The sequence below is a fragment of the Bacillus sp. Marseille-P3661 genome (assembly GCF_900240995.1).
Taxonomy (GTDB): Bacteria; Bacillota; Bacilli; order Bacillales; family Bacillaceae_J; genus OESV01.
This window is the reverse complement of sequence record NZ_LT965953.1, coordinates 519,044-980,416: the sequence shown is the minus strand read 5'-3', so window position 1 is coordinate 980,416 and position 461,373 is coordinate 519,044. Positions and strand designations below refer to the sequence as shown.

Annotated in this window: 419 protein-coding genes, 8 tRNA genes, 3 rRNA genes, 1 other RNA gene, 2 pseudogenes, 6 riboswitches and 9 other annotated features (2 of these 448 only partly in view); of the genes and pseudogenes, 83 read left to right on the top strand and 350 right to left on the bottom strand. The window is 36.0% G+C overall.

Annotation, left to right across the window (positions count from 1 at the left end; genetic code table 11):
* The 3 genes from C1724_RS04495 to C1724_RS04485 form a co-directional block, all read right to left on the bottom strand.
* Window positions 1-320: the beginning of a DNA internalization-related competence protein ComEC/Rec2 gene (locus tag C1724_RS04495; protein WP_102345529.1), read on the bottom strand. Its footprint begins 2,002 nt before the window's first position; only the first 320 of its 2,322 coding nucleotides appear in the window; it begins with the start codon at window positions 318-320; its stop codon lies off the left edge, out of view.
* A 21-nt stretch (window positions 321-341) separates the two neighbouring features.
* The gene (locus C1724_RS04490) at window positions 342-911 is read right to left on the bottom strand and encodes a ComE operon protein 2 (protein ID WP_102345528.1); all 570 of its coding nucleotides are present in this window, start codon (window positions 909-911) and stop codon (window positions 342-344) included.
* A gap of 63 nt (window positions 912-974) precedes the next feature.
* Window positions 975-1,652 (bottom strand): helix-hairpin-helix domain-containing protein, encoded by a 678-nt coding sequence (locus C1724_RS04485; RefSeq protein WP_102345527.1) that lies wholly within the window; start codon window positions 1,650-1,652, stop codon window positions 975-977.
* Window positions 1,653-1,754: 102 nt separating this feature from the next.
* Between C1724_RS04485 and comER the strand changes: the two genes are divergently transcribed.
* Window positions 1,755-2,582, top strand: coding sequence for a late competence protein ComER (comER, locus tag C1724_RS04480; RefSeq protein ID WP_102345526.1), 828 nt, complete (start codon window positions 1,755-1,757; stop codon window positions 2,580-2,582).
* A 77-nt stretch (window positions 2,583-2,659) separates the two neighbouring features.
* On the opposite strand, the gene C1724_RS04475 is transcribed toward comER, so the two are convergent.
* The 8 genes from C1724_RS04475 to C1724_RS04440 all read right to left on the bottom strand — a co-directional run bounded on the left by C1724_RS04475 (window position 2,660) and on the right by C1724_RS04440 (window position 7,795).
* A complete protein-coding gene (locus C1724_RS04475) occupies window positions 2,660-3,406 on the bottom strand; it encodes a class I SAM-dependent DNA methyltransferase (protein WP_102345525.1) in 747 nt (248 codons plus the stop codon).
* 39 nt (window positions 3,407-3,445) lie between these two features.
* Window positions 3,446-3,799: a ribosome silencing factor gene (rsfS, locus tag C1724_RS04470; RefSeq protein WP_102345524.1), complete on the bottom strand. Its 354-nt coding sequence runs from the start codon at window positions 3,797-3,799 to the stop codon at window positions 3,446-3,448.
* A gap of 4 nt (window positions 3,800-3,803) precedes the next feature.
* Complete coding sequence (gene yqeK / locus C1724_RS04465; RefSeq protein ID WP_102345523.1) at window positions 3,804-4,376, bottom strand: bis(5'-nucleosyl)-tetraphosphatase (symmetrical) YqeK; 573 nt, start codon at window positions 4,374-4,376, stop codon at window positions 3,804-3,806.
* Window positions 4,363-4,929 carry a nicotinate-nucleotide adenylyltransferase gene (locus tag C1724_RS04460; protein WP_102345522.1) on the bottom strand — a complete coding sequence of 189 codons (567 nt, stop codon included), beginning with the start codon at window positions 4,927-4,929 and terminating at the stop codon, window positions 4,363-4,365. The genes yqeK and C1724_RS04460 overlap by 14 nt, the downstream gene beginning before the upstream one ends.
* Before the next feature lie 21 nt (window positions 4,930-4,950).
* The gene (gene yhbY / locus C1724_RS04455; protein WP_102345521.1) at window positions 4,951-5,241 is read right to left on the bottom strand and encodes a ribosome assembly RNA-binding protein YhbY; all 291 of its coding nucleotides are present in this window, start codon (window positions 5,239-5,241) and stop codon (window positions 4,951-4,953) included.
* Window positions 5,235-6,074, bottom strand: a complete 840-nt coding sequence (aroE, locus tag C1724_RS04450; protein ID WP_102345520.1) for a shikimate dehydrogenase — start codon at window positions 6,072-6,074, stop codon at window positions 5,235-5,237. The genes yhbY and aroE overlap by 7 nt, the downstream gene beginning before the upstream one ends.
* Window positions 6,075-6,169: 95 nt before the next feature.
* Complete coding sequence (gene yqeH / locus C1724_RS04445; protein WP_102345519.1) at window positions 6,170-7,276, bottom strand: ribosome biogenesis GTPase YqeH; 1,107 nt, start codon at window positions 7,274-7,276, stop codon at window positions 6,170-6,172.
* A 3-nt stretch (window positions 7,277-7,279) separates the two neighbouring features.
* The gene (locus C1724_RS04440) at window positions 7,280-7,795 is read right to left on the bottom strand and encodes a YqeG family HAD IIIA-type phosphatase (RefSeq protein WP_102345518.1); all 516 of its coding nucleotides are present in this window, start codon (window positions 7,793-7,795) and stop codon (window positions 7,280-7,282) included.
* Window positions 7,796-8,219: 424 nt separating this feature from the next.
* Here C1724_RS04440 and C1724_RS04435 point away from each other — a divergent pair, with 424 nt between their 5' ends.
* Window positions 8,220-8,360 (top strand): sporulation histidine kinase inhibitor Sda, encoded by a 141-nt coding sequence (locus C1724_RS04435; RefSeq protein WP_102345517.1) that lies wholly within the window; start codon window positions 8,220-8,222, stop codon window positions 8,358-8,360.
* 84 nt (window positions 8,361-8,444) lie between these two features.
* Here C1724_RS04435 and C1724_RS04430 read toward each other — a convergent pair whose 3' ends face one another.
* The 8 genes from C1724_RS04430 to C1724_RS04395 form a co-directional block, all read right to left on the bottom strand.
* Window positions 8,445-9,770: an ArsB/NhaD family transporter gene (locus C1724_RS04430; protein WP_102345516.1), complete on the bottom strand. Its 1,326-nt coding sequence runs from the start codon at window positions 9,768-9,770 to the stop codon at window positions 8,445-8,447.
* A 235-nt stretch (window positions 9,771-10,005) separates the two neighbouring features.
* Window positions 10,006-10,365 carry a monovalent cation/H(+) antiporter subunit G gene (gene mnhG, locus C1724_RS04425; protein WP_102346730.1) on the bottom strand — a complete coding sequence of 120 codons (360 nt, stop codon included), beginning with the start codon at window positions 10,363-10,365 and terminating at the stop codon, window positions 10,006-10,008.
* Entirely contained in the window at window positions 10,346-10,630 is a 285-nt protein-coding gene (locus C1724_RS04420; RefSeq protein WP_102345515.1) for a Na(+)/H(+) antiporter subunit F1, read from the bottom strand. Before C1724_RS04420 ends, mnhG begins: the two co-directional genes overlap by 20 nt.
* A complete protein-coding gene (locus C1724_RS04415) occupies window positions 10,630-11,106 on the bottom strand; it encodes a Na+/H+ antiporter subunit E (RefSeq protein WP_102345514.1) in 477 nt (158 codons plus the stop codon). Before C1724_RS04415 ends, C1724_RS04420 begins: the two co-directional genes overlap by 1 nt.
* A gap of 7 nt (window positions 11,107-11,113) precedes the next feature.
* Window positions 11,114-12,595 (bottom strand): Na+/H+ antiporter subunit D, encoded by a 1,482-nt coding sequence (locus tag C1724_RS04410; protein WP_102345513.1) that lies wholly within the window; start codon window positions 12,593-12,595, stop codon window positions 11,114-11,116.
* Complete coding sequence (locus C1724_RS04405) at window positions 12,588-12,929, bottom strand: Na(+)/H(+) antiporter subunit C (protein WP_102345512.1); 342 nt, start codon at window positions 12,927-12,929, stop codon at window positions 12,588-12,590. Before C1724_RS04405 ends, C1724_RS04410 begins: the two co-directional genes overlap by 8 nt.
* Window positions 12,929-13,351: a Na(+)/H(+) antiporter subunit B gene (locus tag C1724_RS04400; protein WP_102345511.1), complete on the bottom strand. Its 423-nt coding sequence runs from the start codon at window positions 13,349-13,351 to the stop codon at window positions 12,929-12,931. The genes C1724_RS04405 and C1724_RS04400 overlap by 1 nt, the downstream gene beginning before the upstream one ends.
* Complete coding sequence (locus C1724_RS04395) at window positions 13,348-15,750, bottom strand: Na+/H+ antiporter subunit A (protein ID WP_102345510.1); 2,403 nt, start codon at window positions 15,748-15,750, stop codon at window positions 13,348-13,350. The genes C1724_RS04400 and C1724_RS04395 overlap by 4 nt, the downstream gene beginning before the upstream one ends.
* A gap of 214 nt (window positions 15,751-15,964) precedes the next feature.
* On the opposite strand from C1724_RS04395, the gene C1724_RS04390 reads away from it, so the two are divergent.
* Window positions 15,965-16,216, top strand: a complete 252-nt coding sequence (locus C1724_RS04390; protein ID WP_102345509.1) for a hypothetical protein — start codon at window positions 15,965-15,967, stop codon at window positions 16,214-16,216.
* A 62-nt stretch (window positions 16,217-16,278) separates the two neighbouring features.
* Here the strand turns inward: C1724_RS04390 and C1724_RS04385 are convergent, their stop codons facing one another.
* Window positions 16,279-17,067, bottom strand: coding sequence for a phosphatidylserine decarboxylase (locus tag C1724_RS04385; protein WP_102346729.1), 789 nt, complete (start codon window positions 17,065-17,067; stop codon window positions 16,279-16,281).
* Window positions 17,068-17,234: 167 nt separating this feature from the next.
* Here C1724_RS04385 and pssA point away from each other — a divergent pair, with 167 nt between their 5' ends.
* Window positions 17,235-17,774, top strand: coding sequence for a CDP-diacylglycerol--serine O-phosphatidyltransferase (gene pssA / locus C1724_RS04380; RefSeq protein WP_102346728.1), 540 nt, complete (start codon window positions 17,235-17,237; stop codon window positions 17,772-17,774).
* 121 nt (window positions 17,775-17,895) lie between these two features.
* Here pssA and C1724_RS25430 read toward each other — a convergent pair whose 3' ends face one another.
* The 3 genes from C1724_RS25430 to sigK form a co-directional block, all read right to left on the bottom strand.
* Window positions 17,896-18,048 (bottom strand): hypothetical protein, encoded by a 153-nt coding sequence (locus C1724_RS25430; RefSeq protein WP_180994239.1) that lies wholly within the window; start codon window positions 18,046-18,048, stop codon window positions 17,896-17,898.
* A 99-nt stretch (window positions 18,049-18,147) separates the two neighbouring features.
* On the bottom strand, window positions 18,148-19,017 hold the full coding sequence (locus C1724_RS04375; protein WP_102345508.1) for a NapH/MauN family ferredoxin-type protein: 870 nt from the start codon (window positions 19,015-19,017) through the stop codon (window positions 18,148-18,150).
* A 156-nt stretch (window positions 19,018-19,173) separates the two neighbouring features.
* Window positions 19,174-19,884, bottom strand: a complete 711-nt coding sequence (sigK, locus tag C1724_RS04370) for an RNA polymerase sporulation sigma factor SigK (protein WP_102345507.1) — start codon at window positions 19,882-19,884, stop codon at window positions 19,174-19,176.
* Between the two features lie 349 nt (window positions 19,885-20,233).
* On the opposite strand from sigK, the gene C1724_RS04365 reads away from it, so the two are divergent.
* Window positions 20,234-21,253, top strand: a complete 1,020-nt coding sequence (locus C1724_RS04365) for a metal ABC transporter solute-binding protein, Zn/Mn family (RefSeq protein WP_102345506.1) — start codon at window positions 20,234-20,236, stop codon at window positions 21,251-21,253.
* 154 nt (window positions 21,254-21,407) lie between these two features.
* Here the strand turns inward: C1724_RS04365 and C1724_RS04360 are convergent, their stop codons facing one another.
* A complete protein-coding gene (locus C1724_RS04360; protein ID WP_102345505.1) occupies window positions 21,408-21,707 on the bottom strand; it encodes a DUF2325 domain-containing protein in 300 nt (99 codons plus the stop codon).
* Window positions 21,708-21,937: 230 nt separating this feature from the next.
* On the opposite strand from C1724_RS04360, the gene C1724_RS04355 reads away from it, so the two are divergent.
* Both C1724_RS04355 and C1724_RS04350 read left to right on the top strand, forming a co-directional pair.
* Window positions 21,938-22,537, top strand: a complete 600-nt coding sequence (locus C1724_RS04355; protein ID WP_102345504.1) for an IMEF encapsulin system ferritin-like cargo protein — start codon at window positions 21,938-21,940, stop codon at window positions 22,535-22,537.
* A 13-nt stretch (window positions 22,538-22,550) separates the two neighbouring features.
* Window positions 22,551-23,399, top strand: coding sequence for a family 1 encapsulin nanocompartment shell protein (locus C1724_RS04350; protein WP_102345503.1), 849 nt, complete (start codon window positions 22,551-22,553; stop codon window positions 23,397-23,399).
* A gap of 93 nt (window positions 23,400-23,492) precedes the next feature.
* On the opposite strand, the gene C1724_RS04345 is transcribed toward C1724_RS04350, so the two are convergent.
* The gene (locus tag C1724_RS04345; RefSeq protein WP_102345502.1) at window positions 23,493-23,957 is read right to left on the bottom strand and encodes a hypothetical protein; all 465 of its coding nucleotides are present in this window, start codon (window positions 23,955-23,957) and stop codon (window positions 23,493-23,495) included.
* Between the two features lie 120 nt (window positions 23,958-24,077).
* Window positions 24,078-24,476 (bottom strand): 2Fe-2S iron-sulfur cluster-binding protein, encoded by a 399-nt coding sequence (locus tag C1724_RS04340; RefSeq protein ID WP_180994116.1) that lies wholly within the window; start codon window positions 24,474-24,476, stop codon window positions 24,078-24,080.
* A 151-nt stretch (window positions 24,477-24,627) separates the two neighbouring features.
* Here C1724_RS04340 and C1724_RS04335 point away from each other — a divergent pair, with 151 nt between their 5' ends.
* Window positions 24,628-24,783, top strand: coding sequence for a DUF1540 domain-containing protein (locus C1724_RS04335; RefSeq protein WP_102345500.1), 156 nt, complete (start codon window positions 24,628-24,630; stop codon window positions 24,781-24,783).
* A gap of 90 nt (window positions 24,784-24,873) precedes the next feature.
* Here C1724_RS04335 and C1724_RS04330 read toward each other — a convergent pair whose 3' ends face one another.
* Genes C1724_RS04330 through C1724_RS04315 form a run of 4 tightly spaced genes read right to left on the bottom strand, consistent with a single transcriptional unit; the run spans window position 24,874 to window position 28,545 of the window.
* Window positions 24,874-25,659 carry an IucA/IucC family C-terminal-domain containing protein gene (locus C1724_RS04330; protein WP_180994115.1) on the bottom strand — a complete coding sequence of 262 codons (786 nt, stop codon included), beginning with the start codon at window positions 25,657-25,659 and terminating at the stop codon, window positions 24,874-24,876.
* On the bottom strand, window positions 25,631-26,476 hold the full coding sequence (locus tag C1724_RS04325) for an ABC transporter ATP-binding protein (protein ID WP_102345498.1): 846 nt from the start codon (window positions 26,474-26,476) through the stop codon (window positions 25,631-25,633). The genes C1724_RS04330 and C1724_RS04325 overlap by 29 nt, the downstream gene beginning before the upstream one ends.
* 12 nt (window positions 26,477-26,488) lie before the next feature.
* Complete coding sequence (locus C1724_RS04320; protein ID WP_102345497.1) at window positions 26,489-27,544, bottom strand: FecCD family ABC transporter permease; 1,056 nt, start codon at window positions 27,542-27,544, stop codon at window positions 26,489-26,491.
* Entirely contained in the window at window positions 27,541-28,545 is a 1,005-nt protein-coding gene (locus C1724_RS04315) for a FecCD family ABC transporter permease (protein WP_102345496.1), read from the bottom strand. Before C1724_RS04315 ends, C1724_RS04320 begins: the two co-directional genes overlap by 4 nt.
* 254 nt (window positions 28,546-28,799) lie before the next feature.
* Between C1724_RS04315 and C1724_RS04310 the strand changes: the two genes are divergently transcribed.
* Entirely contained in the window at window positions 28,800-29,786 is a 987-nt protein-coding gene (locus tag C1724_RS04310; protein ID WP_102345495.1) for an ABC transporter substrate-binding protein, read from the top strand.
* A gap of 44 nt (window positions 29,787-29,830) precedes the next feature.
* Here C1724_RS04310 and C1724_RS04305 read toward each other — a convergent pair whose 3' ends face one another.
* A complete protein-coding gene (locus tag C1724_RS04305; RefSeq protein WP_102345494.1) occupies window positions 29,831-30,277 on the bottom strand; it encodes a Dps family protein in 447 nt (148 codons plus the stop codon).
* A 290-nt stretch (window positions 30,278-30,567) separates the two neighbouring features.
* Between C1724_RS04305 and C1724_RS04300 the strand changes: the two genes are divergently transcribed.
* Complete coding sequence (locus C1724_RS04300; protein ID WP_102345493.1) at window positions 30,568-31,287, top strand: thermonuclease family protein; 720 nt, start codon at window positions 30,568-30,570, stop codon at window positions 31,285-31,287.
* 1,264 nt (window positions 31,288-32,551) lie between these two features.
* Here the strand turns inward: C1724_RS04300 and C1724_RS04295 are convergent.
* From C1724_RS04295 to mtnN, 16 genes are all read right to left on the bottom strand, one after another.
* Window positions 32,552-32,890, bottom strand: a complete 339-nt coding sequence (locus tag C1724_RS04295; RefSeq protein ID WP_102345492.1) for a hypothetical protein — start codon at window positions 32,888-32,890, stop codon at window positions 32,552-32,554.
* A 16-nt stretch (window positions 32,891-32,906) separates the two neighbouring features.
* The gene (locus C1724_RS04290; protein WP_102345491.1) at window positions 32,907-33,422 is read right to left on the bottom strand and encodes a TlpA family protein disulfide reductase; all 516 of its coding nucleotides are present in this window, start codon (window positions 33,420-33,422) and stop codon (window positions 32,907-32,909) included.
* A 69-nt stretch (window positions 33,423-33,491) separates the two neighbouring features.
* On the bottom strand, window positions 33,492-33,626 hold the full coding sequence (locus tag C1724_RS04285) for a CcmD family protein (protein WP_102345490.1): 135 nt from the start codon (window positions 33,624-33,626) through the stop codon (window positions 33,492-33,494).
* Between the two features lie 22 nt (window positions 33,627-33,648).
* Window positions 33,649-34,392, bottom strand: a complete 744-nt coding sequence (locus C1724_RS04280; RefSeq protein ID WP_102345489.1) for a cytochrome c biogenesis protein — start codon at window positions 34,390-34,392, stop codon at window positions 33,649-33,651.
* Between the two features lie 3 nt (window positions 34,393-34,395).
* Entirely contained in the window at window positions 34,396-35,079 is a 684-nt protein-coding gene (locus C1724_RS04275) for a heme exporter protein CcmB (protein WP_102345488.1), read from the bottom strand.
* A 2-nt stretch (window positions 35,080-35,081) separates the two neighbouring features.
* Window positions 35,082-35,777, bottom strand: coding sequence for a heme ABC exporter ATP-binding protein CcmA (ccmA, locus tag C1724_RS04270; protein WP_102345487.1), 696 nt, complete (start codon window positions 35,775-35,777; stop codon window positions 35,082-35,084).
* Between the two features lie 18 nt (window positions 35,778-35,795).
* A complete protein-coding gene (locus tag C1724_RS04265; RefSeq protein ID WP_102345486.1) occupies window positions 35,796-36,194 on the bottom strand; it encodes a hypothetical protein in 399 nt (132 codons plus the stop codon).
* Window positions 36,194-36,577 carry a hypothetical protein gene (locus C1724_RS04260; protein WP_102345485.1) on the bottom strand — a complete coding sequence of 128 codons (384 nt, stop codon included), beginning with the start codon at window positions 36,575-36,577 and terminating at the stop codon, window positions 36,194-36,196. Before C1724_RS04260 ends, C1724_RS04265 begins: the two co-directional genes overlap by 1 nt.
* A gap of 11 nt (window positions 36,578-36,588) precedes the next feature.
* Window positions 36,589-37,065, bottom strand: coding sequence for a cytochrome c-type biogenesis protein CcmH (locus C1724_RS04255; protein ID WP_102345484.1), 477 nt, complete (start codon window positions 37,063-37,065; stop codon window positions 36,589-36,591).
* Between the two features lie 22 nt (window positions 37,066-37,087).
* Complete coding sequence (locus C1724_RS04250; protein WP_102345483.1) at window positions 37,088-39,070, bottom strand: heme lyase CcmF/NrfE family subunit; 1,983 nt, start codon at window positions 39,068-39,070, stop codon at window positions 37,088-37,090.
* Window positions 39,071-39,104: 34 nt separating this feature from the next.
* Window positions 39,105-39,548 carry a cytochrome c maturation protein CcmE gene (locus tag C1724_RS04245; RefSeq protein ID WP_102345482.1) on the bottom strand — a complete coding sequence of 148 codons (444 nt, stop codon included), beginning with the start codon at window positions 39,546-39,548 and terminating at the stop codon, window positions 39,105-39,107.
* A gap of 11 nt (window positions 39,549-39,559) precedes the next feature.
* Entirely contained in the window at window positions 39,560-40,489 is a 930-nt protein-coding gene (locus C1724_RS04240) for a hypothetical protein (RefSeq protein ID WP_102345481.1), read from the bottom strand.
* 379 nt (window positions 40,490-40,868) lie between these two features.
* Window positions 40,869-42,293, bottom strand: coding sequence for an ammonia-forming cytochrome c nitrite reductase subunit c552 (locus tag C1724_RS04235; RefSeq protein WP_102345480.1), 1,425 nt, complete (start codon window positions 42,291-42,293; stop codon window positions 40,869-40,871).
* Complete coding sequence (locus tag C1724_RS04230) at window positions 42,286-42,810, bottom strand: NapC/NirT family cytochrome c (RefSeq protein ID WP_102345479.1); 525 nt, start codon at window positions 42,808-42,810, stop codon at window positions 42,286-42,288. The genes C1724_RS04235 and C1724_RS04230 overlap by 8 nt, the downstream gene beginning before the upstream one ends.
* A gap of 1,520 nt (window positions 42,811-44,330) precedes the next feature.
* Complete coding sequence (locus C1724_RS04225) at window positions 44,331-44,567, bottom strand: YrhC family protein (RefSeq protein WP_180994114.1); 237 nt, start codon at window positions 44,565-44,567, stop codon at window positions 44,331-44,333.
* A 98-nt stretch (window positions 44,568-44,665) separates the two neighbouring features.
* Window positions 44,666-45,370 carry a 5'-methylthioadenosine/S-adenosylhomocysteine nucleosidase gene (gene mtnN, locus C1724_RS04220; RefSeq protein WP_102345477.1) on the bottom strand — a complete coding sequence of 235 codons (705 nt, stop codon included), beginning with the start codon at window positions 45,368-45,370 and terminating at the stop codon, window positions 44,666-44,668.
* A gap of 188 nt (window positions 45,371-45,558) precedes the next feature.
* On the opposite strand from mtnN, the gene C1724_RS04215 reads away from it, so the two are divergent.
* Entirely contained in the window at window positions 45,559-45,771 is a 213-nt protein-coding gene (locus tag C1724_RS04215; protein WP_102345476.1) for a YrzA family protein, read from the top strand.
* Window positions 45,772-45,872: 101 nt separating this feature from the next.
* Here the strand turns inward: C1724_RS04215 and C1724_RS04210 are convergent, their stop codons facing one another.
* From C1724_RS04210 to C1724_RS04105, 22 genes are all read right to left on the bottom strand, one after another.
* Window positions 45,873-46,598: a YrrS family protein gene (locus C1724_RS04210; protein WP_102345475.1), complete on the bottom strand. Its 726-nt coding sequence runs from the start codon at window positions 46,596-46,598 to the stop codon at window positions 45,873-45,875.
* Between the two features lie 140 nt (window positions 46,599-46,738).
* A complete protein-coding gene (locus C1724_RS04205; protein WP_102345474.1) occupies window positions 46,739-48,517 on the bottom strand; it encodes a peptidoglycan D,D-transpeptidase FtsI family protein in 1,779 nt (592 codons plus the stop codon).
* Window positions 48,518-48,579: 62 nt separating this feature from the next.
* A complete protein-coding gene (gene greA, locus C1724_RS04200) occupies window positions 48,580-49,068 on the bottom strand; it encodes a transcription elongation factor GreA (protein ID WP_102345473.1) in 489 nt (162 codons plus the stop codon).
* Between the two features lie 102 nt (window positions 49,069-49,170).
* A complete protein-coding gene (gene udk, locus C1724_RS04195; protein WP_102346727.1) occupies window positions 49,171-49,812 on the bottom strand; it encodes a uridine kinase in 642 nt (213 codons plus the stop codon).
* Window positions 49,813-49,835: 23 nt separating this feature from the next.
* Entirely contained in the window at window positions 49,836-51,116 is a 1,281-nt protein-coding gene (locus C1724_RS04190; RefSeq protein WP_102345472.1) for a peptidase U32 family protein, read from the bottom strand.
* A 36-nt stretch (window positions 51,117-51,152) separates the two neighbouring features.
* Window positions 51,153-52,082: a peptidase U32 family protein gene (locus C1724_RS04185; RefSeq protein WP_102345471.1), complete on the bottom strand. Its 930-nt coding sequence runs from the start codon at window positions 52,080-52,082 to the stop codon at window positions 51,153-51,155.
* A gap of 4 nt (window positions 52,083-52,086) precedes the next feature.
* Window positions 52,087-52,734, bottom strand: coding sequence for an O-methyltransferase (locus C1724_RS04180; RefSeq protein ID WP_102345470.1), 648 nt, complete (start codon window positions 52,732-52,734; stop codon window positions 52,087-52,089).
* Between the two features lie 96 nt (window positions 52,735-52,830).
* Window positions 52,831-53,979, bottom strand: a complete 1,149-nt coding sequence (gene mltG, locus C1724_RS04175) for an endolytic transglycosylase MltG (RefSeq protein ID WP_374703420.1) — start codon at window positions 53,977-53,979, stop codon at window positions 52,831-52,833.
* Between the two features lie 349 nt (window positions 53,980-54,328).
* Window positions 54,329-54,628, bottom strand: coding sequence for a DUF1292 domain-containing protein (locus tag C1724_RS04170; protein ID WP_102345468.1), 300 nt, complete (start codon window positions 54,626-54,628; stop codon window positions 54,329-54,331).
* 14 nt (window positions 54,629-54,642) lie between these two features.
* Entirely contained in the window at window positions 54,643-55,059 is a 417-nt protein-coding gene (ruvX, locus tag C1724_RS04165; protein WP_102345467.1) for a Holliday junction resolvase RuvX, read from the bottom strand.
* A complete protein-coding gene (locus C1724_RS04160; RefSeq protein ID WP_102345466.1) occupies window positions 55,059-55,331 on the bottom strand; it encodes an IreB family regulatory phosphoprotein in 273 nt (90 codons plus the stop codon). The genes ruvX and C1724_RS04160 overlap by 1 nt, the downstream gene beginning before the upstream one ends.
* A gap of 106 nt (window positions 55,332-55,437) precedes the next feature.
* Window positions 55,438-58,074 (bottom strand): alanine--tRNA ligase, encoded by a 2,637-nt coding sequence (alaS, locus tag C1724_RS04155; RefSeq protein ID WP_102345465.1) that lies wholly within the window; start codon window positions 58,072-58,074, stop codon window positions 55,438-55,440.
* Between the two features lie 141 nt (window positions 58,075-58,215).
* Window positions 58,216-58,470 (bottom strand) — a binding site (T-box leader).
* A gap of 66 nt (window positions 58,471-58,536) precedes the next feature.
* Window positions 58,537-59,613, bottom strand: coding sequence for an AI-2E family transporter (locus C1724_RS04150; RefSeq protein ID WP_102345464.1), 1,077 nt, complete (start codon window positions 59,611-59,613; stop codon window positions 58,537-58,539).
* A gap of 294 nt (window positions 59,614-59,907) precedes the next feature.
* Window positions 59,908-60,042, bottom strand: coding sequence for a YrzQ family protein (locus C1724_RS04145; protein WP_102345463.1), 135 nt, complete (start codon window positions 60,040-60,042; stop codon window positions 59,908-59,910).
* A 24-nt stretch (window positions 60,043-60,066) separates the two neighbouring features.
* A complete protein-coding gene (locus C1724_RS04140) occupies window positions 60,067-60,255 on the bottom strand; it encodes a hypothetical protein (protein WP_102345462.1) in 189 nt (62 codons plus the stop codon).
* 33 nt (window positions 60,256-60,288) lie between these two features.
* The gene (locus tag C1724_RS04135) at window positions 60,289-60,780 is read right to left on the bottom strand and encodes a PRC-barrel domain-containing protein (RefSeq protein WP_102345461.1); all 492 of its coding nucleotides are present in this window, start codon (window positions 60,778-60,780) and stop codon (window positions 60,289-60,291) included.
* Between the two features lie 76 nt (window positions 60,781-60,856).
* Window positions 60,857-63,220, bottom strand: a complete 2,364-nt coding sequence (recD2, locus tag C1724_RS04130; protein WP_102345460.1) for an SF1B family DNA helicase RecD2 — start codon at window positions 63,218-63,220, stop codon at window positions 60,857-60,859.
* Window positions 63,221-63,502: 282 nt separating this feature from the next.
* On the bottom strand, window positions 63,503-64,174 hold the full coding sequence (locus C1724_RS04125; protein WP_102345459.1) for a tetratricopeptide repeat protein: 672 nt from the start codon (window positions 64,172-64,174) through the stop codon (window positions 63,503-63,505).
* A 93-nt stretch (window positions 64,175-64,267) separates the two neighbouring features.
* Window positions 64,268-65,386: a tRNA 2-thiouridine(34) synthase MnmA gene (mnmA, locus tag C1724_RS04120; RefSeq protein WP_142386517.1), complete on the bottom strand. Its 1,119-nt coding sequence runs from the start codon at window positions 65,384-65,386 to the stop codon at window positions 64,268-64,270.
* Between the two features lie 20 nt (window positions 65,387-65,406).
* Window positions 65,407-66,558: a cysteine desulfurase family protein gene (locus C1724_RS04115; RefSeq protein WP_102345458.1), complete on the bottom strand. Its 1,152-nt coding sequence runs from the start codon at window positions 66,556-66,558 to the stop codon at window positions 65,407-65,409.
* Between the two features lie 15 nt (window positions 66,559-66,573).
* Window positions 66,574-66,990, bottom strand: coding sequence for a cysteine metabolism transcriptional regulator CymR (cymR, locus tag C1724_RS04110; RefSeq protein ID WP_102345457.1), 417 nt, complete (start codon window positions 66,988-66,990; stop codon window positions 66,574-66,576).
* Between the two features lie 131 nt (window positions 66,991-67,121).
* Window positions 67,122-67,793, bottom strand: coding sequence for a YczE/YyaS/YitT family protein (locus C1724_RS04105; protein WP_102345456.1), 672 nt, complete (start codon window positions 67,791-67,793; stop codon window positions 67,122-67,124).
* Window positions 67,794-68,009: 216 nt separating this feature from the next.
* Between C1724_RS04105 and C1724_RS04100 the strand changes: the two genes are divergently transcribed.
* Together C1724_RS04100 and C1724_RS04095 are read left to right on the top strand one after the other, a co-directional pair.
* On the top strand, window positions 68,010-69,308 hold the full coding sequence (locus C1724_RS04100; protein ID WP_102345455.1) for a replication-associated recombination protein A: 1,299 nt from the start codon (window positions 68,010-68,012) through the stop codon (window positions 69,306-69,308).
* A 154-nt stretch (window positions 69,309-69,462) separates the two neighbouring features.
* Window positions 69,463-70,131 (top strand): RsfA family transcriptional regulator, encoded by a 669-nt coding sequence (locus C1724_RS04095; protein WP_102345454.1) that lies wholly within the window; start codon window positions 69,463-69,465, stop codon window positions 70,129-70,131.
* A 40-nt stretch (window positions 70,132-70,171) separates the two neighbouring features.
* Here C1724_RS04095 and C1724_RS04090 read toward each other — a convergent pair whose 3' ends face one another.
* On the bottom strand, window positions 70,172-70,936 hold the full coding sequence (locus C1724_RS04090; RefSeq protein ID WP_102345453.1) for a tRNA threonylcarbamoyladenosine dehydratase: 765 nt from the start codon (window positions 70,934-70,936) through the stop codon (window positions 70,172-70,174).
* A 270-nt stretch (window positions 70,937-71,206) separates the two neighbouring features.
* Here C1724_RS04090 and C1724_RS04085 point away from each other — a divergent pair, with 270 nt between their 5' ends.
* Entirely contained in the window at window positions 71,207-72,289 is a 1,083-nt protein-coding gene (locus tag C1724_RS04085) for a type II asparaginase (protein ID WP_102345452.1), read from the top strand.
* Between the two features lie 209 nt (window positions 72,290-72,498).
* Here C1724_RS04085 and ssrS read toward each other — a convergent pair.
* From ssrS to C1724_RS04065, 4 genes are all read right to left on the bottom strand, one after another.
* Window positions 72,499-72,701, bottom strand: a non-coding RNA gene (gene ssrS, locus C1724_RS04080) — 6S RNA.
* Window positions 72,702-72,749: 48 nt separating this feature from the next.
* The gene (gene aspS / locus C1724_RS04075) at window positions 72,750-74,519 is read right to left on the bottom strand and encodes an aspartate--tRNA ligase (RefSeq protein WP_102345451.1); all 1,770 of its coding nucleotides are present in this window, start codon (window positions 74,517-74,519) and stop codon (window positions 72,750-72,752) included.
* Window positions 74,520-74,540: 21 nt separating this feature from the next.
* Window positions 74,541-75,809 (bottom strand): histidine--tRNA ligase, encoded by a 1,269-nt coding sequence (hisS, locus tag C1724_RS04070; protein WP_102345450.1) that lies wholly within the window; start codon window positions 75,807-75,809, stop codon window positions 74,541-74,543.
* Between the two features lie 132 nt (window positions 75,810-75,941).
* Window positions 75,942-76,235: a binding site (T-box leader), on the bottom strand.
* A gap of 67 nt (window positions 76,236-76,302) precedes the next feature.
* Complete coding sequence (locus C1724_RS04065; protein WP_102345449.1) at window positions 76,303-76,479, bottom strand: RNA polymerase subunit sigma-70; 177 nt, start codon at window positions 76,477-76,479, stop codon at window positions 76,303-76,305.
* A gap of 270 nt (window positions 76,480-76,749) precedes the next feature.
* Between C1724_RS04065 and C1724_RS04060 the strand changes: the two genes are divergently transcribed.
* Window positions 76,750-78,531: an SH3 domain-containing protein gene (locus tag C1724_RS04060; protein WP_102345448.1), complete on the top strand. Its 1,782-nt coding sequence runs from the start codon at window positions 76,750-76,752 to the stop codon at window positions 78,529-78,531.
* Between the two features lie 1,435 nt (window positions 78,532-79,966).
* On the opposite strand, the gene dtd is transcribed toward C1724_RS04060, so the two are convergent.
* The 8 genes from dtd to C1724_RS04020 form a co-directional block, all read right to left on the bottom strand.
* A complete protein-coding gene (gene dtd / locus C1724_RS04055; RefSeq protein WP_102345447.1) occupies window positions 79,967-80,407 on the bottom strand; it encodes a D-aminoacyl-tRNA deacylase in 441 nt (146 codons plus the stop codon).
* Window positions 80,408-80,532: 125 nt separating this feature from the next.
* Window positions 80,533-82,731, bottom strand: a complete 2,199-nt coding sequence (locus C1724_RS04050; protein ID WP_102345446.1) for a RelA/SpoT family protein — start codon at window positions 82,729-82,731, stop codon at window positions 80,533-80,535.
* A 367-nt stretch (window positions 82,732-83,098) separates the two neighbouring features.
* Window positions 83,099-83,611 carry an adenine phosphoribosyltransferase gene (locus tag C1724_RS04045; protein WP_102345445.1) on the bottom strand — a complete coding sequence of 171 codons (513 nt, stop codon included), beginning with the start codon at window positions 83,609-83,611 and terminating at the stop codon, window positions 83,099-83,101.
* Window positions 83,611-85,971 carry a single-stranded-DNA-specific exonuclease RecJ gene (gene recJ, locus C1724_RS04040; RefSeq protein ID WP_102345444.1) on the bottom strand — a complete coding sequence of 787 codons (2,361 nt, stop codon included), beginning with the start codon at window positions 85,969-85,971 and terminating at the stop codon, window positions 83,611-83,613. Before recJ ends, C1724_RS04045 begins: the two co-directional genes overlap by 1 nt.
* 75 nt (window positions 85,972-86,046) lie before the next feature.
* Entirely contained in the window at window positions 86,047-86,421 is a 375-nt protein-coding gene (locus tag C1724_RS04035; protein ID WP_102345443.1) for a LapA family protein, read from the bottom strand.
* Between the two features lie 20 nt (window positions 86,422-86,441).
* Window positions 86,442-87,335, bottom strand: coding sequence for a cation diffusion facilitator family transporter (locus C1724_RS04030; RefSeq protein ID WP_102345442.1), 894 nt, complete (start codon window positions 87,333-87,335; stop codon window positions 86,442-86,444).
* A gap of 250 nt (window positions 87,336-87,585) precedes the next feature.
* Window positions 87,586-89,850, bottom strand: a complete 2,265-nt coding sequence (secDF, locus tag C1724_RS04025) for a protein translocase subunit SecDF (RefSeq protein WP_102345441.1) — start codon at window positions 89,848-89,850, stop codon at window positions 87,586-87,588.
* Between the two features lie 465 nt (window positions 89,851-90,315).
* Window positions 90,316-90,594, bottom strand: a complete 279-nt coding sequence (locus C1724_RS04020) for a post-transcriptional regulator (RefSeq protein ID WP_102345440.1) — start codon at window positions 90,592-90,594, stop codon at window positions 90,316-90,318.
* Between the two features lie 117 nt (window positions 90,595-90,711).
* Here C1724_RS04020 and spoVB point away from each other — a divergent pair, with 117 nt between their 5' ends.
* Window positions 90,712-92,301 carry a stage V sporulation protein B gene (gene spoVB, locus C1724_RS04015; protein WP_102345439.1) on the top strand — a complete coding sequence of 530 codons (1,590 nt, stop codon included), beginning with the start codon at window positions 90,712-90,714 and terminating at the stop codon, window positions 92,299-92,301.
* Between the two features lie 71 nt (window positions 92,302-92,372).
* On the opposite strand, the gene C1724_RS04010 is transcribed toward spoVB, so the two are convergent.
* Window positions 92,373-93,029: a DUF421 domain-containing protein gene (locus tag C1724_RS04010; protein WP_102345438.1), complete on the bottom strand. Its 657-nt coding sequence runs from the start codon at window positions 93,027-93,029 to the stop codon at window positions 92,373-92,375.
* A 167-nt stretch (window positions 93,030-93,196) separates the two neighbouring features.
* Here C1724_RS04010 and C1724_RS04005 point away from each other — a divergent pair, with 167 nt between their 5' ends.
* Window positions 93,197-93,577, top strand: a complete 381-nt coding sequence (locus tag C1724_RS04005) for a TIGR04086 family membrane protein (RefSeq protein WP_102345437.1) — start codon at window positions 93,197-93,199, stop codon at window positions 93,575-93,577.
* A gap of 56 nt (window positions 93,578-93,633) precedes the next feature.
* Here the strand turns inward: C1724_RS04005 and yajC are convergent, their stop codons facing one another.
* From yajC to nadB, 13 genes are all read right to left on the bottom strand, one after another.
* Window positions 93,634-93,897 carry a preprotein translocase subunit YajC gene (gene yajC, locus C1724_RS04000; RefSeq protein ID WP_102345436.1) on the bottom strand — a complete coding sequence of 88 codons (264 nt, stop codon included), beginning with the start codon at window positions 93,895-93,897 and terminating at the stop codon, window positions 93,634-93,636.
* A 151-nt stretch (window positions 93,898-94,048) separates the two neighbouring features.
* Entirely contained in the window at window positions 94,049-95,188 is a 1,140-nt protein-coding gene (tgt, locus tag C1724_RS03995; RefSeq protein WP_102345435.1) for a tRNA guanosine(34) transglycosylase Tgt, read from the bottom strand.
* Between the two features lie 14 nt (window positions 95,189-95,202).
* Window positions 95,203-96,231: a tRNA preQ1(34) S-adenosylmethionine ribosyltransferase-isomerase QueA gene (gene queA, locus C1724_RS03990; RefSeq protein WP_102345434.1), complete on the bottom strand. Its 1,029-nt coding sequence runs from the start codon at window positions 96,229-96,231 to the stop codon at window positions 95,203-95,205.
* A 20-nt stretch (window positions 96,232-96,251) separates the two neighbouring features.
* Complete coding sequence (locus C1724_RS03985) at window positions 96,252-96,443, bottom strand: DUF2905 domain-containing protein (protein WP_102345433.1); 192 nt, start codon at window positions 96,441-96,443, stop codon at window positions 96,252-96,254.
* 1 nt (window position 96,444) lies between these two features.
* Window positions 96,445-97,446: a Holliday junction branch migration DNA helicase RuvB gene (ruvB, locus tag C1724_RS03980; RefSeq protein WP_102345432.1), complete on the bottom strand. Its 1,002-nt coding sequence runs from the start codon at window positions 97,444-97,446 to the stop codon at window positions 96,445-96,447.
* 16 nt (window positions 97,447-97,462) lie between these two features.
* Window positions 97,463-98,077: a Holliday junction branch migration protein RuvA gene (gene ruvA / locus C1724_RS03975; RefSeq protein WP_102345431.1), complete on the bottom strand. Its 615-nt coding sequence runs from the start codon at window positions 98,075-98,077 to the stop codon at window positions 97,463-97,465.
* 160 nt (window positions 98,078-98,237) lie between these two features.
* A complete protein-coding gene (locus C1724_RS03970; protein WP_102345430.1) occupies window positions 98,238-98,810 on the bottom strand; it encodes an intercompartmental signaling factor BofC in 573 nt (190 codons plus the stop codon).
* 283 nt (window positions 98,811-99,093) lie between these two features.
* Entirely contained in the window at window positions 99,094-99,744 is a 651-nt protein-coding gene (locus C1724_RS03965) for a YhcN/YlaJ family sporulation lipoprotein (protein ID WP_102345429.1), read from the bottom strand.
* A gap of 185 nt (window positions 99,745-99,929) precedes the next feature.
* The gene (locus C1724_RS03960) at window positions 99,930-100,877 is read right to left on the bottom strand and encodes a TRM11 family SAM-dependent methyltransferase (RefSeq protein WP_102345428.1); all 948 of its coding nucleotides are present in this window, start codon (window positions 100,875-100,877) and stop codon (window positions 99,930-99,932) included.
* 274 nt (window positions 100,878-101,151) lie between these two features.
* Complete coding sequence (safA, locus tag C1724_RS25425; protein WP_180994113.1) at window positions 101,152-102,813, bottom strand: SafA/ExsA family spore coat assembly protein; 1,662 nt, start codon at window positions 102,811-102,813, stop codon at window positions 101,152-101,154.
* Window positions 102,814-103,028: 215 nt separating this feature from the next.
* Window positions 103,029-104,138, bottom strand: coding sequence for a quinolinate synthase NadA (gene nadA, locus C1724_RS03950; protein WP_102345427.1), 1,110 nt, complete (start codon window positions 104,136-104,138; stop codon window positions 103,029-103,031).
* The gene (nadC, locus tag C1724_RS03945; protein ID WP_102345426.1) at window positions 104,138-104,980 is read right to left on the bottom strand and encodes a carboxylating nicotinate-nucleotide diphosphorylase; all 843 of its coding nucleotides are present in this window, start codon (window positions 104,978-104,980) and stop codon (window positions 104,138-104,140) included. Before nadC ends, nadA begins: the two co-directional genes overlap by 1 nt.
* Before the next feature lie 30 nt (window positions 104,981-105,010).
* On the bottom strand, window positions 105,011-106,564 hold the full coding sequence (gene nadB / locus C1724_RS03940) for an L-aspartate oxidase (RefSeq protein ID WP_102345425.1): 1,554 nt from the start codon (window positions 106,562-106,564) through the stop codon (window positions 105,011-105,013).
* A gap of 189 nt (window positions 106,565-106,753) precedes the next feature.
* Here nadB and C1724_RS03935 point away from each other — a divergent pair, with 189 nt between their 5' ends.
* Entirely contained in the window at window positions 106,754-107,893 is a 1,140-nt protein-coding gene (locus C1724_RS03935; protein ID WP_102345424.1) for an IscS subfamily cysteine desulfurase, read from the top strand.
* Between the two features lie 12 nt (window positions 107,894-107,905).
* On the top strand, window positions 107,906-108,439 hold the full coding sequence (locus C1724_RS03930; protein WP_102345423.1) for a transcription repressor NadR: 534 nt from the start codon (window positions 107,906-107,908) through the stop codon (window positions 108,437-108,439).
* 758 nt (window positions 108,440-109,197) lie between these two features.
* Here C1724_RS03930 and pheA read toward each other — a convergent pair.
* The 32 genes from pheA to C1724_RS03770 form a co-directional block, all read right to left on the bottom strand.
* Entirely contained in the window at window positions 109,198-110,076 is an 879-nt protein-coding gene (gene pheA / locus C1724_RS03925) for a prephenate dehydratase (protein WP_102345422.1), read from the bottom strand.
* A 22-nt stretch (window positions 110,077-110,098) separates the two neighbouring features.
* On the bottom strand, window positions 110,099-110,560 hold the full coding sequence (locus C1724_RS03920; protein ID WP_102345421.1) for an ACT domain-containing protein: 462 nt from the start codon (window positions 110,558-110,560) through the stop codon (window positions 110,099-110,101).
* A 128-nt stretch (window positions 110,561-110,688) separates the two neighbouring features.
* Entirely contained in the window at window positions 110,689-111,969 is a 1,281-nt protein-coding gene (obgE, locus tag C1724_RS03915) for a GTPase ObgE (protein WP_102345420.1), read from the bottom strand.
* 34 nt (window positions 111,970-112,003) lie between these two features.
* Window positions 112,004-112,543 (bottom strand): sporulation initiation phosphotransferase B, encoded by a 540-nt coding sequence (locus C1724_RS03910; protein ID WP_102345419.1) that lies wholly within the window; start codon window positions 112,541-112,543, stop codon window positions 112,004-112,006.
* A gap of 209 nt (window positions 112,544-112,752) precedes the next feature.
* Window positions 112,753-113,037, bottom strand: coding sequence for a 50S ribosomal protein L27 (rpmA, locus tag C1724_RS03905; RefSeq protein WP_102345418.1), 285 nt, complete (start codon window positions 113,035-113,037; stop codon window positions 112,753-112,755).
* A gap of 25 nt (window positions 113,038-113,062) precedes the next feature.
* Window positions 113,063-113,395, bottom strand: coding sequence for a ribosomal-processing cysteine protease Prp (locus C1724_RS03900; RefSeq protein WP_102345417.1), 333 nt, complete (start codon window positions 113,393-113,395; stop codon window positions 113,063-113,065).
* Between the two features lie 15 nt (window positions 113,396-113,410).
* A complete protein-coding gene (gene rplU, locus C1724_RS03895; protein WP_102345416.1) occupies window positions 113,411-113,719 on the bottom strand; it encodes a 50S ribosomal protein L21 in 309 nt (102 codons plus the stop codon).
* 13 nt (window positions 113,720-113,732) lie between these two features.
* Window positions 113,733-113,824, bottom strand: a sequence feature (ribosomal protein L21 leader region).
* A 173-nt stretch (window positions 113,825-113,997) separates the two neighbouring features.
* Window positions 113,998-115,476 carry an Rne/Rng family ribonuclease gene (locus C1724_RS03890; RefSeq protein ID WP_102345415.1) on the bottom strand — a complete coding sequence of 493 codons (1,479 nt, stop codon included), beginning with the start codon at window positions 115,474-115,476 and terminating at the stop codon, window positions 113,998-114,000.
* A 91-nt stretch (window positions 115,477-115,567) separates the two neighbouring features.
* On the bottom strand, window positions 115,568-116,422 hold the full coding sequence (locus tag C1724_RS03885; RefSeq protein WP_102345414.1) for a M50 family metallopeptidase: 855 nt from the start codon (window positions 116,420-116,422) through the stop codon (window positions 115,568-115,570).
* Window positions 116,415-117,227: a M23 family metallopeptidase gene (locus C1724_RS03880; RefSeq protein WP_102345413.1), complete on the bottom strand. Its 813-nt coding sequence runs from the start codon at window positions 117,225-117,227 to the stop codon at window positions 116,415-116,417. The genes C1724_RS03885 and C1724_RS03880 overlap by 8 nt, the downstream gene beginning before the upstream one ends.
* Window positions 117,228-117,301: 74 nt before the next feature.
* On the bottom strand, window positions 117,302-118,591 hold the full coding sequence (locus C1724_RS03875; RefSeq protein WP_102345412.1) for an O-antigen ligase family protein: 1,290 nt from the start codon (window positions 118,589-118,591) through the stop codon (window positions 117,302-117,304).
* Window positions 118,592-118,811: 220 nt separating this feature from the next.
* Window positions 118,812-119,609: a septum site-determining protein MinD gene (gene minD / locus C1724_RS03870; RefSeq protein ID WP_102345411.1), complete on the bottom strand. Its 798-nt coding sequence runs from the start codon at window positions 119,607-119,609 to the stop codon at window positions 118,812-118,814.
* Window position 119,610: 1 nt separating this feature from the next.
* Entirely contained in the window at window positions 119,611-120,291 is a 681-nt protein-coding gene (gene minC / locus C1724_RS03865) for a septum site-determining protein MinC (RefSeq protein WP_102345410.1), read from the bottom strand.
* Window positions 120,292-120,348: 57 nt separating this feature from the next.
* Window positions 120,349-120,873 carry a rod shape-determining protein MreD gene (gene mreD / locus C1724_RS03860; RefSeq protein ID WP_102345409.1) on the bottom strand — a complete coding sequence of 175 codons (525 nt, stop codon included), beginning with the start codon at window positions 120,871-120,873 and terminating at the stop codon, window positions 120,349-120,351.
* Window positions 120,874-121,752: a rod shape-determining protein MreC gene (gene mreC, locus C1724_RS03855; RefSeq protein ID WP_102345408.1), complete on the bottom strand. Its 879-nt coding sequence runs from the start codon at window positions 121,750-121,752 to the stop codon at window positions 120,874-120,876. It lies immediately after the preceding gene.
* Window positions 121,753-121,769: 17 nt separating this feature from the next.
* Window positions 121,770-122,810, bottom strand: a complete 1,041-nt coding sequence (locus C1724_RS03850; protein WP_102345407.1) for a rod shape-determining protein — start codon at window positions 122,808-122,810, stop codon at window positions 121,770-121,772.
* A 290-nt stretch (window positions 122,811-123,100) separates the two neighbouring features.
* The gene (radC, locus tag C1724_RS03845; protein WP_374703419.1) at window positions 123,101-123,799 is read right to left on the bottom strand and encodes a RadC family protein; all 699 of its coding nucleotides are present in this window, start codon (window positions 123,797-123,799) and stop codon (window positions 123,101-123,103) included.
* A gap of 37 nt (window positions 123,800-123,836) precedes the next feature.
* Window positions 123,837-124,400, bottom strand: a complete 564-nt coding sequence (locus C1724_RS03840; RefSeq protein ID WP_102345405.1) for a Maf family protein — start codon at window positions 124,398-124,400, stop codon at window positions 123,837-123,839.
* Window positions 124,401-124,676: 276 nt separating this feature from the next.
* The gene (locus C1724_RS03835) at window positions 124,677-125,801 is read right to left on the bottom strand and encodes a hypothetical protein (RefSeq protein ID WP_102345404.1); all 1,125 of its coding nucleotides are present in this window, start codon (window positions 125,799-125,801) and stop codon (window positions 124,677-124,679) included.
* Between the two features lie 104 nt (window positions 125,802-125,905).
* Window positions 125,906-126,994, bottom strand: coding sequence for a LysM peptidoglycan-binding domain-containing protein (locus C1724_RS03830; RefSeq protein ID WP_102345403.1), 1,089 nt, complete (start codon window positions 126,992-126,994; stop codon window positions 125,906-125,908).
* Complete coding sequence (locus C1724_RS03825) at window positions 126,994-127,605, bottom strand: hypothetical protein (protein WP_102345402.1); 612 nt, start codon at window positions 127,603-127,605, stop codon at window positions 126,994-126,996. Before C1724_RS03825 ends, C1724_RS03830 begins: the two co-directional genes overlap by 1 nt.
* Entirely contained in the window at window positions 127,605-128,591 is a 987-nt protein-coding gene (pilM, locus tag C1724_RS03820; protein WP_102345401.1) for a type IV pilus biogenesis protein PilM, read from the bottom strand. Before pilM (C1724_RS03820) ends, C1724_RS03825 begins: the two co-directional genes overlap by 1 nt.
* A gap of 25 nt (window positions 128,592-128,616) precedes the next feature.
* Window positions 128,617-129,375 carry a prepilin peptidase gene (locus C1724_RS03815; RefSeq protein WP_102345400.1) on the bottom strand — a complete coding sequence of 253 codons (759 nt, stop codon included), beginning with the start codon at window positions 129,373-129,375 and terminating at the stop codon, window positions 128,617-128,619.
* Between the two features lie 15 nt (window positions 129,376-129,390).
* Window positions 129,391-129,942: a hypothetical protein gene (locus C1724_RS03810; RefSeq protein ID WP_102345399.1), complete on the bottom strand. Its 552-nt coding sequence runs from the start codon at window positions 129,940-129,942 to the stop codon at window positions 129,391-129,393.
* A gap of 73 nt (window positions 129,943-130,015) precedes the next feature.
* A complete protein-coding gene (locus tag C1724_RS03805) occupies window positions 130,016-130,468 on the bottom strand; it encodes a type II secretion system protein (RefSeq protein WP_258000273.1) in 453 nt (150 codons plus the stop codon).
* A 122-nt stretch (window positions 130,469-130,590) separates the two neighbouring features.
* Window positions 130,591-130,674, bottom strand: a riboswitch (cyclic di-GMP riboswitch).
* Between the two features lie 83 nt (window positions 130,675-130,757).
* A complete protein-coding gene (locus tag C1724_RS03800; protein WP_102345398.1) occupies window positions 130,758-131,966 on the bottom strand; it encodes a type II secretion system F family protein in 1,209 nt (402 codons plus the stop codon).
* A 1-nt stretch (window position 131,967) separates the two neighbouring features.
* A complete protein-coding gene (locus tag C1724_RS03795; protein ID WP_102345397.1) occupies window positions 131,968-133,008 on the bottom strand; it encodes a type IV pilus twitching motility protein PilT in 1,041 nt (346 codons plus the stop codon).
* A 15-nt stretch (window positions 133,009-133,023) separates the two neighbouring features.
* Entirely contained in the window at window positions 133,024-134,664 is a 1,641-nt protein-coding gene (locus C1724_RS03790; protein WP_374703418.1) for a GspE/PulE family protein, read from the bottom strand.
* 24 nt (window positions 134,665-134,688) lie between these two features.
* Entirely contained in the window at window positions 134,689-135,966 is a 1,278-nt protein-coding gene (locus C1724_RS03785) for a hypothetical protein (RefSeq protein ID WP_180994112.1), read from the bottom strand.
* 117 nt (window positions 135,967-136,083) lie between these two features.
* Entirely contained in the window at window positions 136,084-137,451 is a 1,368-nt protein-coding gene (locus C1724_RS03780; protein ID WP_102345394.1) for a VanW family protein, read from the bottom strand.
* A gap of 14 nt (window positions 137,452-137,465) precedes the next feature.
* The gene (locus C1724_RS03775) at window positions 137,466-138,323 is read right to left on the bottom strand and encodes a PRC-barrel domain-containing protein (protein WP_102345393.1); all 858 of its coding nucleotides are present in this window, start codon (window positions 138,321-138,323) and stop codon (window positions 137,466-137,468) included.
* A gap of 90 nt (window positions 138,324-138,413) precedes the next feature.
* A complete protein-coding gene (locus tag C1724_RS03770) occupies window positions 138,414-140,741 on the bottom strand; it encodes a hypothetical protein (RefSeq protein ID WP_180994111.1) in 2,328 nt (775 codons plus the stop codon).
* A 136-nt stretch (window positions 140,742-140,877) separates the two neighbouring features.
* On the opposite strand from C1724_RS03770, the gene C1724_RS25420 reads away from it, so the two are divergent.
* From C1724_RS25420 to C1724_RS03755, 3 genes are read left to right on the top strand one after another with little or no spacing between them, the layout of a single operon-like run.
* The gene (locus C1724_RS25420; protein WP_180994110.1) at window positions 140,878-141,354 is read left to right on the top strand and encodes a type IV pilus modification PilV family protein; all 477 of its coding nucleotides are present in this window, start codon (window positions 140,878-140,880) and stop codon (window positions 141,352-141,354) included.
* Between the two features lie 28 nt (window positions 141,355-141,382).
* Window positions 141,383-141,838, top strand: a complete 456-nt coding sequence (locus tag C1724_RS03760; RefSeq protein WP_102345390.1) for a PulJ/GspJ family protein — start codon at window positions 141,383-141,385, stop codon at window positions 141,836-141,838.
* A gap of 11 nt (window positions 141,839-141,849) precedes the next feature.
* A complete protein-coding gene (locus C1724_RS03755; protein ID WP_102345389.1) occupies window positions 141,850-143,253 on the top strand; it encodes a pilus assembly PilX N-terminal domain-containing protein in 1,404 nt (467 codons plus the stop codon).
* Between the two features lie 58 nt (window positions 143,254-143,311).
* Here C1724_RS03755 and C1724_RS03750 read toward each other — a convergent pair whose 3' ends face one another.
* Window positions 143,312-144,610 carry a bifunctional folylpolyglutamate synthase/dihydrofolate synthase gene (locus C1724_RS03750; RefSeq protein WP_102345388.1) on the bottom strand — a complete coding sequence of 433 codons (1,299 nt, stop codon included), beginning with the start codon at window positions 144,608-144,610 and terminating at the stop codon, window positions 143,312-143,314.
* A gap of 117 nt (window positions 144,611-144,727) precedes the next feature.
* On the opposite strand from C1724_RS03750, the gene C1724_RS03745 reads away from it, so the two are divergent.
* The 4 genes from C1724_RS03745 to C1724_RS03730 all read left to right on the top strand — a co-directional run bounded on the left by C1724_RS03745 (window position 144,728) and on the right by C1724_RS03730 (window position 149,075).
* Window positions 144,728-146,581 carry a hypothetical protein gene (locus tag C1724_RS03745; protein WP_102345387.1) on the top strand — a complete coding sequence of 618 codons (1,854 nt, stop codon included), beginning with the start codon at window positions 144,728-144,730 and terminating at the stop codon, window positions 146,579-146,581.
* A 12-nt stretch (window positions 146,582-146,593) separates the two neighbouring features.
* Entirely contained in the window at window positions 146,594-147,259 is a 666-nt protein-coding gene (locus C1724_RS03740) for a hypothetical protein (protein ID WP_102345386.1), read from the top strand.
* On the top strand, window positions 147,252-148,151 hold the full coding sequence (locus C1724_RS03735; protein ID WP_102345385.1) for an ATP-grasp domain-containing protein: 900 nt from the start codon (window positions 147,252-147,254) through the stop codon (window positions 148,149-148,151). Before C1724_RS03740 ends, C1724_RS03735 begins: the two co-directional genes overlap by 8 nt.
* 66 nt (window positions 148,152-148,217) lie before the next feature.
* Window positions 148,218-149,075 carry an ATP-grasp domain-containing protein gene (locus tag C1724_RS03730; protein WP_102345384.1) on the top strand — a complete coding sequence of 286 codons (858 nt, stop codon included), beginning with the start codon at window positions 148,218-148,220 and terminating at the stop codon, window positions 149,073-149,075.
* A gap of 450 nt (window positions 149,076-149,525) precedes the next feature.
* Here the strand turns inward: C1724_RS03730 and C1724_RS03720 are convergent, their stop codons facing one another.
* From C1724_RS03720 to hemA, 9 genes are all read right to left on the bottom strand, one after another.
* On the bottom strand, window positions 149,526-152,171 hold the full coding sequence (locus C1724_RS03720) for a valine--tRNA ligase (protein WP_102345382.1): 2,646 nt from the start codon (window positions 152,169-152,171) through the stop codon (window positions 149,526-149,528).
* A gap of 51 nt (window positions 152,172-152,222) precedes the next feature.
* Window positions 152,223-152,571, bottom strand: a binding site (T-box leader).
* A gap of 406 nt (window positions 152,572-152,977) precedes the next feature.
* On the bottom strand, window positions 152,978-154,003 hold the full coding sequence (ysxE, locus tag C1724_RS03705) for a spore coat protein YsxE (RefSeq protein ID WP_102345379.1): 1,026 nt from the start codon (window positions 154,001-154,003) through the stop codon (window positions 152,978-152,980).
* Window positions 154,004-154,120: 117 nt separating this feature from the next.
* Window positions 154,121-155,398: a stage VI sporulation protein D gene (gene spoVID / locus C1724_RS03700; RefSeq protein ID WP_102345378.1), complete on the bottom strand. Its 1,278-nt coding sequence runs from the start codon at window positions 155,396-155,398 to the stop codon at window positions 154,121-154,123.
* A gap of 275 nt (window positions 155,399-155,673) precedes the next feature.
* On the bottom strand, window positions 155,674-156,966 hold the full coding sequence (gene hemL, locus C1724_RS03695) for a glutamate-1-semialdehyde 2,1-aminomutase (RefSeq protein ID WP_102345377.1): 1,293 nt from the start codon (window positions 156,964-156,966) through the stop codon (window positions 155,674-155,676).
* Window positions 156,967-156,990: 24 nt separating this feature from the next.
* Window positions 156,991-157,971 (bottom strand): porphobilinogen synthase, encoded by a 981-nt coding sequence (hemB, locus tag C1724_RS03690; RefSeq protein WP_102345376.1) that lies wholly within the window; start codon window positions 157,969-157,971, stop codon window positions 156,991-156,993.
* Window position 157,972: 1 nt separating this feature from the next.
* The gene (locus C1724_RS03685) at window positions 157,973-158,767 is read right to left on the bottom strand and encodes a uroporphyrinogen-III synthase (protein WP_102345375.1); all 795 of its coding nucleotides are present in this window, start codon (window positions 158,765-158,767) and stop codon (window positions 157,973-157,975) included.
* Window positions 158,767-159,705: a hydroxymethylbilane synthase gene (hemC, locus tag C1724_RS03680; RefSeq protein WP_102345374.1), complete on the bottom strand. Its 939-nt coding sequence runs from the start codon at window positions 159,703-159,705 to the stop codon at window positions 158,767-158,769. The genes C1724_RS03685 and hemC overlap by 1 nt, the downstream gene beginning before the upstream one ends.
* 54 nt (window positions 159,706-159,759) lie before the next feature.
* The gene (locus C1724_RS03675; RefSeq protein ID WP_102345373.1) at window positions 159,760-160,590 is read right to left on the bottom strand and encodes a cytochrome c biogenesis protein; all 831 of its coding nucleotides are present in this window, start codon (window positions 160,588-160,590) and stop codon (window positions 159,760-159,762) included.
* 29 nt (window positions 160,591-160,619) lie between these two features.
* Window positions 160,620-161,981, bottom strand: coding sequence for a glutamyl-tRNA reductase (gene hemA / locus C1724_RS03670; protein WP_102345372.1), 1,362 nt, complete (start codon window positions 161,979-161,981; stop codon window positions 160,620-160,622).
* Between the two features lie 267 nt (window positions 161,982-162,248).
* Here hemA and C1724_RS03665 point away from each other — a divergent pair, with 267 nt between their 5' ends.
* The gene (locus C1724_RS03665) at window positions 162,249-162,734 is read left to right on the top strand and encodes a LiaI-LiaF-like domain-containing protein (protein WP_102345371.1); all 486 of its coding nucleotides are present in this window, start codon (window positions 162,249-162,251) and stop codon (window positions 162,732-162,734) included.
* Between the two features lie 174 nt (window positions 162,735-162,908).
* On the opposite strand, the gene yihA is transcribed toward C1724_RS03665, so the two are convergent.
* The 21 genes from yihA to gerE all read right to left on the bottom strand — a co-directional run bounded on the left by yihA (window position 162,909) and on the right by gerE (window position 188,371).
* Complete coding sequence (gene yihA, locus C1724_RS03660) at window positions 162,909-163,490, bottom strand: ribosome biogenesis GTP-binding protein YihA/YsxC (RefSeq protein ID WP_102345370.1); 582 nt, start codon at window positions 163,488-163,490, stop codon at window positions 162,909-162,911.
* A complete protein-coding gene (gene lon / locus C1724_RS03655; RefSeq protein WP_102345369.1) occupies window positions 163,487-165,811 on the bottom strand; it encodes an endopeptidase La in 2,325 nt (774 codons plus the stop codon). The genes yihA and lon overlap by 4 nt, the downstream gene beginning before the upstream one ends.
* 405 nt (window positions 165,812-166,216) lie before the next feature.
* Window positions 166,217-167,917 (bottom strand): ATP-dependent protease LonB, encoded by a 1,701-nt coding sequence (gene lonB / locus C1724_RS03650; protein WP_102345368.1) that lies wholly within the window; start codon window positions 167,915-167,917, stop codon window positions 166,217-166,219.
* Between the two features lie 179 nt (window positions 167,918-168,096).
* Entirely contained in the window at window positions 168,097-169,377 is a 1,281-nt protein-coding gene (clpX, locus tag C1724_RS03645; protein WP_102345367.1) for an ATP-dependent protease ATP-binding subunit ClpX, read from the bottom strand.
* A 480-nt stretch (window positions 169,378-169,857) separates the two neighbouring features.
* A complete protein-coding gene (tig, locus tag C1724_RS03640) occupies window positions 169,858-171,144 on the bottom strand; it encodes a trigger factor (protein WP_102345366.1) in 1,287 nt (428 codons plus the stop codon).
* Window positions 171,145-171,320: 176 nt separating this feature from the next.
* Complete coding sequence (locus tag C1724_RS03635) at window positions 171,321-172,346, bottom strand: tetratricopeptide repeat protein (protein WP_102345365.1); 1,026 nt, start codon at window positions 172,344-172,346, stop codon at window positions 171,321-171,323.
* Between the two features lie 1,676 nt (window positions 172,347-174,022).
* Complete coding sequence (leuD, locus tag C1724_RS03630) at window positions 174,023-174,613, bottom strand: 3-isopropylmalate dehydratase small subunit (protein ID WP_102345364.1); 591 nt, start codon at window positions 174,611-174,613, stop codon at window positions 174,023-174,025.
* A gap of 26 nt (window positions 174,614-174,639) precedes the next feature.
* Window positions 174,640-176,061, bottom strand: coding sequence for a 3-isopropylmalate dehydratase large subunit (leuC, locus tag C1724_RS03625; protein WP_102345363.1), 1,422 nt, complete (start codon window positions 176,059-176,061; stop codon window positions 174,640-174,642).
* Window positions 176,062-176,139: 78 nt separating this feature from the next.
* The gene (leuB, locus tag C1724_RS03620) at window positions 176,140-177,252 is read right to left on the bottom strand and encodes a 3-isopropylmalate dehydrogenase (protein WP_102345362.1); all 1,113 of its coding nucleotides are present in this window, start codon (window positions 177,250-177,252) and stop codon (window positions 176,140-176,142) included.
* 156 nt (window positions 177,253-177,408) lie between these two features.
* Window positions 177,409-178,953, bottom strand: coding sequence for a 2-isopropylmalate synthase (locus C1724_RS03615; RefSeq protein ID WP_102345361.1), 1,545 nt, complete (start codon window positions 178,951-178,953; stop codon window positions 177,409-177,411).
* The gene (ilvC, locus tag C1724_RS03610; protein ID WP_102345360.1) at window positions 178,940-179,965 is read right to left on the bottom strand and encodes a ketol-acid reductoisomerase; all 1,026 of its coding nucleotides are present in this window, start codon (window positions 179,963-179,965) and stop codon (window positions 178,940-178,942) included. Before ilvC ends, C1724_RS03615 begins: the two co-directional genes overlap by 14 nt.
* Before the next feature lie 61 nt (window positions 179,966-180,026).
* Complete coding sequence (gene ilvN, locus C1724_RS03605; RefSeq protein WP_102345359.1) at window positions 180,027-180,551, bottom strand: acetolactate synthase small subunit; 525 nt, start codon at window positions 180,549-180,551, stop codon at window positions 180,027-180,029.
* Window positions 180,548-182,269 (bottom strand): acetolactate synthase large subunit, encoded by a 1,722-nt coding sequence (gene ilvB, locus C1724_RS03600; RefSeq protein ID WP_102345358.1) that lies wholly within the window; start codon window positions 182,267-182,269, stop codon window positions 180,548-180,550. Before ilvB ends, ilvN begins: the two co-directional genes overlap by 4 nt.
* A 171-nt stretch (window positions 182,270-182,440) precedes the next feature.
* Window positions 182,441-182,721: a binding site (T-box leader), on the bottom strand.
* A 550-nt stretch (window positions 182,722-183,271) separates the two neighbouring features.
* Window positions 183,272-183,345 (bottom strand) — tRNA-Arg (locus C1724_RS03595).
* Window positions 183,346-183,379: 34 nt separating this feature from the next.
* A tRNA-Gly gene (locus tag C1724_RS03590) sits at window positions 183,380-183,453 on the bottom strand.
* Between the two features lie 150 nt (window positions 183,454-183,603).
* Window positions 183,604-184,122, bottom strand: coding sequence for a metallophosphoesterase family protein (locus tag C1724_RS03585; protein ID WP_102345357.1), 519 nt, complete (start codon window positions 184,120-184,122; stop codon window positions 183,604-183,606).
* A complete protein-coding gene (locus tag C1724_RS03580; RefSeq protein WP_102345356.1) occupies window positions 184,100-184,735 on the bottom strand; it encodes an XTP/dITP diphosphatase in 636 nt (211 codons plus the stop codon). Before C1724_RS03580 ends, C1724_RS03585 begins: the two co-directional genes overlap by 23 nt.
* A gap of 16 nt (window positions 184,736-184,751) precedes the next feature.
* Window positions 184,752-185,504, bottom strand: coding sequence for a ribonuclease PH (gene rph, locus C1724_RS03575; protein ID WP_102345355.1), 753 nt, complete (start codon window positions 185,502-185,504; stop codon window positions 184,752-184,754).
* Window positions 185,505-185,645: 141 nt separating this feature from the next.
* Window positions 185,646-186,731, bottom strand: coding sequence for a GerMN domain-containing protein (locus C1724_RS03570; protein ID WP_102345354.1), 1,086 nt, complete (start codon window positions 186,729-186,731; stop codon window positions 185,646-185,648).
* A 173-nt stretch (window positions 186,732-186,904) separates the two neighbouring features.
* The gene (gene racE, locus C1724_RS03565; RefSeq protein ID WP_102345353.1) at window positions 186,905-187,702 is read right to left on the bottom strand and encodes a glutamate racemase; all 798 of its coding nucleotides are present in this window, start codon (window positions 187,700-187,702) and stop codon (window positions 186,905-186,907) included.
* A 444-nt stretch (window positions 187,703-188,146) separates the two neighbouring features.
* The gene (gerE, locus tag C1724_RS03560) at window positions 188,147-188,371 is read right to left on the bottom strand and encodes a spore germination transcription factor GerE (protein WP_102345352.1); all 225 of its coding nucleotides are present in this window, start codon (window positions 188,369-188,371) and stop codon (window positions 188,147-188,149) included.
* A gap of 375 nt (window positions 188,372-188,746) precedes the next feature.
* Here gerE and C1724_RS03555 point away from each other — a divergent pair, with 375 nt between their 5' ends.
* Window positions 188,747-189,937 carry a helix-turn-helix transcriptional regulator gene (locus C1724_RS03555; protein WP_102345351.1) on the top strand — a complete coding sequence of 397 codons (1,191 nt, stop codon included), beginning with the start codon at window positions 188,747-188,749 and terminating at the stop codon, window positions 189,935-189,937.
* 241 nt (window positions 189,938-190,178) lie between these two features.
* On the opposite strand, the gene sdhB is transcribed toward C1724_RS03555, so the two are convergent.
* The 3 genes from sdhB to C1724_RS03540 all read right to left on the bottom strand — a co-directional run bounded on the left by sdhB (window position 190,179) and on the right by C1724_RS03540 (window position 193,392).
* Window positions 190,179-190,934, bottom strand: a complete 756-nt coding sequence (sdhB, locus tag C1724_RS03550; protein WP_102345350.1) for a succinate dehydrogenase iron-sulfur subunit — start codon at window positions 190,932-190,934, stop codon at window positions 190,179-190,181.
* Window position 190,935: 1 nt separating this feature from the next.
* Window positions 190,936-192,702 carry a succinate dehydrogenase flavoprotein subunit gene (gene sdhA / locus C1724_RS03545; protein WP_102345349.1) on the bottom strand — a complete coding sequence of 589 codons (1,767 nt, stop codon included), beginning with the start codon at window positions 192,700-192,702 and terminating at the stop codon, window positions 190,936-190,938.
* A gap of 78 nt (window positions 192,703-192,780) precedes the next feature.
* A complete protein-coding gene (locus C1724_RS03540) occupies window positions 192,781-193,392 on the bottom strand; it encodes a succinate dehydrogenase cytochrome b558 subunit (RefSeq protein ID WP_102345348.1) in 612 nt (203 codons plus the stop codon).
* A gap of 314 nt (window positions 193,393-193,706) precedes the next feature.
* Between C1724_RS03540 and C1724_RS03535 the strand changes: the two genes are divergently transcribed.
* Both C1724_RS03535 and bioB read left to right on the top strand, forming a co-directional pair.
* Entirely contained in the window at window positions 193,707-194,144 is a 438-nt protein-coding gene (locus tag C1724_RS03535) for a YslB family protein (RefSeq protein WP_258000272.1), read from the top strand.
* An 87-nt stretch (window positions 194,145-194,231) separates the two neighbouring features.
* The gene (gene bioB, locus C1724_RS03530) at window positions 194,232-195,224 is read left to right on the top strand and encodes a biotin synthase BioB (RefSeq protein WP_102345347.1); all 993 of its coding nucleotides are present in this window, start codon (window positions 194,232-194,234) and stop codon (window positions 195,222-195,224) included.
* A 35-nt stretch (window positions 195,225-195,259) separates the two neighbouring features.
* Here the strand turns inward: bioB and uvrC are convergent, their stop codons facing one another.
* From uvrC to zapA, 12 genes are all read right to left on the bottom strand, one after another.
* Window positions 195,260-197,053, bottom strand: coding sequence for an excinuclease ABC subunit UvrC (gene uvrC / locus C1724_RS03525; RefSeq protein ID WP_102345346.1), 1,794 nt, complete (start codon window positions 197,051-197,053; stop codon window positions 195,260-195,262).
* 204 nt (window positions 197,054-197,257) lie between these two features.
* Window positions 197,258-197,569, bottom strand: coding sequence for a thioredoxin (trxA, locus tag C1724_RS03520; RefSeq protein WP_102345345.1), 312 nt, complete (start codon window positions 197,567-197,569; stop codon window positions 197,258-197,260).
* 221 nt (window positions 197,570-197,790) lie between these two features.
* The gene (locus C1724_RS03515) at window positions 197,791-198,768 is read right to left on the bottom strand and encodes an electron transfer flavoprotein subunit alpha/FixB family protein (RefSeq protein ID WP_102345344.1); all 978 of its coding nucleotides are present in this window, start codon (window positions 198,766-198,768) and stop codon (window positions 197,791-197,793) included.
* Window positions 198,769-198,783: 15 nt separating this feature from the next.
* Window positions 198,784-199,557, bottom strand: coding sequence for an electron transfer flavoprotein subunit beta/FixA family protein (locus C1724_RS03510; protein ID WP_102345343.1), 774 nt, complete (start codon window positions 199,555-199,557; stop codon window positions 198,784-198,786).
* Window positions 199,558-199,631: 74 nt separating this feature from the next.
* Window positions 199,632-200,405 (bottom strand): enoyl-CoA hydratase, encoded by a 774-nt coding sequence (locus C1724_RS03505; RefSeq protein ID WP_102345342.1) that lies wholly within the window; start codon window positions 200,403-200,405, stop codon window positions 199,632-199,634.
* 56 nt (window positions 200,406-200,461) lie between these two features.
* A complete protein-coding gene (locus C1724_RS03500) occupies window positions 200,462-201,049 on the bottom strand; it encodes a TetR/AcrR family transcriptional regulator (RefSeq protein ID WP_102345341.1) in 588 nt (195 codons plus the stop codon).
* A 155-nt stretch (window positions 201,050-201,204) separates the two neighbouring features.
* Window positions 201,205-202,893 carry an AMP-binding protein gene (locus C1724_RS03495; protein WP_102345340.1) on the bottom strand — a complete coding sequence of 563 codons (1,689 nt, stop codon included), beginning with the start codon at window positions 202,891-202,893 and terminating at the stop codon, window positions 201,205-201,207.
* A gap of 382 nt (window positions 202,894-203,275) precedes the next feature.
* The gene (locus C1724_RS03490) at window positions 203,276-203,686 is read right to left on the bottom strand and encodes a DUF350 domain-containing protein (protein WP_102345339.1); all 411 of its coding nucleotides are present in this window, start codon (window positions 203,684-203,686) and stop codon (window positions 203,276-203,278) included.
* An 80-nt stretch (window positions 203,687-203,766) separates the two neighbouring features.
* On the bottom strand, window positions 203,767-206,124 hold the full coding sequence (locus tag C1724_RS03485) for an endonuclease MutS2 (RefSeq protein WP_102345338.1): 2,358 nt from the start codon (window positions 206,122-206,124) through the stop codon (window positions 203,767-203,769).
* A gap of 35 nt (window positions 206,125-206,159) precedes the next feature.
* Entirely contained in the window at window positions 206,160-207,878 is a 1,719-nt protein-coding gene (gene polX, locus C1724_RS03480; protein ID WP_102345337.1) for a DNA polymerase/3'-5' exonuclease PolX, read from the bottom strand.
* 117 nt (window positions 207,879-207,995) lie between these two features.
* Window positions 207,996-208,535 carry a CvpA family protein gene (locus C1724_RS03475; protein ID WP_102345336.1) on the bottom strand — a complete coding sequence of 180 codons (540 nt, stop codon included), beginning with the start codon at window positions 208,533-208,535 and terminating at the stop codon, window positions 207,996-207,998.
* Window positions 208,528-208,824: a cell division protein ZapA gene (gene zapA / locus C1724_RS03470; protein ID WP_102345335.1), complete on the bottom strand. Its 297-nt coding sequence runs from the start codon at window positions 208,822-208,824 to the stop codon at window positions 208,528-208,530. The genes C1724_RS03475 and zapA overlap by 8 nt, the downstream gene beginning before the upstream one ends.
* 147 nt (window positions 208,825-208,971) lie before the next feature.
* Here zapA and rnhC point away from each other — a divergent pair, with 147 nt between their 5' ends.
* The 3 genes from rnhC to ptsP all read left to right on the top strand — a co-directional run bounded on the left by rnhC (window position 208,972) and on the right by ptsP (window position 212,141).
* Complete coding sequence (gene rnhC, locus C1724_RS03465) at window positions 208,972-209,916, top strand: ribonuclease HIII (RefSeq protein WP_102345334.1); 945 nt, start codon at window positions 208,972-208,974, stop codon at window positions 209,914-209,916.
* 245 nt (window positions 209,917-210,161) lie between these two features.
* Window positions 210,162-210,428 (top strand): phosphocarrier protein HPr, encoded by a 267-nt coding sequence (locus C1724_RS03460; protein ID WP_102345333.1) that lies wholly within the window; start codon window positions 210,162-210,164, stop codon window positions 210,426-210,428.
* On the top strand, window positions 210,429-212,141 hold the full coding sequence (gene ptsP / locus C1724_RS03455; protein WP_102345332.1) for a phosphoenolpyruvate--protein phosphotransferase: 1,713 nt from the start codon (window positions 210,429-210,431) through the stop codon (window positions 212,139-212,141).
* A gap of 269 nt (window positions 212,142-212,410) precedes the next feature.
* Here ptsP and pheT read toward each other — a convergent pair whose 3' ends face one another.
* The 3 genes from pheT to C1724_RS03440 form a co-directional block, all read right to left on the bottom strand.
* Window positions 212,411-214,837, bottom strand: coding sequence for a phenylalanine--tRNA ligase subunit beta (gene pheT, locus C1724_RS03450; RefSeq protein WP_102345331.1), 2,427 nt, complete (start codon window positions 214,835-214,837; stop codon window positions 212,411-212,413).
* Window positions 214,838-214,853: 16 nt separating this feature from the next.
* Window positions 214,854-215,885, bottom strand: a complete 1,032-nt coding sequence (pheS, locus tag C1724_RS03445) for a phenylalanine--tRNA ligase subunit alpha (protein WP_102345330.1) — start codon at window positions 215,883-215,885, stop codon at window positions 214,854-214,856.
* 86 nt (window positions 215,886-215,971) lie between these two features.
* Window positions 215,972-216,223: a binding site (T-box leader), on the bottom strand.
* 83 nt (window positions 216,224-216,306) lie between these two features.
* Complete coding sequence (locus tag C1724_RS03440) at window positions 216,307-217,065, bottom strand: TrmH family RNA methyltransferase (RefSeq protein WP_180994109.1); 759 nt, start codon at window positions 217,063-217,065, stop codon at window positions 216,307-216,309.
* 124 nt (window positions 217,066-217,189) lie between these two features.
* Between C1724_RS03440 and sspI the strand changes: the two genes are divergently transcribed.
* Complete coding sequence (sspI, locus tag C1724_RS03435; protein WP_102345329.1) at window positions 217,190-217,402, top strand: small acid-soluble spore protein SspI; 213 nt, start codon at window positions 217,190-217,192, stop codon at window positions 217,400-217,402.
* A 139-nt stretch (window positions 217,403-217,541) separates the two neighbouring features.
* Here sspI and C1724_RS03430 read toward each other — a convergent pair whose 3' ends face one another.
* Together C1724_RS03430 and C1724_RS03425 are read right to left on the bottom strand one after the other, a co-directional pair.
* Window positions 217,542-218,630 (bottom strand): M42 family metallopeptidase, encoded by a 1,089-nt coding sequence (locus tag C1724_RS03430; RefSeq protein WP_102346722.1) that lies wholly within the window; start codon window positions 218,628-218,630, stop codon window positions 217,542-217,544.
* Between the two features lie 114 nt (window positions 218,631-218,744).
* Window positions 218,745-219,233, bottom strand: a complete 489-nt coding sequence (locus C1724_RS03425; RefSeq protein ID WP_102346721.1) for a dUTP diphosphatase — start codon at window positions 219,231-219,233, stop codon at window positions 218,745-218,747.
* 198 nt (window positions 219,234-219,431) lie between these two features.
* Here C1724_RS03425 and C1724_RS03420 point away from each other — a divergent pair, with 198 nt between their 5' ends.
* Window positions 219,432-219,830: a sigma-w pathway protein ysdB gene (locus C1724_RS03420; RefSeq protein ID WP_102345328.1), complete on the top strand. Its 399-nt coding sequence runs from the start codon at window positions 219,432-219,434 to the stop codon at window positions 219,828-219,830.
* Between the two features lie 66 nt (window positions 219,831-219,896).
* Here the strand turns inward: C1724_RS03420 and C1724_RS03415 are convergent, their stop codons facing one another.
* From C1724_RS03415 to C1724_RS03310, 22 genes are all read right to left on the bottom strand, one after another.
* Complete coding sequence (locus tag C1724_RS03415; RefSeq protein ID WP_102345327.1) at window positions 219,897-220,166, bottom strand: DUF1294 domain-containing protein; 270 nt, start codon at window positions 220,164-220,166, stop codon at window positions 219,897-219,899.
* A 259-nt stretch (window positions 220,167-220,425) separates the two neighbouring features.
* A complete protein-coding gene (gene rplT, locus C1724_RS03410; RefSeq protein ID WP_102345326.1) occupies window positions 220,426-220,782 on the bottom strand; it encodes a 50S ribosomal protein L20 in 357 nt (118 codons plus the stop codon).
* 40 nt (window positions 220,783-220,822) lie between these two features.
* Window positions 220,823-221,020, bottom strand: a complete 198-nt coding sequence (rpmI, locus tag C1724_RS03405) for a 50S ribosomal protein L35 (RefSeq protein WP_017756071.1) — start codon at window positions 221,018-221,020, stop codon at window positions 220,823-220,825.
* Window positions 221,021-221,060: 40 nt separating this feature from the next.
* On the bottom strand, window positions 221,061-221,582 hold the full coding sequence (gene infC, locus C1724_RS03400; protein ID WP_142386542.1) for a translation initiation factor IF-3: 522 nt from the start codon (window positions 221,580-221,582) through the stop codon (window positions 221,061-221,063).
* Window positions 221,583-221,647: 65 nt separating this feature from the next.
* Window positions 221,648-221,775 (bottom strand) — a sequence feature (ribosomal protein L20 leader region).
* A 175-nt stretch (window positions 221,776-221,950) separates the two neighbouring features.
* On the bottom strand, window positions 221,951-223,897 hold the full coding sequence (gene thrS, locus C1724_RS03395) for a threonine--tRNA ligase (RefSeq protein WP_102345325.1): 1,947 nt from the start codon (window positions 223,895-223,897) through the stop codon (window positions 221,951-221,953).
* Window positions 223,898-224,336: 439 nt separating this feature from the next.
* Window positions 224,337-225,212 (bottom strand): putative sporulation protein YtxC, encoded by an 876-nt coding sequence (gene ytxC / locus C1724_RS03390; protein WP_102345324.1) that lies wholly within the window; start codon window positions 225,210-225,212, stop codon window positions 224,337-224,339.
* A gap of 272 nt (window positions 225,213-225,484) precedes the next feature.
* Complete coding sequence (locus tag C1724_RS03385) at window positions 225,485-226,321, bottom strand: ATP-binding protein (protein ID WP_102345323.1); 837 nt, start codon at window positions 226,319-226,321, stop codon at window positions 225,485-225,487.
* 3 nt (window positions 226,322-226,324) lie between these two features.
* Window positions 226,325-227,764, bottom strand: coding sequence for a replication initiation and membrane attachment family protein (locus tag C1724_RS03380; RefSeq protein ID WP_102345322.1), 1,440 nt, complete (start codon window positions 227,762-227,764; stop codon window positions 226,325-226,327).
* 137 nt (window positions 227,765-227,901) lie between these two features.
* Window positions 227,902-228,357, bottom strand: a complete 456-nt coding sequence (nrdR, locus tag C1724_RS03375) for a transcriptional regulator NrdR (protein WP_102345321.1) — start codon at window positions 228,355-228,357, stop codon at window positions 227,902-227,904.
* A gap of 448 nt (window positions 228,358-228,805) precedes the next feature.
* Window positions 228,806-229,189, bottom strand: coding sequence for an adenosylmethionine decarboxylase (gene speD / locus C1724_RS03370; RefSeq protein WP_102345320.1), 384 nt, complete (start codon window positions 229,187-229,189; stop codon window positions 228,806-228,808).
* Window positions 229,190-229,513: 324 nt separating this feature from the next.
* Window positions 229,514-230,545: a glyceraldehyde-3-phosphate dehydrogenase gene (locus C1724_RS03365; protein ID WP_102345319.1), complete on the bottom strand. Its 1,032-nt coding sequence runs from the start codon at window positions 230,543-230,545 to the stop codon at window positions 229,514-229,516.
* A gap of 139 nt (window positions 230,546-230,684) precedes the next feature.
* Complete coding sequence (gene coaE, locus C1724_RS03360) at window positions 230,685-231,284, bottom strand: dephospho-CoA kinase (RefSeq protein ID WP_102345318.1); 600 nt, start codon at window positions 231,282-231,284, stop codon at window positions 230,685-230,687.
* A gap of 11 nt (window positions 231,285-231,295) precedes the next feature.
* Window positions 231,296-232,120, bottom strand: coding sequence for a DNA-formamidopyrimidine glycosylase (mutM, locus tag C1724_RS03355; protein WP_102345317.1), 825 nt, complete (start codon window positions 232,118-232,120; stop codon window positions 231,296-231,298).
* Between the two features lie 9 nt (window positions 232,121-232,129).
* Window positions 232,130-234,769 (bottom strand): DNA polymerase I, encoded by a 2,640-nt coding sequence (polA, locus tag C1724_RS03350; protein ID WP_102345316.1) that lies wholly within the window; start codon window positions 234,767-234,769, stop codon window positions 232,130-232,132.
* 328 nt (window positions 234,770-235,097) lie between these two features.
* Window positions 235,098-236,033 carry a protease modulator HflC gene (gene hflC / locus C1724_RS03345; RefSeq protein ID WP_102345315.1) on the bottom strand — a complete coding sequence of 312 codons (936 nt, stop codon included), beginning with the start codon at window positions 236,031-236,033 and terminating at the stop codon, window positions 235,098-235,100.
* Entirely contained in the window at window positions 236,026-237,006 is a 981-nt protein-coding gene (hflK, locus tag C1724_RS03340) for an FtsH protease activity modulator HflK (protein ID WP_102345314.1), read from the bottom strand. The genes hflC and hflK overlap by 8 nt, the downstream gene beginning before the upstream one ends.
* A gap of 323 nt (window positions 237,007-237,329) precedes the next feature.
* Window positions 237,330-239,096 carry a two-component system histidine kinase PnpS gene (gene pnpS / locus C1724_RS03335; protein ID WP_102345313.1) on the bottom strand — a complete coding sequence of 589 codons (1,767 nt, stop codon included), beginning with the start codon at window positions 239,094-239,096 and terminating at the stop codon, window positions 237,330-237,332.
* Window positions 239,089-239,805 carry a response regulator transcription factor gene (locus C1724_RS03330; RefSeq protein WP_102345312.1) on the bottom strand — a complete coding sequence of 239 codons (717 nt, stop codon included), beginning with the start codon at window positions 239,803-239,805 and terminating at the stop codon, window positions 239,089-239,091. Before C1724_RS03330 ends, pnpS begins: the two co-directional genes overlap by 8 nt.
* Window positions 239,806-240,005: 200 nt before the next feature.
* Window positions 240,006-240,944, bottom strand: a complete 939-nt coding sequence (gene mdh / locus C1724_RS03325; RefSeq protein ID WP_102345311.1) for a malate dehydrogenase — start codon at window positions 240,942-240,944, stop codon at window positions 240,006-240,008.
* Window positions 240,945-241,113: 169 nt separating this feature from the next.
* Window positions 241,114-242,382, bottom strand: a complete 1,269-nt coding sequence (icd, locus tag C1724_RS03320) for an NADP-dependent isocitrate dehydrogenase (protein WP_102345310.1) — start codon at window positions 242,380-242,382, stop codon at window positions 241,114-241,116.
* Between the two features lie 118 nt (window positions 242,383-242,500).
* On the bottom strand, window positions 242,501-243,616 hold the full coding sequence (gene citZ, locus C1724_RS03315; RefSeq protein ID WP_102345309.1) for a citrate synthase: 1,116 nt from the start codon (window positions 243,614-243,616) through the stop codon (window positions 242,501-242,503).
* Window positions 243,617-243,826: 210 nt separating this feature from the next.
* Window positions 243,827-244,288, bottom strand: a complete 462-nt coding sequence (locus tag C1724_RS03310) for a DUF441 domain-containing protein (protein ID WP_102345308.1) — start codon at window positions 244,286-244,288, stop codon at window positions 243,827-243,829.
* A gap of 264 nt (window positions 244,289-244,552) precedes the next feature.
* Between C1724_RS03310 and ytvI the strand changes: the two genes are divergently transcribed.
* A complete protein-coding gene (gene ytvI / locus C1724_RS03305) occupies window positions 244,553-245,671 on the top strand; it encodes a sporulation integral membrane protein YtvI (protein ID WP_102345307.1) in 1,119 nt (372 codons plus the stop codon).
* 37 nt (window positions 245,672-245,708) lie between these two features.
* On the opposite strand, the gene C1724_RS03300 is transcribed toward ytvI, so the two are convergent.
* The 7 genes from C1724_RS03300 to dnaE all read right to left on the bottom strand — a co-directional run bounded on the left by C1724_RS03300 (window position 245,709) and on the right by dnaE (window position 256,012).
* The gene (locus C1724_RS03300) at window positions 245,709-246,098 is read right to left on the bottom strand and encodes an FxsA family protein (RefSeq protein ID WP_102345306.1); all 390 of its coding nucleotides are present in this window, start codon (window positions 246,096-246,098) and stop codon (window positions 245,709-245,711) included.
* Between the two features lie 293 nt (window positions 246,099-246,391).
* Complete coding sequence (gene pyk / locus C1724_RS03295; RefSeq protein ID WP_102345305.1) at window positions 246,392-248,146, bottom strand: pyruvate kinase; 1,755 nt, start codon at window positions 248,144-248,146, stop codon at window positions 246,392-246,394.
* A 31-nt stretch (window positions 248,147-248,177) separates the two neighbouring features.
* Window positions 248,178-249,137 (bottom strand): 6-phosphofructokinase, encoded by a 960-nt coding sequence (gene pfkA / locus C1724_RS03290; RefSeq protein WP_102345304.1) that lies wholly within the window; start codon window positions 249,135-249,137, stop codon window positions 248,178-248,180.
* A gap of 142 nt (window positions 249,138-249,279) precedes the next feature.
* Complete coding sequence (accA, locus tag C1724_RS03285) at window positions 249,280-250,257, bottom strand: acetyl-CoA carboxylase carboxyl transferase subunit alpha (protein WP_102345303.1); 978 nt, start codon at window positions 250,255-250,257, stop codon at window positions 249,280-249,282.
* Complete coding sequence (gene accD / locus C1724_RS03280; protein WP_102346719.1) at window positions 250,257-251,114, bottom strand: acetyl-CoA carboxylase, carboxyltransferase subunit beta; 858 nt, start codon at window positions 251,112-251,114, stop codon at window positions 250,257-250,259. The genes accA and accD overlap by 1 nt, the downstream gene beginning before the upstream one ends.
* Before the next feature lie 105 nt (window positions 251,115-251,219).
* Window positions 251,220-252,458: an NAD(P)-dependent malic enzyme gene (locus tag C1724_RS03275; protein WP_258000271.1), complete on the bottom strand. Its 1,239-nt coding sequence runs from the start codon at window positions 252,456-252,458 to the stop codon at window positions 251,220-251,222.
* 218 nt (window positions 252,459-252,676) lie between these two features.
* Window positions 252,677-256,012, bottom strand: coding sequence for a DNA polymerase III subunit alpha (dnaE, locus tag C1724_RS03270; RefSeq protein ID WP_102345301.1), 3,336 nt, complete (start codon window positions 256,010-256,012; stop codon window positions 252,677-252,679).
* 266 nt (window positions 256,013-256,278) lie between these two features.
* Here dnaE and C1724_RS03265 point away from each other — a divergent pair, with 266 nt between their 5' ends.
* The 3 genes from C1724_RS03265 (at window position 256,279) to C1724_RS03255 (ending at window position 257,418) form a co-directional block, all read left to right on the top strand.
* Window positions 256,279-256,617, top strand: coding sequence for a YtrH family sporulation protein (locus C1724_RS03265; RefSeq protein ID WP_102345300.1), 339 nt, complete (start codon window positions 256,279-256,281; stop codon window positions 256,615-256,617).
* Window positions 256,614-257,117: a sporulation membrane protein YtrI gene (gene ytrI, locus C1724_RS03260; RefSeq protein WP_102345299.1), complete on the top strand. Its 504-nt coding sequence runs from the start codon at window positions 256,614-256,616 to the stop codon at window positions 257,115-257,117. The genes C1724_RS03265 and ytrI overlap by 4 nt, the downstream gene beginning before the upstream one ends.
* Before the next feature lie 103 nt (window positions 257,118-257,220).
* Complete coding sequence (locus tag C1724_RS03255; RefSeq protein ID WP_102345298.1) at window positions 257,221-257,418, top strand: hypothetical protein; 198 nt, start codon at window positions 257,221-257,223, stop codon at window positions 257,416-257,418.
* 59 nt (window positions 257,419-257,477) lie between these two features.
* Here C1724_RS03255 and C1724_RS03250 read toward each other — a convergent pair whose 3' ends face one another.
* Window positions 257,478-258,425: a DHH family phosphoesterase gene (locus tag C1724_RS03250; protein WP_102345297.1), complete on the bottom strand. Its 948-nt coding sequence runs from the start codon at window positions 258,423-258,425 to the stop codon at window positions 257,478-257,480.
* A gap of 286 nt (window positions 258,426-258,711) precedes the next feature.
* On the opposite strand from C1724_RS03250, the gene C1724_RS03245 reads away from it, so the two are divergent.
* A complete protein-coding gene (locus C1724_RS03245; protein ID WP_102345296.1) occupies window positions 258,712-259,017 on the top strand; it encodes a YtpI family protein in 306 nt (101 codons plus the stop codon).
* Between the two features lie 121 nt (window positions 259,018-259,138).
* Here the strand turns inward: C1724_RS03245 and C1724_RS03240 are convergent, their stop codons facing one another.
* Both C1724_RS03240 and C1724_RS03235 read right to left on the bottom strand, forming a co-directional pair.
* Window positions 259,139-260,455 carry a DRTGG domain-containing protein gene (locus C1724_RS03240; protein WP_102346718.1) on the bottom strand — a complete coding sequence of 439 codons (1,317 nt, stop codon included), beginning with the start codon at window positions 260,453-260,455 and terminating at the stop codon, window positions 259,139-259,141.
* Between the two features lie 190 nt (window positions 260,456-260,645).
* Window positions 260,646-261,335 (bottom strand): metal-dependent hydrolase, encoded by a 690-nt coding sequence (locus tag C1724_RS03235; protein ID WP_102345295.1) that lies wholly within the window; start codon window positions 261,333-261,335, stop codon window positions 260,646-260,648.
* A gap of 225 nt (window positions 261,336-261,560) precedes the next feature.
* Here C1724_RS03235 and C1724_RS03230 point away from each other — a divergent pair, with 225 nt between their 5' ends.
* Window positions 261,561-262,661 carry a M24 family metallopeptidase gene (locus tag C1724_RS03230; protein ID WP_102345294.1) on the top strand — a complete coding sequence of 367 codons (1,101 nt, stop codon included), beginning with the start codon at window positions 261,561-261,563 and terminating at the stop codon, window positions 262,659-262,661.
* Between the two features lie 146 nt (window positions 262,662-262,807).
* Here C1724_RS03230 and ald read toward each other — a convergent pair whose 3' ends face one another.
* The 3 genes from ald to C1724_RS25415 form a co-directional block, all read right to left on the bottom strand.
* A complete protein-coding gene (ald, locus tag C1724_RS03225) occupies window positions 262,808-263,926 on the bottom strand; it encodes an alanine dehydrogenase (RefSeq protein WP_102345293.1) in 1,119 nt (372 codons plus the stop codon).
* Between the two features lie 207 nt (window positions 263,927-264,133).
* On the bottom strand, window positions 264,134-264,499 hold the full coding sequence (locus C1724_RS03220; protein ID WP_102345292.1) for a hypothetical protein: 366 nt from the start codon (window positions 264,497-264,499) through the stop codon (window positions 264,134-264,136).
* A 105-nt stretch (window positions 264,500-264,604) separates the two neighbouring features.
* On the bottom strand, window positions 264,605-264,745 hold the full coding sequence (locus tag C1724_RS25415; RefSeq protein WP_180994108.1) for a hypothetical protein: 141 nt from the start codon (window positions 264,743-264,745) through the stop codon (window positions 264,605-264,607).
* A 117-nt stretch (window positions 264,746-264,862) separates the two neighbouring features.
* Here C1724_RS25415 and C1724_RS03215 point away from each other — a divergent pair, with 117 nt between their 5' ends.
* Window positions 264,863-265,315, top strand: coding sequence for a universal stress protein (locus C1724_RS03215; protein ID WP_102345291.1), 453 nt, complete (start codon window positions 264,863-264,865; stop codon window positions 265,313-265,315).
* Between the two features lie 319 nt (window positions 265,316-265,634).
* Here the strand turns inward: C1724_RS03215 and C1724_RS03210 are convergent, their stop codons facing one another.
* The 3 genes from C1724_RS03210 to C1724_RS03200 all read right to left on the bottom strand — a co-directional run bounded on the left by C1724_RS03210 (window position 265,635) and on the right by C1724_RS03200 (window position 269,961).
* Complete coding sequence (locus tag C1724_RS03210; RefSeq protein WP_102345290.1) at window positions 265,635-267,095, bottom strand: sensor domain-containing diguanylate cyclase; 1,461 nt, start codon at window positions 267,093-267,095, stop codon at window positions 265,635-265,637.
* Between the two features lie 281 nt (window positions 267,096-267,376).
* A complete protein-coding gene (argH, locus tag C1724_RS03205; RefSeq protein WP_258000270.1) occupies window positions 267,377-268,756 on the bottom strand; it encodes an argininosuccinate lyase in 1,380 nt (459 codons plus the stop codon).
* On the bottom strand, window positions 268,753-269,961 hold the full coding sequence (locus tag C1724_RS03200) for an argininosuccinate synthase (RefSeq protein WP_102345288.1): 1,209 nt from the start codon (window positions 269,959-269,961) through the stop codon (window positions 268,753-268,755). The genes argH and C1724_RS03200 overlap by 4 nt, the downstream gene beginning before the upstream one ends.
* 262 nt (window positions 269,962-270,223) lie before the next feature.
* Here C1724_RS03200 and C1724_RS03195 point away from each other — a divergent pair, with 262 nt between their 5' ends.
* Window positions 270,224-270,538, top strand: a complete 315-nt coding sequence (locus C1724_RS03195) for a hypothetical protein (RefSeq protein WP_102345287.1) — start codon at window positions 270,224-270,226, stop codon at window positions 270,536-270,538.
* A 206-nt stretch (window positions 270,539-270,744) separates the two neighbouring features.
* Here C1724_RS03195 and C1724_RS03190 read toward each other — a convergent pair whose 3' ends face one another.
* The 9 genes from C1724_RS03190 to sppA all read right to left on the bottom strand — a co-directional run bounded on the left by C1724_RS03190 (window position 270,745) and on the right by sppA (window position 278,424).
* Window positions 270,745-271,257 carry a MogA/MoaB family molybdenum cofactor biosynthesis protein gene (locus C1724_RS03190; RefSeq protein ID WP_102345286.1) on the bottom strand — a complete coding sequence of 171 codons (513 nt, stop codon included), beginning with the start codon at window positions 271,255-271,257 and terminating at the stop codon, window positions 270,745-270,747.
* 8 nt (window positions 271,258-271,265) lie between these two features.
* Window positions 271,266-272,117 carry an EcsC family protein gene (locus tag C1724_RS03185; RefSeq protein ID WP_102345285.1) on the bottom strand — a complete coding sequence of 284 codons (852 nt, stop codon included), beginning with the start codon at window positions 272,115-272,117 and terminating at the stop codon, window positions 271,266-271,268.
* A gap of 299 nt (window positions 272,118-272,416) precedes the next feature.
* A complete protein-coding gene (locus tag C1724_RS03175) occupies window positions 272,417-273,604 on the bottom strand; it encodes an acetate kinase (RefSeq protein WP_102345283.1) in 1,188 nt (395 codons plus the stop codon).
* Window positions 273,605-273,772: 168 nt separating this feature from the next.
* Window positions 273,773-274,744 (bottom strand): class I SAM-dependent methyltransferase, encoded by a 972-nt coding sequence (locus C1724_RS03170; protein ID WP_102346717.1) that lies wholly within the window; start codon window positions 274,742-274,744, stop codon window positions 273,773-273,775.
* A 183-nt stretch (window positions 274,745-274,927) separates the two neighbouring features.
* Window positions 274,928-275,428, bottom strand: a complete 501-nt coding sequence (gene tpx, locus C1724_RS03165) for a thiol peroxidase (RefSeq protein WP_102345282.1) — start codon at window positions 275,426-275,428, stop codon at window positions 274,928-274,930.
* A gap of 149 nt (window positions 275,429-275,577) precedes the next feature.
* On the bottom strand, window positions 275,578-276,096 hold the full coding sequence (ytfJ, locus tag C1724_RS03160) for a GerW family sporulation protein (RefSeq protein WP_258000269.1): 519 nt from the start codon (window positions 276,094-276,096) through the stop codon (window positions 275,578-275,580).
* Entirely contained in the window at window positions 276,032-276,751 is a 720-nt protein-coding gene (locus C1724_RS03155) for a DUF2953 domain-containing protein (RefSeq protein ID WP_102345281.1), read from the bottom strand. The genes ytfJ and C1724_RS03155 overlap by 65 nt, the downstream gene beginning before the upstream one ends.
* A gap of 89 nt (window positions 276,752-276,840) precedes the next feature.
* Complete coding sequence (locus tag C1724_RS03150) at window positions 276,841-277,398, bottom strand: RDD family protein (RefSeq protein ID WP_258000268.1); 558 nt, start codon at window positions 277,396-277,398, stop codon at window positions 276,841-276,843.
* Window positions 277,399-277,413: 15 nt separating this feature from the next.
* Window positions 277,414-278,424 carry a signal peptide peptidase SppA gene (sppA, locus tag C1724_RS03145; RefSeq protein WP_102345280.1) on the bottom strand — a complete coding sequence of 337 codons (1,011 nt, stop codon included), beginning with the start codon at window positions 278,422-278,424 and terminating at the stop codon, window positions 277,414-277,416.
* A 249-nt stretch (window positions 278,425-278,673) separates the two neighbouring features.
* Between sppA and C1724_RS03140 the strand changes: the two genes are divergently transcribed.
* Window positions 278,674-279,474 (top strand): NAD kinase, encoded by an 801-nt coding sequence (locus tag C1724_RS03140; RefSeq protein ID WP_102345279.1) that lies wholly within the window; start codon window positions 278,674-278,676, stop codon window positions 279,472-279,474.
* Between the two features lie 46 nt (window positions 279,475-279,520).
* Here the strand turns inward: C1724_RS03140 and C1724_RS03135 are convergent, their stop codons facing one another.
* The 5 genes from C1724_RS03135 to C1724_RS03115 form a co-directional block, all read right to left on the bottom strand.
* Window positions 279,521-281,128: an amidohydrolase gene (locus tag C1724_RS03135; RefSeq protein WP_308410486.1), complete on the bottom strand. Its 1,608-nt coding sequence runs from the start codon at window positions 281,126-281,128 to the stop codon at window positions 279,521-279,523.
* 1,144 nt (window positions 281,129-282,272) lie between these two features.
* On the bottom strand, window positions 282,273-283,847 hold the full coding sequence (gene mbcS, locus C1724_RS03130) for an acyl-CoA synthetase MbcS (protein WP_102345277.1): 1,575 nt from the start codon (window positions 283,845-283,847) through the stop codon (window positions 282,273-282,275).
* 321 nt (window positions 283,848-284,168) lie between these two features.
* On the bottom strand, window positions 284,169-284,378 hold the full coding sequence (locus tag C1724_RS03125; RefSeq protein WP_102345276.1) for an alpha/beta-type small acid-soluble spore protein: 210 nt from the start codon (window positions 284,376-284,378) through the stop codon (window positions 284,169-284,171).
* Between the two features lie 96 nt (window positions 284,379-284,474).
* Window positions 284,475-285,692 (bottom strand): tRNA uracil 4-sulfurtransferase ThiI, encoded by a 1,218-nt coding sequence (thiI, locus tag C1724_RS03120; RefSeq protein ID WP_102345275.1) that lies wholly within the window; start codon window positions 285,690-285,692, stop codon window positions 284,475-284,477.
* 5 nt (window positions 285,693-285,697) lie between these two features.
* Entirely contained in the window at window positions 285,698-286,840 is a 1,143-nt protein-coding gene (locus C1724_RS03115; protein WP_102345274.1) for a cysteine desulfurase family protein, read from the bottom strand.
* Window positions 286,841-287,059: 219 nt separating this feature from the next.
* Here C1724_RS03115 and brnQ point away from each other — a divergent pair, with 219 nt between their 5' ends.
* A complete protein-coding gene (gene brnQ / locus C1724_RS03110) occupies window positions 287,060-288,403 on the top strand; it encodes a branched-chain amino acid transport system II carrier protein (RefSeq protein WP_102345273.1) in 1,344 nt (447 codons plus the stop codon).
* 150 nt (window positions 288,404-288,553) lie between these two features.
* Here brnQ and C1724_RS03105 read toward each other — a convergent pair whose 3' ends face one another.
* On the bottom strand, window positions 288,554-288,880 hold the full coding sequence (locus C1724_RS03105; protein ID WP_102345272.1) for a hypothetical protein: 327 nt from the start codon (window positions 288,878-288,880) through the stop codon (window positions 288,554-288,556).
* Window positions 288,881-288,906: 26 nt separating this feature from the next.
* The gene (gene ezrA / locus C1724_RS03100; RefSeq protein ID WP_102345271.1) at window positions 288,907-290,592 is read right to left on the bottom strand and encodes a septation ring formation regulator EzrA; all 1,686 of its coding nucleotides are present in this window, start codon (window positions 290,590-290,592) and stop codon (window positions 288,907-288,909) included.
* A gap of 240 nt (window positions 290,593-290,832) precedes the next feature.
* Between ezrA and hisJ the strand changes: the two genes are divergently transcribed.
* Window positions 290,833-291,651 carry a histidinol-phosphatase HisJ gene (gene hisJ / locus C1724_RS03095; RefSeq protein WP_102345270.1) on the top strand — a complete coding sequence of 273 codons (819 nt, stop codon included), beginning with the start codon at window positions 290,833-290,835 and terminating at the stop codon, window positions 291,649-291,651.
* Here the strand turns inward: hisJ and refZ are convergent.
* The 3 genes from refZ to C1724_RS03080 all read right to left on the bottom strand — a co-directional run bounded on the left by refZ (window position 291,644) and on the right by C1724_RS03080 (window position 295,266).
* On the bottom strand, window positions 291,644-292,297 hold the full coding sequence (refZ, locus tag C1724_RS03090) for a forespore capture DNA-binding protein RefZ (RefSeq protein ID WP_142386541.1): 654 nt from the start codon (window positions 292,295-292,297) through the stop codon (window positions 291,644-291,646). The two genes, hisJ and refZ, sit on opposite strands and share 8 nt — an antisense overlap.
* A 286-nt stretch (window positions 292,298-292,583) precedes the next feature.
* A complete protein-coding gene (locus C1724_RS03085; RefSeq protein WP_102345268.1) occupies window positions 292,584-294,488 on the bottom strand; it encodes a sensor domain-containing diguanylate cyclase in 1,905 nt (634 codons plus the stop codon).
* A gap of 190 nt (window positions 294,489-294,678) precedes the next feature.
* On the bottom strand, window positions 294,679-295,266 hold the full coding sequence (locus tag C1724_RS03080; protein ID WP_142386516.1) for a hypothetical protein: 588 nt from the start codon (window positions 295,264-295,266) through the stop codon (window positions 294,679-294,681).
* 339 nt (window positions 295,267-295,605) lie between these two features.
* On the opposite strand from C1724_RS03080, the gene rpsD reads away from it, so the two are divergent.
* Window positions 295,606-296,208, top strand: a complete 603-nt coding sequence (gene rpsD / locus C1724_RS03075) for a 30S ribosomal protein S4 (RefSeq protein ID WP_102345266.1) — start codon at window positions 295,606-295,608, stop codon at window positions 296,206-296,208.
* 160 nt (window positions 296,209-296,368) lie between these two features.
* Here rpsD and tyrS read toward each other — a convergent pair whose 3' ends face one another.
* Entirely contained in the window at window positions 296,369-297,625 is a 1,257-nt protein-coding gene (tyrS, locus tag C1724_RS03070; RefSeq protein WP_102345265.1) for a tyrosine--tRNA ligase, read from the bottom strand.
* Window positions 297,626-297,702: 77 nt separating this feature from the next.
* Window positions 297,703-297,960 (bottom strand) — a binding site (T-box leader).
* Between the two features lie 133 nt (window positions 297,961-298,093).
* Here tyrS and C1724_RS03065 point away from each other — a divergent pair.
* A complete protein-coding gene (locus C1724_RS03065; protein ID WP_102345264.1) occupies window positions 298,094-300,988 on the top strand; it encodes a transglycosylase domain-containing protein in 2,895 nt (964 codons plus the stop codon).
* Window positions 300,989-301,097: 109 nt separating this feature from the next.
* Here the strand turns inward: C1724_RS03065 and acsA are convergent, their stop codons facing one another.
* The gene (gene acsA, locus C1724_RS03060) at window positions 301,098-302,816 is read right to left on the bottom strand and encodes an acetate--CoA ligase (protein ID WP_102345263.1); all 1,719 of its coding nucleotides are present in this window, start codon (window positions 302,814-302,816) and stop codon (window positions 301,098-301,100) included.
* A 182-nt stretch (window positions 302,817-302,998) separates the two neighbouring features.
* On the opposite strand from acsA, the gene C1724_RS03055 reads away from it, so the two are divergent.
* Genes C1724_RS03055 through C1724_RS03045 form a run of 3 tightly spaced genes read left to right on the top strand, consistent with a single transcriptional unit; the run spans window position 302,999 to window position 305,462 of the window.
* Window positions 302,999-303,631 (top strand): GNAT family N-acetyltransferase, encoded by a 633-nt coding sequence (locus C1724_RS03055; protein WP_102345262.1) that lies wholly within the window; start codon window positions 302,999-303,001, stop codon window positions 303,629-303,631.
* Between the two features lie 17 nt (window positions 303,632-303,648).
* The gene (locus C1724_RS03050; RefSeq protein WP_102345261.1) at window positions 303,649-304,296 is read left to right on the top strand and encodes an acetoin utilization AcuB family protein; all 648 of its coding nucleotides are present in this window, start codon (window positions 303,649-303,651) and stop codon (window positions 304,294-304,296) included.
* Window positions 304,293-305,462, top strand: coding sequence for an acetoin utilization protein AcuC (locus C1724_RS03045; RefSeq protein ID WP_102345260.1), 1,170 nt, complete (start codon window positions 304,293-304,295; stop codon window positions 305,460-305,462). The genes C1724_RS03050 and C1724_RS03045 overlap by 4 nt, the downstream gene beginning before the upstream one ends.
* Before the next feature lie 107 nt (window positions 305,463-305,569).
* Here C1724_RS03045 and motS read toward each other — a convergent pair whose 3' ends face one another.
* The 4 genes from motS to C1724_RS03025 all read right to left on the bottom strand — a co-directional run bounded on the left by motS (window position 305,570) and on the right by C1724_RS03025 (window position 309,541).
* The gene (gene motS, locus C1724_RS03040) at window positions 305,570-306,340 is read right to left on the bottom strand and encodes a flagellar motor protein MotS (protein WP_102345259.1); all 771 of its coding nucleotides are present in this window, start codon (window positions 306,338-306,340) and stop codon (window positions 305,570-305,572) included.
* Window positions 306,330-307,139, bottom strand: a complete 810-nt coding sequence (gene motP / locus C1724_RS03035; protein WP_102345258.1) for a flagellar motor protein MotP — start codon at window positions 307,137-307,139, stop codon at window positions 306,330-306,332. The genes motS and motP overlap by 11 nt, the downstream gene beginning before the upstream one ends.
* Window positions 307,140-307,185: 46 nt before the next feature.
* Window positions 307,186-308,187 carry a catabolite control protein A gene (gene ccpA, locus C1724_RS03030; RefSeq protein WP_102345257.1) on the bottom strand — a complete coding sequence of 334 codons (1,002 nt, stop codon included), beginning with the start codon at window positions 308,185-308,187 and terminating at the stop codon, window positions 307,186-307,188.
* A 277-nt stretch (window positions 308,188-308,464) separates the two neighbouring features.
* Entirely contained in the window at window positions 308,465-309,541 is a 1,077-nt protein-coding gene (locus C1724_RS03025) for a bifunctional 3-deoxy-7-phosphoheptulonate synthase/chorismate mutase (protein WP_102345256.1), read from the bottom strand.
* 223 nt (window positions 309,542-309,764) lie between these two features.
* Between C1724_RS03025 and pilM (C1724_RS03020) the strand changes: the two genes are divergently transcribed.
* Window positions 309,765-311,912 carry a cell division protein FtsA gene (gene pilM / locus C1724_RS03020; protein WP_102345255.1) on the top strand — a complete coding sequence of 716 codons (2,148 nt, stop codon included), beginning with the start codon at window positions 309,765-309,767 and terminating at the stop codon, window positions 311,910-311,912.
* 99 nt (window positions 311,913-312,011) lie between these two features.
* Here the strand turns inward: pilM (C1724_RS03020) and ytxJ are convergent, their stop codons facing one another.
* Genes ytxJ through C1724_RS03005 form a run of 3 tightly spaced genes read right to left on the bottom strand, consistent with a single transcriptional unit; the run spans window position 312,012 to window position 313,171 of the window.
* Window positions 312,012-312,347, bottom strand: coding sequence for a bacillithiol system redox-active protein YtxJ (gene ytxJ / locus C1724_RS03015; protein WP_102345254.1), 336 nt, complete (start codon window positions 312,345-312,347; stop codon window positions 312,012-312,014).
* Between the two features lie 10 nt (window positions 312,348-312,357).
* Complete coding sequence (locus tag C1724_RS03010) at window positions 312,358-312,735, bottom strand: YtxH domain-containing protein (RefSeq protein WP_102345253.1); 378 nt, start codon at window positions 312,733-312,735, stop codon at window positions 312,358-312,360.
* Window positions 312,728-313,171, bottom strand: coding sequence for a DUF948 domain-containing protein (locus tag C1724_RS03005; RefSeq protein ID WP_102345252.1), 444 nt, complete (start codon window positions 313,169-313,171; stop codon window positions 312,728-312,730). The genes C1724_RS03010 and C1724_RS03005 overlap by 8 nt, the downstream gene beginning before the upstream one ends.
* 242 nt (window positions 313,172-313,413) lie before the next feature.
* Here C1724_RS03005 and C1724_RS03000 point away from each other — a divergent pair, with 242 nt between their 5' ends.
* Window positions 313,414-314,529, top strand: coding sequence for an aminopeptidase (locus C1724_RS03000; protein ID WP_102345251.1), 1,116 nt, complete (start codon window positions 313,414-313,416; stop codon window positions 314,527-314,529).
* 97 nt (window positions 314,530-314,626) lie between these two features.
* On the opposite strand, the gene murC is transcribed toward C1724_RS03000, so the two are convergent.
* From murC to C1724_RS02945, 11 genes and pseudogenes are all read right to left on the bottom strand, one after another.
* Entirely contained in the window at window positions 314,627-315,934 is a 1,308-nt protein-coding gene (gene murC, locus C1724_RS02995; RefSeq protein ID WP_102345250.1) for a UDP-N-acetylmuramate--L-alanine ligase, read from the bottom strand.
* A 280-nt stretch (window positions 315,935-316,214) separates the two neighbouring features.
* A pseudogene (locus tag C1724_RS25970) lies at window positions 316,215-316,402 on the bottom strand (hypothetical protein); the annotation flags it as partial.
* 514 nt (window positions 316,403-316,916) lie between these two features.
* The gene (locus C1724_RS02985) at window positions 316,917-318,863 is read right to left on the bottom strand and encodes a TRAP transporter permease (protein WP_102345249.1); all 1,947 of its coding nucleotides are present in this window, start codon (window positions 318,861-318,863) and stop codon (window positions 316,917-316,919) included.
* 157 nt (window positions 318,864-319,020) lie between these two features.
* A complete protein-coding gene (locus C1724_RS02980) occupies window positions 319,021-320,079 on the bottom strand; it encodes a TAXI family TRAP transporter solute-binding subunit (RefSeq protein WP_102345248.1) in 1,059 nt (352 codons plus the stop codon).
* Between the two features lie 327 nt (window positions 320,080-320,406).
* Entirely contained in the window at window positions 320,407-323,829 is a 3,423-nt protein-coding gene (locus C1724_RS26250) for a DNA translocase FtsK (RefSeq protein WP_308410485.1), read from the bottom strand.
* A 182-nt stretch (window positions 323,830-324,011) separates the two neighbouring features.
* Window positions 324,012-324,812, bottom strand: a complete 801-nt coding sequence (locus C1724_RS02970) for a DUF1444 domain-containing protein (protein WP_374703417.1) — start codon at window positions 324,810-324,812, stop codon at window positions 324,012-324,014.
* A 40-nt stretch (window positions 324,813-324,852) separates the two neighbouring features.
* On the bottom strand, window positions 324,853-325,167 hold the full coding sequence (locus C1724_RS02965; protein WP_102345247.1) for a thioredoxin family protein: 315 nt from the start codon (window positions 325,165-325,167) through the stop codon (window positions 324,853-324,855).
* Window positions 325,168-325,179: 12 nt separating this feature from the next.
* Window positions 325,180-326,199 (bottom strand): PTS transporter subunit IIC, encoded by a 1,020-nt coding sequence (locus tag C1724_RS02960; protein WP_102345246.1) that lies wholly within the window; start codon window positions 326,197-326,199, stop codon window positions 325,180-325,182.
* Window positions 326,200-326,464: 265 nt separating this feature from the next.
* Entirely contained in the window at window positions 326,465-326,980 is a 516-nt protein-coding gene (locus C1724_RS02955; RefSeq protein WP_102345245.1) for a hypothetical protein, read from the bottom strand.
* Between the two features lie 15 nt (window positions 326,981-326,995).
* Window positions 326,996-327,523, bottom strand: coding sequence for a DUF84 family protein (locus C1724_RS02950; protein WP_102345244.1), 528 nt, complete (start codon window positions 327,521-327,523; stop codon window positions 326,996-326,998).
* 18 nt (window positions 327,524-327,541) lie between these two features.
* Window positions 327,542-328,615 carry a M42 family metallopeptidase gene (locus C1724_RS02945; protein WP_102345243.1) on the bottom strand — a complete coding sequence of 358 codons (1,074 nt, stop codon included), beginning with the start codon at window positions 328,613-328,615 and terminating at the stop codon, window positions 327,542-327,544.
* A 264-nt stretch (window positions 328,616-328,879) separates the two neighbouring features.
* Between C1724_RS02945 and C1724_RS02940 the strand changes: the two genes are divergently transcribed.
* The gene (locus C1724_RS02940) at window positions 328,880-329,188 is read left to right on the top strand and encodes a PepSY domain-containing protein (protein ID WP_102345242.1); all 309 of its coding nucleotides are present in this window, start codon (window positions 328,880-328,882) and stop codon (window positions 329,186-329,188) included.
* A gap of 166 nt (window positions 329,189-329,354) precedes the next feature.
* Here C1724_RS02940 and C1724_RS02935 read toward each other — a convergent pair whose 3' ends face one another.
* Both C1724_RS02935 and trmB read right to left on the bottom strand, forming a co-directional pair.
* Window positions 329,355-330,203 (bottom strand): YtnP family quorum-quenching lactonase, encoded by an 849-nt coding sequence (locus tag C1724_RS02935; protein ID WP_102345241.1) that lies wholly within the window; start codon window positions 330,201-330,203, stop codon window positions 329,355-329,357.
* Between the two features lie 175 nt (window positions 330,204-330,378).
* Window positions 330,379-331,023 carry a tRNA (guanosine(46)-N7)-methyltransferase TrmB gene (trmB, locus tag C1724_RS02930; RefSeq protein WP_102345240.1) on the bottom strand — a complete coding sequence of 215 codons (645 nt, stop codon included), beginning with the start codon at window positions 331,021-331,023 and terminating at the stop codon, window positions 330,379-330,381.
* Between the two features lie 225 nt (window positions 331,024-331,248).
* On the opposite strand from trmB, the gene C1724_RS02925 reads away from it, so the two are divergent.
* Window positions 331,249-331,533, top strand: coding sequence for a YtzH-like family protein (locus C1724_RS02925; RefSeq protein ID WP_102345239.1), 285 nt, complete (start codon window positions 331,249-331,251; stop codon window positions 331,531-331,533).
* A 20-nt stretch (window positions 331,534-331,553) separates the two neighbouring features.
* Here the strand turns inward: C1724_RS02925 and C1724_RS02920 are convergent, their stop codons facing one another.
* The 7 genes from C1724_RS02920 to C1724_RS02890 all read right to left on the bottom strand — a co-directional run bounded on the left by C1724_RS02920 (window position 331,554) and on the right by C1724_RS02890 (window position 339,782).
* On the bottom strand, window positions 331,554-332,339 hold the full coding sequence (locus C1724_RS02920) for a phosphotransferase family protein (protein WP_374703416.1): 786 nt from the start codon (window positions 332,337-332,339) through the stop codon (window positions 331,554-331,556).
* Window positions 332,340-332,451: 112 nt separating this feature from the next.
* Window positions 332,452-334,602: a type I pullulanase gene (gene pulA / locus C1724_RS02915; protein WP_102345238.1), complete on the bottom strand. Its 2,151-nt coding sequence runs from the start codon at window positions 334,600-334,602 to the stop codon at window positions 332,452-332,454.
* A 294-nt stretch (window positions 334,603-334,896) separates the two neighbouring features.
* Window positions 334,897-335,901, bottom strand: coding sequence for a nuclease-related domain-containing protein (locus tag C1724_RS02910; RefSeq protein WP_102345237.1), 1,005 nt, complete (start codon window positions 335,899-335,901; stop codon window positions 334,897-334,899).
* Window positions 335,902-335,954: 53 nt separating this feature from the next.
* Complete coding sequence (locus tag C1724_RS02905) at window positions 335,955-336,641, bottom strand: LrgB family protein (protein WP_102345236.1); 687 nt, start codon at window positions 336,639-336,641, stop codon at window positions 335,955-335,957.
* A complete protein-coding gene (locus tag C1724_RS02900; protein WP_102345235.1) occupies window positions 336,638-337,039 on the bottom strand; it encodes a CidA/LrgA family protein in 402 nt (133 codons plus the stop codon). Before C1724_RS02900 ends, C1724_RS02905 begins: the two co-directional genes overlap by 4 nt.
* 229 nt (window positions 337,040-337,268) lie before the next feature.
* Window positions 337,269-338,708: a dipeptidase PepV gene (pepV, locus tag C1724_RS02895; RefSeq protein WP_102345234.1), complete on the bottom strand. Its 1,440-nt coding sequence runs from the start codon at window positions 338,706-338,708 to the stop codon at window positions 337,269-337,271.
* Between the two features lie 60 nt (window positions 338,709-338,768).
* Window positions 338,769-339,782 (bottom strand): potassium channel family protein, encoded by a 1,014-nt coding sequence (locus tag C1724_RS02890; RefSeq protein WP_102345233.1) that lies wholly within the window; start codon window positions 339,780-339,782, stop codon window positions 338,769-338,771.
* A gap of 428 nt (window positions 339,783-340,210) precedes the next feature.
* On the opposite strand from C1724_RS02890, the gene C1724_RS02885 reads away from it, so the two are divergent.
* Window positions 340,211-340,408, top strand: coding sequence for a DeoR family transcriptional regulator (locus tag C1724_RS02885; protein ID WP_374703438.1), 198 nt, complete (start codon window positions 340,211-340,213; stop codon window positions 340,406-340,408).
* 83 nt (window positions 340,409-340,491) lie between these two features.
* On the opposite strand, the gene C1724_RS02880 is transcribed toward C1724_RS02885, so the two are convergent.
* Window positions 340,492-341,208: a pseudouridine synthase gene (locus C1724_RS02880; protein ID WP_102345231.1), complete on the bottom strand. Its 717-nt coding sequence runs from the start codon at window positions 341,206-341,208 to the stop codon at window positions 340,492-340,494.
* Between the two features lie 114 nt (window positions 341,209-341,322).
* Between C1724_RS02880 and C1724_RS02875 the strand changes: the two genes are divergently transcribed.
* Complete coding sequence (locus C1724_RS02875) at window positions 341,323-341,595, top strand: hypothetical protein (RefSeq protein ID WP_374703415.1); 273 nt, start codon at window positions 341,323-341,325, stop codon at window positions 341,593-341,595.
* An 18-nt stretch (window positions 341,596-341,613) separates the two neighbouring features.
* On the opposite strand, the gene C1724_RS02870 is transcribed toward C1724_RS02875, so the two are convergent.
* Complete coding sequence (locus C1724_RS02870; protein ID WP_102345230.1) at window positions 341,614-343,257, bottom strand: putative polysaccharide biosynthesis protein; 1,644 nt, start codon at window positions 343,255-343,257, stop codon at window positions 341,614-341,616.
* 97 nt (window positions 343,258-343,354) lie between these two features.
* Between C1724_RS02870 and C1724_RS02865 the strand changes: the two genes are divergently transcribed.
* A complete protein-coding gene (locus C1724_RS02865) occupies window positions 343,355-344,638 on the top strand; it encodes an NAD(P)/FAD-dependent oxidoreductase (protein ID WP_102345229.1) in 1,284 nt (427 codons plus the stop codon).
* A gap of 31 nt (window positions 344,639-344,669) precedes the next feature.
* On the opposite strand, the gene C1724_RS02860 is transcribed toward C1724_RS02865, so the two are convergent.
* The 4 genes from C1724_RS02860 to C1724_RS02845 form a co-directional block, all read right to left on the bottom strand.
* The gene (locus C1724_RS02860) at window positions 344,670-344,852 is read right to left on the bottom strand and encodes a sporulation protein Cse60 (RefSeq protein WP_102345228.1); all 183 of its coding nucleotides are present in this window, start codon (window positions 344,850-344,852) and stop codon (window positions 344,670-344,672) included.
* Between the two features lie 278 nt (window positions 344,853-345,130).
* On the bottom strand, window positions 345,131-347,545 hold the full coding sequence (gene leuS, locus C1724_RS02855) for a leucine--tRNA ligase (protein WP_102345227.1): 2,415 nt from the start codon (window positions 347,543-347,545) through the stop codon (window positions 345,131-345,133).
* Window positions 347,546-347,699: 154 nt separating this feature from the next.
* Window positions 347,700-347,945 (bottom strand) — a binding site (T-box leader).
* A gap of 171 nt (window positions 347,946-348,116) precedes the next feature.
* On the bottom strand, window positions 348,117-348,845 hold the full coding sequence (locus C1724_RS02850) for an amino acid ABC transporter ATP-binding protein (RefSeq protein ID WP_102345226.1): 729 nt from the start codon (window positions 348,843-348,845) through the stop codon (window positions 348,117-348,119).
* Window positions 348,846-349,148: 303 nt separating this feature from the next.
* On the bottom strand, window positions 349,149-349,424 hold the full coding sequence (locus tag C1724_RS02845; protein ID WP_102345225.1) for a DUF2524 family protein: 276 nt from the start codon (window positions 349,422-349,424) through the stop codon (window positions 349,149-349,151).
* A 367-nt stretch (window positions 349,425-349,791) separates the two neighbouring features.
* Between C1724_RS02845 and C1724_RS02840 the strand changes: the two genes are divergently transcribed.
* On the top strand, window positions 349,792-350,754 hold the full coding sequence (locus tag C1724_RS02840; protein ID WP_180994232.1) for a TIGR01212 family radical SAM protein: 963 nt from the start codon (window positions 349,792-349,794) through the stop codon (window positions 350,752-350,754).
* Window positions 350,751-351,323 (top strand): class I SAM-dependent methyltransferase, encoded by a 573-nt coding sequence (locus tag C1724_RS02835; protein WP_102345223.1) that lies wholly within the window; start codon window positions 350,751-350,753, stop codon window positions 351,321-351,323. The genes C1724_RS02840 and C1724_RS02835 overlap by 4 nt, the downstream gene beginning before the upstream one ends.
* 163 nt (window positions 351,324-351,486) lie before the next feature.
* On the opposite strand, the gene C1724_RS02830 is transcribed toward C1724_RS02835, so the two are convergent.
* On the bottom strand, window positions 351,487-352,551 hold the full coding sequence (locus C1724_RS02830; protein ID WP_180994107.1) for a tetraprenyl-beta-curcumene synthase family protein: 1,065 nt from the start codon (window positions 352,549-352,551) through the stop codon (window positions 351,487-351,489).
* 68 nt (window positions 352,552-352,619) lie between these two features.
* Window positions 352,620-353,444 carry an alpha/beta hydrolase gene (locus C1724_RS02825; RefSeq protein WP_102345222.1) on the bottom strand — a complete coding sequence of 275 codons (825 nt, stop codon included), beginning with the start codon at window positions 353,442-353,444 and terminating at the stop codon, window positions 352,620-352,622.
* A 139-nt stretch (window positions 353,445-353,583) separates the two neighbouring features.
* Here C1724_RS02825 and C1724_RS02820 point away from each other — a divergent pair, with 139 nt between their 5' ends.
* Window positions 353,584-354,099 (top strand): gamma carbonic anhydrase, encoded by a 516-nt coding sequence (locus C1724_RS02820; protein WP_102345221.1) that lies wholly within the window; start codon window positions 353,584-353,586, stop codon window positions 354,097-354,099.
* A gap of 191 nt (window positions 354,100-354,290) precedes the next feature.
* On the opposite strand, the gene C1724_RS02815 is transcribed toward C1724_RS02820, so the two are convergent.
* From C1724_RS02815 to metK, 4 genes are all read right to left on the bottom strand, one after another.
* A complete protein-coding gene (locus tag C1724_RS02815; RefSeq protein WP_102345220.1) occupies window positions 354,291-355,730 on the bottom strand; it encodes a DEAD/DEAH box helicase in 1,440 nt (479 codons plus the stop codon).
* 520 nt (window positions 355,731-356,250) lie between these two features.
* Window positions 356,251-356,451 (bottom strand): cold-shock protein, encoded by a 201-nt coding sequence (locus C1724_RS02810; protein ID WP_102345219.1) that lies wholly within the window; start codon window positions 356,449-356,451, stop codon window positions 356,251-356,253.
* Window positions 356,452-356,675: 224 nt separating this feature from the next.
* Entirely contained in the window at window positions 356,676-356,882 is a 207-nt protein-coding gene (locus tag C1724_RS02805; protein ID WP_102345218.1) for a cold-shock protein, read from the bottom strand.
* 245 nt (window positions 356,883-357,127) lie between these two features.
* The gene (metK, locus tag C1724_RS02800) at window positions 357,128-358,324 is read right to left on the bottom strand and encodes a methionine adenosyltransferase (RefSeq protein ID WP_102345217.1); all 1,197 of its coding nucleotides are present in this window, start codon (window positions 358,322-358,324) and stop codon (window positions 357,128-357,130) included.
* Window positions 358,325-358,591: 267 nt separating this feature from the next.
* A riboswitch (SAM riboswitch) is annotated at window positions 358,592-358,756 on the bottom strand.
* Window positions 358,757-359,113: 357 nt separating this feature from the next.
* Between metK and pckA the strand changes: the two genes are divergently transcribed.
* Window positions 359,114-360,700: a phosphoenolpyruvate carboxykinase (ATP) gene (pckA, locus tag C1724_RS02795; RefSeq protein WP_102345216.1), complete on the top strand. Its 1,587-nt coding sequence runs from the start codon at window positions 359,114-359,116 to the stop codon at window positions 360,698-360,700.
* A gap of 51 nt (window positions 360,701-360,751) precedes the next feature.
* Here pckA and C1724_RS02790 read toward each other — a convergent pair whose 3' ends face one another.
* The gene (locus tag C1724_RS02790; protein WP_102345215.1) at window positions 360,752-361,549 is read right to left on the bottom strand and encodes an alpha/beta hydrolase family protein; all 798 of its coding nucleotides are present in this window, start codon (window positions 361,547-361,549) and stop codon (window positions 360,752-360,754) included.
* 130 nt (window positions 361,550-361,679) lie between these two features.
* On the opposite strand from C1724_RS02790, the gene C1724_RS02785 reads away from it, so the two are divergent.
* From C1724_RS02785 to C1724_RS02775, 3 genes are read left to right on the top strand one after another with little or no spacing between them, the layout of a single operon-like run.
* Entirely contained in the window at window positions 361,680-362,672 is a 993-nt protein-coding gene (locus C1724_RS02785) for an ABC transporter substrate-binding protein (protein ID WP_102345214.1), read from the top strand.
* A gap of 18 nt (window positions 362,673-362,690) precedes the next feature.
* Window positions 362,691-363,467, top strand: coding sequence for an ABC transporter ATP-binding protein (locus C1724_RS02780; RefSeq protein ID WP_102345213.1), 777 nt, complete (start codon window positions 362,691-362,693; stop codon window positions 363,465-363,467).
* Window positions 363,448-364,260: an ABC transporter permease gene (locus C1724_RS02775; RefSeq protein ID WP_102345212.1), complete on the top strand. Its 813-nt coding sequence runs from the start codon at window positions 363,448-363,450 to the stop codon at window positions 364,258-364,260. The genes C1724_RS02780 and C1724_RS02775 overlap by 20 nt, the downstream gene beginning before the upstream one ends.
* 565 nt (window positions 364,261-364,825) lie before the next feature.
* Here the strand turns inward: C1724_RS02775 and C1724_RS02765 are convergent.
* Window positions 364,826-365,947: pseudogene (locus C1724_RS02765) on the bottom strand (sulfite reductase subunit alpha); the annotation flags it as partial.
* 303 nt (window positions 365,948-366,250) lie between these two features.
* Here C1724_RS02765 and C1724_RS26305 point away from each other — a divergent pair.
* A complete protein-coding gene (locus C1724_RS26305) occupies window positions 366,251-366,328 on the top strand; it encodes a DUF3896 family protein (protein WP_142386540.1) in 78 nt (25 codons plus the stop codon).
* Window positions 366,329-366,394: 66 nt separating this feature from the next.
* Here the strand turns inward: C1724_RS26305 and ytkD are convergent, their stop codons facing one another.
* Together ytkD and C1724_RS02755 are read right to left on the bottom strand one after the other, a co-directional pair.
* Window positions 366,395-366,865: an RNA deprotection pyrophosphohydrolase gene (gene ytkD, locus C1724_RS02760; RefSeq protein WP_102345209.1), complete on the bottom strand. Its 471-nt coding sequence runs from the start codon at window positions 366,863-366,865 to the stop codon at window positions 366,395-366,397.
* Between the two features lie 129 nt (window positions 366,866-366,994).
* Window positions 366,995-367,306, bottom strand: a complete 312-nt coding sequence (locus tag C1724_RS02755) for a hydrolase (RefSeq protein ID WP_102345208.1) — start codon at window positions 367,304-367,306, stop codon at window positions 366,995-366,997.
* 292 nt (window positions 367,307-367,598) lie between these two features.
* Here C1724_RS02755 and C1724_RS02750 point away from each other — a divergent pair, with 292 nt between their 5' ends.
* Complete coding sequence (locus tag C1724_RS02750) at window positions 367,599-367,859, top strand: DUF6154 family protein (RefSeq protein WP_102345207.1); 261 nt, start codon at window positions 367,599-367,601, stop codon at window positions 367,857-367,859.
* Between the two features lie 481 nt (window positions 367,860-368,340).
* Here C1724_RS02750 and C1724_RS02745 read toward each other — a convergent pair whose 3' ends face one another.
* The 6 genes from C1724_RS02745 to C1724_RS02715 all read right to left on the bottom strand — a co-directional run bounded on the left by C1724_RS02745 (window position 368,341) and on the right by C1724_RS02715 (window position 375,359).
* Window positions 368,341-368,640 (bottom strand): rhodanese-like domain-containing protein, encoded by a 300-nt coding sequence (locus tag C1724_RS02745; RefSeq protein ID WP_102345206.1) that lies wholly within the window; start codon window positions 368,638-368,640, stop codon window positions 368,341-368,343.
* Window positions 368,641-368,743: 103 nt separating this feature from the next.
* Window positions 368,744-370,210: an o-succinylbenzoate--CoA ligase gene (locus C1724_RS02740; protein WP_102345205.1), complete on the bottom strand. Its 1,467-nt coding sequence runs from the start codon at window positions 370,208-370,210 to the stop codon at window positions 368,744-368,746.
* A 269-nt stretch (window positions 370,211-370,479) separates the two neighbouring features.
* Window positions 370,480-371,301, bottom strand: coding sequence for a 1,4-dihydroxy-2-naphthoyl-CoA synthase (gene menB / locus C1724_RS02730; RefSeq protein ID WP_102345203.1), 822 nt, complete (start codon window positions 371,299-371,301; stop codon window positions 370,480-370,482).
* Between the two features lie 43 nt (window positions 371,302-371,344).
* The gene (gene menH / locus C1724_RS02725; RefSeq protein WP_102345202.1) at window positions 371,345-372,160 is read right to left on the bottom strand and encodes a 2-succinyl-6-hydroxy-2,4-cyclohexadiene-1-carboxylate synthase; all 816 of its coding nucleotides are present in this window, start codon (window positions 372,158-372,160) and stop codon (window positions 371,345-371,347) included.
* Window positions 372,161-372,193: 33 nt separating this feature from the next.
* Window positions 372,194-373,957, bottom strand: coding sequence for a 2-succinyl-5-enolpyruvyl-6-hydroxy-3-cyclohexene-1-carboxylic-acid synthase (gene menD, locus C1724_RS02720; protein ID WP_102345201.1), 1,764 nt, complete (start codon window positions 373,955-373,957; stop codon window positions 372,194-372,196).
* Complete coding sequence (locus C1724_RS02715; RefSeq protein ID WP_102345200.1) at window positions 373,944-375,359, bottom strand: isochorismate synthase; 1,416 nt, start codon at window positions 375,357-375,359, stop codon at window positions 373,944-373,946. The genes menD and C1724_RS02715 overlap by 14 nt, the downstream gene beginning before the upstream one ends.
* 435 nt (window positions 375,360-375,794) lie before the next feature.
* On the opposite strand from C1724_RS02715, the gene C1724_RS02710 reads away from it, so the two are divergent.
* Window positions 375,795-376,544, top strand: coding sequence for a TraR/DksA C4-type zinc finger protein (locus C1724_RS02710; protein ID WP_102345199.1), 750 nt, complete (start codon window positions 375,795-375,797; stop codon window positions 376,542-376,544).
* A 211-nt stretch (window positions 376,545-376,755) separates the two neighbouring features.
* A complete protein-coding gene (locus tag C1724_RS02705; protein WP_102345198.1) occupies window positions 376,756-377,544 on the top strand; it encodes a TIGR00266 family protein in 789 nt (262 codons plus the stop codon).
* A 191-nt stretch (window positions 377,545-377,735) separates the two neighbouring features.
* Here C1724_RS02705 and C1724_RS02700 read toward each other — a convergent pair whose 3' ends face one another.
* From C1724_RS02700 to C1724_RS02635, 14 genes are all read right to left on the bottom strand, one after another.
* Window positions 377,736-378,176 carry a universal stress protein gene (locus tag C1724_RS02700; RefSeq protein WP_102345197.1) on the bottom strand — a complete coding sequence of 147 codons (441 nt, stop codon included), beginning with the start codon at window positions 378,174-378,176 and terminating at the stop codon, window positions 377,736-377,738.
* Window positions 378,177-378,277: 101 nt separating this feature from the next.
* Window positions 378,278-379,573 (bottom strand): S-layer homology domain-containing protein, encoded by a 1,296-nt coding sequence (locus C1724_RS02695; protein ID WP_102345196.1) that lies wholly within the window; start codon window positions 379,571-379,573, stop codon window positions 378,278-378,280.
* A gap of 211 nt (window positions 379,574-379,784) precedes the next feature.
* Window positions 379,785-382,178, bottom strand: coding sequence for a glycogen/starch/alpha-glucan phosphorylase (locus C1724_RS02690; protein WP_102345195.1), 2,394 nt, complete (start codon window positions 382,176-382,178; stop codon window positions 379,785-379,787).
* 150 nt (window positions 382,179-382,328) lie between these two features.
* The gene (glgA, locus tag C1724_RS02685) at window positions 382,329-383,756 is read right to left on the bottom strand and encodes a glycogen synthase GlgA (RefSeq protein WP_102345194.1); all 1,428 of its coding nucleotides are present in this window, start codon (window positions 383,754-383,756) and stop codon (window positions 382,329-382,331) included.
* Window positions 383,753-384,781 carry a sugar phosphate nucleotidyltransferase gene (locus C1724_RS02680; protein WP_102345193.1) on the bottom strand — a complete coding sequence of 343 codons (1,029 nt, stop codon included), beginning with the start codon at window positions 384,779-384,781 and terminating at the stop codon, window positions 383,753-383,755. Before C1724_RS02680 ends, glgA begins: the two co-directional genes overlap by 4 nt.
* 11 nt (window positions 384,782-384,792) lie before the next feature.
* Window positions 384,793-385,926 (bottom strand): glucose-1-phosphate adenylyltransferase, encoded by a 1,134-nt coding sequence (locus C1724_RS02675; RefSeq protein WP_102345192.1) that lies wholly within the window; start codon window positions 385,924-385,926, stop codon window positions 384,793-384,795.
* Window positions 385,844-387,820 (bottom strand): 1,4-alpha-glucan branching protein GlgB, encoded by a 1,977-nt coding sequence (gene glgB, locus C1724_RS02670; RefSeq protein WP_102345191.1) that lies wholly within the window; start codon window positions 387,818-387,820, stop codon window positions 385,844-385,846. The genes C1724_RS02675 and glgB overlap by 83 nt, the downstream gene beginning before the upstream one ends.
* A gap of 1,031 nt (window positions 387,821-388,851) precedes the next feature.
* Window positions 388,852-388,923 (bottom strand) — tRNA-Glu (locus C1724_RS02665).
* 17 nt (window positions 388,924-388,940) lie between these two features.
* Window positions 388,941-389,016: transfer RNA gene (locus C1724_RS02660), tRNA-Asp, on the bottom strand.
* 26 nt (window positions 389,017-389,042) lie between these two features.
* A tRNA-Met gene (locus C1724_RS02655) sits at window positions 389,043-389,119 on the bottom strand.
* A 166-nt stretch (window positions 389,120-389,285) separates the two neighbouring features.
* Window positions 389,286-389,361 (bottom strand) — tRNA-Val (locus C1724_RS02650).
* Between the two features lie 9 nt (window positions 389,362-389,370).
* Window positions 389,371-389,487, bottom strand: a 5S ribosomal RNA gene (gene rrf / locus C1724_RS02645).
* Between the two features lie 188 nt (window positions 389,488-389,675).
* Window positions 389,676-392,612, bottom strand: a 23S ribosomal RNA gene (locus tag C1724_RS02640).
* Window positions 392,613-392,764: 152 nt separating this feature from the next.
* Window positions 392,765-394,315: ribosomal RNA gene (locus tag C1724_RS02635) — 16S ribosomal RNA — on the bottom strand.
* The 16S, 23S and 5S rRNA genes sit together here with 4 tRNA genes alongside, the layout of an rRNA operon.
* Before the next feature lie 858 nt (window positions 394,316-395,173).
* Here C1724_RS02635 and C1724_RS25410 point away from each other — a divergent pair.
* The gene (locus tag C1724_RS25410; RefSeq protein WP_180994106.1) at window positions 395,174-395,311 is read left to right on the top strand and encodes a hypothetical protein; all 138 of its coding nucleotides are present in this window, start codon (window positions 395,174-395,176) and stop codon (window positions 395,309-395,311) included.
* Window positions 395,312-395,473: 162 nt separating this feature from the next.
* Here the strand turns inward: C1724_RS25410 and pflA are convergent, their stop codons facing one another.
* The 3 genes from pflA to C1724_RS02620 form a co-directional block, all read right to left on the bottom strand.
* Window positions 395,474-396,202 carry a pyruvate formate-lyase-activating protein gene (gene pflA / locus C1724_RS02630; RefSeq protein WP_102345190.1) on the bottom strand — a complete coding sequence of 243 codons (729 nt, stop codon included), beginning with the start codon at window positions 396,200-396,202 and terminating at the stop codon, window positions 395,474-395,476.
* Between the two features lie 92 nt (window positions 396,203-396,294).
* Window positions 396,295-398,520 carry a formate C-acetyltransferase gene (gene pflB / locus C1724_RS02625; protein WP_102345189.1) on the bottom strand — a complete coding sequence of 742 codons (2,226 nt, stop codon included), beginning with the start codon at window positions 398,518-398,520 and terminating at the stop codon, window positions 396,295-396,297.
* A gap of 273 nt (window positions 398,521-398,793) precedes the next feature.
* Window positions 398,794-399,219, bottom strand: coding sequence for a hypothetical protein (locus C1724_RS02620; RefSeq protein ID WP_102345188.1), 426 nt, complete (start codon window positions 399,217-399,219; stop codon window positions 398,794-398,796).
* Between the two features lie 204 nt (window positions 399,220-399,423).
* On the opposite strand from C1724_RS02620, the gene C1724_RS02615 reads away from it, so the two are divergent.
* Complete coding sequence (locus C1724_RS02615) at window positions 399,424-399,507, top strand: YjcZ family sporulation protein (protein ID WP_102345187.1); 84 nt, start codon at window positions 399,424-399,426, stop codon at window positions 399,505-399,507.
* A gap of 114 nt (window positions 399,508-399,621) precedes the next feature.
* On the opposite strand, the gene C1724_RS02610 is transcribed toward C1724_RS02615, so the two are convergent.
* Window positions 399,622-399,693, bottom strand: a tRNA-Gln gene (locus C1724_RS02610).
* 301 nt (window positions 399,694-399,994) lie between these two features.
* On the opposite strand from C1724_RS02610, the gene C1724_RS02605 reads away from it, so the two are divergent.
* The 4 genes from C1724_RS02605 (at window position 399,995) to C1724_RS02590 (ending at window position 403,080) form a co-directional block, all read left to right on the top strand.
* Window positions 399,995-400,522: an undecaprenyl-diphosphatase gene (locus C1724_RS02605; RefSeq protein ID WP_102345186.1), complete on the top strand. Its 528-nt coding sequence runs from the start codon at window positions 399,995-399,997 to the stop codon at window positions 400,520-400,522.
* A 239-nt stretch (window positions 400,523-400,761) separates the two neighbouring features.
* Entirely contained in the window at window positions 400,762-401,826 is a 1,065-nt protein-coding gene (locus C1724_RS02600; protein WP_102345185.1) for an ATP-binding protein, read from the top strand.
* Between the two features lie 206 nt (window positions 401,827-402,032).
* Window positions 402,033-402,105: transfer RNA gene (locus C1724_RS02595), tRNA-Ala, on the top strand.
* 324 nt (window positions 402,106-402,429) lie between these two features.
* Window positions 402,430-403,080 carry a class I SAM-dependent methyltransferase gene (locus tag C1724_RS02590; protein ID WP_142386514.1) on the top strand — a complete coding sequence of 217 codons (651 nt, stop codon included), beginning with the start codon at window positions 402,430-402,432 and terminating at the stop codon, window positions 403,078-403,080.
* A gap of 30 nt (window positions 403,081-403,110) precedes the next feature.
* Here C1724_RS02590 and C1724_RS02585 read toward each other — a convergent pair whose 3' ends face one another.
* The 5 genes from C1724_RS02585 to proV all read right to left on the bottom strand — a co-directional run bounded on the left by C1724_RS02585 (window position 403,111) and on the right by proV (window position 408,295).
* On the bottom strand, window positions 403,111-403,764 hold the full coding sequence (locus C1724_RS02585; protein ID WP_102345183.1) for a hypothetical protein: 654 nt from the start codon (window positions 403,762-403,764) through the stop codon (window positions 403,111-403,113).
* A 52-nt stretch (window positions 403,765-403,816) separates the two neighbouring features.
* Window positions 403,817-404,959, bottom strand: a complete 1,143-nt coding sequence (locus tag C1724_RS02580; protein ID WP_102345182.1) for a glycosyltransferase — start codon at window positions 404,957-404,959, stop codon at window positions 403,817-403,819.
* 321 nt (window positions 404,960-405,280) lie between these two features.
* Window positions 405,281-406,204, bottom strand: a complete 924-nt coding sequence (locus tag C1724_RS02575; RefSeq protein ID WP_102345181.1) for a glycine betaine ABC transporter substrate-binding protein — start codon at window positions 406,202-406,204, stop codon at window positions 405,281-405,283.
* The gene (locus C1724_RS02570; RefSeq protein WP_102345180.1) at window positions 406,204-407,052 is read right to left on the bottom strand and encodes an ABC transporter permease; all 849 of its coding nucleotides are present in this window, start codon (window positions 407,050-407,052) and stop codon (window positions 406,204-406,206) included. Before C1724_RS02570 ends, C1724_RS02575 begins: the two co-directional genes overlap by 1 nt.
* A 1-nt stretch (window position 407,053) precedes the next feature.
* Window positions 407,054-408,295 (bottom strand): glycine betaine/L-proline ABC transporter ATP-binding protein ProV, encoded by a 1,242-nt coding sequence (proV, locus tag C1724_RS02565; RefSeq protein ID WP_102345179.1) that lies wholly within the window; start codon window positions 408,293-408,295, stop codon window positions 407,054-407,056.
* 276 nt (window positions 408,296-408,571) lie between these two features.
* Between proV and C1724_RS02560 the strand changes: the two genes are divergently transcribed.
* Window positions 408,572-409,078: a GbsR/MarR family transcriptional regulator gene (locus C1724_RS02560; RefSeq protein WP_219723257.1), complete on the top strand. Its 507-nt coding sequence runs from the start codon at window positions 408,572-408,574 to the stop codon at window positions 409,076-409,078.
* Between the two features lie 272 nt (window positions 409,079-409,350).
* On the opposite strand, the gene C1724_RS02555 is transcribed toward C1724_RS02560, so the two are convergent.
* The 17 genes from C1724_RS02555 to C1724_RS02475 all read right to left on the bottom strand — a co-directional run bounded on the left by C1724_RS02555 (window position 409,351) and on the right by C1724_RS02475 (window position 429,963).
* Window positions 409,351-409,890 (bottom strand): chromate transporter, encoded by a 540-nt coding sequence (locus tag C1724_RS02555; protein ID WP_102345177.1) that lies wholly within the window; start codon window positions 409,888-409,890, stop codon window positions 409,351-409,353.
* A gap of 1 nt (window position 409,891) precedes the next feature.
* On the bottom strand, window positions 409,892-410,506 hold the full coding sequence (locus C1724_RS02550) for a chromate transporter (protein WP_219723253.1): 615 nt from the start codon (window positions 410,504-410,506) through the stop codon (window positions 409,892-409,894).
* Between the two features lie 169 nt (window positions 410,507-410,675).
* Window positions 410,676-411,863 (bottom strand): ROK family protein, encoded by a 1,188-nt coding sequence (locus C1724_RS02545; protein WP_102345175.1) that lies wholly within the window; start codon window positions 411,861-411,863, stop codon window positions 410,676-410,678.
* Window positions 411,864-412,001: 138 nt separating this feature from the next.
* Complete coding sequence (locus C1724_RS02540; RefSeq protein WP_258000266.1) at window positions 412,002-413,258, bottom strand: anaerobic sulfatase maturase; 1,257 nt, start codon at window positions 413,256-413,258, stop codon at window positions 412,002-412,004.
* 282 nt (window positions 413,259-413,540) lie between these two features.
* The gene (locus C1724_RS02535) at window positions 413,541-414,239 is read right to left on the bottom strand and encodes a FadR/GntR family transcriptional regulator (protein WP_180994105.1); all 699 of its coding nucleotides are present in this window, start codon (window positions 414,237-414,239) and stop codon (window positions 413,541-413,543) included.
* A 189-nt stretch (window positions 414,240-414,428) separates the two neighbouring features.
* On the bottom strand, window positions 414,429-415,943 hold the full coding sequence (locus C1724_RS02530) for a tripartite tricarboxylate transporter permease (protein WP_102345173.1): 1,515 nt from the start codon (window positions 415,941-415,943) through the stop codon (window positions 414,429-414,431).
* Window positions 415,944-415,957: 14 nt separating this feature from the next.
* On the bottom strand, window positions 415,958-416,440 hold the full coding sequence (locus tag C1724_RS02525; protein ID WP_180994104.1) for a tripartite tricarboxylate transporter TctB family protein: 483 nt from the start codon (window positions 416,438-416,440) through the stop codon (window positions 415,958-415,960).
* A 233-nt stretch (window positions 416,441-416,673) separates the two neighbouring features.
* Window positions 416,674-417,720, bottom strand: a complete 1,047-nt coding sequence (locus tag C1724_RS02520; RefSeq protein ID WP_258000353.1) for a tripartite tricarboxylate transporter substrate binding protein — start codon at window positions 417,718-417,720, stop codon at window positions 416,674-416,676.
* A gap of 176 nt (window positions 417,721-417,896) precedes the next feature.
* Complete coding sequence (locus C1724_RS02515) at window positions 417,897-419,393, bottom strand: sulfatase-like hydrolase/transferase (protein ID WP_102345170.1); 1,497 nt, start codon at window positions 419,391-419,393, stop codon at window positions 417,897-417,899.
* 624 nt (window positions 419,394-420,017) lie between these two features.
* Window positions 420,018-421,364, bottom strand: a complete 1,347-nt coding sequence (locus tag C1724_RS02510) for an FAD-dependent oxidoreductase (protein WP_102345169.1) — start codon at window positions 421,362-421,364, stop codon at window positions 420,018-420,020.
* Window positions 421,365-421,415: 51 nt separating this feature from the next.
* Window positions 421,416-422,072, bottom strand: a complete 657-nt coding sequence (locus C1724_RS02505; protein ID WP_102345168.1) for a GntR family transcriptional regulator — start codon at window positions 422,070-422,072, stop codon at window positions 421,416-421,418.
* Between the two features lie 251 nt (window positions 422,073-422,323).
* Window positions 422,324-422,746 carry a Zn-ribbon domain-containing OB-fold protein gene (locus C1724_RS02500; protein ID WP_258000265.1) on the bottom strand — a complete coding sequence of 141 codons (423 nt, stop codon included), beginning with the start codon at window positions 422,744-422,746 and terminating at the stop codon, window positions 422,324-422,326.
* Window positions 422,746-423,918: a thiolase family protein gene (locus C1724_RS02495; RefSeq protein WP_258000264.1), complete on the bottom strand. Its 1,173-nt coding sequence runs from the start codon at window positions 423,916-423,918 to the stop codon at window positions 422,746-422,748. The genes C1724_RS02500 and C1724_RS02495 overlap by 1 nt, the downstream gene beginning before the upstream one ends.
* Entirely contained in the window at window positions 423,915-425,879 is a 1,965-nt protein-coding gene (locus C1724_RS02490; protein ID WP_102345166.1) for an acetoacetate--CoA ligase, read from the bottom strand. The genes C1724_RS02495 and C1724_RS02490 overlap by 4 nt, the downstream gene beginning before the upstream one ends.
* Before the next feature lie 81 nt (window positions 425,880-425,960).
* The gene (locus tag C1724_RS02485; RefSeq protein WP_102345165.1) at window positions 425,961-427,463 is read right to left on the bottom strand and encodes a sodium:solute symporter family protein; all 1,503 of its coding nucleotides are present in this window, start codon (window positions 427,461-427,463) and stop codon (window positions 425,961-425,963) included.
* A 223-nt stretch (window positions 427,464-427,686) separates the two neighbouring features.
* Window positions 427,687-428,856: an acetyl-CoA C-acyltransferase gene (locus C1724_RS02480; protein WP_102345164.1), complete on the bottom strand. Its 1,170-nt coding sequence runs from the start codon at window positions 428,854-428,856 to the stop codon at window positions 427,687-427,689.
* A 98-nt stretch (window positions 428,857-428,954) separates the two neighbouring features.
* Window positions 428,955-429,060: riboswitch (SAM riboswitch) on the bottom strand.
* Window positions 429,061-429,231: 171 nt separating this feature from the next.
* Window positions 429,232-429,963: an urease accessory protein UreH domain-containing protein gene (locus tag C1724_RS02475; RefSeq protein WP_102346708.1), complete on the bottom strand. Its 732-nt coding sequence runs from the start codon at window positions 429,961-429,963 to the stop codon at window positions 429,232-429,234.
* Between the two features lie 194 nt (window positions 429,964-430,157).
* On the opposite strand from C1724_RS02475, the gene C1724_RS02470 reads away from it, so the two are divergent.
* Entirely contained in the window at window positions 430,158-431,333 is a 1,176-nt protein-coding gene (locus C1724_RS02470) for a D-alanyl-D-alanine carboxypeptidase family protein (RefSeq protein WP_102345163.1), read from the top strand.
* 74 nt (window positions 431,334-431,407) lie between these two features.
* Here the strand turns inward: C1724_RS02470 and C1724_RS02465 are convergent, their stop codons facing one another.
* Window positions 431,408-431,959 (bottom strand): TVP38/TMEM64 family protein, encoded by a 552-nt coding sequence (locus tag C1724_RS02465; RefSeq protein WP_102345162.1) that lies wholly within the window; start codon window positions 431,957-431,959, stop codon window positions 431,408-431,410.
* A 228-nt stretch (window positions 431,960-432,187) separates the two neighbouring features.
* Here C1724_RS02465 and C1724_RS02460 point away from each other — a divergent pair, with 228 nt between their 5' ends.
* Window positions 432,188-433,024 carry an RMD1 family protein gene (locus C1724_RS02460; RefSeq protein ID WP_102345161.1) on the top strand — a complete coding sequence of 279 codons (837 nt, stop codon included), beginning with the start codon at window positions 432,188-432,190 and terminating at the stop codon, window positions 433,022-433,024.
* A gap of 64 nt (window positions 433,025-433,088) precedes the next feature.
* Here the strand turns inward: C1724_RS02460 and C1724_RS02455 are convergent, their stop codons facing one another.
* Together C1724_RS02455 and C1724_RS02450 are read right to left on the bottom strand one after the other, a co-directional pair.
* The gene (locus C1724_RS02455; protein WP_102345160.1) at window positions 433,089-434,039 is read right to left on the bottom strand and encodes an alpha/beta hydrolase family protein; all 951 of its coding nucleotides are present in this window, start codon (window positions 434,037-434,039) and stop codon (window positions 433,089-433,091) included.
* Between the two features lie 246 nt (window positions 434,040-434,285).
* Complete coding sequence (locus C1724_RS02450; protein WP_102345159.1) at window positions 434,286-434,927, bottom strand: DUF421 domain-containing protein; 642 nt, start codon at window positions 434,925-434,927, stop codon at window positions 434,286-434,288.
* 242 nt (window positions 434,928-435,169) lie between these two features.
* Here C1724_RS02450 and C1724_RS02445 point away from each other — a divergent pair, with 242 nt between their 5' ends.
* The gene (locus tag C1724_RS02445; protein ID WP_102345158.1) at window positions 435,170-436,912 is read left to right on the top strand and encodes a methyl-accepting chemotaxis protein; all 1,743 of its coding nucleotides are present in this window, start codon (window positions 435,170-435,172) and stop codon (window positions 436,910-436,912) included.
* Between the two features lie 99 nt (window positions 436,913-437,011).
* Here C1724_RS02445 and C1724_RS02440 read toward each other — a convergent pair whose 3' ends face one another.
* Entirely contained in the window at window positions 437,012-437,365 is a 354-nt protein-coding gene (locus C1724_RS02440) for a hypothetical protein (RefSeq protein ID WP_102345157.1), read from the bottom strand.
* Between the two features lie 180 nt (window positions 437,366-437,545).
* Between C1724_RS02440 and C1724_RS02435 the strand changes: the two genes are divergently transcribed.
* From C1724_RS02435 to C1724_RS02425, 3 genes are all read left to right on the top strand, one after another.
* Window positions 437,546-437,920, top strand: coding sequence for a YmaF family protein (locus C1724_RS02435; RefSeq protein ID WP_102345156.1), 375 nt, complete (start codon window positions 437,546-437,548; stop codon window positions 437,918-437,920).
* 93 nt (window positions 437,921-438,013) lie between these two features.
* Window positions 438,014-438,391: a hypothetical protein gene (locus tag C1724_RS02430; protein ID WP_102345155.1), complete on the top strand. Its 378-nt coding sequence runs from the start codon at window positions 438,014-438,016 to the stop codon at window positions 438,389-438,391.
* A gap of 175 nt (window positions 438,392-438,566) precedes the next feature.
* Complete coding sequence (locus C1724_RS02425; RefSeq protein WP_102345154.1) at window positions 438,567-439,709, top strand: metal ABC transporter solute-binding protein, Zn/Mn family; 1,143 nt, start codon at window positions 438,567-438,569, stop codon at window positions 439,707-439,709.
* Window positions 439,710-439,802: 93 nt separating this feature from the next.
* Here the strand turns inward: C1724_RS02425 and C1724_RS02420 are convergent, their stop codons facing one another.
* Entirely contained in the window at window positions 439,803-440,753 is a 951-nt protein-coding gene (locus C1724_RS02420) for a TIGR03943 family putative permease subunit (protein WP_102345153.1), read from the bottom strand.
* A gap of 15 nt (window positions 440,754-440,768) precedes the next feature.
* Window positions 440,769-441,776, bottom strand: a complete 1,008-nt coding sequence (locus C1724_RS02415; RefSeq protein WP_102345152.1) for a permease — start codon at window positions 441,774-441,776, stop codon at window positions 440,769-440,771.
* Between the two features lie 183 nt (window positions 441,777-441,959).
* On the opposite strand from C1724_RS02415, the gene C1724_RS02410 reads away from it, so the two are divergent.
* Window positions 441,960-442,373 carry a Fur family transcriptional regulator gene (locus C1724_RS02410; RefSeq protein ID WP_102345151.1) on the top strand — a complete coding sequence of 138 codons (414 nt, stop codon included), beginning with the start codon at window positions 441,960-441,962 and terminating at the stop codon, window positions 442,371-442,373.
* Window positions 442,374-443,135: 762 nt separating this feature from the next.
* Here C1724_RS02410 and C1724_RS02405 read toward each other — a convergent pair.
* The 17 genes from C1724_RS02405 to C1724_RS02325 all read right to left on the bottom strand — a co-directional run.
* Window positions 443,136-444,332 (bottom strand): chromate transporter, encoded by a 1,197-nt coding sequence (locus C1724_RS02405; RefSeq protein WP_102345150.1) that lies wholly within the window; start codon window positions 444,330-444,332, stop codon window positions 443,136-443,138.
* Between the two features lie 19 nt (window positions 444,333-444,351).
* Window positions 444,352-444,660, bottom strand: coding sequence for a PadR family transcriptional regulator (locus C1724_RS02400; RefSeq protein WP_102345149.1), 309 nt, complete (start codon window positions 444,658-444,660; stop codon window positions 444,352-444,354).
* A 180-nt stretch (window positions 444,661-444,840) separates the two neighbouring features.
* Entirely contained in the window at window positions 444,841-445,569 is a 729-nt protein-coding gene (locus tag C1724_RS02395) for a hypothetical protein (RefSeq protein WP_102345148.1), read from the bottom strand.
* 288 nt (window positions 445,570-445,857) lie between these two features.
* Window positions 445,858-445,946: riboswitch (cyclic di-GMP riboswitch) on the bottom strand.
* A 90-nt stretch (window positions 445,947-446,036) separates the two neighbouring features.
* Window positions 446,037-446,348 carry an STAS domain-containing protein gene (locus C1724_RS02390; protein WP_102345147.1) on the bottom strand — a complete coding sequence of 104 codons (312 nt, stop codon included), beginning with the start codon at window positions 446,346-446,348 and terminating at the stop codon, window positions 446,037-446,039.
* A 17-nt stretch (window positions 446,349-446,365) separates the two neighbouring features.
* Window positions 446,366-448,462, bottom strand: coding sequence for a FapA family protein (locus C1724_RS02385; protein ID WP_102345146.1), 2,097 nt, complete (start codon window positions 448,460-448,462; stop codon window positions 446,366-446,368).
* Window positions 448,463-448,474: 12 nt separating this feature from the next.
* The gene (locus C1724_RS02380) at window positions 448,475-449,263 is read right to left on the bottom strand and encodes a PP2C family protein-serine/threonine phosphatase (protein ID WP_102346707.1); all 789 of its coding nucleotides are present in this window, start codon (window positions 449,261-449,263) and stop codon (window positions 448,475-448,477) included.
* A 49-nt stretch (window positions 449,264-449,312) separates the two neighbouring features.
* Complete coding sequence (locus C1724_RS02375; protein ID WP_102345145.1) at window positions 449,313-449,642, bottom strand: STAS domain-containing protein; 330 nt, start codon at window positions 449,640-449,642, stop codon at window positions 449,313-449,315.
* A gap of 28 nt (window positions 449,643-449,670) precedes the next feature.
* Window positions 449,671-451,257 (bottom strand): methyl-accepting chemotaxis protein, encoded by a 1,587-nt coding sequence (locus C1724_RS02370; protein ID WP_102345144.1) that lies wholly within the window; start codon window positions 451,255-451,257, stop codon window positions 449,671-449,673.
* The gene (locus C1724_RS02365) at window positions 451,247-452,746 is read right to left on the bottom strand and encodes a class I adenylate-forming enzyme family protein (RefSeq protein WP_180994103.1); all 1,500 of its coding nucleotides are present in this window, start codon (window positions 452,744-452,746) and stop codon (window positions 451,247-451,249) included. Before C1724_RS02365 ends, C1724_RS02370 begins: the two co-directional genes overlap by 11 nt.
* On the bottom strand, window positions 452,739-452,978 hold the full coding sequence (locus C1724_RS02360; RefSeq protein ID WP_102345142.1) for an acyl carrier protein: 240 nt from the start codon (window positions 452,976-452,978) through the stop codon (window positions 452,739-452,741). Before C1724_RS02360 ends, C1724_RS02365 begins: the two co-directional genes overlap by 8 nt.
* A gap of 12 nt (window positions 452,979-452,990) precedes the next feature.
* A complete protein-coding gene (locus tag C1724_RS02355) occupies window positions 452,991-454,037 on the bottom strand; it encodes an alpha/beta hydrolase (protein WP_180994102.1) in 1,047 nt (348 codons plus the stop codon).
* A complete protein-coding gene (locus tag C1724_RS02350) occupies window positions 454,018-454,956 on the bottom strand; it encodes an ATP-binding protein (RefSeq protein ID WP_102345140.1) in 939 nt (312 codons plus the stop codon). Before C1724_RS02350 ends, C1724_RS02355 begins: the two co-directional genes overlap by 20 nt.
* 24 nt (window positions 454,957-454,980) lie before the next feature.
* Complete coding sequence (locus C1724_RS02345) at window positions 454,981-455,697, bottom strand: SDR family oxidoreductase (protein ID WP_180994101.1); 717 nt, start codon at window positions 455,695-455,697, stop codon at window positions 454,981-454,983.
* Between the two features lie 2 nt (window positions 455,698-455,699).
* A complete protein-coding gene (locus tag C1724_RS02340) occupies window positions 455,700-456,518 on the bottom strand; it encodes a 6-carboxytetrahydropterin synthase (protein ID WP_102345139.1) in 819 nt (272 codons plus the stop codon).
* Window positions 456,519-456,711: 193 nt separating this feature from the next.
* Window positions 456,712-456,798: riboswitch (cyclic di-GMP riboswitch) on the bottom strand.
* Window positions 456,799-457,179: 381 nt separating this feature from the next.
* The gene (locus C1724_RS02335) at window positions 457,180-459,603 is read right to left on the bottom strand and encodes a PAS domain S-box protein (protein ID WP_102345138.1); all 2,424 of its coding nucleotides are present in this window, start codon (window positions 459,601-459,603) and stop codon (window positions 457,180-457,182) included.
* Complete coding sequence (locus C1724_RS02330) at window positions 459,603-460,763, bottom strand: diguanylate cyclase domain-containing protein (protein WP_102345137.1); 1,161 nt, start codon at window positions 460,761-460,763, stop codon at window positions 459,603-459,605. Before C1724_RS02330 ends, C1724_RS02335 begins: the two co-directional genes overlap by 1 nt.
* 107 nt (window positions 460,764-460,870) lie before the next feature.
* A riboswitch (cyclic di-GMP riboswitch) is annotated at window positions 460,871-460,953 on the bottom strand.
* Between the two features lie 73 nt (window positions 460,954-461,026).
* Window positions 461,027-461,373: the end of an EAL domain-containing protein gene (locus C1724_RS02325; protein ID WP_180994100.1), read on the bottom strand. Its footprint extends 2,893 nt past the window's final position; 347 of the gene's 3,240 nt are visible here — the last part of the coding sequence; its start codon lies beyond the right edge, outside the window; its stop codon occupies window positions 461,027-461,029.

Here is a 461,373-nt window from a genome sequence, read left to right as displayed (position 1 = left end):
ACTTTCTCATTAGAAGATAATTTATAAATGAAAGATATCTGATTGCCGTCTATTTTGGGTGGACTGGCTATTTCACCAGTAAAAGTTGATTCTTCACCTGTTAACGATGTTTGATTGTTTTTATCGATCCATTTGGATGTAACAGAAAATATACAAAATATCAATATACAAAGAAATAATAATTTGAGATTATTGCCTTTAAAGATAAGCCAAATTACAAACATTAACAAACATATTAGGATTAATAAATTATAATTTCCAAAGGTAGCCGTAATCCCAAGGGTAGAAGCAATCGCTAGGTAAATCCAATTCCCCTTCAATCAGGCCACCCCTTTTGAATCTTACAAATAACTAGTAAACAGCTTATTTGCCTTTTCGTGTAATTTGCGCACTTCATTTTCATTTACTCCCGCCTCTAATAGCTGTTTAATTAACTCGGCAACAAATGATAATTTTTCATTATTTTTAGTATCGATGATCATTTCTTCAAGCTCAACCTGCTCGACTTTTACATTTGCATTATTCAGAAGTTCAATTGCATACGGGTGATTTTTATAGTCTTCCGCGTAATAAACAGCTTTTATACCACTTTGAATTATAGCTTTGGTGCAATGAATGCACGGGAAATGTGTTACATAAATCTCTGCGCCATCGGTAGGTACACCAAATTTTGCACATTGAAGTAACGCATTTACTTCTGCATGTATCGTCCGAACACAGTGATTATCAATTACATAACAACCTTCATCTATACAATGCACCCCACCAGTAACGGAACCATTATACCCTCCCGCAATAATTCGTTTGTCTCTCACAATTGTTGCACCCACCTGTAAGCGAGTACAAGTACTTCGTAATGCTAATAAATGACTTTGTGCCATAAAATACTGATCCCAAGATATTCGTTCCATACTATTCGCCCCCTTAGATTAACCACTTTATTAGTTTAGCTGTTCTTTTTCACAAACGTCAATTCATATTATATAAAAAACGAAATATACAGTGATTAAGTCCAGAATTTTTTCTAATGATTTTTCTCCTATTCCAGATATATTTAATAAGTCATTACTATTTTTAAATGGACCATGTTCTTCACGGTAGTTAATGATACTTGTTGCTTTAGCCGGGCCTATACCAGGTAGCTGTTGTAATTGGTCACTCGTCGCACTGTTGATGTTTATTTTCCCATCGTGATGTTCATTAGCTGTTTCCAATTGCTGAAAAAAAGGGTCATGCTCTTCCCCGATCGCTGGCACGTAAATAACCATTTCATCTTTTACGCGGGCAGCTAAATTGATCCGAGCTTGGTCTGCCTCGGCAGTAAAACCACCTGCTAATTCTATAGCATCATATATTCTTTTGTTTGATTCAATACTATACACATCAGGTTTTTGGACAGAGCCTTTTACATCGACATAGACTTGCTCGGGTTCAACTGGTTGTAGATCCTCCCCCAACTCTTCTTTTGCATCTTGCTCTTGTTGTAAACCCTTAAATTCATTAAGTTCATTCTCAAGCACTAACGCGGTATCCTCCTTATCCTTCTTATCCACCGTGTTATTAATGAACAATAATGCACCTAAAAAAATAAAGCAAAGTAAAAAGCCAGTTACTACTTTTGGATTTTTCTGAAAAACCTTCAGTATTTCCATGTCTGCACCCTTCCTATATATTTCCATATAATAAAAGCATAATTCTTCATTACCAGTCATACGCATTAATAGAGAATGTGATTGGAAGGAGGGGAATAGTCTGTGAATATTGGTATAATTGGTACAGGGAATATGGGAAAAATCTTAATTGATGCATTCATAAATTCAAATGCCATTAGTGAAAATAAATTAACTGTAGTGAATCGAACAAGAGCTAAAGCAGAAAAACTTAAGTGTAAATATCCACATATTCAAGTGGTTAACACTCCCGAAGAGGTTGTAAATAATGCCGAATATATATTTTTATGCGTTAAACCGCTTGAAATCCACCCCCTTTTAAAAAATCTGAACTCGGAAATCAAAGAAAATCAATGTATTATCTCAATTACAAGTCCAATTAGCGTTAGACAATTAGAGTCCATTTTATCTTGCTCTGTTGTACGTGCAATTCCAAGTATTAATAATCGAGTTTTAAGCGGGACATCCTTATTAACCTTTGGAAATAATTGTAGTGACCATCATCGAGAACAAATTGAGAGACTTATGGAGAAAATATCGACACCTGTTATTATTGAAGAAAGCATTACAAGGATTGCATCTGATATCACTAGTTGCGGCCCGGCATTTTTCACTTATCTTCTTAGACAGTTTATTGAATCAGCAATAGAGGAAACAGAGATTTCTAGGGAGCAAGCCACACTTTTAGCAACTAAAATGTTGATCGGCATGGGACAATTAATTGAAAAAGAAGTTTTTACTCTCGAAACATTACAAGAAAAAGTTTGTGTTAAAGGTGGAATAACCGGGGAAGGTATCAAAGTGCTTGAAAGAGAAGTAGGTGATATGTTCAACCAGCTAATTCAAAGCACACATTCCAAATATGAACATGAAAAAGAAAAAATTTATGAACAATTTGGCATAAATACTTAATTCTATAAAGTTTAGCAATCACCTTCATTGTCACAATAATTTCACAAAAAAGCCGAGGTAATTTACCCTCGGCTTTTTCATTCCGTTTTTTTAGCAGTAAAAAAAATACGTTCACTCGCTTCACTCGGATTTTCATCCTTAAAATCGGCAGTTATTTCTAGAATTTCAAATCCTACTTGGCTTAACATTTGAACATATTGATCAATCGAAAATGTCCGTTGAAAATGTACTTCATCAAATCGTTCATATAAATAATCATCGCACTGGACAAAAAAGGATAATTCATGTTCAACTGAATTCGCTGTTTCACCTTGATAACAGTTCCAAATATAACTAATCTCTTCATCGTTACGAGCATAAGTCTGTCCAATAAAAATATCGTTTATTTTATATATAGAATGCACATCAAACAAAATAAGGCCTTGTGGTGATAATTGCTTGTAAATGGTCGTAAATGTTTGTAATACATCCTCTTCTGTTTGAAGATAATTGAGCGAATCGCAGAATATGCCAATACAATCAAATGACTGAAAGCCAGCCAATTCACGCATATCTTGCTGAAAAAACGTAATATTAGCGCGAGCAACGCTTGCCTTTTCTTGAGCAATTGTTAACATCTCATCTGAAAGGTCAACTCCAGTTACCTCATAGCCTTGAAGAGCTAAAGGAATAGAAATAGTACCTGTCCCACAACCGAGGTCAAGTAATCGTTTTCCACCATTACCATATTGAGCCACTTTTTGATCAATATAGTTTAACCATGATTCATAAGGTACATCCTCCATTAAGGTATCATATAGCATTGCAAAATAATTGTAAGACATATTCTGTTCTCCTTGCTCCACAATGTTTATAGGCGTTTGTTAGTTTAATATTTCTTGAATATTAACTCGAGGTGCATCTCCCCATAAACGCTCTAAATTATAATAAATTCGTTCATCTCGGTGGAAAACGTGAACGATGACATCACCTAAATCAATTAAAACCCAACGAGCCTCTTCAAAGCCTTCCAGCCGTCTAATATCGATACCTGTTTCATTTGCTTTATCTTTCACTTCTCGCGCAATGGCTTGCACCTGTTTTTCCGAATTCCCATGGCAGATGATGAAATAATCAGCAACAAGTGAAACACCCTTCATATCTAAAATTGTTAATTCTTCTGCTTTTTTATCATCTGCTGCTTTGGCTGCAATTGATACTATATCCTTTTCACTCATTCAGTTAAATTCCTCCTTTTAATTTTTTGCATAGTGCATTATATGTTGTTAACGTATCGGGATATACGAGCTGATTTTTATCCAATAGGAATTTTATCGTATTTTTTAGCGCTAAAACCACTGCAGCATCTAAATCTTTAAAAGCGAGTTCTCTAGCCTCATCAACACCAGGAAAATTCCTGCCTGGTTCTATATAATCAGCCAAAAATACAATCTTGTCTAGAAGCGACATATTTTTATTACCCGTTGTATGAAATCTAATAGCTTGTAAAATATCATCATCTTCAATCCCGATTTCTTTTTGTACGAGGAAGGCACCAACTGGAGCATGCCATAATTCTGAGTGATACTCTACCAACTCTTTAGGCATAGCTTGCTCCAATATAATCATTCTCATTTCATCCTTTGGGCGAAATTTAGCATAATCATGAAATATTGCTGCCAGTTCTGCTTTTTTTAGATCAGCTCCATACTTTTCTGCTAAATTTACAGCGGTTTCCATTACACCTAAGGTATGATTATACCGTTTTTCGGTCAGCTGTTTTTTTACTAACTCTAAAGCTTTATCTCGCTCCATATAAACTTTTCTCCTCAATATATTGTCGTACATCTTCGGGTAAAAAGTATCTTGTGTTTAAGTTGTTTTCAAAACGAAATCTAAGGTCAGAAGATGAGATATCCAATAGTGGAATTTCAACTTCTAGTAAATTATATTTAGTCTCTACTTTATAGTTTGGACGTTTAACACCTACAAAAGAAATTTTATCTACTAACTCTTCAATTCGATGCCACTTCGGTAAATATTCAACCATGTCTGCACCAATGATAAAATAAAATTGATGCTGCGGATATATCTCATTTAATAAAGTAATTGTGTCATATGTATAAGATGGTCCCACCCGGTCAAACTCTATTGTGTTAATTAAAAAATTAGGATTTCCAGCAATTGCTCTATTTACCATTTCTATTCGATCAAGCCCATCAGTGTTGGTACCATCCTTATGTGGCGGAACATTTGTCGGTATGAACCAAATCTGATCAAGTTTCAAATTAGTGAGTACTTCTTGGGCAATCATCAAATGTCCATAGTGTGGGGGATCAAACGTACCACCTAATAGCCCCACCTTCATCTCTGCACCACACCTTCATATTTATGGAAGTAAAATCTGTTTATTTTCCTTTGATTCCTTATAAAGAACAATAATATTACCAATCATTTGGACAAGTTCTGCATCTGCCCCGCTTGCCAATTCTTGGGCAACTTCAGTCTTATCAAATTCGCAATTTTGTAGTACGCTAATTTTCATAAGTTCCCGTGCTTCTAGAGCATCTTTAATTTGCTTAATCATATTTTCACTTACTCCGCCTTTTCCAACTTGAAAAATTGGATTAAGGTGATGTGCTTTCGAACGCAAAAAACGTTTTTGTTTTCCAGTTAACATTTTGAACCTCCAAGTCGGTTTATAACTACTTCTTCCATTCTCATAAAATCTGGCTTTTCACCTGTCCAAAGTTCAAAGGCTAGTGCACCTTGGCCTACAAGCATTCCTACACCACCCTGGGTAATCGCCCCTAAACTAGCACCCATTCGCAACCATTTGGTTTCTATTGGGTTATAGATAATATCACTTAATATGGTACCACGTTTCAAATTTGTTAATTCTAACGGGATATCATCAATATTTGGACTCATTCCAACAGATGTTGTATTAATAATGATATCATATCTTTCCAAGGAAGCCTCTGCTTCTTTCATTGAGATTGCATGTGATTCTGCTGTGTTCGTAACAGAAATTAATTGTTTTGCCTTTTGTATAGTTCGGTTTGCAATGTCCACTCGGGCTACCCCTATATTTGCTAATGTAACAAATATCGCTCTTGCAGCACCGCCTGCACCTATAATAAGAACGCTTTTTGGCTGTATCTCAGTACCTGTTAACCGTTGTAGGGATAACACCAACCCTTTTCCGTCCGTATTATATCCTATAAGCCTGCCGTTATCGTTAACAACCGTATTAACAGCACCAATTTTTTTCGCTTCTTCATTTACCTCATCTAAATACTTCATGATGTCTACTTTATGCGGAATAGTAACGTTAAACCCAGCTATCCCTAGCGCTCGCATTCCCTCAATTGCTTTTTCTAATTGAGCTGGTTCTACATCAAAAGCTTGATAATAACAATCAAACCCTAATTGTGAAAACTGGTCATTGTGCATAGCTGGTGACATTGAATGCCCAATTGGATGGCCGATCACTCCATATAATTTCCCCATACCTTCACCTCATTTAATTTTTTTATATTTATACTTAGCATCCGTGTTTGTTAACAAGAACCTAACACTGGTTCCCCACCATAACCGTTAAATACTTATATTAATGATTGTCTGATCGTAACGCCAACACCTTTTGGAACATGGGCTACAATCTTTGCGCCCGCTTCATTACAAGTTATCCATCCTAGTCCATGAAAAACCACATCTGTTTTTTCTTGTTTTATAGTAAATTCATGTTTCTCAAATTCAGGTAACTCCTTGGCATTATCTTTGAATGGTGGAGATAATAATTCCCCCAAATGTTCGATATATAGTTGATCTGCCTTTTCCAACTTTGTACGATGAATATTTAATTCATTAGATACATAGCAGGTGAAAGAACTTCTGCCACCACTGACGTAATCAAACCTTGCTAGTCCCCCAAAAAATAGTGTTTGTCCTTCATTAACTTGGAAACTCCTTGGTTTAATCTCCTTCTTAGGAGAAATAACCTTAAGCCCCTTTGCATCAACATAATGTGCCATTTGATGATGATTTATGATACCCGGTGTATCAAATAAAGAGGATCCATCATCCAACGGAATATCAATTAAATCTAATGTTGTCCCAGGAAATTGAGATGTTGTAATTACATCTTCTTCACCAGTAAATTCTTTAATTATTCTATTAATGAAAGTAGACTTCCCAACATTTGTACTTCCAACCACATATACATCTTTATTGTCTCGTATAGAATCAATTTCAGCAGCTAGTTCCTTCACTCCTTCACCTTTTGCAGCACTAATTAAATATATACCACTCGCCTTTAGACCTAGTTCCTTAGCAGAATGCTGCATCCAATTGACTAACTTTGTTCTCTTTACAGACTTCGGTAATAAATCAACCTTATTCCCAACCAATATTACCTTGTTATTTCCAACAAAACGGTGTAGACCAGGCAACCAACTACCATTAAAGTCAAAAATATCAACAAGTTTTACAACCAACCCTTCCGATGAGCCTATTCCATTCAATATTTTTAAAAAGTCATCATCCGTCAGTGACACGTCTTGGATTTCATTATAATTTTTCAAACGAAAACAGCGTTGGCATATGACAATCTCTCTACTTAAGGTTGACGGAGGAGCATAACCTAACTGATCTTTGTTTTCAGTTTGTAATTTTACCCCACATCCTGAACAATTTAATACTTGATTCTCCACAATTTATTCCTCCCAATAAAGCATACCTTTTCGTTTCATCCAATTAAAAATAGATCTCTCCACCGCTCTATTAAATCGAGTAAAAAAACCATCTGACTGTGAAACTGGAACTACTAAAATCGTGTGTAAGCCCGATCTATTTCCGCCCAATACATCTGTTAATAATTGGTCTCCAATTACAACAATCTCGTCCTTTTTAAGATTCATATCTTTAAGCGCTTTTCTAAATGCTTTTCCAAGTGGCTTGCGGGCCTGATAGATAAAATCTACATCTAAGGGATTAGAAAACTTTTTTACACGTTCTTCATTATTATTAGAAACGATAGTAATCCTAATTCCATGCTGTCTCATGCCCTTAAACCATTCTTTCAGTTCAGGGGTAGCTTCAGGCCGATCCCATTCAACTAAAGTATTATCCAAATCAGTTATTATCCCTTTTATCCCTCGTTCCTTTAACGCTGTAGGCTTAATATCGAATATATTCTTAACATGTTCATTCGGTAAAAACAATTTTAACAAGCTTAAACACCTCTACATTATTCGCGGATTCACTAACTATATTTTTTAAAATCTCCCTACTAATAATACTAAACTAAACCAGTGATTCAAAGAATTCTTTCTATATTTCAACATTTTTTGCTAAAAATCCCTTGAAAAACGGGCAAACAAAAAAACTTTTCGACATTTTACCCCTCTTTTCACATATGTGGATAACTTTATGCACATTATTAAACATTACTTACACTGGAATTATCTTCATTATAAACACAATACCCACAAGTTATCCACCAAGACCTGTGGATACAAGAACGGTTGTTCTACCAACTAAATCATGGTAATGTATAGACATAGGGAGAAAATATACATTATATGTTAGAAAGAAAGAAAAAATTACAAAAAAAAATTGTAGGAGGTGAATGGCCAGCACCCCTGGCAGCAAAACATGAGAACATTATCAGATGAACTATTAATAGAATCTTACTATAAGGCCATTGAACTAAAACTTAGTCCAGAATTTATTCAACTCATAAAAAAAGAAATTGAGCGACGCGGCATAAGTCATAAAATTAAAAAGACATCATAACAAATTAAACATCCTGTTCTAGAAGAACAGGATGTTTTTCTTTTCTTTGAAAGCTCAATGACATTCGCTTTTCTATTTGGCTAGCTATACTAAGTATCTGAAGTAGAGGTATGCATGTGATATTGCTAATGCGATTAATGTTAGCGGTGCTCCTATTTTCAAGAAATCCATGTAGCTCAATCCATTTCCCTCTTTTGTGGCCATTCCAGCTACTATTACATTTGCAGAAGCACCTAACAATGAACCATTTCCACCCAAACATGCACCAAGTGACAGTGCCCACCAAATCACTTCCATTTCGGGTGCGTCAGGATTAAAACCCATGCCATTCGACATTTCCTGTATTAGCGGTATCATTGTCGCCACAAAAGGAATGTTATCAATGACCGCTGAGGCGATACCAGATACCCATAATATAAGGATCGCTGCAGTCGGAACGTGTCCTTCAGTTAGATCAAGCATTTCCTGTGCAATATTACTAATGACACCAACTTCAACTAATCCACCTACTATTGTAAATAAACCCGCAAAGAAAAAGATAGTTCCCCACTCCACAGAATAGAATACTTCTTCCATATCTTGCTCTTTTACTCCGATTAGTAACAATAAAGTAGCTCCAGCTAACGCTACAACGGCAGGGTCCATATGAACAATCGAGTGGGCTGCAAAACCAAGAATCGTTAATCCTAGCACGAATAATGATTTTCTCATTAAAGGGTAATTTTTTATATAATCTTTTTCATTAAGCCGCATTAATTTTTGTTTATAACTATCACTAACCCGCATCTGATCATAGTAGATTGTATATATGAGTATCATTGTCACTAATCCAATTATAAGTACAATTGGACCCAGATTGAAAATAAACGCATTAAATGTTAAGTTTTTCATTTCCGAACCAATCATTATATTTGGTGGGTCACCAATTAATGTAGCTGCTCCACCGATATTAGAAAATAATATCTCAGAAATAAGAAAAGGTATTGGACTAACCCCTAATAATCGCGTAATGGATAAGGTAATCGGCACAATTAATAACACAGTTGTAACATTATCCAATAATGCTGAACCAAGGGCGGTTATAAGCGATAAAATAATTAAGATACTTCTCGGTTCTCCTCTTACCAGCTTCGCTGATTTAAGAGCTACATATTGAAAAACACCTGTCTTATTTGTAATACCTACAAGAATCATCATACTAATTAGTAAAATGATCGTTCCCCATTCAATGTGATGTGTTAATGCTTGGTCAATGCTCACGACACCTAAAAAAACCATAACGACGGCACCTACAAGAACAATTACAGCTCTATTAATCATTTCAGATATGATAATCAAGTATGTAATTGTAAACACAATAACCGCTAGATATACTTGTACATCGGACACTTCAACATTTATATCCGGCATTCATTCACTCGCCCTTCTATTGTTTATAGCTTGACTTAAAGTCACTTATGAGCATAGTTAGTAGAATGAAATATTACATAAAGTTACTTTTATCCTAGACAATTACTTACTACCACATTATTCGCAAACTTGGACAAATATACATAAATGCTTTATTTAATAACTTTCTAAAAAATAGAAAAAAAGCCCTCTTTATCAAAATCGATAAAGAAGGCTGCAAAAACTATGCTGCTAGTTATACATCTTTACTTTTAGAATAAGAGTTTTTCAGATCATCCTGAACAGTTTTTTCCCATAATGGTACGTTCATGTTGTAGGCAGCTCGACTAATAATATGTCCTGCTACTGGTGTTGTTATAAATACAAATATAATCCCTAATACCAGTCTTGCATTGATATAACCATCTTCATACCAGAAAAATGCTAGAACACCTAACAACGTTAACATTACTCCAAGTGTTGACGCTTTTGAAGCAGCATGCGTACGGGTAAAAAGATCCGGCATTCTCATTAGTCCTAAAGCAGCAACTAAACAAAAGAAAGCTCCTAGTAAAACGAGGGCACCTATTAAAAACTCAACTATTGTTTCGGTCATTTTCAATAACAACCCCCTTTTCTAAAAATTTTGAAAATGCAACCGTTCCTATAAAAGCGATACCGCCAATTAACAAAATAACATCTAGATATGCATCTGTATTTAATAATACTGAGATAATGGCTACGATACAAATTAAAATAATCCCTATCGAATCTAATGCCATTATTCGATCAGGTGTAGATGGACCTTTAATCAAACGATAAACGCAAGTAAGAGCCGCAAGCGAAAATATTAACAAACTAATTTGTAAAGCTAATACCATTAGCGGCTCACCTCCATTATTGCCTTTTCAAACGATTCCTTAATGCTTGTAATCGCTTCTTCAACATCAGGAATATCTAAGGCATGAACATATAACAATTTATTATCATCTGACACACTTAACACTAGCGTTCCAGGAGTTAGGGTGATGAGATTTGCTAACAACACAATCTCCCAATCCTTCTTTACTTGGATCGGCAGTGCAAAAATTCCAGGTTGCATCGTTAATTTGGGGCTTAAAACAACTTTAACAACTGCTATATTTGATAGCACTAATTCTTTAATAAATAGTAGTAGTAAGCTAACAGCTGCAATCACATTCTTCATATAAAATCTTGTTGAAAAAAAGCGCCGCATTCCAAAAAGTATCACTAAACCAATAATATAGCCCAGAAAGAACGTTAAAAAATCCCACGTATTTTGAAAAAACATCCAAGCAAAGGCAACTAACAAATTAACTATTATTTGTAGTGTCATGGGTCATCTACTCCTTTAACACTGATTCGACGTATATTGAAGGATCAACAAGAACAGCTACTGCTTGTTCAATATACTGATACATCCATTCAGATCCTACCCCGTAAGCAATTGATAACACTACCAATATTGCACACGGAAGTAATAAGCCCTTCGTTGAACCCTTTTCGTCTTCTTTACTTAGGACTGTCTCTCTCCAAAATACGTTCATAAATATTTTCATCATTGAATACAAAACAAGTAAGCTGGAAATCAAAACGATCGCTGAACCAAGATAATTTCCATTTTCAAATCCACCTTGGAGAATCAATAACTTTCCAACGAATCCGCTTAGTGGCGGAACACCAACTAACGCAATCGCTGCTACAAAGAACATCCAACCTAGTAGTGGATGATGTTTAATTAAACCGCCCATTTTTTTAATATTACTCGTTCCTGTAATAACAATAACTGCACCAGCTAATAAGAACAGCGCCACTTTAATGATCATATCGTGAATTAGATAAAAGAGAGAGCCCTCTAGAGCTGTTTCGGTATTTACAGATAGCCCGAATAATATAACACCAACCGCAATGATAATGTTATAAATAATAATTTGTTTGATATCCCAGTAAGCAACAGCACCAATAGCACCAAGAATAATGGTTAACAGCGCTAATATACCGATTAATTGATGTGTAATTTCAGGTTGATGATTAAAAATTACGGTAGATGTACGCATGATAGAGTACACACCTACCTTCGTTAATAAGCCACCAAAGATTGCTGTAACCACAGTCGGCGGTGCATGATAAGAGGCAGGGAGCCAAGTATACAATGGAAAGATCGCTCCTTTAATTCCAAACACAATAATAAAAAGAATAGCAATCACCGTTAGTAAACCACCTTGACCTACTTCTGCAACCTTTACTGATAGATCTGCAATATTCAGCGTGCCTGTTACGGAATATAAATACGCTACAGCACTTACGAATAGGGCTGAAGAAATAACGTTTACTAAAATATATTTTGAAGTTTCATTAAACTGAATCTTCGTACCACCTAATATAAGGAGTACATATGAAGCCATTAGCAATACTTCAAAAAATACAAACAAGTTAAAAATATCACCTGTTAAAAAGGCACCCATAACACCTGTTATTAAAAATTGAAAGAAACTATAAAAGTAATATTTTTCCCTTTCAATTCCTATTGAACGAAAAGCAAACAGCACACAAGCTAACGACAATATACTAGTAGTTAACACTAGTAAAGCTGAAAGCATATCCGCCACAAAAACTACGCCAAAAGGTGGCTCCCAGTTACTTAATTTTAAAATTTGAATCCCATCGTTAAATACATTTTGAACCAACATGACTGCAACAATGATGGTCAGTAATGCCGACAATCCACTAATCCATCGTTGAAGGGAGATATTTTTCCTAAAGAAGACAAGAATAATACCTGTTAATAATGGAATTAGTATCGGTAAGATAACTAAATTATTCATTTCCTTGATAACCCCTTAATTTATCCATATCGTCCGTTTTTACTTCTTGATAAGTGCGATACGCTAACACTAAAAATAGTGCTGTTACCCCAAAGCTAATTACGATTGCAGTCAAAATCAACGCTTGTGGCAGCGGATCAGTATAAAACGGAGCTTCTTCACCTAATAATGGCGGAGCTCCCCTCTTGAGCCCCCCCATTGTAAGGATTGTCAGATGAGCGCCATGGCTCAAAAGACCTGTTCCTACAATAATTCGAAGTAAACTTTTCGACAACATTAAATACGTTGCACAAGTAAATAAAATTCCTATTACAATAGCCATTAAAATTTCCATTACTCACTCTCCCCTATTGATTGAATAATGGTCATCGTGATTCCAACAACCACAAGGTATACGCCAGTATCAAATATAGTAGCAGTTGCTAATTCCGTTTTTCCTAGTATTGGTAAATCGAAATAACCAAACGTATGGGTTAAAAACGGAACGCCAAATAAAAATGAGCCCATACCAGAGCCAACAGCTGTTAGCAAACCAATTGCAACCAATATTTTAAAGTCTATCGGTATAACAGTTTTAAGTACCTTCCAATCAAAAGCTAATAGTAAAAGGATAATCCCAGCTGATGTCATTAGTCCGCCTATGAATCCTCCACCTGGGTGATGATGACCCGTTAAGAATACATAAAAGGAAAAAGCGATGACGACAAACATAAATGATTTGGCTAGTGTTTGTAAAATGATATCATTTGTTCTCATCCCTCGTTTCTCCTTTCTAGACGTAATTTAATCATTGAATAAATTCCTAAGGCAGCAATTCCAAGAACTGTAATTTCGAACATCGTATCAATTCCACGGAAGTCAACGAGAATAACGTTTACCATATTTTTACCTCCGCCTTCTGTGTAGCTATTTTCTACATAATAACTAGAAATAGATTCAATTAATTTCGTCGAGTGCGATGACAATGCTAAAAGTGTCATAATTACGCCCACACCTACAGAAATAATTAATTTCGAAATTCTAAGCTCTGTCCGTTTATCCTGCTTTATCTCAGGCAGATGATAAAAACACAATAGGAATAATGCAACTGAAATCGTCTCTACCGTCAGCTGTGTTAAGGCTAAATCCGGTGCTCGGAATAGTACAAAAAATAAGGAAACTGTGTAACCTACTGCCCCCAATGCAATGATAGAGGTTAATCTTGATTTAGCAAAAATTGTTACTAGTGCTCCAATCACTAATACAATAGATAGTACTGCTTCATACACGCCTATCGGAGCAATATTCGTAAGATCTACTTTAAATGCATCTAATAAAAATATTGAGGCACCTAGGCAGATGATAAAAAATGCAAAAATATAAGTTAAGTAATGACGCATAATTCCTGTCATATAGGAATCGGTTAATTTAGCGGATGAGCGTTCTAATAAAACTAGACCACCATCATAGAATTTATTTAACGCAAGCTTTTGTGGGAAATAGTCGTATATACCGTTCCACTTTCTTAAAGAGAGGAACAGTAAAACACCCAATGTTAAAACCCCTAATGTCATAAACAATTCAATTGTCCAACCATGCCAAAAGGAGATGTGGACATGAAAATGATCGCCTGGTCCCAATAAGCCTGGTAATATAGCTGCCATTGCTGGCTCGATAATACTGTAAGATAGTAGATTTGGGAAGAAACCAAAAATAACAACTAATGACACCAAAATAATTGGTGGAATTAACATTCCAATTGGCGCTTCATGCGGTTTCTTGTCCAACTTTTCAGGTTGATATTTTCCTGTAAAGGTTTTAAAAACAAGAATCATACTATAAATAAACGTAAAAATACTAGCCACCCACGCAAGGATTGGAAATAATATTCCCCATGTATCTAAGTTAAAAATATCTAATTGGGCTACTCTTACCATACCAGTAAAGAAAAGCTCTTTACTTAAGAAACCATTAAAAGGTGGTAACCCAGCCATTGAAAAACTGCCAATAATAGCCAATGTAAACGTAATTGGCATAAAACTCATTAACCCGCCAAGCTTGCGGATATCTCTTGTCCCTGTTTCGTGATCAACAATCCCTACAACCATAAATAAGCTGCCTTTAAATGTTGCATGATTAATGAGGTGAAATACAGCTGCCAATATGGCAACTATGTAAATGTTGTCATCAATTGCATGATAATAAAGCGCTGCCGATCCTACTCCTAATAATGACATAATCATTCCTAGCTGACTGACAGTTGAAAAAGCAAGAATTGCTTTAAGATCTGTTTGCTTTACTGCGGAGAATGAACCCCAAAAAAGAGTAACAATCCCAAATCCAGCAACTAACCATAGCCATTCAGCAGAACCTGCAAATACAGGTGTTAAACGGGCTACAAGGTAAATCCCTGCTTTTACCATGGTTGCAGAATGTAGGTAAGCACTTACAGGAGTTGGTGCTTCCATAGCATCCGGTAACCAAATATGGAACGGGAATTGTGCTGATTTCGTAAATGCTCCTAATAATACTAATATTAAAGCCGGTATAAACAATTGGTGTTCCACAATTCCTGGAGCTGCAGCTATTATCTCGCGAATACTGAACGTTCCAGTCATAATATACAACAGCAGGAAACCTGCAAGCATTGAAAAACCACCAAAAACCGTGATAAGCATTGACTTCAATGCACCATACCGGGATTTTTCACGATGATACCAATAAGCAATTAACATAAAGGAAGATAGACTTGTAAATTCCCAGAACATGTAAAGCGTTATTAAATTATCCGATAACACAACACCTAGCATTGCACCCATAAATAACAATAAATATACGTAAAAGTTATGGAGTGCTTCTTTACCTTTTGATAAATAGTAAATAGAGTAAAGTACAACTAAAGAACCAATACCAGTTATCAACAAAGCAAATAATAAGCTAAGTCCATCAATATATGTTGTAAAATTAATACCTAAAGATGGAATCCATTGAACGGTGGTTCTAATTGGTTCGTTCATAGAAAGTCCGTCTAAAAATTGAATAAAATACAAAAACAATAATACTGGAACAACAAGAACAAACCAACCCGTATGTATTTGCCTGATGTACCTGTATAAAAAAGGCACAATTAATGTAAAGACAAATGGTGCTAAAATAGCCATATGTACAAAAGACACACTTTTACCTCCTTTTTTTACATTTTTTTTAGGTTTACTTCTTGTAAGCAGTATACAATATTTTTACTATCCTTGCATGTGATAAGTTGCATAGTTACCGCGTTACTACTTTAACGTTTTAAATATGAAGAAAGACGGATTTTTTATATTAAAAAATTTTTTTGTATATTTTTAAAAAAACTCCTCAAGTTAATAATAGGAGGAGTGATAATAAGTGATTTGGAAAAAATCGGCAATATGTATTACTATTTTTTCGATAATGTTTATAGGCGCATGGTATGAAAATAACTCTCATAAAAGGGTATACCAAACTCAAAATGAAAATGTTGAAGAGATCATTTTACAAAAAGCAACTCTTTCAACAAGTAATCCTGTACAAACAAAAATTCAGTTCGAAAATCCAATATTAACCCCTTTTAAATCAAGAGAATATATTCGAATTGTAAATCAAACAACTACCTTTTAAAGAAAGATCCTTTCAGGTAAAAACTGAAAGGATCTTTCTTATCTTTTCTATAATTTATAAAATTATCCATTTATACTGTTAACATACCCCAGTGCCTGACCTACTTTCACTTTACTCTGGATTAGTTGACCAACAGGTTTGAATGATTCTTTTTCAAATAAAAGGACGACAGTTGAGCCAAATGAAAAATACGCCATTTCTTCTCCTTTTCTAAGCTCGTCCCCCTTATGAGTAAGTTCAATGCTATTAATAAACATAGCACCAACTTTTACTACCGCAACATAACCGGTTTCATACTGTATTTCAGTGATCATCCTATAATTTCGTGAAAGTGTATCTTTTCCATATAAAAGCCCCCATTTATTTACTGGATATGAGTGCCTTCCTAATGTCCATTGAGAAACGACTTTTCCTGATATTGGACTATGTATTCTATGATAATCACTCGGACTTAAATAAAGAATAATATAAGTGCCTTGACTATATTTTTCAAATACATTTGGGTCTCCGAGCATATCAAGTATAGAGTATAATTGCCCTTTCACTTTAATGGTTTTATCATTTTTAATAACTCCAATGTCTTCAATAAATCCATCTACAGGACTAATTATACTTGCGGGACTTTCATCAATAGCCCTGGCATCTTTTTTTAAAGTTCGAATAAAAAACTCATGAAGACTAGAATATTGGTTTAAATCATTTTCCATCTCTGCTTGGTTAACCTGAAAAGCTTTTGCATAACCTGGTATTAAATATTTACTCTTCTTAGATAATGTAAAACGACGAAGGAGTTTTGACAAATATAAGTTATTCGTTAATTGCACAAACGACTGATAAATATATTTTACAATCACAAAAATTTGCCTCCAATTAAATTATATAAAATTAAATGCTTTACGAATGTAAAAAAAAGGACGTACAATAGTATTTATTATATACAAAAAAAGAACATCTACGATTAACTTTTTTAATATATATATAACAGCAACTCTTTTTAATTACAGAGGGAGTGATTCGGATTTTTTTATCACACTATATAGATCTAACCATAAAAAAAATAAAGGCTCATTGTGCTAATGCATTAACCATTTTAAATCTGAGCTTAGGTGTTCTTGCAATTTTAGCAATACTAAATGGAGAATCACAACTAGGGTTATTACTAATATTTATTGCTGCCTTTGCAGATCGGTTTGATGGGATGATTGCAAGGAAACTAAAAATTGATTCCGAATTTGGGAAACAGCTTGATTCTATGTGCGATATTGTCTCCTTTGGTGTCGCTCCAGCGCTTTTAATGTACGAACTACTACTCCGTGATTTTGGAGCAGCAGGAATGTTGTTTACAACCATCTATATTGCATGTGGTGCAATCCGCTTAGCAAAATTTAATATTATTGAAAGCAATGGGTACTTCACCGGTCTACCAATTACAGTTGCAGGAGTGATTCTAACATTAGTAACGTTAGCAATCAATTTGCTACCGCCGTATATATTTATGTATATCACACTTACTTTGGCTTTTTTAATGGTAGGTACATTCAAATTAAGGAAAATGTAATTAAAAAGAGGTTCGGAAATTATCTGCTTAACTCCCAAGACAATTACACGACTACAAAGCAAAAGACCTTAGAAAAAAACTTCTCCAAGGTCTTTTATTTTCTTAAAATTAATATATACAATTAACAGAAATTTGTGTAATACCAATATCCTCCGCCTAATACAAGCAACAAAATTAACAAGACAACAATAAATGCATATCCTGCACCACTGTAACCACTATACGGTGTAGGGCCATAGTAGGGTATAGGATATCCAGTTGCATAATAGTACATCATATACCACCTTTATTTTACTTTTTCTAATAGTATATGTAAATATCCTAAATCTGTATGGTACAGACGCACAAAAACCGCTATATAAAAAATTTTCAGTTAGCTTTTTTCAATAAACCGTTCCTTACACTTCTTTAAGTTGTCTACTTTGATTGTATCTTGTTTCTTTATGGTAATCGATAATGCTTCAACAGGGCATTTATCTACACATTTACCACATAAGCTACAGTCCGAATCGGATACAAATAATTCATTGCGATTAATTCCTGCTTCTAATATTTCAGGATCTGATAAACAAATAGATCGACATCTATCACAGCCGGTACATAAAGTATGATCGAACTTAACGCTAAAAAGACCCACGTTACCGATAGACTGATACATCCCTCCTAGTGGACAAAGATATCTGCACCACCCACGTCTTGAAATTAATAGATCAAATAACACAATTGCAACTATAATCCATAACCCTATTCCAGTAGTAAAAACCATGGTTCTCATTATGTTACCAATTGGTGAAAAGATTTCAAATATAGGGATACCCAAAAATGTTGAAAGTATTAGAATTACTACTGCATTATACAGCTTTGTATTTTTATCCAATGGTATATCAGGGAGGTTAATATACTTTCTGATTTTGTCAACCAGCTCTAATAGGGTATTCAACGGGCATACCCAACTGCAAAACGCTCGCCCCTTAATTAACATATAGAATGTTAAAATAATAATTGCGCCACTTAAATAACTCCACTTCATTTCCATAGCTGCTAATGAAACCTGTATAGCCGAAAAAGGATCAGATAACTGAATACCAAAAATTTGTGACGAAGTTAATGTCCCAAAGAAAAAATTATCACCTTCAACTTTTACTAATATAAGTGGTGACACAAACAAAAGTATGATGGAGATTTGGACTATATAACGACAAAATGTCCACTTTGGAAAATGCTTTTGAATGCTTTTTTTCATACCCAATCCCCTACCTATTTATTATATCCTAATTATTTTCATCTTACAGCTAGGGGGATTTTAATTTATGTGATATCTATCACGGTTTTGTATTTGTTGATTATTTGTCAAAAAAAATGATCCTAGCTGCTATGCTAGAATCATTTTTTTAGTAATTTATCCTCTTTTTTTTCGTTCGTTCCGATAAAACTCGTGGAACAATTTCATCAGTGCTCTTTTTTCAATCCGTGAAACGTAACTTCTTGAAATACCTAATTCTTTCGCAATCTCACGCTGCGTTTTTTCTTCTTGCATATCTAAGCCAAAACGTCCAACAATTACTTCTTTTTCCCTACCATCTAGAATGTGAACATACTCTTTAATTTTTTCTAATTCCATACTCAATTGAATAGTATCAACAACATCATCATTTTCTGACTTCAAAATATCTATAAGCGAAATTTCATTACCTTCCTTATCCTGACCGATTGGGTCATGTAATGAAACATCTTTTTTAGTTTTTTTAAGAGCTCTAAGATGCATGAGGATTTCGTTTTCTATACATCTGGCTGCATAAGTAGCTAATTTTGTACCTTTTCCATAAGAATAGCTTTCAATGGCTTTGATGAGTCCAATAGTACCGATTGAAATTAAATCTTCAGAATCCTCACCTGTATTTTCAAATTTTTTAACGATATGCGCAACTAAACGGAGGTTATGTTCTATAAGACGATTTCGAGCATTCTCATCACCTTGTTCCATGAGAAGTAAGTATTTTTTTTCGTCCTTTTCAGATAAGGGCTGTGGAAATGCATTATTTTTAACATAGGAAACTAAGAAAAATAATTCTTTCAATATATAACTCATAGCTGCAATAATCGTTGACACGTAAACCACCTCTCCAAGATAGAAATAGGTAATCGCCTATTGTAAATACTATGCTGCAGTGTGCATGTCCGTGTCTGTCCATTTAAATATTATTTTATATAGCTTTTATTAAACTACTTTAAGATACACTGTCTATCCTCAACTGTAATCCAGAACTTTAATTTAATTCCTGTTAGAATGTATGAATGAAATATCAAATGTAACCATACATAAAACTTGAGATAAAGGTTTGTAAAGTTAAATAGGGTAAATAAAATTCATACATAGACAAACCGTAATGTTTTCGGTTTACAAATCGTAATAATTACGATAATATAAGTTTTGGAGATTTCAAGGAGGATTACACAAAATGAAAACTAAATATTACTTATCTATACTCGTATTGTTAGCAGTATATTTCATGTCGGGGTGTAGTAATGATCAAGCAGTACCCGAAGATGAAAACTTAACAACAGAAAATCAGCAATCAACGGGCACATTAAATATATATACAACCATCTATCCAATCGAAGACTTTACCAAGAAAATTGGTGGCAATCATGTTACGGTTACAGGTATCATTCCACCAGGTGTAGATACGCACACATTTGAACCTTCTACCAAAACAATGATTGAAATTGCCGAAGCAGATGCATTTATTTTTAACAATAAGGAAATGGAAACATATGCTGGAACCATTTCAGAAACACTTAAAAATGAAAATGTTAAAATTGTAGAAGCCGCTTTAGAAGTGGAAGAAGAAACACATACAGAAACTGAGGAAATAAGTGAAAACAACACACATAATAACGAGGTTCATAATCATGAGGATACGGGTAAGGAAGACACCCACGATCATAACCATGGTGACCTTGATCCACATATATGGATTGATCCGATTTTATCCATACAAGTTGCTGAAAACATTAAACAAGCTTTGATTCAATTAAAACCAGAATCTAAAGAAGACTTTGAAAAAAATTTCGAAAACTTAAAAAAGCAATTAACAGATTTGGATCAGGAATTTTTACAAATGGTTGAAAAGAAAACAGATCCTAAAATAATAGTTTCTCATGCTGCTTACGGATATTGGCAAAAGCGCTACGGTATCAAACAAATAGCAGTCACCGGATTATCCCCTTCTAATGAGCCTTCTCAGAAACAATTAGAAGAGATTATTAATATAGCAAAAAATAATAACATAAAGTATGTTATTTTCGAACAAAACATAACGCCTAAAATATCAAAAATTGTTCAAAATGAACTCAACGCAGAGGCTTTAAATCTACACAATCTTGAAGTATTAACTGAAGACGATTATAAAAATGGTGAAGACTATTTTAGTATTATGCGAAAGAATATACAAACCCTTGACATTGCTATGAATTAATAACAAGACCAGCTTTATGCAGCTGGTCTTTTTTTTAAAATTATCCTTACTAATAATTGCCCCTGTCCAGCCCCAAACTAATTCTTTATAATAGTTGTATATATTACCTGTCATGCTCCTTCTCCTATCTTTGGTCTACAGCAATGTTAGTACGTTATATTGCATTTTTAAGGATGTCACACTTTTGTATTGCTTGAAAGATAGAGCACCAAGATCTTTTAACATAGTATGTAGGCACTTCTTGATTTTTTGCTTTTTGTTTAATCATCTTTGCAAGATTATGATTTATATAATCAGTCATTACAAACACAACATCAATATCTACCGGAATATCGCGTTTTACCATATTAACTTTCCTTCCATCAACATGAAAAACATTTTTCACACCATGTTCTCTTAATTTTTCCGTAATGTTTCCTAAGTGATCTGCACCGACAATCATTAAGTTAGCCATTTAACTTACCTCCTATTAATTACCACATATTCTCTATTTATATTTTAACTGAGAATGATTATCTGTGTCAATTGTAAATGATACTGATTATCAATTATTTTTACAGAAAGCTCTCTTTACACATTAAATAACCAATTTTTCTTAAATAATTAACTATGAGGTTACAAAATTGTATAAAATAACCAAATAAATGTAATACTACTAGACAGTTGTTTTTAAGGAGTGAGGGTATGACAGGGAACATAATGTCTGAACTTGAGGCTTTATTTTCACGGACTGAGACTGCTGTTATTAATTTCATGGAAATATTAAAACCAAAAATCGAAGTTGCTCATGACGAATATGAGAAATTACATTGGCATCATATTTACGAAGAAGAAGAACAAAGATTAGATCGGCTAAAAGATCTTATACCACGAGTAAACTTTTATGTAAATAATAGTGACGGACAAACAACAAATAATCTTGAGTTCATACATTTATTACAAGATATTAGTCTTGAAAAGTTTGGCTTACATAACTTTGAAGAACATATCGATCTAGCATTGTTTAAGTCTGATAGTCAAGAACAAGAAGATCTATTAAGATCTATGCGACAACTAACTGAACAAGATTATGAAAAAATTAAAGAACTGCTAACTGCTTTGAATGAACAATACAACGGTGCTGCAAGTCGAGCTGGCTCGATTCCGATTGATGAAAAAGAACATGCTGAAAATAGTGTGAAATTAGATAAATTTGTTTCAAGAGAAACAAACTCAGTGGAGTATATCAAGTCTGTCACTGAGACTACAAAACGATTAACAGTGGGCAGTTTAAAACAAACTTGAAAGGAGTTTACTTATGAATTACGTCGGCAAATACCCTGATTCTCCACTTTCAGAAATTGAATGGAAACAGCTAGAAGAGATTGTAATAAGCAATGCCCGTCGAAACTTAATAGGGCGGAGATTTATGGATATATACGGCCCGTTAGGGAGTGGTATCCAATCGATAATGAACGATGTTTATGAACAAACTGCACTAGGTACAATTAATTTACATGGAGAAACACTAGAGATTTCCGATCCTACTCGACGTGTAAATTTAACCATACCAATGCTATACAAAGACTTCCAATTGTTCTGGCGAGACATTGAACATGCTCGGAGACTGGATATTCCTATTGATTTTTCAACGGCCGCAAACGCCTCATCTCAATTGGCTTTATTAGAAGATGACCTCATATTTAATGGATCAAATCAATTTAATATTGATGGCTTGATGAACGTCACAGGAAGAATCACTCACATCCGAAATGATTGGATGAAATCTGGACATGCCTTTCAGGATATTGTAGAAGCTAGAAATAAACTGCTGCAATTAGGACATACAGGACCATATGCATTGATAGTATCTCCTCAGCTATATGCATTATTGCATCGAGTCCACCAAGGTACAAACGTCTTAGAAATTGAGCATGTCAGAGAACTTGTTACAGATGGTGTTTTTCAAACTCCAGTGATTAGAGGAAACACCGGTATCCTAGTTGAAACAGGCAGGCAAAATTTCGATTTAGCTATTGGAGAGGATTTTGAAATAGCTTATATGGATTCTGAACAATTAAATCATTTATTCCGGACTTATGAAACAATTGTTCCAAGAATAAAAAGGCCAACTGCCATATGTACATTAGAAGACCCTAATGCATAATTTCAGGACCGAATATGTTATTTTCGGTAGCTCACGAAATCGATATGAAACAAGGTCAAGTTTTATTAAAAAAACTTGACCTTGTTTCCTTAATTATGCAATTTTAATTACTTTGTCTTTGACATTTAGAAAGCTTATGTCAATATCTTCACTAATATTGTATGTGCCGATATCTTCGACTAACAGTAGAACCTCGTCTAAAAACGTTTTCACAAAAGCCCCTTTATTAAGTTCACATAATCTTTTTAGATAACTGTTTTTTTCTTTAATTTTTTGTTCTTTAAATAGCTTATTTTTAATTTGATGAACTCGCTTGTGAAAAGGAGCTTCAATTTTACTAATATCATTTACGTTAACAATTATCCGTTCCCCATTATCAGCTACAAAGGTTAAAGTATAAAAAATACTACCTGAGTAATCAATGTTGGTAATAATCGCATTTGTAAATTCTTCACCTGTACGCAGATTAATCTTGTTCGCTTCAATTAATCCACCAATTTTCCGTTCATTTACAATGATACTGTATATGTCATTAAATCCATTTACGATATTTTCCATATTAACCAACCTCCTAACGAGAATAACTCTCATTATCACTTATGATAATTTTATTCTATATGAGAATCGTTATCAAGTCAATGGAAGGCTCATAGTTGTAATAAAATAGACATAAATTATCTATTCAATAGGATACGTTTGACACGCGAGACGAAAGTGCTGGATTAGTTCATGTCCTAATTTCCTAGTTTCCGCCTCTGTAGGATTAGAAACTTCAGATAGCCCTTGACTAATATTTATTTTACACTTCCCACATCTTCCTTGTTTACATTTGTAATCAATATTCAAGCCAAGTTTTAAAGCATTATCAAGTAATGAAAGTCGTTTATTAATAATTGTTAAGTCGAAACAATGATTCTGTTCCTTATGTATGAAACAAATCTTCTTTTCGTCTTTCCTTAAAGCAGTTTCTGTTTCAGATACTTTAACTATAGAACGTTCATCTTTTTTTGTTTCATTTATTAGTTGTGCGTTCAACTTTTTTAATGAGCCAACAGTTAATCTTTTTGTTCGTAGCATCATAAACTCCTTTTTTATGAATAATGAGAATGAAAATCATTTATACTTAATAATAATGGCATAATTATGTTTAAAAATAATGGTATAGCTCCACAATTGATGGTTAACCTAATGTATGTATTACGAAACTAACAAAAGGAGTTGAACATCGATGGCACAAGATGTTTTATGTGAAGTAAACAATTGTACGTATTGGGCAAGTGGCAACAAATGTGCAGCAGATTCAATTTATGTTGTAAGTCATCATGGGAAAGCGGCTTCTTCCCAAGAGGAAACAGACTGTAAAACATTTGAACCTGCTGAATAAGACAATATTATGGGCAACCTTAAATAGGTTGTCCTTATTTATAGTATTGATAATAACTCTCATTTTTATCCATATTTGCTCATAACTTTTTTATTGTGCATATTCACTGCTAAGACACTTCTTCGGGCATCCTTTACACATAGTGCCTTTAACCGCCATTTCATAAGAAAAGCAACATGTTTTCCTTTTTCTAACCTCTATACCATTAATATTAGATTTCGCGTTATAAAACCGTAATAAAGGATTTTCATTATCACTGCCAAATAACGAAGAATCAGCTTCAAACAATAAATATTTAAAGTCTAGGTCAATTTGATTTTTCTGCTGTTGATCAGATTCCCCTTGTAGCACATTCTCATATAACCAATAAACATATAAGGCAGTGTTTTCCCACAAGATTTGCTTAGATATATTGCCTACTTCTGCCAATACATTCCAAATTGTGTTTAAATGCTCAGAAAAGATCTTCTTAATATAATCCCGTTTCCAATCTATGTTCTCACCAATATTCGGGTAATAAACAGACTGATCCTTTAAATAAAGCTTAGGTAGCCAAAGTGGGTCTTCATTATTTAGATTTACTAAAACAATATTTCCAATCTCCATTTTTAAACATTTATTAAATTTGGACATTGCATATAGCGCAGGAACGGCGATACAGTGACTATAGCGTTTTGCAAAAAGTGAAGCAGCGACCATTAAGGTAGGCGCTCCTACTCTTTCTTTTACTTCATTTAAAAGCAGCTGCACCTTCGTCCTATCCGTTAATTCTGTTGCATGTATAGTGGGAAAGTGGTCTGTGCTCAGATTATCAAAGCACATTCTAAATTGATTTAACTCGACCTTCTCAAACAATTCTAAGTGACCCATTTTCATTTTTATCACCTTTACCATTTAATAAACGACGTCCCTTACCATGCGGAATACATAATGGAGTACCAAAAAGTGGATCTTCAGCGATTTGACATTCCATTTGAAATACGTCACGAACAAGCTTCTGAGTAATAATCTTCTCCGGTAACCCCTGTGCGTAAACCTGTTTATTTCGAACAGCCACAATGTGATGAGCATATCTGCAAGCTAAATTTAAATCATGTAACACCATCAAAATTGTCCGTTCTTCTGTTTCGTTTAGTTCAAATAATAAATCGAGTATCTCTACTTGATGTGTCATATCTAAATATGTTGTCGGTTCATCTAATAAAATGGTATCGGTATCTTGTGCAAGCGTCATAGCTATCCATGCTCTTTGTCGTTGTCCTCCTGACAAAGAATCTACATGACGTTCTGCAAATTCAGTCATCTGAGTTGCCTTTAAGGCGTTTATTACCATCTTTTCATCTTGTTCTGACCATTGTTTCATCCAATTTTGATACGGATACCTTCCTTGTTTCACTAATTGTAATACAGTTAAGCCCTCAGGTGCTTCTGGGCCTTGTGGCAATATTGCTAACTGACGGGCAACTTCTTTAGTCGACATTTTGTGAATGGCCATACCATCCAAAAGTACATTTCCTGTCTTTGGTTTTAATAATCTAGCCATTGAGCGTAAAAGAGTTGATTTTCCACAGCCATTCCCTCCAATGAAAACAGTAATTTTACCTTTGGGAATTTGTAAATCAAGGTTGTCTATTATAGTTGTGTCACCATAACTTAAGGTTAGCGCCTTTGTTTCTATTCCTTTTTGGTTCATATGTTATCACTCCTACATATTCCGAGTTTTAAATAAGAGATATATAAAATAAGGAGCACCTATTGCTGCTGTAAAAATCCCAGCTGGAACTTCATTAGCCCCGAACATTGTTCTTCCAATTAAATCAGCAAGCATTACTAATACGGCCCCGACGAGTGCAGAAACAGGCAATAATCCTCCAAACGCTGAACCAACTAATCTTCTTGCTATATGAGGTGCCATTAAGCCTACGAAACCGATCCCTCCAGCAAATGCAACTGCGCCACCAGTCAAACCCGTACTAAGCAATAGTAAAAATAGTCGTTGTTTATTAACATTACTGCCAACACCTGTTGCAATTGAGTCGCCTAGCTCTTGGATGTTAATATGTCGAGCTGCAACAAATGTTATGAATAATAACAGTAAGGTCCAAGGTGCTAGTATTGTAACATTCTCCCAATTGGAGCCATAGACCGAACCAGTTAACCAAATATTAGCTTGGCTAGCTCGATAAATAGGACCTAAAATCATTAACAAGGTTGTAATTGCTTGAGTAAGTGCAAATAATCCTATGCCTACTAGAACCAACCTAATGGGCGAAACCCCATTATCCCAAGCAAGAATATAAATTAAAATAGCTATAACTGTTGCACCGATAAATGCAGCTAACGGCATCCAGTGAATGCTTACCGTTAGGGCATTATTTTTATCACTAAAAATAGCCAAAAACCCAACAACTGCAACTGATGCTCCACCTGTTAGACCAAGAATATCCGGCGATGCCAACGGGTTCCTAACAATTCCTTGTAAAATTGCACCTGATACTGCTAAAGCCATTCCAACTAACAACGCCACCAGAATTCTTGGCAGCCGAAACGATTTTACAACAAGATTATGCATTTCCGTGCCTTGGCCGAAGATAACAGCTATCACATCTAAAGGACTTATTTTCATATCACCCATACCAGTGCTCAATAAAAATAATAAAAGAGTGCATATTAATAGAATTATAAAAATGAACATTGCTTTCTTATCAATTAGAAAAGAGACTTTTCCTTTTCGCAATCGAAACGGACTATATTTTTTCATCGCTTAGTCATCCCCTTGCGTGCAATATATATAAAGAATGGTGTACCGATAATGGCGGTCATCACTCCTACCGGAATTTCCTGCGGCATAATAATATATCGCGCACTTATATCGGCAAGATTAAGCAATACCCCTCCAATTATTGCACAATAAGGAATAACCCAACGATGATCTATTCCAACTAGCAAACGAGCAATGTGTGGCACGATAATACCTATAAAACCCACAGGACCAACAACAGCAACAGAAGAACCTGCCAGTAAAATAATCAGAATACCAGCAAGAAATTTAATCAGTCCTGTGCGTTGTCCTAGTCCTTTTGCAACATCCTCCCCCATTGTCAATAAATTTATGTGACGAGCAATACTAATGGAACCAATCCAGGCTACCACTAGGTAAGGAAATACGCTATTTAGATATTCCATTTTTCTTCCTGAAATCGAGCCAGCTAGCCAAAATAAAACCTCTTCAAGCGCTTTTTCATTTAAAACTAAAAGCCCTTGAGTAAAAGATGAAAACAATCCCCAAATTGCTGCTCCAGCTAATGTGAATTTCATTGGCGTTAAGCCTTCTTTTCCAACAGTTCCAAGGATGAATACAATAACTCCTGCAATGGCAGCTCCTGCGAAAGCAATCCAGACAAACGCCCCTAGTGATGTTATTGAAAAAAAAGAAACAGCTAGAACAATTGCAAAACTAGCACCCGAGTTAATGCCAAGAATTTTAGGATCAGCTAACGGATTTCTTGTTAAAGCTTGCATTAATGCGCCAGCTATCCCGAGACTAGCTCCAATAGCTGCACCTATGAGCGCACGTGGCAACCTTACTGTTTGAATAACTAAATGCTCATTTGATCCATCGAACTCTGTAAAAGCTTTAAATGCTAAGCCCCATGTTGTTTCAGTATAGCCATATACAATACTTATACAAATAGATAAAAGTAATAAAAGTACTCCGAACAATAAACCCCATATCTTTAAAGATACTGACTTTAAAACCATATAAACGGACTCCCTTGGGCATAAAATACATTCGATATTTTTTAGGCATTATGTCCCTAAAAAAATGAATAACAGCGCGGATAAATATTTAAAATAGATCTATAGTAATTTTATTGTAATTGAGAACTGCAGTCAATGATTTTGAGAGTCATTTTCATTTAGGTGTTGACATTTTATTTGTGGGAAATTATGATCATAATATAAACGCAAATGAAAATCATTATTAATTAGTTTTCATTGAAAGGGGATTCTTTATGTTAAACAAAAAATGGATGATGACACTAGTTACACTAATGTTTTTTATGATTACATTAGTGGGCTGTGGCACAAACAATGCAGATGAGACAACGCCTCCATCTGAAAAACCAACAGAAACTGAACAAACAGAAACAACTACTACATACACGGTAGAACACGCAATGGGTACAACCGAAATCCAAGGGACTCCAGAAAAAATTGTTATTCTGACAAATGAAGGAACAGAAGCGCTTTTAGCAATGGGAGTTACACCCGTGGGTGCTGTTAAATCATGGACTGGTGACCCTTGGTATGTACATATTGCCGAGCAAATGGAAGGTGTTACTGAAGTTGGGACAGAAAGTGAACCAAATCTTGAAGCAATCGCCGCTCTTCAGCCAGATTTAATTATTGGAAACAAAATGCGCCAGGAAGCGGTTTACGAGCAACTAAGTGCAATTGCACCAACAGTGTTTGCTGAAACACTTCGTGGGGATTGGCAAGAAAACTTTAAGCTATACTCAAAAGCGATTAATAAAGAAGACAAAGGACAAGAAGTTCTCAACGCATACAACGAACGAATCACTGCATTTAAAGAAAAAGCTGGGGATAAGCTAAATTTAGAAATTTCAATGGTTCGTTTCATGGGTGGCGACGTCCGTATTTATCAAAAAGATACATTTTCTGGCGTAATTTTAGAACAAATCGGATTTGCACGACCTGAATCTCAAGATGTAGATGAATTTGCAATTAAAGGGGCTACAAAAGAAATGATTCCTCAAATGGAGGGTGACGTTCTTTTCTACTTTACGTATGAAACTGGTGACGGTGAAGCGAACAAAGTTGAAGAAGAGTGGTTAAATGACCCTCTATTCCAAAAGCTTGAAGTTGTTCAGCGTGGCGATATCCACAAAGTGGATGATGCAATTTGGAATACTGCTGGCGGTGTTTTAGCGGCAAATCTTATGATTGATGACTTAGAGAAAATCTTTTTAAATGAGTAAAAAGTAGAAAAAGCTGATCCAATTGGATCAGCTTTTTTATGGTATTATTCAACTGTTTTACCTAAAAAAGCTTTAAGCATCCATACATGTTTCTCTAGACCACCATGAATAGCCAACAACATATCGCCTGTGATTTCATCATTTAGCTCTTCTGCTAATGCCATTCCTTCTTTTAGCTCGCCTACAACCATCGAAAAGTCATTAATTAATGTTTGTACCATTTGTTCTGCTGTTTCAGTTCCAGTTGCTTCTTGAATGGATGAAACCTCTAGATATCCTTTCATCGTTGCAATTGGCTCGCCGCCTATAGTCAATAATCGTTCTGCCAATTCATCAATATGTAGGCTCGCTTCATTATAAAATTCTTCGAACTTTGTATGTAGTGTAAAGAAATGTCCACCTTTGACATACCAATGATAATTATGAAGTTTCACATATAGTACGCTCCAATTGGCAATTTGTTTGTTTAAAACATCAGTAAGTTGTCCCATTCTAACATCCCCTTAAATTATAGTACAATTTATATATTCCCTAGGGTACCCATACTTAAACATACCAAAAATTTCTAAACAATTCTAAACAATAATGTGACAATTTCCAAACTTTTTGTTTAGATGATTGGGTTATGAAGGTTAAAACCAAATAGAAACTCAGAATGTCCACAAAATTTCACTTTATTTATTTGAAATCTGTATGTAAATTAAGGATATGATTTAGTTACAAAACTTCTATAAACGTAACGTTATCTAAAAAACGAATAGTTTTAGTTAGGAGGACCATTATGTGTGTATCCTTATTTTGTAAAAGTAAATATTTGAATATTATTAATCTGGTATGTTTATTTTTACTTTTAGGCTGCTCATCAAGTAATCTAAACCATTCAGCGGTTGTAACAAATGTTGTCGACGGTGATACTTTCGACATTATGATTAATAATAAAGAAGAAAGAGTTCGTTTGCTTTTAGTCGATACCCCTGAAACAAAGCATCCAAGTAAACCGGTACAGCCATTTGGTAAAGAAGCATCACAGTTTACGAGAGATATCCTTGAGGGCAAAGAAGTAATGGTGGAACTAGATATTTCTGAAAGAGATAAATACGGTCGCTTGCTCGCTTATATATGGGTGGATGGAAAAATGATCAACGAAATGCTCCTTGAAAAAGGGTTAGCTCGTGTTGCTTATGTTTATGCTCCAAATACGAAGTATGTAGACTCTTTTTACGACATACAAAAACAAGCCCAAAAAGCAGCAGTTGGAATTTGGAGTATTGAAAACTATGTTGATGATGATGGCTTTAATGATGAACGCGGCTTAGCAAATGCGGACAAGCTCCCATCAACAGGAGAGGGGGATTGTACAATAAAGGGAAATATTAATTCGAAAGGTGAAAAAATTTACCACACAGTTGAATCTCCATCCTACAAACAAACGAAGCCGGAAGTTTTGTTTTGCAGTGAAGAAGAAGCCAAGGCCGCAGGATTTCGTGCTCCGTTTAACTAATATTTGGCTTGATTTTAACTATATTTGCGGAACTGGGTATTATGCTGGTGCTGTAGATTCTGACTATACTTGCCGGATTTTGTGCTAACCTGTCAGAATTCCTCGCTGATTCTGACTCAAATCACTGGATTTTCAGCAAACCTGTCAGAATTCCTCTCTAATTCTGACTCAAATTACTGGTTACTGTGCAAACCTGTCAGAATTCCGCCTTGATTCTGACTCAAATCACTGGATTTTCACCAAACCTGTCAGAATTCCTCTTTGATTCTGACTCAAATTACTGGATTTTCACCAAACCTGTCAGAATTCCTCTTTGATTCTGACTCAAATTACTGGATTTTCAGCAAACCTGTCAGAATTCTCGCTGATTCTGACTCAAATCACTGGATTTTCACCAAACCTGTCAGAATTCCTCTTTGATTCTGACTCAAATCACTGGATTTTCAGCAAACCTGTCAGAATTCCTCTCTAATTCTGACTCAAATTACTGGTTACTGTGCAAACCTGTCAGAATTCCCCCTTGATTCTGACTCAAATCACTGGATTTTCAGCAAACCTGTCAGAATTCCTCTCTAATTCTGACTCAAATTACTGATTACTGTGCAAACCTGTCAGAATTCCCCCTTGATTCTGACTCAAATCACTTGATTTTCAGCAAACCTGTCAGAATTCCTCTCTGATTCTGACTCAAATCACTTGATTTTCACCAAACCTGTCAGAATTCCTCTTTGATTCTGACTCAAATTACTGGTTACTGTGCAAACCTGTCAGAATTCCTCTCTAATTCTGACTCAAATTACTGATTACTGTGCAAACCTGTCAGAATTCCTCTCTAATTCTGACTCAAATTACTGATTACTGTGCAAACCTGTCAGAATTCCTCGCTGATTCTGACTCAAATCACTGGATTTTCAGCAAACCTGTCAGAATTCCTCGCTGATTCTGACTCAAATCACTGGATTTTCAGCAAACCTGTCAGAATTCCTCGCTGATTCTGACTCAAATAACTGATTACTGTGCAAACCTGTCAGAATTCCTGTTTGATTCTGAGTTGCTATCCGGAAATTGCATCAAAACTGACAGGACAAAGTTACAGATGACCTAGTAACATCAACGCGAATAATAGCTAACTAAAATCGCATAGCACACTGTAGTACTATAAGTTAGCGGCATACCCCAGCTACTTGCAGAAAGACAAAAAAAGAAAGCCTTGTAAAAAAGGCTCTTCTCCACTTTTTTTATCATAGGGACTTTTTGATTCTCGTTAATCTACCTTTTCAAATTCATGAACCCAAAATAGCTTTTCTGGCTGCCAGGTTAACGTTGTTATCTTATGGCAGCTTTGTACATGGCTGCGATATTCCTCTATCGAAGGATAGCCTTCCTTCATCGCACCTTGAATGGTCATCTCTTGATTAGCTTGCTGGTAAACTGCTGTGATTTTATAATGATTGCCTTTAAGCTTTAGAATTTCGCCAACTTCTGTATATTTGCCATGTCTCCTTACTGAGGTTTTCTCTCCGGCTATCACTTTTATTATATCTTCTTCATTTGTTAATAAATTTTCAATTACTAGTTTCACAGTTTGCGGATGTTTTTGCATATAATGTCACTCCATTTTAATAACCATTCATTTTTAACATACTAATCATCGAGGCTAAGTTTTCAGCCGTTGTTGGGCCCATAATTTTCTCGCGAATTATCCCATTTGGATCAATGATCAAAGTCTCTGGTTGGCCGACTACATTATATATTTTTGAAATCTTGTCATCCTGATCTAGCAGATACTTCGATGTAGAATTAATATCGTCCTTAAACTTTTGGACACGTTTCCTTGGCTCGCCTCTATCAATAATTAATAGAGGTGACACTTCACCATATTGCTGTTCATACTTTTCAAGCTCTGGCGCTTCATCTATACAAGGAACACACCAAGTTGCAAAGAAATTCACAACAACAAATTGACCTTGATAGTCTGATAATTTATGAATATTTCCGTCTAAGTCTTCAAGTTCAAAATCATAGGCTTGATCACCTACCTGAACAATTTCAACTCCGTCTATTCCTTTTGCTAAAAAGAAAAAAACGGAGCCTACTACTACTAATATCATCATTTGAATAACCCGCTTATTCATCAAGGGCCCCTCCTGTTAAGAGATGAACCTGACAAATTTATGTTTCTGTCAGGCCATTGATCTACAAATTTATAAATTCGTTTTTTCTATTTCTTTAACGAATTCAATTTCTTTAAGCACAGTATTTTGACGTTTCCCCAATACCACCATATATAGTGCAATTAACGCCCAAATAATTGTATAAGCAGCAAATAAATATCCCATGTTATTTTCCTCCTCTTAATATTTAGCTAATTTTGCGCATCATTTTTTCTTGGACATGTTTTTTATACTGTTCGACAGCCAATTTGGACTTCTCAATATAAATACCTTTTTGAAGTAAAATCACATAAAGCAAAGTAATGGCGGCAACCGAAAGTAAAAGAGTCATTAACATTGGTGTTTCAATCCCACCACCACTTTGACTAGGTCCATCACCAAATACGATTGGATGAAGCTTAGAATTCCACCAACGAATCGCCATGAAAACAATTGGAACATCTATAAAACCAATAATTCCAAAAACTGCTGCTAATCGCGCTTTCTTTTCCCACGCACCATCCATATGTCGGATAATAATATAAGCGATATAAATAAAAAAGAGAATCAAAGTTGTCGTTAAACGCGGCTCCCATGTCCACCATGTATTCCAAGCACTACGACCCCAGATTGGCCCGGTGGTTAAGACCATTGCAGTAAATAAAACACCAATTTCAGCCGAAACCCCGCCAACAATATCGTATATCCGCTGGCGCTTGATCAAATACATAATACTGCAAACAAACACAACACCAAATGCCAAAAATGCAACCCATGCAGTACTTACATGAAAATAAAAGATTTTTTGCACAACTCCCATTGTTTTCTCAACAGGAGACCAAATAAATACTAAATACATGGCAAGAGCCATTAACGGCATTAATGTCCAAAAAAGTATTGAATGCAACTTCGATTGTTTTTGTATTTCTAATTCAAATTGTTGCTTTCCCATTTCCTACACCTCCAACACATATTCAAATAATATAAAGCAGAGTACAAAAAACACTAGATCATATACAGCTATGAGCGTAATCCAGGAATAAGCACTGTTGATATTTTCATAATTTACTAAGATAATTTTAGAAGCCTGTACTGCCCCAATGACAACAGGACTTACAACTGGGAACAAAATTATCGGTAATAACATTTCACTGCTTTTAGAATTCGCTGATAAGGCCGACAAAAATGTACCTACACAAATAAAACCTACAGTGCCTAGAAGTAATACCAAAATTAGCAACCAAACATTACCAAACATTTTAAAATCGAATAATATAAATAGCAGTGGGACGGATACAATTTGAACAAGCAATACAAGAATCAAGTTAGATAAAAACTTACCTAAATACACGCTAGATGGATCAATCGGTGCCACAATTAAACCATGTATACTATCATTTGCTAGCTCTGATAAAAATGAGCGGTTTAAGCCCAATATCCCTGAAAAAATCGTAATTACCCAAATCATACCTGGTATAACGGCTTTCACTGCATTGTTGGCAGGATCAAATGCAAAGCTAAATGTAACGATCACTAACCCTGAAAAAATCAGCATCGTGGTAACAACTTGCTTGGTTTTCCATTCAGAATATAAATCCTTCCAGGTGAGAAGTAGCGCTGCTTTAAACATATCTATCATTCTTAGCCCACCTGTCCACTATATTTTTCATAAATATAATCCGAATTACGCTCTTTAACTTGAAAATCATCCACAATCATGCCATGTTTCATAATTAAAATACGATCACATGTCTTTACTGTTTGCGCAAAATCATGAGTTACCATTAATATCGTAGTACCCTTATCTTTCATTTTTAGAATCACATCATTTAATAGTTTTACAGCTTGTTGGTCAAGACCCGTATGCGGTTCATCTAAAATTAATATTTGCGGTTCATGAATTATCGCTCTAGCAATAGCCAATCGTTGAATCATCCCCCTAGAGAATGACCTTACGGGCTCATGCATAAAAAATGTTAGCCCTACTTCTCTAATGAGTTCCTTCGCTTTTTCTTCACAATTCTCCACTTTATATAACTGACCAAATAATTTCAGATTTTCCATTGGTGAAAAATGGTCATATAAATAACTATTATGCGCCAGAAATCCGATTTTCTTTTTAACCTCTAAATCATGTTCCTTAAAATTTAGGGAATCAATCTCTACTATTCCTGACGATGGTTTAACTAAGCCGGCAATTATTTTTAAGATCGTGCTTTTTCCTGCACCATTTGGCCCAAGAATTCCTATTGTTTCCCCATGGGATATATTTAAGTGAATCCCACGAAGAATATCCTTTGCCCCAATCGTTTTATTCAAAGCTTGTATGGTTATCAATTTTTAATCCTCCTAGGCTCAATCCGTAAATTTCCTTAGATCAAGCTTTACTTGGATAAGGTGTTTTTTATAGGCATTGAATTTAGTATCAAATTCTTCTTTTACAATGCTGCCGGCAATAAACTTGTCTTCAAGCTCAATCATTTTATTTACTAGCGTTGCCCGCTTAATAAGTAACTGCTGAAAATTCTTTTCATCATTGTCAATCTGTATGGTTTCTGATTCGCGAGCTTTTTTAACGATAAAAAAGAAATAATAATAAAGCCAAGCCAGCAAAATGGCTCCTAGCACAATCATTAATATATGAGGATTAAATTCTCGAAGTGGTGAATCATACCACATTCTTAAGTGTCCAGGATTGTGGAAAGAAGGGGCAGATCTCGTAAACTCTGAATCTGCTGCTAATAATAGAAACATTAAATATCGCCCTTCCTTTCATTTCTATACGCATAGAGTTCCGTTTCTATTTCATTTTCGATTTGTTGTATAACCTCTTCATGTACATTTGGCATACTGCTAATTTTACTAGTAATTCTAGTTTCTGATTTCATAATATCGGCAACCATTTTCTCGTATGTCGATTTCATCGTTCTATAATCGATTTCAGATAACTTGTGCATCTTATAATCCATTTCAATTTCATTTAAGGTTGCATACAATTCCTTTTTGGTTAGAGCATCATCAAACGCCATCACCTGATGGTCTATATTATCAACTGTCCTTTGCATAAAAGGAGAAAAAATGATGTACAGGCAGCCAATAACTAACAGTGCACTAGCAATGATTGTAACCATATTCATTTGATCACTTCCTAAAAATACTTTTTACGTTCCTCTTCGATCATTGACAAAAATATTTCATTTTCCATTTCATCTATTGCTTGACAACTAGTGGTAGTTTTAGGTTGATTATTCCTCATTTGTACAAATCTAATAATAATATAGTAGACCAAAATAGAAGCAAGAATAAAAAGGACGAATGGTGTGATCCATGCTGTTAAACTAAAGCCTTGTTTTAAAGGCGCTTTTAACGCCTCTTCACCCATTTGATCAACATAATAATCTAATATCTCATCCTTCTTCATGCCACTATCGAGCATTTCGGCTACTTCTTCATAGTAGAGCTGTTTAACGGAGCAAGTTGCCAGATCATCATTACCATGGCCTTCCATATCTAGCATTGATACAATAGATTGAAAGTCTTTACGGCTATAATCAAACTCAGCTGCTAAAATCGTATTGGTCATTAAAAGTAATGGCAGTAATAATACGAGTATTCGATATTTCAAGAGCTTGCGCCCCCTTTCATTACTAGGAAACTTTTCGGTCTGCGCCTGTATATCTAGGAGTAATTTGATTGTATTTCCCTCCCAAGATGGCAAATAGTGTACCGAAAATGACTACAATGCCACCAGTCCAAATCCACTTTACTAGCGGATTTATGCGAATAACGAATGTAGCCCGTTTATCCTGCTCCCATGCGCTGATTACTGTATATAAATCTTCTTCCCAGCTAGAAAGCAATGCTACATTAGTAGAAGGTTGGTCCCAGCTGCCAAAGAAGATTTTTTCGGGCTGAACATCGCCAATATATTTACCATCTTTTTCTACTGCAAGAACTGCATATACAATATCATTGATTCCTTCGCGCTTTTGAGCTAATTCTTTATAGATAATTTTATAATCAAGGACCTCAATGCTTTCACCTATCCTTATTGTTTTCATAGTTTCTACATCAAAATTTTGTGTACCGATAATTCCAATCGCCATTAGTGCAATACCAAAATGAACAATATAACCTCCATAGCGTCGGCGGTTTTTTGACATCAGCATTGCTAAAGCTACTGGATACGATTCTTTTGTTACGGAACGTCTTGCCAATATTCCACGATATACCTCTAACAAATGTGTTAGGAGCATGAACGCTACAATACTGAATGAAATGAGTGGATAAGATCCCCGTACACCAAATACAAATAATAAAACAGCAACTACAATACTAAGGATGGCAGGAATTAAAAAGTTCTTTTGTAAATTTTTCACCGTGGACTTCTGCCACGCAATTAACGGACAAACGGCCATTACAAACAGCAATGCCAGTAAAATAGGTGACATAACTGTATTGAAGAAAGGAACACCTACTGTTACTTTTGTACCTCTTACAGCTTCTGAAACTAGCGGGAATATTGTACCCCAGAAAACTGCAAAAGTAGCACCTACCAAAATTAGATTATTAATTAAGAAACTACTTTCCTTAGAAAGAAATGATTCAAACTGCCCACTATCTTTTTTTAATAGGTGATAGCGGCTCATCATCACATACAAGGCAAAAATCACAGCGAATGCCATAAAGATCAAGAAGTAGGTGCCTAAATTGGAATCCCCAAAAGCATGAACAGATGTTAATACACCGCTCCGAACTAGGAAAGTACCAAAGAGTGTTAAAGCATAGGATAAGATGATTAAACTTAAGTTCCAAACTTTTAACATTTGTTTACGTTCTTGAATCATCACCGAATGTAGAAAGGCTGTTACAGTAAGCCATGGCATGAAGGATGCATTTTCAACTGGGTCCCATGCCCAATAGCCACCCCAACCGAGTTCTAAATATGCCCACCAACCACCTATCACGTTTCCAAGGGTGAGAAATAACCATGCTAGTAAGGTCCAGCGTCTAGTCATCTTAATCCAGAACGAGTCAACATTTTTAAGTATTAGAGCTGCTATCGCAAATGCAAACGGTACGGCCATTCCCACATATCCAAGGTATAATGTTACTGGATGTAAAATCATCCCTGGATCCTGCAGCATCGGATTTAATCCTTTACCTTCGGTTGGGATCGTCTCGTTTAGTTCAAAAGGTTTTGCTGTTGTTAATAAAACGAAATAGAAGAAAATAGTATTTCCTAGTAAGATAGAGGAAATATAAGGTACCATTGGGTTTCCCTTCATCTTGTTAGAGAAGGTAATCATGGCATTGTACATAGTTAAAAAGAATGTCCATAATAACAATGACCCTGCATTTCCTGCCCATAATGCACAAAGTTTATAAATTAGTGGTAAATCACTGCTTGTATACCCAGAGACATATTTGAATTGCATTTGGCTAGTACCTAATGCATAGAATAATAGTGTCATTGCGATACTAGTCAAGAAAAACATGACTAGAACACTGTTTTTCCCACTATTAATCCATTTTTGATTCTGTTTACGAATTCCTACTATGAAAGCGATAATGGCATATATCGAGATTGCAAAGCCTAGGTAGATGATTGCATTTCCGATGATGTACATTGCGGTTCTCCTTTATTCTACGTCCTAATAGCGTTTAGTTAGCTTGTTCTTTTATCTGTTTATGGAGCTCAGGGTCATATTTCTCTGGATCTTCTCCTTCGTATTTTGAGGGACATTTTGTTTGTACCTTTTCTGCGTTAAACGACCCATCATCATTAACATAACCCTCGAGAATAACAATGACCCCTTCACTAAAGTTATCTGGCTTAACTCCTTTATGGGTAACATGTAGTACGTTTCCTGTTTCATCTGTAATATCGAACCTTAATTCAATTGCGTCAGCATTCCACTTCACACTGTCTTCAATTAAATCACCTTGCGTCATTACATATCTATCCTTATATTGAAGTGGTTGTTTAACAAATTCTTCTAACGTTAATTCTGTACCGCTTGAACCAGGTGTTGCCGCAATCAATAAAATAACAATCCCTATGAAAATAGCGCTAAATCCCATTAGTATTTTAGTATTTTTCTTCATTACTCCCACTCCTATCCCAATTTGGATAATTCCTTTATATACTGCTCTTCATCTAATTCACCAGCTGCTAACATCTTACGTAGTTCCTTTTTATTAAGCAGCTTTTTAGATATAGGCTCTAAACTTTCTCTTTCTTTTGTATGCTTTCTTTTTCTTACAAACCAAGCAATAAAGCAGAAGATGATCAATGCGATTAGGAGAATTCCAAAAGTCATATCTGCGTTGAAAATAGTAGTATCTTTCCTACCTGGTTGCACTGAATTTTCTTGAGTAACATCATCATGTGCTGTTTTTGCATTATCAGATGTAATTTGTTCAACCATTTCCATTGTTGTTAAATCGTCTTCTTTTATATAAGAAAATTCATAGTGTTTCGTCTCACCTTTCTTGATATCTTGATATTGATATAAGTGCATCTTTACACCCATGGAATCAGTAGCTTGTCTGTCAGACTCCGGTACAGTTGTGAATTTTTCGGTATAATAAGGTTCAAATAAGATCAGGTTCATGGATTCTGCATCTGCAAAAGCTTTATAATCGTATGTAAATGATTTTTTCCCTCCAGCAGCAGTAATAGGTGTATAGAAATACTCGATCATTATTTTCTTCGTTGCTCCGGGTGCAATAGGTTCAACAAAGTATAATGTAATATCTTCAGCTTTCTCATTCAAAGTATGTTTAATTTCGTTAACCTCTTCATTTTCAGTAGGGCTGGCCACTAAACTTATGGCCAAATTTTCTATATTAGTTGGAACAGGAATTGTAATTTCAGAAATCAACTTCTCTGTTTGATTTATAAGTGTTCCATGAAAACCTATTAATAGGTTGGGTTCGTTTATATCTTTATTTGGATGTTTATTATATTCAGGCATTAGAACAACAGTTGTTTCTGTAAATGTCAGTGCTTGTGTTTCTGCGTATGTTTGCTGTTGATCTATCATAAAATTAACTACCAATAGTATTATTAAAAGGCACGATAAAAATTTTCTTAAGAATCGATTCAAACATAGTCACTCCTTTAAGTTGAAAATCTACCTTGATTGTATTTGAATTTAAATGTTATTAATATAAGCACAGAACTATTGTCAAAAATCATACATATATTTATTCATAAAGATTTCAACAATAAGCGTGATGTATTTCACTGACATTATTGATTTTGAAGAAAGCTAGATTTATAATAATCATAACTAGTAATTTTCGTGATATTCATCACTAATCCACACAATAAGGGACTTACAACAATTTGCAATTTTTAAACATTAGTAAAAAACAAAAAATATCGTGCAACATTTGTTACACGATACTTTAATTTTTATATTATTGTTGTGCAGGGAAGAAACTATTAGTTGCTTGATCTTTTTTCTTCGTTGTATCCGATTCATCGTATACAGCTTTACGAGCTTTTTCGATTTCAGCTTTTAATTCTTCCATATTGACACCAAGTTTAACTAATTCTTCAGTTGCCAAGATAATGGCTTCGCTTGATGCTTCTGAAGATGTTTTAAGTGAGTCCATTGATCCTTGAGGATTATGGAAACCAGTTGAGTTCTCAGCAGCGATAATGTCCCAGAACCACTGACCTTTTCTAACAAGATCTTGTGCTGCCTTAATTTTAGATTCTGGAGCACCAGCAGTGATCATTCTGTTCACATAATAGTGAGCAGTTGTTGAAATATCCTGTGCTTTATGAAGTGCTTCGAAATTAGTTTCTTGAATAGATTCTACACGATCTTTTAATTCTGCAGCAGTCTTGTCTGCATGGCAAGTACGGCAAGACTGTTCAATTGTCTTCATCGGCGAAGTCCAGTTATGACTTGAAATTTTCTTCTTACCATCCGCACGTTCATATGGCATATGGCAATCTGCACAAGAAACCCCAGCTTTACCGTGTGTTCCATCACTCCATGTTTCGAATTCAGGATGCTGCGCTTTGATCATTGGTGTACCAGAAATATTATGTTTCCAGTCTTGCTTAAAGTTCTCAGCTTTTGCTGTAGTTTCATAATACTCATACATATCTTCAGGTTTAAAACCATTATCCCAAGGGAACGTAACTTCTTTATTACTGTCAGCAAAATGGTATTCTACGTGACATTGTGCACACACATATGTACGCATTTCATTTTTAGTTGGGTTTGAAATATCAATTCCTTGGGCTTCCATTGCTTTAGCAAAGCTTGGTCGAGTAACACGTAGCTCCATTGTTACCGGATCATGGCAGTCTGAGCATCCAATCGGAGAATGTCCCATATTTTCTGCTGCAGGCATAATTTCACCTTTAAAATTTCCTCCCCAGTAATCGTCACCTAATTCATCAATTAATTGTGGCACAGCTGTTGATTTACAAGTTAAGCATGAACCGATAGACTTATCATTAATACGTAAAGTTTTCATATCTTCAATAGCGTAAACGTGACCGCGATCTTCATTATAGTCAAGGGCAAATCCGTATCCATTAAATAAAATCGGTAAGTATGGCTCTTTACTATGATCAAATTTAGAAGTCGGTACAGATCCTGCATACTTTGTATCCTGCATATCTTGTGTGCGCATATAACTTTCATATTGTAATGGGAATAGATCCTTAAATGCTTCGTTGCTGATTTCTTCTGGCGATAAACCAGTGTTCAGTGTTTCCGAAGCGTTTGTATTATCAGCAGTTTTTGTTCCACATGCTGCCATTATAGCCATTGAAAAAATAGCTACTGCTGTTAGCATGAGAAAACGCTTCAAATTACTCATTTGCTACGCCATCCTCTCTACCTTTAATTTCATACTCTCCTGGTGCGTTCCACTCGTCAGTTTTGAGCTTGTTCTTTTTACCGTGAGGGACCTGTCTGTGACAATTGATACATTTGTCTTTGGAATTGTGTTCTACTGTCTGTATTGTGTTTTGATGGCAGCTAATACAGTTCTCTTGTACTACATCTTCGGTTGCCTGTTTGGCATGAATTACATCTGGAATCTCATCCACATTTAATGTATTCATATACACATCATGCGCACCTGCTTTTGCTTTGAACATATACTTGCTCACAATATTGTCTGTTGGAGCATGGCATTCGTTACAAGCAATATCAGCATGCACAGAATCAGAGAAACTGCTATAAGCCGTATCCATTGGATGACATGTTGAGCAAAAATCAGCTGTATCCGTGTAGTGCAATGCTTCTGCACTTGCAGCAGCTAAGACAATACCAAAAAATAGTCCTATTAATAATAGGAGTTTTTTATCAAGTGTCTTAAACTTCTCAAACATGTTTCTCACTCCTTTCTCTAGTTTTTTTGTGAGGAATGGTATTCTTTCACACTAAAACATTAGCATGTTAAGGAAAACTAAAGCCTAGGCAATTGTAGCAAATCATTGAACAAAATAAGGCAAACTTTTGAATGAGATATTAATGAAAAAAATATCATCGTAAACGTTGGTACTATAATTTTCTATCATAAAAACATTACAAACTATCTTGCTAGTATTAATGAATTTTTTATGAATAATTGGTGATCAAAATATTTCCCGCAAAGTGAAATTATGCAAAATATTAGAAAAACACGTCAGTTGCCCTTTAACGAAGTTAAACTACCCATCGGTGTGAAAAAAGCGTTGTAGTGGTAACGAATAGAGACTATTCGGGCCCTTCTGCGAGCCAAAAAGGAGTGTAGTGGTATCGAATAGATTCTATTCGGGCCCGTCGGCGAGGAAAAAGGAGTGTAGTGGTAACGAATAGACTCTATTCGGGCCCGTCTGCGAGCAAAAAGGAGTGTAGTGGTATCGAATAGATATATTCGGGCCCGTCTGGCGAGGAAAAAGTAGTGTAGTGGTAACGAATAGATTCTATTCGTTACCGTCTGCGAGCAAAAGGCAGTGTAGTGGTAACGAATAGACTCTATTCGGGCCCATCGGCGAGCAAAAAGGAGTGTAGTGGTAACGAATAGAGGCTATTCGGGCCCTTCTGCGAGCAAAAAGGAGTGTAGTGGTAACGAATAGAGGCTATTCGGGCCCTTCTGCGAGCAAAAAGGAGTGTAGTGGTAACGAATAGAGGCTATTCGGGCCCTTCGGCGAGCCAAAGCCAGTTTAGTGGTAACGAATAGAGGCTATTCGGGGCCCTTCTGCGAGCAAAAAGGAGTGTAGTGGTATCGAATAGAGGCTATTCGGGCCCTTCTGCGAGCCAAAGCCAGTTTAGTGGTAACGAATAGACTCTATTCGTGCCCTTCGGCGAGCAAAAAGTAGTTTAGCGGTATCGAATAGAGGCTAATTGTGCCCGTCGGCGAGGAAAAAGCGTTCTAGTGGTAACGAATAGACTCTATTCGGGCCCATCGGCGAGCAAAAAGGAGTGTAGTGGTAACGAATAGACTCTATTCGGGCCCATCGGCGAGCAAAAGGCAGTTTAGTGGTAACGAATAGATTCTATTCGGGCCCGTCGGCGAGCAAAAGGTAGTTTAGTGGTAACGAATAGATTCTATTCGGGCCCGTCGGCGAGGAAAAAGTAGTGTAGTGGTAACGAATAGACTCTATTCGGGCCCGTCTGCGAGTAAAAGGCAGTTTAGTGGTAACGAATAGATTCTATTCGTTACCGTCTGCGAGCCAAAGCCAGTTTAGTGGTAACGAATAGACTCTATTCGTGCCCTTCTGCGGGAAAAAAGCGTTGTAGAGATAACGAATAGAGGCTATTCGGGCCCGTCGGCGAGCCAAAGCCAGTTTAGTGGTAACGAATAGACTCTATTCGTGCCTACAAAAAAAGAGGTCAAACCACTTTCGGTTTGACCTCTTTTATAATATTACTCTTGATCCTCGATCTTATTGCGTAATATTTTCTCTTTAGTAAAAAAATAAAATGAGCCAGTTAGAAATGCAACTGTTATCCCCATCAAAACGGTTAACTGGTTATCAGTTATACCTTCATGTGGAATGATTACACTTAAGTATAAGAAAACACTAAAAACTAATAAAGTAGTTGCAAATGTATGATAATCTTTTATTTTAGATTTAATTTCTTTAATAGTAGTAGAAGTCATTGTTAATCCTCCCCATCCTGCAATGTTTCTCTTCATAACTTTATCATGAATTTGCATAGAATGAGGTATGTAATTATCACCAACAATGCCTCTAGTTGCTAATTCTGTGGTATAAGCTCTTCAATCATATTTAATATTAACGTTGATGAATGAAGTGCAGCCTTTTCAAGGAATTGTTCAAAGGATGTGTTAGAGTTCTTCCCTGCAATATCTGACAGTGCACGAATAATAACAAATGGAACATTGAACAAATGACACACTTGCGCAATTGCTGCTGCTTCCATTTCAACAGCAAATAAGTTATCAAATTTGTTACGGACAAACTCTACTCTCTCAGGATTATCCATGAAGGAGTCTCCTGTTACAATTAATCCTTTTGCCACTTGAATATCAGTTATATTAGTTGCGGCTTTTTCAGCTATTTTAACTAAATCATCGTTTGGAGTAAATCCAGCAGGCATTTTAGGAACTTGACCATATTCATATCCAAATGCTGTAACATCAACATCATGATGTCTGACATCGGTTGAGATGACTATATCACCAACATTTAAATCTGCATGATAACCGCCAGCAGAGCCAGTGTTGATCACATAAGCTGGATTAAAATGATCTATTAACAAGGTTGTACCTACTGCAGCATTTACTTTTCCAATTCCTGATTTTAATAGCACTACATCTAGATTTTGAATTTTCCCAAGAGTGAATTCACTACCAGCTATTGTAATATCTTCAGCATCTTGAATGCTCTCCTTCAATATCTTAACTTCCTCATCCATTGCTCCAATAATTCCAATTTTCACGTTTAAACCTCATTTCACTGTATACATATTTTTTATAGTAACTATTTTTGCACTATAGTTAGTAGGGGTATACCTCCTACTGACGGAATTTTCTCTTTATGATATATTTTGGGTACGGTCACTATTATACGGTTTATTATTGGTAAAGCGCAAGCGTCGTAATAGCCAACAAAAAGGAGAGAAGAAACATGGAATTTAAAATTGAGGTAATAGAAGACAAGGTGGAGTTCTTTGAGGCATTTGATTTAAAAACCTTAGAAAAAAAAATTAATGAACAGATTGAGCATAATCGCGCTATACTTCTCCAAGTACATGCGGTCCAACACCAATCCCATATTGATGTTGAATCAGGAAAAACCTATTATACGGCTGTTGTTCACTTTAAACTGAAAAAAGTATAGAAGAAGGTAGCGTATCACGCTACCTTTAATAAGCTGACTTATAAACCAATTTCTTAAGTTACTAGTAAATGTAAATTCTGTAATGAAATAAAAAAGTTTTATTACTCGCTAACTTCATTATGATCTGTTTTAGGTAGACGGTCATTTTCAGCTAATTCTTCAACGGACACTGGTTTCCAGCCTTTATTTTGAACCCATTCCAGTTGGACTCGGTAATAGGATTGTTGATCCTTAGTACTTATAGTTGAAACAGCTTTATCGGGACCTCCGCCATTACCTAACCACCAAACAATCATACTGTCTTTTGAAAGACCCGTAGCTGTGGTGATTGCACTCATCATTTCTTCCCAATCCTGAGAACCTTTTGTAAAATCAGTTACATGTGGACCTTCTTGTGTAGTTGCTGTTGTTTCCCAGTCCTCTTCAATAACTTGAATAACATTTTCCTCATCTTGAAAGTCTTGTGTATTGATATTATTATCGTGCTCTGTTTCTAGTTTATCACTTTCTGTCTCTATTTCCTCACTAACTGCTGTAATATCATTATGAGCAGAGTTATCGGACTCTATATTATTCGTATTTTCTTCCGGTGATTTAGAATTCTCTATGTCTTCATTATTTTCTACTTTTTCTTCTTGACTAGCAACTTGCGTTTCATCAACTGGAACAGCTACCTCACTGTCTTGCGTAAAAAGGCTAATTACAGTAATAAGAACTACTAAACCTAAAATCCCAATAACTCCTGAGACGATTAACTTCATTTTACGACGCCTAGCTTTATTTTGAAAACGTGGACCTTCATATAAATCCTCAAAATCATATTTCATGCTTGCCCCTCATTTCTTCCCATAGTGTGCATTGAAGATCATACAAATTATTCTACCATTTATTCACAATATCATAAAGTAATTTACTACTACAGTTCTATTACAAACTAGTAACAAAAGCGCTAGTTATATTAATGACACTAGCGCGCTTTACTTTGCAATCCACTATTATGAATGTCTAATTCATAAAGACCTTGAACTAGTTGTTCAAAGACATTATACGTTTTTGACTGTTGATCATGCACATCCAATTCGACAACAACTAATGCATATTTAGGTTGTTGTGCCGGAAAATACCCAGCAAACCATTTATTGACTAGTCCGTTTCGTCCAGTTTCAGCTGTACCTGATTTTCCAGCTACTTGATAGGGTAAATTTCGAAAACGACTGCCTGTACCGGATGTAACTACAGCTCTTAATAATTTTTGAAGGTGCTCAATTCCATAGGATGAAATTTTTTCTCCTTCTAGATCTTGATTATTGAACGCATAAAGACTTGTGCCATTTTTATATAATATCTCAGAAACGGAACGAACCTCTTTTCTTTGTCCACCACGTGCGATAGTAGCCATCATATTTGCAATCGCAAGCGGACTAATCTTCGCTTCTTTTTGCCCAATGGCTGTTTGATTAATAGCCTTTTTTACCATCTTATCTTTTGGGTCACCCCAAATTTGACCTTGTTTTTCTTCAGGAAATTGTTTAAAGTTAGTAAAATGAAAAACATCACCGCTCCATCCAACTAAACCTGTTAAGCCTAGTTTACTTGCATATTCATCAAGAATATTTTCATTATCTGCGATCATTTCTTCGGCTAATTTAGCAAATGTATAATTACAGCTTTGCGCAAAACTTTCTTCAAAGTTCAATGACCCTAGTTTACGTTGACTTGTTCCTTCACCGTATAAATCTAAATCACAATTAAACAATCTTCCTCGGAGTTTTGCATTTTTTTCAAGAGCTGCTGCTGCTGTTACAATTTTAAATACAGAACCAGGGATTTGTGGTTCGATTATATTATTAATTCCTCCCGAATCAGCAAAAGGGTTATTGGGATTCATTTTGGGACGACTTGCCATCGCTAATACATCACTAGTCTCTACATCAAGTAGGACTATCCCACCCTTCTTGATTTGGTATTGATCAATGTACTTTTCTGCCATTTCTTGAATTGCTTTATCAATAGTTGTTTTAACAGCAGTAGGATAAAATGGATTGGCAGGTGCAGTGTATTTTACCTCAAGTCCAAATAATGGTCCACCTAGTTGATCAACGTGATAAAGTAGCTTGGATTCCCCTTCAGGCAATAAAAACTCATCAAATGCTCTTTGCAGTCCTGTAATTCCAATTTTAGTATCATAAGATATCATTCCTTGCTTTAATTTATCCTCGTATTTTTCTTCAATTAATTTCTTATTTTCACGAACCATGCCAATCAAATGTTCACTAATAATTTCCTCTTCCTTCACTTGCTGGTATAAAGCAAACACTCCAGGAACTTTTAAAGCATTTATTTTTTCTTGCTGTTGTTCGGTGAGCTTAATAGGTTGATCGCCCCCAAAAGCAAATGGATCATTTGCATTATTAACAGCGGTTTCTAATGCTGGCTTTGGTATCCCTGTAATCATTGCAATTTCGTCAGCAGGCCACTCCATATCTTTAAGAAAAGGAAATAATACTAAGCTTGGATAATAATCATGTGTTATCGCCTCTCCATATCGATCTATAAAACGACCTCTACCCAAATCTAAAGTAATTGATTGTGTTCGTTGTTTGACACTAGCTTCAATTAAATTGACATGATGTTTAGAGAAGGACTCAGTTTGTATTAATTGTATTTGTGCTAGTCTTCCAATTAGGCATAGTAAGACTATTGTAATCGTAATGATCATTAATTGTGCTCTTCTTTTTATTTTCATAAAAAAAACACCTCATCTCCATTTTGGACGAGGTGTGCATAATTAAAACGTAAGCGCTCTTATTATTTTACTTCCTTAATTCTTACTTTCATTTCTCCACCTGGAGTTTGAACAATTACTTCATCACCAACATAGCGACCAATTAGACTTTTCGCCATTGGGGAATCGTTGGAAATTTTGCCTTCAAAAGGGTCTGCTTCGGCACTACCAACAATGGTATACTCTTCTTCATCTTCTTCACTACCATCATCATTTAACTCAACAAATTTAACACTTTTTCCTAGTGCCACAAGATTAGGATTTGCACTATCTGATTCAATAATGACAGCATTACGAATCATCTTTTCTAATGTAGCAATTCTTGATTCAACAAATGCTTGTTCATCTTTTGCTGCATCATACTCGGAGTTTTCTGATAAATCCCCAAAACCACGAGCGATTTTTATACGTTCAACCACTTCTTTACGTTTTTCACTTTTTAAGTATTCAAGCTCTTTTATTAACTTTTCTTTTCCTTCTAATGTCATATAATAACTTTTTTCTTCTGCCATATCCCTTCACTCCTTATAACCATGATTTATGTATAAAAAAATGAATAAAAGTATAAAGCCCCCCACAGCTTTATACAATATGTCCAAGTATATACAATCCTATTATAAAATCTCTTTTTCTTCAAGAATTGTTTGAATTTTTGTTGCCATTAAATCAATAGCAACATTATTTTGTCCACCTTCTGGCACGATAATATCTGCATACCGTTTGGTTGGTTCAATAAATTGCATATGCATTGGCCGAACTACTGAAACATACTGCTCAATTACAGCATCAATTTTTCGTCCACGTTCTTTTATGTCTCGTAAAATTCGACGGATAATTCTAATATCAGCGTCTGTATCAACAAAAAGTTTCATATCCATCAAACTTCGAAGACGTTCATCCTCTAAAATTAATATTCCTTCTAGAATAATAACATTCGTAGGATTTACTAAAATAGTTTCATTTGAACGTGTATGCAGCTGATAGTCGTAAACAGGCTTTTCGATGCTTTTGTAATTACATAGCTGTTGGACGTGATCAATCAACAAATCATTATCAAATGCTAGGGGGTGATCGTAGTTTGTTGATAATCGTTCTTCAAACGGTAAGTGGCTTTGATCTTTATAATAATAATCTTGTTCAATAACAACGATATCTTGATTTGAAAACTTTTCATAAATGGCTCTTGTTACCGAGGTTTTACCCGATCCGGAACCACCAGCAATTCCAATTACAATTGGCTTTTTAACTGTCCCCATCTCAAGAGGTACCCCTTCCATTATTACATCTCTTTTCTCATCATGTTATAAAGGTATAATGGTTGATCCACTTTAAAGGTTACGATTTGCAATGGATGTCTAGCTGCATCCACTTCATTTCCCTCTTCATCCCAAATTTTGTCTATTTTCATTCTAAAATTATCGATTTCTGGTCCGAAGAACTCAACTTCATCACCTGGTTTAAAGTAGTTCCTTTGTTGTAAAGTAACCATTTGTGTTTCCTGATTATAATCTAACACCATTCCAACAAAATCAAATTTGGTCTTTTTGCTATGATTTCCAAACATTTGCTCTTTATACCCAGGAACTCCTTCAAAAAAGGCAGGAGCTGTTTCTCGATTTGCACACTTATCAAGCTCTTCTAACCATTCTTGCTTAATTGTAAAATTCTCTGGATCCGCACAATATGCATCAATAACTTTTCGATAGACACTAACAACCGTTGCAACATAATGAATAGATTTCATTCGTCCTTCAATCTTTAAGCTATCAATTCCAAGTTCTATCATTTTTGGAATCGATGCAACTAAATTTAAATCTTTAGGACTCATAGCAAATGGTGCATCCTGTTCATTAAATAAAGGCGTTTCGGTAACATTTCCGTTTTCATCTTCTAAACTATATAAATCATAGTCCCAACGACATGACTGACAACATCCGCCACGATTTGAATCACGTGCAGTCATATGATTACTTAATGTACAACGGCCCGAATAAGCAATACACATTGCGCCATGAATAAAAGTTTCTACTTCAATATCAACTTTTTCTTTAATTTCTCTAATTTCTTCTTCACTTGTTTCTCGCGCTAATACGACCCGTTCTAATCCTTCTTCTTTCCAGAATTGCGTTGCTTTCCAGTTGGCCAACGATTGCTGTGTACTTAAATGTACTTCAAGTTTAGGAGCAACCCTTTTACACGTTTCAATAATCAGTGGATCTGCCACGATAATTCCAGCAACACCCGCTTTTTCTATACCTTGTAAATACTCTTCTAAACCATCGATATTTTCATTATGTGCATAAATATTAGTTGTCACATAAATTCTTGCTCCATATTTATTAGCAAATTTAACACCTTCTGCCATTTCCTCATGTGAAAAGTTATCTGCATTAGAGCGTAGACCATATTCTTGTCCACCAATAAAAACAGCATCTGCTCCATAATGTACAGCTATTTTTAATTTTTCTAAATTCCCTGCTGGAGCAAGTAGTTCAGGTTTTTTTACAATAACTCTTTTTCCATCTATAATTTTAGAAATCTTATCTGTTTGAACAGTCATAACTTACACTCCCTTCTCAATAGACTAACTTGCCTATTAATAAACTGTTTCTTTAAAGAAAAATCCTGTATCTAATGGACGATTAACTGGCTGAATTGCCACAATGTCCGCTAATAGTCGCTCTTTCCTATCTTCATATTCTTCTCGATTTTCTACACATAAATCAATTGCTTCACGATATTTTTTTGTAACTTCAATTATATATTCAGGTGCCTTTAAAATTCCTTCTATTTTTAAGCTGTCAATTTCAGCATCGATTAACTCCTCTAACTCATCAATAATACAAATATCATTTGGGCTCATAATATGTGTTCCATTTTCATCCTCAAAAATAGGATATTTATTATCACGCTCTTTATCATGTAAAAACATATTATGTTGTTTTCCTTTATTCTCTACTTCTAGCATTTTACCTTGGAACTCATAATAATTACCAACTAAGGAGCGTTTAGATTGAAACATTGCCATCATACCATGAACTTGAGCTTCAATTTCAACCTCTGCATTTTCTTTAATTTCAACGATCGCATCCATATTTAGTTCTCTAGCTAAAACAGAACGTGCAGCACCTTTTCGTCCCCAATAGTTACACGTATACCAGTTAGTTGCTGTCGTTTCAGTACTCCAGTGCAACTTCATAGTAGGGGCAGCATCTCGAACTGCCATTAATACAGCTGGATCACCGAAAACAATGGCGTCAGCACCTGCCTCTTGAACAAACTTAATATAATCACCAAGTTCCGCTAGTTTATCATTATGGAAAACCGCATTCATGGCAACATATGCCTTCATTCCGTGTTGATGAGCGGTTTTAATAGCAGTGGTTAAATCATTATGTTTAAACTCCCCAGCCAAACGCAAGCCATAGCGTTCCTCTCCTATGATTACAGCATTTGCACCGGCTTTTGCAAGCTCCTCAATATCATTGACACTTGTAGGAGTTACTAATAATTCTGGTTTTTTCATGTCTTCACCTCTTTCGACTAATTGCAATTCCATCGCCAACAGTTAATATAACAGTTTCGTAATCTTTATGGGTCATAAGCCATTGATTATAGGCTTTAATTTTGTCTATGATAGCTCTGTGTCGTTTATTATCAAGCACAATGTTCTCATTTGCAACGTGACCGCGGAATAATATGTTATCTGAATAAATAGCTCCGTTCTGTGTCATCATCGGACTATACAGCTCAAAAAAACGACGGTATTGACCTTTAGCGGCATCTATAAATAAACAATCATAAGGCCCGTCCATTTCTACTTGTTCTGCCAATTGTAATGCATCCCCAAAGTAAACTTTAATTTGATTTTGTAGATTTAAATTATTAATGTTTTCAATTGCTTTTTCATAACGATGTTGATCGCGCTCAATTGAAATCACATTACTATTCGGCAATGCTCTAGCCATACGAATAGCGGAATAACCAATTGCAGTTCCTATTTCTAATATAGTTTTGGGTTGCTGTAATCGCAATAATTGCAGCATAGCTTCTATGCCCACTAGTTCCATAATAGGAACGCCATGTTCTTTTGCATAGTTCTCTATTTTTGTTATTTCTTCTTCTCTTGCAGGGATGAGTGATTCAATGTAATTTGTTATTTCATTTGGCGTGAACAAGTAAATGAACCTCCTTTAAAACACTCAAGATATTTTATCACAACAACAGGGGGAATGCGAATTAGGAAGCCTCGAATTCCCCCATTCAACATTCCCCTACTCACTTTTTTTGTATTCATCCCACTCATGTCCATATTGGTTAATAGCCCGATTATGTTCATTAAGCGATTTAGAAAAAATGGTTTCCCCATTAGGTCGTGAATAAAAATATAAATAATTAGTTTCACTCGGATTTACCGCAGCTGACATAGACATCTCGCCAGGACTTGCAATTGGACCAGGAGGCAAACCAGGATTTTGATATGTGTTATAAGGTGAATCAACCTCTAAATCATCATAAGTAATTAGCACAGAATGTTTACCTAACGAGTATAAAACTGTTGGGTCCGTTTGTAACGGCATGCCTTGATCTAGTCGATTGTAGAAAACACTGGAAATTTTTTCTCGATCCGCCTTTTGCGTTGCTTCTTCTTCTATAAGAGATGCCATCGTTAAAAATTTGTGCACTGTAAGTCCTTTTTCTTCAAGTTGTCCTGTAAAGCCTGAAACCATTTCTTCTGTTTTAGTAAGCATTTCCTCGATGATAAAATCGATTGATGGATCTTTCTCAAAAAATTGGTACGTTGCAGGGAATAAATACCCCTCTAACGGATATCGAATACTAGGGTCAAATATCTCTTCAGTAATAATGGTTGGGTACTTTTCCATTAACTGTTGAATATAGTCTTTATTATTTAGTTGATCCATTATTTCTTCCACAGAATAATTTGTTTTTTTGGAAATAATCGTTGCCATTTCCTCGATATGTTTGCCTTCAGGTATTGTAATTGAAAATAAAGCTTCTTTTATTACTTTACCTGTTTTTAATTGATCAATAATTTCTTGTATTTCCATCGACGGACTTAACTGATAGTCACCAGCTTGAAAGCCAGATTCATTTTTGAACTTCACATAATATCTGAAAACATTTTCATCTTTAATAAGTCCATTTTCTTCTAATATTCCTGCGATTCCCCGAACAGATGAACCGATTGGAATTGTAACTGTTTTTTCTGATTCATCTTGTACATCAACAGGTTTTAAAGCAGAAGTAATATATAGATAACCACCTATGACTACTGCAAGAAAAATTATAATTAAAACTGATAAAATGACTAGTACAATTTTACGTACGATTCGAGCTTCATGCTCTCGATCTTGTAGCTTATTGTGATAATCTGTTTCATCCGATTTAGATATATTCAAAATTATCCCCCCTTCATTCGTATTATTATACTATATAGTTCAAATATTTCGAGGGATTTTTTGTTAGAGATGCTCGAATTTTATCTAAAATAGGAGAAAAAAGCTATCAGCATATATGAAGATACTTCTATTTTACTAGTATATACTACTTTTAACATTTACTATCTCACTATAAAAGTGGTAACCTTTCCGGTACTTACCTTAGCAGGTATGATTATAACAATTTGTTACCATTCTCTCGGTCTCGCTACTATACCATTATCGTTCAGCCATAGTACCTTACAAAAGTGTATATACTTTCCTATTTTCAAAAAAAACGAACCAGCAAGCTGGTCCGTTTCACTATTGTTTATTCTTCATCGCCCTCATTCTCTGAGAATGTAGCTAACATTTCCTCGATGATTTCCCACTCTTCGTCAGTTTCAACTGGAAATAAACTTACATCGTCTTCTTCTCCACTTTCTTCAAAACGGAAAGCAAAAACTTCTACTTCCTCTTCATCATCGTCATTATGGTTATCGCCTACCGGCTCTAATACCATGTATGATTTACCTGTTTCATCCACATCAAATGTAAATAATACTTCAAATAGATGCTCTTCACCATGTTCATCTGGAATAATAATTCTTTCTCTTTCCTCTTTAGCCATAAAATACACTCTCCTTATTGTTTACTATCAAGAAACCCTTGTAAGATCATAACAGCCGCCATTTTGTCAATGACTTTCTTTCGCTTTTTCCGACTTACGTCACCACTTAATAAAATTCGTTCTGCAGCCATTGTTGAAAGCCTCTCATCCCATAGCACAACCTCAATATTAAATTGTTTTTTCAGAGTCTCTGCATACTCGAGACAGGCTTCGCCACGTGGACCAACAGTTCCATTCATATTCTTTGGAAAGCCGACAACTAACTTTTCAGGCTTGTACTGTTCTATTAGTTCAGCCATGCGATCCAAACCAAAATCACCTTGATCTACATCAATTTTGATCGTTTCTAAGCCCTGTGCAGTCCACCCTAATTCATCACTTACAGCAATTCCAATTGTTTTTGTTCCAACATCTAAACCAATTACTCTCATTAGTTTTTTCCATCCCGATGCGTCTCTAGATAGGATTTCACTAATTCTTCAATTAATTCATCTCTTTCAAGCTTCCTAATTATATTTCTAGCATCTTTATGGCGAGGAATATAAGCTGGATCACCTGAAAGTAAATACCCTACAATCTGATTAATAGGATTATAGCCCTTTTCTTGTAGCGCTTCATGAACTGTAAATAATACATCCTTTACATTCGTATCAACAGGCTCATCTTGGAAGTTAAATCGCATAGTTTTATCCAACGAGCTCATATGACACCTCCGTTCTTGGTGTATCTGAAAGGAACCTAAAGTAAAGGGCTCCCCATTTTTTTTCAAAAACACCATTTTTTCTCTATTGTACACTATATTGGTAAAATTACGAAATAGATTTCATCCATTCTTCAGCATAATTAAGAGCTTCTACTAATTGGCTAGGATTTTTACCACCGGCTTGTGCCATGTCTGGACGACCGCCACCGCCGCCGCCACAGCGCTGAGCCACTTCTTTAATTAATTTACCTGCATGATAACCCTTTTCGATTAAGTCTTTTGTAACACCTGCTGTCAGGTTTACCTTATCCTCATTAACAGCTCCAAGAATGATAACAGCAGAACCGAGCTTATTTTTAAGGTCATCAACCATGGAACGAAGGCTATTCATGTCTTTTGCATTTACCTTCTTCGCTAACAATTTCACGCCGTTCACTTCCACTACCTCATCTACTAGGTTAGCTGATTCGATATTACCAAGTTTAGCTGCTAATGATTCATTTTCCCGTTGTAATTGTCGAATTTCACCGTGCAATGTATCGATTCTAGCTGGTACCTCTTTACTATTTGTTTTCAACTTGCTTGCAGCCTCTTTTAAAATATTTACTTGATCATTCATTAATCGATACGCAGCTTCGCCTGTAACGGCTTCTACACGGCGTGTACCTGCACCAATCCCTGATTCAGAAACGATTTTAAATAGACCGATATGGGCTGTATTGCTTACGTGACAGCCACCACATAATTCTAAGCTGTATTCACCCACACGAACAACACGGACAACGTCACCGTATTTTTCACCGAATAAGGCCATCGCCCCCATTTCTTTCGCTTCCTGAAGATTTTTATTAAATATCTCGACACCAATACTATTCCAAATTTTATCATTAACAATCGCTTCAATTTGATCAAGTTCCTCTGGTTTAATTTGACCGAAATGCGAGAAATCAAAACGAAGACGATCTGGCGCTACTAATGATCCAGCCTGAGCAACGTGGTCACCTAACACATCCTTTAAGGCTTGATGCAGTAAATGTGTTGCAGTATGGTTTTTAATAATTCGATTACGATTATCTTCGTCAACTTGTGCAGTAACTTTTAAGCCTTTGCTAAGTATACCCTTTTCGACCACAACAGAATGTAAATTTTGACCGTTTGGAGCCTTTTGAACATCTTTAACTCGTAACACAAGCTCATCATTAGTTAAATATCCTTGATCAGCAATTTGACCACCTGATTCAGCATAGAAAGGAGTCACATTTAGCATGATTTGAGCTTCTTCACCAGTGCCAACATGTTCTGCATAGTTATTATTTTGTAGAACAACTTCAATCGTTGCCTCTGTATCAGTTTGGTCATACCCGATAAATTTGCTTTCAATTCTAATATCACCAAGTACACCACCTTGAACCTGCATGGAGCCTTCTTCATGACGTGCTTTACGCGCGCGTTCACGTTGTTTTTCCATTTCTGCATCAAAGTCATCTTTATTAATTGTCATTCCTGCTTCCTCAGCATACTCTTCCGTTAACTCATATGGAAATCCATAGGTATCGTACAAACGGAATGCATCTTCTCCTGGAAGAACAGTACTTCCTTTTGCCTTTTCCTTTTCAATCACTTCTGAAAGGATTGCCAAGCCTTCATTTAATGTTTCATGGAAACGTTCTTCCTCGTTCTTAACAACACGTTGAATAAATTCCTCTTTTGCTTTTACCTCTGGATAGAAATCAACCATTATTTCTCCGACGGTTGGAACTAGTTCAAACATGAATGGTCGGTGAATATTTATTTGCTTTGCATAACGAACCGCTCGACGAAGAAGACGACGCAATACATAACCCCTGCCCTCATTTGATGGCAGTGCTCCATCACCAATTGCAAATGTAACAGTTCTGATATGGTCAGCAATTACTTTAAATGCCTCATCCTTTTCAGTTGACACATTATATCTTTCGCCTGAAATTTCTTCAGTTGCTTTAATGATAGGCATAAATAAATCTGTATCAAAGTTCGTCGGCACTTCTTGCATAACTGAAGCTACGCGCTCTAGCCCCATCCCCGTATCAATATTCTTCTTTGGAAGCGGCGTATATGTATTGTCAGGATTATGATTAAATTCTGAGAATACTAAATTCCATATTTCAAGATAACGGTCATTTTCACCGCCAGGATATAATTCAGGATCGTTTACATCACTTCCATATTCTTCACCACGATCATAAAAGATCTCAGTATTTGGGCCACTTGGACCTTCACCAATATCCCAGAAGTTCCCTTCAAGACGTATAATCCGCTCTGCAGGAACGCCAATTTCTTCATTCCAAAAATCATACGCCTCGTGATCTTCTGGATGGATAGTAACAGATAGTAATTCAGGGTCTAAAGCCAACCATTTTTCACCAGTTAAGAATTCCCATGCCCATTCAATCGCTTCTTTCTTAAAGTAATCACCGATTGAGAAATTTCCCAGCATCTCAAAGAAAGTATGATGTCGAGCTGTCTTACCCACATTTTCGATATCATTTGTACGAATAGACTTTTGAGCATTACAAATTCTTGGGTTATCCGGAATGACTCGTCCATCAAAGTACTTTTTTAATGTTGCAACACCACTATTAATCCAAAGTAATGATGGATCTTCATGTGGTACTAATGACCGGCTCGGTTCAACAGCATGACCTTTCTCCTTAAAGAAGTCTAAATACATTTGTCGAATTTGTGCTGCAGTTAATTTTTTCATTGAATTATTCCTCCTACCTTAAATAAAAATAGAAAAACACATTACCTGCTCATAATGAAAATGAAGATATTATACTTTAATTTCTTTGATGAAGTAGTAATCCTTTTTAAAGTATAAAAAAGCCCTCAGTCCCTGCTTAAAAGCAGGGACGAGAGCTATTATTCTCGCGGTACCACCCTGATTATGAAGTGTGTTAACTAATAACTCCACTTCATCACCTCAATGCCTTAACGCGGCTACACGGCAAAGCTTATTAAGCTTTGCACTCTAGATTAGCTTTCTGTTACCCTTCATCTAAAACTCCTTTCAGCCTAGGGAGTTTCTCTCTTCGATCAAAAACACATTGTTTTTGTTTACAGATGGTCTGTAACGTACTTGATCCTTCATCATGTTAACATCATTTATTTGTACACATGAAATCATTTTAGACAAAATATGACTAGTTTGTCAAACAGTAGTTTATTACTCTGTTTGTGTTTTTTTTTCGAATGTAATTTTCAGATGATATAATATGACTCTTAGTACGGCAATGATAGGTACTGCTAAAATTAAGCCAAGAATGCCACTTATATGTTCTCCAACCAGAAGAGCAATTATAATAACAACAGGGTGCATATGTAAGCTTTTACCGACAATTAACGGTGATAATACATTCCCTTCCAAGAATTGTAAGAATAATATTATCAAAAAAACAATAATCACCATATTAAATGATATGGTTGAAGCGATAATAACTGCTGGGACAGCTCCAATAATGGGACCGAAATACGGAATAATATTGGTTACACCGATTATAAAACCCAAAATAAGCGGATAACTTATTCCACTAAGCCATAGGCCTATCGTTGCACAAACACCAATTACCAAACATACGAATAATTGCCCCCTTATATAACGTCCAAGTGACTCATCGATATCCTTTAATAAGGCAATACCTGATTTCCTCCATTTCCTAGGAGTTATATACCACGCTGCTTTTTTAAATATTGTAAAGTCTTTGAGCATATAAAAAACAATAAAAGGTATAATCGCAAATAATATAATTGAATTTAATAATTCCTTCATGAAAAGTAATAATCTTGAAATAAATCGATCTATCCCTTGCTCTAATCCATTAAGCCCCGCTTCTATTCTTTGATGAATACCTAATGGGAAATGCTCCGTTCTAAAATCAATTTCCTCAATCCAACTGCGATATGTATTCGTGAAATAAGGCAAATTTTTACTTAAATCCATCAATTGTTGAACAACTAATGGAATTAGCTTATATAGTAAAAAACCGATACCACCAAAGAAACAAAGGTATATACTTAAAATGGCTATTGATCGTGGAATTCCACGCCCGTGTAATCCTTCTACAAGTGGATGTAGTAAATATGTGATAAATCCTGCAATAAAAATTGGAACAAATGCAATTAAGAAAATGTCAAAAATAGGTTTCCAAAGCGGAGCCAGTTTTAAAAAAAATAAGTACATGCATAGAAAGATTATTAGCAATGTAGTGGATCGTATCAGCCATAGAATACTCCGATTTTGCATGAAACCACTCCCTACTAATTGATGAAAGAAGACTGCAGGTCGTTAATGATTTGCTAGACCTTTTATTTGATCTGGATCTGGTCCTTCATTGGCCTTATGATTAGGTTTGGGATCCAAAATTTGCTAGTCCCTTAAAATTTGTCATATATTTTACCATCATAAACAGCCCTCTTTTCTCATAGAAAAGAGGGCTGTCCCAAAGGACGGGCTCCCTTTAATACATTTAGTATCAACCAAAAAAGATCCTAATGCTTGCAGGGTTACCTCCCCATATCGGGACAGCCTCAATATAGCTTAGAAAGCTTTAGTAATTCGCTTTCTCATTTTTTTCATGTTCCTTGCACTAAACATATTGTTATTTCCCCTAGCCATATTATAGGCTACTGCTCCAATTCCAAGCGCTACTAAAGAAGTCATCGTTCTGTTCATAGCCAACACCACCTTGAGGAAATTTTACATTTCTAGTCGTAAATCCTCTTCTGCGAATAGATCATCTAATGAACTTAATGTTCCATCTTCTTCAACCTGATGTGTTAAAAACCGATCTTTATTGACGGATAGCTCAATAAAACAATTCCAACAATAGTATTGGTTCACACCAATTTTACCAAGATCCTTACTTGAACAGTTTGGGCACTTCATAGGGTATACTCACTCCTCTTTCACTAACAGGCTTTACTTATTTTGCGGATCAACTTCTACAATTAACACATCGTCACCGATCGTTAAAGGCTTATCCGTCTTAAATACTTTACGTCCTTCTGTCATATCCGCGAAAAAACCATCCGTTACTTCATACCCTACGATTGTGCCCAATTCTTCGCGGAAATATACATCTTCAACTAAGCCAAGTTTCTCTCCCTCAGTCGTAACTAATGGTTTTCCGAGAATTCTTTCGTGACCATTTTCAAGAAAATGACTTGGCTTTTTTTTTACTTGTATTGCCTTATTTTTTTGTTCATTCGATAACATTACGCCATCTATTCCAAAAGAGGCTATATCTGAAAGAGGAATAAGCTGATTTTTTTTAAACAGCCCTTTTGTATTCATCATTAAACCATTGACAGTACCCTGTTCATCAAAGTAAAGATCTAATACCTTCCCAAGTTCTTTACCAGACTTTGTTTCATAAATAGGTAAATCTTTTATAGAAGAGAACGTTCGCAAAAGGCACTCCACCTTTCGAACATCCAGTTTGTTTCAAAACATATTTGTTTTGAACACATCTTTATATTACGAAATTTTACAAGAAATCATACGGACTAACGTTTTCCATGTTGTTATTATCCAATTGCACCAATTCCGGATCTGTACTTAATGGACCATCAAACCGCTCGATAATTTTTTGTTGAAGCGAGGTCTGTCTTAAACCTTCATCCTGTCGGGATACACCTTGACGAAGTGCATCCTCCTCTCCACATAAAATCAAGTAATTCTTACTGCGCGTAACTGCAGTATAAATTAAATTCCTGCGCAACATTCTAAAATACCCTTTGACAATAGGAAGAATAACAATCGGAAACTCACTGCCCTGTGATTTATGAATTGAACAGCAATAAGCATGCGTTATTTTGTATAAATCCTGTCGAGTATACACAACCTCTGTACCCTCAAAGGTAATAATAATTTGATCTTGTTTTTCAACATTTTCTTTCGCATAAATAATGCTGACGATTTCTCCAATATCCCCATTAAAGACGTTATCATCAGGTTGATTAACGAGTTGTAATACCTTATCACCTTTCCGAAAAACGACATCCCCAAAAGCTAACTCTCGTTTTGTTTCAGTTTTAGGATTAAAAAGCTGCTGCAGCATTTTATTTAACGCATCAATTCCGGCTGAACCGCGATACATTGGCGCTAAAACCTGAACGTCTTTAGCTGAATAGCCCTTTTTTAGCGCGTTTGCACTAACTTGGCGTACAACGTCCAAGACCTGATCCTGTTTACACTTAAAAAACGCTCGATCTATTTTGGGTTGTTTAATATCTTCAGGCAAAATCCCATTTTTTATACTGTGAGCAAGATCAATAATTGAAGACCCTTCAGACTGACGATATATATCCGTTAACCGAACGGTATTAAGCTTTTCCGTAAACAATAAGTCCTTAAGTACTTGACCAGGACCTACTGATGGCAATTGATCTTCATCCCCCACAAGAATTACTTGAATTGCAGGTGGCAATGCTTTAAATAATTGATTAGCTAACCAAATATCAACCATCGAAAATTCGTCAATTATAACAAGCTTGCCTTCAATAGGATTATCTTCATCATAGTTAAAACCTTCAGCCCCATTCCAGCCTAACAAGCGGTGTATTGTGACAGCAGGTAATCCTGTAGATTCTGTCATTCGTTTGGCGGCTCTTCCTGTAGGAGCGCATAGAACAATTGGAAAGCTCTCTTCCTTTTTATAATCTTTTGGATTTAGCGAGCACCCATGCAATTCAGAATATACCTCAACTATGCCTTTAATAACTGTTGTCTTACCCGTACCTGGACCACCTGTCAATATCATCAATGGTGACGAAAGTGCCGTTTGAATTGCTGTTTTTTGTGAGGGAGCATATTGCACATTTAGCCTTTCTTCAAGAGCACCTAAAGCTTTTAAAAATTCCGATTCTGGGAATTCGTCAGTGAATTCCTTTTGATCTGAAATTCTTTTAAGGCTTGATACCAGTCCTTTTTCAGAAAAATAAAGAGAAGGGATATACGCACGATCCTCTTCCACAATAATTTTCCCTTCTTCTCCAAGACCAATTATTTCCCGAGAAATGTCGATTTCCGAAACGGTATTATCTTTTTGTTTCTCATTTAAAATTTTATATACTTCAAGTATTAGAGGTTCAAGTTTTAGATAAACATGACCTTCCTGAAGGGATTGCTGATTAAGAATAAATAAACAACCAGCTCGAATCCGGTCAGGATGATTACCTGAAATACCAAACACTTTCCCAAGCTCATCTGCACGATTAAAGCCAATACCCTCAATATCCTCAATTAATGTATAAGGATTCCCCTTAATGGTTTCTAACGTTTCTTCTTTGTATGTTTGATATATTTTCATTGAAAGCTGAGGACCAAATCCATAATTAGACAGTGCAATCATAATGGTTTCTAGTCCTTGATGATGTTTAAGTGTATCATATAAGCTTTTTGCTTTTTCTGACGTAAGTTTAGGGATAGTATCAAGGATAGAAGGATTTTCTAAAATTTTAGAGATTGCTCGTTCACCAAGTACTTTTACAATACTGCGAGCAGTTCGTTTCCCAATCCCTTCGAATAGATCACTTGATAAATATTGAATAATTCCATCTTCAGATTGTGGCAATTCTTTGCGGAAGTTTTGTATTTGATACTGTAGGCCATGTCTTGGATGTTGATGGAAGTGACCAAAAAAAGTATAAACTTCGTCCTCATGGATATATGGGAAATAACCTGCAACAATGACCTCTTTATCTTCATAGTCTTCGTCTGTTTCTTTAATACGAATTCTAGCAACAGAATATAACGACTCTTCATTGTGAAAAACCATCACAATAAGCTTTCCCTTTATATATCCTTTTTGTTGATTATCAGTTAGCTCGACGGATTGTTGTTTTTCCATAGTTATTCCCCTTTAAATCTCCCGAGTGGTTATTAAAGCGAAGGCGCACATGCCCATATTCTCCATAATAGCAGCTCACATCTTGTCATCAACGGGAAAATCCTCGCCATCCTGCTCCTCCCGAAGTACAAGCATCTGCTCCCCCGACATCCTGTCACAATGTACACGGACTGTGGCGTTGTGTTCTTCTCTAGGGATATGAGGTGGTTCCTCTTTTCTAGCTAAAGGTTACTTTTTCCCGAAAGGCAAGTATAGGGGCTGCATCTGGATATTAGCCCAAATTTATGCTTCGTTTGTTTTTAAGAATACCTCGATATTCTTTTTACCATTATTAGCTAAGAAATGATCCGGCTGAATATCTAACGCTTTTGTAAACATGTCCAAAGCTTTCTCAGCTAGATCCTTAAAAGCAAATGCTACACCCAAATTATAATAGGCATCCGCATGCTCCTCATTAAGTTCGATTGTTCGTTCGAACTGTGGAATGGCCTCATCAATCATTTCAATCATAGCAAGACATAGGCCATATTGAAAATAAGCATCCTCGTCATATTCATTTAATTCAATTGTCCTTTGAAAATATGGAAGTGCTAATTTATTTTGACCTAATTGGAACAGACTCATCGCAAGCATAAAATACACATCAGCTTCTTGCAATCCTTTTTTTATAGCTTGTTCAAACATGTCTTTTGCTTTTATATAATCCTCTTGATTGTAATACGTATTTCCAGCTCCATAATAAGCTGTGACAATCTCGTCATCTATTTCCATAGCTTTATTAAAAAATGCTATTGCACGTTCTGGTTCACCAACTGCTGCTAATAAATTGCCGAAATTAATATAGGCAATAGGATCATTCGGATTAGCTGCAATCGCCTCATTAAAGATTTTTGCTGCCTCCTCGTATTTTCCTTCCTGCATATATTGAATTCCCTGCTGATTATAATCAGTCATCAAATCATCCTTTCTCTGAAATGCATAGAAACTGGACAAGACTAAAGCCCCGTTTGCAATAAAAGCAAACCTCAATCCAATATAGAATTGAGGTTAGACATACGTAAGTTGCTCATTATTTTTATAGACTTCATCGATAGTACCTCCACCAAGACATTCTTCTCCATTATAGAAAACTACTGCTTGTCCTGGTGTTATAGCTCGTACCGGTTGATCAAAGATCACTTTAACGGTAGTATCATCCATTACTTTGACAGTCACACCTTGATCTGGTTGACGATAACGAAACTTTGCCGTACATGTTACTGAGTCTTCTAGTTTTTTATCACTAACCCAGCTCACATTGACAGCTAGCAATGAGTCAGAATATAACTTTTCATTATCAAAACCTTGATCGACATACAAAATATTTTCTTTTAAATTCTTCCCTACTACAAACCAAGGATCTCCTGAACCACCAATACCCAAGCCATGTCGTTGACCAACCGTATAATACATTAATCCGTCGTGTTTACCTTTCACTTCTCCGTCCAATGTTTGCATTTCTCCAGGTTGTGCTGGTAGATAATTGCTTAAGAACTCTTTAAAATTCCGCTCACCAATAAAACAAATACCTGTGCTGTCTTTTTTAGTTGCCGTTGCTAATCCCGCTTCAAGTGCTATCTTGCGCACTTCGGGTTTAGGAATCTTTCCTAATGGAAACATTACTTTTGAGAGTTGCGCTTGTCCTAATTGATTTAAAAAGTATGTTTGATCTTTATTATCATCAACACCACGAAGCATTTTATATTCACCGTCACGAAATTCAACCTGTGCATAATGACCAGTAGCCAAATAATCAGCGCCAAGTGTTAAAGCGTGTTCTAGGAATGCTTTAAACTTTATTTCTTTATTACACATAACGTCAGGGTTTGGTGTTCTCCCTGCTTTATATTCATCAAGGAAATACGTGAATACTTTATCCCAATACTGTTTCTCAAAGTTAACAGCGTAATACGGTATTCCAATTTGATTACAAACACGGATTACATCATTAAAATCTTCAGTCGCTGTACACACACCGTTTTCATCAGTATCATCCCAGTTTTTCATAAAGATTCCAATAACATCATAGCCTTGTTGTTTTAGCAATAGAGCCGCTACAGAAGAATCAACTCCTCCTGACATCCCAACTACCACCCTGGTTTCTGCTGGTGACTTTTGATTATTCAATTTCTTCACCCCCTACTTAGTTACTTCGAAACTAATCTTCTTACTATTTTTACAATTTCATAAGCCGATTCTTCAATTTGTTCAAGTGTGTTACCAAGTCCAAAACTAAACCTGATTGATGATACAATTCTTTCCGAGTCACGCCCAAACATCGCGACTAATACATGGGAAGGGTCAACTGAGCCTGCTGTACAAGCTGAACCACTTGATGCAGCAATTCCAGCTAGGTCAAGGTTCACAAGCATTGATTCAACATTCGTCCCTTTAAAAGCAACATTAAAAACATGCGGCAATACAGCTTTTGCTTCGTTAGCATTAATGCTGAATTCAATATTTTCTTGTTGAAAGACCTCGGTCATTCGCTGTTTAAATTGGTTGTATAGCTCTACTTTTTCTTCCATTTGCTGTTGAGAAATTGTTAAGGCTGCTTTTAATCCTACAATGCCCGCAACATTTTCTGTACCCGCACGGCGTTTCCGTTCTTGTTCTCCGCCAAATTGACGTGGTATTAATTTTATTCCATTTCTAACATATAAAAAGCCGATACCTTTTGGTCCATTTATTTTATGAGCTGAAACAGACATTAAGTCAATATGCAATTTATTAACATCGATAGATTGTATTCCAAAAGCCTGTACAGCATCGGTATGAAAGATAATATTGTGACTAGAGATTATATCTCCTATTTCTTTAATAGGCTGAATTGTGCCAACTTCATTATTTCCAAACATAATAGATACTAAAATGGTTGTATCTTTTATTGCAGCTCTTAATTGGTCAAGGTCAATTTCGCCACTTTCGTTGACATCTAAATACGTTATTTCATAACCCTCATTTTCTAATTGTTGACAAGTATGAAGGATAGCATGATGTTCAATTGAAGTGGTAATAATATGCTTACCTTTTTCAGAGTATGCTTTGGCTATTCCCTGCAGAGCCATATTGTCCGACTCAGTTCCACCACTAGTAAATATGATCTCATTTTCATGTGCACCGATCGTTTTGGCAATAAAAGATCTTGCCTCGTCTATGGCATGACGAGACCGGCGTCCATAAACATGCACGCTTGATGGATTACCGAAGTTCTCAGTCATATAAGGAATCATTGCAGCCACAACCTCCGGATGAGTTGGAGTTGTGGCTGCGTGGTCTAAGTAAATAGGTTGTTGCATAATTTCACCTGCTTATTAAATGTAAAACATATAAGATTCATTATTATCCCCTTCATATGTTGCCAGGTCATGAAGAGTTGTTGTATCTAATACATCTTTTACTGCATCGCGGATTTTTATCCATAATTGTCTTTTCGCAGGCTCCTCATCTTCTAAAACCTCAACAGGGCTTATTGGGCCTTCAAGAACTCTTATGATATCACCTGCTGTAATATTTTCAGCTTCTCTTGCTAAAATATAACCACCATATGCACCCCTTACACTTTTAACTAAGCCTGCATTTCGTAAAGGAGCGATCAGTTGCTCTAAATAATGCTCGGACAAATCATGTTCTTTTGCAATATTTTTAAGAGGGATTGGGCCTTCACCGTTCTTTTTGGCTAAAGCAATCATAATTGTTAGGCCATATCGTCCCTTAGTGGATATCTTCACATCCTCACCTCATATACCAGTTTTTTGTAGTCTCTTTATTTTATTCCCCGCTACTAAAAGCCAACGTTATTATAACATGAATTAACCAATCTTGTACGATTGTACCTTTTTCAGTCTTCTATGCAAAAATTTTATTTGGTCAGTGCTGTCTGTTTAACTGGATGATTATGATTATGTGAATGTAGGATATGTTCCACCAGAACTCTACATTGTGGTAATGCAAATCCAGTAATATGTCCGATTATTATGCAAAAAATGATGGTACCAATGAAAACAGGCCCGCCTAGGAGCCAGCCAACAGATAAAACAACTACTTCCATAATTAATCGAATCCATTGAACTTTGATTTTTGTTTTTTCCATTAATACAAGCATTAGACTGTCTCGAGGTCCGGCACCGCAGTTTGCGGAAATATAAAATGACATCCCATATGCAAGGACCACAATTCCTGCTATAAACATAATCACTTGCCCTATTACTGTATCAGGTGTCTTTAGCCACGGTAATAATAAATACATATCGATAAAAACACCAACTAACATCATATTTAGAAATGCTCCAAGCTGTGGCAATGATTTTGAAAGCAAGGAAGTGGTACTCAATATAATGACACCCACAATAATCGACCAAGTACCAATTGTAAGTCCAAATTGTTTGTTTAAGCCAACATGAAGTACATCCCACGGTGCTGCTCCAAGATTAGCCTTGATAGTTAATACGATTCCAAACGACATTACCAATAATCCAACGAAAAATATAAGCCATTGCACTATTGATGGTTTTTTTCTTTTTTGTGCTAACAAGCTAAACCCTTCTCCCTTTATTTTTGTCTAATCCTGCTGTCTATAAAACCTATATTACAATACAACCAACACCTTATCTGCTTACTCAAAAATCACACTATGTTTTGCATTTTTCTTAGATAAGATATTTTAGCACGAGATTGATCATTTTTGAAATAAAAGGTTTAATTTATGTTAGGATAATGTCAGAACTTGAATTAAGGTTGGAGTGATATTATGAGACATGAACCTCTTGCTTACCGAATGAGACCGGCAATAATTGAAGAAGTCATTGGACAAGGACATTTATTAAAAGAAGGAAAACCGCTCTCGCAAATGATTGAAAAAGGCATGCTATCATCCATGATTTTATATGGTCGGCCCGGGATAGGGAAAACCTCAATTGCAAACGCTATTGCGGGTTCACTTGCACTGCCATTTAGAAAGTTAAATGCAGTTACAAATAATAAGAAAGATCTTGAAACAGTTGTTAAAGAAGCGAACGACTTACAAGAGACCATTGTACTTTGTGTTGATGAGTTGCATCGGTTTAGTAAAACCCAAATTGAATTTTTGTTGCCTTATATTGAAAATGGGCTATTAATCTTAATTGGATTAACTAGTGAAAATCCTTATCATAATATCAATCCAGCAATTCGCTCACGCTGTCAAATCTTCGAATTAAAGCCATTGAACAAGGAAGAAATTATGTTGGGCTTAAGCAGAGCAATTGAAGATTATGAAAATGGCTTAGGTCAATATAATATTTCAACTTCAATGCAAACGTTAGAGTTTATTGCTGAAATGAGCGGCGGTGACTTAAGAAATGCATTAAATAAATTAGAGGTTGCTTTTTTAACAGCTGAAACTAATGAACAAAATAATATAGAAATTACGATTGAGTCTGTTAAAAATGCAATTTCAAAAAATGATATAAATATAGATAAAGATGGTGATGCGCATTATGACACGTTAAGCGCCTTTCATAAGTCATTACGTGGCGGTGATGTAGATGCGGCCATTCTTTATATGGCATTACTTATCGAAGCAGGAGATTTAATAGGAATCTCACGGCGAATTTTATGTGTGGCTTATGAAGATGTCGGTCTCGCCAGACCAGAAATGGGGGAACGTGCAGTAGCTGCAATTCAGGCTGCAGAACGACTAGGTTTTCCTGAAGGCCGAATACCACTTGCTAATATTGTCATAGAATTATGTCTATCACCAAAATCAAATCGGGCTTACATGGCCATTAATCATGCTATGGAGTTAATCAGAAGCGGAAAACAAATAGAAATACCTATTCACTTAAAAGATGCCCATTACGAAAGCGCCAAAAAGCTCGGACGGGGCCTAGAATATAAATATCCACATGATTATCAGATTGGTAAGTTTGGTGGTTGGTTACCTCAGCAATATTTACCTGATGAATTAAAGCATTCTCAATTTTACGAGCCAATCGAAGCAGGACAAGAGGAAAAGTATATGAAACTGTATAACAAACTTAAAGCAGAGCAACAAAAAAAACTAAACTAACAACGTGAAAGTGTGGCTTAACAGCCATGCTTTTTCTTTTTTTTTATATTATATTATCTCCTCTATAAAAATAGCTTTTTATCGAAAGTATAACGATTATAAATCTGGGCAAAATGTAATTAATAAATACAATCTAGTAATTGGGGGTAACCTTATGAAAGTTAGACAAGATGCATGGTCACATGAAGATGATCTACTATTAGCTGAAACAGTATTAAGACATGTGCGCGAAGGCAGCACGCAATTAAATGCCTTTGAAGAGGTCGGTGACAAACTGAATCGAACAGCCGCGGCTTGCGGTTTTCGCTGGAATGCCGAGGTTCGTCAAAAATATGAACAAGCTGTACAACTAGCAAAAAAACAGCGAAAACAGATGAAGAGAGCATTAGCCCACCAGTCGCAACATTTTACAAATAATACACAATCACAAAGAACTGCAAATGAAATCGTTCTACAAAGAGAGCATGACAAAATTGAAAGTCTCGAATCAACTACTAGTAATATTGAAATGTCAAATGAAATTTCCTTAGACTCTGTTATTTTATATTTACAAAATATTAAGATTAAAGGATTAAACTCTCATAGTCTACGTTCTGAAAATCAAAGATTGAATAGAGAAAACACAACTCTACAAGAAGAAAAAATAAACCTTGAAAAGAAATTAAAACGTCTAAAAGAACAAAATGCGTTAATTCAAGAAGATTATCAGTCACTGGTCCAAATTATGGACCGTGCACGGAAGTTAGTTATTAATGAAGACAGTCGACCTTCTAAATCTATCACTGTGAATGATGAAACATCTATCGAACAAATTGCAAAATAAGCAACAGAATTATCTGTTGCTTATTTTTTATATTATTAGGTTATTCAGGTTTTACCCTATTAATTTTAATACTGCTTACAATTTTACTCACAATATGGCCAGCCATTATTAATCCTGCGGTAGATGGAACAAATGCATTAGAGGCAGGTGGCATTTTCGCTTTTCGGATCGGGGCATTTTCGTCAACGATTTCTTGACGTATATCTTCACGGATAACAATTGGACTTTCATCCGAAAATACAACATTAATACCTTTGGTGATCCCTTCTTTACGTAGTCTAGTTCGGATAACTTTGGCTATTGGATCTGTATGAGTTTTAGAAATATCAACGATTCTAAAACGCGTAGGATCCATTTTATTAGCTGCACCCATACTTGAAATTATGTAAATGTTTCGCTTTAAGCATTCTTTCATTAAATGAATCTTATATGAAATTGTATCTGAGGCATCGATAACATAGTCAATACCATAACTGAAAAATTGCTCATACGTTTCTTCTGTATAAAACATCTTAAGAGCAATAACCTCACAATCTGGATTAATATCAGCGATCCGCTCCTTCATCAATTCAGCTTTGGATTGTCCAACAGTAGATAATAATGCAATAAGTTGACGATTTACATTCGTAATATCCACTACATCCTTATCTACTAGAATTAGTCTCCCAACACCAGACCTAGCTAAAGCTTCTGCTGAAAAAGAACCCACACCGCCAATACCTAACACTGCAACTGTACTATTTTTCAATAATTCCAGGCCTTCTTTACCAAAGGCCAATTCATTTCTAGAAAACTGATGCAACAATGGTTTCACACTCCACTAAAACGAATTTATCTTTACTATTGTTTTACCCAACTTGCATACTTGAAAAACAATTAAATTAAATTTAATTGCTATAAACTGCTGAAACTAAATATCATTTCCTATTATTTTAATTGGAAAAGTAATAAATAACAAGAAGTTAAAAAGTTATTTTTCAGCAAAAAACATGTTAGGTTTTATAACATAACACAACTAATATTTTCAACCAGATGTTATTATAAATAACATCATACATATATTGGAGGAATTATTATGAAGAAACCGTTTAGATCGATCATTTTAGCTACATCTATTTTAGTAGGTTCAACCTCGTTTGCGCCAATTGCTAGTAATTCTATTTATGCTGCTACAGAACAAGTTCAAGATTTACCAAACATTGCAATTCTAGCAACTGGTGGTACGATTGCCGGGGCTGCCGCCTCTAACCTAGATGTTACCGGTTATAAAGCCGGGGCCATCGGCGTAGACTCTATTATTACCGCTGTTCCTGAGTTAACTGATATAGCAGATATTACTGGAGAACAGATTGCAAATACTGGAAGTCCGAATATTACTAATGATATTCTTCTAAATTTAGGTAAAAGAATCAATACATTATTAAATGAAGAAGGAATTGATGGTGTAGTTGTCACACACGGAACTGACACACTGGAAGAAACTGCTTACTTCCTAAATCTCGTCGTAAAGAGTGACAAGCCAGTTGTTGTTGTCGGTGCTATGAGACCAGCTACTGCCATGAGCGCTGATGGTCCATTTAATTTATTTAATGCTGTAAAACTAGCTGCTAGTCCAGAAGCAATGGGCAAAGGAGCATTTATTATGTTAAATGACCGCATTGGCGCTGCACGATATGTTACAAAAACGAATACTACAATGCTAGATACGTTTAAATCTATGGAACAAGGATATCTAGGCGCTTTCGTTGGAGGAAAACCATACTTTTTCAATGAAACTACGAAAAAACACACGACTGAGTCAGTTTTTGATATTACTAGTATTGAAGAGTTACCAAAGGTAGATATAATCTATGGTTACCAAAGTGATGGTAGACATTTTTACGATGCTGCAGTAGAAAATGGGGCAAAGGGAATTGTAGTTGCAGGGTCGGGTAATGGGTCTATGTCTGATGCCAGCGAAGAAGGTGCAAAAGACGCAATAGAGCAAGGCGTTGTATTAGTTCGCTCCTCACGAGTTGGAAACGGAGTTGTGTCACCAAAAACTTTTGGTATTGGTGCAGATTCATTAAACCCTCAAAAAGCTCGAATTTTGCTGACACTGGCATTAACACAAACAAATGATCCAGAGAAAATTGCAGAGTATTTCAAAGAATATTAAAATACCAGATCTATCAAATAGTTATTTACTGAATGCAACACTAGTATAATTTCATTAAGTATAAAGACAGCTGTACAGATAAATTGTACAGCTGTTTTTATAACTATATTTTTAACCTACGTTCTTATCCTTGGAGACTGCATGTGGAGACCAAAGAAAACGATAAAAAACCCTAAGCAAGTATGCTAAGGGTTTATAGTTAATAATTATGTAGTCCCAATGTGCCGTCATTGTCCTTTGTTTTGATCCCGCTCATGGCAGGTGGGTGCTCCTACTTTAGGTTATGTAAGTCCCTTTGGCGGCAAATGCCTGCTCAATGTTTGGGCATGTACAATCATTAAAGACTCCGGGCTCCCAGTGTTATAATGTTGGTCAAAACGAATAGGTTAAATAACTAACACTTCAGGACCTTTTGATAATGTAATTTTATCATACGTTACTTTAATATTCAATAACAATATTAAAGACGTACTTGTAAATTTAGTTCTAGCAATTGGTCATGACTTACATGACTTGGTGCATTTGTCATGATATCACTTGCACTAGCTGTTTTCGGGAATGCAATTGTATCACGGAGGTTCGTACGACCAGCTAAAAGCATTACAAAACGGTCTAAACCTAGTGCAATTCCACCATGTGGAGGTGTTCCATATTCAAAAGCATCTAATAAGAAACCAAATTGCTCACGCGCTTCATCTTCTGGCATACCCAAAACTTTTAACATTTTTTCTTGAATATCACGCTCGTAAATACGTGAAGATCCACCACCAAGCTCATAACCATTTAATACTAAGTCATATGCCTGTGCACGTACTGCACTAGGTTGAGAATCCAATAATTCCAAATCTTCACGGACAGGCATTGTAAATGGATGATGCGCTGCAAAATAACGGCCCGCTTCTGGATCAAATTCTAATAATGGCCAATCAGTAATCCACAAGAAGTTAAATTTCGATTCATCGATTAACTTTAGATCTTTTCCTAATTTAACACGAAGTGCGCCTAAACTATCTGCAACAACTGCCTTTGAATCGGCTACACAAAGGATTAAATCACCTACTTCAGTTTCAAGTACAGCTTGAATCGCCTGTTGTTGGCTTTCATCAAAGAACTTTGCAATCGGTCCTTTTAAGCCATCTTCTTCTACTTTGAACCACGCTAACCCTTTTGCCCCATAACGACTTACATATTCTGTTAAGCCGTCGATATCCTTACGAGAATATTTTTCTGCAGCACCTTTTACATTAATTGCCTTAACCTGGCCGCCGCTAGAAACAGCATTTGCAAATACTTTGAAATCAGTTTCCTTAACAAGCTCTGATATTTCAACTAGCTCCATGCCAAAACGTGTGTCAGGCTTATCTGATCCATAACGTGCCATAGCATCATCATATGTCATACGAGGGAATGGCGTTTCTATTTTAATTCCTTTTACAGTTTCAAGTACAATAACCATCATTTGCTCTGTTAGTGCAAGTAAATCTTCTTTATCCATAAAAGATGTTTCTATATCTATTTGAGTAAATTCAGGTTGACGATCAGCACGAAGATCCTCATCTCTAAAGCAACGTGCAACTTGATAATAGCGTTCAAAGCCTGAAACCATTAACAATTGTTTAAATAATTGCGGTGATTGTGGTAATGCATAAAACTGTCCCTCATGCACACGACTTGGAACTAAATAGTCACGTGCACCTTCAGGCGTACTTTTTGTTAACATCGGTGTTTCTATATCTAAAAATCCATTATCTTCTAAGAAGTTACGAATAGTTTTCGTTACATGAGCCCGCATTTGTAATGTTTTAAACATCTCAGGACGACGTAAATCTAGATAACGATATTTTAGACGTAATTCCTCTGATGCATCTACTTTATCTTCAATCATGAATGGTGGTGTCTTTGAAGCATTCATAATCGTAACTTCATGTGCTTGGACTTCAATAGTACCCGTTGGAATGTTGTTATTGTATGTTCCTTCTGCACGTTTAACGACCTTACCTTTAATATCTAATACAAACTCACTTCTAGCTCTATCTGCAGTCTTTATAGCTTCCCCTGATACCTCTGGGCTAAAAACAACTTGTACGATACCAGTACGATCTCGCAAATCAATAAAAATTAGACCGCCTAAATCACGGCGCTTTTGTACCCAACCTTTTAATTGAACTGTTTCTTCAACATGTGATTCACGTAATTCTCCACAATAATGACTTCTTCCTAATGTTGTCATTTTATTTCCTCCCAATTCCTTTTAGCTTCGTTCCAATAAGTATTCAACAAAATTTTGTAGTTGGACTTCTTCCTGACTACCTGTAAGCATATTTTTCACATTAATAATATTATTTGTTAGTTCATCATCACCTAACACTGCTACAAATTTGGCTTGAAGTCGGTCCGCTGTTTTAAACTGACCTTTTAATTTTTTATCCTGGTAGTCTTTATCAGCAGTGAAACCCGCTTTCCTTAATTCATATAATAACGACGTTGTTTTACCCTTTGCAGCTTCACCTAGTGCAACTAAATAACAATCAAGTCCTTTTTCAATCGGCAAGCTAATATTTTCCGCTTTTAGAGCTAACAAAAGTCTTTCAATACTAAGAGCAAAACCAATTCCAGGTGTATCTGGCCCACCAATTTCTTGAGCAAGCCCATTATAGCGACCTCCGCCACTTAACGTTGTGATCGCTCCAAAACCTTCGGCATCACTCATAATTTCAAATGCTGTATGATTATAATAATCTAATCCTCGAACTAATTTAGGATCTACTTCATACTGTATACCCATCTGAGTTAAATACGACTTTACCTTTTCAAAAAAGACTCGAGACTCATCATTTAAGTAATCTAAAATGGATGGGGCAGTGTTCATTAATTCATGTTCACGATCTTTTTTACAATCTAAGATACGCATTGGATTTTTGTCAAGACGATTTTGACAGTCAGAACAGAATTCTTCTATTCTAGGCTTAAAATGATTAATAAGTGCTTCGCGATGATTCTTTCTACTTTCTAAATCACCAAGGCTATTAATGATTAGCTTAAGTCTTTTTAGTCCCAGCTCTTTATAAACATCCATTGCTAAGGCAATAACCTCCGCATCGACCGCTGGATCATTGCTTCCGAGTGCTTCGATTCCGAATTGAACAAATTGACGCCACCTTCCTGCTTGTGGACGTTCGTATCGGAACATCGGTCCTATGTAAAAAAGTTTTACAGGTTGTGTAGGCTCTCCATACATTTTATTTTCAACAAAAGAACGAACTGTTGGTGCCGTCCCTTCAGGGCGAAGAGTCATACTCCGGCCACCGCGGTCTTCAAACGTATACATTTCCTTCTGTACAATATCTGTTGTTTCACCTACACCTCTTTGAAACAACTCCGTTTGTTCAAAAACAGGCGTGCGAATTTCACTGTAATTGTATCGTTTACAAATATCACGCATTTTTTGTTCTACAAATTGCCAATCCTCAACTACACCAGGAAGTATATCCTGTGTACCGCGTGGAATATTAATTGCCATTTCTCTTTCCTCCTATGATAGACTTGGATTTCTTCAAGTCGTTGGGGCGAAAGCCATGTCTTACTGCTTTTCCATCAGCTAAAAAAGAAAAAAACTGACAGTAAAATAAAAAACTCCCGCCCCTACTATAAAAGTAGGGACGGGAGTTATATCCCGTGGTGCCACCCTAGTTGAAACAAAAATTTGTTTCCACTCGATCAGTTAACGCCTGAAACGTTCATCTCCTACTACGATCTCTGCAAAATCAGAAAAATCAATATAACTAGATTGTATAAACTTTTTTATGTAAAACTAGCTATATATTCATTCAGAGTGAAACCTCATGAGTGTTCTTCATTCAGTCATCATGGAGAAATGCTTTCAGCCTATGGCATCTCCTCTCTACCCATGTGTCATCTAAACTACTTTCTCAATCATCGGTTCTTTTCTACAAATTTTTCAATTGTATATTATCATACGTATGTTGACGTAACTTGTCAAGATGTGAAATTTCTTAGTTCCGTCCAATTCTTTTTTTCATATCTTTAACAGCCCGTAGTGTAACTCCAAACTCTTGAGCTAGCTCCATATTACTCGAGCCTGTTTCCTGTTGCATAAAATCATGAAAATCAACACCAAATAACTGATTTGTGGGATTGTTTGTTATCTCACCTTTTGCACTATAACGCATATACTCTTCCTCCTCACTACTTTCTTTTCGTTTACTGTTACAAGTTTTAATCTCTTAATATCTTGCCCGTTTTAGAGCAAATAATTTCAATAAATGACAAGGAATTCAAAAAATATTGACGAAATAGTTATAGAAAGTTAGGCTAGTTTTGTATGCTTATTATTTTTAATGTATAAAGTGAAATTTTTTCATGTCAAAAAACAAGTCCCTATTGTTGGAATCTATACTTCAACCTGTTGAAGCAAACTAGATCGAGGAGGTTCCATACAAATGATTCCTATAAAGAATTCTACCTATAAGTTAGTACTTATACTTATGCTTATATTCTCTAACCTCTCGTTACTTCACATTGATAAAGCGATTGCCGAAACTGCTTTTGCAACTGTTAAAGTGAATAAGTTGAACGTAAGAAGTGGACCCGGCATTAATCATAACGTTACTACTACTATCCTAAAAGGCGAGGAGTATGAAATTATTAGCAAGGAACGAGAATGGGTACAGCTTAGACTTAAAAACTCAAAAACTGGTTGGGTAGCGAATTGGCTTATTTCAGAAAAACAACAAAATATAGCAACTGGCCATTCTGTTTCATCAACGGTAGATGGATTAAGAGTTAGAACAGGCCCAGGTACATCTTTTCAAACCATTGGTTACATCTATCCAAATGAGCGATATAAAAAACTTACTGAGAATGATACTTGGATAAAAATTGAGTACAAAGGAAAAGAAGCATGGGTTTCATCGCAATTTATAAAAACTGTAAATGGGAAGGAAGCAAGCACAAAAACTGAGGAACAACCTGCAAATAGAGGTACAATTCAAGCTACTATTTTGAATGTTCGTAGTGCACCATCTACAAATTCAGAAGTAATCGGGAAATTAGTAAAAGGCGATTCTGTAACTTTTACTAATATTAAAGATGGTTGGTACGAGGTTATCTTTGAAAACAGCAAAGGCTGGATTGCAGGGGAATTTGTTTCTAAAGAAGATACTTCTGTTGACGAAAAGAAGGCTCCACCCGACCAGTTTCAGGAAAAAAATGGTGATTTTAAAAAAGGCAAAATTACAGCAACTAGTTTAAATGTTCGTACAAGCCCTGATCTTAATAGTAAAATTCTAACTAAAATAAAACAAGATGAAGTAGTCCAAATCTTAGCGGAAAACAATAATTGGTATAAAATCTCAGTTCAAAATACAACAGGTTGGATTTCTAGTACATATATAAAGTTAATTAACGAATCAACTGATCTAGCTGAACATAAAGATATTGAAAATATCCCTTATGTAACGATTTTACACGACGGAACAAATCTGAGGGAACAACCGACTACTTTAACTGAGGTTGTAACAAGAGCAGATCAAGGTGATCGTTTTCCAATTGTAAACCAAGTAGGCGATTGGTTTGAAGTCGAACTGCCGGACAAACGAAGAGCATTTCTTGCAGGGTGGATTGTATCAACTAGTGGACAAATTCCAAGCGTTCAAAAGCCAGGTATGGAACAATATTTAAAAGGTAAGACAATTATTATCGATCCTGGGCATGGTGGCCGCGATAATGGTACGACCGGTGTTTCCGGTACGCATGAAAAAAATTTAACATTAAAAACCGGAAAACTATTAACTGAAAAGCTTAAAGCGGCAGGCGCAAAGGTAATTATGACTCGCAGTGATGACCGCTACATTACACTAAATTATCGAGTGAGTATCTCACATTATTACAATGCGGATGCATTTATCAGTTTACATTATGATAGTACAACAACATCGTCCGTAAATGGAGTAAGCAGCTTCTACTATAATGAAAGTACAGACTTACCCTTGGCTAACAAAATCCAGGCGGAGCTTATTAAGTCAACAAATCTTACTGATCGTAAAGCGAAATATGGTAACTACAGCGTAATTAGAGAAAATAAGCAGCCTTCTGTTTTACTAGAACTAGGTTTTCTTTCAAATCAGCGCGAAGAATATATCGTTAATACAGACAGCTATCAAGAAAAAGCCACACAAGCAATCTATACCGGGTTGGCACAATATTTCAAGGATAAAAATTAAGTATAAAGTGACAGTATATTAAAACGCCCTTCATAGTTTCGGTGAAGGGCGTTTTTTTCATAAAAAATATTAGGTAATGCCATTACTATTGTGGTATTAATAGGTTGCGTAGAATGAGAGCAATTTGAAATATGACAAGTCGAAAAAAGATACTGTTAACGATTAGAGCTTATTCTCGCTTGAAAACAAAGGCAAAGCCCTACAATAGTATCTAATCGTTACCTTAAACTCAATTTAGAGACCTTTGCAGTGACGAATAGGTGTTATTCGTTACCTTAAACGTAGAAAAACCTCTGTCGAGGTAACGTTTAGCTCCTATTCGTTACCATTAACGTTGAAATAACGCTTTTACGGTAACGTTTAGCTCCTATTCGTTACCATAACTCTAGAAAAACCTCTGTTGCGGTAACGTTTAGCTCCTATTCGTTACCATTAACGTTGAAAAAAGGCTCTTGCGGTAACGTTTAGCTCCTATTCGTTACCATTAACGTTGAAATAACGCTTTTGCGGTAACGTTTAGCTCCTATTCGTTACCATTAACGTTGAAATAAGGCTCTTGCGGTAACGTTTAGCTGCTAATCGTTACCATTAACGTTGGAAATATGCTTTTGCGGTAACGTTTAGCTCCTATTCGTTACCATTAACGTTGAAAAAAGGCTCTTGCGGTAACGATTAGCTCCTATTCGTTACCATAACTCTAGAAAAACCTCTGTTGCGGTAACGTTTAGCTCCTATTCATTACCATTAACGTTGGAAATATGCTTTTGCGGTAACGATTAGCTCCTATTCGTTACCATTAACGTTGAAATAACGCTTTTGCAGTAACGATTAGCTCCTATTCGTTACCATTAACGTTGAAATAACGCTTTTGCGGTAACGTTTAGCTCCTATTCGTTACCATTAACGTTGAAATAACGCTTTTGCGGTAACGTTTAGCTCCTATTCGTTACCATTAACGTTGAAATAACGCTTTTACGGTAACGTTTAGCTCCTATTCGTTACCATAACTCTAGAAAAACCTCTCTTGCGGTAACGATTAGCTCCTATTCGTTACCATTAACGTTGAAATAACGCTTTTGCGGTAACGTTTAGCTGCTATTCGTTACCATAACTCTAGAAAACCTCTCTTGCGGTAACGTTTAGAGCTCCATACATTGAATCAGGCCCAAACCTATTGCCTTCTTTACTTTTCAAAGATATACCATCTTTCTGGATACCATTACCACTGCTTTACTTCTTTACAGCATCAACTTATTCTCTAAATTAAGCGAGCATATTTTCTTGGTAATCCGATGGCTACTTCTATTTCCTTGCTCTTTTACTGTTATCAGACCAATGCTCTGATTACCACAGGCACACCTTTCCTGTTATCGATATCAGCAGCTGGCTACTATCATAGCCATTGCAGCATCAGTCATCCTACACCTCTACACTCCTACTTACTTTCAATAATCAACGTCACAGGCCCATCATTCGTTAAAGATACATCCATCATAGCTCCAAATAGTCCGGTTTCAACCTTAACACCTTTGGAGCGTAGCTCTTCATTAAATTTTTCATATAATTCATTCGCAAATTCGGGCTTTGCTGCTTCCATAAAGTTAGGCCTTCTCCCTTTCCTGCAGTCCCCATACAAAGTAAATTGTGAAACAGATAATATTTCACCTCCTACATCCAACAAAGAAAGATTCATTTTTCCTAGGTCGTCTTCAAAGATTCGTAAATTACAAATCTTATCAGCTGTAAATTGAATATCTGCATCTGTATCACTATGTGTAATTCCTACTAAGAGAACTAAACCGGATGCTATTTGGCCAGTAATTTCACCATTAACTTCTACTTTGGCTTGCTTGGATCTTTGTACAACAACTCGCAAAATACTTTCCTCACTTTCAATTTTATGTCTTATTAGAACTTTAAAAGTTACTTAAAGTATAAAAAATAGCATAGAGGGCTTAACTCGTCCTCTATGCTACTACTTCAAGGTATTAAAAATCAATGCTACTGCATAATTCTTCGCACAGCGTAAACGTCAGAGATTTGCTTGATTCTATCAGCTATTTTTTGTAAATGGTTTACATTTCGGATCGAAATCGACATATTAATGGTCACCATTTTATTGCGATCTGTTCTTCCAGAAACGGCTGTTATATTTGTTTTAGCTTCGTTCACTACCTGAAGAACTTCATTCAATAGGCCTCGACGGTCAAAACCAGTAATTTCAATATCGACATTATATGATTTACCATCATCACCCCCGCCTTCCCATTCTACAGGAAGTAACCGTTCTTTTGCTTCTTCTGTGTGAATATTAGGACAATCAGCTCGATGAACAGAAACTCCGCGACCCTTTGTAATAAAGCCGACAATATCATCACCTGGAACTGGATTACAGCATTTGGATAAGCGGACAAGCAGATTATCTACTCCCTTTACACGTACTCCAGCATCCTTTTTCTTGCTAGGCGGTAAACTTTTTACTTCGGAAACTGTTTCTAGCAATTTTGCTTCTAATTCTTGACCGCGTTTTTTACGGATTTTCTCGGTTAATCTTGTAGCAATTTGAGCTGCAGTTATACCATTATAGCCAACGGCAGCATACATATCTTCTTCGTTAGCAAAGTTAAACTTTTCAGCAACTCTCTTTAAATTATCCGGTGTACAAACTTCCTTAAGTTCAATATCATGCTTTAATATTTCTTTTTCAACGAGATCTTTTCCTTTTTCAACATTTTCTTCTCGTCGTTGTTTCTTGAAGAATTGTCTGATTTTATTCTTAGCCTGAGAGGTTTGTGTAATTTTCAACCAATCCTGCGAAGGTCCATAAGAATGTTTAGATGTTAATATTTCAACGATATCACCCGTTTTTAAAACATAGTCTAACGGCACCATTTTTCCGTTAACCTTTGCCCCAATCGTCTTATTGCCAATTTCAGTATGAACACGATACGAAAAATCAATCGGTACGGAGCCTCTTGGTAATTCGTATACATCACCTTTAGGCGTGAAAACAAAAACCATGTCAGAGAACAAATCAATTTTTAATGATTCCATAAATTCTTCGGCATCATTTGTATCATTTTGCCATTCTAAAATTTCACGGAACCAAGTTAACTTTTCTTGTAGATCCTTCTGATCAGATTGAATTTGTTTTCCTTCTTTATAAGCCCAATGTGCAGCAATCCCATACTCTGCAATTTGATGCATTTCAGTTGTTCTAATTTGAACCTCTAATGGGTCACCTTTGGGACCAATTACAGTTGTATGCAACGATTGATACATATTTGCCTTTGGCATAGCAATATAATCTTTAAAACGGCCAGGCATAGGTTTCCAGCATGTATGAATAACTCCAAGTACTGCGTAGCAATCTTTTATGCTTTCAACCAACACCCTAACAGCAAGTAGATCATATATTTCATTAAATTGTTTATTTTGCAAGGCCATTTTGCGATATATGCTATATATATGTTTGGGGCGACCAGAGATATCTGCTTCCAAATGTACTTCTTCTAGTCTTTTTCGTATTTCTGCGATTACTTCTCGTACTTGATTTTCTCGTTCAGCACGTTTATTTTTCATCAAATTAACAATACGATAATATTGTTGAGGATTTAAATATCTCAACGCTGTATCTTCTAATTCCCACTTAATTGTGGAAATCCCTAATCGATGTGCAAGAGGAGCAAAAATCTCCAAAGTTTCGTTTGAAATACGTCGTTGCTTTTCTGGTGGCAAATGTTTTAAAGTCCTCATATTATGAAGCCGATCAGCAAGTTTAATTAAAATGACCCGAATGTCTTGCGCCATAGCAATAAACATTTTACGATGGTTTTCAGCTTGCTGTGCTTCTTTGGACTTATATTTTATTTTACCTAACTTTGTGACACCGTCGACAAGCATAGCAACTTCATGATTAAAGTTATCTTCCAGGTCTTTTAACGTTACTTCCGTATCTTCAACAACGTCGTGTAAGAAACCAGCAGAAACAGTAACCGGATCCATTTCTAACTCTGCTAAAATACCTGCAACTTGTATAGGGTGAATGATATACGGTTCCCCTGACTTGCGGTATTGATCGCGATGTGCCCACTCAGCATATTTATAAGCAGATTCAACAAACGCTACATCTTCATCAGAAAGGTAGCGGCTTGCAAGTTCTATTACGTGTTCAATTGTGAGTACTTGTTCATTTGCCATGAAATCACCCTAATATCTAAAACTCCAAATTAGTATTTATGTGCCCCTATTGTTTCCACTACAGACTAGTGAAAACCTAGTTATTTTTAATTATTATTTCTATTATCATGAAAGACTTCCTTAAAGTAAAGTAATATACATTAGAAAAACACGTAATTTGCCCAAAAGGCAAACTACACTGACTTTTCTTATACTTTAATCCTTTAAATAAATTAATTTAACTTATTTAGGAAATACCATGTATTATAGTATATACCAATTAAGAACTAAGCAATTAACTAAACTTTTTATTAATATTATATATAATTCAAAAAATAAAAAAAATAGAAAACAAAGAGTACTCTTGTTTGAGCACTCTTAATTAAGATTAATATTGCATTAATGTAAGGACATCATGCCCTTTTAATTTAGAACGGCCATCTAGATAGGTTAATTCAACTAAAAACGCTAGTCCTACTACTACGCCTCCTAATTCCTCAACTAATTGAATAGTTGCATCCATTGTACCACCAGTAGCTAATAAATCATCTGTTATTAGTACACGTTGTCCAGGTTTAATGGCATCTTTATGCATTGTTAAAACATCCTTACCGTACTCTAAACCATAATCAACTCGGATAACCTCACGCGGTAATTTTCCTTCTTTTCGAACAGGGGCAAAGCCAATTTCGAGTGCGTACGCAACCGGACAACCCACAATAAAGCCGCGGGCTTCAGGGCCAACTATAAGATCAACGTCCTTTTCCTTTGCAAATTTTACAATTTCATCAACAGCACCCTTGTATGCTTTTCCATTACTCATTAATGGTGTGATGTCCTTAAATCTAATTCCTTCTTTTGGCCAATCCTCTACAATTGCAATATGTTCTTTAAAATCCATTAAAAAACTTCCTCCTCATGTTTACGCGAAAAACTGCTTATTCCATCGAACCAATCTTTTAATGATTGATAGGAAGAGTAAACAAGTTCATTTTCCATTTGTAGTAATTCCTGTTTAAGCTTATATGTTCTCGATTCTGTAAAGTCTCTTTTCTTAGGCTTTTCAATAAGTGAGATTACACTATTGTTTATTGTAACAAATTCTAATTCTAAAAACACCTTTGTCATAAAGTGAATAGTCTCCTTTGACCATCCTTTTTTCTTTGACAGGGCATCTGCATATTGCTTAACATTAAAGGTTTGTTGTTTTAGTAAAAAGCTATAAAACCATTTAAAATGATCTCTAGTTGGCAGTGTACTAAAAAAATGATCTTCATTGTGATCGAAAATAGCATAAATACGATCAGGCATTGCTTGAATAAACAACTGCTTTAAACGTTTTTTTTCATTTGGTAAATCCAATAACACTAAGTGATGATTTAAAACTTTTATACTTTTTATAGCTTCATCATCTACTAACAGTTTTATACGATCTTTCCTATCATTCAGATTTAACCTAGCAATGGTTTGCTCATGAAATGCTACAACTACAAGTTTTTCTTGATCCATTGTATCGAGTTGTTTCTTAATATCTTTATTTCCACGGCAATCAAACAACTGCCATGAATTAACAGCAGCATCCTTAATCATGAATTGTGGCTTTCTTAAGCCATTCCATTCATTAATACTAAGTTCCCCAATTACACTAACTTGTGACAATGGTGAAATTTCATCAGCTAAATGACCACAGCCGAAACCAATGCCATCAAGATGATGTCCATCTTCTTCAAATATTAATTTCAGATGATTCATCTGACTACCAATCTTACGCATTTGTTTTAAAGAGATGTCTTCTAAGCATACTAGCGGTTTGGGATTCCCAACACCAAATGGTGCTAGCAGACCCATTTCTTCAATCGTTGCCAAGCTAATCTCTGCTAACGAACAGTTTAATTCAACATGTGTTAACGGAATAAAATCTTCCTCTGTTAAAACTTCGTCAGCTAATTGATTTAAACGCGAGCGTAAATCTTCAACATCTTCAAGCTCTAGTGTCATTCCTGCAGCCATAGTATGCCCACCAAAATGAGGAAGAATGTCACGGCATTTAGACAAATTTTCAAAAAGGTCAAAACCTTCAATACTTCGGGCTGAACCTTTTGCTAAACCTTTTTCACGATCAATACTTAAAACAATCGTTGGGCGGTAATATTTCTCAACAAGCCTTGAGGCAACGATTCCAATTACGCCTGCGTTCCATCCTTCTTTAGCTAATACGAGAACCTTATTTTTCTCCGGCGGATAATTAACTTCCACATCAAGAATCGCTTCTTCAGTAATAGCAGAAACAATCTGTTGACGATCACGATTAATTGCATCAATTTCTTGTGCTATCATTTGAGCTTCTTCAGCAGAGCTAGTCATCAATAACTCTACAGCTGGATCCGCAGATTCTAGGCGACCAACCGCATTAATTCTAGGACCGATCGTAAAGCCTATCGTTTCTTCATTAATCTCTTTATCTTCCATACCTGAAATCGAAAGCAATGCCCTAATCCCAAGATTACTAGTATTTTGAAGTGCTTTTAATCCTAATTTTGAGATCAGACGATTCTCATCCTTTAGAGGGACTAAATCGGCAATTGTGCCAATTACTGCAAATTGAAGTAAGTGCGTCGGCAAACTTCCCAATAAGGCATGTGCAACCTTAAATGCAACTCCCACCCCAGCTAATTCTCCAAAAGGATAGTTTCCACCTGGTTTTCGAGGATGAATAATTGAATAAGCATCCGGAAGTTCTGGGGGTGGCTCGTGATGATCTGTAATAATAAGATCAAGCCCAATTTCTTTAGCCATTTTCGCTTCATTAACAGCAGAGATACCTGTATCAACAGTAATAATTAATGTGAAGCCCTCGCTTTTAGCCCAACGAAATGCATTTTCATTTGGTCCATATCCTTCAGTAAAGCGATTAGGAATATAGAAATCAGCATTTGCACCTTTTTCTCTAAGCGCTCGTAACATAACTGTTGTACTGGAAACACCATCTGCATCATAATCTCCGAAAACAAGGATTTTCTCCTCATTTTGAATAGCTGTTTCAATTCTTTTTATTGTTATATCCATTGAGTCCAACAAAAATGGATCATGAAATTCTTCTGCATTAACATTTAAAAATGAACGTGCTTCCGCAACCGTATCAATTTGACGATTTACTAGTAATCTAGCAACTAATGGTGAAATTCCTAACTCCTTTGAAAGAGCTTGTACCTTTTGATCATCATTTTGGATTATGTTCCAACGAGTTTTTGATTGTAACAAAAAAACCACTCCTTAACCTAATTATTATACTAAAGGCTAATATGAGTGGCAAATACAAAAGATATAGTTTATACCTTATATTTCCTTATTTGTTGTTGTTTCTTCTGATAGATTTTCTTTATTTAATCCAATTTCTTCGTTTATTTTTTCATGTTCTTTATCCTGGTTACTGGTTAACATTCCCTCAAGTTCTTCTACTCGCTTATTTAGAGTAAAATTTTCTTTCTGTGATGCTTTCAGCTGTCGACCTAACAAAAACAACCTAAATAACCCCACTGATCCGACGAAGATTCCCCCCGCAAGAGCAGATCCAATGATTACTATTATTAGCGGTAACTCTGTTGTTCCAAACACGTATTGAACTTTAACAGATTCAACATTTACTACTGCAAAAATGGCGATAATTAATGCGAACATTAACGCTAATAATAAATTCCACTGTATTCTCATGGTCCTCTCTCCTCTCCCCCTTAATCCTCTGAATAGGGATTGATATGCACCATTACGTCTTGAACGTTACTGACTTCCAGTAATTTTGCTTTTACTTTTTTTCCTACCAAATGGCCTTCTTCTACAGTCATAAACGGATCGACCGAGACCTTAATATCCACAATCACGTAATGGCCATGCTCTCGTGCAAGTAGCTCTGTTATTTTTTTTACCTCTGGGACAGAGTTAACTACTTCTCTTAATTCTATTGTCTCTTCTTCTGGTAAAACATGATCTAACGTAGTGTGTATAGATTCAGCACCTAATCTCCAAGCCATTTTTAAGATTAGTACAGCAACAAATAACCCTGCAAGAGGATCAGCGTACGTAAGCCATGAAATATCTAAACGCCCACCTAATAGGGCAAATCCAATTCCAATCAAAGCAGCAATAGATGAATATACATCGGAGCGATGTTCGTATGCATTTACAATAATAGCATCGCTTTTGATCTTTTTACCCAACCTAAATTTATATTGAAACATTATCTCTTTTGTTATGATTGAAATTAACGCTCCATATACCGCCAACATATTAGGGGGCTCAATCGGCTGAAAAAATGCTTCGACGGCAGACCTGCCTATTTCAATCCCAACGATAAAGAGCAATACCGCTACTATAATAGCTGCTATCGACTCGGCCTTACCATGGCCGTATGGATGATCTTCATCTGGGGGCTGTTTAGCTGCACGTAAGCCAACAAACACCGCAACAGAACCGAGTACATCTGAACCTGAATGAGCCGCATCAGCAATTAAGGCACGGCTATTACCTAAGACTCCTAGTACACCCTTCACTATGGCTAGTACTATATTACCTACCACTCCAACCATTGCAGCAAATTCGGCTTTCCTAAAACGTTCTTTCGTGTCCAATTTAATCACCTACATAATAGAAAAACTCGTAATCTGCCCAAGACGACAGGTTACGAAGTATTTTCTTGTACTTTTTAATCCCTTATGTATTATTCCCCAACAGAATCAATCAAATTAGAAAAACACGTATTTTGCCAAAACATATAAAGTATTGTTCCGTTATGCAAATATTGTTAAATAAAAAACTTGGTATTCGCCGAATCATAATTGCGAACAGCCAAGTTTTTTAAAATGTTTTTTTTAGTAAGTTCTAAACTTCAGGCTCTGGATTCACTTCAGCCACTTTGGTTTTCTGTTTACCTAGCGTCTTACTTTTCCAAACAAGCCATAGCTGTGCAGCAATAAATAATGATGAATATGCACCAGCAATTAAACCTACTAATAGTGCAAATGAGAAGTTACGAATGGCTTCACTTCCAAAAATATAAAGTGCACCAGCCGCAAAAATTACTGTTAGAACGGTGTTAATTGAGCGGGTAAAGGTTTGTATTAAACTTTTATTCACAATTTCCGCTAGATCGTCATACGTTTTAATACGCTTTTTTAACTTCATATTTTCACGAATTCGGTCAAACGTAACAATCGTATCATTGATCGAATAACCAACAATTGTTAAGACTGCTGCTATAAAAGTTAAGTCTACTTCAAGTCTAGTCAAGCTGAAGAACGCAATAATAAAGAATGCATCATGTAATAATGCGATAATCGCTGCAAGCGCGAAATAAATTTCAAATCGAATTGAAACATATAAAACAATTCCAACAGACGCGATCATTACCGCAATAAACGCATTGCGTGCTAATTCTTTACCTACCGTTGGAGAAACAGTTCCTATGCTAGGCTCTGAACCATATAACTCAGCAAAATGTGCTTTAACATTAGCTACTTCTTCCTTAGAAAACATACCGATAAAACGAGCCACTGCCATGTCGCTATTATCACCAGCAATGGTTATATCTTTTACTTCAAAATTTAAACTTTTAAATTCTTCCTCAATTGTTTCCTTTGTTAAAGGCTGATTTGCCATGATATCAACCCGAGTACCACTTGCAAAGTCAATGCCAAGATTTAATCCGCTAATTAATAATACAAGTAAACCAGTAATCGTTAGTATACCTGAGAGAATAAAGAATTTTTTACTATGTTTTACAAAATCTACTTTTGCAAACAGTCCATCAACATAGATCTCATCTTCGTTGACTTCACTAATATCACGAATTTCACTCGGCTTAACACCAAACCAGCTCACTTTTTTATTTAGAGTACGACTATTAATCCATAATCCTAATAATAAGCGTGAACCAAATACTGCTGTGATAAAGCTTAACAAAATACTGACAATAAGCATTGTAGCAAAACCTTTTACAGAGCTTGTACCAAAGTAAAACAATACACCTGCAGCTAGTATTGTGGTTAAGTTTGCATCTAAAATTGTAGCAAAAGAACGCCGATTTCCAGCACGAAAAGCTGACATTAGCGATTTACCGCTTTTTAGTTCATCTCTTATCCGTTCATTTGTAATAATATTGGCGTCAACTGCCATACCAACTCCTAGTATTAAGGCAGCTATACCTGGCAAGGTTAAAACCGCATTCATCCAATCAAATACTAAAAGGATCAGGTATATATAAATGCTTAGCGTTACAATCGCAATCGCACCTGGAAAACGATAATATATCAACATAAAGATGAAAATTAATGCTATCCCGATAATTCCCGCAAACACTGTTTGTTCTAGAGATTTTTCACCAAATTGGGCACCCACTGATGTTGAGAATATTTCTGTTAACTCAACAGGCAGTGAACCTGCATTTAGTAAGTCTGCTAGCTGTTTAGCTTCTTCAACAGTAAAGTTGCCAGAAATCATGACATTTTTCGTATTAAGGACCTCGTTCACAGTTGCCGCTGATAAATATTTTGGTTCTTCACCAGTTGCCATTTTTTGTGATTCATTTGCAAAAGAGTCTGAACCCTCCACAAAATCCAGCCAAATAACTAGATAATTATTCGGTGCCATATTTTTAATTTGCTCAGTAACTTGTCCAAATTGATCCGCATCTTTTAGCGTAAGCGTAACAATAGGTTGATTTTTATCATCAAATGATTGAGCTGCACCACCTTCTTGTAAATCAGCTCCGTCTAATAGTTTATTATCGAAAACATCTCTAAATGAAAGCTTTGCTTGAGTTGAAAGAAGCTCACGAGCCTTTTCCTCATCATCTACACCTGCAAGCTGAACTCGAATCCGGTCTTCTCCTTCGATTTGAATATTCGGTTCACTTACTCCTATAACATTAATACGTTTATTTAACGCACTTACCGTATTTAGTAATAAATCCCGATCTACCTCTTGATTTTCATTAATTGGTTTTACTTCATATAAAACTTCAAATCCACCTTGCAAATCAAGGCCTAGCTTTATATTACTCAAAATCCCATTGACGGTAAGTCCCATCGTACTTGCAAACAGCAGGACGATAAGAAAAAAAGCGACAATGCGTCCTCTTTTGACCATTAGAATTTCCTCCTTCTATTTGAAAAACGCCAAATTTTGCCTTTTATGGCAAATTTATTGATGCACCTAACGATATCAACATCTTATACATCATACATTATTTATCTTGTTAGTTTAAAAAATGGTAAGTGTATAAGTTTACCAATAGCTTTTGAAAAACAACACAACTATGGTTTATTCGATGTTCTTTTTCTGAGCAGGCGCAGGAGCAGACGTCAATGCTCCTAAGGTTCAACTACATTAAAAAACCACGGCTTTCGACCAATACGAATGCCGAGTTTTCATATACTATCAACTTGTTCCGATGATAGTAAGAAAACACCGGGATAAGCCCCGTTTAATAACAAATCACCTGAATATCAACATCATTAATAATAAGTAATAATAAGTACAGGCATTTTTTCAATATGTCCATTATAGAAAATTGTAGTATTATAGTCAATTTGTTGTAATGCACAGCTTTGGTTACTTAAAGTTTTCAAATTCACTAAAGAAATCCGGCGCTTGGTATGCTTTAACGGTTATATAACTCATATATGTACCTACTTTTAATGTTAGGATATCCTCCACTATTTCATGCAATGCTTTTACATTGTTCTTTTTCCATACTTTTTTATGTAAACAATCCCAAACCTCTTCCTCTGTAACACGATCATATCCTAATAGACGAAGCTCCTCCACTTTGCTCTCAATCGCCGGTTTCACCTGTTTCTTATAATATTCCACTGAATTTTTTATAATCATTTTCAGAATTTCCTCCTTTATTTCTGTTTCACCCGAAAACTTGTCATGCTTGACCTTAATACAAGCATATAAATAATTGTAGCGAATAGCTATACTTTTTTGAAGGCAGGGAACGTTATGTCTAAGTTTAAGCAAAGTTTTTTGCAAGGAACTTTAATACTAATTATAGCAGGATTAATTACCCGTTTCTTAGGATTCGTAAATCGAATTGTAGTTGCTCGGATCATGGGTGAAGAAGGCGTCGGTCTTTATATGATGGCCGTGCCAACATTAGTATTAACAATCACCTTAACCCAAATGGGATTGCCTGTCGCTATTTCCAAGCTCGTTGCGGAGGCAGACACGAATGGCGATCGAACCAAAATAAAAAAAATCCTTGTTGTTTCTTTATCTATTACTGGAGTATTAAGTATTATTTTTACAACAGGATTAATACTGTTTGCTCCATTTATCTCGAATACATTATTAACTGATTCAAGAGCCTATTACCCATTAATTGCAATTTCGCCAATTGTACCGATTGTAGCATTGTCATCTGTATTAAGAGGCTATTTTCAAGGCTTACAAAACATGCGCCCTGCTGCGTACTCACAAGTAATAGAACAAATTGTTCGAATTTGTTTAGTTGCTGTCATGACCAAAGCACTACTTCCATATGGAGTTGAATTTGCAGCTGCAGGAGCTATTGCTTCCGCTGTGCTTGGAGAGCTCGCATCACTCATTTATGTATTTGCAATGTTCAAAATGAAAAAACGAATTCGAATTAGAAAAAAGTTCTTCATACAAATTAAGTCAGGTAAACAAACATTAGGAGAACTATTAACAATTGCTTTACCAACAACAGGGAGCCGTTTAATCGGCTCACTCTCATATTTCTTTGAGCCTATCGTAGTTTCCCAAAGCTTAGCCATTGCGGGCGTTACAACTGTTATGGCCACCAAGCAATATGGAGAATTGACGGGTTATGTAATTCCCTTATTATTATTACCATCGTTTGTAACGACTTCATTATCAGTTTCCCTAGTTCCAGCGATAAGTGAAGCGGCTGCAAAAGGGAAAACGTTAGTGATCGAACACCGTCTACAACAAGCAATGCGTTTAGCGTTAGTCACTGGCGGACTTTCAGTTGTTGTACTTTATGTATTTGCTTCCCCTATTATGGAACTCATGTATAATTCTAGTAAATCAGCTGTCTTTGTACAATTAATGGCACCTTTTTTCATTTTTTCTTATTTCCAAGGGCCATTGCAAGCAACATTACAGGCCCTTAATTTAGCAAGAGCAGCTATGATTAATAGCTTAATTGGAGCGTTTGTAAAAATTACAGCAATATTTATTTTTGCATCCCGTCCTGAGCTTGGAATAATGGGTGTAGCATTAGCGATTATTCTCGGTATACTCTTAGTAACTCTACTACATTTTGCAACAGTAGTAAAAACAATTAGCTATACTTTTTATGTAAAAGACTATATTAAAAGTTTATTTACAATGATAATTTCCGGCTCTATTGGTGCGTTAGCATTTAAATATTTATTATTTAACTTACCGTTATCATATCGAACACTACTTGCCATTATCATAACAACAATTATTTACATTCTAATGCTGATATTATTAAAATTGGTTCATAAACGAGAAATCAGTCGAATTCCTATTATAGGACCAAAACTAGCAGCACTTATTCCTGGTTCAACTACCATAAAATAAATTTTTCCTAAACTATAAAATAACACCTCTTAATTGGTACTTTCTTAACCAAAAGAGGTGTTTTTGAATTATTATTCGTTTTTTAAATTAACAAACAGCGTACCGTCATCATTCATAGAACAATACATAATTTTTTTAACATCCTTATATCCAAGTTTTCTTAGCTCTTGACGCAACCATAAGTTTGTTTTATTCATTCGTTGTAGCTGATCTTCCTGAATAATTCCATCTTTTATTAAAGGAAGTGGTACGTTATAAACATGGTTTATTGTATTGTATTTACTTTTTTCAAAGACAGATAATTTACCTGAGGGTTCTAAGATTGCAAATTCTACATCGGCTACACTTCTAATATCTTTTTCTCTTAGTTGAACGAGGAGATCATCCATATTATATCTTTGCTTCTTCATTTCCTGTTTATCGATTTCACCTTGATCAATGAGAATTGATGGTTTTCCATCAATCACATCCCGAAATTTCTCACTTTTTAATGAGATGAATGCCAACAATATTTGAATGGAACATAAAATTGTCATTGGAATAATTGTTAATACTAGCGGTTTAGAAGGGTCTTCGATAGCTATTGCAGCCATCTCGGCTATCATCATAAACACAACAAGATCTAATAAACTTAATTCCCCTATCTCTCTTTTACCCATTATTCTAAAAATGAGGATAATTAGCATATAGAGAAATAACGTTCGCAAAACAATTGTAAGAACTTCCATGTTGGTCCTCGCTCCTTGTATGCGCATGTAAGTTTAGTTTTAACCAATAGTTCATCTAACATGAAACGAAGGTTTTTCCAATTTTTAATTCTAAATGCAGATGGTACGGAATAAGTTACTAGTAAGGGTTCGTACAACCTCTTAAGACTGTATAAAGGGGGCTCAATATGTCAACAAAGAATTCATTTATGGCCATGCTGTACGGAGTTATCACAATATTTATCATTGTCCTATCAACCAGTATTATGTTATCACTGCTGTTACGTTTTACATCAATTCAAGAAACTGCGTTGACTTGGCCAATTATGGCATTATCATTTTTAGCCTTGTTTATTGGTGGTTTCGTTTCTGGGGGAAAAGGCAAACAGAAGGGCTGGCTAATTGGTGCAGGAACAGGTTTATTATTTTCTCTTTTAGTCTTTTTAGTTCAGTTTTTAGGATACCAAGCAAGCTTCTCAATTCAGCAATTATTATATCATAGCAGTTATATTCTAGTTGCTATCATCGGCGGTGTTCTTGGTGTAAATACTGCCGGTAGAAGAGCTTAATAGTCTCTACAAAGGGAAAAAACGGATATTTCAATATGAAATATCCGTTTTCTTTCTTAGTCTTTATTCAGTACTTCTCTTACTGCATTACGGTCATAAGTCAAACGAGAGCCATCGCCGCATTTGATTACAATCTTGTCCTCATCAAGAGAATCAATGATTCCGTGTAAACCACCAATCGTTACAATCTTGTCATTTTTTTGCAAATTAGACTGCATCGTTTGAACTGCTCTTTGCTTTTTTTGCTGTGGACGAATAAGCAAGAAATAAAAAATTGCAAACATCGCCACTAACGGTAATACCTGATAAATTACATCCATAGTAATCCTCCTTTATAGCTTGTCTATGTATTTTTTAAACATATTCTAAAACCATCGAAAATATTCCATTTTGATGATAAATGCCTACTAAAGACAGTTATAAGTTCGGGAAACAAAGTAGTTCTATACAGTATAAAAACGACTTTTGTTATTAGAAGTTTTTGGCATCCGGACGATTAAATCCATAACGCTCAAAAAATTCTTCCCTAAAGTCTCCAAGACGGTCTTCTCGGATGGCTTGTCGAACCTGCTCCATTAATTTTAACAGAAAATATAAATTATGATAAGTAGTAAGTCTTATTCCAAACGTTTCGTCACATCTTATTAGATGACGAATATAGGCTCTGGTGTAATTTTTACATACTTTACAATCACAATTTGGGTCAAGCGGTGTAAAATCGCGGGCGTATTTTGCGTTACGAACTACAAGCCGTCCTTCACTTGTCATACACGTCCCGTTTCTAGCAATTCTAGTTGGCAATACACAGTCAAACATATCGACACCGCGGATTGCACCGTCAATCAAGGAATCTGGTGATCCTACTCCCATTAAATAACGCGGTTTATTGGTTGGCAACCATGGTGTCGTAAATTCTAGCACACGATTCATAACATCCTTTGGTTCACCAACAGAAAGTCCGCCAATTGCATAGCCAGGAAAATCCATTGAGATTAAGTCATTGGCACTTTGTTTTCTTAACTCTTCATATTCCCCACCTTGAACAATTCCAAACAAACCTTGTCTATCTGGATTTTGATGTGCTTGGAGACATCGTTCAGCCCATCGACTTGTACGCTCAACTGAATTTTTCATATAGTCGGGTTCAGCTGGATAAGGTGGGCATTCATCAAATGCCATCATAATATCTGAGCCCAGGGCATTTTGTATTTGCATAGCTTTTTCAGGAGAAAGAAATAATTTTTCTCCGCTCAAATGATTACGGAAATGAACACCCTCCTCCTTTATATCACGAAGTTTACTTAAGCTAAATACCTGAAAACCTCCAGAGTCCGTTAAAATAGATCCATTCCAATTCATAAAAGAGTGCAGACCTCCTGCCTCTTCTACAATATCCTCACCAGGTCGTAACCATAAATGATATGTATTGCTTAAAATAATGCCAGCGCCCATTTCAGCCAATTCATCTGGACTCATTGTCTTAACGGTTGCAAGTGTTCCCACTGGCATAAAAACAGGTGTTTCAAATGTACTATGTGGTGTGGTAACACGACCTAGTCTAGCCCCTGTTTGTTTACAAGTCTTTATTAATTCATAGCGAATTGCTGTCAATAGTAGTTCCCCTTTCAAATAATTAACATAGCATCCCCAAAACTAAAGAAACGGTATTTTTGATTAACAGCTTCTTCATATGCTTTAAGGATTTGTTCACGACCAGCTAAAGCACTTATTAGCATCATCAGAGTTGACTTAGGAAGATGAAAATTCGTTAACATTCCATCAATTGCCTTAAACTCATAGCCTGGATAAATAAAAATGTTCGTCCATCCAGATGTTTCTGCAAATTTTCCATTATACTCATTAGCTATAGTTTCTAAAGTTCTCGTGGAGGTTGTTCCAACTGAAACAATTTTTCCGTTTTTTTCTTTTACTTTGTTTAGAAGAGTAGCTGTCTCTTTTGTCATATGATAATACTCGCTGTGCATTTCATGTTCTTCAACTGAGTCTGCGCTAACTGGACGGAATGTACCTAAGCCTACATGAAGAGTAATAAATGTAACATGTACACCTTTTTCGCGAATCTCGTCTAGAAATTCTTCCGTAAAATGTAATCCAGCAGTTGGGGCTGCAGCTGAACCTCTTTCTCTCGCGAAAACAGTTTGATAGCGATCACGGTCGTCTAATTGTTCTTTTATGTATGGGGGTAGTGGCATTTCTCCAAGCGTTTCTAGTACTTCATAAAAAATACCATCATATTTAAATTCAAAATGGCGGCCTCCATGTTCACTTGTTTCCACGCACACTGCTTTTAATCGACCATCTCCAAAGCTAACAATTGTCCCTTCCTGTACTCGTTTTGCAGGTTTAACAAGTGTTTCCCAGCGGTCCCCTTCTAGCTGCTTTAATAACAGAACCTCAATTTTGGCACCTGTTTCTTCTTTAATACCAAATAGTCTAGCTGGTAACACTCGTGTATCATTTAAAACAAGTGCATCACCGGGACTTAAGTAATGAATAATATTTTTAAACTGCTCATGATTGTATACACCTGTTTTGCGATCTACAACCATTAATCTTGAAGCTGTTCGTTCCTCAAGTGGCGTTTGAGCGATTAATTCCTCTGGTAAGTCAAAATCAAATAAATCAACCTTCATATTTAACTCCTTCACTATAGTTATCGAAAGCGGCCAATAAAATAAAATACTAAAGATAGTACAATGCTAACTACGATGGAGGTTACAATGGGAAAGAAAAAGGTTACATTACCTTTTTTATATACTATATCTCCCGGTAAACGGCCTACAAACTGCCAAAGCAAACCCACAACGATTAAAACTATCCCGGCAATTATTAAAAGTTTACCCATCTTACTTTTTAGGCACCTCCAACTGAAAATGCTCATAGACCAATGGCGTCACAATTCTTCCTCTAGGTGTTCGTTGTAAGAATCCAATTTGCAGTAAGTATGGTTCATATACTTCCTCAATTGTATGTGATTCTTCCCCCACTGTTGCAGCGATTGTATCCAAACCAACAGGTCCACCCATAAATTTTTCAATAATACTTAACAATAGTTTATGATCAATATGGTCCAAACCAAGACGATCAACTTGAAGCATTTCCAATGAGTTCGAAGCCAATACTGCCGTAATTGTACCATTACCACGCACTTGTGCAAAATCGCGTACTCTTCTTAAGAGACGATTCGCAATCCTCGGGGTACCTCGTGATCGTCTAGCAATCTCGTCAGCCGCTAATGAATCAATTTCTAAGTTAAAAATTTCAGCTGTTCGATTGACAATATTTCTTAATTCCTCGACTTTATAATATTCTAAACGGCTTAATACGCCAAATCGGTCTCGTAGAGGTGCTGTCAGCGAACCAGCTCTTGTTGTTGCTCCCACTAAAGTAAACGGAGGTAAATCCAATCGAACGGACCGAGCTCCTGGACCCTTGCCAATAACAATATCAATACAGAAGTCTTCAAGTGCAGAATATAAAACTTCCTCCACACTTCTTTGTAAACGATGGATTTCGTCTATGAATAATACATCGCCTGGCTCTAACGAGGTCAGAATGGCAGCCAAATCTCCTGGCCGTTCAATTGCAGGGCCTGATGTCGTTCTCATTTGGACGCCCATTTCATTTGAAATAATCGCAGCAAGTGTGGTTTTACCTAACCCAGGTGGCCCATAAAGCAAAACATGATCCAGTGATTCCTGTCTCAATTTAGCTGCTTCAATAAAGATCTTCAAATTTTCTTTTACTTTTTCTTGACCAATATATTGATCTAAAAGTTTGGGCCTCAGACTTTGTTCAAACGAATCCTCATCCATTACATATTCACTTGAAACGATCCGTTCATCCATTGAAACTTCCTCCTTCCTACCTCAATAATAACTGCAATGCTTTCTTAATATATTGATCTGTTGAAAGCTGTTCTTCCTTTGTTAGAACAGGTTTAATTTTATTTATTTCTTTCTCAGCGTAACCTAGAACTTTTAATGCCTCAAATGCCTCTTCTAATTCAATGGCATGTTTAGTAGATGGTTCCATATGTTCCTCATGCGTAAATAGATTTGGCATTAAGTCTGGTAATACATCGTTTAGTTTCCCTTTTAAATCAAGGATAATTTGGCGAGCTGTTTTTTTACCAACACCCGGAAACTTAACTAAAAATTTTTCATCTTCATCCTCAATCGCCTGTACAACCTGACTCGGCTGGCCTGATGCAATGATTGCTAATGCACCCTTTGGGCCAATGCCAGAGACATTAAGCAGCTTTATAAACAACATTTTTTCCTCTCTTGTTTGAAAGCCATACAGTGCAATTAAATCTTCTCTAACATATTGATGTGTATAGATCCTGACATCTTTATTTAAGTCTTTCTGAAAAATATATGGATTTGGCGTAAATATTTGATAGCCTACACCAGATACATCAATAACAATATACTCTGGGCTGATATAATCAACATTACCATTAACAAATTCAATCAAAAGAATTCTCTCCCTAACTGCGAACGTGTATTTCTATTTACTTAACCATTTTATCATATTTTCTTTATACATATTACATATGAAGTAAGAAAAGGGCCAGACTTATTATTATAAGTAACTGACCCTTCGTTGTATATATACACTTAAATAGTAAGACAATTTATTGGGTCGAAAGACTTTTAAAGCTTTCGATTACTTCTTGATATCGATCCTTTGAGACTACAGGTATACCTTGCTTTAATTCCTCCTGTTGGCGACTTTCTAATTTACTAACATCAATTTGGAAAAACGATTGGATTACTTCCTCAGAACCTGGTTTTCCTTTATATATTGTGAGGATACCTTCTTGTGAGATTCCAAAATAACCATCAGCCTTGAGAAGAGGTGATATATCATTTACATTTCGTTTAAAGACCATTTCCCCTTCACTTTGATCAACAAGCTGCCAATCTTCATACTGTGCCCAGAAATCCTCCATGGACCAAATTGTTTCCTGAACCGTTTCCTCGCTCACCGCTCCATCCAAATAATATCGTTTTAATATAATATTTACGGTAAGAGGTCCGGTTACCTCCATCGCCTCATTCTGCAATACTGTATTATTCTGATCTAATTCCCCTTCATTTTTTTCAGCAGCGGTTGGAAAAATTACGAGCGCAACTGAAATCCCGCCTACCAATAATGAGCCTATAATAAATTTAATTACATTGGCCTTTTGAAATAAAGGAGTCATGATCTCGTCACCTCATTTTTAATTAAAAGTTTATGCAAATATTAGGCAAAATAACTTCAATTATGCCACCATTAGTATTCTCTCCAGCAAATAGTATTTTTATCCAAAGAGTTTTGTTTCTTTCTTAGAATAGAAAAAGTTATTCATGGATTAAAGAGTTTATTGTGTACAGTACTCTTCTGACACATCCATCCATGATAATTCTGCATACATTCATCAAATTTAGGCCAAAACAATACAAAAAAAAACATGATGGGCGCTCCCATCATGTTTTAATACAGAGTTATTTGTCAATAAGCATATCAGACAAATCAGTATCTACATTTCGGTTGTTGTTGGTTCCATTATTAAGAGAACGAACTCGTTCTACAATACCTTCATCCGTTACAACTCTGACTTTCCGTCCATTTGACATCCCTTCAGCAATACGACGAACTTCACGCTCAACATTGGTATCATTATTATCGTTTGTATCGATTGCTACTAATACGGTTCTTCCATCAATAACGGTAGCTACATCCTTCACATTCCTAACATGCTCAATACGGTCTGCAATGTGCTGAGCAATAACATGATCATGTAGGGTGTTATAGGAGCTTGTTGGCATTCCGTTTATCGTTGTATTATACTGCCCATGGAAATTCGTATCATTATGTCCGTACGTTCCCCTTTGTGAAACAGCTTCCCCATCTTCCATACTATCTCCCATGCGGTGTCCAACGTTCAAGGCATCAACCTGGTCAAACATTTCTTGATCATTAAAGCCACGATCATTTATATTTGTAAAGGCCCCATCCCGGTCATTATTTGCATATCCTACCTGCGTCACAGGACTATCATTATCCATAATATCCTGTGCGTTATCATTCACACCACATCCAACTAATCCACCTAAAACCATTGCTGCTGAAATGGAAGCAACAAATTTATTCATTTTAAAAGCCCCCTTGCACAACAGTGGATTTTGAGTATTTTTGCATACTCATTACTATGTTGGCATCCGGAGACCTATTTTACACAATAATATATTGGTAATAATTCCGTTAAAAAAGCCGTTCAGTATACATTCGTTTATGCTGTGTTTTAAATATTATTTTCAACACACCATTCAAAGAAAATTTACTCACAAACAAGAATTTGCCTTGAAAATCTTCCTTTTGTTACCTCGCATCGATCTACAATTTGAAACCCTGCTGAATGAATGATACTGTCAATTTCCTCGATTGTGATGATGACCATTTTATTTGAAAATCGGCGAGCACTTTTTATCATTTCAAGTTGATCTTCATGAGTGATAACAGAGCAAAGATTATATGGCATATCAATGATTGCTACATCATATTGCCCTGTTACATCTCGAACATCCATTAACCTAACTTTTCCATTTAAACCAAAAAAACTAATATTTTCGCGTGCACCTTTCATTACAAGTGGGTTATTATCACTGCCAACAATATTTATCCCCATCGATAAGGCCTCGACTAGAACTGTCCCAATACCACAGCATGGATCAATGGCCTGTATTCCATGTGGGTCAGGAATAGCAATATTTACAATAGCTCTTGCAACACGCGTACTTAGTGCAGTTGAATATTGGTGTGGCTTTTTTTGATGCAAATACCATATGCTTTTACTTTCAACATAAGATCCGAATACCCACTCCCCGTCTACCATTATAATTGCATATAAAATCTCGGGATTATAGAGATCGGCTAAACCAGGAATTACTTTACCAATGTTACGTTCGATGCTCCGCCTTTCTTCATAGGCGATGTTTCTTTCACTATGCTTAAATACCTTCACTTTATAAGGAGCCTTTACTATCGGCATATTTTTTAGTTTTTCAATTAAATATTCTATCGTTTCACCTTTATAGATGATTTCAATTCTTTCTTTTATAAATGGACTTCTGCTTGGATCTATTTTTAATGGGCTCTGGATTATATTTTTTTCAGTATCTACTCCAAAGAGCCTTCGTCTTTCTAATTGACATAACGAGCGTTCTTCCTCATGACAAACATATGTATATATATAATTAGTTTGATCTAGACTTAAATGATTCCCCAACTTATCCAACTCCTTTTACTTTACAATCATATACGATAGTTGTTTCACTCACCATAGTGTTTCCTTTCCCAGTCTGAATTAGCGTTTGGGGCTTCGACTCCTTGCTTTTACATTTATTTGTACGAATCCGCGATAAATCGGACTCTACTTAGTTTTACTATGCTTTTTCGTATACAAAGTAAATTAAAGCCAAAAAGACCAAATCATTGGCGATTTGGTCTCTTTAAATATGTGTTTGGACAACAACTGTAAGTTATTGTTGTTTGTTTACATATTACCAGTCTGCATTTTCATCTTCGTCATCATCATCGTCATCTCTAAAAGGAGTGTATCCTTGGTTAGGAAATTGCGATGTTGGGTATAGTCCAAAAGGTGCAGAAGTTTGTGGATACGGTGTACCTGTTGACATGTCAAATCCAGGTGGTATTGCTCCATATCCAGCTGGTGCGCCGCCATATCCTGCTGGTGCGCCGCCATATCCCGCTGGTGCGCCGCCATATCCTGCTGGTGCGCCGCCATATCCTGCTGGTACGCCGCCATATCCTGCTGGCATTCCTCCGTATCCCGCTGGCGCTCCTCCATATCCTGCTGGTGCACCGCCGTATCCCGCTGGCGCTCCTCCATATCCTGCTGGTGCACCGCCATATCCCGCTGGCGCTCCTCCATATCCTGTTGGTGCACCGCCATATCCCGCTGGCGCTCCTCCATATCCTGTTGGTGCACCGCCATATCCTACTGGTGCGCCGCCATATCCTACTGGTGCGCCGCCGTATCCCGTTGGTGCACTGTCATATCCCGCTGGTGCGCCGCCATATCCTACTGGTGCACCGCCATATCCTACTGGTGCGCCGCCATATCCCGCTGGTGCACCGCCATATCCTACTGGACCGCCATATCCCGCTGGCGCTCCTCCATATGGCATTTGTGGTAGCATAGAACCAGCTGGTACAGGTGGTGCTCCACAACCACAATCACCACCGGCTACAGACATATTAACTGGACCTAATCCAGGATAATTTTGAAGATATTCTTCATCCATATCGTCATCATATGCAGCTGGACTCACAGCTGTTGGACTAGGAAATTGCGGATATGGAGTATAAGGCATGGCTGGAGCAGCTCCTTGCATTACATCCTCATCTACTGCTTCTGGTATTTCGGTGTCCACCCCTTGCACCGCTGGCATAGGCTGCTGCATTGGATACCCTGTTTGCATTGGTGCATAACCAGGGTATGGTGCAGGTACAAATGGTTGTTGATATGGAGCAGGTACTGGGTGGTATCCAAACGGTAATCCACTTCCTGGCAATAGGCCTGTAACTGGATAACATGGCATCATTGGCATTGCAGGCTGAGCTGGCATAACAGGTGCTGCTACTGGTGGAAGTTCCTCCTCTGATGGGACTTCGGTTTCTACCCCCGCTACAGCAGTGGGCGGTGTTTCTTCAACTGGCTGTGCAGGTACAGTTGGAAAAGTTGGAATATTAAATGTATAGTTATACATTTGCTGCTCTAAATGGATGTCATTAGAGTCGACAATCGGAACTTGTGGCGGCATTTTTAACGACTTTGACAACTTGGAAAAATCGGGCATTTTTGGTAACTTGGATTGTGGTGGTTCTGGCATTTCTACTGCCGGAGACACTACCTGTGGCTGTTCTTTTGGAACTGCCGGTGCTACAACCTTTGGTTGTTCTTTAGGAACATCTACTGCAGGAGATACTACCTTTGGCTGCTCTTTCTTTGGCATCTCTTTCGGTTTCTCTTTTTTATGAACGGGTACACTTCCTGTAGGAACTTTAATTTTCATTCCAGGCATAATCATATCGGGATTACTTAACTGAGAATTAACTTGCTTTAGTTCTTGAAAATCAACACCATACTTCTGTGCGATTTTCCAAAGCGTATCCCCTTTTTGAACAATATGGATTTTCACGGTTGCTTCTACCTCCTCAGAAAATTCTTTACCATTATATGGCTATGTGGGCAAAATGCTACCTTTATTCTTTCGTAACAACTTATGCTTTTTAAAATCAAAATATGAAAACAACTCGGCACTGTTCTTGTAAAAATTTCAAATCCTTCTATATATGTATATTAAAAAAAGCAAACTCAATATCCCAGAGTTTGCTCCATTAATTATTTATGATTTTATGCTCTTTGTAGCATACGGTCTAGTGCTAAAACGGCTTCCTGAGCTGTTTTAGCATCAACTTTAATTGTATTTAACGACTCATTGTTTACAATAGACTCTAACGCCCATAATAAATGCGGTAAATCAATTCTATTCATAGTTAGGCATGGACACATATGTGGATTTAAAGAAACAATTTCCTTATCAGGATGTTGATCAATAATTCTTTTAACAAGATTCATTTCAGTACCTATTGCCCACTTACTTCCGGCTGGCGCTTGTGTTATGGTATCAATAATATATTTAGTAGAACCATTATAATCAGATGCCTGTACAACCTCGTGTGAGCATTCCGGATGCACAATGATATTCATATCAGGATTTGTTTTTCTAAGAGTTTCAATGTTTTCTACCGTAAAGTTTTCATGTACAGAGCAATGTCCTTTCCAAAGGATTACTTTTATATCTTCTAAATCCCCATCATATTCAAAGCGCTCTTCAATTGGATCCCATACAGCCATTTGCTCTAATGGTACACCTAAATCAAATGCTGTATTTCGTCCTAAATGCTGGTCTGGAAGAAATAATAACCGCTCTTTTTGCGTAATCGCCCATTCGATCATTTCTTTAGCATTTGATGATGTAACAGTTGCACCACCATTACGCCCACAAAATGCTTTAATTGCTGCTGTTGAATTGACATATGTTAATGGAAGAACAGTATCTCCAAACCTTTCGTTCATCACTTTCCATGCGCGTTCAGTTTGATCGATATCAGCCATATCTGCCATTGAGCAACCTGCTCTCATATCTGGAAGAATAACTACTTGCTCATCGTCAGTTAAAATATCTGCAGTTTCAGCCATAAAGTGAACACCGCAGAACACAATATATTCGGCCTTTTTATTTTTCTCAGCTAATTGCGCTAATTGAAGTGAATCACCAGTTGCGTCAGCAAATTGAACAACCTCGTCTTTTTGATAATGATGGCATGGTAAAAATAAGCGCTCACCAAACTTTTCTTTAATTTCTCGAACACGATTTTCCATATCGGCAACGCTCATGGTTTTATAATGTTCAGGTATTGTTACTGTTTTAGCTGATGCTACGACATCTAAAATTCCCATTATTTAGCCCCCCCTATTAGATTAAAACTAATATCTAAAGCTGTAACAGAATGTGTTAATGCTCCTAACGAAATATAATCTACTTTTGTATCTCGGTACGAACCAATCGATTCTAACGTAATCCCGCCTGAAATTTCAGTAACTATATAATCCGGAACAAGTTTTACATATTGCGCTACCTCTTCTGGAGAGCGGTTGTCAAACATAATAACATCCGCGCCTGCCGCTACAGCCTCCATTACTTGCTCTTTTGTTTCAGTTTCTACTTCAATCTTTACCATATGCCCTGCTTGAGCACGCACCTTGGAAACGGCTGCTTGAATACTGCCAGCATATGCAATATGGTTATCTTTAATCATGACCCCATCGTATAATCCGAAGCGATGGTTAAAGCCACCGCCGCTGCGAACTGCATACTTTTCAAACATTCTTAAGCCTGGTAATGTTTTTCTTGTATCACATACTCTTGTGTAGTCACTGTTAAGCGCTTTTACAACCTCGGATGTTTGGGATGCAATTCCACTCATATGCTGAAGTAAATTTAAAATTACGCGCTCTGCACTTAGTAAATAAGCGACAGGACCTGTTACAGTCGCAATTTTTTCACCTTTTTCGATGTAATCTCCATCATTTTTATGAAGTACTACCTCAATTGATGGATCAAACAAATGATAGGTTTCCTTAATAATTTCTACCCCAGAAAGAACACCTGTCTTTTTTACTAAAAATTCGCCTTTTGAAATTTCAGTTAAAGGAAAAATATACTCACTTGTTATATCCATTTCTCCTAAATCTTCAACAAGGAATTGCTGTAATGCATTTCTAAGTTTAATTTTATTCACTGTATTCACCTTTCCGTTTTATGATTATTTTTAATGATGTAAAGCCGGAATACGACTATTTCTTACGATTCTTTTTTTCTTCCAATCTATTATTTCAGCAGGGTAGTCCGTTCGATAATGACCACCACGACTTTCTGTTCTCATAAGAGCAGATGACGTTATAAGCCAACCCGTTTGTAGCATATTATAAATAATAATATCCTCATGCGATAAACCTTCAGGAACTAGATTGCTAAAGCTAGATACATATTTTTCAAACCAGGTTTGGGCAAATGTAAGTCCTTCTTCCGTTCGAACAATTCCAACATACGTCATCATGATTTGTTGGACTTCTGCTTTAGTTGGTAACTGCATAGTTTGAGTATTTCTTGAGCTAATAAAAGATTCAGGCATGTGGTCCCAAGATTCTTCTGGAATGGTTAATATAAAATCTGCTAAGCTGTTAGCAAATACAATTCCTTCTAATAATGAATTACTTGCTAAGCGATTTGCTCCGTGAACCCCTGTACAAGCAACCTCTCCAATTGCATATAGATGTTGAATTGAAGTTTGTCCACTTTCATTGGTTTGAATCCCCCCCATATGAAAATGTGCACCTGGGACGATTGGAAGCTTTCCTTTTCTCCAATCAACTCCATTTTCTTCACAAATTTTTGAAATCGTTGGAAAGCGTCTACTGAAATTTTCAATCATACTAACATCTAAATAAACTGTTTCACCTTGCAAGAATGCCCGATGAATTTCTCTTGAAACAACATCACGTGGTGCTAAATCAGCTAGGGGGTGAACACCTTTCATTAACGGTTTCCCACTCTCGGTGATCAGGATTGCTCCTTCACCGCGTACGGCTTCAGATACTAATCCGTTCGCTTTACCGTTTGTATATAACATCGTCGGGTGAAATTGGACAAACTCTAAATCAACTAAATTAGCCCCAGCGCGATAAGCCATTGCTACACCATCGCCAGTAATCGTCGAGTCATTAGATGAAAAGGAATAAAGACCTCCGCAACCTCCAGATGCTATAATTGTATGTTTACAATATAAATTTTCTATTTTCCCATTTTTTCTTTTAATTTTGATACCATAACACTTATTCGAGTCAACAAGTAAGTCTACTGCAAGAATATCTTCGACGATCTTTACTTTGTCATTTAACTGGCCTAACATAAACTCAACGAGCGCTTTTCCCGTTGCATCTCCACCTGCATGTAAAATTCTTCTTTTTCCATGTGCACCTTCTTGCCCCAAGATCATACGTCCATTATCATCACTATCAAATATCATTCCCTTGACCATCATATCTTGCAAGTACTTTGGGCCTTTTTTGACAAGGATTTCAACGGCATTATTTATGTTATGATCATTGCCAGCAGTAATTGTATCAACAAAATGATTCATCCAATTATCATCCCTTGATACAGCTGCAGCAACACCACCTTGAGCCATATTCGAATTGCTGTTTTCTTTTTTTGACTTTGTGATAACAATCACATTTTTATGTTCACATAAACGTGTTGCAGCGACTAATGCTGCAATACCACTCCCAATAATGACAACATCTGCAATCTGATTTTTAGTCATTATATGGATCCCCCGCATCTTACCTTATAGGTTTATTTAACATCTGTCTTGACACCTATATTTACATATATTTAAACTAAAGACAAGTCTTTTTTATTGGAAATGACATAAAATTGCCATTTTTTATAAATTTTTTAATAAAAACCTAGATTTCAAATTTACAAACAATATCAAAGGAGCGTGTTTTATTTGATTTATCTAGATTACGCGGCAACAACTCCCATGAATTTAGAAGCTATAAATGTTTATAGTGAAGTAGCAACACAGTTTTACGGAAATCCAAGTAGCTTACATGATATAGGATCCAGTGCTCAATCTATTTTAGAAAGATCTAGAGAACTGTTTGCGACTTTCATAAATGGTGACGCACGAGGCATTTATTTTACAAGTGGTGGTTCTGAATCAAATTATTTAGCCATCCATTCCTTACTAAATGGAAATAGCCAAAAAGGGAAACATATTATAACAACGGACATTGAACATTCATCTATACGTAATACATTAGAGGCTTTAAAGAAGGAAGGCTATGAAATTTCAACTATTGGAGTTAATGAAGTAGGCCGGATAGACCTTGATGCTTTACGTGCAGCCATTAGACCAGATACTGTACTCGCAACTATACATCATGGTAATTCAGAGATTGGTACGGTTCAGGACATTGAAGAGATCGGTAAAATTTTAAATAATCATGGTGTTTTATTTCACAGTGACTGTGTTCAAACATTTGGAAAGATCGCAATTGATGTTAAAAAAGCGAAACTTGACAGCATCTCTGTGTCAAGCCATAAAATTTACGGACCCAAAGGGGTTGGCCTTTGTTATATAAACCCTACACAATCTTGGAAACCAACTGTACCGAACACAACACATGAAAGTGGATTTCGCCCTGGTACTGTGAATGTACCCGGTATAGCGGCCTTTATTACTGCTGCCGAAATTTCTATTCCAAAAATGAGCCAAGAGCAAGCCAGATTTGCCATTTTAAGACGGAAATTTTTAGACGGGGTAAAAAGTGACAACTGGAACATTATTGAGGAAGGCCCTGCTACTAGTAGATTGGAACACATTATTGGAATACGGATAGATGGCATTGAAGGACAATATACAATGTTAGAATGCAATCGGTATGGTGTAGCAATATCAACTGGTAGCGCTTGTGCCGTTGGTAAACAATCTCCAACAAAAACAATACTAGCCCTTGGAAGAAGTAAAGAAGAAGCCAAACAATTTGTGCGCTTGTCATTGGGAGCACCAACTACAGAACAGGAAATAGACCAAACTATTACAATCTTTAATCATTTCTTAAATAAGCATTATAACCTTATATAAAGGAGGATCTAAATGACGGAATCTAAAAAAATACTTGGGGCTGAAAGACGAAAACTTATTCTAGAATGGCTACAGCAAGAAGAGAGACCGCTTACCGGGAGTGATCTAGCTCAAAAAACAAATGTCAGTCGCCAAGTCATTGTACAAGATATTTCTTTACTTAAAGCCAAGAACGAGCCTATAATTGCTACCGCTCAAGGCTATTTATATCTTAAAAACCAGAAAACGGCACGTCCAACAAAAGTTGTAGTCAGTTCACATTCACCCTCTGCTACAGCAGAAGAACTGTACTTAATCGTGGATTGCGGAGTAACAGTAAAAGATGTGACCGTTGAACATCCAGTTTATGGTGATTTAAAAGCGTCTTTAATGGTAAGCAATCGCTATGATGTTGATCAATTTTTGGAGAAACTTAACGATACAAATGCAACTCTTTTGTCGCAACTAACAGATGGAACACATCTGCATACCCTTGAGGCAGATACAGAAGAACAGATAGAAAATGCAGTTCAGGCCTTAGCGATTGCTGGATTTTTACTAGAGTAAAGTCTAGACATCAGCCTTGATTAAGCTAATAGCCACTGTATTGGTTGTATTTTGTGAATGTCCGGTAACATATCCTAAATGCCGATTTTTGTAGATATAAGGGATTCTATGTCCGCTTAAATTGAGCGTTTTTTTAACCGGACATCTATTCCGTTAATTGACTAAAAATGGGGAGTTTCTGAACTTTACCGGACATTTGTTCCTTTATTTAAGCTATTAGTTGCTAAATTGATTGTATTTTGGGGAAATAGCGAATTCTATGTCCGGTAACATATCCTAAATGCCGATTTTTGTAGATATAAGGGATTCTATGTCCGCTTAAATTGAGCGTTTTTTTAACCGGACATTTGTTCCTTTATTTAAGCTATTAGGTACTGTATTTGAAGTATTTTGGGGAAATAGCGAATCTTATGTCCGGTAACATATTCTAAACGCCGATTTTTGTGAATATAAGAGATTCTATGTCCGCTTAAATTGGGCGTCATTTTTAACCGGACATCTATTCCGCTAATTGACTAAAAATGGGGAGTTTCTGAACTTTACCGGACATTTGTTCCTTTATTTAAGCTATTAGCGACTGTATATGATTTGTTCTGCACTCTATCTTTATCAGTAATCAGATAAGTACTCCTCTTGTTACCCGCTACTAGTTTTTATATTTTTCTATGCAAAAGACACATTTCGTTACTCAGTACAATAAATTATCAGAAAATTAAAAAATCCCATCTATTTATCAAAATAGTGGGACTTTTTTATGGTTATTTATTGGCCATTGTTTCTTTTCCAACAAAATAAACAGGAAAACTACCTAAAATCTTAACAGAACAGCCTAATGATTCTAGCTCGCCGATTGCACCAGGAATTAAAACATCGTCTTTTTTCATTTCAACGTCAATTATAAAGAAATAATTGCCTAATCCAGTTTTCATTGGTCTTGATTCAATTTTTGACAAGTTCAACTTACGCCATGCAAATGCCGAAAGAACTTGATGTAAAGCACCTGCATAGTCGGATGGCAGGGTAACCATCAACATTGTCCGGTCTCCTTGATATAACGGGTTATTCGTACTTAAGTCAACCACATTGCGATTTAGTACAACAAAACGAGTTTTGTTATTATCATAATCATGGATATCTCTACTAACAATTTCCAAGTGATATTCTTCAGCTGCTAGTGCATTTCCAATCGCTGCAATACACTCTTCAGGATGTTCTTCCACATATTCAGCTGCAGCACCTGTAGATTTAACATATTCAAGCTTTGAATTCGGCAAATTTTTGTGTAAATATTGATGACATTGTGCAATGGCGTGTGGATGCGAAAGAACACTAGTGATATCTTTCCACTTATCTTTGTTAGTCGGATGTACCATTAAATGTTGACGAATTGGAACAACTATTTCTCCGACAATTGGTAAAGTACTTTCATGAATCAAATAATCAATAGTTAAATTAACAGAACCCTCTATAGCATTTTCTAATGGTACAACAGCATAATCTAATTCACCATTCATAACTCCATCTATACATGCAGGAATTGTGTCGAACGGTATTTTATTTTCCCTAGGAAATAGTTCATTTACTGCTATTTTTGTAAATGTGCCTTTTGGACCTAAATAACCAACTTTTGCTGCCATGTTACTTCTCTCCCTTTTACAATTAAGCACCTGTACCAAGCACTTCAATCTTTTCTACAAATTCTAGTTGTTTTAAACATTTAATTAAAGCATTGATGTCATCTTTCATTCCAGCTGTGTTCAATGAAAGGGTAACATTTGCTTTACCTTGAAGTGGAATTGTTTGGTTAATCGTTAACACATTACACCCCGACTGGGCAACAATAGCTAACATTTGTGATAACGTTCCTGAACGATCTTCTAAATGAAAGAATAGTGTAATAATTCTTTCCTTAACCATAGCATTGAACGGAAAAACAGCATCGCGATATTTATAGAATGCACTTCGACTTAGTCCAACTAATTGAACCGCATCTGCAACTGAATCGACTTTTCCGCGTTCGATTAATGCTTTAGCATCAAGCGTTTTTTTCATCGCTTCCGGCAAAAAATCCTCTCGAATTAAAAAATAGCTTTGCTGCTCAAGTTCAGATGATTTCCCCACTCAAACTTCCCCCTTCCTCATATGAGAAAGTCTTGATTTAAAAACATAGCTCCCACTAATTTTATAGTGGGGAGCTTAATTTTTCTACTTTAACGGGTTATTGGAATCTTGTTTGTAAGAGCCATAACCTATTCTATAAATTCAAACTCAAATTCTAATAGCCTTACGATATCGCCATCTTTTGCTCCACGCGCTCTCAAGGCTTCATCGACTCCCATACCTCTCATCTGTCTTGAGAAACGGCGTACAGATTCCTCTCGTGAAAAATCTGTCATCTTAAACTTCTTCTCAATTTCGGCTCCAGAGATTACAAATGTACCATCATCATCTCTAGTAATTGTAAATGGAGTTTCTTCTCTTTCATGACGATATAATATATGTGTTTCTTCAACTTCCTCATCAAGTGGAAACTCTGGTGTTGTTTCAACCAAATCAGCTATTTTGAATAATAGATCACGTAGGCCTTGTCGTGTAACTGCCGATATAGGGAAAATAGGCGCATCATCTTCAAGCTGTTCTTTGAACTTCTCCAAATTTTCTTCAGCACCAGGAATATCCATTTTGTTGGCAACGATAATTTGTGGTCGTTCAGTTAAACGCAAATTATATTGAGCTAGCTCCTCATTAATTGTAAGGTAATCTTGATAAGGATCGCGTCCTTCCAATCCTGACATATCAATGACATGAACAATAACCCGTGTTCTTTCAATATGACGCAAAAATTGATGACCTAGACCTACTCCTTGGTGTGCTCCTTCAATAAGTCCAGGAAGGTCAGCCATTACAAAGCTTCGACCATCTTCTGTTTCTACAACACCCAAGTTAGGTGTAATAGTCGTAAAGTGATACTCAGCGATTTTTGGTTTTGCAGCAGAAACAACTGACAATAATGTAGATTTCCCTACACTCGGAAACCCTACTAGCCCTACATCTGCTAACACCTTTAGCTCTAGAATTACATCGCGCTCTTGCCCTGGTTCACCATTCTCAGCGATTTCAGGTGCAGGATTACTTGGTGTCGCAAATCTTGTGTTTCCTCTACCACCGCGACCGCCTTTCGCAATAACTGCTCGTTGGCCGTGTAATGTTAAATCAGCAATTTTTTCATCTGTTTCAGCATCACGAACAACAGTACCTGGTGGTACTTTTACAATCATTGGTTCTGCATTTTTTCCATGCATTCCTTTAGACATTCCATGCTCTCCACGACTTGCTTTAAAGTGTCGTTGATAACGGAAATCCATTAACGTACGCAGCCCTTCCTCTACTACAAAAATGACGTCTGCACCATTACCGCCGTCACCACCAGCTGGACCACCCTTTGGAACATATTTTTCTCGACGATATGCAACCATACCATTGCCGCCATCGCCGCCTTTTACATATACTTTGACGTAATCGACAAACATGTTATCACCTCTCAATTGCAACTGTTTACATAGTTTAAATATTTATTTTTAGCATCACAAGCATCTCATCATTATGTACTTGATGTTCAATGACATTTACAGAAGGATGGGCATTTTGATTTTCTAAAAAATTTAAGATTTTACTATCTCCCTCTATTATTCCACTAAAGTCAAAAAAGAAACGAACATCTTTATTTGAAAATTGAATTGACAAATTCATCTGGTTGTCACCATATTGCTGAACGCTTTCGTTCAATATATTAAAAAATTCCGAACACCATAGAAATAGGTCTGTATCAATAATAGATAAGTCTTGGCCATCGCCAACAATCTCAAAAGCTAACAAAAAATGATGTGCATTCCAATTAAAAGTCAACAAATAGCTTGCAAAGCGATCCGCTTTTAAATTAGTCAATTTCGTTTCATTTTGAGTATCTATAATAATTTCCTCGATAATTCCATTCACGCGATCCAATCTATTCAACGCAATATTGCCTTTTATCAGCTGTATCTTATTCAACCAATCATGTCGCGAATGCCGTAAAATTTCAACTGCATTCCATTCTTTATCCATATGTGCACTCCTAACAAACAATTTAAGTGCATTATATCAAATATTCATACAAACGATAACAAAGTTTTTAAAAAATTGTTACAGAAGGCACCAGTATTTCAATTTAATTTGAATTCGACAAGTGCCTGGTACTTGTCGAATTGTAAACTAAAACAGAAAAGCTCTAACCTAATGGTTAGAGCTTTTAACTCATGATTAGTTTATTCTAATTATTGAGCTACTGGGTATACAGATACTTGCTTGCGGTCACGACCAACACGCTCGTAACGTACGATTCCAGCTGTTTTAGCAAACAATGTGTCGTCACCACCGCGACCCACGTTGTTTCCTGGATAGATTTTTGTACCACGTTGACGGTAAAGGATTTCTCCACCATTAACTAATTGGCCATCAGCACGCTTAGCACCTAAACGCTTAGAGATAGAGTCACGACCGTTTTTAGTACTACCTACCCCTTTTTTCGATGCGAAAAACTGAAGATCTAATCTTAACATCAGTTTCACCTCCTGATACACTAACCTATTGGTCAGAAATCTTAATGTATTTTGCGTAATCATGTTCTATCGTTTGTAAGGATACAAGCATCCCTTCAAGTAATAGTTGTATTTTCTCATTGGTAGCTTGATCTAAATGATCAGGTACTACACAGCGGAGAAAACCACCTGATTTACCTTGTTCAATCTCAAGTTCTGTTTGACAAAGCTTATAGATCGCATTCACTGTTCCAAATGAAACTGCAGATGCACCAGCACATACTATATCTTGACCATATGGTCCGCTATCAGCATGTCCACTCATCTCAAACGACTTAATTGAATGGTTTGCAAGTCTTTTAATCGTAACTTTTATCATACGATCAGCCTTAAATTAAGCATTAATCTTTTCGATTACAACTTTTGTATAAGGTTGACGATGACCTTGCTTACGCTTGTAGTTTTTCTTTGACTTGTATTTGAAAACGATAATTTTCTTTGCGCGACCTTGCTTTTCAACTTTAGCTGTTACAGTAGCGCCTTCAACGATTGGGCTTCCAACTTTAACGTTGTCACCACCAACCATTAATACTTGGTCAAAAGTTACAGTTTCGCCTGCTTCTGCATCAATTTTCTCGATGTAGATTGCTTGACCTTCTTCAACTTTGATTTGCTTACCACCAGTTTCAATAATTGCGTACATTCTCTGCACCTCCTCTTAGACTAAGACTCGCCATCCTAGGTACTATAATAGAGTTTTTAACCCTTTTATAGATTTAACACCTGTTCTGCGCGGTTGTAGCGTGGGTGCGCTACAATAATTTTATACTATTAATCCTATCTACTAGTATTAGATAGCATAAACACAATGAAGATCATACCATATTTCAATTAAAAATGTCAATGACTATGTAATACTTTATATGCGTTCCAATTTAAGTTAAACCATAATATTTAATCAACTTACTTATACGAGCCTATTTACTTTGAAAGTCTAATTTCTATTTCAGTTTTTGATCCAATATGTCTAATTTGAAAAGTCTGTTCACCCTGACCATCCTGTTGTTTCAAGAAATAAATGAAAAAGCCTAATGCATCCTCCAAGCGTTTCAAATGACCGTCTTGCTTAAACATTTCAATAACAGCAGGAGCTGTTTCAATGAGTATAGCTTCTTCATCCATGCCTTGATATTCCCACAGTGCTCTTTCAATTCGAAAACAAAGCTCTTCATTTGAAAATACCTTCCCCGTACCATGACATGTTGAACATATCATAGTCAGCTGTTCACTTAACGGTTTACGGTCCTTTTTCCGAGTCATTTCAAGTAAACCTAATTTAGTAAAACCGAAAACTTGCGTAAAGTGAGGATCTCCTTTTAAAGTTTCCAACAACTTCCGCTTTACTTTGTCACGATCTTTTTCACGGTCCATATTTATAAAATCAATTAAAATAATCCCGCCGATATTCCGAAGCCGCAATTGGCGAGCAATTTCAATCGCAGCCAATTCATTCGTTTTGATCGCTGTATCTTTGGCATTATATTTCCCAGTATATTTACTTGTATTTACATCGACCACTGTCAATGCTTCAGTTTGATCAATCATAAGGCTTGCACCATTTTCCAACCAAATCTGTGGATTTAACGCTCGCTCAATTTCCTGCTCAATACCATAGTGTAAAAAGATGTTTTCTTTATTCATATGGTATGTAACTTGAATAGAGCTCGAAGGAAAAATCGATAACTCCTCTTTTAAATTGCGATAAAGCTCACCATCGTCGATGACAATTTCTATTGGTTGATTCGGCAATAATTCACGGGTAAGTGTCTTAACACTACTTGCATTATGATAAATCAGCTTGGGCGGCTTTAATGTAGAACTACTAGCCAAAACAGCTGTCCACTTTTTTTGAAGGGCCTTTATCTCATGTTCAACCACTTCCTTTGCTTGACCATGACAAGAAGTTCTAAAAAGTACTCCTTCAGGCTCATTGCACAGTATGGAACCTAGGTTTCGCCAGTCTTCTCTCTCATCTTCTTCTAGCTTTTTCGATACAGCAATATGGCTATCATTTGGCATATAAACGACAAAACGGCCTGGTATCTCAAGTAATGTCGTTAATCGTGGTCCTTTTTCACCAAAGGAGTCTTTTGTAACTTGAACGATTAACTCCTGACCTTCATGAATCAAATTTGAAAGCGGTATTTTTGCTTTTTGTGAAGGGTCCAACTGTTTATATGTAACTAATTGCTCTTTTTGTAAAAAGCCATTTTTCTTAAGGCCAATATCTACAAACGCCGCCTGCATACCAGGAACTACTTTTACGACACGCCCTTTATAAATATTGCCAACTACCGATTTGTCAACAGGGTCCTCAATATATAGTTCAACAAGTTTTTCATTCTCTATAATTGCGGCTCGTTTTTGGTTATTACGTTCATTGAAAATAATTTTTTTCAAGCTGTTTCTTCCTTACTATAAAATTTTCAAAACCTAAACACATCATACTATACTTTAAAAAAAAGAAAAAACAGGCAACTAACTGCCTGCTTTAAATACCAATCACTTCTCCAATTGTTCCACTCGCGCGCTTTTCTGCAAAATAAGCATGTAATAGCTCATTTTCATCAAAGGTAATTTGATCACGATCACTAAGTTTCAAAACAATTTGATGCTTACAGCCACGGCAAAATTTCGCAAAAACATCCACAATTTGATCTGTTTCTTTCACGTTTATTGGCTTTAATTGGTTAATTTCAATACTTCTACCATAATAACGTTCTAATAAAAATCGCATATGCGCAAATTTTCGTTGTTTCCACTCAACATAATGTGTAAAAACAACGAACGATAACACAAGCCACAAATTTAAATGATACGGATAGATTATTAATGTAAGCAACACTAGTAATCCGACCATGCTTAAAGACGCATACAAGGCATATTGATGTGCTGTTCCAAATGGATATTTATATGATAATGCTAGAAATAGGAGCTTTCCTCCATCTAATGGCCATACAGGTAATAAATTAAATGCAAGAATAATAAGGTTATGTCGCAAAAATAAATCAAATGTGCCTTGATCAATCATGCCAATCGATAATAGTAAATAAGCTAACCCTATTAGCCATATATGCTGTACAGGGCCACTAAGAATAACAATCAGTTCTTCCTTTAAAGGGCGATTCCCATGTTCATCCATTTCAGCGACTCCGCCAAATGGCAGAATTTGAATTTTTTTTATTCTCCAATGAAAAAAATGGGCCGCAACCGCATGACCCATTTCATGAATAAACACGATGAAAAACAGCATAATAACTTCTAAAAATCGCCCTGTCATAATCCCAAAGCCAACAACAAGCCAAAATAAAGGGTGAATGGACAATTTAGCAAAGATATTATTCAAAGTTAATCACCTGAATGGGGTCAACAAAATGATCATTCTGTTTAATTGCAAAGTAGTATGTTCCCGTTTGTCCATCCTCTGAGTTCACAACCTTTCCAAGCTTCGTTCTGCTTTTGACAAAGTCGTATAACTTAACATCTATTTCATCAAGATTTCCGTACCATGTTTCACTTCCGTCAGGATGCTGAACAACAACTGTTTTTCCGATTTCGTCTTTTACGCCTATTTCAATGACAACACCATCATTGATTACTTCTACTAGCGAATCTCGTCCTGTTTCAACCATAATTCCCTGACCGTCTTTATTAAAAGGCTCTAAGACACGGCCAGCTACTGGAACCGCAAAAACAGGTTTTGTGTTCGGTTCATCACTATTAACATACTGAGATTGCTGGATATCACCAGTTTGTCCGCTATTATCAACATTCGGTAACAGTGCAACTGGTTGCCCAAATTGATCTTCATACCAATTTAAAACCGTTGCAAACTGAAACTCCTTATCCATACTTTGATTCACAAAGGCTCTTGCAGATTCCCATCTTGGAGAATTGTCTTTAAACAGTATTCCCACTACTAAAAACATACTTACAGCCAGTAGAACCTGAAACATGACGACTTCTTTCCTGAATATCGGCTGTGGACCATTTACAGAGTGTTCATAGTCGACAAACGGCATTTCCCCATATCGTTCTTCGTCCTTTGGCAGAGGATATATTCTGCTTTCCGAAGATCCCTCACCAAACGCAGATCGTTCTTTTCTCCGTTTTGCTATCCTTTTTTTCACGTCATTAATTCGATCACTCACCTAGAAATTCCCCCCGCTCGTCTCTTTTTTACTATATTTATGACTTGTCCCGAGAGGATATGACAGAGAAACTTTTAAGAATAGCGTTGATTATTTTTTTTCCGTACAAGGTTATAAGCCGCTCCTGAAAAAAGCCAATAAAACGGTGCGACTGTAATGACACTAATATTAAAAAACGCTTGAACATTGTAACCAAACATAACTGATATTAAGCCGATACTATATAATTGTGTCTCAAAATTTATTGTTTTAGATAATACAAGACGAAACAATTTTATTGCTAGTAATCCTAAAAGTAAACAATAAATAACTAAAGCAGGGAGCCCCATTGTAACGGCCATTTGCAGAAATTCATTATGTGCTTTATCAACATATATATTCTCAGTTCCAAAAAACTGGCGCAATTCATCAGGTGAATCATACGGAAAAACCTCGCCGAATGTATCTGGTCCTGAACCAAATAAATAATAGTCTTTAAGTAACGGAAAAGAAGACTTCCATATATATAAACGGCTTGAGCCTGCATGACTATCACCCGTTAAGACTTTATTGCCATCAGCAATAATCGTATTAGCCCGTTGAACAGTAGTACTTTGTTCAGTAATATTTACAATCACAAATAAACAACACAAAGCAAATGATAGTAAAAACCATTTTAGCCATAAACCTTTGTGTTTCCACACAAACAGTGTAAGTATCACGAATCCAACAAAACTACCAAGCCAAGCACTTCTCGTTAACGAATAAAGCATTGAAACAAACAGAATGCATATTGTACCTGCATACAGGTAAAGTCTTGGTTTCTTTTTTTCTTCTAAAAAGGCCGTCAAGCTAAATAGCAACATAATTACAGTATACGTTCCATAAAAGTTTGGATTATCGAAAAATCCATAACTCCTTGTCCATGTCAGTTTATCTGAATTTCTTGGCAAAAAATCGATTAAAAAGTGTTGGAGGATTGCATAAACACCAACTAGTCCAGAACTTACACTTACAGCAAAATAGACTTTGTTTCTTTTTAATATATCCAAATACCGTGATGAAAAGAAAAACAAACTTAAATAGCCAATCCAAGCTAATAGGCCTTCATAACGATCTTTTGTTCCAATTAATGATAACTCAGTATTTACTGAGAAATAAGTAGATAGCGTAATTTGCAATAATAAACATATTAGCAGCCAATCGACTTTCGTCAGTGTAGTCTTAGCGGTACCCTTTAAAATTAGCAACAAATACGATAACCAAAGCAAAAAAACAAAAACTGTTAAATAAATGGCTTTAGGTGCGGAGTAATAAGGGTCAGAGCCCGCAGGAAAAATACAAAATGGATATAACACAAGAAAGGCCAAGAGAAAATAATGCATAGTCGTTATCCTCTTTCTAGGTAAATATAAAATTGACTTACATCCGATTACACATTGTATCGCTATAATATTAGAAGAATCACATAAAAACACTTCGATCTGCTCGAAGTGTTTAATCTAAAAATATTTATCCTATTTTAAAGACATTTTAGGACAGGTTACTAAAAATGAACATACTACCTATCGCAGACTTTCAATCTAGCAATCATTGAAAATGAAATTACTTCATCCCAAAGAACTTTTTCATTTTAGAAAACACACCTGTTTTTTCATCTTCTAGCGATAACAATGGCACGGATTCTCCAAGTATGCGTCTTGCCATATTACGATAAGCAATAGACGCCTTACTTGTTGGATCTAATGCAATCGGCTCTCCCTTATTAGATGCCTTAATAACGGTATCATCATCCCCAACAATTCCCAATAGATCAATAGCTAAAACAGAAATAATTTCATCTACATCAAGCATATCGCCAGCCTTCATCATATGATTACGAATTCGGTTAACAATTAGCTTGGGCGGATCAATTTCTTCTTGCTCTAACAATCCGATAATTCGGTCAGCATCGCGAACTGATGAGACTTCTGGCGTCGTCACAACAACTGCTTTATCTGCCCCAGCAACTGCATTTTTATAGCCTTGTTCAATGCCAGCGGGACAATCAATAAGAATATAATCATACTCTTGTTTTAATTCATCAACGAGCTTTTTCATTTGTTCCGGCTGCACAGCAGACTTGTCCTTTGTTTGGGCAGCAGGTAACAAATAAAGACATTCAAAGCGTTTGTCTTTAATTAATGCTTGTTGAAGACGGCAACGTTCCTCAACAACATCAACTAGGTCATAAATTATCCGATTTTCTAGTCCCATTACAACATCTAAATTACGTAAACCAATATCTGTATCAATTAAACATACCTTTTTACCTGTTAATGCTAGGGCAGTGCCTAAGTTCGCTGTTGTTGTTGTTTTTCCGACGCCGCCTTTACCGGATGTAATAACGATAGCCTCTCCCATTTTACATCATACCCCTTTCAAGCCTCGTTAGTTTTGGTCTTAGATGCGGTAACGCTTGTACTCGATCTATGATTATTTGATTTTCATGCGTATCAATGAAAGCACATTCCATTTCATTGCCTGCATCTTGATTATCAGGTGAACGACTTACAAGATTATTAATTCTTATTTGCATTGGTTTCATTACAGATGCAGTTATAACCGCATCGTCATTTCCATAACAGCCTGCATGGGCAATTCCTCTTAATACACCCAATACAAAGATATTTCCGCCCGCAATTACTGTTCCACCAGGATTGACATCACCAATCAGTAATAAATCGCCTGGAACTTGGAATACCTGACCGGAACGAATTATTTTTGCTACCGTTGTAATATCGGTTTGCTTTTTCCATTCTAGTGCTTCTTCTTTTGTTAATACATTGGATTCAAAGGAACCGATGACTAGCTTTTTTTTACTTCGAATGATTTCTCGGATCTCATCTTGTTGTTGTCTATTAAGATACCTATTTCCAACTTTTATATCAACAGAAATTAAAGGACTATCTTTCTGCTGATTAGTAGATAGCTTTTCTTCTAGCTCCTTTAATAGTTGTTGAAACGAACACGAATCGTCCAAATGGAGAGATAAGCCACTTTTTGTACCTTTGATTGTCACAAATTGCTGTTTCTGTCCGATCATCTTCGCTCACCTCAGTACATAATTGTTTCGACATTTATGCTGTATTTCCTTTATTAATTAAACAGAATCTTTCATTGATAATTTTTCTAATTTTGTTAGAAATTGTTTCATTGGATAATAAACAAGAATTATAAAAACAGCATTTAATACTGCTGTTGGTAATAACCGATTATAAAGGAAGCCATTCCAATCAAGCGGAGCAACGTTTACTAAATAGTAGAGCCCATATACAATCGTTTCTAACAAGCCTATTCCAATGACAGTAATAAGGAATACTACGAATATATTAACATGTAGGACTTTCATCGTATAGGAGATTATATAAATAACAAGTGGAAACGAAAACATATAGACACCAATTATATCTGTATAAATAACATCATAAAGTAAACCTGCAATAATCGAATAAACAATTGCTTTATTTCGATCATAAAAAAAAGTAACTAACATTATTAAAATAATCGTAAATCTCGGAACAAATATTCTATCCATTTCCAATTTCCCTAAAGGGGTCAGCTCAACAAAACTACTTTCGGAAATAAATGCGATAAAAATTATAAACGGCAGGAGGAAACGTCTCATTTAGTATCCTCCTTCTACTTGCTCTAGCAAATCCTCATCTGGTGTCGAAGACAATCGTTCTACAATCATCACATGATCAATATCATAAAAGTCTGCTGACGGCTTAATATAAGCCATTTGTGTTAAACCATATTCATCAGGTACTACTTCGATAACTTCCCCAATGACTAAGCCTTTTGGAAACACACCGCCTAATCCAGAAGTAACAACAGTCTGCTTTTCTTCAACCTTAACATCAAAAGGAATTCGCTTAAATAGAAGTGCCTTTCTTTCTTCATCGTAGCCCTCTATTAAACCGAAAACATCTGCATTTCCTTTAATGATCGCAGAAATTCGATTTGTTCGATCCTCTGCACTTAGCAATTGAACAGTAGATGTAAATTGTGAAACTTGTTTTACCTTTCCTATCATTCCTTTAGAGGTAATGACAGCCATGTTTATCTTTACACCGTGCTGTTCACCTTTATTAATAAAGATAAGCTCGTGCCAATAGTCAGGATTTCGAGCGATTACTGTTGCTTGGGTTATTTTAAAATTCCGCAAGCTTTCTTTCTTATCCAAGATTTCACGAAGACGCTCATTTTCACTTTCTAATTCTAATACGCGAGCATTTAATTCTACATACTCGTCCAATCGTGCCTTTAATAGTTTATTTTCCTCAAATGTATTCTTGATTTCACTTATATTTTCAAAGAAACCCGCTGCATATTGAGCGGGTTGATGTAAGATAGATTGAAACCAGCCAACAGTATCTTTTAAAAACTGTTCAGGCCAACTCAACTTAGAACGATCATTCAATGAAAAACCAATCAATGCCACCAATAAAATAATACTGACTAAAAGCACGATCAACCGTTTGTTTAAGAAAAACTGTGGCATGATTTACACCTACTTCATTATTTTCTGTTTCTCGATGTAATTCCTGCTTTGGATCTGAAGAGATGAAGATTATCTAATGCCTTACCTGTTCCAATAGCGACACAATCTAATGGCTCTTCAGCTACTAATACAGGCATTTTTGTTTCTTCACTAATTACTTTATCGAGATTTCTTAATAAAGCTCCTCCACCTGTTAACACGATACCCCGATCCATAATATCTGCTGCTAATTCTGGTGGTGATTTCTCTAATGTGTTCTTAACTCCTTCTACAATCGCATAAACCGTATCTTGTAAAGCTGATCCAACTTCCTCAGCTGAAATAGAAATCGTTTTGGGTAAGCCTGTCAACAAATCACGACCACGAATGTCCATTGGTTCAATGCCTTCAGGATATCCCGCTGACCCGATTTCAAGCTTTAGCTGTTCAGCCGTACGCTCACCAATCATTAAGCTGTACTTTTTCTTAACATATTGGATAATGGCATCATCCATATCATCACCAGCTACTCTAACTGATTGGCTTGTTACAATTCCGCCAAGGGAAATAATCGCAACCTCTGTTGTTCCTCCACCGATATCTACAACCATACTGCCCGTTGGCTCCCATACAGGTAAGTTAGCGCCAATCGCTGCAGCAAAGGGCTCTTCAATCGTATACGCAGTACGTGCACCAGCTTGAACTGTTGCATCTTCAACTGCACGCTTTTCAACTGCAGTTATACCCGAGGGCACGCATACCATCACATTCGGCTTACGTGAAAAAGAGGACTGATTCCGCATTGCTAGATTAATAAAATGCTTTAACATGATCGCTGTTGTTTCAAAGTCGGCAATAACTCCATCCTTCATCGGCCTAACTGCGACAATATTTCCTGGCGTACGCCCGATCATATTCTTCGCTTCATTTCCCACCGCTTCAATCGTACCCTTATCAGTACGAAGGGCAACTACCGAAGGCTCACGAACAACTACCCCTTTTCCTTTAACATAAACAAGGGTATTAGCTGTTCCTAAGTCAATTCCCATATCGCGAGAAAAGCCACCTAAACCAAACATATATATGTACCTCTTCCTTTCTAAAAACCGGTCATTCTGAAATTTAGTTTCTAATTAACCGAGATATAAGTTGTGTATTTCGAAAGCAATATCGCTTATTTTCTATGATTAGAAATGTCCTTATGGGGATATATTCTGAAACATTGGCACAACAGCAAAAAGCTACTTATCTTGTTAGTACCTCTTAGATTAGTTATCAATGAAATTTTAACCTAATAAAGAACATTTCCCGTGAGTACACACAAACTCATAATTTTAATTATAATGTAAATAAAGAGAAAAGGATAGTCTTATACATATCCTTTTTCCTTGAGACTTATAAACTTTTGCTCACCAATAATTAAATGATCAAGAATTTCAATTCCTAGTAATTTCCCACATTCAACTAGCCTTTTTGTCACTTCAATATCCTCACGACTTGGCGTTGCGTCGCCACTTGGATGATTATGAAGACAGATAATCGATGCACTCGAACGTCGCAACGCTTCCTTAAACACCTCTCGCGGGTGGACAATGGATGCATTTAAACTACCGATAAAAATCGATTGTTTATGGATAACTTGATTTTTAGTATTTAAGTAAAGACAAACAAAATGTTCTTGTGATAAAAAGCGCATTTCATCCATCATATATTTCGCTGCATCTTCCGGGGATCGAATAACATATCGATCATCATATTGCAATCTACCCATTCTTCGTCCAAGCTCTACAGATGCGATAATTTGTAGCGCTTTAACTTGCCCTATACCATGGATATTGGTAATTTCCTCAATTGTTGCATCCTTTAACATTCGTAAGCCATCAAAATGCTTGATCAAGCGATTAGCTAATTGTAATACAGATTCATTTTTCGTTCCCGTTCGAAGTAGGATTGCTAACAATTCTTGGTTAGATAAACTTGATGGGCCATCAGCAATTAATCGTTCTCGTGGCGTCTCATCTTTCGGGAAATCGCGGATCATAAGCGATTTTCCTTCCAAAGTTTTCATCCCCTTATATTATGGCCATTATTTAAAATTACAAGCACTAATTCATAAATTTTTTCAATTCCCTAACTGTCCTTGAAATTGGTAACCCAACCACACTAAAATAGTCTCCTTCAATCCGTTTTACAAGAAGTGCACCAAGTCCTTGGATTCCATAAGCACCCGCTTTATCAAACGGTTCACCGCTCTCAATATACTGATCAATCTCACTTTCTTCAAGTTCCCAGAACGTGACTTTGGTTGGCTCGTAAAAAGCCGATCGATTTCCCTTTGTCACAATCGCAACCCCTGTATAAACAACATGCTCTTTCCCAGATAATAGCTGCAGCATTTTTTTTGCTTCATCTTTATCTTTCGGTTTGCCTAAAATTTGATCCTCAAATGTAACGATCGTATCTGCTCCAAGAACTACAGCATCCTCAGGCTGATGCTTTGAAACATCTTCTGCTTTTTGAAGCGCCAATGATTTCACAATCTCATCAGGACCTTCGTTAGGATCAAAGGTTTCGTCGACTTTACTTATAATAATTTCAAAAGGAATATTCGCTTTTTCTAATAACTCCTTTCTTCGAGGAGATCCCGATGCAAGAATTAGCTTTTTCATATCTCATCACCTATCACATATTTTCTTCTCTAAAAGCCCACTGCTTACTTAATAAACAAGTGTTAATCGTAAAATACCAAACTTTTTATCGTGAAACAAATTTGAGAAATTAAAAATTCTATATCTACCTTCTAAGCTATATAAATAACTTTTGTTAACTATACCTTTTACTTTAAGCATTTCTATGCAAAAACAAAAAGAAACCCTATCGGTTTCTTTTCTTAAAAGTTTAATTTTCAGCTATACTTTCTTTGAGAAATTAAAAATCGTACGGTTTTATTCATTTTTAGAATTTTTTACCCACTGATCATAAGCAATGTAGCCTTCTAACAATGCCTGCTGACTTTTCCAAAGTTGTCCTTCATCTAGTGATGATCTATAAGCTGATAAAGCTTGATAAGCATTTGTAATCGATCCTGAAAAAGCTGTTAATGAATCCGGTAATTCGTTAGGAATTGCACCATTCCAGTTTTTATAGCTTTGTTCAAGACTAGACCAACTATTATCATCTACCTTACTAGCAGTGAATGCCTGTGTTGATAGGGTAATTAACGACTTAAAAAGATCCTGTCCGTTGTGTATGAAGGATGTATAGGATTCATCTATTAATTTAGCATCTACACTTGATGTCTTCACACTTTTTACGTAGATTTCCTGTCCCTGCTCTTTATAGTACTCACTTATCGCGCCAATTTCAGTCGAGTTTGTCCCAATACCAATAAACATTAACACCGGATTCGATTCAGGTACTATTACAGCCGCTTGTCCATTTGTTGTTAATTTTGCGGCAAACTGATTGGCTGCCTCCACTGATGAGAAAGCACCACCTTGGATCACTTGAACACCCATTGCTTCTATTTCAGTAATGCCGGCTCCTGCCGTACTAGCAGTTTGTGAAGGTTGGTTGCTTTCAACACTTGGATTAGGTGGTGCAACGGCTTGTTGAACATTACCTCTAGGAGGTTCAGTCGAATCAGAAATATCTGTAAATAATGATAATACAATATAACCAAAGCCCGTACCGATAATAATTGCTGATATTAATGCAGCCAGCATCTTTTTTGATGCTGAAAATGCAGGTCTATGTTTAAATAACGGGGTATGGCGTTTCTTTTTCTTAGGTAATTTATGCCGTGGGGGCGGTAAAGACGTGAACTTTCTTTTTTTGATAGTCTTATTATAGCCTCTTTCTAAACGAACTTCTTCAAAGTCGATTATATTGGTTTGAAAGTCTTCGTCATTTTCATTATCTAGGACATACGTTTTCTCAAACTCCCCTGGTTCATCATGCACACTCTCACTTGCTACGGCGATCTCTTGATTCAATTCATCCTCAGATAATAGATTCTTTTCTTTACCATTAATGCGAATCGAAATACGCTCTGTTCGCTGCTTGTCCATTTTTCCACCTCTTTCAACGGTTCGCTCGCGCACTTTTATTAATGCTAACATAACGAAAATAAAAAAGAACAAGACATTTGTCGTCTTGTTCTTAATACTATTCGTCAATTGTTGACAATAGAACTGCTATCCATCGGAACTCTTATAATTTGGTTTGGATGTATGATATTATTTTTTAAGTTGTTATACTCCTGAAGAAATAATTCTTTTTTAAACGTATCGTAATATTTAACTGATATGGAGTATAAGCTTTCTCCAGGTTTCACTTTATGTAAAATCACATTATCCTGCTGTTGGTGCAATAGCTCATCAACTTGTTCTGGAACTTGGTCAATAGGATAACCTGCAACAGTAACAGATCTATTTAGAGTGACCTGTTCCTTTGCAGCAACTTCGTTTATCCCATTACTAGCTTTAGCTAATGGGTTTTGCTTGTTAGCTGGCTCTGGAACTTCAAATGGAGGTAACTCATTTTGCAGCTCCTCAATACCCGGGTGATAAAATGTAGAAATTGTCAGATTATACGACAACCTTGTATCCTCTTCCTCAATGATCGTCCGTCTCTCTGGAGGTCCAGAAAATGTAAGCGTGTCTATTTTCGTGATTCGTTCTAAATCTTCAATGGCTTTTAAAAAGGTCTCCATCGCATAATAATTAGGCGATTGAACAGATAAATTGATACTTAATCGTTTCATTCCTGGCGGCAGATTAGAAGGCGGTGGGGTTGTTACCACACTAGGAGATTGCTCATCTTGTTGATCACCATTTTGAATTTGCTGTGCCTCGTCAATCTGACCGGCACCTTCAACTTTGTTTTCTAGAGTTGACTCACCATTCGCTCCCGCAGGTTCCACTGTTACATCTTCATGCCCAAATGTCATGCTGGATATAAAACTATTTGAAACAACTTCCGCTCTTTCTAAATCTAATAAAAATTGCTCAAGTATCGGTTTTACCGGTACTTTTTTTTGCAAATTAGTAGAGTTCTGTGCTGTCTTTTCTTGGATTTCATTCACTTTATTTTCATAAGCAGCTAATAACTTTTCTTCAGTCGCAACGCTATTCTTTAAACTTTCAATACTTTGTTGCGTTGGTTTTATTTTTGAATAGTAAAAGCCAGCAAATGCTCCGCTGATAACGAGAATACCAGCAATTAGCAGCAGCGTTAATTTTCGAGTAAAATGAAGGGCCATTATGATTCTCCCTCCGCTTCGACTTCAGCTCTTAAAGCATCTTTATTTACTGTTAATTGAAATTGACCTGTATAACGAGGAACATAATTATTTCCTTCAAAAGTTCCACTGCCTTCTTCTCCCTCAACTACGATTGGAATCGTTGACAAACTATTTAAACTCGCTTCGCTAATATAAGGGGAATCTAGCAAGGACTTTAAGTAATAAGCCATTTCACGATTTGTATCCGTTTGGACCTGTAGACCTAGACTACCATCATCACTATAGGAAAAATTCATAATAAAGCCGCGTTCAGGCAACAATGACGTCAAATGCTGAATTAAAAGCACCGTTGGCGTAGGGAAAGTTTCCACCCATTCAATCGTTGCAATTAAATCATCGACCGCTGTTGTTGCAGATTCAGTTCCTTTTTTTTGCTCGTATACAGAAAGCAACTGTTGCTTAGATTGTAGCTCCCGCTCTAATCTAGTTAATTCTGATTCCGTTGTTTTATATAACATGAAAGCTAGTATACTTAGACTAACTATTAATATTGCTAAACTCGTAAAGATCACAAAGGGAGCGAGATTTCGTTTTTCTGGTTTTCCTAGTAAGTTAATTTCAACAAGCATTATTGCACCTCGCTTTTAAGAGCAAGTCCGACAAGCTCATGAAATCGCATCGGAATTTCTGCACCGGAACGAGTGCTAGTTGCAGCTTCAGAAAGTTGCTCAACAGACAGATCCACAGATTTTTTTAAGATGGAAACTACATAGTCTAATTTAGGGTAATCACCTGTTAGCAATATTTTGCTAACACCTACTCGACCTTGATTAACAGAATACCGGTAAAAATTAAGCATCCGATCGACTTCAGTGACAATATCTTGAATTTGTCCATCAATTTCTTCTTGCTCACCGATCCAAAATAACTTTTGAATCCCATCTTCACTTTTTTTAACTTCCCATAAATCATGATCTAAATTCAATTTTAGATGCCTTGTAAATTGAGGTATATCTTGATGAAAAATTGTTACGTTTACAGCCTGTATATCAAACTGCAGCAGCATTAGATGTTCATCCTGATCTACCATTTTTAGAGTATGTAACAATCGATATACTGATAAAGATGATACATCTACAACAATAGGTTTTAACTTTATATCTCTAAGAACAGTTGCGTACTCCTCGATTAAATTTCGTTGGGACGCAACAAGTACTATTTCAGTTTGTTCTTCACCTTTTTGAACGATTGAATAATCAAATTGCGGATCTTCAAACGGTAAGTGAATACTTTCACCTAGCTCTAAAAACAAGTAGCCCATTATTTCATCATCTGGAATATCAACTGGGATCTGAATTTTCCGGATTACTACGTATGCATCTGGTACAAAAAATTGTACTTTCCTGCCACGCAGTTTAAGTTCATCTATTATTTCTGAAAGTATCATGGTTAGCGTTTCTCGTTCGATGATTTTCCCTTCACGAATGACACCAGGCGGCAAATAGCGTTCACCATATGTTTGTAATGATTCAAGATTTGCTTGTGTAGATTCAATAAAACGAAAGACATGATCTTTAATGACTATATGTATTTTGTGATTTTTCTTGGTAAACACCGCCTACTTTCACCCCCAATAAGAATCATACGTTTATATAATCTGCATACCACTTAATAATAGGTTGTCCAAAAAAATAAGCTGTTATCGCACCCATCACAATAAAAGGCCCGAATGGTACAGGCTCTCCACGTTTAACTTTTCCACTTAGCAGCAAGCATACTCCGACGATCGACCCATACAAGCTAGCGAACATTAAAGTTAGCAAAATATTTTGCCAGCCTAACGCCAGGCCTAACACCGCAAATAGCTTTATATCGCCGCCGCCCATGCCGCCACGACTTATGACCGCAATCAATAGCAATAAACCGAATCCTAGCACACTGCCAACAAAAGGACTATACCACGGGTCCAACGGGATAATGATCCTAGCAATTAGAAATAACGGAGCAAAAAACAACAGAACTTTATCTGGAATGATCATATAATGAATGTCAGAAATAAAAATGATCATTAGCAAGGACATTAATAGCAGGGCAACTATTAGCTCTGGTGTCCAACCGATCAGAATCGCAGACAACACAAATAAACAACTCGTCATAATTTCAAAAACTGGATATATCCACGAAATTTTCATACCGCAGCTTTTACATTTTCCTTTTTGTAATATAAAAGAAAAAACAGGAATCAGCTCCGTGGCTGTTAGTTCATGTTGACAGTTTGGACAATGAGAGCGTGGTTTGATGATCGACAATTTTTGCGGCACCCGCAAACCAACAACATTATAAAATGATCCTAATACAAGGCCAACAATTCCTATATAGATAAGTAAAATAAAATTCATAGGTATCATTCCAAGTTAATATTTGGGTAGAACAACATCTTCCGTATCAAGTGTATCAATCGGCACCATTGTTTGTATAGACTTTTCTCCTACTAGCGTTGGATTTGTGATTGTATTTATGATCGAAGTTTGTTTTTGATCAACTGCTGTTAAATAAATTTGATATATTACCTGATCCTTAACTTTAATTACTCTTATGTATGAGTGATCACCGTACACTTGATCAAGCGATGTTATCGAATCAAAAGATTCCGAATCCAAACCACCTTGAATATAGTTCGATTGAATTAGTGTTGTTAATGAAATATCTGTATAGTATAAAGAATGCTCATTATAGTAATCATCCCTACTAAAAGAAGGCTGTTCTCTAACAAGGTAGATGGGCATTACACGAGTGATCGCATCTACGTTGAAAAGATGGGAATGCTTTTCAGAAATTTCGATGGCACGCGCTAATAAAATATTTCCCACAACAAACGAAATTCCAATAATCGCAATCACCGCAAATGTTTCTGTTAAGGGATATTTTTGGCGATTAGGATCAAGGGAAAAAATATTTAGAATCATGTTGTGGGAACCTCCTTTTGGTGTAGATGTGGAAAACCGCATCAACGGGGTTGATGCGGTGGTCAATTCAAATTTATCCTGTTACATCAGTGCGATCAAGATCAGCTGCTTTAACACCAGTACCATCCGATCCAATATCATGGTTTGCTCCATCTAGCCATACTGAATATTCTATAATTCCAGTGGCATTTTTTTGTACATAAACTTCCCCAGCAGTATATGATCCTGTACCGGTTGGATCTTTAGGAGCAGATTCTAGATAGCCCTGACTAACTAAATCAGTCATTTGTAACTCTGTGGCAGTAGTTGTAATATTAATTCCTTCAGATGCAACCTTCAATCTTGCTGCCTCAATTAGTTGTCTTGCATTAGCAACATGTGCATCCTTTTTACTATTGTCAATTATATTCCCAATACTCGGCACAGCAATCGCTGCAATAATTCCCAAAATAACGATTACTGCAAGTAATTCAACTAATGTAAAACCTTTGTTATTCTTAAGCAGCTGTTTCATTTTTTTAATCATTTCTTCTCTCCTATTCCATCATTTGTTTGTTTTGGCTATTTTCTCTTTTTATAGCCAATTTATTTGAAAATCTGTGGTGTATTTTTGGGAAAATAAAAAGGCCAATAATATTTATCTCTATAAATAAAACTGGCCGGTTGCACTAGTAGCTCCAAATCGTCCAAGTGCCCATTTACGAACGATTCTTCATTGCTTCCAATATAATACTTTCGAACTAAATCTATTATATAAAGAATTGTTTAGATTATCTATAGAAATTTATTTCTTTAATGTGAAATTTTTGTTAAGCCTATTGAATTTGCTCGAAAATGGAAAACATTGGGATCGCAATTGCTGCTACAATACCACCGACGACAACAGACAAAAATACAATCATTAACGGCTCAATTAGCGATTTAATTTGGTCTGTTGCATGATCAACCTCTGTTTCATAAAAATCAGCAACCTTATCAAGCATCACGTCTAAAGAACCTGTTTTTTCGCCAACAGCCAACATTTGCGTAACAAGCGGTGGGAATATCCAATGCTTTTCCATTGGACCTACCATTGATTGGCCTGTTTCTAACGCGTTTCTTGATTCCTTAAGCACTTTCACGACTACTTCGTTGCCAACAATTCTTTCAACAATGGCAACAGATTGGAGAATAGGAACAGAAGTCGCAAATAAAGATGCCATTGTTCGTGTCATCCTTGCTAACGCTGCTTTTTGTAGTAGTTTACCGAAGATCGGTATTTTTATAAGTGCATAATCAATGTAATATTTTGTTTTTGGATTACGTTGCAATGTGGTAAATCCAAAGTAAGCTGCAACAACCAATAAAATAAAAACCCACCAAAGGGATTTGAAGTAATTCCCAGCATTCACAACAAGTCTTGTAATGAGCGGCAGCTCTGATCCAAATGACTGAAACATGCTAGCAAATGTTGGCACTACTGCTGCTAACAAAAATATGACGACAACAGCGGCAATTCCCCCGACAACAATGGGATAGGCCATCGCTGACTTAACTTTGGCTCTCGTATTATGCTGCTTTTCATAATAAACAGCGAGACGGTCTAAAATTTCATCCATATTACCGCCTGCTTCTCCCGCCCGGATCATATTGATAAATAGCGACGGAAACACTTTGCGATGCTTTTCAGCAACATCTGAAAAGGGATTACCTGCGCGCAAACCTTCTTCTACATCTACTAAAGCTGCATTTAAGACTTTGCTGTTTGTTTGCTGTGATAGTATATTTGTTGCATCAACAACAGAAATCCCTGCTTTTAATAAAGTTGAAAACTGGCGAATATAAATGACAAAATCCTGTAATTTTACACGACCTTCAAATAATTTAATTTCTTTATATAAAATGCTAGTTAGTTCCTCAATTGAAGTTACCGCTATTCCTTGTTCACGGAGCTGTTGAACTGTCTCCTTTTGCGAATCGCCTTTGATTCGCCCTTGAACTACTTTTCCTGTTTTATTGCGACCTTTGTAGCGAAAGTAAGCCATTCTATAAAGCTCCTTCCTGCAAATAAGGAGCGGCCATTTCTTTAGTAATATATTTGTGTTCTACTAGATCTTTAATTGACATCTCCAAAGTATGCATTCCGGCTGCTTTGCTAGTTTGCATGACGCTCGGTATTTGATGAATTTTTTCATTGCGAATTAAATTTTTAATAGCTGCTGTATTCACTAATATTTCAGTAGCTGCTTTCCGCCCTTTTTTGTCTGCAGTTTGGAAAAGGCGCTGTGAAATAATTGCGGCCAATACTGATGCTAGTTGGATGCGCACTTGGGCATGCTGATTAGGCGGAAATACATCAATAATTCGATCAATAGTTGCTGGTGCACTCGTTGTATGTAAGGTTCCTAGCACTAAATGCCCTGTTTCTGCTGCCGTAATAGCTGTTGAAATCGTTTCTAAGTCTCGCATTTCCCCTACTAAAATCACATCTGGATCTTGCCGCAAACATGCACGTAATCCATTTGCAAAATTTTGCGTGTCAAAACCTACTTCCCTTTGATCAATAATACAATAGCGGTGCTTATGTAAATATTCAATTGGATCTTCTAGCGTGATGATATGTCTGCGCATGTTTTTGTTCATATAATCAATCATAGCTGCCAATGTGGTTGACTTACCACTACCAGTTGGGCCAGTCACTAGTAACAGACCTTGGGGCTTTTTGGCAATGTCCTTTAGAACTTCCGGCATTTGTAATTGCTCAAGCGTTGGAATTTGCGTCGGAACCGTCCGGATCGCCATGCTTATGCAGCCTCTTTGATGGTATGTGTTTACACGAAAACGAGATACGCCCTGAAGACCATATGAGAAGTCAAGCTCGCCTTTATCTTTAAATTGCTGCCATTGACTATCTGAAATAATTGATTGAGCCATACCTTCACTATCAGCTGGTTTAATAATATCTTTTCCATATTGTTTTAATTCACCATGAATTCGAAACACAGGTGGTACACCAACTGTTATATGAACATCTGAGGCACCTAGCTCAAATGCTGCTCGAAGCAATTGATCTAATCGTTCTTTCATTCCCCTCACCCTCCTTTAATCCTCTACAGCTACACGCAATACTTCCTCAGTCGTGGTCAACCCTTGTTTTGCTTTTAATAATCCATCATCAAGTAAAAAAATCATTCCAGCTTGCATAGCATGGTCACGAATTTTTGAAATCGGAGCATTGTTCATCATTAAACCACGGATTTCGTCATCAATAACAAGCACTTCTTGAATCGCCATACGGCCACGATATCCTGTATCTCTACAGCTACCACAGCCACGACCGCGATATAGTTTTTCTACATACAGCCCTCTTTTATTGAACATTTGTTTTTCCATTTCCGTAGGTGCATAGGGTTCTTTGCAGTCTGTACAAACTTTTCTTAATAACCGTTGCGCAACAATTCCCGATAGGGACGAAACTACTAAATAGGGCTCAACATCCATATCAATTAAGCGCGGAATCGTTGCAATCGCGCTATTTGTATGTAGTGTGCTTAAGACTAGATGCCCTGTCAAAGACGCTCTAATCGCAATTTCTGCTGTTTCCGTATCGCGAATTTCTCCAACCATAATGATATTAGGATCTTGACGTAATATAGAACGTAAGCCTGCTGCAAACGTTAAACCAACATTAGCGTTGACCTGAACTTGATTAATACCCTCAATTTGATATTCCACTGGATCTTCAACTGTAATGATGTTCACTTCATCTGAATTTAAATAATTTAAAGCTGCATATAAAGTTGAAGATTTCCCAGAGCCGGTTGGTCCTGTAATTAGAATAATCCCTGATGGTTGCTCAATCAGTTTTATAAAGCGCTTGTAGTTGATTTTATTAAATCCTAGTTCAGATAGCTTATTAAGAACACTGCCTAAATCCAAAATCCGGATCACAACTTTTTCTCCATATACTGTAGGCAGCGTTGAAATTCGCAGATCAATCGGTGTCATGCTTAAGTTAACTTTTATTCGACCATCCTGTGGCAACCTTGATTCGGTAATATTTAAATTGGCCATAATCTTAATCCGCGCAATTAGCTGCGCCTGTATATTTTTAGATAGTGTTCGCTCAGTTTTTAACACACCATCGACCCGGTACCGAATAGCCACCGTTGTTTCGTGTGGATCAATATGAATATCGCTGGCCTTAAGCTGGATGCCATGAAGAAGGATTTGGTTTACAAGATTGATAGTCGAATCATCGACATCTCCACCAGCTCCACCTTCACCAATCTTTATATCATCTTTAGTCGCTTGGATGTTATAATGTTTATTAATTGCTTGGAGGATATCATCTTTGGTCGCAATCGCTGGAGAGATTTGAAATCCCGTTGCCATCCGCAAATCGTCAATGGCATAATAATCCATCGGGTCATTCATAGCAACAAATAGTTGATTTCCTTCCTTACGAAGTGGAATTAATAACTTACGACGTGCTAAATCTTTAGAAACAAGATTCATTAAGCTAGAATCAATTGGATAGCGATATAAACTAATGTGTGGAATACCTAATTGGAATTCTAACACTTCGATTAGCTGATGCTCGGTAATATATCCTTTATCCACTAGGGCATCGCCAAGCTTTTGTCCATTCTTTTTCGTTTTCAATGTATCTTGTAATTGTTCGTCTGAAATAATTCCCGCTTCAACTAATAAATCGCCGAGCCGCTTTCTTTTCGTTGACACCAAAAGCCCTCCCTATCAAAAGGATTAAAATAAATCATCTTCAAGTTGCTTAAACAATGCCTTACGTTTGTTAATAATGTCCCTGTTCTCTTCGTTTAATTCGACTTTCTCACCTGCTTTTAACTCTGTTTTTTCGTTTATTACATCTGCCTTTGTTTCAGATTTTGTATGTAAATCTTTAATAGTATCTGTTTCTAAATCCTCTTGTTTGTCGATGTCGCCCAGATCAGTAAGTAATTTTTCGTATTGACTAGGATTTACCTTTGCTGGCAATTCTTCTACATCAGGCTCTGGTTGTATTTCGATATCATGTAATAGATATTCAACCGCCAAATCTTGCTTAGGGTATTTGTTGACTTCACTTTCATTAATAAGGTGCTCCTCAGTTACTATTTCGTCGAGAAGTTCATTATCATCACTTTCAGCTACTTGATTATCATTCATTTCATTATTTTCGATGTTTATAGGCAGTTCAATAACCTCGGCATTAACAATTTTTTGATTATAATCTTCAAAAAGAGATTCCATATTTTCGTCTATATCTATATTAATAACTGAATTATAAAAGCTAGAACTTGTTTCTTGTTCTTCAATTATATCGTTCTCCATTTCCTCGTCTAGTATAGATTTCGATTCAGGTTTCAGCTTACTATCCGGAATATCTTCATTGCTCTTTTCGATTTCGTTTTCTTGTTTTGTTAATAAACTCAAATCTACTAAGTCAGAATTAGACATCGCATTGTCTTTTTCTACCATTATGCTATCTTCTTTTTCAAATTCTTCTTGTGCAGGGATCCATTCTGATAATTGTGTACTGTCTAAATGCATTTTGTCCTCATCCACTATAGAATCAGCTACTGTTCGTTCTGTTTCCTCCTGTATGGATGATGACTTTTGAACATCCTCATTAACTGCAATTACTTTGTCCGATTCTGCCTTTGTCAATGAATTTATGTAATCATCGATCCTACTTTGATTTATTGAAGATATATCTATATCGTTGACCAATTCTTTATCTATCGTTTGGTTGTGATTTGTTTCGATTATGTCTTCAACCTCAGGTTGATCAAGCTCTAATATATAATTTCCAAATAGAATAGTCAGTAATACTAACAACACAATCATTGTAATAGCAGCTAATGAAATACTATAAATACTTGTCATAAGGTTAAATAATAATGCAACAAACAAAGAAACCCCGACAATCATAAGTAAGTTCTGTTTCGTCACTTTTATCGGTAAAAACAGTAATATAACAAGTACTATTGATGCTCCGATTATAGTAGCGATTAGTTGTAGCATCCTCACACCTTCTTTATTAACAAAATATATATAAAAAGCGAATCCTTGCAGCGGATTCGCCATATAATTACTACCTTATTATGATATCAAACATTTTAATAAGCAAGTACATTAAAATTAGGAGCCTTTTTGAATTTCATCAGGTGAACCCCACATTTTTTTATCATCCTGATCTGGAGAACTAGGTTCAGGTTGCTCTCCTTGTTTCGGAAAAGGTGGTATTTGTTGATTATCCAGTGAAGGCTCTGGTTGTTCATATAAATCTTGCTCATCATTTATGATATTTGTATTCTCTTGCATATCATCTATATTCCCTGGGAGCATTTCACCAGTCAGCGGTACTTGTACAATTGAATGAACTGGTGGATAGTAATCCTCCGAAATCAAATTAGATTCGAGTAATGCTCCATTTTGATCAAGCTTATTACGATAAACTTCAACTTGCTCGCCATCTCTTCCCTCATTTAAGGTTCTTGACTGACCATATTCTAACGTAGCAGTATATTGTAGCACAGTTTTAGGTTTGAAAGTTTGATGATTACTAAGAATAACCTCATATTTCTCACCTGTTGAAATCCCTTCAATAGCTACAATAAAACTTGAATCAATTAACTCGAATATTAATTTTACATCTGAAGGGATAGTATTCGTAAAAGCTAAGTCAAATTTCGCAGGTTTAACAACCGCATCAAACCCAAGAGTACTATACGATGGAAGTGCTCTGCTCATATGTCTTTCTTTTATATCGAAACCAGCAAGAAGGGCTGCTTCATAAAGACCATTAGCCACTATGTTCATTGCCTCTAACCGCTGGTTTGAAAGTTGCTCACCAGGTATAACAGATAATAACGAAAATGATTCCAATGCATTAACGTTAATTGGATTATGATCTTTAATCCAATCAGCTAAGTATTTTTGTAATTGGTTATCAAAGTTAGTAATGGTACTTTTAGATAATAGTTTTGGTACTTGATCATCAGAGTTCTGCTCGATATATGTTAATAAATCAAATTGGAAAACACCTGGTTTTAAATGAGTAACAGTATTAGTTATTTCACTTTTTAAAGACTCATATTGAACGGAATTAGACAATGAAGGATCCATACTACGAATCTGCTCTTGTAGTATATCTTCTCTAACAGTCGCCAATAACGGCGATGTTTGACCATCAACCGCAGTATCAACACTAGTCTTTATATCAAATTGAATAAATGTAGGTTCCATTTGTACACTTTGGTCATAAAATTTCAGTTCAAACGTGCTCGAAACTTTCCATGTTTCAACCGTATCGAGTACTTTGGCCATTGCTTCTGCTGAAGTTAATCCTGCAATATCTACCGAACCAATAAAAGTGCCTTTTGAAAATCCTGATGTTTCCGTAAAGACAGATTGATATACTCGTGCCCCAAGATTAGAAAAAATAATCATAAATAACGTACACAATGTCATCAGAAAAAATAACTTCGCATTAAACCGGTGATTCACAACTGATTGCCCCCTTATTCACCATCTACGTTCATAGATAGCTCGACAACTACACTAGGGCCTTCCTCCTGCACTCTAATAATCTCTTCTTCAGATAAAACCGTTCCATTTGCAACTAATAAAACTCCACTTTTATCATAGATATCTTTAGTTACGGTCTTACCCATTAATAATTCTATTTGTTTCGCTTTAATTGCTTGTACTTCTGTTGAAGTATTTGGACGATCTGCTTTTACGTCAGTATCTAGAATAGACTCTTCTTTTACCTCATCTAAAATCGACTCGATGGCTGACGCTGTCATATGTGATGAATCCTCGAGTTCATTTAACCGATTGCTAGGAATAACTTCATCAATGACAGATGATGGCTCATGACCTAAGTCTTCAATTGAAGACAGGAAAGAACTTTGTGCATCTTCCTTTACAATGATGATATCTTTTCCATATGTTAGTACACATTCTGATGGTAAAGCAACCTCGCTATTAGACAGCTTTAACATTGCACCTAAAATATTCCCATTATCTTCATCAATATAAAATTCAGATACTTCTCCAATTAACTGGCCTTTACGAGTCATAACCTTTGTACCGTTAATTTTAATCTTTTTATTTAATAATTGATTAGCGATTGGAATTTCATTTAAATCAATAATTGCATTTTCACTTTCAACTGTAACTGCATATTCGCCAATACCAACTACCTTTTTAAAAGGTATGGCTTTTACACTTACTTGCCAGTCCTCATGTTCAATTGTTAAAAAATCTATAGAACCCTTATCTGGATTAATTACTAATGATTTTACTAAACCAACCTGTTGACCATCAGAAATACTAATGATCGGTAAACCTAATATTTCAATACTTTTTTTCATTGTATTCACCACACCTGTTCCTTTGAATTCACGGTTCGACATATCTTTTTCTATTTTAACACGATTTGACAGAAAGAAAATAAAAATCTGTTACATAATATCTTGACAATATTTATCATAAAGGAAAAGAATCTCTTCCATAAGGATCGGATAGTTATCAAACCGGTCTATTAAGTCAGTTAATAATTTAGACAATAAATGATATTTTTCTTCTTCAATATAATGCTCAATAAGTAAGTGTGCAAATGTATAATAATCCTGTTGCGGTAAATCAGGATGTAAATGCCCTAGAATCATCTGTTCATATTCTGCACCTGACATAAGCGTACGCGATAAGTGTATTTGAGATACCATCGTATGAAACATCTGTTGTTGAAGCTTTGTCTTCGTTACATTTTTTGGTTTATGTTCATTTAATGTTTCAGTTGATTCAACATGTTCAGCTTTGATTGAATCACTAGAATCCATTTTATCCTGTTGTTCAACAATAGGTTCTAATTCATGATGCTGAACAGTTTGCATATCGTTCTCCAATGATTGATCTGTTTCTTCATCTACAGTTTCTTCTAGCTTATCATCACTTATCTGAACATTATTAATAGTCTCTTCAACATTTGTCTCAATTTCGTCTGTGTTGTTCTGCTCATAGATTTCATCATGTTCAGATCTGCTGTACTGTAAAGATTGAGGTTGTAATAACTGGTGTTCAACTTCTGCAGCTCCACATATTTCGCTGCTATCTGCTTGATTCATTTTTTCTTCTGCACTATGACTAAGTTCTTTTAGAATGGAGTTATTTAGATTATGTTGTTCAGTTTTACCATCTAAAGTATTTTCGTCTAGCTCAACAAATCCGTCTGAATCGCTATCATCAATTAACTCTAGGTCACTTTCATTTATATGAATTTCAATGCTGTCTGTATCAATTAGCTGCTCATCTCTCAAAGATTCATCATCTTCAAAATTCATAATCTCAGGAAGCTCCTCCTCTAGTGGGTCTAGCGTTTCACTTTCATCATCAGCGCCAACTACATTGCTTTCTTCGAATTGCATATTTCTATCATATTCAGAGTTAACTGTCTCTACTACTTCTTCTTCAATCTCTTCATAGATAGACTCTTGGCTTAACAGAGATTTTTCAACAGTGTCTACATTTTGGTCAGTCAAGAAAGCATATTCATCGCTAACACCAATTCCTTGCGTTGTCTCTTCATTATCTTTTGTATCAATGATTTCAGTTTCTTGGTCTTCTTGGACAAAAATAGATGACTCTTCATAGTCCTCAGTTTCTACTAATTCTTCTTTATGATTATGATGCAAACTATGAGACAAACCGTATTCTGTAGACTCAGCGATAAATTCTTTATGTTTTACATCAATTTCGATTACTGCCTCAATTTCTTCAGCTTGCACCTGTTGCTCTTGATTTAAACTTTGCTCTTCAACGCTTTCTAATACTGCATTATTTTCTAGCTCATGTTGATCCGAGTTACCATCAGAATGTAGTACTTCAACTTCATATACTTGGTTTTCTTGTAATCCTTCAATACTTAAAGTATCATCCTGTATCTCGAGCTCAGACCTATTTTCTACTTCAACCAAGTCTAAGCTTTGAGTTTCATGTTTTTCATCAACTACTTCTTCTGTAGCCTCTATAATTGACTCCTCATCAGAGCTGATAGTTTCTAGTAGTTTCTCCCCCTGATTACTTTCAGAATCAATTTGAGATTCGCTATCACTATCCTCATGCACGCTCTCGTTCGTTAAAAATTGTTCAGAATGGTTAACACCATTTACAACATCATTTTGATTCCCCATGATAGTCGAATTCATTTCATCTAAATATATAGCTTGAACTTCATCTTCAGTGGAATGTGTGTTATCAAATAGCGGCCCGGTTACTTTTTCGTCATGCCCCTTATCATTATTAACAATTGTGTCTTCTGAAAAAACTGGAACTTTGCTATCAATACTAACCGTTTCATTTATAAGTGATTGCCCTTTGGTTTCATCAATTGAATTCAAAACAGGCATGTCATTAACATGTTCTGAATTCGAATAATCTTCATTGTTCTTCACATTTGACTCAATGTGAATCTGCTCTTGTTTATGTTCCATAGCATCTGGGTTTATGTATGAATGATCAGCATCCTTATTATCGTTAGTATGGTCTGAATAAATCATTATATTTCGCAACTTTTTTTCAGTAAAATATGTAACAATAAGTGCAAGTCCAAATAACATAATTAGTGTCTGCCACAATTCGTAATACATGTTAGCAATTAACCCTACAGTCGCTAACAAAAATGACACACCAATAATAATCAATTTACCCTTTGCATTGAATCCAAGTGGCACAATATATAAAATCGGGACTAATAGCAACATTGTAAAAAAGGAAAATATAAATATCTTCATGTTCTCACCTTCTTTCAAAGAATGTGTAGAATCGACAATAAATGCGACACTTTTCGACTCTCCGTTATTGTATAATAAAGTGAACCTTTTTAAAAGACGATTATTTATAAGTCCTACTGCTAAGGATGGTGTTAATTTGAATTTACGTTATAAAAATGAAAAGGGACTTACATTAATTGAAATATTAGCAGCACTTCTAATTTTATCTATTGTTATCACTGTTTTTATTGGTTTTTTCACAAATGCTTTTAGATTTAATTCTATTACGTCAAATAATATTAAAGCAGTAAACATCCTTCGAGAAAAACAAGCTACAATTAGAGAAATGCCAATCATGAAAGATTTAGTAGAAGATATCATGGTTAATGGAGTTGATTCAGCACCAGGAGCCTATTACCCTTTAGGAGCAGTCACACAAACTACAATTAACAGTGAAATCCATTATAGGGTTGAAATCCTCGATTCAGAATATGCAATTTTAATGTTTATAAAAAGGAATCCTGATTATTACGATACCACAATGGAGCATCAACTATTTAGACTTTATTTTCAAATATTCGAAGATACAAAACTGCTATCAGATACCTATGCATATTACGAATACATTAAATAATAATTGAAGTTAAGGAAGGATTGGACTAATGAAGGATACGCTAACTAAACAAACAGGCATTACTTTAATAGAGTTGTTAGCGGCTCTAGCTATTTTATCTGTATTAATTAGCTTGACTTTCGGAGTATTGATCAACGGTATTAATTATTCCAAAACTGCTGAAACGAATGTACTATTACAACAAGATGCAAATTATATTTTTAGCTTTTTAACAACACAGCATGAAACACAATCATCCTATACCATCCAATTTGACCAAAATCCAAATGCAAGTACCATTACTGTTTTAAATGCTAGTGGTGATAGTACTGTTCTTTCTAGTCCTAACCATGAATATAGCCTGTATACTAGTAGCTCTATCCCACTTCCTAACAACACTATAATCACACCTTCATCACAAAATTTCTTTATAAAACTAGTGATAACGGATAAGAAAAAACCTAATCTTCAATTTGAACTACAAACTACGTTATCAAGAATGTAGGTGAAATATTTATGAAACTAAAAGAAGAAAAAGGAATAGCGCTCGTAATGGTTTTAGTGATGATAACAGTATTCACTATCCTTGGAATTACTGTAGCTGGAGCTGCTATTAATAATATGAAACAAATTTCTACTTCAGAAAAAAGCATACAAATTACTGATATTGCTGAAATGGGATTCACACATTATATAACCCAATTTACAGATCGTTATAACGCGGAAATGGAAACCATTAAAAATAATATTCGCACACAGATTATCGCAGACTTTGAAGCGGGTAATTTAAACAGTCAAGAGCACTATGAAAATAACGTTGCAATAGAGTTATATAATAGCCTTTCTAATTCAGATCTTATTAAGTTAGATGGTACATCAGTTTTTGACTTGACCGTGAATTCGGATCCAAATGATGGCCGAAATTTCTCAATCTTTATAACACAATTTGATTGCACAACCTGTTACAACGATCCAACTTTATTTGATGGAGATGGTGAAATTATTACCATTAACTTTAAGAGTGAAGGCAAAATGGGAACAGACCACAAAAGTATCGGTGCAACGATAAATTTAAAGATTGGTAAAATAAATATCCAAGCTGGCGGAGATGGCGGGGGTGGAGATGGTGGCGGTGGGGATGGTGGTTCTACCGATAATCCTTTTGAACACCTAGTAGATCCTCCTCCAGAACCAGTAACGACAGGAACATGTCCTGGTTCAAATTCATCATTAAGCGATGGCTGTGAATATAACGGCTCGATCACATTAAACGCAAATGGTCCTTCACCATCAATCGTTAACCAAGATGTAAAAATTACCGGGGATTTTATTTCTGAAAAAAACATCGACGGAATTGAAGGCTCTAATCTCTATATTGGGGGTGGAGTTAGCTTTGGACAGCCAATTAAAGGGATTAAAGATTCATATATATATGTAGGTGGCGATACAGATCTAGCTGTAGGCTCAACCTTTAGTAATATAAATCAAGGTGGAATTCAGTCTTCGACCATCTATATTGCACAAGGTTCCATCCAATTTACACAACCGATCGAAATAAATGGATCCAAGCTTTATTTAGGTGATGGCACCAATTTAAAAAATATTAATAACCTAACGAATAGCTTATTGGTGGTTAATAGTGATGCTAATTTTAATTCTCCGATCAATACGTTTTATAATTCTAAAATATATATTAACGGAGATGCTTCGTTTCATAATATCAATGGATTTGCAAATAATTCTCTTATTTGTGTTCGTGGAACAATAACAGGTCATCCTGGCTCCCAATATAATGTTTATTCATCTACACTAAATTCCACAGAGTATAGCGAATACTGTCCATCAGGTGAAATTGACTATGAAGATATTTTTCTAGAGTGGGATATGGAAAACACTGATATAAGCTATCAATATGATTAGAAAAATGAAGGAGATCAAAGCTTAACAAATGATCTCCTACTTTTTTTGTTTCATATTTTTATTTGAAATGGTTAATTACCCTTTCTCTCACAACCGCTAAAAAGTAAATTGAACCTGTTATAACCAACACTTCATCATCCTTTACATCCTTTTTCACTTCCACTAATGCCTGTTCCCATGACTCATAGAATTGCTTATTAGTAGTTGTAGCTATGTCATACAACACCTTTGCCTTGGTTGCTCGCGGAAAGTCAAAGGTTGTAAATGTGATGCTGTCGGCGATCACTTCAAGCTGTTGTATCATTTCTTTTAACGATTTGTCGCCTAGTGCGGAAAATAATAGTTTTATTTTCTTATCAAAATAATACTTCTGCAATGTTTTGCATAAGGATTCGATTCCCTCAGGATTATGAGCACCATCCAAAATAATGATTGGATTCTTCGATATCATTTCAAAGCGGCCTTTATTAGTTGTCCTTTTTAATCCCTTGCGAATATCCTCTTCTTCTAGTGCAAATGAACAGTTCTGACTTAGATAATCTGCAGCCATTAAAGCTAAGCTAGCATTTGAATATTGATGCTCACCTTTTAAACTTATTTCTAAATCCGATATTCTTGAAAAAGGAGACTTAAATGAGAATGTCTCGTGCTCGCTCAAATTTTCTAACATTTCAAAATTAAAATCACGATGTAGTAGATACAGCTCTGCTTCATGTTCGACCGCAGTGTGCGAAATGATTTCTATCGCAGAAAGTTGCTCAACACCCGAAATCACAGGTACGCCCTGTTTTATGATACCCGCTTTTTCTGTTGTAATTTCTTCAATCGTATCGCCAAGGATGTTCATATGATCATGGCCAATATTTGTGATAATTGAAAGCAATGGTATGACTACATTTGTTGAGTCCAACCTTCCCCCTAGTCCCGTTTCTACAAGAGCTATGTCAACTTCATTTCTTCGGAAATAATTAAACGCAAGAGCAGTTAAAATCTCGAAAGGAGTTGGATCCGTTCCGGCATTTCTAAGTTTATCAACACTTGGTTTTAAGATATTAACTTCTTCTAAAAAATCTGAATCTGAAATTTGTTTGTTCCCAATCATGATTTGTTCATTAATTTTTTCTATAAAAGGAGATGTAAACGCCCCAACCTTATAACCAGCAGTATTTAAGATACTTTTTAAAAACTTTAATGTCGAGCCTTTTCCATTCGTACCACTAATATGAACTAATTTTAACTCTTGATGTGGCTGCCCTAACTCCTCTAGTAATTGTTGAATTTGTTCTAATCCAAAAATCATTTTACCTTGTGCAGCTGAATGAACATACTCAACAGCTGCGTTATATGTATTAATCATTTTTCCACCTCATAACCTTCTATCTTGTTATTTCTCCAACTGTTCAAGTACCTTTTACTAGTTTAAAATATAAAAGAAGATCTAAACTTGTACTGCTAGTAAAAGGAAGTAAATTTAATGAACTTAATTAATAAAAAACAATTAAACTTTTCTAAAAATGCTTTAAAAGAACGAATTGACCTTTTTATTCATTTAGAACAACGCAAATTTTTCGGGAAATCTCATTATCGCTCAGGTACTGGCCCTGTGCTAATTGCCTTTAACCCGGCTGTCAAATCTACATTTATGTTAGCTTACATTTTGCACGACTATTTCAATTTAAGTATGGTTGGCCTAAAACGTAACAGCTGTGAAGTAGACTTTCAGCAGATGCTTACAACCATTGCTGACAAGTACAATAAACGAATTATAATTACTGTTAGCGATGTTAGTGATGAACAAAACGATGTTGAACTTCAACTACTAAGCTCTTCTCCTAAGCATTCAGCAATTCTTGATTACATCTCGATGTGCTTTAAGGACTATGACATTCCAAACGTTGACTGTTCACACCATGATTCACCGCACCAACCAATTATTTTAAATATTGGCGTTCATTCAAGACTGCGAGACATAACTAACACACAATCCTTATTTATCAATCTATTATGCAGTTTAGCTGCAACAGCAAATTTATTATGCCGATTCGATTTTAATAACGAACAGCCTTTACATGCATTTAGTATATCATCAAAAAATATAAGTAGTATTTTTCCACATCACCGTGTTGAGCTAGCTGAAAAAAGCCTTGATTATTTAAATTTAACTGAAAATGACTATGTCACTATCTATAATTTTAAGAATGGTCTTTCACGTCGTTGTATGATAAAAATAAATAACAATTTAGAAGACTATGAAATCATAATCGGCAAATCTACAAGCAGCAAACTCAATATAAAAAGCACCAAGCCTAGCCAACTTATTATTCAAAAGCATCCTGTTGTAGAAATTCATCATTACTCAACTCAAAGTGTTGATATTTTAAAGCATGGTAAAATCATTGTCTCTGAAGATATTTATAATAGGATTGACAAAACTAGTCATACATTTGAAATTATGAATACAGTAACCGGCTCTTCTTTTGATTTTAGTAAAACACAACTAGAAGTAAATAAAAATTTAAAAGCTGGAACCGTACAGCTAAGCTATTTACAGCGAGAATTTTTAAATTATGAACTTCCACCAGATCAGCTATCAAGCTATTACTATCAACGTTTTACTAATAATAGTAATCTTACCGAGACCGAACGACAATTTCTAATTCATCATTATCAAAATGAAAAAGTAATAAGTAAGCTTGAATATGAAGATCGACTTAAAATGAAAAATATATTAAAAAAAGCCGGTTATATTTCAATCTCTATTTATCCATTAAAAGAATATAGCTATGAGATAAACAAAGACTATTTAGAACGACTCAAAAATGTATGGTTATCGAAATTTATAGGTGATGCTTCCTTAAATTTAAAAGTAATTCGTCCCTATTCCACTGACGAAGCAAGCAATGCTATACGAATGTCTCCTTCTGCACTGAAACTATTAGGAGTACAGGAAGCAGATACCGTTATTTTAAGACACCGCTCAAAAGCGATCAAAGCACGTGTATTGGAAATGGATTCGATCGACTTAATTAGGGAAACAAATATAATGACATCTGAAAGCAACATGAATATTTCGATTGGCATTCCTGCGCATATCCGCGGTAAGCTGGGTCTCAAGTTTATCAATAAGGTTATTAAAGTTGAACGAGATACGAATTATTTATTTAAAAAAAATCTAAATTTGCAATTTATCCCGATTATAGCAGTACTTTTAACAGCTTTCACCTTAAATATCGATCCAGTTCTTCGGACAATACTTTGTGTCGGACTCATACCGCTTTCTATTTATTTAGTGCTTTCAAAAGTTCGTGAGGAAATATCAAATGATTAACGAGGACAATCTATGGATATAACAATAAACCAAATTCAGTACATGGAACAAAAATTTATTAAAGAAGCGTTTGACCATATACCTTTTATAATTGAAAAAGGTACTCACCCAATTATGCTATCTGCCCCACATAGCGTACCACAGCTTAGAAAAGGTAAACCAAAAATGGGAGAATTTTTAACAGGGGTGCTTGTGCAGCTCATTCATCAACAAACGAATTGTTTTGCCGCTTATAAAACAAAAAACATGCAAGATGATGCGAATTTTGATGAATCCAATCCATACAAGGATGCACTTGTTCACTGTATTCAGAACGAACAAATTAATTTCCTAATAGATGTACATATTATGAGTTCAAAAAGACCTGCTTCAATTGAAATCGGAACAGGCAAAGGAAAAAACATCGCCAAGGGTGATCTTTCCATTGAAGAATTAACTAAGGTGTTCCAGCAATATGATATACAGCCTGTTATAGTAGATCAACTGTTCACTGCAGGTAATCCTAATACAGTTTCCTCAACAGTTGCGAGGTTATGTGGCATAAGCTGCATACAAATCGAAATAAATTGGGAGCTATTAAATCTTGAAAATGGTGAAAAAAACTTTTTAAACGTACTTAACAGTTTACAGAACATAGTCAATCTTTTAATTACGAAGGGAACTGCTCTAAATGACTAATATGGTTTGCTGGATTATTTACAATGGAAATTTAACTTCTGGAAAATTCCTCGACTTTGGTACATGGGTAGACCGTGTTGCACAATCACGTGGAATACATACCGAAATTATAAAAAATAATGAACTAATTATTACAATCGAAGATAATAAACCGACAATAAAAGGACCTTATGCCGATCATCGTCCTGACTTTGTTATTTTTGGCGATAAAGATATTCACCTAGCACGACACTTAGAACAAATGAACATTAAAGTGTACAACAGCTCAGATTCTATTGAAATATGTGATAATAAAGCATTAACATATCAAAAGTTAATGGACCACGGTATATCGATGCCAAAAACAATTATCGCACCGAAAATATTTGATGGCCTAAACGTTGTCGACTTTAGCCCCTATAACTATATAGCTGAGGAAATAGGCTTTCCACTTGTTATTAAAGAGGTATTCGGTTCATTTGGGCAACAAGTTTATCTTATCCATGATTATGAAGAGCTGTTGCAAAAAGTGAAAGAGCTAGGTAGCATTCCGTTTGTATTTCAGGAATTAATCAAATCAAGCTATGGTAAGGATATACGTTTAAATGTCGTCGGAGACCGAGTTGTCACCGCTATGCTGCGTACGTCTGATAATGATTTCAGAGCAAATGTGAGTAATGGCGGAGTAATGCAGCCATATAATCCTACCCAAACTGAAATAGATTTAGCAATCAAATGTTCACAAATAATTGGCACTGATTTTGCAGGCATCGATCTTTTATTTGGTGAAGATGATCAGCCAATTGTATGCGAAGTAAATTCTAACGCACATATTCGCAATATTTACGATTGCACCGGCGTCGATGTTGCAGAGTTTATGATTGATTATATTTTAAATGACTTAAAGTATTAATGTTATTCGAAAGGAGAAAAGGTCAAGGTACCCTTTCAAATAGAGTATTTTGGCATTAAAAGTGCTATGAAAAAAACCGGTTGGCTAATTTATTATAAAAATGATGCAAAACGCAACCATGCTTTTATAGACTGGATGATTACAGAAGCTGATAGTCTTGGAGTCACACTGAAACTGCTTTTAAGAGAGGATTTAGTAATTGGGATTCGTGCTAATCAACCAATTATTTATTACCATGGTAAAACTATTGACCATCCAGAATTCGCAATTGTACGTGCTATTAATCCTCGCTTAAATAAACAGCTCGAACAGTTAGGAATTGCAGTATTTAATAATTCAGTAGTCGCAGAGATTTGTAATAACAAAGCAAAAACACATCAATACTTTTTAGAATATAGCATCCCGATGGTTGATACCCTCTTTTTTGAGCCAGGAGCATTTGAATTATCAAAGGTTCCATTTGAATTTCCGTATATCTTGAAAGAAGTAAAGGGCCGCGGCGGGCAACAGGTGTATTGGATTAACAATGCAGCTGACCTTCAACCACACAACTTTTTAATTCAACATCACGAAATTATTATTCAAAAACCGGCTCCAGTGTTAGGTAAAGATTTGCGAGTGTTTGTCATTGGTAGTGAAATTGTTGGTGCTGTCTTAAGACATTCAGAAACACATTTTAAAGCTAATTTTACGTTAGGAGGAGATGCAACCTTATATTCGCTTTCTAACGAGGAAATGGTGTTAGTTCAAACTATTATCTCTAAATTAGACTTCGGCTTTGTAGGGATTGACTTTTTATTTGACCAAGATGGAAAGCTGCTGCTAAATGAAATTGAAGATGTAGTTGGCAGTCGGACGTTAAGCCATGTTTCATCTATTAATGTTGTTAGGCTGTATTTGGAGTTTATTTTAAAGAATATTTAATAAAACCGGGCAATATTTGCTCGGTTTTTTCTATTTCCTATCGGGAACTTGTGCATCTTTTCTATGATGAATGGTATCTGCCTGTTTATTACAGGTATATACGGCGATTTTAGCATTCTTCGCAGCGTGCATTTCAGCAGTTCTTAATATATCTGCCACTTTTTCATTATATCTGCCACTTTCGTATCGATATCGTCCACTTTTGAGATATATCTGCAACTAATAACAGTTCTCATTAATATGTTGCCTTCTTCTACTGAATCTGAGCAATTTGAAGAGTGCCTACCAGCATCCTAAACACCATACATTACTCTTTATATAAAAATATCTTCCAATTTTAAAATATATCTGCAACTAATAACGTTTCTCATTTATACGCTCAAAATTACGATAAATTTCACCACAAAACACGAAGAAGGCTGCCCCTATTCGGACAGCCTTCCCTATAACTTATAGATTTTGCAATTCTTTAATTCTTGTTTCAACCGTTGCACGTTTTTCAAGGTAGTCTTGTTCTTTTTTACGTTCTTCTTCGACGACTTGTGCCGGTGCTTTAGCCGTGAATTTTTCGTTGTTCAATTTCTTTTGAACGCGGTCTACTTCAGCATTTAACTTTTCTAATTCTTTTTGGAGACGAGCGATCTCTTCTTCCATATTAATTAGCCCTTCGAGTGGTAAAGACAACTCTGCGCCCGTTACAACGGCTGTCATTGCTTTTTCATCGCCATTAATTTCAGTTGCAATCGTTAATTCACTTGGATTACAGAAACGCTGTATATAATGGCGATTCTTTTCAAGTTTAGCTTGAATATCATCATTTTTAGCTTTAATACGAAGTTTAATTTGCTTACTCATTGGTGTATTCACTTCAGCACGAATATTACGTACAGAGCGAATTATATCTACTAGTAAACGCATTTCTTCAGCTGCATCTTGGTCCGTAAATTCAGGACGTACTACAGGCCAGCTTGTAACTGTAATCGATTCGCCTTGATGCGGCAATGCTTGCCAAATTTCTTCTGTAATAAACGGCATGAAAGGATGTAATAAACGCATAGTGTTATCGAGTACATACGCAAGAACAGAGCGAGTAGTTTTCTTAGCAGCCTCATCTTCACCATAAAGCGGAAGTTTCGCCATTTCGATATACCAGTCACATACATCATCCCAAATAAAGTTATAAAGCACACGACCCACTTCACCAAATTCATACTTGTCAGCCATTTTTGTAACTGAATCAATCGTTTCATTCAGACGAGTAAGAATCCATTTATCGGCCACAGACTTTTCACCGCTTAGATCTAATTCATCATATGTCATACCATTCATGTTCATTAGCGCGAAACGGGACGCATTCCATATTTTATTAGCAAAGTTCCACGTTGATTCAACCTTTTCCCAGACAAAACGTAAATCTTGACCAGGAGAGCTCCCTGTTGATAGGAAGTAACGTAATGAGTCTGCACCATACTTTTCAATCACATCCATTGGGTCCACACCATTGCCAAGTGATTTACTCATTTTACGTCCTTCAGCATCACGAACAAGACCATGAATCAATACATCTTTAAATGGGCGTTGTTCTGTAAATTCAAGGCCTTGGAAAATCATGCGAGATACCCAGAAGAAAATAATATCATAGCCTGTTACTAATGCATCTGTTGGATAGTAACGTTTAAAGTCTTCAGCGTCTACATCCGGCCAGCCCATTGTTGAGAACGGCCATAGCGCAGAGCTAAACCAAGTATCAAGAACATCTTGATCTTGCTCCCAATTTTCCTCATCAGCAGGTGCCTCATGACCTACATACACCTCGCCTGTTTCTTTATGATACCAAGCAGGAATACGGTGGCCCCACCAAAGCTGACGAGAAATACACCAATCACGAATGTTCTCTAGCCAGTGTAGATACGTTTTTTCAAAGCGCTCTGGAACAAAGTTAACTTTTTCTTCAGCTTTTTGCAGTTCAATTGCTGCATCAGCTAATGGTTGCATATTAACAAACCATTGTGTGGATAGATACGGCTCAACAACAGCACCGCTGCGTTCTGAATGACCAACTGAATGCATATGCTCTTCAATTTTAAACAGCACACCTTGCTCTTGAAGATCTTTAACAATTTGCTTGCGACAAGCAAAGCGGTCTAAACCTTGATATTCGTCAGCATTTTCATTCATTGTGCCGTCTTCATTCATAACTAGTACACGCTCTAGATTATGACGGTTACCCAATTCAAAATCGTTAGGATCATGCGCAGGCGTAATCTTTACAGCACCAGATCCAAATTCCATGTCTACATAATCATCCGCAACAATTGGAATTTCACGACCAACGATTGGTAACTTAACTGTTTTTCCAATTAAATGCTTATAACGCTCATCTTCTGGATGTACCGCAACCGCTGTATCCCCAAGCATGGTTTCTGGACGTGTTGTGGCAACCTCAATTGAACCTGATCCATCTGTTAATGGATAGTTCATATGATAAAAGGCACCTTGAACATCTTTATAAATAACCTCAATGTCAGATAGCGCTGTTTTTGTTTGCGGATCCCAGTTAATAATATATTCACCGCGATAGATTAATCCTTTTTCGTAAAGCTTTACAAAAACCTCACGCACAGCCTTTGATAGCCCTTCATCTAATGTAAAACGTTCACGACTATAATCTAAACCTAAGCCAAGCTTTGACCATTGCTTGCGAATAAACTCTGCATACTCATGCTTCCATTCCCAAGACTTTTCTAGGAATTTCTCACGACCTAAATCATAACGTGATACACCTTCCTCACGCAGTTTCGCTTCAACTTTGGCTTGGGTCGCGATACCTGCATGGTCCATTCCCGGCAGCCATAATACATCATAGCCCTGCATTCTTTTCATACGTGTTAATATATCTTGGAGCGTTGTATCCCATGCATGTCCTAAATGCAATTTACCAGTTACGTTCGGCGGTGGAATAACAATTGTATAAGGTTGTTTTGTTTCATCATTTTTAGCTTCAAAAAATTTTCCATCTAGCCACCATTGATAACGATTTTCTTCAACGGCTTTTGGATCATATTTCGTTGATAAGTTAATTTCTTGATTACTCATAATTTCCTCCTCGTTGACCTTTTTGGGCATTAAAAAAAACTCCTTTATCCATAAAAGGACGAAAGAAGTTTGATTTCGCGGTACCACCTTTTTTTATAGGAAATTCCACACCTATTTTCGCTTTTTTTCCTAAACCTAAAATCCAGCAAAAAAAGTAAATGTAGCAAAGCACAATTACACAACGATTAATTTTCAATAATCGTACGATGCAATCTTGCTTTCTTCTATTCCTATACACTCAAACAGATAACGGACTGTTCCGGTTTTTCCTACTAAAAACTTGTTCAGAAAAACAGCTCAAGGGCGACCTTCCAACGGGACGTTCCTAAGAAACTTTTCAGCTCGTAGTTCCTCTCTCTAAAGGCTTTCTCGTCGTACTCTTCCCTATCAATGCTTTTTACTCTTAATAATAATCACACTTAAATTATGTACTACAATAGTTTACCTATACAAACATAAAATCGTCAATAGTATCGACATATTTTCAAAAATTTAATCATAAAAATAGAAGAAATAAGAAATACAAGCACCTGTTGTTAGTTATTACCATACATTTAATAATAGCCCTTAATCCTAAAAAGGGAGGTGTTCTACTTTGAGCCGTTTTTACAGATTTCGTTTACCTCCATGGTGTAGAACCTGTTTGTTGGTTATAGAACAGTGTCTCCTACCACTCGTTGTTTTTCAAACCATCCGTACATTATTATTACCAACAACGTTTGACGTCATATTACTTTCAATACTTATCCTACTATATATTGCTTTTTATTTACATTGGATATAAAAAATCCCCACTTAGAATGATCCTAAGTGGGATTTTCATTATCTTGATTTTTAGCCTGCTCAATTGCTTGACTTAACTGATAAACAAATGATGACCCCATTTGAACCTGCCAAATTGCACGCTGCAGCGCAACCACTTGGGCTTGTTCTGATTTTGTCGGACTAGATTGATAGCGGACGATATGCTTATGAACTTTTTTCGTTGATGATAAATAATAAAATAATAGTTGTTGTTCATCTTCGGTCAATTTATGAAACCTATTATAATGAAAATATAAATTGTGTGCATTCGATAACGGCTGCGGAAAGCTATTAAACATTTTTCTGAAAAAGGTTAACAAATCATAAATAGGTGATGCACTGTATGTTCGTTCAAAGTTAGTAAGATAGCTCTGACCATTTTCATCATATAAAACATGACTTGGAGCAAGATTGCCGTGGCAAATCACAAACCGGTCTGTTTTCTTTTCCTTAGCTAATTCATACCAATCCTCTAATTGTCTAAGCGCCCCCTCTTCCATGTTCATCAACTGAATGAAATAGGTGCAATATAACAACTCAAAAGGTGACATATATACATGTTGTTCACATCTATCAATAAATTTTTCGTAATCTAATTTTCTTTTTTCAATTTCATATTTTGACTTCTCATAAAAGTTTTGAATATGCTCTTGCTTAATTTTTTCTTTAATTGTAGTCAAAGTATGAATACGAGCAATTTCTTTTAATAAATCCTCATGTATTTCACCTATACTCGAACGAGCTGATTCAATCCAGGGCATTAGGTAATAGTCATAACCGTTTCTATTTAATAATAATTCTCCCTGCTTTGTGGGATAAATCGGCACCACCTGCCGATATCCCTTTTCATTTAATACTTTAAATGTATTATTAAAATAATAGCGTTGTTCATCTGTTAGCTTGGTTTGCTTTAATGCAAATGTTCCTTGGTTAGCAAATACTTTTTTTATTTTCCCATAATCCTCAACATAATGGGGATCAATTTGATAAGGTGTTAATAGTTTATTATATGGATCCAATCCTTGCATTGTTGGATCACCTCACTAATATAAATTAACTTTTGATTCCGATTTGGAATAACTAACTTTCAAAAGAAGTGGGCTTCCGCGTATGTGGAAGCCCTCCTTTCATTAATACTTTACAAATTATTCGACACCTGCATATTCAGGAATATAAAGGATTTGTCCTTCTTCTATAACATCATCCTCTAATCCATTCATGCGGATGATTTGATTTGGTGATACATCATAACTTTCTGCAATACTGCCAAGGGTTTCACCATTTTGTACAATTCGCATTCTTAATTTTGAGAAATCCTCCTCGCCGCTAGCGAGCATCTTTGTTAAATACAATGCATTTTCGGACCTATGACGTGGACGGTATTGTTGCTGTTGTTCTTCAGCACTAGGGTCATCATTGTCTTCCTCTGAGTCCTTTGATGCTTTGCCAGAATATAATGAACTTGGATTCCAGCCAAAGCTATCATCCTCTGAACGGCGTCCTTTCATCTCTATCTGAGGTGACGGTGCAACAGCCGGAGCTACCTCTACCTCTTCTTCAACCAGCTCGGAACGTGATTGAACAATTGGCTCTTCTTGCTGTTCTTCTTCCTGAATCTCCTGTTGCTGTGGTTCTTGTTGTTCTTCTTCCCTTGCCGTGGCAACTTCTAATTCCTCTTTGATTTCATTAGTTGATTCAGATTCATTAATAAGTGTATACGCATCTGACTTTGTTACACTAATTTCCTGGCTTTCCTGCTCGTCTTCAATAGGGTCTTTTCTTGCTTCACTAAAAAAAGTTGCAAATTTCTCCTCTGCCACTTCTGTGTCTGCTTCCGGCTCATCTTCAGCAGCATTAATTTCCCTATGGGCTGAAGCTGGTGTCAAAATCGGTTCTTCCCATTCTGGTTCAGTTTCTGAAGCCGATTCAGCTACGACGGTTTCATTTTCATGACTTTCAGGTTCTGCCTGATTACTTACTCTTTCATTAATAATTCCACTTATCGAAAGATCTGCAGTTAATTGGAGCTGACCCTGATTAGGGATTTCATAATCAAATGATTCTACTAGTACAAATACTTCATCAAGACTCTTTATACGATTAGCAGGTATTGTTATATCTACTGGAAAACGGTGGTTAATGTTATTCACGCCACCTTCGTTTTCAATCACCTCATCTACAGTTCTGACTGCAGAAAATTCACGAAACGAAATATCTTCTTGTTCAGATTCCTGGGTTTCGCTCGGATAATACTCCCCTGTCAGTACTAAAGCCCCTCGTATTGATATATAATCTTCATGTTCTTGTACAGAAATCTCTGGATCTAGCGACATAGATATCAAATTCGATACTTCCTGTCCCTTTTTAAACCATACTGATTCTTCTACCGAAAAACGTATCGAAGACGTTTCATTTAATGTCAATGAACTCCTCCCCCTTCTTATTTAGAGGATATTCAAAAAGTAGCTGAACATTCCTGTTGTCGCCATTTAGTCACCATACTTTTCGAATCCACAAATTATAAATTAACTATGACACTACAGATTTATGAAGATATTCCATGATTTATGCCAATTTATTAAAATTTCAAGCTAAATGCTTAATGAACACTTTTATAATCCGATCCTTTACGAAATGCAAACATCAAAAAAACAGCCACGAATCACTAGGATTTGTGGCTGTTTTAACTATAAATATATTATTCAGCACAGATAGCTGCAAAGCTCTCCTCTGCTGCTGCAATTGTTTTTTCAATATCTTCGTCAGTATGAACAGTAGATAGGAAATATGCTTCAAATTGTGAAGGGGGCAGAAATACACCTCGTTCAATCATTTCACGATAATATCTAGCAAATAAAGCAACATCAGATGTCTTCGCCGTTTCAAAATTCACTATTTTCTCGTTTGTAAAGAAGAAACCGAGCATAGCTCCTAACCGTCCTACTTGATGTGGAATATCATACTTTTCAGCTGCTTTTGCAAGACCTTCAGTTAAGCGAACTGTTTTTCTATCAAAATCAGCATAGGTTTCAGGTGTTAATCTAGATAACGTTTCATAGCCTGCAGTCATTGCTAACGGATTGCCTGATAATGTACCTGCTTGATAAATCGAGCCGCTAGGCGCAATTTGATTCATAATTTCTGCCTTACCGCCGTATGCACCTACAGGTAATCCTCCACCAATTACTTTTCCTAGACAAGTCAGATCAGGTGTTACATTAAAATGTCCTTGCGCACAATTATAGCCTATACGAAAACCTGTCATCACTTCATCAAATATTAATAATGACCCATTTTTTTCAGTAATTTCACGCAAACCTTCTAAGAAACCTGGCAGCGGTTGAACAAAGCCCATATTCCCCGCGACCGGTTCTACAATGACAGCTGCAATATCTTTTCCGTATTGATCAAAAGCATATTGAACACTTTCAAGATCATTGTATGGTACAGTAATCGTATTTTTAGCAATTGATTCAGGTACACCAGGACTATCCGGTAACCCTAATGTAGCTACACCAGATCCTGCTTTTATTAATAAGGAATCACCATGGCCGTGATAACAGCCTTCGAACTTCATAATTAAGTTACGACCTGTAAATCCACGTGCTAAGCGAAGTGCACTCATCGTCGCTTCTGTGCCTGAGTTTACCATGCGAATCACTTCGATTGATGGTACGCGGTCTATAACAAGCTGTGCTAATTTACTTTCAATCTCAGTAGGTGCACCGAAACTTGTACCATTTTCAGTTACCTTTTTAAGTGCCTCTACTACATCATCATGTGCATGTCCTAAAATTAAAGGCCCCCAAGATAGCACATAATCAATATAGTCATTTCCATCTATATCATAAATCTTAGAACCTTTTCCACGTTCCATGAAAATAGGATCCATTTGAACCGACCTAAATGCTCTAACAGGGCTGTTTACACCACCAGGCATCATTCGTACAGCTTCTTTATAAGCAGCTTTCGATTTTTCAAAGCTTCTCATTTTACGCAACTCCTTATTCAATGATTAACGTTCATTAAGCCAATTTGCTACATCTTTTGCAAAATATGTAATAATCAAGTCTGCCCCAGCACGTTTCATACTTGTTAGCAGTTCAAGAACTATCGTTTTTTCATCAATCCAACCATTCTGCGCTGCAGCCTTTACCATAGCGTACTCGCCACTAACATTATAAGCAACCATTGGCGCGTTAAAACGGTCTTTAACTTCACGAATAATATCCATATAAGATAATGCAGGTTTAACCATTAAGAAATCCGCACCTTCTTCAAGATCAGATTGTGCCTCTCTTAACGCCTCTAAACGGTTAGCTGGATCCATTTGATATGTTTTACGGTCACCAAATTGCGGTGCGCTTCCTGCTGCATCACGGAATGGGCCATAAAATGCCGACGCGTATTTTACTGCATAGGACATGATTGGAATATGATCAAAACCAGCTTCATCCAATCCTTTCCTAATAGCAGCAACAAATCCGTCCATCATATTAGATGGTGCAATAATATCCGCTCCCGCTTTTGCTTGACTAACAGCTGCATCAGCTAGTAGTTGTAAGCTTGGATCGTTTAACACTTGGCCGTTTTCTATAACACCACAGTGTCCATGATCCGTAAATTCACATAAACAAGTATCAGCAATTACAATTAAGTCCGGATATTTTTCTTTAATTTGTCGAGTTGCAATTTGTACAATACCGTGATCACAGTATGCGCCAGTACCGACGTCATCCTTTTCAGCAGGTATACCGAATAGAATAACGGCTGGAATTCCTAACTCAACAACTGAATCAACTTCCTCATTTAATAGATCAAGTGATAATTGAAAAACACCAGGCATCGATTGCACTTCATTTTTTATATTTTCACCTTCAATAACAAATAGCGGATAAATTAAATCTTCTTTTCGTAAAAAAGTTTCACGAACAATCGATCTCATCGTAGTGGTTGCGCGAAGGCGGCGATGGCGTTTAAAATTTAAGTTTTCCATACTAACTTTCTCCTTTATTTAAGTACTTGGTTATAGCGGTTACCAACCCATCAATCGTATAATCTGTGGCGACAATTTGCGGTTTTATACCTGCCTTCAAGGCGGTATTTTCAGTGATCGGTCCAATACATGCAAATGTAATATCTTTTATGTACTCCTTCCAATCTGTACCGTTTAATAAATCTAGAAAATATGTTACGGTACTAGAGCTTGTGAAGGTAATAATATCAATCAAGTTATTTTTTAATAGTTTTAATAGATTTGTTTGTTCCTCTTTATTAATGACCGTTTCATAAATAACTAAATCATCTGTTTTAATTCCAAGATCTTTTAGCTGTTCAAGTAAAAATGTTCGCGCAAGATTACCTCTTGCTAAAAGCACTTTATCATTAGGTCTCACTACAGCTTTCATTTCTTCAAATAAGCTTTCAGCAACATATGCTTCGGGAACCAAGTTTGCTTTAATCCCTTTATTTTCTAATGCTTGGTACGTTTTTTTACCGACCACAGCGATTTGTGGTCGGTTCGTTTCGGGTAAACGTATATTAAACTGTTCAAAGTAGCTGAAGAAATAGTTGACCCCATTCGTACTAGTTAGCACGACCCAATCGTAAGATGCTAAATTCTTTAAAGTTTTTTCTACAACTTCTATATTTGCGGGAGCTTGAAATTTAATTAATGGTATTTCTATTGGATAGCCTTCATGCTCTTTAATTTTTTTTGAAAGGGAGCTTGCCTGTTCTTTAGCTCGTGTAACTAAAATGCGCTTTCCTTGAAGAAAGCCTTCACCAGACATTATTGATCTAACTCCTTTTTCACTTGTTCAATGATATCCTTTGCACCTCTATCTGTTAACAGCTGAGCCGCTTTTTCACCCAATGCTTTCGCATCTGTTCCACGCAACTCTTCTTTCAATATTGTCTTCCCATCCGGTGAACCTACAAGAGCAATTAGTTTGATTTCACCATTAGCCAATTTTTCAGCATAACCGGCAATCGGCACTTGGCAGCCACCTTCCATTTTATGAAGGAAAGCGCGTTCCGCTTCAACTGTAGCAGCAGTGTTTGCATCTTGTAATTTACTTAAAAGATCTAAAAGCTCATGGTCACCCTCACGACATTCAATCGATAAAGCCCCTTGCCCAACAGCTGGGACACATACGTCAATATCTAGAAATTCAGTTACAACATCATCTGACCAGCCCATCCGCGCTAAACCTGCAGCAGCTAAAAGAATCGCGTCAAACCCTTCATTTGGATCCTGAAGTTTAGCTAATCTAGTATCAATATTTCCACGTATCCATTTTATTTCAAGATCAGAGCGATAAGCCAAAATTTGTGCACCACGTCTTAAACTACTTGTACCTATTACTGAACCTGCAGGAAGATCTTTAAGCTTTACATGATTATTAGAAATAAATGCATCCCGATGATCCTTTCTTACAGGAATACAGCCAATTGTTAATCCTTCAGGTAAAACAGCAGGCATATCTTTCATACTATGAACAGCCATATCTATTTCCTTATCAAACATAGCTTGTTCGATTTCTTTTACAAAAAGCCCTTTTCCGCCTACTTTTGAAAGAGTAACATCAAGAATTTTATCGCCTTTAGTCACGATTTTTTTTACTTCAAATTCAAAAGGTAAGCCAAGGCTTTTCATTTGCTCAATAAACCAGTTAGTCTGTGTTAGTGCTAATTTACTTTGTCTAGAACCTACGATGATTTTGCGCATTCAGTTTTTACCTCCAAGAATGTATATATGTATTGAGGGACAATGTGTAATATATTAACCGTACCAAAAGTGAAAACGGGATAGACTTCCAAATAAGAAAAAATTAATGAGTAAGACAAGAAAAGCACAAAGATTCCAAAAAGCGATGCTCCTTCCTTGTATTTCTTTAGCAACTCTTAAATAGAGATAGCTGCTATATGCAATTAAAACGGTAAAAGAACCGATAACTTTTGCATCAGACCAGAAAGATTCTAATTGAATATACGCCCAAACAATACCCAAAATTAGTGATATTAATAGCATAGGCACTCCGCCCATATTTAAACTATAAGAAAGTCGATCTAATAATGTTAAATCACCAAAACGACGCAAACGTGTTCCCCATTGCTTTTTCTTAATCATTTTATATTGAAGTAAATACATGATGGAAAAAACAGCTGAGAGAGTAAAAGCACCATATGAAAGAATAGCAATCGTGATGTGGATAAATAACAACTCAGATATAAGTCGTTCTGCCAGAACAGCAGACTTACTTTCTACCGGGGCAAACAAGTGCAATGTCATTATAATAAATCCTAAAACGGTAGTAAAAAAAACTAAAAAGTCCACTCGAAAAAATTTATTAATAACAAGAGAAAATGTAACGAGAACCCACGCATAAAAATAAAGCCCTTCCATCATATTTAACACAGGAAAACGACCCATTTCTATTATTTGCGCAGTAAAGAAAAACGTTTGTAAACCCCAAACAATAGAAAGCAACCAGAAGGCAATTTGATTGGCCTTCCGGTTGTTCTGTAAAAAGTCTATGAAATATCCTAAGACACTGCATGCATATAGAATAATCGTTAAATCATAAATCCAACCTATTTGTAAGTTATTCATTCCGTCGAATCCCCTCTAGGAACGGCGTTTTAAGCATTTTTCATTGAGTATGCCCACGATTTTTCCCGTTCAATGGGAACAACAACTTTTTCTTGCTTTCGTTGAGCATCAATTTCTTCTTCTACAGCATCCTCGATCTCAAAAATTTTCATAAACAGCTTTAACGATTCTTCTGCATTTGGTTCTGCCGCTAATTCTTTAGCAGAATTAATCGGCTCCTTTAAAATTTGATTAATGATACTCTTTGTATGCTTGTTTAATACCTTTCGCTCACGTTCTGTTAAATTTGGCATTTTACGCTCAATGCTGCTCATCGTTTCAGCTTGAATCGCCAATGCTTTGTTTCGAAGTGCTGAGATAATCGGCACTACACCTAACGTCCCTAACCAATTTTTAAATAACACAATTTGCTCTTCGATCATAATGCCGATTTGTTCAGCAGCTTTTTGACGTTCTGCGATGTTTGCATCTACGATACCTTGTAAATCATCGATATCATATAAAAATACACTCTCGAGTTGATCTAACTCTGGATCAAGGTCACGTGGTACAGCTATATCAACCATGAAAAGGGGTCTGCCTTTCCTTTGCTTTTCAACCCGAGCCATCATTTGTTTTGTAATAACAAAATCCTTTGAACCTGTTGAACTAATTAATATATCAGCATCTATCAATGATTGATTAAGCTGTTCAATTGTTCGCGCCTTGCCGTTAAAACGCTCAGCTAATGCAATTGCTTTTTCAAATGTTCTGTTTAGAACTGTAATATTGACCGCACCACTACCATGTAGATTCTTAGCTGCTAATTCCCCCATCTTACCAGCTCCAAGAATAACTACATGTTTATTTTTTAGACTACCAAAAATTTTCTTAGCAAGCTCAACCGCTGCATAACTTACTGATACAGCATTTTCACCTATCTCAGTCTCACTATGACCTTTTTTAGCTAGAGTGATACCTTGCTTAAATAATTCATTAAACACAGTACCGGTCGTTTTTACCTCTTGTGCTAATAAGAAGCTATCCCTTACTTGTCCTAATATTTGAGTTTCTCCTAAGACCATTGAATTTAGACCACAGGATACACGAAACAAGTGTTCAATAGCCTGATCATTTTCAAAGATCGATAAAAACGGTGTAAACTCATCCATTTCAAGTCCGAACCATTCTGCTAAAAATGCTTTAATATAATAACGACCAGTATGAAGTTGATCAACAACAGCATAAATTTCCGTACGATTACAAGTGGAAACAATAACATTTTCTAAAATACTTTTTTGTTCACGCAGCCTTATATGTGCATCCCTTAAAGTTGAAGGATCAAAGGTTAACTTTTCTCTTATTTCCACAGGGGCCGTTTTATAATTTAAACCTACTACTACTATATACATTAATACTCCCACCCCGATATATTATCTAGTTACAAAGACTTAAATTATTATGACGATATAAACCATTAAGCATATAATAACATATATCTGTTCGTTTACTTAAAAAAAATGTGAACGAAATATGAAACCATTATGTTATCATGTATATAAATCACTATTTTTAATAATATACCCAAATTACGTCATAGTTCTACAATTATCTTAACAAATTAATAGGAAAGTAATCAAGCCGTGAAACTTTATTAACAGGAGCGTGTTGTTTTCCAGATGAAGGGACAAAGCATTTTTCCTGGTATTCTGTTAATTGGAGTTGGGATTTATTTTTTGGCTGATCAATTAAAACTGCCCATCATGAAAAGTATGTTTACTTGGCCAACTCTATTAATTATTATCGGGATTGCATTTCTTTTTCAAGCCTATCTTTCAAAAGAGCATTCGAGTATACTTCCAGGTATTATTCTAACAGGCCTTGGCGCTCACTTTCATGCCAAAGAGTTATTTAATTTTTGGCCTGATCATTGGTCTGTTTATACACTTATCGTTGGAATTGCTTTTATAGTTCGCCATCAAAAAACGAAAAGCGGTATTGTTCCAGGTATTATCTTACTAATCATATCATTATTAGGATTATTTTATGATGGAATAATTGGCTGGATGAGTTATATAGGAGATATTATTGGTTGGGTAGAGAGCTTTTGGCCGGTTGCACTCATTATAGCCGGTGTATACCTTTTATTCTTCAAAAAGAAGTAATTAGAAAAGCGCAAGCGTCTTGGTCAGCGCGATAGGAAAATGTTCTTTCGCGTTTGTGGCACTTTTAGCCTCAAAAGCGGAAAGTTATTTTTCCCGAGGGGCTAGGCGCTGAAGCTAGACAAGCAAAAATCCAAAGTACCTTTTTATAAGGTACTTTGGATTTTTTATTTACATTTACATAAACTGTCTTATTACTCCCCATGCCTCGTCCTTACCTTTTCCTGTTTCAGATGAGAAAGTAATGACAACATCGTTAGGATCAACCTCAAGCGTTTCTTTGACTACTTTCAAATGCTTTTCCCATTTTCCTTTTGGAATTTTATCAGCCTTCGTCGCAATGATAATAACAGGGATATCATAATGCTTACAAAAATCATACATCAATTTATCATCAACAGTAGGTTTATGCCTTAAATCGATGATTTGAATGACTGCTCTTAGATTTTCGCTTGTTGTTAAATATGTTTCAATCATTTTTCCCCAAGCTTCTCTATCTTTTTTCGATACTTTGGCAAAGCCGTAACCTGGGACATCAACAAAATAAAGCATCTCATTTACAATGAAAAAGTTTAACGTTTGCGTCTTTCCAGGTTTAGAAGAAGTTCTAGCCAGGCTTTTTCGATTTAACATCTTATTAATAAATGATGATTTCCCAACATTGGACCGCCCAGCTAAAGCAAAGTGCGGTAATGCATCGTTTGGATATTGTTCAGGCTTAACAGCACTGATAACAATTTCTGCTTGTGTTACTTTCATTGTTTCTCTCCTGTTAGTGCGTGTTTTAACACTTCATCTAAATGTTCTACTGGAATATATTCTAAATCATTGCGAACACTCTCAGGAATATCATCTAAGTCCTTTTCATTTTCTTTCGGAATGATGATTGTTTTTAGCCCTGCTCTATGTGCAGCTAACGATTTTTCTTTTAAACCACCGATCGGTAATACTCTTCCTCGTAACGTGATTTCTCCTGTCATACCCACTTCTTTACGAACCGCTCTTCCTGTTAAGGCAGAAACTAGTGCTGTTGCCATTGTGATACCTGCTGAAGGGCCATCCTTCGGAACTGCGCCTTCTGGTACATGGATGTGGATATCATTTTTCTCATGAAAATTCGGATCTATATTCAGCTCATTTGCTCGGTAACGTATATAACTAAATGCTGCTTGAGCAGATTCCTTCATCACATCGCCAAGCTTACCAGTTAGTGTAAGTTTCCCTTTACCGGGTACAATCGATACTTCAATAGAAAGGGTGTCACCACCCGCGGCTGTATAAGCTAAGCCTGTTACCGCACCAATTTGATCTTGTAGCTCCGCTTGACCAAAACGAAACCTTGGTTTCCCTAGAAACTCTTGCAGATTTTTTTCAGTAATAATAATTCGCTTACGGTCTTCAGACACTACAAGGCGAGCAGCTTTACGACAAATCGTTGCAAGCTGTCTCTCTAAACCCCTGACACCCGCTTCTCTTGTATAAGTACGAATTAGCATTAATAATGCCTCATCACGAATTTGCAGCTTGCCTTTATCAAGACCATGTTCCTTAACTTGTTTTGGAAATAAGTGATCTTTTGCAATGTGAAGCTTTTCAACCTCTGTATAACCTGCAATTGAAATCACTTCCATCCGGTCTAACAATGGACCTGGAATAGTTCCAATGTTGTTGGCTGTTGCAATAAACATAACCTTCGAAAGATCGTATGTTTCTTCAATATAATGATCACTGAAATTCCAGTTTTGTTCAGGATCTAATACTTCAAGCATTGCAGATGAAGGGTCTCCTCGAAAATCGCTAGACATTTTATCGATTTCATCCAATAAAAATACTGGATTGATCGTTTTTGCTTTTTTCATGCCTTGAATAATTCGTCCTGGCATGGCTCCTACATATGTGCGACGATGTCCACGAATCTCAGCTTCGTCCCTCACGCCTCCAAGTGAAATACGAACAAAGTTCCGATCCAAAGCTGTTGCAATCGAACGAGCTAACGATGTTTTTCCTACACCCGGTGGTCCAACAAGACATAAAATTGGACCTTTTAATGATTTTGTCAATTTCTGAACAGCTAAATATTCAAGCACACGCTCTTTCACTTTATCTAAGCCATAGTGGTCTTTGTCAAGAACGGTTTCTGCATTTTTAATATCTAGATTATCTTCCGTTTCTTCATGCCACGGTAATGCTAATAACCAATCAATATAATTTCGAATAACAGAACTTTCCGCTGAACTCGTTGGAATCTTCTCAAAACGGTCTAACTCTTTTAGAGCGGTTTCTCTAATGCGATCAGGCATTTTTGCATTTTCAATCTTTTCTTTTAAAGATTCAACTTCACCTGTTTTTCCTTCTTTATCGCCTAGCTCTTTTTGAATAGCCTTCATTTGTTCACGCAAGTAATATTCTTTTTGCGTGCGTTCCATCGATCGTTTTACACGTTGGCCTATTTTCTTTTCCAAGTTAAGTATTTCTTTTTCATTATTTATTAATGAAATCATCCGTTCAAGACGGTCTTTTACATCGGTCGTTTCAAGGATTTCTTGTTTTTCTTTTATCTTTAATGATAGATGAGACGCAATTATATCTGCCATTCGGCCTGGCTCTTCAATATCAGCAACTGATGCATAGGTCTCTGCTGTAATCTTTTTTGATAATTTTATGTATTGTTCAAATTGACTTAATAACGTCCTCATTAAAGCTTTTTCTTCTGAATTAGCTTGATTGTTTTCTTCAATATGCTCGATTTTTACTAAGAATGTTTCATCTTCATCTATATATTCGATGATTTTAGCCCTTTTTAATCCTTCTACGAGAACCCTGATCGTTCCATTTGGAAGCTTAAGCATTTGCTTTACTTTAGATAGAGTTCCAACTTCAAATATATCATCCTCCGCTGGATCATTAACACCAACTTCTTTTTGTGTGGCTAAAAAAATTAGGTGATCATCCACCATGGCTTTCTCTAGCGCTTGGACGGACTTATCTCTTCCTACATCCAAGTGTAGAACCATCGTCGGATATACTAATAAACCACGCAGCGGAAGGAGGGGGACGATACTTTCTTTATTATTCGTCATACATGTACACCTCCATAAAATTTAGAAAAACCACCCTAGCAACTATTCCTTGTTAAAAATGACGGACATTAGTCAGCGGAAGAAAATTTACGCCTATACTCTAAAATATGCTTGAAAATTTCTTTTTTGTACTCCAGCACTTAATAATAGTAATTAATAGTATTTCAACAAAGGATTGTTTCAATGCAAATACTAATAAAAAACTATATAAAACCGTCTCGTCTAAAAGCAAAGCAAATATAATCTTTGTACAATTCTATCTTATTTAATCAATACTTGTCCATTCTTAAGGTATCTATGATTCTACAGTTTCTTCTTCAGTTCTATACAAAATTAATTTATTTTCAAATCACATCAAGGAAATGGCATGTGTGATTTGTTGTCAACACATGCCGCCTTATTATCTTAAATTGATGTTGCTGGTGGATTTATGTCAGCTGAACTAGATGCCGGTATAGCCTCATCCATAGCTCCTTGTTGATTATCCTTTTCTAGGTTAATTTGTTTAAACACAGGTCCAAACACTTCTGTTAAATGTTCAACAGGTATAATTTCAATTCCTTCTATCTCATCTAAAATCGATTGGTAATTCTCTTTTGGAATAAATACCTTCTTGGCACCTGCTTGCTTTGCTGCTTTAACTTTTGCCATTACACCACCAACAGGTTTAACGTTTCCATGAATACTTATTTCACCTGTAAAGGCATACGTATTATCAACTAATTGCTTATGTATGGCCGAATATATACCTGTTGCCATTGCAACCCCTGCAGACGGACCATCAACTGGAATCCCACCAGGAAAGTTTACATGAATGTCATAATCTTTTGCCGGTACTCCCATAGCCCGTAATACAGTTACAACATTTTCAATAGATCCTTTTGCCATACTCTTCCGTCGAATGGATTTACCTTGATTTCCAATACTCTCTTCTTCAACGATCCCCGTAATATTAATTGTTCCTTTGTCTTTAGCAGGTATGACTGAGACCTCTATTTCGAGTAATGCACCCATATTCGGTCCAAAAACAGCTAAACCATTAACCAGACCAATTTTAGGCTCAGCATGGATCTTTTTCTCATATCGTGGCGTTAACTGACTTGAGTGTATAACCCATTCAATTTCACGCTCTGATATATTGGTTCGATCCTCTGAAATTGCAAGGCCTGCTGCAATTTGTATTAAATTTACCGCTTCTCGTCCATTTTTCGCATATCGTGAAACTATATCAATTCCTTCTTGAGAAATATCTAACGCAATTTTATTTGCAGCATTACTAGCTACCTTCGCTATTTCCTGAGGTTCTAATTCCCTGAAAAATACTTCTAAGCATCTTGAGCGAATTGCTGGTGGAATTTCTTCAGGTGTTCTTGTAGTAGCACCTATCATACGAAAATCAGCCGGTAAACCATTTTTAAAAATATCATGTATATGCGCTGGAATCTGAGTATTTTCTTCACTATAATACGCACTTTCTAGAAATACTTTACGATCCTCTAATACCTTAAGCAGCTTATTCATTTGAATTGGGTGCAGCTCACCAATTTCATCAATAAATAATATACCGCCATGTGCGTTTGTAACTGCACCTTGTTTGGGTTGAGGAATTCCAGCTTGCCCCATTGCACCGGCACCCTGATAAATTGGATCATGAACAGACCCAATAAGAGGGTCCGCAATTCCTCTTTCATCAAAGCGAGCCGTAGTTGCATCTAATTCGATAAATACTGCTTCTTGCTTGAATGGCGTCTTTTTATTTCTCTTTGCCTCTTCAAGTACCAATCTTGCAGCAGCTGTTTTACCAACACCAGGTGGTCCATAGATTATTACATGTTGTGGGTTAGGTCCACAAATTGCAGCTCTTAAAGATCGAATTCCATCCTGTTGGCCAACAATATCTTTAAATGAAGATGGTCTAACCTTTTCAGCTAAAGGTTCGGTTAATGATATCGAGCGTAATTTCCGAAGTTCTTCCATCTCCTTGCGTGATTCCCTATCAATTGAAACTTTTTGAGTGCGTTGATTTCGTAGTAAATTCCAAAAATAGAGACCAATTACAATACCAAAAAACAGTTGAACAAACAAAGCAATACCTGTCCAATCCATTATTTACCCTCCTGCACTGCGTGATGTATGTTTTACCTTTTTCGTCACTTAATTCCTAGTATCTCCGTGCAGTGGTTTCAATAAACAATTTTTTATCGTAAATCATGGTGGAAAAAAAAGGCTAACTCCAGATGAGTTAGCCTTTTCTATACGTGCGTGTAAAACGTTATTGAATTACTTTAAGCTGTTTCTCTAGGTGTTTGAGCTTTATTGGCAAATTCAACGCTCGTGCCATCTTTCATTATTAATGTCGCTCCGGCTTCTTCCTTCACCGTTTCAGCCGTAATCACACATTTTTCAATATCATCACGTGATGGCAAATCAAACATGACATCTAGCATGATACCCTCGATAATAGAACGTAAACCGCGAGCACCCGTTTTTCTTTCAATTGCTTTCTTAGCAATTTCTACAAGCGCTGCATCTTCAAATTCAAGTTCTACATCATCAAGTTCAAGCATTTTCTGATATTGCTTAACTAATGCATTCTTAGGTTTAGTTAGAATTTGCACTAGCGCCTCTTCGTCTAATTGCTCAAGGTTTGCAATAACCGGTAAACGCCCGATAAACTCTGGAATTAAACCAAAACGAAGTAAGTCTTCTGGTAAAACCTTTGATAATAATTCTTTTTGAGATAGTTCATCTTGTTTGCTATCCGTACCAAAACCGATTACTTTCTTACCTAAGCGGCGTTTAATAATTTGTTCAACTCCATCAAAAGCTCCCCCACAAATAAAGAGGATATTCGTAGTGTCAATTTGAATAAATTCTTGATGTGGGTGCTTACGGCCACCTTGTGGAGGTACACTTGCAACCGTTCCTTCTAATATTTTTAATAGTGCTTGCTGAACACCTTCACCTGATACATCTCGAGTAATGGAAGGATTTTCAGACTTACGAGCAACTTTATCAATTTCATCAATATAAATAATGCCTTTTTCAGCTTTTTCCACATCGTAGTCAGCTGCCTGAATTAATTTAAGTAGAATATTTTCAACGTCTTCCCCAACATAACCAGCTTCTGTTAAGGATGTAGCATCTGCAATAGCAAACGGTACGTTTAATATTCTCGCCAATGTTTGAGCTAACAATGTTTTACCACTTCCTGTTGGCCCAATCATCACAATATTACTTTTTGATAGTTCTACATCGTCAACCTTACTGTTCGAATTAATCCTTTTATAATGATTATAAACAGCAACTGATAATGATTTTTTTGCCGCTTCTTGACCAATTACATAGTCATTAAGAATCTCACGGATATCCTTTGGCTTCGGTACATCCTTAAACTCCACTTCTTCTTCTGTACCAAGCTCTTCTTCAACAATCTCGGTGCAAAGCTCAATACACTCATCACATATATATACACCAGGACCCGCTACTAATTTACGGACTTGATCCTGTGTTTTACCACAGAAAGAACATTTTAACTGTCCCTTTTCGTCATTAAATTTAAACATACTATCACCCCTTACCTATAATTACAAAAAACTAAGGTGCTATCCTTATTTTCAAAATTTTCTATACAGTTATGTAATGCATTGTACCACATCTAGAAATTAAACTGTTAATAATATACCTTGAGTTATGTATTAGCGGTTAATGGTCAAAGTATACAAGTAATTATTTCTACTACAGCTTAATACTGATTGTCCGTTTTTTCTCTTAGACATAATTTGATGGTACTTGTTTTATATGTATATGTAGGTAGTGCAAAAAACTGAACCTTATTTATCCTTTCACGTTCTCCTCCTCTTCATACATAGATTATTTATTCAGTCGTAAGTGAATATTTTTAGGGTTATGTTTATAAAAACCGGATTCCACAAGATGTGAAATCCGATATATTTGTTTATACCCTAGTTACTACCATTATACTTTTTTTTCTATATAGTGTAAAACAAGGCACGACTTTTCGCGCCTTGTTTTTTTAAAATTTATTATGCCTTAACCTTGCTACTTTCTACAAGGAAGTCAATTGCTTTTCTGTATTTCAAATCTTCTGAAACTACATCGTTATTACCAAGCATTTGTTTCACATTTTCAGCTGTTGTTTGGTACATAGAAGCAAGATTTTCATATTCAGCATTAATATCTTCTTCAGATACTGTAATATCCTCAGCTTTAACAATCGCTTCAAGAACTAAGTTTACTCTTACACGTTTTTCAGCGTCTGTTTTCATTTGCTCACGCAGTGCAGCTTCATCTGTTCCACTGAATTGATAGTATAGTTCTAGGTTCATACCTTGCATTTGTAAACGTTGTTCGAATTCTTTTAACATACGATCTAATTCAGAGTTTATCATAGCTTCTGGAATATCAATCGTTGCATTTTCTGCTGCTTTTTCTACAACCGCATCACGCTTAGTATGCTCAGCTTGGTGCTTTTTATCAGCTTCAAGCTTTTCTTTTAATTTATTTTTTAGCTCAGCAAGAGTTTCTACTTCATCATCCACATCTTTTGCAAATTCATCGTCTAATTCAGGTAATTGCTTAGACTTAATTTCATGAACCTTAACCTTAAATACAGCAGGTTTGCCAGCTAATTCTTCAGCATGATATTCTTCTGGGAATGTTACGTTAACATCTTTTTCTTCACCAGTTTTCATACCAATCATTTGATCTTCGAATCCAGGGATAAATGAACCTGAGCCAATTTCTAATGAGTAGTTATCAGCTTGTCCGCCTTCGAATGCCTCACCATCAACAAAACCTTCGAAATCAAGAACAACTGAATCGCCATTTTCAATAGCGCCATCTTCTTTCACAACTAACTCAGCATTTCTTTCTTGTAAGCTTTTTAATTCAGCATCTACATCTTCATCAGTAACAGTAGTATCTACAGCTTCAACTTCAAGCCCTTTGTATTCACCTAATTGAACTTCTGGTTTAACTACAACAGTAGCTGTAAAAATTAAATTTTTGCCTTGTTCTAATTGTTGAACATCTAGTTCAGGATAATCAACAGGTTCAATACCAGTTTCTTCTATAGCACTGCTATAAGCTTGTGGCAAGATGATATCTAAAGCATCTTGATATAATGATTCAACACCAAAGCGTTGTTCGAAAATCTTACGTGGTACTTTACCTTTACGGAATCCAGGAATATTTACTTGTGTTACAACCTTTTTAAATGCTTGATCAATCCCTTGATCAACTTGTGCAGCGTCAACTTCAACTGTTAACACGCCTTTATTACCTTCTTGTTTTTCCCATTTTGCAGACATTTATATTTCCCTCCAACATAATTAATTCTCTTTTAATAGTGATCCGCTTGTATGTACTAATCATTCAACAAGTTTCATAAAATTTATGATAGGATCTATTATGTATAATTTCTCATTACAACCATTACATTATAACACAGAACTTAAAGCTTTCAATAAAGTAAACAATTCTTTTTTCATAGGTTTATTCCAAGGTTTGAAACTTTTTCCAACTCAATCAAGCTTATACTAGCTTTCAATAGCAATTTTTCTTCAACGTCATAGCTTTCAGCTAACTCTTCAATTAAAATATCGATTCCATATAACTCATAACCAGTTCTATGTAATGCAGCAGCCCAAACAGATGAATTTTTTGGAGCAGGGTCAAAAGGGAAAATCGCAAATAAGTATTGTTCCCAAAGCTGTTTTACTGACTCAAATAAGGTTGGATTTTCCTGTCCCAATACATCATCAAGCCTATTTAATACTTCTTGTGTAAATGGTTGTTCAAAGCTACTATTTATTTCACAAGGATTTACTTTTATAGATCGTTTCAACTTTTTAACAGTGATAATTTCATTCACTTTTTTTTCCATTAATAATTGAAGCAACATCGATTGAACTATAGGGTGATATGCCGAATCTTTTAGAATACCTTTAATAGAATCAATTACTAATTCAATATTGGTGTACTCCCTTAGTTTATGGATAGCCAATAACTGTTGATCTATCTCTCCATATAATAATTGTGGCTCTAATAATTTGATATCTGATAGCTCCACAATCTCCTGATGTTCATCGTTTTCTAACTTTCTCCTTGAAAACTCTAGTAAATGAAAAAGCGTTTCCGCTTGTTCAGTTGGCACCCTTTCTTCCTCAAATATAACTTCAAGCGTATGAACAACGGTTTCATATTCAGCGAGTTGAATCAAAATATTAATGTAAATTTGTAAAACATTAAAGTAATCTCCAATATCCTCATTTAATAAACGTTCACATTTGGCTTTTGCATCTTCATATAAACCTAGTTCGAGCAAACAAACGACAATCCCAATTTCTACTTCAGGATACTGTTGACTTTGATTCGTTAATTGATTAAAAAACTGCAGCGCCTCTTTAAACTCTCGGTCTTTTAAAGCCTGCATCCCCTTATCTAAAAGCCGTTGTTCCAAATTGGGAAAAGGTACAATATTGTTTCGGTTTGTTTTTTCATTTTTTCTCATATAAGCACCCCATGCTTGGGATTATTTGCTATATAGTTTAGCAATTTCTCGTTTTAAATACAAGGAAGGAGGGTGAGATACTTTTTTAGAGGAGTTATTGCATGTTGCTTCCTTGTAGACTGTTCAGGCTTTGTTTCGATTTGCGATTCGATAAGATGGTATTTGTTGAGATTACTGTACATTTAGTGTATTTACGAGCATTAATTTAGTGCGATTCGTTACCGCTACGTCGTTTTTTTGATTTTACGGGCACGATTGACCTCTATTCGTTACCACTACTTCGCTTTTTTGGCTTTTATGGGCACGATTAACTGCTTTTCGTTACCACTACTTCGCTTTTTTGGCTTTTACGGGAACGATTAATCGCTATTCGTTACCACTACTTCGCTTTTTTGGCTTTTATGGGCACGATTAACTGCTTTTCGTTACCACTACTTCGCTTTTTTGGCTTTTACGGGAACGATTAACCGCTATTCGTTACCGTTACCATTCTTTTTTTTGCCTTGCCGGTAACGATTATCCGCTATTCGTTACCACTGCCACTCTTTTTTTGCTTTGACGGGCACGATTAGCTGCTATTCGTTACCACTACTTCGCTTTTTTGGCTTTTACGGGCACGATTAACTGCTATTCGTTACCGTTACCATTCTTTTTTTTGCCTTGCTGGTAACGATTATCCGCTATTCGTTACCACTACCACTCTTTTTTTGCTTTGACGGGCACGATTAATCGCTTTTCGTTACCGCTACCATTCTTTTTTGGTTTTGACGGGAACGATTATCCGCTATTCGTTACCACTACCACTCTTTTTTTGCTTTGACGGGCACGATTAATCGCTTTTCGTTACCGCTACCATTCTTTTTTGGCTTTGACGGGAACGATTAGCTGCTATTCGTTACCACTACTTCGCTTTTTTGGCTTTTACGGGCACGATTAACTGCTTTTCGTTACCACTACTTCGCTTTTTTGGCTTTTATGGGCACGATTAATCGCTTTTCGTTACCGCTGCCACTCTTTTTTTGCCTTGCCGGTAACGATTATCCGCTTTTCGTTACCGCTGCCACTCTTTTTTTGCCTTGCCGGTAACGATTATCCGCTATTCGTTACCACTACCATTCTTTTTTTGCCTTCACGGTATCGATTAACCACTATTCGTTACCTCTTACAAACTCTTTTTGCCTTCACAGTATCGATTAACCACTATTCGTTACCTCTTACAAACTCTTTTTGCCTTCACGGGAACGATTAACCACTATTCGTTACCTCTTACAAACTCTTTTTGCCTTCACAGTATCGATTAACCACTATTCGTTACCTCTTACAAACTCTTTTTGCCTTCACGGGACGATTAACCACTATTCGTTACCTCTTACAAACTCTTTTTGCCTTCACAGTATCGATTAACCACTATTCGTTACCTCTTACAAACTCTTTTTGCCTTCACGGTATCGATTAACCACTATTCGTTACCTCTTACAAACTCTTTTTGCCTTCACAGTATCGATTAACCACTATTCATTACTCGTGCACAACAATTCCTAGCTTTACAGGCTCGATTACCTTTTTACCAATCCTCACCTTGGTTACCGACTTATTAACTCAAACACAAAAAGCTTAGAAATTCTCCCTATAAAAAAGTGTTGGACCCACAATAGAGGGTCCAACACGCCATATAGTTATCCTATGTTTCTATTTTGCTCGAATACTGCAATTGCCTCGTCGTACTTTAATGTAACATCGATTTCATCCCAGCCGTTAACAAGCATTTCTTTCCAATGAGGGTCAATTTCAAATGCATATTCGTTACCCGATTGGTCGATAACTTTTTGGTTTGGTAGATCAACAGTTAATACATAATCTGCCGCTTTTGCAGCATTCAATAAAGCACGAACTGACTCTTCTTCTAAACGTATCGGTAATACGCCATTTTTAAGGCAGTTATTATAGAAGATATCCCCAAAAGAAGGAGCAATGATCACTTGAAATCCATAATCCTGTAAAGCCCAAGGCGCATGCTCACGAGAAGAGCCGCAACCAAAGTTTTCACCAGAAACAAGGATTGATGCACCTTTATTTTCCGGAAGATTCAACTCAAAATTTTCATTTTCAGATCCATCGTTATTAAAACGCCAGTCAAAAAATGCAAATTGACCAAAGCCTGTACGTTCGATTCTTTTCAAAAATTGTTTTGGAATAATTTGATCTGTGTCGACATTTACACGGTCAAGACTAGCTGCTTTTCCTCTATGAATTACTAATGCTTCCATCCTATTCCCTCCCTTTTAAAGTTAAATTATTGATTAACCGTCTCTTTTGAAAAATTACGAACATCAACAAAATGACCAGCAATAGCAGCTGCTGCAGCCATTTCAGGACTTACAAGATGCGTGCGGGCACCTTTACCTTGACGTCCTTCAAAGTTACGGTTAGATGTGGATGCACAACGTTCTTTTTCAGGTACGATATCAGGGTTCATACCTAAACACATACTACAGCCAGACTCACGCCATTCAAAACCTGCATCTAGGAAAATCTTATCCAAACCAAGCTCTTCTGCTTGTTTCTTAATATTTTGAGAACCAGGAACAACCATAGCACGAACACCCGGATGTACTTTTTGACCTTTTACAACAGTCGCTGCTGCTTGTAAATCACTTAAACGAGAATTAGTACATGAACCAATAAATACGTGTTGAATTTCAACCTCACTAATTGGCGTTCCACCTTCAAGGCCCATATATTCAAGTGCTGAACGAACCGCCTTTTGATCTACCTCAGATTCAAAATCCTCTGGGCGTGGGATGGTTGAATTAATCGAAATGCCCATTGAAGGATTAGTTCCCCAAGTAACTTGAGGTTCAATTTCTTCACCTTTTAATGTTACTGTTTTGTCATATGTTGCACCTTCGTCAGATGCAAGTTGTAACCATTGCTCTGCAGCTTTTTCAAACGCTTCCCCTTGTGGTGCAAACTTTCTACCTTTTAGATAGTTAATAGTCGTTTCATCTGGGCTAACTAAACCAGCTTTTGCCCCAGCTTCGATCGACATGTTACAGATTGTCATTCTTTCGTCCATTGAAAGGCTGCGAATAGCTTCCCCAGTATATTCAATTACATAGCCAGTACCGAAATTTACCCCATATTTTGCAATAAACGCTAAAATAATATCCTTTGCGGTTACGCCTATCGGAAGTTTTCCAGTAACTTCTACTTGCAATGTTTTCGGTTTAACTTGCCATAAGGTTTGTGTAGCTAATACATGCTCTACTTCACTAGTACCAATTCCAAATGCCAATGCACCAAACGCGCCATGTGTAGATGTATGGCTGTCACCGCAAACTATTGTTTTACCTGGCTGTGTTAATCCTAATTCAGGGCCTATTACATGAACAATCCCTTGGTCAGGGCTATTTAAGTCTGCAATTTCAACACCAAATGCTTTACAGTTTTCAGCTAAAGTATCAATTTGTTTCTTAGCAATTTCATCGGTAATAGTAAAACGATCATCAGTTGGTACGTTATGGTCCATGGTTGCAAATGTTAAGTCAGGTCTTCTTACCTTTCGTCCTTTCAAGCGTAATCCTTCAAATGCTTGAGGAGACGTTACTTCATGAACTAAATGTAAATCAATATATAGTAATGATGGCTTTCCTACTTCAGAAACAACCGCATGTGATTCCCAAATTTTTTCAATAATTGTTTTCGGCGATCCCATACATTTCCCTCCCATAGAGAAACTTAAATTTTCAATTGCTAAAATTAAAGTCTCAAATTTTAAAAATAGATGCCAGCCTTAGCTATTGGCTGACATCGTAACTGATTCGCAAATTCCCTTAATTTCATTGATAACTTGCTCAACCATTTGATCTGTTGAAAGCACAGTATCAGTTCCTGCAGCCAAATCTGCAGTACGATGTCCTTTTTCTAATACTTGCTGAACAGCTTGCTCGATGATATCTCCTTCTTTTAATAGATTAAAAGAGTATTTTAACATCATTGCAGCCGATAAAATCGTTGCTAGTGGATTAGCTTTATTTTGACCTGCAATATCAGGTGCAGATCCATGACAAGGTTCATATAAGCCTGGTCCTTCGGCAGATAAGCTAGCCGATGGTAACATACCCAGAGAGCCGGTAAGCATTGAAGCTTCATCACTTAAAATATCCCCAAACATATTTTCCGTTACCATTACGTCAAATTGTTTTGGATTACGGATTAGCTGCATAGCTGCGTTATCCACAAGCATATGCTCAAGCTCTACTTCCGGATAGTCTTTAGCCACTTCAATTGCAATTTCACGCCAAACCCTACTTGTTTCTAGTACGTTAGCTTTATCTACTGATGTTAATTTTTTATTCCGAACAGCCGCCAGTTCAAACCCTTTGCGAATAATACGCTCGATTTCTTCATTCGTATATGTCATTGTATCAACAGCCATTTGCTTACCATTCTCATCAACGCGACGTTCTCTTGGAGCACCAAAGTATATGCCGCCCGTTAATTCTCTAACAATCATTAAATCTACATTTTCAATTACTTCTCTTTTTAACGTAGACGCATCAGCAAGACTTGAGAATGCTTGTACAGGTCGTAGGTTTGCAAATAATCCTAACTCTTTTCGAATTGCTAATAAGCCTTTTTCAGGTCTCATTTCAGGAGGATTTTGATCCCATTTCGGACCACCTACAGCTCCTAACAAAATAGCATCACTGCTTTTACACTTTTGAACAGTTTCAGCAGGTAACGGTGTTTGGTCCTGATCAATCGCCTCGCCACCAATTCTAGCAAAGTCAAATTTAAATGTATGACCAAACTTCTCTGCAATTACTTCAAGAACAGAAATCGCACCTGTCACAATCTCTTTCCCAATTCCGTCACCAGGTAATACCGCAATCTTTTTATCCATATGTTCTCTTCCTTTCGTTAGAAAAACACGTATTGTGCCACTGACATTAAAAACTAGAATTATTGTCAAAGGGAGACTTTGTTTTGTCTCCCTTTGATACAAGCCTTATTTATAGAATAACGTTATTTTTCAAATTATTCATCCTACAGGAAATTACTACTTTGCTACTTTTTGCATTTCTTCACGGTATTGTTCCTGAAGTAAGATGCGGTTAATTGCATTAAGATATGCTTTAGCCGATGCTTCTAATACATCCTGTGCCGTACCTCTTCCACTTGAAGTCATTCCATTGAAATAAACTTTTACGAATACTTCTGCAAGTGCATCACGTCCACTTGTATTCGATTGAATTCGATAATCATCAAGTCTTACAGGTGAGCCAATAATTCTCTCAAGTGTATTATAAATTGCTTCCACACTTCCTGAGCCTGTAGATGCATCCTGAATTTCTTCACCAGAAGGTGTAGTCATAGAAATCGTAGCAGTTGGAACTTGATGTGTACCGAATTGAACCTGCAATGATTTTAGTTCATAAAACTTAACAGCATCGCCCAATTTTTCTTCGTACATTAATGAAACCAAGTCATCATCTGTAATTTCTTTCTTTTTATCAGCTAGTTCCTTAAAGGCTACAAACACTTTGTTAACTTCTTCTTGGGTTAAGTTATAACCAAGCTCCTCCAAGCGATTACGGAATGCATGTCGACCTGAATGTTTACCTAATACCATATCATTCGACGCCACACCAACAAGTTCAGGAGAAATAATTTCATATGTTGATCGTTCTTTTAACACACCATCTTGATGAATTCCAGATTCATGTGCGAAAGCATTTTTACCAACAACTGCTTTGTTAGCTGGAACGACCATACCTGTTAATTTACTAACTAGGGAACTAGTCTTTTTAATTTCTTTTAAATTCAAGCCTGTTTTAGCTTGATAAAAATCGTTACGAATATGAAGTGCAACTGCTACTTCTTCAAGCGCAGCATTACCAGCACGTTCGCCAATTCCGTTAATTGTACCTTCTATTTGATCGGCACCATGTTCAATAGCAGATAATGAGTTAATTACTGCCATTCCAAGATCATCATGACAATGGGCAGATAATATTGCTTTACCTATATTAGGAACGTTTTCTTTCAGATAAGTAAAGATGTCTCCGTATTCTTTTGGAGTAATGTAACCAACCGTATCTGGAATATTGATTACCGTAGCACCTGCGTCAATTACCTCTTTAACAATACGTACTAAGAAAGGTAATTCTGTTCGACAAGCATCTTCAGCTGAGAATTGTACAATCGAGAATTTGCTTGCAGCATACTTTACAGCGTCTACAGCAGTTGCCAAAACCTGGTCTGGAGTCATTTTTAACTTATGTTGCATATGGATAGGGGACGTTGCAATAAATAAATGAAGTCTTGGTTCTTCAGCAACTTTTAGTGCATCCCATGAAATATCAATATCTTTCATATTAGATCTAGATAATCCTGTTACAGAACTATTTTTGATCGCTTGGGCAATTTCATTTACTGCTTTGAAATCACCTTTAGAAGAAGCCGGAAAACCGGCTTCAATTATATCTACACCTAAACGTTCTAATTGACGAGCAACTTCCATCTTTTCAGTGAAATTCAAGTTTACTCCTGCAGATTGCTCTCCATCACGTAGAGTTGTATCAAAAATATTAATTTTTCGCACTAGCGACCACTTCCTTTGGTTTCTTAGCTTTTACGAATGGCATCATTTCGCGAAGTTCAGCACCAACTTTTTCAATTAAATGCTCACTTTCAGATGCAGTAATTGCAGTAAATTCAGGACGATTTACTTGATTTTCTAATAACCATCCTTTTGCAAACTTACCAGTTTGGATATCAGTTAATACATCCTTCATACGAGCTTTAACACCTTCATCAATTACACGTGGACCTGATACATAGTCTCCCCATTGTGCAGTGTCAGAGATTGAATAACGCATTCCAGCTAATCCGCCTTCATACATTAAGTCTACAATTAACTTTAATTCATGTAAGCATTCGAAGTAAGCAACTTCTGGTTGGTATCCTGCTTCAACTAATGTTTCAAAACCAGCTTTAACTAATGCTGAAGTACCTCCGCATAGTACAGCTTGCTCACCAAATAAGTCAGTTTCAGTTTCTTCTTTAAATGTAGTTTCAAGAACACCAGCGCGAGCGCCACCGATTTGCTTAGCGTAAGCTAATGCGATTTCTCTAGCGTTACCAGTTGCATCTTGGTAGATTGCGAATAATGCTGGTACACCTGCTCCTTCAGTATAAGTACGACGAACTAAATGTCCTGGGCCTTTTGGTGCTACTAGGAATACGTCAACATCTGCAGGAGGAACAATTTGTCCGAAATGAACATTGAAACCATGTGCGAATACTAATGCATTACCTGCTACTAATCCTGGTTTAATTTCTTCATTGTATACTTTTGGTTGGAATTCATCTGGTAATAGAATCATGATCACGTCTGCAACTTCAGCTGCTTCTTTTACTGTCATAACTACATGACCATCTTCAACAGCTTGATCATATGATTTACCTGGGCGAAGACCTACAACTACATCTACTCCGCTTTCTTTTAAGTTAAGTGCATGTGCATGGCCTTGAGAACCATAACCAATAATAGCTACCTTCTTACCATTTAATACTGCTTCATTTGCATCTCCGTTATAATATACCTTTGCCATCTTAAAATCTCTCCCTTTTACATTAATTGTTTTGATTAAATTTGAGTCAATAGTTTATATTTTAAATTAAGTAGGCAGTTTGCTTACTTTCTTGACTACTTTTCTTCGTGATACCGCGAGTAAAGGCGGTTGTTCCAGTTCTAGCAATTTCTTTAATGCCATATGGACGTAGAAGTTCAATTAAAGCTTCAATTTTCTGACTTTCACCTGTAACCTGAATAACTAAAGAGTCCCGACTAACGTCTACAATATTAGCTCTAAATGGATCAATTAGTCCTGTAAGCTCATTAATCGTTTGAGGTGAACTCATAACTTTGATTAATGCTAGCTCTCTAGCTATCATAGATTGATCGGTAATATCTTGCACCTTAATAACATCAATTTGTTTATTTAACTGTTTTGTCAGTTGTTCGGCTTTCCCCTCATCATCTACATTCACAACAAATGTCATTCTTGATACTGACGGGTTTTCCGTAACTCCAACAGTAATACTTTCTATATTATAATCACGTCTTGTGAAAAGACCTGTGATTCGATTTAGTACACCTGTGCGGTTATTAACTGTAACTGTTACTATTCTTTTCATGGTTTCACACCTACCATTTCATGAATTCCTTTTCCAGGTGCAACCATTGGGTATACTTTTTCCATCGGAGCAACTCGGAAATCCATTAGCACAGGACCGTCATGTGCAAACGCTTCTTTAAGAGCTGCATTTGCTTCATCTTCATTCGTAGCTCTTAGACCTTTAATTCCATATGCCTCAGCTAGCTTGATAAAGTCAGGCTGATTTGGAATTAATGAATGTGAGTAGCGTTCCTTATAAAAAATCTCTTGCCATTGACGAACCATGCCTAGTGCTTGGTTATTCACGATAATAACTTTTACTGGTAAGTCTTTCTCTTGAATTACTGAAAGCTCTTGTAATGTCATTTGGAAACCAGCATCCCCAAGGAAAGCAACAACTGTTTCATCTGGTTTTGCAATTTGAGCGCCAAGTGCAGCAGGTAAACCAAAGCCCATTGTACCTAAGCCTCCAGATGTCACCCATTTATTCGCATCTTCAAATGCATAATATTGAGCAGCCCACATTTGATGTTGACCGACATCTGTAATTACAATAGCTTTTCCTTCTGTTTGTTCGTGAACCATTTGAACCAAACGTTGTGGTTTTAAAACACCAATTTCTTGTTTATAAGCAAGTGGGTATTGTTCTTTCCAGTTTCTCAACTTTTTATGCCAAATTGAAAAATCTCCTTTTGCACCATTTTCTGCAATTAATGCTTTTAGAGCTTCTTTTGCATCACTTACAACAGGAATCTGTGTCGGAATATTTTTCCCGATTTCAGCTGGATCAATGTCAATATGAACAACTTTTGCATTTGGTGCAAAGTGTGCTAAGTTACCTGTTACACGGTCATCGAAACGTGCACCAATATTAATTAGAAGATCACTTTCATAAATCGCCATGTTTGCAGTATATGTCCCATGCATCCCTGCCATTCCTAGAAACAGGTCATGCTTACCTGGGATACTTCCTAATCCTAGCAATGTGTTTACGATTGGAAGATTTTGTTGTTCTACATATTCTTTAAGTTCATTATGCGCACCTGAGTGTAAAACACCCGCACCAGCTAGTACAACTGGTTTCTTTGCTGAACTAACAGCCTCTACCACTTTTCTAATTTGCAGATGGTTTGGCGAATATGTTGGTTGATAGCTAGGTATATTTACCTGAATATCGTTATAGTTAAAATCAGCAATAGTTGTCGCCATATCCTTTGGTATATCAATTAATACCGGGCCTGGACGACCAGTAGTTGCAATATGGAATGCCTCTTTAATGATTCTTGGTAAGTCTTCAGTTTTTCGAACTTGAAAACTGTATTTAGTAATAGGCATCGTAATACCAATTACATCGGCTTCCTGGAATGCATCAGAACCGATCACTCCTGTCGCAACCTGACCTGTAAATACAACAAGTGGTAATGAATCCATCATTGCATCTGCTAATCCAGTTACTATATTAGTTGCACCAGGTCCAGATGTTGCAATTACAACACCAGGTTTTCCAGACACACGAGCATATCCTTCAGCGGCATGTATTCCACCTTGCTCATGTCTAGTTAAAATGTGAGGAATTCCTGAATCGTATAGTTCATCATAGATTGGTAAAACAGCACCACCAGGATATCCAAAGATTACTTCAACACCTTCAGCTTTTAAAGCTTCGACTAGCATTTTTCCACCATTCAATTTTTGATGAACAGTATTAGCTTCTTGCGCTTTTACTTCTGCACCCATCTATAAGCCTCCTCCTTAAACATTTTACTTAAGCTTCCTAAATGGAGTAATTATCTCTCATTATCTTAACCCGGTTATTGCTGTGACAGAAAGCTATTTTACCTTTTTTGTTAAGGGAATTTTTGTAAACTAAAAAAAGATAAACATTCCCCCCCTAACATGCCGATCCGGCAAAGGGGTGAAAAGGTTTATCTTTTCACGGTACCACCCTTAATTTTGAAATTTCCTTTCGGAAAATTCTCTCATGAACGACAAAGAATAACCACTTTGCTACGTTCTTTTTTATAACGAGTGATTGGAAGCACCCGATCAATCTTACTGAACAGATAAAACTGCGTTCAGATTGATACTCAGAGGGGAGTTCATCATCAGGGGTATCACCGGTTTGCACCAACCACCGGCTCTCTGCTGATACTTTAACTGAGATTACTTATCCTCTTCGACGTTTTCGATTATTATTTTATGATATAGGTTATCCTTTCCAATTCAGCAATATTTAATTACTGAGATTGTTAAGAAAAGTTTTTATATTTGAGGACTATATTACCCATAATTTATTAATCCGTCAACCACCTTTTTTTAAATAATTTGATAATTCTATCACCCGCGCTTTTGTGTATGCGTTTACAATGTTGATCTACCAACAATTTTTACTTTTAAAAATTTTTAATAAAACTTTTTAATCTATCGATTATCCTTATATAAAAATAGTATATTTTTCTAATATCTTTTTTTAAAAACAAAAAAGAAAAGCTGAATACAACTTTTCCACTTTTTAATACTTTATTATTGAATAATATTTTGAGGTTTATCCCTTGGAACAATCCAATCCCACATGTCACTTAATCTACCAGCTTAATCATATTATTTACCATTGATTCTTGGATACAAGACTTGTATTAAGCCATTTCCTTTCAGGAAGAGACCTAAGCCTGGATAAAAAATAGCTTTAATAATAAAAAAGACTAAAAGTATTATACATACTTCTAGCCTTTTAGTTAGCGTCCCAGGAGAGATTCGAACTCCCGACCGACGGCTTAGAAGGCCGTTGCTCTATCCAGCTGAGCTACTGGGACATTATATTAGTTTTTTATGTAAATGTCTCATAAATGGAGCGGGTGATGGGAATCGAACCCACGACATCAGCTTGGAAGGCTGAGGTTTTACCACTAAACTACACCCGCATATGAATGTATTATTTTCTAAAATTTCATCAGCGACATTTATTACTATAAAACATTATAGAAATGATGTCAACACGTTTCGATGACTTTTTTTGTTTTTTTATATCACCAACAAAGAAAGATAATTTAAGAGAAAGGTTAGAGCATGCTCTAACCAATTTTAAAAAGTCCTTTCAGCGAATTGATTTCTGAACCATCTTGACTATTATAGAAATGAACAGTACATATTAACGTTTCATCTATCTCAATAATTGCATATGTTTTTTCATTGCGAAGCCTTGGTAACCGGATACTACCTGGATTAATGAACAATATACCATCAATAAGTTCTGCTCCAGCAATATGTGAATGGCCAAAACAAACGACTGATGCCCCGACCTCTTCTGCTCTATATTTTAAATTTAGAAGTGATAATTTTACATTATACAAGTGGCCATGTGTAATGTAAAATGATACATTTTTTATTTCTTTAACTTGTTCAAGTGGATAGTTTTCGTCAAAATCACAATTCCCTCTTACTGTAATAAAATTTAACATCTCTTGTGAGTCAGCATCACGTTCTGAATCTCCACAATGAATCATTGCATCCACTTCATTGCTATGTCTATTTATTATTATATCAAGTTCCTTATTTAATCCATGGCTATCACTTACTATCAGAACCTTCATGACCAGATTCTCCACTCCTATCAAAGATTGTTTCCCAATTTTCCGCTAATTTTTTCATAGCGTTAGCGCGATGGCTTATAGTATTTTTTTCTTCGTTTGTAAGTTCAGCCATAGTTTTCTCCTTTTCCCGTACATAAAAAATAGGATCATAGCCAAATCCATTTTCACCCACAGGAGATTCTGTAATAATACCTTCACAAGTACCTTCAATACATTTTGTTTCCTTGTCTGGTATTGCAACAGCTAATACGCAGTAAAAACGTGCAGTTCTTTTTCCAAAAGGAACTCCACTTAACTTTTCCAACACCTTTTCTATATTTGCTAGATCACTTTTCGGTTCACCTGCATATCTCGCAGAATAAACACCAGGTTCCCCGTTTAAGGCATCTATTGATAATCCAGAGTCATCAGCGATTACAATTTCATTAAATTGTTTAGCAATCGTTTCAGCTTTTAACTTCGCATTTTCAATGAAAGTTTCACCAGTTTCTTCTACGTCTTCAATAGCCGGAAAATCTAATAGTGATTTTACCGCTATACCTTTTTGGGAAAACAATGATTTAAATTCTTTTACTTTACCCAAATTTTTTGTTGCAATTAAAATTTCCCGCAATCTATCTCTCTCCTTATTATCTACCATTATTTGATAAGATTTGTTCTGCTATATTCCCTAGGGCATCTTTTTGTAATTCTATCAATTCTTTAACCCCCTTCTCCCCTAAAGCTAACAATCGTTGTAGTTGTGCAGCTGAGAAGGTTGCCTCCTCTCCTGTTCCTTGCAGTTCGACAAATTCACCCTGGCCTGTCATGATAATATTCATATCTACCTTTGCTTTTGAATCTTCAATATAATTCAAGTCTAATATTTCTTCTAACTCTGGATCAATTCCAACAGACGTAGCAGCTAAAAAATCTTTGATGGGTAATTGTTTAACAGCTTTCTTCTCTACAAGTTTTGCCAAAGCTAATGTCATTGCAACAAATGCGCCTGTAATAGAAGCCGTTCTTGTACCTCCATCAGCCTGAATTACATCGCAATCGATCCAAATCGTTTTTTCACCCACGATATTCAAATCGACAACAGATCTTAATGCACGTCCAATTAAACGCTGGATTTCCATCGTTCTACCGGTTACCTTACCTTTGCTCGATTCTCTAATTGTTCTTTGCTGCGTTGCCCGCGGTAACATTGAATACTCGGCAGTTATCCATCCTTTACCTTGACCACGTAAGAAAGGAGGAATACGATCCTCAATACTAGCGGTACATATTACCTTTGTATCACCAACTGAAATTAATACTGAACCTTCTGGATATTTAATATAATTGGTTTCGATACGTACAGGTCTTATTTCATCTCGATTACGTCCATCTACTCTCAAAGTTACTCCTCCTAAATTACTGTTTTCAACCATTGTTACTTTATACTAAAATCGGATGTGCTAATCCAAATTTCTCGAAATAAAAAAGGCGGCATAATTGCCAACCTTCACAGTTTCATTGTTATTATAACAAATTCCTCACTAAAAACTACCAGTATTTACAGTTTCAGGGCGAGATACAGGTGCAGCAATCGTTTCTCCTAGTTCGTTTACTAATTTTTCTTCACCATTAACCTGCAATGCGACACTTTCCACACCCTCTTGCGCTGTTAATGAAAGAACAAGCGAGTTTAATAAATCCTGTGATAAAGCGGTGCCTTGGAGACTCCCAAGCAAGCTTTCATTAAAATTTAAAGTAACAACACCATTTTCGTATTTGGGTTCCTCTAATAATTCTATACCATCATGCAGTGCACTAAATAAATTCGACGAATAATTAGGGCCTTTTATAAGCTCGTTAACAGTAGCTACAATGTTATTTGTCTCATTTTTATTCACACGTCTTGTCACAGGGACATAGTAATAATCATCACCATTTTGGGATAGAAAGTAAAGCGTAACCGCTTTACTATTTACAACATCCACGATCTCACCATTATCAAAATTTATTCCATTAGCACGGCTCGTTCCTTCATTAATTGGGGTGCCGTTAACAGGCATAGTATCTTGATCATACCCATTTATTTGAATTTTCACCTTATCAACCGTCTCAAACTGCGTGAGCGTATATGTGATAGCTTGTAGTATTTTAAGCTCGTCTTCTGGCTGATAATTTTTGAATTCCTCAGAAAAATCAACAACCAAGGTACCATCTACTAGGTTAACACCGTTAACCATCGTTCCAGCCGGTAATACTGCTTTAAAGCCATTTGGCAATAATTCAGTAATAGGACCGCCATCTACAAGATACTCTATTGCTTGTTTAGCAACTTCTTGTGTTTTTGGTAATGTTATAGTTTGAGGAACTACATATCCATTTTTATCTAACAAATAAAGCTCTCTTGTTACAACATCCGTGGCCTCTTCCTGCTCGTCAACTGATGATACTTCCTCACTAGTAGAAGATGTATCTTGTTCTAACGTTTCCTCCTCAACATATGTAACTTGTTGTGGGGGCGTTTCCTCCATTTGGCGAACTGCTTGTTCACCGCCTAAAGCACAACCTGTTAAAACAGTTGAAAAAGCTAATAAAGATGCCAAAATAGCTGACTTTTTAATAGTAGTCATGTTGAATCTCCCTCCCAAGGCAGTTTGTACTACTATATATACGAGCTCTATCTGTTTTTAGACCTTAAATTTTTAAGACTTTAAAAAACTTACTTTTAGCCTATTTTGGGAGCGTCTATTTAATCATGATTAAATAAGATCCTATATAGAAAAAAACCTCGCTTGGAGGTTTCTTACTCTAAAACAATCGATTTTACGTTATGAATAGGATGTTCAAACCACTTTGATGCGATTTGCTGAAAAATTTCCTTCGGGCCTGTTGTTAAGAACAGGTGGTTAGGCTCCCGATTTGTAGTCACTAGCATATTTGAATGATGCAAAAGCGTACTTACTTCACGTGCGGTTTCATCTCCAGAACAAATTAATGACACTTTATGCCCCATAACTTCCTGAATCACCGGTCTAAGTAAAGGATAATGCGTACACCCTAATATTAGCGTATCAATATCATGCCTTTTTAGCGGTGCAAGTGAATCCTTAACAATTTCAAGTGCTGCTTCGCCTTCAAATTCACCACTTTCAACGATTGGAACAAATGGCGGACAAGCAAGACTTTCAACCATAATATTATGATTAATACTTTCTAGCGCAGTAATATACGCCCCACTTTGAATCGTACCGATTGTACCGATCACACCTATATGCATATTCTTTGTAACTTTTAAAGCTGTTCTAGCTCCTGGATGAACCACCCCAACCACTGGAATATCTAGGGTTTGTCTTATTTCACTTAAGACAACTGCAGTTGCAGTATTACAAGCAATAACCAACATTTTAATATTATAGCTTAAAAGGTACTCTGTTAATTGCCAAGTAAATTTCCGGACCTCTTCAGCTGGTCGAGGACCATAGGGGCAACGTGCAGTATCTCCTAAATAAATAATTTCTTCCTTTGGAAGCTGTCTCATAATTTCTTTTGCTACAGTTAATCCACCAACACCTGAGTCTATTACACCTATAGGTCTATTCAAAAATAAATCGCCTCATTTTTCTGATGTTATATATATTGTGCATGCAGTGTATATTGATTTTTAAAAAATTATATAAATAAAATCACTATCATTTTGACAAGTCCATTAAAAGATGTAAATTCAACTAAGTCGTTAATGTTTACCACCTTATACCAATCAATGCAACTATCAATCTTCTTCCTTTAATAAGACAGATTTAAGCATTTTACATACTAAATTACTCAGCAATTAAATCTGCCCTGATTTCTAAAAATCAATTAGATACCGTGCATTCGAAAAATAATTATAGCATATTTGATTAACCTCTAATAGTTCAAAAGAATATTAACTTAAATAACTAACTTAAACAAACGCAGGTTTTAATATTAACCTCGTTATTAAAAGTTAGTTATTTAGTTACTTTATAAAAAATAATGCCGGCTTTTTAATGAAAGCCGGCGAACATTAGAGTTCTAATTCCCCCATTCGAAGGAGTTCCACGACAGCTTGAGAACGCCCCTTAACTCCCAGCTTTTGCATGGCATTCGAAATGTGATTGCGAACCGTTTTCTCACTGATAAAAAGTTCCTCAGCAATTTCTTTAGTTGTTTTATCCTGTACTAACAACTCAAATACTTCTCTTTCTCTCTTTGTTAGTAATGGCTTCGGTTGGTAGTTGTTTTCCTTCAATCAATTTTTCCCTCCTTACTAGGGCATGAACTGCGTTACTGGAAGGGAATATATTTAGTCTTGATATACTATGTGAATGCCTTGAAGACTGTGACACGTACATTTATGAACAATTTAAAACATTATTAAAATATAATACACTGCTTAAAATAATTTAGTATAATTAAATCAATAATAACTTAAGAAAAGCGCAAGCGTCATGGTCGAGCCCGACAGGGAAGGCAAGCATCGGCTAAGGTTTCTACTTCCTAAATCAACGCCGACATTAGCACATCCTGTGCATCTTTGAACCAGAGGGTCTAAGAGTTGGAGCTGGATAAGCACGTACAAAATTATATAAAAAGGTACACTCATATGGGGGAGGCATGAATAACGATGTATAATGTGAAATTTGCAGGTTTACAACCCGAATTATACGAAAGGTTAAACGATTGGATACACGAATCGTTCGACGGGCAATACCAAACTTATTTGGAAAGTATAGACTTACCAGTTCAGATTGATATTATTGTTGCACAGGTAAACGAACCTTTCGATTGGGTAAAGATTAATCGATTGAGAAAAAGGCATTTACAAAGTAAATTAATCGTTATAATGGATGAAACAAATCTGAAAACAGCTCCCATAGCAGTTAATTTAAATGCACATTCGTTACTGTTAAATCCAATCAGAAAAAATACATTCATTAACGCCATTAAAACATCTGTTAACGATTTAGCTGATTTGCCAATTATTCGTGAAATGTTTTTAAGAAAACTGCTCTGTGGTGAAATCAAAGAAACGGAAGAGTTTGAACAGTATAAAGCGTACTCGAAAATGGAGCATATACCTAATATTGTCTGTCTTGTCCAAGGAACGAAAGGGGCTCAAGATTTTATCGAAAATGAAGAAGGAAGGCGCGTACTTCGCTCACATCTTCGCTCCGTAATAAAAAATCATTTATCACATTGGGTAAAGGACGTCTATTTCGTTTCATTCCGACGATATTTGGCAGTTTTATTCCACGTACCATATGTGTATAAATCTATTCGTGAATGGGATCAAATACGATATTACCTTTTTAAACTTATTGACGAAATAAAAAACGAATACGGAATTACACTTCATGTTGGGGTCGGATCAGTATACAATGAACCGCAAAATTTATATCAACCATATTTAGAAGCGCGTAAAGCTTTGGGACAATCCTTAAACGAAGGATCATTACTAAATTTTTATGAGGAATTAACAAAAGACCAAAATCTTCAAAAATGTATTGAATATATATCTAATTACTTCCATGAAGACTTATCTATTAAAAAGGTTGCAAATAAAGTACACCTTAGCCATACCTATTTTAGTCGATTATTTAAAAAAGAACTTGGTGTATCATTTGTAGAATATGTAACAAACATAAGAATCAAACGAGCAAAATGGTTACTTGCTAATACGAATGACACAATTGAATCTATTGCTGCACAAGTTGGCTTTAATACACCTAACTACTTTAGTTCAATCTTCAAAAAAAATGAAGGAATGTCTCCAAGTGAATATAGAGAGGAACATATTATCACTGTCAATGAATAGTGTTTGCTTACTGTCCGTCATTCATCGACCATTTACAAAAAACTGGGCTTTTTAAACCTATTTAGTCAGGACTTAAATTCATGCCTTATTCATTAATTGTATAAAATATAAAAATGAGAGCATATTGCTCTCATTTTTATTTAGACTTTTTTAAGGCACGTCATTATCAATTCTAAGCTACAAAAAAGGGCCTCTTTTATAAGAGACCCAACCTTTAGTAATCTTAAAATCTATTTATTATTTATTTGTCACTTCCGAAGAAGTTTTTAAACATTTGAACAGTTGCATCTCTATTAAGAGCTGCAATAGATGTAGTTAATGGAATACCTTTTGGACATGATTGAACACAGTTTTGTGAGTTACCACAGTTAGCTAGTCCACCATCTCCCATAATTGCTTCAAGACGCTCTTCTTTATTCATATTACCAGTTGGATGTGCATTAAATAGACGTACTTGAGATAGTGGTTGTGGTCCAATAAAGTTAGATTTTTCATTAACATTTGGACATGCCTCGAGACAAACACCACATGTCATACACTTAGATAATTCATATGCCCATTGACGTTTTCTTTCAGGCATTCTCGGTCCAGGGCCAAGATCATATGTGCCATCAATAGGAATCCAAGCTTTTACTTTCTTTAAGGCATCAAACATACGGCTACGATCGATTTGTAAGTCACGAATAACCGGGAATGTACGCATTGGTTCCAAACGTATTGGTTGTTCTAGTTGATCGATTAATGCTGTACAAGATTGGCGTGGTTTACCGTTAATCACCATTGAACAAGCACCACAAACCTCTTCTAAACAGTTCATGTCCCATGTAATAGGTGAAGTTTGATCCCCTTTAACATTTACAGGGTTTCTACGAATTTCCATTAATGCAGAAATAACGTTCATATTTGGTCGATATGGTATTTCGTATTCCTCTTGATAAGAGGCAGATTCAGGAGAATCTTGGCGTGTAATTATAAATTTAATAGTTTTCTCACTCATATTACTTCGCTGCCTCCTCTTTCTTCTTTGTATAGTCACGTTTACGAGGTTTAATTAATGATACATCTACCTCTTTGTAAGAGAACTCAGGTGAGTTTGTTTTAGCATTATACGAAGCCATCGTATGCTTTAGGAATTGTTCATCGTTACGATCTGGGAATTCTGGCTTGTAATGTGCTCCACGACTTTCATTGCGGTGGTACGCACCTAATGTTATTACACGTGCAAGATTTAACATACCTCTTAATTGGCGTGTAAACATAACACCTTGGTTGCTCCACTTAGCTGTATCATTAATATTAATTTTTTTGTAACGCTCTTGTAATTCTTGAATTTTTTCATCGGTCTTAAGAAGCTTATCGTTATAACGAACAACAGTTACGTTGTCAGTCATCCATTCACCAAGCTCTTTATGAATAACATAAGCATTTTCCGTGCCATTCATAGCAGAAATCTCGCTATATTTGTCTTCTTCAGCTTTAAGTTGGCGTTCAAAAACAGACTCAGGTAAAGAATCTGTAGATTTTTCAAGACCTTGAGCATATTTCACAGCATTTGGACCTGCTACGCTACCACCGAAGATCGCTGAAAGTAATGAATTCGCACCTAATCGATTCGCACCATGTTGTGAGAAATCACACTCACCAGCAGCAAATAAACCAGGAATATTTGTCATTTGATTATAATCGACCCACATACCACCCATTGAATAGTGAACAGCTGGGAAGATTTGCATTGGAATCTTACGTGGATCATCACCTGTGAACTTCTCATAAATTTCAATGATTCCACCAAGTTTAATATCAAGTTCTTTCGGATCTTTGTGAGAAAGATCTAGATAAACTCTATTCTCACCATTTATACCAAGCTTTTGGTTTACGCACACATCGAAAATTTCACGTGTTGCGATATCACGTGGAACTAAGTTTCCGTATGCTGGATATTTTTCTTCAAGGAAATACCAAGGCTTACCATCTTTATAAGTCCAGATACGTCCACCTTCACCACGAGCAGATTCACTCATTAGTCGGTTCTTGTCATCTCCAGGAATCGCTGTTGGATGAATTTGAATGAATTCACCATTAGCATAAATAACACCTTGCTCATATGCAGCTGCTGCTACTGAACCAGTATTAATAACAGAGTTTGTTGTCTTACCAAAGATAATACCAGGACCACCAGTAGCAAGAATAACCGCGTCAGCTTTAAATGCTTTCATCTCGTGTGATGTTAAATCTTGTGCAACAACACCACGACAAACTTGATCGTCATCTAAAATAAGTGATAGCATGTCCCATCCTTCATATTTAGTAACAAGCCCTGCTACTTCATGACGACGTACTTGCTCATCTAGTGCATATAATAACTGTTGCCCTGTTGTAGCTCCAGCGAATGCTGTACGAGAATGCTGTGTTCCACCGAAGCGACGAAAATCTAGAAGTCCTTCTGGTGTACGGTTAAACATAACACCCATACGATCCAATAAATTGATAATGCCTGGTGCAGCGTCACACATCGCCTTTACCGGCGGTTGATCTGCAAGGAAGTCCCCCCCATATACAGTATCATCAAAGTGAATCCAAGGTGAGTCACCTTCACCTTTAGTATTTACAGCACCATTTATTCCGCCCTGAGCACAAACAGAGTGAGAACGCTTTACTGGTACAAGTGATAATAAATCTACATGAACGCCTGCTTCAGCAGCTTTAATGGTAGCCATTAAGCCAGCTAAACCTCCACCGACGATTACTAATTTTGTTTTACTCAAACTAACTCACTCCCGCTATATTTAATCCGTTTTATTTTAATACAAAACGGTTGTCTTACATATTGGCTAATTGTGGATCTAAGCTAAAAAAGCAAAGATAACTCGAATAAATGCAAATGATAACGCCACAAAAATTGCCATTGTCACATATGTCGAAATTTGTTGAGAACGAGGAGTTATTGTAATACCCCAACTAACAAGGAATGACCATAATCCATTTGCAAAATGGAAAGTAGTAGAAATGATACCAACAACATAAAATACTAACATTGCAGGATTACTTAAAATATTGTGCATCATGTCATAATCAACATGTGTTCCAAATGCAGCAGCTATACGAGTTTCCCAAACATGCCATACTATGAATATTAATGTTATAACGCCTGTAATACGTTGTAGGATAAACATCCAATTTCGAACATATCCAAACTTACTTACGTTATTTTTAGCAGTAAAAGCAATATAAAGTCCATAAACAGCATGATAAATAAGTGGTAAAAAGATTACAAATATTTCTAGTAAATATCGGAATGGTAAATTCCCCATTACATTTGCCGCAGCATTAAATGCTTCCGGGCTTTTTGTTACAAAGTTGTTAGTAATTAAATGACTCATTAAGAATACTCCAACTGGAATGATACCCAGCAAGGAATGGAGTCTTCGATTTAGAAACTCACGTTCTTTTGCCATTTTTGCCCCCCCTTTTAATATCTAACCTTATTTTTTTGGAACTCGTAATAGATGATAAGTACTTCTACCTCCCATATTTTATAAAACTAGATTTCCGAAGCCAAATATATATGTAGCTTCTTTGAATTCTTTGTGACAGTTTTATTGTACTCTCAACTATTTTTAACGTCAAGAATACGAAAACAATATTATTCAAAATTTCGACACATTGCATGATTTTATATGGTTTCTTTAAAAAATATTTATAAATATCTGTTGTTTGCCATAAATTGCTAAACTATTATAAAATATAACTATAGAAAGAAGGGATCTATTTGTTTAACAAAACCAAAAAATTAGCCATAGACGAAGCTTTAAGTAAAATGACTATACCTGCTTATGGCTATGAACTTATACGTGAAACATTGTTGAAAGACATTCTTGGGAAAGACTATAACTCAATCCTTTACTGGGGTGGTAAAAATCTAGCCCGAAAGAATCCTTTAAACTCAACTGCTGAACTAATTCAATTTTTTGAAGACTCAGGTTGGGGAGCATTAAGTATTGTTAAAGAGAGCACTAATGAGGTCATTTTCGAATTAACCAGTGAGTACATAGGAAATAGACTAATGCGATCAGAAGAATGTTCTTTCCAATTAGAAGCCGGTTTTCTAGCAGAACAAATCCAATTTCAAGTAAAACAGCAAGCTGAGGCATTAGAACAATTAAAAAGAAAACAAGGAATTGTAACCTTCATTATCCAGTGGAACTAAAAATTACAAATTAATTTCTAGAATAAACCTCTTGTTTATGTTAACCTATCCAATATAAAGGTTAACATAAACGAGGGGGAATTTTTTGTGGATTGGAAGATATTAGCCCAGGAAGTACTTAATGGAAAGGTTATCAACAATGATGAAGCACTTGGCATTTTAAATTGTTCTGATGATGAACTCTTACCACTATTAAATGGTGCATTTGAAATTAGAAAGCATTATTTTGGAAAAAAGGTAAAATTAAATATGATCATAAATGCCAAGTCTGGAGTATGTCCTGAAAACTGTGGATATTGTTCACAATCCTCAATATCAAAGGCACCGATAGACAAATATTATATGTTGGATCAAGACTCTTTGCTAAATGGCGCAGCTCAAGCTGCAAAACTAAATGCAGGAACATATTGTATTGTTGCAAGCGGGAGAGGCCCTACTGATCGGGAGCTTGATACTGTTGTAGATACAATTACTGAAATTAAACAAAGATATAACTTAAAGGTTTGTGCCTGCCTTGGCATTCTAAAACCTGAACAAGCACTGCGGCTTAAAGCTGCCGGGGTTGATAGATATAATCACAATATTAATACATCTGAAAGTCATCACAATCAAATTACTACTTCACATACATACGAAGATCGTGTGAATACCGTTAACACAATAAAGTACGCCGGAATTTCACCATGTTCAGGAGTAATTATCGGTATGAAAGAATCTAAAATCGATATCATTGAGATGGCAAGAAATCTAAAGGAACTCGATGCTGATTCTATCCCTGTTAACTTTTTACATGCGATTGATGGAACACCACTCGAAGGTACTAATGAATTAAATCCGCGTTATTGCTTAAAAGTTTTAGCGTTATTTCGATTTATGAATCCTTCTAAGGAGATAAGAATTTCAGGTGGACGAGAGGTTAACCTGAGGAGCTTACAGCCATTAGGATTGTATGCAGCCAATTCGATTTTTGTAGGAGACTATTTAACTACGAAAGGCGCTGAAAGTACATCAGATCATCGAATGTTAGAAGATTTAGGTTTTGAGGTGGACTTTGTAACTCCTGTTGCTGAGGGGTTATAATTTTTTTATACAGCATATAGAAAAGGTGTCAGAACCTATTCTTCTGACACCTTTTCATCTTCTTGCAGGTGATTTATTATATTTTCAGCTACATTAACTGGAATCCCTATATCAAGCAACTCGTCTAATGTCGTTTCTTTTAACTTCTTTAAAGATCCAAAATGCTTTAATAATTTCTTTTTACGTTGTTCACCGACACCTGGAATATCATCTAAAATAGACTTAAAAGCTGATTTTCCTCGCAACTGTCGATGAAAAGTAATCGCAAAGCGATGAACCTCATCCTGTATACGTTGTAACAAATAAAATTCCTGACTATTTCGGGACATCGGAACAATCTCTAACGGTTCACCATACAGAAGATCGGACGTACGATGCCGTTCATCTTTAGCTAACCCGCATAGCGGGATTGCTAAATTTAACTCATTCTCCAGCACATCTTTAACAGCCATAATATGTCCTTTACCTCCATCGATAATAATTAAATCAGGCAAAGGTAAATCTTCTTTAAGTAATCGCGAATATCGCCTTCTAGTTACCTCCCGCATTGATGCATAATCGTCAGGACCATCCACACTTTTAATTTTATATTTTCGATATTCCTTTTTTTCTGGCTTACCATCTACAAATACAATCATTGCTGATACTGGATCTGTTCCTTGAATATTTGAATTATCAAATGCTTCGATGCGGTGGGGAATACCTATTCCTAAATGTTTTCCTAAATTCTCAACAGCTTTAATTGTCCGCTCTTCATCCCTTTCAATTAAAGCAAACTTCTCTTTTAAAGTAATTTCTGCATTTTTAATAGCTAAATCTACTAATTCCTTCTTTTTTCCTTTTTTAGGTTGTATGATTGTTACCTCAGTTAGCTTTTCTGCATGCCCTGCATTTACAGACTCAGGTAGAAATATCTCCTTTGGTTTAATATGATTACTTTTTAAATAAAATTGACCTAAGAAAGTTAAAAAGTCTTCATCTGGTTCATTGTAAAAAGGAAAATAAGAAACGTCTCTTTCAATAAGTTTACCTTGTCTTACAAAGAATACTTGGACACACATCCAGCCTTTATCATAAGCATACCCAAAAATATCACGGTCAAGTAAGTCAGTAAGACTCATTTTCTGTTTTTCCATTACAGATTCAATATGTGTAATTTGATCTCTGTACTCTTTGGCTCTTTCAAAATCTAGATCATCTGAAGCTTTAAACATTTTTTCAGAAAGCTCTTTTTTTATATCCTGAAATCCACCATTAAGAAATTTAACGATAGAATCAACCATTTCTTTGTTAGTGACATCTGATACATCATTTACACAGGGTGCTAGACACTGTCCCATATGATAATACAAACAAACACGATCAGGTAGTGTTGAACACTTTCTTAATGGATAAAGGCGATCTAATAACTTCTTAGTTTCGTTGGCAGCTTGTACATTTGCATATGGTCCAAAGTATTTTCCTTTATCCTTTTTTACCTTTCGTGTTGTAATAAGTCGCGGATGTTTATCTGCGGTAATTTTGATATATGGATAACTTTTATCATCCTTTAACATGATGTTATACTTTGGGTCATATTTCTTAATTAAATTCATTTCTAAAATAAGTGCTTCTATATCAGAAGAAGTCACAATATATTCAAAATCGACTATTTCAGCTACAAGCCTTAATGTTTTACCGTCATGGGAACCGGTAAAGTATGACCTCACTCGGTTTTTTAATACCTTCGCTTTACCAACATAAATGATAGTATTATGTTTATCCTTCATTAAATAACAGCCAGGCTGATCAGGAAGTAGGGCCAATTTTTCTTTGAGATGGCTATTCATAGAAAAGCACCTCCTCTATAGACAAGTTTAATTTTAGTTGGCAACATGAAATGCATAGATCATTATACCATTTGGGGCACTGAAAAGGTCTTTACAGATGTAGGAAATTGATGTTTTTTTCATAAACAGGTTTAATTTTTTATCAAAAAACCTTTAAAACCGCAAAAAAATAAACCTGGGATTTTACGCCCAGGTCACTTTATATTAAAGGTGCTTATTAATAAGTCCAGCAAGTGCTTCTTTTGGTTGGAATCCAACCACTTGATCAACAACTTCACCGTTTTTAAATACTAATAAAGTTGGAATGCTCATTACACCATACTTTGCAGCTGTTTCTTGGTTTTCATCTACATCAAGCTTAACAATTTTCAATTGCTCCATTTCAGAATCTAATTCTTCCAAAACAGGAGCGATCATTTTACAAGGTCCACACCATGGTGCCCAGAAATCTGCTAATACAACACCTTCACCTGTTTCAGTTGCGAAATTTTGATCAGTTGCGTTTACGATAGCCATTAAAAGCCCTCCTCAAAACAATTATTAATTTTGTAAGAAAATTATACCACTAACAAATTGGAGAAGCGAAGCATTTGCTCCTTATTCAATATTCCCTGTTTTATTTGATGGATACACATAAAAATATACAACCTTTGACCTTCCCATAATTGAAAGTTATTAGGTAGCTTAAATGTAAAAAAAGCAGGCACCAACTAGGATCACCCGCATTAATACTTATATTATGCATTTACCTTAATTTTTTTAAATTCTTCTACTAATAAAGGTACAACTTCAAATAAATCACCAACAATTCCATAATCAGCAACATTGAAGATGTTAGCTTCTGGATCTTTATTAATGGCTACAATAACCCTTGAATTGGACATTCCCGCTAAATGTTGAATAGCACCAGATATACCGCATGCTATATATAAATCAGGTGTAACTACTTTCCCAGTCTGACCAATTTGTAAAGAGTAATCGCAATAATCTGCATCACAAGCTCCGCGTGAAGCACCGACTGCACCGCCAAGAACGTCAGCCAATTCCTTTAATGTATTAAAGCCTTCCTCGCTTTTTACACCACGGCCCCCAGCAACAATAACTTTTGCCTCAGACAAGTCAACACCTTCAGATGCTTTACGAACAACCTCTTTAATAATTGACTTTAAGTCCTTTATGTCCACATTTAAAGAAGAAACAGCACCTGTGCGAGACTCATCCTTTTCAAGTGGAGCAATATTATTGGGACGGATAGTTGCAAAGATAATTCCATCCGTTACAATTTTCTTTTCAAATGCTTTGCCTGAATATAGCGGTCTAGTAAATACAGTATTTCCTCCAGTTACTTCAATATTTATGCAATCGGAGATTAATCCTGACTGCAGTTTAGCTGCAATTTTTGGAGATAAATCTTTACCTAATGCTGTATGACCCATTATAATACCTTCAGGTTTTTCAGCGTCAATTACAGCCAATAATGCCTGTGAATATGCATCAGGAGTATAATTTTCCAATTTTTCATTTTCAAGTGTAATAACACGATCTGCACCATAGTGAATCATGTTATTTGCAACGCTAGAAACTGATTGTCCAATTAAAACTGCTACGACTTCTCCGCCTTCAGCAACTAGCTTCCCCGCAGCAATTGCCTCGTACGACACATTTCGTAATCCACCATCACGGATCTCACCTAATACAACAATTTTTTTAGACATTATTTTTCCCCCCGTCTATAATACTTTTGCTTCTGTTTGTAGTAATTTCACTAATTCTATTACTTGCTCTCCAATTTCACCATCCAATACTTTACCCGCTTCCTTCTTTGGAGGTAAGTAGATTTCAAGTGTCTTAGTTTTAGGTTCCACTTCCTCTACTTCTAACTCTAAGTCATCTAACTCTATTTCATCCAAAGGCTTTTTCTTAGCCTTCATAATACCTGGTAATGATGGATAGCGCGGCTCATTTAACCCTTGCTGTGCTGTTACAAGCAATGGTAGTGTGGTTTCAATTACTTCATTATCTCCTTCAACATCCCGAACAACAGTTGCAGTTTGACCGTCAATGTCGATCTTCGTAATTGTTGTTACATAATTAATATTTAATAACTCCGCTAAACGTGGACCTACCTGACCAGAACCCCCATCAATCGCTACATTTCCACCTAATATAATATCGTATTCCTTTTCTTTAAAGTATTCAGATAATATTTTAGATGTTGTATATTGGTCGCCAGTTTCAATATGATCTTCAGTATTGATTAACACTGCTTTATCTGCTCCCATGGCTAACGCAGTACGAAGTTCTTTTTCTGAATCGTTATTACCAATCGTAACAACGGTTACCTCCCCACCGTGTTTATCCTTTAATTGAATTGCTTCTTCAATTGCATATTCATCGTATGGATTAATAATAAACTCAGCACCGTCTTCATTAATTTGGCCGTTCGTAAGAGTGATTTTTTCTTCTGTGTCAAACGTTCTTTTCATAATAACAAAAATATTCATTTATGAACCCTCCCTATTTAATTGGTATAAATAAAAACCTGAGCGTTCGCTCAACATTAAATTACATTTATTATTTACCTTCCTTTGAAATCAGGAACTCGTTTTTCTAAAAAAGCGCTTATACCTTCTTTTGCATCTGCTGTTATAAACACTTCCCCAAATAACTCTGCTTCCCTGTTTACACCCTGCTCAAAGGATTGGCTTTTTGAAAACTGAAGTAATTCAATTGTTGCTTTTAAGGAATTTGGACTTTTCGCAGCTATTTTATTTGCTATTTTAGCAGCTTCCTCAAATAAACTTTCTTCACTAAACACTTTATTGACTAGTCCTACGGCGGCCGCTTCCTTACCGGAAATAGGGTCTGATGTAAACATCATTTCAGCAGCTTTGGGATTTCCGACAAGCCTTGGCAATCTTTGAGTACCAGCAAATCCTGGGATGATCCCAAGCTGCAGCTCTGGCAGGCCTAATTTTGCATTCTCACCTGCAATGCGAATATGGCAGCTCATGGCTAGCTCTAAGCCACCACCCAAAGCCGCACCATGAATCACAGCAATGATAGGTTTTGAAAAGTTTTCAATCCTATCAAACAATTGTTGACCAGTTTTCGCTAATTTGGAAAAACCCTCACTTGTTTGAATAGTGGTGAACTCTTTAATATCGGCACCAGCAGAGAAAAATTTCCCTTCTCCTCTAAGTAAAAGAACGCGAACATCATCATTCTTTTCCAGTTCATCTAAGACAGTTGAAAGCTCTTTCAAAACAACAGTAGCTAATGCATTTGCAGGCGGTCTATTTAATATTATCGTTGCTACTCTTTGATCTACTTCTATAGTAAAAAAAACCATCAAATCCCTCCCCCAAGTTAACAATATGCAACACCTTGTCCAAAAATACTAATTTCTTAAGATTTACCACCAATACCATTAATTATTAAATGCTGAATTGAATGAATAGATTGTCTTAAATCATATTTTTGTTCATTCATTACCCAGCTTGTTACTACTTCATCTAGCGTCCCAAACACCATTTGCCTTGCTATACGAACATCTAAGTCTTTATTAAAGACACCATCTTCTATACCTTCATACAGGACTTGATCGATAATTTTTATATATTTTTTTAAAACAAAACTAATCTGTTTCCGAAGGTCCTTATTTGATTGTCTTAATTCTATTTGGGTAACAACAGCTAGATGTGGATCATCAACAAATTGACAAAGATGCATTTCAACCAATGCTAATAACTTCTCTTCTGAATTTGATTTCCCTGCAATCACCTCTTCGATTTTTTCAATAAGTTGACCTACTCGCTCCTCAAATAAAGAAATCAGGATATCTTCTTTACTTTTAAAATATAAATAGATTGTCCCATCGGCAACACCAGCTTGCTTAGCAATTTTAGATACTTGTGCGTGATGGTATCCGTTTTCGGCAATAACGATAACGGCAGCATCAAGGATTTGGTTGTATTTAGGATTTTCTTTCCTCATGTTGTTCTCCTTTTATAAAACAATGAATGACCATTCATTCTTTAAGATTTATATTAAAACAATTATTAAAAATTGTCAATATTTACACAATTCTAAATGGAATATTTTATACAGACTGAACAAACGCAAACAGTGCGAATGTTCAGCCCGTTTGACTATAACTGATTTTTTGCTTCATCAATTAATACACGTCGTAAAATTTTACCTACTGCTGTTTTTGGAAGTTCTTTTCTAAATTCGATCACTTTCGGGATTTTGTAGGCTGCTAAATAGTTACGACAATGTTGTTCGATATCGTCCTCAGTCACTATTGCCCCTTCTTTTAATACAATAACAGCTTTGACAGTTTCGCCGCGATAGGGATCAGGTATTCCAACTACTACAGCTTCCTGTATGGATACGTGTTCATACAATACTTCTTCAATTTCACGTGGATAGATGTTAAATCCACCGGCAATTATTAAATCCTTTTTTCGATCAACCACATAAAAAAATCCATTCTCATCCATATAACCAAGGTCTCCAGTTAATAACCATTCTTCACCATAAAAACAAGCTGCTGTTTCATCTTTACGATTCCAGTACCCTTTCATAATCTGTGGTCCTTTCACCACAATTTCTCCAATTTCGTTAGGTTCTGCTGGACCGTTTTTTTCCGTTGATAAAATAAATGCATCAGTATCAGGCCACGGAACACCTATACTTCCTTTCGGGCGTGGTACATCCCATAAAAAGTTGGCGTGTGTAACAGGTGACGCTTCTGTTAATCCATACCCTTCAACTAACTTACCACCCGTTACCGTTTCAAACTTTTCCTGAATTTCAAGCGGTAGCGGTGCAGATCCACTTAGACAAGTATTGATAGAGGCAAGATCATAATCTTTAATGTTAGAATGATTCAATAAAGCTATAAAAATAGTTGGAGCACCAGGGAAGATAGTAGGTTTTAATTTTGCAATTGTTTTTAAAGTCTCCTCTGCATCAAACTTAGGTAATAAAATCATTGTTGAAGTAAACATAATAGAAAAATTCATCACACATGTCATTCCAAATACATGAAAGAATGGAAGAATTCCTAGAATGCGTTCCTCTCCTTCCTTCATTTTATACATCCATTTCAAGCACATTGTAGTATTTGCAACTAAGTTTAGATGTGTTAGCATAACGCCTTTAGCCTGACCTGTTGTACCGCCGGTATATTGTAATAGTGCTATATCTTCTTTAGGGGATATATCGAGTGGAATTTTATCTGAAGTGCTTGTTGACAGAGCATTCTTAAATAAATGTGTAGTTGGACCTTCCGAAATTTCAACTTTAATTCCGTGTTTCTTTTTTTGAATAAATGGATAGATTAAATTTTTTGGAAATGGCAAGTAATCACTTATTGTTGTCACAATAATATGTTCTAACCTTGTAATCGTTTTCACTTTTGAAACTTTTGGAAAAAGTAGATCCAAGCAGACTATCCATTTCGAACCAGAATCATCAATTTGATATTGGAGTTCTCTTTCAGTATACATTGGGTTTGTTTGAACAACAATCCCACCTGCCATTAGTATTCCATAATAACTGATGACAGATTGCGGGCAGTTAGGCAGCATAATCGACACTCGATCACCTTTTTGGACACCTAAAGATTTTAAGAAGTTGGCAAACTTTAAAGAGGATTCATATAACTCTTTATATGTTAGTTCTTTACCCAGAAAATGAATGGCTTTTTTGTGTGGTACAGTTTTCATCGCTTTTTCCAAAAAGTATTGGAGAGGTTTAATTTCATAATCAATGTTCGCAGGGATTTCAACTGGATAATGGGATAACCACTTTTTTTCTAACATTACATCCATTTTTCTCCCCCTATTCTTAGCTGTTTATATTAAATATATTACGTTAGTTATATTATAAGTAGTAATTTTATTATTTTAATATTTTTATTATGAAATTGGCTAATTTCCCCGAAATTAAACCGAGCAAACATGATATAAAGAAATACTATATGCGCTCCTATATATAATAAAAAAACGCACAGTGAATTTCGAATCCAAATACCGTGCGTTTCTCTTTGATATTTAATTGATTGCACCCCTGAATTGACCTTATTTAACATACTGCATACTTATTTTTTCTTATGCATTAAAAACCCAATAAAATACTCCGATGATAAGAAACAAACCACATACAACCATTAGTACTTTCGCGAGTGTTTCCAATACATCTCAACTCCAATCTTCAGGAACCAATGCTGGCTCCGATCACATAAGATAAACCGACCGATATAATTAGTGATATAAGACCTACTGCTCGATTTCCTTTTTCGATCTCATCATCAATACCAAACTTAGGTGTTAAAAATTCAAATATAAAATAGCCAATTAATAAAAGAACAAATCCAAATAATCCCCAACCCATCATCGTGATTATAGAATCATTATTTTCAATTGAATATCTAAATATATTTGCAATGCCAAATATTTTTCCACCTGTTGCCAACGCAACGGCGATATTCCCTTTTTGAATTTCTTCCCAATTTCGATATTTAGTAACAAACTCAAAAATAGTTAAAAATATAATTAAGGATAACACCGCTACACTGTAGTAAGCAGCTGTTTGGGTAAAGCTATTTTCCCAAAAACTATTCATGTAATCCTCTCCCATATCCAAAAGGGCCAACCCTTTTTTTATCAATTTCTTTCCAATGATTGAAACTGAAAATTATTCCATTACTTTAACTCAACTACTGTTATACCACTACCGCCTTCAGCCATTCCTCCAAGTCTATACCCCTTAACATGACGATGTGATTTTAAAAAGTCATGTACACCTTTTCGTAGTGCACCCGTCCCTTTTCCGTGGATAATTGATACAGACGGATAGCCTGCGAGCAGTGCATCGTCAACATATTTCTCAACTCTTAAAACAGCATTCTCGAACCGTTCACCACGTAAATCTAATTCCGGTTTAACGTGATGTTCAGAGCCGCGAATTGTTGCTAATGGTTTTGTTTCTACTGGAGCGGGGCGACTTATATACTCTAAATCTTTTTCTTTCACTTTCATTTTTAAAATTCCAATTTGAACTTGATACTCGGTATCGCTCACTTTTTCGATAATGTGTCCTCGTTGCTCTAGGCTTATAACTTTAACTTCATCACCTGGAAGTAATGCTTGCTTTACCTTTTTCTTCTGAACAGCTTGTTTATTTTTTTGCAAGGTTGGTTGTGCCTCTTCAAGGCGCTTTCTAGCATCAATGAGTTCATGCTCCTTAATTGTAGAATGGGCATCATTTTTCATTTTCCTAAGCTGACGGATAATTTCTTCGGCCTCGGCTTTAGAACTTTCAATCGCTTCCCTTGCTTTTTCTTCAGCTTGCGCAAGCAATGCATTACGTTCTTCATTTAAAGCAATAATTTGTTTTTGTAATTCCTCGTGGAGTTTTTCAGCGTCTTTGCGAATAGATTCCGCATCATGCCATTCACTTTCAGCTCTTTTTTGCGTTTCTTCTAATGACGCAATCATATTTTCGACCTTGTTCGTTTCAGAACTTACAAATCCTTTAGCCCTTTCGATGACCTGTTGACTTAAACCAAGTCTGCTCGATATTTCAAAGGCATTACTTCTCCCTGGTACTCCTAATAATAATCGATAAGTTGGGCTTAAGGTTTCAACATCAAATTCAACGCTTGCATTTATAACACCATCCCGATTATAACCATATGCTTTTAGCTCTGGATAATGAGTTGTTGCCACCACTGTGGCACCACGATTATAAACATCATCTAAAATTGCAATTGCTAGTGCTGCACCTTCTTGTGGATCTGTTCCAGCGCCTAGTTCGTCGAATAATACTAAACTTTTGTGATCTACACGTTTAAGTATTTCTACAATATTAGTCATATGGGATGAAAATGTACTTAAACTTTGTTCAATCGATTGTTCATCACCAATATCTGCATAAATTGCAGAAAACACTGCGATTTCCGATCCATCTTGGGCTGGAACAGGTAAACCTGCTTGTGCCATTAATGTTAATAAGCCTAGTGTTTTTAATGTAACTGTTTTACCACCGGTATTAGGACCAGTTATAACTATCGACGAATAATCTTCACCTAAAATAATATCATTGGGTACAACTTCATCATTACTAATCAACGGATGTCTAGCTTTTAAAAGACGTATTTGCCCATTTTCATTCACCTTTGGTTTTGAAGCTTTTATTTTATGACCATAGGACGCTTTGGCAAACATGAAATCTATTTCAGCTAATACTTTCACATTATGTAACATTGGCTCTGCACTCTCTGCTACAAAACCAGATAACTCTTGTAAGATCCTCTCAACCTCTTGTTTCTCATTCACTCTAGCTTCCTGTAGTTGATTGTTCAATTGCACAACAGCCTGTGGTTCGATAAACAAAGTCGCACCAGATGCAGATTGATCATGAACAATCCCACCATATGCACTGCGGTACTCTTGCTTTACTGGAATTACAAAACGATCATTACGGATCGTAATAATTGCATCTGAAAGCATTTTTTGTGCCGAGGATGATCTAGTCATACTATCAAGCTTTTCCCGTATTCTTGACTCGGCAGAACGCAGTGCCTGTCTAATTCCTCTCAATTTGTCACTTGCACCATCCATGACATGTCCATGATCATCTATACAGTTTCGGATTTTCCGTTCAAGCTCAGTCAAGGGGACAATCTGATCGATATAATCTTTTAAAATAGGCAATTGATGTTCTTCCTCTAGCATTAGCTCAATAAATTGCTTTATTTGACGACCTCCATAGATCGTACTTGCTATATCTAATAAATCGTGGGCCGCTAAAGCGCCCCCAATTTGAGCCCGTTTAAGACTATGGCGAACATCAAAAATACCGCCTAATGGAACCTGTCCTTTTAATCGGAGAACCAATGATGCTTCGTCTGTTTCCTCTAACAGTTTAACTACTTCAACATAATCATATGAAGGTTCTAGCTTTTCAACTTTCTCTTTACCAAGTGATGAAGCTGCATGGTGCACTAACAGTTCTTTAATTTTCTCAAATTCGAGAACCTTTGATATATGTCTTAACAAAGGCAGCGCCCCCTTTTACTTTCAAATTAGGCTTATTAGTGATGTCTCTTTAAAAATGCTTTTAATTGATTTATATCAAATGTATTCAAAATACTTTCTTTCTTAATCCAGCCACGGCGTGCAGTTGCAACACCTAACTGCATATCCTCGAGCATGTCAATGCGATGCGCATCAGTGTTAATGACGAGTTTAACACCTGCATCTTGGGCTTTCCTCATCCATTCTGCTGATAAATCTAATCGATATGGATTTGCATTGCATTCCAAGGCCGTATTCGTTCGTTTAGCTACTTCGATTAAAAGCTCTAGGTCGACATCATATCCTTCCCGTTTACCAATGATCCTTCCAGTAGGATGTGCAATAATATCGACATGATGACTTTCTAATGCATTTATCAACCGTTTCATTATCTTTTCCCGGTCCTGTGAAAAACTTGAATGAATGGCCGCGATAACAATGTCCATATCTTTTAGTAGTTCATCATCATAGTCCAACGTTGCATCTGGTAAAATATCCATCTCAACTCCTGCCAAGACTGTAATATCATCATATAAATCATTCAAACGATCTATCTCTTGGCGTTGTTCACGTAACCTTTTCGCTGTAAGTCCATTGGCTACCTTCAAATATTGAGAATGATCCGTAATAGCTATATAGGCATAGCCTTTCTTCCGAGCAGCTTCAACCATTTCTTGAATAGAATAAGCACCATCACTCCAAGTTGTGTGCATATGCAAATCACCTTTGATATCAGCTACATTCAAAACTTCTATTTCATGCTGAAAGGCATCGACTTCACCTTGGTCTTCACGCATTTCAGGCGGTATAAATTGTAATCCAAAATGCTTGAAAAATTCAGTTTCTGAATCAAAATATAAAACTTCACCTGTTTCAATGATTTCAACACCATATTCGCTAATTTTTTCACCACGTTCTTTCGCTAACTGCCGCATTTTTACATTATGTTCTTTTGAGCCTGTAAAGTGGTGTAATGTCGTAGCAAAGCTTTTAGGTTCAACCAGACGAAAATCTATAGAAACATCATATTCATATTTTAAAACAACTGAAACCTTTGTATCCCCACTAGCTATAACTTCTGAAATCCGATCAAGCTTTAAAAGCTGTTCACGTACAGCATGAGCTTCAGTCGTTGCAATAATAAAATCTAAATCTTTAATTGTTTCCTTCATTCTCCTTAAACTTCCCGCACGTGAAAATTGTAAAATATGTTCCATATTACTGAGCTGTGTTTCAATGTCTGCTGCAATTGGAAGCATGAACCAAATAGGTAAACGTTCAGGACGATTTCCGACATCCTCAATCGCCGCTAAAATTTTTTCTTCTGTTTTCTTCCCGAAGCCCGCTAAACCTTGAACCTTATTTTCTAAACAATTTTGTTTCAAGGATTCAATATCAGTCACATCCAGCTCCTGATAAAGCTTTGCAATCTTTTTTCCACCAAGTCCTGGCAAATTTAACAACGCTAACAGCCCTTTTGGTACTTGTTCTATTAATTCCTGAAGAACATTTGACTGTCCAGTCGTTAACAATTCTTCAATAACAGCTGCAGTTCCTTTTCCAATTCCTTTTAACTTAGAAACATCCTCAATATCTGTTATGCTTCGGTCATCCGCTTCAAGCGCGGCAGCAGCTTTTCGATAAGCTGATATTTTAAATGGATTTTCTCCTTTTATTTCCAAATAAACCGCAATAGTTTCTAGTGTTTTAATAATATCTTTTTTATTAATTTCCATAAGAAAGACCCTACCTTAAAAAATTATGTAATATATGATTTGACAGATCGAATTCATGGTCACTCACAAACTACAAACCTCCATGCATTTTACATGGAGGATCCTGGAAAGAATTTATCAGGTTAAGCTGTCAAACCACAGTGCCTTGATTTTCCCTGAAACAATCGGTGTATGTTCAACAATACCTCTTGCCAAAATAGATTCGTTCAGGATGGACTGAACGAATTCTAATGGAGTCAGTGCCCCTAGATGTAATAGAATAAAGATTACTAGGTAGACTTCCACAAAGCCTAGCGCACCACCAAACCAGCCATTAATAGTCCTTAATATCGGCAAATCCGCTAAAAAGTCAAGCATGGATCCCACAATATGTAATACAATTTTAGTACCAAAAAAAAGAATTGCAAAAGCGATCGCCCGATAATATGCTTTTTCTAAATTGAAGGTCTCAAAAAACAATGAAAAAGCACTATTTTCAGACGGAGTTGGAAATGGAATCCAAAGCTTTAAATGTGGTGCTATATCGTCAAAGTATAAATAAGCTACAATATATGCGGCTATAAATCCTGCAAAATATATGATTTGTAGTACAAAACCACGTCGAAAACCGATGAAAAAACCTAAAACAAGGATAAAAAGTAAAATTAAGTCAATCATTTTCCGTTTCTTCCTCTTCCTTTGCTAGTTTCTTCAATAATATTTGATATTCCTTGGTCAAATCATCATATTCATTTTGTAATTTCAGAAAATCATTTACAATATTAAGGGCCGTCAATACTGCAAGCTTACTAGTATCTAAATATGGATTAGCATCATTAATTTCTCTCATCTTTTCATCAACCATGTTTGAAACTTTTCGGATATGACTTGAGTTTTCATCACCAACTATTGTATAGTGTTGACCGTATATCTCAACTGAAATCCGTTTTTTGTTTTGCCCAGACACCTAGATAGGCCCCCAATCAACATAAAGTGAAACTTACCAGCAATAGGGGGTATTATCCCCTCAATCAATATCATACGGAATTTTCTAGTTATCATCATACCATGAATATACATCTTTTCAAAATATTTAGGGAAGAGGAGAAACATTATGTCAAATTCTGTCTTAACTGTTTCTAACGAGACAATCGCACAAATGATGAAAAGCTATCAATCCTCGCTAACAGATCACTGCCCACCTGGAGCGGTTTTTGTAGCAAAGCCCTCTGGATGTACCATTACCGCATATAAATCGGGGAAAGTACTATTTCAAGGGAAGTCAGCCTTAACTGAGGCAAATAAATGGGGAGATACTTCCGCTAGTGGTACTTTGGTAAAAAAGAATAAACAAAAATCTACAATTACAAACAAGTATTCACCCCCACCAAATATTAGTGAACTATCTATTATTGGTTCAGATGAAGTGGGAACAGGTGATTACTTCGGTCCAATGACTGTGGTTGCTGCTTATGTTTCAAGTGAACAGATAAACATGTTAAAACAATTAGGAGTCAAGGACTCTAAAGACTTAAATGATATACAAATTACTAAAATAGCCAAGGAAATTATTAAACTAGTCCCACATAGTTTACTTATTTTAAGAAACGAAAAATATAATAAACTAGAGCAAAGCGGAATGAACCAAGGCAAAATGAAAGCATTATTACATAATCAAGCAATAAACCACTTATTAGATAAACTAACTCCTGCTCAAATTCTTGATGGAATATTAATCGATCAATTTTGTCAACCGGATATCTTTTTCAGGTACCTAAATGGTAAACAAATAAAATGGAAAGAAAAAAATGCATTTTTCAGTACAAAAGCTGAAGGCGTTCATATTGCCGTTGCAGCAGCTTCCATTATCTCAAGATACGCGTTTGTTAAAGAATTTGAAAAACTAAGTGAACAAGCTGGCTTTCAGCTACCTAAAGGCGCAGGTCCACAAGTCGATAAGAAAGCTGCTGAATTGATCAAAAAGCACGGCCCTGATTCATTATTGAAATTTACTAAATTACATTTTGCTAATACCGATAAAGCAAAAAAATTATTATAGGATTTTGTAAAAAATAGAAATGGTTGATTGACTTCCTCAATTAGTGGAAGTCTTTTTTAGCTTTTTTATTTAGAATGAAAAGTACCATTTTGGTAAAAGATAACTTCATATATTTGAATGATTCAACTAGGAAGGTGGTGCAATAAATATATAAAGTCTGTTTGAAAAAAGTACCATTGAACTAGGTGAAAATAATTTTATAATCATTGAAAACATAACATGAGCGAGAAAGGAGTAATATAAATATGCCAGAACAAACTTTTCATATTACTAGTGAATCTGGAATACATGCACGTCCTGCAACTTCATTAGTGCAAGCTGCTACCCGATTTAATTGTGAGGTAAATTTAGAATACCAAGGCAAAAACGTAAACCTTAAGTCAATTATGGGCGTTATGTCTCTTGGAATTCCACAAGGTGCTGAAATTAAAATCATCACCGAGGGCAATGATGGAGATGAAGCATTGAAGGCCATTGCCGAAACTATGAAAAGCGAAGGTTTAGCAGAATAAATGGAAAAAGTCATTACTGGGATAGCGGCATCTGCCGGGATAGCAATTGCTAATGCCTATTTGCTAGAACATCCAGATCTAGCAGTTGAGAAAAAAGATATACAGGACGCAGATTCAGAAGTGCAGCGCTTTACAGCTGCTATTCAAAAGTCACAAGAAGAGTTAGAAGCCATTAGGGAGCATGCTTTACAGAAGCTTGGAAAAGATAAAGCAGAAATATTTTCTGCCCATATTCTAGTTTTGAATGATCCTGAATTAATCAATCCTATCAAAGATAAAATTCAGAACGAAAAAGTTAACGCTGAAGTCGCTTTACATGAAGTTGCACAAATGTTCATTTCAATGTTTGAGCAAATGGATAATGATTATATGAAGGAACGTGCAGCAGATATTCGCGATGTTTCACAACGAATGTTGGCGAATCTTTTAGGTGTCACAATTCCAAATCCTAGCATGTTAACGGAAGAAGTAATCATTCTAGCAAAGGATTTAACACCTTCTGATACAGCCCAATTAAATAAAAATGTCGTTAAAGGTTTTGCAACAGACATTGGTGGACGTACTTCTCACTCCGCTATTATGGCACGTTCATTGGAAATTCCCGCTGTTGTTGGTACGAAACAAATTACAGCGGAAATTAAAAACGGAACACAACTCATTATAGACGGAATCGATGGAAAAGTTGTAATAAATCCTACAGAGGAAACAATCAAAACATATCAAAGGAAACAACAACAATATGAAGAGCAAAAGATAGAATGGGCTAAGCTTGTTAACGAGGCAACAGTAACCGCTGATGGCAAGCATGTTGAATTGGCTGCCAACATCGGAACCCCAAATGATGTGACAGGTGTACTTGAAAATGGCGGTGAAGGAATTGGACTTTATCGAACTGAATTTCTATATATGGGCCGAGATCAATTGCCTTCCGAAGACGAACAATATACGGCCTATAAAACTGTTCTAGAGAAAATGCAAGGCAAACCTGTTGTTGTAAGAACCCTTGATATTGGCGGAGACAAAGAGTTACCATACTTAAATCTCCCAAAGGAAATGAACCCTTTTTTAGGCTATCGTGCGATTCGCCTATGTTTAGATCAACAGGATATTTTCAGAACACAACTGCGTGCACTATTAAAAGCAAGTACATATGGAAACCTAAAAATTATGTTTCCTATGATTGCAACAATTGAAGAATTTAGAAAAGCGAAAGATATTTTACTTGAAGAAAAAGATAAGCTTGTTCAAGCAGGAACATCGGTAAATGAGAATATTGAAATTGGAATTATGGTTGAAATCCCTTCTACAGCTGTTCTCGCTGATCAGTTTGCAAAGGAAGTTGATTTCTTCAGCATTGGTACGAATGACTTAATACAGTATACTATGGCCGCAGATCGGATGAATGAGCGAATCTCATACCTATATCAACCATATAACCCGGCACTTTTGCGGTTAATTAAAATGGTTATTGATGCTGCACATTCCGAAGGCAAATGGGCCGGAATGTGTGGAGAAATGGCGGGGGATTCTATTGCCATTCCAATCTTGCTAGGTCTAGGCCTTGATGAGTTTAGTATGAGCGCAACATCAATCCTCCCTGCTAGAAGTCAGCTTATGAAGTTAACAGCACAACAAGCTCAAGACCTTGCTGATAAAGTACTAAACATGCAAACTGCTGAACAAGTCAAAAAATACGTAGAGGAAGTTTTATAAAATAACTGTAGGATTAGGATTCCGCAAGTTGTATAGCGGAATCCTTATTTGCTTTAAAATTAGTTGATTGTGTTGTTCGCTTATAAATGTGTGAACTTGGATTAGAAATTCGACATTTTGGCTTACAAATTCAAATATCCGCTTACAAATCGCTTAATCAGATTATAAATTACAAAAATTCGCTTACAAACTTGCTAAGCGAAACCATGCCTTTACAAAACACAAAGGCTCCCGCTATAGTTTAGCTGGAGCCTTTGACTTTCAAAATTTTAGCCTCTTAAAGTTGCACCTAATTGCTCTTCAACAGCTTTTAACACGTTGTTATGAGCTTTTGTAACTTCCTCATCTGTTAACGTTTTTTCTGGATCAAAATAACGCAACGAGAACGCTAACGATTTTTTACCTTTTTCTAAATGTTCACCTTGATATAAGTCAAAGATGGATACGTCTTTTAACAGCTTACCACCTGCTTGACGGATTACATCTTGAACATTTCCGGCAACCATTTGTTCATCTACAACTAAGGCAATATCCCTTGAGATTGAAGGATAACGAGGGATTGCTTCGTATTTAATCGAACTTACATCTGCACTAAGTAGTTTTACTAATGAAAGTTCGAACACAATTGTAGGATTTAGATCTAGTTCATTTTGAACTTCAGGATGCACCTGACCAACAAAACCTAAATAGTCACCATCTAAGCGAACGATCGCTGTACGTCCGGGATGTAAGCTATCCTTTTTACCTTGTTCAAACGTAATTCTCTTTTCAAGTCCTAATTGGGCAAATAGACCTTCTAACACACCCTTAACAACGAAGAAATCAACAGCTTTTTTCTCACCCTGCCATGAATGGGAATGCCAAAGTCCTGTAAAAGCACCAGCTAAGTTTTCTCTTTCACGAGGTAAGTTTGTCGTTATAGTATCCTCAGTTAAGTATACTTTACCGATTTCAAATACCGAAACATTGTCTATCTGACGTGCGTGGTTATGAGCAATTACTTCTAACAAGTGTGGAACTAGGCTTAATCTTAGCGTGCTGCGTTCTTCACTCATTGGCATTGATAATCGGATTGGCTTAGCATTGACTAGCTCATCTTCGAATTTTGAAGCTTTTCCAGCACTTGTTAAGGAATAAGTCACAGCTTCATATAAACTTGCACCTTCTAAATATTTACGAACCTTACGTCGTTTCGCTTGGTAATCTGATAATTTACCTGGTGTTGCATCCATGATCGGCAATGTCGTAGGGATGTTATCGTAGCCGTATAAACGGGCAACTTCTTCAATTAAATCTTCAGGAATTACAATATCTCTTCTGCGTGAAGGAGCAGTAATAGTGAATCTTCCATTGTCCTCTTTATATTGAAATTGCAAACGTGTAAAAATTTGCGCAACTTCATCTGAAGTAATCGAAGTTCCTAACACACTATTAATTCGATCTGTAGTTACTTCAACAGTAACCGGACTGCGGTCTAAATGATCAACCTCAATCATACCTTCTAATACTTCGCCACCCGCCAATTCAACTATTAGGGATGCAGCGCGGTTTGCTGCCGCATGTGCTCGCAATGGGTCAACGCCTTTTTCATAACGAGTACTAGCTTCACTACGTAGTCCGTGGTCTTTAGATGCTTTGCGAATTGTTTGTCCATCAAATACAGCAGACTCAATTAATACATTTACTGTATCACCATGAACTTCAGAATTTGCCCCACCCATTACACCTGCTAACGCTATTGGTTCTTTTCCATTTGTAATCACAAGGTGTTCGTCAGTTAATGTACGTTCCTGATCATCTAAAGTAACTATTTTCTCTCCATTGTTAGCACGACGTACTACTATTTCCTTTGAACCGAGACGATCGTAATCGAATGCATGCAATGGTTGTCCATATTCAAGAAGGATATAGTTTGTAATATCCACCACATTACTTATTGGTCGAATTCCAGCTGCCATTAATCGTGTTTGCAACCACAATGGTGATGGAGCAATCTTTACACCTTTTACAATTCGAGCCGCATAGTATGGATTATCTTCTTTTGCATCAACTGTAATTTTAATATTATCTTCTGTTTTTTCACTTGTTTCTTCTACGCTTGGCTGCGGTAATTTGACATCACGGCCTAGAATAGCCGCTACTTCATACGCAACCCCCAACATACTTAATGCATCTGAACGGTTTGGTGTGAGGCTAAGCTCTAATACCTTATCGTTTAAGTTTAAATATTCAAGTGCATCTTTACCAACCTCTACATCGCTTGGAAACACAAAAATACCAGTTGCAGTTTCCTTCGCAACTAACTTTGCTTCCACCCCTAATTCTTGCAAAGAACAAATCATTCCGTTTGAAGTCTCACCACGAAGCTTTGCTTTTTTTATTTTAAAATTGCCTGGAAGCACTGCACCAATTTTAGCAACAACAACCTTTTGTCCTGCAGCTACATTCGGAGCTCCACAAATAATTTGTTGCGGTTCACCTTCACCAATATCTACTTTACAAATATTAAGCTTATCAGCTTCCGGATGTTTCTCACATTCTAATACATGACCTACTACAATCCCTTGTATACCCTTGCTTAAATCTTCGACTGTTTCAACTTCTATCCCGCTTTTTGTAATTTTGTCGGCAAGTTCTTCAGCTGTTACGTTATTTATGTCAACATATTCTTTTAACCAGTTATATGAAACTAACATTTACTATCCCTCCTATTTAAGCTTGTTTGAATTGTTTTAAGAATCGAATATCATTTGTATAGAAATGACGAATATCATCAATACCGTACTTCAACATTGCAATTCTTTCCGGTCCCATTCCGAAAGCAAAACCAGTATATTTCTTAGAGTCAAATCCAGCCATTTCTAATACATGCGGATGAACCATTCCGGCTCCAAGGATTTCTATCCAGCCTGTTTGTTTACAGATCGAACAACCTGCACCGCCGCACATACAAGATACGTCCACCTCAACAGATGGTTCAGTAAATGGGAAAAAACTAGGACGGAGACGTATTTTACGGTCTTCACCAAACATTTTCTTAGCAAATACTTCAAGTGTTCCTTTTAAATCACTCATACGAATATTCTCATCAACAACTAAACCTTCAATTTGCATAAATTGATGTGAATGTGTTGCATCATCATTATCACGTCGATAAACTTTACCAGGGCAAATAATCTTGACTGGCCCTTTACCTTCATGCTTTTCCATCGTCCGTGCCTGAACAGGGGATGTATGCGTACGTAATAAAATTTCCTCGGTTATGTAGAATGAATCTTGCATATCACGCGCTGGATGCCCTTTTGGTAAATTTAGTGCCTCAAAATTATAATAATCCTTTTCAACTTCAGGACCTTCTGCAATTTGATAGCCCATTCCAATAAATAAATCCTCGATCTCTTCAATTACTGAAATAAGTGGATGGTGATTTCCTGTTTGCACAGGACGTCCGGGTAAAGTAACATCAATTGTTTCAGAAACTAATTTCTCTTCAATTGCCGCTTTTTCAAGGACAGCTACCTTTTCTTCAAGTTTCTCCTGAATAGCTGCCCTTACATCATTCGCTAACTGCCCAATGATTGGTCGCTCATCAGCAGATAATTTTCCCATTCCACGTAATACCTCTGTGATAGGCCCCTTCTTACCTAAATACGCTACGCGAATATCATTTAATGCTTTCAAGTCTTGAGATTGTTCAACTTTTTCTAATGCTTCTGCTTGCAGCTCTTTTAAACGGTCTTGCATCAAAATTCCTCCTTTTATTCAATACATTTTTAGAACATTGCAGTTAATTAAATTTTTAGGCAAAATAAAAAAGCCTCCATCCAAATATAAGGGACGAAGACTTTTATTCGCGGTACCACCCTAATTAACAGTATTGTAAGCCAAAGCTAATACTACTGTTCACTTCATTTCAATAACGGTTTATCTAACCGGAGCATCTTTACTTACGGGATATGTAAGGTCCAAATGTCAGCTCAAGAGTGAATTCTGTTACATCATCCATAAAGATGCTTTCAGTCAATGGCATCTTCTCCCTAGTTGGTGAGCGGTAACATACTATGTTCTATCATCGCAATGTTAACTTTATCAAATTTTCTTAATTATTATAGTATAAGTTTAAAAAATCCGCAAATGGAGTCATAAAATTATATTTAATATTGATTTAAGCTCTCAAGTGATATAACAATACTGCAGCTGCAATAGAGACATTCAGCGATTCAGCCTTTCCATAAATAGGAATATATAAATTTTCATTTGTTCTCATCAACAGCTTGCGGTCAACTCCATTACCCTCGTTCCCAACAATTAAAGCAAAAGATTCCTGTTTTGAAATAGTCGTATATTCCTTTGCACCTTCCAATGCAGTACCGTATACTTGGATTCCATTGTTTTGAATACGGTCAATCCATTCCTCAAGATTTCCCTTTAAAACGGGAATATGAAATAATGATCCTTGTGTAGATCGAATTACCTTAGCATTATATAAATCGACACAACCTTCACCTAAAACAACGGCATCCACACCAGCTGCATCAGCTGTTCGAATCATCGTGCCTACATTTCCCGGGTCTTGAACATTATCAAGTAACAAAAGCTTAGTCTTTGAAGTGTAATCAATATCAGTACACTTCTCCATTTCACAGACTGCCAAAATTCCTTGTGGAGTTTCCGTTTCAGAAAGCAGCTTCATAATTTCTACGGTTACTTCATAAACAACAGCATCACCAATATCCAGTTGTGAAAAGTCTTGATCATCACGGATTATTAATTCTTGGATGATCGCCTTATTTTTTAATGCTTCTTGAATCAAATGATTTCCTTCAATTAAGAATAAGCCAGTTTTGTCTCGCTCTTTTTTTGTATGTAGTTTTTTCCATGCTTTTACTTTAGGGTTTTGTAAAGATTCAATTCTTTTTATCATCTGTACACCTCATTCCATATACCTATTCATTATAGCTAGAATACTTTACATAATACAATTCGTTTCAGAGAAAACTAAAAATGTCTGCCATGCAGGAATTTAAACTACAAAGGAGTGGCTGTAAATGAATTTAAATCTCCGTCATGCTATTATTCAAAACGTTGCTGACAACACAAAGGAGCAGCTAGAAGATACGATTATTGATGCAATTACTAGCCAAGAAGAAAAAATGCTTCCAGGTCTAGGCGTACTCTTCGAAGTAATTTGGCAAAATGCTAACGAAGAAGAAAAAGAAGAAATGCTTTCTAACCTAAAAGGTGGCCTGCAAAAGCTTTAACTTTTCGAATAGGGGTCCCATTAGGAAGATCAAGGCCCTATTTCTTTTACTTTAACCATTAATAAAGTTAAACTTTCTTTAGAATAAAAAGGAAGATCCTCTGCAGAAGATCTTCCTTTTTTCTGTGCAAATGCCGCTTCTAATCGAAAATGATTTTATTCACTGTATCTTGGTCTAACTTTTTAATGACTTCCACAATTAACTTAACAGCATTTTCATAATCATCACGATGCAGCATTGCGGCATTTGAATGGATATATCTCGTAGCGACTGTTATGGATAAAGCGGGTACTCCATTTGCCGTTAAATGGATAGCCCCTGCATCTGTGCCACCGCCTGGCATTGATTCATATTGAAAAGGAATATTATTTTCCTCAGCTGTTTGAACAACAAAATCACGTAGTCCTTTATGAGCTACAATCGATGCATCATATAGAACAATTTGTGGTCCTTCTCCCATTTTACTCATCGATTCCTTCTCACTGATGCCTGGTGTGTCGCCCGCAATCCCAACATCAACCGCGAATCCAATATCTGGTTGAATGTGCGCTGTTGCTGTTTTAGCACCGCGCAAGCCAACTTCCTCTTGAACAGTCGCCACACCAAATACAGTATTAGGATGTTCGACACCTTTAAGATTTTTTAATACATCAATTGCGATTGCACAACCAATTCGGTTGTCCCACGCTTTCGCTAACAACATTTTCTCATTGTTCATAATTGTGAATTCAAAATAAGGTACGATCGAATCTCCTGGAAGTACTCCCCATTCCATCGCTTCTGCCTTACTAGATGCACCTATATCAATAAACATATCCTTGATTTCCGCAGGCTTTTTACGAGCTTCAGGAGATAATATATGCGGTGGTTTCGAGCCAATTATGCCAGTTATATCTCCTTTTCTTGTCATAACAGTAACGCGCTGTGCTAGCATTACCTGTGACCACCAGCCACCAACTGTTTGAAATTTAATAAAGCCCTTTTCAGTAATTTGTGTTACCATAAAACCTACTTCATCCAAGTGGCCCGCAACCATGATTTTAGGACCATCAGCTTTACCCACCTTTTTGGCAATTAAGCTGCCAAGGTTATCTTGCGTAATTTCGTCAGCATATGGAGATATATACTTTTTTACCACTTCACGCACTTCACGTTCATTACCAGGAATACCTTTTGCATCCGTTAAATCTTTTAACATTACTAATGTTTCATCTAAAGGTTTTGACATATCTGTTATCATTCCCTCCTGAGTAAATAATAAAAATACAGCTCACCATTTATTACCAATTAAACTTTAATAAATCAATTATAACGTTTACTTTTGCACTTTACAAAAGTAAGATTAATACCCCTGATCCTGACGCTGGTGATTAACCTCATTTTTACTTATGTATGCTTCCTTAATATCTTTCCACGAAAAGCCTAATAAATCACCTAGAATTAAGTACTCATTAAAAACTTTTTGATATTGTTGGAGCTGTTGGTTTTCTCTTAACTCGTTGATACTTTTATAAACTACATGGAATTGATCAACTAAACCGAAGATTTGCTGATTTCCAATTCCCAAGTTAAGTTTATTAACAACATTTAGGTCTAAGCCTAATGATAAAATAAAGTGGATGCCATCTACATATTCCTCTAGAATAACATCTCTATCAGCTGGAGGTTTTTTACTCCAAAATTTAAAACATCTTGTTTCATTAGCAAGTTCACCTAATTCAACGAGTAAGGCCATTATTTTTCTGTCCATCAAATTTTCATTATGTAATTCGTGCTCTTTCAAAATTCGTTCATCAAGCTCTTTTTGAAGCTGAAATAGTTCCTCAAACATTTCTCCATTTCCTCCCATCGTATCCTTCTTTATACTACCAGAATTTATAGATAAGGCGAAACTTATTACTATGTGAAATCGTATCATATATTATAATAGTTTAAGCCGTGATACTTAAGATAGATTAATTTTTAATTTAGGCTTGTATTGTATTTAAAAGAATAATTTTTTACTATAAATTAAGAGGTGGTCCGTATTATGTTTGTAATCATTTTAAGATTACTTATCTTCGCATTAATTATTTTTTTAATATATACAACGATTAAATATATAAATAACCCTAAACGGAAACTTGAATTGGCTCATGAGCAAAAGACATTTTATATGCTAGATGACCGACAAAATGTGCGTAAAAACTTCTTAATTACATTAAAAGGCGTTCTGTTTGAAGGAGAGAAATATTTAGGTACAACAAATCAAGCATTTGAAGTTGTTTCAATAACTATATGTGCAAATAAAACAGACCAATTACAAGGGCTCAACTATGAGGATTTTATGAGTATTGAGGAGAAAGTTAAAATGAATTATCCAAATGCTCACATTAAATGGAAAAGTCCGATTAAGGAATTCATCGAAAAACATAACCACATTCATTAAGCTTTTAAGCCGTAGCAGCTACAAATTGCTACGGCTTATCTTTTTATATATTTTAAAGTTTAAATTCTAAAGTAAATATTGATAGATTGAGAACCAACTTCCCAGATTAATTATAATCATGACTGGAATGCCGTACTTAAACGAATTATGCTGTGTTTTATGACGAAACATTTTCATACCATAAAACGTCCCTATAGCGCCTCCTACTAAGGATAAGGCAAATAATCTTTTCTCCGGTATGCGCCATTCACCTCGTTTTGATCGTTGTTTATCGACATACATAGTAATAAAGGTAATGATATTTAGCAATATTATGATTCCTAATAAAAGATACATTATTTTATGCTCCTCTACGGCTTATTATTGAAAACTATCATTCTTTTTTCAGTTTCCCCGGGCACCTAACTCCGTTGATTGCAGCATTCCTCGATTTTTGTTTTTATCGGAGCCTACTCCACCTCGGTAACCGTTACTTCTAATGATCAACCTTTCATCATGTTTGCTAACCGCTGTTGCTCTTTCTAGGTTAGTATGAAAACAGCTGTATACGCAAAAAGGTCATTCCACCTCAGGAATGACCTTTTTCATTCAGTTATTATTGAATGCTAGCTTTTGCTTTTGCTGCTAATTCAGCAAATGCCTTTTCATCACTAACTGCAAGTTCTGCAAGCATTTTACGGTTAATGTTAATACCAGCAACTTTTAGTCCGTGCATCATGCGGCTGTATGAAAGACCATTCATACGAGCAGCTGCGTTAATACGAGTGATCCATAATTTACGGAAATCGCGTTTCTTTTGACGACGATCGCGATATGCGTACATTAAAGATTTCATTACTTGTTGCTTAGCAACTTTAAATAATGTATGTTTTGAACCGAAATAACCTTTTGCTAATTTTAATACGCGTTTACGACGACGACGCGTTACAGTACCACCTTTTACTCTTGGCATTATGTTTACCTCCTAAGATCTATGTCAAATTCCGTTATTTTTATAAGTTTGTGATCATTTGCTTGATGCGCTTGTAGTCACCAGCACTTACTAATGTACCTTTGCGAAGCTTACGCTTTTGCTTTTGATCTTTATTTGCAAATAAGTGACTAGTGTATGCGTGTGAACGCTTCACTTTGCCGCTTCCAGTTTTTTTGAAACGCTTTGCTGAACCCCTATGAGTTTTCATTTTAGGCATTTGGGTTTCCTCCTTTAGATAATTCTTTCGTTGAATAAAGTTATTGTTTTTCTGCTTTAGGCGCCAGTACGATAAACATACTGCGTCCTTCCATTTTTGGCTTTTGTTCAACAGTAGCAACTTCTGCACATTGCTCTGCTAAACGATCAAGTACTCGTTGCCCAATTTCCTTATGCGTAATCGCACGTCCCTTGAAACGGATACTTGCTTTTACTTTGTCGCCTTTTTCAAGAAACTTAATGGCGTTTCGAAGCTTAGTGTTAAAATCATGTTCTTCTATACCAGGGCTCAAACGAACTTCCTTAATATTAATAACCTTTTGATTTTTACGTGCTTCTTTATCCTTTTTCTGTTGCTCATAACGGAACTTACCGTAATCCATTATGCGGCAAACAGGCGGTTTTGCATTCGGTGCAACCATTACTAAATCTAGGTTAGCATTTTGCGCCATTTCTAAAGCTTCATTTTTTGACTTAATACCGATTTGATCACCGTTCGCACCAACTAGACGAACTTCGCGTGCGCGAATAGCCTCGTTAATAAATAAGTCTTTACTAATAATTAGCCACCTCCAGGTAATTTTCACTGAATTTTTCGTTTGGGCGACGTACTTATGTAATTTAAAAATCACACAAAAAAACGTCGGCATACATACTACACCCACGATTCACGATCTCTATTTAAAGATTGCGTATAACCTGTCAACAACAAAATTGCGTCAATCAGGTGAGAAGCGGGTGCCTCTTCTTGTTCCACAAACAAATATTCAATTTCACCTAACAAATAATATCACTAAAGTTCCATTATTGTCAAGATGGCCAAATCTGATTTTTATAAGCAACGTAAATTATCTTAACTGATGTATAAAAATTATGCAAGTAGTTTAGAAAAAAAAGATGCAGGAAATTCCTACATCTTTTAATGATTGCCTTATTTCACATGACTGTCGCGCTGAACTTCTGCTTTAATAGACGTTAAAAACTGCTCGAATGATACTGTTTCAGAATCCTTTTCACCATACTTTCGAACATTTACGCTGTCACCATTCATTTCATTATCGCCGACTACTAGCATATAAGGTATTTTTTGCATTTGTGCTTCACGAATTTTATAGCCGATTTTCTCATCACGCTCATCCACTTCCACACGGAATCCTTGGAATTGCAGCTTTTCTCTTACTGAATTAGCATATTCAAGATGTGCCTCACTAGATACTGGAATAACTTTTACTTGTACAGGTGCTAACCAAGTAGGGAATGCCCCTTTATATTCTTCAATTAAAAAGGCTACAAAACGCTCCATTGTAGATACAACCCCACGGTGAATAACAACCGGACGATGCTGCTTTCCATCCTCACCTACATACGTTAAGTCGAAACGTTCAGGCAATAAAAAGTCTAATTGTACCGTTGACAAAGTTTCTTCCTTGCCTAAAGCTGTTTTAACTTGAACATCAAGCTTAGGTCCATAGAAAGCCGCTTCACCTTCTGCTTCATAATAATCAAGGCCTAGGTCATCCATTGCCTCTTTTAACATCGATTGCGCTTTTTCCCACATTACATCATCATCGAAATATTTTTCTGTGTCTTGTGGGTCGCGGTATGATAAACGGAACGAATAATCTTTAAAATCAAAATCTTTATACACTGCCAAAACAAGATTAACAACCCGCTTAAACTCATCTTTGATTTGGTCAGGACGTACAAATATATGAGCATCATTTAATGTCATACCTCGCACACGTTGCAATCCAGTTAAAGCACCTGACATTTCGTAACGATGCATTGTCCCAAGCTCAGCAATTCGGATTGGCAGCTCACGGTAGCTGTGAATACCTTGTTTATACACCATCATATGATGTGGACAGTTCATAGGGCGCAGTACTAAATCTTCATTATCCATTTTCATTGGTGGGAACATGTCATCTTGATAGTGATCCCAGTGACCAGAAGTTTTATATAGTTCTACACTACCTAATACAGGTGTATAAACGTGGCTATAACCTAATCTTTCTTCAAGATCAACAATATAGCGTTCAATAATACGACGGATCGTTGCACCCTTTGGCATCCATAACGGTAACCCTTGTCCTACTTTTTGAGAAACAGTGAAAAGATTTAATTCTTTTCCTAATTTACGATGGTCGCGTTCTTTTGCTTCCTCTAACAGTTTTAAGTGCTCATCAAGCTGTGCCTTTTTTGGGAAAGCTGTGCCGTAAATACGTTGTAACATTTTATTATTGCTATCCCCACGCCAGTATGCTCCAGCAATGCTCATTAACTTAAATGTTTTTAATTTCCCTGTCGATGGCACATGAACGCCGCGGCATAAGTCAAAAAACTCACCTTGTGTATAAACTGATACTGTTTCACCTTCAGGGATCGCATTTACTAGCTCAACTTTTAAGTTGTCTCCAATTTCCTCATACATTTTTATCGCTTCTTCACGTGACACCTCTGTACGTTCAATTGGAATATTTGCATCAATAATGCGTTGCATTTCTTTTTCAATTTTTGGTAAATCCTCCGGTGTTAACGATTCTTCCATATCAATATCATAGTAAAAGCCACTTTCGATAACTGGACCGACACCAAGCTTTACATTTTTATATAAACGCTTGATCGCTTGTGCCATTAAATGTGCAGTACTATGGCGCAAAACCTCAAGTCCATCCTGAGAATCATATGTAATAATTTCAATCGCACCATCTTCTTCAATAGGCGTACGTAAATCAACATGCTTTCCGTTGAGTTTACCAGCTAATGAATTTTTTCTTAATCCAGGACTAATTGATTGTGCTATATCTTCAGTTGTTGTTCCAATTGGAAATTCCTTTACAGCTCCATCGGGAAACGATAATTTAATTACTTCTGACATTGTCATTCACTCCTTCGTGTTTTAGTCGAATTAGGCTATGTAATAACTGATTGGAAATACAAAAAACACTTATCCCTACTAAGGGACAAGTGTTATACTCGTGGTTCCACCCTTCTTCCCGCTTAAATAGATGATGACGATTTCACAGCTTAATTTAAACACTATGTAGATTTGTATTACAAAGTATTCTAAACCAAGAACGGATCCATCCATTAGATACGGCTTGAAGTTAGATAACGGCAATTAACCGTCAACAGTTAATTCCTGTTGAAGTTTAAAGGTGGTAAGCTATTTTCCGTGTATAGGAAACTTTCAGCCAGTGATTTCCCTCTCTACTATACCGTAAAAATACCTCATATCCTCATCATAACTTATCAGTTATTGTTATTATTTATGTACGTATTATATGCACATATCGACATAAAAAGCAAGGCTTGCTCTAGTAGTTCTCCGAAAAATGTTCTTTTGAATCGAAAAAATCCTTTTTTGGACGAATAACTACCCTTTCCAGAAAAATATTTTGGATCGTTTGAATTAACCCGTAATCCAAATGATCTGTATATAAATAAATGATCCGTGGAGCAATTGATATTAAAGGCGCTATCACCAACGACTCTGTGTCCAAATCCTCCATATACATCAACTGTTCATCAATAATAAATTTCAAGTGATCCGAGCTTAGTTCAACAAAGTGATTATCATAAAAAGTAAATGAGCCCTTATTAAAAGTCAGATGAATTGTATCGATTAAAGGTTCCTTTCGATAAACATAGCTGCGTAAGTTTTCAATAAAGTTTTGATATTCTTGTTCTAGCTTATATTCATCAATTGCTGCTTCGATGTATTGCAGCAAGCGAAAACGATAATCCTTTAATCTAAATTGCAAGAAAGCATCAAAGGAAAATGAAACACTTTTGGTTAAGAAGTTTTTAAGCGCATGTTCAATCATTTTTTCTCTAGTTAATTCAATGTCTTTTGATATATATGAACTTTCATGACTTTCACCATCAATTATGGATCTTGCTACAGACATGATTTGTCTCTGTTCTTCCTCATCACTAAAATAAAACATGTTTCTAATCATTTCTTTCATCCATCTGACTTCAATAACCTTTAATATATATTGAACTAAGACTGGTATAATTACGTTAACAATCAAGGTATCATACGATTTATCTAAATTTATTTTCACTAGAACCTCAGGTTCATAAATAACTTGAGCATCCACATTATACGCATTCTCATGCTTAAATTGCTTTAATTGATGATAAAAAATAATAGCATCCTTCTTTTCACGAAATTGAATTGTAATCATTTCAATGTCCCCCCTTTACCGTAACAACAGTAAATACCTGTTACATGTATATGGGGACAACTTCAAAAAAATGAATAAAAGACAACTAGAGAGCAAAATAAAGTGAAATTTCCGTCAACAGGCGCCCATCCTCAAACTATGAGGTTAGTACCTAAAACCAATAGTAAGGCTGTCCGAATAACATTTAATCCAAATTACTCCAGACAAATCAACAAAGGGACTGTTCCCAAAAAAGTCACCTTTAACGACTTCTGAACAGCCCCTTTATTAACTTACATCCATTCTTCAATATTTGCATCTTTCTTACGATAGTCAGGACCATCTAATTTAATTATGATCGTATCCTTAAGGATTCTAGATGCATTTCTTTTACCAAAGGTTTCTGAAAACTGCTCGTAATTTAAATTTGTTGTAAAGACAGTTGGTTTACCTAATCTGCTATCTAGCAGTTCAAAAATCTTTTGGATATCATGATTTGATCCTGCTTCTGCACCCATATCATCAATTACTAGCAAATCTATACTCTTCATTTTCTTAAAGATATCAACAACAGTCATTCCACTTTCATCATTTTTGGAATACGTATTTTTAATCATTGTTAAAAGCAACGGTAAGCTAATAAACAGCCCACTATACTCTTTTTTCAAAATTTCTTTTAGAATCGAAACAGCGAGGTGGGTTTTTCCAATTCCTGTATCTCCATGAAACAATAAATTCTTAGGACGATTCTCACGTAAATTAAATTTTTCTGCATATAACATACAAAACTCTTTTACATCTTCCTGTTGGTTAGTTTCAGGAATATAGTTTTCAAATGTTGATTTTTTAATATCATCATTCATTAAAGAATTTTGATCAAAATACTTAAAAAATCGTTGCTTTTTTAATTGCTCCACATTTTGTTCAATCTCATTTGCCAGTGCAATATCAGGACACTTACAGCCAATTTTGAATTCCTGTAAGTTACCTTTATTAGGTCCTCCTAAAATCGGTAGTACTTGAACCCTTACCTGCTGTTTACATCCTTCACAATAATATTCCTTTTTTGTATTTGCATCCTTAAAGTTATTGCCAAACATTGCAGACATTACATTCCCAACCTTTTTCAATGTTTAATCCCCCTTTCCTTCTAATAGGTCAAGCATCTTTTTCTTACGTTTAAGTCGATCTTCGTCTGTTGGTGCCGTTGGTTCAGTTTTTGTCTGTGTTTCAAACTCTTCCGTAGCACCTAACATTAACATTCTTCGTTTCATCTCAGGATTCATCTTACTATTTGAATACCTTTGATTAGCTTTGGGATTAGTTTCTTTAATATCTTTCTTCTTTTGTGCCCAGTCTTGGTATTGACGGTGTTCTTCCTTTGCCAAATCCATTGCTTCTTTTACAGTTTTTAATCTTTTCCGGGCCCAATGGGCAGCAATTTTATCGACATAATTCTTTGATAATTTCATATCAGTTCTAAGCATAACATAATGAATTAGAACGTTAACCACACCTGGATTTAACTTCTGATTGAACATCACATTTTCAATTATTTGCAAGTCGTTAAGAGACGGTTCCACCCCACCAGATATCTCCACTAGCAATTGATATGGTGAGATTTCTTCAAGCCGACTGATTAATTGTTCCTCTTTATTTGTTGGTTCTACATTCATCATTTGACGTGCGGACATTGGCTGTGTAGTTTCAACTAACTTTGGTAATGCATCACCATTCAGTAACTGATAATGATCACGAGCAGCTTTTCTTAACTCTTCTATATCAATTTGATCATGTTCATCTAAAGCTTGGATAACGACATTTTTCATTTCAATCGGATCAATATTATAAATAAATGCCAGTTTAGCAATAACTTCTTTAACTTTAGCTGTAAATGAACTTCCTGGTATTAACGAATCTGATATTCCCGACAGAAATAGAGGGAAATCAAAAATCTCACTATCAATAGTAATACCTGGCGATTCAGCTCTATCGATATATTCTTCCCCATCATTTTGTTCAAGCGCATGGGTCATTTCGAAGTTTGAAACCTTAAACTCAGATGGACTCAACGAACGAAAAACGTCATTGAAGGAACTGGTCACATCCAAATAATCAGTCTCATCAATACCTTTATCTGAAAAATATTTCTTTACCTTATTGAAGCTTGTCTTACCTAATCGATTATATAAGTAGATATTAAGAACGCCATCATTGAAAAAGACGTGTGGGGAAAGTGGTGGTTGTAACTCATATATAAATAATCGCGAGGAATCCTCTTTTTTTACAAATGTCTTAAGTAAACCGATACCCTCTAGTTTTTTACGCTCATTGTGAATTTGCTTTAAATTATGCTGCATCATCCCCATAAGATGATGATGAGTATTTTCACTTCCCCATATACGATCTAATTCTAATTCACTCCATAAGGTCATATAAAGACTATAGCAACTTGAGCCAATTAATGGTTGATATAACAAAGTTAGAACTTTACGGTCATATTCCTGTAGTAAGCCATTTACTCGGACTATATATGAATCAACCGGAAGCAGCTCTTTCCAATGCTCACTCACAAAACTCCCCCCTTATTGTCTAATCAGCAAAAACACCTTGGTCACAGCTGGACAAGTACGTACAAAATTATATACTTTTCATTTCTTATTAGGAATTCCAACATATTGAAAAAAGAGCTTTATTTTAAAAGCCCTTTTTAGTCGCGTTTAATTAGATCTTTTAGCTCATCTATAAAAACATTTATATCTTTAAATTGTCGGTAGACAGAAGCAAAACGTACATAGGCTACCTCATCTACTTTTGCAAGATGGTCCATAACCATTTCGCCAACATCAACACTTTTCACTTCTGAAACGCCCTGATTTCTTAATTCTTTTTCAATATCATTGACTATATCTTCAAGTGTTTGTAATGGAACTGGTCTTTTTTCACAAGCCTTGATTAACCCACGCAGTATTTTTTCTCTACTAAATTCTTCTCTTGTTCCGCCTTTTTTTACTACAATTAATGGTATTTCTTCAACTTTTTCAAATGTTGTAAAACGATAATGGCACTCCTCACATTCTCTTCTTCTTCTGATAGATCGGCCATCTTCGACTGGTCGTGAATCAAGAACCCTTGTTCCATTATGTTGGCAATTTGGACAACGCATAACATCAACTCCGCTAATAGACAAATTCCGACTATACTCTATAATATATGATATAAAAAATATGAATACTTCACAAGCATTTTAACTAATAAGAATCCAAACAATATTTTTGAGCTTATTTTACCCATTTTATCACATTAACATCAATTAATAATGCATAGATGCAAATTTTCTCGGAATTCAGGACAACTTCACGTTTGAGGAAGGGTGAAATTTCTCTAACTATATAAATATGTAGATATGCCGAATGGCTAAAAAATGATGGAAATGAATAAAAGTTGCAAGCGCCCTAGTTCAAGTCCAAAAAAATAAAAAAGGACCATCCAATCTTTAGTTATCACTTTTGAAAACTAAACTAAAGATCGGATAGACCTGTCTTAAGACAACGTCATAATCAAGTAGTACAAGACTCTATTTTACTATTATTAAACATCAAGTTGAAGTAAGTTTATAATACTTTCACTTTTTCTTGCTTAAATTGTACTGGACCCATTCCACGAGGAACTTCTATGTTCTCACGAGTTGATGCTTCAAGCGCATCAGCAATATAATCTGCTGCCACGTTTGGATCAATACGATCACCACATGTATAAACATCGATACTTGCATAGCCGTGTTCAGGAAAACTGTGAATCGTTAAATGTGACTCCGAAATAATTACAACTCCACTAACACCTTGAGGAGCAAACTTATGAAACGCTACCTCACGAATTTCAGCACCGGCCTTCAATGCAGCATTCACAAAAGTTTCTTCAATTAACTTGATATCATTCAACTTTTCAACATTACAGCCCCAAAGCTCTGCAATAACATGACGACCCATTGTTTCCATAGTACATCCCCCTAACAATAAAAAAATTTAAAGTCTACCGAAGTTTCAATAATTACTACCACGGGGGAAAGTTAGTCCTAGAGGTCCTAACCCTTTAAGTAGCAACATTAATTTCTCCGTCTTGATTTAAGTTCACGAATCATAGTATACGTTCTTTACTTTTCTTTTGCAACCATTCTATTAAAAAAATTGGTAAATTTTATATATTTCTGTTCGAGAGTGTATTTTCAATAACTAATGGCCTTTACATCAAACATTGCAATGTTCCTATGAAAAGACAAAAAAACAGAGAGTTAGCTATAACTCTCTGTTTCTCTTATACTTCTAAGAAACAACAACCTCTGCTTCTTTTTCAATTCCAGCAGCTACAAGTTTGGCAAGGTCTACAACACGATTCGAGTAACCCCATTCGTTGTCATACCATGCAAGCACTTTAACTTTCTTTTGGCCAATCACCATTGTTGAAAGCTCATCAATGATCGCAGATCGTGCATCTGTTGTAAAATCAATTGAAACTAATGGTTCGGCTGTGATGCCTAAGATCCCCTTCATTTCACCTTCGGACGCTTTACGGAATGCAGCATTAACTTCATCTACAGTAACTTCTTTATTAAGATCTACAACAAGGTCAACTAATGATACATTAGGTGTTGGTACACGTAATGCCATACCATGTAATTTTCCAGCCATTTCTGGCAATACCAAAGATAGTGCTTTAGCTGCACCTGTTGACGTCGGAATGATCGATTGCGCGCATCCACGGGCACGACGTAAATCTTTATGAGGATTATCAACATTTCGTTGATCATTTGTATAAGCATGAACGGTAGTCATTAATCCGTTTTCAATTCCAAACTGATCATTTAGCACTTTAACAACAGGTGCTAAGCAATTTGTTGTACAAGATGCATTTGAAATAACATGATGAATGTTGTGGTCATACTTTTCATCATTTACACCCATTACAATTGTGATATCTTCATTTTTAGCTGGTGCAGTAATAATAACCTTTTTTGCTCCTGCATCGATATGTGCACTTGCCTTTTCTTTAGAATTGAATTTTCCAGTTGCTTCAATAACTATATCTATGTTTAACTCCTTCCAAGGAAGAAGCTTAGGATCACGTTGGTCTAATAACTGAATGCGTTTACCATCAACAATCAAAGCATTGTTTTCAATTTCAACTGTGCCATTGAATTTCCCATGTACACTGTCATACTTAAGCATATGTGCTAACGTTTCAGCTGGATAGCTTGCATTTAAAGCTACAATTTCAAATGCATCCTCCTTAATAGCACTTCTAAAAAACATTCTCCCAATTCTCCCAAAACTGTTAATCGCCACTCTAGCCTTCACCGTATTGTCTCCTTTCGGATTATGTTATACTTTTTATCTGATTTGTAAAATTAGTATAACATAAATACTGTGAAAATGGTTAAACTATTGCCCAAATTCTTAAAAATTTATTAACTATTTTTTTTAGTCCTCAAATGTGTTATATTACTTCCCAGTTTTTTAATATTAATTCCAACTGTTTGGCTGTTTCCTCAATGGTTCCGTTATTATTAATAACTTCATCAGCAAGTCTAATCTTATCTTCTAACGGCATCTGTGAACGAATTCTTGCCAAAGCCTCTTGCTCAGTTAAATTATTCCTAGCCATTAAACGTTGAAGTTGAATTGTATCATCCACATATATTAAAAGTGTTTTCTCTACAAGATGTGTAAGCTTACTTTCGAATAATAATGGGATGTCTAGAATAACTACTTTTTCTCCGTTATTTATATAGTTCATTTTTAGTTCATTCATTTTTTGTCGAACAGCAGGATGAACAATGTGGTTTAATTGCATTCTTTTTTGCTCATCATTAAAAATAATCGCACCCAGCTTTGGCCTATTTATTTTTAAGTTCTCCGAGAGGATTTCTTTTCCAAACGTTTCTACAATTTTTTCATATGCAGGTTCCCCAACTTCTACAACCTCTCTTGAGACAACGTCAGCATCAATAATTGGAAAACCATAATTCACTAACATTTTGGAAACAGTACTTTTACCACTTGCTATACCACCCGTTAGTCCTACTACAAGCGTCATTTAATCTCACCTCATTTTTGGCAGTTCGGACAATAATGTGTACCCCTTCCACCTACGATCATCTTTTCAATAATTCCTCCACACTTTTTACATGGTTCACCATTCCTACTATAAACAAACAATTCTAACTGAAACATTCCAATTTCCCCTTGTGTATTCACATAGGAGCGAATTGTACTTCCGCCTTTATTAACAGCCTCCTCTAATGTTGCAATAATTTCATGATGGAGGCGCTCAATCTCCATTTCACTCAACTCTTTTGCCGAGCGTTCTGGATGAACTCCTGACCGAAATAATGCTTCATCTACATAAATATTACCTAGGCCAACCACAATTTTCTGATCTAAAAGTGCAACTTTAACTTTTCGTTCAGTTTTATTTAAGCGGTCTTTCAAATATTTTATTGTGAAGTGGTCAGAAAAAGGTTCTACCCCTAATTGTGACAAGGGTAGCTCCTTCTCCTCATTACCTTTTATAAATAAATGCATAGTCCCAAATTTACGAACGTCTCGATAGCGAAGCTCAGTTCGATCTGTAAACTTGAAGAATACATGCGTGTGTTTATCAAATGGTTCATCTTGAGAATAAAGACCATATCTTCCTTCCATCCTCAAATGGGAGACAAGTGTAAAATCATCTAAAATAAATTTAATAAATTTTCCCCGTCTTTCAATACTATTAATGGTTTGACCTTTTAATAGTAATTGAAATTCTTGAATATCATCTGGTTTCTTAATGATTTTCGGCCAGTGTACTTCTACAACATCTATAGTTTTTCCGATTACTAGCTCAGATAATGTCCGTCGAACAGTTTCAACTTCAGGTAATTCCGGCATTGTATCCTCCTACTTTGCATCAAACCATGTCGGTCCATAGCAGTAGTCAACTTTTAACGGCACATCTAGTTGAACCGCATTTTCCATAACCTCTGGTACGATTTGTTTTAATATTTCAATTTCCGATTGTGGCGCCTCGAATATTAGTTCATCGTGAACTTGTAAAAGTAACTTCGTTTTTAATCCTTCTTTTTCAAGTCTAGCAGCCATATCGATCATTGCTTTTTTTATAATATCTGCTGCACTTCCTTGAATTGGAGTGTTCATTGCTGTGCGCTCGGCAAAGCTTCTAATATTAAAATTGCGACTAGTTATATCAGGTATATATCTACGACGTTGTAATAATGTTGTTACATATCCTTTTTCTCTAGCTGATTGTACAATATCTTCCATATATTGTTTAACACCGGGAAAACTTCTCAGATATGTTTCAATAAAATTACCCGCTTCCTTTCTAGTAATCCCCAAGTTTTGGGATAACCCAAATTCACTAATACCATAAATAATCCCAAAATTCACCGCTTTTGCTTGCCTTCTCATATTAGAGGTAACTTCTTCTTCCTTTACGTGAAAGACATCCATTGCTGTTTTTGTATGAATATCTTTATCCTCTATAAACGCTTCCATTAATTTATCATCTTTTGCGATATGTGCCATAACCCTTAACTCAATTTGAGAATAATCGGCTGCAAATATAACCCAGTCTTTCTCTGATGGAATAAATGCTTGCCGAATCTTTTTACCTTCCTCCATTCTAATTGGGATATTTTGAAGATTAGGCTCCGTTGAGCTTAATCTTCCGGTTTGTGTTAATGCTTGATTAAATCGAGTATGAATTTTATTTGTGTCTTCGTGGACAACCTTTAATAAACCTTCTATATATGTTGAATTTAATTTGCCCAATTGTCGATAGTGTAATATTAATCTAATTATTTCATGCTTATTTTCAAGCTTTTCCAATACTTCTGCTGACGTAGAATAACCTGTTTTTGTCTTTTTAATTACCGGTAATTGTAGCTTATCAAATAAAATTACACCTAATTGCTTGGGAGAGTTGATATTAAATGCCTCCCCAGCTAATTGATAAATGTTTTGTTCAATCTCGATTAATTGCCGATTTAGTTCTTCGCCCATTTCGCGAAGACGATTGACGTCAACCTTTACACCAGTTAATTCCATTTCACTTAATATTAGAGAAAGTGGCAATTCAAGTTTAATAAACAATTCGTACTGATCGTTAGCCTTTAAATCTTCAGTTATCTTTTCTTTTAATTCATGAATCGCAATAGCTTTTCTGACCAGATGATCTGCCAGCTGGTCTTGTCCTGGTATTTTTCGTTTTGCGCCTTTACCATAAACCACTTCATCTGTTTGTACATTATGGTAATGGTTTTGTTTAGTAACATCTGCAATTTCAACATTAGTTTCTCCTGGGTTTAATATATATGACCCAATTAATAAATCAAACTTTATGCCGCGCAAATGAATTCCCTTCCACCCAAGTGAAACTATGGATTGCTTTGCATTGAAAACATATTTAGATAATTGCTCATCTTCCAACCACTCTTTAAATGTCTGAGAAGCTAATGCTATCTCGCTTGGTATAAAGTAATTCCCGTTTCCATTAACAATCGAAAAGCCTATTATTTCAGTTTCATGGTAATTTTCTTCTAATGTTTCCACAACTAAAGCAGCACTACTTGCGAGGTGATCATTATTAATATCCTTTACAATTTCAAAGGAAATATCTTTTAATTGCTCTGCTATAGCGCCATCCTCTGAAACCCCTATTCTTTCTAACAATGAATTAAATCCTAAGTCTTTAAAAATAGGGATAACTTTTTCTTTAGAAAAATCTTTACGAGAGATGTCCCTTAACGTAATATTGATTGGTGCCTCGCAATTAATAGTCGCTAATTCCTTTGACATGATTGCTTGTTGTTTGTTCTCTAATAATTTTTCTTGCAGCTTTTTCCCACTAACTTGCTCGATAGATTCTAATGTAGTCTCTAACGAACCAAACTGATTTAACAATTTAATAGCCGTCTTTTCTCCCACACCAGGTACGCCAGGAATATTGTCCGAAGCATCCCCCATTAAACCCTTCATATCAATAATTTGTTTCGGGGAAAGGTTATATTTTTCTTTTAGAAATTCAAGGTTATATGTATCAACATCTGTAATGCCCTTTTTTGTATGTAATACTGTCACATGATCTGAAACAAGCTGCAATAGGTCCTTATCCCCCGAAATAATCTTTACTTCAAAGTTTTCTTTTTCAGCTTGTTTTGCAAGCGTACCAATAATGTCATCCGCTTCATATTGATCGAGTTCATATCTTGGAATATCAAACGCATCCAACATTTCACGAATAAATGGAAATTGTTCTGATAATTCTGAAGGGGTTTTTTCGCGGCCACCTTTATATTCCGTGAAGGTTTTATGACGGAATGTTGTTTTACCTGCATCAAAAGCAACCAATATATGTGAAGGATCTTCTTCCTCGAGGACCTTCATTAAAATCATCGTAAACCCGTAGACTGCATTCGTGAAAACACCTTTATCATTATTAAGTAATGGTAATGCAAAAAACGCACGATACGCTAGACTATTACCATCTATTAAAACAACCTTTTTATTATTACTCATATATGTATTTATCCTCCCTAATTCAACCTACAACCTTAATTTTGAGAAACGAAAGTGCCTTAAGTGGAAATCAACAGGCAACTTTAAAACAGCCAAAAATAAAAAAAGTCCATTTTCTTTTTTTCTTCCTATATTCTACCCCACATTAAGGGGCAGTAAAACCCTACAGTGCTCCGAGTAATGGCCGAAAACACAATAATGGCTTAACTGCCCCTAGGATGGTTCAAGGGCCCAAAGGGTCATACCTTTAGGTACCAACATCAGCGGGCAGACCCTTTAATGGAAGTATAATAGTTAGTGAAAAAGAAAACAGACGTATTTGATTTACTTATTCAACATATCCCATTAATAACCTTGCGTATGGTGAATCAGCCGGTAAGATAATAACCGTTTCTCCATTTATCGTTTTCTTATAAGATTCTAATGTCCGAAACAAGTTATAAAATTCTGGATCTTGACTGAAAGATTCATTATAAATTTTAGCTGCTTCTTGTTCACCTTCAGCTCTTATTTTTTCAGCATCGGCTTGCGCCTTAGCAAGAAGTTCCTTTACTTCACGGTCTGTATTGGCAATGATTCGGTTTTTTTCGGCATCACCCATCGACAAATATTCCTGGGCTGTTGATTCACGCTCTGAAATCATTCGCTTGTAAACAGACTCCTCATTTTCTGGGGGGAGATCTGTTTTTTTAATCCTAACATCAATGACGACTATTCCATAATTATCTCGTTTCATTAGGTCATTAACTTGATCAGTAATGGTTACATTTAAATTTCCACGGCTAGAATTTTCTTCATCAATAATTTCATCATAATTTAATTGTCCTAGTTCTGTTCGAACAGTCGAAAATATAAATTCACCCATTTTTGCTTCTGCATTTTCAACTGAGCGTAAATTTGAAATCATTAGTTTAGGATCAGCAATTTTCCAAACTGCATAATTATCAATAATAACCCTCTTTTTATCCTTTGTGTTTATTTCTGCTTTTTCTACGTCAAATACCATCTGATATTTTGGCAGTGTTTGTGCTGTTTGGATAAACGGGATTTTGAAATTCAAGCCTGGCTTATCAATAATTTTTACAACTTCCCCAAATTGACGAATAACCTTATATTCTCCTTCTTTTACGATAAAAAGGTTGCTAAAAATAATGCCAAGAATGATTAAAAGTATGATGATACTAATCCCAAGGCGAGTGAATTTTTTCCACTCGATATTCTTATTTTTCAGTTCATTCATATCAACAATTTTACCATCACTCATTCTTAGCACTCCCTTCTTGGTTTGTTGCTGGTTTCGGTAATGAATTAGCGGATTCTATCGGCCGTAACGGTAAATATTTTAATGTACCACCATCATCATTCATAATATAGATATCAGCGTTTGGTAATACCTGGTCTAACGTTTCAAGCACTAACCGCTTTCTAGTAATATCGGGCTGATTTTTGTATTCATTATATAATGCATTGAAGATAGCTACATCTCCTCTTGCAATTTCAATCCTAGCAGCGCGATCCCCTTGAGCTTTAAAAATAAGTGCATCCTTTTCCCCTTCTGCTTCTTCTGTTCGTTTATTTGAATATTTATTTGCCTCATTTATTTTTGTATTCATCATTTCACGCGCATCTGTAACCTGCGTGAATGCTTTCCGGACTGCCTCATTTGGCAACTCAACATCTTGGAGTTTAACCGCCATAATTGAAATTCCGATATCATAATCTTCCATTAATGCAGTTAAATGTTCACGAACACTAGCTTCAACCTCTGCTTTTCCAGATGTGAGTACCGAATCAATAGTTGAACTTCCGATAACACCTCTAAGGGAAGCAGACGTCGCGTTATAAAGAATATTCTCGGGGTCAACCGAGTTATATAAAAATTTACCTGGATTTGTAATTTTCCATTGTACAACTAAATCTGCAAGAACAATATTTTCATCTCCAGTTATCATTCTTGTATCTTGCTCAATTTCTTCAACTACTTCTCCGTTTTCTTCACGGTACCCAAATTGTAAGCTATATGTTTCCTTAGATGTTTTTCTAACCTCTTGAATAGGCCATGGCATTTTAAAATGCAAACCTGGCTCCATAATCCCTTCTTCTAATTCACCAAAAGTAAGAATAACAGCTTGTTCAGATTCATCAACTGTATACCAACTGGTTAACGCTGTAATGCCAAGGACTAAAATTAAGAGTACTAATCCACTAGTAACATAAATTCTTCTCAAACTGATCACCTTAAACAACCCCCTCTATTATATATTTACCTAATACATATAAATAAGTCTCCCTTGCTTAATAACAAAGTAATTAGCATGTTATTATCAAATACGAATAAATATTGCGAAAGTTTCAAATTATTTAGTTTATTTACTTAATCATACACTAAGTTTACTTATTTATTAATAGATAATGGATAACACTGAAAGTATAAAAAAAAAGACGAGAGCAAATAATATCTCTCGCCCCAATCAATGATTGGTATATAGATGAAGGGGTCTTCCCATATAATGTATCAAGCTAGTATTAAGCCTTTGTTAGACAATTGTTAAAATATTGTTTAGTTATATTTAGGGAGTATAACCGAAAATGTAGTGCCTTTTCCGATTTCACTTTCTACTTCAATGCGACCTTGGTGAGCTTCAACTAAATGTTTAACAATAGCTAGCCCAAGACCAGTGCCGCCAGAATTACGACTGCGTGCTTTATCAACGCGATAAAAACGTTCAAAGATTCTTGATATATGTTCCTTGGCAATACCTATTCCTGTATCAACAATAGAAATTTTAATTTCATTTTCTAGATTCAAGACAAAAACTTCGATACTGCCTTCAGGTGGTGTATAATTAATTGCATTGTTTATTAAATTAATTAGTATTTGTTTGATTCGATGTTGATCTGCAAAAATAAATAATTGTTCTGTTTCAACATTAGATATTAATGAAATTTCCTTCTCTTCCGCAATTGATTCCAGAATAATTACGACGTCTCTCACAATTTCAGAAATATCTATAACACTAAGATTTAGTTTAAAACCTTCTTGCTCGATCTTTGATAAGTCTAATAAATCATTGACTAAGCTTTGAAGTCGATCTGTTTCTTTTAGGATAATCCCAAGAAAATATTCTCGTAATTCAGGTTCTTCTGCCGCCCCATCAAGCAATGTTTCTGAAAAGCCTTTGATTGAAGTCATTGGTGTTTTTAATTCATGTGATACATTTGCAACAAAGTCATTTCGGATACTTTCAAGTCGTTTTAATTCAGTTATATCATGAAAAACTAGGACAACACCTTTCCATTCTTCGTTGATCCCTATTATAGGTGCACCATAAACCTCAAAGTTTTTTCTTTCGATTCTTATTGGTACCTTTATTTGTTTCCTGATTGCATTTTCAGTTATAAAGATGGTTTCTACGAGTTCAATTATTTCTTGATGTGTGAATGCGTCATAATATAATCGATAAAGATATTCTTCTGGTTTAACGTCAAAAGTCTCTAGGTAAAATTTATTTACAAGATTGATATATCCTTTTCCATCAATCAGTATTAGGCCACTACCCATACTTTCAATTAGCGTCCGGAGACGATCCTGTTGCATTTCCTGAGCTGCAGTCATTTGTTGTAAATTTCGAGCCAGAATATTAATAGATTGACTTAACATGCCTGTTTCAACTGCTCGGTCTTCGTAAGTTCGCGCTTTATAATTACCTTTCGCTAATTCCCTCGCCACCCTAGTTGCTGATTCAATCGGTTTTGTATATTCACTAGTTATTCTTAATCCGAGCATTAAAATTAAGATAAAAGCAATTGCAAAGCTGGTTATTAGTAACCCCCATATAATCTGATTAATATTCTTTAGTGGATCAACTGATAATGTGAGAATTAAATACCCTTTAAACTCGTTTTGGACACGGAAAGGTATCACATAATGGAAAATCCCTGTCTTTTCATTCAGTACATGAAACCCTTCAAAATTAGTTTGTTTCTGTATTAACATTCCTTCTAGCTCAGGGATATCAGCTAAAATGTTATCCAGTTCCAAAGCCTCATTAGACTCCACCACACTTTTACCGTCTGGTAAAACGATCGTGACACCTGCATCTAAACTAGCACTAACCTCTTTTATTATTTGATCAACCGTATTTTGACGGATATCTTCATTAGCAATTAGAGAAATAATTAGATTTGCTTCTTTATCCATTCTTTCTTCAAATGTGTTAATGTAAAAATTTTTAAATAGCTGCCCAAGTAAAAAACCAAGTGCAACTAACACGGTTAATATTAAGAAAGATAGCGAAAAAATTATCTTCGTTTTAAACTCACTCATTTATATTCGGAGTCTCCATCTTGTAGCCAATCCCTCTAATTGTCTTAATATAAATTGGTTTCTTTGTATTTTTTTCTATTTTTTCTCGTAAATGGCTGATATGAACATCAACTATTCTCGTATCACCAACAAAATCATAATTCCAAACAGCACTTAAAAGCTGGTCCCTTGTAAGTACGCGTCCCTTATTTCTTACTAGAAAAACTAAAAGTTCAAATTCTTTTGGTGTCAGTTCTAATAATTGATTCTCATAATATGCTTCAAATTGTTGTGGTATAATCTTTAACTCACCTAAAATTAGTTTTTCGGTTGAAACACCATTCTCGTCTAGATCATCAATAACCTGAGTTCTTCTTAGTATAGCTTTTATTCGAGCCACCACCTCACGTGGGCTAAAGGGTTTTGTCATATAATCATCTGCACCTAATTCAAGGCCAAGAACTTTATCAAATTCTTCATCTTTAGCTGTAAGCATAAGAATAGGAATCATTATTTTTTGTTGCCGTAACCCTTTACAGACCTCAATGCCGTCTAGTTTAGGTAGCATTAAATCTAATACGATTAAATCTGGTTGGTCAGCAATTGCAGCCTGTAAACCTTCCTCTCCATCAGTAGCTGTTTTGACCTCGAACCCGGCTTGCTCAAGGTTGTACTGTAATAAAGTAAGAATAGAGTGTTCGTCCTCAACTACTAATATTTTTTTCCCCATGTTGGTCTCCACCTTTATGTTTTTATCTTAAATTCACCTTGTTTCTGTAATTATTCCCTATTTTTCATCAATAAAAGCCCATGTATTAAACAGAAAATGTCACCTCAAGTTTGAAGTGACAACTTTCCTTAGGTATAGTTTATCATCATACATTAAAGAGTGGGAACAGACAGTTCCCACTCTTTACATAAACTTTACAATTAACCTAATACGCTCATTACAGCTTTAACTGATTCGACTGACTTGTCTAATGCAGCTTTTTCTTCTGCAGTTAGTTCTAGCTCTATAATTTCTTCAATACCGTTGCCGCCAAGAATTGTCGGTACACCCAAGTAAATTCCTTCATAACCGTATTCACCTTCAAGATAAGCAATTGAAGGTAGTACACGGCGTTGGTCTTTAAGAATCGCTTCTGCCATCTCAACAAGTGATGCAGCTGGTGCATAATATGCGCTGCCGTTACCAAGAAGGTTAACGATTTCTCCGCCGCCCTTTCGAGTACGTTCAACAATCGCATCTAGTCGTTCTTGGGATATTAACTTTTCTAAAGGTATGCCACCAGCATAAGAATACCGTACTAATGGCACCATGTCATCACCGTGTCCGCCTAATACAAAGCCTGTAATATCTTTTACTGAAAGGTTTAATTCCTGTGCAACAAATGTACGGAAACGAGCAGTATCTAAAACTCCTGATTGTCCGATTACACGGTTCTTTGGGAATCCTGATTCTTGGAAAACACTGTATGTCATTGCATCAACTGGATTTGTTAAAACGAGAATATAACAATTTGGAGAATATTTTACGATTTCTTTCGTTACAGATTTCATAATTTTAGAGTTAGTTGAAACTAAATCATCGCGACTCATACCAGGCTTTCGTGCAATACCTGCTGTAATAATAACTAAATCTGAATCAGCCGTATCTTCGTAATTTGAAGTCCCTGTAATATTAGCATCAAACATTTGGACTGGTGAAGCTTCAAGCATATCAAGAGCTTTACCCTTTGTAGGATTTTCCAATTGTGGAATATCAACAAGTACAACATCCGCTAATTCTTTTTGTGCAGCCATTAGTGCTGTAGTTGCACCTGTAAAACCTGCGCCGATAACTGAAATCTTTCTACGATTAATTTTCATAGGTATTCCCCCCAGATAATATGTAGTAGATTAAATTGTAATAGATTATATGTAACAAAAGGCTGTCCCATTCTAGTTTGCAATCACTGGCGCTTAACATTCAAGCATGTAAGCCAGAGATACGCAACCCCTAGCATTGGGACAGCCTTAAATTTCACTCTAAACTAAATTACATATTCTTAATTAATTCATTACCAAATTCAGAACATTTAACTTCAGTTGCTCCATCCATTAAACGAGCGAAGTCATATGTTACAACTTTGCTTGCAATTGTTTTTTCCATAGAACCCATTACTAATTTAGCAGCTTCATTCCATCCTAAATGTTCAAGTAATAATACACCTGAAAGAATTACAGATGAAGGGTTAACTTTGTCTAAACCAGCATATTTAGGAGCTGTACCATGTGTTGCTTCGAAAATTGCATGACCTGATTCGTAGTTGATGTTAGCTCCAGGCGCAATACCGATACCACCAACCTGTGCAGCTAGTGCATCAGAAATATAGTCACCATTTAAGTTCATTGTTACAACCACATCAAACTCTTTTGGACGAGTTAAAATTTGTTGTAAGAAGATATCAGCAATTGAATCTTTAACAATAATTTTGCCCACTGCTTCTGCTTCACTTTGCGCTTTGTTAGCTGCATCTTTACCTTCAGTTTCTACGATGCGATCGTATTGAGCCCATGTGAATACTTTATCTGCAAATTCTTCTTCAGCAACTTCATATCCCCAGTTCTTGAAAGCACCTTCTGTAAACTTCATGATATTACCTTTATGAACTAGCGTTACACTCTTACGATTTTCATCGATTGCATATTGTATTGCTGCACGAACAATACGCTTTGTACCTTCTTCAGAAACTGGCTTAATACCGATACCAGATGTTTCTGGGAATCTAATTTTGTTAACACCCATTTCGTTTTGAAGGAAGTTAATTACTTTTTGAACTCCTTCAGAACCTTTTGCCCATTCAATACCAGCATAAATATCTTCAGTGTTTTCACGGAAGATTACCATATCTGTATCTTCTGGACGCTTAACCGGAGATGGTACACCATTGAAATAGCGTACTGGACGTAGGCAAGTGAATAAGTCTAATTCTTGACGCAGTGCCACGTTTAAGGAACGAATTCCTCCACCAATTGGAGTTGTAAGAGGACCTTTAATAGCAATTATGTATTCTCTAATTACATCTAAAGTTTCAGATGGTAACCATTCACCTGTTTGATTGAATGCTTTTTCACCTGCAAGAACTTCTTTCCACACTATTTTTTTCTCGCCATTATATGCTTTCTCAACAGCTGCTTCCAATACTCGTGACGCTGCAGCCCAAATGTCAGGACCAATACCGTCACCCTCAATGTAAGGAATAATTGGATCGTTTGGTACGTTTAAAACACCATTTTCAACTGTAATTTTTTGTCCTTGTGTCATGTTCATTTCCTCCTAATTTAGTTTTGCTATTTATTATAAATAATACATAGCTCTTAATTAATAATATGTAATCACAGAATGTAGAGGGAGGTATGCCTCCCTCTACATTCTATTATTATTAACGTCGTTCTAATGGAACCCATTCTTGTAAAGATGGACCATTGTATTCTGCACGCGGACGAATTAACCGATTATTTTCATATTGTTCAAGAATATGTGCTAACCAACCAGACGTACGGCTTATAGCAAAAATAGGTGTAAATAAATCATGGTCGATCCCTAAACTATGGTATACAGATGCTGAATAGAAGTCAACATTTGGCGGAAGGTCCTTTTTAGAAGTTACAAGAGCTTCTATTTTTTCAGACATTTCATACCACATTGACTCACCAGTGATTGTAGTCAATTGTTTAGACATTTTTTTCAAATGCTTTGCACGCGGATCTCCTTGACGATATACACGATGTCCAAAGCCCATTATCTTTTGCTTGTTTGCTAATGCATTCTCTACATACTCGTCTACTTTTTCGACAGAACCAATTTCAGTTAACATCTTCATAACCGCTTCATTAGCGCCACCATGTAAAGGACCTTTTAAAGCACCAATTGCGGCTGTGATGCCTGAATATACATCGGATAAAGTCGCTACACATACACGTGCAGTAAATGTTGATGCATTTAGCTCATGATCAGCGTGAAGTACTAATGCCTTATCAATTGCTTCTACAGCTATTGCTTCTGGCTCTTTGCCACTAAGCATATACAAGAAATTAGCTGCAAAGTTTAAATCTTGACGTGGTGCTATAGGATCTTGCCCCTTACGAATTCGTGAGAATGCTGCTACTACTGTGGGAATTTTAGCTTGAAGACGAATAGCTTTACGATAATTTGCTTCTTTTTCCATAACATCTGCCTCTTCATCAAAAAGCCCTAACATCGAAATAGCTGTTCGTAATGCCGTCATTGGATGAACCTTATCATTTGGATATGATTTAATATGATCAATTATTTGTTGAGGAATACTTGCATTCTCAATAAGTTGTTGTTTTAATTCAGCTAATTCAGCTTGATTTGGTAATTTCCCTTGCCACAATAAATAAATTACCTCTTCAAAGCTTGCATTCTCAGCTAAATCGTCGATGTTATACCCCACATATGTTAGCTGATCATCAATTATAGAACTAACTTTAGATTGGGTTGCTACAATCCCTTCAAGACCTCTAGTTACTGTCATACTATTCCCCTCTCCTTTTCCAAATATTTTTCCCCTACCCAATAAATAAAGAAAAAGTAAATATTAATTACTATTTCATATGTAAATTCACTGCTAGGAAGGATATGCGATACTACTATTATAAACAAAAATCAGACTTTTGTGAATCGAAAGTGAATATTTAAAATTTTCAACAAATTTTTATAACTTTCCTACAAATTTCAACAAATATTATGTAACTAACGTAAACAACCTCATTACAATATAGGCTATACCTGCTCCTATTAATGGTCCAACAGCAATTCCTTTAAAAAGAACAACCCCTAATATTGTGCCAACAACTAGAACAGAAGTAATATGTGGATCATTACTTAGTAAATTAATTCCGTATTTTGCAATGATGGCTACAAATAATCCTGACCCAAGCGCAATCCAGGCATAAGGTGTCTTTAAGGCATCTATCAGCTGTTTAAATCCTATTTCACCTGTTGCAATTGGAATTAACACTGCAATTGTAATAATTATCACACCGAGATTAATTCCCTTTGTATGTAAGTAGGGAAATATCTTTTCGTCAATACCGGTCACTTTCAATACTAAAAGTACTGCAATTGCTATAATTAACGATTGATTTTTTGCTACCACACCTATGAATAGCAATAACATTAAAAATAAAGATGGATGTGATATCATTTATTGATCCTTCCTTGTAAGTCACTACCTACTATATTGTACCATATTCGACAAATTTCTGCCACACATTTCACCCCATATGGTATTACGGTAAATTTCTTTAAACTTTCTAAAATCAATAATGCATTGTAAAATATTACTATTGATACTTCTATATTATCTTATAATTTTATACTGTAGCAAATGGAGATACTCAATTACAAAAACTTCATCCCATTGGCTTAATATTGTTTAAACTATTTTCAAAAAGAGAGGACTGTTTAAGTGAATTCATACTATATAAATGCAACTTTACGTTTTTTATTTGTATTGTTAATTCTAATTATATTACCTCTTTCTATTTACTTTGTGTCTTCTGTTACATATCCATTCATCATTGCATTTTTTATTGCATTATTAATTAATCCGCTCGTTAATTATTTTGAAGACCGAGTCAGAATGCCAAGAAGTTTAGCTGTTATCATTGTTTTAGTATTAATAATTGCAATTGTTGCTGGATTATTAACTTTATTAATTGCTGAAATCATCTCCGGTTCTAATTATTTAGCGAGAGTTGTGCCAGCACAATTCCAAAATTTAATTGTCTATATTGAAGAATTTGTGACTGCGCAAATTATTCCATTCTACAACCAAATATTGACACTATTTAATGACTTGCAATCTGGTCAACAAGAAACAATTATAAATAATATTCAAACGGTCGGCTCAACCATCGGTACTAAGATTAGCTTATTGATTGAAAGTTTCTTAAGATCCATTCCTGATATCCTTGGCGTATTACCAAATATTGCTACAGTATTAATATTCTCACTTTTAGCCACATTTTTCATAAGCAAAGATTGGTATCGATTAAAAGATTATTTAAAAAAATTACTACCAAACAAAGTGCAAACAAGTACGAAAACTATTTTTATTGACTTAAAAAAAGCATTATTTGGCTTTATTAAGGCACAAGTTACACTTATTTCGATAACAGCTGTCATCGTATTAGTAGGATTGTTAATTTTTCGAGTTGATTATGCAGTAACTATTGCTTTAATTATTGGTTTAGTTGACATAATGCCATATCTTGGAACAGGGGCAGTATTTGTTCCATGGATCGTGTATACAATCTTCTCAAATAATATAGGATTTGCTATTCAACTTAGCATTCTATATGTGGTTGTATTAATTGTTAGGCAAGTAATGGAACCTCGAGTTCTATCGTCAAGTATTGGTCTTGATCCACTTGCTACGTTAATTGCACTATTTGTTGGTTTTAAACTATTTGGATTTTTTGGTTTGATTATAGGCCCAGTATCAATTGTAATTTTTAATACATTGCTCCACGCAAACGTTTTTGCAGATATTTGGAACTTTATTAAAGGAACTAAAACGGATTGAAGAAGAAAAAACGGTTGTAGCTATATACAACCGTTTTTTATCGCCTAATTATATGAAATTGACCATTTCTAATTTTATGCTCTAACCATCTCTTTAGCCAACCTCTTATATAATAACGAAATCTATTCGATAATAAGAGAAAGCCTGTTGCATCCGTAATAAATCCTGGGGTTAACAGGAGTAGGCCGCCTACTAGAATACATAATCCATCTAAAATAGCATCTCCTGGTATTTGCCCCGTCGACATTTGATACTGTGCTGCGTTAATCGCTTTTATACCCTGACTTTTCGCCAAATAACCGCCAATTAATCCTGTTAGGATTATTATTGTTATCGTCGGCCAAACCCCAAATGTATTCCCGGATAATAGCAATAATCCTATCTCAGCTGCTGGTATTATTATTAATAGAAGAACTATAATTCGCAAGAAAAAGACCCCTTTTTAATAGATTATCACGAATGTTTCATCGCTCTTATTCTATCATATTTTCAGAATATTTTTGATAGTACTAGAAAAACGATACTTAAAGATTAATTTTAAGAACCCGACTGGCAACAAGGATTCAACTTCATATTGATTATGAATATTTGAGATTCTCTAAAACCACCATTGAAAACTTAAGGACAATTCCTCTTAATATACTAGGAAAATACGTACCCTATTTATATACAATAAAGACGAATTCTAAAGAATTCGTCTTAAAGATGTTCTATTACTAATTAAATTACACTTGCAAGACCATTATAAACATCACCACGTACGGCATCAACTGTTATTGCTTGTCCGTCTGTAAATAGTGTTGTCGCATCCTTTACACCGACAATGACAGGAATTCCAAGACTTAAGCCAATAACAGCTGCGTGACTAGTTAATCCACCCTCTTCTGTTATGATAGCTGCAGCTCGCTCCAAACTATCCATCATATCCCTGTCGGTTGCATTGGTAACTACAATTGCTCCATCCTTCATCTTGTTTCTAGCTTCTTCCGCACTTGTCGCAATCACTACCTGACCTGTAGCCGATTTACGACCTATTCCCTGTCCATGTGCAACAATATCGCCTATAATATGTACTTTCATTAAGTTGGTTGTTCCAGGTGTTCCTACTGGTACTCCTGCGGTTATAATAACTAAATCACCATGGGAAACTATATTTGTTTCTATCGCCTCTTGAACAGCATTATCAAGCATTTCATCTGTCGAAGTAGCATGCTTACCTACTTTAGTAAAAACGCCCCAAACTAGTGCTAATTTTCGTGATACAGCATCAGATGAAGTGACTGCAATAATTGGTGCTTTAGGACGATACTTTGAAATACTTTGAGCTGTTGATCCACTTTCTGTAGGTGCAATTATAGCATTAGCATTTAAATTAAGTGCAGTATGTGCCACAGATTGACTAATTCCGTCTGTAATTGTTATGTCACTTTGTTTTCTACGATTGGCTAATAATTCAGGATATGTAAGTGCGGTTTCCGTTTTTGAGGCTATTCGATGCATTGTCTTTACAGCTTCGATAGGATATTGGCCGGCTGCTGTTTCACCAGAAAGCATGATTGCATCTGTACCATCAAATATTGCATTCGCTACATCACTTGCTTCCGCTCTTGTTGGTCGTGGGTTTCTTTGCATCGAATCTAACATTTGTGTTGCTGTAATCACCGGTTTACCCATTAGATTGCATTTTTCAATAAGCATTTTCTGAACAAGCGGGACATCTTCTGCAGGTATTTCAACACCTAAATCACCACGAGCTACCATTAGACCATCTGATACCTCTAAAATTTCATCAATATTATCAACACCCTCTTGATTTTCAATCTTAGGGATTATTCTTATATCATTTGCATTATGTGCCTCGAGCAATTCTCTAATCTCTAGAACGTCCTGAGCTTTTCTTACAAATGATGCAGCAATAAAATCAACACCCTGCTCTACACCGAATAATATATCTTGACGGTCTTTATCAGTCATTGCTGGTAAATTCACCTGGACATTAGGGACATTAACACCTTTTTTATTTTTTAATACACCGCTATTAAGTATCTTTGTACGAATTTCCCCATTTCCCTTAGAGAGCACCTCTAATTCAATAAGACCATCATCAAGAAGAATTCTTGACCCTTCTTCGACATCGTTGATTAAGCCTGGATATGTAATTGAAATTTTTTGTTCGTTACCTAGAACCTCAGTCATAGATATGATGATCTCATTTCCAGCCTGTAGATGAATCTCACCGTTTTCAACATTATTAGTACGAATTTCAGGACCTTTAGTATCTAATAAAATCGCAACCGTATTACCTGTTTGGGTTGCAGCTTCACGGATATTCCTAATTCTAGCACCATGTTCCTCAAAATCACCATGCGAGAAATTTAAGCGAGCAACATTCATTCCCGAATTTATAAGTTCAATTAAAGTATCGGTTGATTCACTAGCTGGTCCAATGGTACAAACAATTTTAGTCTTTCGCATTAATCTATGTCCTCCTATGTTTCTTAAATTATTATATTGATAATTCTTGTGATAACTTGTACATTTCTTCATCGATAGTATGTTCTTTTGCCAAGGTCTCAAGTATATCATGATCTACAATTTGGTTGTTTTGAATTCCAACCATTCGTCCAGCTTTTCCATCAAGTAAAAGCTCAACAGCTTTCGCGCCTAATCGGCTAGCCAGTACTCGATCATATGCAGTTGGAGATCCACCCCTTTGAATATAACCAAGTACAGTGACTCTCGTTTCTAAATTCGTTGCTTCTTGGATTTTTTGTGCAAAATCCACCCCACTGCCTACGCCCTCAGCAACGACTATAATACTATGTTTCTTACCACGCTCGTGACCACGATTAATCCGTTTGATTATATCATCCATCTGATGTCCTACTTCTGGAATGATAATAGATTCAGCTCCACCTGCTAATCCCGTCCACAAGGCTATATCGCCAGCGTTTCTACCCATCGTTTCGATTACATATGTACGTTCATGTGATGTAGCTGTATCCCTTATTTTATCAATTGCGTCCAGTACAGTATTTATAGCTGTGTGAAATCCAATCGTAAAATCAGTACCAGGGATATCGTTATCAATAGTACCTGGAACACCTATACAAGGATATCCTTTTTCCGTTAATTTTTTTGCGCCACGAAAAGAGCCATCCCCACCAATCACCACAAGGCCTTCTATCCCTAGTTTTTTCATTTGTTCAATGCCTTTGGTTTGCCCTTCGTCCGTTGTAAACTCTTTACATCTAGCAGTATAAAGCATTGTTCCTCCACGATGAATTATATCACCCACGGAGCCGATCTCAAGCTTTTTGATATTTCCTGCAAGTAAACCTGAATAACCATTATAAACCCCAAATACCTCTATGTCATGATAAATTGCTTTTCGAACTACGGCACGAATAGCTGCATTCATCCCTGGAGAATCTCCACCACTAGTTAAAACACCTATACGTTTCATTAATAGTCACCCCTAAAAAGAATTATTCAATCAATAATTATTAGAAGATTTCTTGTTATATCCGCCGATTATTAATACTTTTTATAATGTAACGAAAACGTGCTTTCATATTGAAAGCACGTTTAATTTTTAGGAACAATTATTATTTTGTCCCTATATATTCATCAATAAACGAGATTTTACCAATATTCTTGTATTTTTCATAACGGTGTTCTACCAAGGTGTTTGCATCAAGTTTCATTAACTCGTCAATCGAATTTTTAAGTACCTTATCAATAGATTCAGCTTGTTTAACTATATCACGATGTGCCCCACCTTTTACTTCCGGGATAATCTCATCGATAACCTGTAATTCCTTAAGGTCAGGTGCAGTTATTTTCATCGTTTCTGCAGCCCGTTGTGCAAGGCCTGCATCTTTCCAAAGTAATGCAGCGGCACCTTCAGGTGAGATCACGGAATAGGTTGAGTTTTCGAGCATATGAATATGATTACCCACACCGATACCAAGAGCACCACCACTCCCGCCTTCACCTATTACAATACATACGATTGGAACAGTTAATCCAGCCATTTCAAATAAATTTTTGGCAATCGCCTCACTCTGTCCTCTTTCTTCAGCCGCTTTACCTGGATAAGCACCTTTTGTATCAATAAAAGTTATAATAGGACGATTAAATTTCTCCGCTTGTTTCATTAAACGTAGTGCTTTTCTGTATCCTTCTGGATGTGGCATACCGAAGTTTCGGCGAATGTTTTCTTTGGTATCCTTTCCACGTTGATGACCAATAACTGTAACAGGTATGCCATGAAATTTCGCAATACCTCCTACAATTGCTTCGTCATCACCGTAAAAACGATCGCCATGTAATTCAATGAAATCAGTAAATAATTTTCCAATGTAATCAAGTGAAGTTGGTCTATTTGTATGTCTAGCAATCTGCACTCGATCCCATGGTTTTAAATTACCATATACTTCATTCTCTAAATTCTCTAGTCTAGTTTCAAGCTTTTTGATTTCATCGGTTAAATCAATATCTTTTTCTTCAGTAAATTTCTTTAATTCTGCTATTTTTTTTCGAAGTTCACTAACAGGACGTTCAAATTCCATTTCTCCAGCCACTATTGCCTACCCCCTGTTTGATGAATATCGAGTATAGTACTAAGTGTTTCTTTCATTTCAAGACGATGGATTACTCGGTCTAGTTGACCATGTTTTAACAAAAATTCAGCAGTTTGAAAGTCTTCTGGCAAATCCTCACGAATAGTTTGTTCAATTATTCTTCTACCAGCAAAACCAATTAATGCTCCAGGTTCCGCAAAATTATAGTCTCCTAATGAGGCAAAGCTAGCGGAGACCCCACCCGTTGTTGGGTGTGTCATTACTGAGATAATAAGGCCGCCGTTCATGCTAAATGTTTTTAAGGCTGCACTCGTTTTAGCCATTTGCATAAGGCTTAATACACCCTCTTGCATTCTTGCGCCACCTGATGCTGTAAAAATAATAAACGGTACTCGACGGTCATCAGCTCTTTCAATTGCACGGGTGATTTTTTCACCAACGACAGATCCCATACTTCCCATACGGAAATTTGCGTCCATGACTGCAACAACTACAGGTAGTCCATTAATTGTACCTTCCCCCGTAACAATCGCTTCATTTAAGCCCGTTTTTTGGCGGTCCTTTTCGAGTTTTTCAACATAATCAGGGAAATTTAATGGATTTTCAGAAATCATCTCACGGTCAAATTCGATAAATGTTCCTTCGTCAATTAAGCTCTCAATACGTTCTTGCGAGTTCATTTGGAAGTGATGATTACAAGCTTGGCAAACCATTAAACTCTTCTTTAATTCTTTTGTATACATAATCCTTTTGCAACCTGGACATTTCGTCATTATACCTTCTGGTACATCCTGTTTAGCTTGTTCAGAAGGAATCGAGGCATACTTTTTCTTTTTTACAAAAAATTCTTTAAGCAACATTAAACCTCCTAACAGCCTTCACCTTTCGTATAATACTATACAATACCTCATTGCGAGAGTTCTTTTTGTAGAAGCTTGTCGATATTTCTATGAAAGTTTCTTTTAATTTTCTACAATTATTGAGAGTTTTTTCGTTCTATCTTTAATTTCCTCAGGATCAACTTTCTTACGAGCCACGCCGGTTTCAATAGCTGCTTTTGCTACAGCTGCAGCAACTTCTGGTGCTACCCTAGGATCAAACGGAGCTGGTATAACATAATCTGAAGACAGTTCTTCCTCACTTATTAAATTGGCAATCGCATGAACAGCTGCAACCTTCATATCTTCATTAATATGTGTCGCACGAACATCTAATGCTCCACGGAAAATTCCTGGGAACGCGAGGACGTTATTTACTTGATTAGGGAAATCAGAACGACCTGTACCGATTACTTTCGCCCCAGCTTCCTTGGCATCTGCAGGCATAATTTCTGGATTAGGATTCGCCATTGCAAAAATAATCGGATCTTCGCTCATAGATTTAACCATCTCAGGTGTAAGCGCGTCTTTAACTGAAACACCAACAAAAACATCAGCGCCTTCAATTACTTCAGCGAGTGTGCCTTCGATTTTTTGAAGATTTGTCATTTTAGCTACTTGCTCTTTTACTTCATTCATACCATATGGGCGTCCTTCATAAATTGCCCCTTTAGTATCACACATAATAACATTTCGAACACCAAAGCTATATAATAACTTTACAATTGCAATGCCTGCTGCTCCCGCTCCGTTCAAAACAACCTTAATATCAGACATTGACTTTTTCACTAGTTTTAGAGCGTTTACAAGGCCTGCAAGAGTTACGATTGCAGTTCCATGTTGATCGTCATGAAAAACAGGGATATTAGTCTCTTTTTTTAATCTATCTTCTATAATAAAGCAGTTAGGAGCAGCAATATCTTCTAAATTTACGCCCCCAAAAGTTGGCTCTAATAATTTAACAGTTTCAACAATTTTATCAACATCCGTTGTATTCAGACAAATTGGAAAAGCATCTACACCTGCAAAACTCTTAAACAAAACTGCTTTTCCTTCCATAACAGGTAACGCAGCTTCTGGACCAATATTTCCTAAACCAAGTACAGCAGTACCATCTGAAACAACAGCAACCATATTGCCTTTTACTGTATATTCATATACCTTACTTTTATCTTCATAAATATCTTTACAAGGCTCAGCTACTCCAGGGGAATACGCCAAACTTAGGTCGTGCGAATTTCGAACCGGAACCTTAGACTTGGTTTCAAGTTTCCCCTTGCTAGTTCTATGTATGTGCAATGCTTCCTCCCGTGTAACAGACACACCGTTCACTCCTTTTTGTACCATTCATTGGCCAAAATTTTTATTAGTAGTATTGGAAAAGTTCGCAATTTGCCCGAATCGGTAAAATCACGATGCCCCTTCAGTTATGAACCCTAAGGGCCTATTTTTTATACTATACTATAAAAATTCTGTAATGATAGTATAAAAAATAATACTAAACCTCCTTCATTATATCAAAAGTGGTATAGCTGTAAAGCTTACTTTTTAATTACTACATTTTTCATACCTAAAACCAATCTCAATTTTTTCAAACATTCTTCTGAAATTTTTACCGACCATTCCTGTGGTAACCGTACAGTCTTTTGTTTATCTGCATAATGAATATATACCTCTGTAGGTCCTGGGTATTTTTTTAATATTGCTTTAATTTGATGTAATTTCCCCATATCATTACGCGTTTCCTCAACTCTTAAATATAATTTTTCAAATATATTTGCTTTTAGTTTGGTGATGGCCGTTAAATTATTAACAATTAATTGAATTTGACCGTCTCGTTCCTCTACTTTTCCATCGATGAAGATGATTTCACCCTTCTTAATGAAACTCAAAAACTTACTAAACACTAACGGAAATACAACAGCATCGAGCTCGCCGGTCTCATCACTAAGTGTTAAAAATGCCATTTGATCACCTTTTTTAGTTTTGATAGTTCGTTGATTTACAATAAGTGCTCCTAATTGAACAACAGAGCCAACTTTCGTGCTTAAAGTAGCAATTGTTGATGCATTCATTCTAACTAGTAAATGTTTATATGGTTCTATAGGGTGGTTGGATAAATAAAAACCAAGAACTTCCTTTTCAAATTGCAGCTTGTCCTGTGTAGTTAATGCCTCCACTTTTAAATATTGTGGTTTCGGTACAATGTCGTCGGACAAAAAGAAACCTCCGTCGTCCTCTTTCACTAGTTCCGCATAACTAACCGCCGCATCGATACTAGCCAATAACTCAGCACGATCCCTTCCGAACTCATCAAAACAACCGGATAAAATAAGCGACTCGATTACACGTCTATTAACAATTTTCAACGACACACGAGCACAGAAGTCAAACAAATCTGTAAATCTTTTTTGACGACGTTGGTAAAGAATTTCCTTAATAGCCGTCATACCAACATTTTTGATCGGAACTAAACTAAATCTAATTTTCCCTTCCTCTACATTAAAGAATATACCACTTTTATTTATGGATGGCGGTAAAATATCAATAGATTTTTGTCTTGATTCACCAATGTACTGTGCTATTTTGTCTTCATTGCCAACTACACTTGAAAGGAGTGCACACATAAAATAAAGCGGAAAATTTGCCTTTAGATAAGCAAGCCAGTAAGCAATAATACTATAAGCAACTGCATGACTTCTATTAAAACCGTAATCCGCAAAACGAACAATCAAATCATATATTTGATCGGCCACTTTTTCGTCATAACCTTTTTCCAAACAACCATTCACAAAATGTTTACGTTCCTTTTCTAATACATCTCGTTTTTTCTTACTTACCGCTCTTCTAAGGAGATCCGCTTCACCCAATGAAAATCCAGCCATTTTAGAAGCAATCTTCATGATTTGTTCTTGATACACGATAACACCATATGTAGGCTCCAAAATTTCCTGTAAATCTGAATGTGGATAGGAGATTTTTCTCTTCCCGTGCTTTCTATCGATAAAAAGCGGAATGTTTTCCATAGGTCCTGGGCGATATAATGCATTAACCGCAACAATATCTTCAAATTGCGTAGGTAGTAATTTATTTAATACTTTTCGCATTCCTGTTGATTCAAGCTGAAATACACCGGTGGTATCACCTGCACCAAGTAGTTCAAACGTTTTTTCATCATTCATTGGTATATCGTTTAAGTTTATAACCATATTCATTTCTTTTCGTATCAAAGTTTGAATATTTTCTATCAATGTTAAATTCCTCAGTCCCAAGAAATCCATTTTTAACAATCCAATTTCTTCTAGGATTTCCATCGAATACTGGGTTAGTAATACCCCATTATTCCCTTCCTGTAATGGTACTAAATCAGTAAGAGGAGCATCGCTGATAACAACTCCAGCTGCATGTGTGGAGGTGTGCCTTGGTAGACCTTCAATCTTTCTCGCAATATTAAATAATTTCTGTGCATCTTTTCGTTGCTGTAGTTCGTTTCTTAAAGGTATAGATTCTTTAACGGCCTCATTTAATGTAATACCTGGCCTTGAAGGAATATACTTTGTCCATCGATCTATATCACTCAAGGGCATTCCTAGAACACGCCCAACATCCCTTATAGCAGCACGTGCTGCTAATGTTCCAAATGTAACAATCTGAGCAACATGATTCTTACCATATTTTTTGGATACATATTGAATAAGTTCATCCCGACGTATATCAGGAAAATCAATATCTATATCAGGCATTGTAATTCTCTCTGGATTTAAAAATCTTTCAAATAATAGGTTGTAAGCTAATGGATCTACATTTGTTATGCCCAAAACATAGGCAACTAAAGAACCGGCCGCTGATCCCCTGCCAGGTCCAGTAATAATACTATGTTTATGGGCATAATTCATAAAATCCCAAACAATCAAGAAATAGTCACTAAACTGCATGTTTTCAATTATTGAAAGCTCGTATTCTAATCTTTCTCTCGCAATTTTTGAAGGTGATGGTGCATATCTTTTTTCAAGGCCTTTTAGACAAAGACTTTTTAAATACTGTACGGCTGACACACCATTCGGTAATGGGAATTTAGGAAGAATCATGTCTCCAAGTTTAATTTCCACATTACATTGATTTGCTATTTTAACTGTATTTTCAAGGGCCTCTGGATTGCTTTGAAACTGTCTAACAAGCTCGTTTTCTTCCTTCATAAAACTTTCTTGTTGTACTTCCTGAGTAAATTCAGAAAGCTTTTTGCCGTATTTGATCGCCTGTAAACATTGATGTATAAGTGCATCATCTTTTTCAAGATAATGTATTGGATTATTAACGACCATCGGGATAGAGTTATTCTTACAAAATTGAACAATCATTTTATGTTCATCCAAATGAATGGGTGGAACGCCAACATAAAAATCTCCGTTAAATAAGGTTACAAGCTGGTTCACTAATTGCAGCGCTTGATCCCACTGCTGATGGAGCATTGACTGCGTAAGTTCAGCCGTTAATGGTGTAATTGCGATAGTCCCTTTCGTAAATTCCTGCACAACATGTATAGGAACACCACTTTGATATTGCGTTTGAACAAGTGTGCTAAGTTTAAGTAAATTCCGATAACCTTCATTTGATTTTGCTAATAAAATTAATTGATAATTTTTTTCGTTAACAGGACTTAAAATAGCCTGCATTGATAAAACCATTCCAATGATAGGTTTAATGTTTTGTTTTTTACAAGCTTTATAAAAAGGAACAGCCCCGTACATTACATTTTCATCTGTTAGAGCTAGTGCCTTAAAATCCTTTTTTACAGCAGCACTCACAAGATCATCAATAGTAGCAGTACTGTTTAATAAGCTGTAAGCACTATGCACATGTAAATGAACAACTTTCATTATACTCACCTTCTGTAAATAGCTAATGACTTCGCTATTCCTATTATATAGTAGTGTGACAATAATTTCGCCACATACGTAATCTTACGTAAATATCTGTGTCGATTAACCACTTAACCTCATGTTTTTCCTACGATACTCAATTTTTCTTATCACTAAAGCTGCATATAATTTTATCTTTCATCATGTATTAAAAACAACATACTAGTCCAACTCTTTCCATATGTATAGAGTAAGAGAATTTGTTTTTTTGAGGAGTTGGCAGCATGGTGGAAGAACGCTTTATGGCTTCAATGATTAATTGTTATTTTATCGCTTTAGGTGTAATGATTGGAGGCTCCTTAATAGGTGGAATTGGTGCATTTTTAGTTGGTGAACCCCCGTTGACGATTATTGGCCGTATTGCAAAGAGTCTAAAAATATGGGCGATCGTTGCGGCAATCGGTGGCACCTTTGATGCAATTACAAACTTTCAAAGAGGCTTATTTGATGGTGTTCCGTTAGATATTTTCAAACAAATATTATTAATTGTAGCGGCAATGGGCGGCACCCAGACAGGTGCAACAATAATTAATTGGCTGATTCAGGAGAACATGCTCCAATGAGAATTCCACCTTATTTTAAAATGCGTTCATGGCAACGATTTTTTGCAGGTGTGTTTGTTGGTTCGATACTAGGATGGTTGCTTTTTTTATATATGTTTGGTGAACTGCAGGATAAACAAATTAACTTAGTTTTAAAGCAGCAGTCTATAATTAGAGAACTTGAAGATGAAAAAGAGATCTGGCAAAAAGACTATGAACAATTAAACGAAGCCAATAAAAAGAAGTTAACCATTGAGGAAATTAATATATATTTTACTAACGAGAAAAAACTATTACTTAATGAATATACAAAATATAACCTTAGGGAAGCAATCATAACAGACATAAATTCTTTAATAAAACAAGATATCGAAACAGTTGCAAATAATAGAGCGTTAATTATTAAAACGATCGAAAATAAGATCATTACACTTGAAGGTCAAAAGTATCAAGTTAAAGTACATCAGCTCGTTTTATTTACTAGGTTAGACCTTTATTTGAAAGTAGAATTACTAAATTAATATGAAATTTCCGAATTTTGTCACATCTGACAAGCGACATCTACCCTTCCATTTAATACAATAGAAATATAATACAATTTCCCATATGGAGAGGGGGATCAATATGCTTGTTATTTCAACGACTACTCTTGTTCGCACCAAGGTTGAACAAATTAAAAGCGGTTTTTCTGCATTTACTGAAACGGGCGAAATTGCACGTTTAATCAAAAGAGAATTATTATCATTGAAAGTCGAAGTTCATATTGATGAAACAGACAAAGGCTATTGGTTTATTCCCATTGAACGAAAAACAATAACATAACCTACGTATGGTGGTACCGTTCAAGGGTAACCCACCATACTTTTTATATTTTTTTTAAATTAATTATGTTTATATTGTATGCAGGCCTTGTTTAATTCTTCAATTACTGCAGATGTATCTTCCCAATGATAAATTGTAGCTCCAGATGCCAACGGATGCCCGCCACCGTTGAACTTTTGTGCAATAGTATTTATTACAGGTCCCCTTGAGCGTAATCGAACTCTAATTTGATCTTCTTCCTCCACAAAAAACACCCATGCTAATACCCCTTCTATGTTACCAAGTATGCTTACTAACTGCGATGCTTCAGATGGAGTTACATTGAATTTTGCAATTGTTCCTCTATCTAATGAAAGGTAAGCAGCTCCTGTTTCTAATACCTTAAAATTTTGTAGCACATAGCCTTGAAGTTGCACGACTTCCATTTTTGTATTATATAATTGATCATACAAATTAGTTGGATTAACATTATACTCTAATAAGTCCGCTGCATAGCGAAATGTTTTTATATTTGTGCTCGGAAACAAAAAGCGTCCTGTGTCTCCAACAATTCCAGCAAAAATTAACCTTGCAGCGCTGCTGTTTATTATTAAGCCATTATCTTTACCATATAAATAAAACTCGTATATTAATTCACTTGCAGAACTTGCAGTAGTATCTACCCAAACAATATCACCATATGGATCATGATTTGGGTGATGGTCTATCTTTACAAGTTTCTCGCCTAAACAATACCTTTCATCACTTATTCGCTCAGTATTCGCTGTATCACATACGATTACAAGTGCACCAGAGTAATACTCGTTAGGAATGCTGTCCATTTTATTAAGAAATTCAAGCGAACTATCCATCTCCCCAACAACATAAACCTGCTTTTTTGGGAATGAAACCTTAATGATTTCGGCTAGCCCTCCTTGCGAACCAATTGCATCTGGATCAGGACGGACATGTCGATGGATGATTATTTTATCATACTCTTTAATTAAATTAAGTATTTCAGTTTTCATTAACGATCTCCTTTAATGGATAATTTGATTCAAATTACATTATGTGTACTCTCTACAATCTACTGCCTACCCCTTGAACGGGAATACATGCACTACAAGTCATCATAGAGATAAAATCATGATGGCTATACATTTACAATCTACGTACTTTATGGTTACTGCACCCACAGCAGGTAACGAAAACCATGATCATTATCATTTTCCATTTATAATTATTAAACCATATGATCATTTTTAATGTTACAATAATATATGAAATAAGAGAAAAATTGGAGGATTTTTACACATGCCTATTTTTGGTGTATTATCAATTATTTGTATTGCCTTATATTTATTTTTTCGTGTTAAATATTTCAGGGTGAAACAACCTAATCATAGACAATGGCTTTCAAGTAAAGCAACGATCACACTTGGTCTGTTTATGCTTTTCTTCGGATTAGATCAAATCATTATTTGGAAAACTACAACCGCTAATATAGTTGGAATGGTATTTTTAATAGTTGGGTTGATTTATTCGATTCAAGGGTTTAGAATGTACAGATTTTACCAACCACGCGCTATAAAAGAGACTGAGGAACAACAAAACACTTAGAAAAGCAACGCTAGACAAGCATGTGTAGATATTTATTCTTATTGTTAACAAAAGGTCATGTCGTTATTTTTCGGCATGACCTTTTGTTATATAAAGGAGATAGTTAATATCCTAAAACTGGTTAACGATCAATAAGCTGTGCCATTATTAAAGCCTTACCTACTAAATGACCTTCGTTATAAACTTCAACATCTACTTTACCAAACCTACGTCCTACCTCTAAAACCTTTGGATGAATGGATAACGTTGTTTCAATTTGAACGGGCTTAATAAAATAAATAGTTAAATTTTCTATTACAAGATCACCTTTTTTATAGCTGCGAAGTACCCGGCTCCCTGCTTCTGTCACTATTGTTGTAAAAACACCGTATGAAATCGTACCGAGATGATTTGTCATTTGTGGCGTTATTTTACACTCATATACTTCTTCTTTACTACCATGTTCAGTAATTTCTGCAAACTGATTAGTTACGATATCATCAATTGTATCACCAATCTGTGGTTGTCTCTGAATCATCTGTAAAGCCTTCAGTACATCCTGACGACTTATTATTCCCAGCAAACGATTGCTATCATCAATAACTGGTAATACCTCGATCCCTTCCCAAACCATTATATGAGCAGAATTGGCTACAGATGTCTTTGCATTAACTGTAAGAGGGTTTTTTGTCATTACTTTATCAATGGTGATTGTACGTTCTACACCTAATACATCCTTTGATGTCACCATACCATGAACTTTCATGTTCTCATCAACAACAGGATAACGGCTATGGCCTGTTTCACGGTTTAGTTCGTACCAATTTTCAACTTGATCTGTTGTTTTCATAAAAAACGTACGATCCACAGATGTTAGAATATCGTCAACAACAACGATCTCTTTTTTAATTAACTGATCATATATTGCTCTGTTAATCATCGTTGCTACTGTAAAAGTATCATAGCTCGTTGAGATGATGGGCAATTTATAATCATCTGCCAATTGTTTCGTGCTTTCCTCAGTGTCAAAACCACCGGTAATCAATACGGCAGCTCCCGCTTTAAGCGCTTCTACATGTGCTCTTGTTCTGTTTCCAACAATCAAAAGATCGCCAGCTCCTGTATAGCGCATCATTGCTTCAACTTTCATGGCACCAATTACAAAACGGTTTAAAGTCTTATGAAGACCTTCCCTCCCACCAAGTACTTGTCCATCTACAATATTAACAATCTCTGCATATGTTAATTTTTCGATATTTTCTTTTTTCTTTTTTTCAATTCGAATCGTTCCAACCCGCTCTATTGTACTAACGAGTCCTTTGTTTTCCGCATCTTTAATTGCACGGTAAGCTGTACCTTCACTTACAGTTAAATCTTTTGCAATTTGTCGAACTGATATCTTACTGCCAACCTCTAAAGTTTCTATATGCTGTAATATTTGCTCATGCTTAGTTGCCACTTTTTTCACCATACCTTCAAACGTCCATTTACAGACGATTACGTTCTACTGATCTCTTAATTATACTTCTAGATAGTTCCGACTTCAATGCAAACGCAGTATAAGTAGAGTTTTTGACACAAAATACAGTACGAATTTGTAAAAAAAGATGCCGCTAACATATAGTTAGAGCATCCTAATTATTTAGTATTTATAACTCAATGGTTTCTCCTGGAGTTAGGATTTTACCATTAATACCATGTTCACTTAAGCTAGAAATAAAACGTTGTCCATCCTGCTTTATTACTGGGAATGTATCAAAATGGATAGGAACGACCGTTTTTGCATTGAGCCATTTTGCGGCCAAGACCGCATCCTCAGGTCCCATTGTAAAGTTATCGCCAATTGGCAGTAAAGCAAGATCTATATTATTAAGCTCACCAATTAATTTCATATCCGAGAATAAAGCTGTATCTCCAGCATGATAAACGGTTTTTCCTTCATTTGAGATTAAAACGCCTGCAGGCATACCGGTATAAACAATTTGTTTATTATTTTCATCAATAACCGATGAGCCATGGAACGCTTGCGTAAACTTTACCTTCCCAAAATCAAATTGACGTGCTCCGCCGATATGCATGGGGTGCGCGTTTATTCCTTGCCAGCCTAAGTAAACTGCTAACTCATTAGGCGCTATTACAAGGGCATCGTTTCTTTTTGCTATTTCAACTGTATCGCCTAAATGGTCACCATGTCCGTGAGTTAGAATAATATTATCTACTTTTAGATCATCTACCTTTAGGTCACTAAGACTATTTCCATTAATAAACGGGTCAATAATGATTTTTTTGTCTGCTGTCTCAATTATTACAGCAGCATGTCCATGAAATGATACCTTCATTTTATTTTCCTCCTTTTTCAGCTTTTAATCGTTCAACTATATGTACGACATTACTATTCTGAATTCCTTCACAACATTCATTTTAGGGATAATCCATTTACTTCATACCCTAAGATTTGTTAATATTTGTATTACAATAGAAAACAACGCGATCAACTTTTTTTGTTGATCACGATCGTGAACCAACGTTAGGTTATCAATTTAATAGGATGTGAGCTTATATTTATGGAACAACGTATTACCAAACTAATGAGCTGGTTAAAAACTGAAGATATTAGCTTTTCATTTATTACATCAACTCCAAACATTTATTATTTAAGTCAATTTTATACAACACCACATGAACGGATTGTAGGAATCGGTGTATTTTCTAACAGCGAACCTTTTTTAATCTGCCCTAAAATGGAAGTCGATACTGCTAAAGAATCAGGATGGAAACATGAGATTGTTGGGTATTCCGATATTGATAATCCATGGGAGTTCATTCAGCAAGCTGTTAAAAGGAGAAATATAGACGTAAATGCTATCGCGGTTGAAAAAGGACACCTTTCCATTCAACGTTATGAAGAATTACTGTCACATTTTCCTGCGACAGCTTTCACAAATGTTGAGCCATTTTTAAACCAACTCCGATTAATAAAAGATGAGAAAGAGCTATCCATCTTAAGAAAAGCGGCTGAGCTTGCAGATTTTGGTGTTGAAGTTGGTGTTAACGCTATAAGCGAGGGTAAATCTGAACTAGAAATAGTTGCAACTATTGAGTTTGAATTGAAGAAAAAGGGCGTCCAACAAATGTCATTTGCAACAATGGTGCTGACAGGAGCAAAAACAGCTTCACCACATGGCACACCAGATCTAACTAAAATTCAAAGTGGAGACCTTGTTCTGTTCGATCTAGGTGTCATTTTAGATGGTTATTGCTCGGATATAACAAGAACAATTGCGTATCAATCTATTTCTGACAAACAACATGAAATATATGATACTGTCCTTAAATCTCAACAAGCGGCCATTGAAATTTGTAAACCGGGAGAAGAGATCGGAAGAATTGATACAACCGCGCGAAGTATCATTGAAAAGGCTGGATATGGTGATTACTTCACCCATCGTATTGGTCATGGACTCGGAATTGATGTTCATGAATTCCCTTCAATGAATTCAACAAACACTAGCAAACTGCAACATGGCATGACTTTTACGATAGAACCAGGTATTTATGTACCAGCTGTAGGGGGAGTTCGAATCGAAGATGATCTATATATCACAAAAGATGGAGTTGAAATATTAACGAAATATCCAAAGGAGTTACAAGTTATTAAAAAGTAACTTCATTATTATAGATTTATAATTAGTTCCGAAAACCATATTAAATCGCCGAAGAAAGCACAATCAGCTTTTATGCGTGTCCTTCTTCGGCTATTCGCCTAAATTGAATTTTCTTAAGTCGGTTAATTTTGCTATAGCTATAATTATTAACTATTTAACAATGGTATTGCATCATAATAATCTAGGCCATGTGCGTTTGCCACTGCTGCATGTGTGACATAGCCGTTTAATATATTAATACCTTTTCGTAAGGTTTCATTTTCCAAACATGCTTTTTTATATCCTTTATTAGCAATTTGAACAGCATATGGCACTGTTACATTTGTTAAGGCAATTGTAGACGTTCTAGGTACAGCTCCTGGCATGTTCGCCACGGCATAGTGAACAACTCCATACTTCTCATACGTTGGACTACTATGTGTCGTAATTCTATCAACCGTTTCGAAAATTCCACCCTGATCAATTGCTACATCAACAATGACAGACCCAGGCGTCATAGATTTCACTATTTCTTCATTCACTAAGCGTGGGGCTTTAGCACCTGGAATTAATACAGCCCCAATTACTAAATCCGATTGTTTTACTGAGTCCGCTATATTAAATGGATTGGAAATAAGCGTTTTGACGCTCGAACCAAATATATCATCTAACTGACGCAACCGTTCAGGATTTAAATCAATTATGGTTACATCTGCGCCTAGACCAACCGCAATTTTTGCTGCATTAGTCCCCACTACTCCACCGCCAATAATGGTCACTTTTCCTGGCTGTACACCTGGAACACCTGCTAATAGAATTCCTTTTCCCCCATTTGGTTTTTCTAGAAACTGAGCACCGATTTGAGCCGCCATTCTCCCAGCAACCTCACTCATAGGAATAAGCAGCGGTAAAGAATGATTAGGTAACTCTACTGTCTCATAAGCGATCGCAACGACCTTATTTTTCAATAGTTCTTTTGTTAAGACGGGTTCAGGGGCTAGATGCAAATAAGTGAACAGAATTAATTCCTGGCGAAAATATTTATATTCTTCAGCTATTGGCTCCTTTACTTTCATAACCATATCCATAGACCAGGTATCTTCAGCAGTTTCAACAATCTTTGCACCTGTTTCTATGTACTGCTCATTTGTGAAGCCTGAACCAGCACCAGCATCTTTTTGGATGTATACCTCATGCCCTAGTTTTACTAAATGATGTACACCTGCAGGAGTCATCGCAACCCTATTTTCATTATTCTTAATCTCCATAGGTACGCCAATCCGCATGATAATTCCTCCAAATTACTAAATGATGATTCTTATACCTGTCCATTTAAAGATAACTAAAACTAGTCCATATATGACGTCCAACAGGTATAAACTATTCCTTACTATACTGTATTCATAACTAATCTTACGGTTAAACCTAATTTAATGTGAGCAGTACAAATTTCATTCATAACATTCCTGATCCATATTAAAAAACTAAAATACTTATTTATTCCATGTCCAAGTCCATAAATATTCATCATGAAACTTCACCTTAATTACTAATTCATCGATATCTTTAAATCCTCGATTTTTCATCACGTCAACAACTTGATTAACATCTGTATGTTTAGTAAGTGCCAAGTCATTAAATAATGCATTGATCTCTTTTTTTGCTTTTTCATCTTTTATAACATTGTTACCAATCTCAATTTCATATTCGTCAGGATTTTCATACTCCCATTCTATTTCTTCACCTTTAGACTTAATTGTTAATTTAAAGGATGCACAGTTCAGTATATCTACTTCAGAAGTGGTTACATATGGGATTGCTAAAAACAAAATAATTAGAATAGGTAAAAATTTAAACATATACCACACCTCCTGAAATTAGGGTTCCAAGAAAAGGAAGAATATATTCGGTATTATAAAAAAAGCTGACATCTCTTTGATGCCAACTAACCTTACTCTATATATTTAAGTCTCTATTCCGCACCATTCTTCATGTAAACTGTCAATATAGCCACCATTATTATAAACCTCTGCAATTAGTCGTACCGTTTCAAAATCTTCGACTAGATCCATATGTACTATATTACTATAAGTTTCTTTTTCCATCATTACGCCACCTTTATGGGAATTGTCACCAAATCAACATATTTCAGAAAATTACTGTCAATTTTTTGATGTATACTTTAAGTATAGAAAGATTAAATTTTCCGGGAGGAATTATTTATGAGCCTAAATTATAAAAATATATTGGTTGCTATTGATGGATCAAAAGAGTCTGAAAGAGCATTTCATAAAGCTGTTACAATCGCAAAAAGAAATGAATCTAAACTAATCATTGCACATATTGTAGATACACGTTCTTTCGCAACAGTTGAAGCGTATGATCGTTCTATTGCTGAAAGAGCAGAACGTTTTGCAAATGAATTAGTAGAAGACCATAAAAAAGAAGCAATCGAAAAAGGTTTAACCAATGTTGATGTAATAGTTGAATACGGCTCTCCTAAAGTGAAAATTGCTAAGGAAATGGCTCCTTCCTTTGAAGTAGACTTAATTATCTGTGGTGCCACAGGGTTAAATGCAGTAGAGCGATTCTTCATAGGTAGTGTTTCCGAACATATTACTCGCTATGCAAAATGCGACGTTCTAGTCGTTCGGAGAGAGTTTGAAGAAAACTAAGATAAATAACTAATAAAAATAGTTAAGGCTTGGTCTATGCTCCAAGCCTTTTTTAGAACATTTAAACTTAAGAAGTTAGTAATCTACCGTGCTACCAATTTGTTAAGATCGCAAAAACCAGTAAGATAGCTAAGGCTATCGTCCCTATGACCTTTGATCCGATAAACAAAATTCTATCAGTAAAAGTCTTACTTAATAAAAATAAAAAGCCAATTACTCATATAGCATCATGAAAAAAGGTAATAATCATATTACGAGTCATATTGATATAAAAAAATACGTCCGAAGTAATCCTTTCTAACTCAGAGGGTTTGCTTATTTAATGATTACTACTAACAACCTGATTCCGGCCCTTCTTTTTGGCTACATATAATGCCTGATCTGCTAGTTTAATTAACTCTTCTGGTTTATGTTGATCGGTTGGTATTAAGGTAGCACAACCAATACTAACTGTTATATAATTTCCAATTTCTGAAACATCATTTATTAATTCGAGGTCTCTAATATTCGTTAAAAATAGCTCACCTAAATATGCCGTACCTTGATGGCCTGTTTCTGGTAATAATACGACAAACTCTTCACCACCATATCTTGCAACAAAATCGCCTGGCCTCTTTAAAGTTGATTTTAAAACGTTGGCAATTAGCTTAATACATGTATCACCCGCTTGGTGACCATAATGATCATTATATTTTTTGAAATAATCAATATCAATCATCATTGCAGATAATGAGGTTGAATGACGCATTGTTCTAAACCATTCTTCTTGTAGCTTTTCCTCAAAAAACCGACGGTTTGGAATGCTTGTTAAACCATCCATTTTTGATAGATAGAGTAACATTTCATTCGTTTTTTCAAGTTCTTTTTCCTTTTGAATACGCTCACTTATATCCCTTGATACAGACACAATCCCTTCCAATCTTTTATTAGAATGTCTGATTGCTCTAACATTGGTTTCTAGCCAAATATATGAGTGATCTTTTTTTCTTAATCGGTGTGAGAATGAAACAAAATCGAGGCTTGATTCTGCATTTATTATAAGCTGAAGAATTCTTTTGGATTCTTCAGGATGCAAATACCTAATAATTCCTGTGCCAATTATTTCTTCTTGTTTATACCCCAAAAATTGATTACAAGATGGTGAGATATACTCATACATACCATTGGGTTTTAAATATGAAATGATATCTGTTGAATTCTCTGTGATAAATCGATAAAGCTCCTCATTTCTTCTTAACTTATCTTCAAGTATTTTTCTGCCCGTTACGTCTCTTAAAAAAACTTCTATAGAAGGTTTGTTATTATAAGTAATATAAGCTGAAGAAACTTCGATATCCATTACCCGATTTGAGCCTACAGCTATCTTTAATTCAATTCGATCAACGGTTTGTTTACGATTATTCAATTCCTTCATACGTCTCTTTACTAGAGGATGATAATCAGGCAGCAGAAAATCAAAAATTGATTTCCCAATAATATCTTGAGCATTTCTCTGAACTAGTTTCAGTAATTTATCATTTACAAATACAATCTCATCATTTTGGTAAACTAAAATCGGTTCTGGTGAAGACTCTATTAAGTCTCTATTATGTTTTTCACTTAATTCTGCTTGTTTACGATAAAAGTTGGATTTATCAAGTGTCCAACCTACTAAAAAAGCACACGTAGCAAAAAAAAACGCCTCTGCGATTGACAACATCGTAATTTCTTCAAAAAACGTTTCAATAACAGAAATACTAATGGAAAATAATAAGATGAAAAATCTTCCTGTGTATTTCACAAATTCCACTCCAATTAATGAACTTACTTTGTTTATTTATAAATAAATTAATAAATAGAGTCAATGATAAATATCTATTGTTTTGATCCAAGAACCTTTTTTACAATTTTTTATGTAGTGAATTTCAATTTCAAATATTATGATAGCACATTCCTTGCTTAAAATGTCGCTATTATGTTTGTATTTATCCATTGGTTATAACAAAAAAGCACACTAGATCATGTTCCTTAACAATGACCTGTGTGCTAGCTTGTTATCCAAAATAAATTATTACCTTATGATTATCCAACTATTTCCTTTGCTTTTAATAAAGCCTGCTTTACCTGCTCAAAGCCTGTACCACCTATACTGTTTCGACGAGCTACAACAGTTTTCGGTCGAAGTACTTCATAAATGTCATCTTCGAATAACGATGATGCCTCTTTGTACTCGTCCATTTTTAAGTCAAGTAAATATATTCCCTTTTGAATACAGGTGAACACTAGTTTTCCAACTACCTCATGCGCATCACGGAATGGCATCCCTTTTGTCGCAAGGTAATCTGCAAGCTCAGTTGCATTTGAGAAATCTGCTTTTACAGTTTTCTCAAGGACATCTGTTTTTACCTTTAAACTGTCAATCATACCTGCAAAAATTTCTAAAGAACCCTTCACTGTTTTTACAGCGTCAAACATGCCTTCTTTATCTTCTTGGAAATCTTTATTATAGGCAAGTGGTGTTCCTTTCATTACTGTGAGTAATCCAAATAACGCTCCATATACTCTACCCGTTTTACCACGAATTAACTCCGCCATATCAGGATTTTTCTTTTGTGGCATTATACTACTTCCAGTAGCAAATGTATCATCAATTTCAACAAAATTAAATTCAGATGTTGACCATAGAATTAATTCTTCGCAAAAACGAGACAAGTGCATCATAACCATTGATGAATTGCTTAAAAACTCAATAATGAAATCACGGTCACTAACCGCATCTAAACTATTATGATATACACCTTCGAAACCTAATAACTCTGCTGTATATTCGCGATCAATAGGGAATGTAGTCCCTGCAAGAGCACCTGCACCAAGTGGTGATACGTTAATTCTTTTCAGTGATTCATTCATTCTCTGGAAATCACGCTCAAGCATCCAAAAATAAGCAAGTAGGTGGTGTGCGAACGAAACCGGTTGTGCTCTTTGTAAATGAGTATACCCAGGAATGATCGTCTCTACATGTTGTTCTGCTTGTTTCACTAAGGCCTGCTGTAATGAGCGTATTCCTTCCATGATTTCTTTTACTTGTTTGTTAAGATAAAGATGCATATCAGTTGCAACTTGATCATTTCGACTACGGCCTGTATGTAGCTTGCCACCCACTGGTCCGATCAAATCAATCAATTGCTTCTCAATATTTAAATGAATGTCCTCAAACTGGACAGAAAATTCCAATTCACCATTTTTTGCTTTATCTAATAAAGTTTGTAGACCATCTTTAATTTGGGTTGTTTCTGTTTCTGTTAAGATGCCGCATTTGCCAAGCATTGTAACATGCGCTAAGCTACCTTGAATATCTTCCTCAACAAGCTGTTTATCAAAGTGGATCGATGCACCAAAGTCATCGACCCACTCCTCTGCGGTTTTCTGAAAACGTCCACCCCAAAGTTTTTTTACACTCACGCGTTCACCTTCTTTTTTCCGTTCACCATGCTGTTCACTTGTGTTGGTAGACCCCATAGCTTCGTAAAGCCAATAGCTGCCGTATGATCAAATGAGTCTTCTTTTGTATATGTCGCTAATTTTTCATTATATAATGAGTAATCTGATTTACGTCCTTCAACAATTGCATGGCCTTTGAAAAGTTTAATACGCACAGTACCAGTTACCGTTTTTTGTGTTTCAGTTAAAAATGATTTAAGAGCATCGGTTAATGGTGAGAACCATAAGCCATTGTAAATTACCTCTTCAAGTTTCATTTCAATAATTGGTTTGAAATGCGCAACTTCACGAGTAAGTGTTAAATCTTCTAATTCTTTATGTGCTTTAATTAACGTAATTGCCGCTGGAGCTTCGTATACTTCACGTGATTTAATACCTACTAATCGGTTTTCAACATGATCAATACGTCCAACACCATGCTTACCAGCAAGTTTGTTTAATTCTAGAATCAATTGATCTAAAGCATACATCTTACCGTTTAATGTAACCGGTTTTCCCTGAATAAATTCTATTTCAATTACATCTGGCGTATCTGGTGTATTTTCAATTGAATTAGTTAAATCATAAGCATCTTCTGGTGGTGCTGCCCATGGATCCTCTAAAATACCACATTCGTTAGCACGTCCCCAAAGATTTTGGTCAATTGAGTATGGGCTATCTAAATTGATAGGTATTGGAATGTTATGTTTCTTTGCATATTCAATTTCTTCTTCACGAGACCAGCTCCACTCACGAACAGGAGCAATTACTTCTAGATCAGGATTTAAAGCTGCAAATGATACTTCAAAACGAACTTGGTCATTTCCTTTTCCAGTACAACCATGTGCAACTGCATCTGCGCCTTCTTGTTCTGCAATCTCAACTAACTTCTTAGCTATTAGTGGACGTGATAATGCAGATACAAGTGGGTATTTGTTTTCGTACATAGTGTTTGCAAATAATGATGGTAATACATATTGCTCAGCAAATTCATTTTTAGCATCAATTACAACTGATTTGACTGCTCCAACCTTTAATGCTTTTTCTTTTACAAAGTCTAAGTCTTTTCCTTCACCGACATCTAAACAAACCGCAATTACATCATAGCCTTGTTCTGAAATCCATTTTATTGCAACAGATGTATCTAATCCTCCAGAATAAGCAAGCACACATTTTTTATTAGCCATTTTTTACTCCTCCTTGATGTGTATAAACATTCTTTTTTATTTATATTTATTCATCATATGCAAAAATGAAAGAGGATTTCTTGTCCCCTTAAAAATAAACGATTATTTTTTATTCATTATTGATAGAATATACTCTAACAATTTTTTTGTGATTTTTCAATAGGTAATTTCAAAAAAAACTTATGAATTTTCAAAATGGATATCACTATTAATATACTGTAAAATAAAAATAGTGACAGTAGCAAAGTAGGGGGCTAGATTTATGGGAGAGTTTTTCATTGAAAATAAACGTCTCGGTATTTTAGTACCAGAGTTAGATAGAGAATGGGATCAATATAATAAAGAAGTACAACAAGAAATCCTACTACAATGGGAAATAATTCGAGGTCATATACCAGACCGAATTAAAGAGTTAGAACAGACCATCAATAAGAAACAAGCACAGCTGGACGAGGAAGAAGTCTTTGAAATCTCATGCCAATTAAATTCGGAAATTGCGGAGCTGGCTTCTGTAATTAACGACTTATGGCTTTATTATCGTATTAATCAAGACCTTTCTGAAAAAGTTCATCAATAATAGTGAGAATAGAATTCTTTCGTTAAGATAAGGTGGGGCCTTAAACTATTTTCATCTTAGTGTATTCCATTAGAAAAACACGTAATTTGCCAAATTGGCAAATTACGATGTCTTAGTGGAAGACCTACAGGCCCTCATTCCTTATACATTAATCCTTAAAAAATTATTCTTTCTTCAAGTACAAAAAAGGCTTTTATTAGCCTTTTTTACGTATCTTTGCGTATTTCACGAATTACATGTGTTAACTCTGGAAGAATTAATTTATTCATAGCTAGCTTTACAGCACCACTAGAGCCAGGTGTCGAAAAAATTGGTGTATCCATTGCTACACCAGCGATTGCCCTGCTTAAAATAGCCGCGGAGCCTATATCTTCGGTATAACTTAACATTCTAAATAATTCCCCAAAACCAACTATCTCTTTCTCAAGCAATTGTTGAACCGTTTCAATGGTTACATCTCGTTTAGCTATTCCAGTCCCACCATTAATTAACACACAATCTACTTCGAAGTCTTTACAACCCGCTAGTATAGCTGCTTTTATTTCAGATTGTTCATCTTTTACAATCTCATATTTAGTAATTTGGTGGCCACTTTCTTTTAATAAGGATTGCATCAGCTGTCCACTTTTATCTGTTTCCTCTGTTCGAGTATCACTAACGGTAATAACCATACAGCGGACAACCTTAGGTGCTTGTTGTTTATGCTCTTCTACACTCATTATTATAATCAACTCCAAAAATCTGAATTCTGTTTATCTTGTAAATATCTCATTTGATAATACTTATGTGCGAAATCGGTTACTTGCCTTGCTAACTTATAATTCATACTAGCTCCAACTGCCATGCTAATTAGGGGTAGACCTTGGATTAGTTTGTTACGAAACATCATCATTACGATCGATTTTAGGATTTGAATCAACGGTTGCTCAAACCAAGATTCATCTGTTAAGTCTTCATCTTTTTCATATAGATAGTAATAATGCTCTTCTATTTGCTGAGCCTCTTCCACTAACTTTACCCACCCTGCACCACGCATACGCTTCGGAAGTGTTGCGGAGTGAAATACTTTTAAAGATGTCATCATTTCAAATGGCACATTTACATCATAGCCATATACGAGTGCGACATTTTGTACCGCCCTAAGATTTAAGACGATCATTGCTGGAATATCAGCTCCTAAAAGGGCTCCTCCTGTACCTGCCAATCCACCTTGTGTGAAGGAATATATTCTGTATTTAGCGATTTGTTGGTCTGCTATGTATACTAATTGGTCAATTGATAATTGTTTCATATCGGAGATTTGGTCGATTTGTTCATTAAAAATTCGCGCTTCTTTTAACAACCGTTCTCTAGCATTCATTTGAGAATCAGAGCTTTGAATAAATGCGTGTAAATGAAACAGCCAATTATCTAAGCTTTTGAAAAATTGCTCTTTAACATTAGAATCTAATCTATCAAAACCACGAATAATCCATTTATCATACATTCTCTCAAAATCTGTCGGTTCATACTGTAATAAATTTTGCTCCCAAGCTTCGATTTGCTTAAAAACATGTTTTTCTCGTTCTGACCAATCCAATGCGATTCCCCCTTTAAACCAATCTACAATACACTATACAATCATTTTAACGGTTTTTGGGCAAATGTTCCAATTAATAAAAGCATAGCAGCCATTGAGAAACCCGAAAGGCTAGGCACTGTAGCTGGACAGAGAAAAGCGTAAGCGCCTGTATTTTTCCCTAAGTGCTGCCCACGTCCTGTGAGCAACGCCGGTGTTAGCACATCCTGTGCGTCTTCGACCCCGAGGGGCAAGGCGCTGGAGCGCTTTCTAATCCATTAAAAAACAAGGAAGAGTTTTGCCCCTTCCTCGTCTGATTCTTATGCTGTTAGCCGTAATGTATCTCTTGCAATCATTACTTCCTCATTTGTTGGAATTACGATAACCTTGACCGGTGAGTGAGGTACATTAATAAACGCTTCTTTACCGCGCACTTTATTTAAATCGTGATCCCAATATACCCCCATAAATTCTAAACCTTGTAAGACACGGGCACGAACAACATCACTATTTTCACCAATTCCTGCTGTAAAAATAATTGCATCAACCCCACCCATTCGAGCCGCATATGAACCAATGTATTTGTGAATTTTTGATCCAAACACATCTAACGCGAGCTCAGCACGATGATTTCCTTTATCAGCTTCGATCTCAATATCACGTAGATCACTAGAAAATCCGGAAATTGCCAGCATACCACTTTCTTTGTTTAATACTTGTAAAACTTCATCAGCTGTTTTCCCTGTTTTCTCCATGATGTATGGAATGAGTGCAGGGTCAATATTACCTGATCTTGTTCCCATTGTTACACCCGCTAATGGGGTGAATCCCATTGATGTATCAATCGATTTTCCACCTTGAATGGCTGCAATACTTGCGCCATTACCAAGATGACATGAAAGTAGTCGCAACGTTTCAAGTGGACGACCTAATAATTCAGCTGCTCGTTGGGATACATATTTATGCGAGGTACCATGAAATCCGTATTTACGAATTCCAAATTTTTTATAGTAATCATACGGTAAGCTGTATAGAAATGACTTCTCTGGCATTGTTTGGTGAAAAGCAGTATCAAACACAGCCACAGCTGGGACATTTGGAAGGACTTCTTTAAAAGCTTTAATTCCAATTAAATTCGGTGGATTATGAAGTGGTGCTAATTCAGACAATTCATCAATTTTTTGAATAACTTCATCTGTTATTAACACTGATTCACTATACTCTTCGCCACCATGCACGACCCGATGGCCTATCCCATTAATTTCATCGAGTGAAGAGATTATGCCAAGACTTGTCAGCTTGTCGAGCAACAACTTTACAGCAACGGCATGATCTGATATATGTAAGGTTTCATTATTCTTTTGATCATTAACAGTAATATTAAAAATCGAATCATTAAGGCCTATTCTCTCAACAAGGCCTTTTGTTAACACTGTTTCCGAAGGCATTTCGAATAATTGAAACTTTAAAGACGAACTACCTGCGTTGATTGCTAAAATCTTGGACATGAAAGCGACAGCTCCTTCTATGTATGAGTTAATAATTATCATCTCTAGATTGATCTAAGATTAGTATGCTACATTTAGCCAATTCTAATTTAATCATTATTAAAACATGCCGTTTCAATGTCAAAAATCAATCAATATTCTGTTTATCAGTAATGTCATTAATCCAAACTAGAATGATAAGTTCGTGCTAAACCAGTTATCGATTTGTTGAATCATACCTTCCATTGACTTTTTGTTTGAGAAACTAGGTAGTTCAGCTAGTAGAGCTTGTTTAGGTGCGACAATACCTTCGCCCTTTTTTTGTAATATAAAAATGCTCTTAGCATGCTTATCATTTTTGAACATTGATAAAGGAAGTTGTAGTAAACCAAAAATAATCGCTTGGTCTTTAATAAATTTGTTTAGTTTTGGAGCTTCATCACTTTCAAATAAGAAATTTGGGATCATCGCGATAAAATAGCCACCATCTTTTAGATGTTTCAGCCCTTTTTCTATGTATAAATGATGTATATATGAATGCCCTTTTTCAGCTTTTAGCTCATAATCAGCAGCTACTATATCATTTGAATAATAGCCCACCGGTAAATCTGCAACAACTACATCAACCGGTTCAACAAAAATCGGCTGTAGACCATCTTGCTTAAATAATTCAATTTCGTGCTGTTGCAAATTAGCACTTACATACCCAAGTTTTATAAGGGTATCATCAATTTCAGTGCCATACGCTTTTATCGGTTTACTAGTATGATTTAAAATCGTTGTTACTAAATTACCAGTACCATATGCAGGATCAATGAGACTATAATGCTGTTTTGAAACCATAATTTTTTCAACTAAATAGCTAAAGAACAAACAAACAGCATCAGGTGTCATTTCATGATTAGGCTGAATAGCTTCCTTCATTCCTTTTAATATCGCTAACTGAAAAGATTTTCTTATATCTTCTTTATTAGTTAACTCCATTTTAATCGAATCATATGCCTTCCACAGACGCTTTTTTGTAAAATCATTTACCTCTTGTAAAATTTGGTTTTCAAATATATTTTCTCCGGTTTCTGCTAGTGCTTCTAAATATGATAAATCTAATTCCTTTTTTAAGATTATTGCTGTTTCATCAAAGATTCGGAATAACGTCTCCATATTCATTACAGGGGCTACCATACTATCTCTCCTTACAAAATTATCTCAATTCTTCATTTTACCATAAGCTTATATATAAGACCTACTAATATAATTTGTATTACTATTGATTAACCACTATTTAAAACATTAAACGGGATGTATATCAAAAACCCCTGATGTTTCAATATCAGGGGTCTACTTTTAATTTGCATTTTGTGCTGCTTCAATAGCTTTTTCGTAGTTAGGATGATTTGTTGCTTCAGCGACATATTCAACATATGTAACTTTATCATGACTGTCAATTACGAACACTGCTCGCGCCAATAATCGTAGCTCTTTCATATAAACTCCATAAGCTTCGCCAAAAGACAGCTCGCGATGGTCAGACAATGTTTGAACATTTTCGATACCGTTCGCTCCGCACCAACGTTTTTGGGCAAATGGTAAATCCACACTGATTGTTAATACTTTTACATTTTCTAACTTTGCTGCCTCTTCGTTAAAACGTCTTGTCTGAGCATCACAAACTCCAGTATCTATCGAAGGAATAACACTAACCAATCTTACATGCCCTTTTGTGTCAGCAAGTGTCACTTCAGTTAAATCATTAGCTAACACTTTAAATTCCCGGGCTTGGTCCCCTACTTTAATTTCTTGACCAATAAGTGTCATTTCATTCCCTTTAAATGTTACGTTTGCCATTATCCTAACTCCTCCCATTTCACTGTGTGTATTTATTTTATCTACACTATTCTAAATTATAAACATTTATAGGAATTATTACAAAAATTATCCATTGGGATAATAAGAAGAAACAATACAAAAGAAAAAGCTAGCATAATGCTAACTTTTTAAATAGGTGGATCTTGGTAGTATTGTGTTTGTTGGTTTTGTTGTTGATTATATCCTTGCTGTTGATTTGAATTATTTTGGTTTTGGTTTTGACTTTGGTTGCCTTGATTACCTTGGTTATCCTGATTGTTTTTATTTTTGTTACTCATCATGTTTTGAATTTTTTCAACAGCTTGTGGTGCTAGATCAAGCAAACGTTCATACAAATGCGTGCTTTCATCAAGATGAATCATTTTAACTCCAGATGAATTTACAATTAAAAAAGCAATTGGTGTTATAGAAACTCCACCCCCGCTACCTCCACCAAATGGTAGGCCGCTGTTGTCTCCGCCACCACTACCTTGAACTTGGAATTCGCTACCACCTGCTGCAAATCCAAAGCCAACTTTAGAAACTGTTAAAATAACACTACCATCAGGTGTTTCTACTGGATCTCCAATAATTGTGTTTACATCAATCATTTGCTTTAAGCTTTCCATAGCTGTTGTCATTAAGCCCTGAATTGGATGTTCTGACATGTTGTTGTCCTCCTTTAGTACTCTTCCAATGTCTCACGATACTTAAGGCCGCGACAATAGCATACCCGATTCGAAAAGAAAAAATACCTATAAACCTAGTATGCGAAAAATTCTCCTGAAACAATGGTGTGACTGCTAGATCAGGCCTGGCTTTCAATTTCATATATTGACTAACAACCCCTACGACTGTACCTTTAATCGTCCATAAAAAGCCTGTTGCCATTCCTGTATATGCCGCATCACCCAGACCGATTGAACTTTTCCATTCAAATTTTGAAACTGAAAAATGGCTTAACATTCTTCTGACAATTGAATGTAAACCAACAACCTTTTGCAAAAAATCCTTCGCTTTTTCTAAACCATTTAACGTTTCTTTTGGTGTAATTTTAGTCTTCCTTTTCCTTATTGTTTTTTGTTTTTCTTCTTCACCGACCTTTTGTTCATTTTCAACAACAACACTCCCAGTCTCTTTATCAATTTTTATTAATGGAGCTTCATACTTATATGTTATTAATCCAAATAGTGCTTTTACTGTTAGTTTGATATGATCATCGTCTAGAGTATGTAATATATCAACTTTAATCTTTAATTTAATAATAGAAATTAATAATATAATAGCAATTATCGCTAAAGGTATAATAAGAAACCATTTCACTTACCATCCCCCCCTTCTTATTCCATTATCTCCCATGAATATACAAATAAACCTGCTGCTCTAAAAGAGACAACAGGTTTATACAACAATTAACTTGCCTTTATATTTGAAAGAAACATTCCTTTTTTTTCTTGTATTACAATAGTATCTGCAAACCAATCATGCAATCCTTGTTTTTTGGGGCTAAAACCTATCATGATGAACCCAAGAAATAATGCAGTTTTTGATATGAACTTCCCTATAAATTCGCGAAAAAAAACAGCAGACCAGCTAAGTTGTTGTTCATCCTTTTGAATAACTTTTAATCCAAATACCATTTTTCCTAATGTTTGACCGAACCTTTTTGTCAATAAAATAAAATACAAATACATCATAACCGCAGTTGAAATACCTATTGTCGAAAGCATACTAGAATCGTCAACTGAAAAACCCGTCCATCTCAATGGCAGATCAATTATAATACGATTCAAACTTCCTACTACAATCAAGTCAATCATATAAGCCCAAAAACGAATCCAAAATCCTCCAAACCAAACGTATTTTCGATTCTCTTTACTTGTGCTTACTAAAGGCGGCTTGCTATCATGTTGTTCGAACCCGTTTAACTTACCAGTCTCTATTATTTTTTCATCATTCGGACGTTCCAAGATAATCCCACCTTTCTATCTAGCATAAAGATACATTAACCGCGGAGAATTCGGTTGCGTTATGAGCTCAGTTAATCCTAGTAACTGATAATCTTCCACAAATATCCTTTGACTTGCAACTTTTAAAAGAGTATCAAATCCAAATGAAGACTCATATCGAATAACATTGACATCTCCAACTCCATCAAGCTTTTTCATTGCAGAAATGGTGTCATCTAAATATCCAAATTCATCAATAAGCCCCAGTGACTTTGCTTGTCGGCCGTCATAAATTCTACCATCTGCAATTTTTCGTACTTCATCTACAGGTATATTTCTTCCCTTAGATATGACATTAACAAAACCCTCATAGGAATTGTTAACCATTGTCTGCAAAATCTGTTTTTCTTCCTCTGTCATATCTCGCGCTGGATTCATTATATCTTTAAATTCTCCACTCTTTATCGTTTCAAATTTCACTCCATATTTTTCAGCCAAGCCAGCATAGTTAATTCCTTGGATTATGACTCCTAAGGACCCTGTCATTGTTTCAGGACTTGCAAAAATTTTGTCAGCAGGGGCAGATACATAGTAACCACCAGACGCAGCCATACTTCCCATAGATACAAAAACAGGCTTTTTAAACTCTTCTTTTATATGTAAAATCTTATCGTGAATTTCAGCACTTTCCACTACACCGCCGCCTGGGGAATTAACTCGAATTATGATTCCTTTCACACTGTCATCTCGTCCAGCATGATCCAGCATCCTCATAAACTTTCGATGATTATAGGTCGGAGATTGAAAGAATGATTCAACATCCCCTATATCCTGAATGGCTCCGTTTATTTCCAATACAGCAATGCTTCCTAATTCTGTTCCCTTCTCCATTACATCTTCAAAGAATTCTTGATCCATATCTTCCATCCAAACCGATCCAAAATTCTCCACATCACTGAATGCTATTGAAGAAAGGAACTCGATTCCTAAAGAAAAGAAAAACAGAACAACTGCAATTCCTAATGCTAACCAACGTTTCCCGTTCACAAAACTGCCTCCTTTTACTATCCACCTGGCTGTAAGCCGTCTTTTCCCATGTTTACCATACATTCTAACAACTATCACACAGTGTAACAAAATTACTTTAAAAAATCTTTAATAAATGATTGATTGAAATAGAAAACTAGGATTAGTATAGTTACTTATATTAGCATTAGAATATATATCCAGTATTTTCTTTGCAGGTTTAGGAAGGCTAACTCTTTAAGCAACATTAACATCAAAGGAGGGCATAAAATGCCAGACCGTCGCAATGTTTTCTTTTTTTATAAAAATACAGAAGAAACAAAACAACAAGTCGAGGCTCTAAAAGCACTACCTAATGATTATAATTTCAAAGCAGTTGAAGATCATACAAAAGCAAATATCATTGTTAGTGTGGGCGGAGATGGAACTTTTCTTCAAGCAGTTAGGAAAACAGGATTTCGTGATGATGCTTTATACATAGGTATTAATAATACAGATGTTCCTAGCCTTTACGCCGATTTTCATACAAGTAATACCCAAAAAATATTAGATGCTATGGCAAATGAGGAAATTGAAGTAAGACGTTACCCAACTATCAGTGTAACCATAGATGGCCAAACTTCTTTTTATTGTTTAAATGAATGCACCGTTCGCTCTTCAATCATTAAAACATTTGTAATGGAAGTTAGTATAGACGAAAAGCCATTCGAAACATTTAGAGGAGATGGTTTAATCATTTCAACTCCTACGGGCAGCAGTGGCTATAATAAATCCGTAAAAGGTGCAGTAGTAGATCCTTTACTTCCTTGTTTACAAATAAGCGAACTAGGATCTCTAAATAATAATCGCTACCGAACACTGGGTTCATCGTTTATTTTAAGTGGTCAAAGAAAATTAACATTAGACATTGTCCAAGACGGTAATGACTACCCTGTAATTGGGATGGATAATGAAGCATTAAGCATTCAACATATAGAAAGAATTGAAATAAAATTAGGTGACAAAGAAGTCAAAACAGTAAAACTAAAAGACAACTCTTTCTGGGAAAAGGTGCAAAGGCAGTTTTTATAAGAGTTGTTTAATAATTCCACCAAAAGAGAAAGCTCCCAATCGGAGCTTATTCTCTTTTATAGACAATCGAATTATCAACAACAGTCATTTTTATCTCTATTGACAATACTTGTTCTATATCTGTCTTCATTAAATCTTGCTCAAAGATAGTAAAATCAGCTATGTAACCCTCTTTAATGAGCCCTCTATTCTTTTCACGATTGATTGCTTTAGCACTGCCGATCGTAAATAACTGAATAGCTTCATAAACAGTAAGGGCTTGATCGATGAAGTATCCATTATTCCCATGATTTTGTTCAGGATGTTTTCTTGTAACTGCTGCGTAAATCCCTAACAATGGATTAACGTCCTCTATCGGAGCATCTGAACCACCTGCACAAATGATTCCTTCGTCTAATAAGGTTCTCCAAGCATAAGATAGCTTTACCCGCTCTTTTCCTAACCGATCAATTACCCATGGAAAATCAGATGCAACAAAGCTAGGTTGAATATCCGCAATCAACGGTAGCTTTTTCATTCTTGTAAGCAAATCGTTTCGTAATACTTGGCAGTGAATTAGTCGGTCGCGCTGATTAGACTTAGGAGGGTATTTTTCGATAGCTCTTATCGCATATTCTAAAGCTAAATCGCCAATCACATGTATGGCAACCGGCATATTATAATCTCTTGCCTTTTGCACGAGCTTTTCAAGCTCATTTATAGAGTGAATAGCTACACCTGATGTATCAGGTGCATCATCATATGGCTTACTTAATAATGCTGTTCGGCCCCCAAGTGCTCCATCTGCAAAAATTTTCATCGCTCCTAGTTCCACAAACGGTGTAACTTCACCTACTATATATCCTGCTTTGTGCATATCCTCTACAACCTCATGGTGAACCAACAAATTTGCTCTAAATTTCCTCGAATTGTTACCAACTACATCTAGATATGTATCAAATGTTCGATTAAAACCACCATAATAATTTAAGTCTTCTGTGTGGCCACCAACGAGACCTAAGCTATGTAAATGGTCAATTGAAGCTGTTAGTGTTTTGTTTAAATACTCTTTACTAACTGTAGGAATAACCCTTTTTATAAGTTCTTGAGCTTGATCTAGTAAAAATCCTGTGGCTTTTCCTGAATCATCTCGGACAATAACACCCCCTGGAGGATCAGGTGTATTATCATCAATTCCCGCAAGTTCTAAAGCTTTTGTATTCACAACCATTGCATGTCGGCAGACACGAGTTAACATCATCGGATTATTTGGAGCTATTTCATCCAGCTCGGTGCAGTGAAATATTTTTTGATCCGGCAATAAATTTTCATTCCATCCTTCTCCGATGAGCCACTCTCCTTCCAACGTTGTTTTTACTCTTTTATTAAGTGAATCTATGATCTCATCTGCTGATCTTTTAGTGGACAAATCTAATCTCAACAGTTTTTCGCCATGACCAATAATATGTAAATGACTATCTACAAAACCAGGAAACATCGTCGCTCCTTTAAGATTAACTTTTTCTGTTATTACACTTTGAAACCGCTCATTCAACTCTTCGAGATTTCCTGTTGCACTAATAACTCCATCCTGGACAAATACTGCCTCTACAGTATCATATTCACTTTCCATGGTGTAAATCGTTCCACCATACCAAAGAGTCCCCACTTCCATCTCTCCATTCTAAAATAACCTAGTACAAGAAAGATAACATATTATGAGTATATTATTCAAAACAGTAAGCGAAAGTTCTTGCTTGTCCGAGTCAGAATGCGATTTGTATTCTGACTAGGTTTCGGCTTTTTTCCTCTTTTGTGTCAGAATCTGGCTAGTATTCTGACTATGTTTCAGCCTTTTTCCCTTTTTGTGTCAGAATCCGGGTAGTATTCTGACTAGGTTTCGGCTTTTTTCGCTTTTTGTGTCAGAATCCGGGTAGTATTCTGACTGCTTTACGGCTTTTTGCGCTTGCAGAGTCAGAATCGGGGTATTATTCTGACTAGGTTTCGGCTTTTTTCCCTTTTTGTGTCAGAGTCCGGGTAGTATTCTGACTTGTTCATGGCTTTTTTCCTCTTTTGTGTCAGAATCCGGGTAGTATTCTGACTGCTTTATGGCTTTTTTCCCTTTTTGTGTCAGAATCGGGGTATTATTCTGACTAGGTTTCGGCTTTTTTCCCTTTTTGTGTCAGAATCCGGGTAGTATTCTGACTGGTTCATGGCTTTTTTCCTCTTTTGTGTCAGAATACGGGTAGTATTCTGACTGCTTTACGGCTTTTTGCGCTTTTTGTGTCAGAATCCGGGTAGTACTCTGACTAGGTTTCGGCTTTTTTCCCTTTTTGTGTCAGAATCCGGGTAGTATTCTGACTGGTTCATGGCTTTTTTCCTCTTTTGTGTCAGAATACGGGTAGTATTCTGACTGCTTTACGGCTTTTTGCGCTTGCAGAGTCAGAATCCGGGTAGTATTCTGACTGCTTTACGGCTTTTTGCGCTTGCAGAGTCAGAGTCCGGGTAGTATTCTGACTAGGTTACGGCTTTTTGCGCTTGCAGAGTCAGAATCCGGGTAGTATTCTGACTGCTTTACGGCTTTTTGCGCTTGCAGAGTCAGAATCCGCTCACAATTCTGACTGATTCACGGCTTCCTACACTTTTCGTGTCAGAATGAAACACCCGTGCTTTTCCTAAACGCGAATTCACAAAGCTTAGTACAAGTACAAGTACATGAACGACTAACCACACAACCATTCAATAAAACAAAAAGAACAGATAGACTCCTAATTCTATCTGCTCCTTAAACCTAGCAAAAACTCCACTTAATATCCATACTATTTCGATTTCATTTCTTTTTGCCGTAATTCAACGCGACGGATTTTTCCAGATGTTGTTTTAGGTAATTCCTTAACAAACTCAACCTTACGAGGATATTTGTATGGCGCTGTTAAATCTTTTACATGATTTTGAAGGTTCTTTACTAAGTTATCTTGATTTTCATCAACACCATCCCGTAAAACAACAAATGCTTTAACGACTGAACCACGAATTTCGTCTGGGCTACTAACAACAGCACATTCTTTTACCAAAGGGTGCTTAACTAATGCATCTTCAACCTCAAACGGTCCAATAGTATAGCCCGAGCTAATGATAATATCATCACTACGGCCCTCAAACCAAAAGTAGCCATCCTCATCTTTTTTGGCTTTATCACCTGTAATATACCATTCACCCCTGAATTGCATAGCTGTTCTTTCAGGATCTTTATAATAGTTTTTAAATAATGCTGGCGTATGTCGATGTACGGCAATATCACCAACTTCACCAACAGCGCATGGGTTGCCATCATCATTGACAATTTCAACTGTGTTCCCTGGTGTTGGCCGGCCCATCGAACCTGGCTTAACTTCCATGCCTTCAAGTATACCAACCAATAAAGTATTTTCTGTTTGACCATAGCCATCACGGACAGTAACATTAAAATATTTTCTAAATGTATCTATTACTTCACGATTTAAAGGCTCACCAGCGGATACTGCACTTCTTAATGCAGGAAGACTAAAATCACTAAGATTTTCTACTTTAGCCATTACTCGATATTCAGTCGGTGTACAACATAGGACATTTACGTTGTGATCTTGTAATAGCTGTAGGTATTTGTTTGCATCAAATTTTCCATTGTAAACAAAACCAGTTGCACCAGAACCTAATACAGACATAAACGGACTCCAAATCCATTTTTGCCAACCGGGAGCAGCTGTAGCCCATACAACGTCGCCTTCTTTAATTCCTAACCAGCCTGACGCTGCCGTTCTTAAATGAGCGTATGCCCAACCGTGTGTATGTACTACACCTTTTGGATTACCTGTTGTTCCTGATGTATAAGAAAGAAAAGCCATATCATCAGAAGTAGTATTAGCTTGCACTAGTTGATCGCTTGATTTAGCTGCTATTGACATTAAATCTTGCCAACCCTCTACCTTATCTCCAACTACAAATTTCATAAATTCGATATCTGTAATTGAATTAAATTCTTCCACTAAAGAATCCAAGCTGATAACTGCTTTAATCTCTCCATGTATTAAGCGATAACGTATATCTTTAGCACGTAACATTTCTGAACCTGGGCTCACTGCAATTCCTGCTTTTAGACAACCAAGATAAATGGTGTAAGCATCTATGAGACGGGGAATCATTATAATTGCCTTGTCCCCTTTTTGAAGACCGCTACTTAATAAAGCGTTTCCAATCCTATTTACCTGTTTCATTAACTCAGCATATGTAATCTCGGCCTGTTCCCCTTCTTCATTAATCCACTTGAGTGCAATTACATTAGGATTGTTCGCAAAACGTTCAACCTCTTCTGCTAAGTTATAATTACTTGGTGCCAACAAATCTTCTCTTCTCATCCAATTTCCCCCCATTACTAATCTGGTTACGCTCATCCATTGCAACCTATCAGGTTGAGAACAATTACTATGGTCTAACGCCAACAAGATTTCAGTACCATAATTACCATTCTACTAAAAAATCTCAATCTTTTGAATACATTTTATTACGGTTCAAAATCTTATCCTGTTCATCAGATGATACCTTTCACAATTAGAAAAACACGTCGATTGCCCACTAATGGCAAATGTCGATATCTTTTTTATACTTTAATAAGTTAATTTCCTTAAAGTATAAAAAAGGCAAGCCCGTTTGGACTTGCCTTCAGCCATTTTATTTAATTATTGTTGACCTTGAAAACCAGCCATTTGCTGTTGAGCCATAGAAACTAGGCGCTTTGTGATTTCTCCACCAACTGAACCGTTAGCACGAGAAGTTGTATCAGCACCAAGGTTTACACCAAACTCTTGAGCAATTTCATATTTCATTTGGTCGATAGCTTGTGATACTCCAGGAACTAATAATTGGTTACTGTTGTTACTTCTAGCCATTTGCTTTTCACCTCCTCTGTGTTTGTGTTAATAGAGTGTGAAAAAGCAAATGTATTCATTCATTTTTTTTAGCGGTAATTACTGGAAATTTTTCCTCTAAAATAGGTCCTCAAATTGCTCTTCTACCTTTGGACCTTCTGAATTAAACTCTAAATCAATTACTTCTATATTTGTTACGGCATCATCGATTAAGTCGTTTATATTTGCTAGACGTTCTTCAAAGTGATTAATTTTTTCCCTTTTAGGTCTAGTTTTAGGATCAGCTGGCAAAAAGATCGTGCAGCAATCTTCATACGGTAAAATAGATGTCTCATACGTATCAATTTCATGTGCAATATCGATGATTTCAAGCTTATCCATTGCAATTAACGGCCGAATAATCGGGAAATTCGTTACTTCGTTAATTGTATGCATACTTTCCATTGTCTGACTTGCCACCTGGCCTAAACTTTCACCTGTTGCAATAGCTAGTGCTCCGTTTTGTATGGCAACTTTTTCAGCAATGCGAAGCATCATTCTCCGCATAGCAGTCATTGTATAACTTGAAGGAATTTGTTTATGCAATTCCTGCTGTACTTCCGTAAAAGGTACAATATGCACTCGTACACGGCTCCCATACTTCGTTAATTTCTGTGCCAAATCGATTACCTTTTGCTTAGCACGTTCATTTGTAAAAGGTGGACTATGAAAATGGATAGCTTCTATTTTAACGCCTCTTTTCATCGTTAGATAGCCAGCTACAGGACTATCAATTCCACCAGAAAGCATAAGCAAAGCTTTTCCATTTGTGCCAACAGGAAAGCCACCTGCTCCTTTTTGATCCTTACATGTAATAAAAGTAACGCCCTTTCTAACCTCAATTCTGACATTTACATCCGGATTATGGACATCTACTTTTATTCCATCCGTATTTTTTAATATATAACCACCAATATTATGGTTTAATTGTTGAGAATTAACAGGGAAAGTTTTATCAGCGCGTCTAGCTGATACTTTAAAAGTTTTAGCAGTAGGATCAGCCTCTTGAAAAGCTTTTAGAGCCCCAGTTTGAATTTCCTCAAGCTCACTTTTTGTTTTAATTGCTAAACTAAAACTTTGAATCCCGAAAACTTCCGTCAAAATTTGACTTATAGCAAGATGGTCTTCACCGTTCAATTCAATGTACATACGGTCCTTAGTTCGAACAACTGTTGCATTAGGAAAATCCTTCAATCTTCTTTTTATATTTCCCTTCAATACTTGGGAAAATCTTGAACGGTTTTTTCCCTTTAGAGACATTTCACCATAGCGAATTAATATATGATTATATTCCATATAAATCACCTCATAACTTCTTGTAATTTGGATAGCTTTTGTGATAAAACATTTAAAAACTCATTTACTTCCTCCGCTGTATTGGAGAAAGTAAAACTTACTCTTATTGCACTTTTAGCTATTTCTTCTCCTAACCCTGCTTCCAACAATATTCTACTAGCTTGCGCTAATTTAGATGAACAAGCTGACTTAGTCGAAACATATATATTTTCCTTGCTCAGACTTTGAATTAATACTTCAGGTTTTAACTTTGGTATAGAAAAGTTTACAATATGTGGGGCTGATTCCTCCTTAGGAGTATTGATGACAATCCCATCAATCTTAGATAGCCCAGTTATTAGCATCTCTTTAAGCACTTGAAGATTGGCAATTTCTGTTGCCATTTTATCCAGTGTCATTCTAAGTGCTTTCGTCATCGAAACAATTCCTGCTATATTTTCAGTTCCTGCACGAATACCTGATTCTTGGCCGCCACCGCTTAATATAGCAGAGAGTTTCACTCCATCGCGTATATATATAAAGCCTGTTCCTTTCATCGCATGAAATTTATGGCCAGAAAATGTACATAAATCAATACCAGAAGCAGATATATTTAATGGTACCTTACCAATTCCTTGAACATTGTCAACATGAAAAAGAATTTTAGGATAATCCTTTAATAACTTTCCTATCTCAGCAATTGGTTGAATTGTCCCCATTTCATTGTTCACATGAATAATTGAAACCAATATTGTATCTTTTCGAATAGCAGATTTTAATGTTTCTATGTTGACCCTGCCTGCCTTGTCCACAGGCAGATACGTAATATCAAAGCCCAAGTATTCTAGTTGCTTAAAGGCTTCTAGAACAGAAGGATGTTCTACACTTGTCGTAATCATATGTTTTCCTCTTGATTGATACTCAAGAGACGTACCCTTTATAGCCAAATTATTTCCTTCTGAACCACCTGACGTAAAGTAAATTTCAGATGGATTCACATTTAACATTGCTGCAGTTAATTTTCTTGATTGCGTTAACAGTTTTTCAGCCTCACTGCCTAATGTATGAATCGAAGACGGATTACCGAAAAAGTTTTCTGCTACTTTTATATAAGAATCAATTACTTCTGCATAAGGTTTAGTCGTTGCACTATTATCAAAATATATCATGGTAATCACCTATTGAATCAGAATTTTGCATCTACATATATTAACATAAAAATATATAAAGTGAAACTTTTCAATCCAAGTAAATAGACTGAACAATTACTAATAATTTTAATTTTGAATCATTTTTTAGTATCTAAATTTAAATGCTATACTATGGTACGTGTTAAGTGAATTCTTCAAATTATCTTATAATTGAAGATTTATTGGAGGTTATCTTCTATGAAAAACAGGGGTAGTAAACATACCCTAACAATTGGGTTAATGTTATTTGCGCTATTTCTTGGAGCAGGAAATATGATTTTTCCAACTGCATTAGGACAAGCAGCCGGCTCAAATGTAATAGGTGCAACAATTGGTTTTTTAATAACAGGTGTTGGCTTACCTTTATTAGGTGTCACGGCGATCGCCATAAGTGGTGGCAATCTTCGAAGTATAGCAAATCGTGTACATCCAATATTCGGAATTATTTTTACTATTATTTTATATTTAGCTATTGGACCTTTCTTTGGAATCCCACGTACAGGTACAGTTGCTTTTGAAATCGGGGTAACACCGTTCTTACCAAAAAGTGTGGATTCTAATGGATTTTCATTATTTATTTATACAATTATTTTCTTTGCCATTACGTATTGGTTATCCTTAAATCCAACCAAACTCGTGGATCGTATTGGTAAAATATTAACACCACTTTTGATTATAGTTTTAGCATTGTTAGTAGGTAGAGTTTTTATCTCTCCAATGGGGGACATATCAAAACCACAGGCAGCTTACCAAAGCTCACCATTTTTCAAAGGCTTTATTGAAGGTTATTTAACACTAGATGCATTAGCTGCACTAGTATTTGGTATAGTTGTTATTAATGCGATTAAAGACAAGGGAATAAACAATCAAAGAGAAATCACAATAACTACTATAAAAGCAGGGGCTTTTGCAGCTATTGGGTTAATGCTTGTATATGTTTCATTAGCTTATTTGGGTGCAACTAGTATTGATGTAATAGGTCCAGTTTTAAATGGAGGGCAAATTTTATCTGAAGCTGCAACATATTATTATAAATCAATTGGTACAGTTATCCTCGGTATTGCGATTACTTTTGCATGTTTAACGACATCTATTGGATTAGTATCAGCTTGTTCTGAATTTTTTAATAATATTTTCCCTACATTCACATATAGTACATATGTGGGTATTTTTTCAACTTTTAGTATGCTTGTTGCGAATGTTGGCTTGACACAACTCATCGCTATATCAGTACCTATACTTATGATTATTTATCCAATAGCAATTAGTTTAATGTTCTTAACTTTTCTGGATAAGTTCTTTAATGGAGAACAGTTTGTCTATATCGGAGGAGTTGTTGGTGCAGCAGTCATCAGTATTTTAGAAGGTTTTAAAGCAGCTGGGATCCTCTCAACCAATCTAAATGAGTTACTGAACACAGCGCTACCATTTTACTCCGTTGGGGTAGGCTGGCTTATCCCGTTTATAATAGGCTCAATCATTGGCTATTTCATAAAGTATATATTTGAAAAAAGTAACCTAAAAGATTATACAAAAGCATGAGCAAATAAATCGGAAACGCCAGTATAAAAAACTGCTGGGTCTATAACCCAGATGGCCTAGGAGCTGGACAAGTACGTACCGAAAAATAACTTTCATATGCATAAATGAAGACCCCTTTATAAATTAAGGGGTCTTTATTTATGAGGGAAATTACCTATTAATATTCAATGCAGTAAGGAGCGTATCGATGGATACTGATTGATTTATGGCAATATCAATTACATCTTCTTTTGTTAGTCCATTTATTTGAATTGGATCGCTTTCAGATGTCTCGGCAGTCGCATTGTTTGCTACTACGACCCTACCAGCAGTATAATCATGATCATTTAACTGTGGCAGTTGAGATAGAGCTGAAATGCGAGTTGCGGCTTCAGTTGCTCTAACTTGTGGCGACTCTTGGAATAATTGAAAAATAACTAAAGTCCAAACCGACAAGCAGAGTATAGATAGGCCTAAGACTATAGCTTTTTGTAGCATATAGTACAGCTCCTTATACCATTTATTTAACTTTCTATCATCTCATTCAGCTTTTTTATTGCACCCGGTTCTACCTGTTCAATTGCTGTTGCCGCTTCCTCTAATGCTAAATCATAGTCATACATCCTAAAATATTGTTCAGCTTCTGAAAGCTTGGCAGCTAAAAATGCATTCTTACTACGATAACGGTTACCATATTGAATCACTTGTTCAACCAGTCTTGCCTTTTCTACCATCTCTTCTGTTTTTTCATAAAGCTTATCAACAGCATCCTTTGCTTCAGCCAACAATGTATTAACTGCATACATATCTAGCGGTTTTTCCTCTAGCTTATATGTCACAGTCCTTAAGTTGAATTCAGATGTATCAAAAACCTTTATGATACTTTCTGGTAGTCCAGGTAAATGATTTTTCCTAATCAGGCTTTTAGCTTCAATAATCGTTTTTCTCATTTCAACGATTTGCTCTTTTGCTTCACGTTCGTCTTTTCTTAAAGAGTGTAACATTTCTGTGAATTTATGGTGCATTTTCGTAACACTCTCAATATTCGTTTTTATTTCTTCAAGAATTTCACGGAGCAATGATGCAGGCTCTTTATTTTCTTCCAATTTGACTAGAAGATCTTCATATCTCACGATTGTTTGAGCGACCTTTTTTTCAATTTTATGTTGCTCCTCCAAATCTTTATCTTTCAAATGATAACTCTGTTGAACAAAAATAGACTCTTGTTTTGTTGCCACAACCTCATCTTGCAGTTCTTGTAATATAGGGTCAATCGATGGCGTTTCTTGGCTCACAAAATGTTTAGCTATGACTTCTTTCTCTAAACAATCATAGATTTGTTCAATTCGCTCCTTAATATCTGCCATACCATCATTTATATCAGTTATTTCAGCTTGCTCCAATTTAACAAAGTAACCTTGAAGCTCAACTTCAATTTTGTTAAGTTCTTTATCAATTTCAAGGTGCTCGATCACATAGCCAGTTTCTATCATTTCTCTTTGACCATTTCTAATCTCATTAATTTGGGATGGAAATTCTGTTAGACATAAAGTGAATAATTTAGGAATTTCTTCTAACTTTGTATTAAGCATATCAAGACCATTTCGGATTGATAATACTACTTCTCGTGCCTCTAAGTAGTTTCCACCTTCAGTTTTTTCATCAAACTCTATGAATTTATTAGCTACATCATCTAACTGCTGTTCTAATGCAATAACTGCACTTCCAAAAGTATGTCGCGAAGTTAACATTAGTTTACGCTGTTTCTTCATTATTGCTTTAAGCTCTTCAATCTCAACTTTATTTTGTTCTTCACTTCCAATTAGTTCTTGTAAATCAACTAATATCAAATTGATTTTTTCTTCAACCCCATTGAGAACTGACTGGATTTGTTGGTTAATATTTCTGGCCTTTTTAAATCGATAACGATCAGCAGCCTCTTCAGCATCAAACAACAGCTCTTCTACAGATGGCAATTCATTTGTTACAATATCATCCCATGCATTCCGCCATTGCTCAAATTTTTCTTCAGTCTGACCAGTCATGTTTAATTGCTTTACTTTAGATATTTCCTCTGTGACTGGCCTGTTCATAATGTCGATTTTAAGCATCTCTAATTTGTCGACTTCGCTATAAACTTTTTTTCTAAAAATGTATCCATATATTATGATTCCAATTAATACGACAATGAATATTACTAGGTATTCCATGTTTGCCCCCTACTCCTTCACTGCTAGCTTGGCATAAGTGTATTTTATTTTTCTTGTCTAAAAAGACAGAAGGCGATTTATATATAAGTTTTTATAGGAAAAAGCGTTGGAATTAAAACTCCAATACTCCAATATATAAATTCTAAAAAGTTATGTATGAATCAATGTTTTTATGATACCATGTAAACAACAATTTTGCCCAAATTTTTTTTACAAATTGTAGATATTTGGAGGAAAAAAATGAAAATTGATGGTCATATTCACTCCCCTTATTGTCCGCACGGTACAAAAGATACATTTGAGCAATATATTAATCGTGCAATAGAACTATGTTTTAAAGAGATTTCTTTTACAGAGCATGCGCCACTTCCAATCGAATTTGCAGATCCTACACCTGATCGGGATAGCGGAATGGAGCCGCAACTTCTAGAATCGTATATTTCGGATCTCCAACAACTTAAAACGAAATATCGAAATCATATAAAAATAAACATCGGGCTCGAAGTAGACTATCTTGTAAATTATGAATCTGAAACTACTGCATTTCTAAATGAATATGGACGTTTTTTAGATGACAGTATTTTATCTGTTCATTTCTTGAAAAATGGAAATCAGTATTATTGTCTTGATTTTAGTCCAGAGGAATTCGAAAGAATTGTCTCCGTTTTCGGTACAACTGAGAATGTTTATCGCACCTACTACCAGCACCTGAAACAGTCTATTTTAGCAGATTTAGGTAACTATAAACCACGTAGGATCGGACATATGACATTGGTCCATAAATTCCAAAAACGCTTTCCATGTAAAAAATCCTTTAGTGAAGAAATTATCGAAATTCTAAACCTTATGCAAACAAACCAACTATCTCTTGACTATAATGGTGCAGGAATAAATAAATTACTATGCCTTGAACCATATCCACCTGAGTGGATTGTGCAAGAGGCCGCACGTAGAAAAATCCCTTTAGTTTATGGTTCAGACGCCCATACTTCAAGGGATTTAAATCAAGGTTATGAATCTTTATTCAAAGGAGTTTCTTTAACATCACCCACTATTTAGCAGCCCGGTGTGAATAATCAATTAATGATAAAGAAGGTCTTTCATCATGTAATGAAAGGTCTTCTTCTAGCCACCTATCAATTTCTTTATAATATTTTGATACAAAATAAGGTTCTGCTGGGTGAAGGTGTAATACCTCAATCATATACTGTGGATGCAGATAAGGCATGGTAAGCATACCCTTCAATTGCATAATTGTTATCATTATCGGTAATCTTCTAAACTCCTTCTTTTTAATTCCACTTTCAATAATTGTTTGGAAGTAATATCTTTCTTTTGTTAAGTATGTTGTCATGATTTCCCTTATGAGGGTTGTATCTAAAGTAATTTCTCGGTGAACTAAACGAGCTAATTGGTGATTTTTGCTTTCAAACTTTAAAACGTTCAACACCATTTCCCTTAATACAGCCTTCGTTGGTAGAACGTCTTTCTTTTCAAATGCTTCTCCTAAAATTGCAATATACTGTTCAAGAAATGAGATCATCAATTGTTCCAATAAACCTTTTTTTCCATTAAAATAATAGGAAATTAACGCAACATTTACATCTGCTTTCTTCGCAATTTCTCTTACCGATGTTCCATTGAAACCATTCGAGTTAAATAATTGAATTGCAGCATCAAAGACTTTCTGTTTTGTTTTAGACATATTTTTCATTCTATTCACCTCATCTCTTCCTTGTATGTCTATTTCTGTTTTTTATTCGATTTTCCTCTATGATTTCATCGACAAATATAGCCAAATTCCTTTAGTTGTTATATAATTATAAAATTTGTTATTGACTTTGGTAAAACTTTGGTGAGCTATATCCAATCAGAAAAACACCTATCTGGAAAGAGATTTACCTCTCAATTAAAAAAAGGCTGCATACTCAATTCATGCAACCTTTGTGTCAATCATTAACCGCTATATTATTTACTTTTTGTATAAAATCCTACCCCATACTATCTTCCTGAACAACTACGCGGTTTTTACCGTTTTGTTTCGCTTTATACAATGCTTCATCCGCACGATTAAATAACTTTTTCACAGAGTCAGAGCGCTCTTTAAACCAAGTAGCAACACCGCATGAGATGGTGATTTTCGGATTGGTTTCTTCTGCAACTCGTCTAACCAATCGCTCTGCTACCATAGTACCAATAACTAAAGTAGCCCGCGGCAGATAAACAGCAAGTTCTTCACCGCCCCACCGCGCTCCAACGTCATCATCACGTATGCTCCGCTTAATAATTTCTGCTACCTGAATAATAACATCATCACCAACTTGATGCCCGTAGGTATCATTTATACATTTGAAATTATCTATGTCAATAATTAGGAATGTACCTAATGCATCAGTATTCATAGATTGCTGTATTTTTTCATCAAGATATCCTCTTGAATGCAGCTTAGTTAGATGATCTGTAATAACCATTTTTTCTAATTCTTCACGAAGCATAGAATTGGTAAACGCTAATGTTGAATGGTGAATAAGTGATTGCAATAATTTAAACTTATCAAACGAGAAATGGTATGGTTCAGTATTCACTACATAAACAGCCCCAATGAGATTTCCACTTTGCATCATCGGTACAGCCATTAATGATCTGTATAATTTTTCCTCAATCATTGCATCTGATGCAAGATCCCCAATGAATAATGCTTCCTTCTCATTTATTATTTTTTCATTAATGTTTTTGACTAATTGCTTAGAATCTTCTGACGTGAAGTAGTCCGTGCTACCAGCTAATATTTGAGGTGAACCGTCATTAATAAACATAACAAACCCAATTTGGTGCGCGTCAAATGAGGTGGTAATTTGTTCAGTCATGAAACTAATAATTTCTGATAAACGCAAATTAGAATTCAAACGATGTGATGTCTTGTTAATCAACTGTAAATCTGAAATCAACCGTCTTGATTGTTGATATAATTGTGCATTTTCTAAAGCACTACCAGCAGTATTAGCCAGGAGTTCAATAAAACCAATTTCTTGATTGGGAAATATTAAAGTATTAGGCGCATTAACTTGCAGTACGCCGTATATTCCTTGTTTTCCTTTTAATGGTGCATATAATACTGATTTTTCATTAAATAGAGAATCTTCAATTTGTACATCACCGGTCAAAAAAGCTTGTGATGCAGCCTGGTTTACTGAATCCGTTCCATATTGCAAATCTTGAATCGGTAGGTCATGATGATTTGAGTTATCATGGGAAAGTAATAAAACACAATCAAATGAAGGGTATACCTCCTTCAAAGTATGAATAACCTCTTCTAACACATCATCCATGTCCATAGATGAATGGAATTTGGCTGTTACCCGATATAATTGCTCATATCGTTCTTCTTTATTTAAAGAACCGTAAGATCGTTTCCAGCTGCCTAACATTCTTGTAACCTCTACACCTATTAGGTTAAAAACATCTATAGCAAATTCAGATAAATTTATACCTTCTTCAAATTTTATATACAAAAAACCAAATATCGATGAACCCTTTTTGAGCAAAATAACATATGCGTTCCTAGAATTGTCACAAACCCCTAATGTCGATGCATTTAAAACCGAACCTTTTATTAAATGTTGTTGTAACCTAGTCATACGCTTTAAATCGACCGAGAAGGATTTATTATCCTTCTCAACCTGTTCCGTACATTGTTCTAAGTAATACCGTTCTTTCCATTTATTATATAAATATAAACCTACAAATGTGGCATTTACCCTGTTCTTTAAATATTGGACTAATTTTTGTGTTAATACAGGTAGACTGGCAGTATTCTCATCATCTGTAATAAGTCCAAAAAAATAGCTTTTAATTTCAGTTATTTCCGTATTTAGACTCCCTTTAGGGCTAATCATTTTGAAATCACCTTCAAAATTGCAATATATGCATTATAACGTACTATTTCTACCACCATTATAAAACAAAACAGTAATATTTTCCTATCTTTATTTCAAATTATGGATGGGAATTATATCCCGGAAAGATACTGAATTTATTATTCCGATAAAATTAGTGCCAAAACGGACACAAGAGCGCGAAACTAGTTTATGAGTATTTATAGATTATAATATCATCCTTAAAAACAATTAACCATAATTTGTTATCTCTTGATAATGAATGGATGGACACTGGAGTATCCTGAAATCGCTCTGACCACAGTAGAGTGCCATTAGTCGAATAGACTACTACTCGATCCTCAACCATCTTAAACTGAACAGATTTATTAATAAGAATAGTTTCGTCATCGTCTTTTTGACGTGATTGAAGATTCATATCAAAAAAATACCAGTTCCCTTCAAGTTTAATCCAGACGCCCAATGGTTCCTCAGCAACCATAGCTTCTGGTTGTGTTTTTAATTCTACAACATTTACCGTCTCAAACTTATAGTTGTCTAGGACATCAATATTGTATAATAATAATATTGGTTTTTGTTCGTGCATTTTTGCTACTGCAACTAGCGGATTTTGCGAGTCAGTCATTCGCCGAATGACACTAACTTTTTGATCAAAGCTATTGGATGTTTGATTATTCCCAAACTTTAATGTTTGATAATAAAAGGCTAGGATCACGCATAAAACAACTGCTGTTAACATTACTAGACGTAATCGTCTTTGCATTACCGATTCTTTCATAAACATAGGAGACACCTAATTTCTTTTTACTAGTCATGATAGATATCATATCTTTCTATCGTTTATATTAGTAGAGCAGATAATATAAAAACAACTCTTAATGATTTTATCTTGACTTTATGCAGTTAAATACTTATAATATCAATTATGTGTAAAATAAATGCGGCTTTAGTGTACAATCTATTGTTTCATTTTGTTCCTCTGTTATGAGGTGTATCGAGTAACTCTCGGCTGCTAGGGCGAGGATACATGAAAACAAAATGTACAGTAGAATTCAGTACATGTGTCTGTGTTTTTATTTTACAAAATAAAAACATATTTGAAGGAGGAGCTTAAATTATGGCTCGTTATACTGGACCATCTTGGAAATTATCTCGCCGTCTAGGAATTTCACTTAGCGGTACTGGTAAAGAATTAGAAAAACGCCCTTATGCACCTGGTCAACATGGACCAAACCAACGTAAAAAACTTTCTGAATACGGATTACAATTACAAGAGAAGCAAAAGCTTCGTCATATGTTTGGTGTGAATGAGCGCCAATTCCGTAATACGTTTGATGCTGCGGGTAAAATGAAAGGTAAACACGGTGAAAACTTCATGATTCTATTAGAATCACGCCTTGATAACCTAGTTTACCGTATGGGTCTTGCTCGTACTCGTCGCCAAGCACGTCAACTTGTAAACCATGGTCATATCACTGTTGATGGCAGCCGTGTAGATATTCCATCATACCGTGTAAAACCTGGACAAACAATTGGTGTTCGTGAAAAATCACAAAACCTAGACATCATTAAAGAATCTGTAGAAGTTAACAACTTCGTACCTGATTTCTTAACTTTTGATGCTGAAAAATTACAAGGCACATACACTCGTTTCCCAGAGCGTTCTGAAATGCCTGCAGAAATTAACGAAGCATTTATCGTTGAGTTCTACTCTCGTTAATAATTTAATTGAAATTTTAAAACCTACTGGATCTTTCCAGTGGGTTTTATTTTTTTATTAGACTATAACCCTCGTTTTATTACATCCAAAAGCTTATTTGTTGAACAATGCTATAAAACAAAGTGAAAAGGACTTTGTTTATACAAAGTCCTTGCTTTTTTTAGTATTTTATTAAATAGTATTTTTTCTTTCCTCTTCGAATAATTGTAAACTGTTCCTCAATCCGATCTTGTTTAGTAAGTACATGATCTAATTCAGTTACACGATCACCATTTAAATAAATTGCTCCATTTGTTATATCTTCTCTTGCTTGACGTTTTGATGGAGATATTTTACTATCAACCAATAAATCAATCAGGACCATATCGTCCTGCGTACATTCGTATGAAGGAACATCTTTAAAGCCTTGTTTGATTTCAGCAGCCGACAGCTCTTTAATATCCCCACTAAACAGAGCTTCAGAAATTCGTATCGCTTGTTTTAATGCACCTTCACCATGTACTAGTTTTGTTACCTCTTCAGCTAATCTTTTTTGAGCTGTACGTTTTTCAGGTGCTGTTTCTACTTCTTGTGCTAGTGCATCAATTTCATCATGTGAAAGGAAAGTAAAATACTTTAAGAACTTAACAACATCACGATCATCTGTGTTAATTAAGAATTGGTAGAATTCATAAGGCGATGTTTTCTCAGCATCTAACCAAATCGCACCACCTTCTGATTTCCCAAACTTTGTACCATCACTTTTTGTAACTAATGGAATTGTAAAACCATACGCTTTTGCATCTTCATCAGTTGATTTTCTGATTAACTCTAAGCCTGCCGTGATGTTACCCCACTGATCACTTCCACCAATTTGTAAAGTACAGTTTTCATTTTTATATAAATTAAAGAAGTCATAGGATTGCAGTATCATGTAACTAAATTCAGTAAACGAAATTCCTGATTGAATTCGTGATTCCACTGAATCTTTAGCTAACATATAATTTAAACCGAAGTTCTTTCCAACATCTCTTAAAAAACTTATAACATCTAGTTTACCAATCCAATCATAGTTATTTACAGCCTTTGCAGCATTATCTCCCTCAAAAGTTAAAAACTGAGATAGCTGATTTTTAATTTTGTCACTCCATTGTTGAACAATTTCTTTTTCATTTAAAGTTCGTTCTGCCTTCTTACCGCTCGGATCTCCAATTAATCCTGTGGCGCCTCCAACAAGTGCAATTGGCTTATGTCCTGCCTGTTGGAATCTCCTCAGTGTTAAGACTGTTAATAGATGACCAATATGTAAACTATCAGCTGTTGGATCAAATCCACAATATAGTGAAATTGAGTTACTAGTTAATTCCTTCTGTAATCCTTCCTCATCTGTAACTTGATTAACCAACCCACGGTAGGTTAAATCTTCCCATAAATTCATTTTTAACACTCCTTTAATATTAGTAATTAAGTATTTAGGCATTGCCATTATCATAAAGTATAAAAAAACGCTCCTCAAATAGGAACGAAACATGTTCGCGGTACCATCCTATTTGAAGAACGTTATTATTCTTCCACTCATCTGAATAACGGTCAACACCGTTTGTTGATACTAAGAAAAATAGAAAATTCCTATGTAAGAAAATCCATAATTTTTTTCTCAACAAAAGCTCAAGGATTGTAATTCATGTTTTATCTATGTACTGGTTTCCACCAACCACCAGCTCTCTTTATTACAGGGAGATAATCACTACTATTTCCTATCAAAGCATATAAAAGATTTAATTTAATATAATAAGATTTACCATAAATTCAGTATAAAAGTCAAATCAAAATTTGCCATTACCTAGGAAACGTATCAAAAATTGGCCCTTTATGCTATAATAATCCTGATTTAGGGGGATTGATTATGTCAGTTAAAAAAGACAAGTTTTTAAAGGTTGCAAGAATATCTTCAAAAGTAACTTGGAATTTATCTATTATATTTATTACATTCGGCTTAATAGGTTTATCTTTTGCCGGAGCTGTTGGGGCCGGATACTTCGCCTCTCTCGTGAAGGACGAGCCTATTAGAAGTCATGAAAGTATGCGAAAGGATATTTACAATTACGAAGAAACAACAGAGCTCTATTTTAAAGATAATATCTATTTAGGAAAGCTCCGTTCAGATTTAGACCGCGAAGAAACAAAACTTAGCGAGGTTTCCGAATACGTAAAAAATGCGGTCATTGCAACTGAGGATGAATACTTTTATGAACATGCAGGCGTTGTGCCTAAAGCAATCCTACGTGCTATTCTACAGGAGTTTACGAATTCCTCAGTAAAAAGTGGTGGTAGTACACTTACACAACAGTTAATAAAAAACCAAATACTAACGAATGAGGTTTCATTTGACAGAAAAGCAAAAGAAATTATGATCGCTTTACGTCTTGAACAGTTTTTTGAGAAAGATGAAATTCTTGAGGCCTATTTAAACGTAGTACCTTTTGGGCGCAATGCTTCTGGACGAAATATCGCAGGTATCCAGACTGCAGCACAAGGTATTTTCGGGGTAGATGCTAAAGACCTTAATTTGCCACAGGCTGCCTACATAGCAGGATTGCCACAAAGCCCATTTGGTTATACACCATTTAAAGCTAGAACAGGTGAATTAAAAGAAGACATCACACCTGGATTAAACAGAATGAAAACAGTTCTTAATAGAATGTTGACTGCCGGCTATATAACTCAAGCTGAGCATGACGAAGCACTTAAATATGATATAAAAGCTAATTTTGCAAAACCTAAGCCAAATCCTGTTCAAAACTATCCATGGCTAACATTTGAAATTGAAGATCGTGCCAAAGACATCATTCTTAAAATTTTAGCTAAAGAAGACGGCTATACTGAAGAAGATTTGAAAAATGACGAAAACTTATATAACGAGTATTATATGAAAGCAGACAAGAACCTGCGTCAAAATGGATATAGAATATATTCAACAATTGATCAGGGAATCTATGACAAGATGCAGGAAATTAAAAACAACTATCAATATTATGGTAATGATAAACCGGAATCAGTAAAAGATCCTGATACTGGTGAAATGGTTAAAGTGATGGAGCCTGTCGAGGTTGGGGGCATCTTAATCGATAATGATACAGGAGCAATAATCAGTTTCATCGGTGGGCGTGATCATGAAACAGAGCAATTGAATCACGCAACAAGTGGACTACGATCAAACGGTTCAACGATGAAACCGCTCCTTGTATATGCACCTGCAATTGAACTCGGAAAATTACATCCAGGATCAGTAATTCCAGATGTACCGCTAAAATTAAAAGCAGGTCCTGATATGTGGGAGCCTGAAAACTATGGTGAAGGTTATCACGGACTAGTATCAGCAAGATACGCATTAGCCAAGTCTTATAATATCCCTACAGCGAAGGTTTATTCAACAATCATTAATAATGATCCTACTCAATATCTTGAAAAAATGGGTTTCAGCTCATTAACAGATGGGGACAAAAGCCATCTATCAATGGCACTTGGCGCCTTAGATAGAGGTGTAACTGTAGAAGAGAACGTAAATGCATTTGCCACATTTGCAAACTCAGGGAAATTTATTGATGCATATTTAATTGAAAGAATTGAAACAAAAGATGGTGAACTGATTTATCAGCATGAAACAAATCCGGTTGATGTTTTCACTCCTCAGACAGCATATTTAACAATTGATATGATGAGAGATGTAATCTCTGAAGGAACAGCTGCTGGGATTCCAAGTAAATTAAAATTCAAATCAGATTGGGCAGGTAAAACAGGTACATCACAAGATTATCGAGATTCTTGGTTTGTGGCGACAAATCCTAATGTTACGTTTGGATTATGGATGGGGTACGATACTCCTAAACCAATTGAAAAAAGCTACAAAGGTTACTCATACAGTCAACGTAACCAAAATCTCTGGGCCGAATTAATGAATGCGGTATATGATTTAAAACCTGAAATAGTCCAAACTGATCAGCGTTTTGAAATGCCTGGAGGTATCGTCCAAAGATCCTATTGTGCAGTTAGCGGATTATTACCATCATCTATCTGTGAAGAAGCTGGATTAATCCAAACTGATTTATTTAATGCAAAGTTTGTTCCTAAGGAAGTTGATAATAGCCTGATAAAAGGTTCATATGTCACTATCGATGGTAAACATTATCAAGTTCCAGATGGTTTTCCTGAAGAATTTGCATCCAAAGGTTTTATGTTAAATCCTGAATATCTAGCAAGTAATGGCTTAGATTCACTTGAGAATGTTCGCCAACTGATTCCTAATAGGCCAGCATGGAGCAATATCATCGTACCTGAAAAAGATGGTTTTGCCGGAATGACTACTGATAATAGTAAAAAACCTGATAGTGTAAAAAATGTAATCTTAAATAATAACGTACTATCATGGGAGCAACATCCGGGTACTGATATAATCGGATATCGAGTTTATAGAGCAGAGCATATTGATCAGCCTTATAAGTTAGTTGCTACTATACCAAAATCAGCAAATTTGGCATATACAGTAACAAATCCTAACTATTTATTCTATGTAACTGCAGTCAATAGTGTTGGAAATGAATCTCCTCCATCCAATAAAGTATCTATTATTGATTGGGAAAACGGCAGTGAATATTTACCGATCCCAATTGGGGATGGCCAAAGTGGGACACCAGTGGAGCCAACCAATCCTAATAACGAGGATAATAAAACTGGAACAACACCGGTCGATTCGAAAAAACCGAAAGACCCAATTCCTAACCCGCTAGAAAATTTAAATTAGAATAAAACCACAGATTCTATATAAGAATCTGTGGTTTTTCTAATACAACTACTTCCCGTTGCAAAATAAGACCCCTACCATTTTGGCGGGGGCCTATTATATCATACTATTAATCTTCCATTGTTGATAGATCGCCAGTTGGAAGGTCTAATTCCCAAGCTTTCAATACACGTCTCATAATCTTACCACTTCTAGTTTTTGGTAACTTATCACGGAACTCAATTTCACGTGGAGCAGCATGTGCAGCTAATCCAGTTTTTACGAATTGACGGATCTCTTCCTTCAGATCTTCACTTTGTTCAAAACCATCTCTTAATGCTACAAATGCCTTAATAATTTCGCCACGAACTGGATCAGGCTTTCCAATAACACCTGCCTCCGCAACTGCAGGATGTTCGACAAGTTTACTTTCAACTTCAAATGGACCTACGCGCTCACCAGATGTCATAATAACATCATCGATTCGCCCTTGGAACCAGAAGTATCCATCTTCATCCATATAGGCTGAATCACCAGAAACATACCAATCACCGGGCATAAAATAAGATTCATATTTTTCTTGGTTATTCCAAATTTGTCTCATCATGGACGGCCAGCCTTTTTTAATTGCAAGATTACCCATACGATATGGAGGTAATTCTTGACCTTGATCATCCACGATAGCTGCCTGAACGCCAGGAATTGGCTTACCCATTGAGCCAGGTTTAATATCCATTGATGGATAGTTACAAATTAATTGCGCTCCTGTTTCTGTCATCCACCATGTATCATGGATTCTAAGACCAAACACTTTATTACCCCAACGGACAACCTCAGGATTTAATGGCTCGCCAACACTCACAATATGACGTAGTGAAGAAAGATCAAACTGCTTAACAACTTCATCACCAGCACCCATTAACATTCTAAATGCAGTTGGAGCACTATACCAAACTGTTACATTTAAATCTTCAAGTGCTTGATACCATGTCTCAGGTTTAAAGCGGCCGCCGACGATTACATTTGTTACTCCGCTTAACCAAGGTCCAAAAATACCATATGCTGTACCAGTTACCCAGCCAGGATCTGCAGTACACCAGTACACATCGTCATCTTTTAAATCTAATACCCACTTAGCTGTTTGGTATTGTTGAATCATTGCATTATGAACATGAAGAACTCCCTTTGGCTTGCCTGTAGAACCTGAAGTATAGTGCAAAATAAATCCATCTTCACGATCTACCCATTCAATTTCAAGCTCATCACTTGCTGTTTTCATACGAGTATTAAAATCTATATATTTTTCATCTTCCTTAACATTATCACCAACCAAAATAACCTTTTTTAGATGTGGTAATTCATTTACAGGAACACGATCTAATAGCTGAGGTGTTGTAATAATCACCTTTGCTTCGCTGTCATCAAGTCGGTCTCGTACAGCACCTTCCATAAACGCCTCAAATAAAGGCCCTACAATTGCACCTAGTTTAATTGCACCTAGAACAACAAAGTACAGCTCAGGGGAGCGAGGCATAAAAACAAATACACGATCTCCCTTTTCAACTTGTGCAGTTTCTTTTATTATATTACCAGCTTTATTTGATGCTTTACTCAAGTCAAGGTAAGTATACTGTTCATCACGCTCTGGATCACGATAATGAAGTGCTATTTTATCTTTTTTATCTGATTTAGCATGGCGGTCAATCGCTTCATAAGCGATATTAACTTGTCCTGATTCGTACCATGTGAAATTCTTCTCTACTTCTTTCCAATTAAATGACTGGTAAGTCTTTGTATAATCCCCTAAATTATGATCCCCATTTACTGCGGTAAGCGTTTCCACTTTCATATCTGTCTCCCCCTTTTTTTCGTTGAGTATTTACATTATAATATACTTGCGAAAATTTCGCAATTTTCCATAAAGTATTTTACAAATAAATAAATATTTTTTTTCCTTTTAATTCTGCATCACCTATTTATGTATAATAGAGATAATCAAGCATTTTCCGTTTTTTTAAAGGTGGTGGCTCAGTGGAACATAGTAAAACATATTTCAAACGAGAAATAGAAACAAGTGATGGTGCATTAGTTATAGAAGGACCTGTAAAATCGGACATACTTGAAACCTACCTGTTTCATGAGGATTTAGTAGCTTTTCGCAGGCCGGAAGAACAGCATAAAGCAATTGTTGAAATCTCACAACTTCCTGAAGGAAGGATTATTATTGCAAGATCCGAGAATACGATAATTGGCTATGTAACTTATTTATACCCAGATCCATTAGAGCGGTGGTCAGAAGGAAATATGGAGAACTTAATCGAGCTAGGTGCTGTTGAAGTTATACCTAAATTCCGAGGATATGGGGTAGGGAAAAATCTGTTAGAGGTATCAATGCTAGATGATGCGATGGAAGATTACGTTATTATTACAACAGAGTATTATTGGCATTGGGACTTAAAAGGGACAGGATTAAATGTTTGGGAATATCGTAAAGTGATGGAAAAAATGATGAACGCTGGCGGGCTGATTTGGTATGCTACTGATGACCCAGAGATAAGCTCGCATCCTGCAAACTGTTTAATGGCACGAATTGGGTCTAGAGTAGATCAGGAATCTGTACAAAACTTTGATCAACTACGATTTATGAATCGATTTATGTATTAAAATAGGGGGTATTTTACATGATTATTGAAGAGATAATGAATCGAAATGTGGTTACAATGAGACCGCATGAGACTATTGAAAAAGCTTGTGAAATCATGCATAGTAATCGGATTCGCCATATCCCAATTGTAGATGAAAACAATCATGTAATTGGTGTAATCTCGGATAGAGATATTCGCGATGTGAGCCCATCAATATTCCACTCAGAAGAGCATCTGGAAGATCTGCAAAAACCGATTGCTAGTATTATGACTGAAGAAGTGCTAACAGGACATCCCCTCGATTTCGTTGAAGAAATTTGTACTATATTTTACGAACATCAAATTGGTTGTTTACCAATTGAATCTGAAGGCAAACTTGTTGGTATTATAACAGAAAGTGATATGCTACATACATTAGTAAAGGTGATGGGCGCGGATCAACCAAGCTCACTAATTGAAATTAAAGTTGAAAATAAATTAGGAATGTTGGCCGAGGTAGCCCAAATTTTTAGTGAAAAGCGTATTAATATTATTAGTGTTTTAGTTTATCCTGATAAAAAAGATCCCTCTAGTAAATTGCTTTTATTCCGGGTACAAACAATGAACCCAATGAAAGTTATTCATGAACTTAAAGACCAAGGCTATACGGTTTTATGGCCTAACTTACCTGGTGTATCATCATGAAAAAAGGGATCTATTATGTTCACTCTGAACAGTATCAAGCATATAAGTTCAACGAAAGTCATCCCTTTGATCAAAAGAGAATCGAATTAACAACTGATTTATTATTATCATTAGGTGTCCTTGAAACTTCAGATATGATTTCAGCTAGAATGGCCACCGACGATGAAATTGCCCTTATTCACGATCCAAATTACATTGAAGCAGTTAAGAAAGCTGGCAGGGGAGAGCTACCTGAAGAAATAGCTAATAATTACGGTCTTGGTACTGAAGATGTACCGATGTTTGAGAATATGCATGAAGCAAGTGCATTCTTAGTAGGCGGTACCTTAACGGCAGTCGATCTAGTAATGGAAGGGAAAGCAGAACATGCATTAAATCTTGGCGGCGGTCTTCATCATGGTTTTCGCGGAAAAGCTTCCGGTTTCTGTATTTATAACGATAGTTCGATTGCGATTAAATATATACAAGAGAAATACGGTGCAAGAATATTATATGTAGATACCGATGCACATCATGGTGACGGAGTACAGTGGTCTTTCTATGACGATCCTACAGTTTGCACCTTTTCAATCCATGAAACAGGTCGTTACCTTTTTCCCGGTACCGGAAATGTAAGTGAAAGAGGGGCAGGGGCAGGTTATGGATATACATTCAATATCCCTGTTGATGCTTTTACTGAAGATGAATCTTGGCTAGATTGCTACTTTACAAGTCTTAGAGAAGTGGCGAACTTTTTCAAACCAGATGTTATCTTAACACAAAACGGTGTAGATTCGCATTACTTGGATCCACTAACGCATTTGTCTGCAACAATGAACATTTTTCGACATATACCAAAGCTCGCTCATCGAATTGCACATGAGTACTGCAACGGTAAATGGATTGCCGTTGGTGGTGGCGGATATGATCACTGGAGAGTTGTACCTAGAGCTTGGTCCTTACTATGGTTAGAGATGATAGATAAACAAGATGAAGTTGCTAATGGTTCATTACCGTTGGAATGGATAGAAAAATGGCAACCCCTTGCACCAGTGAAACTTATACCAACATGGGATGATCCCGCCAATCTCTATCCTCCGATTCCTAGGAAACCGGAAATAACTGAAAAGAATGCTCAAACAGTCCAAAAAGCTATTCAACAGATCCAAAGATCAAATAAAAGCTAAAATCGATTCAATAAATTAAAAAGACCAAATCAGAAAGTGATTTGGTCTTGGTCTAAACAACTGTTATTCATGACCTTATTTTATAGCAGTTGAATTATATCTCTTAGTTATTGCTGTTCATCAAACTCCGGGTCGGAAATAACGATTTCAACTCGTCGGTTTTTCTGCCAATTTTCAGGACTATTATTTTCTACAACTGGACGAGTATCTCCGTATGCAACACCACTGAATCGAGTATTATCCAGATTATGATTTGTAACTATATATCTAATCACACTACCAGCACGTGCACCAGATAACTCCCAATTTGAAGGGAAACGATAAGTTGAAATGGGGCGATTATCAGTATGTCCTTCAACTTTAATAGGGTTCGGAACGGTTTTCAACAGCGTTCCTACCTTGTCCAAAAAAGGATAGGCACTCGGCAATAAATCGGCTGTACCACTATCAAAAAGAACATTCTCCTGTAGAACTAAAACAACACCCCGCTCTTCACGTTTGGCTGAAATAACATCTGTTAAACCATGTTCAGTTAAAAAAGCATTAATGTCCGTCATCAATTCCTGTAATGAGTCATTTTCTGCTTGATTTCTTTGCTGATTCTGTGCATCTTTAAGTTCCTTTTCAATCTCTTCCGGTGACTTAGATATCCTTGGATTTTCCGTTGGATTTTGGTTTTCAATAACAGATGGATACCCATCAAAATTAAATGCTGACCTGTTTTGGAAGGATTGAGCAATAGCACTAAACTTAACAAGATCAATTTGTGACATCGAAAATAATAAAATAAAGAATACTAGAATAAGAGTCACTAAATCCGAGAATGTTGTCATCCATTTCTGAGATGGGCCTTCTCTCTCTCTTTTTCTACGCTTCATTCATATTCCCCTCCTCCGCATCGTCGTCTCGTCGACGCGCATTTGCTGGAAGGAATGCACTTAATTTTTCTTCAAGAATTTTAGGGTTTTGACCTGATTGAACGCCAATAACCCCTTCAATCGCAATTTGCTTTAGAAATACTTCCTTTTCTGTTTTTGCTGCCAATTTATTAGAAAGCGGAATAAAAACAACGTTTGCTAGAAGTGAACCATATAAAGTTGTCAAAATTGCTATAGCCATGTTTGGACCAAGTGAAGAAGGATCATTCAAATTCTTTAACATCAATACAAGACCAACTAATGTCCCAATCATCCCCCATGCTGGTGCCATTTCCCCACCTTTATCAAGAATACTGCGGTTTAATTTATGGCGGTCCTCCATTGCAATAATTTCTGCATTTAATATATCACTAATAACATCCGGTTCAATGCCGTCTACGGCTAAAAGTACACCTTTTTTTATAAACTCGTCATCGACAGACTCCATTTCAGTTTCAAGCGCTAGTAGTCCTTCTCTTCGAGCACGGTCCGAAAGTGTAACAAATGTACTAATTAAACCTTCAATATCTTGATCATGTTGGCTAAAGCCTTGTTTGATTACCTTAAATGTGTTTTTCAATTCAGGTAATGTAAAACTTGTTAATAATGAAGCAGCCGTGCCACCGATGACTATAAAAACTGATGGCAAATCCCAAAAGTATTGTAATCCAGCAAATCCGCTACCTGAAAAAATTCCAAACATAACGAATACAACTGCTGCAATTAAGCCAATAACTGTTGCAATATCATTCCTTCTCATGGTTTCTCCCTACCTTATGCTACGACAGCTATCATGCTTGTCTTTTCTATTTAGTTGACTGTCGATATTCAATACGATGTGGTAAAACCACAATATGGTCGTCCACTTTTTCTTTATTCATAAATTTAGTTAATAAACGCATAGCAACTGCGCCAATATCATAAGTTGGCTGTACAACAGTTGTTAACTGCGGTCTAACCATTACCGCTAGTCTCGTGTTATCATATCCAATTACTTCAATATCATTAGGAACATTCAAGCCTAAATCTTGAGCACCGTGAATAACGCCCAAGGCCATTTCATCTGTTTCAGTAAAAATCGCAGATTGTGTTAATCCTTTTTCTTTAAATTCATGGATAGCTTCTAAACCTGCATCATACGTATAATCACCAATAAAGATATTACTTTCATCGAAAGGAATATTAGCTTCTTCTAACGCCCGACGATATCCTGCAAACTTTAGATCACGATCTGTAACTTCTTCCATCGGTCCAGTAACAAACCCAATTGATTTATGACCTTTTTCAATTAAGAAATGGACCGCATCATATGCAGCCTGCTCATAATCAATATTTACTGACGGGATTTCATGATTTTCATCATAGGTTGCAGCCAGCACAATTGGTGCAGGTGACTTTTTAAACTCTTCCACATGCTCATCTGTTATGTTACCACCCATAAATACGATTCCATCAACTTGTTTTCCTAACAATGTGTTAAGTAGATGTAACTCTTTTTCTTTATTTTGATCCGAGTTACTTAAGATAATATTGTATTTGTACATTGTTGCAATATCTTCGATTCCCCTTGCAAGTTCTGCAAAATAGACGCTCGAGATATCAGGAATTATTACACCAACTGTGGTTGTTTTTTTACTAGCTAAACCTCGTGCAACTGCGTTTGGACGATAGCCTAATCTATCGATTGCCTCTAACACTTTCTTTCTAGTTGTAGGTTTAACATTTGGATTACCATTGACTACACGTGATACAGTTGCCATTGAAACTCCAGCTTCCCTTGCAACATCATATATTGTAATATTCAAAATAATGCCTCCTTTTGACCGTACTGCACTTTATAATTTAAATTATAAACTCAATTATACGTTAAAATCCTCTTTCATTGAAGTTTAATTATTATTAATAGTGTTCTACGATTGTTTACTATTATTAGTTTAAGTTATTACATTATGCATTACATATCATATTTAAACAAGTCCTAAAAAAAGTGGATTATTTATGAAAATAAACATTGTACTTAATGTACAAAAAAACCTACATCAATAATGACGCAGGTTTTTTTGTATCACTTAATTAATAAGTTTCTTAAACTCTTACTAAGGCGTGTGGTTTAAGAGCTTCCATAAATTTGTCGAAAGTAGGAATATCCATTTGCTGTGCAGAATCCGATAACGCAACAGAAGGATCAGGATGTACCTCTGACATAACGCCATCCGCACCAATTGCAATGGCTGCTTTTGCAGCAGGAAGTAATAAATCTCTACGTCCTGTTGAATGTGTTACATCAACCATTACTGGTAAATGTGTTTCTTGTTTCAAGATTGGAACAGCAGTGATATCTAAAGTATTTCTTGTAGCTGTTTCATATGTGCGAATTCCACGTTCACATAAAATGATATTACCATTTCCGCGCGAATGGATATATTCTGCCGCATTGATAAATTCAGAGATTGTTGCTGATAAACCACGTTTTAATAGTACTGGCTTATCGATTGACCCTACAGCTTTTAAAAGTTCAAAGTTTTGCATGTTACGTGCACCAATTTGAATTACATCTAAGTATTCAACAGCTTCCTCCAAATCGGAAGGAGTTACAATTTCACTGATAACAGCAAGATCATATTCCTGAGCTACCCTCTTTAAAATTTTCAATCCCTCTAAACCTAAACCTTGGAAATCATATGGAGATGTTCTTGGCTTGTATGCTCCACCGCGAAGTAATTTAATGCCATGCTTTTTCACCGCTGCTGCAACTGCCGCTGTTTGTTCATATGACTCAACTGCACATGGTCCCATCACAAAATGTACATTACCATCACCAACTGTAGCACCTTTAATATTAACGATTGTGTCCTCAGGCTTTTTCTTTCGTGAAACAAGCAATTCTTTGCGATGATCATCTTCTTGTACGTGAAGACCAGCTTTGAAGATTTCTTTGAAAAGATGCTTAATTGTAGAATCTTCAAAAGGACCTTCATTTCGTGCAACAATATCATCTAACATCTTACGTTCACGCACTGGATCAAAACGGTTTACACCTTGTTTTTCTTTTACTTTACCTATTTCTTGAACAATTTCCCCCCGCTCATTAATAAGTTCTAAAATTTTAAGATTAACCTCATCTAATTTCCCACGAAGCGCGTCTAATTGTGCATGACTCATTTTCTTGTCCTCCCCAGTAATTGTTTATAAGATTTTAAAAATATGGTACATTTCTAATTAGAGTTAATTATATACAATATAATTCCAAATGTCACGAAAAATCTTTAACGATTAAACGCTTTTAAGCTTTTAAGCGATAAAGCACCCTTAGGAAACTTTGGTTTTCCTGTTAAATTCATAATAACTTTTGACTTTACAAGAATAGAAAAAGAAGGTGTAACCTTTGAGCGGTCAATCCCCCATTTTTGCGCTGGATATTGGAACTCGATCAGTCGTTGGGATCATATTAGAGGAAAAAGAAGGGCAATATGAAATTCTCGATATCGAATGGAAAGAACATGATGAACGGGCAATGCTAGATGGTCAAATCCATGATGTTATTTCTGTATCCAAATTAATACTTGATATCAAGAAAAAACTTGAATCAATATATGGTCCCTTAAAAAAGGTATCTGTTGCTGCAGCAGGTCGGGCATTAAAGACAAGAAGTGTTAAGGTTGATTTACCCATTTCTGGAAAACCACTTATTAATAAGCAGGATATACTCCATCTTGAACTTAGCGCAGTGCAGGAAGCACAGATCCAATTAGCTTCTGAAAATAATAGTACACAAAGCGTTCATTATTATTGTGTTGGCTACTCAGTTTTACGTTATCGACTTGACGGTGAAGAAATTGGTAATCTTGTAGATCAACAAGGTGAAGTTGCATCTGTAGAAATCATTGCTACCTTTTTGCCTAAAGTTGTAGTTGAATCATTAATTGCAGCATTAACACGTGCAGACTTAGAAATGGGTGCTCTTACTTTAGAACCAATAGCAGCAATAAATGTCCTAATTCCAACGACAATGCGACGTCTAAATGTTGCACTTGTGGACATTGGAGCTGGGACATCTGATATCGCCATTACCGACCAAGGAACTGTCATTGCTTACGGTATGGTGCCAATGGCTGGGGATGAAATTACCGAGGCAATTAGTGATCAATATTTACTTGACTTCCCTTTGGCCGAAAAAGCTAAAAGAGAGCTGTATACTGAGTCTACCATTAAAATTACCGATATTTTAGGATTTGAAACTGAAATCCAAAAAACTGAAGTGATATCATCCATATCAGATAGCATAGAAAAACTTGCAGTCGCAATTAGTGACGAGATATTGACTTTAAATAATCAAAAATCACCTAAAGCTGTTATGCTAGTAGGAGGTGGCAGTTTAACCCCAGACTTACCAAAAATGTTAGCGGCACATTTAAACTTACCTGAAAACCGAATCGCTATACGTGGAATAGACGCCATCCAAAAATTAAAACTGGCGGAACATATTAGTAACGGACCAGAGCTAGTCACGCCGATTGGGATTGCAATTGCTGCAAATTTAAGTCCAATTCATTATATATCTGTAACTGTTAATGATCGTCCTGTACGCCTATTTGATATGAAGAAAATAACTGTAGGTGACTGTCTGCTATCAGCTGGGATAGAAATGAATAAGCTGTATGGCAAACCGGGTGCTGCTATCATTATCACATTAAATGGAAGAGATATTACAATCCCTGGGTTACATGGTGAACCTCCTACATTACTAAAGGAAGGAAAAAACACAACGTTAGATGAACTCGTTACGCCAGGTGATTCGATAACCGTAGAAAAAGGACAAGATGGACAAGCTGCACAGATAAAAATTAAAGACTTAATCGATGAACCACCTACAAAACGCATATGGATTAACGGTCTACCTTTTAATATTGATCTGAAAATTACTAAAAAAGGAAAAGTATTATCAAAAGAAACGATACTAGAAGATCACGACGTAATCGATGCAACTTATCCTAAAAATATTCAAGAACTATTTCAATTCTTAAATCATACTGAAGGTTTAAATAGTGTTGAACCATTTTATATTTATTACAACCGCGAAAAAACATTGCTCACTGGTTTCGGAACAAAAATATATAAAAATGGAATTGAAGTAAAACCAACTACTAGTATTATCGATGAAGATAAAATTGAAATTAAAAAAGGTAAAACTCCAACTGTTAAAGATTTATTAGAAAGCCAAGGGATTTCAATGCTTTATCAAATTCCAATTATATTTAATGAAAAACAACTTATCCTGCAAAAACCTGCCCTGGATATTTCGCGAAATCAAGAGCAACTAAACGAAGAAAGCTTGTTGTCCATTGGAGACCAAATAAATATAATTCCTAGAAAAGTTGAACCTTTTATTTTTCAAGATATCTTTCGCCATGTCAATATAAGTATTCCAAGATTCCAAACTGGGAATTTTAAAATATTGAGAAATGGTGAGGAAACCTCATTTAATCAAAAGCTCGCACCAGGTGATAAACTTTCAATTCACTGGCAGCAATAAAATAAATAATAGTACTAGTTAATACTATTTAGAAAAGCGCTGGAGCTGGATAAGTACGTACAAGATTATATACTTTCAAAGTAAAAACAGCCCTTGATGTTAAGAAAGGGCTGTTTCCAATGCTTCTTTAATTTTTCCTTCTGTAATATTCCAATGTGAAGCATGCCATTGGACTCTACCATCAGTAAATAAAAGGGTTTGTGGTGATTCATGTTTAACCTCAAATGTTTCTGCAATAAAATTTGATAAAGGCCTTGCCTCTTGAACAAATAGATAATAACTAGGTATCTCGTTATTTTCAGTGAATTTCCCATATTCCTCATATGCCTCTTGGCTTATTGGACACGTTAAACTATGCTTAATTAAAATAAATTTTGTTTGTGTTTCTAGTACTTTTTGAAATTCCTCTATAGTAGATAATTTAGAGTTTCGCATGACCCATCTCCTACAATTTTAATTTGTCCGATATCTCAATTAAGCTGTTTTCTTTAGATTGTTGAATTTCTTCTGTTGTTGCTATTTCATCTAGTGGCACGGCTAGAACATCTTGAATGCCCTCATCATTTGTTACTAGCTGTACAATTTCTTCATCTGCTTTAGTGCTTTTAACTTTTTCAATAATATTAGTTGTTTTTTTCTTGGCCGTTTCTGCTATTTGGCCACTTACCTCTTTCGCAATTAGAGCCTGCTCATTTAGTTCACTTCTTAACTGTTTGCCAGACTTAGGTGCTAAAAATAAAGCTACAGACGCCCCAACTATTCCTCCTATTAAGGTACCAATGAGAAAATCCTTATTGTTTATTTGTCCTTGATTTTCACTCATTATTTATTTCTCCTCCCTTTAATTTTTTTCTTTTAGTCCGTAACCGATCCCATACATCGATAGCAGCAGAGCTCCACTGAACGACTTGTGCAACAGTCTCTTTCTTATTTTCAGCTTCATAGCTTACTTGATCAGATACCTTTCTTACCGACGTATTTAATCGTTGAACACTCTCACCTATTTCCTTGAGAGAATGGACAATCGGATTAAGCGATTGAGATTTTTGTTGAATATCGTCCATTAAGTGGTTTGTTTTCTGAAGAAGTTCTGTAGTTTCTGTAGTGATTCCCTTTAATTGATGCTCTAATCCTGCTAAAGTATTCGACACATTATTTAGTGTTCGTCCAATAGAGTTAAGTGTTTTGTTTAAGTATATAACTAAAACTGCAAAGGCAATTGCAATTAAAGCAACACTGAAATATAAAATCTCAACCATGTACTATGACCTCCTAATTTGAATGTGAACTTCAAATTTCTCTTTTCTTAATATATTAATGATAAAGTACCGGAAAATCTATCATTTACACCTGATGGTGCCTACTTGCGCTTATCTATATATAATTCCCCTATTTTTTTCTATATCAAACATATTCTTCATAAAAGTATAACTTTCCTTCCATAATAGGGTAAAATAGGAATGAAAAGTAAACTGTAAAATTATAGTATAGGAGGATACTGATGAAAGACCCTCGAATTGTTACTCTAGCAAATAATTTAATAAACTATTCCGTAAAGTTACAAAAAGGTGAAAAAATTCTAATTGAGAATACAGGCATACAAAAAGAGCTTGTGAATGAACTTGTTAAAGCTGCTTACGATGCAGGTGGTTACCCTTTTGTACTTTTAAAAGAGCCTGAAATAACAAGGGCTCTATTAATGGGGGCACAACAGGAACAACTTGAGATATGGGCTGATATTGAAGCGCACGCCATGAAACAGATGGATGCCTATATCGGTCTAAGATCTGGGGATAATATAAATGAACTTTCTGATGTTCCAAGTGAAAACAACGATTTATTCGGAAAAACAGTTGGTACAAAAGTACATCGCGAAATTCGAGTTCCTAAGACCAAATGGGTTGTGCTCCGTTATCCTAACGCTTCAATGGCCCAGCTTGCAAACCTAAGTACGGAAGCATTTGAAAACTTCTATTTTGATGTTTGTAATCTAGACTATAGCAAAATGAGCGTGGCCATGGATCCGCTAGTTGAGCTTATGAATCGTACAGATAAAGTTCAAATCAAAGGAAACGGTACTGATTTAACATTTTCAATTAAAAATATCCCGGCAATTAAATGTGCCGGTGAATTGAATATCCCAGATGGGGAAGTGTTCACTGCGCCTGTTCGTGAGTCAGTCAATGGAACGCTGTCATATAATACTCCTTCTCCGTACCATGGTTTCACTTTTGAGAATGTTAAACTCACTTTTAAAGACGGTAAAATAATTGATGCCACAGCAAATGATACAGAACGAATTAATAAAATTTTCGATACTGATGAAGGGGCACGTTATATTGGAGAGTTCGCGATTGGCGTCAATCCTTTTATCCAACATCCAATGAAAGATATTCTATTTGATGAAAAAATTGATGGTAGTTTCCATTTTACTCCTGGGCAAGCATATGACGAAGCATGGAACGGAAATAGCTCTGCCATCCATTGGGATATGGTATGTATCCAACGTCCAGATTATGGCGGTGGAGAAATTTATTTCGACGATGTCCTTATTCGTAAAGATGGGCGTTTTGTATTGCCTGAGCTTGAACCATTAAATCCAGATAACTTAAAGTAAATCAAATTCCTATCAAAAAGGAGCAAACCCATTTGAGTTAGCTCCTTTTTTTATTACTGCATTTTTTTACTCATTAAAAAGGCAGAAACATTCTTGACTATCCTTTAGCAACAATTTGTTGTTCATATGCTTCCTCAAACTTTTGGATATCTCCAGCTCCCATAAAGACGAGTACATCATTTTGATGTTTTTCCAAAACCTTAACATCATTCTCCTCTAGTATCTGTGAGTTTTCAACCTTATCTTTTAAGTCATTGATTGTCAGCATGCCCCTATTTTCACGAGCAGAACCAAAAATATCACATAAATATACATGATCTGCCTGCATAAGACTGTTTGCAAAATCATCTAAGAACATTTGAGTTCTTGTAAATGTATGCGGTTGAAAAATAGCTACTATTTCTTTTTCTGGATACTTTTGACGAGCAGCTTCAATAGTTGCTTTTATCTCAGTTGGATGATGTGCATAATCATCAATCAAAATTTGATTGCCCACCGCTTTTTCACTAAATCTTCGTTTGACGCCTTCATATGTTAATAATTGTTTTTCAATTACATCACTTGGAATTTCTTCATAATGACATAATGCAATCACAGCTAATGCATTTAATACATTATGGTCTCCATATGTCGGAATGTGAAACGCAGAATAGTAGGTATTACGTACAAATACATCGAAGGATGTACCCTCAGGTGATTTATTAATATTCCTTGCTTGAAAATCATTTTCTTCGTTAAATCCGTAAAATAACACTGGAACATTGGCATGTATTTTTTGTAATTGTTCATCATCACCACATGCAATAATCCCTTTTTTAACTTGAAGCGCCATCTCTTGAAAAGCCGAGAAAACATCTTCTACATTTGCAAAGTAATCAGGATGATCAAAATCAATATTCGTCATAATCGCATAGTCTGGATGATATTTTAGGAAATGTCTTCGATATTCACATGCTTCAAATACAAAATACTTACTATTTTCTTCTCCTTTTCCAGTTCCATCGCCAATCAGGTAGGAGGTTGGATAAGCAGCTTGAAGAACGTGAGCGAGCAGTCCCGTAGTTGATGTTTTACCATGCGCCCCTGTGACGGCTATGCTCGTAAATTTTTGAATTAATTCACCTAAGAAGTAATGATAACGATAAACAGGAATACCCCTATTTACAGCTTCTTCAATCTCTTCATGGTCATCAGGAAAAGCATTTCCTGCAATTACAACTTGACCTTCCTCGATATTCGTACGGGAAAAAGGTAAAATTCTAATTCCCTTTTTTTCCAGAGCCTGCTGTGTAAAAAAACGTTTATCCACATCAGATCCCTGAACCTGATATTTCATATCATCAAGAATTTGTGCTAACGCACTCATTCCAGTCCCCTTGACTCCGACAAAATGATAAACTGTCATAAAAAGAACCTCCACAAATCTAATCATAGCCTTGGTTTTTTTCAGTTAAAAATAGTATATGTTACGTATCAAAAAACGAGCCTGTATCTATGTAGTAATACTGTGCCTATATGGTATGCACATAGTATTATTCCTTACCCTAACTACTATCGTAGAGGTTGAATAGACTTTATAATAACTAAACTAAGGCTTCCTAAGACACTTTAAGATTCCCATTTGTGTCCATATGTGTTACATACTTTATTCATTATACCACTATTTAGAACTTCCAATTTCATAATTCATGCGCAACTTTTATTGCGTCTGTTATTACATCATTATTATAATCCACAAGGGCAATAATATCATCGCGAGCCCCCCTAAAAATCACTGGTTTCTGTATCCCGATGTCCTAGCAGCTTTTACGTCTCTATAAACATTCGTAGCCAGCTACGTTCTTCTGGCCAAAATCCCATCAATAATTCCCTCAAATTAACCGAAATCATGTTAAGCCCCTTAATTGTTAATTACTGTTTCAAAAGGATACGTTCGTCGATTTTAAAGGTTTTATTAGTGAGACGCATAATTTTCTCTTATAATTCAGAGTAGGTTCTTTCATAAAATACCTCTCTTATGTAATTCTTACCGCCTTATTAAATTATAGTTTCCATTATACATATCTTTTGTAGATAATTATAGTTTAAATCATTAAAACCAAAAATAATCAATACAGATTACTTATATGAACATGTACATTAAAACATTTGAGGTATTTATATCAAATGTTGTTTAAATGGCAAGCTATGTAGGTTTTCAATTGTTTGTTTGTAGTATTTCATTATCAACATCTCTATGATTATATCATAAATATGCTTATTAGGTTTAAGCACACGCCATTAGATTCGTGAATTCGAGCACTATTAAAGCTTTAAATGTAATTTTTATTTATTAAAAAAAATAAAACGGCAGCTGAATCAAACAACAACCACCGTTTTTATAACAATTAAGCTCCAGCTGAAAAAGATCGATCTGTATCCCGGGCCCTTTGAATCACAGCTATTAACAACATTAACACTAAACCTATCAAAGAAATGAAAAGTTCAGGATAAACGAGCAATATCCCTGCAATAAACAAGATTAATCTATCATAAATAGTTGTCCTTTTTATAAAATATCCCATTATAGACCCACTAATAGCAGCCATTCCTAAAAATGCAGTAATTAAAGGCGGTAAGACATTTAAAAATGTCGCATCATTCTGTAGCAGTAATACTGGATTAATTACAAATGCATATGGAATAATGAATGCAGCAATTGCTAGTTTAAAAGCAGTTATACCGGATTTCATCGGGTTTGCTCCTGCAATCCCCGCTCCAGCATAAGCTGCTAAACAAACTGGTGGGGTAATGTCTGCAACTATTCCAAAATAAAACACAAACATATGAATAGCGATAATTGGAATATCCGGAAATGCCTGCAAAATTGCCGGTGCTGCCATTGATGCAGTAACTACATAATTGGCTGTTGTTGGCAAACCCATTCCTAAGACAAGGCAAGCTAGCATTGTAAAAAATAGAATGAGGAAAAATTGCCCATTTGCCAGTTGGACAATCCCACCTGCTAGCTTCCCTCCTAATCCTGTTAGTACAACGATTCCTACAACAATACCGGCAGTTGCACAAGCAGCAATGACCGGCAATGCTGTTCGAGCACCGTCTTCTAATGCACCAATTATTTCACGAGGTGACATCCTTGTTTCCTTTCGAAACAAGCTTACAATAAATGCAACGGCAATTCCCCATAACGCTGCCATAATAGCTGTTTTACCCGAAAGTAACAACCCGATAATTGCGACAAGAGGTAATAACAAATCGAGTCTTTTCAGTATATTAGATGTTTTCGGCAGCTCACTTTTATCCAGGCCGACGATACCATATTTTTTTGCCTCAAAGTGGGTACCAAAGAACACACCGGAAAAGTACAGCATGGCCGGTATGATGGCAATAAGGATAATTTCACTATATGGAACGCCTGTATACTCGGCCATAATAAAAGCAGCAGCCCCCATAATGGGTGGCATAATTTGACCACCAGTGGATGCAGATGCTTCAGTCGCAGCAGCAAATTCAGGACGAAACCCCGCTCGTTTCATCATTGGTATCGTAAAAGACCCAGAGCCAACTGTGTTCGCAACGGAGCTCCCTGTTACCATACCTTGCAATGCACTTGCTGAAACTGCAGCTTTAGCTGTACCTCCTGTAAATCTGCCTGTTAGTGCAAACGCTAAATCATTAAAAAATTTCCCGATGTCTGTTTTGACTAGCATGACACCGAAAAACAAAAATAAGTAAATATATTGTGATGATATTTGAATCGGAATTCCGAATATAGCATTTGTTTTAAAAAACATTTCCGCACTTAAGTTTTCCCATGAAAATCCCGCATGGCCGAAAAGAGGAATCCCTTTTCCCCATAAGCCATAAACAAGTGCTACTACAGCGATGATAACAATTGGAATACCCACTGCTCGTCGTGTTGCCTCCAATAACAAAAGAATACCAATCGTTGCTATTATAATATCTGTGCTATTATACCCAATTATAATCGCCTTCCCGACAAGACGTTCATAGTTGAAGACGATATAATAGTTTGTAACTATAGCTAAAATTGCCAAAATCAAGTCGTACCATGCTACACCTTGTTTTATTCTCCATTCCTTTTTAGCCGGATAAAGAATATAAATTAGCGCAAGACCCGTCCCTAAATGTATAGGACCTTGAATTTGAGAAGGATAAACACCATTATAAGCTGTAAATAGGTGAAAAGTAGTTAAAGCTACTCCAAGAAGGGTAACAACCCATGACCATTTTCCAATATCAATTCGATATGAATGTTCCCTATCATATTTAGCTAACAACTCCTCCTGATGTACACTTTCATTCCTTTTCAATTCCTATCACCACCAACCATGTAGTAACGTAATAGTTTTCACGAAAAATAGAAATTTACATAAAAATCGAGCCAATATGTTGGATCAAGTTAATAACATTGGTTAAAAATAGCCGGACAAGCTAGTGTCCGGCGCGATATTTCGAAACGAATTGTTTTTACTTTAATACACCAATTTCCTTAAAGTACTTCTCAGCACCTGGATGGAATGGTAAATCTGTTGATCCATTTAGCACATTTTCAATAGTCATATGACGACCTTGAGTATGTGATATTTGATCATAGTTTTCATATAGAGTTTTCGTAATCTCATAACCTAGCTCTTCACTAATTTGTGATGTAGACCCTACTAATACAGCATAAGCTGTGATTGTTTGTGCAGGATTTTGTAGCCATTCGTACGAACCAGCTGGAATTTCCAATCCCTCATAGCCAGTAGTTTCTTCAAGAGTTGCAAGTGCATCTCCAGTTACTTCAAGAAATTTCACATCATTTGTTTGAGCCTGGAGTTCATCAATAGAAGATGCCGGCAAACCCAAAAGTCCAAATGAAGCTTCTATTTGACCGTCTTGTAATTTATTTTTGGCATCACCGAAACCTTCTTCAAACGCCTCATAATCACCGTCTTGTATTCCATAAGCTGCTAATATCGCTTTAGCTAATGCTTGTGTTCCACTACCTGGTGGTCCAATTGCCACTCTTTTTCCTTTTAGATCAGCAATCGACTCGATACCTGTTGATCCTAAGGTAATAACCTGCATAACCTCTGGATAAATATGACCCATAAATCCAAAGTTTTCGACAGGAATACCTTCAAACTCTCCTTCACCCTTATAAGCTTCTTGAGCAGGAATATGAACAGACATCCCAAGTTGTAATTCTTCTCGCATAATACGGGCGAGATTATCATTCGATGCCCCAGTTGAAACAGCACTAACATTAAAGCCTTCAACTGTTACATTATTATTAAGAACTGTAGCAATTTCCTGTCCTAGTGGAAAATATGTACCACCAGTGCTACCTGTACCTAATTGTAGGTCCGTAATATAAGATCCATTGTCACTAGTATTCGTTTCAGATTGAGTGGCTTCATTACTTGTCGGCTCAGTTGTTTCTGACTCTGAACTAGATGTTTCAGAACCCCCACCACCACATGCAACGAGCACAGTACTAAGGGCGAGCATCAGAACTAGACTAACCAACCAATTCTTCCTCAAATCAATTCCCCCTTATTTTTTATGTTTATAGTAATCACTAGAAAAACTTGACTTCACAACCCTGCAGCGAAGTCTTAGTTTTTCTTATACTACCAGCTGGGATTATCTCTAGTCTGATAGTATGTAAAAATGAATTACTACCAAGTAAATTGTTTTATTTATCTATGGACAACTTTTTAGAAGTTAGAGACTGATACAGTTCTAAAATAATATATAACAGTATATTCCTATTAAACTAGAAATATGCATATGTGTCAATTTCAACACTTTCCCACTATCAGCGCCTAAATTCCGTTAATTTCTTCTTTTTAAAAAGGGTAGCTCCAATTAGAAGCTACCCTTTTGCATTTTTTCGAACTGTTCTTTAGTTATAAGGACATCTCGTGGTTTTGATCCTTTAGCTTCGGAAACTATTCCCTGTGCCTCCATCATATCTATTAATCTTGCTGCACGATTATACCCTACTCTAAAACGACGTTGAATACTTGAGGCAGATGCACCTTCTTGTTCAATAATAAATTCACATGCTTCGATAAAAAGCTCATCTTCCCCAACAATATCATTAGTCTGTTTCATAAGTTCTTCCTGAACAAATAAATAGTTAGGTTCTGATTGACTCCTCACATATTTTGTTACTCGTTCGATTTCATCGTCAGATACAAAATTACCTTGAACACGAACAGGCTTATTAGAACCGTTTTCTAATAAAAGCATATCTCCCTTACCCAATAGCTTTTCAGCACCACTTATATCAATGATTGTTCTTGAATCAACTTGCGACGATACTGAAAACGCAATTCTTGTTGGTATATTCGCTTTAATAAGGCCGGTGATTACATCAACTGATGGTCGTTGTGTGGCTAACAATAAGTGGATTCCACAAGCCCTCGCTTTTTGAGCAATCCTACAAATAGCATCTTCTACATCGGCTGGCGATACCATCATTAAATCAGCTAACTCATCAATTATGATCACTAAATACGGCATCGTTTCTGCCTTCTCATTTTCCCTTAAAACTTTTTCATTAAAACGGGAAATGTCTCTTACTCCTTCATGAGCAAAAAGCTCATATCGTCTTTCCATTTCTTCAACAGCCCATTTCAGTGCGGCAGTAGCAGCTTTTACATCCGTAATAACCGGACTTACTAAATGCGGAATGTCATTGTAAGGCGCTAATTCAACCATTTTAGGGTCAACCAACAAAAGTTTTACTTCATGCGGAGATGCTTTATATAGCAAACTTACAATTATTGAGTTAATACATACACTTTTTCCAGAACCTGTAGCTCCAGCAATCAGTCCATGTGGCATCTTTTTTAAATCTGTTACTACAGGCTGCCCTGAAATATCTAACCCCAAAGCAACTACAAGCGGAGAATTACTTTGTTGGAACACTGGACTCCTAAGGATCTCACGTATTAATACCGGTCGACTTTTACGGTTTGGAACCTCTATCCCGATTGTGTTCTTACCTGGAATTGGCGCCTCGATCCGAATATCTTTGGCGGCTAGTGCAAGCTTTAAATCATCACTTAAATTCGTTATTTTATTTACTCGCACCCCATGCTCTGGATGAACTTCAAATTGTGTAACTGCAGGACCTTTTGTCGCCTTTACAACTTTTGCTCCTACATTAAAGCTTTCAAATGCAGTATTTAATAATTCGCACTGTTCCTGAATCCACTCTTGGTCATCATCAATTTCTGTTGGTGGCACATCTAAAAGATTCAATCCTGGCTTAGTGGATGGTTCACGTTTAACCGGTTCAGATGTTGTAGATATACTTAACTTTTGCTTATCTTGTTTAAACATCATTACATTAAAAGGAACCACTTTTCCATTCCAAGTTAATGGATCTTTTTTCTTCAGTGTCTGTACCCCTTTAGTTTCTTTACTTTGTACATTAACAATTGTCTCGTCTTGGCTAGAATCATGTCTTTGATGATCAACGTCAGCTAAGTTTTTATCATTATTTTGTACATCAAGCATTTCAACTTGGGGCTCTTCTGTTTCAATGCTGACAGCTACTTCACTATAGAGTTGATTAATTGCAGAATGAACATTTTCTGAACTCTCATCGAGCTGCATTTTAATTTCGCCTAGTTTGGATTTTTCTGCAACTAGATCTCTTTCGCTATCTACGATCTCTAAACTTTGTTCAAAGATTGTATGTTCATCTATAGGGTTAGATTTAAGCGTATCTGAGACTGACTGTTGTTCCGATTGGCCTTGTACACTAGAAGTTTCTTTTAGTTCATACTCTACAGCTAATTTTTCCACAACAAATGTCTCTTGGTCTTTTTTTGTCTCCACATCTAATACTTCCGCTTGAGCTATATTCTCGATACGCCCTTCTGCCAGTGTTTCCACTTGGTCTGTGCTGCTCTCTATAGACACTTCCTCAAGTTCTTCCTCTAGAGTTATATTTTCTTGCGAAACCTGTACCTCTGTTTCCTCTTGAGCTACATTCTCAAGCGGCTCTTCCTCTAGTGTTTCCACTTGAACTGCGTTCTCTATCGACGCTTCTTCGATTTCTCTCTCTAGAGTGGGACTCTCTCGCAAAGCCTGTACCTCTGTTTCCTCTTGAGCTACATTCTCAAGCGGCTCTTCTTCTAGTGTTTCCACTTGGACTGCACTCTCTATCGACGTTTCTTCGATTTCTTTCTCTAGAGTGGGACTCTCTCGCAAAGCCTGTACCTCTGTTTCCTCTTGAGCTACATTCTCAAACGACTTTTCTTCAGGTGTTTCCACTTGGACTGCGCCCTCTATCGACGTTTCCTCGAATTCTTCATCTAAAGTGATACTCTCTAGCAATACCTGTACCTCTGTTTCCTCTTGGACTCCATTCTCAAATGGTGTTTCTTCCTTTACTTCCTCTAGAGCTACATCCTCTGCCGGCATAGCCTCCACTTTCTTCACTTGGGCTACGGTCACTGCCGGCTCTTCTTCCACCACTTCCTCATGGACTATGCCCAACACCGGCTCTTTCTCAATTGCCAGTCCCTGTGCAGCATCTGGCTGCAACATTTCTGGAAACTGCTCTTCTTTAACCACATCTGCATCAGATTTCTCCTCATAGTCTTTGGATAAATCATGCTGAAAATTTCTATCTGTTTTTATATCATGCTTGTTTTCATTGCTTTTACCAGTTACAAAGTTTACTAATGTTGGTACTTGTTCAAATCCACTATCCTCAACACGATTTACAGATAACTCCTGATCAAAAGTCAAAGCCACAGGTTCCTGTTGAGAATCCCTCTGTTGCAGTGAATCCTTTTCACGTTTCTTAAATCCATATACCGGTGAAGGAACTTCTGTTGGTTTAAATGGATTATTCTTTTCTGCAGGAGGTTCAACTTTCTTTGGCTGTACATTACGAAATTCCTTCCTTGTTAATGATACAGACTGCGAACTATTGACCTCTGAGTACCTATCATTTTCATGCTCTACATTTCTTTTAGGAGTTTTACGAACTCTTTCTTTAGGTGAGCTTTGATTATTTTTTTGTCTAAAATTTGTAGGTGCTTGTTCTATCTTTCTATTTTGCGATACAGGTAGCCCATTATTTTCATCAGGAATAACAGGAAATCTAAAATTTCCTTTTGGATAGTCGTACACAACCTTTGCTTCATTTTTAGACTTGTTATATAAAGTATTTTTTTTGTTAGACGTATGTTTATGTACCGGTTGCATCTGATCATTATCATCGTCACCTGTTAAACCAAAAAACTTTTTAAACCAATTACTCATTGTTATCACTCTTTCTAAAACCTAATCTTCATACTATTTTAAGATAAATTCAGGTTTCCGTATATACACTAAGAACAAGAATCTTAAAATAGTTCATTTGTAGCAAGGAAGACTTGATACAAAAAAGTCCTATAACAGCTTATATTTAGAAAAAGACATGGTATTCTACCATGTCTTCGAATTTACTCAGGCTTATTATGAGCAAGTACAAATATAGGTTCAAGCTCTTTATTTTCGTATATGAAAGGAAGTGCCGTTATTGGGATTTGTCCTTCTGTAAAAAAGTGCATGACCATTTGCCCGAGCACATTATATCCAGTATCGTTTTCAATATCTGCAAAAATAAGTACATCTTGATGTGGTACAGCAACTGCCATTGCTCCCTTTATTTGGCTAGCCATTTTCTCTAGCAATGATTCATTTAAAATACGACTGGCGTCATACCCATCATTTGTATTGAGGAAATAAAATTTATTTCCGGCAACTTCATCCTCTTTAAGCTCAATCTTTAAAGACCTCACATTAAACCTGGCAACCTGCTTAATCCGCTCCTCATTCCATCCCTCTTGTTCAACAAAAGGAAAATCGATTAACCGATAAGAACTTCCTAAATCGATTGCATAATAAATTCTAGTTTCAGCTGTATGCTCATCATAGATGAGCTTTTTTCCATCCTTTGTTTCAGTAGGAAACGAAGTAGAACGAATAACTGGGAAGATATATTTCTCTTTCCCTTCAAGCTTTTGAACTCCGGTCATTGCTTTTAATGCTTCCTCAATATGATAAACAATTTCGTCAACAGCTTTCTCTTTTTTTTCTTCCCATTTAGAAACAACTGTAGGTATTGATACGGTGATCCCTTTTTTTGTATCTTTATCTTCAATTCTTAGCTGTTTGTTTTCATGGTCATATATAATAGAAAAGTTTTCTCTAGCTAGTCGATCCATCAGAAGCTTTTTCATTTTCAAATTAGTCATTTCCATATATACCAACAACCTTCCTTAGGCAGGGCTATAATTCCCCCTAATTCAATTCACGTATAAATTGCTCAACTTCTTCTTTAGTTTTTCGGTCTTTACTAACAAAGCGGCCGGCTTCAGTTCCCTCTTTAAATGCAATAAAACTTGGTATGCCGAAGACATCCAGTTCTCCACATAAATCAATAAATTGATCTCGATCAACATGATAAAATTGGAACATCGGAAATTCCTTTTCTATCTCAGGTAAGATCGGCTCAATTACTCGGCAATCTGGACACCAATCAGCTGAAAAGACAAAGATTGCATTTTCCGTTTCTTTAATTGTATGAAACTTTTCAATTGTCTTGATGTTTTTCATATAATCCTCCAATTAGTAATCTATTTTCATATCACCAAATTTGATCCATCCTTTTTTTCGCATCCATTCTGATAGTAACAAACTAATGATTGCCGGGCCAATAATATGCAATATTAACACTTTAAATAAGACTTCAGATGAAAAACCCATTTCGGTGAACGTCATAATTTGACCTACTAAACCACTAGTTCCCATCCCGGCACCTGAAGGATTATTAATCATGTTTGCCCAAATTGTTCCAAATGGGGCTAATACTGCTCCTGCTATAGTTGGTGGAATCAAAATAATTGGTTTTTTTATAATATTAGATACTTGGAGCATTGATGTGCCAATTCCCTGTGCAATCAAGCCGCCAAAGCCATTTTCACGATAGCTTGATACCGCAAAGCCCACCATTTGAGCTGCACAACCAATTGTGGCTGCACCAGCGGCTATTCCACTTAGGTCTAACATAATCGCAATAGCAGCACTCGAAATTGGAGCAGTTAATGCTAGTCCCATTAACACCGCCACCAAAATTCCCATAATAAACGGGCGTTGTTCAGTTGACCACATAACAATAGAGCCGAAACCTCTTAGAAAACGATCAATCCAAGTTCCAAGAAATAGTGCTGATAAAAAACCCACGGCGATTGTTACAAATGGAGTAATAAGAATGTCTATTTTCGTTTCCTTACTAACCAATTTACCTAACTCAGTGGATAGCAGTGCTGAGATATACGCCCCCGCAGGGCCGCCTAATTCAGAACCAGCTGCACCACTAACAATACTTGCAAAGATTACTAGAGGGGGGGCATTTAACCCATATGCAACCGCTACACCTATAGCTGGGCCCATTAACCCCATGGCCATAGAGCCCATATCAATTAATAATTGGCTAATCGTTGGACTCTGAATTTGTTCCCCAATCGTTTTTATTATTAACCCAATAATTAAAGATGAAAATAATCCTAACGCCATATAACTTAATGCAGTTATGAAGTAGGCTGTTGGCGATAAGCTAACTCCTTTTTTATGAAAAAACGAACGCATATATAGCTAACCCTCCTATGCTGAAGATCTATCTTCCTATTATTTAAAGATACAGCATTAATAAAAACTTGTTTTATGTACATATTTCCTTTAAATCCTAATTTAAATACAAAAAGACCCCAATCACTAAGAAAACATTGTTTCCGTCCAAAGAATAGGAGTAACTTTTTGTTTTCTTATACTATCTGTGAGCTGGATAGCATGTATAAGCGAAATCAAGAGGTCTTTTATATGCACGTCGTTCTTAGCAATTTTGAACTCGAAATTATTGTTCTTTTTCCTCATAATCAATGGATTTAACAATTTCCATCATAACTTTTGAATTATCAACCATATTGTTGGCAGTTGTTTGTGTAGTTAACTTAATTCCACCGATTCCAACAATTAATTCTGATAGCTTTTCATCCTCCAGAGACGTTACGCTAATATATCCAAATTGACTTTCATTAGAAAATGATTGCAATTCCGTTTCTTCATTATTTTTTAGTGTTTCAAAAATTTCTTGACTATTGGGATCTTCTAACGGATTTACAAATAAAATGTATTCATCCTTACCCCTTGTTAAAATTAAGTTATTATCTAATTCTGATTCCACATCAAAATCATCTGGTAAATAATAGGTGAAACCTTTAGCATTTTGGTTAGGTTCAATAGTTTCAGCATTAAAGGTTTCCTCTACAACAATCTTTGACTGTTGTACAGCTTCTTGCTGTGAAGTTCCACAGCCCGTTAGTATAGCAATTAATAAGAAAATAACCGGTAGTCGTTTTACAACCTTCATTTTTATAACTCTCCTTTACTTTCTCGGATGAGAAGTAAAATATAAATATTGGCCTAAAAGGAGCTTTACAATATGGCTAAACATTTCTTCACGTTGAACAAGTCCATTCGTAAATATGCCAATCGCACCTTCTTTAGATCGAACATTATGCAATGACGTATACTCATCCATTACCTGTGATAGCTCTTTTCCGTTTCTAATACCTTGTGCTATTTCATTGGGTAAAAATATTTTGGCCCCGCTAGCAACAAATATCCGACCATCAGTTATCTCAAGGGCACCCCAATTACATAACATCATTCCTTCTTTTGTTTCAACCACACCGCCTTCTAGACCAATACCTAACTCACTTTCCGTTTCTTGCCGTGCCTGTTTGGCGCGATTCTTTGCACCATTCATGGTTTCCTCGTCTGACAACGGTTGAGCAGATACACCTGATGGGACATCTATAGGAATAATTGTGACATTTTGTATATCTTCAAAAACGGATTGTACTGCTCCAACTTTTGTTTTATTTTTTGAACCAACTGCAATTCTGTTCATTATGTTTCCTTCTCAACACTAATTTTGATTTTTAATAGTTTCCACTGTTGTTTGATCTGTATTTTTCACCAATTTAATAAGTAATTCTTTTGCTGCTGCATAATCATCTACATGAATTATGGAAGCAGAGGTATGAATATAACGGGAGCAAATTCCGATTACTGCTGACGGAACCCCACTGTTTGATACATGTACTCTACCTGCATCCGTACCACCTTGTGATACAAAGTACTGATAAGGAATATTATTGCTTTCAGCAGTATCCAATACAAATTCCCGTATGCCACGATGCGTAACCATTGTCCGATCAAAAATACGCAATAATGCACCTTTGCCAAGTTGACCAAATGCTTCTTTATCTCCGGATGCATCATTAGCAGGACTTGCATCTAATGCATAAAATATATCAGGTTTTATTAAATTAGCTGCTACCTGAGCCCCACGTAAACCAACTTCCTCTTGTACAGTTGCACCAGAATAAAGATGGTTTGGAAGACTTTCCTTATGCACTTCCTCTAATAATTCTAGCGCTAAACCACAACCATACCGATTATCCCATGCTTTAGCCATAATTCTTTTACTATTTGCCATTGGTGTAAAAGGACAAATCGGTACAATTGGCAACCCCGGTTTGATCCCTAAACGGATAGCATCGTCTTTATCATCTGCACCAATATCAATCAACATATGTTTAACTTCCATCGGTTTCTTTCTTTGAGATTCATCCAGTAAATGCGGTGGGATAGAACCAATAACACCAATAACCGAACGTTCTTCTGTTAATATCTCAACACGTTGTGCTAGTAATACTTGATTCCACCAGCCTCCAAGTGGTTGAAAGCGAATCATCCCTTTCTCGGTAATATCTGTTACCATAAATCCTACTTCATCCATATGTCCAGCAACCATAACCCTCGGCCCATGATCTGGCCCCTTTTTATAACCGAAAATGCCACCTAATCTATCTTGAATGATCTCATCTGCATATTTTGTAAGCTCTTTTTTTAAAAAGTGTCTAACTTTATGTTCAAATCCAGGTGCACCTTGAAGTTCTGTTAATTTCTTAAACAGGTCTAATGTTTTTTCGTTCATCCCACATAGCCCCTTTCCAAATTGTTTATTAATCCCATTTTACATAATCTTTACTAGACACGCCACTTTTCCATGTAATAAGTAACTAGACTTATGTATCATAATAAGATAATTATTAAAAAAAACTTTAATAAAGTGTAAATATAATACTTAGTCTTTATAATATAATAGACAGCCTTTTTAGATAATACTGTTTTATATTTTATGTATACTTTAATCCATAATGTAGTTACACTTTGTTAAATCATAAAAGGAGTGAGCATTATGAAATGGGGTCAGATGGTACTTGGATTTAGTGTCGGGTTATTTACAGGTGCAATTTTAAGTCAGACCATTAAAGGTCAAACTATTTCATCAGAACAAGCATTAAAATTGGTTAAGCAGGCATTTAAAGAGGAAGGACCAATTGATGGTTCATGGATACATGTGATTCCGGAAGCCATTGAAAGAAATAAACTTAAGTATGAAGTATTTCGAGGCGGTATTACAAGAACAGTTAACAATGAAGTTGAACAATATGAATTTCTAGTAGATGCAAAAACTGGTTCTATTTTGGAGCTTGCTTCAATATAAGGATTGAATACTCAACTAAATTGATAAATGTTAAAAACGCAGTGGTTAAAACCGCTGCGTTTTTAACATTTATCATTGCATATTCCTCATCTGCTTTATGAATGACATTCCACTGCCTTCTATGGGTTGGATTAGCTTTCAACAGCTTTACAGTATAAAATCTTCTTTATCCTCTGCCTCTTTTTACCGAATCAACAATTTCTTTACCGTCCGTACTCCACTTAACTAACCGATTATATGCGTCATGGTAAAAAGAATACCATGCCCCTCTTTCTAATCCTTCTTTCATCAATAACTGTTTGTGTTTTATTGAATCCATTGGATAATCATCATACGCCAAAACCCATAATACATTTTGATGTGCGAATGTTGGCATGATGTCTCCCATATGGATGAGTAACTCATCGCCGCTTTCAATTTTTATTATTGAATGACCATTACTATGGCCGCCTGTATGAAACATTTTTATTCCAGGCAATACTTCTAATTCTTTACTAAAAGTGCTAACCTTTGATTTAATCGCTTGCCAATTTTCTTTCCAGTACGTACTTTTTGAACGCATATTAGGGTTTCTCATTTCATCCCATTCTATCTCTGTTGAGTAAATGACCGCGTTTTCGAAGGTTGGCACAAGCATTTCATTTTTCCACTTAGTAAGCCCACATGCATGGTCGAAATGCAAATGTGTCATCATTACATAATCAATATTCTTCGTTGTCAGTCCTATCTTTTTTAATGACTCGTCCAGTTTTGATTCCACAGCTACTCCAAAATTTCTTAGTGCTTTTTCAGAAAACTTCCTGTTACCTATACCCGAATCAATTAATAAATTCTTCCCCTTAGTTTGAACCAAAATAGGATCAGTCCTTAATTCAATTTGATTGAGATCATTGTGGGGATACTTTTTACTCCATAATGGTTTCGGCACAACTCCAAACATCGCACCACCATCAAGGTTAATAACCCCACCGTCTAACCATGTTAATGTAATGTCCCCTAATTGAAAGGTTTCCAATTTAACTCCCCCTTGTAATCAAATTTCAGCGAAACAAATTTAGTACTGTCATTTTACATGAAATACAACTTCGAATACATTGGGTTTTTCAAAAAATCTGAAATTTTAAATTACTAGTAACAAAATCTGGGCTTGGCAACTACAAAAAGCCAGAGTAAGCTCTGGCTAGTATTAGTTATTTTATATATTTGGCTTCAACACGGTAAATGCGATTTCCTTTTCTGGAGAATTTCTCTTCATATTCTGTCATGACATTTCCAACAATGCCACTCTTATGCAAGTCTAGACTAATATTTTGAAGTAACAAGCCATATTCAGAAAAACTTTCAAGAGAAAATTCAAATAAACCTTGATTATCTGTTTTCATATGAATTTCACCATTATCAACTAAAACCTTTTTATAAAGATTTAAAAAGGAAGAGTGTGATAGACGACGTTTAGCATGTCTATTCTTAGGCCATGGATCAGAAAAGTTTAAATAAATTTGAGAAATTTCACCTTTATTAAATATCTCTGGCAATGTTAGGGCATCAATATTTAGAAGCCGTAAGTTTGGTTGGTCATATTCTAATGAAAGCTCTAGGGCACTTACGATAACACTGCTATATTTTTCAATCCCGATAAAATTAATATCTGGATGTTGGCGTGCCATTTCATTAAGAAATGTCCCTTTCCCCATTCCTATTTCGATATGAATAGGATTGTCGTTTTTGAAAACTTCCTTTTTCCAAACACCACGATATTGTTCTGGTGTTGATATCATGATACCTTCGTGCTCTTTTATTTTATCTAGAGCCCAAGGTTTATTTCGCAATCTCATCTTTTTTCCTCCTACATTTCAAGAATAAACTTTATATAAATAAACTGAAACTGCATCTAGTTTTTATAGACTACTATATAGTCTTGTATTAGTTTTCTCACTTTATCCGAAAACAAAGATAACATGAATGAAGAAAAGCAGCAAACATTTGTTGCTGCTTAAACGAATAATATTTAGCTTAAAAACAAAAAATACTTTAGACATTAACTAAGGAAGTGATTATCCATGCCTTTAAGCGAACAAGATCAACTGTCAATCATCCAAGATATTCTTAAAAATCATCAGTATGATTGCTGTAGTACGGTTGCTGAATATCAGCAAATGCAAAGATTAATTCAATCATTAATGGGGCATGATGGTCTCAGTGCTGAACTGAAAAATACATTAATGGATGTGTATAGCTATAGCCAACACGGACAAAATTCATCAAACATGAATGACCATATTAACGAACATCAAGGGGATTTAACATCATGGATCAACAGCATAGATGATTTTAATATGACATAATCCTTATATTTCCTAGGAAATCAAACAATAACTTCCACAAGAAATTGCAACCAATGTCGATATTGCGTAGTATCATTACGGTTTTTCAGCCAAATAACAGAATCTATAGTTTGGTAAATCACATACCATTTCATGCGACGCTCTAATTCGACAGTTAAGTCTAAACCGTAGTGTTTAAGCCAGTCTTGCCAATTATCTCTAGGAATATACCAATATAAAAGTGTTCCAAGATCTAACGCTGGATCTGCAATCATTGCACCATCCCAATCAATTAAATAGAGCTTTTGCTCATCACTAAAAAGCCAGTTATTATGGTTCACATCACAATGACAAACAACTGGATTATCATAATGAACATACGGAAGCTCTTCTTTCAAATAATCCAAAGCAGTAGTGATAATTGGATCATTGCGCAGACTTGAATCAACTTTACCTATCAACTCAATTAGTAAATCTGAAGGTTGAAGCAGCGTTTTTCCGATTTTATGTAGCATATACAAAAGATCTTTGGATCGATGGATTTTACTTAAAAGTTGTGCAACAACATTATTCTTCATATCAGCGGGTTTTAGTTCTCTTCCGTTTAGCCAATGCTGTGCAGTAATTACATCACCATTTTCCATTCTCTTTGTCCAAATTAATTTGGGTACAATACCTTCTGCTGATAATACTGCAAGAAAAGGGGAGGAATTCCTTTTGAGAAAAAGCCTTTTTTGCCCCTCAAATTGAGCAATATAGGCTTCTCCTGTAGCACCACCTGCAGGGAATACCTCCCACCCTTTTCCTAAATCGAGACTCAGTTCCAACGCGTTTCACCTTCAATTTCCTAATAGCATAACTACCTGATGTAAGATTCATAATGTAAGTATAACGTATATTTGACAATCATGAAACATTTATATACTATTCCAAATTTTCCTATTTACCTCTAAAAAGAACAACCGTAGCTAAGGCAGGAATACATAGTTCCCCTTCAATTTCCGCTATAGATTCTAAACTTGCTTCCTGATCATATACCGAAACACTCCAACTTCCCTTTTGCTCCAGAGAAACACGGATATCCGTAGTTGAGATATTGAAATAAACGGCTATTGTCACCCATGGATCTAGGCCTTCTAATTCATCCAACATAAATCCGGCTACATAAGGTGGGGTGTGCAACCATTTATAATGTTTTCGTATTTCATTTGTTGTAGCCAATTGAAAGGCGGGATGGGCCTTTCTTAATTTAATTAACGTTGAAATATATAAAACATCTTTTTCGTATTTACTTTTCCTTGCCCAATCTAGCTGATTAATTTCGTCTGGAAGATTAAAGCTATTCCCTTCACCGTACTTTGTACGAAAGAATTCCATTCCACTATGCAAAAATGGAATACCCTGGGAGAATAATAGCATAGCAGTCGCTAGCTTTTGCCGTTTCATCCGTTGTTGCACTGTTTCCTCTCCATTACTTACATATAATTTATCAAACAACGTATGGTTGTCGTGACATTCAATATAATTAACTGATTGTGCTGGTGAAGGAAACATTCCAGCCTTTTCATCTAAGGAAATACTCCCGGAAAACAAATATTTCATTAAGTCTTTTTTTGTATCGTTTCCTAATGCAAATCCACGTTCTTGTAAATTAAAGATATTTCCTTTCACACCATCACGGAATTGATCATTAAAATGGGCTATCCGCGGCAGGATTGATGCATTTTCGATCGTTGCTTTTTTGGCATCATCAATCGGAGTATTTAAATTCCAACCTTCGCCAATTATTAAAATGTCGGATTTGATTTGATCAAGTGCTGCACGTATTTCATTCATAGTTTCAACATCTAAAATACCCATTAAATCGAACCGAAAGCCATCAATATTATATTCCTTTGCCCAATATGTTACAGAATCAATAATAAATTTTCTAACCATCCGTCTCTCTGATGCAATATCATTTCCTACACCTGTTCCATCTGAAGGCAATCCGTATTTATCATAACGAAAGTAATATCCCGGCACAATTTTCCAAAATGCTGATTGCTCTCTAATATAGACATGGTTATAGACAACATCCATAATGACCCTTATTCCCTTGCGGTGCAATGTTTCAACCATCTCTTTTACTTCTTTAACGCGTAAATAAGGATCATATGGATTCATTGAATAGCTGCCTTCTGGGGCATTATAATGGATCGGGTTATACCCCCAATTATACTCCGATTCCCCTTCGGCAGCTTCATCTACACCACCATAATCATTGAATGGCAGTAGTTCTAGGTGTGTTATACCTAACTCTTGGATATAGTCTATACCTGTTTTACACCCTTCAGGTCCGCTTGTATTCTCCTCTGTAAAAGCAAGATATTTACCTTTATGCCTAATTCCACTCTGGGGATGAATAGAAAAATCTCTTATATGCGTTTCATAGATAATTGCTTCAGTTGGTGAACTAAATTTCGGAAGGTGGGCAGATTGATCGGCCACTTTTGTTTTTTCTAAATCTACAACAACTCCAAATTGACCATTAACGGATACTGCTTTAACATACGGGTCAACTGCCTCTCGCCATATTTGATTTACACAAACATTGTAAGTGTAATATGTTCCTTCCATATCTCCCTTTTGTAGTGTTGACCATACACCCCTGTCTTCGCGTTCCATCTCAATAACATTGTTTAATAAACCGTTCCTGCTATAAGTAAGAAGAGTCACACTAGATGCTGTTGGTGCCCATACTTTAAACAGGGTTTGCTCCTGGCTATAATTTGCTCCTAAGTCATTCCCATCATAAAAATATAGACTATCAAACTTAACTGTACGCATAACAGACCCAATTAATAAATCCGTTCGCTCCCCAAGATCATTAATTACTTGATATTGTTTCTCTAACGCTAAATCTTCTTTTGTTTGACAGCGAAATTTATAAAACACATCAAATTCTTCCGTAGTATCTATTTTTAATAAGCTTTCTTCTGCACCATCATATAATGTAAAAATCGGTAAATCGATAGAAGAATGATTCTTTGAAATAAGCACTGTTACAATATTCATTTCATCTAAAAATGCCTGAAAGCCACTGTTCATCTCCTTGATTCACCCCAATTTATTTACAATTAATTACGTTACGATTTTAGGACATCTACAACATACTATAAGTATACCAAACACTTACTGTAATAATCTGTATCCCAAAAGTTTTATCTATATTATTATATTCATTTTGCAAAAAATTGATCAGGCTCATATCAGAGGGAAATGAATAGCATCGAAGAAGAATTTAATTTAATGGGGACCAATGAGGACTTTTTAACTAATGATTTTAACCACAAAGTTGGATGATTTAGTTAAATACAATCAACCAACTTTATGTATGAATAATTAATACCTATCATTTTCTATTTCATCGTACTCTATTTCATCATAATCATCCCATTCATTTCTGCGAACATATGTAGATTGACAATGCTTTAAAAGAGCCTGGGCACCTTTAAGCTGAACAAATTTCAAGGGTGATGAAAGTCGTTTTAATTTCGAAATCCATTCATTATAATTTCTCCTATCAACTAACAATGTATTAATAGGCTCATACTCACCCTCAATAAACCCCGTTCTTGATAAAACAACATTTGTAATCGGCAGATCAATATTATAGTGTTTGTAATAACTCTTGACTAGGTTAGCAGTACGATTTAATGACAGCATCGGGTTTACATGCTTTCTTTCACTTTCACCTTGGTCTTCAACCCAATAACGACCACGATCCGTAGTCAAAACACCCATTTCTTCACTTTCTAACAGTGAAATACAATATGTCATGACAGGACTAATAAGTATTATATCGAGGTCGACAGGAGCTTTCTTTACAATAATGGTGGGCTTATACATTAGCAAATAATTATCAGGGAAATGCTGTAGGAAATACTTTAATGTTTCATCCCGATAATAACTTTTATCAATAAAAGAACGATCTTTTAAAGTCGAACTTGCCCAGTTCAACTGAAATTCAAACAGTTCATCTAAGAATGTTAATTTTAATTCCTTCTCTGTTTTAGGGGAAGTTAAATCGGATGCTGTATAGGCGTTGATTGAATTGTCAAGGTCATACTCCACTATATTTTTATCTCTTTTGAACCAATTTTTTATAGTACTTAGAAATCCTTTTTTATCTTCTTCTAGCCAGTTATCATTATAATCTTCAAAGCCTTCAAATTCGTTTTCTAACTCTTTTAAAGTTGGATAATGACTAGTTCCTTCCACCTGATTTATAGCGGCTTTAATTTTTCTCCATCTGTCTTGTTTTAAACGGATAAATTGGCTAGGGTAGCGAAAAATATCCGTTTCATAACGGGAGATAAAATCATGTAATTTTATTAACTGTGCCACAAAGCATCCTCCACTCCTTTAGGTGTTAAAGCTCTGTTTATTTAGAGATATTCTTATAGTAATAACTGCACAAGTAACGGACTTAACATTGCTGCAAAGACGGTACTAAGAGTCATTGCAATGGAGCTTATAGCTCCTTCTTTCTCACCCATCTCAAGAGCTCGTGATGTACCAATACCATGTGAGGCTGTACCAAACCCTATTCCTCTTCCAATAAAATGATATACACGAGTCCATTTTAACAAAAGTGGGCCTAATACTGCACCAGTTATACCTGCAATCATGACAAAAATAGCTGCTAATGTTGGATTTCCGCCGATAACATCCGCAATATCCATTGCTACTGGAGACGTAACAGATTTAGGGACTAAAGAATATATCGTCAGTTCTTCAATCTTAAAAAGAAGTGCCAAACAAATCCCACTAACAATTCCAACTAATGTGCCTAGAAATACGCCTAGAATAATCGGAGCAGCGTATTTTTTGATCGTATCTAATTGTTTGTATAAGGGGTGAGCAAGGGCAACTACGGCTGGTCCTAATAGATGAACAATCCATTTTGCCCCACTCATATAAACATCATATGAAATCTTAAAAACTAAAAGTGCAATAACAATACAAATAGTTGCTGTGACAATTGGGACCATAAAAGGCGTATAAAACTTAATATATACCTTTTTCATAGAATTATATATCGCAATCGTACCTACAATAGATAAAACAGCAATAAGACTTATCATAATTCCTCTCTCACCCCAATTTTATTTTTAGCGAGGACACTTTTTTCACTTTTTCTAGCAATTGCTTGACTTACCACAGCAGATACGACCATTACAGTAATCGTACTAACAATAATAACAACAACAGACAGCAAGCCTTTTCCACGGAATAAATCAAAAAAATCGACAATACCTACCGTAACAGGTACAAATAATAAAGATAAGTGTGTTAATAAGAAACTTGCTCCTTGATCGATCCAATTTAGCTTAAATATCTTCGTACACAACAAACAAAACAGCAGCAGCATGCCAATAATACTTCCAGGCATTAATAGCTGAAAGGTCACTTGAACCCATGACCCAAGATAATAAAAACCGTATAAGATCAAGATTTGAAAGATAATTTGAATCCCTTTCATAGCCAATCCCTCGTCCCGTTTTACAATATATACCGTTCCCCTAAAAAATTAGTTTATTTTATTAGCTTAACGAGATAACTGATTTATAGATTAATATAGGTAAGTTTACTAAATTTCAGTGAAAAGAAAAAGAATTAATTTTCGCCTTCATCAACGGCACCCACTATTACTTCATTACAATATAAATCCATGTAAATAATACAAAAAACCCGGCAAAGGTAGCCGAGTTTTATTTATCCTCCTTCGCCAACTCAAAAATAGCTTGTGCATATATAGCGGTTGCTTTTAATAGATCTTCAATTTCGATATATTCATCACGTTGATGTGCCACATCAGGGCGACCTGGAAATAGTGGACCGAATGCAACTCCAGCCGCCAAAGACCTTGCATATGTGCCGCCGCCAATTGCAATTAATTCTGCTTTTTCATGTGTTTGTTCTTCATAAACTTTTATTAAAGAATTTATTAAAGGATGGTTTTTATCAACGTGATGTGGCTTAGAATCATTCAGTTCCTTAAACGTAAAAGAATGATTCTCTGCGATTTCCTTTAATTTTTGTTTTGTAGCATCAATATCATGCCTGACAGGATACCGCAAATTTAAGCCGATTGATCCTCCTTCATTCCTTGAATATCTAAACAGACCACTGTTTATTGTAAGCTCACCCGAAATATCATCACTATCATTTATTCCTAAAGCAATACCGCGAGTGTCTTGCCCAAAATATTGGTTTACAAATGAAATATAAGTATTGCCGCGTGCATCTACATTCACTGTTTGTAAAAATTGAATTAATAATAAGCCTGCGTTTTTCCCATTATTAGGCTCCATTCCATGTGCAGATATACCTTCGAGGCGGATAGATAGCTGTGTTTCGTTATCGATTACAGCTTTTCCCTTTAAGTTTTGCTCCTGTAAATATGTCTCAAAAAGCTGTCGAATTTCATTTAAGCCTTGCGTCCCGCTCTTATCAACAAGAATGGCTTCTGCTAAGTCCGGGACCATATTTAATCGTCGCCCTGCTGCAAAATTCAAAAGTGTAACGCCTATTGTTGGCTCGATATTTAATTCATTATTTTGATGGAACTCAAAATCAAAAATACCTTTTTCTGCATGAATGATAGGAAAATCAGCATCTGGTGCAAACCCGATTGTAGGCATCTCCTCGTGCTTAAAATAATGCTCAACACAACGCCAATCACTTTCCTCGTCTGTTCCCAGAATTATGCGAATTCTTTTTTCAATAGGTACTCCTAGCTCCTTTACTATTTTCATGGCATAATAAGCTGCCATTGTTGGACCTTTATCATCGATAGCTCCCCGTGCAAAAATCTTTCCGTCTCTAATTTCTGCACTATAAGGTGCACTCGTCCACCCATCGCCTTCAGGGACTACGTCAACGTGGCATAAAATCCCCAATAAAGATGTTCCTTTACCGTATTCGATATGCCCTGCTAAGCCATCAACATTTTTCACTATAAAACCATCCTGCTCACCCTTTTCGAGCATAAATTCAAGGGCACGGCGAATCCCCTCTCCTAGCGGTGCAGACGGTGTTGTATGCTCTTCATCTAGAACACTTTTAATTTGTAAAAACTTTTGTGTATCCTGAATAATAGATTCCTTTCGTTTTTGAACTTCTTCTATCCAATTGATTTTAGATGACATCCATAATGTCCCCTTTCGGTTTACATGATTATCTTTTTGTCAACCTTTTAAAAGCTGTCACTACATATCAGTCAGTATCTTTTCGTAAGTTGCTTTGTTACAAATAATAAACAATTGTGCATCCTCTTCAATCATTTCATCCAACCGACGGTTTATACCTAATTTATCTCTATCAGATATTAGTGTTGCCCCTTCACTCAGCAAATCATTAAATGCATCACGGTATGTTATCCAATGTTCTCTTTTGGGAATAGGAAATAAATCCTCGCCATATTTTCGACTAATTAATTGTGAGTAAACATTCGTTACTCCCTTTGTGAAGATTGACCTAACCGCGAGTCGTGATATAGTATCATGTGTTAATACAAAGTCATCTACTTTAACATGTTTAAAATTTTTAATATGTTCTTCATCCATTATTTCTACAGTCGTATGAATATCCGGTGCAATACTTTCAATTGAAGATGCAATCATTAACGATTTGCCATCTGTTAATAAGGCGTTCTGTATATTATCATCCGCAAAAATAAGCACGGCTTTCGCTTTCGAAACATTCGCTTTCTCTAAAATTGCTCTTTTAGACGCTTCACCCTTGATATAATGAATATTTTTCTCTAATAACGGTGCTTGTTCTAAAGTATCGATAATAACAATATCAATACGAGGTTCAGATTCGATAATCTCCTCTACAGCATACAATGCCTTTTTTGACCATCCTACAATGACAATATGATTGTTACCTTGAAAGGTCATTTCGCCGCCCTCCCTTTTTTTACGAATGATGACAAACAGATCAACTATTTTCCCAATCACAACCCCAATTAAACCTATACCGATGATATAAAGAAAGATCGCATAAATCCGTCCTGCCACGGTAACAGGATAATAATCACCATAGCCAACAGTTGTTACAGTAGTCATTACCCACCAAAGAGCTTCGAACAAAGTTGGAAACGTTTCTGGTTCGAGATAAGCAATAATTAACGTACTAAATAAAACAAGAGAAAGACTTGCCCATAATAACAGCCAGTTATTTATTTTCGTTAACGAAATAAACAATCTAAAAAAAATCATGACTAACCCCCTTTTTCCAAAAGTTGGGTTTCCAAATATATAACTAACAATACCAAAAACTACGGTGACTGTCACTTGTCGGATTTTGACGAATTAACCACCTTTAATTAAGTTAGCTTAAAAATTTGTTGAATGTTCAAGAATGAAGCAGGATTTTAATATCATTTGTAGAAATAGTCATACAATTCAGTTTATTATTCATATAGTAAATAGTAAATAAAGGACATAAGTGGGGTGATTTAATAGACCCATTTGATAATGAGCCCAAATTGTGGGAAAATAAAGAAAAGTAGTATACACTAGAAGTAAAGTTGATATGTTACTAGCCTATGGAGTCTTCAAGAGAAATGAATTCACCTCTAATTATTTGTTCACCAGATTGAGTGAATAATCCAATAAGGAGTGGTTTTTTGAACCCAACTGACCGTATGCTAAACCGTATTAAATCCGTTTATCTTTTTATTAGTGAAAAAGGTAAAGTGTCTACACAAGAGCTTGTAGAGGAGTTTGGTACAACGAACAGAACCATTCAACGAGATCTTAATGTACTATCTTATAACAATCTCGTATGTAGCCCAACTCGGGGCATATGGACCACTACAGACAAAAAGGTTAAGATATCTTAAATTATCAAAATGTTCATTCATTAGGGAAGATATTTTTATAATACTGTAAAAAGCCACGATTTTAATACTACGTGGCTTTTTTGTTATTTTGTGTTTTTCAAAGATTCTATTTCTTCCTCGGTCAGATCACGATATTCTCCCAAAGAGAGACTTTCATCCAAGGGTAACGGTCCCATTTTTATTCTCATAAGGAATGTCACTTTTTTTCCTACAGCTTCAAACATTCGCTTTACTTGATGAAATTTTCCTTCTGTTATTGTTAATTCTATCTCAGATTCATCTCCTGATGATAAAATGACCAAATCAGCTGGTTTTGTCAAATAGCCATCATCAAGTGTAACACCTTGCTTAAAGCTTTCAATATCCGAATCTGTAACAAGGCCTTTAATTTTTGCATAGTACGTTTTCGGCACATGCTTTTTAGGAGAAAGTAACTGATGGGCCAACTGTCCATCATTCGTTAATAGCAATAAACCGACTGTATCTTTATCAAGGCGGCCAACCGGAAACGGTTCATAAATTTGGTCCTCCATTTCTAGTAAATCAATCACGGTCTCCTCATGATCATCCTCTGTCGCTGAAATGACACCACTAGGCTTATTCATCATCAAATAAATAAATTCACCACGATATTCTACTGGTTCGCCATGAACAGTTATTGTATCTGCGTTAGGATCAATATGTGTTTGCGGATCTTTTACAACCGCATCATTTACACTTACCGAGCCTGTTTTTAATAATTTCTTTACTTCCTTCCTGCTCCCAAATCCAGTATTAGATAATAATTTATCAATTCTCACGGGTTACCACCTCCGTCTTTCTTTATTTTGATTTTTCTAGGCGATAGTTTAGTCAGCTGCTGCCTATCGTACATATCGTATTAACGTATTCAAATTTAAAAAGGAGCGAATGCCATGTACTACAACAACATGCACGATATGCAAAACATGTATGATATGTATGAGTATGAGCGTCAACAACAACCAGCTGGATTCTTCCCAGGATTCCCAGGTTTTCCAGGAGGATTCCCAGGTGGCGGCGGTGGCGGCGGTTCAGTGGATCGACGTTTAGATCGTATTGAACAACAGCTACAACGTCACACACAACGATTAAATCGCTTAAACAGACGCTTACAACGTGTTGAGCGTCAATTAGGCTATGTAATTAGTGCTGAGGATAATTGGTAAGAATCAGAGCACACTAAATTACTCGGAGGCGAAAACTTTTTTCGCCTTCTTTTTTTGTAAAAATTTAAATCGCGAACCCAAAATTAAACCGGCAAGGTTACTTTGAATACTTAACCATAAGTATAGACCAGCTCCAACCATTATAGATATCATGAGGACAACAACTGACTGCCCGCGTCCATCTTCATATTGTATAAAGAGCGCAAGAATCCACATGATTAGTTTCACAGTAATAGCCATTATCACAACTAGAATTGTAATAAATAACGCACGTCTAGCAAAAAGCCTATACTTAATTTTCCCATACTTTTTAATGATTCCAAAATTAAAAGCAATGGAGAATAAAAAGCCAAATCCTGTTGCCGTAATAGCACCATATATTTCAAATACTTTTATTAAAGGTACATTTAAAATTAGCTTGAGCAACAAACCGCCAAACATGCTAATAACAGCAAAGCGCTGCTGATTGATTCCTTGAAGAATAGCTGCTGTTACTGTAAACAATGCAAATAATAAAGCAATTGGTGAATAATACTGTATGATTCCTTCACCGATATCAATTATATCCACACTAAAAAGCGAACCTATTGCTGGTCCAGCAAGTACAGCTAAACCAACTACAGCTGGAAAAGTTAAAAACACAACAATTTGTAATGCTTGTGTTATTTGCTTGTTTAGTATACTACGATTTTGGCTAGTAAACGATTCCGTAATTGTTGGTACGAGCGTTAACCCCAATGCAGTTGCTAACGATACCGGAATCATAATTAATTTATGACCATACATATTAAAAATCGAAAATAAATGATGAGCATACTCCCCACCTTTATTAATACTCTCCATCGCTCGATTAAATGTAAACTCATCTACTAGCTGGTACAAGGGGATCGCTAAACTTACGAACACAAATGGACCTGCATAGGATAAAAGCTCAGTAAACATTTGTTTATTAGATATAGCTACATTTGTTGTACTTTGTACTAATAGTTCATTAAGATCCTTTCGGCGACGAAACCAATACCAAATTAATACGCCCATTCCTGCAATTGCACCAATCGTCGCTGCAAACACAGAAAAACCTACTGCAACATGTAAACTACCATTAAAAACACTGATAACAATATAACTTGCTACAAGTAAGAAAATAATCCGAACAATTTGCTCAATTACTTGTGACACAGCTGTTGGAGCCATTGATTGATGCCCTTGAAAAAAGCCGCGTATAATACTCATCATAGGTACAATAATTAACGCTGTACTTACCATACGAATAACAAACACAACTTCCTCAAGCGAAATACCTTGCTCATTATTTCCAATTATTTTAGGCGCTAACCAAGGGGCTAAAGTATATAAAGCTAAAAACGCTAGTAAGCCGCTTATAAACATTAAAGCTAACCCAGCTTTAAATAATTTCCTACCAGTATGATAGTCACCAAGTGCATTATATTTTGAAACAAATTTTGATACTGCAAGCGGTACGCCCATCGTCGCCATACTCAAGATAATAGTATATGGAATATAGCCATAGGAATAAAGCGCACCACCTGAGGTTCCTACAATTGCATAAAAGGGGATAACATAAATCATTCCTAAAAATTTTGAAATAAAGGTTGCACCAGTTAATATCAGTGTCCCCTTAAGAAACTTCGACCCGGACATATAGCCCTCCTATTCAGGAAAAACCTTGTAAATTTGACAACTACTAATAACTTCTGTATTTTAACATACAGTAGAAACGTTAGAAAGATGTGAAATCATGAATACATACGATGTCATAGTTATTGGTGGCGGCCCTTCAGGTCTAATGGCGGCGATTGCTGCAGGTGAACATAATGCAAAGGTTCTATTAGTTGATAAAGGGAACAACCTTGGAAGAAAGCTTGCAATCTCCGGTGGTGGGAGATGTAACGTTACAAACAGACTTCCCGTAGATGAAATTATTAAACATATTCCAGGAAATGGCCGTTTTCTATATAGTGCTTTCTCAGAATTTGATAATCAAGGTATCATTCGTTTTTTCGAAAAGCTTGGAGTTAAACTAAAGGAAGAAGATCATGGACGGATGTTCCCTGTTTCAGATAAAGCTCAATCAGTCGTCGATGCCTTGCTTCATAGAATAAAACAATTAAAGGTCGATATACGAACGAATACACCAGTAAAGAAAGTACTATATCATGAAGGTTCCGTTAGCGGGGTCCAATTAAAAGATGGTTCTATTCTTCATTCAAAGGCTGTTGTTGTTGCAGTGGGCGGGAAATCCGTTCCACATACTGGATCAACTGGAGATGGATACGCCTGGGCTGAGGAAGCTGGCCATACAATAACTGATCTTTATCCAACTGAAGTACCTCTTACTTCTACAGAGCCCTTTATTCGCAGCCGAGTGCTTCAAGGTCTCTCTCTAAAAGCTGTTGCTGTTTCAGTTGTAAATCCAAAAGGAAAAGTAATCATTACTCACAAAATGGATATGATCTTTACACATTTTGGGTTATCCGGACCCGCAATTCTTCGTTGCAGTCAGTACGTTGTAAAAGAATTAAAAAAACAAAAGGGAAATGAAGTTCGTATTCGAATTGACAGCTTTCCCGAGCAAAACGAAGAAACTCTCTTTCAACATATTACGAAACTATTAAAAGCTGATCCTAAAAAGGCTATAAAAAATGTATTAAAAAGCCTTGTACAAGAACGATATCTATTATTTTTACTTAGTAAAAATGAAATTGAAGAACAAATTACCTTTGATCATCTTGCAACAGATAAAGTACGAGCACTTGTAAAAGATTTAAAGAATTTTGAAGTAAAGGTTAATGGTACACTTCCAATTGAAAAAGCTTTTGTAACAGGCGGTGGAGTATCCGTAAAAGAAATCAATCCTAAGGAAATGTCATCTAAAATAATGCATGGATTGTTCTTTTGTGGAGAGATTTTAGATATCCATGGATATACAGGTGGTTATAATATTACTGCAGCACTTGTAACAGGTAGACTTGCAGGATTAAATGCGGCAATAGTCAGCTCTGAAAAAACCAAACTTAGTTAGCGGGTACCTCAGTAGGGGGCCCGCTTACCTATTAACTGCGGTAGACGATCATAGCTGAAAAACAATAGATTTGATCACTTTCTTCCTCATTTGTAACCGCAACTCTAAACTGAATATCTACTACTTGATCTTCCGAAACAATAGCTAAAAATTCATTCACACTATCCTCCAAATCCTTCTCATGTTCTTCATCAAATACTTTTACTTGTAACACCCTTATTCACCTCCGATTAATTTTTGAAAAAAAATCTAAAACATGTATATTACTTCGCCCATTATTACATCCAGTACATATTATTCTCATAATTGGCAATTATCAAACAGAAAAATATTAAATATCCTCAACCTAATCCACAAAACATAAATCACATAAGCTCGATGTTCTCTTTATTGAGAAGTTGCTTTCTGTCCTAAAATAAAAAAAGGACATTGCATATTAAAATAAGCAATGTCCTTTTTATTTCAATTAAGAACTTGATTTAACTTCTCTATTTAATTCGCAACAATATTTACTAACTTACTTGGGACAGCGATCACTTTCCTAATTGTTTTCCCTGATAAATCTTCCTTAATTTTTTCGTCGCTCATTGCAATCTCTTCCATTTGTTCTTTAGAAGCATCCTTTGGAATATTTATTTTAGCACGGACTTTTCCGTTCAGTTGGACAACAATTTCAACCTCATCATCAACAAGTTTCGTTTCATCGTATGTTGGCCACGCTTCATAACTAATAGTAGTAGTGTGTCCTAATAGCTCCCAAAGCTCCTCTGTTAAATGCGGAGCGATTGGAGATAGTAATTTCACAAAACCTTTCATATATTCCTTCGGCAATTGTTCAGCTTTATATGCATCGTTAATAAATACCATCATTTGTGAAATAGCAACGTTAAAACGTAAGCCTTCATAATCATCGCTTACTTTTTTAACAGTTTGATGATAAACACGTTCTAATGCGGGGTTAGCTTGATCGCTGATTTTACTATTTAACGTACCTTCATCTGTGACAAATAAACGCCAAACACGATCAAGGAATCGGCGAGCACCATCTAATCCATTTGTGGACCATGCAATGGATGCATCTAATGGCCCCATAAACATTTCGTACAAGCGAAGGGTGTCAGCACCGTGACTTTCGATAATATCATCTGGATTTACAACATTACCTTTTGATTTACTCATTTTTTCGTTGCCTTCACCGAGAATCATTCCTTGGTTGAATAGTTTTTGGAACGGTTCTTTCGTATGTACAACACCAATATCATATAATACCTTGTGCCAGAAACGTGCATATAATAGATGCAATACAGCATGTTCTGCTCCGCCAATATATATATCAACAGGAAGCCAGCGCTTCAACAATTCAGGATCTGCCAAGTATTCACTGTTGTTGGGATCAATATAACGTAAGTAATACCAGCAGCTTCCTGCCCATTGTGGCATTGTATTAGTCTCACGACGACCTTTTTTACCTGTCTCAGGATCAACAACATTTACCCAATCCTCGATAATTGCAAGCGGGGATTCTCCTGTACCGGATGGCTTAATATTATCTGTTTTTGGTAACATTAAAGGTAATTCAGATTCAGGAACCGTCGTTGTTGTACCATCTTCCCAATGAATAACAGGAATTGGTTCACCCCAATAGCGTTGACGGCTGAATAACCAATCGCGTAGTCTGTACGTTACTTTTTTTGTGCCCTTTCCTTGCTCTTCAAACCAAGCGATTGCTTTAGAAATGGCTTCATCCTTCTTCAAACCATTTAAAAACTCTGAATTCACATGTTGACCATCACCAGTATATGCCTCTTCTGAAACATCACCACCGGCAACGACCTCCTTTATTTCTAATCCAAATACTTTTGCAAATTCATAGTCACGCTCATCATGTGCAGGTACAGCCATAATCGCACCTGAACCATAACCCATTAATACATAATCAGCGATCCAAATCGGCATCTTTTCTCCATTTACAGGATTAATTGCGTATGCGCCTGTAAATACCCCTGTTTTTTCTTTAGCCAAATCTGTGCGCTCTAGATCACTTTTAGACTTAATTTTTTGAATATAGTTTTCAACATCCCCTGCATGTTCTGGAGTTGTAATTTTAGACACGAGCGGGTGTTCAGGAGCCAACACTGCATAAGTTGCACCGAAAATCGTATCAGGTCTTGTCGTAAAAACGTTGAAACTTTCATCTATTCCATCAATATCGAACGTAATTTCAGCGCCTTCAGAACGGCCAATCCAATTGCGTTGCATTTCTTTAATGCTTTCAGGCCAATCTAATTCTTCTAAGTCTTCAAGTAAACGATCCGCGTATGCTGTAATTTTAAGCATCCACTGTTTCATTGGGCGGCGTTCAACAGGATGTCCACCACGCTCACTTTTACCATCAATAACTTCCTCATTGGCTAGAACTGTTCCTAATGCTGGGCACCAGTTTACCGGTACTTCATCTATATAAGCTAAACCTTTTTTATATAGCTGCAAGAAAATCCACTGTGTCCATTTATAATAATGGGGATCTGTTGTATTGATTTCACGATCCCAATCATAAGAAAAACCCAACGCTTTAATTTGTCGACGGAATGTATTAATATTTTTTTCAGTAAACACAGCTGGATCATTTCCTGTATCTAACGCATATTGTTCTGCTGGTAATCCAAATGCATCCCATCCCATCGGATGAAGTACATTATAGCCTTGCATTCTTTTCATTCTTGACAGAATATCTGTTGCAGTATAGCCTTCTGGATGGCCTACATGCAAACCTGCCCCTGAAGGATAAGGGAACATATCTAAAGCATAAAACTTAGGCTTATCCTTCTCCTCTATTGTTTTAAATGTCTTATTTTCTTCCCATACTTTTTGCCACTTTTGTTCGACTACCTTATGATCAAAAGCCATTTGAAACCCTCCTTTTACCAATCACTTTGCTATTGTAAATGTGATATGCCATCACAACCACTTAGTATTTATACATATAATCACCATTTTAAGCAGGTCGACCAGCTTGTCATATTTAATAGTTCTAAAAAACCTCCCGCCCCTGTCTATTTCAACTAGGGACGAGAGGTTGATTGTAATTTTCCCGCGGTACCACCCATATTAGTGTCATTATGTAAAATAAATAATATGTACACTCACTCAGATAACTCCTTAACGCGGATCATACGGCAAATATTACTTATATGTTCACACTTGCAACTTAGAGGCGAGTTCATGTAGATAAGGTATTGACTTTCACCAACCGTCAATTCTCTTAGTAACCTATCGATACACTACTACTCCTCATCATAGCTTTATTATGTATATAAAATTCTCTATGGTATACATGGTATTTTAATTATTTGTCAATTTGTTGTCAAGTTTTGCAAAGAAATTTTAGAATTATATTTTAAATAAATTTAATTTTTCGATAAAATTTAATGGGATTCAAAAGTAATAGTCCAACTTTTGAGTCCCCACATTTAATGAACTATAATACTTTACTTAGAAATGCTTTAGTTCGTTCATGTTGCGGATTATTAAATAATTCATGCGGCTTATTTTCTTCTATAATATAACCAGCATCCATGAATATCACTCGATCCCCTACTTCTCGTGCAAATCCCATTTCATGTGTAACAACTACCATTGTCATTCCTTCTTTAGCCAGTTGTTTCATAACTTCAAGCACTTCCCCAACAACCTCTGGGTCAAGCGCAGAAGTCGGCTCATCAAATAGCATAACTTTTGGTTTCATAGCTAATGCACGCGCAATAGCAACGCGCTGTTTTTGCCCACCTGATAACGAATCCGGGTAAACATTTGCTTTATCTTTCAGTCCAACTTTATCTAAAAGATCTAATGCAGTTGCAGTTGCTTCTTCCTTAGACTGTCCTAAAACTTTCATTGGTGAAAGTATGATATTTTCTAGTACTGTTTTATGAGGAAATAAGTTAAAGTGTTGAAATACCATTCCAACTTCTTGGCGTACTTTATTAATATCAACCTTTGGATCCACTAAATCGTGGCCATTAACAATAACATGTCCATCTGTAATTTCTTCAATCTTATTAAGGCATCTTAAAAAGGTACTTTTACCTGAACCAGACGGACCTATCACACAAAGCACTTCACGCTCTTCAATTACAGCATTTATATCCTTAAGTACTTCTAATTTACCAAATGATTTTTTTAAATTTTTAACTTGAATGATACTCATGAAGTTTTATATCTCCTTTCAATAATGTGAAACCAATCAGTAGGGCTTTTACATAAAGGTATAACCTACGACACTCTTTTTCCTCCACTGATCGTTCAAATTACTGATAAAATTTTATTATCCGAAATCTTATATAAGGCCATTATAATTCAATTAAGAACCCAGAATAATTATAACAGTTATTTTAAAACCTTGAAGTAGATATAGGAAAGTTTCAATAAATTACTACCAATATATAAGAAAGATTATTAGCCAATTCAATTAGAAAAACCTTGCTATGACCTCATAGCAAGGTTTAAGATTTTACATCATTAAGTCTTGTTCATCCAAGATCATATCATTTTGTATGCGCCCAATTTGGAGCTGCATACGATAAAGCCTTTCTTTTTGTTGCTTGTTTGAGCTCATCATTAATTTTTCAATATCACTGTATACTTCGTTTAATTGTTGTTGTGCTTGATTATATTCAATAATATTGTAATGCTCTTGCTTTTTTGCTTCATCTAATTGTTTTAAAGCCTTTTCACAAACTTGTTCAGCCCGATGGATAAATTGATCAACCGAAACACGTGTTGCCATTTTAACACCTCTCTTAAAATCAAGTTGAACTATACATTTATATAGTGCACTTATACAACACGCATTATGAATGGAATTGGCTTGTATTTTTTTCATTTGGATTATCATGTACTTTCATGTTAAAATGTCAGTTATATTTAAGTGCAAAATACTTAGATATTTTGATTATTATCTGTGTTTAGCCTGTTGATTTTCGCTCCAGGATGCTCGCTTTCCGCGGGGCGGGCGGTGAGCCTCCTCAGCGCTTCGCACCTGCGGAGTCTCACCTGTCCCGCTGCTCCCGCAGGAGTCTCGCACCTTACGCTCCAATCAACTTAGTAGCTATATCAACAATAAGTTTTTAATAAGCCTAATTATAAAAGGAGGGATTACTATGTCTAATCCATTCCCTTATGCACATGACCAAAAGAGGTACCATACGTGGAATTATCACTTACGTGAAACATTTGGACATAAAGTATTTAAGGTTGCATTAGATGGCGGATTTGATTGTCCAAACCGAGATGGAAATGTAGCCTTTGGAGGGTGTACGTTTTGCAGTGCAGCTGGATCAGGTGATTTTGCAGGTGATCGTGCTGACAATCTTGTCAAACAATTTAATGATATAAAAGAAAAAATGCACGAAAAGTGGAAAGACGGGAAATATCTTGGTTATTTTCAGGCTTTTTCAAATACGTATGCTCCAGTAGATGAGCTTCGGCAAAAGTATGAAATCATCCTTGAACAAGAAGGTGTTGTTGGTTTATCAATTGCTACACGCCCAGATTGCTTGCCAGATGATGTTGTAGAATATTTAGCTGAATTAAATGAAAGAACATACTTATGGGTTGAACTAGGTTTACAAACAATTCATGAATCTACCGCTTCCCTTATTAATCGTGCTCATGATTATCAATGTTATATTGATGGCGTGAATAAACTTCGTAAACATGGTATTCGTGTTTGTTCTCATATTATTAATGGCTTGCCACAGGAAACGCCCGAGATGATGCTCGAAACTGCTAAAGCAGTGGCGAACCTCGATATTCAAGGTATTAAAATTCATTTATTGCATCTTTTAAAAGGCACTCCTATGGTAAAACAATACGAGAAAGGACTCTTACAATTTTTATCATTCGAAGAGTATGTAAACCTAGTTTGCGATCAAATTGAAATTCTCCCACCTGAAATCGTTATCCATCGAATAACGGGAGACGGTCCTCCAGAGTTAATGATTGGACCAATGTGGAGCCTACGTAAATGGGAAGTATTAAATGCCATTGACGATGAATTAAAACGCCGGAACAGTTGGCAAGGTAAATATGCTATTCAGGAAGGTTGTACGTCATGATTTTGAAACGGGTCTTACCCTTTGCACACTCGTTATTAGCAAATGCCGTACACGATGGTGATATTGCTATTGATGCAACGATAGGTAATGGTAATGATACCGCCCTTTTAGCAGAGCTTGTTGGCGAACAAGGCAAGGTATATGGATTTGATATCCAAGAAAAAGCTCTTGAAAATACGTATACTTTATTAAAAGAAAAACAACTAGATAATCGAGCGACCCTTTTCCACGAGAGTCACGATCAGATTGAAATATTAATTCCTAAAGATGAAACTAAAAAAGTGAAGGCCGCAATTTTTAATCTTGGATATTTGCCTGGCGGCGACAAAAATATTGTTACAACACCATCTCGAACTATCAATGCGATACGACAACTTCTTAGTATAATGCCATACGGAGGGATTATTATCCTTGTTGTATACCATGGCCATCCTGAAGGAATGTATGAGCGAGATGCACTTTTAGAATTTGTGGCAACAATAGAACAAAAACAAGCAAATGTTTTAAAATATGAATTTTTAAATCAAAAAAATCATCCTCCATTTATCATTGCGATCGAAAAAAAATGATAAGCTTTCTGTTCGCAAATATAAAGATGAATTTCAAAACAGGTGAAGTACTTCTTCACCTGTTTTTTTATGGTATGGACTACATTGTTTGGATTTCGATCATATACTTCACATTTTTGTTTGTATTAAAAGTGACTGTTTTATAGAGTTTCCCCATGCGCCATTACCGACTTTTTATTAGCTTGCGATACCACCGACCATTTATGTAAAAAAACCATGAAATTAAACCGCCACATTTTAGTAATTCCTTTGCAACTTTAGCTACCTCTGGTTGCTCTGAAACCTTTTGATCTGATAAATACACACCTAATAATCCACGATTTATTAAACGATGAAAGCGTTCATCCGGCAGATCTTTAATATGTTGATCAGCTTGTACTAAAAAATGGCACAAACGTTTCGTTAGTATCTCAGTATCGGGAAAATAGAAACAGAAATTTAAATCACCACCCTTTTCATCTTCTTTCTGATCGATAAAATAATCTAACAAGATATGCAAGCCTTGCACATATGGAAAAAGTCCTTGTTTCACTTTATTTATATGTTGATTAGAGAACTCGTCATTAAATGCATAAGCTACTAAGCAAAATATACCTAATGTGGACCCTGCACATGCAGAAAATTCATACCAAGTCATTTCAGGTAACTTGTTTTTATACATATCAAACCACGATTTTAGTTTTTGCACTCTTTCAGCTTGATCGATATGCTTATATACTTGTAAATCACAATAATATTGAGCCAATTCATGTAGTAATGGCGCAATTTTATGATAATGTTTAACCTTACCAAGAACCTCCTGACAGGTGACAACTAAAGAAAGTAAATAACCACCATCATTTTGCTCTTTCCTGAACCGATAATAATTCAGGGGTGCTTGACCCGGTATTAAGGCATGAATCATAGCTTCATGTAAAGCCCTAAAATCAACAGGATCCATAGATGTACTACGGTCACAAAGATTATCTAAATAATCACTGATTGTTTGATAAGCAACAATAAAACGTATGCATTCCTTCTCGTAGTCAGTTGTTAATATCGAATAAACAGCGCCACCTTCACAATGAAAAGACTTAGTTTCAATGCTAGCAAGGGCCTGTTTTTTTAATTCGGGATTCGGAATGGATTCCGCACGTGTTTTCCAATCTTCTAGGTAATAATGAACAGTCGGAAAAACATTTTTATATATTTTTTTCATTAAAAAAAATGGATCTTTAGGTACCGCCAATACAATTCCCCCAAACTACAGCAATAGCATGTTGCAAACTAAGGCTAGCTCCAGCATCTAATCACTATCTATTCTTTATTGGGCTCGATTTGTTCAATCTTTTTATATTTATCATTATTTAACTGCAAATCAATAAATCCTTTTGCAAATACAAACACTTGGTTTCGCTCTGGTTCATTAAAAACCTCATGATAAAGACCAGGCCATTCTTTATATAATTTTTCACTTACTTGGAGACGATCAAACCATTGTTTGACAATAATTTTATCAATTATTTTATCTTCCCCGCCCTGCATAATTAAAATAGGCAGGTCTGGTATTCTAGAAATATTCCGATCAGCAAGTTGCATAGACTTTACAAGTTCTCGATACCATCGTATAGATACCTTTTGAACATATAAAGAGTCATTTTCATCTAATTCCATCACTTCTTTATTTCGGGTCGCAATTTTAGGTTCCATATGGGATGCTAAACGCAAAGTTGGCATAACGATATTTAATACCTTTGACAACATTTGCAGCCCCCTAGAAGGATAACTTACTAAGCCTAAACATGGTGATGATAAAATAGCAGCATTAACCGGCAGTTGTTTCTCTTGCAATGTTCGAATTACCGCCAAGCCACCCATACTATGTCCTAATAAAAAGATTGGCAAATTATATTTTTTTGCTTCCTCAACCCAAGTAGCAATTGTTTCTATATATTCATCAAATGAATCAATATGCCCACGACGACTTCTCGATGTTCCTTGCCCTGGTAGATCCCCAATAATTACATTAAAATGTTCTGCTCGTAGCATTTCCGTTAACCATTTATAACGGCCTTGATGTTCAAACGCACCGTGAACAACAACAAAAACACCTCGAGGATTCTCCGTTTCCCATTTCCACATAACTGTGCCCCCTAAACTAAAATGCTTAAATTTACCAAACTTACGTGTTACAATCATTTTATGTCTATACTATTATTCATTCAACCACATTTTCGATTAATTATTTTTATAAGCTAATAAAAAAGGATGGTACACTATTATGATTTATGAATTCAAAGGAAAGTATCCAAAAATCGCAGAGACAGCTTTTATAGCTGATTATGTAACAATTACGGGTGATGTAACGATTGGCGATATGTCTAGTATATGGTTTAACACTTCTATACGCGGGGATGTTGCACCTACAATAATCGGGGACCGTGTTAATATACAAGATAATTCTGTTCTCCATCAAAGCCCTAATAACCCACTTATTATTGAGGATGATGTTACAGTTGGGCATATGGTGATCTTGCATAGTTCGATCATTAGAAAGGAAGCTCTAATTGGGATGGGTTCAACTGTCCTAGATGGAGCGGAAATTGGCGAAGGAGCGTTTATTGGGGCCGGTAGTTTAGTTCCACAAGGTAAAAAAATCCCACCTAATACACTAGCATTTGGCAGGCCCGCCAAAGTTGTCCGAGAATTAACTGAGGAAGATAAAAAAGACATGGCACGAATTCGCCGCGAATATGTAGAAAAAGGTCAATTTTACAAAGGCTTACAAGGTAGGTAAGAGGGACAAACCTGTGCCGAGTTCGAGGCTGTCAAAGAAAGTCACTACTACCTTACACGTTCCGGGTTACAACATTAATCAAATCAAAACAAAAAAATACACATGAGACTTCAAAAAGCTCATGTGTATTTTAAACATTTATTTAGTTTGCCTTTTTACCTCACTATAAAAAATGCCTAACTCACCATCCATTAGCGAGCACGATTTCTTCTACGGCTATCTCGTTCTCTACTGCCACTACGAGTATTATTCCTATTTCCACCACGATTATCTCTATTACTACGTTTATTGTTAAAGCTTTCTCTTTTAACACGTATCGGTGTAACTTCAGATAATACGATTGGTGTTGCATCAGGTTGTTTTGTTAAAAGTCTAAGTGCTGCAGCAACAATAGTAACAGAATCCACTTCATCCAATAAATTTTCAGCTACTTGCTTTTGTTGGAGGTGATCACCTTTTTCGATTACCTCCATCAATCGGTCAATTGCTGCTTGTTGATTCCCCGCAACAACATCGTCGTAAGATGGAATAGGCTTTCTTGTGATTTTAGTTTTTGTAACATTTTCAATAGTTTTTAATTGACTTGTTTCTCTTGGCGTTACAAAGCTTACAGCCAATCCCTTTTTCCCCGCACGCCCAGTTCTGCCGATTCTGTGTACATAACTTTCAGGATCCTGAGGAATGTCAAAGTTATATACATGAGAAACACCGCTAATATCAAGACCTCGAGCCGCCACATCGGTAGCTACCATTACTTCTATCGTTTGTTCTTTAAAACGGCGAATAACCTGATCTCTTTTTGCTTGAGGAATATCACCGTGAATGCCCTCTGCCGAATATCCGCGTTTAATAAGCCCTTCCACAAGTTCGTCTACACGTTTCTTAGTACGACCAAAGACGATCGCAAGCTCAGGATCTTGGATATCCAAAAGATTACATAGTACATCGAACTTTTTCTTTTCCTGAACCTCAATATAATGTTGTTCAATATTTTTGACAGTTAATTCCTTCGCCTTAATTTTAACTAGCGCAGGGTTATCCATAAATTTTTCAGATAGTGTTTGAATTCGTTTAGGCATAGTTGCTGAAAATAACATCGTTTGATGATCGCTTGAAATTTCACTTAAAATCATCTCGATATCTTCGATAAATCCCATATTAAGCATTTCATCCGCTTCATCTAAAACAACCATTTTTATTTGATTTAATCGAATCGTTTTCCTCTTAATGTGATCAAGCAATCTTCCTGGTGTCGCTGCAATAATGTGCGGTTTGTTCTTTAGAGCTTTTATTTGGCGATTAATATCTTGTCCACCATAAATAGGCAACGTACGTACACCCTTTACTTGGCCAATTCTATTCAATTCTTCAGCCACCTGTACCGCTAATTCACGCGTCGGAGCTAGAACAAGACCTTGAATTGTATTTATACTTAAATCAACATGTTCAATAATCGGAACACCGAATGCTGTTGTCTTCCCTGTACCAGTTTGGGCTTGACCTAGCATATCTCTACCAGTTATCGCGATAGGAATTGCCTCAGCTTGAATCGGACTCGGCTCTTCAAATCCCATATTTGATAAAGCTTGTAAAACTTCTTTACTGATATTAAAATCATTAAAATTACTCATAAAAAGTTCCCCCTTATTTTTTTACATATTATTTACATATAATTTACTTTTATTTCTTGTCCTCAGCAGAACATAGCCTTTTCGAATGTATGTTAATTCAAAGACCATTAGCATTACCTCTTATTATTTTTTCCTAATGTTCATTAAAAATTAAGAAATTATTTGGTTGAAACCTAAAACAACGGAAGCCCTACCTCTCTCCCATCTTTACGGCTCCTCGGCCGCGCCACTATGAATCAGGATTTTAAAAAACCAAAAACAAGTACTTACTTCTAGCGACTCCTCTCTCCAAAGATTTTTTAGTAAATAATTTTAAACAATTGGAATGATTTGTTAAATTAGAAGAAAAAAGTTGAATAAACTAAGAAGATTTTTCAAGAAGGTAATGTATGAAAGCCGAAGTTAAAAAGCTCTAGCCCAAATTAGATTAAAATATAAGCCATTATCTTACAATACATTTTCTCTTACAAATAAAAAGTGATACTTTTAGAGAAAAGTATCACCCTTTATCTACAGTCAATTATGCCTTTTGAACGTTTGCAGCTTGTGGTCCGCGATTTCCATCAACGATTTCAAAAGTAACGTTTTGGCCTTCATCTAAAGACTTAAAGCCTTCGCTTTGAATAGCTGAGAAATGTACGAATACATCATCTCCACCTTCAACTTCGATAAATCCAAAGCCTTTTTCTGCATTAAACCATTTAACTTTACCTGCTACCATGGGAAAATTCCTCCATTATATTATAATTATCACCATAAGTGTTTATTTACATAATTTTCCGTTACAAGCATCAAAAAAGTCGTAACTAGAAGAGGACAACATAAAAATCGCCCACACTTCTGTAGTTACGACTTACGAGGTATATCCAAATTATTAATAAACGAACTTAATAGCGTACTTTAAATACTATCGTATATCTTTAATAAAGTCAATTCTTTTTACTTTTATTTGAAATTATGTTTACTATGGTTTTCAACAACTTGTAACATTTTGGTCGTCTCGCTCATTTCACTTTCACAAATAGGACACACGGGCTGTTCACTACTTTTAAAGTTATCCCTAACCCAACAATTACACTCATTGGATGTACATTCCCATACTTTTGTTTCCTCTGTGACAACCTCTTCAACGTTTCTTCTACCGAATGCCATTTCAACACACCTTCCATTGATTAGGCTCAATAATGAACCTACCTATAGTAAAAAAATAAACTTATTATAAAAACAACAACACATCGTGATGTAGTTTATAATAAGTAGATATAAATATTGGTCCCTTTATTACATTATAACCTAAAATTGGCATTTATACCAAGAAGCTAAAAATATCTCTAAAAAAATATGAAAAAGGATAAAAAGTAGCGCCACTAACGCTTTTTTATCCTCTTAAAAAAATATTATAAAGCTTCACTTTTTAGAGCTTCAGCCTTATCTGTAGCTTCCCATGGCACATCAATGTCAGTACGACCAAAATGACCATATGCAGCAGTTTTCTTATAAATTGGGCGACGTAGGTCTAACATTTTAATAATTCCAGCTGGACGTAGATCAAAGTTATTACGAACAACTTCAACTAATTTTTCTTCAGAAACTTTACCAGTTCCAAATGTATCAATCGAAATTGAAACAGGATGTGCTACACCGATCGCATAAGCAAGTTGCACTTCACATTTCTCAGCAAGTCCTGCCGCAACAATATTTTTTGCAACATACCGAGCTGCATAAGCAGCAGATCGGTCAACCTTTGTAGGGTCTTTACCTGAGAAAGCACCCCCACCATGACGTGCATATCCACCGTAAGTATCTACAATAATCTTTCGACCTGTTAAACCAGCATCCCCTTGAGGACCACCAATTACAAAGCGGCCAGTTGGGTTAATGAAATACTTTGTGTTTTCGTCAATAAGCTCGCTTGGAACAACCGGCTTAATCACATGTTCTATTAAGTTACGTTTAATTTGTTCTAAAGTAATTTCCGGATGATGTTGAGTAGAAATAACAATTGTATCAATGCGTTTTGGTTTGTCATTTTCATCATATTCTACAGTCACTTGTGTTTTACCATCAGGGCGTAAATAAGGAAGAATATCTTTTTTACGAACCTCTGTTAAACGACGTGCTAATTTATGTGCTAATGAAATAGGAAGTGGCATCAATTCAGGTGTTTCATTACAAGCAAACCCAAACATTAAGCCTTGGTCTCCTGCACCAATTGCATCAAGTTCCTCTTCAGTCATTTGTCCTTCACGTGCTTCTAATGCTTTGTCTACACCCATGGCTATATCTGGTGATTGTTCATCAATTGATGTTAATACTGCACATGTTTCATAGTCAAATCCATACTTTGCACGAGTATAGCCTATATTTTTCACAGTATCGCGAACAATTTTGGGAATATCCACATATGTAGTAGTCGTAATTTCTCCAGCTACCAAAACTAACCCCGTAGTAACAGATGTTTCGGCAGCTACACGTGCATTAGGATCATTAGCCAAAATTGCATCAAGAATGGAATCTGATATTTGGTCACAAATCTTATCTGGATGTCCTTCTGTAACTGATTCCGAAGTAAATAAACGACGATTTTTTGTCATTTTTTTAATGTACCTCCTATTAAAAATCGATTATCAAGTTAACGGTACTCATTCCCTTTTTTAAGAGGTGGTTATAACAAACTTGATTATGGCTTTTGCTATTTGATTTAGTGATTAGTGATTAACATTAGAAAAACTTGCTCTGTAAGTCCTTTAGCATAGCTTTAGTTTTCCTTATACTATCATCCGGAATAACATATTAATTCAGATAGTATAATAAAAACCTTTCCATTTTTGAGGAAAGGTTTGAAATGTCTTAGCCTTTCACTCTTATCGTTCAAGGCGAATTGCCTTGCCACAGGTTAGCACCTTATAACTATTATTAGGTTGTTCAATTAATTTTTACTTATGAGTAAAAATTAAATTACCATTAATAGTCTCGGTTGCCGGGTTTCCTAGGGCCTGTCCCCCTCCACCAACTCGGGATAAGAGAGTATCCGTTCCGCCCTATAATATCGCAGGGTATACAGCTTGTCAATTAATATCCACCAAAAATAGAAAAAATTAGAAATACTTATACTGGCCTTATAGGTTATGCTATTTGGACAAATCGTTATCTCCTTTATATATAAGATTGAATAGTTTTGATTAATTTTTTCCTTATTATATAAGCAACCATATTCACTTTACGAGTTCAAATGACATAAGCTATATTTAAACCGAAAATTAAAAAAATTAACAAATCAGTGAAAGAAATCACAAATAGTATAGACTATTAATTTGAATATGTTATACTAATCAACATAAAGAATAAGAATAAGCTAAAATTAAAAAAGGATGGTTTTGTTTATGAATTCAGTTAGCAATCGCATCGAATTAAAGGATGTACTTAGCGGGGCAAATGTACATCATAATCCTTCAGTTCCAGTATTAGTTGAAAAAACTTTAGCCCGCGGAGAAGGCGTCTTAACGTCAACTGGAGCCATTTGTGCAACTACTGGAAAATACACTGGCCGCTCACCAAAAGATAAATTTATTGTTGAAGAAGCATCTTCAAAAGACAGCATTGATTGGGGTTCCGTTAACCAACCAATCTCACCTGAGGTTTTCGATGCATTATATCAAAAAGTGTTGCACTATTTACATGTTCAAGGCGAAATATTCTGTTTCAAGGGTTTCGCAGGTGCAGATCCAAAATACCGTTTACCAATGCAAGTAATCAATGAATCTGCTTGGCATAATCTGTTTGCACACCAGCTATTTATCCGCCCTACAGAAGAAGAACTTAAAACACATGAAGCTGAATTTACAGTTATTTCTGCGCCAAACTTCAAAGCTGATCCTGCTGTTGATGGTACAGCGTCAGAAACATTCATTATTATTTCATTTGAACGCAAAGTTGTCCTAATTGGTGGTACAGAATATGCAGGCGAGATGAAAAAATCAATTTTTTCAGTAATGAATTATTTATTACCAGAAAAACATGTTTTACCAATGCATTGTTCTGCTAACGTTGGCCAAGAGGGTGATGTTGCTTTATTTTTCGGGTTATCTGGAACCGGTAAAACAACCCTTTCTGCTGAGGCAACTCGTCGCTTAATCGGTGATGATGAGCATGGTTGGTCAAACAACGGTGTCTTTAACATTGAAGGCGGATGCTATGCAAAATGCATCAATCTTTCTCAAGAAAAAGAACCGCAAATTTGGGATGCTATTCGTTTTGGCTCTGTCTTAGAAAACGTTGTACTTAATGAAAATAGTAGAATAGCAGATTATGATGATGCTACATTAACTGAAAATACTCGTGCTGCTTATCCTATGCAAGCACTTGATAATATTGTAGACCCTAGTATTGCTGGCCATCCAAATACAATCATCTTTTTAACTGCAGACGCTAGTGGTGTATTACCTCCAATCAGTCGTTTGACTAAAGAACAAGCAATGTACCACTTCATCAGTGGATATACGAGTAAATTAGCTGGAACTGAGCGTGGAATCACAGAACCTCAAGCTGTATTCTCTACTTGCTTCGGTTCACCTTTCTTACCAAGAGCAGCTTCAGTTTATGCAGAAATGCTTGGAGAAAAAATTGATCAATATCAGACAAGTGTTTTTCTTGTTAACACTGGCTGGACTGGCGGAGAATATGGTGTAGGGAAACGTATGAATCTTTCATATACAAGAGCGATGGTTCGCGCAGCACTAGAAGGAGAATTAGATGCTGTTGAGACTGTACAAGACCCTATTTTCGGATTACAAATTCCTTTACACTGCCCAGGTGTACCTGATGAAGTTTTACAACCAATGAAAACATGGGCTGATGAGGCTGCATATGTACAAAATGCAACTGAATTAGCTCAAAAATTCAATGAAAACTTCAGCAAGTTCTCAGGTATCTCAGAAGATATTAAAAACGCTGGTCCATTAGTAAAATAATTTTTAAAGAAGGTATTCTGCCTGTATTCACAGGTAGTATACCTTCTTTTTTTATTTTTCATTCATCCATTTTGTCAATTCACGTACTACCTTCCGATTGATTTGTGGTGGGAAATAATGTGTATGATCATGATATATCCAACTAGAAAAGGGATGGTTATGCTCTAGTAACTTTTTTTCTAATAAATAGGCGTGATCAACCGAGACATTTTGGTCTTTAGCACCATGAATAATTAATACTGGAGCCTTTAGTTCTTCGATAAAATTAAGAGGTGTTCTCCAGCTATATCGATCCGGAACCTTCTCAGGTGTGCCACCAATTACTCTTTTCATCATCCTTCTTAAGTCTACTCTCTCACGATAGGTAAGGGCCATATCTGATACGCCCCCCCAAGTCACAAGCGACGTAATATCCGGCCGTTCTATTCCTACAGTAAGCGCCATTACTCCACCACGTGAAAAACCAAATACATGGAGCTTTTCATTATTGACAAGTGGATGTTGTTTTAATAGATCTAATGCATATAATGCATCTTTTCGGTCTTCTCCACCGAAGTCTTCAAAGCCCTCTCCTCCGCAATTACCTCGATAAAAAGGAGCCATTACAACAAAACCCTCTGAAGCAAATTGTGTAATTCGCGCTAAGCGTACCATCCCTACATTTTTAATACCGCCACGTAAATATAAAAAACCAGGAAATAATCCGGTCTTATCATTAGATTTCCATGTTGGTTCCGCTAAAAATCCCTTTACCTTTAATCCATCACTTATATAAGTTACTAAATAAACTTCAATCCGTGGATGTGGTGAAGGATATTTTTGTTTATAAATGATTTCACCATTTTCCAACGTAAATCACCGCTCTTCTCTTCGTACTATTTAACTGCTCCTAAATAGTTACTAATTTTTTATAGGCATACACACATTTTATCATACCAACATAGTCTATTTTAGATTCATCTATTAGGGGGTACTTTTTATGAATATACGTCAAATTTTCACTTTGGCACTGTCTTTTATCTTAATCATTGCACTTACTGCATGTTCAACTAATAAAGCACAAACAATTAGAGTATCTGAAGTAACTCGTTCTATTTTCTATGCACCACTTTATGCCGGCTTGGAAAAAGGCTTTTTTGAGGAAGAGGGTCTTACAATTGACCTGACAACAGCATGGGGCGGGGACAAAACAATGACAGCTATACTTTCAGATGGAGCAGATATTGGCCTTGTTGGTTCCGAAACATCTATTTACGTATATGCTCAAGGCTCTAATGACCCTGTCATTAACTTTGCCCAACTAACCCAAACTGATGGAACATTCCTTGTTGCTCGCGAAAAAGTGGATAACTTCTCTTGGGATCAATTAAAAGGAAGTACATTTCTTGGTCAACGTAAAGGCGGGATGCCACAAATGGTTGGTGAATATGTTCTTAAACAACATGGCATTAATCCTCATGATGACTTAAATTTAATTCAAAACATTGACTTTGCAAATATTCCAAGTGCCTTTGCATCTGGTACGGGTGATTATGTTCAGTTATTCGAACCAACAGCTAGTATCTTTGAAAAAGAGGGCAAGGGGCATATTATTGCATCATTTGGTACAGAATCAGGCCATGTACCTTACACTACCTTTATGGCAAAAGAAAGCTATATGAATGATAACCCTGAAAGAATAGAAAAGTTCACAAGGGCACTTTATAAAGCACAAACATGGGTACAAGAAACAAACGCAGCTGAAGTGGCTGAAGTGATTGCCCCATATTTTGAAGATACATCCCTTGATATTATTGAAATGGTAGTCGACCGCTACAAGAGTCAAGGTTCTTTTGCAACTGATCCTATATTAGACGTGGCAGAGTGGGATAACCTACAAAACATTATGGATGAAGCAGGTGAATTACCAAAGCGTGTAGATCACAGTACATTAGTAAACACAGAAATTGCTGAAAAGATATTAGCAGAATAGGAGGGAGGGTTATCCTCAATGAGTTTTCTAGAAGTCGATAAAATTCATCATACTTATTTTACACCCAAGACTGCAACAACCGTTCTAAAAGATATCTCTATTACAATTGAGGAAGGCGAATTCGTTTCTCTACTCGGTCCGAGTGGGTGTGGTAAAACGACTTTGCTATCTATTATTGCCGGGTTAATTCACCCAACATACGGCACGATAAAAATCGGTGGCATTCACATCAATGAACTCAAAACCATGATTGGTTACATGCTACAGCAGGATTATCTTTTTCCATGGAAAACCATCGAAGAAAATATAACATTAGGCCTTAAAATTATGAATAAATACACAACTGAAAACCACCAACGTTGTTTAGAACTATTAAAAGCCATGAATCTCGGAAATGTAAAAAAACAATATCCAAACCAACTTTCTGGTGGTATGAGACAAAGGGTGGCATTAGTAAGAACTCTTTCTACGGACCCAAAGATACTATTACTGGATGAGCCGTTTTCTGCATTAGATTTTCAAACGAAACTTAAATTAGAAGATTTAGTGTCTGCAACCCTTAAGGAATATAATAAAACTGCCATTCTAGTAACCCATGACATCGGAGAAGCAATTGCAATGAGCGACCGCATTTATTTACTAAAAGCAAATCCGGGCGAAATCGCTAAAGTATTTAATGTACCGAATGAATTAAAACAATTAAAACCTTTTGATGCAAGGCAACATCCAAACTATTCATTGCTTTTTCAGCAAATTTGGGAGGAGTTGAACAACCTTGAATCAAAAACCACTTAATACCAAACTCCTTCATTTTAAATATTTGGAGAATCTCAAAAATGAAAAGCGATGGGTCAGATTCTGGCAGTTTCTCATTTTCATAGCATTTTTCCTACTTTGGGAGGTTTCAAGTAACAATAAATGGATCGACCCGCTTATTTTCAGTTCACCAACAAAAGTGTGGGATTTGCTAGTCTCGAAAATTATAGATGGTACACTTATAAATAATCTTCAAGTAACCGTCTTAGAAACAGTTGCAGGATTTGTTTTAGGAACGTTATTAGGTTCCATCCTAGCCGCGATTCTTTGGTGGTCGCCAAGACTATCAAATATATTAGACCCCTATTTAGTCATATTAAATGCGATGCCTAAAGTTGCCCTGGGACCAATTCTTATTGTTGCCCTCGGTCCAGGATACACATCTATCATTGCAATGGGAGCCTTAGTTTCGGTAATCATTACAACAATCGTCGTATACACTTCATTTAAGGAAGTTGATCCTAATTATATAAAAGTTATGCAAACATTTGGAGCAACTAAGGGGCAAACCTTTAAACACGCTGTTTTACCTTCATCATTCCCAACTATTATTTCAACACTGAAAGTAAATGTCGGACTTTCTTGGGTTGGAATTATCGTTGGAGAATTCCTTGTATCCGCTAAAGGACTAGGCTACTTAATAATTTACGGCTTTCAGGTTTTTAACTTTACGCTAGTTTTAATGAGTTTGATCGTCATTGCAATCTTTGCGACCATTATGTACCAAGCAGTAGAATGGCTAGAAAAAAAAATCATTAAAAATGATTATTGATAGAAATGTGTAAGCGCCTTGGGCAGCCCCGACAGGCAAATGTTCTTCCGACGAAGAAGTCGATAGACTTCACGAGGAGGAAGGTTATTTGACCCCGAGGGGCTAGGCGCTGGAACTGGACAAATAGAAAAGCGGAGGTCGATTGGGCAGCCCTGAAGGAAAGCACCGGCTAAAACCGCGACATCCTGTCGCAACGCCGGTACTAGCACGTCCTGTGCGTCGTGTTCTTTCAACGGATATGAGGTGGTTTTCCTCAATAGCCGGGGAAAGGTTATTTTTCACAAAGGGCTATCGACTGTAGCTGGACAATGTAGAAATGTGTAAGCGCCTTGGGCAGCCCCGACAGGCAAGCACCGGCTAAATTCGCGACATCCTGTCGCAACGCTGGTATTAGCACATCCTGTGCGTCTTTGACCCCGAGGGGCCAGGCGCTGGAACTGGACAAATAGAAAAGCGGAAGTCGTTTGATCAGCCATGAAGGAAGATAACGAGAAGAAAATAAAAAGAGCAACACTATTAGCTGCTAGGCCATAGTGTTGCTCTTTTATATTATTACTGCAATTTATTAATAAACATCACGTTGGTAACGATGGTCTTTTTGCATTTTATCTAAATATGCTTCTGCATCTTCGCGTGACATTGCACCTTCTTTTTCGATTACGTCAATAAGCGCATTGTGAACATCTTTTGCCATAAATTGCTTATCTCCACAAACATAGAAGTATGCTCCCTTTTCTAACCATTCGAATAATTCCTTGCTATTTTCAAGCATTTTGTGCTGTACATATATCTTTTGATCAGTATCACGTGAGAAAGCTACATCAATTTTTGTTAGAATCCCATCTTTTTGATACTTTTCTAGCTCATCTTTATATAAGAAATCAGATGATGAATGTTGATCACCAAAGAATAACCAAGATTTCCCGTTCGCTTTATTTACTGCGCGTTCTTGGATAAACGAACGGAATGGTGCGATACCTGTACCAGGACCAACCATAATAATATCTGCATCTTGAGACTCAGGAAGATTAAAGTGTTTATTTTGCTGTGTAAATACTGCAACTGTATCACCTACATTAAGACGCTCTGCACAATGTACAGAACAAACACCTTTTCGCTCACGTCCGTGTGCCATATAACGTACAGCACCAATTGTTAAATGTACTTCTCCAGGATTAGCGGCAAAGCTACTAGCAATTGAATATAAGCGTGGTAACATTTTTCTTAACAATGCCACTATTTCCTCTGCAGATGCTTTCCATGGACCAAAGTCGCGCAACAAATCAAGTAAATCGCGACCATTAGTGTATTCCTTTAGTTCATCTGCATTTTGCACAACGTGTTGAATTTTTTCATTATCTGTTAATTCAGCAGCCTGTTGCACAATCTTTTTAGAAATTGCAGTAATTTCAAAGTATGTTGTTAATGCTTCCTTTAAAGGCAGTTTGTCACCCTGTTTATTAATTGTTACAGGCTGTTCACCATCCCACTTCATTTCTTCAAGAATAGCTGTTACTAACTCTGGATCATTTTCAGGGAGAACTCCAAGGACATCGCCTGGTTTATAGGATAGTCCAGATCCTTCTAATGATAATTCAATATGTCTAGTTTCTTTATTTGATCCAGGTCCATTTAAATTAATATTTTCAAGAACTTTAGCTTGAAAAGGATTCGCTCTTGAATATGTTATTGTTACATTTTTGTCTTCATTATTTTTTTCTGCAGTAACTTGCATACTCTTCACCTCATTATGTTGTATACCTAAATAATAGCACAAAAAAAGGAATTTAGTTGTGCTTTTTTTCACTAATTACAAAAACAGATAATTTACATAGATGTGAAAAAAGTCAGCTTTTTATATTAAACTAAAGAAATTGCCTTTACTATTTTATGTATAATAAAGGTAGATAAACAAAACCAAAGAAAGCTTAGTTATAAAACCAAAAATAAAATCATAAAAGCAAAGATTTAAACTTATCTACCGAAGAATATAAACATCAAAAACAATAGGAACTATGAATATATAATTGAATTAACTGATATGAACCATTATGAATGCGGTCCATAAGGAGCGCAAGCATTTGCTCCTTTTTAGTGTTTCTTATTTATTTTTTGCCGTTAATTAAAAATGTATTCATAGCGAAAGTCTCTTTATTTGTTTTAAGCTTTCTGTTAAAACTTGATCTTTCATCATAAAACTAAACTCGCTATTTAATTTAATGTTTTCAGGTAATTCCTCTAAAATAACCGGACCTTCTGTTTCGAAGTAATCTTTTCTTGTATAAAGTTTATCAATTTCAGCATAATAAATATTTTTAATTATTGTGTCGGCTTTACCATCAACACGATATTGACCAATATAAAACATATTGGAAATAGATGCACCCGTTTCCTCCATTACCTCACGGTGTGCTGCCTCTTCCGGTGTTTCCCCTTTTTCAACTTTTCCTCCTGGAAATTCGATTCCTCTATTTTTATGTATGGTTAATAACCACTTTCCATTGAATGTACATATAACCCAGACGTGTTTCGGGTGCTCTGAAAATGGCTGATTTTCAAAAGAAAGTTGAACAGCGTTATCATAATAATCTCGAAATGTAATCATACTTGACTCCATTTTTGTCTTTTTTATAATCATAACACGGAGGTATGCTTTTAATCAAAAAGAGATCTTAAAGTTTTAAAAGAAATAATAAAAAAAACACTCTAATACAAATTAGAGTGAATAATCTTACTATGCATCTAAAATACCCATCGATTCAATATGCTCTTTTGTTTCAGGTTTACCTAGGTCATGTAGTTTTTGATAAACCTTTTTTAAATCATTATCTATAAGTTCATTTTCTTTATCATGATGATATTGAACATACGGTACATGTGCTCTCCAGAAACTCATCCAATCAGCAGCATAGATTTCATCAAATAATTCGCGGAGTTGTCGCACTTCTTCATCTGTTGCTTCAATTTCCAGCTCGTATGGTGATCCTCCCTGGAATTGAGAAATTTCTCTAGAGCCTACAGCGATATAATATGTTTTCTTTTCCATTCAATCCGCTCCTCAATAGATGTATTAATACACTTTTAAAATAAATTGCCCGCTTTTATTTACTTTTTCCATTAGTAACGGTTAAATATTCATATAAAGACTTTTTTATAGATAATACACGGATAAGAAGAAATTATTTATAATAAAAGTAAAAAAAACAGGAATATAAATTGTTTCTGAAAAATATGCATCATTTAAAGAGGAATTGGGATGCTAAATATTGAAGAATATTAGTACCGAATTTTTCACATTTGTAAATAATAAAACTTAATATAAAAAAAGAGGTGTTAATATGAAATTAATTGATGATTTGTATAATATGTATCGGCATATTCTAACGGGTGACGATGAAGATGCAGATATCATTGTTTTTTCTGTTTTAGAATCATTAAACCGTAAAGATATTTTAGAGTTAATTGAAGAAATGGGCGAACAGGAGCTATATAGCATGGTTGGACTATACATGCTAGAAAAGTTTAAAAGCAAAATGGCACAAGATGGAATTGGACAAAGTCAAATGCCTTCTATTGATGAAATTAAAAATTTACATTAATTCAAGTACATATTTAGAATTTAATAATTTACTATTTTTATAAAAATATACTTTCGCTATCATGTTTAGAATTTACAGATTGATCAATACATTCTATAATCTATAAATTAGCTTGTACATTACTTTTATATTATAACCATATTGCAATAACATTCTTATTTTTAATTATTGATTTCTTTCCCAACATAAATATTGCAAACGTTTACATTATTTTTTAATAAATATGGTATCTTACGTATAATTTTACTATCAAACAAAAATTTTCAATTATAATTAATTATTTACAGAAATATTTCAAACCTATTTCATTTAACGATTATTTATTGTATAATCTGGGTATAATGGTATTTGTAATCAGTTATTGATTAATAAATATTTTCTCCCTATGTTAGCGCATGTGAGTACATGCGCCTTTTTTATGTAAAAATAGGCACAGATTGATCATCCGTACCTTTGGTTAATAAACTATGCAATCGGAGATCTATGCTTCAATTTCGTCTTCCCACTCAAGCATTCCACCAACCATATTCTTTACTTTATATCCTAAATTAGTCATATAATTTGTTGCCATTCCACTTCTACCACCTGAATGACAAACTAATATATGCTCTTGATCTTTGTCTAGTTCTTCTAACCTTACCTGTAACTCACCTAAAGGAATATGCCTAGCACCTGGAATTTTGCCTAAAGCCACCTCCTCATGCTCCCGTACATCAATTATACTTGGCTTAGCATCCGATTTTAGTAATTGCGCAACTTCTGCTGGTGTTATCGTTTCCATTTACTTAATCACTCCTACATAAAATTTTAAAACTTCCATCCCCTACCACTTCAGGTATTTTATTTCAAACTTTATCTAAAGTCAATTGATTTTACTTTCCCACCTACAAAAGCTCTTTCAACTTATGTCTCATTAGTTTATTAGATGCATTTCTAGGCAACTCGTCTACAAAGTATACTTGTGAAGGCACTTTATATTTAGCAAGTCGCTCTGCACAAAATGATAAAAGTTCTTCCACAATAACGTCCTTTCCATCAGCCGTTTTTACAAATGCAACTGGAACCTGGCCCCATTTAATATCATCAACACCAGCCACCCCAACCTCTATTATACCAGGGTATGCTAACAACACTGATTCAACTTCAGCTGGATAAATATTTTCTCCACCAGAAATAATCAAATCACTGCGGCGGTCAAGGACATACAAAAATCCATCTTCATCAAGGTAACCAATGTCACCTGTATAGAGCCATCCATTCAATATCGATTTGTTACTAGCATGTTTGTTTCTCCAATATCCTTTCGTTACACTAGGACCTTTTACAACAATTTCTCCTGCCATACCTGGACCTAGAATGCTATTGTCTTTTTCAATCCGTAATTGCGCAGGAAAAAGTGGTTTCCCTGCAGAACCTACTTTTTCCAACATATATTCCGAACTTAACGTTACGATCTGAGAACCAGTTTCGGTCATGCCATATGTTTGAAAGACAGGAATACCTTTTACCACACATGTATCTAATAAAGGTTTCGGTGCGGGACCTCCTCCTAATAACACACACCTCAAAGAACTAGGATACTTTTTCTCCCCTAAATCTGCGAGCATGTTTATAAGCATTTGACTAACAACAGATATTATAGAAACATTTTGGCTGGCAATTACTTCATTAACTTTTGAAGGTGAGAACTTCTCAAGCAAAACAACCGGGATGCCATAAATCACACTTCGCAATAAAATAGATAAGCCGCTAACATGGAATAGTGGCAACGCGCATAGCCAACAATCATTTGTATGCATTCCTAAATTTAATGAAGAACCAACCGCATTCCACCAATGATTTCCGTACGACAGCATAACTCCTTTTGGTGTTCCTGTTGTTCCAGATGTATAAATGATTGTATGTAATCTATCTAGCTGCCACTCTTGCTCTATCGTAAGTGATTCTTCTCGTACATCAAGGAATTCTTCGATCGACATTCTCTTTGCTGAAACCCCTTCATTGGCCATTTTGTTAGCATGTTTAGTATTATATATCACCAGTTTTGTATTTGAATCTTGTATTTGCCATACAATTTCATATGAGGACAACCTTGTATTTAGTAGAACTGCAACTGCACCAACGTATTCAATGCCATGAAGAAGAAACACAAACTCTGGTTGATTATCCACTAAAAGCGCAACATGATCATCTTTTTTAATCCCTAGCGCTGTTAATTTTTGAGCCATTTTTTTTGCCTGTTCATGTAACTCTATAAAAGTCCAAGTCTTGTCTTCTGTTATAAGTGCTTTACGTTTGGGTGATAGCTCAGCACGTTTTTGTAACCAATTAGGTAATAACTCACTTTGCACCTTCAACTCAACCTTTCGTACATTTATATACTTTTTTTATTTTTGTACTCTTTTCATTTAAACACACTTAAAATATAAATAAAAGACAGCTTCGCAGATATGAAATGTCCTGCAAAGCTGTCTTATAATTTTAGGCGCTTTCGCTTTTCTTGTCTAGCTTCAGCGCCTAGCCCCTCGGGGTCAAATAACCTTCTTCCTCGTGAAGTCTATCGACTTCTTCGTCAGAAGAACATTTGCCTGTCGGGGCTAACCAAGGCGCTTTCGCTTTTCTATGGAAAACGAGGGAATTGCTTAAAGTCTGGTGTGCGTTTTTCTTTAAAGGCGTCGCGGCCTTCTTTCGCTTCATCTGTTGTATAGTAAAGTAAAGTTGCATCTCCTGCGAATTGTTGGATCCCCGCTAAACCGTCTGTATCCGCGTTGAAAGCTGCTTTTAAGAAACGAATTGCGGTTGGTGATTTTTCAAGAATTTCATTACACCATTGAATTGTTTCTTCTTCTAACTTCTCAAGTGGTACTACTGTGTTCACTAAGCCCATATCTAATGCTTCTTGGGCATTGTATTGGCGGCATAGGTACCAAATTTCACGTGCTTTTTTATGTCCTACGATACGAGCTAAATAGCCTGAGCCATATCCAGCATCAAAGCTACCTACTTTTGGACCTGTTTGTCCAAATACCGCATTTTCAGCAGCAATAGTTAAATCACATACGATATGCAAAACATGCCCTCCGCCAATAGCATATCCCGCTACCATTGCAATAACCGGCTTAGGAATTACACGGATTAAACGCTGCAAATCTAGAACGTTTAAACGAGGTATTTGGTCATCTCCTACATAGCCGCCATGACCGCGGACCTTTTGGTCTCCACCTGAACAAAATGCTTTTTCGCCTGCACCTGTTAAAATAATAACTCCAATTTCAGAGTCGTCACGAGCATCTGCAAATGCATCAATCAACTCACTTACTGTTCGCGGTGTGAACGCATTGTGAACCTCAGGTCGATTGATCGTAATTTTTGCTATTCCATTATAAGTTTCATACAGAACCTCACTATATGTACGTTTAGCTACCCACTCAACTGTTGCCATTCTTTATCCTCCTTAACATATGTTTCTTTCTCTTTTGACTATTTTATAGGTTGTCCTTTAAATAGTCTATTATTATTTTACCAAAAATGCTAGGTTGTTCCATATGAATTGCATGCCCGGCATCATTTACAATTACAAATTTGGAATTGTTTAGCTGCACATTCATAGATTTGTTGATATTGCAAAATTTTTCATCCCATTCTCCCGCTAATAGTAGTACGGGAATGGTAAGCTCTTTTAATCGAGACCACCAAGATGGCTGTTCCCCAGTACCCATGCCGCGCAAACTATTCGCTAGTCCTAACGGCTGATTCTGCAAACGAGCCTTTCGAAGTGATTCTCTGTTATCAGGAGGTAATGTAGTTGCTTGGGATGCAAACAAAGGGATCCTTTCCCAGAAATCAACAAACGCCTCAATTCCACCCTTTTCAATTTTATCAGCTAGGGAATGATCCTTGGTTTTTCTATCCTCTTGCTCTTCATTCGTCTTTAAACCTGGTGAACTACTTTCTAATATTAATGCACGCACTCTTTCCTGGAACAATACAGTAAAAGTTAGTGCAAGTCGCCCACCCATGGAATAGCCTAAAATTGAAGTGTGGTTAATATTTAATAGATTTAACATTTCCACGAGGTCGTTGGCTACAGCTTCGATCGAATAACGAGCATGATCAGCAGGTTGTTCTGTTTTACCATGCCCAATAATATCAACTACAATGAGTTGAAAATCAGTTTTCCACTGTTCAATAAATGGGTGCCAATCCTTTCCTGATCCGGTAAACCCGTGGAGTAGAAGTAGTGGTTCACCTTTTCCATGGACTTCCACATAATACTCAACACCATTTAAATTTAGGAACATTTAAACACCTCAATAAATAAAGCAAACATTGCTTTATTCAATATGATTCCAGCTAGCTTTTATACTTTCATTCGTTTTCTGCCAGATTTCTCGATGTTTTTGAACATTAGTATCCCGGTTTGTATGAATCTCAATAACCTGAAGGCCTTTAGATTGTATGCATTTTTGGACAACGTCTTTAAAATCATTCCAATCTCCAATTCTTGTGAATTGTCCTCCATACATTTCAACAACATAACGATAATCTAAACCTAACGGCGTACCAAACAATAATTCAAAGTTTTTAGGGTGATTGGCTTGTGGTAAGAATGAAAATATTCCACCACCATCATTATTAATAATGATTATCGTTGCATTTAAGTGATGCAGCTTGGCAGCAAGCAATCCGTTTAAATCATGATAAAATGTTAAATCCCCTAAAACAAGAACAAGGGGTTCGGATACTGTACTTGCTCCTAGTGCGCTAGAGATTGTTCCATCGATCCCGTTAGCACCCCGATTAGCCAGGACACGGATGCTTTGCTCATTAGCTAAGAAAAAGGAATCGACATCTCTAATTGGCATACTATTCCCAACAAACAATGTAGAATCTGATGGCAAGCAATCAGCTAATTGAAGAATGACATTTCCCTCAAACTGTTCTGAGGCATTACCTAGTTGCTGTAAAGACTCTCCTGCTATTTGATCAACAGCTGTCCAAGTATTCAACCATTGGGAATCACTACTAATATCATTTTTTGAAAAACTATCTACTAATTTTTCACAAAATAAAGTTGGGTCCGCATGCATGACACTAGATGTTAGTAAAGTTGGATCTCGCCATAAACCGTCACCATCAATCATAAATTGGTGGATTTGCGGATTTCTTTTCAAAAATAAAGTAAGTGCTTTGGATACTGGCATCGCTCCAAATCGAATTACAGTTTCTGGTATAAGATTTGTTGCAATTTGTTCATCTCTTAAAAAAGCATCATAGCTATCAATAATTAAATCTTTTGAATGCAAACCGCTCCGCAATTGTGATAAAGGGTCAGCCAAAATTGGAAACCCAATTTTCTCTGCCAATGCTACAACAGCAGGTGCAAATTCAGGCCTATCATAAGGTCCACAGATAATGATCCCTTTTTTACTGTTTTGTAATGTTTTCACTAAGGTGTCAATTTGAAGAGCTTCGGGGATCTTATGTGAATGGTCTACTTTCACGAACTGTTTTCTATTTTCTAACCCCGCCCGCCATATCTCGTCGTCCTCAATAACGGCAGTTAGCGGCTCCCTAAAAGGAAAATTCAAGTGGATTGGACCACTTGGCCCAAGAATCGCGGTCGAAACTGCTCGTGCGGCTACAGTTCGTACATACCGTAACATTTCTGGTGTATCTTCAGGTATTGCCATCTCCACAAACCATTTGACTTGTTTTCCAAAAATATGTATTTGATCAATAGCCTGCGGAGCTCCAATATCCCTTAGTTCATGCGGACGATCCGCTGTTAAGACAATAAGTGGAATTTGCGATTCTTTTGCTTCGACAATAGCAGGCATATAATTCGCAACAGCTGTACCTGACGTACAAACAATCGCAACAGGCTGTCTACTGGCCTTCGCAATTCCTAAAGCAAAAAAAGCAGCTGAACGTTCATCTACATTAAGCCATACCTTCATATCTGGATGGTCAGCTGCTACCATTGCAATTGGAGTTGATCTAGAGCCTGGACTTACAACTATTTGTTTTACATTTGATCGAACTAATTCATCAATAAAAGCAGCCACATAGGCTGTTAATGCATTACTTGATATCATTAAATGATCCTCCTAATGCCGAAAGCATTGGTCTGAATTTTATTTGTGTTTCTCGATACTCACTTGAAGGATCAGAATCACCGACAATACCACATCCAGCAAAAAGTGATGCCTCTTTTCCTTGTAATAAGCCAGATCGGATAGCAACTGCAAACTCTCCATTTCCATTCGTATCAAGCCAACCAATTGGCCCTGCGTATAAACCGCGATCTAGCGCTTCAACCTCGCGAATTTTTTGTAGAGCTTCTTGTTGTGGATAACCACCTAATGCTGGTGTTGGATGGAGCTTTTGTACTAACGTTAATAAAGAAACATTATCTTTGATTTTCCCTACTACAGGAGTATATAAATGCTGAATATCTCTGACTTTATACAAAACAGGCTTTTCTGGAATGCTAATTTGTTCACAGCATTGTTTAAATGCAGTCGTAATAGCACGAACAACTACATTATGCTCATGTAAGTTTTTTTCATCATTTAGAAGTAGATTACCGAGCACATCGTCCTCAGCAGTCGTTTTCCCTCTAGCTATTGATCCAGCTAAACATGTTGAAAGAACTTCAGTTCCTTCCTTTTTAACTAAGCGCTCTGGAGATGCACCAATAAAGCAGTCTTCACCACTTTCTAGAGCAAAAATATAGCTAGTCGGTTGTTCAGCTCTTAACCTATTTAAAATATCCTCTGCTAAAAAGGATAGATCACTTTCAATACGAATTTCTCTAGCTAATACAACTTTTTCTATTTCATGTTGGCGTATTTGGCGAGCTACTTTGTCAACTGAAACAATCCACTGTTCTTTAGATACTTCCTTTATCTTTGTAAAGGTTTGACCTAAACCTCCTGAATAGCCACTAGTCGAATTATTCAATAGCTGATTTTGTTCTTCAACTAATGAGCTTACAAGTGAATCAATATTTGTTGTATCCTTAACAATTGTATTAATTGTAAACCAAACTTCATTATTCGATATCGTTAATAAAAAAGTTGGTATAGTCAACTTTGCAACAGGGAAATTCCGCCACAGATTTGTTTTTTCCTTTTTAGGATCAAATGAAAAAGCACCCTGTACAACTGGACCGATTCCTGTTCTCTTCTCCGGAATATCAATTAAGCTTTCCTCGACTAATTCGTTCCATTCTTGCTCAAGTTTTTCAAAGTCATTAGCATCGGCATTAAATGTATATGCATTACCAATGCCCACCATTAAAAAACCACTATTAGGCGCACTCCAATACACGCGTTCACCTTTATAGTGTTTTCCACTTTGATAAAAACTTATTGGATCTATATTTGAAGAGACTTTTGTACTTTGACTGACAAGTATTGAGCGAGAATAAACTCTTGCTTTTTCAACCCCAAGAGCTACATTATTATGTAATCCTCTATGCTGAATAGTTATCACTGTTTCTCCCCCCAGTGTATCATTAGAATAATGACTTTTATCGATAAGTTTTTCTGAGGTAAATATTATATGTTCGAACAATATATACTATTGAAGTTTAGAAACCCGTTCATATCAAGAAAATAAATAAAAAACAGACGTCAACCTATTTTAAGATACACCTGTGTATTTTACCTGTCAACAATATAGGTTAAAGCACTCTATATCTATGTTATACCCATTCTTCTCTTACTATATTTTAAATGTTTTTGCTGTTAACTTCTACCACTTACATAGATTCTTTAATTATTTGCTACCTTTTTACTAAAAAACGTTCCTAATTTGGCGAAGTTTAATTTTTAAAATTTCTAAAAGTAAAAGTGAAAAGGATGATTTTATGCAATCTGCTTATACTAATCGAGAGGGAGAGAATTTGGACTAAAGGAGCGTTTTGTGATGCTTACCTCAGAGAAACTTTCAACACTTCGAAAAGCTTTACTAGATCGACAGCAAGAAATTGATAATGACCTTCATGCAACCGATTACTTTGATACCAAAAGATCATTTGCAAACGATTCAACCGGTGAGCTCTCACATTATGATAACCATCCTGCAGATACGGCAACAGACTTATTTGAGCGAGAGAAGGATATCGCCCTTGTTGAGCATTTTGAAAAAGAACTAAAGGATATTAACCATGCTTTAGCCCGAATCGAAGACGGTTCATATGGGAAATGTGAAACATGCCAAGCAGATATTCCGGTTGAACGGTTAGAAGCACTGCCTACAGCAACACACTGTTTAAAACATAGTCCTGATCAGGTTGTATCCCATCGGCGACCTGTCGAGGAAGATGTACTAGGACCTCCTTTTGGTGACTTAGAATATGACGAAAAAGATTCAACCTTCTATGACTCAGAAGATTCGTGGCAAGACGTTGAACAATATGGGACCTCTGAAACACCATCCGATTTTAATGATCGTAGCATGCTAGACTATAATGGTATGTATGTGGAAGAAGATGAACCAACTAGTTATGTACAGGAAATCGACAGCTTTATAGCAACAGACATAGATGGAAATAACGTTCGAGTATATCCTAACGCTGTTCATGAACAATATGAAGAACGCTTGGATGAAGAAGAAGTTATGTCTGTCGTTGGTAACTTAGGTCAAGCAGAGCTTGAGTTTGATGAAGACAAATAAAAAATTGGCTGTCCCAAAGGTTTCGGAGTTACAACCTCAATATATAATGAATTCAAAAGAGGGGAATCTCTAAATTGGGACCGCCTCTTTTTTATGGGAAGATATATCGAACCAAATTTATCTATTACTTTCTTGTACATAGCAATTTTTCTTATAAATCGTGATATAGTATTTCCGTAAGATACTTTTGGAAAAAATAGGAGGGAATGATATGAATTCGCATGAAATTGAGTATAAACTCCACGGGGATGATATGCAGTTCGTTGAAATCGAACTTGACCCAGGTGAAAGTACGATAGCAGAAGCTGGTGCAATGATGATGCTTGAAGATGGTATAGAAATGGAAACGATCTTTGGCGATGGAGCGTCCTCACAACATGGTTTATTTGGAAAGCTACTTGGAGCCGGAAAGCGAGTATTAACAGGCGAAAGTTTATTTATGACGGTCTTCACGAATCAAAGTCGATCTATCAAACATGTTTCATTTGCCGCACCATACCCAGGTAAAATAATACCTATGGACTTAAGTGAATTAGGTGGAAAAGTTATTTGTCAAAAAGATGCTTTCCTATGTGCAGCAAAAGGCGTATCTGTTGGCGTTGAATTTCAGCGGAAACTGGGAGCAGGATTCTTTGGTGGTGAAGGCTTTATCATGCAAAAGCTTGATGGCGATGGATTATCATTTCTTCATGCAGGTGGAACGATTTATAAAAAAAATCTACAACCAGGCGAGCGATTAAAAATAGATACTGGCTGTCTTGTAGCTATGACTAAAGAGATAAATTATAATATTGAATTTGTTGGTAAAATAAAAACAGCTTTTTTTGGTGGCGAAGGATTATTTCTAGCTACTGTTGAAGGACCTGGAACAGTTTGGGTACAATCACTTCCATTTAGTCGCTTAGCCGATAGGGTCTTTGCAGCAGCATCACGCCCTGGAGGAGAGTCTAAAGGCGAAGGAAGTATATTGGGGGGGATTTCCAACTTGTTTGAACGGTAGTTACTTGTTATGGTACAACTGGTGATAAGTTACTATTATTAGAAGTTTCTTCTTCCTTTTCGGAGCTTGAAAAATGTTATTGCTGTTTCCCTTCAATGGCCTTTTTTTAATAATACGAAAACCAAAAAAACCAGTACTACTTTTGGGTAACGATCTTCCCTAGAGTAATACTGGTTAATTTAGTGCACAGCCTATTTTACAATAAACACCGGACAGTGCGCACGTTGAACAACGTAATGACTTGTGCTTCCTAAGAATAATTCCGCTAAACCATTTAATCCTCGACTTCCCATAACGATTAGATCACTACTGTTTTTATTAGCAAATTCAACGATCACTTTGCCAGGATTCCCCTCAAGTACAACAGCAAAAGCTTTGTTAGGTAATTCAGATAACATTACTTTTACATCATCTAAGCTCTTAGCAGCACTTACTTTTAATTCCTCGATTAATTCCTGACTATATATACCATAGCTGCCCATTGATGCCGCTGTTGGTGGATTTGATACACCTACAACATCAACTTGAATTCTCTCATCTTGTTTTGCAAGGGTAATTGCCATCTCTAAAGCCTTCTTGCTTAAATCTGAACCGTCGTAAGCCACTAAAATTCTAGAATAAAAGGTTAGCATATTATTCACTCCTATATATATTTCTACTATTATTTTACAATGTAAATTCTGATAGTATAGTAGGAAAAAATGAATATTTTAAGAAACTTGCAATTCTGTGTTTATAATTGCGGCTGCGGCTCTTCAACGTTTTCAAGATATTCAGCGTCTTCCAATTCTTCAAGCTGGTTTAGACCTGGCAATACTTCTGCACTTAACGCTTCTTCTGGTAAAACAATCTCGTTAACTTGACCAAAGTCTGAATAAATCATATCCAATTCATAGTTCATCTTTTCAATCGGTGATGCCATTGCTGGATCATTACTTTGGCCATAAACGATTTCATAATCCATTAATTGTCGGTATGGTAAAGAGGTTTCTTTATCAATCCATACTGTTCCATTCATGGACATAGTCATATTCGGAAGACCTTCAAGACTTGATAGAACAGATTGATCACCCAGCATATTTCCCATCATGCCAAGTACTTCTTCGATTGAATCGATCTTACCACTAAAAATTATTTTTTGTAGCTGCTTTCCAGCAATTTCATCTAAACCTAAATCTTTGTAAATGAAATACTTATTATTGAGGTCCTGACTCATCTTTAAGTTTTCTTCATTCATTTCCATTAGAGCTATAAAATCAAATGGCATCGCTTCACTCATATTCATCCATTGATCCTGACCTGTAATCGGGTCTTTGATTTTCATAAATATGCCTTCTGGGACAAAGTATTGTTCCACTGATACTTCCTGTTGTTCAGGAAGTGGCATGGATATTTTCATCTGCTGATACATGCCTTTTTCTTTATTGAATATCATTGTAATACTGCCATCCAATGTGATCGGATTCGGAACACCGTCAGATTCGGAATCTGGTAGATTCATGTCCATTATCATAGACATATCCGATGTAGCTTTAAATGAGATTTGTTCATTTTGGGCAACGGCCATTTTATCCATTAATTCACGAGCGCTTTTGTCACTAGTTAAAGCTTTAGTAACTACAGCTTTTGCTGTCGCTGATGTTAAATACTTTTCATCACCAAAACGAACACCATAATTCGCTGCTAACTTCGAGCTAACATCTTCACCTTTTAATGCTAATATTCGACTAATTACTGCACTTGCTTCCACAGGTGTAATTTTTTGATCTAATTTAAATGATCCATCCGGGAATCCCACGACAATTTTCTTTTGCTTTAAAACCTTTACAGTGTTTGCAAATGGAGAATTTGCAGCAACATCTGAAGGTAATTCTACATTTACATTTGATCCATCATATTCTAAGTGATCAACAACTAGTTTGAAAAATTCCCCACGGTTAATCGTGTCTGTACTTGCACTTACAGACGCGAATGGAGTAATAGCGATCATTGCGATAATGAGCGCTATTGAGATTGTTACTTTCTTCATTTGAAAGCCTCCTATGTATCTATTTTTTTCCAATCATCTTATTTTAACATACTAAAAGACAGTAGATTTAGAGTTTAATAGATAATTTTGGAAATTAGGTAAAATAGGTAATTTTTCATAGGGCTGTTGTTATAAATTCAAAAAAACAGTGCAAAATCTACTTGGATTTTGCACTGTTTTTTATAAGATATACTGTCTAATTAAGTACTATTTAAGAATGAATGGTCCAAATATCATCAGCGTATTCTTGAATCGTGCGATCACTAGAAAAACGACCTGATTGAGCAATATTGATAATGCTTTTTTCCATCCAACCTTGACGATCTTTGTAAGCCAAGTCAACCTTTTCATGAGCCGCAACATAGGAATCAAAATCTTTTAACACAAAATACTCATCATTTTGTACTAATAAAGAGTCGTAGATTGTTTCAAATTCTTGACCTGTGACCGGGAAAAAGCCATTTACTAGTTGATTGATAACCTGGTGTAGGCGTTTATCATGGTGATAGTATTCGAACGCTCGGTAACCACCATTTCTTTGGTAGAACAAAACTTGGTCAGCCGTTAGACCAAAAGTATAGATATTGTCCTGTCCTACCTCTTCTAAGATTTCAATATTAGCCCCATCAAGAGTACCAAGAGTTAAAGCACCATTCATCATAAATTTCATATTACCCGTTCCCGACGCTTCTTTACTAGCAGTTGAAATTTGTTCACTTATATTAGCAGCCGGGATGATCTCCTCAGCTAATGACACTCTGTAATTCTCTAGGAATATAACCTTTAACATATCTCGTGTGTTAGGATCGCTATTAACCTTATCAGCTAATGTATTAATAAGCTTTATAATTTTCTTTGCATAATAATATCCAGGTGAAGCTTTAGCACCGAATATAAAAGTTCGTGGTGTAATTGTATAATTAGACTCTTCTTTTAGACGATTGTATACATACATAATGTGTAAAATATTTAGGAGCTGTCGTTTATATGCATGAAGTCTTTTTACCTGTACATCAAATATCGACTCTTCATCCACAACAATACCTGTTAAATTTTGAATTCGCTTCGCTAGCTTTTGTTTATTAAATTGTTTTACATTATATATTTCATCTTGAAAACCTGTGTCATGAACAAATGAATTTAGTTCAGTTAATTTAACTGGCTCTGCAGCCCATGCACCGCCTATTGCTTCAGTAATAACATTTGTTAATTCTGGATTAGCCTTTAGTAACCAACGGCGGTGTGTAATACCATTAGTTTTGTTGTTAAACTTGTGAGGATAGAACTCATAGAATAATTTCATTTCCCGCGTTTTTAAAATATTCGTATGGATTTGGGCTACTCCATTTACGCTATGACTACCGGCAATTGCTAAGTGTGCCATCTTAACCATATCATGGGCAATAATAGCCATACTCTCTATCCGCTGCCAATCACCGGGATATTTCTTCCATAAGTCCGCGCAGAATCTTTCATTGATCTCCTCAACGATCATATAAATTCTTGGAAGCAATGGCTTAAAGATTGAAATTGGCCACGTCTCTAATGCTTCAGACAGGGTTGTATGATTAGTATACGAAATTGTATTCGTTGTAATATCCCATGCCTCATCCCAACCGAGGCCTTGCTCATCTAATAGTATTCTCATCATTTCGGGAATTGCCAAAACTGGGTGTGTATCATTAACATGAATTGCGATTTTTTCGTGAATTTTACATAGATCATTATTATTTTTTAAATAGCTTCTGATGATACTATTTAAACCAGCTGATACGAGAAAGTACTGTTGCTTTAATCGTAGTATTTTTCCTTCTATATGTGTGTCATCTGGGTAAAGGAATTCAGAAATTGCTTCGGTTTCACGTTTGTATTTCATCACATCGCCTTTATCCGGTCGGAATTGCGATGGCTCAGCGCTCCATAACCGTAAGGTATTCACCACTTTATTCTCATATCCAATGATTGGCATATCATAGGGAACTGCGGTCACGGTTTCTGCGTTTACATGGTGAAACATTAATTCACCATTTGCATATGAAACCTTAACCTCACCACCAAACTTCACTTCAATTGCCTGCCCGGCCTTACGAATTTCCCAGACGTTCCCATTACGCAGCCACTGTTCAGGTAATTCAACCTGATACCCATCAACGATTTTCTGGTCAAATAGTCCATGTTTATAACGTATTCCTACCCCGTGTCCAGGTAGGTTTAAAGAAGCTAGTGAATCTAAAAAGCACGCTGCTAAACGACCAAGTCCACCATTCCCTAAACCTGCATCCACTTCCTGCTCTTCCAATTCATTCAATGAAACTCCAAGCTCTTTTAAGCCTTGATCAATACAATCGCGAATTCCTAGATTTAATAAATTACTGCCAAGTAATCGCCCTAATAGAAATTCAATTGAAAAGTAATAAACTTGTTTCTGTTTATTAGATCGATATCGCTCATTTGTTTCGATCCAATCTTTACTAACATATTCACGAATCATTTGCCCTAATGTATTGTATTGCTCTTGTAAGGTTGACTCGTCGAAACTTTTCCCATACATTCTCTCGAATTTGTCTAAGAATCGCTTTTTAAAGGCTTCTTTGCTAGAGAACATAGCTTTCTCTCCTTTGTTCTGTTCTTACTGGCAATAATAAGAACCCGTTTAGTTCAAGGGGCTTTAGGTCATAGCTGCAGGTATTAACAATCAGTGAAGGAAATAAAAGCCCGCACTAAACGTCGTTTACCACTTTCCATTATACCTAAATCACATGATATTCCTGTAAACCTGATTATATTTTGATGCTGATTGAGACCAGCTATAGTCCTGGGTAATTGCTCGTTTTACGAGCTCAGGCCATATCGATTCCTGATGGTAAAAATGAATAGCCCTTTCAATCGTATACAACATGTCATGTGCATTAAAATTTTTAAAGCTAAACCCATTACCTTGCTGCGTAAATTCATTGTATGACCGGACCGTATCATTTAGTCCCCCTGTTTCTCTAACAATCGGAATCGTACCATAACTTAATGCGATCAACTGGCCTAGTCCGCATGGTTCAAACTTAGACGGCATTAAAAACATATCTGCACCAGCATATATTTGGTGTGCCAATTGTTCATTAAAACCAATATACGCCTTTACCTTCTCCGGATAAAGCCATTCCATGTACTTAAAAAATTGTTCAAACTCATAATCTCCTGTACCGAGAACAATGAATTGAATATCATTTCTAACAATTTCATGGAAAACCCGTTTAATCAAATCTAGTCCTTTTTGTTTTGTTAGCCTAGATATAATAGCAATAACAGGCGTATTATCTTTGACTTGAAGACCAAATTCCTCTTGCAGCTGCGCTTTATTTTTACTTTTATTTTCTAATGAATTCCCATCATAATTAGCTGTAATATAGGTATCGATAGCTGGATTGTAAATTTCATCATCAATTCCATTTAATATACCTATTAATGCATGGTTTCTAGCACGTAATAAACCCTCTAACTTCTCACCAAAGAATGGCATTTGAATCTCATTTTTATATGTCGGGCTCACGGTGGTAATCACATCTGATGAAATAATAGCTGCTTTCATAAAATTAACACAGCCGTAAAATTCTAATTGATTAGGATTAAAATAATCTTCATTCAAGTTCAATAGATCTCCTAAAATCTCTTTTGGGAACATCCCTTGAAACTGAAGATTATGAATTGTAAATACGGTACGAATTTTTGAATACTCATCATAACCACGATATTGTTCATTTAACAAGAATGGGATCATCCCTGTGTGCCAATCATGACAATGCATAATGTCAGGAATAAAGTCTAAATACGGAATTGCTTTAAGTACAGCATGATTAAAGAACGCAAATCGTTCAGCATCATCATAATGGCCGTACATCGTACTACGCTTAAAATAATATTCATTATCTATAAAATAATAAACAATACCTTCGTACTCAAAGCTTTCAATTCCACAATATTGGTTTCTCCAGCTTAACTCTACGTTCAACTCACATACGTGTTCCATCTCATCTCGAAACTGTTGAGGAATCGTCCCATACTTTGGCATAATCACACGTACATCCGTACCCAACTTTGTTAGTTCTTTTGGCAAAGCACCTGCAACATCAGCAAGACCACCTGATTTTATAAATGGGACACATTCGGAAACTACAAACAAAATGTTCACGAATTCATCAGCTCTCCTTGTATACTACCTTTTTGGATGACTACAGGTGATAATGCATCTCCTACAATCCTTGCTCCACTTTCTATAATTACATCTTTATCAACAATTACACTATCTAAAACCGCTCCGTCTTCAATTTGACTCTTTTGCATAACAATACTGTTTTTAATAACTGTTCCTTTACCTACCTTTACACCACGGAAAATAATACTATTTTCAACATGCCCTTCAATTATACAACCATTTGCGATTTGCGCATTTTTAACATATGCGTCTTTCATATATCGAGTCGGTGGCTCATCCTTAACCTTTGTGTAAATTGGATTATCTTTCGAAAATAAATGTTGCATAATATGTGGCTGTAACAATTCCATACTGTGTTCATAATAACTTTGAATAGTATCAATTGTTACCGCGTAGCCATCATATTCATAGCTATGTATCTTTAATTTAGGCTTATAATTTTCAACTACCTCACATACTGGAATATACGAACCTTGGCCTTGGGAGTCTATTAATTCAACTAACAATGATTTTTCTAAGATATACATCTTTAAAGGATTATCATCTTTTCGAACCTCGGTAATATCTGCACCAGTTTTCAGATGACGATTCAAAACATCTTTAAAGTTTAAATTGCAAATAGTATTACTGCCAGTGATCACTACATATTTTTGTGTACTTCTTTCAAAATAATCTCTATGAAACTTAAAATAATGAAAAACACTCGCTGAATAATCTCTATCGGTATTAAACGGGGGAGGAAAGAAAAACAAACCGTCTTTCTTTCTATTTAGATCCCAATCTTTACCTGACCCCAGATGATCCATTAACGAACGATATTGAAATTTCGGAAATATCGCTACACTCTGAATCCCGGAGTTCACCATATTGGATAGTGCGAAATCGATTAAGCGGTAGCGGCCACCAAACGGCACGGCTGCCAGAGACCGCATCATCGTTAATTCTTGCATATCACCAAAACTTGTTGTTGCATCTATTATTCCAAACATTGTATTTCTCATTGCTACCACCCCTAACAGAAAATTTTCTCTTCAGCTATTAATGCGACCTCTTCAGCTAATTTAGGTGAAATTTTACGTCCATCCTCAATAACCATATCACTTGCTACAATAGCTTTTTCAATTCTGCAATTTTTCCCGATAACTGCTCCAGGCATGATAACAGAATCCTTTATGACCGTTCCTTCACCGATATGGACACCAGGGAATAAAATAGAATGATCGACTGTCCCATATACCATGCATCCTTCATTTACCATCGATCGTTGTACCGTTGCTGTTGGTGCAATATATTGTGGTGGTTGATTTGGATTAACAGAATAAATACGCCAGTTATAATCATTTAAAATAAGTTCAGGCTCTTCTTCTAATAAATCCATATTGGCTTCCCATAAACTTTTAACAGTGCCAACATCCTTCCAATAACCTTGATAAGGATACGCATTTAACTTAAGCCCTTCAGCAAGCATTAGCGGAATAACGTCCTTACCAAAATCATGACTCGAGTTAATATTTTGATCATCCATACGCAAATACGCTTGGAGTGTTGACCATTTATATATATAAATTCCCATTGAAGCTAAATTGCTTTTGGGATCAGTTGGTTTTTCTTCAAACTCGACAATTTCTAGCTGTTCATTTGTATTCATAATGCCAAACCGACTAGCTTCATCCCAAGGAACTTCAATAACAGAGATTGTTGCATCTGCATCTCGTTCAATATGGAATTCTAGCATTTTTGAATAATCCATCTTATAAATATGATCTCCGGACAGTACTAATACATGTTCAGGATTGTATTGTTCGATAAAGTTCATATTTTGATAGATCGCATTAGCTGTACCTTTATACCATTGTCCACCATCTTGTTCCATATAAGGTGGTAAAACAGTAACGCCCCCATCTCGTCTATCTAAATCCCAGGCACTGCCAATACCTATATAAGAATTTAAAACTAATGGTTTATATTGTGTTAAAACACCAACTGTATCTATTTGTGAATTTGTACAATTGCTTAAAGGAAAATCAATAATTCGATATTTCCCTCCAAATGGAACAGCAGGTTTAGCAAGATTCTTTGTTAATGAGTTTAATCTGCTTCCTTGCCCTCCGGCTAGAAGCATTGCTATACATTTTTTTTGGCGCATGGTATGTACCTCGCTCCTTCCCTTTTTCAATCACTGGTTTTAAAATTGTTAAGCCAAATGGTGGAATTGTTAATGAAATACGATAAGGTTGGTTATGAAATGGCTGCCCAAAACTCTCCAAGCGTTTAGAATTGGTTTGCCCCGATCCACCAAAATCAGCATGATCACTAGAAAATACTTCTATATAGTCGGTTTCTGTTGGTACACCAATATTAAAATTATGATAAACGTTTGGTGAAAAGTTACAAATAACAATTAAGAATTGGTCCGGATTTTCTGACCTCCTAATAAAAGATAAAATATTTTGGTGATGATTATCCGCATCAATCCATTGAAATCCATCCCACGTATGATCAAGCTCCCACAACGATGACTCTTCTTTATAAAATTTTAAAAGCTTCTTAGTATATGCATGCATTTTATGGTGCATGTCATAATCTAGAAGCTGCCAATCCAACTGTTCTAAATCCTTCCATTCTGCAAATTGACCAAATTCACCACCCATAAATACTAATTTTTTCCCTGGATGGGCTATTAAATAGCCATAGAGCAAACGGAGTTGTGCAAATTTTTGCCAATAGTCTCCCGGCATTTTATTTAGCAATGACTTCTTCCCATGTACTACCTCATCATGCGAAAAAGGAAGGATAAAATTCTCAGAATGTGCGTATAAAAGAGAAAAGGTTAACAAATTATGATTGTATTTCCGGAGAATTGGATCTAATTCCATGTATTTTAGAACATCGTTCATCCAACCCATATTCCATTTGTAACTGAACCCAAGCCCACCAATTTCTGTTGAACCTGTTACAAGCGGCCATTCTGTTGAATCTTCAGCAATCATTAAAGCGGATGAGTCAAACTTTTTCACCTCATCATTAAGAGTCTTTAAAAACTCAACCGCATAGTGATTTTCTTCGATCGTTCCCCTACCATGCATATCCCAATACAACATATTAGCAACGGCATCAACTCTAAATCCGTCAATATGATATACATCCATCCAAAAAATTGCATTTGATATTAGGAAACTCCTAACTTCAGTTCGCCCTAAATCAAAATTTGCAGTTCCCCATACGTCATTTTGCATGACATAAGGGTTTGGATATTCGAAAGTAGGCTGGCCATCGAATAAATATAAACCATGTTCATCTTTACAAAAATGACCTGGAACCCAATCTAAAATCACGCCAATACCATGTTGATGACACTGATCTATGAAATACATAAACTGTTCAGGGGTTCCATATCGACTAGTAATAGAATAATAGCCCGTTCCCTGATATCCCCACGAACGATCAAATGGATGTTCAACTAGTGGCAATAACTCGATATGAGTGTAGCCATGATCCACGACATACCGGATCAATTCATCAGCTAACTCATTATAAGTATATGGTTCATCATTCGACTTCTTTTTCCACGTCCCTAGATGAACTTCATATATAAACATTGGTTGTTTAACAGAATCTTTATTTTTCTTTGTTTCCATCCAGTTATCGTCATTCCATTGATAGTTTAATAAATCGTATACTATCGATGCAGTATTGGGACGTAATTCAGAGTAAAACGCATATGGGTCACTTTTTCTTAAAATACAATTGTCATGAGTGATGATTTCATATTTATAAATGGTACCGGCTGTTAAAGAAGGAAAGAAACCTGACCATATTCCTTCTTTATTTACTTTTACTAGCGGATAATTTTTACCATTCCAATTATTAAAATCACCGATAATATTAACTTGATTTGCATGTGGAGCCCACACGGTAAAACGTACTCCATGAATACCATTTTCTACTCTTATATGTGCTCCAAATGATTGATAACTATGAAAGAGCTGTCCTTCATGGAATAAATATGTTTCAAAATCTGAAGGTCGAGATATAACCATATAACCCTCTCCTAAATATGTATGGCTTTTTAAGGAATATTAAAATAGATTAAATTGATATTATACCCTGTAATAAATAATTAAAACCTAATATTTGGCAGAAGGTGGGATAAAGGAGGAAAAACTAACGTTTTATTATTAAAGAAGGGCTTTATAAATACTCTCTAACTCCCTATATCTCCACTATTTTCGTAGTCCCGTATATACTTTCTGCTTTGTTTGACTTGTAAGGAGGAACACTCAATAGTTCTATTCCATACTCCTATAAAGGAAGTTTTAGAAATTTGAAACACTCTTTGCCCCACTTACAAAAATGTAGTTGGGGTTTTAATCTTCTTTTCAACTTTAAGATTATTTTGAAGGTCCTTAAACTATTACATAAAAACAAGTCTGCAAATAAACTAGGTGAAAGATATCAATTTCTATTAAATTTTATATTGCTCAAAAAACACATTTACTATTTTTTATCACTTAGCCAATATTCAAGACCAATCTAATAAAATCCTGCTATATTATTTGTAAACATTATGTGAAATTTCGATAAAATATGACTATTCACCGTGAATTTTGTCGTAATTTAAATATTAAAGGTTCTATTTGATAAATATCGACAAAAAACTACGAACTAAATAATAATGGATATATGAAACTGAACAGTATGAGGTATGCAGCAAGTGCACTTAGTGATAGGAAGGAGAAGGATTTATAAATTATGAGCAGAAAGCGCAAGCAGCCTGATAGGCAATCGCGTTTTCTTGCACATCGGTATTAGTATGTTAAATATGGCTTTTTTTACTTCGGAATGACGGTAGATTTTACTAATCTCTCCTAAACTAAAAAAAAAGAGAAGACATAATGTCTTCTCCAATAATTATGTACCCTACTAGAGGATTGTCTTTTATCAACCAAATATATTATAACAAAAAAGTAATAATCAAACAACTATACTTTTTTTCCGGATTTTTCTGGAAGGAAAGCAATAATAAAAAAGAGATCAAAAGACTAGTAGTTTTTTGATCTCTTTTTTATTATGACCCGTACGGGATTCGAACCCGTGTTACCGCCGTGAAAGGGCGGTGTCTTAACCGCTTGACCAACGGGCCATTTTTATATTTTTTAATGGCGGTTCCGACGGGGATCGAACCCGCGATCTCCTGCGTGACAGGCAGGCATGTTAACCACTACACCACGGAACCTCATAACAATTGATATTTAATAATTTTGGTTGCGGGGACAGGATTTGAACCTGCGACCTTCGGGTTATGAGCCCGACGAGCTACCAGACTGCTCCACCCCGCGATAATATAATTTGAATAATTTGTACCTGCTTTTAAATTTGTATAGAATCTGACTGTCCCTTCCTCTTCTCGTTAAATCAAAGATGTTTATGCGTCGGGACAACTCGCAGATTATTCACGGATGTTTTGCTCGTTGCTCCACCCCGCGATAATAGAATTTTAATAAATGGTGGAGGATGACGGGATCGAACCGCCGACCCCCTGCTTGTAAGGCAGGTGCTCTCCCAGCTGAGCTAATCCTCCATATTTAATGCTTGGCAACGTCCTACTCTCACAGGGGGACAGCCCCCAACTACCATCGGCGCTGAAGAGCTTAACTTCCGTGTTCGGAATGGGAACGGGTGTGACCTCTTCGCTATCGTCACCAAACAATTTATTTAACCTGAGGTTGTTCCCTCAAAACTAGATAACAAGCATTCATATACTGTAGTCAATTGTCCACCTTCCACTCCTAGACTCTCGAGATCAAATAACCTTCCTCCTCGGGAAGTCTATCGACTTCTTTGTCGGAAGAACATTTGCTCTTCGAGTCTGAACAGTCGTTTCAGGATTTCTACTTGGTTAAGTCCTCGATCGATTAGTATTCGTCAGCTCCACATGTCACCATGCTTCCACCTCGAACCTATCTACCTCATCATCTCTGAGGGATCTTACTTACTTAAAGTAATGGGAAATCTCATCTTGAGGGGGGCTTCATGCTTAGATGCTTTCAGCACTTATCCCGTCCACACATAGCTACCCAGCGATGCTCTTGGCAGAACAACTGGTACACCAGCGGTGTGTCCATCCCGGTCCTCTCGTACTAAGGACAGCTCCTCTCAAATTTCCGACGCCCACGACGGATAGGGACCGAACTGTCTCACGACGTTCTGAACCCAGCTCGCGTACCGCTTTAATGGGCGAACAGCCCAACCCTTGGGACCGACTACAGCCCCAGGATGCGATGAGCCGACATCGAGGTGCCAAACCTCCCCGTCGATGTGGACTCTTGGGGGAGATAAGCCTGTTATCCCCGGGGTAGCTTTTATCCGTTGAGCGATGGCCCTTCCATGCGGAACCACCGGATCACTAAGCCCGACTTTCGTCCCTGCTCGACTTGTAGGTCTCGCAGTCAAGCTCCCTTGTGCCTTTACACTCTACGAATGATTTCCAACCATTCTGAGGGAACCTTTGGGCGCCTCCGTTACTCTTTAGGAGGCGACCGCCCCAGTCAAACTGCCCACCTGACACTGTCTCCCGCCCCGATCAGGGGCGCGGGTTAGAATTTCAATACAGCCAGGGTAGTATCCCACCGATGCCTCCACCGAAGCTGGCGCTCCGGCTTCTCAGGCTCCTACCTATCCTGTACAAGCTGTACCAAAATTCAATATCAGGTTGCAGTAAAGCTCCACGGGGTCTTTCCGTCCTGTCGCGGGTAACCTGCATCTTCACAGGTACTATGATTTCACCGAGTCTCTCGTTGAGACAGTGCCCAAATCGTTACACCTTTCGTGCGGGTCAGAACTTACCTGACAAGGAATTTCGCTACCTTAGGACCGTTATAGTTACGGCCGCCGTTTACTGGGGCTTCGATTCAAAGCTTCTCCGAAAAGGATAACCTCTCCTCTTAACCTTCCAGCACCGGGCAGGTGTCAGCCCCTATACTTCGCCTTGCGGCTTCGCAGAGACCTGTGTTTTTGCTAAACAGTCGCTTGGGCCTATTCACTGCGGCTCTCTCGCGCTTGCACGCTATCAGAGCACCCCTTCTCCCGAAGTTACGGGGTCATTTTGCCGAGTTCCTTAACGAGAGTTCTCTCGCGCATCTTAGGATTCTCTCCTCGCCTACCTGTGTCGGTTTGCGGTACGGGCACCTTCTACCTCGCTAGAAGCTTTTCTTGGCAGTGTGGAATCAGGAACTTCGGTACTATATTTCCCTCGCCATCACAGCTCAGCTTATGTGGTAAGCGGATTTGCCTACTTACCAGCCTAACTGCTTGGACGCGCATATCCAACAGCGCGCTTACCCTATCCTCCTGCGTCCCTCCATTGCTCAAACGGTAAAGAGGTGGTACAGGAATATCAACCTGTTGGCCATCGCCTACGCCTTTCGGCCTCGGCTTAGGTCCCGACTAACCCTGAGCGGACGAGCCTTCCTCAGGAAACCTTAGGCTTTCGATGGACAAGATTCTCACTTGTCTTTTCGCTACTCACACCGGCATTCTCACTTCTAAGCGCTCCACTAGTCCTTCCGGTCTAGCTTCAAAGCCCTTAGAACGCTCCCCTACCACTGACACGTAAGTGTCAATCCACAGCTTCGGTGATACGTTTAGCCCCGTTACATTTTCGGCGCAGAGTCACTCGACCAGTGAGCTATTACGCACTCTTTAAATGGTGGCTGCTTCTAAGCCAACATCCTGGTTGTCTAAGCAACTCCACATCCTTTGCCACTTAACGTATACTTTGGGACCTTAGCTGGTGATCTGGGCTGTTTCCCTCTTGACCACGGACCTTATCACTCGTAGTCTGACTCCTAAGGATAAGTCTTTGGCATTCGGAGTTTGACTGAATTCGGTAACCCGATGGGGGCCCCTAGTCCAATCAGTGCTCTACCTCCAAGACTCTTACCTTAAGGCTAGCCCTAAAGCTATTTCGGGGAGAACCAGCTATCTCCAAGTTCGATTGGAATTTCTCCGCTACCCACACCTCATCCCCGCACTTTTCAACGTGCGTGGGTTCGGGCCTCCATCCAGTGTTACCTGGACTTCACCCTGGACATGGGTAGATCACCTGGTTTCGGGTCTACGACCACGTACTACAATCGCCCTATTCAGACTCGCTTTCGCTGCGGCTCCGTCTCTTCGACTTAACCTTGCACGGGATCGTAACTCGCCGGTTCATTCTACAAAAGGCACGCTGTCACCCATAAATGGGCTCCAACTACTTGTAGGCACACGGTTTCAGGATCTCTTTCACTCCCCTTCCGGGGTGCTTTTCACCTTTCCCTCACGGTACTGGTTCACTATCGGTCACTAGGGAGTATTTAGCCTTGGGAGATGGTCCTCCCAGCTTCCGACGGGATTTCACGTGTCCCGCCGTACTCAGGATCCACTCAAGAGAGAACGAAGTTTCAGCTACAGGGCTGTTACCTTCTTCGGCTGGTCTTTCCAAACCACTTCACCTACTTCGTTCCTTTGTAACTCCGTATAGAGTGTCCTACAACCCCAAGAGGCAAGCCTCTTGGTTTGGGCTTCTTCCGTTTCGCTCGCCGCTACTCAGGAAATCGCGTTTGCTTTCTCTTCCTCCGGGTACTTAGATGTTTCAGTTCCCCGGGTCTGCCTTCAGTACCCTATGTATTCAGGTATAGATCCTGTTCCATTACGAACAGTGGGTTTCCCCATTCGGAAATCTCCGGATCAAAGCTTACTTACAGCTCCCCGAAGCATATCGGTGTTAGTCCCGTCCTTCATCGGCTCCTAGTGCCAAGGCATTCACCGTGCGCCCTTATTCACTTAACCTAAGATGATCTTAATCATCAAGATTTTAATAAGAACTTTTCTACAGTAAATATGAATGTTATTGCTATCTAGTTTTCAAAGAACAATATAGAGAGAATGCTCTCTCAAAACTAAACAAAATGTCTAAGCGCGTCTTCGTAATTCTTCCTTAGAAAGGAGGTGATCCAGCCGCACCTTCCGATACGGCTACCTTGTTACGACTTCACCCCAATCATCTGTCCCACCTTAGGCGGCTGGCTCCAAAAGGTTACCCCACCGACTTCGGGTGTTACAAACTCTCGTGGTGTGACGGGCGGTGTGTACAAGGCCCGGGAACGTATTCACCGCGGCATGCTGATCCGCGATTACTAGCGATTCCAGCTTCATGTAGGCGAGTTGCAGCCTACAATCCGAACTGAGAATGGCTTTATGGGATTGGCTCAACCTCGCGGTCTCGCAACCCTTTGTACCATCCATTGTAGCACGTGTGTAGCCCAGGTCATAAGGGGCATGATGATTTGACGTCATCCCCACCTTCCTCCGGTTTGTCACCGGCAGTCTCCTTAGAGTGCCCAACTGAATGCTGGCAACTAAGGACAAGGGTTGCGCTCGTTGCGGGACTTAACCCAACATCTCACGACACGAGCTGACGACAACCATGCACCACCTGTCACTCTGTCCCCCGAAGGGGAACCTTCTATCTCTAGAAGTAGCAGAGGATGTCAAGACCTGGTAAGGTTCTTCGCGTTGCTTCGAATTAAACCACATGCTCCACCGCTTGTGCGGGCCCCCGTCAATTCCTTTGAGTTTCAGTCTTGCGACCGTACTCCCCAGGCGGAGTGCTTAATGCGTTAGCTGCAGCACTGAAGGGCGGAAACCCTCCAACACTTAGCACTCATCGTTTACGGCGTGGACTACCAGGGTATCTAATCCTGTTCGCTCCCCACGCTTTCGCGCCTCAGCGTCAGTTACAGACCAGAGAGTCGCCTTCGCCACTGGTGTTCCTCCACATCTCTACGCATTTCACCGCTACACGTGGAATTCCACTCTCCTCTTCTGCACTCAAGTTTCCCAGTTTCCAATGACCCTCCCCGGTTGAGCCGGGGGCTTTCACATCAGACTTAAGAAACCGCCTGCGCGCGCTTTACGCCCAATAATTCCGGACAACGCTTGCCACCTACGTATTACCGCGGCTGCTGGCACGTAGTTAGCCGTGGCTTTCTGGTTAGGTACCGTCAAGGTACCAGCAGTTAACTGGTACGTGTTCTTCCCTAACAACAGAGCTTTACGACCCGAAGGCCTTCATCGCTCACGCGGCGTTGCTCCGTCAGACTTTCGTCCATTGCGGAAGATTCCCTACTGCTGCCTCCCGTAGGAGTCTGGGCCGTGTCTCAGTCCCAGTGTGGCCGATCACCCTCTCAGGTCGGCTACGCATCGTCGCCTTGGTGAGCCGTTACCTCACCAACTAGCTAATGCGCCGCGGGCCCATCTGTAAGTGATAGCCGAAACCATCTTTTATTCTTAAACCATGTGGTTCAAAAGAGATTATCCGGTATTAGCTCCGGTTTCCCGAAGTTATCCCAGTCTTACAGGCAGGTTGCCCACGTGTTACTCACCCGTCCGCCGCTGAATCAGAGGAGCAAGCTCCTCGTCATCCGCTCGACTTGCATGTATTAGGCACGCCGCCAGCGTTCGTCCTGAGCCAGGATCAAACTCTCCGAAAAGGTTTGATTGCTCAAACTAATATACTGACTTGGTTGTTGAACTAGTGTTCAACTTGTTTTGCACGCTTGACATTTTGTTTAGTTTTCAAAGAACATCATTTCCGCTGTGTTTTCAGCGACAAAAGTTATCTTAACATATCTATTCTTGATAGTCAATAACTTTTTTAAGTTTTTTAATTTCGCTCTCAAAAGCGACTTTTAAAATATATCATTTCTAATAATTAAAGTCAAATGCTTTTCCAAAAAAAAATAAAAAATCAATAACCTATAAGTATTTTAGCACTTTCAACATACTTATTATGATTAATATTTTATATGCGATACGCCAAATTTAAGAAATAGACATTATAAAATTAAGGGAATTTTATCTTTATAACTTAAGATCACCCCATTACTAATTCTAAAGCAAAGACTTTAGTAAACGCGTATGTATATTTATACTCCAAATACAACCCGCAGGCGGGCGGTGAGCTCTTCGGCGAAGTTGCATTTGCTTACTCACGGGATATTCCGCAGGAGTCTCACACCTCCTACTCTAATAAACATAGATTGAAAATCTACAAAAAGCAAAAAAAGAATCGCTTTACAGCGATCCAAAAACCAATCTTAGGAGGAATTACTCTTAAATGACTGTTAATCATTTTTTATTATTATATTTTCTTTTCTATTAATTATACCTATAATATTACTTCATTTTTTATTACACCAAGACTTATTCTAGGTTTTTATGTTCAAAACTAAAAAAACTGAATATTAAGAATGTTAACGCTTTCATTAATTATCGAAACATGTTATGATTATTCTAACTATTTTAACAGTGTCTATCAATTATTCTAAACCGAAAAGAGGTGATCATTTATGATCAAAAACATAATTAGTTACGCGCTCCCCTTCGCCGGATTATTGCTCCTAATGCTAACATTCCACGTACTAGATCGTCATCCTATCACACCTGAAAAAGAAAATGACATTGACGAAAATAAGGACTCGCTATAATCGTTTATTTAAGTTAACGGCTACTCCTATAACATCAATCCTCAAATAAGAAAACCGATAGACACCCGGCGGACTCATCTATTTTAAGTAGAAAAAAATTTTTCAGATAAATCCTACTACAATTCGTAAAAAGCTAACTTCTAATAGCTAGAAGTTAGCTTTTTACTTCACCTGCAATAGCTCATACGCTCTTTTAATTTCAGTTTCTGTTGGTGGCTTCACATGTTCTAATGGATATTTATGACCTAGAGCTTCCCACTTATAAACACCGAGCTTATGATACGGAAGCACTTCTACCTTTTCTACATTTTTTAACGTTTTAATAAAGTTACCCAACTGGGTTAGACTAACCTCATCGTTTGTTATCCCTGGAACAAGGACATGTCGAATCCACACAGGTATTTGCTTATCTGATAAATATTGTGCAAATTCTAATATATGCTGATTAGTTTTTCCAGTTAACTTTTTATGTGCTTGCTCATTAATATGCTTTAGATCTAACAACACTAAGTTCGTTAAACTTAGTACCTTGTTTAACTTTTCTTTAAATATAGGTTCGTTTGAGTAACAACCACCAGAGCTATCTATTACTGTATGAATATCTAGTTTCTTACATTCTCGAAATAGTTCATATAAGAAATCCAATTGCAATAAAGGCTCACCGCCACTTACCGTAATACCACCGCCTGATGCTTTGATAAACGGCAAATAAGATTGAATATCTTCTATAATATCTTGAACAGTCATTACTTTGCCTTTCCCAATATCCCATGTATCGGCATTATGACAGTACTGGCATCTTAAAAGACATCCCTGTACAAATATCACATAACGGATACCAGGTCCATCAACAGTTCCACAGGTCTCGATAGAATGAATATTACCATTCATATCCTTCCCTCCTATGATAATAAGTTCCCTGCTAAAAATTAACAGGGAATTTACAAAAATGAATTTATTTTAGTATCACTGTTTACCTTTCATTACATACTTTCATGGAATGTCCGATTAATGACATCAATTTGTTGTTCACGTGTTAATTTAATAAAATTAACAGCATACCCAGAAACCCGAATTGTCAATTGAGGGTATTTCTCAGGATGTTCCATTGCATCCATTAGGGTTTCACGATTAAAAACATTGATATTTAGGTGATGTCCTTTTTTTATCGCATAGCCATCAAGAATTGCCACTAAATTAACCACTTGGGTATGTTCATCTTTTCCTAATGCCTTAGGAACAATTGAGAACGTGTTAGATATACCATCTAACGCTTGTTGATATGGAAGTTTAGACACAGATGATAGCGATGCTAAAGCACCTTTCGTATCTCGACCATGCAGCGGATTTGCACCTGGTGCAAACGGCTCACCTGCACGTCTACCATCAGGAGTATTGCCTGTCTTTTTGCCATAAACAACGTTAGATGTAATAGTTAAAATAGACATAGTATGAACTGAACTGCGGTATGTTGGGATTCTACGCAATTTGTTCATAAAGCGCTCAACGAACTCTACTGCAATCGAATCGACACGATCATCATTATTCCCGTATTTAGGGAACTCTCCTTCAATTTCAAAATCGACCGCAACTCCATTTTCATCGCGGATCGGTTTTACTTTGGCATACTTAATCGCACTTAAGGAGTCTGCGACAACAGACAAACCAGCAATCCCTGTTGCCATTGTTCGTAATACATTGATGTCATGCAACGCCATTTCAATTCTTTCGTAAGAATATTTATCATGCATATAATGAATTACATTTAAAGTATTAATATATAAATCAGCTAACCAATCCATTACTTGATCGTATTTAGCCATAACGTCTTCATAGTCCAAAACCTCAGATGTTATAGGAGCAAATTGTGGTGTAACTTGAATCTTTTGCTTTTCATCTATCCCACCGTTAATTGCGTATAACAACGCCTTCGCTAAATTAGCTCTTGCTCCAAAAAATTGCATTTGCTTTCCAATCCGCATAGCTGATACACAACAAGCAATACCGTAATCATCACCGTATTCTGCTCTCATTAGATCGTCATTTTCATATTGAACTGAACTTGTTTTAATTGACATTTTTGCACAATATCTTTTAAAGTGTTCGGGCAGTTGCGTTGACCATAACACCGTAAGATTTGGTTCAGGTGCTGGACCTAGATTATCCAATGTGTGTAAAAATCTGAAAGAGTTCTTTGTAACTAGTGATCTTCCATCAAGAGCCATACCACCAATTGATTCGGTAACCCAAGTTGGATCTCCACTAAATAGCTCATTATATTCAGGTGTTCTTGCGAATTTTACAAGTCGAAGTTTCATAATAAAATGGTCAACAATTTCTTGAACATCCTTCTCTGTCAAAACACCATTTTTAAGATCACGTTCTATATAAATATCAAGGAACGAGGAAACACGTCCCAGGCTCATCGCAGCTCCATTTTGTTCTTTAATGGCTGCTAAATAAGCAAAGTATAACCATTGAAATGCCTCTTTAGTGTTCGTTGCTGGTTGAGAAATGTCATATCCATATTTAGTTGCCAATTCTTTCAATTCTATTAAGGATCGAATTTGTTCTGCAGCTTCTTCACGAAGTCGAATAATATCCTCAGTCATTTTTCCCCCTAAGAGCAAAACATCCTTTTTTCTTTCCTCAATTAATCGGTCAACTCCGTATAGTGCAACTCTTCGATAATCCCCAATAATACGACCGCGCCCATATGCATCAGGCAAGCCCGTAATAATCCCTACCTTACGTGCTAATTTCATTTCATCTGTATATACATCAAACACACCTTGATTGTGTGTTTTACGATAGGTATTAAAGATTTCTGTTAAGAAATTATCTACTTCAAACCCATATGATTCAGCAGCTTGTTCCGCCATTCTAATTCCACCATATGGCTGTAGGGACCTTTTAAATGGTTTATCCGTTTGAAAGCCAACAATTTGTTCAATCTCTCTATTTAAATAGCCCGGTCCATGCGATGTAATGGATGACACGACGTCAGTGTCCATATCTAAAACGCCGCCCTTTTCAATCTCTAACTTTGAAAGTTCCATCACCTGATCCCAAAGTGCTTTTGTATTGTCAGTTGCTTGTTCTAGAAACGACTCATCGCCTTCATAAACCGATATATTTTGAAGAATAAAATCTCTAACATCTATTTGTTTTTGCCAATTACCTGATTTAAACCCATCCCAAGATTTCATAAAAAATCCCCTCCACAAAAGTAGTACAGAATTTAAAAAATATATATAACAGGTATGCATTAAGCATACATCGATTTAATTACTTTGTGGGTCTATAATCGTGTCAGCTTTATGAATTTTAATTTTATCTTCAATATTTTTACCTAAACATCCCATTTAATATGAAAACAGGTTATGGGTACGATTAATAATGCACATTTGTTGAACAACTTATAGTCTACGAGTAATACTAGTACAAAACTCTTTTTCTGGTATAACAGACCAGTATTCGCATTATTTTTTATACAATAAATAAAACCAATCCATATCTGACTCATCGTTTTCATCGATTACTTCAACAACGATGAATGTGAAAATACTCTTGTTACCATAAGTAATAGTTGTGGACCACCCATCACGGCCTTCTGTATCCTCACTAAGTAATTCCCGATGCTCCCAAGCCTTTTTCCACGATTTGTCCTTAACTGGTACTTTCCAAAAATTAACCTTCCTTGCCTCTGAACCTACTGTAAATACTTCCACTAGCAGTGAACCAGTCTTTCTATGTGGCAAGGTAACCCATTGGTTGATATTAGGAGCAGGACTGGTTTTTATATCCATGATTTGGGATGTTCCAATCTGCTGAATTGCACTTGTTGTACTCGCCGTAACCTGAAATGTAATAATGAGGAACAAAATAATTAACGCCTTGTATTGCAACTACCTCCACCCTTTCATTAGCTTTGGATTTAGTGTTCGATTACAGTTAGTTAATTAAACCGTTATTAAAAGTTAATATTGGAAAATATTACGATGTTATATTATTGGGCTCTTGACTATTTTTAGTTAAATAGACGTTTGCCCATTACGAAATAAGAAATCATCCATAAAATGATAAGGAAAAGTCATAAGGAGGTGTTAGATATGGGTCACTCTTATGGTGGAGGTTTCGCGTTAATCGTTGTGTTGTTCATCTTGTTAATTATCGTTGGTGCTTCTTGGTTCTAAGATAATGAATATAGATTTTGATGTGTAATTTGCCTGATGGCAAATTACGCTTCTTTCTAATCTCGTGGATGTAAAAAAATAAAACCTCATCGGGTGATGAGGTTTTATTTTTTACTGGGCTAGCTGGATTCGAACCAGCGCATGACGGAGTCAAAGTCCGTTGCCTTACCGCTTGGCTATAGCCCAATGCTATTGATTTATTTTTATAGTTTCCCAAACTATTTTAAGTTATACGTGTATGAACTAATAAATTTGAAACTTGGCCAAAAAGTTTCCCAATAATATTTATCCACAATTAACGTTATTTATCCACATTTAGAGCTATATTAACCCACAAATTGTGCATAAGTTGTTAATATTCTGTTAATTATTTAATTATATTGAAGATCATCTATACGGATGTTAATAAACTGTGGATTAATTCGTAATTTCCTTCACTCTTCTTCTATGGTAAAATACATATAGTAATAATTTGGGGGATTTAGTTGTGGATTACCAATTATTTAAAATGATCAATAACACTGCTGGTAAAAATGAAGTCATTGATTCTATTATGATATTTTTATCAAGCTATATGCTATTTGTTTTTCTCGGATCTTTCTTCATCTTTCTATTTATAAAAAAAACAAGAAAAATGTCTATAATCGGATTAGTATCAATGATTATTAGTTTAGGAATAAGCCAGATCATTTCATTCATTTATTACAAAAATCGACCATTTGTAGATTATGATGTAAACCTGCTTATTGAAAAGGGGATATCCTCTTCTTTTCCAAGTGATCAGGCTGTTATTGTTTTTACATGCTCTATTGCAGTTTGGTATTATAAGAAATCAGCTGGAGTAGCACTTTTTATCTTCGCCTTACTTGTTGCGCTATCGCGAATCTATGTCGGTCACCACTATCCTTTTGATGTAATGGCCAGTTTGCTAATTGCCTTACTGTCTGGGACAGTTACAACAAAACTATTTTATTGGGTAACTTCAAGAGGAAAGACTAATACACTCACTCAGTAATTAAATAATTCAACCCGCTCAACTAAGGAGCGGGAAAATCTATATAAACTGCAACGCATTTGGTTGCAGATAGTATACTCTTCCACCACTGAAATTTGTCCTAAACCTCATTTTTTGTTTCGTATTATCAAACGTTGTTTAAAACATTTGTAAGCTTTTGTCGAAGGGGTTGTTTTTTGTAAAATAAACCTCTATATTTGTTAAGGCACTAATGTTTTTAAGAGGAGAAGTATGCGTAAATGTTTGATAATAGTTCATTATTTTGGAGTGCTTTTTATCAGTCGTCCATTGGTCAGGTTATTGCTCATCTAGACGGAAGGTTTATCGCAGTTAATAAGGCCTTCTCTAATTTTACCGGATATACTGAAGATGAATTGTTACATGCCTCTCTTAAAGAGTTTTCATTAAAAGAGGACTATGAAAATGACAAATTTTATTTCAAACAGCTCCAACACGGTAAAATTAACAATTTCCAATTAGAAAAAAAATTTATTCACAAAAACAACATCATCATCTGGGGATTATTAAGTGTCTCTCTCATCGAAGATACCTCATCAAACAACAAATACATCTTTGGGCAAGTTCAAGACATTACCGATGAAAAATTAGCTAGAGTATATTTACAAAAAGTCGATAAAGTATCAGTTGCGGCCCAGCTAGCGGCTGCAGTTGCCCATGAAATTCGTAATCCACTTACTTCTATTAAAGGATTTACTCAACTTCAACAAAAAGACCAAGCCTATAACGAAACCTATACGAATATAACGCTTAGAGAACTTCAGAAAATTGAAGATATACTAACCGAGTATTTAGCATTAGGAAATCCGTTAGCAGAAACAATATTTAAAAAAGAAAATATTGTTGAAATAATGGATCAAGTTATTACATTGTTACAAACTCAAGCAAATATGGCTAACCAAGATATCATTTTCAAGTGTCCCGATCATATTCCTGAAATAGAATGCAATGCGGTTGCTTTAAAGCAGACGTTTCTGAATATTATTAAAAATGCATTAGAATCGATGGATAAAGGAAAAGCAGTTCACGTCAGTGTTAAGTATTCTAACTATGATCAATTACTAATTGAAATCAGCGATTGTGGCTGTGGGATTACACAAGAACGAATGGCACATATAGGGGAGCCCTTTTATTCTACAAAAGAACGTGGGACAGGCCTTGGTTTAATGACAAGCTTTCATATTATTGAAAGACATAATGGAACAATTCATATCGAAAGTGTGATCGGCAAAGGTACAACAGTGACCATTAAACTTCCAACCGTGCAACATTCTATTGCAAAGTAAGAAAGCGTTACAATTGATTATTTGTTTAGTAAACCGTTTTATTCCGGATATATGTTGTGATTATGTTCAGAGGGAAAATCTACTTTCCCTCTTATTTGTTTTATTAAATGCTATATAACTTTAGTTTTGTACAATCACCCATTTTCCTACTTTACAATTCCTCCATCACCTATTAAAATAAGGTTTATAGGACTTTAATCAAATACGGGGCATTAGCTCAGCTGGGAGAGCGCTACGCTGGCAGCGTAGAGGTCAGGGGTTCGAGCCCCCTATGCTCCATACCAACAAAACCCTTGCATAGCAAGGGTTTTTCTTTTTCCAGACAAGCGGGTTAGAGGTCATTCCTCTCAAAAACTTCAAAACTTTACACGTTTGTTACTGAATGATCCTAAGCAACTACATGCTTGACAAGCTAGCCCCCTAAGGCCAGATCAATAGCCCTAGACTCTCTCCCCAATTGCAATTTATATCACTGCCTAAAAGATCAGCACATTTTTTCCACGCAATAGGTATTTCGATTAAACAAGATATTTCGGAAGGTCATAATATTTAATATACCTAATCACTTTGCTTTAGTTCCTTTGAAAGGATGATTATATGAGAATGAGGAAAAGGAAAAGAAAAAAAAGCAATATGAAAGATGTGTTTACTGATATTTATAAAAATAACAAATGGGGATCCACAGAATCTTTTTCTGGCACAGGGTCAACCTTAAATGAAACTGAAAATATAAGGACGTTTCTCGAATCGCTTATCCGGAATTATCAAATTAAATCTATTTTAGATGCGCCGTGTGGTGACTTTAATTGGTTTAAAGAAATAAATCTGAAAGAGCTCAATGTAGTTAGCTATACCGGCGTGGACATCGTTGACGAATTAATCATGAAAAATAATGAGAGGTACGCAAATGATACCAGATCATTTCGGGTAGCAAATATTACCGAAGATCCCCTTCCCCAAGCTGATCTGATCATCTGCCGAGATTGCTTGCAACATTTACCAATGGCTAAAGTTCTAAGCGCATTAATTAATTTTAAAAGAAGTGGCTCAAAATACCTACTTGCATCCACAGCTCCTATCGCGAAGAATGATCAGGATATACCAGCAGGAAGTGGACGTCTTCTAAATCTTGAACTTCCCCCTTTTCATTTTCCAAAGCCTCTTGCCATGATAGATGATTATAACCAAATGGATCCATGGAAGAAAATTGCCATGTGGCCAATCGAGTCATTGCCACTTAATGAAAACGAATAAAAAATAGCCTCCAGAAAAAAAGAAAGGAGGCTATTTTTTTTCACAAATACATATCATATCTTCATTGACTTCAAAATGTAAATCCGGTCTTTTTCTTTTAACAAAAACTTGAAGCTCCTGAATAGTAGGATAATCATTCAATACTGGATTGGGACCAATAAAACACCTTGCATCATCAATGAGAATTACATGATTGCGAACCGGATGGGATAGAATATGCTCCAATTCCAGTAAAATGGGAGTATCCTGTTCACCTCTCGCCGTATCGTTAAAGGAAAAATGCCCATCTAACCAAAAAAGACAAGGTTCTGAAATTGATTCCAGGATTTTCTCTAACATTTTTCCACTATCGCCATGGATTATCGAAATGTGAGGATATGCTGAGAATCTTTTTTTTGCCTGTTTGTATAAACGCTCTCCTAATTCTATTGATATAATTCTACTAAATTTATCCTTCATGGCATGAACCATGTCTCCTACATAAGTGCCTGTTTCAATCATCGTTTTGATGTTAAATTTTTCACTATATTTGGTAATCATCTGATGCTTAATTGCAATATCTTTACATCCTCCTAAATCCCAAAACCTTCGAAGCTCTTCATATGTGAAGTCAAAAGTGTTAACTGGTAATTTGTATTTTCGCTGCCAATACTCTAAAATTTTCAGTAAATCCACATCATCCATAAAAAAGCCACCCCTTCCATTGTCTTCGTGAAATCAGCTGGATCTCTGCGCATCAATGCAGTTGATTTTTTATATGTTCAAAAAGTTCAGCATGCTGTTTCCCTACGGTAGACCAATGAATTGACTTGCCAATCTCGCTAATTACCCTCTCATAGTGTTCTTGAGAAACCGGGTCAGATAAAATTCGAATGATCTTCTGTACCCAAGACTCTGTATCCCCATAATCAGAAAGTAATTCATGACTGTCACGCAGAAGTTCTCTAGCATGTGTAAAAGGGGTAGCTAATACCGGTTTTCCCAGGCCGACAGCATAGGATAAAACACCACTACTAGCCTGATGAAGGCCAGGATATGGAACAATAAAGAGATCACTTGCAACCATATATTTAATAAACTCATCTTCGTTTAAGTACTTGTTCAACATAATGACGTGATTGGTCAATCCATTCATTTCAATCAGCTTTTGTAAACTTTCTCGATAAGCTTCACCTTCACGTCTAATAACGAGAGGGTGAGTTTCGCCGATGATGACATATTTCAGATTAGGAAGCACTTTGATTACATGGGGTAAAATATTGAGAATAAATTCAAAGCCCTTATTTCTATTTAGCAGCCCAAACGACATCATCACTTTATCTCTATCCCAATTTAACTCTTCTCGAATTTGTTTTCGATCAAATGAATTAGGTTCAGGAGCACCATGCGGGATCACTTTGATTTTTTCTTTGGGTATCAAAAGGCGTTGGTGTAGTGTTCGCTGGGCTTTATTATTAATAACAATAACAGTATGACTTAATCTGGCGATTTCCTTCTGAATTTTCAACATGTGGCGACTAAGCTTAGGTGAAACCGTGTGAAAGGTGGTAACGAGAGGCTTTTTAAGATGTTTTATCAGCTTAAGAATGTAGGACCCATTTTTCCCTCCAAATATTCCAAATTCATGCTGAAGGCATACAATCGATACATCACTCTGATTGATTACTTTCGCTGCTTTATAATAGTCCGTTAAACGATCCCACCTAACATAACATAAATTTGAACTTTGCTGCTCGATTTCTTCATTTGAAAGAACTAATGCAATCACAATATCCTGAGATGTGGCTTGATTTACACTAGTCCGTAAATTATGAGTGTAGGTTGCTAGACCACATTTTCGAGGAATGTATGTGCTAATATAAGCGACTTTAAAGGCCATATTTTTCCTCCTATAATCATCCTATCTAGCTCCTTAAATAAAAAAGAGTTGTCATAATAAGATATTAAAGGAAGGACCCCAATGTTCTAGTTTGCTTAATTATTTGACTTTGTTACATATCCCATAAGGATGTTCCTTTGCTTTAATTATAAATTCAATTGCATTCCACGAAGTGAAACAGACTCAATTTCATAGTAAGTTTCTTTCTACAATAGAGCTAAATTTTATCATTCAACACTGAATGATTGTGCAATTCTTGAACTAATTAAAAGAAAAGATAGCTAATCACAGAATTAGCTATCTTTTAGGTAGTTATTATATTTATTCCTTTAAATCCTCAATAGAGTCAATGTCCATGTATGCTGGCACGACTAATCCTAGCTTAGTACCAGTAAGGTTTGGTCCTAGGTCTTCGAACTTCCCTTCATATTCGGCATAATAATCAGCGTGTGTGGTCGGCAACCATGCACCTACAATTGCATCACCGCTTCCGTCTGCAACACCAGCCCACATTGGACCTGCATCAACCTGAATTAATTCTACTTCGTATCCAACACTTTCTAAAACATTTTCAACGACATGTGTGCTTGTGATTACGTCATCCCATGCTACATAAAGCATTTTTAACTCCTCACCGTCCACTTCGTTAACCCCTTCAGTCCAAGTGCTAACTAATTCTTCATTTTCACTTACCCACTGTGCTGCCGCTTCAGCTGGTTCACTACCTTCTTGAATTAAATTCATAACTGTTTCTATATGTTCTGGCTCCCAGTTAAATTGATCAAGAAGCTTATAAGCATCAGGATGGTCTTCCTTTAATCCTTGACGAACAATCGTATTAACATCTTCAGCTCCACCATAGATACCTTTTGGATCTTCTAAGTATTTTAAATCAAAGCTTGCAAACTTCCAGTGTGGACTCCAACCTGTTATAATGATTGGCTCCTCTTTATCGTATGCCTTTTTTAATGCAGCTGTCATAGCTGCTCCAGATCCTTCTACTACTTCCCAATCATCAAGACCATACTCAGGTAAAACCTGTTCAGTGGTAATCTTCATTATTCCTGCACCTGGGTCAATTCCGACTATTTCATAATCAAGCTGTTCACCAACAGATGCTGTTGAACCTTCTGATTCTGAAGGCGTTGATCCACCTGTTGATTCACTTGTTTCTGTTCCTCCACACGCAGCTAAACCTAGCGTTAGTGCTAATGCAGATGTGATTCCTACTAATTTTTTAAACATTATATTGTTCCCCCTTGTTTTTTCTTACCAATATTTTGTGTGATGCGGTCTAGTAAAATAGCTATAACAACTATTGCCAAACCGGCTTCAAACCCGACGCCTGTTTTAATTTGCGTAACGGCACGATAAACTTCTGTACCGAGTCCAGGAGCCCCAACCATAGATGCTATTACCACCATTGATAAAGCTAGCATGATACTTTGATTAATCCCTGCCATAATTGTCGGCATCGCTAGTGGTAATTGCACCTTTAAAAGCTTTTGCTTGGTTGTAGAACCAAATGCTTCTGTTGCCTCAATTAAATCTGCAGGTACCTGTTTAATTCCAAGTACGGTTAAACGAATGGTTGGCGGCATTGCAAAAATGACGGATGCAACAACTCCTGGTACCACCCCTATACTAAAGAAAAAGATTGCCGGCAGTAAGTAAACGAAAGCTGGCATGGTTTGCATGAAATCGAGAATAGGTGTAACGACCTGTCTTGCTCTTTCATTTTGTGATGCCCAAATCCCAACTGGTATCCCAATCACGATTGAAATCAACACCGCCGTCAATACAAGAGCTACTGTTTCTAACATATCTTCCCAATAACCTAAATTATCAATAAGTAATAAGCCTAATAGGGCAAATATGGCTATTCTTATATTACAAACCTTCCAAGCTAATAAACTCACAAGAATAATAAGTAGAATAGAAGGTATGAAGGCTAATCCGGTGACAATTCCTTCAACAAAAAATTCAACTCCAGCAGATATGCCATCAAACAACCCACCAAAAGTAGCGGTCATCCAATCAACTAAATCATCAATCCAATTGGCTATAGGAAGTTTCGGTAAAATCCCTTCCATCTTACATCACCTCCTTAGCTGTTGCTGTCTCTGATTCGACAACCTCATTTATATATTGCTCGTTACCCGTAAGAGCACCGATCACCGCACCTTTAATTAGAATTCCTTTTAATCTGTTCTTTTCGTCTGTTACTGCTACAGGAATACTTGACGACGATACTTTTTCAAATAAGTCAATTAATAAAGTATCTGTTCCAACTACATTTATGTCCTTATCTAAGAATGCTTTTAACGACTGATTTTCATCAGCTGCTTTTGAAGCATCTTTTGCGGTAATGGCACCGAGTAGTTTCTGCTGTTTATCCACGACATATATAGATGAGATTCCTAAATCCTTCATTAATTTTAGTGCGACACGTGGGCCTTTATCAATTTGAACGGTCTCTGCACGTTTCATAACATGCCCGGCAGTAAGAACCTTTGAGAGATCAACGTCCTCTACGAATCTCTCAACATATTCATTGGAAGGATTCATTAATATTTCTTCAGGTGTTCCTATTTGTACGATGTTACCATCCTTCATAAGAGCAATCCTGTCTCCAATGCGAAGAGCTTCGTCTAAATCGTGAGTGATAAATACAATTGTTTTTTCCATAGTAGATTGTAACTCTAGCAACTCATCCTGCATGTCTTTTCGAATCAATGGATCTAGTGCGCTAAACGCTTCATCCATTAAAAGAACATCAGGATCATTTGCCAGTGCTCTCGCTAGTCCCACACGTTGCTGCATTCCACCACTAAGTTGACTAGGATATTGATTTTCATAACCCTTAAGTCCTACTAATTCTAAGGCTTCTAATGCCTTTTTACTTCTATCGGCCTTATCAACACCCTGAATCTCTAAGCCATACTCAGTGTTCTCAAGCACTGTTCTATGAGGAAACAATGCAAACTTTTGAAAGACCATACTAATTTTCTTTCTTCTAACTTCCCTTAATTCTTCCTTATTCATTTTCACTACATCTTTACCATCAATTTGAACTTGCCCTATTGTTGGTTCAATCAGACGATTAAGCAATCGAACTAAGGTAGACTTTCCACTTCCAGATAAACCCATAATGACGAATATCTCGCCAGACTTCACTTCAAAGGATGCTCTGTTAACCCCAACTGTTGAGCCTGTTTCCTTTAAAATTTGTTCCTTTGATTTCCCTTCTTTGAGTAACTGCAAAGCCTTTTTTGATGATTTCCCAAAAATTTTGGTAACATCACTGACCTTAATCTTTATATGGTTTTCTTCCATTCTTTCACCTCATTTAATTTGTCGCTAAGGACTTTCTTAATTATAGACGTATTATTTAGATTACTACAAACAGTGTATTCGATGTATATTGATCATATAGAGCGTACAGAAATAACTGTACGTACTACACTAACGTTTTACTTATAAATACTCCTTTATGCTCCCATTTTCTTCATGTAAAGGAACTTTACATTTATTTAGTGAATATGTACACTCTATATCTAATAGGAGGTGAGATGATTGAAAGACAACGAACTATTAGAAAGAACCAGAACCATGGTTATTGATGCTCTTGCTCAAAATATGAACCTTTATGGAATCACCCCCTCCGCTGGACGATTATATGGTCTCCTTTTATTCTCAGATAAACCGCTTACACTAGATGAAATGAAAGAAGAGCTCGGGATGAGCAAAACAAGTATGAGTACATCGGTTAGAACCTTACTTGATTTAAATATGGTGGAAAAGGTTTGGATAAAGGGTGAGAGGAAGGATTTATATTCAATCAAAGAAGATTGGTATCAGTGCTTTTTTGATTACTTCACAATCAAATGGCGAACTGCCATTACAACAAATAGTACTGTAATGGAAAAGTCGATAACCAAATTACAAAAACTTATTGCTGACCCGGAGACTTCTGAAGAAATCCGTGAACAAGCCCTAATAGATATTAAGAAGCTAGAAGAAAGGCTTGACTATTACGATTGGCAAGACAGACTCATCGATAGCTTTGAGACAAAGGAAATTCTAAATTTTATTCCAATTGAAAAGAAGAAGGATTAGGAAGAATAGGACAATTGGGAGGTCGGGACGTTACCATCCCGACCTCTCAATAAGGAATCAATTATTTTAGCACCCTTCCCCGCTATCTTCCCCCCCTTTCCCAACTGCTACTTCCGCAAAAATGATCAAATTAAAAGACTTATTTTCTTATTTTTTATGATGCTTAACTAGCTTAAATCCCCCCATCTCGGCGTTGAAGGTGGGGGGATTTTAAAAACTTTATTCATACATAAAGTGGATATCCTAAGATCTACAAGCCTTTGAAACTGCAATTAAAAGATAAAAACACCTATAACTCCTGATAATACAATTACAAGTGCAGGATGTAATCTTAAATATAACAATGAAAACAGTGCACTAATAAATACAAGTAATAGCAAGATCATCTCAGTAGTAATGGTAGTTGATACCACACCGTTAGAGATGGAGAATTTGATTGCAGCAAAAAGAATTAAACTAGTGACAATGGGACGTAAGCCATAAAATGCTGATTTTACCATTTGATGTTGATTAAATTTCATAAAAAAGATGGCGATAATTAAAATGATGACTAAAGAAGGTAATGTCATAGCAAACGATGAAAGAATTGCACCAGGTATTCCTGCAACATGGTATCCTACAACTGTTGCACTGTTAGTTGCAATCGGTCCAGGTGACATGCCCGCAACCGCAATAATATCTGTAAATTCACTTGTTGTAAGCCAGCCTCTGTTAGTCACTTCTCGTTCAATGACCGGAATCATCGCATAGCCACCACCAAAAGACACTGCCCCAATCATAGTAAAGACAACAAACAGTTCTAACAACAGCATACTATGCCCCCTCTTGATCCTTATTCATATACCCTTGATGTTCTTTATCAAGCTTTATTACAAATCCTAATTTTTCTTTTAACTTAATGATTCCTACCCCTAGAATTGCACCGCTTATTATGATCATAACTGGGTGGATATGTACAAATAGAAGGATTATGAGCATGACTGCCATTAGAGCAAATGTTGATTTATCAAAGATGGCCGTTTTAGAAATTTTGATACCGGCAAAAACAATTAAAGCGACAATTGAAGCGCGAATACCCATAAAGGCTGATTCTAAATGTGGATTTCCTTGTAAAGAAAAAAACAACATACTTAACGTAATTACAGTAAAAAACGTCGGAAGTAAAACACCGAACATAGCGCAGATCGCACCGCGAGTACCTGCAATCCTGTGACCAATAAATGTCGCTGAATTAATGGCTATCGCTCCTGGAACAGATTCAGCTAACGCAAAAACATCCGAAACATCTTCAATCTTGAGCCACTTTTTTTTGGTTACTACCTCCCTTTCAATCAATGGAATCATTGCATAACCTCCACCAAATGTAACTGGACCTATTTTTAAAAAGGAGATAAAAATTTCAAAAAGTAGTCTTATATCTTTATTCAACAGACTCCCTCCCTTAATATGTTAAATAAATTATAACACACTTTCGTCCGTTTTGGCCGAAAGTGAGCAAAAATATATGAACATCACGAGAGTTTATACTGACGCTCATTTTTGACCTAACATATTAACAAGAATTAAAGAGGGTATATTTTTATAATTTACATATTTACTAATCAAATAAACTGTAAAAAACCTCCATTGCTGCTCCAATAGCGGGGGCATTTTCTCCAAGTTCCCCTTTCTTGATCAGGACCTTGCTGGAACTAACAGTATATATATGTTCTTCAGCAGTCTTTACTACATGATTATAATATTCGTTTGAATGGCTAATTAATTTACCCTGTAAAATAACCGTACTTGGATGTAAAATATTAATCATATTGGCGATAGCTAAACCATAAAAGTAGCCGGATCTTAACACGATTTGTCTAACAACATCTTCTTTACAATTTAAACTCCCCAATAAGTCTTCAATTCCCTGTATATTTAAAAGGAAATTATCCTTTTCGTTTTCCAACGTTTCTTCTATACATTTAAAAATAGCATGGAACGATACATATGCATTGACACAGCCACGTTTACCACAGCTACACTTTCTCCCATTGGGTTCGATAATCATATGACCAAAGGAACTAGCATCTCCTTCTCGAATATTTAAAAATCGCCCTTTGTTTATAAAGCCACACCGTAGCCCATAACCGCTGATACAATACAAGATATCTTCATCATTCGAATTACTTATCTTATATTCAGCTAACGCTGCTGTGTTCGCAGCATTGTTTAACACTATTGGTACTGGAAATTCCGAAGTGAGCATCGATGAGATCTTGACATTTCCCCATCCTTCTGCCAGAAAAGCATCAGGAGTTAAAATTATGCCGCTTTCTCGATTAAGTGGACCAACTGCACCAACGCCAATTCCTACTATCATATCTATATCTAAAGAATACTTCACAAGTAATGAATGGATAATTTCAATCACATTATTTAAAGTTTTTTCTGAGGTATGTTCATTTGTCATTGTAAAGTATTCCTGATCTATCAATTCAAACTTAATATTTTGAAGAATAATATTAACATGTGTCCTTGCTATTTCAATTCCAATTACATAGCTAGCATTAGGGATAGCCTCATAAAGGACAGGCGGTCTACCACCACTAGATTCTCCGTATCCACACAATCGGATTAATCCTTTTTCTTCAAGATCTCGTAACATTCGATTCAATGTTGTTTGCGGTATATTCATTTCATTAATTAAATCAACCTTAGATATAACTCCATATCTATGGATTAATTGATAAAGTGATTTTTTCAATTTGTTTTTTTGTGAATGATCCTCTAAAAATGTCCTTAACACCTTGATCCCACCATTTCAGTATCTCTTAGTACTAATTTATCATTTAAAACCATGGAATCGCAATTGTAGGTTATCATGGAGACTATTTATCTACAATATAAACGGAGACTTCATATAGTAAATGAAGCTATTTATTATTTATAGATTAATAACCTGTTTTAATGGTTCACAACACTTTTTGAATTTCTCACCACTCCCACACAGGCACATATCATTTCTTCCTGGTAATACCCTACCTGACCTTATATATTTCTCGAACTTTCTTGCCTTTTCGTTTTTTGCAACCTTTCGCATCCGCTGATCGGCATATTTATATATTTGTTTGTAGCTTTGACAAAAGAAATCTGTTTGCAAATTTAAATCCCCATACCAATTTCTATTTCTTGGGCACCCTCCATTACATAATTGTAAATACTCACAACTTTCACATTGCTTGGGAAGGGTTTTCTTTTTATTTAAAAAACCTTCAAGTTTAGAATGATTTAAAATCGTTTCTAAATTGGAACTAAAAATATTTCCTAAGTTGTAATCGTTATGAATATAAAAATCGCACGGATAGGCATCACCATTTTGTTCCAAAACTAACGTTTTAGGACAAGATTCCCGATGAGTACACGTGTGAGCTTCCTCATGAAGATAAACAGCTAACATATTATCAAAAAAACCAATTGATGTTTCCGGTAAACCATCCTTATACCACAAATCAAACACATTACATAAAAAATCACCATATTCTTTTTGGGTAATTAAATATTTTCCTGGTCTATTTATATCTTGAGATTTAAAATCCATACAAGGAATAAATTGAACAAATCTGAAATTTTCCCTCTCGTAAAACTCCATTAACTCCCGAGCTTTGTCTATATTATCTTCATGTAAAACTGTAAGTATATTAAAGTCTACATTTTCCGCTTTTAATTGGCCAATTCCTTTCATAATAGATTGGAAACTACCAACGCCTGAACCTGTGACTCTCCTCGCATCATTAATATCCTTTGGACCATCTAAACTTACCCCTACTAAAAAATTATATTTTTTAAAAAATCTTGCCCAATTTTCATCAATTAATGTTCCGTTTGTTTGAATTGAATTGCTTATTACTGTATTTTTGGGAGCATACTCCGCTTGGAGAGAAACAACTTTTTCAAAAAAATCTAATCCAGCCAATAAAGGTTCTCCTCCTTGCCATGCAAAGACAGCAATCCCATTTGACTTTTCCATATATTCTTTTATAAATTTTTTCAATACCTCAACAGATATTACTTCGAGTTTTTCAGGTCTCCCTTTACAGCTACTATAATAGCAGTAATCACAGGCCAGATTACATGCCTCTGAAACCGTCTTCCACATTACTCCTAATGGTTCTTTTATAATTGACTCGTAATAGTTTCGCAAAATTATCCCCCCTACCTTTATCTTAGGGCTATAATTCAATTTAACTCAATGATATAAATCACAAACAAATAGGTTTCGTTATAGCATATTTGTCTATTCATAATAAATTCACTTTCACCATCCATACAGGGTGTTAATCTACTCCCTAATTCAGGGTACAACAGTATTAAACAATTTGCCCTTATCAAGATAGACAAAAAAACAGCTGATACCTATGATGTATAGGTAATCAGCGTGAAGTTGATTCGATCATGACAAAAAGTATTTTTTAGCTTGATTTTATTAGGATTCGTTCATTACATCAAAATTCTTAACGCCCCATAACAAGTGATTTTCCATTTTTGTAAGTGCAGAAGCTAAATCTTTATTTTTAATACTTTGAAAAATATCCATATGTTCACGATTAGCTTCTTCTATACTTCTATGACGCCATCCCTTACGTGTTGTATCCCGCCATAACTCATGAACTAAGTTCTGCATCATAATAAGTATACGATTTCCCGCCATTTCAGCCAAAAGCCGTTCAAAAGCAAAATGCTGACTTGTTTCTATGGTTGATTTGTTATTATCTGCTGATTTTTTTTCATAGGATATTAAGTAAGTTTCAACTTTATCTAGCATGATCGGGGTGGCCCTTTTAATTGCTAACCGAATAATTTCTAACTCAATAGCCACCCTTGTTTCAATGATTTCCTCAACAAGAATTCGTTTATTGTGAATTCGTTCTTGTATTGGAAGAAGGAGCGAGGCTAAATTAACCTCCTTAACATAACACCCAGAGCCTTGTCGAACTTCTAATATGCCTAAGGCTTTCAATCCACTTAATGCTTCACGAACTGAACTTCTTCCCACACCAAATTGCTCTGATAATTCTCTTTCTGTCGGAAGTTTATCTCCACTATTAAAACCTTGTTGTAAAATAAAATTGTATAAAATCTTCGAAAAAGGATGTTTTTCCGAATTAAATGATTGTTCAACCATAATCTTCTCCCGTTGAAAACATATTTCAAATAAATTCTTAGTACTTTTTAGCATATTTATCATCAGTAATTGATATAACTTTTGTTTACTATTTAAAATTATATGATATTACATATCTGAGTTTCAAATAGAAACAATCTTTATGCCTCTAATTAATCTTGGATTATAGGGATCTAAGTTCTCTATAATTTAGGCACTACGCTTTATCCCGTTAGCACCTTGCTTTCCAAGTAACATCGCTTTTTTAATTGATAAGAAAATTGATACAGCAGTCATTACCAAAAAGAAAGCTGAAATAGGATTTGTTATAAAAGGAAGTAATTCTCCGCCTGAAAACATAAGTCCTCGACGTAAATTTTCCTCTAATAATGGACCTAGTATAAATCCTAATATAATAGGCGCTAAAGGATAATCAAATTTCTGCATAATATAACCTATAACCCCGAAAATTAAAACAGTCAAAACGTCAAATAGTCTATTGTTCACTCCGAAGGCTCCTATGATACACACTGCAAAAATCAAAGGCAATAATATTTCTTTAGGAATCTCTAGTAATTTAACAAAAATTTTCAAACCACCAAGCATTAATATTAACATGACTACGTTTGCAATAAGTAAAGCTGCAAAAATTGAATAAACTAATTCACCTTGGGTTTGAAACATTAATGGTCCAGGCGAAATCCCTTGAATCATTAAAGCTCCAATTAACATGGCAGTAACTGTATCACCAGGAATTCCTAATGATAAAAGTGGTACCATTGCGCCTCCAATCGAAGCATTGTTAGCCGTTTCAGATGCAACAATCCCATCTTTTATACCTGTACCAAACTTCTCAGGGTATTTAGATTGCTTTTGTGCAACTGTGTAAGAAATAAGATTGGAAATGCCACCGCCAATTCCTGGCAAAATTCCGATTGCGGTACCGATAACACTTGAGCGCAAAAAGTTTCCGGTTTGTGAAACAATCTCTTTAAAGCTGACATACAATCCACCTACCTTAGTAACAGTTTTGGTGGCAGCCTTATACATTTTAGTTTCTTCACCAGCTTTTAAAATTTCCGATATAGCAAATATACCAATTAGGGTTGGTAGGAGATTAAATCCCCCTTCTAATTCTTTAATTCCCATTGTAAACCTTGGTAACCCGTCAATTGGAGCACCACCAATAAACGCAAAAGTCATACCAAGCATACCACTCAAAAGACCTTTAACAAGAGACTTCCCTGAAAGTCCTGCCATCATCGTAAGAGAAAATAGTATAACAGAGAAATAATCAAAAGGTGTAAATCTTATTGCAATCTGAGCAAGAGGTGGTGAAACAAAGATTAAAACAAAAATACTAAAAAGACCACCGAGGAAGGAAAAAATTATTCCTAGGCTTAAAGCCTTACCTGCCTCCCCTTTTTGAGCCATTGGATGGCCATCAAAGGTTGTTGCAATAGATGCAGGTGTTCCTGGTATTTTTAGAAGTATAGCTGAAATAAGACCACCTGATATTCCACCAAGATATAAACCAATTAGTAGACTCATAGATGGTATTACTGGTAAAGCGAATGTTATTGGTAGACATAATGCAACTGCCATTGTTGCTGAAAGACCAGGTATAGATCCAAATACTATACCTATCGCTACACCCATTATGATAAGTAAAATGTTTTGAAAAGTCATAACCACAGAGAATCCTGACAAAATACTTTCTAGCACTTCAACATCAACTCCTAACCTAAGATACCTGCAGGTAAAATCACAGATAATAAATTAACAAATATAAAATATAAGCTTACTGAAGAAATGGTACTTATCGTTATAAAAAGTATTATTTTTTTCCTATCGCGATTAAAGTTGGATAATATAAACATTTGCAATACTAAATAAAGCGTCGTAGACAAAATAAAACCAACCGGTTGAAGCATTATCATATAGATAATAATAAGAACAAAAGTGAGAAATGTTGATTTATAGTTTGGAGCATACTCGCTATCTTTCTCAACAACATCATTACTATTTGCCTTTGCATTTTTTATTGCCTGTATTAAAACTAGAAGACTGAGAAAAGCTATAATAATAGCAACTACTCGAGGAACAAAAGTAACACCATATCCTGCATCTGTAAACGATTGTATACTGTAGGTAGCTACATATAATACAACTGCAACCAAAAATAAAAACGTGCCGGAAATTATATCCTTATATCTACTCACTAAGTTAGCCTCCAAATAACAGAATAAAATAACGTAATATTGTTATTGCACATTTAAAAATCGTAAATTAACTCCAATCCAATCTTACTTTTTTCCATTTAAGATAAAGCATTAATAATATTGAAAGAGCCTGTGTACCCATTGGGTTACAGGCCTTTGATAATATTTTTTTCCATAAATTAAGTTTATTATTATTGAGCTATTAATCAACTATAAACCAGCTGTTATAGCTATTACTTCATTTCATCTACATACCCAGCAAAAATGTCTTTTGTCTGATTAATAAGATCTGCAGAAGCACTAGGATCAAGATATTTAAGTTCCAAGAAGTCTTTCTCAAATTCTTCTATTGCTTCCGGATTACTTACAACCTTTTGCATTGCTTCTTGGAATTTCGACTCAATTTCATCTGGAGTTCCTTTTGGGAATGCAAAGTAGAAAAACTTAGGTAGTGCAAAGTCAATTCCTTGCTCCTTAAGGGTAGGGACATCCGGCATCCCAGGATTTCTTTCATCAGCAACTAACCCAATTAATTCGAAATCACCAGATTTAACATATTCTTTAACGGCAAGATATTGCGCAAAAAAACCATCTGACTGTCCTGAGAGAAGTGCTGCATTCTTAGTAGCAGCCGCACCTGTATCAACTAAATTGAAATCCACGCCAGCTTGGTCCTCAATAATACGCCCTGCTAGATGGGCAACAGTACCTGTCTCAATTGCAAAATTTACTTTTCCTGGTCTTGCTTTTGCATCATCTAAAAGCTCTTTCATGTCTTTGTACTTACCTTTTTTAGTTACAATAACACTTGTATTATCTAAGATTGGAATACCCACAACATCAAAATCATCAAGAATAAAGAAATCAGCAGTTCCCATTAATGTTTGAGTTAATGTACCATAATGGAAAAATAGTGCTGTGTATCCATCAGGTGCAGCATCTTTAACCTGCCTTGAACCAATAACCCCTCCAGCCCCAGTAACATTCGTTACTACAAAAGGCTGACCCAACTCTTTTTCCATATATTTAGAGAATACACGTGCATTTATATCCGTATCTCCTCCGCTACCTGTTGGTGTGATAATTTGAACAGGCTTATTAGGATAATCACCGCTAGAAACCTCAGGTGTCTTTTCAGATTCAGTTGCAGACTCAGGTGTAGTTGATGAAGAAGCGCATCCAGCTAACAGCATAGTTAATAGTATACCACCTGTTAATAGAGCGGTTACCTTACGTTTTGCTTTTGACATCTTTAATTCTTTAAAGTTTATTCCCTTCATCACTTATATTCCTCCTCATATTAATAATTTGACTTCTGAATACTTAGAATGACTATTTACTTACTTCTATAGGCAATAATTCATCACTCTTACATCATTTCAGATTTGTTTGTTATAAACATAACGCATATTATCTATAAAATTTATAAAATCTCGCTATATTAATCTACTAAATATTATCTAATTCCTCGCTGTAGTAATAAATCTCTGTTACTTAAAATACCACAATTCTCTTGAACTGGTTTAAATTCAAAGTTCTTGCCGGTTTTACCAACAAGTTCACCATCATTCAGCCAATCGAGATCACTTCCATATAAACGAGATATCAAAATATCGGTCAGCTCTTGTTTCACATTTTTATATTCAGGATGATCGGATAGGTCTACCATTTCTTTCGGATCGTTTATCACGTCGAATAGTTGGAACTGATTTCCAACCGAGTAGTAAATCAGCTTAAATTGCTCGTTTCGAATCATTCTAGTTGCTCGATCATCTTCCCAAAGTTCACCATAAACATACTCTCTCTTATTACCCTTATTCAGCAAAGATATCCCTTCTACTGTCTCTGGTATAGGAAGATTGCACATATCAAGCAGCGTAGGCATGATATCTTTAAGTTCCACCAAACGTTCATCGGTTGTGTTAAATCCCATCTCTTCACAATCAACAGTAGGTACAAAAATTAATGGAACTCTAGTTGAATCTTCATAAAAGAGGTTTTTACCCCATAAATTATGATTACCTAACATTTCTCCATGGTCTGATGTAATAACAATGATTGTATTATCAAGAACCTTTTCATCTCTAAGTGTCCCTATTATAGATCTAATCGAATAATCGATATGTGTACATGATGCGTAAAAACCTTTCCTAGCATCTTTAATATATTTCTCTGATTTTAAGTTTTCATATAAGCTACTGTAATAACTTGCTGCATATGGATATTTCTCAGAGTCTTTTGCCCATTCTCCAATGTGTGGCATTTCGATATCCATATCATTATACATATCCAAAAATACCTGTGGTGGAACGATAGGTGGATGTGGTGCCGTAAATCCACAGTACCAAAAGGCCGGTTTTGATGGATCTCTTCGAATAATTTGTTCGCACATCTGCCTTGATGTCCAACTAGTCTGATGTAACTCCTCCGGTAAATGCCATGGTCTAGTTATATAATTGTTATTTGACATACCATGTGCGAAATCTAATCCCGTATGACCTTCTCTATTAATAAATCTGGTATAATCGTCTTCCCTCATCTCATTTGGGAAATTAACTTTTCTTCCTTCTTCATTTAAGATTACATCATCGAATCCAATACGCGCCCGTTGTGGATATACATGCAACTTTCCAACTCCAAATGTCTGATAACCGTTATCTTTAAATGCTTGAGCGATAGTTGGGACATTTGGCAGTTCTAAAAATTCATTAAACTTCCGATCACCGTGTGTTTTTGAACCCGTTCCAGTCATTAATTCTCGGCGAGCGGGTATACACACAGGGGTTGGGCTGTAAGCGTTCTCAAACCTGACACCAACTTTCGCTAGTTCATCTAATGTAGGAGAAAGGAAATCTTCCTTACCCTCACAACCGAGTAAATTTCCTGGCCATTGGTCAACTGTGATGAGTAAGACATTCTTTTCAGTGTGTCCGCTTTCATTATTACTTTGCACTATTGTTCCTCCTCAATTTTATAAGTATAGGTATCGCTATTACAAAAGTAGTTATCATAAATTGTTCTTAATCTTTTAAAATTTAGAGGTTTCTCAGTTAATAATTCTGTGTAAACGTCTTATTTCTTAAGAGCTTTAATTACTTTAAATTTCCTAGAAACTAATCATGTATATTTAACTCTGTTTCAAGTGTTTTTTTTCAACCCCTTTTCTACTTTAAATTGGTCTGATGAATTATCAGATATGTGTGATGAATTTATTCTATATCAATTTTTAAAATATTTCAAACCTTTTTTTAAAAGATTTTTTGTTGAACAATCCGGTTGAACCAATAAAGATTTGTAATAGTAAAATAAAAAAACTTGCATCCAACATAAAAAAAATGTCTTTACTTTAAAAGTAAGACTTATTTTTTATACAATTTTAAGGATTGAGTTTGACTGTGTTATTAATTGTCACAGACTTCTTAGACATAAACAGTGTAAAATTAGATCATCAACTATAGGCCCTGCATTATTTCAATGTAATTACTTTTCCATCCAACAAAAAAACGATACCGTTTTCCGCTTAGCGAAAGTTGGTATCGTTTTTTATATGACTTTATTCAAATGATGTATCTTATCTCTACAATCTAGCACCGTCCTCATTTAACAATTCACGTATTTGTCTTCCATCGAGCTCTCGTAAAGTTTTATTTTCTTTTATTGATTGGCTTGCAGCTAAACCCGCTGCGTGCCCGTACTCGAAACATTGTGCAGTTACTCTTGCAGATGCTAATGCTTCATGCTCGGCACTCAAACATCTGCCAGCAACCATTAAATTTTCACCTTTAATAGGTAATAACGCTTTATAAGGTATTTCATAATAATCATTTAGTAACCATTCTACTTTAGGTTTTGCACCCTTATGCAGCTCAATCGGCCATGGGGAACGGGCAATACCATCGTCTCGTTTTCGGCAACTTAAAACATCTTCATTTGTTAGTCTTTCCTCACCCAAAATTGATCTTGTTTGTCGCACACCAACTTCAACACCAGTATCTTGAAGAAAACTATTCTCGCAGCCTTTTATTCTCATTTTTAAGAAATCGGCATATTCTTTTGCTTGATATCTTCCCATAATTTCAGCTTCCGTGTGATCTATAGGATCGGTAACATTTAAATCTCTGCCATCTTTACCTAATACTCTTGTTGCATTAACTAATAACTCATTTTTATTCGGGGTTGGAAAAATCCATATTTTACTTCTTGGTAAATCAAATTCACCATTATCATTGGATTCATTAATCATGTTAGTTACCTCTATCGAACTAATTGTATCATTGCCCCAAAATTTGGTGAATCGGTCCACATCAACACCGCTTAGTTTAAATATCATGGTCGGATTTTGGATTTGGCCATCTTTTCCCATCGTATAGCCGTAACCTGCTCGATAAATAACATCTGCGTCACCACTTGCATCTATTACAACATCAGCATGTATGGCAGCCAAGCCTGACTTAGTGTTAATAATGACTCCTCTGATATTATCTTCCTCATTAATAACTCCAATTACTTGCGTATGATATAGGATGTTAACCTTTTGTTCTAGCAATAGATTTTCTGCTGTTTGTTTCCAGGTAAATGGGTCATGTGTAACAACCCAAGTATTCCCGTATTTTTGCGGTGGAGTAATACCACCCTTAGCAGCTAAAGCAGATCTGAATTTTTCAGTAAAACCAAATACTACTTGCTCCGGTTTTTTTGAATTTTCTTCTGACATATACATACCACAAATAGTGCCTGATAAGCCTGCGACTGCAGCTCCTCCGCAGAAACCATATCTTTCAATTAACAATACGTCAAGCCCTTGTCTAGCCGCTGTTTCAGCAGCCGCTATACCTGCAGCCCCTCCGCCAACTACAACAACTTGAACCTTAGCAAACTCTGGATAATCATGATTCTCACCAACTATGTATGTTTGTTTCCACATCGTATTTCTCCTCCTAATATACAACTGATATATTACATAAAATAAAAAAAATTACGAATACCATGAAGATAGATTTTGTTGATTTAAATGATTAATAAACTTCATTAATGTTTCAAAATTTTCAATTGCATCATTTTCATTACCGGCGGCAATTGAACGCATTAATTTAATATGACCAAGATTAATTTCTTTTGTTAACTCTTCATTAACATTGTATTGAAAATAATAAATTCTTCTTGATAACGCATATAGCGGAGCAATTGCTTGTGCTGCAAATGGATTTCTTGCACATTCAGATAAAAAGGTATTAAACTCATCATCAATTTTTATAGCTGCTTCGTCATCACTATTCATGGTTGCTTGTTCATATCTATCTGCTAAATCCAAAAAATACTGTTTTTCAGACTGACTAGCTAAACGTGTTGCTCTGCTCACAAGCAATCTCTCAAGCACAGTACGTAACTCAAACTGAAGATAAATTTCTTCTGATTTTAGTTCAGTTATCATAATTCCACGACGAGGCATAATCCTAACTAAATGAGCCATTGACAATTGTTTAATGGCTTCTCTAGTTGGCATCCTTCCAATTCCAATCAAATCACTTAAATCATTTTCTGAATAGAATTCTCCTGGTTTTAATTCTAATTTTATGATTTTTTCTTCTAATATCTTATAAGCTTGTTCAGATAGTGTAGTATTAGATTTCATTCTTAAACCATTCTTTCTTTATGTGGTTGGGTTCTAGATCTAAGCAACAGCATAAACCCAAAAACTGGATAATTCATCTTCTAATATACTATTAATATATCAATTATGCAAGCGCTTTCTACTATACAAAGTAATAAAGGCGGATAATTATTGCGTAAATAATTTCCGCCTTACTGTTGAGGTAATAACTCTATAGAAAACAAACATGATTTATTGATGACAGTTTTCAATCATGGCAACCGTAGCCAAGATTAAACTTTTTCAAAAAACGGCAACGTTACATCATTAACTTGTACGTATCGAACTTGTAAATGATCGCCAATTTTCAACTGGTTTGGGGACTCTACTAATAATTGTGTCATCATTGATGGACCTTCTTCTAATTCAACGATGCCAAGTACATATGGTGTTACAGCCTGCCAACCAGGATGACCAGGTCGCTGGACCACAGACCACGTTTTCAGACGAGCCTTCCCTGACGCTGATTTCCATTCTAACCTGTTACTCCAGCAATGGGGACAGTGTGTACGTGGATAAAATACAGACTTCTCACAGTCGCCACATTCTTGGACCAGAAACTCTCCGCGGGTAATCCCATCCCAAAATGGCTGCGTTACAGGAGTAATTGTTGGACCAGGCACACCCAAATCCTTTAGCTTATCAAGGATACCCATTATGCTTCCCCTCCTAACACTAAGGCAGCAGCTTCACTCAAGGTTGCACCGTTACCCGTAATTAATGCATAGCGAGCATCCTTGATTTGACGCTGATCTGTTTCATGACGTAATTGACGAACAGCTTCTATGATGTGTGACATACCACCTGCGAGATCAGCTTGTCCAAACCCTAATTGTCCACCATGCGTATTAAGAGGAAAGTCTCCATCGTGCCCGAAGGAATGATGTTTCATCCATTCACCAAACTGGCCAGGCGTGCATAAACCTGCATTTTCAAGTGTAGTCGCGACAACACTTGTATAACAATCATATAGAGATAGCAAATTCATATCCTGCACTTTCAGGCCCGCTTGTTCTAACGCATGTGGAATCGCGTAACTTAATGGTGCTTTTTCCAACACAGGTGCCTGACTCACAGCACGGTGGGTAATTTTTTCCCCTGCTCCAAGCATATATACAGGCGCATGCCTACGGCGATTAATAATGTCCTTGTTCGATGTCACAATTACCGCGGCACCGCCGCCAACGGGCATCACAATTTCAAGCAAGTGTAACGGATCAACAATCAATGGTGAATTCAATATATCTTCAACAGATGCAGGTTTTCCGTAAAAAATCGCATCTGGATGGAGCTGGGCATTTTTTCGAGCCCAATGTGCAATCAATGCAAATTGCTCTTGCGTGGTGCCGTATTGCTCCATATGTCGCTTTTTCAGCAAGGCATAGGATGTATTGGCACCAGATGCACCAAACGGTACATCAAATTCACGAATTGGATTGCGGTTAGGTGAGCGCGGTGTTTTGCCTTTTTCATTTATATTAGCCAGCACACACACAACCGTTTCACACATTCCCGCTTCAATGTATGCTTGCGCACGCCACAGCATACCTGCACCTGTAGCACCGCCTAAATCAACAACATTTGACATCCTGGGTTCAAGGCCAAGATATTCACTTACTGTAGCAGGCACATGCTGTGGTGTTTCTCCGACTTGAGGGCCAACTAGCAAGCCATCAATTTGGTCTTTTCCGATACCAGCGTCAAGCGCTGCTAACCGAACAGATTCAGCAATCATGCCGAGCGTTGTTGCTCCTTCTGTATAGCGAACAGGTTTTAATTCACTAATCCCAACGATTGCAGCAGACGGCTTTTGACGTTGTATCATCATAAATAACTCCTTTCAGACAATACTGCATATTCTTCAAGGCATTCTGGGTTTGCTAATGAAGCCTTATTTTTAACCTCTTGTCCACGAACTGTAGAACGAACAGCTCCTTCAACCTTTTTTCCATTATTTGTATAAGGAACTTCTTTTACAGTATATATACGGCGTGGTACATGTCGCGGCGATGCTTTCTTCTTTATATCTTTACGGATTTGTTCAGCAAGTGTCGTATCTAGCTCGCCATCTTCTGTCACTACACATAAAACAATTTCTTCATCATTTTCAATAGGAAATCCAAATACAATTGAATCCTTAATTTGCGGGATTTGCTCAACAACACGGTAAATTTCCGCTGTCCCAATACGAACACCACCAGGGTTAAGCACTGTATCTGTGCGCCCATAAATGATAAGCGAGCCTTCAATTGTCTGTTCCGCTAAATCACCATGCGTCCATATTCCTTCACGGACTGCAAAATATGAGTTGAAATAGCGTTCATCTCCGCCTTCGCCCCAGAAGGTAATCGGCATACTTGGGAATGGTTGCGTACAAACTAATTCGCCTTTTTTACCAATCACGGAAGCGCCACGATCATCTAAAATATCAACAGCCATACCGAGTGCTTTACATGTAATTTCACCACGGAAAACCGGATGAACAGGCGTACCCATCACAAAGCAGCCAATAATTTCTGTACCACCAGAAATAGACTCTAGCAATACATCTTCTTTTATCGTTTTATAAATCCAGTCATATTGTTCACTTATTAACGGAGCACCGCAAGACAGAATAGCTTGAAGGGCAGACAAATCATGATTCTTGCCAATCTCATACCCGCATTTTTCTAATGAAGCTAAGTACTTTGGACTTGTACCAAAATGAGTAAGACCAATTTCTTCAGCAATTTCCCAAAGGATGCCAATACGGTCTTTTCGAATCGGTGAGCCATCATAAAGTAAAATCGCTGCCTCGCTTGCAAGTCCAGACACTAGCCATGGATACATCATCCATGCAGTACTTGTATACCATGATAAAACATCACCTTGTTTCACATCACAATGAAGCTGATGCTCTTTCACATGCTGTAGCAAAACGCCACCTACAGAATGAACTATACATTTTGGCAGACCAGTTGTACCAGATGTATAAAGAATATATATAGGATGATTAAAAGGTACGCGATTAAACGTTGGTTCCTCAGCATCATTCGCCAAAAGTTCACCCCAAGTTAGCAGTTTTGCTCCGGACTCAACAGAGAACTCCGGCGTTTCGGACAAACTTACAACCGCAGATAACCCTTTAAGTTCATTGCATACCGCCACAACGTTCTCGCGAATATTAAAAAACTTTCCATTATATTGATAGTCAAGAGAAGCAATTAATACTTTTGGTTGAACCTGACCAATTCGATCGATAATACCTTTAGCACCAAAATCAGGTGAACACGAGCTCCATACCGCACCAAGCGAAGCAGTTGCTAATAATGAAACTAATGATTCTAAGCCATTCGTTACAATACCTGCTACACGATCGCCTTGAGATACACCTAACTTTTGTAATCCTGTTTGCGCCTTCGCAACCAAGCTTCGTAATTCGGCCATTGTCACAACACGCTTGACGCCCTGTTCACCCGCTTCATAAACTGCAACACGAGAACCGTCCCCGCGCAATAGGTTTTCTGCTAAATTTAAGCTTGCATTCGGGAACCAGTTTGCACCCAACATGCCACCGTTTTCTGCTGAAACAAATGCAGTTTCTCCTTTTTCACCAATAATTTCTGCGAAATCCCAAACTGCCGACCAAAACTCACCTGGTTTTGCAATTGACCAACGGTAAAGACGTTCATAAGGCTGGACCGGAATACCAATTTGATCTGCAAAACGTTTTATATTCGATTCAGAGATTCGTTTTTCTGATGGTTGCCATAGTATATTATTATCGAAAACTCTCGGTTGTTGTACCATTACTTCTTCCTCCTTATTTATAAAACAAATGGTCTGCTAAAGCTCGAAGTTTCCGACTCTAGCAGACTATCACCCTTACTATTATTTATTGGAAATCGTTAAAGCTTCCTGTTGATTTGTTGCACTTTGCGTTAATAAGCTAGTTACAGTCATAACGACAAATGATGCAACGGATGCAAAGAACATCGCTAGGTAGATATTCCCAATAATATTTTGATTTGTAAAAAATACATACAGTGCTGTACCGGTAATTAAAGCAGCAATCGCACCAGGACCATTTGACTTTTTCCATAGATACCCTAAAGTAACCGGTGCAATGATTCCACTTATTATCGCAGAAAAACTAAATTGAATTAAAATCGATAACGACTCCGGACGGTCTAATGAAATATATAAAGTAGCTAAACCTACAAATAATAAGGAACCTTTGGCTACTTTTACTGCATTATTATCTAGCAGGTCTGCTGCAATCGGCTTTTTCGATAAAACTGGCGCCAATACTTTATAAATGTCATTACCAATACTAGTTGTAACCCCTAGGTAAAGACTATCCGTACTTGAAAGTATTGCTGAGATAATCCCTACAATGATAATAGCAGCAATGACTGGCGGGAATGATTCTAGCACATAAACTGGAATTGCAGCATCTGCACTAGCTAGTGTTGGATATATTGCTCGTGCTGCTAAACCACCAATGACCATTAACGTCGAAATTACGAATAAAACAACCCCTGCAGATAATGTAAACGGAGCAAGCTGCTCTTCACTTTCCAATGACAACACTTTGTTTAATAAGTGTGGCATTAATACAAAGCTGAATAATAAAAATTGAACAGCCATAACCGCTAGGACGCTATCATAAGGTCCACCTGTTGATAAGAAACCTGTCAAATTCGGATCAATCGCTTCAAGCTTATTAGTCAACTCTCCAAATACGTTCAAGCCACCGCCAATTGTCCAGAATAACGAAACTAATACTAGAATAGATGTGATTGCCATTAAAATCCCTTGAAAACCGTCTGTCACTAATTGGGCATAAGCACCGCCAAGCCCGATATATAGAATGGTGATGAATACGCCAATAATAATTCCCCAGAAATAAGGAATGTTTAATACTGATTCAAAAATTGTCGCTAATCCTACGTTTTGACCAACAATATAATAAACGTTGAATAAAATTAATAAAGCCACAAGCACTTGAAGTGCTTTGCTATTATAGCGTCTTCCAAGCCATTCAGGTAATGTCGATACACCGCCAAACTTTTTGCTGTATCTCCAGAATGTTTTCGCAAATAAAAGCAAGCCAATCCACGAAACACCAAAACAACCTAATGTATACCAAAGCACCGCTGTACCATATTGATAAGCTAAGCCTGGAACACCGATAAATAAATTGGCGCTCGAGTACGAAGCTGCAAAGCTTGCGCCGACAACGATGGGATTTACTTTTCCACGAGCCGTTGCAAAGCCTGTCATTGACTTACTAAAACGATTTCCTTTTTTCCCGATCCAAACAACAACTCCAAAATAACCAATCAATAGGATAATAATCGTCCAAAATAAAGACCCCGTTACTGTAGGCATTATTTATCGCTCCCCTCTTTTGTTACATAAGATTTCTTCCATATAATTAATCCAACGGTCCAGCATAAGGCTATCAGTGCAAAGTAAGTATAAATCATCGTTTTCATCCTCCATAATTGTTTTTCTAGTAAAAACATTCAGTTTATAAAAATCTTCAGTCTTTTGTATTTACGCTATTAAAAATGCAGTAGTTTCGTTTATTACCGTTCGGTTTGGTTTACTTCTACCAGCTTTTTGGAACTTCTATTAAAACAGCCATGCCTTGGCCGCCACCGCCGCAAAGCGATGCGATTCCCTTGCCGCCACCTCGGCGTTGTAGCTCCTTCGCTACTGTTAGGACAAGACGAAATCCTGTTCCACCCAGCGGATGACCGATGGCAATCGCGCCACCATTAACATTCACTCGGTCATAGCCAATTCCTAGCTCGCGGCAGCTTGCAACAACAACACTTGCAAAAGCTTCATTGATTTCAAATAAATCAATATCATTCAAAGTTAACTTGGTCTTCTCCAACACCGCTTTAATGGCTTGCGCTGGCTTTGTATGCAAACTCGTATCGGGACCAGCAATTTCAGCCCATCCTAGAATTCGTGCTAAAGGTGTTTTGCCAAGATGCTCTGCTTTCTTTTCGGTGGAAACAATTCCTACACTTGCTCCATCTGTCATTTGAGACGCATTCCCCGCTGTGATCGTACCGTCTTCGACAAATGCCGGTCGAAGTGTTTCTAGTTTTTCTAACGTAGAATTGGGTCGAATGCCTTCATCGTCTGTAAATGTTTTCCCATTCAGTATTAATGGAACAATTTCATCTTGGAGCCAACCTTTTTGTTGCGCAGCAGCTGCCCGTTCTTGTGATAGCTGTGCATATTCATCTTGAGCTTTTCTATCAATCTTAAAGTCTTTATTTTTCAAATCTGTTAACACGCCCATTGAGTCGTCTGCTAACGAACACCACAAACCATCGTTAATTAATGTATCCGTCAGTTGCAGTGGTCCCATCGATTGTTCCTTGCGAAATGGCGCCGTGTACGGGGCATTTGTCATGGAGTCAAATCCACCGGTTATGTATAAGTCTCCTTCTCCAAAATGAATACGTCGCACTGCATCCGAAATTGAAGCTAAACCAGCTAAACAAACATTATTTAATGTAATCGCGGGGACTGACAACGAAACGCCTGCATCGATTGCGACTCTCCTAGCCGGATTCTGACCTTGCCCCGCTTGAAGTACTTGAGCTAGTAAAACACCATCCGCCTCACTTGCCACTTCTGGTACACGTTTTACTAATTCTTTTACAGCTAAAGTCCCAATTTCCTTTGCCTCTAAACCAGCTAAGCTGCCTTTCCACTTCCCAAAAGGTGTCCGAACCCCTTCTAGAATGACCGTATTCATATGCTCGCTCCATCCTTTCGTATAACTTTAATTTTTTCCATATAAAAAACCTCTTTCCAAAGAAAGAGGTTGAAGTCATAAACCATTGCGGCTTCGCCCTCTTATCTTTCAGACATTCCTGTCTGTTGGAAGTAGCACCATTCCCATATAGGGCGGTTGCCGGGCGTCATAGGGCCAAATCCCTCAGCCTACTCGTGATAAGAGTAAATATTTATTTTTTTACTGTTAAAAATTATTCGTTAATTTGATAAGTTAAACAATAACAAACTATAAACAGCACGTCAATAGTTTTTTTGTGTTTTTTAAAACGTATTTTACTGGGTGGCGAGATGTTAATGTTAGATTAAGAAACCTTGAGCAACTTTTTTTATTTTCCTATAGCCAATATGCAATTGTATCTAAAATTCCTAGGACGATCATGAACACTCCCGCGGTTCTTTGAATAATGGTCCCTATTTTCCTTCCTTTTTTCTTCATAGCAGACCCACTCATATCAAAATACCAAATTAAAAAGATCGCTATTATTATCGGTAATGAAGTACCGATTGCAAATATACTAGGTAAAATAGCTCCAAAAGAAGTAGAAAGTACAATAGGCATTAATGTGACAAAAAACAAAATGAACATAGTTGGACAAAAGCCTAACGAAAAGCCTGCCCCCATAAAAAACGCCCCTGTTCTCCCCACTTTTAAACGTTCCGGAATATTTCCGAGTGTTAACGTCCAATTCATTTTAATGATACCAAGCATAAACACACCAATTAACATAAGAATAGGGCCGATTGCTTTTCGAATCCACGGAAAAATTAACGTGAGGTAGTCTTGAAATTCCTTTCCTAATAGCCAGACAATAAAACCTAGCCCAGAGAAAACAACCATTTTTCCAAGTGTAAACCAAATCACGTCTGACCAAGCTACTTTATCTTGAAGGGAACGATTGCTATATATTGTGATTGCTCCAAGATTTCCTGTAAATTGACAAGGAGCCAATGCACCGACCAGTCCTAGAAATAAAGCAGCTAATATAGGGATCCCTTCAAATCCATACGCTAATTTTATTAATGGTTGGCTTAAGAAATTACTGATTTGACTTAGTATCGCATACATTTGATCCCCACTCACCCTTTCACTACTTGCCACACACGAAGAATATAGCTTGCCTACCATTATTATACTGCTCTTTTAAAATCCAAACAGTAATCAATGTAGTTCATGGGAATTTTAATATAATTTTGGAACCTAAAAACCACTATTGCAACGAATACTATTATAGACTGTAGTTTTAAGGAGAAAGGGGAATCATGGTAAAAAAAATAATTCTATTAACGTTAATTCATATTTTATTAACAGTGCAACTTCCAAATAATATATTCGCTCAGGATGGAAACGAAAGTTTGAGGATTGATAGTGAAGCAGCTGTATTAATGGATGCAAATACTGGATCTATTCTATACAGCAAAAACAGGAATACATCATTATATCCAGCGAGTTTAACTAAAATTGCAACAGCTATTATTGCAATTGAAGAAGGCGATTTAGATGATCTTGTTACAGTAAGTGAAAATGCAAGAAATATAGAAGGTACACGAGTTTATTTAGAAATTGGTGAACAAGTTCCCTTGCATAAGCTTGTGCAGGGAATCTTAATTAGTTCTGGTAATGATGCAGCAATTGCAATAGCTGAACACTTCGATGGGAGTTCTGCTGCTTTTTCCAATAGAATGAATGAATTTATTCAAAATAAGGTTGGATTAAAGAACACAACTTTTAGAAACCCGCATGGACTTTATCATTTAGAACAAAAAACAACTGCATATGATCTAGCTACTCTAACGAAATATGCGCTAAAAAATGATACCTTCCGTGAAATATTTGGAACAAGCAAACTAAAATGGGATGGACAAGGTTGGGACACAACCCTTTATCACCATAACCAGTTGGTAAGAAACTATGATGGTGCTACTGGTGGGAAAACAGGTTATATAGTTGAGTCAGGTAACACATTAATAACAACTGCCAAAAGAGCTAATACAGAGTTGATTGCAGTCGTATTAAAAGCTCCTTCGAAAGAGTTTGCATATGAAGATACAACCAAATTGCTAGACTTTGGATTTGAAAATTTTGAAACAACTATCATTCCTAAAAACACAGGCTATAGGAATAGCAAGAACGAAACGGTCTATACAACTAATAACCTTTATTATACGAGCAAAAAAGGTAAGCCTGTAAATGTAGAGATTTCAAAATCAAATGAAATTCTCATTACATCCGATGAAGATGCAAATGTTCTGTTACAAGGTGAACAACTCATAAAAAAGGAAAAAAACAGGGAAGATGCTGTTAGAAATGAAAAACCAAAAACACTCCAATTATCCAATATCTTAGGATATCTAGCATTAGCTGTAGTGGGTATACTAATTACAATTGGGTTAATTTTTTATAAACGAAAATACACCAAAACTAATAAAATGTGCTAGCAACAAAAGTGCGCCAGCACATTTTTTTACTTAACCTCCATTCAGATCATTTAAGCACAACCAGCTAGATTTACCTATGTCTTTCGTTTATTACAAAAATAATAAACCAAACCAATACCTAATCCAAAAATTGTAGCTCCAACTTGATACTCTAAATTCCAACTAAAAAAACTATAGATAGAGTAGGCTTCTATTAATAATGCAGGGATCTTTCCCATAGTACTTGCAATTGCAAAATGAATTGCTTTCATTCTACTTAGTGCCGCAACAAGAGTAACTAATCCTGAAGGAACAAACGGAAGAATTCTTAAGGCAAGAACTAGAAGAATCGCCTCCCTTCCTTTTGCATTTTTTAACCTTACCAAAAATCGATGGTTCTCCTTTATTGCAAATTTATTCTCCATGACCTTAATGCCTTTTCTATATAAATAAAAACTAATAATTGCTCCAAGCGCTTCACCCAAAATGGAAATATACAATCCATATTCAAAGCCAAAATAAATAATATTTGCAGCAGTAAGAAAGGTGCTAGGAATTAAACCAGCAACTGCTATTAATATATTAATTACTACACTTATTACGATTGCTACGTATTGATTTTCAGGTAAAAGTTGCAAAATATCCATCGAATCCTCCAAGTTTACATATACATTTCTTAGAAATTATAGCACCTATTTAATACATTTAAGAGAGACATAAATCAACAACCAAAATCTATACAATTTTATATAATCGGAAGTTTCCTATACTTATCTCTGTTAAAGTTGTAGATATTGCCATAATTGTTCAAGCATGTTTTGGTAAGATATAGAATAAAATTGAGATAAGAGCGATCCCAGAAAGGAGTGTTATAGATGAAACCTATTACCTTTAAAGCATTTGCAGTTACTAATGAAATTGATTTAAACAAAATCGCTATTCATTGTGGTATTCCAAAAAAATTCACTTGGGAAGAGCCATTAATCCTGAAAGGAAGTATATTAAATTCCATTCTTAAACAAAATGTTAATGATTCCATACAGGTACTGATCTTTTCCTTTGGAAGTATTGTCTTCATTAATCACTTACACCAAGACGAAATTAATAAATTATTAACTTTTATCCATTCCTTTGAACCAGATATGAATATAAAGAATACAGGAAAATATACAGACGACTACAGCCTCCACATTAAAGAAGGTGAAAGCATTGAGTTAACCGATGAATATGTAGTTGTACCTGAGTATGAAAGTTTTTATCCTGAGTTGATATCCACTGTGCTTGCAAAATCGGTGGCACTTGAGAAAACTGAAGAACAGCTTGGGACTATCCTTGATAAGCTAGAAAACATGATCGATCGTTTGGAAAAGGGTAAACTTAGAATTGGAAACAAAGAGCTAGCAAGGACCACAGCTAAAATCGTACGTCATGAATATAATACGCTTGCATATATTATGATTCTTGATAAACCTGACATTACATGGACAAGCAGTACCGCTGGAGAATTCTACGAAAGCATGCTAGAGTTTTTTGAATTAAAAGATCGGTATACCATACTAAAAAATAAAACAGAAATTTTATATAATATTATGGATGGTTTTTCCAACATTAGTCATTCGATCCGAGGGCTTTTTGTTGAATGGGTCATCGTAATTCTCATTCTTTTTGAGATTATCTTGACTCTTTTAGGAATTGCAGGATTGCTTCCTTGATTAGATAAAAATGATACCCTTGCAGCGAATACTGCAAGGGTCACTTTTGATAAAAAGGTTTCCTTCAAATTTTGCTATTCTTCCAATTCCTTAACCAGGAAATGATTTTATCTATTAATTCAGGGTCGATAGGTTGCTTAGTTATTTTCTTATTGTTATTTAAGATTTTGCTAATGCTGTATGGAATATCGGTCTTACGGAGCATATGTGTCATATCTTGTATTATATATGTTTTACACTCCCCTTGAACAAAGGCTTTCATTTTCTCCAAATCCCCGACCTTAACATTGACATCCTTTGAACCTGTAATTGCAAGCACCGGACAAGTCACCTTTTGTAAAGGCTTTGATACATCAACACCAACATGCTCCCGATTCCATTTTGCATTAATCTTCTTTCCTTTATACTTTATAACAGGTTCATTCGATGCTTGTAGGGCTGCTATTAAGTCATCGTTCATCTTATTTATTTTTTCATCTACTTTAAGTGATCTAGTTAACCAGCCCTGAAAACCTTTCAAAGATTTTATATCATTTGTGATTTCTTGCCGTTGCCATGTCAGCGTATCTGCTAAAGGTTCAGCTGTACCTGCAAGAAGAATCATGCCATCTACTGGAATTTTTTCATTCACAAATGGCGCTATAATACTGCCTTCACTGTGACCTAACAATATCACTTTTTCTGGTTCTAAATTTGCGTGCTTTTTAGCAAATTCTACTACTGCCTGGGCATCGTCAATTAAATCGAACACTCCTGTCTCAAAATAATCCCCTTTGCTTGCTCCTACTCCTCTTTTATCATAACGAATACTTGCAAATCCTTCTGATACGACGACATCACTTAATTCCTTAAAAATATTCATTGGCATTCCTTTTGCATTTGAATTACGATCAATTGGGCCGCTTCCGTGTATAAAAACAACGACAGGATATTGATCAAGCCCTCCATCCGGAAGAGTTAATGTAGCGGCCAGTGGGTACTGCCCTTGTACCGTTACTTCCATCTCTTTACTCATACTTTCTCATCTACCTTTATAATAGTTTAACGTTAATGAATTCTACTATTTACTTGTATCTATCTCTCTCCATGTAGTTTATCACCTAACACTTTTATACCCAACCTAAATTTTACCATTTTTTTAATATTGGCACCTTTGACAGTGAAGGTAAAGCATCGTATGTCCTAGTAACCTACATAAACTCAAAAAAACGACAGCCTATGTTAAAGCTGTCGGTTAAAATCTCATAGTTTATTTTTTTGATTATTGCAGATGCTTTGGCGGATCACTTCTATGCTCTTTACTCTGAACTTCCGCGAATAAATCCTCATCGCTTTCAGGCTTATACTGTTTGTTAATAATATTAAGAATTTCATTTATATGAGTTAGTTGCGTATTACTAGGTATTAAATTAATCATTGCCTGTTTGAACTCCTCAAAATCCTTTTTCGTTACAGGCTTGGCATCATCTTTTAATTCAAATCCTAATTGACCGTTTGGTTCTAACGTTGCCCATTTTACATCACTGATTTTAGATACACTATTTTGTCTAAGCTGCATCTCAAGTTGGTCCACTGTTAATCTAAGTTTTCGTAAGTTCTTTTCATTTAAAATGCCGTTATCAATTACTACCTTAGATTTACCGGTTATTAATTTTTCAAGACTGTCAGATTTCAATTGTATATATTCCATTATTAATAAGGTTGCTACCAGGATAGCTCCAACCAAAATGGTTGTCCATACATTTTTTCCTGATACTGGTTGAATAAGCAAACTACCTATTCCAATCATTAGAACAGTTTCAGCTAATGTCATTTGTGAGATCGTTTTTCTGCCAGCAATTCTTAAAAGTACAGTGCCCGCAAGAACAATCAATACGGCTTTCCATATAAAATCCCATTCCATAGAATAATAACCACCTTCATCGAAAAAGATTATTGATATCTTCCCCAATCTAGCCTTTATTATCCACTAAATACTGCTGATACCTACTAATTATCTTAACAGTTTAAAAATCTTATTTATGTGGATTTGTTTTATTGCGTTTATTCAATTAACACTAGTGATAAAGTGTTAAATCTAGTAGAATAGAAATGCAAAAACGTAGAACTTTGTAGAAAATTGGCATTTTTTAGAAAGGTGGAGCTATGGGAAAAGTTAGTAAAAGTAACAAGAAAAATAAAAAAGAATTTAATTTCCTATCAAATTTGAAGATTGGGTGGAAATACGGTATTGCACTCGGATTAACACTAGTGTTGTTTTGTATTTCTGGGGGATTTATTTATACGCAAATAGGTAATGCGTTAGATGATCTCGATGCACTTGAAAGACGAGGAGATCGAGCTTTACAAATTTCAGAAATGGCCTCTCTTTTTAGATCAAAAGACATACGAATCGCCAATTATATTACCTTTAAAAGAGATAGTGATATAAAAGACTTCCAACAAAAAGAAGAGGAATTCTATCAGCTACTAGATCAAATAGAACCTCAAATGGATACAGAGGAACAGAAACAACTATTTAACCAAATTAAACAAAATGACAGGCTAGCGAATGATCTATTTATGAAATCGATTATCCCAGCAATTTCTAGAAATGATGAAACTATGACAATTGCAGTAAGAGGCACAACAGAGAAACTACGTATAGACACAGTTAATTTACTAACAAAACTTAATGATATTACCCAGAATGAACGCAAGCTAGCCATTCTACAAGCTAAGGATAGTCTAAAACAAAGTATCATGTCTTTAATTAGTACTCTATTAATTTCACTTGTTTTAGGAACTATTATCATGATTCTTATTAGCCGAATTGTAGCTAGAAACCTACACAATGTTGTCCAAATGTCAGCGGAAATAGCAAATGGAAATCTAAAAATTGAACCGCTTGCATATAAAGGTAAAGATGAAATTGGTACATTAGTTAAATCGATGAACCATATGCAAAAAAGCCTTCAAGACATGGTCCATGGAATATCAACAGTTTCTCAAGAAGTAAGCAGTCATAGCGAAGAGTTAACGCAAACGTCAAAAGAAGTGCAATTAGGAAGTAATCAAGTTGCATCAACCATGCAAGAACTTGCAGGTGGTGCGGAATCGCAAGCAACTAGTTCCGGACAACTGTCTGAGTTAATGTCTGAGTTTGTCCAAAAAATCGAATCTGCCTCAGACAATGGGGAAAAAATATCCCAATCATCGCAGGCTGTTTTAGATCTTACTAATCATGGAAGCGAGCAGATGCAATACTCTGTTGAGAAAATGGTAAGAATTAATGATATTGTAAAAATGTCTGTTCAAAAAGTGTTGGGGTTGGATGAGCAAACAAAAGAAATCTCTAAACTTGTAAAAGTAATCCAAGCCATAGCTGATCAAACTAATTTACTTGCATTAAATGCAGCAATTGAAGCGGCTAGAGCCGGCGAACATGGAAAAGGCTTTGCTGTCGTTGCAGATGAAGTTAGAAAGCTTGCAGAACAAGTATCTCATTCAATTACAGACATAACTGGCATTGTTGAAAATATACAATTAGAATCGAATGGAGTGGCCGCAGCTCTTCAAGACGGTTATAAGGAAGTAGAAGAAGGCTCAACCCAAATTCAATCAACCGGTGAGACATTCAATGATATAGCTGCATCTGTAACTGCGATGGTAGGACAAATTCAGGAGATTTCACAAAGTTTAACTTTGATTGCTGAAAATAGTAATGAAATGAATAAGTCCATTGAAGAAGTCGCAGCTATTTCAGAAGAGTCTGCTGCGGGAATCGAGCAAACTTCTGCATCAGTTCAGCAAACCAACGCATCAATGGAGGAAATTGCAGGTAGCGCTGATCAATTAGCTCAATTAGCAGAACAGCTAAACGAACAAATTAGAAGATTTAAGGTTTGATACAAGAGAATAATTCCTAAGAATTAAGTCTGCTAATACACGAAATATGTATTAACAGACTTTTTTTGATAAGCAGATAATTTTAATGTCATCTACTTTTTAGCTGTTAGTATCTGGACTATTGGTATCTGTTGTAATGATTGCTTTATTGTTAATGATTTCCCGATTGTGCATAGGCATAACGACTTTTGCAAATTCAGTCATTCCTGATTGAAATGGATTAATCTTAACGTTTCTTAATATTTGTTTTACTTGATTCCCGAAATTTTCAGTATGGTCAAACAAGACATCTTTTCGATCTTTCCCCAATACATAAAGGGCTCCTATACCAATTGCCAATACTGAAACTAAAAGAGTTAGGCCAGAACTTTTTCTCTTTTTAGATATAATCCCAAAGTACTGCATTAGTTGTCCTATATCAATATAAGGAGTTAACCAATTTAACACATTCATTCCTTAATCCTCCCTAAATCATAAAAAGGTACACTTTCATAGTATTTGCAAATTTTTCGAGTTTATCATGGGTATTATCCGTTAAATAAGTATTATGATTTCTTATTCAAATCATTTGCCCAAACGTTCCTTCCCCTTATCACATATATTATAAAAATTTATTTGAAAGGAGATAATAAAATGGGCATTCCAGTTTCCGGTTACATGTATCATTTAGATGATTCTGATCCCTATCATTCTCATCGGCTTTATATAACTTCATGGGATGGTAAACCTATTCATACACACAATTTTTCAGGAGTTACTTCATATGATGTTGGTCACAATCATAAATATGTTGGAAGAACAGAACCTGCTGCTAGTGGTGTACAGCATACACACAGATACTTTACCTTTACTTCCATCGATGACGGTCATGAACATATCATACAAGGGGTAACGGGTCCAGCAATATTTCTCCCTAATGGCGGACATATTCACGAATTTAATGGAATGACGACTGTTGATGGTCAAACCCCTCATTACCATAGATATTCTGGAAAGACTAACTTCTAAACTTTTTCTACAAATTTTTAAGATTTAACTTACCTACGAGTAACCTCCTTTCTTCTAGGTGAATATCCTATATTTGAAAGGAGTTGTGTAAAAATGAATTTAGAGGTACATGATTACAATAACAACATAAGAAATTTACATGATAAGTGTCGAAAACATATGCTTTATCATGTAACTTTAACTATGACAGATGGTAGCAGTTTTGATGGTATTATTGAAAATGTTGACATGGACAGAATTACCGTTTTAGCCGGTGAAGACGTAATGGAGAGAGATAATGAGCAGGAATCGGAAGCTCGTTATGGTGATTATGGTTATGGTCGACCAAGAAGAAGATTCCGCCGATTCAGAAGACGAAATATTCCACTCGCTTCCTTAGCGGCAATAGCCTTATTACCATATATTGTTCCACCACCAGTACCTTATTATCCTTATCCTTATTATCCTTATCCTTATCCTTATTATTATTAAATATATTTTAGTGCGCTTTACTTAAAAATAAGTAAAGCTTTTTTTATTGGGTAACATCTATCTGAATTCTTTTACTTATGGTCTTTTTAATAAACCGTAATCATTACACTTTACAAATCGTAATGATTACGATATTGTGTATTAGTAAATATATTTAGGGAGGAATATGTAAACTATGTTAAAGTCTATTTCATTTGTATTTCTATTGGTATTTTCTTTGTTTATATCAGGATGTAGTGGTAAAGCAGACCCTTCTTCAACAAAAGAGGACATAAGTATTGCAACAGTAAACCAAGAAAACAACAAATTAATTGTCTATACTACCATTTATCCACTAGAGTATTTTACAAAAAGAATCGGTAAAGAACATGTAGAGGTTGAAAGCATTATGCCACCCGGTTCTGATGCGCATACATATGAACTAACATCAAAACAAATGGTAACGATCGCTAAAGCAGATGCCTTTATTTTTAATGGATTAGGAATGGAATCTTTTGCAGAGAAAATAGATGATGCACTGAAAAGTGAGAACGTATTGATTATTTCTGCAACTGAAGGAATTGAAACAATCGAACATATCCATGAACATAATGAAAGTGACGGACATACAGAGAATATTGAACCTTCTCTAGACGAAGGACATACTCTCAATAACGGACTTAATCAAGACAAAAAACACGTTCACGAGGACAAACTTCATCAAGAGGAAGATACCAATCACCATGACGAAGAGGATCATGATCACGGCAATCCACATCACGACGAAGAAGTTGTAAAAGATGAGCATTCTCATGAAGATATTGATCCACATGTCTGGTTAGATCCCTTTCGCTCTATAATACTAGCTGAAAATATTAAAAACACACTTATCACTTTAAAACCTGAACAGACAGCAGAATTTGAGAAAAACTTTTCTTCATTAAAGACAGATCTTGAAAATCTAGATAAAGATTTTCATACTTTATTTGATTCAAAGAAAAATCCTGAAATGATCGTAGCACACGCTGCATATGGTTACTGGGAAGAAAACTATGGACTGCAACAAATAGCCGTGACAGGCCTTTCACCTACAAATGAACCTTCTCAAAGACAACTAGAGGATATCATTCAGATTGCCAACGAAAAAAATCTCAAATACGTTTTATTTGAACAAAATATAACGCCAAAAGTAGCTGAAGTTATTCGTAGTGAAATTAATGCAACACCACTTCGATTACACAACCTTTCTACTTTGACAGAAGAAGATATTAAGAATGGAGAAGATTATTTTAGTTTAATGTATAAGAACCTTGAAACACTTGATAAAGCATTGAATTAAATATAAAAGGGAAGTGTTTACACTAGGACACTTCCCTTTCTCTTAATATAAGGATTTTTTCCAACAAGTGGCTTATTATATATCAATAAAGTTCTATTCCACTACCCTAGTTAATACAGGGTATACATATGGCTCTTCAGGTTGTTCAATAATCGTCCACTTTTCTGCTTGAATCATGGGTAATTCTAACCCATTATAAGTTGTCATCGTTAAAGTTCCTTCTAATTCAAGCCATGTATCTTCTTCCAAATCTCCAACCTCTTGTTGAAACTCTGTTAAAAATCCGATAATACTAGCATCTGCTATACAATGAGTTACTAAAAACCTTGATACTACCACTTGATTAGGGTTAAGACCTTCTTCTTTATATACAAATCCCATTAAACTAATTTTTCTACCTTCATATTTTTGCGGTTCCATTCCTATTTTTTCATAATAGGGTTCAAATATAGAATCTTCCATCTTTAGGACCGCTTGTTTTGATAAGCTTTTCATTTTTTCATCAAAATTTTCTTGTGACATATAATTATTATTGATTATCGGTATTTCATCCAATTCGAGCAACTGTTCTTCAATTTCTATATTACTATTATCTTGTAAACTATTATCGTTACTAACATCACTACTACTAGAACCCTCACTTATAGCGTTTCCTTGAAACATAACCCCTTTTTTGGCAGCAATAGATGAATCTAATACGGCCGGAGCCAAGGAGAATCCTGTTACTAATGGAAAAATAATAATTGAGTAACTTACTAACTTTTTCGGAAAAGAAACTGAGTACCCATGATCGTGGTCATGGTCATGATTACAGTCTAACTTACATGCATCATGTTCATGATGATCATGCTTTGCAACTTCCCAAACTCGAAAGAGCTGAATAAAAAAGAAAAAAAGAAATATTGCCGCAGCAATCTTACTTATATCCTCATATTTTGGATTAATGTATTTATAAATATCACCTGTAATATGCAATTTTATAAATAAAAATGTAAAAGCTGCTAAAATAACTGCTCGTAAAAAATGTTGTGGATTAAACTTCATATCGATCACCCTTTACTAAAAGACATCTACTAAACTAACTAGCACAAATACAGTGAATGTAATTATTGTTAATAAAATGAAAACAAATTTAGTTTTAAAGACACTTAATAACATAATGGTGTTCTTCAAGTCAATCATTGGTCCATATATTAAGAATGCCAAAATAGATGATGATGAAAATACACTCCTAAATGAAGCGCCAATAAACGCATCCGCTTCCGAACAAAGTGATAAGAAATAAGCTAGCCCCATCATCACAATTGTTGAAGCAATGAAACCATCACCTAATAATAACAGTGATTTAGTAGAAACATAAGTTTGTACAAAAGCTGCTACAAAAGCACCCAGTATTAGGTACTTAGACATATCAAAAAATTCATCTATAGAATGTCTAAGCATATGTTCAATTTTATCGAAAAAGGGTTGTTGCTTGTTTTTTAATCTAGAATTAACATCAGAACTAATCACCGAGGGCTTTAACTGATTGTTTTTAAAAAATAAGCTGACAATTAATGCAATTGCTAATGCAGCCAGAAAACCTATCCCCATTCTTAAGCTAGCCATGTTTAAATCATTACCAAACGCCATGTATGTTGACAGAATTACAATAGGGTTGATAAGCGGGCCTGTCAGCATAAATCCAATTCCTGCATATATCGGAACTCCTTTTGAAATTAATCTTCGTACAATTGGTACGATTCCGCACTCACAAGCAGGAAATAATGCTCCGACAACACAACTCATTGTAATTGCCATTACTTTATTTTTAGGAATCCATCGTTTTATATGTTCTTCAGTTATAAAGATTTGAATAAATCCTGCAATTAAAACACCAATTAGTACAAAGGGTATTGCTTCTATTAATATACTTAGAAAAATGGTATTTAATTGCTTAAATGAGTTAGGCAACACAGTTCCTACATTTATCTCTATAACTTTTCCAAACGAAAGAAAATAGAGCAATACCCCTATCGCTGCTATACCTGTTAAATCAAATAAATGTGCCCTGATCCATATTAACATTTTATGATCCTCCAACTGTCATAACATTGAATTACTTACTAATACTCTTAAATATCATTATAAATCGTAACCATTACAGTTTTCAATCTATATTATTACTTGTCTTTACTCTTTATTACTCAATTTTGATATAATGTTTATACATAAGAATGAACTTGTACTATTTTTCAAAAGGAGTACTTTATGGATATTAATCAAGCAAATGATATATTAAAAGATAAGGGTTATAAACATACTGGAAAGCGAGAGTTGATTTTAGAGTTATTTAACAGCACAAAAAACTATTTAACTGCAAAAGATGTCTTTAATTATCTAGTCGAATCATACCCTGGCGTTAGTTATGACACAGTTTATAGAAATTTATATATTTTAAATGATATTGGTATATTAGAATCTACAGAATTAAACGGCGAAAAGCAGTTTCGGTTTCGATGTGATACAGAAAATCATCATCACCATTTTATTTGTTCAAAATGCGGTACAATAAAGTCTATTCATACATGCCCCATGAACGACATTACTAAAGAGCTAAACGGCTATCAAATTGATAATCATAAGTTTGAAATTTATGGACGATGCCCGGACTGCATTAATTAAGAAAAGTGCAAGCGCATTGGTCAGCCCCTAAGGGCTAGGCGCTGCGGCAGTACAAGTACGTACAAAATTATTTTAATAAAAATAAAGAGCGCAAAACATATTTAACAGGTTTACTTCAGAGGTGCAAACATTGAAAACACATAGGAAAGCGCACTTGAATTCACTTTATAATTCACAGTGCGTTTTTTATTGATTTATAAACATTTTGGCGAATTTTAATAACTTATCGTCTCCTAACTCACATAGTAAATCACAGGGTATGAAATAATTATTGGAGGGTGCTTGATTTTGCGATTTAGTATGTAGATTATAATTCAGTAACCAGAGTTATTAATAATAAGCGGAGATTTTTCGGTTAAACAGCAGGATAGAGCTTGGTTTGGGCTATATAAGCGGAGATTTTCCGATTAAGCAAAGCAAAGGTACCCATTTTTACGTTTTTCGAGTAAATAGGCGGAATCTTTCCGTCTATTCAAGCTATTTTCAGTACTATTTCCTAATTAAGCGAAATTTCTCCGCTTATATATCAAACTCGCTTTGGCATCTAATGAAATTGGACAACTTACGGGTGGTTTCGGGGAAAAATGAAAAGTAAAAAGGGCTTAGAGATATTGCATCTCTAATCCTTTTTACTGTGAAGTTTATGTGATTTGCTATTTGATTCGGTCTGCGATTTACCGTTTTGCACCTCACAAGTAAACCCGTTAAAAACATATTGCACTCTTTATTGTATATTTACATCGAAAGTATCTTCTTAATTGTTTATGACACTAAGGCCATAAGCGAGCCACCTAATGCCCCTACAACCACAATGATCCAAGGCGGTAATTTCCAAAACACAAGCATACTAAATAATATAGCAGCAAAGGCAAAATCAATAGGTGCTAAAATTGAACTGGTCCAAATCGGTTGGTAAAAGGCAGAGATTAATATTCCAACCACTGCAGCATTTACGCCCATTAAAGCTCCTTTTATTTTAGGATTACTGCGTAAAGAATCCCAAAAAGGCAATGTTCCTAAAACGAGTAAGAATGCTGGTAAAAAAATAGCCACTGTTGCAATTAATCCACCCTGCCAGCCATTCATAACTGCACCTAAATAGGCAGCAAACGTAAATAAAGGACCTGGAACAGCCTGCGCGGCACCATAACCCGCTAAAAATGCTTCTTCGCTTAGCCAACCTGTTGGTACAAATTCACGTTCAAGCAATGGTAATACAACATGCCCCCCGCCAAACACTAGCGAACCTGAGCGATAAAAGCTATCAAACATGGCGATCCAGCTTAAAGATGTCATTTCCCTTAAAATAGGCAATAGAAATAATAAACCAAAAAATAAGATTAAACATCCCACCGCGAAACGGCGCGATATTGGAAAGTTTATTCTTGAGCCATCATTCTCTTCGTGTTGTTTATATAATAAATAACCGATAAAAGCAGAAATCAATATTACCCCGACCTGTGTGAACGCTGTTTGCCATAAGAGTGTTGTTACTAATGCGAATAAAGCTAATGCCTTTCTTTTTAAATCAGGCGTAAGTTTTTGCGCCATTCCAAGTATCGCATGTGCCACTACTGCTACAGCAACTATTTTTAAACCATGTATCCAGCCAGCATCGCTCACATCAAAACCTTGAAGAATAAGAGCAAATACAATCAACGCAATGACCGACGGAAGTGTAAAACCAAGAAAAGATACCAGCCCGCCTAAGACTCCAGCTCGCATAACCCCAATCCCAATTCCAACTTGACTACTAGCAGGTCCAGGAAGAAACTGACATAAAGCAACTAAATCTGCATAGCTTTTTTCATCCATCCACTTTCTTCTTCTAATATATTCCTCATGGAAATAGCCAAGATGTGCAATTGGCCCTCCAAACGAGGTTAAGCCAAGCCTAGTAGAAACTAAAAGGATCTCTAATAAAGAATTAATTCCTTGTTTCTTACCATTATTATTCATGATTCATCCACCTTCTTATCTATTCTTTTATTTCTTTAAATAATTCATAAGCTTTCTTCCTTGCTTCGATTAGAACAGCCTTCCCCTTTTCAGTGGTCGTATAATACTTTCTTATTTTCCCTTCAACATTTCTTTCTTCTTTTAATAAAAGACCATCTGATTCCATAGAATGAAGAATAGGGTAAAGAGTTCCAGAGCTTATATTATATCCATGTTCCTTTAGTTCCTCGACCATCCAAACACCAAAAATCGGATGTTCACTTGCATGGTGTAATATATGGATATGAATAAATCCCAGAAAAAGCTTACGTAATACTTTATCTTCCAAGTCATCACCTTCATACAATTTGATATCGGAACTCAATATCGGAATGCGATATTGAATATAACATATAAAATTATGTTTTCCAAGAGTTATATAATAAATTTACATAATCTTTACACTGTATTAAACAAAAAAAGTTGATAGCCCATAAAGGACTTACCAACTTTTCCATCAGTTCCTTACTTATTTGTGTTCTTTTATATATTTAAAAATTGTAGACGGGGCGACATCAAATTGTTGTGCGATCTCTTGCAGCGTGTGCCCTTTTTCTTGATAAAGCCTTCGCCAGGTTGGAATCATTACTTTTATCCGATCTGTCTTTGTTTGTTTACGACGTAATTTCACTTTTTCACTGATATTTTTATAGACCGTATTGGAACTGACATGATATTTCTTAGCAATGCTTTCAAACGAAAGACCTGATTCATATTGTTCTATCCATATTTTTTGAAGGTGTTCATAAGTATTTCGCTGATTTTGGTCAGCTATATTTAATTCAGGATTGATTGTCTTCAGTATTATTTTCGGATGTAGATTGTATATCTCAGCAATACTATTTAGAGAATGTCCTTTTTTATACAAGGAAATCCATGTCCATTTTAAATCATTGATAATTGGGTTTAATTCTTTGTTAATATTCGTTCTGACTGTTGACTCGCTGACTCCATATTTTCTAGCAATTTCAGCAAAGCTTCTTCCTTCCAAACGGTATTCATTCATCCATCCATCTACAATACCTTTAAATGGGGATTTACTGCTCTTACTGACCTTATCCTTAATATACTTAGATATTGTCTCAACTTGTACATTGTATTGCTCTGCAATTTCTGAGAAGTTCAGCCCCTCATCATTATATAAACGAATCCACTCTTCCTCTAAATGTTGATATTGTTTCTTTCTTCCTCTTGTCATTTTACCGTCCACCGTCACTTTTTAGGTATATTACCTACGTTATAACAGTGTGACCTTCCCTCCTTACTTTTCAAAGGGTCCGATAAAAATGCGCAAGTACCTAAATCCTGCCCTTTACCTTGACAAGTTTATGCAAAAGCGAAGCCCAATAAACTAGAAAAACACGTAATTTGGCCAAAATGGCAAATTACGATGTCTTTTCTTATACTTTAATCCTTAAAAAAAATATACTTTCTTAAAGTACAAAAAATAGATACCCAAAAAAAGGTATCTATTTATACCAGTTTTTTCGGCAACCCGGCTACCATAGTAATTTTTTTTACGTTAGACCCGTGGCTTTGCGTCCTTACCTTTCGGAAAGTTTGCTATTATCGTGAAACCCTATTTATTTTAAGTATTTCATTGTGTTAGACTTAATAAATTATATACAAAGTCTAACACAATACAATAAAAATCAGACTGTTAATTTATACAAATACCTTTTCTCCTAGTATTTCAGGAAGTTGAATAATCTCAAAAATTTCAAAGATATCTTCACTAACATTTGAAATTGTAATTTCTGATTGATTTTCTCTTAAAGTCTTTACGAGATCAATTAATAAACCTATACCGGTAGAATCAATTAGAGGTACTTTTTCAAGACTCACATCTACCGCTTTTACCTTTAGCAGCATCGGTATTAATTCTTCTTTAATAATTTCCGTTCCCTCTATATCTAATTCTCCATCTAAATAAACCTGTAGGTAGTTATCTTTTTCTAATGTCATAAATTTAAGCATAGATCCATCCCCAGTCCTTAATATTCATTCACAATAATTTGTTCATGTTGATTTAAGCTTGCAATGATGTTCGTTTTGTCGTTAGTAAGTACATACCTTACGTTACCTATTAAGAGCACTGTACCTTCTAACGCTTTAGTGATGTGAATTCTTTGATCATGCGGTACAGAAACAACTGTCTTAGTACCGCTCATCGAACCTGTTTCATAAAGGGTTACCCCATGTCGTCCATAGACAACCCCACCACGTACTGCACCAGTTACTCTTAATTGACCACCTGCATGTACTCTTGTATTTATACAGCCTTTTCCAATAATACTAATATCTCCGCTACAGTATAGACTGCTATTAATCGCATCAGTTATTGTAATATAGGCATCTGGCTCTACTGGTATTTTACTAAACTCATGTAATTCTTTCATTTTCTGTGCCAAGTTTATTAACTGATCTAAATTAATAACTTGACTTGAAAGTGTTAGAAATATTTGTTTGTTGGCATTAGCTACCTGTAACCAATTTTCGTCCTCCAAGTACTTTTTGCCATCCTCAATTACCTTTTGATACTTTTTTATATACGATAAAAAATTCTTGAACCTTGTCTCCAATAAAATCGTAATAATAGGTTGCAATCCATTAATTTTAAAATCATTTGATTTAAAAGCTGGTGAATGGATTAATTGATTTATGGAAACAATCATCATTTCTAATTGACCATATATAACACCTAACAAATGTCCTAATTCTGCGATTAGCATATTGTTTTTCCCTGCAGATAATTCAGAGCCAATAACGTTACCTTTTACTACGATCGAGTTTGAAGTCGTTAAGATAGACTTACTCACTGATTTGTGAACAAAAATATCTCCACCGGCTTCAATTTGCATGTTATCTTCTACTTCACCAATAATTTCTATATCTCCAATAAACCGAATATTACCAGAGGCTAAATTCACGTTTTCCCGGTGAACTAGTTTCGGAACAATCATTGCTTTAACTAGCTGTCCTCTTTGTTCAATAATTGGCCGACCAGATTCAGAGGCTATCAGTCTGCCATCTAGTTCAACAACACCTTTTCCAATAACTAATTTAATCGGATAGCACTCTTTTACAGGAAGTACAGCATTTGTAACTGAAATTCCTGGTATCCCCTGACTAGGTGGATGAATAATCGCAAGAACTTTTCCTTTCTCAACAATCGGAATTAATTTCGTCTCTCTAAAATCAACATTACCTGATTTATCCTCAACAAGGCCATTTCTTGGATTTATTTCAACTTTTAATTCATTCCAGCCATTACTCCCCGGCTGAATATTCCGTCCTTTTGCAATTACAAATTTACTTCGTTCCGTTGCTGTAGTTGCCTTTATGATCTCGCTATGATCGATTCCATAATTAATTTGAAGATTATTTAGCTCTTCAATTATATCTTTATATTCTAGTGTATTAATAATTTCTTTTAACTCTTCGACTGTTAGTTCGATATGGTCGGATGGCTCTACGTCTTTTAATTTTCGAGTAACTTCGTAACCAGGCACAACCTCTAGTACAGCTGCTAAACCATTATTTTCAATGGTAACCTTCCACTTCGTTTCCTTCTTTGAAGGCTCATCTAATTGAATTTCCACCTGTTCCTTCTCGGTAATGACAGTAGAAGTCTCTTTGACTAGTTTGTTATTTTTATAAAGTTTTACACCATTGGAAATTCTGACAATAGGAAAATGATCAAGTGAATCTTTTACAAAGAGTTGATTATCTTTGATCCACACTTTTCCTGCCAACTCGGTTTCCTTTATATTCTGATCTGTTTTTGAATGACCTTCTACATGTTCTTTTATTTCTATAGGTTCATCAAATGAAAAAAAGTCCATTTCCTCAAGTAGCATCGGTGTCTTGTTTTCATCATTTTCATGCAAAGTTAATGGGTAATCGTGCTCTTCAATGGTTTTAACTAAAGAAAGTTTTACGATGGCTTCCTTTCTGCCAATTCCTATAAAGCCACTTGTTGCCTGTTGAATAACCTCTATATCAACTTCTCTTGCTGTAGTTTCCAATAAGTTTAATCCTAATTGTATCGCTTCTTCTACACTTTTCCCCTTAGAGATTATATTTTGCATGATGATTCCCTCCTATGGATGAAGTACCGGGGAATTATAACTGATAATCTTCGTCTTATCTTGATTAACTTTTAATAAAACCATTGTTATATCATCTTTTTGTGGCGCATATTCTGTAAATTGTTCGATCGAATTCGTTATAGACTCTTCAATTTCTTTCACATCTAAAGAATAGTTCTTCCGAAGGATATCTCTTAAACGGTCAATACGATACATTTCTCCAACAGTATTTTGCGCTTCAGTTATGCCGTCTGTATAAAAAAATACTAAATCTTTTTCATCTAATTTGATTGAGTTTTCTTGATAGGAGGATTGCGGTAACCCACCTATCATGATTCCTTTTATTTTTGGAAGCTCTATAAGTTTCTCATGTGAGTGTACTACTAAAGGTAAATTATGTCCTGCACTCGCATAGGTAAGAATACTTTCTTCTGGATCCCAATCTGCACACAGAACTGTGACGAAAGAACCAAGTGTACGAAGATCTGAATACATTGCTCTATTCATAGCTTCTAATGTTTCACCCGGTCCTTTTGTACTTTCCGATGCACTGCGGAAAGCACCCCTCGTTAAAATCATTAACATTGCAGCTGGAATCCCTTTTCCCATTACATCACCGATAACAATGCGCAGCTTACCGTTCGGAAGAAGATAGAAATCATAGTAATCACCACCGATTAATCGTGCAGGTATCGAAATCCCACTAACCTCACTGTGTTCTATTGTTGGCTGATTACCATTCAACAGTTTCATCTGAATATTACGAGCTAATTTAATTTCTCGTTCCAATGTTTTATTCATCTCTCCATTTGGTTGGTTATTTACTAAAGATAATTCTTGTCTAAACAATCTATTCACCCACCTTTTGGATCGATTCCATAATTTGAAAAACACCAATTGTTTCAAATAACATTTCTATTTCCGGAGTGATTCCGTCCAATTCTACTCCAAACTGTTTTGCGTTCGCCTCATGTACTAAGTTAATAATGGCACCAATTCCAGTCGAATCAATAAATTCTAATTTTGAAAAATTTACGATTACCTTTTTTATGCCATCTTCAATCGATTGGACTTCCGAAATAAAAGTTTCCATCGTTGAGTAATCAAGTACCCCGCTGATAAACAGGGTACAGACTCCTTTATCTAATTCTTTTGTGATTTTGACAATATCAGAATTCATCACGTTTCCTCTTTTCTGACTTTCTAGATTACTTCAAAATAAATTGTTCCATATTCTTAAGTAACTTCTTCGAAATCTTTGATAAAGATTCTGACTGGCCCTGTAAAGATTTAAGTAGATCAGCTAAGGTAATGGTCATGTCGGTTGTAATCTTTGAACGATCTTTAGACAATTGACGCATATTGTCAATTCGACTGAGTACTTCTTGTGCCTTATTGTTATCAATGGGTTTTAACGTATCCTCCACTTGATTTAGAAATTCTTCTATTTCGGCTAAAGATTCTCTTGATGCAATCGTTGTCTCCATCGACATCGTGTATACTTTTTCAACAGAATTGTCTGCAGAAGACTCTAGCATGTAAGCAAGTCGCTCTGTTTCATTTGCTTGATCACGAGTTTCACCAATTACTCTGTTTAATGTCTCTGTCATTTTGTTTGCTGTTTTAGATAAATCACTTAACTCTCCACCATCGTTAATATAGCTTAGTGATGTAAAATCTCCTTTTTCAAGGGCCTTTATTTGATCTATTATTTTTGCTATATTCGCATAAATTTTGCTAAAGAAACGAGTAGTTATCATAAATAAAGCAACTAACGATGCAAAACTAAACACAAGTACGATTAGAGAAATGTTATACAATGGCGTGCTCATTTTTTTATAATCTAAAGCTATATAAATAACGTAATCTTCATTTAATGGAAGAAATACTTTATGAAATTCCCCTTCATTTGTAGTATCAAGATAAGAATACTCTGTCGGATTAGTAGCCATATCTATAAGTATTTCATTATCTTTATCATTTACTAATTCATAGGCCCCGTTGACCACTTTCTTTAATGGTGGATACAATTTCTCTGCTAATGATGGATCAGCATATACCCTAGGATCTAGTACAGCAATTTCCTTTGCATATTCATTTTCATCCAATACTTTACTTATCCAAGACTCTGGTCCAACTTTTTCGATAAAGTTATGAATCTCACTAGCTTCAATAAACGGGCTGATCAGAAAATCTGTTCCTGGTATATGATAATATGCATATTTGAAATAGGCTGGTTCATCCCCATGCGATCCTGACTGTGCTGTATATAAAATACCTATATTATCCCCAACATAACTTGAATTGGCAGCTACTTCACCAGAAATTCTTTTACCGTTAATTTGATCCACCATTGCTTGATATGCTTCAGGACTAATCTGTTTAAAACTAAAGCCAATTTCCGCTGGGTCTGTTGACTGAATTCCAACCACGTCATTTTCTTGGTGCGCAAATAGCGTAAGGCCACCTAAGCCTACTTGATCAACTATATTTATTAATTCTAGTTGAGTTATTTCAGTTACTGGTTTACCTAAGCCAACAATATGTTCCCCTGCTCTTATTGCCATCGATTCTAATTTTAGATCAATTTGATGTTCGATTTCGGCTGCAGCCAGCTCGGTTTCATTAATTCCTTGTTTAATTGATTCTGAGATCATGCCGGCTTCACTATTAATATTTCTATCAATCTGGTTTGAGATCAAATAGATTTGGATAATGCCAGATACGAGTACAATAGCTATTAATGTAAGGAGCATCTGAATATTAAACTGTCTGCGAAGTGTTTTATTTTTCATGATGTTGGTAACCTACCTTATTATTCGTTTGTTCTATAAATACTTTCCTTAGACTCAGCTTGTCTACCTTACTTTGTATACTTGGAAGTTCAGGAATTGTTTGAATTTGATCGGGTACCTTATAACTTGCAATTCGTTTGGCACAATACGAATAAACTTCTTGGACATTCAAAATACCGTTTGGCACTATAAAGGCAACAACTTGTTCACCAAACACAGGGTGTGGAGCACCGATAACTGCAACCTGCTTTACTTTATCATGAGTAGAAATAACCTTTTCGACTTCACTAGGTACAACTTGTTGACCACCTTTTTTGATTAAGTCTTTTTTTCGACCGATGATTTTGATCGTACCATTATCGCTGACTTCCACTAAGTCACCTGTATAAAACCATTGCTCATCATCAAGGATCTCCCTCGTTAATTCTGGCTGCCTATAATAGCCTCTAAACATAACAGGGGTTTTAACTGCTAGCTCTTTCATTCCTTGTTCTTCACGAAATTTCGTGCTAACACCATTTACAATCCTCCATTCTAGAGATTCTCGAAGGTTACAAGTTAGCACACCTCCAACTTCACTTAAGCCATACACGCCTACAAACATACATTCCTTCATCAATTCAAAGTGATCAATATAGCCTTCGTTAATCATTTCACCTGAAAGCGTACATACCTCAATGTTTCTAAAAACTTCTGAATCAATGTGTTTGCCAAAACTATACAATGCTTTAAAGATCGATGGCGTACTATCGATTGTATTTGACGTAGTATGCTCGATTAACTTAACCATTTTTGGAATATCAAATTGTTCAGGAAAAGCAATTCTTGCACCTGTTTTTAGGGCAGCAATAAAAGCTCCAATTCCTATTAATGATGTTGGCGGTGGATTTAAAAACAAGCTATCTTTCTCAGATAATCCCTTAATTTCGATATAAGTATTCGCAAAGTTTTCAACTTCTGTACAGTGTGAAACTAATCCTTTAGGTAAACCTGTGCTTCCTGTCGTGAAAAACATGATTTCTACATCTTCCGTTTCATTCGGTCGGGCAACTCCAGTAGTTTGATAATATTCCCAACATTTTTCTTCTTCATCTAAATAAAAAACTGTTGTCTCCTTATTCATTGAATGTGACCACTCATAGATCATTTTAGAAAAAAAACCATCTTGATAATCAGGGCTCGTAATAACCGCATGCGGATCAACAAATGACAAAACGGATAAAAAATCATCTTTTCGATACTGCATACTTAATGGGATCACGATCCCGCCAAGCTTGTTCACTGCCAAAACTGTTGAAAAATACGTAAACAAATTTGGCATAAGGACTACAATTCTTTTATTTTCAATATCTAACTGTTTATTTATAAATGAGATGATCTTTTCAGTATGATTAGCGATATCTCCACCGGTATAATCTCCTGAAAATGTACTTAAAGTTAATTTGTCATGATAGGAGGGATTTAAAAACTTATTAAATAGACTATTCATATTCAATTCCTTTCGTAAGAGAGTCATAGAGTTTACCAACCGTTGATAAATCATCCAATCCGATTAGTTTTTCTAAACCAGTTCCCACTTTCTCCGAAATCTCAATCAACAAATTAACCATTTGTAAAGAATCAATTCCTAAATGATCCCTGAAAGAAGAGTCCTCTTTAATTAATTCGATTGGAACATGACTAGTATCAGAGATTATCTGTCTAAAATGTTCAAATGTCATTTTATCCTCCTGTTATTTACTAAACCATTGTGCAGAAAACTCACGAATTTCTTCAAGCTTTCCATTACAACAATGTGTTTCGTTCTCATATTCAATCAATTTTTTACCATAAGGCAATTTATTATATAGTTGATAAATATCATCATTTTTAACCATAACATCGTTATTTCCATGAAATAGCAGAGTAGGTTTACTAGTTATTAGTTCATCGATAGTAGGAACAATATTTGGACCATGCTCTAAGATTGACTTCAATCGTTCTGCGAAATAATTTGGTAGTACGATAGGATCATTGCTAACTGGTGGACTAACAGCCACTGCCTTTCTTACATCTGGATGTTGACTAGCCTTAATTGCCCAGCTAGCGCCAGAGCTTGTACCAAATAAAAAGATAGGGTTTTGGGGTAATCTTTGTTGAGTAAATGCTATTATGCTATCAATAAATAAATTCCACCTGTCCGTCGAGGCCTTTAATCCATTTAAAGTAAATGTTTCTCCTTGTCCAGGACCATCAAAACTTACAGTAGCAAAGCCTAAATTAAGAAAATGTTTTTCATACGTAAATAATTCCTCTTTACTCGAATCAATAGGGTTAATGATGATGATACTTCCTTTTGAGTTTCTTGGTATCCGTACTCTTCCAGCACACTCGCGGCCACCAATATGGATACTTTCTTTATGACAGGATATCTTAGATATTTTGTCAGCCTTTGCAAACATCCGAAGGGATTGCTTATACCAGTTTAGTTTTTCCTCAAACCGTTCAGGAAAAATCCATTGAACTAGGTTATAATACAATCCGGAAAACTGATATTGAAGTTCCGCTTTTTCAGTTAATCCCTTTTCTTCATAATTAATAGCATTCATTTTATGTTCTTCAGCAACACTGCTAAAATAATTGATCCAATCATTTAGATCTTCAATAGCGTATTTTGCTTGACAAGCAACTTGTTGATCTACTCCGTGTGCAATCCATCTATCCCAAAAACCTTCAATGAGCCGAGCTGTTACTAATGTCTTTTGAATTGTACTTTTTGGATTAGACTCTATCATTATCATTTCTTTCATCACCTGCTCTATCTAGTATTAAAATTAACGTCGACCCATTTGATGAGGTTTCTAACACGACCTGATTGACAATTTTCATCATCAATGTAAACCCCTGTCCTAATGACTCTTTTGTAGAAAAGCCTGCCATAAGTGTAGTCTTTGGCAGGAGTTTAAGCGAAAAGCCTGGTCCCTTATCCTCAACTATTACCCGAAAAACGTCTTGATCCTTATAAATGAACATCTTTCCATGTTCAGCATGCTTTAAAATATTCGTTACCGCTTCTGAAACAATTAAGTTATAACTCATCATCTTGGAAACTTTTAATCCTGCTACTTCAAATGCACTTTTTGCTAGATTTCTAGCTTTAGGAATATCTGCTCTTTCTTGAATCAAGGTCTCACAAAGAAGTTCACCTTGCATATAGTGTTCAACCTTATCCTTCTCAATTAATAAGAATCCACCTTGTGTCGCGGCATAGATTACATCTCTATAGACTTCCCATACCTTTTTCGACTCATCTATTTCATTTCTATTAAGTATAGTTTCTGAATGAACCTCACTTAACACTCGGGATAGTGCATCATTATGCAATTTTGATAAATTTAATCCCTTCATTTCTTCTTCAATTAGAGCATTGCTTTGTAACCATTCCACCGCTAGGCTTGCTACATGGAACAAATTTCGGGTTGTTTCATCCATAATATCTTCGAAAGAAGTTATCGTAAAAGCTTGGTAAAACAATGCGTTTCTTTGTTCGCTGTTTAACTCAGACACCTCTGCCATACGATAAACTATCCAGCCTATTAGTGCTCTTTTTTGCACTTCTTTAAAGGAATTAAGTTCAGCGAGTTGCGGAAGAGTAATGGCTGGGATTAATTCATCGTTTTTATTTGGTTCTTCAAAAAACTTTGAGAACAATCGTTTCATGTCTTTCTCCCAAACCCTTTCTTTTTATAGAATGCCGGCAGGAGGCATTATCGTGATTTCATCAACAACAGATTGTTTGGGTTGGCACAATAGAAATAATATATGTTCTGCAATCGATTGAACCGGAATCATATTTGAGACATCTGGCTTAGGTTCAATTTCATTCCAAAACGAACTATTCACAGCGCCTGGTAAGACTGATGTAATCCGAATTCCTTCCCTTCTTAATTCAGCTTGTAAAACTTTTGTCAAACCACGTACCCCGAACTTAGAAGCTGTGTAGCCACCATTCCCTGCTAATGCTACTGTTCCAGCAATTGATACCAGATTTAAGATTTGACCGCATTGATGCTCTCGCATATGTCTTCCAAAATATTTACAAGTTAAATAGGTACCGCGTAAGTTTACTGCAATCATATTGTCAAAATCTTTTGTTTCAGAATCTAGCACACTATCAAAAACACCGAAGCCTGCTGCATTAATGAGAACATCTACACGACCAAAATGGTCAACACTACGATCTAGGAATTGTTTTACTGACTCTTCATCGCTTACATCAACACGAAGGACTAAAGCATCTTCACTTGGAAAAGCTTTCTCTAAGTCTTCAATATTTCTAGATCCTAGAACCAACTTTGCGCCATAGTTATACAAAAGCTCAGCAGTTGCTCTTCCGATTCCGCGACTTGCTCCTGTAATAACAACCACTTGATCTTTCAATTGCGTCATATCTATCATCATTATTAGTTCACATCCGATCCATAATATTCAAAATAATTTTTGTCCGTTTCCCACAATCCAATCTTATGAAGTTTAGGTAAATGGGGAGCCAACATTTCATAAATCACCTTTGCAACAACCTCTGAAGTAGGATTTAGATCTCTAAATTCGTCAGTATCCAAGTTTAAGTGTTTATGGTCAAATTTATTAAGTACAACTGTTTCAACCACTTCATCTAAATGAGATAAGTCAATGAGCATTCCTGTAATTGGATCTAACACACCACTAATGCAAACCTCAAGATAGTAGTTATGTCCATGACCATTTGGATTGTTGCACTTTCCAAATAATTTAATATTTTCCTCAACTGAAAGCTGATCACTGTGTAGACGATGTGCTGCACTGAAGTGGAATTTTCTAGTCAAGCTAACCATAGTTTCATCTCCCTTTTCTGAATACAAATAAGGATTTTCATGTAACCGCAGTTTATGCAATTCACAGTGCTCTAATTGGGGAGCAATAGCATTCCATAAATAAGTGATAATGTTTTCTGTAGTTGGAATATTCCTTTTGAAATACGGATGTTCTTTATTTAGAAACTTTCCATCGAGTTCTCTTTCAACTAGACCACCGACCAAATTTTTAATGTCAACGGTGTTAACAACTATTCCAGTTCTTGAATTCAACTTACCTTTTACAGTGACCTCCAATTTATAATCATGACCGTGACCACTAGCATTACTACACAAACCGAAAACCTCTTTATTTTTTTCTTCAGACCATTCGGTAATTCGGTAACTATGCATCGCTGAAAAGTCAATTCTTCGTGATAAATAGAGCATTGTATGTCATCTCCCCAGAGTGTTATCGACTCATGATCTTCTTTCAAACTGATTGGCCTAGAACGCCTATTCAGTTAAAGTTCTTTATATTCAGTATTTTTAGAAAAGTAAAAAGTCCACCAAAAAGTTGGTGGACTTGAATAGTTGGGATATCACTTTATGCAATATTTCAACAGATACAAATCGAACCCTTTTCGGTAACCTGGCTATCATAGTCACATAGACCTTAGATCCAATGGCTTTGCGTCCCCATTTTTCAATGAGTTTGCTATTATCGTAGGTAACAGTTGTACGTATTCATTTATTAGTGCTTTTTAATTAATTCATCGACAAATGACTACTGCGTCAATTAGTGAATATTGACCATTTTTCCTAAAAAGTAAATATAACATTATTACTATACATATAGTTTTAACATGAAATAATAGAAAGGTGAAGTGGTTTTTTGTATTTTGTTGTCGTTTTTCGTCGAACAACAAGACCTTAGTAGACTTTCTATCGACCTAGACAATATACACTACACTGTCTCCTCGTTAACTTTGTATCTTTATTTTATTTCTAATACCAAGTGTTTGTATATCACCAGTAGTTCTTATTTTCTATTTGTTAGTTGTAAGAATGATTCTCCCAGTAGGAATTACTTCCTACTAGGATTTAAAGTCTATTTATATATTTTATACTCAGTATGTTCAGCTTGTTTTGCATCATATAAAGCCATATCAGCAAATTTTACCAGTTGCCTTTTGTCATTTGAATGGTCTGGATATAAAGAAATTCCAATACCTGCCCCTAAATTAATTTTTACATGATTAAAATCTATTGCTTCTTCAAATGCCTTTATGATTCTTCTCGCAATATCTTCAGCAGTTTCTACCGAAGTCAGTTCAGGTAAAATAATACCCATTTCGTCCCCACCTAACCGGGCGACAGTATCTGTTTTTCGTACGCATTTTTGCAGTCGCCTTGCCATTTCTTTAATAACAGCATCCCCTGCATCATGTCCATACGTATCATTTATTTGCTTAAACTTTCGCCCATCCAGCATCATGACAGCAACCTTTTGCCCCGAACGATTTGCATGGTGAATCGCCATTTCTAATCTATCATCGAAGGTACGACGATTTGGTAAACCTGATAGGAAATCATAGAATGCAGCCTTCTCTAATTCATCCCTAAGTTTTTTCCTCTCTGTAATATCACGAGCAATCGTAACTAATTGTTTAACCTCTCCATCTTCAATGACAGGGGTTGTGTTTGCTTCCATCCAGATCATCTGACCATTCCTATGCCAAACCCTGAATTCAACCGGGCATGGTTCTCCACCAGCTAAAAGGCGTCTAAATTCTCTTTCTAAAAGGGATAGGTCTTCTGGATGTACATGTGTTAAAAAGGGAGTTCCAATACAGTCTTCCGTTGGATAACCAAGTATTTTTTCGTTAGATGGAGAAACAAATTCAATAATTCCATTTGGATTGATTATGTTGATAATGTCAAATGCATTGTCAGTAATGAGTCTATATTTTTCTTGGCTCTTGATAAGTTCTCTTTCTGCTCTTTTATGTTCAGTAACATTTTTGTAAAAAGCAGTTGCTCCGATTATATTTCCACTTTCATCTCGGACTGGTGTATAAGACGAAATAATATCTAGAAGTTCCCCATGCTTTGTTATACGTTTTGTTTGATGAGTACTAATAATTTCTCCATTACTAATTCTTTCGCTGATTTCTAATAGTTCAATTTTTAGATTAACTGGAACGATAGTACACTTTTGAACAACTATTTCATCTTCACTAAAGCCAAACGTTTTTTCAAATGCAGGATTTACTTTGAGTATATCTCCTTTTGTATTGATAAAAAAAACAGGATCAACTGTATACTTCCAAAAAACTTCAAGTTCTTCCTTTGTCTCGATTAAAGCCTTTTGTGCTTGTTTTGTTTCAGTTACGTCTTTTGCGAGTCCATATATACCTACTACATCATCATTAACAATTATGGGAATACTCATCACAAACAGTTCAACCCGGTGTCCAGCTTTATGTCGTAAGGCCACCTCATAGCTTTCCGTTTTTTTATCTTGAATCGCTTTATTAAAATGGTATAACGTCTTATCAACATCCTCAGGTACCATCATTGGGATAAAAGATTTCCCTAAAAATTCTTCGCTAGAATATCCGGAAATACGTTCTACACCAGCATTTCCGCTAGTGAAATTCCCATACAAATCATAAGAAAAAATTGCATCAGGGTGATTTTCAAATAACGATTTATACCGTTGCTCACTTTCCTCCAAAAGTCGTTCCATCCTTCTTCGTTCGGTAATATCTCTAGCAATTCCGTAGATTCCGTCAAGCATTCCATCAATATTAATCGGCATATTTGTTACCAATAAATAAATTTTCTCGCCGTGGCTATTCTGAATACAGGTTTCGTATTCTTCATTAATTCCAGCTAATGCTCGTTCAAAGTGTGAAAGTGTATCGTTTAAATACTCTTTATCAATCAATGGAACAAAGGAGCTGCCAATCAAATCCTGTTCACTATAACCTGTTATTTGTGTAAGGATGGCATTTGAGCTAGTGAAATTTCCCATTAAGTCTAATTCAAATACAGCATCGTCATTGTTTTCTACCAAGGAAGTTAACCTTTTATGCTCTTTTTCTAACGTTCTTTTAGTTTCTAACAGTTCCATTTCTTTTTGCATCTTCTCAGTTACATCTCTAGTAATAGCCAAGATATATTGACAATCTCCATCCTCTGTTATAATGGGGCCAAGAGAGCTTTCGCCAATAAAAGTACCATTTTTAGTTTCGATGGATTCAATGTACTCTACTGATTTTTTCGTAGTTTGAACCTCTTTAAAGTATTGTTTTAATAGCTCTGCTCGACCTTTAGGTACTACATCCTCGATCCGTTGTCCGTAAATGCCACCATCGTAACTTAGAACACTGGCTGCTGATTGGTTCACATATACATATCGATAGGAATCGCCGTCAATTTCCACTAAAATAATTAAGTCTTTCATGAAATCAAATAAACTTGAAAATGCCAAAACATCTTTTCCTATTCTTTTCACAAATTGTTTCATTATTTTCGATCTCCCTTAATGTCATGAAAAACACAATATTGATTTTTTCCATTTTTCTTAGCTGTGTACATCGCGGTATCAGCATTCTTCATTAATGTTCCCTTGTCCGAACCGTCATAAGGATAGAAACTGATACCTATACTTGTAGTTACTTGTAGTTTATTTCCATGTATGTCATAAGGATAACCAACTTTATTGATAATAGAATGTGCAACTGCAATAGCATCTTCTTTAGCTTTTATATCTCGAAGTAATATTGTAAATTCATCTCCACCTATCCGTGCAGCTAAATCGCTATCAGGTAAACATGCAGTAATACGCTTACAAACCTCTATTAATAACAAGTCCCCCATGTCATGTCCAAAATTATCATTGACCGCTTTAAAGCCATCTAAATCTAAAAACATGATGGCTAACGGCTTTGAAGTTTTGTTTTGGTAATCCACTTCCAAGATACCGGATACCTTTTCTTTAAAAAATCTTAAGTTGGGTAACCCCGTTAAATTATCATGATATGCCATATACTTTATTTTTTGCTCGGCTCGTTTTTGTTCGGTAATATCATGAATAACAACAAGCGCACCAATAATCTCACCGGTTTTACTTGTAATTTGTTTACCATTTACTGAATGAAATTGAGCAGATTCACCATTTGGTTTGTATATTAATTGTTGATGCTTAACCTCTTCTCCTCTTAAAGCTCTTAACAAAGGTATATTGTTAGTATTCATTTCTTGATTATCATCTTCATAGATATTCAATTTTTGTGTCCAATGCTCGTAAGGAATCGGAAATGATAGAAAATCTTTATTTACACGTTGTGAAGAAGTGCCATTCATATATAATAGATTTCCATCTTTGTCACAGACAGATACTCCCTCATCCATATTTTCTGTCACTGCGCGTAAAAACGTTTCTTTTAATAGTGAATTTTGTACACTTTTTTCCACATATTGAAGAAAAATATATATGCAAATTCCGATAAATACCATTTGAACACCATCAAAAACATAATCTAAAATTGTATTTTCAATAGTAATTCCTAAAGATTCAAGCACTTCATCCAAGTATTGAATAACTGCAAACATAAGAAATAGCCATAAAAAATTTTTGAGAGTTAAAAACCTCTTTGTTAGTGTAGTCATTGCAATATCGTACATATTGTTTGGTCCTCCCTATTTCAAATGAGTTAAACTTTATATAAGGATTGACCTGAAATTTCTCATAAAAAAAGCCATTCTAAAAAAGAATAGCTTTTTGTCTATCCTTTGGTAACCCGGCTGCCATTGTAGATACTTTAGGCCCGTGGCTTTGCGTCCCTAGCTTTCGATAGGTTTGCCATTTTCAAAAGTTGTTTAGTTTAAATATTAATTAACTAGCAAGTACCGAGATGTCGTTAACTCCGCCCTTTAACTTTTTTTCGCTAACCAAAATTACTCTTCTCAATAGGATCTATAGACTTAAACTTGCGGAAATCTAATTCAGCTAGTTTCCGCTTTGTGATATCCCTAGCAACTATAACAACACTCTCAATCTGCCCATTTTCACCTCGTACAGGAGTTCCTTTTGCTTCAACGTATACCCAATGACCATCTGCATGGATATGTCGAAATTCAATCTGAGCAGGTGTATTAGTAGCAATCGTTTCATCATGCATTCTCCGTACATATGGAATATCTTCCGGATGAATAAATTGAAAAACAGACATTTCATGAATTTCTTCAGGTGAATAGCCTAATATTGATTGATGTGAAGGTGAGACGTATTGAA

Coding starts and splice junctions, on each gene's coding strand:
- rpmI (WP_017756071.1), bottom strand. CDS start 221,020: ATGCCTAAAATGAAAACTCATAGGGGTTCAGCAAAGCGTTTCAAAAAA.
- C1724_RS02925 (WP_102345239.1), top strand. CDS start 331,249: ATGCCTTTAAGCGAACAAGATCAACTGTCAATCATCCAAGATATTCTT.
- C1724_RS02395 (WP_102345148.1), bottom strand. CDS start 445,569: ATGACAAGAGGAAGAAAGAAACAATATCAACATTTAGAGGAAGAGTGG.
- C1724_RS04295 (WP_102345492.1), bottom strand. CDS start 32,890: ATGCAAAAACATCCGCAAACTGTGAAACTAGTAATTGAAAATTTATTA.
- C1724_RS03330 (WP_102345312.1), bottom strand. CDS start 239,805: ATGGGGAAAAAAATATTAGTAGTTGAGGACGAACACTCTATTCTTACT.
- ytkD (WP_102345209.1), bottom strand. CDS start 366,865: ATGATTACATTTCGAGATTATTATGATAACGCTGTTCAACTTTCTTTT.
- yihA (WP_102345370.1), bottom strand. CDS start 163,490: ATGAAAGTAACACAAGCAGAAATTGTTATCAGTGCTGTTAAGCCTGAA.
- C1724_RS04265 (WP_102345486.1), bottom strand. CDS start 36,194: ATGTTTCTATTATTAGCAGCAGATTCAGAGTTTACGAGATCTGCCCCT.
- C1724_RS02375 (WP_102345145.1), bottom strand. CDS start 449,642: ATGAATTCTGATATTGTCAAAATCACAAAAGAATTAGATAAAGGAGTC.
- C1724_RS03875 (WP_102345412.1), bottom strand. CDS start 118,591: ATGCATTATTTTCTCTTGGCCTTTCTTGTGTTATATCCATTTTGTATT.
- C1724_RS02450 (WP_102345159.1), bottom strand. CDS start 434,927: ATGGAATGGGATTTTATATGGAAAGCCGTATTGATTGTTCTTGCGGGC.
- polA (WP_102345316.1), bottom strand. CDS start 234,769: ATGAGTAATAATAAAAAGGTTGTTTTAATAGATGGTAATAGTCTAGCG.
- ald (WP_102345293.1), bottom strand. CDS start 263,926: ATGCGGATTGGCGTACCTATGGAGATTAAGAATAATGAAAATAGGGTT.
- C1724_RS02480 (WP_102345164.1), bottom strand. CDS start 428,856: ATGAATACGGTCATTCTAGAAGGGGTTCGGACACCTTTTGGGAAGTGG.
- glgB (WP_102345191.1), bottom strand. CDS start 387,820: ATGGTTATATCTCGACCTTCAGATTTTGAAACATATTTATTCCATGAA.
- C1724_RS04185 (WP_102345471.1), bottom strand. CDS start 52,082: ATGAAAAAACCAGAATTATTAGTAACTCCTACAAGTGTCAATGATATT.
- ytxJ (WP_102345254.1), bottom strand. CDS start 312,347: ATGCGAAACTCTAAATTATCTACTATAGAGGAATTTCAAAAAGTACTA.
- leuB (WP_102345362.1), bottom strand. CDS start 177,252: ATGGATAAAAAGATTGCGGTATTACCTGGTGACGGAATTGGGAAAGAG.
- pnpS (WP_102345313.1), bottom strand. CDS start 239,096: ATGAGTGAGTTTAAAACGAAGATAATTTTTTCGCTATCTTTCTTAATA.
- C1724_RS03745 (WP_102345387.1), top strand. CDS start 144,728: ATGAACTTAATTAATAAAAAACAATTAAACTTTTCTAAAAATGCTTTA.
- ytfJ (WP_258000269.1), bottom strand. CDS start 276,096: ATGTCAGAACATCCAATTCAGGGCTTAATGACAACAGCTATGGAAAGC.
- C1724_RS03065 (WP_102345264.1), top strand. CDS start 298,094: ATGTCAGTTAAAAAAGACAAGTTTTTAAAGGTTGCAAGAATATCTTCA.
- C1724_RS04060 (WP_102345448.1), top strand. CDS start 76,750: ATGATTCCTATAAAGAATTCTACCTATAAGTTAGTACTTATACTTATG.
- C1724_RS03250 (WP_102345297.1), bottom strand. CDS start 258,425: ATGAAAACTGAAATACTTAATTTAATTAAAGAGTATGATAAAATAATC.
- C1724_RS02865 (WP_102345229.1), top strand. CDS start 343,355: ATGAATACATACGATGTCATAGTTATTGGTGGCGGCCCTTCAGGTCTA.
- clpX (WP_102345367.1), bottom strand. CDS start 169,377: ATGTTTAAATTTAATGACGAAAAGGGACAGTTAAAATGTTCTTTCTGT.
- sdhB (WP_102345350.1), bottom strand. CDS start 190,934: ATGAGTGAGAAAACTATTAAATTTATAATTACACGCCAAGATTCTCCT.
- C1724_RS02475 (WP_102346708.1), bottom strand. CDS start 429,963: ATGTATGCGATACTAAGTCAAATCAGTAATTTCTTAAGCCAACCATTA.
- C1724_RS03425 (WP_102346721.1), bottom strand. CDS start 219,233: ATGTTTGAGGAACTATTTCAGCTTCAAAAAGAGCTTGATGAACGAATT.
- C1724_RS03115 (WP_102345274.1), bottom strand. CDS start 286,840: ATGATATATTTTGATAATAGTGCAACGACTAAACCTTATGCAGAAGTA.
- C1724_RS02335 (WP_102345138.1), bottom strand. CDS start 459,603: ATGAAACAATTTGTGAAAAGAATAGGAAAAGATGTTTTGGCATTTTCA.
- C1724_RS02960 (WP_102345246.1), bottom strand. CDS start 326,199: ATGCGTTCGTTTTTTCATAAAAAAGGAGTTAGCTTATCGCCAACAGCC.
- C1724_RS02340 (WP_102345139.1), bottom strand. CDS start 456,518: ATGCTCTATTTATCACGAAGAATTGACTTTTCAGCGATGCATAGTTAC.
- C1724_RS03005 (WP_102345252.1), bottom strand. CDS start 313,171: ATGGTTGAGATTTTATATTTCAGTGTTGCTTTAATTGCAATTGCCTTT.
- C1724_RS03635 (WP_102345365.1), bottom strand. CDS start 172,346: ATGAGAAAAAATGAAAAAACAAACCGAAACAATATTGTACCTTTTCCC.
- C1724_RS02945 (WP_102345243.1), bottom strand. CDS start 328,615: ATGAACGAAAAAACATTAGACCTGTTTAAGAAATTAACAGAACTTCAA.
- mbcS (WP_102345277.1), bottom strand. CDS start 283,847: ATGAGAAGAGAAGATTTGTTGGCACCAAGTAATTATAACTTAGCAGAA.
- secDF (WP_102345441.1), bottom strand. CDS start 89,850: ATGGTCAAAAGAGGACGCATTGTCGCTTTTTTTCTTATCGTCCTGCTG.
- C1724_RS03080 (WP_142386516.1), bottom strand. CDS start 295,266: ATGAAAGAATCGGTAATGCAAAGACGATTACGTCTAGTAATGTTAACA.
- aroE (WP_102345520.1), bottom strand. CDS start 6,074: ATGGGGAAATTATATGGAGTGATCGGCCATCCAATTGGGCATTCAATG.
- C1724_RS02555 (WP_102345177.1), bottom strand. CDS start 409,890: ATGCTGTTGTTAGAACTGTTTGTTGTCTTTACTATGATTGGGGCAGTG.
- rplT (WP_102345326.1), bottom strand. CDS start 220,782: ATGCCAAGAGTAAAAGGTGGTACTGTAACGCGTCGTCGTCGTAAACGC.
- C1724_RS02570 (WP_102345180.1), bottom strand. CDS start 407,052: ATGGAAGGGATTTTACCGAAACTTCCTATAGCCAATTGGATTGATGAT.
- C1724_RS02495 (WP_258000264.1), bottom strand. CDS start 423,918: ATGATGATACAACGTCAAAAGCCGTCTGCTGCAATCGTTGGGATTAGT.
- mnhG (WP_102346730.1), bottom strand. CDS start 10,365: ATGACCGAAACAATAGTTGAGTTTTTAATAGGTGCCCTCGTTTTACTA.
- C1724_RS04050 (WP_102345446.1), bottom strand. CDS start 82,731: ATGGCAAATGAACAAGTACTCACAATTGAACACGTAATAGAACTTGCA.
- C1724_RS04205 (WP_102345474.1), bottom strand. CDS start 48,517: ATGAAAATAAAAAGAAGAGCACAATTAATGATCATTACGATTACAATA.
- C1724_RS04415 (WP_102345514.1), bottom strand. CDS start 11,106: ATGACACTACAAATAATAGTTAATTTGTTAGTTGCCTTTGCTTGGATG.
- ilvC (WP_102345360.1), bottom strand. CDS start 179,965: ATGGCAAAGGTATATTATAACGGAGATGCAAATGAAGCAGTATTAAAT.
- C1724_RS03045 (WP_102345260.1), top strand. CDS start 304,293: ATGAAAAAAGGGATCTATTATGTTCACTCTGAACAGTATCAAGCATAT.
- C1724_RS02560 (WP_219723257.1), top strand. CDS start 408,572: ATGGTTATTGATGCTCTTGCTCAAAATATGAACCTTTATGGAATCACC.
- C1724_RS02810 (WP_102345219.1), bottom strand. CDS start 356,451: ATGGTAGCAGGTAAAGTTAAATGGTTTAATGCAGAAAAAGGCTTTGGA.
- C1724_RS02750 (WP_102345207.1), top strand. CDS start 367,599: ATGAAATTAATTGATGATTTGTATAATATGTATCGGCATATTCTAACG.
- C1724_RS02510 (WP_102345169.1), bottom strand. CDS start 421,364: ATGTGGAAACAAACATACATAGTTGGTGAGAATCATGATTATCCAGAG.
- C1724_RS02490 (WP_102345166.1), bottom strand. CDS start 425,879: ATGGTACAACAACCGAGAGTTTTCGATAATAATATACTATGGCAACCA.
- tpx (WP_102345282.1), bottom strand. CDS start 275,428: ATGGCAAACGTAACATTTAAAGGGAATGAAATGACACTTATTGGTCAA.
- C1724_RS02370 (WP_102345144.1), bottom strand. CDS start 451,257: ATGAAAAATAAAACACTTCGCAGACAGTTTAATATTCAGATGCTCCTT.
- C1724_RS02675 (WP_102345192.1), bottom strand. CDS start 385,926: ATGCGCCAAAAAAAATGTATAGCAATGCTTCTAGCCGGAGGGCAAGGA.
- C1724_RS04405 (WP_102345512.1), bottom strand. CDS start 12,929: ATGGAAATTTTAATGGCTATTGTAATAGGAATTTTATTTACTTGTGCA.
- C1724_RS03540 (WP_102345348.1), bottom strand. CDS start 193,392: ATGGCAAAAGAACGTGAGTTTCTAAATCGAAGACTCCATTCCTTGCTG.
- C1724_RS02805 (WP_102345218.1), bottom strand. CDS start 356,882: ATGGCATTCGGTAGAAGAAACGTTGAAGAGGTTGTCACAGAGGAAACA.
- C1724_RS03490 (WP_102345339.1), bottom strand. CDS start 203,686: ATGAATAGTTTTTGGGAAAATAGCTTTACCCAAACAGCTGCTTACTAC.
- C1724_RS03195 (WP_102345287.1), top strand. CDS start 270,224: ATGGGAGAGTTTTTCATTGAAAATAAACGTCTCGGTATTTTAGTACCA.
- C1724_RS02680 (WP_102345193.1), bottom strand. CDS start 384,781: ATGAGAAATACAATGTTTGGAATAATAGATGCAACAACAAGTTTTGGT.
- hemL (WP_102345377.1), bottom strand. CDS start 156,966: ATGAGAAGCTTTGAAAAATCGAAAGCTGCTTATAAAGAAGCTGTACGA.
- C1724_RS02870 (WP_102345230.1), bottom strand. CDS start 343,257: ATGTCCGGGTCGAAGTTTCTTAAGGGGACACTGATATTAACTGGTGCA.
- C1724_RS02900 (WP_102345235.1), bottom strand. CDS start 337,039: ATGAAAGGGATTCAAATTATCTTTCAAATCTTGATCTTATACGGTTTT.
- C1724_RS04095 (WP_102345454.1), top strand. CDS start 69,463: ATGAAAGTTAGACAAGATGCATGGTCACATGAAGATGATCTACTATTA.
- C1724_RS03220 (WP_102345292.1), bottom strand. CDS start 264,499: ATGTTTAAATTTTTACCTATTCTAATTATTTTGTTTTTAGCAATCCCA.
- nrdR (WP_102345321.1), bottom strand. CDS start 228,357: ATGCGTTGTCCAAATTGCCAACATAATGGAACAAGGGTTCTTGATTCA.
- motS (WP_102345259.1), bottom strand. CDS start 306,340: ATGAAGCGTAGAAAAAGAGAGAGAGAAGGCCCATCTCAGAAATGGATG.
- C1724_RS03200 (WP_102345288.1), bottom strand. CDS start 269,961: ATGGCTAATAAAAAATGTGTGCTTGCTTATTCTGGAGGATTAGATACA.
- C1724_RS04430 (WP_102345516.1), bottom strand. CDS start 9,770: ATGCCGGATATAAATGTTGAAGTGTCCGATGTACAAGTATATCTAGCG.
- C1724_RS04315 (WP_102345496.1), bottom strand. CDS start 28,545: ATGGTTTTAAAGTCAGTATCTTTAAAGATATGGGGTTTATTGTTCGGA.
- C1724_RS03125 (WP_102345276.1), bottom strand. CDS start 284,378: ATGGCTAGAAGTAACAACAGTAACCAATTATTAGTTCCTGGAGTATCA.
- C1724_RS02970 (WP_374703417.1), bottom strand. CDS start 324,812: ATGGAAATGACTAATTTGAAAATGAAAAAGCTTCTGATGGATCGACTA.
- C1724_RS04005 (WP_102345437.1), top strand. CDS start 93,197: ATGTCAACAAAGAATTCATTTATGGCCATGCTGTACGGAGTTATCACA.
- C1724_RS03085 (WP_102345268.1), bottom strand. CDS start 294,488: ATGATTAGCCCTAAAGGGAGTCTAAATACGGAAATAACTGAAATTAAA.
- ptsP (WP_102345332.1), top strand. CDS start 210,429: ATGGAAAAAGTCATTACTGGGATAGCGGCATCTGCCGGGATAGCAATT.
- C1724_RS02460 (WP_102345161.1), top strand. CDS start 432,188: ATGAAACCTATTACCTTTAAAGCATTTGCAGTTACTAATGAAATTGAT.
- C1724_RS03495 (WP_102345340.1), bottom strand. CDS start 202,893: ATGGATGTAATGTTAGAAAAAAAGTGGTTATCCCATTATCCAGTTGAA.
- C1724_RS02700 (WP_102345197.1), bottom strand. CDS start 378,176: ATGCTAACCTTTTATTCTAGAATTTTAGTGGCTTACGACGGTTCAGAT.
- C1724_RS02355 (WP_180994102.1), bottom strand. CDS start 454,037: ATGATAATGATAGAGTCTAATCCAAAAAGTACAATTCAAAAGACATTA.
- C1724_RS04485 (WP_102345527.1), bottom strand. CDS start 1,652: ATGGAAATACTGAAGGTTTTTCAGAAAAATCCAAAAGTAGTAACTGGC.
- radC (WP_374703419.1), bottom strand. CDS start 123,799: ATGAAAACTTTGGAAGGAAAATCGCTTATGATCCGCGATTTCCCGAAA.
- trxA (WP_102345345.1), bottom strand. CDS start 197,569: ATGGCTATCGTAAACGCAACTGATCAAAATTTCGCAACTGAAACAGGT.
- C1724_RS03570 (WP_102345354.1), bottom strand. CDS start 186,731: ATGACTACTATTAAAAAGTCAGCTATTTTGGCATCTTTATTAGCTTTT.
- C1724_RS03105 (WP_102345272.1), bottom strand. CDS start 288,880: ATGCTACAAAAAGCTATAGTCTTAGGCCTATCTATACTCTGCTTGTCG.
- rsfS (WP_102345524.1), bottom strand. CDS start 3,799: ATGAGTGAAAAGGATATAGTATCAATTGCAGCCAAAGCAGCAGATGAT.
- C1724_RS03835 (WP_102345404.1), bottom strand. CDS start 125,801: ATGGACAAGCAGCGAACAGAGCGTATTTCGATTCGCATTAATGGTAAA.
- C1724_RS04360 (WP_102345505.1), bottom strand. CDS start 21,707: ATGGCTAACTTAATGATTGTCGGTGCAGATCACTTAGGAAACATTACG.
- acsA (WP_102345263.1), bottom strand. CDS start 302,816: ATGAAAGTGGAAACGCTTACCGCAGTAAATGGGGATCATAATTTAGGG.
- C1724_RS02710 (WP_102345199.1), top strand. CDS start 375,795: ATGCTTACCTCAGAGAAACTTTCAACACTTCGAAAAGCTTTACTAGAT.
- menD (WP_102345201.1), bottom strand. CDS start 373,957: ATGATATCAAGTAATGCATTAACAGCCTATGTGGCTGCTTTTATTGAT.
- C1724_RS02535 (WP_180994105.1), bottom strand. CDS start 414,239: ATGGTTGAACAATCATTTAATTCGGAAAAACATCCTTTTTCGAAGATT.
- rpsD (WP_102345266.1), top strand. CDS start 295,606: ATGGCTCGTTATACTGGACCATCTTGGAAATTATCTCGCCGTCTAGGA.
- C1724_RS04230 (WP_102345479.1), bottom strand. CDS start 42,810: ATGTTTGAGAAGTTTAAGACACTTGATAAAAAACTCCTATTATTAATA.
- C1724_RS02485 (WP_102345165.1), bottom strand. CDS start 427,463: ATGCCTACAGTAACGGGGTCTTTATTTTGGACGATTATTATCCTATTG.
- alaS (WP_102345465.1), bottom strand. CDS start 58,074: ATGAAAAAATTAACTGCAGCACAAATTCGACAAATGTATTTAGACTTC.
- proV (WP_102345179.1), bottom strand. CDS start 408,295: ATGGAAGAAAACCATATAAAGATTAAGGTCAGTGATGTTACCAAAATT.
- hemC (WP_102345374.1), bottom strand. CDS start 159,705: ATGCGCAAAATCATCGTAGGTTCTAGACAAAGTAAATTAGCACTAACA.
- leuS (WP_102345227.1), bottom strand. CDS start 347,545: ATGGCTTTTGATCATAAGGTAGTCGAACAAAAGTGGCAAAAAGTATGG.
- C1724_RS02405 (WP_102345150.1), bottom strand. CDS start 444,332: ATGAATAATAATGGTAAGAAACAAGGAATTAATTCTTTATTAGAGATC.
- refZ (WP_142386541.1), bottom strand. CDS start 292,297: ATGTCTAAAACAAAACAGAAAGTCTTTGATGCTGCAATTCAATTATTT.
- rnhC (WP_102345334.1), top strand. CDS start 208,972: ATGTCAAATTCTGTCTTAACTGTTTCTAACGAGACAATCGCACAAATG.
- mdh (WP_102345311.1), bottom strand. CDS start 240,944: ATGAAAATTAATCGTAGAAAGATTTCAGTTATCGGCGCAGGTTTTACA.
- C1724_RS02850 (WP_102345226.1), bottom strand. CDS start 348,845: ATGAGTATCATTCAAGTTAAAAATTTAAAAAAATCATTTGGTAAATTA.
- C1724_RS04305 (WP_102345494.1), bottom strand. CDS start 30,277: ATGGGACAACTTACTGATGTTTTAAACAAACAAATTGCCAATTGGAGC.
- pulA (WP_102345238.1), bottom strand. CDS start 334,602: ATGAACAGTGGCTTTCAGGCATTTTTAGATGAAATGAATATTGTAACA.
- brnQ (WP_102345273.1), top strand. CDS start 287,060: ATGAAAAACAGGGGTAGTAAACATACCCTAACAATTGGGTTAATGTTA.
- C1724_RS26250 (WP_308410485.1), bottom strand. CDS start 323,829: ATGAGTAATTGGTTTAAAAAGTTTTTTGGTTTAACAGGTGACGATGAT.
- C1724_RS04420 (WP_102345515.1), bottom strand. CDS start 10,630: ATGGTATTAGCTTTACAAATTAGTTTGTTAATATTTTCGCTTGCGGCT.
- C1724_RS03840 (WP_102345405.1), bottom strand. CDS start 124,400: ATGAAAAAGCTAATTCTTGCATCGGGATCTCCTCGAAGAAAGGAGTTA.
- uvrC (WP_102345346.1), bottom strand. CDS start 197,053: ATGAATAGCCATCTCAAAGAAAAATTGGCCCTACTTCCTGATCAGCCT.
- pyk (WP_102345305.1), bottom strand. CDS start 248,146: ATGCGAAAGACTAAAATTGTTTGTACCATTGGACCAGCTAGTGAATCA.
- polX (WP_102345337.1), bottom strand. CDS start 207,878: ATGGAAATTAATAAAAAAGATATTATTAAAACACTAGAAACTATTGCG.
- C1724_RS04320 (WP_102345497.1), bottom strand. CDS start 27,544: ATGAAAAAATATAGTCCGTTTCGATTGCGAAAAGGAAAAGTCTCTTTT.
- C1724_RS03310 (WP_102345308.1), bottom strand. CDS start 244,288: ATGATATCACATCCATCTTTATTTTTAATGTTATTGCTATTCATAGGT.
- C1724_RS04010 (WP_102345438.1), bottom strand. CDS start 93,029: ATGGAAGTTCTTACAATTGTTTTGCGAACGTTATTTCTCTATATGCTA.
- ytxC (WP_102345324.1), bottom strand. CDS start 225,212: ATGATTACAATTCAATTTCGTGAAAAGAAGGATGCTATTATTTTTTAT.
- C1724_RS03795 (WP_102345397.1), bottom strand. CDS start 133,008: ATGAAAGAACGATTAGATCAATTGCTTCGAGCAGCATTTGAGCTAGGT.
- C1724_RS03515 (WP_102345344.1), bottom strand. CDS start 198,768: ATGTCTAAAAAAATTGTTGTATTAGGTGAGATCCGTGATGGTGGATTA.
- C1724_RS02965 (WP_102345247.1), bottom strand. CDS start 325,167: ATGAAAAACATCAAGACAATTGAAAAGTTTCATACAATTAAAGAAACG.
- C1724_RS04460 (WP_102345522.1), bottom strand. CDS start 4,929: ATGAAGGTGGGGCTATTAGGTGGTACGTTTGATCCCCCACACTATGGA.
- C1724_RS03750 (WP_102345388.1), bottom strand. CDS start 144,610: ATGATTAATACATATAACGCAGCTGTTGAGTATGTTCATTCAGCTGCA.
- minD (WP_102345411.1), bottom strand. CDS start 119,609: ATGGGAGAGGCTATCGTTATTACATCCGGTAAAGGCGGCGTCGGAAAA.
- C1724_RS04375 (WP_102345508.1), bottom strand. CDS start 19,017: ATGAAAAAAAGCATTCAAAAGCATTTTCCAAAGTGGACATTTTGTCGT.
- C1724_RS03460 (WP_102345333.1), top strand. CDS start 210,162: ATGCCAGAACAAACTTTTCATATTACTAGTGAATCTGGAATACATGCA.
- C1724_RS03965 (WP_102345429.1), bottom strand. CDS start 99,744: ATGAATAAATTTGTTGCTTCCATTTCAGCAGCAATGGTTTTAGGTGGA.
- C1724_RS03510 (WP_102345343.1), bottom strand. CDS start 199,557: ATGAATATTTTTGTTATTATGAAAAGAACGTTTGACACAGAAGAAAAA.
- C1724_RS04215 (WP_102345476.1), top strand. CDS start 45,559: ATGGAATTTAAAATTGAGGTAATAGAAGACAAGGTGGAGTTCTTTGAG.
- C1724_RS03825 (WP_102345402.1), bottom strand. CDS start 127,605: ATGCTTGTTGAAATTAACTTACTAGGAAAACCAGAAAAACGAAATCTC.
- tig (WP_102345366.1), bottom strand. CDS start 171,144: ATGTCTGCAAAATGGGAAAAACAAGAAGGTAATAAAGGCGTGTTAACA.
- C1724_RS04365 (WP_102345506.1), top strand. CDS start 20,234: ATGAAAACTAAATATTACTTATCTATACTCGTATTGTTAGCAGTATAT.
- C1724_RS02365 (WP_180994103.1), bottom strand. CDS start 452,746: ATGAATAGTCTATTTAATAAGTTTTTAAATCCCTCCTATCATGACAAA.
- C1724_RS02380 (WP_102346707.1), bottom strand. CDS start 449,263: ATGAATAAAACATTGGAACGAGAAATTAAATTAGCTCGTAATATTCAG.
- ezrA (WP_102345271.1), bottom strand. CDS start 290,592: ATGGAATACCTAGTAATATTCATTGTCGTATTAATTGGAATCATAATA.
- C1724_RS04340 (WP_180994116.1), bottom strand. CDS start 24,476: ATGCTACGAACAAAAAGATTAACTGTTGGCTCATTAAAAAAGTTGAAC.
- C1724_RS02950 (WP_102345244.1), bottom strand. CDS start 327,523: ATGAACAGAATTGCAGTTGGTTCAAAAAATAAAACAAAAGTTGGAGCA.
- C1724_RS03555 (WP_102345351.1), top strand. CDS start 188,747: ATGTATAATGTGAAATTTGCAGGTTTACAACCCGAATTATACGAAAGG.
- C1724_RS03760 (WP_102345390.1), top strand. CDS start 141,383: ATGAAGGATACGCTAACTAAACAAACAGGCATTACTTTAATAGAGTTG.
- recD2 (WP_102345460.1), bottom strand. CDS start 63,220: ATGGAAAAACAACAATCCGTCGAGCTAACTGATAATCAACAAAAAGGA.
- C1724_RS02890 (WP_102345233.1), bottom strand. CDS start 339,782: ATGATTTTTTTTAGATTGTTTATTTCGTTAACGAAAATAAATAACTGG.
- menB (WP_102345203.1), bottom strand. CDS start 371,301: ATGGCAACAGTTGAGTGGGTAGCTAAACGTACATATAGTGAGGTTCTG.
- C1724_RS04280 (WP_102345489.1), bottom strand. CDS start 34,392: ATGGGAAAGCAACAATTTGAATTAGAAATACAAAAACAATCGAAGTTG.
- C1724_RS03930 (WP_102345423.1), top strand. CDS start 107,906: ATGACGGAATCTAAAAAAATACTTGGGGCTGAAAGACGAAAACTTATT.
- C1724_RS02455 (WP_102345160.1), bottom strand. CDS start 434,039: ATGAGTAAAGAGATGGAAGTAACGGTACAAGGGCAGTACCCACTGGCC.
- ysxE (WP_102345379.1), bottom strand. CDS start 154,003: ATGCAAGGATTGGATCCATATAATAAACTATTAACACCTTATCAAATT.
- C1724_RS02875 (WP_374703415.1), top strand. CDS start 341,323: ATGTACTACAACAACATGCACGATATGCAAAACATGTATGATATGTAT.
- menH (WP_102345202.1), bottom strand. CDS start 372,160: ATGTTCCTAAATTTAAATGGTGTTGAGTATTATGTGGAAGTCCATGGA.
- hemB (WP_102345376.1), bottom strand. CDS start 157,971: ATGGAAAACTTAAATTTTAAACGCCATCGCCGCCTTCGCGCAACCACT.
- C1724_RS03815 (WP_102345400.1), bottom strand. CDS start 129,375: ATGAATTTTATTTTACTTATCTATATAGGAATTGTTGGCCTTGTATTA.
- C1724_RS03430 (WP_102346722.1), bottom strand. CDS start 218,630: ATGTCAAAACCTTTAGATGAAACATTAGTAATGTTAAAAGATTTAACG.
- rplU (WP_102345416.1), bottom strand. CDS start 113,719: ATGTACGCAATTATTGAAACTGGTGGTAAGCAAATCAAAGTTGAAGAA.
- C1724_RS04250 (WP_102345483.1), bottom strand. CDS start 39,070: ATGTACATCATCGGAAATGCAATCATCTACCTAGGCTTTGCAATCTCG.
- C1724_RS02410 (WP_102345151.1), top strand. CDS start 441,960: ATGGATATTAATCAAGCAAATGATATATTAAAAGATAAGGGTTATAAA.
- C1724_RS02705 (WP_102345198.1), top strand. CDS start 376,756: ATGAATTCGCATGAAATTGAGTATAAACTCCACGGGGATGATATGCAG.
- C1724_RS04400 (WP_102345511.1), bottom strand. CDS start 13,351: ATGAGAACAAATGATATCATTTTACAAACACTAGCCAAATCATTTATG.
- udk (WP_102346727.1), bottom strand. CDS start 49,812: ATGGGGACAGTTAAAAAGCCAATTGTAATTGGAATTGCTGGTGGTTCC.
- rpmA (WP_102345418.1), bottom strand. CDS start 113,037: ATGTTAAGATTAGATCTTCAGTTTTTCGCATCGAAAAAAGGGGTAGGT.
- C1724_RS03000 (WP_102345251.1), top strand. CDS start 313,414: ATGAAAGACCCTCGAATTGTTACTCTAGCAAATAATTTAATAAACTAT.
- C1724_RS03770 (WP_180994111.1), bottom strand. CDS start 140,741: ATGAAGATATTTATATTTTCCTTTTTTACAATGTTGCTATTAGTCCCG.
- C1724_RS02465 (WP_102345162.1), bottom strand. CDS start 431,959: ATGGATATTTTGCAACTTTTACCTGAAAATCAATACGTAGCAATCGTA.
- lon (WP_102345369.1), bottom strand. CDS start 165,811: ATGACGAATAATAAAGAAAGTATCGTCCCCCTCCTTCCGCTGCGTGGT.
- aspS (WP_102345451.1), bottom strand. CDS start 74,519: ATGACAACATTAGGAAGAAGTCATTATTGTGGAGAATTACGTGAATCA.
- C1724_RS04490 (WP_102345528.1), bottom strand. CDS start 911: ATGGAACGAATATCTTGGGATCAGTATTTTATGGCACAAAGTCATTTA.
- C1724_RS02360 (WP_102345142.1), bottom strand. CDS start 452,978: ATGACATTTGAACATTTTAGACAGATAATCTCTGATACTAGTCATGTT.
- C1724_RS04345 (WP_102345502.1), bottom strand. CDS start 23,957: ATGGAAAATATCGTAAATGGATTTAATGACATATACAGTATCATTGTA.
- C1724_RS04150 (WP_102345464.1), bottom strand. CDS start 59,613: ATGCAAAATCGGAGTATTCTATGGCTGATACGATCCACTACATTGCTA.
- C1724_RS02445 (WP_102345158.1), top strand. CDS start 435,170: ATGGGAAAAGTTAGTAAAAGTAACAAGAAAAATAAAAAAGAATTTAAT.
- C1724_RS03050 (WP_102345261.1), top strand. CDS start 303,649: ATGATTATTGAAGAGATAATGAATCGAAATGTGGTTACAATGAGACCG.
- yajC (WP_102345436.1), bottom strand. CDS start 93,897: ATGGATGTAATTTATCAGGTATTACCGTTAGTGGCGATGTTTGCAATT.
- pheS (WP_102345330.1), bottom strand. CDS start 215,885: ATGCAAGACCGTTTAAAAGAGCTGCAAGCAGAAGCATTAGAAAAAGTT.
- pheA (WP_102345422.1), bottom strand. CDS start 110,076: ATGGCAGCAAAAGTTGGTTATTTAGGTCCAAAAGGCACATTTACAAAA.
- C1724_RS03245 (WP_102345296.1), top strand. CDS start 258,712: ATGCCTATTTTTGGTGTATTATCAATTATTTGTATTGCCTTATATTTA.
- spoVB (WP_102345439.1), top strand. CDS start 90,712: ATGTCTAAGTTTAAGCAAAGTTTTTTGCAAGGAACTTTAATACTAATT.
- C1724_RS04100 (WP_102345455.1), top strand. CDS start 68,010: ATGAGACATGAACCTCTTGCTTACCGAATGAGACCGGCAATAATTGAA.
- C1724_RS25415 (WP_180994108.1), bottom strand. CDS start 264,745: ATGGAAAAAGAAACTTATAGTAATATAGTACATATGGATCTAGTCGAA.
- C1724_RS04330 (WP_180994115.1), bottom strand. CDS start 25,659: ATGAAAATGGGTCACTTAGAATTGTTTGAGAAGGTCGAGTTAAATCAA.
- C1724_RS03970 (WP_102345430.1), bottom strand. CDS start 98,810: ATGACTCCTTTATTTCAAAAGGCCAATGTAATTAAATTTATTATAGGC.
- C1724_RS02440 (WP_102345157.1), bottom strand. CDS start 437,365: ATGAATGTGTTAAATTGGTTAACTCCTTATATTGATATAGGACAACTA.
- nadB (WP_102345425.1), bottom strand. CDS start 106,564: ATGACTAAAAATCAGATTGCAGATGTTGTCATTATTGGGAGTGGTATT.
- tyrS (WP_102345265.1), bottom strand. CDS start 297,625: ATGAATTTATGGGAAGATTTAACCTACCGTGGGTTGGTTAATCAAGTT.
- C1724_RS03900 (WP_102345417.1), bottom strand. CDS start 113,395: ATGATAAAAGTTACGATTAAAAGACTTGCAAACCATTCAATTAAGTCG.
- icd (WP_102345310.1), bottom strand. CDS start 242,382: ATGACACAAGGACAAAAAATTACAGTTGAAAATGGTGTTTTAAACGTA.
- C1724_RS02330 (WP_102345137.1), bottom strand. CDS start 460,763: ATGTACGATATTGCAATGACTACACTAACAAAGAGGTTTTTAACTCTC.
- pepV (WP_102345234.1), bottom strand. CDS start 338,708: ATGTCATCTAAAATCAATTGGATAGAAGAAGTTCAAAAACGAAAGGAA.
- C1724_RS03215 (WP_102345291.1), top strand. CDS start 264,863: ATGAGCCTAAATTATAAAAATATATTGGTTGCTATTGATGGATCAAAA.
- C1724_RS04065 (WP_102345449.1), bottom strand. CDS start 76,479: ATGCGTTATAGTGCAAAAGGTGAGATAACAAACAATCCCACAAATCAG.
- C1724_RS25430 (WP_180994239.1), bottom strand. CDS start 18,048: ATGTACTATTATGCAACTGGATATCCTATACCCTACTATGGCCCTACA.
- pckA (WP_102345216.1), top strand. CDS start 359,114: ATGAATTCAGTTAGCAATCGCATCGAATTAAAGGATGTACTTAGCGGG.
- C1724_RS02600 (WP_102345185.1), top strand. CDS start 400,762: ATGTTTGATAATAGTTCATTATTTTGGAGTGCTTTTTATCAGTCGTCC.
- C1724_RS03740 (WP_102345386.1), top strand. CDS start 146,594: ATGGATATAACAATAAACCAAATTCAGTACATGGAACAAAAATTTATT.
- C1724_RS04275 (WP_102345488.1), bottom strand. CDS start 35,079: ATGATAGATATGTTTAAAGCAGCGCTACTTCTCACCTGGAAGGATTTA.
- dnaE (WP_102345301.1), bottom strand. CDS start 256,012: ATGAAAGTTGTTCATTTACATGTGCATAGTGCTTACAGCTTATTAAAC.
- C1724_RS03720 (WP_102345382.1), bottom strand. CDS start 152,171: ATGAGTAATCAAGAAATTAACTTATCAACGAAATATGATCCAAAAGCC.
- C1724_RS03415 (WP_102345327.1), bottom strand. CDS start 220,166: ATGTATCTTTTATTAGGAATCATAATATTGCTAAATATCATTACCTTT.
- C1724_RS03910 (WP_102345419.1), bottom strand. CDS start 112,543: ATGGATAAAGAATGGAATGCAGTTGAAATTTTACGGCATTCGCGACAT.
- C1724_RS02940 (WP_102345242.1), top strand. CDS start 328,880: ATGAAATGGGGTCAGATGGTACTTGGATTTAGTGTCGGGTTATTTACA.
- C1724_RS04020 (WP_102345440.1), bottom strand. CDS start 90,594: ATGATTATAAAAAATTCAGTGGAATATTATAAGAAACAGGTGAAACCG.
- C1724_RS03505 (WP_102345342.1), bottom strand. CDS start 200,405: ATGGTTTTTTTTACTATAGAAGTAGATCAAAGAGTAGCAACGATAATA.
- C1724_RS04085 (WP_102345452.1), top strand. CDS start 71,207: ATGAAGAAACCGTTTAGATCGATCATTTTAGCTACATCTATTTTAGTA.
- C1724_RS04435 (WP_102345517.1), top strand. CDS start 8,220: ATGAGAACATTATCAGATGAACTATTAATAGAATCTTACTATAAGGCC.
- pflB (WP_102345189.1), bottom strand. CDS start 398,520: ATGAAATCTTGGGATGGGTTTAAATCAGGTAATTGGCAAAAACAAATA.
- C1724_RS04045 (WP_102345445.1), bottom strand. CDS start 83,611: ATGGATTTTAAAGAACATATTGCAATTGTAGAGGATTGGCCAAAAGAA.
- C1724_RS25410 (WP_180994106.1), top strand. CDS start 395,174: ATGATCAAAAACATAATTAGTTACGCGCTCCCCTTCGCCGGATTATTG.
- C1724_RS04285 (WP_102345490.1), bottom strand. CDS start 33,626: ATGGGATATTTATTTGCTGCTTATACAATTATTTGGGCGTTAATTGCA.
- C1724_RS04115 (WP_102345458.1), bottom strand. CDS start 66,558: ATGCAACAACCTATTTACTTAGACCACGCAGCCACAACTCCAACTCAT.
- C1724_RS03585 (WP_102345357.1), bottom strand. CDS start 184,122: ATGAAGGTTCTGATAGTAAGTGATAGCCATGGATTAAATAAGGAACTT.
- mreD (WP_102345409.1), bottom strand. CDS start 120,873: ATGAGACGTTTCCTCCTGCCGTTTATAATTTTTATCGCATTTATTTCC.
- C1724_RS03175 (WP_102345283.1), bottom strand. CDS start 273,604: ATGTCCAAGATTTTAGCAATCAACGCAGGTAGTTCGTCTTTAAAGTTT.
- C1724_RS02825 (WP_102345222.1), bottom strand. CDS start 353,444: ATGTGGAAATGGGAAACGGAGAATCCTCGAGGTGTTTTTGTTGTTGTT.
- C1724_RS04245 (WP_102345482.1), bottom strand. CDS start 39,548: ATGAAGAAAAATACTAAAATACTAATGGGATTTAGCGCTATTTTCATA.
- hemA (WP_102345372.1), bottom strand. CDS start 161,981: ATGTATATAGTAGTAGTAGGTTTAAATTATAAAACGGCCCCTGTGGAA.
- C1724_RS03235 (WP_102345295.1), bottom strand. CDS start 261,335: ATGAAGGTATCATTTCATGGACATGCTGCTGTAATAATTGAGACAGCA.
- leuC (WP_102345363.1), bottom strand. CDS start 176,061: ATGGGATCGCCGAAAACAATTATTGAAAAAATTTGGGAATCACATGCG.
- C1724_RS02385 (WP_102345146.1), bottom strand. CDS start 448,462: ATGCAAAATATAATCTCTAAGGGGAAAAGTGTAGAAGAAGCGATACAA.
- C1724_RS02845 (WP_102345225.1), bottom strand. CDS start 349,424: ATGGCAACACGTGTTTCGGTTGATCAATTTATCCATCGGGCTGAACAA.
- C1724_RS03675 (WP_102345373.1), bottom strand. CDS start 160,590: ATGAATAACTTACAAATAGGTTGGATTTATGATTTAACGATTATTCTA.
- yhbY (WP_102345521.1), bottom strand. CDS start 5,241: ATGTTAACTGGAAAACAAAAACGTTTTTTGCGTTCGAAAGCACATCAC.
- C1724_RS04355 (WP_102345504.1), top strand. CDS start 21,938: ATGACAGGGAACATAATGTCTGAACTTGAGGCTTTATTTTCACGGACT.
- C1724_RS04260 (WP_102345485.1), bottom strand. CDS start 36,577: ATGAATATGGTTACAATCATTGCTAGTGCACTGTTAGTTATTGGCTGC.
- C1724_RS02420 (WP_102345153.1), bottom strand. CDS start 440,753: ATGAAGTTTAATCCACAACATTTTTTACGAGCAGTTATTTTAGCAGCT.
- C1724_RS04140 (WP_102345462.1), bottom strand. CDS start 60,255: ATGAAGTGCCCAAACTGTTCAAGTAAGGATCTTGGTAAAATTGGTGTG.
- C1724_RS02505 (WP_102345168.1), bottom strand. CDS start 422,072: ATGAAATCTAATACTACACTATCTGAACAAGCTTATAAGATATTAGAA.
- C1724_RS03010 (WP_102345253.1), bottom strand. CDS start 312,735: ATGAGTGAAAATCAAGGACAAATAAACAATAAGGATTTTCTCATTGGT.
- C1724_RS02885 (WP_374703438.1), top strand. CDS start 340,211: ATGCTAAACCGTATTAAATCCGTTTATCTTTTTATTAGTGAAAAAGGT.
- C1724_RS04350 (WP_102345503.1), top strand. CDS start 22,551: ATGAATTACGTCGGCAAATACCCTGATTCTCCACTTTCAGAAATTGAA.
- C1724_RS02500 (WP_258000265.1), bottom strand. CDS start 422,746: ATGGGTATCCTTGATAAGCTAAAGGATTTGGGTGTGCCTGGTCCAACA.
- C1724_RS04335 (WP_102345500.1), top strand. CDS start 24,628: ATGGCACAAGATGTTTTATGTGAAGTAAACAATTGTACGTATTGGGCA.
- C1724_RS02820 (WP_102345221.1), top strand. CDS start 353,584: ATGATTTATGAATTCAAAGGAAAGTATCCAAAAATCGCAGAGACAGCT.
- ruvX (WP_102345467.1), bottom strand. CDS start 55,059: ATGAGAGTAATTGGTTTAGATGTTGGAACAAAAACAATTGGAATTGCT.
- pflA (WP_102345190.1), bottom strand. CDS start 396,202: ATGAATGGTAATATTCATTCTATCGAGACCTGTGGAACTGTTGATGGA.
- C1724_RS04210 (WP_102345475.1), bottom strand. CDS start 46,598: ATGAAATATGATTTTGAGGATTTATATGAAGGTCCACGTTTTCAAAAT.
- C1724_RS02695 (WP_102345196.1), bottom strand. CDS start 379,573: ATGAAGAAAGTAACAATCTCAATAGCGCTCATTATCGCAATGATCGCT.
- C1724_RS02615 (WP_102345187.1), top strand. CDS start 399,424: ATGGGTCACTCTTATGGTGGAGGTTTCGCGTTAATCGTTGTGTTGTTC.
- queA (WP_102345434.1), bottom strand. CDS start 96,231: ATGAAGGTTGATTTATTTGATTTTGACTTACCAGAGGAATTAATCGCT.
- C1724_RS03255 (WP_102345298.1), top strand. CDS start 257,221: ATGCTTGTTATTTCAACGACTACTCTTGTTCGCACCAAGGTTGAACAA.
- C1724_RS02785 (WP_102345214.1), top strand. CDS start 361,680: ATGAATATACGTCAAATTTTCACTTTGGCACTGTCTTTTATCTTAATC.
- C1724_RS03140 (WP_102345279.1), top strand. CDS start 278,674: ATGCCAGACCGTCGCAATGTTTTCTTTTTTTATAAAAATACAGAAGAA.
- C1724_RS03500 (WP_102345341.1), bottom strand. CDS start 201,049: ATGAGGAAAGAAAATCCTAAATACAACCAAATCCTTGATGCTGCCGTT.
- C1724_RS02575 (WP_102345181.1), bottom strand. CDS start 406,204: ATGTTTAAAAAATTAGTAGGAATCACATCTGCATTAGCACTAACGCTA.
- C1724_RS02905 (WP_102345236.1), bottom strand. CDS start 336,641: ATGATAAGTCTTATTGCTGTTTTATCTATTGTAGGTACGATTGCGATA.
- C1724_RS03265 (WP_102345300.1), top strand. CDS start 256,279: ATGGTGGAAGAACGCTTTATGGCTTCAATGATTAATTGTTATTTTATC.
- C1724_RS02745 (WP_102345206.1), bottom strand. CDS start 368,640: ATGGAAACGATAACACCAGCAGAAGTTGCGCAATTACTAAAATCGGAT.
- greA (WP_102345473.1), bottom strand. CDS start 49,068: ATGGCAGAAGAAAAAAGTTATTATATGACATTAGAAGGAAAAGAAAAG.
- C1724_RS02755 (WP_102345208.1), bottom strand. CDS start 367,306: ATGGAAAAGAAAACATATTATATCGCTGTAGGCTCTAGAGAAATTTCT.
- murC (WP_102345250.1), bottom strand. CDS start 315,934: ATGACAGTTTATCATTTTGTCGGAGTCAAGGGGACTGGAATGAGTGCG.
- C1724_RS03735 (WP_102345385.1), top strand. CDS start 147,252: ATGACTAATATGGTTTGCTGGATTATTTACAATGGAAATTTAACTTCT.
- C1724_RS04290 (WP_102345491.1), bottom strand. CDS start 33,422: ATGAATAAGCGGGTTATTCAAATGATGATATTAGTAGTAGTAGGCTCC.
- C1724_RS03025 (WP_102345256.1), bottom strand. CDS start 309,541: ATGAGTCATGCACAATTAGACGCGCTTCGTGGGAAATTAGATGAGGTT.
- C1724_RS04190 (WP_102345472.1), bottom strand. CDS start 51,116: ATGACTGTTCAAACAGATAAGATTTCTAAAATTATAGATGGAAAAAGA.
- C1724_RS03135 (WP_308410486.1), bottom strand. CDS start 281,128: ATGGAAGTGGGGACTCTTTGGTATGGTGGAACGATTTACACCATGGAA.
- C1724_RS02470 (WP_102345163.1), top strand. CDS start 430,158: ATGGTAAAAAAAATAATTCTATTAACGTTAATTCATATTTTATTAACA.
- mreC (WP_102345408.1), bottom strand. CDS start 121,752: ATGCCACAGTTTTTCTTAAACAAACGGTTGATCGTGCTTTTAGTCAGT.
- C1724_RS04235 (WP_102345480.1), bottom strand. CDS start 42,293: ATGAGTAATTTGAAGCGTTTTCTCATGCTAACAGCAGTAGCTATTTTT.
- C1724_RS02430 (WP_102345155.1), top strand. CDS start 438,014: ATGAATTTAGAGGTACATGATTACAATAACAACATAAGAAATTTACAT.
- C1724_RS02580 (WP_102345182.1), bottom strand. CDS start 404,959: ATGGCCTTTAAAGTCGCTTATATTAGCACATACATTCCTCGAAAATGT.
- C1724_RS04160 (WP_102345466.1), bottom strand. CDS start 55,331: ATGAGCTCGTTGGATAAAACTATGCGATTTAACTTCCAAGATGAGCCT.
- C1724_RS02815 (WP_102345220.1), bottom strand. CDS start 355,730: ATGAGTAATTTTAATGATTTTAATATCAGTAAAGAAGTTTTACAAGCT.
- citZ (WP_102345309.1), bottom strand. CDS start 243,616: ATGACAGTAACTAGAGGTCTTGAAGGGATTGTAGCAACCCAATCTAAA.
- C1724_RS03775 (WP_102345393.1), bottom strand. CDS start 138,323: ATGAAAAAAAGTATTGAAATATTAGGTTTACCGATCATTAGTATTTCT.
- C1724_RS02585 (WP_102345183.1), bottom strand. CDS start 403,764: ATGGATGATGTGGATTTACTGAAAATTTTAGAGTATTGGCAGCGAAAA.
- C1724_RS03850 (WP_102345407.1), bottom strand. CDS start 122,810: ATGTTTGGTTTAGGTGGCTTTTCTCGCGATATGGGAATTGACTTAGGA.
- C1724_RS02350 (WP_102345140.1), bottom strand. CDS start 454,956: ATGAAACGATTGTTCTCAAAGTTTTTTGAAGAACCAAATAAAAACGAT.
- C1724_RS03755 (WP_102345389.1), top strand. CDS start 141,850: ATGAAACTAAAAGAAGAAAAAGGAATAGCGCTCGTAATGGTTTTAGTG.
- C1724_RS02345 (WP_180994101.1), bottom strand. CDS start 455,697: ATGATGATAGATATGACGCAATTGAAAGATCAAGTGGTTGTTATTACA.
- C1724_RS04225 (WP_180994114.1), bottom strand. CDS start 44,567: ATGACTTCTACTACTATTAAAGAAATTAAATCTAAAATAAAAGATTAT.
- hflC (WP_102345315.1), bottom strand. CDS start 236,033: ATGAGTGATGGTAAAATTGTTGATATGAATGAACTGAAAAATAAGAAT.
- motP (WP_102345258.1), bottom strand. CDS start 307,139: ATGAGAAGGAATGATATTGCAACAGTTATTGGCTTAATTGCAGCAGTT.
- obgE (WP_102345420.1), bottom strand. CDS start 111,969: ATGTTTGTCGATTACGTCAAAGTATATGTAAAAGGCGGCGATGGCGGC.
- C1724_RS02955 (WP_102345245.1), bottom strand. CDS start 326,980: ATGAAGGTTGTAAAACGACTACCGGTTATTTTCTTATTAATTGCTATA.
- leuD (WP_102345364.1), bottom strand. CDS start 174,613: ATGGAAGCATTAGTAATTCATAGAGGAAAAGCAGCTAGTCTTGACCGT.
- C1724_RS03730 (WP_102345384.1), top strand. CDS start 148,218: ATGAAAAAAACCGGTTGGCTAATTTATTATAAAAATGATGCAAAACGC.
- C1724_RS02520 (WP_258000353.1), bottom strand. CDS start 417,720: ATGAAGGGAATAAACTTTAAAGAATTAAAGATGTCAAAAGCAAAACGT.
- ruvB (WP_102345432.1), bottom strand. CDS start 97,446: ATGGATGAACGGATCGTTTCAAGTGAATATGTAATGGATGAGGATTCG.
- minC (WP_102345410.1), bottom strand. CDS start 120,291: ATGATCGGACAGAAACAGCAATTTGTGACAATCAAAGGTACAAAAAGT.
- C1724_RS03420 (WP_102345328.1), top strand. CDS start 219,432: ATGTTTGTAATCATTTTAAGATTACTTATCTTCGCATTAATTATTTTT.
- C1724_RS02690 (WP_102345195.1), bottom strand. CDS start 382,178: ATGTTCTCTAGCAAAGAAGCCTTTAAAAAGCGATTCTTAGACAAATTC.
- coaE (WP_102345318.1), bottom strand. CDS start 231,284: ATGACGCTTGTAGTAGGACTAACGGGTGGTATAGCAAGTGGTAAAAGT.
- ilvB (WP_102345358.1), bottom strand. CDS start 182,269: ATGGGTGCAGAAGTAAAAGCGCAAGAAGCTAATACTGTTCATCAAAAA.
- C1724_RS04325 (WP_102345498.1), bottom strand. CDS start 26,476: ATGAACCAAAAAGGAATAGAAACAAAGGCGCTAACCTTAAGTTATGGT.
- C1724_RS03685 (WP_102345375.1), bottom strand. CDS start 158,767: ATGTCTGGTGAAGGCTTTCTTCAAGGAAAGCGCATTTTAGTTACACGA.
- C1724_RS02390 (WP_102345147.1), bottom strand. CDS start 446,348: ATGCTTAAATTTATGACATTAGAAAAAGATAACTACCTACAGGTTTAT.
- lonB (WP_102345368.1), bottom strand. CDS start 167,917: ATGGATTGGACAGGTATTGCTTTGTTTGTTCAACTGTTTTTTGGTATT.
- trmB (WP_102345240.1), bottom strand. CDS start 331,023: ATGAGATTGCGAAATAAACCTTGGGCTCTAGATAAAATAAAAGAGCAC.
- C1724_RS04170 (WP_102345468.1), bottom strand. CDS start 54,628: ATGGCTAAAGAGGAAAGAGAAAGAATTATTATTCCAGATGAACATGGT.
- C1724_RS02590 (WP_142386514.1), top strand. CDS start 402,430: ATGAGGAAAAGGAAAAGAAAAAAAAGCAATATGAAAGATGTGTTTACT.
- pfkA (WP_102345304.1), bottom strand. CDS start 249,137: ATGAAACGTATAGGTGTTTTAACTAGTGGTGGAGATTCTCCAGGGATG.
- thiI (WP_102345275.1), bottom strand. CDS start 285,692: ATGGAATATAATCATATATTAATTCGCTATGGTGAAATGTCTCTAAAG.
- C1724_RS03810 (WP_102345399.1), bottom strand. CDS start 129,942: ATGATTCTAAATATTTTTTCCCTTGATCCTAATCGCCAAAAATATCCC.
- yqeK (WP_102345523.1), bottom strand. CDS start 4,376: ATGGAGCGAGATAAAGCTTTAGAGTTAGTAAAAAAACAGCTGACCGAA.
- C1724_RS03170 (WP_102346717.1), bottom strand. CDS start 274,744: ATGGAGACGTTATTCCGAATCTTTGATGAAACAGCAATAATCTTAAAA.
- C1724_RS02415 (WP_102345152.1), bottom strand. CDS start 441,776: ATGTTAATATGGATCAGGGCACATTTATTTGATTTAACAGGTATAGCA.
- C1724_RS04310 (WP_102345495.1), top strand. CDS start 28,800: ATGTTAAACAAAAAATGGATGATGACACTAGTTACACTAATGTTTTTT.
- C1724_RS04145 (WP_102345463.1), bottom strand. CDS start 60,042: ATGAACAGAACGATGACTTCTTTAGTAGCGCTTGGAATTGGAGCAGTA.
- C1724_RS04475 (WP_102345525.1), bottom strand. CDS start 3,406: ATGTCTTACAATTATTTTGCAATGCTATATGATACCTTAATGGAGGAT.
- C1724_RS03800 (WP_102345398.1), bottom strand. CDS start 131,966: ATGGCTTACTTTCGCTACAAAGGTCGCAATAAAACAGGAAAAGTAGTT.
- pheT (WP_102345331.1), bottom strand. CDS start 214,837: ATGTTAGTTTCATATAACTGGTTAAAAGAATATGTTGACATAAATAAC.
- C1724_RS03830 (WP_102345403.1), bottom strand. CDS start 126,994: ATGGCCCTTCATTTTACTCGAAAATTAACGCTGCTGCTAATTGCTGGT.
- C1724_RS02835 (WP_102345223.1), top strand. CDS start 350,751: ATGATTTTGAAACGGGTCTTACCCTTTGCACACTCGTTATTAGCAAAT.
- speD (WP_102345320.1), bottom strand. CDS start 229,189: ATGGAAACAATGGGTCGTCATGTTATTGCAGAGCTTTGGGGCTGTAAT.
- C1724_RS03190 (WP_102345286.1), bottom strand. CDS start 271,257: ATGAGTGTAGAAGAGCATAAACAACAAGCACCTAAGGTTGTCCGCTGT.
- C1724_RS02435 (WP_102345156.1), top strand. CDS start 437,546: ATGGGCATTCCAGTTTCCGGTTACATGTATCATTTAGATGATTCTGAT.
- C1724_RS03985 (WP_102345433.1), bottom strand. CDS start 96,443: ATGGGTAAACTTTTAATAATTGCCGGGATAGTTTTAATCGTTGTGGGT.
- C1724_RS02780 (WP_102345213.1), top strand. CDS start 362,691: ATGAGTTTTCTAGAAGTCGATAAAATTCATCATACTTATTTTACACCC.
- C1724_RS04240 (WP_102345481.1), bottom strand. CDS start 40,489: ATGATAGATCAACAGCAAACATACGCAGAAACACAAGCACTGACATTT.
- thrS (WP_102345325.1), bottom strand. CDS start 223,897: ATGTCAGAAGTAATTAAATTATCGTTTCCCGATGGAGCTGTAAAGGAA.
- C1724_RS04125 (WP_102345459.1), bottom strand. CDS start 64,174: ATGACTGATTATAATCAGCAGGGAATTCAATATATGCAGGAAGGAAAA.
- C1724_RS03440 (WP_180994109.1), bottom strand. CDS start 217,065: ATGATAAAAAGAATTGAATCTTTACAAAACCCTAAAGTAAAAGCATGG.
- C1724_RS03475 (WP_102345336.1), bottom strand. CDS start 208,535: ATGATTGACTTAATTTTACTTTTTATCCTTGTTTTAGGTTTTTTCATC.
- sspI (WP_102345329.1), top strand. CDS start 217,190: ATGAATTTAAATCTCCGTCATGCTATTATTCAAAACGTTGCTGACAAC.
- hisS (WP_102345450.1), bottom strand. CDS start 75,809: ATGGCAATTAATATTCCACGCGGTACACAGGATATACTTCCTGGTGTA.
- C1724_RS02425 (WP_102345154.1), top strand. CDS start 438,567: ATGTTAAAGTCTATTTCATTTGTATTTCTATTGGTATTTTCTTTGTTT.
- C1724_RS03230 (WP_102345294.1), top strand. CDS start 261,561: ATGGAACAACGTATTACCAAACTAATGAGCTGGTTAAAAACTGAAGAT.
- ilvN (WP_102345359.1), bottom strand. CDS start 180,551: ATGAAAAGAATAGTAACAGTTACAGTTAATAACCGCACAGGTGTACTA.
- C1724_RS03665 (WP_102345371.1), top strand. CDS start 162,249: ATGAAGGGACAAAGCATTTTTCCTGGTATTCTGTTAATTGGAGTTGGG.
- C1724_RS04035 (WP_102345443.1), bottom strand. CDS start 86,421: ATGAGAATACAGTGGAATTTATTATTAGCGTTAATGTTCGCATTAATT.
- hisJ (WP_102345270.1), top strand. CDS start 290,833: ATGAAAATTGATGGTCATATTCACTCCCCTTATTGTCCGCACGGTACA.
- C1724_RS04300 (WP_102345493.1), top strand. CDS start 30,568: ATGTGTGTATCCTTATTTTGTAAAAGTAAATATTTGAATATTATTAAT.
- metK (WP_102345217.1), bottom strand. CDS start 358,324: ATGACAAAAAATCGTCGTTTATTTACTTCGGAATCAGTTACAGAAGGA.
- nadA (WP_102345427.1), bottom strand. CDS start 104,138: ATGGGAATTTTAGATGTCGTAGCATCAGCTAAAACAGTAACAATACCT.
- C1724_RS03785 (WP_180994112.1), bottom strand. CDS start 135,966: ATGCTACAACTAATCGCTACTATAATCGGAGCATCAATAGTACTTGTT.
- ytrI (WP_102345299.1), top strand. CDS start 256,614: ATGAGAATTCCACCTTATTTTAAAATGCGTTCATGGCAACGATTTTTT.
- mutM (WP_102345317.1), bottom strand. CDS start 232,120: ATGCCGGAATTACCTGAAGTTGAAACTGTTCGACGGACATTATCTGAG.
- C1724_RS04410 (WP_102345513.1), bottom strand. CDS start 12,595: ATGAATAATTTAGTTATCTTACCGATACTAATTCCATTATTAACAGGT.
- C1724_RS03805 (WP_258000273.1), bottom strand. CDS start 130,468: ATGATTAAAAAAATGAAACAGCTGCTTAAGAATAACAAAGGTTTTACA.